Source organism: Streptomyces sp. NPDC056738, assembly GCF_042790435.1.
In the GTDB taxonomy this organism is placed as follows: Bacteria; Actinomycetota; Actinomycetes; order Streptomycetales; family Streptomycetaceae; genus Streptomyces.
Map to the genome: position 1 here is coordinate 57,105 of NZ_JBHTZF010000008.1, position 400,764 is coordinate 457,868.

A 400,764-nucleotide genomic window follows, 5' to 3' on the forward strand; every position below is an offset into this window, starting at 1 on the left:
GTGCGCGCGGGGGCGCGGGCGGGCCCGCGCGGGCGCCACGGGCGCGGGCGACGCCGGGCGGGCGACCTCGGACAGGCGTCGCCGTGACCGTGGCGGACCCCGGGCGGATGGCCTCGCCGTGACTTCGCCGGGCGGGGGGCCTGGGTCACGCCGTGGCCGGTGGCAGGCCGAGGGTCATGCCGTGAACCCGGCGACGCGCAAGGCGTGGACCAGGTCCCATTGGCATTCGTCGGACACACCCCGGGCCGCCCGCAGGAGCAGCGGTACGAGGCGGTCCGGGTCCGCCTCGGCGCTGCGGGCGGCCTCCTCCGGGGCGCACACCCGGACGTAGGCGTCGAGGAGCGCGCCGAGCTCACGGCCTCGGCCCTGGTCGGCGAGGCCGAGGACGGCGGCCCCTATCTCGGAGGCGGGCCGGGTGACGCCCTGGCGCAGCATCTGCCTGCCGTCCGCGGTGCGGCCGGCGACGGTGAGCGCGTCCGCGGCGGCGACCAGCCGGTCGGCGGGCAGCGAGGCCGCCTCCCAGAGCAGGGTGGCCCAGTCCGCGTCGAGTCCGGCGCCGTGCAGTTCGGCGGCGAGCAGGGGGAAGCGGGCCGGGGGCCAGTACGCCGCCTCGACGAGCAGGGCGTGCGCCTCGCCGCTGCGGCCTTCGCCGCGCAGCCGCGTGAGCGTCGCGACGGTCTCCGCGGTGTGCCGCAGCGCGCCCTCGTCCGGCGGCTCCGGCCGGGCCGTCGCGTGCGGGTGCGCGGGCTCCTCGGCGGCACCGGCGAAACGTGCGCCGCGCGGCGTACGTCCGCCCTGCGCGGGCGGCTCGGGCAGCGCAGGACCCGTCTCCGGCACGGCCACGGGAGCCACGTCGGCGTCCGCCATCCCCGCGAAACGCGCGCCCCCTCTGCGGCGCCGCTTGGAACGCTTGGCCGCATGGGGGTCGGCGTCGGGCGGGGTCCTGTCGTGGGCCGGGGCGGGCGCGGCGACCCGTTCCGCGGGACGAGCCCTGTCGCCGTCCGGCGCGAGACCCGTACGCCGGGACCCGGGCTGCGCGTGGCCGCCGTGAACGTGGCTCGCGGAAGGAGCCCAGGATTCCGGCTGCTCGGCGACCGCCGGACGCGGGCCGGGGTCCGACCCCGCGGCAGGTCCGGGGACGAAGCCGGGGTCGTGCGCTGAGCCGGGGCTGTGCGCTGAGCCCTGCCCTGCCCCGGGGCCGGGGACCATGCCGGAACCGGGGGCCGATCCGGTGCCGGAGCCGGGTCCCGGTCCCCCACCATGACCAGGTCCGGCGCCAGAACCCCGCCCGGGACCGGCGTCGGCACCCTGCCCGGAACCGAAGCCCGAACCCACACCATGCCCAGACCCGGAGCCAGAGCCCTGCCCGGGACCGAAGACCGAACCCCCACCATGCCCAGACCCGGAGCCAGAGCCCTGCCCGGGACCGAAGACCGGTCCCCCACCGTGCCCAGGTCCGAGGCCGGGATCGGACCCGGGGCCCGGGCCGACGCCCGGCCCCGAACCCAGGTCGGGGCCCGAGCCGGAGCCCTGAGCATGGACGGTCGAGGTCCCGTCGGCGCCGTGCGCGCCCGCTTGTGGGCCCTGCCACGCGCCGGAGTGCGCGCCTCGCGCACCGCCCGGCTCCCGGCCGCGCCAGGCGTCTCCCGCTCCGGACGGGTCCCCCGCGGTCAGGCCCCCGCCGGGCCGGCTCCCCGCCGAGGGGTGACCCCCGGGCAGGTGCCCTCCCGACGGGTCCGGCCGGTTCTCCGGCCGCCACACGCCCGCCCTGGGGTCCGGAGCCGGGTAGCCCGGCATGTGCCGTGCGCGGACGCGCAGGGCGTGGCGGTCGACGTTGTCCATGCGGTGGCGCAGCTCGGCGCAGCGGGCCGTAGCTCGTTCGTGATCGTCCTGGGCCCAGGCGAGGTCCAGGCGGATGGCCTCGGCCTCCCCCCGGGACGCCGCCGCGGGAAGCCGTCCGCTCAGTTCGACCTGGCGCTCGGCGGCGTAGCGCTGTTCACGGAGCATGACGTCCAGGCGGTCACCGAGCGCGTCCCGGCCGCCCGGACGGACGTCGTACGCGGCCAGCGAGGCGGCGTGCAGCGCCCGCGCCCGCGCCGTCTCCTGGGCCGCGGCCCGCTCCCCGTACTGCCCCGAGACGTCCTGGAGGAGCGCCTCAACGACGTCCCAGGGCGGCACCTCGCGTCCTTCGAGGCACGCCCGCATCCCGTCGGGGTCGCGTTGCCAGAAGACCCCGCACCAGCCGCCGCTCCGATCGAGCCGGTCCACAAGCCCGTTCAGATACCGCGCGAACTCCAGTACCTGTTCCGGGAGTTGTCCTACATTCATCATTCAACTCCCCGCCCGACGTGAGCACTTCGACCCGACAGAGAACACCAGTCGTGTTACGGATCGACTACGGGGAGTTTTCGGCGGGGACGCGGAGCCCTCGCCGAGGGGGCGCGCCGAAGCACGCCCGCGCGGGCGTGCGCCGGACCGGACGGCTTTCCGCGCGCCGGACGGTCCGGGCCGGCGGACCCCACCGCACCCCTCAGATCCGGCAGGCCTCCACCCCCGCCGCGCGGGGCAGCAGGAGCCGGATGAGGGCGGCGACGCCCTCGTCGTCGTTGCTGGGGAGCACGATGTCTGCGGCGCGCAGCGTGTCCTCGTGGGCGTTGGCGACGGCGGCGGCGAGCCCGGCCGCCCGCAGCATCGGGATGTCGTTGGGCATGTCGCCCACGGCGGCGGTGCGTTCCGACGGAAGCCCCCTCCGCTCGGCGAGCGTCCGCAGCGCCTCCCCCTTGTCGACGCCGGCAGCGGACAGTTCGAGGAAGTCGCCGGTGGACCTCGTGATCACCGCACGGCCCCCGACGACCGAGGCGATCACGGCCGCGAGTTCATCCACCAGCAGCATCGGATGGGCGGCGAGGATCTTGACCACCGGGTCCGCGTCCGCCGGTGCGGACACCGCGTCCCGCGCCACATGGCGCCAGGTGTTCGGCACCAGACGCACGAAGGCCGTCTCCAGGCGGAGCCCGGACACGGAGTCGACCCCCAGCGCGATCCCGGGCACCGCGTCACGGACCGCACGCAGGATCCCCGCCGCGTCGCCGGAGCCGAATCCCCGGCAGTCCAGCAGCCGCCCCGAGGCGGCGTCCACCGTCACCGCGCCGTTGCTGCACACCACGGGCCCGGTGAGCCCGTAGCGCCGGGCCAGGTCCAGGGTGTCGCGAACGGGCCGTCCGGTCACCCCCACCACGGCGATCCCGGCGCGCTCCGCCTCCGCGAGCGTGCTCAGGGTGCGTTCACGGATGGCGCCGGACGAGTCGAGCAGGGTGCCGTCGAGATCGGTGCAGACGAGTCGCACGACCGTGGGCGCACGGCGTCCGCGCCTCGTCGTGCGCTCCGCCGGTGGCCCTGCTTCACCGGGCGTCGGCTGCTGCGAAATCGCCATGCCGGAGCGGGTGTTGGTGTTCGACATGGCGGGAGGCTAGTGACTACGCGCGTAGACGACAAGGGAACGAGCAGTGAATTCAACAATTTCTCAGCACGGACCGCCCGAGCCGGACCCCGAGACCCCGAGACCTCAGAACCCAAGGACCTCAGGGCCTCAGCACTTCAGGACTTCAGGGCTTCAGGGCTTCAGGGCTTCAGGGCTTCAGTGCCTGAGCCCCCAAGCCCCCGGGACCCACGTAAGCCCTCACGCCCTCACGCCGCCGGCACCAGCGCGCACCGCACGACGATCTCGTCCATCGAGAGACCGAGGGCCCGCGCCAGAGCGGCGATCGTGAAAAAGGCCGGGGTCGGAGCCCGCCCGGTCTCGATCTTGCGCAGGGTCTCCGCGGAGATTCCCGCCACCCCCGCGATGTCCGCCATGCTGCGGCCGCCGCGGGCCTCGCGCAGCAGCCGGCCGAGCCGCTCGCCGCGTTCGTGCTCTTCGGGGGTCAGTGGGGTTCGCACCATGACACCATTCTAATACCGGTATAGTAATTGGCATGGTGGAACTGAAGACGGACACATCGATCGACGAGATGTACGCGGCCGGCCAGGTCGTGGGCAGGGCACTCACGGCGGTACGCGAGGCCGCCGACGTGGGCGTCTCCCTGCTGGAGCTGGACGAGGTCGCGCACCAGATCCTGCGCGACGCGGGCGCGACGTCGCCCTTCCTCGGCTATCACCCCTCCTTCGCGCCCACACCCTTCCCCGCGGTCGTGTGCGCCTCCGTGAACGAGGCCATCGTGCACGGCATCCCGACGGGCTACCGGCTGCGCGACGGAGACCTCGTCTCGATCGACTTCGGCGCCGAACTGGGCGGCTGGGTGGGCGACTCGGCGATCAGCTTCATCGTGGGCGAGCCCCGCCCCGCCGACGCGCTGCTCGTGGAGACCGCGGAGCGGGCCCTGGCGGCGGGGATCGAGGCGGCCGTCGTGGGCAACCGCATCGGGGACATCGCGCACGCCATCGGCACGGTGTGCCGGAAGGCCGGGTACGGAATCCCGGACGGGTTCGGCGGCCACGGCATCGGGCGCCGGATGCACGAGGACCCGGGCGTCCCGAACGAGGGCCGCCCCGGACGCGGGATGCCGCTGCGGCACGGCATGGTCCTCGCCATCGAACCGATGCTCATCGGCGGCGGCACGGACGGTTACCACGCGGCTCCCGACGGCTGGACCCTGCGCACGAACGACGGCTCCCGCGCCGCGCACGCGGAGCACACGGTGGCCATCACGGACTCGGGCCCCCGCATCCTGACGGCCCGCTGACCCCGCGGTCCCCCACGGTCACGAGGCGGACGGCCCGCCCCGCGGCCACCATCGACCGGCGACCGCGGGGCAGAGCACACCCCTGCCCCGCGGTCCGCAGTCCGCGGCCGGTGATCCGGCTAGGACGCGGGCCGTACGACCATGGCGGAGCCGCCGCCGCGGCGGACCTTCTCCGCCGCGGCCAGCCAGGTGCCGTTCGGGAGGCGCTGGACGCCCGTGGCCGCGCCGATCTCCGGGTTCAGCTTGAAGGAGTGCCCGATGGCTTCGAGCCCGGCCTTCAACGGGCTGTCGTACAGGCCCGGTTCGAGCTCGGTCTGGGCGGCGTTGCGCTGGCTGGCGCGTGGCGCCGCGATCGCGTCGACCAGGGGCAGACCGCGGTCGACGAACTCGGTCAGCGTCTGCAGCACGGTCGTGATGATGCTCGCGCCACCGGGTGAACCGAGCGCGACGACGGGCTTGCCGTGCCGGTCGAGGACGATGGTCGGCGAGATCGACGAGCGCGGCCGCTTGCCGGGACCCGGCAGATTCGGGTCGTGCACGGCCGGGTTGGCCGGGGCGAAGGAGAAGTCCGTCAGCTCGTTGTTGAGGAGGAAGCCGCGTCCCGGGACGGTGATCCCGCTGCCGCCGGTCTGTTCGATGGTCAGCGTGTAGGCGACGACGTTGCCCCACTTGTCGGCCACCGTGAGGTGGGTCGTGTTCTCTCCCTCGTACGTCGTCGGGGCGGCCGTCCCGGTGGCGGCGCACGCGGCGGGACTCCTCGGGTCGCCCGGCGCGAGCGGGCTCGTCAGCACGGAGTCGTCCTTGACGAGGCAGGCCCGGCTGTCCGCGTACTTCTGCGAGAGCAGGCCCTTGGTGGGCACGTCCTCGAAGGCCGGGTCGCCCACCCAGCGGCCCCGGTCCGCGAACGCGATCCGGCTCGCCTCGATGTAGTGGTGCAGGTACTGCGTCTCGCTCGCCTTCGAGAGGTCCGTCCGCTCCAGGATGTTGAGCGCCTCGCCGACGGTGGTGCCGCCGGAGGAGGAGGGAGCGATCGAGTAGACGTCCAGACCGCGGTACGAAGTCTTCGTGGGCGCCTGGCGTTTGGCCCCGTAGGCCGCGAGGTCCCTCAGGGAGAGCTTGCCGGGCCGGGCGTTGTAGCCGGACGCGGGGTCCACCGGCGGCTTGTCGACGGTGTCGACGATCTCCCGGCCGAGTGCGCCGGTGTAGAGGGCCCGCGTGCCCTTCCTGCCCAGCTCCTCGTACGTACGGGCCAGATCGGGGTTCTTGAAGGTCGATCCGACGACCGGCAGCGAGCCGCCGGGCAGGAACAGCTTCGCGGTGTCGGGGAAGTTCGCGAAGCGGGCCTGGTTCGACTCGGTCTGCGCCCGGAAGGTCGGGTCGACCGTGAACCCGGAGCGGGCGATGCGCTCGGCCGGCTCCAGGACGGTGCCCAGGCGTCTGCTGCCCCAGGAGTCCAGTGCCGTCTGCCAGGTGGCGGGCGTCCCCGGTGTGCCCACGCTCAGCCCGCTGGTCACGGCGTCGGCGAAGGCGAGCGGCTTGCCGTTCTCCAGGAACAGCCCGGAGTCCGCGCTCAGGGGTGCCGTCTCGCGTCCGTCGATCGTGTGCACCGTACGGGACTTGGCGTCGTAGTAGACGAAGTACCCGCCGCCGCCGATGCCGGACGAGTAGGGCTCGGTGACGCCGAGGGCCGCAGCCGTGGCGACCGCCGCGTCGACGGCGTTGCCGCCCTTCCTCAGCACCTCGATGCCCGCGGCGGAGGCGTCCGCGTCGACGCTCGCCACCGCTCCCCCGGACCCGACCGCGACGGGCACCTTCGCGACGGGCGTCCTCGCGGCCGTGCCCGTCGCCGGCGCTCCCGGTGGCGCGGCCGCACCCACTAACACCGTCGCGGCCGAAACCGCCAGGACCGTCAGATTCCGCGCAAGAGGACGTCGCATCAATACCTCCAGTCAACAGCCGTCCGCGCAGCGTAACTTCACCACCGTCACCGCATAAGGCCCCCTCGAACACGGTTTCGTGGGCCCGCTAGCATGCGCGCCCATGAATGACGACGTGCGCAACATCGTCCTCGGCGTCCTTGCCGCCGGCCTCAGTGCCACGCTCGGCTGGGTCGCCCGCACCTACCTGTGGAAGCGCAAGCTGCGGCGCAAGCAGGCGTTCTTCGGGCTGCCCGACAACTCCGAGTCACTCCTTGTGGTGAACCGCGAGGCGGGCGGTCCCGAACTCACGGTGATGCGGCACGACGTGTTCGCGCTTCTCGAACTGTCCGCGCTGATCAAGGACTGCGGCGCGCACGCCCAGGTCATCGCGCACGACGCGACCCAGCAGGGCTTCGGCGAGCGCACGGAGTTCTGCGTGGGCGGACCCGCGTCGAACCGGCGCATGGCGGCGCACTTGCAGTCCCTGCTGCCGGGCGTGCAGGTCAACGTCGACTCCGGGCGCGGACCCGACCGGGGCGCCTTCCAGATCGGCAGCGAGCGCTACCGACTGGAGTCCGGCCAGGCCGAGTACGTCATCCTCGCCCGGCTGACCGCGGGCCAGAGTCGCGATGTGAGACCCGTCTTCCTCTTCTGCGGCCAGCGCGCGATCACCAACCAGGCGGCGACCCGCTATCTCGCCCGCAACCACGCGCGCCTCGCCCGCAAGCACGGCGGCAACAGCTTCGTCCTGCTGCTGAAGGTCGTGAACTCCCAGGCGTACGGCCCCGACGTCGTCGAGGTCGTCGCGGACGTCACCCGCGCGGCCCAGGCTCCGCTGCCGACGCCGCCGGCCCTGGACCCGGCCCCGGACCCGGCGTCCGAGCCCGGCCCGGACGGAGAGGCAGCGGCGAAGCCGGCCGCGCCCCGGGCACGTCGCCGCACCTGACGCCCGGTCTGCGAGGAGCGACGCTTTCCGGCCGTTCACCGAGGCGCACTCCGAAGAGGTTTGAACGGGTGGAAATGAACACTTCAACAATCGTTACTCGCACGTAACTTACCGACGGGTTACTTCGAGTAAGGCGCCGCGGTTACCGTCGGGTCACCTTGCACTGACCAAGTGAGGAGTGACCCGTTGGGAAACGGTCGCAACCCCCTGCGCACGTCCGCCGTCGGCGCCGTCTCCGCGACGCTGATCGCCGCCGCGAGCCTGGGCCTGACCCCCACCGCCCAGGCCGCCGGCAGCTCGGGAGGTGTCCGCTTCGTCGACATCTCCGGTGACGGCGGCACCCCCCTCAAGGCCAATGTCGTCACCCCGGCGGGAGCGGACGGCACCCGCGCCTACCCGCTCATCGTGCTGCCCACGAGCTGGGGCCTGCCCCAGATCGAGTACCTCGCCCAGGCTCAGAAACTCGCGAACTCCGGCTATGTCGTCGTCGGTTACAACGTCCGCGGCTTCTGGCAGTCGGGCGGCGAGATAGACGTCGCCGGCCCCCGCGACACCGCGGACGTGTCCAGGGTGATCGACTGGGCGCTCGCCAACACCCCGGCCGACGCGCGGAAGGTGGGCGTGGCGGGCGTCTCGTACGGCGCCGGGATCAGTCTGCTGGCCGCCGCGCACGACAAGCGCATCAAGGCGGTCGCGGCGCTGAGCGGCTGGGCGGACCTGACCACGTCGATCTACTCCGGCCGCACCGAACACGTCCAGGCGGCCGCCCTGCTGGACGGCGTCGGGCACATCACGGGCCACCCGAGCGCCGAGACCGACCAGGTGTTCAAGGACTTCTTCGCCGGGAATCTCGCCAAGGAGCAGGACCTGATCGAGTGGGGGAAGAAACGTTCTCCCGAGACCTACCTCGACCAGCTCGACAAGAACCACCCCGCCGTCTTCATGGCCAACACCTGGGGCGACACGATCTTCTCGGCCAACCAGTACGCCAAGTTCTACGAGGAACTGACCGGACCCAAGCGGCTGGAGTTCCGTCCCGGCGACCACGCCACCGCCGAGATCACCGGTCTCTTCGGACTTCCCAACGACGTGTGGACCGACACCGCCCGCTGGTTCGACCACTATCTGCGGGGCCAGGACAACGGCATCGACCAAGAGCAGCCGGTGCAGCTCGCGTCCCGCTCCATGGGGGGCTACGAGGGTTACGCGGACTGGAAGTCGGTCGGCGCCACCACGCGGAAGATCGCCCTCGAAGGCACCACCCGCATCCACACGAACGTCGACTCGGGCGCGGACGGCGGGATCATCTTCCTGTCCAGCATCCTCGACCAGCTCACGCGGATCCCGCCCATGGCCTCGATCCCGCTGCTGCCGCGCTACTGGACCGCGGTGTGGCAGTCGGAGAAGTACCCGAGCGCCCAGCGCGTACGAGGGACCGCGAAACTCCACACCACGGTCACCGGCACCAAGGAGAGCGGCACCTTCGTCGCCTACCTCTACGACGTGGGCCCGCTCGGCATCGGCAAACTGGTCAGCAACGCGCCGTACACCTTCCACGGGCAGACGCCCGGCAAGCCGTTCGGCGTCGACCTGGACCTGTTCTCCACGGCCTACGACGTCCCGGCCGGGCACCGGCTCGCCCTGGTCGTCGACACGGTCGACCCGCTGTACATCGAGCACAACCCGTCCGGCGCGCAGCTGACCTTCTCCTCACCGGAGCACGACCCGTCCTACGTGTCGGTACCCCTGCGCGAGCAGTGATCTCCGGCTGGCGCCGGCCGGGCCTGGCCCTGTGAGCTGCTGCTCCCCCTACCGTTTCGGGGCTGTGGGGGGTACCCCACCCGGCAGCAGCGTCCCTGGTTCGGCCGGAGCCACGTCCACGGCCTCGGTCTCGGGACTGTGCCGCTTTCGCCCGTACGCCCGCGGGGCGGACCGGGAGAGCGGCACACACATCCCGATGCGGATCGGCGAGGTCACCGTCATCACGGGGATGAACGGCAAATCGTAGTCGAGGATCGCCGCGATCAGCCTCCCGGGCCCCGAGAAGTCCCCGGCGAGGGCCGCATGCCTGCGCCCCCACCGAGGGACCGGCGGGTTCGGACACGGATTGCCGCGCCTCACGCGGCAGTTGACGATCTGTTCGACGGACCGGTGATCACGACCGCCATTCCCCTTGCCGTTGGCGAGGTCGTGGCCCTGCGGAACATGCGGCTCCCCGAAGTGCGTGGTGACGTCGTACGGGTCGATCGAGGGATCGACGGTCCGTCCCGGTCCAGCCTGCCGTCGGCCGGGGCGGTCACCGCAAACTATCGATGCAAAACACCACATAAGGGACGACACGCACGTCGGGCCATAAGCCGTATTTGAGGCTGGATGACGAGCGGATCACGACGGGGATCACGACGGGGATCACGACGCCCGGGCGGTGCCGGGCGGGTCGGGCGTGCCCTCCGGTCAGGCCTCCGTGGCCTCGGCGTACATCTGGGACAGCTCGGGGACGCCCTGCACGGCCCAGTCGAGGCCGGCCTCGACGACCGGGATCTCACGGCCCGAGGGGAGCCGGACGGCGGGACTGCCGCCGGGCCAGACGTGCCAGGAGGCACCCGGCACCGTGCGCACGACGACGGTGCCGAGATAGAGCCCGGCGTCGTTGCCCAGCCAGGGAAGCGCCTCGGGGTCGTCGCGCCACAGCGGCAGAAGCTGGTCGAGCGCCACCAACGAGTCCGGGGTGTCGTCCAGTTCGAGCCCGACGGCCGCGGCCTGGGAACGGAGCAGTTCACATTCGGAGAGCAGTTCGGCCACACCCACGGGGTCGTCCTCGAACGCCTTGGCGAGGGGGCGCCCCTGTCGTACCGGATGCCGCTTGAGCAGCTTGTCCAAGAAGGGGATGTTCATGGCCGGCCTCTCCGTGGGGGTGCGATCGTCGCAGCTCCGTGTTCCCGGTATGTGAACAAAATGTAGCTCGCGGGATTTCATCACGGAATCAGGCGAATGGTGACGCCTGGAGAAACACCTCGGGTCGTCACCGGTTGCCGAGCCGCCCCCCACGTAAGGGTGCCCGCGATCGGGGGGCGGAACGCCTGCCCCCGGTCGCGGGCACCCAGGGGCACGTCCTGGTGCCGGAGCAGGCACCTCCGCCCGTCACCGCGCTAGACGTCCAGGTCCACCACGACCGGCGCGTGGTCCGAGGCGCCCTTGCCCTTGCGCTCCTCGCGGTCGACGTACGCGTCCTTGACCGCCGTCGAGAACGCCTCGTTGCCGTAGACGAGGTCGATGCGCATGCCGCGGTTCTTCGGGAAGCAGAGCTGGCGGTAGTCCCAGTAGGTGTACGGGTGTTCGTACTTGAGGGGGCGCGGGACCACGTCCGTCAGCCCCTCCTCGCGCAGGGCGGCCAGCGCGGCACGCTCGGCCGGGGTGACATGGGTCAGTCCCTCGAACGCGGCCACGTCGTACACGTCGTCGTCCGTGGGCGCGACGTTGTAGTCGCCCATCACCGCGAACGGGCGGCTTCCCGCCGCGTCGCCCGCCACCGCCGCTCTCAGGGCCTCGAACCACTGGAGCTTGTACGCGTAGTGCGCGTGCTCCACCTCGCGGCCGTTCGGCACGTACACCGACCAGACGCGGACCGGACCGCAGGTCGCGGAGACGGCCCGGGGTTCCTCCACACCCTCGTACTCGGGACCGCCCGGCAGGCCCCTGACCACGTCCTCCAGGCCGACCCGGGAGATCACCGCCACGCCGTTCCACCGTCCCGTGGCGTGCACGGCCGACTCGTAACCCAGCTCGCGGAGCTGTTCGGCGGGGAACTGCTCGGCGGCGACCTTGGCCTCCTGGAGGCACAGCACGTCCGTGCCGCTGCTCTCCAGCCAGGCCAGCAGTCTCGGGAGACGGGCGGTGATCGAGTTCACGTTCCAGGTCGCGATACGCATGCCTCACAACCTACCGGGCGGGTACGACAACGGGTCCGCCGGAGACACTCCGTGCCGTCGCCTCACCGGGACGGCGCGAGGGCACCGCGGGTGCGGGCGCGGACGGCTCAGACCTCCGCCGACGCTCCCGGCGCGAGCCGCAGATGATCGGAGCCGCCGAGGGCGCCGATCTGGCGGTCGTAGATCGGCCGCGCGAGGTCCGTGAGCAGGGCGTCGTGGATGTCGTACGCGCGTTGCGGCTTCACCTCGCGCACGTAGTCGATGACCTCGGAGATCTTGTTCCACGGGGCCATCACCGGGAGCATCAGCGTCTCGACCGGCCGGTCGGGGACGGTCAGGGCGTCCCCGGGGTGGAAGAGGCGGCCGCCGTCCACGAGATAGCCGACGTTGGTGATCCGCGGGATGTCCGGATGGATCACCGCGTGCAGTTCGCCGTGCACCTGGACGTCGAACCCGGCGGCGGTGAAGGTGTCGCCGTGACCGACGGTGTGCACCCGGCCGGGGAAGGCGGCGGAGACCTTCTCCGCCACCGACCGCAGGGTCCAGATCTCGGCGGCCGGGTCGGCCTCCATCGCCGCGCGCAGCCGCTCCTCGTCGAAGTGGTCCGGGTGCTCGTGCGTGACGAGGAGGACGTCCGCGCCCACGGCGGCGTCCTCCTCGCTGAAACCCCCGGGATCGATGACGAGCGTCCGCCCGTCCTTCTCGAGACGGACGCAGGAGTGCGACTTCTTCGTGAGCTTCATGAGTCCATCCTGCCCCCGCACCCGGCCCGGGGGTCACTCCTGTGGACGAGTCCGCCGGACGACCCCGCCCGTTCACTCCTGGGGGGTGGTCTCCTCACGGATGACCTTCTGGGCCACCCGGAAAGCGCTGTTCGCCGCCGGGACTCCGCAGTACACGGCGGTCTGGAGCAGCACCTCCTTGATCTCCACCGGGGTGAGCCCGTTGCGCAGGGCGGCGCGGGTGTGGACGGCCAGCTCGTCGAGATGGCCCCCCGCGACCAGCGCGGTCAGCGTCACACAGCTCCGCGAACGCCGGTCGAGTCCGGGCCGGTCCCAGATCTCGCCCCAGGCGTACCGGGTGATGAACTCCTGGAAGTCTCCGGAGAACTCGTCCGCCGAGGTCAGCGCCCCGTCGACATGGGCGTCGCCCAGCACCTCGCGGCGCACCTTGATGCCGATGTCGTACGGGTCCTGCCGTCCCGCGGGCTCCGGGGCGACGGGGGCCGGGGCGATCTCGGCGAAGGGCGCGACCGGCGGCGGGGCTGCCTGCACCGGGTAGGCCTGCGCCACCTGGACCGCCATCTGCCCGGTGGACGAGTCGAAGGCGGGCAGCCAGGCACTGGAGAAGTGCCGTACGAGCAGATCCGTCACGGCGGCGGGCTGCTCCACGGGGACCAGGTGCGAGGCACCGGGGACGACCGCGAGCCGGGCGTCCGGTATCCCGGCGACCAGCGTGCGCGCCTCCGCGGGCCCGGTGACCTCGTCGTCGGAGCCGGCCAGGACGAGGGTGGGAACGCCCGCCATGCCCAGCTCGCCCCGTACGTCGAAGGCGGCGAGCGCCTCGCAGGCCGCGATGTAGCAGCCGGGGTCGGTGGTGCGGACCATCTGCACGGCCCACTCGGTGATCGCGGGCTGGGCCGCGGCGAACCCGCTCGTGAACCAGCGTTCGGGCGAGGTACGGGCGATCGGGTCCAGGCCGTTCGACCTCACGACCACCCCGCGCTGCCGGAACTCGTCGGCCGTGCCGAAACGGGGCGAGGCGGCGATCAGCGCCAGGGACGCCACCCGCTCGGGGCGGCGCAGCGCCAGTTCGAGCCCGATGGCCCCGCCGAAGGCGCAGCCCGCGTATCCGAAACGCTGGATGCCCAGCCGGTCGAGGGTCGCCAGCAGCCGTCCGGCCAGTTCGGCAACCGATCCGGCAGGATAGGCGGGCGCCCCGCCGTGTCCCGGGAGATCGAAACGGAAGATCCGCCAGCTCTTCGAGAGCTCGGGAATCTGCCGGTCCCACATGTGCCAGGTGGTGCCGAGCGAGGGTCCGAGTATGAGGACCGGAGCGTCTTCCGGGCCGTCGAGGCGGTACTGCAGGGTATTCGTCGGTGTCTCACTCACGCCCTGCACGCTCTCACATCACACGAATTTTCACGTGATCGGGCCTGAATTCCGTGCGAGCTGTCCCTCTATGGGGTGGCGTCGTGAGGGTCCTCCGGCCCGGCTTCACGTATATGTTCGCCGGACCTCTATACCCAGAGCACACCAGAGCTCACGTTCCACGTCCGTCGGCGGGACGTGCGCGGCGGGACGCTCCGGGTGCCCGGCCGGTGGCCGGCAGCTCGTGTCCGGCGTCCGGTCCGGCTCGCCGCCCCGGACGGAGGGCTCGGGCAGCGGACATCCCGACAGCATGGAGCCGACCGCCAGCAGACCGGTGGTCCACCGGGCGAACACGTCGGTCCATCGGCGTGCGCGGCGCCTGTCGGTCATGTCCTTGCCGCTCCTTCGTCGAGGGCGTCCACCCCGCCGTGGGAACGGAGGGTATCCCGGTCCTCCCGGACGCCGGGGAGCGGATCCCGTCGGCGGGACTGCCGGACCGGGTCGGGGACGGGCAGCGCGGCGACGAGCCCGCGGGTGTAGTCGTCCTGGGGCCTGCCCAGTACCTCGGCCGTCGAACCCGACGCGGCGACCCGGCCGCAGTGCAGGACCACGACCCGGTGGGCGACCTGCTCGACGACCGCGAGGTCGTGACTGATGAACAGCGCCGCGAAGCCCAGCTCCCGCTGGAGTTCGGCGAACAGGCCGAGCACCTTCGCCTGGACGGACACGTCGAGGGCCGTGGTGGGTTCGTCCGCGACGAGCAGCCCGGGCCGCAGCGCGAGCGCGCGGGCCAGGGCGGCACGCTGCCGCTGACCGCCACTGAGTTCGTGGGGGTAGCGGTCCGCGTAGGAGCGCGGCAGGTGCACCGATTCCAGCAGCGTCTCCACCTCGGCGCGGATCGCCGCGGCGGTCAGATCGCGCCGGTGGACGGCCAGCGGTTCGGCGACACTGTCGGCGACGGTCAGCAGCGGGTTGAAGCCGGCCGCCGGGTCCTGGAACACGTAGCCGATGTGGCCGGCCCGGCCGCGTGCGCGTCGCCGGGTCGTCAAGGACTCGCCGAACACCTCGAGTTCACCGCCGGTCACGGCCGTCAGACCGGCGACCGCCCGGCCGATGGTGGTCTTGCCGCTGCCGCTCTCCCCCACCAGCCCGAGCACGTCACCCGGTCCGATCTCGAAACTCACGCCGTCGACCGCCCTGAAGCCCTTCCTCCTGAGCCGTCCCGGGTGCTCCACGACCAGCCCGGCAGCGCGCACGACCGGCGGCCCGCTCTGCGCGGCGGACGCCGGCGCGCGGCCTCCTTGCCGGCCGAAGACGGGGACGGCGGCCAGCAGCTCCCGGGTGTAGGCGTGGCCGGGCGCCGCGAACAGCGCGCGGACCGGCGCCTGTTCCACCACCTCGCCCTCGCGCATCACCGCCACCCGGTCCGCCATGTCGGCGACCACGCCCATGTCGTGGGTGATGAGGAGCACCGCGGTACCGAAGTCCGTGCGGCACCGGTGCAGGAGCTCCAGGATCTCCGCCTGGACGGTGACGTCCAGCGCGGTGGTGGGTTCGTCGGCCACGATGAGCCTCGTGCCGAGGGCGAGGGCCATGGCGATGACCGCGCGTTGCTGCTGGCCGCCGGAGAGTTGGTGCGGGTAGTGGTCCACGCGTGTGGCCGGGTCCGGGATGCCGACCTTCTCGAGCCAGTCGACGGCCAGGGCACGGCGTTCGGCCCTGCTGCCGCCGTGCCCGTGGGCCCGCAGTCCCTCGGTGAGCTGCCAGCCGACGGAGAAGACCGGGTTGAGGGCCGTGGACGGTTCCTGGAACACCATCGCGGCGTAGGTGCCGCGCAGTTCGCGAAGGCGGGCCGGGGACGCGGTGAGCACGTCCTCGTCCGGATCGGTGGTGCCGTCGCCCAGCAGCACCCGGCCGCGGGTCGCCGCCGTGGCGGGCAGCAGACCGAGGACCGACTTGGCGGTCACGGTCTTGCCGCTGCCGCTCTCGCCGACCAGGGCCAGCGCCTCTCCCGGAGCGACGGCGAGGTTCACTCCTCTCACCGCCGGGGCCGGACCGGCGTCGGTGGCGAAGGTGACCCGCAGGTCCTCGATGCGCAGCAGGTCAGTCATCGTGCGTGCCTCCGTCCGTCGTCGTGGGTGTCGCCGCCGCGGCCCGCCGCCGGAGCCGGGGGTCGGCCAGATCGGTGAGGCTCTCGCCGAGGAGGGTGGTGCCGAGCACGGTCAGGACGATGGCCAGACCGGGCGGGACCGCGGTCCACCACAGTCCCGAAGTGACGTCGGCGACCGAGCGGTTGAGGTCGTATCCCCATTCGGCGGCCGAGTTGGGCTCGATGCCGAAGCCCAGGAAGCCGAGCCCGGCGAGGGTGAGGATGGCCTCGGAGGCGTTGATGGTGAAGATCAGCGGGAGGGTGCGGACCGAGTTGCGCAGCACGTGCCGGGACATGATCCGCCGGGTTCCGGTGCCGATCACACGGGCCGCGTCCACGAAGGGCTCCGCCTTCACCCGGATCACCTCGGCCCGTACGACACGGAAGTACTGCGGGACGAAGGCCACGGCCACGGAGCAGGCGGCCGCGCCGAGACCGCCGGCGAGGCTCGACCTGCCGCCGCTGATCACGATCGACATGACGATGGCGAGCAGCAGCGGCGGGAACGCGTAGAGCGCGTCGGCCACCCCGACCAGCGTCCGGTCCAGCCGGCCGCCGAGGTATCCGGAGACCAGGCCGAGCACCGTGCCCGGCACCACCGACAGCGACAGTGCCGCGAGGATGATCTCCAGGGCGGTCCTGGCTCCCCACACCGTGCGGGACAGCACGTCGTACCCCGCGATGGTGGTGCCCAGGGGATGTGCTCCGCTCGGAGGCTGCTGTGATCCGAACAGGCCGGATTCGTCGCGGAGTTGCGCGAAGCCGTGCGGGGCGAGCAGCGGGCCCAGGAGCGCCGCGAGGACGAAGAGCGCGGTGAGGACCGTGCCGGTGAGCAGCATGGCCCGCTGGACCGCGCCGCCGGTGCGCAGGCGGACGCGCAGGCGCCGCGGCAGCACGGTCCGCCGGCGGAGGAGGAGCTGGGCCACGGCTCAGTACCTCACTCGGGGGTCGATGAGGGCCGCGACGACATCGACGACGAAGTTCGTCAGCGCCACGACGACGGCGAACAGGGCCACGATGCCCTGGACCGCCGGAAAGTCACGGACCGTCAGGTAGTGGGCCAGTTCGTAGCCGAGGCCTTTCCATTCGAAGGTGGTCTCGGTCAGCACCGCTCCGCCGAGCAGCCCGGCGACCTGGAGTCCGAGGAAGGTGATGACGGGGATCAGGGCGGGCCGGGCCGCGTGGTGGGTGACCAGGCGCAGGGGCGCCACTCCGCGGGATCTGGCGGCTTCCACGTAGTCGGCGGAGAGGGTGCCGATCAGGTTGGTGCGGACCAGCCTCAGGAGGATGCCGGCCACGAGCAGGCCGAGCGCCAGGGCGGGCAGTACGGCGTGCTTCAGGACATCGACGACGGCCGCCCCGTCACCGCTTCGCAGGGCGTCGACGAGGTAGAGGCCGGTCGTGCTGGACTGGTCCTGGAGGAAGAGCTGGACGTCGGTGCTCGCCCGGCCGGACGCCGGGAGCCAGCCGAGCCGGATCGCGAAGACGAGCTTCAGCAGCAGCCCCGTGAAGAACACGGGGGTGGCGTAGGTGAGGACGGCGAACAGCCGCAGCGCCGCGTCGGGCGCGCGATCCCGGTACGAGGCCGCGACCAGGCCCAGGGGGACCCCGACGACGAGGGCCACGACGAGTGCGTTGAAGGCGAGTTCGGCGGTGGCGGCCCCGTAGGTGCCCAGCACGTGGGTCACCGGCTGGTCGTCGGTGACGGTGCGGCCGAAGTCGCCCGCGGCCAGGGACCTCAGGTAGTCCAGGTACTGGGTGAGCAGCGGCCGGTCGTAGCCCGCCTGGTGCAGTTTGGCCTGGAGCTGGTCCGGGGTGAGGCGGTCGCCGAAGGCGGCACTGACCGGGTCCCCCGTGGCGCGCATCAGGAAGAAGACCAGGCTGACCAGGATGAGCACGGTGGGGACGATGAGGAGGAAGCGGACCACCAGATGGCGGAGGAGTCCGTACCCCGCGGCGCCGCCGGCCGGAGCGGCGGCGCCGGGGACGTCCCGGGTCAGGGCGCTCACTTCTTCGCGAGCCCGGCCCAGCGGAACTGGTACGCGCTGCTCAGTTCGTCGGGCACCCCGCTGACGTCGGTGCGGGTGACGATCGCGGTGGACCCTTGGAGCAGCGGCAGCAGGGGCACCGAGGCGGCGGCCCTGTCCTGTGCCTGCTTGAGCAGTCCGGCGCGTGCGGTGGCGTCCGTCTCCGTCTCCTCCTTCTTTATCAGCTCCCGGACGGCGGGGTCGGAGTAGTCGTTGGCGACCCAGCTGTTGGCCGAGTAGAAGGGCGAGAGGTAGTTGTCGGCGTCCAGGTAGTCGGCGTACCAGCCCAGTTGGTAGAGCGGGTACAGGTGCTTGACGCGGTCCTTGCCGTACTGGGTCCACTCGGTGGACTGGAGGTTCACCTTGAACAGGCCGGTGGCCTCGAGCTGGGTCTTGACCAGGGCGTACTCGTCGGCCGAGGAGGAGCCGTAGTGGTCGCTGTTGTACTGGAGGCTGAGGGTGACCGGGGTGGTCACCTTCGCCGCCCTGAGGCGCGCGGCGGCGGCCGCCTTGTCGGGGCCGCCCTTCTTGTCGCCGTAGAGCGACTTGAAGGAGGCGGTGGCGCCGGTGAGTCCGTCGGGCACGGAGCTGTACAGCGGCTGGTAGCTGTTCTTGTAGACCTGCTGGGCGAGTTGGGTCCGGTCGACGGAGTCGGCGACGGCCTGCCGTACGGCCAGCGCCTTGGCCTTGTCGGGCTTCTTGGTCCTGGTGCCGTAGGGCTGGGTCCGGAAGTCGAAGACGATGTAGCGGATGCCGTTGCCCGAGCCGGTGTGGACCTTGATGTCCTTCTTCTTGGAGAGGTCGTCGAGGTCGGCGGTGGTGAGCGTGCGGTAGACGGCGTCGACGGTGCCCTGCTGGACATCGAGCTTCAGATTGCTCGCGTCGGTGTAGTACTTCAACTGGACGTTCTTGGTCTTCGGTGTGCCGAGACCGCCGCCGTAGGCGCTGTTGGCGGTGAAGGAGACCAGCGAGTTCTTGTCGTAACTGCGCACGCCGTACGGGCCGTTCCACGGCTTGGCCGCCACGATCGTCTTGTCGTCCAGGATCTTGCCGGCGGGGAAGACCTGTTCGTCGACGATGTAGCCGGCGGCGGTGGACAGCACCTGCGGGAACAGCGTGTCGTCGGCCGACTTGAGGGTGAAGACGACTTCGGTCGGCGTCGGGGCGGCGACGGAGTCGAGGTCGTACAGGAGGGACGAAGGACCGTTCTCGTCGGCGATCCTCAGATTGCGGTCGAAGCTGAACTTGACGTCGGACGAGGTCAGTTCGTGGCCGTTGGCGAACTTCAGGCCCTTCCTCAGCGTGACCGTGTACTCCTTGGGGCCGGTCGGTTCGATCCCGGTGGCCAGGTCCGGGGAGACCTCCGTGGCCCCGTTCTTCACGCTCAGCAGGGTCGCGTAGACCTCGCTCTCGATGGTCCCGGAGCCCGCGTCCCACGAGCCCGCGGGATCGAGGCTGGTCACCTGGTCCGTGGTGCCGACGGTGATCGCCGCCGCCGTGGAGCCGGTGGACGTCTTGCTGCTCGTGCAGCCGGTCAAGGCGACCAGGAGCGCCGTGCCGAGGGACATCGCGCCGAGGGACCGGAAGGGTCTGGTGGTGCCGTGCTGTGCCATGGCTGGTCTCCGCTTCCGCAGGGTGGGGTGCACGAAGGGGCTTCGGCAGGCGGGGCATGCCGAGCGCGCGCTGTCGTGTGAAGGAGGGCGGGGTGAGGGAGGGTCAGCCGTGACAGAGGCAGCTGCAGACCAGCAGCAGATCCACGTGGCGTCGAGAGCACAGCACAAGGCGCGTCGACACGCTGTCCTCCCGGGAAGGTCGTCGGCTCTCGGGCCGGATGGGAACGCACTTGCAGAACAGGAAGATCCGCCGAGCCTTCACCTGGGGCACCCCACTGCGTCGAGGGTTGCCGTCCGGCCAGCCAGGGCTTGATCACCGGAACTCGTAGCTCGCGCTCACCGTAGATTCCCGGTTCTCCCGGCGTCAAGGGCTTCCCGAGTCGCCGGCGGAAGAGGTTCCGGCGGACCTGAGAGAACGGCGAGTTCCCCGCCCGACAAGCAATACGAATGACATCTGACGGTATGTCAGATTGCAATCATATTGCACGGGCCCGGGCCTTCGGACGGAGGCGTAGGCTGCGGCCGGAAATGCACGCTCGTCAACTGCCCTTCACCAGCGCCAGGTTGCTAGGCTCGGGCCATGCAGATAGGCGTCAACGTTCCCAATTTCGGACCCGGCACCGGTCCGGAAACCCTTTCCCGTTGGGCCAAGACGGTGGAAGGCCTCGGCTTCGACCTATTGATGGTCTCCGACCATGTGGCCATCACATCGGATGTCGCGAAACAGTATCCCGCCCCGTTCTACGACCCTTTTACGACACTCTCCTGGCTGGCCGGTCAAACGGCCCGGGTGAAGCTGGGCACGACGGTTCTCATCGCGCCCTACCGGCACCCCCTGCTGGTCGCCAGGATGGCGGCCAACCTCAATCAGCTCTCCGGCGGCCGACTGGTCCTCGGTGTCGGTGTCGGCTGGGCCCGGGAGGAGTTCCAGGCGCTCGGCGTTCCCTTCGAGCGGCGCGGCGCGCTGACCGACGAATTGCTCGAGACCCTGCGAACGGCGTGGGCCGACGAGGCCGATTACGGGAGCGGGCGGATTCCGCTCTGGATCGGCGGCAACAGCGACGCGGGACTGCGCCGGGCGGCCCGCCACGGCCTGCCGTGGCATCCGCTCCGGTTCACCATGCCGTGGTTCCGCGACGCGGTGGACCGGCTGAAGGACATCTCGGCCGAACTCGGCCGGCCCGTGCCCGACCTGGCCCCGCGCATCGTTCTGCGGCTCACGCCGAAGCCGGTCGACCATCCGGACCGCCGGGCCGGTGAGGGCACCATCGAGCAGGTCCTCGACGACATCGAGCAGTTGCGCCTCGCCGGTGCCGGCACGGTGGTCCTCGACCCCTACAACGGCGACCCGGACGAGACCCTCAGGCCCGAGGTGGCATGGCAGGCGCTGGCCACCGTGGCCGCGAACCTGGCATAGCGCACCGCACCCTCCACGCCCAAGCCCCACAGAGACGGAGCCACGGTGGCCCCCACCACGCACGACCCTGACCACAGCGACAACCCCGACGGTGCCGGCGCCCGGTCCTCCGCCGTCAGCGCGGCCGACCTGGTCCATCTCCGCCGCTGTCTGGAGCTGGCGGCCGAGGCGGTCGGCGCCGGCGACTGGCCGTTCGGCTCCCTGCTGGCCGACGCGGACGGCAAGGTCCTGGCCGAGGACCGCAACCGCGAGTCCAGCACGGGGGACCCGACCCGGCACCCGGAGTTCGAACTCGCCCGCTGGGCCGCGGCCAACCTGAACCCCGAGGAGCGGGCCGCGGCGACCGTCTACACCTCGGGAGAGCACTGCCCGATGTGCGCGGCCGCGCACGGCTGGGTCGGACTGGGCCGCATCGTGTACGCGAGCTCGTCCCAGCAGGCCCGGGACTGGAAGGCCGAGTGGGGCGTGCCCATCACCTCGCCCCTGAGCCCGTTGTCCGTCCGGGACGTCGTACCCGGCGTGGAGACCGCCGGACCGGTCCCCGAACTGGCACAGCAGGTCAAGGAGTTGCATCTGCGCTTCCGGGCCGGCCTCGACGCGGCGGGCTGACGGCGCGAAGGAGCGAACCGGGCCCGGCGGCGTGACGCGCCGCCGGGCCCGTTCCCGTGTGGACGATCAGGCGGATCAGACCATGAACTGGTCGTACTTCGCCATGTGTTCCTGCAATTCCTCCAGGCTCGGGTTGCGCCCGTCGGCCGTGAGACGTCCCAGACCGCGGAAGTAGTCCTCGCGGTCGTAGATCGGATAGAACATGATCAGCAGGGTGGCATCCTCCTTGCCCCGGTTCGTGAAACCGTGCGGCTCACCCTTGGGTATGTAGGCGAACGCGCCGGGCTCACCCACCACTTTCCGGTCGCCGATGGTGAACTCGATCTCACCGCGCACCACGTAGAACATCTCCGTGGACTTCTTGTGCACATGCGGACTGGCTCCACTGGCCTCGGGAGCCATGTGATGCTCGAAGAATCCGAACTCCCCGTCGGAATCGGGTGTGGTGAGCTTCAGATACGTCCTTTTCGTGTCCCGGATGTCGACGAACTCTCCCCCGCCCGGCGGAACATACAGCGGAACAGACATTTCTCTCCTTGGATATTGTCGATTCAGGTGGTGTCGATTCAGGGTGTTCTCAGAAACCGGTCCGTGCGATCCGGCTCGTACTCCCGGGCCCGTACTTCCGGCTCGTTCGAACGGCTCGTCCACCGGGCCGGCCCGCGCGGAGGGCTCAGGTGGCCTCGGCGAGACTCGGGTCCCGCTCCGGCCGCTTCGCCGCCTCCGCCATTGCCCACCGGCCGATCACGGGAGCCACGAGGCCGCTCGCCGCGAACAGCGCGGCGAGCGCGATCCACCCCGCGGTGCCGACCGTGACGATCAGGCCGACCAGGATCGGTGCCGCGATCTGCTGCACGGCCACGCCGAGCCAGAAGACCGAGAGGTAGACGCCTTCCTGGCCGGGCACGGCGAGCAGATAGGAGCCGCCCCAGCCTCCGGCGGACTGCCACAGCTCGCCGCCCGTCAGGGCGATCATGGCCAGCAGCAGCGCCCCGACGGCGAGCACGACCGGCAGGCCCGGGGCCGTGACGAGCAGCAGGCAGCACGCCGCGAGCGAGATGCCGGCGCGCACCAGGGCCCGTGCCGCGCCCGGGATGTCGTCGGTCCCCCGGCTCGCCCGCACCTGCAGGAGCACCGCCAGCACGGTGTTGACCGCGACGAGCGGGGAGATCAGCGCGGCCGGGACATCCGTGTGTCCCACGATCCACAGCGGTATCCCGATGCTCAGCAGAGTCATGTGCATGGTGAGGATGGCGTTGATCCCGGCGTACGACAGGAACGATCCGTCGCGCAGCACGCTGACGGAGAACCTCCGGCGGAGGTTCGCCGTCGGAGCGTTGAGCAAGGGCAGCCGGGACGCCAGGGCCGCGAGCACGGCGAACGAGGCGGCGTTGAGCAGCAGGATCGCGGTGTATCCGGCCCGGGTGTCGATCAGCAGTCCGACACCGCCCAGCAGGGCGCCGACGGTGAAGCCGACGTTGCGCATCGACCGGAGGATCGCGACGACCTTGACCCGTTCCGTGGTCGGCACCGCCTGTCCGACCAGGGCCTGCTCCATCGGTGCCGCCGCTTTGTCGACGAGGCCGAGCAGGCACACCACGGTCAGGAACTGCCACAGGTTCTGGACGAACGGGTACACCACGAAGCAGGCGGCGCGCCACAGGCTCACTCCGACCAGGACCTTCTTCGGGCCGATGCGGTCGGCCAGGATCCCGATCGGGATCGCCGTGCCCAGGGCGACGGCGGCGGACAGCCCCAGGCCGAAGCCGAGGTTGCGCTCGGACAGGTGGACCGCCCTGGTGACGAACGGCACGGACACGGCCAGGAACGCTCCGGTCCCCACCGCGTCGATCATCGCCATCACCGCCAGCCGGGTTCCCACCGGGCCGCCGGGCACGGCCCCGCGCAGTCCGCGGACGCGCTGCCACAGAGCAGACATGTGATCCCTCACTCGGTTGCGATACGGACGGCGGCGACGGCGTCCAGGACGTGCCGGCGTGCGGTGTCGGCGTCCGGCCCGGTGGCGATGACGTGCCCGGCGCGGTCCCAGGAGGACGCCCAGGGCCGTACCTCCTGACCCGCCTCGGCGTCCACCTCCACGGCGTGTACGCCGGGCAGGGCCTTCGCCGTGTCCACCCCGGCGACCCGCGTCACCGTGCCCGGCTCGGCGGCCAGGAAGCGGATCGACGAGGTGCGCCGCGGGGACCGGGGCAGCTCGACCGGACGGCCGGCCAGCAGCTCGATGAGGTCCAGCCTGATCGTGGTGTCGTAGGCCAGGTCGATGAGGTCGATCAGATGGTCGCCGGGGCAGCGGCCGGCGCATTCGACCAGCGTCGGACCGGACGGCGTGAGGATCCACTCGGCGTGCAGGATGCCGGTGCCGAATCCGAGCGCGGCGACCAGTGCCCTCAGGGCCGTCCCGAACGCGGCCCGGGTGTCCTGGTCGAGCTGTGCGGGCAGCAGATGGCCGAGCTCGACCGGATACGGGCCCGGGATGACGGTCTTGGCGGTGACGTTCTCGAAGACGATCTCTCCGTCCCGTACCAGCGCCTCGACACTGAACTCGGGTCCCTCCAGACGTTCTTCGGCGAGGAATCGCCAGACCAGCGGCCGGTCGGGCACCTGCTCGTACTCGGCCGCCGACGAGGTCCGCTGCCAGACCTCGGCCGCGGTGGTGGCGTCGACCGAGTCCAGCACCTGCACGCCGACGCTCGCCTGCCGGTTCGCCGGTTTGACCACCACCGGCCCGTCACCGGCGAAGTCGAGGATGTCCCCGGGTCCGTGCACCTCCCGCCAGCGCGGGTTGCGGACACCGCCGGCGGCCGCCGCCTCGCGCAGCCGGATCTTGTCTCGCAATGCCTGCGCGGCTCTCTCGGTGGCTCCCGGCAGGCCGAGCTTGGCGGCCAGCGCCGCCGCGGCCGGCACCGCGTACTCCAGCGCGGGGACGACGGCGGCCACCGGCCGCGCCGCCGACAGTTCGACCGCCAGGTCGAGCGCTTCGGCCGACTGCTGGTAACTCGCCGGGACGATCCGGTCCAGGCAGTCGAAACCCGCCGCGGCGTCCCGCAGGTCACGCTTGCGGATGATGTCGGGCTCCTCGATCACCACGACGGACCCGCTGGGGACCCTCCCGTCGATCGCGCGCAGGTAGGCCGCGTTGTAGCCGACGAACAGCACTTGGGCGTCCGTGTCGGGGGCGGTCACGGTGACCTCCTGGTTGTTGGGACGGACCACTGCATGGGACTGCCTTTCTTCAGGGGTGGGGGGAGGAACGGCCGATGGCACTCAGGCGGGTGTTTCGAGGACACCGGTCCGGCCGTCGGCCCGCACGGGCGTGCCGTCGACGACGATCTCGATCGCGGCGAGCGCGTCCGCGATGCGTGCCTGTGCCTCTTCGGGTGAGGCTCCGGAGACGAGGACGTGCCCGTGTCTGCTCTTGGAGTCGCGGACCTCCGGCACGTTGTCGCCGGGGCGCAGACGGATGCTCAGCTCGTCGACGTGGTCGAGCCCGCCGACCGTGTCCGGACCGTGGATCTCGTCGACACGGCCGGGCGGGAAGGTGAAGAACCGTACGGCCGCCGCCGCCGTCGCCTTCGGCGGTCGGACGGGGGTGCCCGCCAGGGCGGCGAAGACGGCCTGTTCGACGTCGAGGCCGGTGGCCAGCTCGACGAGTCGCGGGATCCGGTCACCGCCGAGCCGGGCCTGCGACTCGACGATGCGCGGGCCCCGCGGTGTCCAGATCACCTCGGTGTGCGCGGGTCCGAACCGGTATCCGCAGGCCGTGAGGAACTCCTCGGTCAGGTCCTCGACGGCCTGCCGCCGCTCCCCGGGCAGCGGCGCCGGGTGGACGTGCCCCACCTCCACGAACAGCGGCGGTGGACCCAGCAGCTTCTCGGTGATGCCCAGGACGTGGTGGCGGCCGTTCCGGCTGAGCGTCTCCACGCTGTACTCGGGACCGCGCAGGTACTCCTCGACGAGGAACGGGCCGTCGTAGCCGTAGCGGTCGAGGAGTGCCGTCCAGGGCACCTGGTCGGCCGGTTCGCGCCACAGGAAGACACCCCGGCTGCCGGCGAGCGCGGACGGTTTGACCACCGCGGGATAGCCGATCCGCCGGACCGCGTCCGCCACCTCGCGGCGGGTCGGCGCGGCGGCGAAGGCCACCGGGGACAGTCCGCGCGCCGCGAGCAGGTCCCGCATGGCGTGCTTGTCGGCGAGAACGCGGATCGCCGCGGCCGGATTGAGTTCGGCGCGCAGTTCCTCGGCCACCTCGTAGGCGGCCACCATGCTCTCCTCCCGGCCGAGGTGATAGATCAGCGACACGTGGTGCTCCCGTGCGACCGAGCGGATGGTGCCGCGCAGCGCCTCCTCGTCCCGGAAGTCGGCCGTGACGTACAGGTCCGCCAGTTCGCGTACGTCGTCGAGGTACTCCGGTGACTCCAGGCGCGGGTCCCAGACCGCACCGACCCAGAACCCCGCCGCCTGTGCCTTGCGTACGAACTGGCGGTACGGCATCACCATCAGCAGGCGGGGCCGTTCGGCCGGGGGCCGGCCGCCTGTCATCGGACACCGCCGCCGCCCGCGGCCCCCGCCGCCGCGAGTTCGGCCGTGCTGCCCAGCAGGCTCAGATACCGCTCGCCCGTGTCGGGCAGCAGGGTCACGATGTGTTTGCCCCGGTTCTCGGCACGGGAGGCCACGACCGCGGAGGCGTGGACCACGGCCCCGGCCGAGACGCCGACCATGAGGCCCGCGCGCAGGGCGAGCCGCCGGGTGGTGTCCAGCGCGTCGGAGTCGGAGACGGCGATGACCTCGTCGATGAGTTCCCGTTCCGTGGTCGGCGCCACGAAGCCGCCGTTGAACCCGGGGATGCCGTGGGTGCCGGGCTCCCCACCGGACAGCAGCGGTGAGCCGGCCGGTTCCACCGCCACGATACGGACGGCGGGGTGCCGTTCGCGGAGATAGCGGCCCGCGCCGCTGAGCGTGCCGCCGGTGCCGACCCCGCTGACGAGAACGTCGATCCGTCCCTCGGTGTCGGACCAGATCTCCGGGCCGGTCGACGTGTAGTGGGCCCGGGTGTTGTCCGGGTTGTCGTGCTGGCGGCAGAACCACGACCCGGGGGTGGCCCGGTGGATCTCCTCGGCCTTGTCGACCGCCGCCTGGTAGCCGCCGGTGTGCGGTGTGCGCACCACCTCGGCACCGAGCGCCAGCAGGATGGCCACCCGTTCCTGGGTCGCGTTGTCCGGCAGCACGATGACACAGCGGTAGCCGCGGGCCGCGGCCAGCGCGGCCAAGGAGATCCCGGTGTTGCCCGAGGTCGCCTCGACCACGGTGCCGTCGCCCGGGGTGAGCTGTCCGCGCTCCTCGGCACCGCGCAGCATCGACAGCGCGGCCCGGTCCTTGCTGCTGGACCACGGATTGAACAGCTCCAGCTTCGCCAGCACGGTGGTGTCGCCGGGCAGACCGTCCAGGATCCGGTCCAGCGGCAGCCGCAACAGGGGTGTACCGCCGATCAGTTCGACGAGCGAGTCCGCGACCGGGCGCCTGGCGACCGGCTCGGTGCGGATGCCGATCTCCTTGGCGGCGGCCTCCGCGGTCCGCGCGGCGAGTTGCGCGGTCTCGGCCACGACCAGCACATGCCCGGCCCGGTCGCCGTTGCGGCGCAGCTCCCGCACCTCGTCGCCCGGCTTCACCTTGAGGACGACCTCCTCCACGCCGGGCAGCGCGGCGGCCCGGTCCTGGCCGCCGAGGGACACCACGCGGCCGGGCTGGGCCGTCAGATAGCGGATGGCGCTCCCGGCGACCGGCTGTTCCGGTACGACGCGGGCCGGCAGCGGCCGGCCCAGGTACTGCCCCGCGACCAGCTCCAGTGAGCGGATGCCGAGAGCACGGTCGACCAGGTAGGTGATCTTGCCGCCCGCCGGACGCGGGTTGATCTCGATGAGCTTGGGCCCGGAGGGGGTCACCTTGATCTCGACGTGGGCCATGCCCAGGTCGAACCCGACCGCGCGCAGCGCGGCCACGGCCAGGTCCCCGCAGGCGCGTACGACCGGATCGGGCAGGCTGGAGGGGAAACTGTGGCCGAGCTCCACGAAGTAGCCGATACCGCCGACCGACTTGTCGGTCACCCCGAGCACCTCGTACCGGTCCCCCTCGGCCAGTACCTCGACGCTGACCTCGGGGCCGCTCACGTACTCCTCGACCATCAACTCGGGATGGCGGCTCTGGCCCCGGGTGTTCTCCACCCTCGTACGGATCAGCCGGACGTGCTCGGCGGCCTGTCCCGCTCGCTCCACCAGCCGGACGTCGGCGCTGCTGGTCTCGTCGGCCGGCTTCACCACGACGGGCAGGCCGATCTCGGCCGCGGCCGACTCCGCCTCGGCCGGGGTCCGGACCGTCCGGAAGGCCGGCATCGGCACCCCGAGTTCGGCGCAACGCCTGCGCATCAGCGCCTTGTTGCGTGCGGTCGCGACCCCGTCGACGCTGACGGTGGGGAGGCCGAGCAGGACCGCCACCTCTGCGGCCACGACCACGTCGTACTCGGCCAGGGTCAGGAACGCGTCGAAGGGGTGCTCGGCTCCGGCCGCGTGCACGTGCGGCAGGAGTTCGCCGAGGATGTTCGTCTCGCAGTGGACGATGTCGTCGACGTAGTTGTCGAAGTAGGCCGGTCCGCCGGGCACTTCGAGGTAGCGGTCGAGGTCTCGGGTGAAGAAGGTGACACGGCAGTCGAGTTCCTTGATGATCTGCAGGCCCTCGAAGCCGGAGCCGGAGAGGTTGCTCTCCAGAACGCCGACATGAATCACGTATGCCTCCGATGGCGTGCCGACAGACGGTCGGCTGGGATACGACGGACGGGGGACGGGCCGGCGGTCACCAGCACCCGGGGGTGGCGAGGGCGCGCAGCAGCCGGCCGGCGTCCTCGCGGTCCTCCGGGGAGGGCCGGATCACGATCTCGGCCGGGGGAGCCATGACGCGGGCGCCGGCCGGCACGTCGGCCAGCACGAGCGAACCGGCGCCGACCAGCGCGTCGGCGCCGATGGTGACCGGGCCCAGCACGATGGCGTTGGTGCCGAGCACCGCCCGGTCGCCGACGACGGGGTGCCGGCGGGTCCCGGGGTCGCGGCGGCCGTCCCTCCACCAGCCGACCGCGCCGAGCGTGACCTGGTGGTAGAGCGTCACGTCGTCACCGATCTCGGCGGTCTCGCCGACCACCACGGCGGCCCCGTGGTCGATGAACACGCGGCGGCCGATGCGCGCACCCGGATGGATCTCGATGCCGCCGGTCACCGCGCGGGCCACGTAGGCCAGGACGCGCGCGATCTGACGGTGTCCACGGATGTACAGGGCATGCGCCAGCCGGTGGGTCCACAGCGCGGGGAGCGCGGGGTGCAGCAGTGCCTCCGCACGGGTGTGGATCGACGGGTCTCGCGCGACGATCACGGACAGGTCTTCCCTCGCCCTGGCCATCGTCCTACGCATGCGGTCCTCCGAGTGTCATGGCCTGGTTCCCCATGGCCTCTCGATCGTGGCGGCCGGGCTCAGTAGTTCGGGACCTTGATCAGCTTGCCGGTGCCCCCGGTTATCTCCGGGACGTACACCCGCTCGTTCCACGCGTCCTGCGCCACGGGTTCGAGGGCGATCGACACGGCGCCCTCGTCGACCGAGAAAGCGGTCCGGACCGCGCTGGTGATCGCTTCGACGAGGGCCGAGATCTGGTGGTCCTCGAGGTTGTTCGGGAAATGCTTGATGTTGACGTGAGGCACGCCGATGACCTTTCTGGTGAGTCGTGCGGACTGGAGGGCGGTGACGAGTTCGTCGATTCCGCCGGCGCGGAGAAGGCCGTAGTGGTCGGCCTCCAGGCGGTCGATCCTGGGGGGCGTCCGCGTCGGCGGACGGCCGCTTTCGAGGAAGGAGGCCTGGTCGCCCCGGGCGGTGAACACGGTGACCGGCGCCGTGAGGCTGCGCTCGGCGAGCTCGTGCGGCGCGTACTCGAAGGGGAACGTCCGGCGCACCACGTGCACGATCCGACGCACCAACTCCCTTTCCAGGTAGGTGAATCGACCGCAGACGAACTCGACGAAGGACTCCTCGTCCCGCGTCGCGGCCAGACACGCGTCGACGGCGGCCCGTTCGAGGTTTCCGGCGAACACCGAGTAGAGGATCGAGACGAAGGTGGGGTCGGTGAAGTCGGCCGCGGTGTCCGTGGACGCCCCTTCCCGGGCTTCCACCGGCGGCTTCCCCGGCGCGATGAGGATCACTTCCTCGACCTGTTCGCCCGCACGCTCCAGCCGGTGGGCCGCCTCGAACGCGAGCCGGGCGCCGAAGGAATAGCCCCACAGCGTGTACGGACCGGTCGGCTGGACGCGCCGGATGAGTTCGATGTCCCTGACGACGGTCTCGTCGAACGTCGGATACGCGGCCTCACCGGCGTTGACGCCCTGGGCCTGGACACCGAGGAACGGCCTGTCCTGTTCCAGCCTTCCGGCCAGGAGCCGCAGGCTCATCGGGTAGCCGCCGAGTCCGGGCCAGCAGAAGACGGGCCGCGGGCCGTCCCCACCGCCCAGCCGCACCAGTCTCGACAAGGTGGTCGTGGGCTCGCGGTCGACCCGTCGGGCCAGCTCGGCGATCGTCGGGGAGTCGAACAGCACCTGGAGGGGCAGGGAACTGCCCAGCTCCCTGTTGATCCGGCCGACCAGGTTGACCGCTGTCAGCGAATGGCCCCCGGCGGCGAAGAAGTCGTCCCGGATCGAGACTCTCTCCTGCCGCAGCACCGCGCTCCACAGGGCGCCGATCGCCTGCTCGGTGGGGGTGCGGGGCGGGACGACCGGTGCGTCGGTGTCCTCCATGGCGGCCTCGTCCATGGCCCGCAGGGTCTGGTGATCGATCTTCCCGTTGACGGTCAGCGGGAAGGAGTCCAGCACGGTCACCCTGTTGGGCACCATGTAGGGGGGCAGGGAGGCGGCGAGGTTGTCCTTGACGATCTCGGCCGGTCCGCGCGTGTGGACGGAATCCTCTTTCATGTCCTCGGCGATGCGCTGCTCCTCGCTGACCCGGCCGCCGAGGGCGAAGTAGGAGGCCGTGTCCGGGCCCGGGCCCGCGATGGCCGTGATCCGCCGGGCCGAGGGAAGGTCGTTCCCGGTCTCCGAGCTGTAGCCGGACGACATCAGTCCCAGGCCGATGTCGTTCATCTGCAGGCGCTGGAGTTCACGGCCGAGGTCGACGTAGCGCTGCCAGGGTTCGGACGATCTGCCGATCAGGCTGATCCCGAAACCGGAACGCTCGTAGACCTCCTGGTTGATGGCGATGACGTCCCGCTTGCGCACCAGTTCGTCGGACACCGGCAGCAAGTCGCCGTTCACGTAGCGGTACTGACCGCCTCTCAGCCCCACGACCCTGCCGGGATGAGCCTGCGCATAGGTGTCCACCGGCCCCGTGACGGCCGGGGCGGTGGCCGGCTCCACCTCGTACGTGGCCAGGTGGTGGTCCTCGGCCGGGCACCGCAGGACCTCCCTGACCGCCGCTCCTCCCGCGCGGATGCCGATCCGCAGGCCGTACTCGGGTAACACCTGGTCGAACAGGCCGACGACGTGGCCGGCCTCGAACTGCAGGACTTCACGCACGTTGTTGCGGTACACCGGCTCTATCGCCGACCTGCTCCCGATGAGGTGGACCCGCATCCTCGGCTCGCCGGACGGGGCCGGAGCGATCAACGAGAGCCGATGCGTGACGGGGTTGTAGTAGTGGAAGCCCGGTTCGAGACCCGCGACGCCGGAGAGCTCCAGATGGAGCTGGGTGGCGTAGAGGGCGCCGGGCGAGGCGTATCCGTATTTCGGCAGCAGCCGTTCGGCACTGGTGAACCGGCCGAACCAGCGCAGCAGGGTGCCGAGTTCGGTCAGCGTCAGTTCGTCCGGGCGCCGCGGGGTCACTGACCGCTCGGGGCGCGGGGCGAGCAGGTCCAGGATGTCCCCCCGGGTGACGTCGCCGCCTTCGAAGAACCGATAGGTCTTGCGGGCGAACACCGCTCGCCGCTGCCGGACCGAGGGCTCGCGTCCCGGAAGCTCGACGGTCGGGAGGCCTGAGTCCTGACGGACTCCCAGGCCGGCGAGCTGCGCCCGCAGTTGCAGCTTGCTCCGCTTCGACTGGTGATGCGCTCCGTGGTTGCCCTGGTCCATCAAAGCGGCCTGCTCGGAGTCCAGTTCGATGAACGCGATGAGGTTGGCGCCCAGCCGCGGGTCGTCGCGGACCAGTACGGCGGCACGCCTGACCCACGCGTGCGCCTCGACGGCCACCTTGATCTCGTCCAACTCGACCCGGAAGCCCCGCAGTTTCACCTGGCTGTCGACGCGGCCGAGGAACTGCAGTGTGCCGTCGTCGTTCCATCGCGCCAGGTCCCCGGTGCGGTAGAGGCGGTCGGACCGCGGGTCCGTCGAGAAGGGGTTGGGCAGGAACCGTTCGGCGGTCAGATCGGGGCGGTTCAGGTATCCGCGCGCGAGCTGCCGGCCCGCGATGTGGAGTTCACCGGATTCCCCGCGGCCGACAGGCTGCCGAGCGGGGTCGAGGATGTGGAAACTCAGGTCCCGCACCGGACGGCCGATGGAGATGTGGTCCGGCCCCTGCTGCACGGTCGCCCGGTCGACCTTGTGGGCAGACGCGTTGATGGTGCACTCGCTCGGACCGTAGAGGTTGACCAGTTCGCAGTCCGGCAGGGCGTCGAGGAGTTCGACCGCCAGGCTCTTGGTGAGCGCCTCGCCACCGCTGAACACCTGGGTGAGGGAGGTGCACGCGGACAGCCGTCCGGTGTCGACGAGCGCCTGCAGCAGGGTCGGCACCCCCTGGAGGGTCGTCACCTCGTGGGCCACGATCAGGTCGATGAGCCCGCCCGGATCGGCGTACCCGCCCGGTTCGCTCATCACCACACCGCTGCCGCAGGCCGGCGCGAGAACCTCCCACTGAGCCGCGTCGAAACTGAGGGGCGTCTTCTGCAGTACCTTCCGGCTGCGGTCCAGACCCTGTTCGTCGGCGAGCCAGCTCATCTGGCTGACGATGCTGTGGTGCTCGATGCCGATGCCCTTCGGGTCGCCCGTGCTCCCGGAGGTGTAGATGACATAGGCGAGGTCGTCCGCTCGCGGACGATCGAGCGCGCTCGCCCCGGCGGCCGGCACCCCAGGCCTGGACGCGCCTGAGTTCCGCGCGTCGGCGAGGGTGACGATCCTCGTCCTCGGTGGCGCCATCGCCGCCAGCCGGGACACCAGTGACGCGTCGGCCAGGATGACGCCGGCTGCAGAGTTCTCGATCATGTAGCGCACGCGCTCGTCCGGGTACTCCGGCGACAGCGGCAGGTAGGCGGCGCCCGCGTGCAGGACACCCCAGACACTCACCATGAGGCCGACGGACGGCTCCATGAAGACGCCGACCTGGTCGTCCCTCGTCACGCCGAGTTTCCGCAGATGCCCGGCCAATTCCTCACTTCGGTCGGTGAGCTGCTGAAACGTCAGCCGCTCCGAGCCGCAGGAGACGGCGGTCCGGTCGGGCTGGAGACGTGTGGACGCGCGTAGCATGTCCGACAAAGACAATTCCTGAGGACGCGTTTTTTTCGCCATCATCCTTCGAACCTAGAATTCGTCAATTCGAGCGCGTAGCCCCTGGACTTCGTGCCGACGTGGCCCAATTACGGGGGCCACCGACACGACCGCCTCCTGTCGCCGCGTCACCCTGGAAAGTGCGGACAGGGCTGAGCGCGATCCGTGGCGGAATTCACTGAAGGTGTGCGTGGCCGGATTCGCGTGACATCCACGTGAACGGCCGCTGTCCAGCAGCCCCGCTCACGGATTTCTCGCGACTGTACGGTCTTCCGCCGGCGCTCAGGCCGTCCCGGTACATCGGCGGCACGCATTCCGAGCTCGCGCGGAGAGTCGCGCGTCCATGCCTTTCACGCCTCCCCCTTCCCCGTGGGTGTTCCGTCCTCGAGCGGCCACGCCTTTCCGCACGGCCTTCGGGCCGAGGCGGCGAACTGGCCGGTCCGGCCCCCTCTCGAGGGCGCTGCGCCGACCAGAACCGGTCAGTCCGTCTCGGCGAGCAGTCGGAACGTACACGATGGACATGGCCGAGGCGAAGCATCGAAAACCGACCCCGTCACCCCTTTTGGCCCGCTTGCATCCCTCCGTCTCCAGCCAGACCTGAACACCCTGAGAGTTGCTGGATGCAAAGCGAAGGACGCGGTTTCGGATAATCGCCGGGGCGACGCGCACAAGGGGCAGCCTTCGGCCGAAAAATGGCTGGAGTGATTCCGTTTCGCCTCTCTGCACAGAGAACCGACACCGGAACACATCGCTACGCCCGGCTCACCGCGGGCGACCACGAGCCGGGAAGCCGCGCACCTCCCTGCGACACGAACACGCACACGCGTCTGCTGTCGTGAACGCCGGGCCGCGCCGACCGCGCGGCGTCGGCCGGCCGGTGAATCCGGGGACATCCGGAGGAGTTCATGGAGCTGCAATAGACAACGCCGGGAAACAGCTCGTTCATGTCTCCGCGGAATCGTGCCGGGGCGGGCGCGCTCTCCACCGCTCCACGAGAAGACACGCGCCCAGGACGGCCGCCGTCACCGGGAAGAGGGCGGACGGCCCGCCGAGGGAGAGCAGCGGCCCGCCCACGAGCGAGCCTGCGCCCGTGCCCGCGTCGAAGGCGATGTTCCAGGCGACACCCGCCAGCCCCAGACCGGCGGGTGTGTCGCCGGCCGTCTGCATGATCAGCACCAGGGTGGCGCTCTGGGTGGCGCCGAAGCCCGCTCCGAACAGGACGGCGCCGGCCAGCAGCAGAGCCTCCTGATGGGAGGCCGCGCCCACGGCCGTGCCGAGCACGGTGGTGAGAACCGCGGGTGCCAGTACCCGCCGGCCGCCGTGCCGGTCGATGAACCGCCCGGCGACGAGCCGGAAGAGCACGGTGGACACCTGCGCGGCGAACAACGCCTCCGGCGCGGCCGGGGCGGTCAGTGGCAGGAAGGTGAAGACGACGCCGTAAGCCGTGGTGGAGGCGATCTCCACCACCAGGAGCCCGGCCATGGGGCGCAGCGACAGCGCTGTCTCGCGCAGGGTCCGTGCCCGGCCGGCCCGGGGTCCGGCCGGGCGGTCGGGTGCCGGGCTCCGCGCGAAGCCGAAGGAGCCGACCACGACCAGCGCGGCGGCGCCCGCAGCGAGCGCGAAGGTGAGCGTGTACGCGTCCTGCCGGGCCAGAGCGATGCCCGCGGGCGCTCCCAGGACACCGGCGACCCCGACGACCGCGCCGTACCAGCCGATCGCCCGCCCCCGTTCCTCGGGCGGGAACAGCTCCGCGGTGAAGGTGACGCCGGCCACGACGAAGATGCCGAAGCCCAGCCCTCGTACAGCCGCGAGGCCGGTCAAAGCGGTGAGTGTCGAGGCGGCCGGCAGAGCCAGGCAGGGCAGCGCGAGCAGCGCGCCGCTCAATGCCAGGGCGAGCCGTCGTCCGAGCCGGGCGAAGAGCGCCGGGGTGAAGGGCTGGACGCCCAGCGTGGCCGTCATCAGGACCGCGGTCAGCGAACCGGCGCCCGAGGGTCCCGCACCCGACCGCACCGCGTACGCCGGCATGGCCGAGAGCAGCACGTTGAAACTCGCGAACCCGCCGAACGCGGCGATCAGGGTGCCACCGACCGCTGCCCGTCGCCGCCAGGGGGACAGGGGTGGACGGCGGTCCGTCGACGCGGCCGACGCGTCAGCGGGGGCGGTCATCGTGGCCGTGCGGTGCCCGTGACCCGGCTGGGGTTCAGCGGCGACACCGGTCCTCGGGCCGGTCCGTGACCGATTGTCGGCTCGTCCTGTCCAGCGCGGGACACGCTGCGCCGGTACGGATCTCGGAAGCCGTTCGACATCTCCTCGGACACGTGCAGAAGGTACCCCGCTCGGCGCGGGGGCCGTGGCCGTTCGGACTTCGCCGCCGAAAGCCGGGCACCGTACATCGCACCGGTCCGCGTCAGAGCTCTCCCGGTGCGCCCAAACCCGTCAGGGCGCCGACCGGGTCGAGGTCCGGGGTGCCGCGGGGCCACCAGTCGTCACGACCCGGCTCGGACTCGTACGCGTACCACAGGCCGTCGCGGCCGAGGCGGAGCTCGGCGTGGCCCTGCGGGTGCGTGAGGTGGTTGCGCCAGGGGCGGAAGGCCGGGAAGTCGGCGGCCATGAGCAGCGGCCGGGCCCGGTCGAACCGGCCCGCCGGGGGGTCCCAGGGTTCCTCGAGCACGGCGAGCGCCTCGAACCCGCCCTGCCGCCAGGCGGCCACCGCCCGAGCCAGCTCGACCGGGGTGCGGCCGGTCGCGGACGCGAGCGAGGAGTAGAGGGTGCGGGTGGCGGCCGTGAGCCCCGATCCGGGGCGGGCCGCGGCGAGGCGCACCGCGTCCTGCCAGAGCGTCAGGTCCGCGACCGGATCGCGGCCCGAGGTGAGCAGGGCGTGCGCGCGGGCGGCCGCGTCCGTGGCCAACTGGTCCAGCGCGAAGGCGTCCGGGCCGCCCGGTGCTCCCGGGTAGGCCGGCGGCTGCCCGGGATGCGCGGGCGGCGGCAGCGGAGCGGGAAGGGGCGGCAGCACACGCCGGGCGAGGACGTCACGGGCGCGTACGCCGGCCGGCTGTTCCGGTTCCCGTTCCTGGGCGGCACGGGCCGCGCGCGTGGCGTTGCGGCGGGACAGCGCGTCCAGCAGCTCGCGCTCACCGCGGCCGCGCAGCAGGAACAGGACGAACGGGTCCTGGTCCAGCAGCCGGGCCGTCTGATAGCAGAGTGCGGCCGCGTGCTTGCAGGGGTGTCCGAAGTCGGGGCAACTGCAGTGCGGTTCGAGTTCGCCGGGGCCCGGAAGCAGCTCGACGCCGCAGTCCGCGAGCGACCTGGGCATCTCCTTGTCGAGCAGCGCCGCGATGTGTCCGGGACGCTCGGCCGCGGCATCGAGAAAGCGGTCCCAGTCGTCGTCGGTGAGCGTCCGCACCCTGACCTGGACGCGGTACGGACGCGGCCGGCTGCCGTGCACATAGGCGAGCACCAGACCTGGTGTGACCGTGACGGCGTCGACATGGCCTTGCCCGGCGTACGTCCGCCCGCGGGCCAGCCGTGCCGCGTCCAGGGCTCCTTCCTCCAGTGCCGTGACCCAGGCGTTGCCCCACCATGTCTCGGCGAAGCCGCCCTCCTCAGGGGCCCGCGCGGGGAAGGCGGGGAAGGTCCGGCGCAGCTCGCCGTCACGACCCGGGGACGCCATGGAGCGGGGATGCCGGCCGGCGGGGCCGGGGGCCGGGGTGACCCGCTCGCCGCCGATGGACCGATCGGTCTCCTCGGCCTCCGGGGACCCGGCGCCCGTCCCCGGGGTGAAGAGCTCCGGGACGAGGGAGCCGAGCTTGAAGGGCTCTGAGGCCTCGGAAGCCTCGTGGATATCGGAGGCCGATGGCTCCCTTTCCGGCGCCAAGTCTCCGGACTCCTCGTGGGGTTGGGGGTGTTCGCGGTAAACGGGGTGATCGGGGTGTGCGTCGGCCTCGGGGTGCGCGGAGTGCTCCGGGTGGGCGGAGTGCTCGGGGTGTTCGTCGTGCTCGGTGTACGGGGCGCGGGTGAGTCGGCCGGGGCCTGGGTCCCGGGGCGGCTCAGCGGCGTCGGTGTCCGCGTCGGGGCCCGACGGCAGGCCCGTCTCGGCGGCCACGTCGGGGGGCAGCCGGAAGGCGTCCGCGAGCAGACCCCGAAGCCGACGCTGCTGAGACACGCGGTCCATGTTCACGGGGTGCGCGGAACTCCGCCTGCCACCGGCTCCGGCCGGGGACGTCCTGTCGGTCCGGCGCCTCGATCCGACGCCGTCGCTCCCGCCGTCCGGAGCCTCGGACCGAAGCCGCCGCGCCTCGTCCCGGGCGGCGCGCAAGGCCTCACGGGCGATGTCACCGGGGCGTGCGCCTCCGCCGGCCTCCGCAGAGGCATGGTCCGTCGCGGCCGGCTCCGTCGCCGTCGCCCGTCGCAGTGCCTCGCGGGCCGCGTCACTCGGCCTCGCCACCGGGGCGGACGCACTCGTCTGCGACTCGGGCGCACCAGACCCGGTGGACGCACCGGAGGCGGTCGGCTCATCGGGCGCGGCGGGCTCGTCGGAAGGGGCGCGCTCGTCGGAAGGGGCCGGCGCGTGGGAAGGGGCCGACTCATCGGAAAGGGACGCGGACAGGGACGACCGGCCCGGCACCCCCTCCCGCTCGGCGCCCCGGCCCGCACTCCCACGGGCGCCCACACCCACGCCGTCACCAGCACCCGAGCCCGCACCCGCACCCGAGCCCGCACCCGCACCCGCACCCGCACCCGCACCCGAGCCTGGGCCCAAGCCCGCCTGATCATCGGCCGCCGCGGCCTTCCGGGCCGCGCGCAGGGCACGGCGGGCCGCGTCGGCGGGGCGTTCACCGGTGACAGCGCCTTCGCCGGTCACGGGGCGTTCCTCGGTGACAGGGGCTTCGCCGGTCACGGAGTCCTCCCCAGTGACGGGGCCCTCCTCGGTCACGGGGCCTCGGGGCTCGGTGCCGTCGGCCGGTTCGCCGGACTCGGTCTCGGGCACGCGGGGCTCCTCTCCCCCGGTCCCGGTCATGACGGCCTCCGGAGCGAGACGAGGTCGGACAGTTCGCGGTCGGTGAGCTCCGTCAGGGACGCCTCGCCCGAGCCGAGGATCGCGTCGGCGAGGGCCCTCTTCGCTTCGAGCATCTCGGCGATGCGGTCCTCCACCGTGCCCTCGGTGATGAGGCGGTGCACCTGGACGGGCTGGGTCTGGCCGATGCGGTAGGCGCGGTCGGTGGCCTGCTCCTCGACGGCCGGGTTCCACCAGCGGTCGAAGTGGACGACATGGCCCGCGCGGGTGAGGTTCAGACCGGTGCCGGCCGCCTTGAGCGACAGCACCAGGACGGGGGTCTCCCCGCTCTGGAAGCGGTCCACCATGTGTTCGCGGTCCGCGACCGGCGTACCGCCGTGCAGGAGCTCGACCGGGACGGCGCGGGCGGTCAGATGTTCCGTGATGAGGCGGGCCATGCCGACGTACTGCGTGAACACGAGGGCCGAGCCGTCCTCGGCGAGCAGGGTGTCCAACAGCTCGTCGAGCAGGGCCAGTTTGCCGGAGCGTGGGGAGGTCCCCCGCGCGGCTTCGCGTACGTCCTCCTTGAGGAACAGGGCCGGGTGATTGCAGATCTGCTTGAGGGAGGTCAGCAGTTTGAGGACGAGTCCCCGGCGGGCGATGCCGTCGGTGGTCTCGATCGTCAGCATGGACTCGCGGACCACCGCCTCGTACAGAGAGGCCTGTTCGCGGGTGAGCGGGACGGGGTGGTCCGTCTCCGTCTTCGGCGGGAGTTCGGGGACGATGCCGGGGTCGGACTTCTTGCGGCGGAGCAGGAACGGGCGGATCAGCCGGGCGAGCCGGGCCACGGCCTCCTCGTCCTCGCCGTTCTCCACGGCGCGGGCGTGCCGGGCGCGGAAGGACTTGAGGGGGCCGAGCAGTCCCGGGGTCGTCCAGTCCAGCAGGGCCCACAGTTCGGAGAGGTTGTTCTCCACGGGCGTGCCGGTGAGCGCGACGCGCGCGGGGGCCGGGATCGTGCGCAGGGCCTTCGCCGTCGCCGAGTAGGGGTTCTTGACGTGCTGCGCCTCGTCCGCGACGACCATGCCCCAGCGCTGGTCGGCGAGGTGGGCGGCGGCCGAGCGCATCGTGCCGTACGTGGTGAGCACGAAGCCGCCGTCGAGGCCGTCGAGGGTGCGGTCGGGGCCGTGGAAGCGGCGCACCGGGACGCCGGGCGCGAAACGGGTGATCTCCCGCTGCCAGTTGCCGAGGAGCGAGGCGGGGCAGACCACCAGCGTCGGTTCGCTGCGGGCCCGCTTCAGGTGGAGCGCGATGAGCGTGACGGTCTTGCCGAGGCCCATGTCGTCGGCGAGGCAGCCGCCGAGCCCGAGGGAGGTCATGAGGTCGAGCCAGGCGAGGCCGCGGAGTTGGTAGTCCCGCAGGCGGGCGTCCAGGCCGGGTGGGGGTTCGACGGGGGTCACGCCCGCGGTGAGGCGGTCGCGCAGGGTGGCGAGGGCGCCGACGGGCACCGCCTCGACCGTCTCGCCGTCGACCTCGGCGGTTCCGGTGAGCGCGGCGGACAGGGCGTCCACCGGGTCGAGCAGGCCCAGTTCGCGTTTGCGGGCCTTGCGGACGAGGGCGGGGTCGACCAGGACCCACTGGTCGCGCAGCCGGACGACGGGCCGGTGGGCCTCGGCCAGCGCGTCCATCTCGGCCTCGCTGAGGGGATCTCCGCCGAGGGCCAACTGCCAGCGGAACTGGAGCAGTTCCTCGCTCTCGAAGAATCCCGTCCCGTCGGTCGCCGAGCCGGGCGCGGGGCGCACGATCGCGGCGGCGCTCAGATCGTGCGCCAGGTCCCGGGGCCAGTGCACGGCGACACCGGCGGCGCCGAGCCGGGTCGCGACGACTCCGAGCAGATCCGACAGCTCTTCCTCGGAGAGCGCGAGCACGTCCGGGACGTCCTGCTCGGACAGCCGGTCGAGGGGTGGCCAGACCCGGGCCGCGCGGCGGACGGCGAGGGCGGCGTCGACGCGGGCGCGGGGCCCGAACACCGTGTCGGCGTCGCCCGCCCACAGGGCGGCCGCGTCCACGACAAGCGTGGGGTCGGCGAGGCTGTGCACCTGGACGACGGCGGCGCCCGCGCGCCGCGCTCCCTCTCCGTCGTCGAAGAGCTGGTGGGCGGACAGGTCAAGACGCAGCGAGATCCGTACCCCCGCGTCCATGCCGGCGGCGACCTCGGCGGCCCAGTCGTGTGCGCCGGTCAGCCGCTGCGGCGCGCGGGCCGCGAAGGGTCCGCCGGAGGTGTGGGGCGCGGCGGGGGTGCGGGGCAGGGTGTCGGCGACGGCGTCCAGGAACGACCGCACCAGGGCTTCCGGCTCGGGCAGCCGCACCGGTCCCCTGCCGGGCAGGGGGACGGCGTGTCCCTCGTACGGGAGGGCCTCGGCCACCGACCTCAGGTGGGCGATGTCCTCCGGGTCCAGGGGGCCCGCGCGCCAGGCGTCGAAGCCGCCGGGGGTGAGTCCCGGCAGCAGGCGTCCGCGGGCGACCAGGCGCAGCGCGTGGAGCGCGGCGGCGCCCCAGCAGACGGTGGCGGGGTGGGCCGCCGGGTCGCGCCGGGCCCCGGCCAGCAGCGGGAGTGCCTCGGCGACCGAGAGGGTCACCGCGGGGACGGTGCTCCTGCGGACGCCCGAGCCGTGCGGTCGTACGACTGTCAGTTCGGTGTGCTCGGGCCCGGACGCTCGCGTCCCGGGTGCGGTGGCCCCTTCGGAGTGGTCCGCGGGCCGCGGGCCGTCCCCGTCGTCCTCGGCGGGCGGGGGCTCCCCGTGCGGGTCCCAGAACGCGACGCGTCCCTCGCGGGGCAGCGGCGCGGGCAGGAAGACGGCGGCGAGCCGCGTGGAGGGCGGCAGCTCGGCGGACGGCCGGGCGAGCTCGCGCGGCCGGGCGTCCGCCGTGGAGGCGGAGGGTGCCCAGGCCGAGGGCACGCCCGCGGAAGGCGTCCGCGCGGTCATCGCTTCCACCCCGTCCCGCATACGCCCGGTCACCTCCCGCCCTTCGGTCGAATCAGTTGTCTTCGACTCTACGGGCGGGGTCTGACAATCGGCTCCCGCCTCCGCGGCGGGCTGCGACGGGCCTCGTCACCTGGCCCGGCCCGGTGTGGCGGGGCCCGGCGCTACGGGATCGTGCGCGAGACGATGTAGACCATCGGGTGGTCCGTCTCGGAGCCGTTCACGACGATGTCCTGGGTGGGCGCGGGGTCCTTCTGCTTGTGGACGAGTCCCCACCAGGGGCCGGGGCCGGTGAACTCCCATCCGACGACCTTCTGGTTGCGGTCGCTGATGGTGATGTGGTCCTTCTTCAGGGCGGCACGGCTGGTGCCGACGCCCTTGAGGAACGTGTCGAGCCCCTTCTGGGTGGTGCCGAACTGGACGTACAGCCGGCTGGTCTTCCAGTTGTTCGTCTCGTAGTACGCGACGTCGGTGGACTTGCCGGGGATGGGCACCTGGTAGAGGCGGCGCTGGACGCGCGAGGGCCAGCCCGAGGTGAGGCCGGTCGCCGAGTACTTCTCCTCCTTGTCCTTGCCGCTGTTGCGGCTCTGGTCGGCGGAGATCACCAGGTAGCCGGCGGGCACGCCGATGAGCAGCACGATGATCAGCAGGGTCAGCGCGCGGCGGCGGAACTTGTGGCGCGGGTCCTCGGGCGGCCGCTGGGGCTCGTCCGGGGAGGTCGCCTGACGGGGGAGCGAGGCGGTCACCGCGACTCCTGCTGCGTCGTGCGGCGGGTCTCGGCGTAGCGCTCGTACCGCTCGTAGCGCTCCACGCGGCGTCGCTTGGCGCGCCGGAAACGGCGGGCGACCAGCCGTGCGAGGTCGGCGGCGCCGACCATGCCGGCCTCGGGGCCGAGCTGGGCGCGCGCGATCCGTGCCTCGGGGCGGTAGCCGCGGCCCGTGAGGTGCCGGCGGAAGGCGTCGCGGGCGGGACCGATCAGCAGGTCGTCGGCCGCGCTCACCCCGCCGCCGATGACGAAGCAGGACGGGTCGAGGGCGGCGGCCAGGTTGGCGATGCCGACCCCGAGCCACTGCCCGATGTCCTGGAGGAGTTCGACGCACATGGCGTCGCCCTCGCGGGCCAGCTCGGTGATCATCGGGCCGGTGATGTCGCCGATGTTGCCCTTGACGTGCTCGATGATCCCGAACGCCACCGGGGAGTCGGCCGCGGCGAGCTCGCGGGCCTCGCGCACGAGCGCGTTGCCGGAGCTGTACTGCTCCCAGCAGCCGCGGTTGCCGCACGGGCAGCGATGGCCGCCGGGCACGACCTGCATGTGGCCGAACTCTCCGGCGACCCCGAACTTTCCGCGTTTGACCTGGCCGTCCTCGAGGATCGCGCCCCCGATGCCGGTGCCCAGGGTGATCATGACGAGGTGGTCCTCGCCGCGTCCGGCGCCGAACCGCCACTCGGCCCAGGCGGCGGCGTTGGCGTCGTTGTCGACCAGGACGGGCACCGCGAGCCGGCCCGCGAGGCGGTCGCGCAGCGGCTCGTTGCGCCAGGACAGGTGCGGGGCGAACAGGATGCGGTTGCGTTCGGCGTCGACCCAGCCGGCCGCGCCGATGCCGACGGCGTGCACGTCGTGCCGGTCGGAGAGGTCCAGCACCAGTTCGACGATGGTGTCCTCGACGACCTTGGGGCTCTTGGACTTGTCCGGCGTCTCGGCGCGGACCTTCTCCAGGATGTTGCCGTCGGCGTCCACCACGCCCGCCATCACCTTCGTGCCGCCGATGTCGATGCCGACGGTGGGGACGCGGGGTGCCGTCAGATGGGAACGGCGCTCGCGTGTGCCCACGGTCCGCAGGACGGTGGCGCGCGCGGAGCCGATGGGGGTGCTCCCCGCGCGAGCGGAGCCGAGAGCTCGGGGCAGCGCGAGGTCGCGGTAGGTGCTCATCGCGCCGATTCTGCCTTACGCCGCACCGGGGCCGCACCGTGGAAGCGCGGTGACACAGGTGACCTGTGGGCCGTCTGTGGCCCGGTCCGCCCGGTCCGCGGGGCCGTCCGGGTCATGGCCCCGCGGCCCTCACAGGGCACGGTTCTCCAGCTCGTGCCGCAGGTCGTCCAGCTCGCTTCCGCCCGCCATCTGGCGCGTCAGCTCGTCCAGCGTGATCCCGTCCCGGGTGTAGCTGCCCGACATGGTGCCGCGCTTCAGCAGGACGAAACGATCACCCACGAGATAGGCGTGATGCGGATTGTGGGTGATGAACACAACACCCAGTCCGGCGTCCCGTGCGGCGGCCACATATTTGAGCACCACACCGGACTGCTTCACGCCGAGGGCGGCCGTGGGCTCGTCGAGGACGAGGACCTTGGCGCCGAAATGGACGGCGCGCGCGATCGCCACGCACTGGCGCTCGCCTCCGGAGAGGGTGCCGATCGGCTGGTCGACGTCGCGCAGGTCGATGCCCATGCGCAGGAGTTCCGCGTGGGTCGTGCGCCGCATGTGGTCGACGTCGAGGTGCTTGAACGGGCCGAAGCCCTTCCGGGGCTCGGAGCCCAGGAAGAAGTTCCGCCAGACCGGCATCAGCGGGACGACGGCGAGGTCCTGGTAGACGGTGGCGATGCCGCGGTCCAGGGCCTCGCGCGGGGAGGCAAGCCGGGTCTCCTCGCCCTCGACGCGCAGGGTGCCGCCGTCGTGCCGGTGGCGACCCGCGATGATCTTGATGAGGGTGGACTTGCCCGCGCCGTTGTCGCCGAGCACACAGGTGATCTCGCCCGCGTGGACCTCGAGGGAGACCCCTTCGAGGGCGCGGATGTTGCCGTAGTACTTGCTGACGTCGTCGAGCTCGACGAGCGCCGGGCGCCGCGCGGCGGCGGATTCCTCGGTCATCTTCTCCGTCGTCACTTCGTGGCCTCCGCGCGCTTGCGGACCCAGTGGTTGAGCAGGGTCGCGAGGAGCAGCATCACGCCCAGGAAGAACTTGAACCAGTCGGGGTTCCACTCGGCGAACACGATGCCCTTGCTGACCATGCCGAAGATCAGCGCGCCCACGGCCGCGCCGATCGCGGAGCCGTAGCCGCCGGTGATCAGACAGCCGCCGATGACGGCCGCGATGATGTAGATCAGTTCGTTGCCGACGCCCTCGCCGGACTGCACGACGTCGAACGAGAACAGCAGATGCTGTCCCGAGATCCAGGCGCCGAAGGCGACGCCCATGTAGAGGCCGATCTTGGTCTTGTCGACCGGGACGCCGACCGCGCGGGCCGCCTCCTCGCCGCCGCCGACGGCGTAGATCCAGTTGCCGACGCGGGTGCGCAGCAGGATCCAGGTGGCCACGGCGACCAGGACCAGCCACCACAGGATGGTGATCTTGAAGTCGACGCCGCCGATGGTGATCGTCGAGGCGAAGACGTCCTTGGCGGAGGAGAAGCCCTCCATGTCGGAGATCGACTTGGTGGAGACCGTGCCGCTGATCAGCTTGGTGAAGCCGAGGTTCATGCCGGTCAGCATCAGGAAGGTGCCGAGCGTGATGATGAAGCTGGGCGGGTCGGTGCGGGTCAGCATGACGCCGTTGAAGACGCCGATCGCGAGGGTGGCGAGGAGCGAGACGAACACACCGACCCAGACGTTCGCCGTCATCTGGTAGCTGAACATCGACGAGATCAGCGCGGAGCTGGTCACCATGACGCCCGCGGAGAGATCGAACTCGCCGCCGATCATCAGCAGCGCGACCGGGACGGCCATGATGCCGATGGTCGACGCCGCGTACAGGACCGTGCTGAGGCTGGAGGCGCGTACGAAACTGTCCGCGAACAGCGCGAAGAACACGAACACCGCGAGCGCGCCGACCACCGAGCCGAGCTCGGGGCGGCTCAGCAGTTTGCGCCAGGGAGAGGTCTTCAGGAGGCGCTCGTCGGTCCGGGGGCCGGGCGCCGGCGCGGGTGCCGTGGCGGTCATCGGGTCCCCCGATCCGCGTAGCGCTCCAGCTCGGAGGCCTGGTCCTTGGTGATGATCTGCGGTCCGGTCAGGACGGGCTTGCCGCCGCCGAGGACGTCCGCGTTGTACTTGTACAGCCAGAGCAGGTCCACGGCCTCGTACCCCTGGAGCCAGGGCTGCTGGTCGACGGCGAAGCCGAGGGTGCCGTTCTTCAGCTCGGCGGCGACCTTCGCGTTCAGGTCGAAGGTGTCGATCTCGGCCTTGCTGCCCGCGTCGTTCCTGGCCTTGACGGCGGTGTCCGCGAAGGGGGCGCCGAGCGTGACGACCGAGTCGATCGACTTGTCGGCCTGGAGCTTGGCGCCGATCGAGGACTGGACGTCGGGCATGTTGGTGCCGGTGACGTAGAGGTTCTCGACGGTCCCGTCGAAGGTCTTCTTGATGCCCGCGCAGCGCTGCTCGTGGCCGACGTTGCCCTGTTCGTGCAGGACGCACAGGGCCTTCTCGCGGCCCCGCTTGTTCAGTTCCTCGCCGACGGCCTCTCCGGCGATCGTCTCGTCCTGGCCGATGTGGGTGAGCGCGCCGAAGGCCTTCGACTCCTCGGAGCCGGAGTTCACCGTGATCACCGGGATGCCCGCCTTGCGGGCCCGGGCGACGGCGGCCTTCATGGCGTCGGGCTTGGCCAGCGTGACGATGATGCCGTCGACCTTCTTGTCCACGGCGGCGTCCACGAGCTGCGCCTGCTGCTGGGCCTCGTCGTCGTGCGAGTACAGGAAGTTGATGTTGTCCTTGACGGCGGCCTGCTTGGCGCCGTTCTGGACGATGTCCCAGAAGGTGTCGCCGTCGCCCGAGTGGGTGATCATCGCGAAGGTCCACCGGGGCGTGTTGACCGCGGCCCTGCCCTGGGCCGCGGCCGCCTTGCGGGCATCCTCGGCTCGTTTGCCCCCGGTGCTGCTGCATCCCGCGAGGGAGACCGTCAGCGCCCCCGCCAGCGCGATGCCCACCCAGGTCCGTGTCCGTGCCACGAGGCCGTGCCCTTCTTGCCGTGCTCTTGGTGTGCCGGGCCGTGAGGACCGGCCCGGGGGCCCTCCGGCGGGCCCGTGCGGACCGGATTCGCACCGGCCCAAACGGCCAAGTATCGATCATTGGGATCATCCGCCCAAATCACGGTTCCCGCGCGCGCTGGGAGACGGCCTCCGGGAGGCGGGTCAGGGCCGTACGAGGAGCTGGAACTCGAAGGAGTAGCGCGAGGCGCGGTAGATGTGGGAGCCGAACTCGACGGCGCGGCCGGTGTCGTCGAACGTGGTGCGCTGCATGGTGAGGACCGGGGCCCCGGCCGGCTCGCCGAGCCGCTCCCCCTCGTCCGCTCCGGCCGCGCGGGCCCCGACGGACTGGCGGGCGCTGTGGAGGGTGATGCCGGCCCCGCGCATCAGCCGGTAGAGGCCGGTGGCCTCCATGCGGTCGCTGTCGAGTTCCAGCAGCCCGGGGGGCAGGAAGTTGCAGAGGTACGCCATCGGCTCCCCGTGCGCGAGACGCAGCCGTTCGACGCGGTGGATCTCGCTGCCCTCGGGCACCCCCAGTGCGGCCGCGACCTCGGTGGACGCCGGTTCGACGGTGTTGACGACCACCTGCGTCGCGGGGCGCTGGCCGGCCGACTCCAGGTCGTCGTAGAGGCTGCTGAGTTCGAGGGGGCGCTTGACCTGGCTGTGCACGACCTGCGTACCGACGCCCCGGCGCCGCACGAGCAGCCCCTTGTCGACGAGGGACTGGATGGCCTGGCGGACCGTGGGGCGGGACAGACCGAGCCGCGCGGCGAGCTCGATCTCGTTGCCGAGGAGGCTCCCGGGGGTCAGCGCTCCGTGCTCGATGGCGGCCTCGAGCTGCTGCGAGAGCTGGAAGTACAGCGGGACCGGACTGGTGCGGTCGACGCCGAGCTGGAGCGACACGGTCGGATCCACAACTGGTTTGGCCACGGATCGAGCGTAGCCCCGGGACATGTTGACGGGAAGTTGTGAAGTTCGATTGTCCGGACAAACCATTGACAGCGCGACGGGTCGCCCCCCAGTTTGTTCCCATGCGCATCGGACTCATCGGAGCGGGCCGTATCGGTACATTTCACGCGGCCACTCTCAGTCGTCACCGTGAGGTCGGAGGCTCCCTCATCGTCACGGACGCGGATCCCGTACGGGCCCAGCGGCTGGCGGACCGACTGGGCGCGACGGCTGCGCCCACCGTGAACGAGATCTTCACCTGGGGCGTGGACGCGGTGGTCATCACGGCCGCCACCTCGGCCCACGCCGAGCTGATCGGCCGGGCGGCACGCTCCGGACTCCCGGTCTTCTGCGAGAAGCCCATAGCTCTCGACCTGGCGGGCACGCTGGCCGCGCTCGCCGAGGTCGACGCCGCGGGAACGGTTCTGCAGATGGGCTTCCAGCGCCGCTTCGACGTGGGGTACACCGCCGCCCGCGAGGCCGTGCGCTCGGGCCGGCTCGGCCGGCTGCACACCGTGCGCGCGATGACGTCGGACCAGTCGCCGCCCCCGGCCGACTACCTCCCGCTCTCCGGCGGTCTCTACCGCGACTGCCTGATCCACGACTTCGACATGCTGCGCTGGGTCAGCGGCCGCGAGGTCGTCCAGGTGTACGCGACCGGCTCCGACGCCGGGCCCCCGATGTTCCGCGAGGCGAACGACATCGACACCGGCGCGGCCGTCCTCACCTTCGACGACGGCATGCTCGCGACGGCGACGGCCACCCGCGTGAACGGCGCCGGCTACGACGTGCGCATGGAACTCTCCGGCGAGCTGGATCAGATCGCCGTCGGTCTGGACGACCGCACGCCGATCGCCTCGACCGAACCGGCCGGACCGCCGCCCGCGGACAAGCCGTGGACGGGCTTTCTGGAACGCTTCGGCCCCGCGTACGAGGCGGAGCTCGCCGCGTTCGTCGAGGTGGTCCGCGGCGAGCGCGCCAATCCCTGCGACGGCCGCGAGGCACTGGAGGCACTGCGGATCGCCGAGGCCTGCGAAGTGTCCCGGCGCGAGCGGCGCCCGGTGTCTCCGGCGGAGATCCCGGGCGGCAGGCTCTGACGACCGAGGGGTCTCGTTCGCTCCCGGGAGGCGGCGGTCGCGAGCCGGCACGAGGCGTCCGGCGCCCGGCGGCCCGTCCGACGCTGGGCGGCCGGGCATCCCGCCGTCCGGACCCTCACCCCAGGAGCCGGACGGCGGGGGTCTCGCCGTCGAGGCCGAGCCGCCGGTCGCAGTGCTTGCACGTCAGGTGGTGCGGCCGGACCTGGTTGGTCTGGATACTCGCGGTGCCCGACTCGTCCGCCTCCGGGCAGTGATAGGCGAGGTGCAGCCGCACCCAGGGGTGGCTGGTGGGCGCGGCAGCCTTCCGGTCGTCCCGTGTGTCGGTGAAGGGCGCCCACCAGAAGTCGACCAGCGCCCGGACGGCCAGCCGCTCCCGGCCGCTCGTGGTGTCGAACGCCGCGATCCTCCCCGCGGTGTGGTGGCGCTGGAGGCCGCTGCGGCTGCCGGAGCACAGCGCCTGCTCGGCGCCGCGCTCGAACACCGTGGTCCGACCGGTCCGCTCGCAGATGAAGCAATCGAGGGTGAACTCCAGCAGGGAGCGCCAGTAGAGGCGATGCCGGGAGTCCTCAAGACCGGTCAACTCCGCGGTGATCTCCGCCGTACGCAGCACGGGCGACGCTCCTCACACGGCACCGGGCCGCTCACCAGCGCACCGGCATCCGGCGCACACCTCTCATCAGCATGCCGGGCAGCCAGCCGCTCGGCGGCCCGTCGAGCGCCAGGTCCGGGCACCGCTCCAGCAAGGAGCGCAGGGCCACTTGGGCTTCGAGCCGGGCCAGCGGCGCGCCCAGACAGTAGTGGATGCCATGCCCGAAGGCGAGATGACCGCGGGACTCACGCCGGAGGTCGAAGCGGTCGGGCTCCGGATAGCGCGCCGCGTCGCGGTCGGCCGCGCTGAGGCCGATCATCACCTCTTCCCCCGCCGCGATCGCTGTGCCACCGATGTGGAGCGGTTCGGCGGCATAGCGGAAGGTCGCGTTCTCCACCGGGCCGTCGTGGCGCAGCGTCTCCTCGATGACGCCGTCCAGAAGCGTCATATCCGCCCGGACCGCGGCGAGTTGGTCCGCGTGGCCGAGCAGGGCCCGGACGGCGCCGGAGATGAGATTGACCGTCGTCTCGTGTCCGGCGACGAGGAGCAGGAACGCCATGCCGCGCAGTTCCCCCGGCGAGAGCCGGTCGCCGTCCTCGGCCGTGGTGCGGATGAGACCGCTGAGCAGGTCGCCGGTGGGACCCGCGCACCGCTTGTCCTCAATGAGTTCGTCGAGATAGTCGGCGAGTTGGGCCCAGGCCTTCTGCTCGCTCTCGGCGCTGGTGGGAGCGACCGTCTCCGTGGACAGGGCGCGGAAGGCGGCCCGGTCCGGCTCGGGCACCCCGAGCAGCTCGCAGATCACGGTCAACGGGAGCGGATAGGCGAAGGACTCGACGAGGTCGGCCTGGCCGCGCGGAACCATCGCGTCGAGCAGTTCGTCGGCGATCTCCTGGATCCGCGGGCGCAGGGCCGCGACCCGCCGGCCGGTGAACTCGCCCGCGATCAGGGTCCGGAGCCGGGTGTGCTGCGGTGGGTCGGCGAACAGCATGTGCCTGCCGATCAGTTCCTCTCCGTAGAAGAGGAACCCCGCCGTGTCCGGGTTCTTGGCCAGCCGCGGGTCGGCGAGCGCGGCCCGCGCCTCCTCGTACCCCACGACGAGCCATGTCTCATGCGTCGCGTCCGGCGCCGGCAGTCTGACCCGGTGCACCGGACCGAGCGCGCGTAACTCGGCGTAGACCGGATGCGGATCCTCGGTGAACCGCGCTCCGTACTCCCCCAGATCGATCACGACTCTCCTCCCGTCACCCCGCTCAACGCGCGAGCACCCCGCTCAGTGCCCGTCCTCCTCCAGCAGTCCGGCGTCGTACGCCAGCAACGCGATCTGCACACGGTTGTTGAGGCCGAGCTTGGCGAGGATGCGGGAGACGTGGGTCTTGACCGTGGCGACGCTCATGAACAGTCCGGCCGCGATCTCCGCGTTCGACCTGCCCCGGCCGACCTCGACGGCGACCTCGCGCTCCCGCTCGTTCAGTTCCGCCATCCGGGAACGGGCGCCCGACCTGCGGGTGTCGGCGGTGGAACCGGCGGCGTGCGCCATCAACTGGCGGGTGACGGCGGGCGACAGCACCGGGTCTCCGGCCGCGACCCGGCGCACCGCAGAGAGGATCTCCGCGGGCGGTGTGTCCTTGAGGACGAACCCGGCGGCGCCCGCGCGCAGGGCCCTCAGCACCTGTTCGTCGGCGTGGAAGGTCGTCAGGACGACGACCTGGGGCGCCTCCGCGCGCTCGCGCAGCCGCTCCGTGGCCGTCAGTCCGTCGACGCCGGGCATCCTGATGTCCATCAGGACGACGTCGGGGCGGGTGCGGTCGACGAGTTCCTCCACCTCGCTGCCGTCGGCTGCCTCGCCGACGATCTCGACGTCCTCGGCGCCGCCCAGCATGAGGGCCAGCCCCGCCCTCACCAACGGATCGTCGTCCACCAGCACCAGCCGAATCCCAGTCATCCCCTCACCCAACCAGCTCCCCAAGCCTTGTCTCGCCCCCTCCGCCCCTACCCGACCCGAACCCGGGGCTCCGCCCCAGACCCCGCTCCTCGAACGCCGGAGGGGCTGAAACTTGCCCCCGCTCTCGAACAGTGGGCGGATGCGGCCGGGGATTCGGGACTGCACCTGAGCCAGAGCGCACCCGCAGTCGGCGACGCACGGAAGGGGACGTGCCGGTACATCAAATGCCCGCAGGCCGGACGGATCGACACCCACCCGCGCCTCGAAACCCCGCTGAGATCCGTTCGGATGCGGGCGGATGTACCGGCGCGGCCCCGCCCCACCCACCGGACCCGACCCGGCTACACCCTCCACGGCAACCAGGCCTCCACCCGAAACCCACCCCCCACACCCCCGTGCTCCAACCGCCCCCCGGCCAACGTCGCCCGCTCCCTCAACCCGATCAGCCCCTGCCCGGACCCCGGCACCCTGGGCACCGGCCCCGGCGGGGCGGGATGGGCGACGGTCACGGTCAGCCCCGAGCCCGCAGCGCCCCGCACCGTGACCGTGACCTCCGCCCCCGGCGCGTGCTTGCGCGCGTTCGTCAGCCCCTCCTGGACGATGCGGTACGCGGTCCGCCCCACGGACGCGGGCACCGCGCCCGGATCGGCGACCCCGTTGTCGAGGACGACCTTGGCACCGGCCGACCGCGACTCGGCGACCAGCCCGTCGAGCGCCGCCAGCGTCGGCTGCGGCCGCCCCGCCTCGTCGGAGTCCCCGGCCCGCAGCACCCCGATGATCTCGCGCAGATCCTGCAGGGCCTCGTGCGCGCTCTCCCGGATCACTCCGGCGGCCCGGGCGACCTCGTCCCGGGGCGCGTCGGGCCGGAACTCGAGCGCTCCCGCGTGCACGCTCAACAGCGTGAGCCGGTGCGCGAGCACGTCGTGCATCTCGCGCGCGATCGCCTCCCGGGCGAGCCGCTGCGCCTGCTCGGCCCGCAGCGCCGCCTCGGTCTCGGCCCGCCGTGCCCGGTCCCGCAGACTCAGCATGAGCTGGCGCTTGGACCGTACGAACATGCCCCAGCCGACCACCGCGGAGGTGAGCAGCGCGGTGACGGCGAGGGCGGCGAGGTAGGGCAGGTCGGGGTCGGGCCGCAGCCAGAAGAACGCCGGAAGCAGCGCGAGCTGCACGCCGGCGACCCAGGCCACGTAACGGAAGGGCCGGTGCACGGCGAGGGTGAACAGGGCGACGAGCCCGGCTCCGCCCGCCGTGTTGGAGACCAGTCCGACCGGGATCATGGCGACGGCCAGTCCCAGCGGCCACCGCCGGCGCAGCCAGACCGCCGCACAGGCGAGCACACCGATGAGCTGGTCGGCGACGGCGTACCAGTGCGGGATGCCGGGGTCGTCGCTCACGGTGTTCGCGGCCGCGAGCCCGATCGCGACGGCCAGCAGGAAGCAGCCGAAGTCGACGACCCAGTCGCGCACGGTGCGCCGGGGCCGCCCGGAGGGCCCGGCGCGCTCGGCGTCGGGATCGAGGTCGGCGGCCACGGCGGACGGCAGCAGCCAGCGCCGCGCGGCCATGACCGGCGCTGGAACGTCACGCGGCGCGGACGCCGGATGGTCACCACTCACGGTCGACAAATCTACGCAGCCGAGGCCGCCGCCACCTCCCCGCGAGCCCCGCCCGCGACCAAAGTCGGCCCGCTTCAGACTTTCGTCTCTCGTCCGGCCGGGGACCGGCGTCCCGCGACACCGGCCGGACGCGCCTCGCCCCGCGGCCGATGCGCGAGGGGGGTCCGCGGGGCGAGGTTCATGCCATGAAGCAGGTACCGGAGACGCTCTACAGCGTCGCGCTCGGCGTCAGCAACCGAAGTTGATCAGCTTGAACGTGACGTAGTGGTCCGAGGTGTAGTAGTCCTCCAGGGTCTTCTTGCCGGTCACGATGCGACGGGCACCCCGCGTCGAGGAGCCGGGCGTCTTGACCGTGTACTCGTGGTAGTAGCCGGTGGACTGGCTGGGCAGGACGCCCTCCCGGTTCTGGAAGACCGCCCCGTCCTGCGAGTACGGGAAGGGGCCGCCGGAGTCGATCAGGTCCAGCGTGTCGTACGCCTGGGACGGCAGCGCGCTGTAACAGATGCTGCCGACGGAGGCGGCCGCCGCGTTGGCCGGAGCCACGACGGTGCCACCGACGAGCAGGGCGGACATGAGGGCCACGAGGGCGCCGATGCGGGTGGTTCGTGGGGGGAATCTCATGCATCCACAATGACGCGCGTAGATGACATGTCAATGTCAAGCTCGTTGATTTCTTCGGTCGACTCCGAGGAGTTTTCCGGCAGCGGCCTACCGCGCGAGGGCCGACAGTCGACTCACGGCACGAGGGCCTGCAGTCGACCTACGGCACGAGAGCCGGCCGCCGGCCCAGGAGGCCGGCGGCCGATCGCCCGAGGACTCAGTAACTGCCGTACGTCGGCCGGCCCTCGCGCTCGTACGTGTTGATCGCGATGCCCGAGCCGGTGATCGTGCCGCCGGTGCGCCGGAACGCGGTGGGGGCGGCGCCGTCGGCGAAGAGGCGGCGGCCCTCGCCGAGCACGACGGGGAAGGTCATCAGGTGCAGGGTGTCGATCAGGCCGAGCGCGAGCAGGGACTGGGCGAGGACGGCGCTGCCGTGGATCTGGAGCTCGCCCTCGGTGCGCTCCTTCAGGGCGGTGACCTCCTTGCCGAGGTCGCCACTGATCACGGTCGTGCCCTCCCAGGCGGGGTCGGTGAGCGTCGAGGAGGCGACGTACTTGGGCAGCGCGTTCAGTTTGGACGCGATCGGGTCGGCCGGGTCGGTCATCTTCGGCCAGTAGCCCGCGAAGATCTCGTACGTGCGCCGGCCCAGGAGGAACGCGTCCACATGGGAGAAGTTGTCGACGACGAAGCGCCCGAAGTCGTCGTCGCCGAAGGGCACGCTCCAGCCACCCTGGCCGAAGCCGCCGCTGCGGTCCTCCTCGGGACCGCCCGGCGCCTGATGGACTCCGTCGATGCTGACGAACGCGGTGAGGGTGAGCTTGCCCATGACGGTGCCTGCTTCCTGACGGTGGGATCTGCTGACATCAGGACAGACCCCACCGGCGCCCGCAACTCATCGGTCCGCACCGAAATCGCCCGGCGCCGCTGCCGGGCGACGCCGGGCCGGGGGCTCACCCCGCGTCGGTGGAGAACAGCCCGCCCGTCGGACCCTGCTTGTCGCCGCCCTGGGCCTTCCTCAGGGCGTTGGCGAGGCTCTCGATGGTGAGGGACTGGAGGATCACCCGTCCGCTGCCCTCCAGGGTGGCCAGGGACAGGCCCTCGCCGCCGAAGACGGCGTTCATCAGGCCCTGCCGGTTGAGGCCGCCGATGCGCTGGATGCCGTACCGGATGCCCTCCTCGAAGGCGACCACACAGCCCGTGTCGACCTCGATGCGGCCGCCGAAGTCGGCCGGGTTCAGGTCGATGAAGTTGCCCGCGCCCGCGATGATCACCGTGCCGTGGCCGGTGAACTTCTCCAGGACGAACCCCTCGCCGCCGCTGCGCCCGGTCCGGCCGCCCTGGAAGGCGATGCCGAACTGCACCGTCGACTCCGCCGCCACGAAGGCATCCTTCTCGGCGAACCACGCGCGCGTGCCGTCGAGCTCCAGGGCGCGCATCTCGCCGGGCAGCACGCCCGCGAAGCCGACGGTCCCCTCGCCGCCCGTCGACGTGAAGTACTGGAACGCCAGCGACTCGCCCGCGAGGGCGCGCTGACCCGCCTGCATGGCGGTCCCCACGGCCTGGCGCAGCATGCCGCCCATACCGCCACCGCTCGGCTGGCCGCCGCCCCCGCCACCCGAGGGCCCGGAGAGCCGCGTCTCCATGGTCACGTTGGTCGTCTTGAACAGGAACTTTCCCGCTTCGCAGTACACGGTCTGGCCGGGGCGCAGGTTGACGACGGCCATCTGCATGGCGTTGCCGACGATTTCTTGCTGAAGAGTCACGCCGTGAGAACGCTGGAAGCGGAGCGAAGAGTTCCGCTCGCCCGGATGGCATGCGGGCGACGGCCGCCCGGCCAGTCCGGGGGGCGGGTCGGGCCGGGTCACCCGCCCCCGTCCGGACGACAGTCGGGGGCGGGCGTCCGGGAGCCGGGGCGGGACGCTAGTTCTGGAAGACCGCGTCGGTGCCCGCGCCGCCGGAGAGCGTGTCCGTGCCCGTGCCGCCGTGCAGCACGTCGTTGCCGGTGTTGCCGTAGATCGTGTCGTTGCCGCCGTCCCCGTACAGCTTGTCGTCGCCCTTGCCGCCGTACACGAGGTCGGCGCCGGCGCCCGCGCGGATGACGTCGTTCCCGTCGTCCCCGTACAGGCCGGGGTCCTGCGCCGAGGCGGTTCCGGTGAGCGTGTCGTTGCCGGGGCCGCCGTGGCAGGCGGAGGAGCAGCCCGTGAGCGTGTCGTCGCCCGCGCCGCCGAACGAGCCCTCGCCGTAGACGCCGCCGCCCCCGTCGAGGCGGTCGTCGCCGTCCTCCCCGTACAGCTTGGACCCGGAATTGCCCTTGAGGACGTCGCGGCCCTTGCCGCCGTGGACCGTGTTCAACGTGGGGCCGGAGAGCGTCGCGGTGTCGTTGCCGTCGCCGAGGTAGGCGTCGAAGTAGTCCGTGTCGTTGGTGCCGCCCACGCCGACGGATTTCGTGCACTCGGCGACCTTGTGGTCGGTGGGCGACGGATAGCGGCACTGGTCCGTGGAGAGGGTGATGTCGTACGTGTCGCGGAATGTGATGAGGACGAGGTAGTAGTCCTCGGAGTCGACGTCGACTTCCTTCGCCGTGACTTTCAGCTTGTTGGTCTGTCCGGCGGCGGCCTGGTACCGGAATTCGCCCCAGCTGGTGCGGCCCAGGGTGGCCGAACCCGTGGCCGCCTGGGCGGTGGACGCCACGAACACGCCTCCGCCGAGGGCGAGCGCGAGTGAGGCGGTGGAGGCGATGGTCCTTAACGTGCGCATACGGAAATGGCCCTTCGGGAAATCGGCGAGCGGAGTGTTGTTTCCGGTTCACGCGGTGGGACACCGCGCCGCGGGCGGGGGTTGTAATGGAATGCGGTTCATTTCCGACGGACGGCCCCGATTTCCCTGCCCTTAACTCGGGCGACACCGTCTGGTGGCCCGAGCCGCGGGGCCGGAGGGCGACATGGACGACACACGCTCTCCCGGCGCCGGAAGAGAGAACGGCTCGGGGCCGCCCCGGACGTCCGGGGCGGCCCTGAGGTCGGTGCGGGTGACGCGGCTCAGACGCCGGCGGTCGCCGGCTCCGGCACGGTGGTCGGTACGTCGGTCGTCACCCGCCGCCGGTGGTAGGTCCGCAGCCGCAGCGTGCACCAGATGCCGATCACGGAGGCCGCCATCAGGGCGACGGCGGGCGGCCAGTACGCGCCGCCGGCCAGCGAGGACAGCCCGACCGCGGTGACCGGTGCGAAGCCCCCGAACACCAGGTTGCAGACCTGGTACGAGAGCGAGATGCCCGTGTACCGGACGTGCGGGGCGAAGCCCTCGGCAAGGATCGCGGCCATCGGCCCGTACAGCGCCGACATCACGAACCGCATCGCGAGCATCATCGCGTAGATCAGCGCGACGCTTCCGGTGTTCATGACCATGAACTGCGGGATCGAGAGGAGCACGACACCCGCGAGGCCGCCGACGACGACCTTGTGCGAGCCGATCTTGTCACCGAGCAGGGCCAGGAAGGGCGTGACCAGGAGTTCCAGGAACGCGGCGAGCGAGAGGCCGTTGAGGAGCATCGACTCGGACAGGTGCCGGTCGTCGGTGCCGTACGAGAGCAGGTAGCTGGTCACGACGTAGTAGCCGCCGGTCGCGGTGGCCAGGGAGAAGACGCCGACCAGGACCGTCCGCCAGTCCTTGCGCAGCACTTCGGCGACGGGGAGCTTGCTGACTGCGCTCTGCTTGCCGTCCTGCTTCCCGGCCTGCTCGTTCCGCTTCTGCTCGGCGTGGATCTCGTCCATCACCGGCGAGTCCTCCAGCTTGGTGCGCACCACCAGGCCGATGCCGACGAGGACGGCGGAGGCCAGGAACGGTACGCGCCAGCCCCACGAGTCGAAGGAGGCCTCACCGAAGAGGTTCATCAGGCTGAACATGCCGGTCGACAGCAGCGCGCCGACGGACGAGCCGAGCTGGGCGAAGGAGCCGAAGAAGGTGGCCTTGCCCTTGGGGGCGTTCTCCACCGCGATGAGCACGGCGCCGCCCCACTCGCCGCCGATCGCGAGGCCCTGGATCAGGCGCAGCACGATCAGCAGGACCGGGGAGAGGACGCCGACCTGCTGGTAGGTGGGCAGCAGACCGATCGCGAAGGAGGCGAAGCCCATCATCAGCAGGGTGATGACGAGGGTCTTCTTGCGGCCGACGCGGTCACCGATGTGACCGAACACGATGCCGCCGAGCGGGCGCAGCAGGAAGCCGACGGCGAAGGTGGCGAAGGCCGAGATCGTCTTCAGGGAGGTCGGCATGTCGGCCGGGAAGAAGACGTCGTCGAACACGATGGCCGCGGCCGTGGCGAAGGCGTAGAAGTCGTACCACTCGATGGACGTTCCGGACAGGGCGGCGAGGGCCGTTCTGAACGGGCTCTGCGGAGTGCGCGGGGTGGTGCGGTCCGGCACGGGGACCTCCGGCGGAAGAGTGCGGTCGGGGACGGGAACTGCGGCGGTGTGGGGGCTGGTTCCGGGGTGGTTACCGGACCCGGCGACCGGGCCACGAACGGGATCGTCCGGCCGCCGGGAGACGAGGGGTACGCGGGACGAGGCCCGCGGCGGATCGGCACCGCGGGCCCTGGGCCGCGCCGCCGACCGACGTGCGGCACCGCGGACCGGTGGGCCGGCGCCGCAGACCCGGGGTGAGCGCCGCCGACCAGGGAGCGGCGCCGCGGATCGCTGGGCCTGCGCGACAGGCCCGCGAGTCAGGCACCGCGGACCGGTGGTGGGTCAGCACCGTTGGCCCGGGGCCCGCGGCGCAGACCGGTGGACCTGAGCCGCGGACCGGTGTGCTGGCAACGCGAGCCCTGGTCTGCGCCGCGGGTCAGCGGGTCAGGACAGCGGGGCCTGGTCTGTGCCGTGGGCCAGGGCCGGCGCCGCGACCGGTGGGTTGCGGCACAGGCCGGTGGGTCCGCGCCGCTGACCCTGGGTCAGCGGTCGGGGGCTGCCCAGGCCCGGTGGCCGCCGATCCAGGTCTCGCGGACCCGGATGCCGGTGAGTTCGTCGACCGGCACGGTCAGCGGGTCGGCGTCCAGGACGCAGAAGTCGGCGAGCATGCCCGGCGCGAGGGCGCCGACCGCGTGCTCACGGTGCAGGGCGGCGGCCGCCGCACCGGTGTGCGCGTGCAGACCGGCCTCGACGGGCAGGCGCAGCGACTCGTCGCCGAGGACGGTGCCGAGCACGGTCCGGCGGGTCGCCGCGGCGGCCACGGCCTCCAGCGGGGCGGGCGGGGCGACCGGCGCGTCCGAGGAGAAGACGACCGGGACCCCGGCCCCCGGACAGTGGCCCGCCGGGTTGTAGCGGTGCCCCATGTCGCCGATCGCGGTCAGGGTGCCGTCGCCGGTGCGCAGGTGGTGCTGCGGCTGCATGACGGGGATGACGCCGAGCTCGCCCATGCGCTCGATCTGCTCGTCCGTCGGCAGCCCGGAGTGCTCGATGCGGTGGCGCATGTCGTCGCGCGGGCGGTCGGCCTGCGCCTTCTCGATCGCGTCGAGCACCATGCCGATGGCGTACGGGGACTGCGCGTGCGTCGCCGTCTGGAGGCCGGCGGCGTGGGCGCGACGGACGATCTCCGCGTACTCCTCGGCCGAGTGGTAGAGCTGGCCGTGGTGGCAGCAGTCGGCGGCGTAGCCCTCGGGGAAGTAGGCGGTCCAGCCGCCGAGGGTGCCGTCGGCGTAGAACTTCACGCCCTGCACGCGGAACCGGTCGTCGCCGAAGCCGCGTACCGCGCCGAGTTCGAGGGCCGTGTCGAGCAGCGCGGAGGTCAGGTAGGCGGAGACGCGCATGCGCAGGCTGCCGTCGGCGTGGGCGCGCAGGTAGGTCTCCATCTCGCGGCGCGAGACCTGGGCGTCGCCGATCGTGGTGACACCGGCGGCGAGGAAGACCTCCTGGGCGCGCAGCAGGTGGTCGGCCATGATGTCGTCGGGCTCGGAGAGGTGGAAGTTCGGTCCGTGGTTGCCGATCTTCACCCCGGCCGGGCCGGTGAGCAGGTCGCAGGCCGCGTCCCAGAGCTGTCCGTCGGGCTCCCCGTCCTCGAAGTGCCCGATGCTGCCGCCCTCGGGAGAGGGGGTGCCGGCGGTGATGCCGCAGGTGCGCAGGGCGTGGGAGTTGACGACGCCGCCGTGGCCGGAGGCGTTCATGACGTAGACCTCGCGGTCGTCGGCGACGCGGTCGAGGTCGTGGCAGTCGGGGTGGCGGCCCTCGGCCAGGCGCCGGTGTTCGTAGCCGAAGCCGCGGACCGGGACCCCGGCGGGCAGGTCGCGCCCGGCCTCGCGGAGCACCTCGACCATCGTGTCGATGTCGCCGACCCGCTCGGGCCGCAGGTCGACCCAGGCGAGGGCCTGCCCGTACATGACCGGGTGGCAGTGGGCGTCGACGAAGCCGGGGTGGACCAGGCCGCCGTCCAGGACGAGTTCGGTGTCGGCGTGGCCGCCGAGGGCCGCGCGGGCCTCCTCGGCGGTGCCGACGTGCACGACGCGGTCGCCGCGGACGGCGAGGGCCTCGGCGCGGACCGAAGTGCCGGGGACGGCCACGGCGGCACCGGTGACGAGCAGGGTGCGTTCGGGGGATGCGGACGGACGGGGCATGGCTGGCCTGCTTTCGACCGGGAGGTACGGGGGGTACGCCGACAGACGATTCGACTTGGAGAACCATAGATAGCGAACGACTGGTTGACCAGAGGGTCGAGTGAAGAATGTTTGGTAAGTCGAATCACGTGATGACTTACGTATCGACTGTGGCACCCTCGAACGCGCCCTCGGGTCGGCGGGACAGGCCTGCCAGGCCGGCGACCAGGGCCCCTCAGGCCGGGCGCGGCCCCATGTCGTACCGCTCCTTGATCAGTTCCAGATGGAGCCAGCTCTCCACCTCGCGGACCTCGGGCAGCTCCCGCATCTCCTCAAGCGTGGCCCGCACGGCCGCGAACGACTCCGCCGTGATCGTGCCGACCAGCTCCGCGCGCCCCAGGCACGTCGACAGGAACGTCACCCGTTCCAGAGCGGCCACCCGCTCCGCCACCCGAGCGGCCGTGCCGGCCACCCGCAGGCTGAATCCACACAGGTAGCCCATGCCGAGCACGTCGGGCCGCACCAGTGCGACCACCTTCGCCACACCACCGTCGAGGAGGCGCAGCGTGCGCGCGCGGGTGGCGCCCGGCGACAGGCCGACCCGGCCCGCCAGCTCGGCGAACGGGAGCCGCCCGTCCTCCTCCAGCTCCGCGAGGATCCGCCCGTCCAGCTCGTCCTGGAGCGCCACCGTCGGCTCCTGAGCCAGCAGATACGGGTCCTTCACGTGCCGCGTCGCGACCAGCGGGTCCACCGTGCGCACGCCCTCCATGGCCCGGATGCGCTCGATGGTCCGCTCCAGCTCTCCGAACCCGGCCGTACGCAGCTCCGTCATGATCGACCGCCGCCCGCTGGTCAGCGTCACGAAGGGCGCCTGGGGAAGTGCCGCGATCGCACGGGCGACCGGTGCGGCGGCCCCCTCCGTGTCGATGGCCAGATGCGCCGACGCGGTGAGCCGGTGGACGGCCGGATGGGCGATCGCCACGATGCGCACGGCTCCCGACTCCTGCAGCCGCTGCACCCGCATCCGGGTCGCCGGGCGGGACAGCCCCACCTGCTGGGCCAGCGTCTCGTAGGTCAGCCGGCCGTCGGCCTGAAGCCCACGCACGATCGCCAGGTCGGTCTCGTCGAGATCCACGGGCAGGTCCCCTCGGTCCTTGGTCGGCCCGGCCGGGAGCCCGGCCGGGTCTGTGCTCATTCTCGGACAGCACGCGAAGGCCCCGGACGGCGGCCGCATCGCCGTTACCGCCGAGACCCCGAACAATCATCTCGTCCAGGGTGGACAAGAGGAACGGTCGAAACGTAAGTTGCATGCCGTTATGGCAATCGAATCATCTATGGAGCGTGCCGTGTCGCGACCCGTGGCAGTGATCACCGAGACGGAAGAGCTGGACCCCGGTCCGGCCCTGGAACTGCTCTCGGAGGCCGGTTTCGACGCGCGATTCGTCGGCAGCCGCGCTCCCGAGGCCATCGCCGCCGCCGCGCACGACGCGGACGCGCTGATCGTCGGGTACGCGTCGGTCGACGCGGCCCTCCTCGACCGGCTGCCCAGGCTGCGGATGCTCGCCACCATGTCCGCGGGCCACGACATGATCGACACCGTCGAGGCGGCCCGCCGCGGACTGTGGGTGGCCAACCTGCCGGACGCGGCCACCGAGGACGTCGCCGTGCACGCCCTGGCCCAGGCGCTCGCGCTCGTCCGGCGCCTCCCGCAGGCCGACGCCGTGGTCCGGGGCGGCGGCTGGAACGCCGATTTCACCGAAGTGCCGCGCCGTGTGAGCGAGTTGACCCTCGGCCTGGTGGGCTTCGGGCGGATCGCCCGTACCCTCGCCCGGATCGCCGCCCCGCTCTTCGGCCGGGTCGTCGCCCACGACCCGCACGCCACCGAGTGGCCCGAGGGCGTCGAACGGGCCGACCTGGACACGCTGGTCTCCGAGGCGGACGTCCTCTCGCTGCACACCCCGTCCACCGCGCGGACCCGCGGGATGGTCGACGGGCCGCTGCTCGCGCGTATGCGGCCCGGCGGCTTCCTCGTGAACGTCTCGCGGGGCGACCTGATCGATGCCGGTGCCGTGCTCGCCGCCCTCGACAGCGGCCGGCTCGCGGGCGCCGCCCTCGACGTCTTCCCCTGCGAACCACCCGCCGCCGAGGACCCGTTGCGCCGCCATCCGCGCCTCCTGCTCTCCCCGCACAGCGCCTTCCGGACGGACGCCTCGCTGCGCGCCTACGTCACCGGACCCGCGCACAACGTCATCGCCTGGTGGACCACCGGACGCCCGCACACCCCGGTCGTCGTCCCCGCGACGGCCACCGCCCCCGAACCCGCCGCCACCGCCCCCCGCACGGCCAGCACGCAAGGAGCCCCCGCGTGACCGACCTCCTCACCAGCCCCGTCAGCGCCGCCACGGCGGACGCCGCCGCCGAGGAACTGCGGCTGCGCCGCGAACTCGCCGCCGTCTACCGGCTGGTCGCCCACTTCCGGATGACCGATCTGATCTTCACGCACATCTCGCAGCGGCTGCCCGGCCCCGACAACCACTTCCTCATCAACCCGTACGGGCTGCTCTTCGAGGAGATCACCGCCTCCAACCTGGTCAAGATCGACCTCGACGGCAACCCCGTCGAACCGAGCCCGCACCCGGTGAACCCGGCCGGATTCGTGATCCACAGCGCGATCCACCGCGCCCGCCCCGACGCGCACTGCGTACTGCACACCCACACCAAGGCGGGCTGCGCCGTCGCCGCCCAGCGGGGCGGTCTGCTGCCCCTCAACCAGATGTCGATGGAGTTCCACAACCGCGTCGGCTACCACGACTACGAGGGCGTCGCCCTCAACCTGGACGAGCAGGAGCGCCTCGTCGCCGACCTCGGCGGCCACCCCGCGCTCGTCCTGCGCAACCACGGCCTGCTGACCGTCGGCGACAGCGCCAAGCAGGCGTTCCTGCGCATGTACTACCTGGAGAAGGCCTGCGAGATCCAGGTGACCGCCCAGGCCGGCGGCACCGAGCTGATCATCCCCTCCGACCAGGTCGCGGAGTACACCGCCCGCCAGCTCACCGGTGAGGGCGGGGCCTCCTCCGACTTCGAGGACCACGACGCCTACGACCTCGCCTGGGCCGCCCTGCTGCGGCTCGCGGAGCGGATCGCGCCGGACCATAAGGACTGAGCGAGAGCCGGGCGCGGACGGCGCGGCCGACCGCGTACAGGAAAGGCGGCCGACCGCGTACAAGAGGAGCGGCCGGACTCCCCCGGGGCCCGGCCGCTCCTGTCCGTGCGGGTCAGATCAGCACCGGCCCGCCGGACGGTCCCGCTTCACGAGGTTCGTGTAGCCGGTGGTGCCGTCCAGCCACAGGACGCGCTGTCCGCCGTCGGCGGCCGCGTACACCTGGTCGCCGCGGTCGCAGGAGACACGCTGCACGCCGCCCGTGCCGTCGGACGCCGCCTGGTACAGCTTCGGCAGCGTGTCGTTGGCCCACGAGGTGGCCGGGGGCAGCGAGCCGACGGTGACCGCGTCGTCCGAGGCCGTCAGCGTGTAGGCGTACAGCGAACTGTCGGCGGACTCCGGGACGACCGTGGTCGGGCCCGAACCGTCGAGCGCGGCCCGCTTGACGGCGGCCTGGCCGGTGTCGGTGGCGTCGTCGTCCTCGATCCAGGTGACGCCGTCGTCGGTCAGAGCGGTCTGCCCGATGCCGATCGCCCTGCTCTTGTCGACCGGCATCAGCGTGATCCTGCCGGTGGCGGTGTCGAGGACCTCGACGCCGAGCTTGTAGCCGTCGGACTCCGCCCACATCTTCGCGTAGGCGATCTTGCCGTCACGGACCGAGGGCAGCGCGGTGGCGACGGCGTAGCTGCTGTTGACCTGCTTGGCCTCGCCGGTCCTGATGTTCAGGTACCAGACGTGCTGGAGACCGTAGTACGGGTCCGGCACGGTGTAGGCGAGGATGTCGCCGTTCAGCACGAGCCCGGAGACGTTGGCCGCGGTGCCGCCGACGACCTTGTCGACGCCGCTGCCGACGGGGCGCACATGGAAGGAGACCGAGGTCGAGCCGAACTCGGCCCAGGCGACGTTCTTTCCGTCCGTGGTGGCGTAGACGTTGTAGTCGCCGTTGTTCGGACTCTTCTGCTCCGGCGTGCCCTTGCCACTGGTCTTGCCGACCCACACCGAGTACGGCTCGCTTCCGTCCTCGTTGGAACGGGAGAGCGCGTACGTGCCGTTGCCCGCGCTCACACCGGTACCGGCGACATTGACCTTGGACAGGATCGTGTCGGCGTCGACGCCGAGCGCCTTCTCCCAGCCGGGCACGATGCCGTGCGCGTCGAAGGAGGTCTTGACGGTCTTCAACTGGGCCTTGGTGACGCCCAGTTCCTGAGCTGCGGCGACGACCGCGGCGCGGCCCTCGGTGAAGCCGTCCAGCGGGGTCATGTACGCGGACAGCGCGCGGTAGACGATGCGGTCGGCGAGCTCACCGCCGAGGTCCTGGCGCATGTCCCACAAGGCCCCGGAGAAGATGGTGGAGTTGAGGTGCACCCCGCCGTTGTCACCGCGGAAGCTGACGCCGATGAAGTTCTTCGAGGTGGTGGCACCGTCGTTCAGGTCGCGCAGGGCGCACTCGCGCGGGCTCTTGGTGGTGCACAGGTCCTCGCCGAGGAGTCCCGCGTCCGGGTCGTCCATCGACTGGTGGTTGGCCTCCAGGTCGATGGCGTTGCCGAAGTAGTCCGCGAGGGCCTCGTTCATGGCGCCGGACTGGCCCGCGTAGACCAGGTTCGCGGTGTGCTCGACCACACCGTGGGTCATCTCGTGGCCGACGACGTCGGTGTCCGCGGAGAACGTGCGGAAGTCGCCGCTGCCCTGGCCGTACACCATCTTGGTGCCGTCCCAGAAGGCGTTGTCGTAGGGCTGCCCGTTGGAGGTCACGCCCACCAGAGAGTAGATGAAGCCGTTCTTGTCGTCGAGACCGTTCCGGCCGAAGTGGTCCTTGTAGTAGTCGTAGACCTTGCCGGCGGCCCAGTGGGCGTCGACCGCGCCGGAGTCGGTGTAGTCCTCGCCGAGGTCGGTGGTGGCCGACTGGAAGGTCTTGATACCGCTCGGCCACACCCCGGACGCGGTGGAGACGTCACGGCCGCGGGCGTCGTAGGTGGCGATCATCTCGCCGTTGTACGGGCTGTCCGCCGCCCGCTTGCTGTAGTCGATCATCTCGTAGACACCCTTGGTGTCCTTGTACAGGTTGAGCTCGGTCTTCTCGCCGTTGTAGCGAACGCCCGTGCCCTTGACCACCAGTTGGTCGGCGGCCGCGGCGGCGTCGGCGTCACCGGCCGGCGCGGTGCCCGCGGTGGCGTTCGCGGCGGTGCCCGTCGCGCCGAAGGTCTCGATGCCGCTGTACTGCAGCACGGGGAAGCCGGAGCGGGCGTCGATGTACACCTCCTGCCGCACCGGCGTGCCGTCGCCGGTGCCGGCCCCGGTGACGGTGATGTGCCGGGTGAGCACGCCGGTGCCCCGCGGCAGGATCGTCAACCCCTCTTCCTCGCCCGTCAGTTGCAGGCCGGCGGCCTTCTCCCCCTTGGCCGGGGCGTGCAGCAGCCCACCGCTCTGCTGCGTGGTGACGGCGGCGACCGCGCGCTCGATCGCCGTCCTCTCGGAGACCTTCGGGGCGACCGAGCCGAGCTTCAGGCCGGTGAAGTAGTTGCCGGAGGTGCCGGTGACGGTGCGCTTGCCGTCCTTCGCGGTCATCCGGACCAGATACTGGCCGCCCAGGACCGGGACGCCCTTGTACCTCTGCTGGAGGCGGACCGTCTCCCTGCCGCCCTTCTCGGTCGTGGTCCCGGCCGAGACCAAGCCCTTCGCCGAGGTGTCGGCTATGTGGTACCGGCCCTTCCTGGCCCTGAGGTGACCGCGGGCGGCGTCGGCCGCGGTCCCGGTGACGGCGGCCTCCTCGTGCAGCCCGGTGACGAGCGAGGGCGTGTCGGTCCCGGTGCCCGGCGTCACGCCGGACGCGTCGGACGTGGTGGCCGCGGTGGCCGTGTCCGCGTGGGCGGCCGGCACGGCCGTCACCAACAGGCCCGCGGCGGCGAGCAGTGCCGCCGTCCCCTGGCCGACGGACATCCCGCCGTGCCGCTGCCTCGCTGTGGCTGATCTCCTGCGTCCTGCACTCCGCACGGTTGCCCCTCCGGTGTCACAGCTGCGTGAACGGATATCGGATGCGGACATGCAAATGCCGGAGCGGGGGTGTGAACAATGCGTTCCGGGTGCGCACTTGTGTACGTGCACACTTGTGTGGTCTGCGAGAACATCGCCTTGTGCGGCCTGCGAGAACGGGTGAGAATCCAGGCGTGAGTCGGGACACGGTGGACGAGCGGTGGCGGGCTCTCGGGCTGGGTACGGAGGAACTCAAGGTCTACGAGGCCTTGTTGAACATCCCCGAGCATCCGTCCCGAGCGGCACTCGCCCGGTCCACCGGCCTCTCGGCGCCCCGGCTCGCGGCCGCCCTCGACCACCTCGGCGAGCACGGGTTCACCCGGACCGCCCGTGACCTCGCGATGCCCGTCGCGATCCCTCCCGCCACCGCGCTGCGCAATCTGATCCACGTCCATCAGGCCGATCTGCTGCGCAGGTCGGCCGAGTTGGAGGAGCTCACCGGAACGGTGGACCGGATGGCCGCCCGACTCGTCGGCTCCGCGCACGGCGCCCCGGCGCTCGGCATCGAGACGGTCCGGGGCGGCGAGGCGATCGCCGCGCGGGTGGCCTCCCTGCTGGTCTCGGCACGCACGGAGGTGGCGCTCCTGGACCGGCCGCCGTACGCGGCGAGCGAACCCGACGGCATGCCCTCCCCGCTCGACGTGACCGAGCCGGTACGACGCGGGGTGCGGGTGCGGACCGTGGTGGACCGCGAGGGCCTGAGCTTCCACGGCCGCGCCCGGGGCCTCGGCGATCTGGCCGCGCAGGGGGTGCAGATCCGGGTGGGCACCGACCTGCCGACGAAGCTGATCACGGTCGACCGGCGGGTGACGCTGCTGCCGCCGACGGACGCGGCGGACCCGACGGCCTCGGCCCTGGTGGTGAACGACTCGCTCCTGAGCAACGCCCTGGTGCCGCTGTTCGAGGCGATCTGGGAACGGGCCGTACCCATCGGATCCCCGTCGGACAGCCAGATCACGGAACAGGACCGGGAGCTGCTGACGATGCTCGCGTCCGGCCTGAAGGACGAGGCGATCGCCCGGCGCCTCGACGTCCACGTCCACACGGTCCGCCGCCGCATCACCCGCCTGATGCGGTCCCTGAACACGCAGACCCGGTTCCAGACGGGGGTGCAGGCCGCGCTGCGGGGCTGGCTGACGGTGTGACCGCGGCCGGCCGCTCGGCGCGTCCACCGTGACGCGGCGCCGCTCCCCGGCCCGGGCGCGCGAACGCTGCCGACGGTTTCCGCCAAGTAAGGGGTGAGACCGCCGGCCGGCGGTCCGGAGACGGAGGTCCCATGACATCGGGCCCGGACGACGAGGAGCTGCTGGGCCGCACGGCACGCGACCCGGCCGCCTTCACGCCGTTGGTGGAACGCCATTCGGCGGCCCTGCACGGCTACTTCACCCGCCGCGCGCCCGGCGCCGCCGACGATCTGCTCGCCGAGCTGTGGCTCCAGGCGTTCGCGGCGCGCCGCGGTTTCGACGCGGCCCGCGGGTCCGTACGGGCCTGGCTGTTCGGCGTGGCCAGGAACGTGCTCTCCGCCCACTGGCGGCGGGACGCGGCGGCCCGCCCGGACATTCCGCGCGCCGCCGGCGACGACGATCCCTGGGAGGCGGTGGACGACCGGCTCGTCGCCGCGGCGGTGGCACCCAGGCTGCGCGAGCTCCTTGCCGGACTACCCGACGTGGAGCGGGAGTTGCTGCTGCTCGTCGCCTGGGAGCAGCTCACGCCCAGCGAGGCCGCCGGCGTGGTCGGCATACCCGCGGCGACCGCCCGCACCCGTCTGCACCGCGCGCGCAGCCGTCTGCGCTCGGGCGCCCCCTTCGACCTGTCAGGAGACCTGACATGACCGAGAAGACCGAATCTGACGACTTCCTCGACTTCCCCGGCGCCGACGAACTGATCGCGGCCGGAGCCGTGGCGCCGCCCTCGGACGCCAAGGTCAGGGCCGTACGCGACATCCTGGCGCTCGTCGCGGCACGCGAGGCCGCACGGGCGCCCGCCCCCGCGGAGTACGAGGGTGCGATCCCCCTCGCCACGGCCCGACGCGGCGGCCCGGCGGCCTCCCTCGCGCCCCCGATGGACGTGCCCGAGGACGATGTGGTCGTCCTCGGCCCCGACGAGCCGGGCACGGCACCGCGGCGGCGCCGGCTCTCGCGGCGTGGAGGGATCCTGGCGGCGGCCGCCGCGGTGGCCGCGATCGCGGCGGGGGCGGCCGTGTATCCGGTGCGGGACGTGACGGACAGGTCGGTGTCGACGGTCTCGTCGGCCTCGGAGTTCCTGAACGGTATGGCGAAGGTCTCCGCGAAGGCGGGGGCGCACGAAGGAACGTACTGGATGGTCCACTACACGTCGAAGGACGGCCGGAGGACGGCCACGTACGCCGTCTACTGCACCCGGGCGGGCACCACCTGGGTTCGCAAGGGGGACGCGAAGCCGCGCAAGTCCGGTAGCAGCACGGTGAATTGGAAGGTCGGCGACAAGCGCCTGTCCTGGACGGAGTTCGACCGTCTGCCCACCGACCCGGAGAAGCTGAAGGCCTGGTTCTCCAAGGACCCCGAGGAACGGTTCGAGCAGGTCCTGTCGTTGCTGGAGACGTCACCGGCGGGCCCCGAGCTGCGCTCCGCGCTCTTTCGGATCGTCGCGAGGACACCGGGTCTGACCGTGAAGTCCGGAGTAAAGGACAGCCGGGGCCGTACGGGCACGGAGATCGTCTTCCGCGGGTCCACGCGGGTGGAGAAGCCGGGCTTCAAGCCCGTGTCCGTCCCGTACTCCCTCCGCTATGTCCTCGACCCGGACACGAGCCGCGTTCTGGAAAGGGGCGCCGCCGGAGCCGACCCGGTGGTCCGCACGACCTATGTCGAGGTCGGCTGGACGAACCGCGTCCGCTGACCGGCGAAGGCGGCGGTCCCGGTTTCCGGGGCCGCCGCCTTCGGACATCGCCCGACCGGCCGGCGGCCCCCGGGCAAGGGTTCAGGAGCGCTGGTTCAGGAGCGCTGATTCAGGGGCGCGGCGGGAGCCAGCCCTGCTGGACGGCCCTCACGCCGGCCTCGAAGCGGCTTCGGGCGTCCAGGCGTTCCATGAGTTCGGAGGCGATCCGGCGGGCCGTACGGTGGGAGACCCCGAGCCGTTTGGCGATGGCCTCGTCGGTGTGGCCCTCGGCCAGGAGCCGCAGCGTGGTCGTCTGCTGGCCGGTGAGTCCGTTCGGGTCGGTGGGGACGGTCTCGCCGAGCGGCTGGGCGGATTCCCAGGTGGTCTCGAAGAGCGCGCACAGGGCGGTGAGCGTGCCCTGGCCGGTCAGCAGGACGGCGCCGGCGGCGGTGTCGTCGCTGCTGACCGAGATCATGGCGGTCTCCCGGTCCATGAGGATCATCCGGGTCGGCAGGGACGGCACCGTGCGGACCCGGCCGCCCAGCCGGGCCAGCCAGGTGGCGTGTTCGACGGTGGGCCGGTTCGTACGGACACTGTCGAGGTAGATCGTGCGCATGCGCACCCCGCGGCCGAGCAGGTCCTCGTTGAGGGGCCGGGAGGCGGCCATGTTCTCCGCGGTCTGCGGTCCGCCCGGGGCGAAGGCCAGGAACTCCTCGCGCACCTCGCGGGTGAGTACGGCCAGCCGGTCGCGTATCTGGTCGAGGCCGACGAGTTGCTCCACCCCGGGATGGCTGGTGGCCGGGCGGAGCTCGGCGTACTCGGAGATGAGCTGGGCCGCGGCGGCCCGGGAGGATTCGAGGCGCTGCTGCTGGGCCGCCAACTGGGCCTGCTGGCGGCCCATCAGGATCTCCATGCCGATGTCCGGGGAGACGGCCCGGAGCCGGCCGGCGTCCCCCGCGGCCGGGCGCACCAGGGCCAGCTCGCTCAACGTGTCGAGGGCGTCGCGCACCTCGTCCCCGGACAGTCCCACGGTGTCGGCGAGGGCCGCGACACCGGCTGCCGGACTTCTGAGCATGGCGCGGTACACCGTCTCCGCGGCCGTATCGAGTCCAAGTGCGGTCAGCATCCGGTTCCCCCCAGTTTCCACAGACCCTCCCCTGTCCCACGATGATCTTCGCAGAGGACCGGGGATCGCCACAGGGGGAAGGACCAAACCGGCCAAGGCCTCAACTGGCCATCACGCGAGCCGACTTGTCGGCGCATCGCGTTGAGATTCTGGACCGCATGTACCTGGTCCACACATATCTGGAACTGCCGTACGGCGACGAGCCGCCACCGAACATCAGAACTCTGGTGCGAGCGGCGATCGTGCCCCGCGACGGTGTCGAGCACGTCGCCGTGCACACCGTCTCGGCGGTCGAACTCACCCTTGGCTTCTACCTGTTGGCGGACACGCTGGAGGAGGCGGAGGAACGAGCGGTGCGGGCCACCCGCCGACTGCTCCGCGTCGTACCGCAGTTGGCCGGGGCGCGGCCGACCGGTGCCGGGGTGCCGTTGATGCCCCTGGCCTTCGAGCCGCAGCCGGTGGACTGAAACGGCCTGCCTGGACGCATCGGTCCAAGGCCGCTTCCGTCCATCCGTGAACCCTTTCCTCTGGCCTGAGCTGCGACGAACCTATGAGTCACCGGCCGAGGAGAGCGCCACCGCGGGGCGCGACACCAGGCCGGACACCGCATCTCGTCCCGGAAGGAACGGAAACAGCCATGCTTCGTACCCGCATCGCCAAGGCCGCCGCGGTCACCTCCCTCGTCGTCGCCGCGGCTCTCGCCGCGCCGGTGGTCACGCACCGGTCCACGGCGGACGCGGTTCCGGCCTCCTCCGTTCTCGCCTCCGACGCCGGCTGGCAGGTCGCTCCGGCAGACGCCGGCTGGCAGGTCGCTCCGACGGACGCCGGCTGGCAGTAGCCCGCCCGCCGCGTACGGCTGCGGCTCGCCGCTGCCGCGGCCCGTCGGCCCGTCAGTCCGCCAGTCCGCCAGTCCGCCAGTCCGAAAAGGGCGGTGCCCCCTCGTGGCGAGGGGCACCGCCCTTTTCGGCGTGGGCCGGAGCAGGGCAGACGTCTCCCAGGGCGCGCGAACGCCTCGAAGGCCCCGCCGGGGATCGGCGGGGCCTTCGAGGCGTCAAGTGGGGTGTCAGGCAATCTTCTTGTAGCGCAGGGCGACGTAGTCCGAGGCCGGGTGGCCGCTGATGTCACCGCTGTTGATGTTCGCGGTCGAGTAGTTCATGTCCGTGGCCGGGCTGCTCTCGGAGTAGTAGTAGAAGGTGCCCGCGTCCTGGTTCTTCCAGCCCGCGAAGATGACGGCGTGCTCGGAGTAGTCGTTCAGCGCGTCGCCGGGCAGGAGGGCGGTCTTGCTGATCTGCGTGCTCGCGCTGGGCAGCGTCTCGGTCGTCAGCGAGGTGGTGAGGTGCCAGGCCATGGAGACGAAGCCGGAGCAGTCGGTGCGGTAGGAGTGGTCGCCGTCGACGTCCACGGCGGAGGCGCCCTGGTCGTACTGGACGTTGCGGTTGTACCAGTTCTTGGCCCGGTCCATGACCTCGCTGCGGTAGATGGTGCCGCCCTGGACGGACTTCGGCGGCGCCGCCGGCACGTAGGCGCAGTTGTTGGCGTAGGCCGACAACAGGCTCTGGGTCCAGCCGGAGGCGTCCACCGGGTCGTCGGAGTGGTACGTGATGTCGCCGCCGTCACCGTCGGTCGGGTCGGCGTCGGAGTACCAGTACATGCCGCCGTTGGTGCGGCCGTAGTAGAGGCCGCCGCCCGGCGAGGAGAGCGAGTCGACCGCCGACCACCCGCTCGCCTTGAGGACGGAGAGGTCCCAGTCGTCCACTCCGTTGATCTTGTAGCTGAGCAGCCGGCCGTCGGCGGTCGAGGCGACGATGCGGTCGTCGCCCGCGGCGGCGAGCGTCTTGAGGACGAAGCCGGTGTCGATCACGACGTGCTGGCCTATGTGCTCCGAGCCCGCCGGCTTGGGCTGGGAGACGACGTACTGGTGGAGCTGGCCGTCGACGGTCCCGTAGAGGTGGCCGGCTCCGTCGTAGACCATCTTGTCGAAGGTCCAGCCGCCGTCCCAGATCTTGACGACTCCCGCGACCCCGAGGGAGGTGTTGTTGGTCTGGATGTCGACGCGGTAGAGGTCGCCGGTGGTCGACGTGACCAGGACCGTGTTGAAGTTGAGCGTCGCCATCGCCTTGGGCGTGAAGCCGAGGTTCGGGCCGATGAGCGTCTTGACGCGGTTGCCGGTGTCCGGCGCGATCTGCGTGTACGTCAGCCGGCCGTCCGAGAGCGTGCCGTACATCGACACGTCCCCGGAGCAGGACGCGACGGCGTGTGCTGCGCCGGCGGTGGTGGCCACCATGCCGAGGGACATCGCGCCGACGGCGGCGACGGCTGCGGTGGTACGGCGGACGGCGTGGCTGAACTTCATGATCTCTCCTGCGGCGTGGAAGTCGTACGGGCGAAGGCACGTCACCGACCGCCCGGCTGCCCTGCAGGTGCAGCCGTGGAGGTCGTCCCGGGCGGGTCGCCCGGTGGCAAGAACTACTTTCGCCGCAGGTCAGGCGGGGTGGAAGAGAGATCGACTGGACGCAAACGGCCTTGGCCCGTTGCGTCCTGACACGGCGTCAAAATGCCCCGGGGCGTCGCATTCGGCGCCCCGGGGCGGGTCGGCCGGCCCCTGCGTGCGCAGGCTCAGGAGTCGGCCGGGCGCCCCGGCGGGGTGAAGGTGTACAGGTCGAGGATGTCCGGCGGCGGAGCGACGCCCGGACCGCCGGCGCGTACCCAGGTCACGATGTCCTCGGTCGCTTCGGGGTCGTTGACGAGTCCGAGCCAGACGGGCCGCGCGCCGGCCGCCCGGCCCGCCGCGGACGGCTGTACGACGACGACGTTGGCCTGGTCGCACACGTCGAGGCACTCGGAGACGCGCACCGGTACCTCGGCGCGCAGCCGCGCGGTCTGTGCGGCGTGGTCCACCCCGGTCACTTTGGGACTGCCGCAGCAGCAGTCCCGGCACACGACGACCCGGCACGGCACGGGTCCGCGCACCGCCGCGGACTCCCCCGACATCTCTTCCGCCGGCGTCTTGGGCACAGCGCACCACTCCCCTCCCGGGGAGATCCGCCCCGGTGTCGATCGAGGAGGCGACCGCGTGAGTCTCCTGGCTCCCGGATCCCCGAGCGCTCCGCCTTCCCACCCCGGTCGGGGCAGTGGCATGCCGGAGCGCGCTCACCGGTCACAGTGGCGGGACCGCGCCGGATTCACACCGGCTTCCTCGTTCCGCCGTCGCCCTATGTCGCCGGTCATCATGTCATCCGCCGATGTCGGTGTCCGTTCGCCGCCAGCGTCCCGCGGCCGCGGCGGCTGGGATGGGTTCATGACTTCTCAGACCCTTCAGACCTCTCAGACCTCTCAGCGAGACATGGACGGCAAGGTGGCCCTCGTGACCGGCGGGAGCCGGGGCATCGGGGCCGCGACGGCATTGCGGCTGGCCCGCGAGGGCGCGGACGTGGCCATCACCTATGTGAGCGGCAAGGAGGCCGCGGAGGACGTCGTACGGGGTGTCGAGGCGCTCGGGCGCAGGGGGTTGGCCCTGCGCGCGGACGCCTCCGACGCGACGGAGTCCGGCACGGTCGCGGACCGGGTCGTCGCGGAGTTCGGGCGGCTCGACGTCCTCGTCAACAACGCGGGGGTGGGGGTCCTGGGTCCGCTGGAGTCCCTGACCCCGGCGGACGTGGACCGGGTGCTCGACGTGAACGTCCGGGGCGTCTTCCTGGCCTCCCGGTCGGCCGCGCCGCATCTCGGGGACGGCGGGCGGATCGTCACGATCGGCAGTTGCATGGCCAAGCGCGTGCCCGGTCCGGGAGGGACGCTCTACGCGATGAGCAAGTCCGCGCTGGTCGGCCTGACCAAGGCGCTGGCGCGGGAGCTCGGCGGCCGCGGGATCACCGCCAACATCGTCCATCCCGGTCCCGTCGACACCGACATGAACCCGGCGGACGGCCCGTACGCGCCGGGCCAGAGCGCGCTGACCGCCGTGGGCCGCTTCGGCACCGCCGACGAGGTCGCGTCGCTCGTCGCGTACCTGGCGGGGAGCGAGGCGGGATACGTCACGGGGGCGGAGTTCGCGGTGGACGGCGGACACGCGGCATGACGAGCGAGGATCCGATCGGGGGCGGCCCCGGCATGCGCTGAGCCCGCTCCTCCGGAAGGGGGAGCCCCTTCCGGAGGAGCGGAGTCCCCCGTGGTGTGCCCGGCTGCGGGCCGAACCGGGCCGCTCAGCCGCCCAGTTCCTGGTGGCGTGCCGTCAGGCGGGACGCGCCCTCCTCCGTCAGGGAGCCGAAGAGGCGCAGGCGGGAGATGCCGCCGTCCGGGAAGATGTCCACGCGCGCGTGCGTGGCGACGGCGGGTGCGGCGAGGGTGAAGCGGTGGTTGGTGTCGGGCTGGAGGCGGGTGCGGGGCAGGATCTCGGTCCACTCCCCCGCGTCCGGGCCGTCGCCGTCGCGCACCGAGACCGAGGCCCAGCCGGCGCTGTTGCCCTTCAGGTACGCCGTGTCGATCTCGAAGGCGCGGATCTCGGACCGGGCGACGAGCCGGTAGCGGATCCAGTCGTTGCCGTCGTCGCGTCGCCTGCGGGTCTCCCAGCCGTCGTCCATCTTGCGCGAACGGCCGGGCTGGATGGTGTTGGTGGCGGGTGAGTAGAAGAGGTCGGAGGCGTCCTCGACCTGTCCGCCGTTCTCCAGGGCGACCACGTCGAACGTGCCGAGGGCGGACAGCCAGCGCGGGTCGGGCACGACCTCGCCGTACACGCGCAGCCGGGCGATGCCCCCGTCGGGGTGCTGGTTGACCCGCAGGTGGGTGAAGCGCTGTTCGACCGAGACGGTGAATCCGTTGGCCGCGTGACCGCCGACCGGCGTGCGCGGTACCAGAGTCGTCCACTTCACCTCGTCCGCCAGGAGTTCCTCGGGGGAGGGCGAACCGGGCACGGAGGCGCCCTCGACCGACACCGCCTGCGGATAGTTGCCGCGGAAGTGGGCGGTGTCGACGACGATCCCGCGGATCACCCCGGGGGCACCGAGCCGTACCAGGGCCCAGTCGTGGTCCTCGGCGGTCGGCCACGGGTGCTCGGCGGAGGCGCCGCGGCGCCGCCGGGTCTCCCAGCCGTCCATGACCTTGCCCTTGTGGCCGAAGTGCTCGGGGTCGAACTCGGCGGCCCCGGCGACGAGAAGGTTCTCGCGCTGGGCGAAGAACTCGTCGTTGGCGGCGACGACGCCCGCGCCGAGCTGCCGGTCCGCCAGGTTGGCGTACCGGGTGAAGGGGAAGTCGGTGGTGCGGTAGTCCGCGTACGGGTCACCGCCTCCGTAGGGGTTCGCGTCTCCGGTGAAGCTCTGGGTCGCCGTCACGGTGATCAGGGGTTCCTTTCGCGAGTCGGCCGCCACGGGGCGGGGGAATCAGTTCGTACGGGTCAGCAGGTGACCCTTCGGATCGGTGAACTCGCCGTCGGCGAAGACGCGTTGGCCGCGCAGCCAGGTCGACTTCACGACGCCGGCGAGGGTCCTGCCCGCGTACGCCGTCACGCGGTTGCGGTGCTGGAGCGCGGCGGGGTCGACGGTGAAGGTCTCGTCGGGGGCGAACACCGCGAAGTCGGCGTCGTGTCCCGCCGCGATGGCGCCCTTGCTGCCGCCCAGGCCGACCAGTTCGGCCGTGCGGGAGGACATCCAGCGGACCACGTCCTCCAGGCCGTGGCCGCGCCCGCGGGCCTCGGTCCAGACGGCGGCCAGGCTCAACTGAAGGCCGGAGATGCCGCCCCACGCGGTCGCGAAGTCGTCCGTCTTGAGGTCGGCGGTCGACGGGGAGTGGTCGGTGACCACGCAGTCGATCGTGCCGTCGGCCAGCGCCCGCCACAGCAGGTCCTGGTTGGCGGCCTCGCGGATCGGCGGGCAGCACTTGAACTCGCTGGCGCCGTCAGGGACTTCCTCGGCGGTCAGGGTGAGGTAGTGCGGGCAGGTCTCCACCGTGAGCCGGACGCCGTCGGCCTTGGCCGCTGCGATCAGCGGGAGCGCGTCGCTCGACGACAGGTGCAGCACGTGCACCCGCGCGTCGAGACGCCTGGCCTGTGCGACGAGGCTCTCGATTGCGGTGTCCTCGGCGTCCCGGGGGCGCGAGGCGAGGAAGTCGGCGTACCTGCGGCCGCCCTTCTGCGGGGCGGCGGCGAGATGGTGCGGGTCCTCGGCGTGCACGATCAGCAGTCCGCCGAAGCCGGCGATCTCGGCGAGGGACCGGGCGAGCTGCTCCTGGTCGAGTTCGGGGAACTCCTCCACGCCGGACGGCGACAGGAACGCCTTGAACCCGAACACACCGGCGTCGTGCAGGGGTTGGAGGTCCTTGACGTTGCCGGGCAGCGCGCCGCCCCAGAAGCCGACGTCGATGTGTGCCTTGGCGCGGGCGACGTCCCGCTTCGTAGCGAGGTGGTCGACCGTCGTCGTCGGCGGGAGGGAGTTGAGCGGCATGTCGATCAGGGTGGTGATGCCGCCGGCGGCCGCGGCGCGGGTCGCGGTCCAGAAGCCCTCCCACTCGGTGCGGCCGGGGTCGTTCACATGGACGTGGGTGTCGACGAGGCCGGGCAGCAGGACGTCGTCACCGACGTCCTCCAGCCGGGCGCCGGACGGCACCTCGGCCTCGTACGGCAGCACGGCCGTGATCCTTCCCGCGGCGACCGCGACCGAAGCGGCGCGCGTCCCCTCGGGCGTGATGACGCGCGTCGAGCGCAGCATCAGTTCGGCATCGGACACCCGGACCCCTCTCTCCGCCGCCGTCGTCTCCCGTTGCCGCCGGGTTGCTTCCGCGTAACGGAATTCAACTTTCTGTTGAAGAAGTCTTCACCCCGACCTCCGCCCCGTCAAGGGCTCATTTCTCCACCCTCCCCCGACCCGGCCGAGATCCGCTCCCGCTGCGCCCGGTCAGGAGGTTTTCCGTATGACGAAATCACTCTTCCGACAGACAGAAGTAGCCTTACCCTACCTGGTGGCCCGTCGGGTGCCGGGTAGGCTGCGCTTCTGCCTGCCCGCCACCCGCCGCCGCCCCCTTCGAGAGTCTTCGGGTCACCCCGCTCGATACCGCGCCCCGAAAGGACCGCCGCCGTGCCGCCGTCCAGCGCCAGCACCACCGACCCCAGATCGTCCGCCTCCAGTGGCGGCGTCCAGTCCCTCGAGCGCGCCTTCGATCTGCTGGAGCGCATGGCGGACGCCGGGGGCGAGGTCGGTCTGAGCGAGCTCTCCGCGAGCAGCGGGTTGCCGCTGCCCACCATCCACCGGCTGATGCGCACCCTCGTGGCCTGCGGATACGTACGGCAGCAGGCGAATCGCCGATACGCGCTCGGCCCCCGGCTGATCCGCCTCGGCGAGTCCGCCTCCCGGCTGCTCGGCACCTGGGCCCGCCCCTATCTGGCGCGTCTGGTGGAGGAGACCGGCGAGACCGCGAACATGGCGCTGCTCGACGGGGACGAGATCGTCTACGTGGCCCAGGTGCCGTCCAAGCACTCGATGCGCATGTTCACCGAAGTGGGCCGCCGGGTGCTCCCGCACTCGACGGGCGTCGGCAAGGCGCTGCTGGCCCACACCCCGGACGACGAGGTGCGCGCGCTGCTCGCCCGGACGGGGATGCCCGCCGCGACGGAGAAGACGATCACCACTCCGGACGGCTTCCTCGCCGCGCTCGACGAGGTGCGCCGCACCGGTTACGCGATCGACGACAACGAGCAGGAGATCGGCGTCCGCTGCCTGGCCGTCCTGGTGCCGGACTCCCCGACCGCCGCCGCGATCTCGATCTCCGGCCCGGCCGGCCGGGTCACCGAGGCCGCCACCGAGAAGATCGTGCCGGTGCTCCAGCAGGTCGCGGCGGAGCTGTCGGAGGCCCTGGCCAGCACGGGCCAGAGCACCGGCTGACCCGACCACAGGCCGCGGGCCACGGGCTCACAGGCCACCGGCCACCACGGGCCCACCGGCCAGAGGCCACAGGTCACGGGCCACCAGCTGATGCGCAGGCCACCGACCGCGGACCACAGGCCATCAGCCACCTGCCGCGGACGGACGGCGGACGGCGGACGGCGGACGGCGGACGGCGGACCGCCGTAGGGTCCGCTCGTCCCCGACCCTCCGCCCAGGCCACTCCGTCGACCGCGTATCCGGGTCACTCCGACCCCGGCCCGGCGTCCGGTCACTCCGCCCCCGGCCTGGCGTCCGGGTCACTCCGCCCCCGACCGGCGTCCGGTCACTCCGCCCCCGACCCGGCGTCCGGTCACTCCGCCGACGGCACCGCCACCGGTGTCCCCAGGCGTCCGTCCCTCATCTCCCGTACCGCGTCCGCCTCGCCGAGGCGGGCGCGGTCGTGTGTCACGAGGACGGTCGCGGTCGCGCGTTCACGGGTGAGCCGCACCAACAGGTCCAGCACCGCCGTCCCGCGCTCCTGGTCGAGGGCGCTGGTCGGCTCGTCGACCAGCAGCACCGAGGGCTCGTTGACCAGCGCGCGGGCGATGTTCACCCGCTGCCGCTGTCCCCCGGACAACTGGTGCGGACGCCGGTGCGCCAGTTCGCCCAGCCCGACCTCGGCGAGCAGCTCCCGTGCCCGCGGCGTCACGTGACGGCGTCCGTCCAGGTGACCCATCACCTGGAGCTGTTCCAGGGCGGTCAGCGAGGGCAGCAGGTTGGGCTGCTGGAACACGATGCCGATCTCGCGCCGCCGCAGGACGGCCCGCTCGGCGGAGGTCAGCGCCCCTGTCTCCGTACCGCCGACGAGAACGCGCCCGCGGTCCGGGGCGACCAGGGTCGCGGCGACCGCGAGGAGGCTGGACTTCCCGGATCCGGAGGGGCCCACGACGGCCGTCATCGTGCCGGCCGGCACCCGCAGGCTCACACCGTCCAGCGCGGTCAGACGGCCGTCGCCGTCGGGGTAGGTGAGGGTGATGTCGTCGAGGGTCAGGCTCACGCGGCACTCTCCTGTGCGTCGGTTCGGTCGGTCCGGGACCTCGGCGCGCGGCCGTCGGCGAGCCCGGCCGGGGTCCTCATCGGGCGCTCGCCAGCGCGGTCAGGGGGTCCACGGCCGTGACCCGGCGGACGGCGAGCCCGGCGCCGAGCGCCCCGAGGGCGATCGTGACGGCGGCGGGACCGAGCACGGTCGTGACGTCCAGGGCGTACGGCACGTCGCCTCCCCGCACCAGCGCGCCGGCTCCGGCCGCGAGCCCGCTGCCCAGCAGCGTCCCGGCGGTGAGCATGAGGACGGCCTGGCCCAGCGCGTCGCGCAGGAGGTACGGCGTGGAGGCGCCCAGCGCCTTCAGGACCGCGACGTCGGGCGACCGCTGGATCGTCCAGACCGTGAAGAAGGCCCCGGTGACGAGCGCCGAGATGACGAAGAGGAATCCGCGCATGAGCTGGAGCGAGCCATTCTCGGCCTGGTAGGAGCCGATGGCGGTCAGGGAGTCGTCCCTCGTGAACGTCTTCGTGCCGGCGGCGCGGTCGCCCGCCCGCAGATCGGCTCCGTCGGTGCGCAGGGCGAGCACGGTCGCCGGACCGGAGAGGTCGGTCCACACGACGGGGGTGTGACTGTACGAGGCGTGGCCGGCCACGGCCGCGACGGTCAGCCGCGCGCCGCCGAGCACCACCCGGTCGCCCGGCCCCGCACCGAGCGCCTCCGCGGCCTTCTCGGACAGCACGGCACGTCCGGGGGCGACTCCCGCCGGGGCGATGCCCGAGCCCGGCCGCACGGCGAAGGAGGACACCGCGGCCGTCCGGTCCCCGGCGGAGGCGTTCAGGGTGCGGACGCCGATCGGCTCGGCCGAGGTGACTCCGGGCCTTCCGGCCCAGGCCTCCCGGGCGTGGGCCGGCACCGGGGCGCCGGTGAAGGACACCGGCTGTCCCGCGGCCGGCGCGGCGAAGGCCAGGTGGTCGGCGGGCAGGGCGGTGACCGCCGAGGTGTTCTCCCCGGCGAGCCCGGCGGTCAGCCCGGACAGCAGGCCCACGAGCAGGGTGATCAGTACGACGACGGCTCCCATCAGGGCGAAGCGCCCCTTGGCGAACCGCAGGTCTCTCCATGCGACGAACATGCTCCGAGCCTGCCGCCCGGACCCCGTCCGGGGCATCGCACCGCCGCATGCTTCGGCCGGGCCGAAGGAGGGGGCCCCGGTCGCCGGGAGACGGACCGGTCGGCACCGGAGGGACGACCGCCCACGGACCCGGGAGGGATACGGCGCCGGCGAAGGGAGCAGCCGTCTTTCAACCTTTCGGTTGACCGGGGCCGGCGCTGTCCCGCCTACCCTGGAACGACCATGAATGTCCCCCGTCGCTCCCCCGTCGTCGCCGTCCTGCGTCTGTGCCTGTACGTCCTGCTCGCCGGCCTTCTCCTGCTGGCCGCGGTCCGATCCGGCGACACCGGGCACCCGACGGCCGTCGTCCTTTCGGTGCTGGTGACGGGCGTGGTGCTCGTGGCGGGCGCCGTCTCCCCGGCGGTGCACCGCTCACGGCGTGCGGCCGCGCTGTGGGTGGCCGCCCTCAGCGCGAGCTGGCTGGCGCTCGTCGCGCTCTCCCCGGACGGGCTGTGGGTGGCCTTCCCGCTCTACTTCCTGCAGCTCCACCTGCTGCCGGTGCGCTGGAGCCTGCCCGCGGTCGCCCTGACCGCCGGGGCGGCGGTCGCGAGCTTCGTGGCGCACGGCGCGCCCCTCACCCCCGGGGCGTTCATCGGCCCGCTGCTCGGGGCGGGGGTCGCGGTCGCGACGGTCCTCGGGTACGAGGCGCTGTACCGGGAGAGCGAGCGCCGCCGCGAGCTGATCGAGGAGCTGATCACCACCCGCGCCGAGCTGGCCGAGGCCGAACGCGCCGCGGGCACGCTCGCCGAGCGGGAGCGGCTGGCCCGGGAGATCCACGACACGCTCGCCCAGGGCCTGTCCAGCATCCAGCTCCTGATGCGGGCCGCCCAGCGGCTGCTGCCGGCGGACTCGCCCGCGGCCCCGCACGTGGAGCGGGCCCGGGCGACGGCGCAGGACAACCTCGCCGAGGCCCGTCGCTTCGTCCGCGCGCTCACCCCTCCCGATCTGGAACACGGTTCGCTCGCCGCCGCGCTGGAGCGGCTGTGCCGGTCGGCCGCCGTGGACACGCCGAGGGTCCGCTTCTCGGTGAGCGGCACGCCGGCCGGGCTTCCGACGCCGTACGAGGTGGCCCTGCTCCGGATCGCCCAGTCGGCGCTCGGCAACACGCTGCGCCACGCGGACGCGGAGCGCGTCGAGATCACGCTCAGCTTCATGGACACCTCGGTCACGCTGGACGTGGTGGACGACGGCACCGGCTTCACCCCGGACGACGTACGGCCGGACCGGAACCGGTCGGACCCGGACCAGCCGGACCGCCACCGCCCGGACCGCCACCGCCCGGACCAGCCGGACCGTCCGGCCCCGGACCGGGACCGCCTGGGCGGAGACCCCGCCACCGGAAAGACCACGGACGAAGGCACCGTCGACGGAGCCCTCACCAGCGCGGACCTCGGCGGAGACACGGCGGACGGGGGCTTCGGTCTGCCCGCCATGCGGTCGCGCGCGCGGTCGCTGGGCGGGACGTTCACCGTCGAGTCGGCTCCCGGTCAGGGCACGGCGGTGGCGGTCACGCTGCCCCTGCCCGTACCCGCCGGCGGGGAGCCGGCCGGTACGGAACGCCGCGCCGTGGGGAGCCGGGCATGACCGTGCGGCTGCTGCTCGCGGACGACCACCCCGTCGTCCGCGCCGGACTGCGCGCGGTGCTGTCCGCGGAGCCGGACTTCGAGATCGTCGCGGAGGCGGCGACCGCGGAGGCCGCGGTGGAGCGGGCCGGGGCGGGCGACGTGGACGTCGTCCTCATGGACCTCCAGTTCGGCGCCGGGATGCACGGGGCGGAGGCCGCGGCGGCGATCACCGCCCGCCCCGGTGCCCCCCGGGTCCTCGTCCTGACCACGTACGACACCGACGCGGACATCCTGGCCGCGGTCGAGGCGGGCGCCTGCGGCTACCTCCTCAAGGACGCCCCTCCCGAGGAGCTCTCCGCCGCCGTGCGCACCGCCGCCTCGGGCCACTCGGCGCTCGCCCCGAAGGTCGCCGACCGGCTCATGGACCGCATGCGCACCCCAGCCGCCGCGCTGAGCCGTCGTGAACTCGAGGTGCTCGAACTGGTCAAGGACGGTCTCTCGAACCAGCAGATCAGCAAGAAGCTGTTCCTGAGCCAGGCGACCGTGAAGTCCCATCTGGTGCACATCTACGCGAAGTTGGGCGTGGACTCCCGCACATCGGCCGTGGCGGCGGCCACCGAGCGGGGTGTCATCCGCAGGGGGCGCTAGGGCGTGTCCGCAAAGTCGCGTCGTCCGCCCGAAGGGCGGGCCCGGCGGCTCACAGCCGGGTTCGGTGCGGGGGGTCCCCGAAGAGTTCGACCGCGCTGCGGACGTCGGCGAGGCGGGTGGCGAGAGCGCTCACCGAGCCGATCGCGCCCGCGACCAGGAGGAGCGAGCGGCGCAGCCGGGGAACCTCCGGCATGCCTCCGGCGGCCATCGCGGCGAGGGACGCGAGCTCGTCCTCGGCGATGCCCCGGTCGGGGAACTCGACGGGATGGACGGCGAGTTCACGGCGCAGCCGGGCGACGGCGGTCCGCAACTCCGCCACCCTCGGATCCTCGTCGCTGCCCGTCACCGGTCTCTGCCCCAAGCTCCGCAACACAGCTCTCCCCCTCGCGCACGCGGTCGTGCGTCGGTCCCGCCCACGTCGGCTCCAGCTCCCCGTGGCGGTGGTCAGGCGCCGGGGGACGCGGGCCAGTAAACGCCACCCGGTGCGCCGGGCGCCACTGCGCGGACCGAAATTCAGCCCGGGGACACCGCGGTGACGGCCGTGGTTCCGGGGCATGCCCGGGCCGGGTCGGGTATGCAGGGGACATGACGGAGAACAAGGACGAGGTGGCGGGGCTGGTGCTGGCGGCCGGAGGCGGACGGCGCCTCGGGGGACGCCCCAAGGCACTGCTGCCCCACCGGGGGCGGCCCCTCGTCGAGCACGCGGTGGAGGAGCTGCGGGCCGGCGGCTGCGCCCGCGTCCATGTCGTGCTCGGCGCCCGGGCCGACGCCGTACGGGAGCGGGCGTCGCTGGCCGGGTGCGTCCTCGTGGACAACCCCCGCTGGGAGGAGGGCATGGGTTCCTCGCTGCGGGCCGGGCTGGACTCGCTGGCGGACTCGGGGGCGCGGGCCGCGCTGGTGTCGCTGGTCGACCAGCCGGGGATCGGCCGGGAGGCGGTGGCCCGGGTGCTGGCCGCGTACGCCTCTCCGCTGACGCTCGCCGCGGCGGCGTACGACGGTGAGCGCGGCCATCCGGTGCTGTTCGGGGCCGGGCACTGGGCCGGGATCGCGGCGGCGGCCACCGGTGACCAGGGGGCGCGTGCCTATCTGAGGGCCCATGCGGACGCCGTCACCCTGGTCGAGTGCGGGGACGTGGCGCGGGCGTACGACATCGACACGGAGGACGACCTGGTCCACCTTGAGTGAGCGGGGTGGCACCGAGCGCCACCTTCCGTCGATCTGGAGAATCTCGACATCAACAAACCATTGAACTTCCACCATGAGGAAATTAGTATCCACTGCTCAGAAGCGCCTCGCCGTGTCGAAGGCGCCCGGCTCGGTCCGCGTGGGCCGCGGCACCGGGTGCCAGGCGCGGTGACGCCGTCCGTGGTTCGCTCGTTCGACCGGTGTGCGGCGCCCCGCAGGCCCCGCACGCGGATCGCCACGACCCGCTCGCCCGCACGTAGCTCGCTGAAGGAGTGACAGCTCATGTCCGCACCAGCGCCGTCCCCGCTGGCCATCGTCGACGCCGAGCCCCTGCCCCGGCAGGAGGAGGTCCTCACCGAGGCGGCCCTCGCCTTCGTGGCCGAGCTGCACCGGCTGTTCACGCCCCGGCGTGACGAGCTCCTCGCCCGCCGGGCGGAGCGGCGCGCCGAGATCGCCCGCACCTCCACGCTCGACTTCCTCCCGGAGGCCGCCGCGATCCGCGCGGACGACTCCTGGAAGGTGGCCCCGGCTCCGGCCGCGCTCGAGGACCGCCGGGTCGAGATCACCGGCCCCACCGACCGCAAGATGACGATCAACGCCCTGAACTCCGGGGCCCGCGTCTGGCTCGCGGACTTCGAGGACGCCTCGGCGCCCACCTGGGAGAACGTCGTCCTCGGACAGGTCAACCTGATGGACGCCTACGCCCGGAGCATCGACTTCACCGACCCGGGCTCCGGAAAGTCGTACGCCCTCAAGCCGGACGCGGAGCTCGCGACCGTCGTGATGCGGCCGCGCGGCTGGCATCTGGACGAGCGTCACCTCGTGGCGGCCGACGGCACCCCCGTGCCCGGCGCGCTCGTCGACTTCGGCCTGTACTTCTTCCACAACGCGCAGCGGCTGCTGGACCTCGGCAAGGGCCCGTACTTCTATCTGCCCAAGACCGAGTCCCACCTCGAAGCGCGCCTGTGGAACGACGTGTTCGTCTTCGCGCAGGACCATGTCGGCATCCCGCAGGGCACGGTCCGGGCCACCGTCCTGATCGAGACGATCACGGCGGCGTACGAGATGGACGAGATCCTCTACGAACTCCGGGACCACGCCTCCGGGTTGAACGCCGGCCGCTGGGACTACCTCTTCTCCATCGTCAAGAACTTCCGTGACGGCGGGACGAAGTTCGTCCTGCCGGACCGCAACGCGGTGACGATGACGGCCCCGTTCATGCGGGCGTACACCGAACTCCTCGTCCGCACCTGCCACAAGCGGGGTGCCCACGCGATCGGCGGCATGGCCGCGTTCATCCCCTCGCGGCGCGACGAGGAGGTCAACAAGGTGGCCTTCGAGAAGGTGAAGGCCGACAAGGACCGTGAGGCGGGCGACGGCTTCGACGGCTCGTGGGTGGCGCACCCCGACCTCGTCCCGATCGCGATGGCCTCCTTCGACGCCGTCCTCGGCGACCGGCCGAACCAGAAGGACCGGCTGCGCGAGGACGTGTCGGTCGCGGCCGGTGACCTCATCGCCGTCGACTCGCTCGACGCGCGGCCGACGTACGGCGGTCTGGTCAACGCCGTTCAGGTCGGCATCCGTTACATCGAGGCCTGGCTGCGCGGTCTGGGCGCGGTCGCCATCTTCAACCTCATGGAGGACGCGGCCACCGCCGAGATCTCGCGCTCGCAGATCTGGCAGTGGATCAACGCGGGGGTCGTCTTCGAGCACGACGGCGAGACCGTCGCGGCCACTCCGGAGCTGGCCCGTGAGATCGCCGCGCGGGAACTCGCGGACATCCGCGCCGAGATCGGCGAGGAGGCCTTCGCGGCCGGCCGCTGGCAGCAGGCGCACGACCTGCTCCTGAAGGTCGCGCTGGACGAGGACTACGCGGACTTCCTCACCCTGCCCGCCTACGAGCAGCTCACCGGCTGACCCGGACCGGTCCGCCGCACCCGCCCGGTCCGCCGCACCCGCTCAGTCCGCGGCACCCGCTCCGTCCGCCGCACGGTCCGAGTGGCCCAGGGATCTCTCCGGGGCCACTCGGTCGCGTACCAGGCGCTTGACCGCGGTCGGCTCGGGGAAGCCCTGCTCGCGGCGGTCCCAGATCACCTCGTCGTTGACCCGGACGACGAAGACACCGCCGGTACCGGGCTTGAGGGACAGTTCGTCGAGCTCCGCCTCGAAGGTGGTGAGCAGCTCCTGGGCCAGCCAGGCCGCGCGGGGCAGCCAGCGGCACTGGGTGCAGTACTCGATCTGGACCCGCTGGACGTCCGTCATCCCAGATGCACCGACCAATCCTGTTCCGCCGCCGGTTTGCCGTGCAGGTCGGGGACGCGCTTGAGCCAGTCCGGGCGGCCCCGCTGGGTCCGCTCCGCGCGGTCGGCGTCCTCGGCCGCGAGCTGTTCGCGGCTCGGGAAGTCCGTGGGGAGCCAGGCCGCGGAGGCGCGGACGCGGGCCAGGAGGTAGCCGACATACGCCTCGCGGACGGCGTCGGGGCTCGCGAAGCCCGGCTCGTCCATGAGCCAGGCGTCGGGCACCTGCGCCAGCACCGTGCGCAGCAGTTCCTCGGTGACCTTCGGTGCCAGTTCGGCGTCGGCGGCGCGGGTGTCCGGGCCGTGGCCGCCGAGCGCGTGGCTCCTGAAGTCGTACGCCTTCTCCGGCGCCGAGGCGTCCCAGCGGTGGTGGAAGACGAGGGCGGCGCCGTGGTCGATCAGCCACAGGCGGGGCGGCGCGATGCCGAAGGTGGGCCAGATCATCAGGTTCGAACTGTGCACCGTGCGGTCCACGTTGACCGTGAGGGCGTCCAGCCAGATCACCTTGCCCGCCTCCAGCGGGTCGACCGGGAAGGTCCGCGCGACCTCGGGGGTGAAGTCCTTGGCGCCCGGAAGGTAGTCCATGCCGAGGTTGAGCCCGGCGCTGGCCCGGAGGAGGTCCTGGACCTCCTGATGGGGTTCGTGCTCGCCGGAGGCCGGGTCGAAGTGGACGAGGACCAGCTCGGGGAAGCGCAGCCCGAGGGCGCGGGCCAGCTCACCGACGATGATCTCGGCGACCAGCGCCTTGTGCCCCTGGGCGGCCCCGGTGAACTTCACGACGTAGGTCCCCAGGTCGTCGGCCTCGACGACTCCGGGGACGGAGCCGCCCGCATGCAGAGGTTCGATGTAGCGGGTTACGGTGACGTTTCTCAGCATTTCCGGAGCCAACCTGTCCCCTCAGCCTTGCAATCCACGACCGCCCCCCGAACCGCTCGTCGAGCGGGATCGCCCGGGACCAGCCGTGGGGAGAATCTGGGGAGTTCGGATCGGCATGCTGTTTCCCGTCCTCCCCAGCAGTGCGTCGACGGCCGTACGTCCCTTGCTTCCGGCCTCTGGCATGAAGTGTGCATAGTAACCGAGGGTGATCGCCGGTGAGGAGTGCCCGAGCCAGCCGGCCACGGTCACCACGGACTCCCCCGCCTCCAGCATGATCGAGGCGAAGGTGCGTCGCAGCACGTGGAAGCCATCGTGCGGGGCCGCCTGCCACTGCCACTGCTTCGCCCCCTCCGCCTGGGGCCGGATGACGCCGGCCTTGGCCAGCGCGGGCTTCCAGGTGTAGGTGTTCCACGTGTTCACCGCGACGGCGTTGCCGAACCGAGTGGTGAGCAGCAGGGAGCACTTTCTCTTCCGTGCGGCCGCCTCCAGCTTCCCCCAGGGCAACTCGACCTCCACCGGCGGGAACGCCTCGATGTGCCGCTTCAGCTCTTCGGCCACCATGGGGAGCATGTCGACGATCCGAGTCTTCTTTCCCTTCGGCAGGGCGAAGTACAGCCTCCCCTTGATCGCCTGGACCTGGCGTCGGACGCGGAGAACGCCGCGTCCGTAGTCGATGTCCTCGGGACTCAGCCCGAACACTTCACTCTGCCGGAGCCCGCAGCCCAGCCCGAGCACGAAGACGATCCGGTTCCGCGGGCTGATGACGTCACGGACGAGCAGCGCGGTCTCCAGCGGCCACGCCTCTCGGCGCTCCTGCGCGGCCCGGGGCCACCGCACGGACTTCGCCCGCATGGGGTTGGCGACGAGCCGCTTGTCGTCCACGGCCGCTTCCAGGACGGAGGACAGCTCGGACAGGATGCCTCGGCGGTAGTCGACCGAGACGACGGTGCCGTCCAGCTTCGCAATGTACGCGCGCAGGTCCGCCGCCGTGATGCTCATGAGCGGCAGGTGGCCCAGGTGCGGGACGATGTGCAGGCGTGTTCGCCGCTCCTGGCCGTCCTGGTTCTTCGGAGCGCCCGACCGGCCCGGCGCCCAGTGCCGTGCGATGTAGTCGGCGAGGGTGATCGATCCGTCGCGCGGGTCGACGAACTCGCCACGCTCCTCATCGGTGGCTGACCGGCGCAGCCACGCCTTGGCGTCCTCCAGCGTCTCGAACGAACGGTCCCGGACGCCGGGGATGCCGGCGACCTTGTACCGCTTGCCCGTGCCGTAGCGCGCCGTCCGCTCGCGCTTCCCGGTGGCCGGGTCCTTCTTCTTGATCCAGCGGTCTTCTATGTAGCCGGCCAGGGCCGTCTCTCCTTCTCGGGAGCGTTTGGTCGAGCGGGCGGGCGCGATGGGGCCGCGCGTCAGACGCTGTGGTGACCGCGGTCGGGGCGCTGCCGCGGGGGTGCACTGAGGGGACTCAGCTCGGGGTTGGAGCGAGAGTCGGACCGCTCCTGTTCGCGGACCCAGGCGTCGAGGGCGCTCCGCCGGTACATGACGCGTCCGCGGGGGCCCATCCGGAAGCTGGGCGGTCCCTGCCGCCGGTGGCGCCAGACGTAAAGGGTGTGCGGGGACAGGCCGAGGTATTCGGCAGCGCCCTTGACGCTCAGGAAAGCGGCGACTTGCGATGCCGAAAGGGCGACAGACGGAACGGAAGACTGAGTGGTGGGCATTCAGGACCTTCTGCTGGGGCGGGGAGGGCAGTCGCACTTGACGCGCATTCGGGTTCGGGTTCGGGTCGGCAGGACAAGCCCCCCCCCCGCATAAGAGAAGTAATGGGAACTCGAAAGGGAAAGACGCGACTGCCGGGGACGCTTCAATGGTCCCGAGGATCGCCGGTTTGGCCAACCGGCGATCGTCGGTTATGTTGCGCCGCTTCCTCCTCGGCGACGCACGACACCGTCGCCGAGGAGGGCATGCGGAGGTACTCCGAGGGCGGCGGCGATGGCCACGAGGTCGTCGATGTCGCACCGGCGGACCCGGCGTTCGATATGGCCGGCGGACCCGGCGTTCGATATGGGAGAGCTGGGTGAAGGTCATGGGCCGGCCGACGGCGGTGACGCGGGCGGCGAGCCGGCGCTGCGAGTAACCGCGCGCGGTACGGAGTCGCTCTATGGCCTGTGCGGTGGCTTGTCCGGCGGGACCGATTCCGAGGGGGCGTGGCGGCATTGGTGTGTTGTAGCTTGCTTTCCCGGGCGGGGAAAGCGGTTTGGTGTCTGCCGTGAGCGATGCGCTCGGAGGTGCCGGATTCCGGTACCTATTTCTCTGACCGGCGATTCGGGTCTACGGTTTCCGAACCCGGGCGAGCAGTACAGAGTTTCAGAACCAACTCTGGACTTCCGAGCCGTGGGTGTGGCTGTGTTGTCCAGCCCCGGCATTCCGCTGGAAAGCGTCCCGAATTGCGACGAAGGTGGTCGATCGACATCGCCCTTATCCGCACCATCAAGCCCGAAGCGTTCGCTTCCGAATCCCTGGCGATGGTGTCCCTCTCCGCCAAGCGGACGTTCTTCGGGCTGCTCACGCAGGCCGACGATCACGGCCGGTTCCGCGACCAGGCCGCGGTCATCGCCGGCCTGCTGTGGTCGCTGCGCCCGGACCACGGCCCCCTCGGCGTCGAGGACGACCTCAGCCAGCTCCACGAGGCCGGCCTGATCTGCCGCTACGAGGGCGGTGACGGCAAGCGGTACCTGCACGTCGTCACCTTCGCCCGCCACCAGAAGATCAACCGGCCCAGTGGCGTACGCCACCCCGACTGCCCGCGCCACGACCTCGGCCTCAACCTGGACCCTGAGCCCTCACCGAGCACTCACGGAGATCCCCCGGAGCCCTCCGTGAGTCCTCACGGAGTCGGGACGGCAAACCCGGGTGCCGAAGAAGTCACTGGTCAGAGCACGTACAGTGAGCCCTCACCGCCGACTCACGGAGGACTCGATGAGAGGTCCGGGAGCCCTCACGATCCGGATCTAGGACCTAGGATCATGGATCTAGGATCTGTCCCTTCGGGGGGCGCGAGTGCCCCCGCGCCTGCGACCGTCTCGGCGAAGGTCCTCATCGGCGAGTACGTCGCCGCGTGTGCCGAACGCTCGCCCTCCAGCTTCCTGGGACACCTGGGACGCGAAGTCCGCACCCTTCTCGCCGAGGGCATGAACCCCGACCACATCCGCGCCGCACTGGTCCGGCAGCGGACCAAGGGGGTGCACCCCACGACCCTGCCCAGCCTGGTCAACGAGGTGATGAACGCGACCTCGCGCAGCGCCCCGCGCCAGGCGTGGACCAACCCAGCCGACGCCGCGGCGGCTTACGGAGGCCAGCTCTGAACACCACCACCGGCACACGCAGACGCCCGCCGCAGACCGTCGGCCCGCTGGTGAACCGCCTCGAAGCGATCCTCACCGCCCGTGGCGTCGATCAGGACGCCACGGCGGCGGCCTCGTCCGACGAACCGGTCACGGCGCTGGAGATGGCCGACGCCCGCATACCCGCCCGCTACCGCGGCGCCCTCGCGGACCACCCGCAGATCACCGCGTGGGCCGAGCAGATCGCCCGAGCAGGACGCCCAGGACGACAAGACGTTTGACGAGTTCCTGGAGGCGGTCGCGTCCCTGCGCGACAGCGACCCCGTGCGCACGACCGCACACACCTCCAACGCGGCCACCGAGACCTGGCTGGCCATCACGCCAGACACCGGCGCCAGCGAGCCCACCACCACACCCTGACCTCCACCGGGGCCGGGCTCAGCCGGGTCCGGCTCCGTTCCCCTCTGGAGCCCCTAACGAGCGCCCTCACCGCAGAAGCCCTGATCACCCTCGACGGCATCGCCGACCACCAGCCGGGTCGCCTCCGTGCTCGGCAACCACCTCGGCTCGTCCGCCCTCGACTACGCCGTGGCCCACCACCTGCTCGAAGGCGCCGAACACACCGCGCGCACGGGACTCGGACCGCCTCGCCTGGTACCGCCGTACGTTGGTGCGAGACCTGACCCACCTGTCAACCGACCACCGCATCATGCTCAGCCCGTGCCCCGCGGAGCTGCTCCGCTCGGAGATCGCCGAAACCGCGTACTACTTCGTCGGCCCCGACACCGCCCCCACCCCACCTGAAGCCCAGTCCCTCGTTCGTGCTGCCCTCGCCTCCGCCGCCGAACACGGCTTCGGCACACTGCTCATCCAGCACGCCCCCATCATCTGCCTACTCAACCGCCGCCAGCTCGACGAGACCCTTCACAGCTGGGCCCTCACCCGCCTCCCCGGCACTGTCTTCACCGACTACACCGCCCACCCCGAGGTCTTGGCCCGTGACCTGATCCACGAGGCCGCCCACAACTGGCTCAACGACGCCCTGGCCACGCATGACGTAACCCTTCCCACCGACGTCACCCTCTTCTCCCCCTGGCGAGAAGCTTCTCGCCCCGTCTACGGCTTCCTACACGCATGCTGGGCCTTCTCCCTCACCGTGCTGTACACACGGCAGGCGCGGCGCGGTGTCACAGGCGCCATCGCCCTCTTCCTCGATACCCATCTGCGTCAGCAGGCGGCCCAGTTCTCTGTCGCCGCCAAGTATCTGGAGCAGGCCCTCTCGTACGTCCCCGCAGCCGAGATCCGCGAACGCGTCAATCGCGCGGTCGGCGGTGTCATGGCTCCCGCTTGACGCCAGACCAAGCTTGATGAAGACCGGGCGATGCCGAGCGTTCACGAAGCCGTGCGGTGAACAGTGCGCGCCGGGAACGCCGCCAACAGCACTGCAGCGCATCCCTCGTTGGCTCAGCGATCAGACCCAGCCGACCGTGGGACTCGATTCAGATCGACTTCACCGGCAAGGACACCTGCCAGCCACTGCACCGGCTACGAGGCACTGGCCGCGACGGAGTACGGCATCATCGTCACCACCCCTGCTGGCATGGCGGTGGACTCTACGCCGAAACCGCTTCGGAAGGCTGTGAGGCCAACCTAAGGTGGGATCCGTCACCGAACGAGGGAGTCCCAGCATGGACCCGATCACTACAGCAGCCCTCGCCGCGCTGGCTGGCGGTCTCGGCGGCGAAGCCGGACGTCATACGTGGCAAGGACTCATTACGCTGGTGCGGCGCCCGTTCGGGCTAGCCGATGCACAGGTAACTCCAGGCGACAGGACCCCTCAGGTCAGCTCCGGTGAACTGGAAGTCGCCGCGCTGGAGGGGGACCCTGCCGACCCGATGCGCGCGCAGGCACTAGCCACTGCCCTCGGCGTACGAGCAGCCCTTGATGAGGAGTTCCGCCTGCTGCTCGATGAGTGGTGGCAGCGAGCACAGGTCAGCTCATCGGGCGGCGACGTGCACAACAGCATCAGCGGGGGCACCCAGAATGGCCCAGTACTCCAAGGCCGGGACTTCTCAAGCCTTACCTTCAACATGACGCGCACCACAGCCTCCTCCGACAGGGACTGATCGGAGGAGGCTGTGCCAAACTCGCAGCGTTGCCTCACCGGGTTGGGCGACTTGGGCGGGTCAGCCGACGCACGCCGCCTGGAACTCCATAAGCGTGCCAGTCAGCTACTGCCTGAAACTCGGCCCCGTCCTTGTCCGGAGCTGACACGGCAGCCGTGATCATACTCTCGACTTGCTGCACAAACTGGGGGAATCATTCAGACTGCGCGTTCAGCCAAGCCTCCATAATCATCGAGGCCTCCTTTTGTTCGGCCGCAGACCGTTTCAGGTCTTCTTCCCATTCCACGCGGCTAAACAACCCTCTCTGCCGCCATTCATCCAAGGGTGCTTCGAGGTTCTCGCCGTTGGCCTCGTCGAGATAGCGCCTTGCCGCACTGTAGACCAACCGCAATTCGGCACCGACGACATGGTATTCATCGTGTTCCGGAAGGAGCCTCTCATGTAAGGGCAAGTTCCTGTCCACCTCAACGTACCCGAGGTAGCTGGTAACTGCTTCATGCATCGCCTCGTGCAGGTCCGTCGCCTGCTCTTCACTAAGCCCAGAAACGGTAGCAACGGCGAGGTTGCAGGACCGGATCAGAGTAGTAAGCCCAGGCACCGTGAAAGACTTCCAGAGTGCGGGTTCCCGGGCAAGGAAATGAGCAGCGAGGTCAGCGACCGCAACACCGTTATCGTCGAAGAGTAGGCTCGCGACGGCCATACCCAGATCACGCCGATACTCGGGGACGACCCGCGAGACCTGGGTCAGCACATCTCGGTCGATCTGTCCGGGCAGGACCTCATCTTCATCAAATAGCAGTGCGATACTTTTGCGGCTCACGGCTTCCCTTCCCTGCGATTGATCCCCGTAGAACTGGGATAGCTCGGACGTTGACAGTTCGTTACGAAAGTCCGTCAATGTCAAACCGGGTGGCTCCGGCAGCACAGATCTCTTTAGATAGTCAAACTGAGCCTGCACCAAGGTTTCCGGCTGCCCGAACACAAGCGCGGAGATTCGAATGTGCCCCTCTTTCGATACCGACGCCACAGTTCCGATACCCGAGAAGACCAGCGGCTCCCGAGCAGCGTCATGGAGCGTTGTATTCGCCGTCGCCGTCGTCAGCCAACGCGGGTCGAAGGTGATGACCACCCTCCTTTCCCCAACAGAGAAGGCGAGGTGGGGATCCTTGGTCAGGACTCCAGTCGGTTCCTTCATCGGAACCTCGGGTGGGTTGCTGCAGCGCATAGCGCTTTCGAAGGAGACCAGAAGGCCACGATGCACCTTCTCTGCCGTGCGCTCGCAGAGCGCCACAGCCTCCGCGTCCCATGTCTCGAATAAGGGGCGAACGATCCGGACGAACTCCCCCGGTGCCATCCCCTGCCCGCCAAACGGTCTCGTGCTGTCGAGTCCGGCTCTCCTTGCCGCAGCCGCCACCGCGTTGCCCTGCGTGAGCATCGCCAGCCTTGGCAGGTTGACCAAGTTGACACTGGAGAACCGGGCTCGCCAGATCTGTGACGACCTGCGCAATTCCTCGGCGAGGGCCTCATCGGTATCTTCGGCTACTGGCAGCGAGCCCGTCATTGTGATATTCACGCCGCCATGGATCGCCCCTGCTTGGATGGCCGGGCCAGCCACCCGCCCAGAGAGCTCGTTTCTGACATCAGGCGGTCCCGGGGAGACGCCCTCTCCGTCCCCTACTTGCTCCACTGCCGCCTCCCGCTCATTCTCACGCCTCGTAATCAGCACAACTGACAAGCAGTAAACACCATCTGCCGTACTCACAAAGGGTGTTCAGGGCGACCCGGAGGTTGCCGGCCTGGCAGCACGGAAAGGCCGCTTGCAGCAGCTAATCGGACTTTCGCCATCTTCGGGTCTGATGCAGCGTCGGGTGACAAGTTGACCTGCCCCACCTCTGAGGTTCCAGTTTGACCTGCCCCACCTCTCAGGTTCCAGTTCTGCTGGCTAACTGACGGCCTTCACGAAAGGCCGCCGGACATACCCCGCGCCTACCCCGCTGAGTTCCGCGCCCGCGCCATCGCGCTGGTTCGGGCAGGAAAAGAACAGAAGCAGACCGCCGTTGACCTCGGCATCCATCCGGTCACGTTGAGTCCGCAGAGCTGTGTGCAGCACGGCGCCGGATCCGCGAGCTGGAAACCGAGCTCGAGATCGTCCGCAGGGCCTCCACGTTCCTCGGCGAGGACAAGCCCTGCTCAAAAGGCTCTACCCGCTGATCGACCGACTCGTCGATGCCGGGGCACCAGTCAACAGGCGCTGCCGAATCCTTGGCGTTGCCCGGCAGAACTACTACAAGCACAAGCGTGCACCGACCACTCCACGACAGCTACGGCGGGACTGACTGACCGGACTGATCCGAGAGGTTCACGTGGCTTCCCGCGGCACTTACGGCTACCACCGCATCCACGCCGAGCTCACCCTGGGCATGGGCATCCGAGTCTGCTCCAGGACCGTGTCGGTGCTGATGACGCAGGCCGGAATCCACGGCCTGCCCGGACCGGTGCGCATCAAGCGGCTGCGTGGCATCGCCACCGCCGTGCCCTGTGTGGGCCGTCCGCGCGCTGCTCGCCGCGCTGAACGCCAAGGGGCGCACCGGTGGGCCGCTGCTCGTCCGTATCGATAGCCACGAACGCATCACCCCTCCAATGACCCTTAGGTCCCCCCACTGCTCGTCCGACTCTGGGCGACGTGCTGCCAGCTCACTGTCCGCCCGTCGCCGTCCTAGTCCCTCCGCCATGCCGGGTCACCCGAGGACGGCATCGCATTCGAACGGCTCCGTGAGTGAACGCCGGGTCAGTGGACTTACTCGCCCACACGTACGCCTCACCGGGCTGAAGCTGCGCCATCTGCTCAGAGCGCAGACCGGCGAAGGCGGTGTTCGCCTTCTGGAGGTGCTTCAACCAGGCTGGCGAGGTGAACTTGTGCAGGATGACGTGGTCGGAGAGTTCGATCAGGGAGATCGGTACGGAGGGCGGGTCCTGACTGGCGACCAGGATGCTCATTCCCTTGTGGCGCATCTCGCGGACGGTCTCGACTAGGCCAGCGACGAGGTCCGGGCTGTCGATGTACTTGTGCGCTTCGTCGAAGACGACCAGTTTGTTGAAGTGTTCGTGCCCGCTGCGCGCCTCGGCGAAGAGCTGCATCAGGACGACGAAGAGACCGAGTGCTTCGTCCTTCTCGATGTACTCGTCTCGGAGGTCAACGACGATCAGTCGGCCGGGTCTGATGAGGCTGGTGAGCCGGGCATCGTCATCGATGTAGTCCTCGGCGAGGTTGAGTCGCTCCTGGGCCAGTTGCTTGACGTGGTCGGGCATACCGGAATCGGCCACGCCCTGCCGGATGGCGCCGAGGTTCAGGTTGCTGCGGTTCGACTTCATGATGCGGGTCAGCTGCCGGATGTACGTTGACTGGTTGCCGACCGCTCCCATGAGGAAGCGCCAGTGGGATGCCTGGAGTTCGGCGGAGGAGAAGGCGAGCGGTTGGACGTCGATACCGGGGAATTCCCGTCGGCGGTCGGCGACCTGGTCGGCGGGGGCGAGCAGCAGCACGTCCGATAGCGCTTGGGGTTCGGCTCCGTAGCGGTCCTTCAGGACCTGGAGCTGCGCCTGGTCATCATTTGGACGCGCCATGGAAGTGAACTCCGGTGCGTAGTCCATGGTGCGGCTGTAGTGGAACACCACGGTCGCGAGAGGGCGGGGAAGTTCGTTGACCGGCGGGGCGGGCAGCGAGGCCATTTCGATGATGCTGCCCAGGGTGTAGCTCTTGCCGCCTCCTTGTACGCCGAAGAGGCTGATGGTGTGGGTTTCGTCGAGATCGACCGCGACTTTCCGGCCGGCCACTTCGCCGAGTACACCGTGTTGTGGGGAGGCGCGGGTGACGCCGAGGAAGATCTCGGGGAGGCCCCCTGGTGAAGCCGATCCCGGTGTGACAGAGATGGGCTTGGCATCGATGGTCGACGACTCGTGGGAGCCCTGATTTTCAGGGACGGTGCCCGTCCGCAGCGGATATCCGGTACCGCTCGGCGGAGGAGCAGCCGATGAGGTTCCTTCCGAAGAAGGAGACACCGGGACCGCCCCCGTCGCGTCGGCACCATGCACGGTCAGAGTTGTCCCGGACTGGGCCGGATCCGTCTCACGGCCCGCACGCTCAGGTGCGGTGAGCGGCGTGGTCTCGTTGCCGTTCTCGACCTCGTCCGTGTCGAGGATGGTCACTGCCTTGCCCACACCGGCCTGCCCGCGGTCTTCCTCCTTGGCATCTTTGGCATCCCGCTCGTCCTGTACGTCAGACGCCTGGAACTCGGCGTCGGAGAGCCGTGGCACAGCCAACTGCGACAGTGCCAGGGTGGGAGCGGTGGCTGCTCCGTCCTCCTGCTCTTCAACGACTAGGTCCGTGGGCGCGGGTACGCCCGGCCGAACAGTGGGAATCGCATTGATCAGCTCGGTGATCAGATCGCTGCCGATGCGGTGGAACTCCACCTCGTCGTCGAGTTCTCGGTCGGTTCCCTCGCGGGCGAGGTCGAAGATCAGGCCGCTGCGAGTGAAGTGGAGGGCGTAGCCGTCGTCGAGACTGTCGAGCAGCGCGTGAGCCGCCGTCCGGGGGGCGTGCCCCATGGTCCCGTGGCGTGCCGCCCGCTCCAGATAGAAGCGGAGCAGGTAGCTGAGGGCCAGGTTCTTGACCGGCCGGTCCACCCGGTCCGGGCTGGTGTGGGCCGGATCGAAGGACTCGGTGAGGACGGTCTGGCTCCGTCCGAGCTGCTGGGTGACCTTGGCCTTGAGGCGCTGGTAGGCGCCGATGTCGTCGAGCGCGGTGTAGCACTTGACCTCGACGAGGCGGCAGGTGATGGTCCGGGCCCGCGCGTCGAGGTGGAACAGGGCGAGGTCGCTGCGCTGGAAGGAGTGGGCGTCGCCGAGTTCCCGGGCTTGACGGCGGACTTCGGCGTACAGCTCGGGATGGGCGTCCAGGGGGACCACGATCTGGTTGTGCAGGGCGTCCTGATAGTCCAGGTAGAGGCGGGCCAGGGCGAGGCCGAGCACTTCGGTGCGCTGGGTGGGGGCGGTGGAGGCCAGCTTGAAGGCGAGGTTGCCGGAGAGCAGGCGCAGTTGCTCGAAGAAGGTGTTGAGGTGGCGCTGTTCGACGTCGAGCCCGTGCTGCTGGGCGGTCGGTCCGAGCAGGGTGCGCAATTCGTCGACCGAGTTCGAGCTGACCATGATCTGGTGGCCGAGGCCGCTGTCCAACGAGGGTGAGTAGTCGATGACGTACTCGGGTCGGTCGCGTTGTCCGGCGTGGTCGAAGTACTCCAGGCCGAGGGTCCTGTCGATGGTGACGACCCAGTCGCCGACCTGGTGGGCCTGGTAGAGCAGGGCCCGATCGGCGTTGTCGAGGGAAAGCACGGTGCACGGCACATGGCGCGGCGCCTGTCCCGCGGTGGCGACGTTAGCCGCGGCGCCGGCGAGGAGTCCGGGCAACCGGCTCAGGAGAGTGGCAAGGTCCTCCGCGTCCTCGGCGGGCAGGGCGATGCCGTGGCGTGGCATGGTCCGCCACACGATCTGCTGCTCGTTGTCCTCGTACGTGGAGGACGTCGGCTGTACCAGGCCGTGGACCGGGGCGTACGCGATGTCGTGGCGTGTGACGGAGCCGTGCTGTTCCCCGCCGAAGGCGTCGATGAGCACGGTCAGATGGGCGTCGAACTCGGCTCCGGGTTCGCTGAACTCCTCCACTGAGCGGACGGAGTAGACGAGTTTCGCGCTCCGGGTGCCTTCCGCGGCGTGAAGGAACGCCTCCGCCTCGGTGGAGGTGAACTGATTCTGCGCGCTGATCAGTTCACCCAGCGCTGCACCGGACTCGGGGGCTTCCGGGTCGGACACGCACAGCCGAATGTCGTAGGTGAGGTCCCGGGTGGGGGTTCGGCGCTGCAGTTCGAGGAGGGCCTCGGCGACGATCTCCGCACGGCCTGCATTGACGACGTTCATGACCAGGGTGCGGACGTACGGGTGGAGGCGTACGTACCGCTCGATCCGGTCGGCGAGCGCCGTACCCGACAACGCACCGGCTCCGCGTGCGGCGCGGGGACCGGCGGCCGGGAGGCGCAGCGCCGTGGTGAGTCGGCCGAGCAGGCCACGGGGGTCGGCGGTCTCGCTGGGCAGGTAGGCGGCCCAGTATGGGGTGAGGTTGTCCGAAGCTGTCATGAGGCGGCCGTCCTGGCGCGGGACGGCGAACGGGAAGCCCAAGGGCGAGAGGGCTTGGAGGAAGGAGTCACGCGCGGCGATGACCCGACGCTTGTCCTCGCCAGCGAGACGCGCGGCCCAGTCCCGGCCCAGGGCCGACCAGGTCGCCAGCCAGAGTGCGCGGAGGGGGTGCGTCGGGGAGACGAGCAGGACGGTGTCGCGCCCGCCGAGACCGTCTGTGAGGGTGACGGCCGCGCAGTCTATCTGCTGAATGCGGGCCAGCCCCACCAGCGCGGCGCCCCGGGTGCCGTCACCGGCCCGCTCCACCTGAAGCGACTGGGCTTCCACCAGTTCCGCGTATGCCTCGGTGTAGGCGACCAGTTCGTCCCGGACCACCTCGAAGTCGACAGCCTCGCTGACCAGAAGCTGATCAGGATTGGCAAGTTCTCCCGCCTGGCCGCACAGAGCGGCGAAATAGACGTGGCGCGTCGCGAGGTAGCGGTCGTAGGCCTCGGCAGCCCGCCCGGTGAGGGCGAGGGACAAGTCCTCCTCGTTCCCCCCTGGGGTCTCGCTGGTGCCGTCGGGGCGCAATACGAGCCGGCGTAGGGAGGTGTCCTGGGGACGGGCGAGTAGGTCCTGCTGGAGTTGCACGAGCAGCGGGGAGAGCCGGATCTCCGCGCTTCCCGCCGTGTGGATACGGGCGTTGAGGACACGCAGGGGGCTGCGCGCCGACGTGGACTTCCAGCGGACGTCCGTCAGCGTGACACGGGTCGGATCGTCCCCGGCGGCCAGCGCCTCGAACTGCAGTGAGCGCAGCGCTTGAGTGATGCCGTCGTAGCGCCCGGCGCTGCGCTCCGGCGGCTCCTCGGCCTCTCCCTCGGGGACGACGTAGAAGCGTTCGCTCTCGCCGCCGGGCAGGCCATGTACACCAGGGGCGATGTCGAGAGCGTCACCCGAGGCGTCGAGCGGCGTGATTTTGAGGTAGTGCCACCCTTCCTCCCAGTCGATCTTGTTCAGGCGGCGCAGCGGAGCCTTGTAATCGGGCTTGGCCCGGGTCCCCTTGGCGACGTGGGCGATCCGACCGATCGGCCCGCCGCCTTCTGAGACGATCTCCACGCGGAAGCGGTCAAGGCCCTCCACCTTGAGCGGGGACGGTTCGATGGTGAATCGGGGTGTCAGTTCGCGGACGCCCTTCTCCCCAGCGAGCAGGTAGGGCTGCCCCACGATGGCTTCGAGTGCCGGGTGGGCCTGTAGCTCCTCGGTGTTGTCGCCGGCGGCGGGCAGACCGAGTTCGCGTACCTCGATGGAGACGGTGGCACGGCGCCGTTCATCGACGCGCCAGTTCCCGAAGGAGAGCGTCCAGTTCTCCCGGTCGACGACGATACGGCGGGTCCATACCCCCGGGTCCTCCAGGCCGCAGCGGGTAGCGAATCCAGCGAGCCTGCCGGCAAAGTCTGCGTCGGTCAGCCCCAGATCGAGGACGCGCTGGCGCTCCGAGCGGCTGGAGGTGGTGAGTTTGCCGACCAGCTTGCGGTTCCGCTCAACCCGATCCTTGACGAGCGACGGGTCGGCGTACAGCTCGAAATCGGGTACCAGGCCGAAGTGGTAGACAGCGGCCCCCGCGACCTGGTCGCGGTAGTCGTTGGTCCGGAGCGTCAGCAGGTACAGGGCGACAGCACGGTCGCCCGTCCGGTGTCCGGGCCGGTCACGAACTACGGCGAGCAGCTCGTCGACGCCTGGCCGCAGCCGGTCCGGTACTTGGTCGAGAAGGTGGTCGGCCAGCTGCGCGTAAGCGTCGCTGAGGGGTACTTCCTCGAAGGTCGCGATACCGAAGGAGTCCTCGGCGCTGACCCGGGTGCCCGGGGGGACGAAGACGAGGAGCGGTCCGGGCAGGCTGTTCCCGTTCCCGTCGTCACTTTCAGTGCGGTTGCGAAGCTCGACCAGTTTGGTGCTGGTGACGACGGTGTCGTGGTGCGGCTGTTCGGGAGCGAGGTCGTCGGCGGTGCCCAGGACGCAGACGGTGGCGGCGGGCCCCAGTGCTCCCCGGAGCCGACGAACCAGCGCGGTCGCCAGCTCGGTCTCCACCTCGGTGACCCGCATGCAGTGTCCGGCGCCCCGCTCGCCGACCAGCTTGGACAGGCGCGGTACGAGGACGCCTTCAAGGGCTTCGCGGAGGTCCTTCGCGGTGGGCTCCGCAAGGCCGGTGCTGGTGCTGGCGCTACTCATCAGGCCGTCGCCCCCGTCGTCGCGCCCCCGATGGCGTACCGGGGAGTGATGGTCTGCGTCAGATAGGCATCCGACATGTCCTGGTAGTAGCCGATCTCGCGCAGCCGATTGAGGAAAGCCGCCGCGTTGCCCCGCAGTGCTGCCTGGTCGTCCAGGTGGGCGCCGGAGAAGCCGTCGCCGTCCGGCAGCTGGTCGATGTGGAGTCCGTACCGTTCGCGCAGCAAAGTGAGGAACTCGTCCACGCGCATGGGGGCGGTACGCAGATTGCCACTGCCGTCGTCGCCCTCCCTCAGGAGCGACACCTGGAGGAGCACTTCGAGCAAGCGCGCGTCCAGGACGAATCGCCGGACGGCGCTGTCTCGTCTGCCGCGCGGCTGGGCGAGCAGGGCACCGGGCCGGTGCTTGAGCAGCATCGAGTCGAGGCAGTCGATGAAGTAGCTGCGGTAGTAGCTGCCCTTGTAGTGCATCAGCATCTCGATGTACTCGTCGAAGGCGTTGAGCCCGAGCTGGGTGATCTGCTTCAGCTCCGGGGGAAGGTCCTTCTCTTCGTCCCGTACACGGGTGGCGCGCTGAAGGAAAAACGCCTCGCGTTCCTTGGGATGGGTGGAGAGTCGCCGCAGGACCTCGACCGGGGTGAAGTAGCTCCGGCCGACGGGCGAGGCCAGCTTCTGGCTCTTGACGAGGTCCTCGGAAAACTCGTCGAGCTTCTTGATCTGATAGGTCGCCTGGACGAACCGGGTGATCCGCCCGTACCAAATGCCAGCGCTGCGCTCGGCGAGCGCAGCCGCCGGGGTGCCGGGCACGCCCTCGACGTCGACGAAGAGCCGGACGCGGTGCGGGCAGCGGTCCACCGTCCGCGTGTCCTGATGTCCCGTCCGGCAAGTGGCGGGCGCCGATCCGGCCTCGATCACGGCGGGCAGCAGCTTCATCATCCGCAGGTGGTAGAGGGCCAGGTGAAAGGCGAAGAGGATCTTCAGGTAGTCCACGAGGACGGTCCGGGGCATGTGGTCCTGGTGGTAAAGCAGCCGAAGGACGTCCCGGCACAGCTGGCGGGCCGGTTCGGCGCACAGGGCGGGGTAGGGGGTGCGGGGGCGGGTGGTGTCGGGCCGGTCCCGCATCTCTCCGCCTGCCTGTTCCACCAAGTGGAGGAGCGCCTGGGTCTCCACGTCGGTGTCCGTCCCCGGGGTGACCTCCCCAGTGGCGCGGTCGACGTCGGAGAAGAAGAACCCGCGGAGCTGGTCCAGGACCCCCTCGTCGGTGGCGAGCATCTCGTACAGCTGCTCGTCGGCCCCGTACGGGCGGGACTTGCGCTTGTTGCGGAACCGGTAGGTGAGACCGTGAAGCGGTCTGGGGCCGGCCACCGCCTCGGTGGCCCTCCCCCGGTTGACCATGTCGAGGAGATGGGTGGAGGCCCACCGGGTGGTGGTCTCCCGGTCGAAGCCGTCGAAGACCTCCGGATGGTCCAGGAACAGCTTGACGAAGACGTCGACCTTCAGCTCGTTGGAGCGGTTGATCTTGCTGGGCATGCCCTGGTGCCACAGGCGCGCGAGCAGCCCGGCCAGGACACGGTCCATGTCCAGTGTCTTGTAGTCGATCCGGCTGATGCCGGGGTGGTGGAAAGTCCCCAGGGAACCGCTCAGCGCCATGTCGTCTCCTCCGCCCTCGCGACGTCCCCTGCGATGCCGGCCACGGTGTCCGCGCCGACCGGATCGTCGCCGTCCGCACCGCCGTTGTCGTCGCCAGACCGTGCTGTCAGTTCTTCCATGTGCAGGACGGAGTCTTCGGTGCGGTGGATCCGTCGCAGGTCGTGCCCGTGGGTGGTCAGGAGGATCTCCTGGTACGGCACGGCCGCCAGACGGTTCTTGAACACGGCGAGGGCGAGCTGCTGCCCTTGCAGGTCGGTCACGGACGGCCGGTAGCCACGCTCGAACCGCTGGAGAAGCTCAAACAGGTCGAGCCGGATGTCGAGTTCGGCCGTGCCGCCCTGACTGCCGGCCGGATCCCGGTAGCTCAGCCGCAGCAAGGTGCGCCCCGACTCGATGTACGGCGAGGCCGCCGTGCTACCCGGTTCGAGCCGGAACCCCTCTGCGGGGAAGCGGCGGAAGGTACGGATGGTGCCGCCAGGCACGTCGCGCACCTTCAGCGCGAGGGCATCGCCGATCCGCTCGGGAGCCACGAGTCCCTCACCACGGTTGAGCGTCCGCAGGATCCGGTCCCGCTCCTTGGTGTCCGTTTGCGTTACGCGGGACAACAGCGCCATGAAGTGCAGCACCGACGGGTACGGCAGCATCCGCTCCGCACGGTCCTCGTCGTGGAGTTCGAAGTAGAGCAGGCGGCGGGCCGCGTCCACGTAGTGGCGGTGGGCAGCGGCCTGGGAGACGCGTTCGGTGACCGATCGGCCGAGCTGCTCGAACGCGCCGCGCAGCAGTACGCGATCGCGGTCGCCGCGCCCGTCGACCGCGACCAGCGCCCGGTCTTCCAGGAGCCCGGCGTAGTCCAGACGACGGTCGAGCTGCGGCTGCGGAACCGCCGCCACGTCGGCCTCGCGCAGCAGGGTCAGCAGTCGGTCCCGCTCGCGCGGACTGCCGTCGGCAGTGGCCGCGGCGCCGAGATGGGCGGAGAAGTAGAAGCTGTCCAGGATCTCCTGACCGGAACCGGCCGCGTACAGCTGGTGGATCTCGGCGCAGTCGCGGCCCGACGTGAGGGTGTAGGCGAGCGCGGAGCGCAGGTCGCGCAGGGTGATGTGGAGCCTTCCGCGAAGCTGGGTCACCTCGTAAAGGCGGCGCAGACGACCCGCGGCCTGCGGGCCGGCGGCGGGGTGCTGGAAAGTCTGGGCGTTGTGCCGGGCATAACAGGTGGCGGCTAGGTCGCAGCGCTCGCAGTCCTCCCAAAACCGGTCGTGCGTCATCCGGTCGAGCATGCGCTCCAGGAGCGATGCGCCGTCCTGCGGTTCGCCGTCGGCATTGAGGGAACGAGCCGCTACATCACGTGCGTTGAGGTTGACAACGGCGACGGCCTGTCCGGTGTCCCGGCCTGCCAGGCCAAGGTTGGCCACCTTGGCGAGGTGCGCGAAGCGGTCGTGGTGGTGGCTGAGGAAGTCGACCAGCCGCCCCTCGTTGATGGCGATCAACCGGGTTTCCCCCGCGACCTGCCACGCCGATGCGTCGGCCCCGGCGAAGGGTGCGAAGAACTCGTCCAGTACGTCGTCGCCGTTGACCTCACCCTCGTCTTGGCTGCCGTCGTGGTTGGTGCGGAACCGGTGCCCGGCCAGGGTGAAGTCGCTGCCGTTGGCCCGGCGGGGCCCGAAATCGGCGCCGAGCTCGCGCGCCTGGCGTTCGAATCGCTCCAGGAAGGCCGTCTTGCCGTCGCCCGCGTTACCGGTCACCACGACCAGCGCATGCCGACCTTCCCGCAGTGCGGGCACGAGCTCCCGGTCCAGGGCCGTCTCGATGTACACGGACATGGTGTGCGGGTCTAGGCCGCGGGTGCCGCGGTTGCTGCGGCGGCTCTGGCTGTACAGCGTCTGCAGGTGGGCCACGAACGGGTTGGTATTCGGCTCGGGCTCCTGTGGCTCCTGACCGGTGCCGGGTTCCGACGATGGCGCCGGGGGCCGCTCGGCCCGCTCGGACGAGGACGACGGGGCCACGGCCGGTGCTGGCGGTGCCGGGGCGACGCGCGCGGATTCCAGCGCCTCCAGGGCGCGCAGCAGTTCCTCGGCCGTGGAGAAGCGCTCCGCCCGGTACGGGGAGATCGTGCGTAGCATGATCTCGGCGAAGCCGGGCGCCAGGTCACTGAACCCGCTGTACGCGGTGCGCGGGTCCACGGGCGGCACACCGGGCGCGGGCCGCCCAACGCCCTCCCACGGGTACTGTCCGCCGGTCAGCGCCTCGTACAGGGTGACACCGAGGCCGAACAGGTCGCGGTCGGTGTAGCCGGAGGCGTCGGCGGGCACCTGGTCCAGGTCCGGCGGGGTGTAACGGGGGCTGGTGTAGCTGTGTCCCTCGGAGGAGTCGGAGGTCTTGGAGATCCCGAAGTCGATCAGTTTGACGCCGTCGTCGGTCCACAGCAGATTGCTCGGCTTGATGTCGCAGTGCCACACCCCGCGCTCGTGGATGTGGCGCAGCCCGCGCGCGGTGTCGATCGCGAGCCGCAGCACGTCCGCCGCGCCCATCCGGCCGCCACGGATCACCTCGGCGACGTCCTTGCCTTCGACGAACTCGAAGACCAGGTACGGGTACTCGTCCGGCGGCATCAGCCGGTCCGCGTCCACCATCGACACCACATTGGGGTGCGGGGCGTTCTGCAGCCGGTCCAGGACGTCAGCCTCGCGGCGCAGCCGCTCCAGGACGGAGTCCCGGTCCCGCAGGACCAGCTTCACCGCCCGGTCGACACTCCGTATCGTGTCGTACACCCGATAAGCCACACCGAACGAGCCGGGACGGCCGAGACGGTGGCGCACCAGGTACTTCGTACCGAGCTGGTGGTCGGCCGGCAGGTCGCGGTAGAACTCCGGGCCCCGCGGGCCGTCCTGCGCGGGCTGCCCGGCGGGGGGCGCAGGAGGAGCCGGGGAAACCGCGACCGAGGAGCCGATACGTCGGGCCGGAGCCCTCCGCGCTCCCGTCACCAGATCCAGGCGGCGCAGCGCCTCCACGGCGGTCGGCCGGTCGTCCGGAGCCGTCGCGCACAACTTCTGCAGCCAGTGAATCAGTTCGACGCGGACCTCGGCGGCTTCGAGGACCTGCGCGGGGAGCCGCCCTGCCGCGTCGACCTGCTCGGTGGCGGAGGTGAACGGCAGCTCACCGGTGAGGAGTTGGAACCCGAGCACACCGACCGCATAGATGTCCGCCTTCGTGCCCATCGCCGCCGGGTCGGCATGGCACTCGGGCGCCAGATACGCGCGGTCGGCAACCTGGTACGCCTCCCGCATGACCGTGTGGGCGCGGCGCTGCGCGGTCTTCGCGTACTCGAAACCGGTCAGCATCGCTCGGCCGTCCTGCGCGATCAGCACTGTGGACGGGTTCAGCTCGCGGTGCGCGATCAGGCGGCTGTGCGCGTGGGCCAGGCCCATCAGCATGTGACGGATCGTCCGCAGCTTCGCGTCGGCGGTCAGCGGGTCTGCAGCCCCGTTCAGGTGCAGGGCGAGGGCGTGCCCTGGAACGTCGTCGTAGACGGTGACGAAGGAGTCCTTGTGCTCGTCGGCGAAGAAGTCCCGCACCCCGACGATGTTCGGGTGCGAGGGCAGCTTGCCGAGTGCCTCGTACGCGATGCCGATCCGCTTCTGCTGCTGGAGCCGCTCGGCCTCCGGCGCGTACGGATCGGCCCTGCGGACGGAGAGCCGGACCGTGCCCGAACCCTGCACCGCGAGGGCGTTTTTCGCCCGGTACTCACGGTGGACGTCGTCGCCCTCCTCCGGTCCCGTCTCGCTCAGTCGCTCGATCACTTCCCAGCTGCCGAACCGCAGGGGGCCCGACGGCGGCCGGGATGAACCCTGCACGGCACGCACGATCAGCTCGTGGTGTGCGGAGACGTCCGTGTCGAAGCGGTTGGTCGACGTGGGTACGCGGCTCACGTCCGCGAGCCGGCCGATCAGGTCCGGGAGGGTGACGGTGTCACGGGCGTCGTGCTGGCGGGGCGTGCGGTCGACGAGCAGGGCGTCGGGTGCGGGCAGGACGACGAGGGCGTCCGTGTAGAGCCGGGACAGCGGACGGTGGGCCGTCTCCAGGAGCGTCTTCAGCTGCTTGGCGTGCCCGCGCAGCTTCGGCAGCGGGGAGCGGAACGGCGCCCGGTGAGAGGGCTGCCAACGGCCGCCGTCGACCTCGATGCGGCCCCGGGTGCCCTTGACGTCGATGACGTACACGGCGTGCCCGGTGACCACGACGAGGTCGACCTCGAACAACTCGTTCCGGTTGTACGGAATCTCGACGGAGTGCAGGACCGTCCAGTCGTCGGGGGCGTAATCACGCAGGTGCGCGATCACCCGCCGCTCGGCATCGTTGACGGCCTCCCCAACAGCAACGATCCTGGCACCCATCAGCCGGCGGCCTCCTCGATGGCGGTGGTGAGCAGCGCGAGGGCCTGGTCTTCGAGGACGTCGGCGCGATCGCGGCATTTGTAGGCGTGGCGGACGGTGGCGGCGATGCGGGCGCGGGCGGCGGGGGGTGCGAGGGGGACCGGCAATCCATGCAGGAACCTCGGGTGATATTCCTGCTGCTTGCCCCCGACACTGAAGGATCGAAGGGCGCGGAATGCTGCCTCAGACCTGAAGAAGGCGAACAGGTAGGCACCAGGTACGTCAGAGTCCCCGCTGACGACACGAACGTAGTCCTGGCTGTACGCGTGCTTGAGCCATGACCCAGTCACGAGAATGGAGCGGCTGTACACCTCGTTCTCGCCGAGGGTTCCGCGAGCGGCAATCAGAATGGTCTCGTCCTGGAGCCGAATGTCATCGGGAGCGTGCGCTTCGCTGATCCAGCGCCCCTCGGGGCGGAGCCAGAACGACTGACGTTGGCCGATGAGGCGGATGCCGTGCTCTGAGTCGCTGTCGATTCGCTTGAACCGCGCGCCCGTACGCAGGCTGCCGCCCTCGCAGATAGAGCCGAGCGATCGGCCACTCACGGAACCTAGCTTCTCGATCAGCCGTTGCGCTCTTGGCGCGAAATTCAAAGCTCTCAGCGAAGCAGATCCCACGCTCGGAACCTCGAATCCGAGGTCCCGCTCCTGCTGATGCCAGCCGACACCGATCAGCTCGGGCAGCCCCACGCTCGTGAAGAGGTCCTTCGTCGCACTGACCGAGGACGACTGGAACTCAGCACGCAGCCGCGCGCACTGTTCCACAAGGTCGTGGATCTGACCCTCGAGCTTCGTTCCCAACCGCGGCACAGGCAGCCCCGCGATGTGATGTGGCTCGATGTGCTTCACGGCCGAGCCGTACACCGATCCCCGCACGAGCGACTCGCCGAACTTGCTGAGCAGGAAGGCGTACAGATATCCGGATTTGATCTTATCCGGATCGGGTTCGACCTTGAGCGTGTCCTGCGAGGACCAGCAGTCACCCATGTCGGGCCGAACATACGCCCGCCGACCGGCGTTGAAGCCTGAGCACGAGATCAGCGTCATCCCGGGCTTGAGTTGGAGATACGACAAAGCCGATGACTTCGCGTCCGACCTACGCAGCCGGGGCAACCCGGTCAGGTCGGCCGCCATCATGTCCTTCGTCCCGAGGAACGGCACACTGTGATCTGGATCGGTGAGATAGACCCGCCGGAACATGGGCCCGTTGAAGATCCCCCCGTTGTGCCCCGCGGTCAGACTCGCCAGCGGCTGCGTCCTCGGCAGCTGCTCCAGCAGCTTCTTTGTCTTCATGGACCCCGCCACATACGGCGAGGCATCGAGCCGAAGCCCCTGATCCGTGAACCAGTCGGACTTCACCGGGTTGGACAGCTCGGCGACCTTCACGCCCCGGCCCCCGTCCCCGCCGGCGCTGCGGTACGCGGGTCCACGCCTGGCACCGGATACTTGGCCCGGAACTCCCGGTACTTCTCCGCGATCACCGGCAGGTCGTTGTCGATGACCTTCTTGCTGCGGGTCAGCGGCCGGGTCACCTCCTTGCCCCGGATGCGAAGCCGCTCCATGACGACCTCCGTCTCCACCACGATCTCCCCGTTGGGCTCACGCTTGTAGAGGTCGTTGCCGCGTCGGTCGAAGCCGACCTTGTCCGCGACGGCCATGAAGACGGGGTACGCCTTCTCCGTCCCGAGGTCGTGGTTCTGGATCTCCTGTCGGGTCTTGCGCTTCAGGAAGAGAAGCGTAGTGAGGATGTTGACGTTTGCGTCGACGACGAACGTCTCCACCGGCAGCTCGACGCTCGCGAGAACCCAGCAGTTCCGCAGGATGTACCGGCGGATCGCCTCGTCTGTCGGCCCCGGGTTCGACAAAATACCGTTCGGCAGGACGATTCCGATTCGTCCGCCCGGCTTGACCCACTCGATGGCGCGCTGGATGAACAACTGCTCCGGTGCCATGCTCGACGGCACGCTGATCGTGCTTGCTTCGACCTCGCCGGTCTCCTTGTTGCGGCCCCACGACCGAGCGATCCCGTCACGGAACGAGCCGAGCACCGACTCATCGCTGACCGGGATATCCGCACCGAAGGGCGGGTTGGTCAGGAGTACGTCCACGGTGGGCTTGTCAAGCGGGATCTTCTTCTTCGCCACCTCCACACCCGAGAGGTGTCCCCGCGGGAAGGCGAGCGAGTCCATGTGGAAGATGTTCCCCGTGGTCTGCGCGAGCGTCATGATCGCCATGGTCGTCGCGCGCACCAGGAACGGGTCGAAGTCGGACCCGAATAGGTGTTCGTCCGCGAACTCCTTGAGCTTGTCGCCGTACCGCTCCCGCTCCTCCTCCGTGTCCGGGAAGCCGAGCGTGCCGGCCTCCTTCTTCCAGGTGTGGTGCAAGTGCTTCAGCGTGGCCTGGAGGAAGCCGCCGGTACCGCAAGTCGGGTCGAGGACAGTCTCGTCCTCCTTCGGGTCGAGCATCTCGACCATCAGGTTGACCGCGCCGCGCGGGGTGAAGTACTGACCGCGGTCACCGCGCAGGTTGGTGCCGACGAGCTCCTGATAGGCGAGGCCTTTGGCGTCGACGTCCGTGCCGATCAGGTCGTACGGGGCGAGCTCGCTGACGATGAAGGCGAGCGCTCGGTCGGAGAGGGTGATCTCGTCGGTGGGCTTGAAGACGTCCTTGTACTCGATCTTGACGTCCTCGAAGAGCTCCCTGACGCGCTTACTGATGGCCGCCCGGCCGTTCGCGTCGAACATCTCCTTCAGACCGGTACGGAATCGGCCGTGCACGGAGCCGTGGCTGACCCGCTCGTCATACATCTTGGCGAAGAGCAGGTAGAGGAACTGCCAGAAAGCGGCATCCTTCGGCATGCCCTCGTTGCCGTGGATGTAGTTGTGGCAGCGCCGGAAGGCAATCTTGAGCATCTCGGGGTCGGCCTGACGCAGCCGCTGGTGCGAGGCGACGGTGCGGCTGCCGAGGGTGCCGTCGGCCACCTCCCAGTCGCTGCGGTCCTCGAAGTCGGCGCCGAAGTCGCTGACCACCTTCTTGAGGAAGAAGAAGTCGACACCGTCGGTCCACATGCCGTCCGCGCACTGCGGGCGGTCCTCGTTGCCCATCAGTTCCTGGAGCTCCTCCAGGTCCTTCCGGGCCTGGTCGGGTTCGCGGAGCTTGACGACGTTCTTCCCGCGCTTGGGCTCCGGCTTGCAGATCACGACCCGCCGCAGGTTTGCCGTGGTGTGCGGGGCGCCGGACTCGAAGATCGCGATGTCGGCCTTCTTGCTCCGCCTCCGCTTGGCGCCTTCCTCACTGACCGTGACGGAAAAGTCGCGCTGCATGTCACCGGGGTCGATGCCGTGCTCGTGCACCAGGGCTCGGGCGATCCGCTGCCGGACCTTCTCCTTCGCCGTCTCCGGGATCGCATCGCCGGAGATGTAATCGACGACCTGGCCCTCCTTGAGGGCCAGGACCTTGGGCTCGGAGCCCTCCGCGACAGGCTCCGCGTCCTCCTCGGGCCGCTGCGGGATATCCAGGTCCAAGGTCAGTTCCTCCATCGGCGTGCTGCTACTTTCCTGTGCTCGGTGGTACGGCTAGGGGCCTGTGCCCTGGGGCGGTCCGTGCGTGCGGTCCCAGCCGCCACCTGTGATCCTACGGCCCCAGGGGTGCCTCCGAAGGCGCGTTCCGCCAAGCCTGGAGGATGCGCGGTCCGGTGTTTCCGGACCCTACAAGGGAGCACTGACAACACCTGGGCGGAAGCGGACGACGGGGCTGGGCCAACGACGCCCCAGCCCCTTCTCCCCTGGCCGCGCTCACCTCTCTGTCGGTTCGTTGCCCTCCCGCAACCGCACCGCCAGCGCCAGCTCGTCCAGCGACCCCCGCCCCGACACGAACCACCGGATCGTGCCCTGGGTCGAGCTGTCCACCCCGGACGCCTCGAAGCGCATCTTCCGCGCGAGGCCACTGGGCGAGTACCACGCGTCGTCGGCGTGCCACTGCAAGGGGGTACGCCCCGCCTCGTTGCTCCACGTCGCCTGGGCCCGCCGCGGGTCCGCCGCCAGCCACTCAGTCATCTCGCGGCGCTCCGGCTTGCTGTAGGGGCGGAACTCCAGAACCGTGCCCTCCTCGATCTCGCCGGCCGCAACAAGGGTCGTCACTGCGTTCACCTTCCGCCCCCGCGCCTCGGCCGTAGCTACCTGATAGTCCTCGTTGAGCGCCGGTGCCTTGTCCTCGGAGTCGAGCTTGCGCAGGACCGCACGTACCACTCGCTCGATCCGTTCCGTGTTCCGGACGGCGGCGATGATGTGGCTGGACGTGCCGTACTCGTTGTCGATCGCGTCGAGCACCCAGGACAGGGAGTCACGGACCAGGCCGGGTACCTTGGCGAGCTCCGTCGCCCAGTCGCACTCCGGGTCCTCGATGGCCCTGGTGTCCAGGCGGCGGTAAACGATGTGGGTGACCAGGAGGTCGCCGTAGAAGGCCGCCGCGTCGGCGCGCCAGACCAGCCCCTCGCGCAGGAGCTGCAGCTGCGTCCGGACCTCACGGAGAAGCTCGACACTGCGCCAGACCTTGAAGACGTTCGGTTCGGGACCGAAGGTCTCCTGGTAGTGGCGGTCCTCCCACAGCCCGGCGAGGTTGTCGTCACGCTTGGCCACGGCTGCGAGCCGGGCGTTCGGGCTGACGGCCGCGAGTGCCTCGGCGGCCTCGGTGATGGAGCAGCCGTGCGCCGGGTCGGGCAGCGTCTCACCGCGCTTGATGACGTAACTACGTTTGAGGAGCATGGCGAAGTCATCGCGGAGCCTGACCTGGCCGGGGTCAAGCGACTTGAAGTCGCGCTCCTCGATCGGGTTCTGCGTGTTCGTGGTGGTGGTGACCTGGTCGCCGAAGCCGGGCGGGCAGTCCTCCAGGGAGATCAGGCGCACAAGGACCCGCCCGTCCTGCGCCGCGCCCGTGTCTTCGGTGAAGGCCCGGTAGATGGCACTCACCGTCTGCGCGCCGTTGACCACGCTGACGCCGGATAACTGAAAGTTGCCCACCTTGCCGGGCAGCGCCCGGCCGATCGGCTGGATCGACTCGCACAGCATGGTGATGCCGTTACTGAAGTACCAGAAGTGCTCGGGCTCCTCCCGCAGTGTCTCCCTGATCTTGGAGTTGACGTCGCTCTCGTCGAGGGAGTCACGGATATTCCGGGCGAAGAGGCCGCGCCGGTGCTCCTCGTAGAGATCGGCGAGGTCGGGGACGGTCATGGTTCCGTACATCGCCTTGTACGGCGTCGACTCCTGGCCGAAGCACTCCAGTTGCACCTTGGTGTCGATCTTTGGTGCGGCGGAGTCGCCGAGAATCGCGCGGTGGAAGTCGCGCAGGTCGAGAACCTTGACTTCAACCATGTCGCGGACGACCTGGTTCTGCTCGTCCTGCTTCATCTTGATCAGCTCGCGTACGCCGTCGCTGAGCGGCGCCTCGCGCATCAGGGCGAGCACCAGAGTGATCTTTGGGGTGCCGGAGTCGTAGGCCCGTTCGATGTCGGGGACGAACGGCTGGAAGCGGCGGTTGAACCGGCCGAAGTTCCGGTCGAGCATCAACTCCAGACCGTGGAACATCTTGTGCACCTCGGCCTCGCCGAAGCCGCCCCTGTTCTGGTCGCTCCACTTCGCCTGCACCAGACAGATCCGGGAACGTGTGGCGCCGAAGTCCACCGCGATCGAGTCAAGACCCTGATCGTCCTGCCCGTCGAAGACCCTCGCGGCGGCGACCCGGTCACTGCACGGGTGCTCGATCTGCGCGGCAAGCGCGGCCAGACCACGACTCAGGAACGCCTGATGGCGATTGGCTTCCGACAGACGCGCCTGGTCTGACATGTCGATGAGGCCGGTGAAACGATCCTCGATCGCCTTGCGGACGTACCCCACGTGCAGTTTGCTCACGATCCACCCCTGTCAATGCCTCAGATCGTCAACACCCTATCGGGGGAGGGTTCTTGAGAAGCCGTATCTCAACCACTGACGGAAGGTGTGAAGCGAACAGATTTCTCACTGGGATGATTTCCGACTGTAGGCGCACGAGGGCAAGCACCTCACGATGCCAACGTGTCAACCTGCGGCAGGGAGTTCGGCGGGGAACGCTGTGCCCTCGTCGAACAGCATGCAGCGCTGGAGACAGCGGTAGAGCTGATCGATCATGCGGTTGAAGAGGCTGCGCTGGGCGACCGCGCGCCAGTCGCCGTACGTGCGTCGCCGCCGGTAGTGGGCGCTGGCTCCGGCGGATCATCACAGTGAGGCGAAGGCCTAGAGGTAGCCCGCATGATTGAGCCGATCATTTTCACCCACCGCCGAGTGATGGATGACTTCTTGCCGGAGGCCCTGGTGATGGGCGAGGAGCCGGCGTATGCCTTCAGTCCGCGGACGTCGGTGCGGCCTTGAGGAGTCCGCGTGCTTCTGGGCCACACAGGCCGTTGGTCCAGGTGGCGAAGGCACCGAGGGCAGCGGAGTAGTACTCGCGCAGCAGGGAACGGAGCTGATTGGCGATCTGCTGCCGGTTCCGAAGGGCGTCCTGCTGGGCGCGGGCGAGGACGCCGATCACGTGTTCGAGTTCGCTGTCCTGGGCAGCGGCCGGTGGGCGTGCATGTCGGTGCGCAGGATGTTCGCCAGGACCAGGGCCGAGTGATGGTCGCGGTAACGGGCGGCCGCCAACAGGTTGATCGCGAATACCTTCCGCTTCCCGGTCCGCAGCATGGCAACCAGCAGGCCACGGGAGGTCTCGATCGCCACCGGGATCGGGGTCTCCTCGGTATTGCCCACCCGGCAGCCACGAGGTGTCGCGTTCCCGGCCCTCGAGCAAACCCGGAACGGTTCAAAGAGTGGCTGCGTGCATTGGAGTTCCCTGGGACTTCCGGCCGCATCAACGGGCATCACCGTGAAACAGCCGAAAGGCTATCTTCCCAGGTCAGCGCCCCGCGGCTACCCATCACGGCAGGTCACAGAGCCGCCCGGTCCCTTCCGGGACATCTGACCGCAGTCGAACCACCCGACAGCGAGCAAACATCGGCGACAGTCACTCGTCGTGTTCGCCGGACCAGTCGGCTCCGCCGCCCTGTCGCAGGTCACGCCGATCCTCCCCGGGGAGAATCCGGGGAGTATCCGCTCCGTCGGGGAGCGTGTGGGGAGGGTCGATCGCACAAGGCGGCACGGCCGTGAAAGACGTCGAAAGACGGAAACCCGCAGGTCGACGACGAGTTCCGGTGAATCGCCGCAGGTCCCCGGTCCTACCCCGACGACTTCACGACGTAGGTCCCCAGGTCGTCGGCCTCGACGAGCCCCGGCAGCGAGCCGCCCTCGCGCAGCGGCGCGAGATAGCGGGTCACGGTGACGTCATTCAGCATTTTCCCAGGCCATCCGAGTCCTCAGCCTGCCTTCCGACCACCCGGCCGGCGACGGCGCACCCCTTGCTCCGGCCGTCCGGCATGAAGTGACCATAGTAACCGCGCGTCATCGGCGACGGGGGTGCGCCGGATGACGACGCCATGCCGGGACCCGGGGCTTCGCCGCGGGCGGCGGGGTTCGCCCCGCCCCTGCCCATGGGGGTCAGTTCCCGGCCAGTGGGTTCGGCAGGGGTACGTAGCGGGCCGCGGCGCCGTCCGCCGAGGTCCAGCGGAGCAGCAGGTTGGTCTTGCCGGGGAGGGTGGGGGAGGTGAGCAGGGCGGTGATCTCGGGGAGGGCGTAGGACGTGCCGCAGCGGTGGAGTGCGGTGCGTACGGCGGGCCAGGGGTCGGTGCCGGGGAAGCGTTCCGCGAGGAGGGCGGCCATCTCGGAGAGATGGTTGACGACCAGGCAGTAGACGAGCCGTTCCCAGCCGGCCGCGCGGGTCACCCCCGGCAGCAGTTTCACGCCCTCCGCGTCCCGGAACAGTGCCTGGACGGGCATGCCGTCCCCGTCCACGGCCACCAGCGTGTTCTGCAGATGCGCCTCGACGACGACCTCGTGGCGGGCGAACGCCTCCAGCACCGGGGGCACGGTGTGACTCAGATACGCCTCCCACCAGCCGGCGGGGTCGGTGAGCCGGTCGAGCGGGCTGCCCTCGAAGCCCTCCACCAGGGCGGCGGCCAGCAGCGGGGTGGCGCCGGGGAGGAGGTGCGGGCGCAGTCCGTCGCGGACCAGGACGGCGAGTTCCTCGAAGGCGAAGTCGGCGGTGCGGTAGCCGCGGTCGCTGAGCCACGCGGCGGGACCCTCCTGCGCGGCGAACGCGGCGGCGGTGGCCGCGTCGGTGGCCCGCGCCTTCAGCAGGTCGTGCCGCCACAGCCGGCGGATGTCGTTGGTGATGCGGACGTCGAGGCTGAACTTGAGGAAGAGGTCGTCCTCGGGGGCGTAGAGGGTGCGGATCGCTGCCGTCGGCCACAGGGGGCGGGCCGTCGCTCCGAGGCGCAGGAGGCGGCCGTCGGCGAAGGCGTCCCGGATCGCCGGGACGGACCCGGTGAGCGCCGACTGCCAGGGGTGGGCGGGGAGCAGCCGGTAGCCGGCGGGTGCCCGGCCCAGTGTGTCGAGGGCCTGTGTGTCGCCCTCCTCGACGACCGCGTCCTCCCGCACGGCGAGCAGTTCCAGCGGGAAGCCGGCGTACGCCTCGGGCGCGTAGGGCAGCCAGCCGGAGACCGGGCCGCCGCCGCGGGTCTTGGGTGCCGGGTGGTACGGGTGCCCCATGATCAGGGACTGCTCGGAGCGCAGATACGGGTCCTCGGGGGGCGTCGTGCGGGCCCGGGCGCGCAGGAGGGCCGCGACCACGTCCCGGCTGTCGGTCATCTCCGCGGGCAGCTCGGTGTTGTCCACGCCGGTGAACAGGCGCAGTTCCGCGGCGGCGAGCGCGATCAGCCCGGGGTGGGTGAGCCGCCGCCAGGCTCCGTCGGTGTGCAGCTCGGGCGCGTAGGGGCGTCGGGTGCCCCGTACGCGCAGCTCCCGGCCGCTCGCGCGCAGCCGGTGGACGCCCGGCCGCCCCGTGGGCTCCGCCAGCTCGCGCAGGAGACAATTGAGCAAAGGCGCGGCGGCGTACGCGTCGGCGGCCGCGTCCATGTCGCCAGCGGTGAGCTGGGGGAACACGGTCGGCTTGAAGTCCACGCGATCCATCCGGTCCATTCGATTCATACGGTGCACTGGTGATCAGTATGTCCGCAGCGGCGGACGATCACGACGCTGTCCCCGTACGCAAGGAGCCCGCCTGTGCCCCGTCCCTCCACGCCCGACACCGAGGCCGCGTTCGCCGAGGAGCTGAGCGTCGTACGTCCCGGGCTGTCGGCGCCGTACGCGCAGGCGCTGCCCGGTGCCCGGGCCGCCGTGCTGACGCGGCTGTGGCGTGCGCTGGCCTGCGAGCCGCTGCCGTGGGTCGCGGGCCGTGACGCGGACCGTGAGGGCCTGACCCTTCGTCTGACCGACGGCCGCCGGCTGCGCGGCCCCCTCCCGGACCCGTACGCGACCTCCGCCTACGTGACCGAAGTACGGCTCGGTGAGCGGGCGCACGACCGCCCGGACGCCCTCGTCGACGCCCTGGACGTGCCACACGGTGGTGCCTTCTCGGCCGAACTCGGCGACAGTGTCGCCTCCTTGGCGCTGTCGCGGGCCGACCGGCGCCCGGACGGGGCGCCCGGGCCGTCCGAGGCGAGCTGGGCGTGGGAGCAGCGGATCGTCGACGGGCATCCGTACCACCCCAACTGCCGTGCGCGGCCCGGGTTCTCGGTGGCCGAGCAGCTCGCGTACGGGCCCGAGCACCGGACGTCGGTGCGGCTGGGCCTGGTGGCGGTGGACGACGCTCTCGTCACGGGCGCGTGGCCCAAGTGGCTGCGGGACGGGGAGCGGGCGCTGATCCCGGTGCATCCCTGGCAGGTGGCCCATGTGCTGGACGCACCCGTCCAGGACGGTTTCAGCGGGCGCCCGTTGATGTCGCTGCGCACGCTCGCGGTGCCGGACGGGCCGCATGTGAAGACGGCGCTGAGCGCGCGGCTCACCTCGTCGGTGCGGGACATCTCGGTGTACTCGGTGCGGACGGCGGACACCGTCTCCTCGTTCATGGAGGAGATGGCGGCCCGCCTCGACGCGCCGCTGCACATCACCCGCACGCTCGGCGCGGCCACCGCCGGCTCCCCCGAACTCGCTGCGGTGGTGCGGGAGTCGCCGGACGAGTACGCGGGGGACGGCGAGCGGTGTCTCCCGGTGGCCGCGCTTCCGCTGACCCGGCTGCCCGAGAAGCCGTCCTGGCTGGCCGAGTTCACCCGTCTCGTCCTCACGGTGGGGCTGCGGCTGCTGGACCTCGGGGTGGCCCTGGAGGCACACGGCCAGAACCTGCTCGTGGTCCTCGACCGCGCGGACTCCCCCGTCCGGCTGGTCTACCGCGACCTGGCCGACATCCGGGTGAGCCCGGCCCGGCTGGGCCGGCACGGCGTCCCGGTCCCGGCGCTGTCCGGGCGCATCGTGACGGACGACGAGTCCACCCTGCGCCGCAAGCTCTTCGGTTCCCTGGTCGGCGGTGCGCTGGCCGCGACGGCGGGTTCGACGGCCGTGCTGCGCGAGGCACTTGAAGCCGTCGCGGCGGATCTCCCGCGCACCGCGGACCTCCCCGCGCTCCTCGGTGAGCCGCTTCCCGCCAAAGCGCTGACTTTGATGCGGCTCTCCCCGGACACCCCCGGTGACCTGTGGACACGGCTTCCCAACCCGCTCGCGGGACCCGGTTCGTCCTGACGCGGGACACCTCTCGTTTTTACGAGCGGCACCTTTGATCAATAGGATCCGCCGATGATCACAAGACAACGGCTGGCGGCGGGCGTCTGCGCCCTGCTCGCCTTCCTGGCCGCCGGGATCGCCTACCCGGCCGGCGCGGTCGCCGACGAAACGACGGCGACCGCGCCCAAGGTCGAACTCCTGCTGGACGTCAGCGGTTCGATGCGGGCCCGGGACATCGACGGCGAGTCGCGGATGTCCGCGGCGAAGCAGGCGTTCAACGAAGTGCTCGACGCGACACCGGAGGAGGTGCAGCTCGGCATCCGGACCCTGGGCGCCAACTACCGGGGGAACGACCGGAAGACCGGCTGCAAGGACACCGCCCAGCTCTACCCGGTCGGGACGCTGGACCGCACCGAGGCCAAGACCGCGGTCGCGACCCTCAGCCCGACCGGATGGACCCCGATAGGCCCGGCCCTGCTCAAGGCGGCCGACGACCTCCAGGGCGGTGAGGGCACCCGGCGCATCGTGCTGATCAGCGACGGAGAGGACACCTGCCAGCCGCTGGACCCGTGCCAGGTGGCCCGCGAGATCGCGGCCAAGGGCATCGACCTGACCATCGACACCCTGGGCCTGGTCCCCGATCTCAAGGTGAGCAGGCAGTTGAGCTGCATCGCCGAGGCCACCGGCGGCACGTACACCTCGGTGGAGCACAAGGAGCAGCTCAGCGACCGCGTCAACCAGTTGGTGGACCGCGCCGCCGATCCGGTGGTCAAGCCGGTGGCCGTGGAGGGTGCCGACTCGTGCACCGCGGCGCCCGCCGTCAAGTCGGGCATCTACACCGACCGCGAGGAGTTCGCCCAGCACCGCTGGTACCGCGTGGAGGTCGCGCCCGGCAAGGAGCTGCGCGCCTCGGTGAGCATCGCGGCGGACCGTCAGGTCAACCCCGACTACGGGGTGCTGCTGCGGGCCGTCACCGTGCACGGCCGGGAGATCGTGCGCGGCGAGTCGGCCGGGAACGGCCGCACGGACGTCGTCTCGACCGGCCTGCGCTACCCGAAGGCGGAGAGCGACGACGAGAACGCGCCCGCCGAGGTCGTGTGTCTGCAGGTGTCCAACTCCTTCTCGGCCGCGTCCGGCGTGAAGACGACGCCCGGACTGCCCCTGGAACTCACCGTCGACGTCGTCGACGGCCCGGACCAGGCGAGCGACGTGGCCTCCTTCGGCCTCGGCCGCGGCTGGTGGCTGCTCGGCGCCCTGGTGCTGACCGGTTTCCTCGCCGGTCTGCTGTGGGGCTGGATCTCCCGTTGGCGGTTCTCGGTCTGGAGGACCAACTGATGCGTATCCGACGTGTACTGAGCACCGCCGCCCTCCTCGCGGGGGTCGTCGCGGCACCCGCGCTGCTCGGCGCGGCCGCCTCCCCGGCGTTCGCCGACTCCTCACCGTCCGCGAGCCCCTCGGGCGACGACTCCGCGCCCACCGAGGCCGGTACGTCGTTCCGTACGGCGACCGAGGTCGAGCAGGGCCGGCAGGCCACGGCCGGCGCCTCCACGGGTGACTACCTGTACTGGCAGTTCCCCGCGGACGCCGGGCAGCGGCCCACCGTGAAGGCGACGGTGAAGCTGCCCGAGGCGTCCAAGCGCGGCGCCTCCGAGACCTGGCAGATCGACGTGTACGACGGTCTGCGGCGCCGTCAGGCCTGCCAGTACGGGGCACAGACCCGCACGGCGGGGTCGGACGCCTCCTCCGTGGAGCTGTCCTGCACCCTGCGCACCGTGCGCGCCTGGGCGGAGACCTGGGCCAACGACCCGCTGCCGGGCACCTATTACGTCCGGCTCACCGCCACCGGTCTCGGCACGGCCGATCTGGGTCTTCCGATGAGCGCGGAACTCCGCGTGGACTCCAAGGACATCGGCGGTTCCGCGGCGGTCGACGGCTCGCTCGCCAAGCCGTTGGTCCCGGGTATCGCCGTGACCTCGGAGAAGTCCGACGACGGCGCCGAGGAGGGTGCCGACTCGAAGACGGCGACGCTGTCCTCGCTGCGGCCCGACACCTCCGGCTGGTGGTCCGACCGCTGGGTGTGGACCGGCATCGGCGGTGTCCTCGCGGCCCTCGCCGGCATCTGGGGCTACTCGCTGACGCGCGGCAGGGGACGTCCGTCCCGGATTCCGCCGGGCGCCTGATCCGCAGGCCGTCTACCGGGGCCCGCGCCGCTCTCCGTCAGGGAGCCGCGCGGGCCTCTCGCTTCCGGCGCACGGGATCACTTCCGGGACACGGGAGAGGGCGCGCGGGATCGCTTCCGGGGTACGGGAGAGCGCGGGATCACTTCCGGGACACGGGACGCGTCACGCCTCGCGCAGGGCCTTGGCGAGGGGGCCGTCGCCCGTCACCGCGACGCTCCGCTCGCGCAGCGCGTCGAGCAGCGTCAGGGTCCCGCGGTTCATGGCCTCGCAGGCCCGCGCGTCCGGGGCGAGGCGGGCGTCCGGCTCGCGCGGGGCGGGTCCGTCGCCGTAGAGCGGACCTTCCCCGGCGCCGAGCCACACATGGAACAGGCCTTCGTCCAGGCGGACTTCGACGAGCCCCTGGCCCGCCCCGGCGGCGTCGAGACCGCGCAGCAGCGGCAGCGCGAACCAGTGGGCCCGTACGGCGTCGGTGGGCCGCCGCTCGCCCAGCGCGGGGCCGCCCCACTCCCCCAAGGCCTGCAGGACGGGCAGCAACTCGCGGCCACGATCGGTGAGTTCGTACACGTAGGCCGCGCCCGGAGGTGGCAGGCGGCGCCTCGTGGTCAGTCCGTCGCGCTCCATGTCCTTGAGCCGGGAGGCGAGGACGTCGGTGCTGACTCCCGGCAGATCGGCGTGCAGATCGGTGTACCGGCGCGGGCCGCCGAGCAGTTCGCGGACGATCAGGAGGGTCCACCGGTCCCCGACGGCGTCGAGGGCGCGGGCGGCGGAACAGTACTGGTCGTAGCTTCGGCGCGGTGACATGCGACGCAGTCTAGCTATCTTGTTGGACTTTCCAAGCTCCTACTTGGTAAAACCAAGCAACACCACAACCGGAGGGCGCAGCGCATGGAGTTCCGGCAGTCGAGCAAGCTCAGCGAGGTCTGTTACGAGATCCGCGGCCCGGTGATCGAGCACGCCGACGCACTGGAGGCGGCGGGCCACAGTGTGCTGCGCCTGAACACCGGCAACCCCGCCCTCTTCGGTTTCGAGGCGCCGGAGGAGATCCTCCAGGACATGATCCGGATGCTGCCCCGGGCGCACGGCTACACCGACTCGCGCGGCATCCTGTCCGCCCGCCGCGCCGTCGCCCAGCGCTACCAGGACCGGGGCCTGGACGTCGGCGTGGACGACGTCTTCCTCGGCAACGGCGTCTCGGAACTGATCTCCATGGCCGTGCAGGCCCTGATCGAGGACGGCGACGAAGTCCTCATCCCCGCCCCGGACTACCCGCTGTGGACGGCCGTCACCACCCTCGCCGGCGGCAAGGCGGTCCACTACCTCTGCGACGAACAGGCCGACTGGTACCCGGACCTGGACGACATGGCGGCGAAGATCACCGACCGGACCCGCGCGGTCGTCATCATCAACCCCAACAACCCCACGGGCGCGGTCTATCCGAAGGAGATCGTCGAGGGCATCCTCGATCTCGCCCGCCGGCACGGCCTGATGGTCCTGGCCGACGAGGTCTACGACCAGATCCTGTACGACGACGCCGTGCACCAGTCGGCCGCGGCCCTCGCCCCCGACCTGGTGGTCCTCACCTTCTGCGGCCTCTCGAAGACCTACCGCGTCGCCGGTTTCCGTTCCGGCTGGCTGGTCGTCACGGGCCCCAAGCAGCACGCGCGCAGCTATCTGGAGGGGCTGACGATGCTGGCCTCCATGCGGCTGTGCGCCAACGCCCCGGCGCAGTACGCCATCCAGGCCGCGCTCGGCGGCCGCCAGTCGATCCACGAGCTGACCGCGCCGGGCGGCCGGCTCCGCGAGCAGCGCGACCTCGCCTGGGAGAAGCTCAACGAGATCCCCGGCATCTCGTGCGTCAAGCCCAAGGGCGCGCTGTACGCGTTCCCGCGCATCGACCCCGCCGTGTATCCGATCCACGACGACGAGAAGTTCGTCCTCGACCTGCTGCTGCGCGAGAAGATCCAGGTCGTGCAGGGCACCGGCTTCAACTGGTCGCGGCCCGACCACTTCCGCATCCTGACCCTCCCGCACGCCGACGTCCTGGACGCGGCGATCAGCCGGATCGGGCGGTTCCTGAGCGGCTACCGGCAGGAGAAGGGCTGAGGAACCGGGTGGGCCGACCGGAGGATCCGGGGCTGCGGCCGCGCCCGCCCGGTGGCACCGTACGAGGGACGGCAGCGGACACGGGGACGAAAGGGCGCGGCGATGGGTGACCTGCTCCTCGTACGGCACGGCGAGACCGAGTGGTCGATGTCCGGGCGGCACACGGGCTCGACCGACGTCCCGCTGACCGACAACGGCCGTGAACAGGCCCGGCGGCTCCGTCCGCTGATCGCCCGGCATCACATCGCGGCGGCGTTCGTCAGCCCGATGCGCCGGGCGCGGGAGACGGCCGAGCTGGCCGGGATCGGCCACGCCCACGTCGACGCGGACCTGAGCGAGTGGGACTACGGCGGGTACGAGGGGGTCACGACGGTCGAGATCCACCGGGAGCGGCCGGACTGGTTCCTGTTCACCGACGGGGTCGCCCCCGGACCGCCCGAGCATCCGGGGGAGAGCCCGGACGAGGTCGGCGTGCGCGCCGAACGGGCTCTGGCCAGGATCGACGCGGCGCTCGCCGAGTCGGAGGGCAGCGTGGTCGTCGTCTCGCACGGCCACTTCCTGCGGGTGCTGACGGCGCGCCGGCTGGGTCTGAGCGCCCAGTCGGGCGCCCTCTTCCAGCTCGGCACCGGGACCATGAGCCGGCTCAGCACGGAGCACCGCCGGCATGTGGTGGCCGGCTGGAATGTCAGACCCGACGCGTACTGTTCCCATGACTCCTTCTCCTCGGCCTCCCGGGCGGGAGAGGGAGCGGAGGAACACTGAGCCACGGCCGGGCCGGAGCGCCGTGGCACCACCGGGTGGTGGAGGGAGCGCGCCGTGACACGACCGCCGACCGCCGCGCAGCGGCGCATCGTCGAGGCGGCCGACCCCGTGACCGGGCGGCTGAAGGGCACGGAGGCGCAGCTGGCCGCCCTGGTGAGGCGCGGGCTCGCCTTCCGTCATCCGCGTCCCCCGCGCGACCACTTCCTGACACCGGCCGGGCACCGGCTGCGCGAGGCACCCGAGGACGGCCCCGGGCCGGCGCCGGCCCCCGTGGGGCCCGCTCCGGCGGCGTCCGGGGTGTTCGCGGCACGGACCGGCGGCGAGGAGGGGGCCGAGGAGGGTCCCGCGCGGCTGAGAGAGGTGCGCGGGGCCTGGCAGGGGCTCCTGGAGCTGCGCCGGATGACCCGTCCGGACGGCGCGACGGACCTTCCGTGCGCCTGGGAACGCACGCATCTGGTGCAGGCCGCAGCCCTCGCACTGGAGGCGGCGGGGCACCGGCCCGCCGGGGCGGCGGGCGGCGGCTACCGCATACGGGCGACACCGCAGCCGGAGGCCGTCGCCGTGCACGAGCCGGACCCCGAAGCGCTGCGGGCGTGCGCGGCGACCCTGGAGGGGGCGGGCTGGCAGGTGGGCGAGCACACGGAACCGCGTACGGGCGCCCGGTACGTCCTGGCCTCGCCCCGGCGCGCGTGAGGGGCGTGCCCCGAGGACGTCGAGGCCTCGAGGTCGGCGTCGGTCGAACAGCAACAGCAGTCGCAGTCGTCGGAGGGAAAGTCGTGGCAGAGCCGTTCTTCGTCCCCGTGACCGTTCGCGGATACGAGACCGATGTACAGGGGCATCTCAACCAGAGCGTCTATCTGCAGTACGCCGAGCACGCCCGCTGGTCGGTGCTCCAGGCGGCCGGGATCGGCCAGACGGAGTTGCTGGCCCGCGGTGTGGGCCCGGTGGCGCTGGAGACGACCATCCGCTACCGGCGCGAGCTGCGGGCCGGCGACGAGGTCGAGGTGACGTGCGCCTTCCTCTGGGGTGAGGGCAAGACGTTCCGCATCGAGCAGATCATCCGGAAGACCGACGGCACGGTGGCCGCCGAGATCACGGCGGTCGGCGGGCTGATGGACCTCACCGAGCGCCGCCTGGTGCCGGGAGCCCGGGACGCCTTCAAGGCACTGGCCACGGACCCGGGCCCGCTGGGCCTCTGACCCGGGAAGTCGCCCGGCGCGCCGTCCCACCGAACCGCCGGGCGGCCGACCGTGCGGGCCCACCGCACGGTCTACGCGTCGACCAACTCCGGCCGGTGCTCGGCGTCGTAGGCCGCGCGGGACTCGGCGATCGTGACGCGGTGCCGCTCGGCCCAGTCGGTCAGGGAGAGCAGCGTCGCGTGCAACTCACGCGCGACCGGGGTGAGTTCGTACTCGACCTTCGGCGGGACCGTCGGGTGCACGGTCCGGGTGACGAGGCCGTCGCGCTCCAGATGGCGCAGGGTCAGCGTCAGCATGCGCCGGCTGATCCCCTCGACACTGCGCTCCAGTTCGGTGAAGCGGATCGGTCCGTGGGCCGCGGCCACGATGATCAGCACGCTCCATTTCCCGGCGACCCTGTCAAGAACCTCGCGGACCGGGCACGCCTGCGCGAGCACTGCCTGCGCGGTAACACCGGTGTTCCCCTGGGACATCGAAGTGCCTCCTTATGCCGGTCTCCCATGGTCACTCACGATGTCCCCCGTTACAAGTCGTGCACCAAGGGAGAACGTCCGTGGAACCGGAGCGGTCCACGGAGAACACGGAGGTCACCGTCATGCCGTCCCGGACCGAAGCGGCGAGGCCGTCGACACCACGAGCGTACTCACGGTGGGCCTCCCTCGTCGTGCTGTGCGCGGGCACCCTGATGACCGTCCTGGACGGGAACATCGTCACCGTCGCCATGCCCGCCGTCCAGAGCGACCTCGGTTTCTCCGCCCCCGGACTCGCCTGGGTCGTGAACGCCTACCTGATCCCGTTCGGCGGGCTGCTGCTGCTCGCCGGCAGGCTCGGCGATCTGCTGGGCCGCAAGCGGATGTTCACGGCGGGGCTCGCCGTCTTCACCCTCGCGTCGGTGCTGTGCGGGGTCGCCGACGGCCGAGGCGTGCTGGTCGCGGCCCGTGCCCTCCAGGGCGTCGGCGGGGCGATGACCTCGGCCGTGGTCCTCGGCATGCTGGTGGCGCTCTTCCCCGAGCCGCGTGAACAGGGCCGCGCCATCGCGGTGTTCAGCGCGGTCGGTGCCGCGGGCGGGGCTCTCGGCACGTTCCTCGGCGGCGCGCTGACGCAGGCCCTGAACTGGCACTGGATCTTCCTGATCAACCTGCCGATCGGCGTGGTGGCCCTGGTGGCCGCCCTGCGCGTGCTCGCCCCGGACCGGGGAGCCGGGCTCGGCGGCGGCGCGGACTATCCGGGTGCCGCCCTGGTCACCGGCGCCCTGATGCTGACGGTGTACGCGATCGTCAGCACCGGGGAGCGGAGCCTCGGCGGGACGCTCGCGCTCGGCGCGCTCGCCCTCGCGCTCTTCGCCGGCTTCACCCTGCGTCAGGCCCGGGCGGCCCGGCCCCTGCTGCGGCTGCGGCTGTTCCGCTCACGGACGCTGACGAGCGCGAACGGCGTACAGATCCTGATGATCGCCGGGATGTACGGCTTCCAGTACCTCGGCGCGCTCTACCTCCAACGCGTGCTCGGCTACAGCGAGTTGCTCACCGGTACGGCGTTCCTGCCCGCCCCCGTCGTCATCGGCGCGCTGATGCTGACCCTGTCGGCGCCGGCGATCGCCCGCTTCGGCCCGTACCGCGTCCTGCTCGCCGGACTCGCCCTCATCACGGCGGGGCTGGCCCTGCTCGGCCGGGCCCCGGCCGAGGGCGGGTACGTCGCCGACGTGCTGCCCCCGCTGCTCCTGCTCTCCGTGGGGTTCGCGGCCGCGATGCCCGCGGTGACGGGGCTCGCCATGGCGGACGCCGGCGCGGAGGACGCCGGTCTTGCCTCCGGGCTCTTCAACACCACGCAGGTGGTGGGCGGTTCACTGGGGCTGGCGGTCCTGACCACCCTGGCGGCGAGCCGGACCGCACGGCTGACCGGCGCGGGCGGGCAGGTCGTCGCGGCGACGGCGGACGGCTACCGGCTGGCGTTCACGGTGGCCGCGGCCGTCGCCGCCACCGCCCTGGCCCTGGCCGCCGCGCTGTTGCGGCCCCGCCGCGACCCCTCGACGCACCCGCTCACCCCCTCCACGGACCCCCGGAACGTCAACTCGCCTTCTCTCAAAGGGTGTACGCCGTCCTCCAACTCTGGTAGGAAACTTTCCTAACAGTACGCGGCAACACCGCTCCCCCATCGGAGGTACCGTGCACACCCCCCACATAGCCCCCTCGCGTCGCACCCTGCTCACCCTGATCGGAGCCTCGTTGGTGGCAGGACCGCTGATCGCCACCCAGAGCGCGACCGCGGCGGCGGTCGGACTGGACGACCCGGCGAAGAAGGAGATCGCCATGAAGCTGGTCTCCAGCGCGGAGAACTCCTCGCTGGACTGGAAGGCCCAGTACAAGTACATCGAGGACATCGGCGACGGACGCGGCTACACCGCCGGGATCATCGGCTTCTGTTCGGGCACCCACGACATGCTCGAACTCGTCGAGCTGTACACGCGGCGCAAGCCCGGCAACGTTCTCGCCAAGTACCTGCCCGCGCTGCGCGAGGTCGACGGCGGCGACTCCCACGAGGGCCTGGACCCCGGCTTCCCCGCCGACTGGCGCCGGGCCGCCCAGGACACCGCGTTCCAGCAGGCCCAGAACGACGAACGGGACCGCGTCTACTTCAACCCCGCCGTCCAGCAGGGCAAGTCCGACGGCATCGGCGCCCTCGGCCAGTTCACGTACTACGACGCCGTCGTGATGCACGGCAACGGCGACGACAGCACCAGCTTCGGCAGCATCCGGCGGCGCGCGCTCGCCAAGGCCAAGCCGCCGGCCCAGGGCGGCGACGAGGTGACGTATCTGAACGCCTTCCTCGACGCCCGGGTGTGGGCCATGAAGCAGGAGGAGGCCCACTCGGACACCAGCCGCGTCGACACCGCGCAGCGGGTCTTCGTACGCAACCGGAACCTGAACCTGAACACGCCGCTGGACTGGAAGGTCTACGGCGACAGCTACCACATCGGCTGACGCCGGCGGACAGGACGCGGGGCGCGGCACGATCCACGTGCCGCGCCCCGCGTGTCACGGGCCGCGTTTCAGGGCCCGGGGCCGGTCCGTCAGCGGGCCGGTGCCGCCGCGAGGTCCTCGCCCGCCTCCATCGGGTGGGTCACCTCGCCCGCGTCCGCCCGTCCCCTGCCGAGGTGGTTGAAGACGAGGTTGAGGACGACCGCCGTGAGACAGCCCGTGGAGATGCCGGAGTCGAGGACGATCCGCGCGGTCTCGGGGAACGCGTGGTAGAACCCGGGCGCGGTGATCGGGATGATGCCGACCGCCAGCGACACGGCCACGATCAGCACGTTGTTGTCCTTCTCCAGGCCCGCCCTGACCAGCGTCTGGATCCCGCTGGCCGCGACCGACCCGAACAGGACGACGCCCGCCCCGCCGAGCACCGGGCGCGGCACGACGGCGATCAGCGACGCGGCCATCGGGCACAGTCCCATCAGCACCAGGAATCCGCCGCCCGCGGCGACGACGTACCGGCTGCGGATCCTCGTCATCGCGACGAGGCCGATGTTCTGGGCGAAGGCGCTGCACATGAAGCCGTTGAAGAGGGGGCTGAGGGCCGAGCCGAGGGTGTCGGCGCGCAGTCCGGCCGCGATGGTCCTCTCGTCGGCCGGGCGCTCCACGATCTCGCCCAGCGCCAGCATGTCCGCCGTCGATTCGGTCATCGAGACGACCATGACCACGCACAGCGAGAGGACGGCGGCGAGGTGGAACTGCGGAGCGCCGAAGTGGAACGGTGCCGGGAAGCCGGCCACGTCGGCGGCGGCCACCGGCCCGAAGTCCGTGACACCGAAGGGGATCGCCACGAGCGTGCCGACGACCAGGCCGAGCAGGACCGCGATCTGCTTGACGAAGCCGCGGGTGAAGCGGCGCAGCACGAGGACGATGACGAGGGTCGCCGCCGCGAGTCCGAGGAAGGTGCGGGAGCCGTAGTCGTCCGCCGTGGGGTCCGGGCCCTGCGCCCAGCCGAAGGCGACCGGCAGCAGCGAGACGCCGATGAGGGTGATGACGCTGCCGGTGACGACGGGCGGGAAGAAGCGGACGGCCTTGCTGAAGTAGGGAGCCGCGAGGAATCCGAGGACGCCGGCGACCATGACCGCGCCGAAGATGACGGGCAGGGCGTCGCTCTTGTCCTCGACGGAGGCGGCGACCGCGGTCATGGGGGCGACACCGGCGAAGGTGACGCCGTTGACGAAGGGCAGCCGGGCTCCGATCCTCCAGACGCCGAGGGTCTGCAGGAAGGTCGCGAGGCCCGCGGTGAACAGGCAGGCGCCGGTGAGGAAGGTGAGTTCGCCGGCGGACAGACCCACCGCGGCGCCGACGATCAGGGGCGGGGCGACGACTCCCGCGTACATGGCGGCCACGTGCTGCAGTCCGCCGGCCGCCGTCTTGAGGAACGGCAGTCTCTCGTCGACCGGATGGACCGGTCGGCCGGTCGATCCGGTGGGTCGTGCATCGGTGCTGGGCTCGGGCTGGGCGGCCACGGGCGGCTCCTCCGGTCGGGTACACGCCGTCGTCGACGTGGGTGTCAGGGAGGTGATGCGCGGTCGTGCGGGACCGGGACGGCAGGGGACGCGCGGACATCGCGTCCGCACGGCGGAGACCGCTCCGGGGCGCGCACGTGCATGCGCGCCCCGGAGGCGGCCGCCGTGGACCCCGCTCGGGTCCACGGCCACCGGCCGAGGGCCGTCCCCCTCGGCCGGAGTTCTGCGGTGGTCAGTCCTGTCCGGCGATGCGCGCGAGGCGCCGCGCCTCGTCCCGTGTCGAACGGGCGACGGCGTCCTCGTCCATGTGCAGCAGGTGACCGTCCTCGACGACCGGACGGCCGTTCACGAGGGAGAGGGTGACCGGCGCGGCGGCGCCGAAGACGAGCGCCGTCACCGGGTCGGCGATCGAGGCGTGCGCCAGGGTGTCCAGTCGCCACAGCACGAGGTCGGCGAGCTTGCCCGCCTCGAGGGAGCCGATCTGGCTTGCCCGGCCGAGGACCTGGGCTCCTCCGTAGGTGCCGAGGCGCAGTGCCTGACGGGCGTTCAGGGCCGCCTCGCGGTGGGCGCCGAGCCGGTTGACGAGCAGGGCGTTGCGCAGTTCGGTGTGGAGTTCGCCGGACTCGTTGGACGCGGTGCCGTCGACGCCGAGGCCGACCGGGACGCCGGCGGCGAGCATGTCGGGGACCCGGGCGATGCCCGCGGCCAGCCGGGCGTTGGAGGAGGGGCAGTGGGCCACACCCGTCCTCGTCCGGGCGAAGGCGGCGATGTCGGAGTCGTTCATGTGGACGCAGTGCGCCATCCACACGTCCTCGCCGAGCCAGCCGGTCGACTCGAAGTAGTCGGTCGGGCCCATGCCGAACAGTTCCTTGCAGAACTGCTCCTCCTCCACGGTCTCCGAACCGTGGGTGTGCAGCCGTACCCCTTTGCGGCGGGCCAACTCGGCGCCCTGCTTCATGAGTTCGGTGGACACGGAGAAGGGCGAACAGGGCGCGACGGCGATCTGGGTCATGCTGTCGAAGGAGGGGTCGTGGTGCTCGTCGACGGTCGCCTCGGTGGCGGCGAGCGCCCCTTCGAGGGTCTCGACGGCGAAGTCCGGGGGCAGTCCGCCGTCCTTGCGGCTGCGGTCCATGGAGCCGCGGGCCAGGGTGAAGCGGACTCCGGTCTCGTGGGCGGCCCGGATGATCGCGCCGGACAGGTCCCCCGAGCCCTTCGGGAAGACGTAGTGGTGGTCCATGGCGGTGGTGACGCCGCCGCGGGCCATCATGGCGAGGGAGCCCTGGGCGGCCACGTAGGCCATCCGCTCGTCGATGCGCGCCCAGGTCGGGTAGAGCGCGACGAGCCAGTCGAAGAGGTTGTGGTCCGTGGCGAGGCCGCGGGTGATCCACTGGTAGAAGTGGTGGTGGGTGTTGACCAGGCCGGGGGTGGCCAGGTGCCCGGTGCCGTCGACGCGGCGGACCACGTTCTCGAGCTCCTCCGGGGCCTTGCCGGCACCCACCGACTCGATCCTGTTGTCGGCGACGACGATGTGCCCCGAGGCGTACTCGGTGTCGCCCGCGTCCACGGTCGCGATGGCGCAGTTCTCGATGACGATGCGCTGGACTGGCACTGCGGTTCCTCGTTCTTCCGGGTCGGCGGACGGACCCGGTGGCCGCGGGGGTGACGACCGGGTCCGTCGTGGCGGTTCTAGAGGTTGGTGAGGTCGACCGGGATGCGCGGGTCGCAGCCGTCGCGCAGGACGGTGGCTTCGATGAGCCCGTACGGGCGGTCGGCCGCGAAGTAGACCTCGTTGTCGTTCTCGAGGCCGAACGGCGCGAGGTCGACCAGGAAGTGGTGCTTGTTCGGCAGCGAGAAGCGGACCTCGTCGATCTCGTCGCGGTGGTCGATGATCCGCGCGCCCATCGCGTACAGGGTCTGCTGGAGCGAGAGGGAGTAGGTGTCCGCGAAGGCCTGGAGCATGTGCTTCCTGACCTCGTCGTAGGACTTGTCCCAGTCGGGCATCCGCTGTTCGTCGCCGGTCCAGTTGAAGCGCCAGCGGCTGGAGACCTGGGTGGCCAGGATGCGGTCGTGGGCCTCGGGCAGCGTCGTGTACCGGTCCTTGACGAAGCCCCAGAACTCGGAGTCCGTCGAGTTCATCACGACGAGGTCCTTCAGGCCCGAGACGACCTCCCACGCGTCACCGTCGTAGGTGATCTGGGTGACGCGCGTCTCCTGGCCCTTGCGGACGAAGGAGTGCCGCGGCTCGTCCGCGCCGGCGGGCCGGGAGGCGGTGTCCGGGGCCTCGATGCGCTCCCAGGCGTACTCCTCGATGCGGATGCGCGCCCGGTGGATCGGCTCCTGGCTCATCACGAAGTGCCGGGCGAGGTGGATGCCGAACCGCTCGGCGGACTCGATGCCGTGCTCCTTGGCGAAGGCGTACACCGTGTTCTTGGTGGTGTCGGTCGGCAGGACGTTGGCGTTGGAGCCGGAGAGGTGGACCTCGTCCATGTCGCCGCTCAGCGCGACGGACACGTTCAGGTCCTTGATGTGGTGCGTGGCGCCGTCGCGGGTGATCCGCACGACGCGGTTCTCGGCCTTGCCGTACTGGTTCTGCCCCAGGAGCACCGGGCGGCCCTGGCGGGAAGGTTCGGTCATGTCTGCTAGCTCCCTCGGTAAACGGAGTAGCCGAACGGGTTGAGCAGCAGCGGTACGTGGTAGTGCTCGCCCGGCCTGACGGCGAAGGTGATCGTCACCTCGGGGAAGAACGTCTCGCTGTCCCGATTCGCGGGGGCGTCCTGCTGCGCATCGGCTCGCTGTGTCGTTGTCGCCGGATCCTGCTCGAAGTACCGCTCGACCTCGAAGTCGAGCCGTACGTGGGTCGTGTCCTCCGGCAGCGCCGGAAGGTCCTTGCACCGGCCGTCCGCGTCGGTCGCGGATCCGCCGAGCGCCCGCCAGTCGCCCTCGCGCCCCGCGCGGGCCGCGAGCCGGACCGCGACGCCGCGGGCGGGGCGGCCCACGCTGGTGTCCAGGATGTGGGTGGACACGGAGGCCGTGGTGTCGGTGCTCATGCCTCTTCTTCCTGTACGGGGTCCGTCACGGGTTCTTCCTGTACGGGCTCCGTCACGAGCTCGTCCCGTACCGGCTCCGTCACGAGACGGCCGAGCCGGATGCGGTTGATCTTGCCCAGTTCGGCGCGGACGATCTCACGCTCCCGTCCGGCCGGGTTGCCGATCCGCTCCTTGACCGCGTCGCGCATCTGCTCCCCGGTCCGGCCGGTGGCGCAGACGAGGAAGACATGGCCGAACTTCTCCTGGTAGGCCAGGTTCAGTTCGAGCATCTCCTCCTTCAGTTCCGCGGAGGCGCCGGCCATCCCGCGCTGTTCGCGCGAGGAGGTCGGGTCCCCGGGCTTCGGCCGTCCGATGGGCGGGTGCCCCTCCATCGCCTCGGTCAGGTCGGCGGTGGTGAGACCCGCGGTGGCGGCGTCGCTCTCGGCGTACAGGTCCTCGGCGGTGGCGTAGGGACGGGCGGCGAGCAGCCGTTCGGCCCACGCCCGGGAGGCGCACACCTCGTGGAGGACGGCGAAGGCCGCGGACTCCTCGAGGGTGTTGAGGCGGGCGAGGCCGCCGGATGCCGTGCTCGACTCCATGGGAAGCCTCCGTGGCCGTGTGCTGGACGGGCTGCGCACAGCTAACGCCCTCGGCGAACCGACGTCAACACTTTGTTGAAAACTTCGGGTTACGGGAGGTTACGAGAACCGCCGCCCGGTTGCGCAGGCGGCGGCGGGGTGGCGGCCGGTGGGATCGGCCGCCCAGAGGCGTGTTCGCGCCGGTCAGGCGCCCTTCTCGCGGTTCAGGTAGTTGTAGACGGTGAACCGGCTCACGCCGAGCGCGCTCGCCACGGTCTCCACTCCGTGCCGCACGGAGAAGGCCCCGCGGGCTTCCAGTATGCGCACGATCTCCTGCTTGGCCTTGCGGTCGAGCTCCGCGAGCGGCATCCCCCGCTTGCGTTCCAGGGCGGCGAGGATGTGGTCGAGCGAGTCGGCGAGCTGCGGCAGGCGCACCGCGACGACGTCCGCGCCCTCCCAGGACAGGACGACGTCGTCGACGCCGGCCTGCTCGGGCGGCAGCATCTCGCCCCCCATGGCGTCGACCAGCGGTTTGACCGCCGCGACGAAGGGGTCGTCCGCGATGCCGGTCACTTATCGCCCTCCCCCGCCGCCCCGACGACGTTGACCTGGAGCGAGACCCGGGTGGCGCCCGCGTCCAGGACCTGACGCAGCAGCGCCTCGACGGCGGTGAGCACGGCGTCCGCGCCGCCCTCCGCGGTGTTGCCGAACGGGCCGACGTCCACGGCGTCCAGCTCGGCCGCCTCGATGACCTCACGGGCGACCAGGGCGTGCCGGGGGGCCTCGTCGAGATCGAAGGGCTCGGTCGTGAACTCCACTCTCAATCGCACGGGCTCAACCTACTGCCCGCCGCGGCCGCCCCGGCAAGCCCCCTGCGGCCGGAGCCGGCGGCGCCCTCGGCTTTCCGCCCCGACCCCTCTTGACAACGCTCCGGAGCCGACGGCAGTCTTCCATTCAGCAGAAACAAGTTTCCGCAATACGGAAAGGAGCGCGGACCTCATGGGATTCGCGGACCAGCGCTTCAACGTCAATCTGTCGATCCTCTTCACGGAACTCCCGCTGCTGGAGCGCCCGGCGGCCGCGGCCGCCGCGGGCTTCACCGCGGTCGAGCTGTGGTGGCCCTGGGTCGACTCGCCCACCCCCGAGCGGTCCGAGCTCGACGCCCTGCGGACGGCGATCGAGGCCGCCGGGGTCCGGCTGACCGGCCTGAATCTCTACGCCGGCCGGCTCCCCGGTCCGGACCGCGGCGCCCTGTCCCTGCCGGGCGAGGAGTCCGAGCGGTTCCGGGCCAACATCGACGTGGCCGCCGACTTCGCCGGCTCGCTGGGCTGCACGGCGCTCAACGCCCTGTACGGCAACCGTCTCCCCGGTGTGGACCCGGACGAGCAGGACGCGCTGGCGCTGGAGAACCTGGCCCTGGCGGCACGGGCCGCGGACCGGATCGGCGCGATCCTCCTCGTCGAGGCCCTCAACGAACGGGAGTCACCCGACTATCCGCTGGTGAGCGCCCCGGCGGCGGTCGCCGTCGTGGACAAGGTCAACGCGGCGACCGGTCTGGGCAACACGAGGTTCCTCATGGACCTCTACCACCTGGCCATGAACGGCGAGGACCTGCCGCGAGTGATCGCCGCCCACGCCGACCGGACCGGCCATGTGCAGATCGCCGACAGCCCCGGCCGCGGCGCGCCGGGCACCGGCACGCTCCCCCTGGAGGAGCTCCTCGACCAGCTCGCCGCGGCCGGTTACGCGGGCTGGGTGGGCCTGGAGTACAAGCCGGGCGACCGGCCGAGCGCGCGGGCCTTCGACTGGCTGCCCGCCTCGGCCCGGGCCGCCCGCTGAGCGGCGCCCCGGGGCCGCGGCACGGAACGCGGCGGCACGGAACGCGGCGGCACGGATCGCACAGAAGCAGCACGGATCGCAGAGAGGCACCCTCATGAGCGACAACCTCCCCAAGGTGGCATGGATCGGTCTCGGCATCATGGGCTCACCCATGGCGGAGAACCTGATCAAGGCCGGGTACGACGTCACGGGCTACACACTGGAACGGGACAAGCTGGAGCGCCTGGCCGCCGCGGGCGGCACCGCCGCCGCCTCGATCGCCGAGGCCGTGCGGGACGCCGACGTGGTGATCACGATGGTCCCCGCATCCCCGCAGGTCGAGGCCATCGCGTACGGTCCCGACGGCATCCTGGAGAACGTGCGGCCGGGCACGCTGCTGATCGACATGTCCTCGATCACCCCGCAGACCTCGGTGGACCTCGCCCGGGCCGGCGCCGAGAAGGGGGTCCGTGTCCTGGACGCCCCGGTGTCCGGCGGCGAGGCCGGGGCGATCGAGGCGGTGCTGTCGATCATGGTCGGCGGTGACCCCGCGGACTTCGACCGGGCGGAGCCCCTGTTCGAGGCGCTCGGCAGGACCATCGTGCGGTGCGGTCCGCACGGCTCGGGCCAGACCGTGAAGGCGGCCAACCAACTGATCGTGGCCGTGAACATCCAGGCGTGCGCCGAGGCCGTGGTCTTCCTGGAGCGCTCCGGCGTGGACCTGGGCGCCGCGCTCGACGTCCTCGGCGGCGGTCTGGCGGGCTCCACGGTCCTGGCCCACAAGAAGGACAACTTCCTCAACCGAGACTTCAAGCCGGGCTTCCGTATCGACCTGCACCACAAGGACATGGGCATCGTCACGGACGCCGCCCGCACCGTGGGTGCCGCGCTGCCGGTGGGAGCGGTGGTCGCCCAGCTCGTCGCCAGCCTGCGCGCGCAGGGCGACGGCGGGCTGGACCACTCCGCGCTGCTGCGCGCGGTCGAACGCCTCTCCGGCGCCCGGGTCTGACCGGGCACCTCGAACTTCCGGGTCGCGGCGGCGCCGACATCTGTCCTGTCGCGCCCAGGCGCCGCCGCGACCCGGATCCGCGTTCGGAGAGCCGAGCTCCCGGACCGCGTCACGAACGGCCCGGATGAGGGGTGGCCGTCACGGACGCGGTCCGGGCGGGTGAGGACCGCGGCGGCCCGCGAGCCAGTGCGGTGGTGAAGGATCCGGTTCCCCCTTCTCGACCTGAGGGAAGGGCGACTCCGGTCCGTCGCGACCGCCGCGGTCCCATCCATACGTCGGCTTCGGCCGGACCATGACCACCCCTGGCTCCGGCCGGGCCCCCAAGACCCCGTCCGGCGGCGCGAACGTACTGTCGCGCCCAGCCTCGCGCCGTCGGACGGCACCAGACCCATGACCCGCCTGGAGGCCCGGTGCCCGGCTCCGGGTGCGGATCGCGGCCGCGGCCAGCAGCCTTGGACCATGGACGCTGACGGCAAGGAACTCCCCAGGATCGTGGTGCACACACCGGGTCTGGACGGGTCGCGCCGGGTCACCGAGGGCGACCGGGTGCTCGGCATCGCATACCACCTCGACGACGTGGTCGAGATCCTGCGCCAGGCGGACGTGGACCTCGACGTGATCGAGGTCGAGGAGAGCGACATCATCGACTGGCAGGGCGGCGGCCCCGACGACTGGCCCGGCCTCTCGGAGCACACGGAGGCCTGAGGGCCGTACGCCGTGCGCCCCGGTCCGTGCGTCGCGGCCCCGTGATCCACAGGACGGAACGGGCACCGAACGGACTCCTTCCGTACGCAAGCGGGCGTAGGACGCCTACGGAACCCTCAAATCAACCTCTGAACACCGCCCCGGGGACTTCACCTGCCGCCGGATAGGGCACATCCTCGGCACACGGGGCCCGCCGGCACGGGGGCGGCGGGTCCCGAACGGGGGCACGGGGGTAGCACCATGAGCGGGAGCGCGGCGGTCGGGCCAAGGCCTCAGACCGTCGCGCTGCTGCGTGGCGGGCCCCGCGCGGCCGTGAAGGTCGCCCTGGTCGCCCTGCATCTGCGGGGCGCGGTGACCCCGGGCCCGGCCGGCACGATACGGACCTCGAACCCCGCACCGGGCACGTCCTTCGGGTCGGCGCCCGCCCTCGAGAAGGCCGTGCGCGGCTCGCTCTACCTCCCGACGGGACTGCGGGAGTTGATGGACCGCCCGCGCGTGCGACGGGCGCTGGCGGAGCTGCGCGGCGAGGCCGCCGCGGCCGGACTGCTGCGCCGCCTGCCCCCGCGCCGGACGCGCGCCGCCCGGCGTGTCCTGCGGGAACTGCGTGCCGCGACCCCGCTTCCCGCCGGACCGGAGGGCCTGTCCCCGGCCGACGTCCTGCTCGCGGTCGCCCTGTACGGCGACACGGCGCTGACCGCGCTGGTGCCGCGTTTCACCGAGGCCGCCGGCCTCAAGGGGCGCGGCGGCCGGGGTGAGGCCGGCCTGACCCGGGGCGGCGACGTGGGGGGCGGCGGGTTCACCGGCTGCGCGGGCGGCTGGCAGGCCTGACCCGGCGCGCGGTGACCGCCCGCGGATTCTCCAGGAACGGCAGGACGTGCCGCAGGAAGAGTCCGGGGCGTTCGTTGTACGGCTCGTGGGCCGTGGGCAGCCGGACGCTCACGGTCCCCCGGGGCAGGACGCGCCGGGCCCGGCGGCCGTCGAGGAACGCGGGGACGACGGGATCGCGGCTCCCCCACAGCAGCAGGATCGGCACGCCGAGGGCGGCGGGGTCCCTGAGGCCGAAGTCCGGGTCGGCGAGGCCCCGCCAGAGCGCGCAGTGCACCGCCAGCCTCCGCTCGTCGTGTGGCAGCAGACGCACCCGGGCGTACGTCTCGCGCGCGCTCGGGGTGCCCAGCCGGCCCAGGTAGGCGCGGGCCAGCGGGACGACGAGGCGGCGGGCACGGGCGGGGCGGCCCATCACCTCGCGGCAGAACCAGCGGGTGAGCGCGGTGTGCCGGGTGAAGCCGGCCGGGTCGACCAGGACGAGCGCGGTCACCGACGCGGCACGGGGACCCTCGGCGAGCCGGCACGCGACATAGCCGCCGACGCTGTTGCCGAGCACGGCGACCTCCCGCACACCGTGCTCGTCGGCGAGCGCGTCGATCACCCGCTCCGCGACCCGCACCAGCGCCTCGGGCGTGACCAGCGCGGGTTCCGGGGCGGTCGAGTCGCCGTATCCGGGCCAGTCCACGACGAACGTGCGGTACCGGTCGGCGAGGGCCGGCAGCACGGCGTCGAAGTCCCGGCCGTCCCCCGGGTTGGCGTGCAGGAGCAGGAGAGCGGGGGCGTCGGACGGGGCCGGGGCCCCCGCCGGCCGGGCGCCGGGGAGGGGGTCGAGGCGGCGTACGGCGATGGCGCCGAGGGGGGTGGGGACGGTCATCCGCATGGGCCGAGCATGCCGGACGGGCCCGCTCCTGGGAACAACGCGCCGGGGCGGCCCACCCCTTGGGGCGGGCCGCCCCGGCGCGCGAAGGGGCGTCCGGGTCAGGCCTTCAAGGACCTGATCGCGGTGGGCGCGTGGGCCGGCTCGGTGGCGATCTCCTCGAACTCGACCACGTTTCCGATGTCGTTCGTCCTGCTCATGGCGATGTTGGTGACGCGCTCCAGGATCGCCTCGACGACGACGGGGACCTGGAACTCGGCGGCGAGCTTCTTGGCCCGCTCGAAGGCGGCGCCGAGCTCGCCCGGGTCGGTGACCCGGATCGCCTTGCAGCCGAGGCCCTCGACGACCTTGACGTGGTCGACGCCGTAGACGCCGAGTTCCGGAGAGTTGATGTTCTCGAACTCCAGGTTGACCTGGAAGTCGATGTCGAAACCGAGCTGTGCCTGCCGGATCAGACCCAAGTAGGCGTTGTTCACCAGGACATGGACGTACGGGATCCTGTGCTGGGCACCGACGGCCAGTTCCTCGATCATGAACTGGAAGTCGTAGTCGCCGGAGAGCGCGACGACCTGCGCGCCGGGGTCGGCCTTGGCGACGCCGAGCGCGGCCGGGACGGTCCAGCCCAGCGGGCCCGCCTGGCCGCAGTTGATCCAGTGGCGCGGCCGGTAGACGTGCAGCATCTGGGCGCCGGCGATCTGCGAGAGGCCGATCGTGGTGACGTAGCGGGTCTCCGGGCCGAAGGCCTTGTTCATCTCCTCGTAGACCCGCTGCGGCTTGATCGGGACGTCGTCGAAGTGCGTCCGGCGCTGGAGGGTGGCCCGCCTCTCCTGTGCCGAGGCGGCCCACGCGGAGCGGTCGGGCAGCGCGCCCGCCGCCTTCAGTTCCTTCGCCACTTCGACGAAGAGTTCCAGGGCGGCCCCGGCGTCGGAGGCGATGCCGAGGTCCGGCGCGAAGATCCGTCCGAGCTGGGTGGGTTCGATGTCGACGTGCACGAAGGTCCGGCCGGCCGTGTAGACGTCCAGGGCGCCCGTGTGGCGGTTGGCCCAGCGGTTGCCGATGCCGAGGACGAAGTCGGACTCCAGGAAGGTGGCGTTGCCGTAGCGGTGCGAGGTCTGGAGGCCCACCATGCCCGCGTTGAGCTCGTGGTCGTCGGGCAGGACGCCCCAGCCCATGAGCGTGGGGACGACCGGGACGCCCGTCAACTCGGCGAACTCGACGAGGAGTTCGGCGGCATCGGCGTTGACGACCCCGCCGCCGGCCACGATGAGCGGGCGCTCCGAGGCGTTCAGCAGTCCGATCGCCTTCTCGATCTGGGCGCGGGTCGCGGCGGGCTTGTACGCCCGCAGAGGCGCGTACGTCAAGGGGTCGAACTCGATCTCGGTGAGCTGGACGTCGATGGGCAGGTCGACCAGCACGGGCCCGGGGCGTCCGGAGCGCATGAGGTGGAAGGCCTGCTGGAGGACGCCGGGGACCTGCGCGGCCTCCAGCACGGTGACGGCCATCTTGGTCACCGGGCGCGCGATCGAGGCGATGTCGACGGCCTGGAAGTCCTCCTTGTGGATCACCGCGGTCGGGGCCTGGCCGGTGATGCACAGGATCGGGATCGAGTCGCCGCTCGCGGAGTACAGACCGGTGATCATGTCGGTGCCAGCGGGTCCCGAAGTGCCCACGCAGACGCCGATGTTGCCCGGGTGGGTGCGGGTGTAGCCCTCCGCCATGTGCGAGGCGCCCTCCACGTGCCGGGCGAGGGTGTGACTGATCCCGCCGGCCGCCTTGAGCGCCGCATAGAACGGGTTGATCGCCGCACCCGGAACGCCGAACGCGTCCGTGACGCCCTCGCGCTTGAGGATCTCGACTGCCGCGCGGGCAGCGGTCATACGAGCCATGGAGTACTCCTGCTTCGGCTGTCGGACTCGCGCTCCCGTCGCGCCCCGCGGAGAGCCTCGATTCCGCTTCTTATTCCGCATTGCGGAAACTAACTTCTACTATCTGGAAGCAATCTAAGTGTCGGGGCAGGGGGCGTCAAGGGTGGACGGCGCTCGGGAACGGGCCGGTGCGCGTCGCGGCGTTCGGCTGCCGGAAGCCGCCGGCAGGAGGACGATGGACGCGCTGTCCCGACGTGAGTTCCTGGAGTGGGCCATGGCCGAGAACGTGCCGGTGCGGTGTCCGGCCTGCCGCCGCGAGCATCTGTACGCGGCGCCGTCCTATCCCTGCGTGTGCGGATCGCCCGTGACGGCCCCGCTCGACCACCTCACGGAGGCGACCCCGGTCACCCACCGGGCGTGGGACGAGGAATGGACGACGGTCCGGTGCGGTGCCTGCGGCCGCGGGAGCCAGTGGCCGCAGCCCGAGCTGGGCTGCCCCTGCGGAACGACCCTGCGCATCCCCCTGCGAACGGACCCGGCCCGGAAGCCCGACCCGGCCACACCCCGGACCGAACACGGGGCGGCGGGTACCGGCACACACCGGGAAACCGGCGCTGCCACACCTCGGGAGACCGAGTCCGGCGCACACCGGGACGGGGAGGGTGGCGTCCGGGGCTCCGGGGACGGGGCGCGCCGGGGGCGGAACGCCGGGGACGGAGTGGCCGAGGGCGGCGGTCCCGAGGAGGGCTCGGACGGGGGCCGTCGGGCGGGGCCCGGGCACCCCGGCCACAACGGCTCCGGCCACGACGGTGGGACCGGCCGGAGGCCCATGTTCCGGCCGGTCGCCATCCGTACCGCCCGCGACGCCGTCACCGCCGCCGCGCTGTATCTGGGCTGGCTCGGCTACCGCGACATCCGGCGTGCCGACCAGCGGCCCACCTCCGGCATCGGGCTCGCCGCGCGGGGCGTCCTGGCCCAGGTGGACCCCACGGTGCGGCCGGCCTCGCTGCGGGACGTGGAGTGTCTGTGGCTGACGGCCATGACGGAGTCGGCGAACTGCGTGTTCTTCTCCCTGGCCGGCTACGACGAGGACGCCCGCGCCCGCGCCGACACCCTCGGCGTCCCCCTCTTCGTCCTGGACCTCACGGGCACCCCGCAACCGGTGAACAGCCCGGCCGCCGAACTCATCGCCGTCCCGGACTGAACACCGGACACGGACACGGGCACGGGCATCGGCATCGGCACCGGCACCGGCACCGGCACCGGCACCGGCACCGGCACCGGCACCGGCACCGAGCATCCGTCCGCGGCGGCACCGACAGCACGCCACCGGTGGCCCGCCACGGGTGGCCCGGGGGGCCTACTCGGCGTAGGTCTCCCGCAGTTCGATCTTCCGCACCTTCCCCGAGACCGTCATCGGGAAGGTCTCCAGGATGCTGAGGCGGCTGGGGATCTTGTAGTGCGCCAGCCGGCCCTCGCAGAAGGCGCGCAGCTCCTCCAGCGTGAGCGGGTCGGCGGGATCGCGCGGGATGACACAGGCGAGCACCTCCTCGCCGTAGCGCTCGTGAGGAACGCCGACCACCTGCACGTCGGCGATCTTCGGGTGGGCGTACAGGAACTCCTCGATCTCGCGCGGATAGATGTTCTCGCCGCCCCGGATGATCATGTCCTTGATGCGCCCGACGATCTCGACGTACCCGTCCTCGCGCATCACGGCGAGGTCGCCCGTGTGCATCCAGCGCCCCGCGTCGACGGCCTCGGCGGTCTTCTCCGGCTCGTTCCAGTAGCCGAGCATCACGCTGTAGCCGCGGGTGCACAGCTCTCCTGCGGTCCCACGCGGCCGGGTCACCCCGTCCACCGGGTCGACGACCTTCACCTCCAGGTGCGGCAGCACCCGGCCGACCGTGCCGGTGCGGTGCTCCAGGTCGTCGTCCCGGCGCGTCTGGAGCGAGACGGGTGAGGTCTCCGTCATGCCGTAGCAGATGGACACCTCCTCCATGTGCATCTCGGCGACCACGCGCTTCATCACCTCGACCGGGCAGGGCGAGCCCGCCATGATGCCGGTGCGCAGGGTGGACAGGTCGTACGCCGCGAAGTCGGGGAGGTTCAACTCCGCGATGAACATGGTGGGGACGCCGTACAGCGACGTGCACCGCTCCTGCTGCACGGCCCGCAGCGTCGCCGCCGGGTCGAACGACGGGGCCGGGATCACCATGCACGCACCGTGCGAGGTGGCGGCCAGATTGCCCATGACCATGCCGAAGCAGTGATAGAAGGGCACGGGGATGCAGACCCGGTCCTGCTCCGAGTAGGAGATCAACTCCCCGACGAAGTAGCCGTTGTTGAGAATGTTGTGGTGGGAGAGCGTGGCCCCCTTCGGGAACCCGGTCGTCCCTGACGTGTACTGGATGTTGATCGGGTCGTCACAGGACAACTCGGCCTCACGCGCCTGGAGTTCTCCCCGCAGGTCGGGGGTCCCCCGACGGACGAACGCGTCCCAGCCCGGGTCGCCGATGTACACGGCCTCCCTCAACCGCGGGCACCTGCCCCGGACTTCCTCGACCATCGCGCGGTAGTCGCTGCTCTTGTGGCTGAGGGAGGCGAAGAGCAGCGAGATCCCGGCCTGGTTCAGGACGTACTCGACCTCGTGGGTGCGGTAGGCCGGGTTGATGTTCACCATGATCGCGCCGATGCGGGCGGTGGCGTACTGGACGAGCACCCACTCGGGGCAGTTGACCGCCCAGATGCCCACCCGGTCGCCCTTGGCGACCCCGGACGCGAGCAGCGCGTACGCCAGCTCGTCGACGGCCGCGCCGAACCGGGCGTACGTCCAGCGCCGGCCCGAGGGCACGTCGACCAGCGCCTCCCTCTCCGGCCAGGCGGCGACCGCCCGGTCGAGGTTGGCCCCGATGGTGTCGCCGAGCAGCGCCGTGCCGCCCGTCCCGTGCGCGTACGACAGTTCACTCACCGGAAGTCCTCCTCGCGGTACTCGGCGTCCGAGCCGGCGGCCGTGGCCTCGCGCAGCTCGATCCGGCGGATCTTGCCGGAGACGGTCTTGGGCAGCTCGCCGAACTCCAGGCGGCGGATGCGCTTGTACGGTGAGAGGACCGTGCGCGCGTGCTCGAAGAGGACCTTGGCGATGTCGGGTCCCGGCTCGTACCCGGCCGCGAGGACGATGTACGCCTTCGGGACGGCCAGGCGCAGTTCGTCGGGGGCCGGGACCACGGCGGCCTCGGCGACCGCCTCGTGTTCCAGGAGCGCGCTCTCCAGCTCGAAGGGCGAGATCTTGTAGTCGGAGGCCTTGAACACGTCGTCCGCGCGGCCGATGTAGGTGATGTAGCCGTCGGCGTCGCGCGAGCCGATGTCCCCGGTGCGGTAGTAGCCGCCGGCCATCGCCTCCGCCGTACGGTCGGGGTCGCCGTGGTAGCCGGTCATCAGGCCGACGGGGTGGGCGGACAGGTCGAGCGAGATCTCGCCCTCCGAGGCGCCGGGCGCGCCCGTGACCGGGTCGAGCAGTTCGACGCGGAAGCCGGGGCTGGGACGGCCCATGGAGCCGGTCTTGAGCGGCTGGCCGGGGCTGTTGGACACCTGGACGGCGGTCTCGGTCTGCCCGAAGCCGTCCCGGATGGTGACGCCCCAGGCGCGCCTGACCTGCTCGATGACCTCGGGGTTCAGCGGCTCGCCCGCGGCGACGACCTCGCGCGGCGGGGTCCGCAGCAGGCCCAGGTCGGCCTGGATGAGCATGCGCCACACGGTGGGCGGGGCGCAGAAGGTGGTGACGCCGGCCCGGTCCATCTCGGCCATCAGCCGGCCCGCGTCGAAGCGCGTGTAGTTGTAGAGGAAGACGGTCGCCTCCGCGTTCCAGGGCGCGAAGAGGTTCGACCAGGCGTGCTTGGCCCACCCGGGTGAGGAGATGTTCAGGTGGACGTCCCCGGGTTCGAGCCCGATCCAGTACATGGTGGCCAGGTGGCCGATGGGGTACGAGACGTGGGTGTGCTCCACGAGCTTGGGCTGAGCGGTGGTGCCCGAGGTGAAGTAGAGCATCAGGGGGTCGTCCGCGTGGGTGGGGCCGTCGGGCTCGAAGACGCGGTCTGCGTCGGCCGTCTCCTCGTACGCCTGCCAGCCGGGGCGCGTGCCGCCGACGGCGATCCGGGTGTAGTCACCGGGCACCGCGTCGAACTTGGCGGTGTCCTCGGAGCGGACGACGACGTGCCGCACCCGGCCGCGTTCGATCCGGTCGGCCAGGTCGGCGGGGCCGAGCAGCGGGGTGGCCGGGATGACGACGGCCCGCAGCTTCATCGCGGCCAGCGCCGTCTCCCACAGCTCGGCCTGGTTGCCGAGCATGACGAGGACGCGGTCCTCGGCTCCCACACCCCGCTCGCGCAGCCAGTTGGCGACCCGGTCGGAGCGCTCGGACATCGCGGCGAAGGAGACCTCGACACGTCCGCCGTCCTCCTCCACGATGTGCAGGGCGGTGCGGTCGTTGTCCCGCGCGATGACGTCGAACCAGTCGAGGGCCCAGTTGAAGTGCTCCGGGCGGGGCCAGCTAAAGCCCTCGTACGCCGTGGTGTAGTCCGAACGGTGCTTCAGCAGGAAGTCCCGTGCGGCTCGGAACTCGTCCGCCCTGCCCGTTGTCGCCGTCATGTGTCCTCCTCGTTGCCGGACCGCCGCCTACCATCGTGTATTCCGTGATGCAGGTCTCACCACCCCCGAACGGGGGTGGCCCGCGATGAAGGGACGAGCAGGTGGCAGCGGACACGGCCGAGTCGGTGGAAGTACGCGCCGCGCTGGCGCGGCTGCGGCGTGCCACGGGGCTGCCGGTGGCCTTCGGCGGCCTGGTCGACTCCGGCGGGCGGCTGGTGCGCATCAGCGAGCTGAGCGGTACGGCGACGGCCGCGCTGAGCGCGCTGGCGGTCTCGTCCGGCAACGGCCTGGGCGGCAAGGCGGTGGCCCTCGCCCGGCCCTGCGCGGTGAGCGACTATCCGGCCTCACGGCAGATCAGCCACGAGTACGACCTGGCGGTGGCGACGGAGGGGCTGTGTTCCGTCCTCGCGGTTCCCGTCGTCGTACGGCGCCGGGTGCGCGGTGTGCTGTACGGCGCCCTGCGGACGGCCCAGCCGCTGGGCGACCGCACGCTGGGGGCGGCCGTCGCGGCGGCCCGGGACGTGGAACAGGCGCTGGTCGTCAGGGACGCGGCGCACGAGCTGCTGGGTGTCGTCCGCGAGCCCGGCCCGGCGCCGGGGGCGACGGGGGACGCGGCCTGGGAGGAGGTGCGGGAGGCGCACGGGGCGCTGCGGGCGCTGGCGCCGCGGATCGCCGACCCGGGGCTGCGGGCCGAACTGCTCTCCGTGTGCGGCCGGCTGGCCGACGCGGCGTCGCCGTCCGAGGGAGCGGTCCACGAGGTCGTGCTGGCCCCGCGCGAGGTGGACGTCCTCGCCTGTGTCGCGGCGGGCGCGACCAACGCGTCCGCCGCCGAGCGGCTGGGCCTGCGCCCGGAGACCGTGAAGGCGTATCTGCGTTCGGCGATGCGCCGGCTCGGCGCGCACACCCGTCTGGAGGCCGTCGTGGCCGCGCGCCGGGCGGGGGTGCTGCCCTAGCGGACCGCCCCGTCGCGGGACCCTTCATTCAATCGTCCGGACCGTGAAATGACGTATGCGTACCATCTGTTATTTCCCTCACCACCCGGACTGTCCGAAATTCAAAGAGACGTTGCCTAATATTGGCCAGGACACGACACACGAGGGGAGCGGTGACCGTGCGAGGGGACTTCAGGGAACCTGCGAGACCGCGCCCCGACCTGGTCATCGGCCGGGAGGAACTCTTCGCCGCGGCACGCGAGCAGCTCTCCGACGGCGGCAGTGTGCTCGTCCACGGGCCCGCGGGAATAGGAAAGTCGACCGTTCTGCGGGCGCTGGCCGCCGAATGCGCCGAATCGGCGCGGACCGTGTTGCGTTGCTCGGCCACCGAGTCCGAATCCCATCTCCCCTTCCTCGCGCTGGCCGACCTCCTCGGTCTGGTCGTCGACGAGATAGCCGACCGGCTGCCCGCCCCGCAGCGCACCGCCCTGGAGTCGGCGCTCACCGGCCGCGGTGAGTCCACCCTCCAGCGCGACGGTCTGGCGCTGCGGCTCGCGGTGCTGTCGGCGTTCCGCGCACTGGCCGCGCGCGGACCGGTGCTGATCGTCGCCGACGACCTCCAGTGGCTCGACCCGGCCAGCGCCGAACTCCTGGGCTTCGCCGCCCGCAGGCTCGGCGGCACCCCGGTCCGCATGCTCACCGCGGTCCGTACGGAGACCGAGCCCCAGGCACAGGACCACGACCGCTTTCTGCGCGCGTCCGTCCCGGAGACCCTGGCCCTGCGGGTCGCCCCGCTGGCCCGCGCCAAGGTGGCCGAACTCCTCGCACAGCGCGGCTACACCGGCCTGCCGCGCTCCACCGTGCGCGACATCCACCGCACCAGCGGCGGAAATCCGCTCTTCGCGCTGGAGCTGGGCCGTGCCCTCGCCGAGTCGCCGACCCGGCCGAGCCCGGGCGAACCGCTCCCCGTACCGACCTCGCTGCGGGCGCTCGTCCTCAGCCGTCTGGACATGCTGTCCGCCGAGGCCCGCCGCACCCTGCTCGTGGTGAGCGCCGGCGCCCGCCCGACCCTGGCCCTGCTGCACGCCGCGGGCCGGGAGAACGCGGAGGCGGAGACCGCCTCGGCCGCCGCCCTCGGGCTCCTCGCCACCGAACGCGAGACACCGGGCATCCGTTTCGCGCACCCCCTGGTCTCGGCCGCCCTGTACGCGGAGGCCGACGCACAGGAGCGACGCGCCGCGCACTCCGCGCTGTCCCGCGCGGCCTCCGATCCCATCGAGCGGGCCCGGCACCTGGCGCTGGCCACCACCGGCACGGACCCCGCGGTCGCCGCCCGGCTCGGCGAGGCCGCGGCCGCCGCCCGTGACCGCGGCGCTCCCTCCGTCGCCGTCGGGCTCGGCCTGCTCGCCGCCCGGCACACCCCGGCCGGCACCCGGCCGGGCGCGGACGAACGGCGCCTCCAGGCGGCCGAGGACGCGCTGACGGCCGGGGAGACGGACCTCGCCCGGGACATCGCTCGCCAGGTGCTGTCACGAGCCACCGCCCCCGCCGAACGGGTCCGGGCCTGGATGGTCGTCGTCGACTCCGCTGGACAGGCCATGGCCGAGATCGACGCCGTCTTCCCGCAGGCGCTCGCCGACGCGGGCGACGACCCCGGCCTCGTCGCCCTGGTGCGCTACCAGCTCGCCTGGCGGGCGCTGCTGATGGACGGTGAGATGACCAAGGCCCGCGAGGAGGCCGCGCGGGCCGCGCGGCTCGCGGCGCGCGCCGGTGACCGGCGCACGGAACTCCTCGCACTCGGTTTCCAGGCGCAGATGGAGACCCTGATGGGGCACGCGGACGCGCCCGCGACCATCCAGCGGGCCATGCGCGAGCCGCAGGACCCGCGGGTCGCCTGCGACCACAACGGGGCCGGCGCCGCCCGTTTCCGCTGGCTCATCATGGGCGACCGGCTCGCCGAGGCCCGTACGGCCATCACCGCGCTGCTGCGCGAGGTGCAGCGGCGCGGCATGGTCGAGAGCGAACTGCACTTCCTGCGCGGCCTCGCCGAGACCGAACTGCGCTCCGGTCACTGCGGCCGTGCCCTCGACCTGGCCCGGGAGAGCCTGCGGCTGGCCCGCGACACCGGCATCGGCGAGGCGGCCACCGCCATGTTCACCTCGCTCGCCGAGGCGGCCGGCGGTGACGTGGACCGCGCGCTCTCGCTCGCCCACGAGGCCGTGGACCGCGCCGAGGACGACGGCGACCTCGTCTACCTCTCCCGCGCCCTCGGCGCCCTCGGGCACGCCCAGCTCGTCGCCGGGGACGCGTCGGCCGCGGTCCACTCCCTGCGCCGGGTCCGGGAGCTGGAGGAGAGTCTCGGTGTCATCGACCCGGCCCGGGGCCGCTGGCACGGGGATCTCGCCGAGGCCCTGGTCCGGATCGGTGAGGTCGCCGAGGCGCAGGACGTCATCGACGTGACCCGCAGGCGCGCACTGCGGCTGGAGCGCGAGAGCGTGCTCGCCGTGCTCGACCGCGCCGAGGCGCTGGTGCGGGCCGCGCGCGGGGAACAGGGATCCGCGGAGCGCCAGTTGGCCTCCGCGCAGGACCGCCTCGGCAAGCTGGGCTACGGCCTGGAGGAGGCCCGTGCCGCGTACGCCCTCGCCGGGCTGCGCGCCTTCCCGCACGTTCCGGGGTCCGCGCGGGCGGGCGGTACGGCCGTGCCGGGGCCCACCTCCTACGACGAGGCGGCCCGGCTGTTCCGCCGGTGCCGGGCCCTGCCCTGGCTCCGGCAGGTCGAGTCGGCCGCCGCGCACCCGCCGGCCGCGCCGCCGCTCGCCCCCGCCGCCCTCGACACCCTCGCGGCCACCGAGCGCCAGGTCGCCGCCCTGGTCATGGAGGGCGCCACGAACCGGGAGATCGCCGGGCGCCTGTTCATCAGCGTCAAGACCGTCGAGGCCACGCTCACCCGGGTGTACCGGAAGCTGGGGATACGGTCACGGGTCGACATCGTGCGGCTGGCGGCGGAACGCAGGCCCGACTGACGCTCCCCCGGCCCCTTGGGCGACACCGGGACCGAACCGCCTGCGGAGGCCGTCGGGGCCGGGCCGGTGGCCGTCGGGAGCCGCGCGGGCCCGGCGGCGGTACGGGCCGAAACGGTGACGCGGGGCACGCGGGAAGCGGCCGGACCGGTGAGACTGCGGGCCGGAACGGTGACGCTCCGGCCGACACCGGTAGAGCTCCCGGCCAGGGCGGTATGGCTGCTGGGTGACTCCTTCGGGTGAACGTGCGCCGGACGGGCGGGCCCGCCTGGCCGGGACCGACCGGACGGCGCCCGTGTCAAACACGGTCCGCGCCCCGCAAGGGTTTTCCCTCCCCCGTCTCCACTAGGGGGTTCCCTCATTGGGAGAGAGCGGTCACACCCCCTAGCGTGTGGGCGTGCCGCTCGCTCGGGCCTACGACACCCCATCCAGAGGTGCCGTGACTCCCCCCACACACACCCGTGCGTCCCCCCACCGGCAACTTTCAAGGAGACCGATGTTCGGGCTCATCCGCCTCAAGAACAGCGCAGCCCTTTGTGCGGCGACCGCCGCGGCAGCCACGACCACGCTGCTCGGAGCCCCGTCCGCCGCGGCCGTTCCCCAGCCCATCGTCGGCGGCACGACGACCACGACCAGCGCGTACCCGTTCATGATGCAGATCACCGACGCCAGGCAGAACCAGTTCTGCGGCGGCACCCTCGTCGCCCCGGACAAGGTCGTGACCGCGGCCCACTGCATGTCGGGCGAGACGACCGGCAGTATCCGTGTGGTGGGCGGGAGGACCTTCCTCAACGGCACGGACGGCACCGTGGGCACCGTCGGCAAGATCTGGATCAACCCCGACTACACGGACGCCACCGACGGCGACGACGTGGCCGTACTGACCCTGACCACGCCGATGCCGTACACCCCGGCACCGTACGTCTCCGGCTCCGACACCGGCGTGTACGCCACCGGCGCCGAGGCCCGCATCGTGGGCTGGGGCACCACCTCGGAAAACGGCACGTCCTCCAACCAGCTCCGCACCGCGACCGTCCCGATCGTGTCGGACTCCAGTTGCGCGGCCTCGTACGGCTCCAACTTCGTTGCCTCCGACATGGTCTGCGCGGGTTACGACGCCGGCGGCGTCGACACCTGCCAGGGCGACAGCGGTGGCCCGCTGCTCATCAACGGAGTGCTGGCCGGCATCACCTCCTGGGGAGAGGGCTGCGCGGAGGCCGGCTATCCGGGGGTCTACACCCGCCTGACGACGTTCTCCAGCCTGGTGACCGAGCAGGTCGACTCGTAGGGAACGATGATCTCCTGAGTACCCCTCAGGTAAAAGCCGAGGGGCGTTGCGAGCCTCCACGAGCGGCCCGCAACGCCCCTCATCCAATGCCCCTCGGCCGAGGGCGCGCTCCCGATACCTGCCGGCGGACGGCTTCCCCGCGTCGCACCCCGTCCGCCGGCATCTCAGGGCCCCGCGACCGTGCCGAACCGGATGTCGTGGTCCTCGCCCGCGTGCATCGTCGCCAGCATCCGCTCCGCCTCCGCGACGACCTCGCCGCGCCGCGCCCCGGTGAGCCTGCCGAAGGGTTCGACGACCAGCGCGCCCTCCTCCAGCTTCCACAGGCCGGACACGAAACCGTCGACGAGCAGGGTGCGGTAGGCCTGATTGCCCCGCCACGTACGCCCCTTGAGGTCCGCGGGGACGACCCGGGAGCGGTCGGCGTGGGACAGCAGCAGGTTGTCGAACTCGGGCAGGAAGCGGGGCGGGGCGGGGGTGTCCGGGTCGGGCCGGGACGCGTCGGGCAGGTCGAACAGCTCCACTCCGTTCTCGTCGCGGAACACCGCCAGAGCGGGCCGCAGCCGCTCGAAGACCTCGCGGAGCCGGGTGAGGCCGGCCCAGGTCTGCATGTCCTTGACCGAGGCGGGACCGAAGGCGGCGAGATAGCGCAGCACGGTCGCGTCGGGCGCGGGGGCGGGTTCGGCGGGGCGGCCCAGCCAGTGCTCGGCGGTGGTGAGGGCGACCTGGCCGCTGCGGCCCCACAGGCCGCGCGGGGTGACCTGGACGAGGGGCAGGGTGCAGCGGGCCGCGACGGAGAGGGCGAAGGGGTCGGCTTCCGGCCACTGGGCGAGCAGTGCCTCCCGGAGCTGTTTCATGGTGCGCGGTCCGCTCTCCACCAGTTCGCGGCCGATCGCGGCGAGCCGGTCCAGGTCGACGCCGGTGAGGCCCTTGCGGAACTGGCCCAGCTCCCGGTCGCGGGCGGCCTGGACCAGCGGACGCAGGGTGAGGGCGTCGTCGGCGGTGTGCGTGTGGATGGTGGAGCGCATGGTGACGATGCGGACGACGTCACGTTCCTCCATGGCCGTCGACAGGTGCTCGGGCCGGAAGCCGTCCAGGCGGGCCGCGAGGGCGTAGTACGGCGGCTTCACGTTCTGCGCCTGGAGGCCGAGGAGGTGCTCGACGGCGGCGGTCGCGGCCGTCGGGGAGCGGCGCAGCAGGAGCTGACGGTCGAGGGTCGCGCGGTTGAGGGCGCGGGTGCCGAGCACGGGGGCCGTCGCGGTCGTCCTTGTCATACCCGGCACGCTATTCCCCCTCGCGGACACCCTCTGTCCGCGACTCCCGCCCGGCCCGTCCCACGGAACACCGTCCGGTGACGGTACGCGGGCCGTTTGCCCCGTATATCCTGCTCGGAGATCGCGCAGACGTACGTTCGACCCTGGAGGCAGCCGCGATGTCCGAGCGACGCGCACGCTCAGCCTCGGACGACCGCAGTGGTCCGGGGGACACGGACGGCTCCGGGGAGGCGAGGGAGCCCGCGAGCCCCGGGGGGCGAAAGCGCTCGAGGGACGCGCGGAAGTCGCTCTGGCGGCGCGCCCTGACCCCGCCGTCGTCGTCGCCGCCCCCGAGGCACACACCGCCGCGGGAGGCGCCGCCCGAGGCGGAGCCCACCGAGGTCGTCAGCGTCGTCCAGTCCGCGCTGTACCGCGACGGGGTACGGGTGTCGACGCCCGCCTCGCTGGCCGAGACCTTCCGCGAGCTGCGCGAGCAGCCGGACGGCATGGCGTGGATCGGTCTGGCCCGTCCGACGGCGGCCGAACTCCATTCGCTGGCCGCCGAGTTCGATCTGCATCCGCTGGCCGTCGAGGACGCGATGGAGGCGCACCAGCGGCCGAAGCTGGAACGCTACGGGGAGACGCTCTTCGTCGTCCTGAGCGCCGCCCGCTATCTGGACGCGGCCGAGGAGGTCGACTTCGGCGAGCTGCACGTGTTCGTGGGGCCGGACTTCGTGATCACGGTGCGGCACGGCGCGGCACCGGACCTCTCGGCGGTACGCCGCCGCATGGAGGGCAGCCCGGAGCTGCTGCGGCTCGGCCCGGAGGCCGTCCTCTACGCGATCCTCGACTCCGTCGTCGACGGTTACGTCCCGGTGGTCTCCGGCGTCCAGAACGACATCGACGAGATCGAGACCGAGGTCTTCCGCGGCGACCCCGCCGTGTCCCGCCGCATCTACGAACTCTCCCGCGAGATGGTCGAGTTCCAGCGGGCCACCCGCCCGCTGGTGGGCATGCTGCACAGCCTGATGGCCGGCTTCGCCAAGTACCGCACGGACGAGGAGCTCCAGCGCTACCTCCGTGACGTCGCCGACCACGTCACGCACACCAGTGAGCGGGTGGACGGATTCCGCCAGGCGCTCACCGACATCCTCACGGTCAACGCGACGCTCGTGACCCAGCAACAGAACGCCGAGATGCGGGCGTTGGCGGAAGCGGGCTTCGAGCAGAACGAGGAGATCAAGAAGATCTCGAGCTGGGCCGCCATCCTCTTCGCACCGACTCTGGTCGGGACGATCTACGGCATGAACTTCAGTCACATGCCGGAGCTGCACTGGGTGTTGGGCTATCCCTTCGCGATCGTGCTGATGGCGGTGGTGTGCACGAGCCTCTACATCGTCTTCAAACGGCGCGACTGGCTCTGAGCGACGCCGAGGGCGACGGTTCCACATCGGCCGGTTTGCCGAACTGTGCTCTGTGGAAGGCCTGTTGAGGCTCGTCGATCGTCAACGGCCGCCCGCCGAGGAAGTGCTGCTCAAGGGCACGGTGGGGTCAAAGCGCCCGGAGGGGGACAACCGTCGGCGGAACCGGCACCAAATCTTGAACACAAATTCCACACATCCCCCTCTTCATAGCGGCCCTGATGGTCTAGATTGACCGTGCTTCAGCTGTTCGGACATGAGGCGACCAATAATGATCTATAGGTCCGGCGCCAGGAATGCCAGCATTGGCCTCCTGGACGCCAGACACGGGGGCGGTCGGTCCTCGGAACCCTGACGGGTTCGGGTGCGGGGAGCACCCGGCTTCTCCACGGGGATTCCGGACACACAGCGCGGCGCGGGAGGCGGGGGCCTCCCGGGGGGAGGAACAGCGCGGCGCGGCACGGGGGGCGGGGGTGCCTCCCGGTGGCGAGAAACAGTGTTAGGCGAACACGTCGAACCACTGGAACCTGGGGGGTTCTGTGCGGCAAGGGGGACTAGTACGTCCGTTTCCGTCTGCGCGCGAGCGTCTGACGGACGGGGCGATGCATCAGCCTGCGACCGACTGGGAGCAGCGTTACCGCCGTACCGTGATCACGAGTGACATGGTCGCCACGGCCGTCGTCGTGGCGTCCATCGGCAACTTCTTCGGTGCCCGGGACGCGGCCAACTGGCATGAGAAGTGGGGCATCCTCGCGTTCGGCACCGAACTGCTGGTGCTGGGGGCACTGGCGGTGAGCCGTGCGTGGGCTCCGGCCGTCTTAGGCCAGGGCGCGGAGGAATTCCGCCGGCTGGGACGCTCGCTGTTCGCGGCGACCGTGGTCCTGGCGCTCGGCGGGATCGCCCTCACCTCGCGCAACATCAAACTCTGGATCTTCGTCGCGATCCCCGCGATCGCGATCGTGACCATGACGGTGCGCTATCTGCTGCGGCTGTGGCTGCACAAGCAGCGGAAGGAAGGCCGGTGTCTGCGACCGGTGCTCGCCGCCGGCAGCCCCGCCACCGTGCGCGATCTGGTCACCCGCACCCGCAAGTTCCCGCACCTCGGCTGGCGGGTGGAGGCGGTCTGCACGACGGACGGTCACGGATTCGACGGTGACCAGCTCGACGGAGTGCCGGTCGTCGGCCGGCTGGCGGACGTCGCGAACCATGTGCACCGCGACGGCTACCGCGTCGTGGCGGTCACCCCGGACCCGCACTGGTCGCCGGACCGGCTGCAACGGCTGGCCTGGAACCTGGAGGGCAGCGACGCGGAGATGGTCGTGGCCCCCGTGCTGATGGAGGTGGCCGGTCCGCGGCTGCACGTCGACGCGGTGCTCGGGATCCCGCTGCTGCGGGTCAGCATGCCGACCTTCACCGGCGGCCGCCGCGCGGTCAAGGTGGTCGTCGACCGGCTGGGCGCGGCCGTCCTGCTGCTGCTGTTCGCGCCGCTGATGGTGCTCGTCGCCCTGCTCGTGATGCTGGACAGCCGGGGCGGAGCGTTCTACCGCCAGCGCCGGGTCGGCAAGAACGGCCGCGAGTTCACGATCCTCAAGTTCCGCACCATGGTCTCCGGGGCCCACAAGGCGCGTGCGGAACTGGCCGGCCTCGACGAAGGTGCCGGCCTGTTGTTCAAGGTCCGCCGGGATCCGCGGGTGACCCGGGTCGGAGCAGTGCTGCGCCGGTACTCGATCGACGAACTCCCGCAGCTTCTCAATGTGTTGGCCGGATCGATGTCGCTCGTCGGTCCGCGGCCTCCGTTACCGGAGGAGTCCGCCGCGTACGGCCCGGACATCCGGCGGCGGCTGCTGGTCAAGCCCGGGCTGACCGGCCTGTGGCAGATCAGCGGACGCAGCGACCTGTCGTGGGAGGAGGCGGTGCGGCTGGACCTCCGGTACGTGGAGGACTGGTCGCTCGCCCTGGACACAGTGATCTTGTGGAAGACGCTGCGTGCGGTGCTCTACGGGCAGGGGGCCTATTGATGCGCGGAGGGCGTCGTCCGGCAGGTGCGGGTACGGCAGACCGCAAGGGTCTGCCCTGGGGGAGGAACGGGTCATGAAGGTCAGCGTTTTCGGGCTCGGCTACGTGGGCTGTGTGTCGGCCGCGTGCCTGGCCGGCCAGGGCCACGAGGTCATCGGCGTCGACGTCAACCAGGTGAAGGTCGACCTGGTCAACGACGCCAAGGCCCCGGTGGTCGAGGAGGGGATCGGCGAGCTCGTCGCCGACGTCGTGGGGAGCGGGGCCTTACGCGCCACCACCGACGTCCGTGACGCGATCGCCAACAGCGAGGTGTCGCTGATCTGCGTGGGCACGCCCTCGGAGCCCAACGGCAGTCTGTGCACCACGTACTTGGAGCGGGTCACCGAGGAGATCGGTGCCGCGCTGGCCGAGCGGGGCGGCCGGCACACCGTCGTGTTCCGCAGCACCATGCTCCCGGGCACCTGCCTGAACCTGCTGCTGCCGATCCTGGAGAAGTACGTCGGCGGGACGGCCGGCGTGGACGTCGGGGTCGCGGTCAACCCGGAGTTCCTGCGCGAGGGCACGAGCGTGCGGGACTTCTTCGACCCGCCGAAGACCGTCATCGGCGAACTCGACGCGGCGAGCGGCGACGTGGTGGCGGCACTGTACGAGGGCCTGCCCGGCGAGGTGTTCCGGGTGCCGATCCCGGTGGCCGAGGCGATCAAGTACGCGGACAACGCGTTCCACGGCCTCAAGATCGGTTTCGCGAACGAGCTGGGCGCGGTGTGCCAGGCGCTCGGGGTGGACTCGCACCAGGTCATCGACGTGTTCCTGGCCGACCGCAAGCTCAACATCAGCCCGGCCTACCTGCGGCCCGGCTTCGCCTTCGGCGGCTCGTGCCTGCCCAAGGACCTGCGGAGCCTGGTCCACGCGGCGCAGCGGGCCGACGTGTCGGTGCCCATCCTGTCCCACGTGCTGCCCTCTAACGCCGACCATCTGCAGCGTGCGGTGGAGCTGGTGGAGCGCACCGGCAAGCGCAAGGTGGGCCTGTTCGGGCTGTCCTTCAAGCCCGGCACCGACGACCTCCGCGAGAGCCCGCTGGTCGAACTGGCGGAGCGGCTCTTCGGCAAGGGCTACGACCTGCGCATCCACGACGCCAACGTGAGCCTCTCGCGGCTGCTCGGCGCGAACCGCGAGTACATCGAGACCCGGCTGCCGCACCTCGCGCAGCTCCTCGCGGACTCCGTCGACGAGGTGCTCGAACACGCCGAGGTCTGCCTGGTGGGGACGAAGGACCCGGCCGTGCTGTCGGCGCTTCCCCACGGCGACGGTCCCGTGATCGTCGATCTCATCCATCTCCCCGACGCCGACGCGCGCCGGGCCGAACCGGGATACATGGGCCTTGCTTGGTGACTCGACCAGCGGCGACCGGCCTGGCCGGCGTGCGCTGATCCTGGTGGAGAACCTGTCGGTGCCGTTCGACCGACGGGTGTGGCAGGAATGCACGACCCTGCGCGACGCGGGCTGGACGGTGCACGTCATCTGTCCTCAGGGCAGCAAGCGGGACACGGAGCCGGAGGCGGTGATCGACGGGGTGCGGATCCACCGCTACCCGTTGCGCGCCGCCACCGGCGGGCCGGCCGGCTATCTGCGGGAGTACGGATCGGCGTTGTGGCACACCATGCGGCTGGCCCGGAAGATCGGGCCGGTCGACGTGGTGCACGCCTGCAATCCGCCCGACCTCCTGTTCCTGCCGGCGCGCTGGCTGAAGCGGCGCGGTGCGCGGTTCGTCTTCGACCAGCACGACCTGGTGCCCGAGCTGTACCTCTCGCGGTTCGGCCGCGGCGAGGACCTGCTCTACCGCGGCGTGTGCGCGCTGGAACGGATGACCTACCGGGCCGCGGACGTCGTGCTCGCCACGAACGAGAGCTACAAGGACACCGCGGTGCGCCGTGGCGGCCGGCGGCCGGAGGACGTCTTCGTCGTGCGCAGCGCGCCCGACATCGACCGGTTCCACCCCGTGCCGCCCGAGCCGGAGCTGAAGCGCGGCAAGCCCCATCTGCTGTGCTATCTCGGGGTGATGGGACCGCAGGACGGCGTCGACTACGCGTTGCGGGCCCTCGCGAAGCTGCGCGACGAGGTCGGCCGGACCGACTGGCACGCGGTGTTCGTCGGTGGCGGCGACACCTTCGACGCGATGGTCGAGCTGTCGCGGGAGCTCGGGCTGGCGGACCAGGTGCAGTTCACCGGGCGCATCCCGGACGCGGATCTGGTGCGCTACCTGTCCACGGCGGACGTGTGCCTCTCCCCCGACCCGCACAACCCGCTCAACGACGTGTCGACCATGAACAAGGTCCTCGAGTACATGGTGATGGGCCGGCCGCTCGTCTCCTTCGACCTGCGCGAGGCCCGCGTCTCCGCCGGTGACGCGGCCGTCTACGCGCCGGCCAACGACGAGAGCGAGTTCGCTCGGCTCGTCGCGCTGCTGCTGGACGATCCGGAGAAGCGGGCCCTGATGGGCAAGATCGGCCAGGAACGGATCAGCGGCCCGCTCTCGTGGCGGAACTCGCAGGCGTCCCTGCTCGCCGCCTACGCCGCGGCCTGCGGCGACGACGCTCCGGCGGGCGGCCCGGACCGTGCACAGGGCGGAGGCCGCACCGTTGAACGATGACACGATTCGCCTGGTCACGATCGGCCGGATCATCCGTCGGCGCTGGCGGCTCCTCGCCGCGCTCGCCCTGGTGGGCGCGCTCGCCGGATACGGCACCTCGCTGCTCTTCCCGCCGCGCTACACGGCGTCGGCGTCGGTCCTGCTGCCCGGCGCCTGGGAGGAACGCGAACTGCTGACCCAGCAGGAGATCGCGACCAGTTCGGTGGTGGTCGACGCGGCGGCCGACGCGCTGCACTGGACCGGGGCCGCCAAGAGCGACCTGCGGGACCAGGTGGGCGCGAAGACCGCCGACGGCAACATCATCAAGATCTCGGGCACGGCCGACACCCCGGAACGCGCTCAGCGGGTCGCCGACCAGGTGGCCCGGCAGTTCGTCACGTTCGCCGCGCGGGTCGCGGACAACAACACCGACCCCGACACCGCGGCGCAGCGCGAGGCCCTGCAGCAGACGGTGATCCAGACCGGCAAGCGCATCACCGAGCTGGCCGACGCCGCCGATCCCGGCCAGACCGTGGAGAGCGTGCAGGCCCGCACGGAGCTGGAGAAGCTGCGCACCACGCTCCAGGAGGCCCTCAGCAAGCTGGACCAGGCCGACCCCGCCGCCGCCAAGGCCAACATGGTCGTCATGGGCTCGGCCCCCCGGCCGACCGGCGAGGCACCGCCGACGCGGATCCAGCTCGTCGTCGCCGGGGCGCTGCTGTTCTTCCTCCTCGGAGTCGTCGGCCATCTCACCGCGGCCCGCATGAGCCGCCGGCTGCGCACCCAGCCGGAGATCGCCGCGGCGCTGAACGCGGAGCTGCTGGGCACCGTCGACGTGCCCGCCGAGCGGCCCGCGCACCGGCCGGAGGACGGCGGCTCGCGTGCGGGGATCCGTCGCCTGCTGGGCGTCGACGTCCGCTGGGACATCCCCGCCCCGCAGGCCTCGGTCGACGAGGTCAGCCGGCAGATCCGCTACCAGCGCGTGTGCGCCCGGCTGCGGGACCGGCTGCCGGCCCCGCGGCGGCTGCTGGTCCTCGTCCCGGACGGCGACGAGACCGCCCGCCTCGCGGCCGGCCGGCTCGTCGCCGAGGCCGGAGGCGATCCGGTCCTGCGGACGGTGGGGGTCTCGCCGTCCCAGCCGCTGGTGCCGGACCGCGGCAGCGAGTCCGGCGCACTGGTCGTGCTCAGCCCCGGCAACTGGACCGCGGCCGAGCTCGCCGGAATCGCCGAGGCCTGTGCGGACGCCAAGCACGAGGTCGTCGGCGTCGTCCTCGCCGGCATGGTCCGCGCCGTCGCGGCGCGGTCCGCCGGCCGTCCCCGGAACGCGGCCCCGCCGTTGCTCGCGGTCGGCCACGACGTGAAGGGAAGTTCAGGGTGACGACGAGTACGACATCGGAGTCGTCGGCCTCCGCTCCGCTGCTGGACCTGCAGGCGCTGGTGGTGGCGGTGCGCAGACGGCGCCGCTTCTGGTGTGCCGCCGGAGCGCTGGGGCTGCTCGTGGGCGCGGCGGTGGCGGTCCTGCTGCCGGCGCCGCCGACCGCGGTGACCAAGGTCCTGGTCGCGCACCAGGAGGACCAGCCGAACGACCCCGGGACGCTGATCCGCACCGACGTCGCGCTGCTCCAGACCACACGGATCGCCGGCGAGGCCCTGAAGTCCCTGCACTCCTCGGAGAAGCCCGAGGACTTCATGCGGGACTACTCGGGGGTCGGGGTGACCAACAACCTGCTGCAGATCACGGTGACGGGTGACAGCGACGCACAGGCGGAGGCCCGCGCCAAGGCGCTGGCGGACGCGTTCGTCGCGGACCACGTGAAGCGGATCCGGTCGGCCGCGGACGCCGAGGCCAAGGCCCTGCTCGACCAGCGTGACCGGTTGCAGGGCGAACTCACCAAGGTCAACAAGGCGATCGGGGACGGTTCCGCGCAGAGCGGGCCGACGGCGTCGGCGGACCTGGAGTCCCTCTTCGCCCGCCGGGCCGAACTCACCTCGCGCATCACCGATTTCGGCCAGCGCGCCGCGGAGGCCCGCATCGGCACGCCGCAGCTCATCGCCGGCACACAGATCGTGGACGCGCCGAGCGCGGTGCGCGCCTCGCTGCCCAAGGCCGCCGCCACCAACAGCGCCATCGGGCTCGTCCTCGGCCTCGTCCTCGGGCTCGCGGTGGCCGCCGTCGGTTCGGTCGTGGCGGACCGCCCGGTGCTGCGCCGGGAGATCGCGTCGAACCTCGGCGCCTCGGTCGTCGCCGAGCTGCCCCGTCGCAAGGGCCGGCTGGGGCGGCGCCGGCGGGTGCGGGTGGCACGCGAACGGCTCACCACGTCGCTGGCGCGCACCGCGCGCGGCTCCGCGGAACCGGTGTCGCTGCTCGAACTGGGCTGTGCGCGCGGCACGAGCGCGATCGCCCTGGACCTCGCCCGGGCGCTGGCGGCGGACGGACCGGTGGTCGTCGTCGACGGCCTGCCGGGCCCCCAGCTCGCCAAGCGCCGCCCGAAGCCGGGCGACCCGACGGTGGTCGGCGCCGAGACCGCCGGGTCCCTGCCGCACCAGGACCGCAGGGTCGGGGTCGGCTCGGTGGCACCGGGCACCGCGTGGACCGACCTGCGCCACCTGGGCACGCGGACCGTCCTCGTCGTACGGGCCGGGCACGGCAGTTCGGCATGGCTGCACACCGTGGCACGGCAGCTCGCGGACCAGCGGATCGCGGTGATCGGAGTCGTGCTGATCGACCCCGATCCGCGTGACCGGACCGACGGCACGCTGTGGGACGGGCTGAGCACCGCGCTGCGCGGCCAGGACGAGCGGTCGGCACGGCAGAGCGGGACGGCCCGGCGGACGGAGCGGCAGCCCATGTGGGCCGCCCGCGTCCCGGACAGCGACCAGGAGGCACGGTAGGACATGTGTGGCATCGCGGGTACTTACCGATGGCCCGACGGCAAGGCCGTGGCCGACCGGCTCACCGAGACGCTCGCCCACCGGGGTCCGGACGGGTCGGGCCACTACAGCCACGCCGCCGGTGACGGCGAGGTGCACCTCGGGCACCGCCGGCTGGCCATCATCGACCTGTCCGAGACCGGCGCCCAGCCGATGGTCTCGAACGGCCTCGTCCTGACGTACAACGGCGAGCTGTACAACGCGCCCGAGCTGCGTGCCGAGCTGGAGGCCGCGGGGGTGCGTTTCCGCGGCACCTCCGACACCGAGGTGCTGCTGGAGGCCTGGCGGCGCTGGGGCACGGACTGTCTGCCCCGGCTGCGCGGCATGTTCGCCTTCGGCGTCTTCGACGAGCGGACCGGTGAACTGACGCTCGCCCGCGACCAGCTCGGCATCAAGCCGCTGTTCCTGCTCCGGCGCGGCGGCGGCCTCGTGTTCGCCTCCGAGCTCAAGGCGCTGGCCGCCGTGACCGGCGGGTCGCTGGAGGTGGACCACGCGGCGCTGGTGGCGTCGCTGCTGTACTACTGGGTGCCGGACTCGCGGTGCGCGTTCCGCGAGGCGGAGAAGCTGCCGCCGGGGAGCTGGATCCGGTTCCGGCCCGACGGCGCGGTGCAGCGCGGCCGGTACTGGAACCTGCGGGAGGTCGCGGCCGAGGGCCGGGAGTGTGCCCTCGCCGGCGACGTGCCGGACATCGCCGCCGTCGTCGAGGAGTCGACCCGGCGCCACCTGCTCTCCGACGTGCCCGTGGCGACCTTCCTCTCCGGGGGGCTCGACTCCAGCTATCTGACCGCGCTGGCGGCCCGCGACCGGCCCGGGATCTCCGCCTACACGATCGGGTTCCGGGCCGAGGACGCCAAGTTCGAGGCGATGCCGGACGACCTGCGCTACGCCCGGCAGGTGGCCGAGCAGTTCGGCGTCGACCTGCACGAGATCGAGATCGCCCCGGACGTGCTCGACCTGCTGCCGCGGATGACGCACCATCTGGACGAGCCGATCGGCGACCCCGCAGCGATCAACACGTTCCTGATCTGCTCGGCGGCCCGGGAGGCCGGGGTCAAGGTGATGCTCTCGGGGATGGGCGCCGACGAACTGTTCGCCGGCTACCGCAAACACCTGGCCAACGTGATCGCGCTGCGCTACCAGCGGGTCCCGCGGCCCCTGCGGCGCGGTGTGTCCGCGGCCGTGGACCGGCTGCCGGTCGCCTCGGCCCGCCGGGGGTACCGCTCGGTGCGCTTCGCCAAGCGGTTCCTGTCCTTCGCCGATCTGCCGGAGGAGACCGCGTTCCGGCGCAGCTACACCATGTACGACCGGGCCGAGCTGCTCGACCTGATCGATCCGGACCTGGCCGGGACGGTCGACGACGTGCTGACCGAGCACGCGGACGTCTACGAGGACAACGACCTCGACGACTTCGTCAACCGCATGTGCCTGGGCGACGCCCGGATGTTCCTGCCGGGCCTGAACCTCGCCTACACCGACCGGTCGAGCATGGCCGCGTCGACCGAGGTACGGGTGCCGTACGTGGACGTCGAGGTGGTCAGGGCCGCGTTCGCGGTGCCCGGCGACCGCAAGATCGTCAAACGGCAGGGCAAGGCCGTCCTCAAGGAGGCGGCCACCTCGGTCCTGCCCCGGGAGATCGTGTACCGGCCCAAGGGCCTGTTCAGCGCCCCGCTGCGGGCCTGGATGAGCCGGGATCTGGCGCCGCTGGTGCGCGAGGTGGTGAACGACGGCGAGCTCGTCCGGTCCGGGCTGCTGCGCCGCGACGCGCTGGCGCGCATGGTCGCCGAGGACGCCTCCGGGCAGCGGGACTTCTCCAAGCACCTGTGGCATGTGCTGACCCTCGAGTACTGGTATCGCGACGCGACCTCCGGGGCCGGACGGCACTCTCCCGTGCATGCGTAGAGACAGCGACGGCGTAGAGACAGTAGAGACAAGAGGACTTCGGTGAAACAGGTCGTACAGAACTACAAGAGCGGTGAACTGGCGCTGCTCGACGTGCCGGTGCCGGGATGCAAGCCGGACGGTGTGCTCGTCCGCAGCGCCTACTCGCTGATCTCCACCGGTACGGAGCTCATGAAGGTCTCCGAGGCCGGCATGTCGATGCTGGGCAAGGCCCGTTCCCGGCCGGACCAGGTCGCCAAGGTCATGCAGAGCGTCGCCACCAACGGGGTGCCCGCCACGTACCGCAAGGTGATGGGCAAACTGGACTCGTACACGCCGCTGGGGTACTCGCTGTGCGGGGTGGTCGAGCAGGTCGGCGCCGGGATCGACGACGTGAAGGTCGGCGACCTGGTGGCCTGTGCCGGCAACGAGCACGCGCTGCACGCCGAGCTGAACTGGGTGCCGAAGAACCTCTACGCCCCGGTGCCGGACGGTCTCGCGCCGCGGCACGCGGCCTTCGGCACCGTCGGGTCGATCGCGATGCAGGGTGTCCGTCAGGGCGAGTCGCGGCTCGGCGAGGTGGCGCTGGTCATCGGTCTCGGTCTGATCGGGCAGTTGGTCGTGCAGCTCCTCACCGCCTCGGGCGTCCGTGTCGTCGGGGTCGACCCGGACCCGGCGCGCTGCGAGCTGGCCGAGCGCCTGGGCGCGGCGGCCTGCGGCGACCCCTCGTCCGCGGCCGTGGAGAACTCCGTCGCCGAACTCACCGGCGGCCACGGCGTGGACCAGGTGTACCTGGCGGCCGGCGGCGGCAGCAACCAGCCCGTCGAGCTCGCCGCCCGGCTCTGCCGTGACCGCGGGCGGGTCGTCGACATCGGCAAGTGCCGCCTCGACCTGCCGTGGAACGCGTACTACGAGAAGGAACTCGACGTCCGGTTCTCCCGCAGCTACGGACCCGGCCGCTACGACCCGGAGTACGAGCTGGAGGGGCGGGACTACCCGATCGGCTATGTGCGCTGGACCGAGCGCCGCAACCTTGCGTGCTTCCTCGACCTCGCCGCCCGCGGCAGGGTCGACGTGGAGCCCCTGATCTCCCACATCGCCGCGTTCGACGAGGCCGTCGAGACGTACCGGAGCCTGAAGGAAGGCGAACTGAAGGCCGTGGCCGTGCTGTTCCGATACCCGGAGCAGGACGCGGAGGCGGAGAGCACGGAGACCCCGGCGACCGCACCGGTACTGGCCGTGCCCGCGGTGAAGCGGGGCGGCGGCGAGGGGGCGTCCGCTCCGGTCCGGGCCGCGAAGACGCCGGTGCGCCTCGCGTTCGTCGGCGCGGGCAACTACGCGACGTCGATGCTGCTGCCGCATCTGGCGCGGCGCGACGGCGTCGAACTGTCGACGGTCGTCACGACGACGGCGCTGTCCGCGGCCAACGCGCAGCGCAAGTTCGGCTTCGCCGAGGCGACCACCGATCTCGACGCGGTGCTCGGCGACAAGTCCATCGACGCGGTCTTCGTGGTCACCCGGCACAGCTCGCACGCCGAACTCACCCGGCAGGCGCTGCTCGCCGGCAAGACCGTGTTCGTGGAGAAGCCGCTGGCCCTCACCGAGGAGGAGCTGGCCGGCGTGCTCGCGGCGGTGGAGGAGTCCGGCAACGACCGTCTGCAGGTGGGCTTCAACCGCCGGTTCTCGCCGCTGCTCCAGGAGGCCCGGAGCCGGTTCGGCGACCGGACCGGTCCGGCGAGCCTGCGCTATCTGGTCAACGCGGGCCGGCTGGCGCAGGGGAGCTGGTACCTCCAGCAGGGCGCCGAGGGCTCGCGGTTCGTCGGCGAGGGCGGGCACTTCATCGACACGGCGAGCTGGCTGCTCGGCGCCGACCCGGTGTCCGTGTACGCGGTCGCCTCCTCCGGCAACGAGGACCTCCAGGTCGTCCTGCGCTACCCGGACGAGTCCACCGCCACCATCAGCTACGTCACCTCGGGCGCGCCCGGCTTCCCCAAGGAGACGCTGGACCTCGTCGCGGACGGCAAGGTGCTGCGGCTCGACGACTTCGTCCGTGCCTCGGTGTACGGACGCAAGCGGTGGGTCAGTTCGCGGCTGCCGAAGGCCCGGGACAAGGGCCAGTCGGCCGAACTGGCCGCGTTCGTCAAGGCCGTCAGGACCGGCGGTCCGATGCCGGTGCCGCTGGAGTCGCTGGTGGCCACCACGGCGGCCACCCTCGCCGTGCGGACCGGCCTGGCCGGCGGCGTGCCGGTGACACTGGCGGGCGCCCGATGACCATGAGCGCGGGCTGGTACCTGCGCCGTCTGTCCCGGATGGGGCCGCTGGAGGTCTCCGGCCGGGCGGGCGACGCGGTCCGCAGGCGGCGGTGGCGTGCGGCGCCACCGGACTGCCCGGACGTGACCGGCGCCCGGTTCACCGCCTCGCTGCCCGCGGGCACGCTCGCCGAGGTGGCGCCGGACGCCGTGAAGCGTCTGGTCGCCGAGGCGGACCGGCTGATGGACGGGCACGCCGAGTTCTTCGGGGTGGAACGCGACGACCTGGCCGACCCGGACTGGTCGTACGACCCGAAGACCGGACGCCGGGCCCCGCAGGTGTACGCGTTCGACGTGCCGTACCGCGACGAGGACGCGGTCGGGGACATCAAGCAGATCTGGGAGCCCTCCCGGCACCAGTACCTCACCGTGCTCGCCGCCGCCTACGCCCTCACCGGGGACGAGCGGTACGCCGAGCGGGTCGCCGGGCATCTGCGGTCGTGGTGGGAGGCCAACCCGCCGCTGCAAGGCGTGCACTGGACCAGCGGCATCGAGCTGGGCATCCGGCTGCTGTCCTGGGTGTGGGTGCGCCGGCTGCTCGACGGCTGGCAGGGCGCGGCCGCCCTCTTCGAGGACAACCCGGTGGCGCTGAACCAGATCTGGCACCACCAGCGCTGGCTGGCCGCCTTCCCCAGCCGCGGGTCCTCGGCGAACAACCACGTCATCGCGGAGACCGCCGGGCAGTTCGCCGCGGCCTGCGCGTTCGGATGGTTCCCCTCCTCGGCGCGCTGGCGGTCCGACGCCCTGCGGTCGCTGGAGCGGGAGCTGCGGGGCAACACCTTCCTCTCCGGCCTCAACCGGGAGCTGGCCACCGAGTACCACGGCCTGGTCCTCGAACTCGGTCTGGCCGCCGTGGCCGAGGCGGACGCGGCGGGCGTCCAGGTCCCCACGACGGTTCGGCTCGTGCTGCTGCGCATGACGGACGCGCTCGCGGCCGTCGTGGACAACCGGCTGCGGCCACCGCGCCAGGGCGACGCGGACGACGGCCACGGTCTGATCGTGGACGGCGCCGGCACCGACCGCTGGGCCTCGCTGCTCGCCACCGGGGACGCCGTGTTCGGCCGGCTCGACTGGTGGCCGACGGTGACCGGGACCGACGTGCGCACCCCGCTGCTGGCCGCGTTCATCCGGCCGTACGCGCGGAAGGACACCGCACCGGCCGTGGCCCGGCCCGCGGAACGGCCCGCCCATTTCGCGGACGCGGGCATGACCGTCCTGCGCGGCCCGGAGGAGATCTGGGTCCGCTGCGACGGGGGTCCGCACGGATTCCTGTCCATCGCCGCGCACGCCCACGCCGACGCGCTGTCCGTGGAGGTCCGGCACGACGGGGTCGACGTGCTCGCCGACCCGGGCACCTTCTGCTACCACGGGCAGCCCGAGTGGCGGCGGTACTTCCGCTCCACGCTCGGTCACAACACGCTGGAACTCGACGGCGGTGACCAGTCCGTCTCGGGCGGCCCGTTCCTGTGGACCCGGCACGCCCGCAGCCGCGTCCTGGTCGCGGACGCCTCCGGCGCCCCGGCCGGGGGAACCTCCCGCTGGTGCGCCGAGCACGACGGCTACCCGGGCTCGGTGCACCGCCGCCTGGTGGAACTGGCGGCCGGGAGCCGGGAGCTGACGGTGTTCGACGAGGTGCGCGGCCCGCGCCGGGACGTACGCCTGGCCTTCCACCTGGGCCCCGCGGTCACCGCGGAGCTGGAGGGCGACCGGGCGCGGCTCACCTGGGCCGCAGACGGAGAGGAGCGCTCCGCGGAGCTCGACCTGCCCGCGCGGCTGACCTGGCGGGCGCACCGCGGCGAGAGCGAACCGCCGCTGGGCTGGTACTCCGCCGGCTTCGGGCGCAAGGAACCCGCCACCACGCTGGTCGGCACCGGCGTCGCCGAGGGCACGCAGGGGTTCACCACCGTACTCAGGTTCCACGGCTAGGGAGGAAGGACGCTTGGCGATCAACTGGCGGCACTGGGCGCTGCCGGCCGCGCTGCTGGCACTGGCCCTGCCGGCGGCGACCGGCTGCGACAGCTCGCAGGACGCGCGGCTGAAGCCGACGGCCGGGCCCTCGTCGTCCGTGGCCCGGATGTGCGCCAAGCCCGCGGCCGGACCGGCGAAGGCGCCGGCGGGCGCGGTGACGGTCGACCCCTCGAAGCCCGGTGACCTGGCGGAGAAGACCAAGAAGAGCCCGGCGAACACCACGTTCTGGCTCGAGCCGGGCAAGCACCGGCTCGAGGCGGACCGCTACGCCCAGGTCCTCCCGAAGAAGGGGGACGTCTACGTCGGCGCGCCGGGCGCGGTCCTCGACGGCCGCGGGACCAACCAGTACGCGTTCGCCGGCACGGCCCCCGACGTCACCATCCGCTATCTGACCGTGCAGGGTTTCGTCGCCCCGCGCGACGAGGGCGTGGTCAACCACGACTCCGCCGACGGCTGGGTCATCGAGCACGCGACGATCCAGCACAACTCGGGTGCGGGCCTGATGGCCGGGGCCCGCCAGCAGGTCCGCGCCAACTGCCTGCGCGACAACGGCCAGTACGGCGTGAACGCGTACAAGGGCAGTGGCCGTATCACCGGCCTGGTGCTGGAGGGCAACGAGATCGTCGGCAACAACACGGACGACTGGGAGCGGAAGCGGCCGGGCTGCGGCTGCACCGGGGGCGTCAAGTTCTGGGCCGTCGACGGCGCCGACATACGCGGCAACTGGGTGCACGACAACCGCGGGACCGGGCTGTGGGCGGACACGAACAACAACGACTTCCTCATCGAGGACAACGTGCTGGAGGCCAACGACGGTGCCGCGCTGATCTACGAGACCAGCTACAACGCGGTCGTCCGCGACAACATGATCCGCCGGAACAACTGGGTCGAGGGCCGCAAGTACGCGGACCGCGGGGACAACTTCCCGTTCGCGACCGTCTACATCTCCGAGTCCGGCGGCGAACCGCGGGTCCACGCCCGCACGGACAGGATCGAGATCTACCAGAACGTGCTGAAGGACAACTGGTCCGGGATCACCCTGTGGGAGAACGCCGACCGGTTCTGCAACAGCCCGGCCAACACCTCGTCCGGGGACTGCACCTTGCTGGTGAAGGACATGCACCGCTGCGCCCGGCCGGGGATCGCCGCCGAACCGCTCTACACCGACTGCCGCTGGCGGACCCAGCGGGTGGACATCCACAACAACCGCTTCGCGCTGGACAAGTCCGTCGTGGGCTGCACGGTCAAGTGCGACCGCATGGCGGTACTGGCCAACTACGGCACCTACCCGGACTGGTCCCCGTACCAGGGCGAGCGGGTGGCGGAGGCGATCACCGGGAAGCAGCACAACCGCTGGCACGACAACACCTACGTCGGACCGTGGAGGTTCGTCGCCCACGACCCGAGCCGGGTGCTCGACTCCGGCCAGTGGCAGGAGGCGCCGTACCTGCAGGACGCGGGCAGCACCTTCCGCAGCCAGGACGGTGGCTGAGATGAACACGGACCGCACACCGAAGATCATCGGGACCGTCTGGGGACTGCTGATCCTCAACACCCTCGGGTCCGCCGGGGCGAAGACGATCGTCCCGCTCCCCCGCTCGCTCATCCAGATGGTCACCATGGGCGCGCTGGTCACCGCGTTCGCGCTGGCCCTCGCGGTCAATCTCCGGCTGCGCATCCGGACCAGCGCCTACCTGTTCCTGCTCACCCTGCTCCTGGTGATGAGCGTGATCTCCAGCATGCATCTGGAGTCCGGGTTCGGCGCCCTGTTCCGCTGCTTCCGGCTGGCCCTCTTCGTCGGCACGCTGTGGCTGGTCAGCCGCTGGTGGGACGGCGACGAGACGTTCGTACGGCATCACATCCGGATGTATCTGGCGGTGCTCGGGACGGTGGCCGCCGGTCTGGTCGCCTCGCCCGGCGCGGCCCTGCCCGACCTCTACGGCGGACGGCTGGTCGGCGCGCTCTGGCCGCTCACCCCGCCCCAGATCGGGCAGTACGCGGCGGTCATCATCGGACTGACCGTGCTGCTCCTGCTCGGCCGCCGGACCGACCGGACCAGCGCGGCGGTGGTCATCGTGCCCTCCCTGGTCCTGCTGGCCCTGACCCACACCCGCACGGCCACGCTCGGACTGCTCCTCGGGCTGGCGCTGGCGATCGGCTCGCTCATCCTCACCAGCGGCGCCGCCCGCCGGTTCTTCACCTGGGCGGTGACGATCGGCACGGTGGCCGCGGTCGGGTTCGCCTCCGCGCTGCAGACGTGGTTCCTGCGCGGACAGAGCCAGGAGAACTTCTCCAGCCTCACCGGCCGGGCCAAGGTCTGGCACGCCCTGCTGGCGGAGCCCCGGTCGACCACCGAGTACCTGTTCGGCGCCGGTCTGGGCGACAAGTCCTTCGACGGGCTGCCCATCGACAACAGCTGGCTGGCCGTCTTCAACGAGCAGGGAGTGATCGGCGTCGGGCTGGTGGCCGCGATCATCGTCGTGCTGGGCGGTGTCGCGCTGCTGCGGCCGCCGTCGCTGTCGAGGGCCTGCGCGATCTTCCTGATCAGCTACTGCGCGATCGCCTCGTACACCGAGGCCGGACTAGGCGACGCCTCGCCGTACCTGCTGCACCTGGCCGTGGCCGCCTCGCTGCTGGCGACGCCCGACCGGGCGGCTCCCCCGCCGGGACCCCGGCTTCCCCGACGACACGTCCCGCGATGGGCCCAGCGAACGGAGGCGATCTGAGCATGCACGTCCTCGTGGTGCACAACCGCTACGCCTCGGCGCAGCCGAGCGGCGAGAACAAGGTCGTCGACGCGGAGGTGGCGCTGCTGCGGGAGGCCGGCCACCGGGTCGAGACGTTCGAGCGGCGCAGTGACGACATCGCCGCCCGGTCCCTGCCGGGCAAGGTGGCCGTCCCGCTGCTGGTGCCGTGGAACCCGGCGGTCCGCTCGGAGCTCGCCGACCGGCTGCGCGCCGACCGGCCGGACGTGGTGCACGTCCACAACGTCTTCCCGCTCCTGTCGCCCGCCGTGCTGGCCGCCTGCGCCGACGCCGGCGTGCCCGCGGTGGCCACGCTGCACAACTACACCCAGATCTGCCCGCCCGGCACGCTCCAGCGGGACGGCCGGCCGTGCACCGAGTGCGTCGGGTCCACGCCGCTGCCCGCCGTCCGGCACGGCTGCTACCGCAACTCGCGGCTGGCGACGGTGCCGCTCGCGGTCAGCATGTCGGTCAACCGGCGGCGGTGGTGGACCGGGGTGGAGCGGTTCTTCTGCATCTCGGCGGCGCAGCGCGACGTCCTGGTGCGGGCGGGCATGCCGGCCGAGAAGCTGGCGGTGAAGCACAACTTCGTGCCCGAACCGGGCCTCCGCCGGGAGGGCCCGGGCGAGCACGTGCTCTATCTGGGCCGGCTCGCGGAGGCCAAGGGCGTACGGCTGCTCATGGCCGCCTGGGACGAACTCGCCGCCGGGGGCGGTGTGGGCGTGCCGCTCGTGATCGCCGGCACGGGGCCGCTGGAGCCCGAGGTGACCGCGTGGGCCGCGGGCCGGGACGACGTCCGCCACGTCGGCCTGTACGACCAGGAGCAGTGCCGGCGGGCGATCGCGCGGTCGGTCGCCGTGGTGGCTCCCTCCACCTGGCTGGAGGCGTTCGGCCTCGTGGTCGTGGAGGCGATGGCGGCGGGGGTCCCGACGGTCGCCGCCGGTCACGGTGCCTTCGTCGAACTCGTCGAGGACGGGGTGACGGGGCTGCTGCACGAGCCGGGTGAGACCGCCTCGCTCGCGTCCTGTCTGCGCCGGATCACGGCCGGGCCGGACGACAACCGGGAGATGGGGCGGGCGGCCCGGCGCCGTTACGAACAGGGCTTCAGCCCGGCCGTCGGGCTGGAGCGCCTGGTGGAGGGGTACCGGACCGCGATCGCGGGACGGTCTGTACATGCTCGCGGCGGGGACACCCGCGCGTTCAAGGGGGATGGGGACAGTACATGACACGATGCCGACTCTGCGGCTCGCACGCGACGGCGAGCGTCGTCGATCTGGGGGCGACGCCGCCGTGCGAGAGCTTTCTCGCCGCTGACCAACTGGACCAGCCGGAGCCCGCGTACCCGCTGCACCTGCGGGTCTGCACCGACTGCTGGCTCGCGCAGATCCCTCCGCTGATCAAGCCGGAGGAGACGTTCACGGAGTACGCCTACTTCTCCTCCTACTCGACGTCCTGGGTGGAGCACGCGCGCACGTTCGTCGACGACGCCGTGCGGCGGGTGGGCCTGGGCCCCGACGCCTTCGTGATCGAGGTCGCGAGCAACGACGGATACCTGCTCAAGCACGTGGTGGAGCGGGGGATCCGCTGCCTCGGCGTCGAGCCCTCGGTGAACGTCGGCGCCGCGGCCCGCGAGGCGGGGGTGCCCACGCTCACGGCGTTCCTCGACCCGGAGACCGGCGCCGCCGTGCGCGCCGAGCACGGCCCGGCCGGCCTGGTCGTGGCCAACAACGTGTACGCGCACATCCCCGACGTGGTCGGGTTCACCCAGGGGCTGCGCGCGCTGGTCGCCGACGACGGCTGGGTCTCCATCGAGGTGCAGCACCTGCTGACCCTGATCGAGGAGAACCAGTACGACACGATCTACCACGAGCACTTCCAGTACTACACGGTCGCCTCGGCGATCCGGGCGCTGGCGAGCGGCGGACTCGCGCTGGTGGACGTCGAGTTGCTGCCCACGCACGGCGGTTCCATCCGGCTGTGGGCCCGCCCGGCCGAGGTGGCGGGCGAGCCCTCCGCCCGCGTGGCCGAGGTGCTCGACCGGGAGAAGGCCGCCGGGCTCCAGGAGCTGTCCGGGTACACCGAGTTCTCCGCCCGGGTGGCCAAGGTGCGCCGGGATCTGCTGCGGTTCCTCATCGAGGCCGCCGAGCGCGGCGAGACGGTCGTCGGCTACGGCGCCCCGGGCAAGGGCAACACGCTGCTCAACCACTGCGGCATCCGGCCCGACCTGCTCGCGTACACCGTCGACCGCAACCCCTACAAGCACGGCCGGTTCACCCCGGGGACCCGCATCCCGATCCTGGAGCCCGAGCGGATCGCCGCCGACAAGCCGGACTACGTCCTGGTCCTTCCGTGGAACCTGCGGGCCGAGCTGACCGAGCAGTTGTCCTTCGTCCACGAATGGGGCGGCCGACTCGTGTTTCCCATTCCGGAACTGAGCATTGTCGAGGTCAAGCGATGAAGGTCGTCCTGTTCTGCGGCGGTTACGGGATGCGGATGCGCAACGGAACCTCCGACGACGTGCCCAAGCCGATGGCGATGGTCGGGCCGCGCCCGCTGATCTGGCACGTCATGCGCTACTACGCGCACTTCGGGCACAAGGAGTTCATCCTGTGCCTGGGCTACGGGGCCCACCACATCAAGGACTTCTTCCTCAACTACGAGGAGACGACGTCCAACGACTTCGTGCTGCGGGGCGGGCGGACCGAGCTGCTGTCCACCGACATAGCCGACTGGACGATCACGTTCGCGCAGACCGGCATCGAGTCGCCCATCGGGGAGCGGCTGCGCCGGGTGCGGCACCACCTGGACGGGGACGAGATGTTCCTCGCCAACTACGCCGACGTGCTCACCGACGCCCCGCTGCCGGAGATGATCGACAACTTCGCCCGGCGCGACGCCGGCGCGTCGATGATGGTGGTCCCGCCGCAGTCCTCGTTCCACTGCGTCGAGCTGGGCGAGGACGGCCTGGTCGGCGGCATCACCGCGGTCAGCGACATGCCGCTGTGGGAGAACGGCGGCTACTTCGTGCTCCGTCAGGAGGTCTTCGACCACATCCCGGAGAACGGGGACCTGGTGGCCGACGGCTGCGGCCAACTCGCCAAGCAGGGACGGCTGGTGGCGCACCAGCACCGCGGTTTCTGGAAGCCGACCGACACCGTGAAGGAGCGGGCCGCGCTCGACGAGGCCTACACCCGGGGCGACCGGCCGTGGGCCGTGTGGGAGCACGGCGGCACCGTTGTACGGGTGCCCGCGAGCCGGGTCGGCGCCACGGCGGGCACCGCGTGATCCGGCTCGGGGCCGGGCGCCTGAACAGCATCGTCGCGGTGGGTGCGCACTGCGACGACATCGCCATCGGCGCCGGCGGCACGCTGCTGACGCTGTGCCGCGCGCATCCGGGCCTCCGCGTCGACGCGCTGGTGCTCAGCGGGGGCGGGGGCGAGCGGGAACAGGAGGAGCGGGCCGCGCTCGCCGCCTTCTGCCCGGGCGCCGACCTCGCGCTGACCGTGCACAAGCTGCCGGACGGCCGGCTGCCCGCGCACTGGGACGAGGCCAAGGGCGCGGTCGAGGAGCTGCGCGCGACCACGGAGCCGGACCTGGTCCTCGCCCCGCGCACCGACGACGCGCACCAGGACCACCGGGGTCTGGCCAAGCTCATGACCACCGCGTTCCGCGACCACCTCGTGCTCGGCTACGAGATCGTCAAGTGGGACGGCGATCTCGGCCGTCCCTCGGCGTACCAGCCGCTGGCGCCGGAGACCGCCGAGGAGAAGGTGCGGCTGCTGCAGGAGCACTACCCCTCGCAGCAGCACCGGCCCTGGTACGACCGGGAGGCCTTCCTCGGGCTGGCCCGCATCCGCGGCATCGAAAGCAACGCGCGCTACGCCGAGGCGTTCGCCGTCACCAAACTCACTCTCGACCTGGGGGAATGAACCTTGCGCGTACTGCTGACCGGGCACCAGGGCTACCTGGGCACCGTCATGGCCCCGGTCCTCACGGCCGCCGGACACGAGGTCGTCGGCCTCGACGCCGGCCTGTTCGCCGACTGCGTCCTCGGCCCGGCTCCCGCCGACCCGCCGACGCGGCAGGTGGACCTGCGCGACGTCACGGCCGAACACGTGGCCGGCGTCGACGCCGTGATCCACCTGGCCGCGCTGTCCAACGACCCGCTGGGCGCGCTGGCGCCCGACCTCACCTACGACATCAACCACCACGCGTCCGTGAAGCTGGCGAAACTGGCCCGCGACGCGGGAGTGCGACGCTTCCTGTACGCGTCGACCTGCTCCGTCTACGGCGCCGCCGGCGGCGACGAACTCGTCGCCGAGGACGCCCCGCTGCGGCCGGTGACGCCGTACGCGGAGTCCAAGGTGCGGGTCGAGGACGACCTGCACGAGCTCGCCGACGGCGACTTCACCCCGGTGTACATGCGCAACGCCACCGCCTTCGGCTACTCGCCCCGGCTGCGCGCCGACATCGTGCTGAACAACCTGGTGGGGCACGCCCTGCTGTCCGGCGAGGTCCTCGTGCTCTCCGACGGCACGCCCTGGCGCCCGCTGGTGCACGCCGCCGACATCGCCCGGGCCTTCACGGCCGCGCTGGACGCGCCCCGGGAGGCCGTGCACGACCGGGCGTTCAACATCGGCAGCGAGGTCAACAACGTCACCGTCGCCGAGATCGCCGAGCAGGTCGCCGAGGCGGTGTCCGGTGCCAAGGTGGTGATCACCGGCGAGAACGGCGCGGACCCGCGGTCGTACCGGGTGGACTTCTCCCGGTTCCGCGCCGCGATCCCCGGCTTCGACTGCGAGTGGACGGTCAAGCAGGGCGCGCTCGAACTCGCCGACGCCTACCGCGAGCACGGGCTGACCCGGGAGAGCTTCGAGCAGCGCTTCACCCGGCTCGCGGTGCTGCGCGCGGCGTCCGACGCGGGCACGGTCGACGAGACCCTGCGGTGGCGCCGATGAGCACGGCCGGGGAGGAGATGTACGCGCTGGTGGAGCGGTTGTACCCGCTGTGCCGGAGCATCACGGGCGACGGGGTGCGCGCCACCCTGGACATCGTCGGCGAACACATCCCGCTCCAGGTGCACGAGGTGCCGACCGGGACCCAGGTGCTGGACTGGACGGTGCCGCAGGAGTGGAACATCCGCGACGCCTACATAGCCGACGGCACGGGCAGGCGGGTCGTCGACTTCGCCGCGTCCAGCCTGCACGTGCTCGGCTACAGCGTGCCGGTGTCGGCGACCATGCCGCTGTCCGAGCTGCGCGGGCATCTGCACACCCTGCCGGACCAGCCTGACCTGGTGCCGTACCGCACCAGCTACTACAAGCCGGAGTGGGGGTTCTGCCTGGCCCAGGAGACCCTGGACGCGCTGCCCGAGGGCGAGTACGAGGTCCGCATCGACTCCACGCTCGCCGACGGCCATCTCACCTACGCCGAACACGTGGTCCCCGGGCAGGTCACCGACGAGGTGATCGTCTCCTGCCACGTCTGCCACCCGTCGCTGGCCAACGACAACCTGGCCGGCATCGCCGTGGCGGTGTACCTGGCGCGCGCGCTGGCGGAGCAGAACCCGTACTACACCTACCGGTTCATCTTCGCGCCCGGCACCGTCGGGGCGATCACCTGGCTGGCCCGCAACGCCGAGCGGGTCGACCGGGTCAAGCACGGACTGGTGCTGGCCTGCGCTGGCGACTCGGGCAGTCTGACGTACAAGCGGAGCAGGCGCGGGGACGCGGAGATCGACCGGGTGCTGGAGCATGTGCTGCGCACCTCCGAACGCCCGCACCGGATCAAGGAGTTCACCCCGTACGGCTACGACGAGCGGCAGTACTGCTCGCCCGGGTTCGATCTCGGAGTGGGCTCGCTCAGCCGGACCCCGTACGCCGGGTACCCCGAGTACCACACCTCGGCGGACGACCTGGACTTCGTCTCCCCGGAGGCGATGGCGGACACGCTCGCCGTCTGCCGCGAGGCGTTCGCCGTCCTGGACCGCAACCGGCGGTACGTCAACCTCAGCCCCTACGGCGAGCCGCAGCTCGGCCGGCGCGGGCTGTACGACTCGCTCGGCGGCCGCAGCGACGCCAAGGAGGCCCAGATGGCCATGCTGTGGGTGCTCAGCCTCTCCGACGGCGAGCACAGTCTGCTGGACGTCGCGGAGCGCGCCGGGCTGCCCTTCGACACGGTCGCCGCCGCGGCCGGTGCCCTGCGCGACGCCGACCTGATCAAGACGTGACGCCGATGACCACCGAGGGGGAGAATCCGCCGACGACGGTGCCGCCGGCCGGGTCCGCCAAGCGGGCCCTGGTCGGCCGGCTGTCCTGGGGGCTGGCCGACCAGGCGGCCTCCAGCGTGAGCAACTTCGCGGTGGGCATCTACGTGGCCCGCTCGCTGGGGGTGACCGCGTTCGGCGTGTTCAGCCTCGCCTGGGTGACGTACGGCGTGGTGCTCAACGTCTCCCGCGGGCTGGCCACCGATCCGCTCACGGTCCGCTTCAGCGGCCCGCCCGGCGCCGCGTGGCGCGGGGCGGTGGGCCGGTCGACGGGCACCGCGCTCGGCGTCGGCGGCGTCCTCGGCGTGGTGTGCCTGGCGGCCGGTCTCGGCCTCGGCGGCCGGGTCGGGCCCGCGTTCGCCGCCCTCGGGGTCATGCTGCCGGGGCTGCTGCTCCAGGACGCCTGGCGGTACTCGTTCTTCGCCGCGGGCACCGGGCGGAAGGCGTTCTTCAACGACGTCGCCTGGGGTGTCGCGCTCGTCCCCGCCATGGTGGTGGCGGCCCATGTGGGCACCGTGGCCGCCTTCGTGTTCGCCTGGGGCGCGTCCGCCACGGTGGCGGCGGGGTACGGGTACGTCCAGTCCGGCATCCGGCCGCGCATGGCCGAGGCGCGCGGCTGGCTGCGCGAACAGCGCGATCTCGGCTACCGCTACCTGGTCGAGAACGTCAGCCTCAGCGGCGCGAGCCAGTTGCGGGCGTACGGGGTGGGCGTGATCGTCGGGGTCGGCGCGGTGGGCGCGGTGCGGGGCGCCGAGCTCCTGCTCGGCCCGTTCCTGGCCGTGCTCATGGGGCTCTCGCTCGTCACCGTCCCGGAGGCGGCACGGGTGCTGCGGCAGGCCCCGCACCAACTGGGCAGGTTCTGCCTGCTCCTGGGCGGGGGGCAGGCCGTCGGCGCGCTGCTCTGGGGCTCGGCGCTGCTGCTGGTGCCCGACCGGCTCGGCGAGATGGTGCTCGGCGACGTCTGGCACTCCGCCTCCCAGCTCATCGTGCCGATCAGCCTCGGCGTCGCCGGCGCGGGCCTCGGCACCGGCGCGGCCGCCGGGCTGCGCGCACTCGGCGCGGCCCGGCGCAGCCTGCGCTGCCAGTTGTTCGCCTCCGTCTGCTACGTCGGCGGCGGACTCGGCGGCGCGGCCGCCGGCGGCGCGGTCGGCTCGGCCTGGGGCGTCGCCGCCGCGACCGTCAGCGGCTCGGCCGTGTGGTGGCTGCAACTGCGCTCCGCCCTGCGCGAGCGCGCTCAAGAACCGATCCGCGAAGTGAGGACGTCATGACCGCGCAACCCAGGCTGAGCATCGGCCTGCCCGTGTACAACGGCGAGGAGTACCTGGCCGAGTCGCTCGACGCCCTGCTCGGCCAGACCTACGAGGACTTCGAGCTGGTCATCTCCGACAACGCCTCGGCCGACGGCACCGAGGACATCTGCCGCCGGTACGCCGCGAAGGACTCGCGCATCCGGTACATCCGGCTGCCCCGGAACATCGGCGCGACACCGAACCACAACCATGTGCTCGCCGAGTCCCGCGGCGAACTGTTCAAGTGGGCCTCGCACGACGACCTGTACGGCCGGGACCTGCTGCGGCTGTGCGTGGAGGCGCTGGACGAGCGGCCCGAGATGATCCTCGCGCACACCGGCCAGGCGGTCATCGACGGCGACGGCAAGGTGAAGGTCCCCTACGACTACACGCTCGCCACCGACTCGCCGAGCGCGCCGGAGCGCTTCCGCAGTCTGCTGTTCGAGCCCGGCGGCGACGACTTCTACGGCGTCATGCGGACCGACGTGCTGCGCCGGGTGAAGCCGATGGACAGCTACCACCACGCGGACCGCACCTACGTCGCCGAGATCACCCTGCACGGGCCCTTCTACCAGGTGCCCGAACTGCTGTACTTCCGGCGCGACCACCCCACCCGCGCCGAGCGGGCGAACCCCTCCAAGCGCTCCCGGTGCGTCAACCTGGACCCGCGCCGGGCCGGCCCGCTGCACCCGACGCCCCGGCTGCTCGCCGAGTACGTCTGGGGCTTCGTCTCGTCGATCCGGCGGGCGCCGCTGTCCCCGGCCGACCGGCGGGCCTGCCGCCGTCACCTGGCCGCGTGGATGACCAGCCGGGTCCGGCCGGGCGCCGGCGAGCGGGTCGAGGACCGCGCCCCGGTCGACCCGGACCGGCTCACCGTCTCCGTCGACGCCCTGGTCGCCGGCCGTGAGGGGAGGCGGGCATGAGCGCCGCGAACGGAACTCCGGTGCGCGTCGGGGTGTTCGGCCTGCTCGGCTCCGGCAACCTCGGCAACGACGGGTCGCTGGAGGCCGTGCTCGGATACCTGGGGCGGCGGCACCCGGAGGCGGCCGTGGACGCGCTGTGCGGCGGACCCGAGGCCGTCACCGCCCGGTTCGGGATCCCGGCGACGCGGCTGCACTGGTACCGCGGGGAGTACCGGACCGCGTCACGGGCCGGCGCGATCGTGGGCAAGGGGCTGGGCAAACTCGTCGACGTCTTCCGCACCGCCGCCTGGGTGCGCCGGCACGACGTGGTGATCGTCCCGGGCATGGGCGTCCTGGAGGCCACGCTGCCGCTGCGGCCGTGGGGCTTCCCGTACTCGCTGTTCCTGCTCTGCGCGAGCGGCCGGCTGCTGCGCACCCGGGTCGCGCTGGTCAGCGTCGGGGCCGCCGAGATCCGCAACCGGCCGACCCGGGCCCTGGTGCGCTGGTCGGGGCGGCTGGCCGCGTACCGGTCCTACCGCGACGACCAGTCCCGGGCCGCGATGCGGGCGATGGGCGTGGACACCGCGCGCGACAAGGTCTACCCGGACCTGGCGTTCTCGCTGCCCGCGCCGCGTGCGGGCGAGCCCTCGGGCGCACCGGGCCCGGTCTGCGTCGGTGTCATGGACTTCCACGGCGGCAACGACGACCGTGCCCGGGCCGAGGAGATCCACGGGCGCTACCTCGACGGGACGATCCGGTTCGTACGCACGCTGGCCGAGGAGGGCAGACCGGTCCGGCTGCTCACCGGCGACACCTGCGACACGTCGGTGGTCACGGCGATCCTCGACGCCGTGGACTCGCCCCTGGTCACCGCCGCCGAACCGGCGTCGCTGGCCGACCTGATGAACGAGATGGCCGCCGCCGACACCGTGGTGGCGGTCCGGTACCACAACCTGATCTGCGCGCTGAAGACCGGCACACCGGCGCTCGCGCTCAGTTACGCGGCGAAGAGCGACGCGCTCATGGAGCGGATGGGTCTCGGCGCCTACTGCCACCCGGCGCGCGAGGTCGACGCCGACCGGCTGCTCGAACAGTTCCGGGCGCTGGAGAAGGGATCGGCGGAACTGCGCCGGACCCTCGCCGAGCGCAACGAGGCCGCCGCCCGGCAACTGGAGGACCAGTTCGACGAGTTGACCGCGACCCTGTTCCCGGCGACCGACCACGCCCACGCACAGCGGGAGACCCGATGAAAGCGACCGACGTACCAGCGATCTCCGGCGCGTACCTGTTCGAGCCGACTCCGTTCGCCGACGAACGCGGCTTCTTCTGCCGCACCTTCGACGCGGACGTGGTCCGCTCGGTGGGCCTGGACCCGGACTCCTTCATCCAGGACAGCGTGTCCCGTTCGGTCCGGGGCGTGCTGCGCGGACTGCACCTGCGCTCCGGCGCGGGCGAGGCCAAGCTCGTGCGGTGCTCGTACGGGAGGATCTTCGACGTCGTCGTGGATCTGCGCCCGCACTCGCCGACCTACCGCAACGTGGCGACCTTCGAGCTGTCCGGCGAGACGCAGAAGACCCTGTACATCCCGGCGGGGTGCGCGCACGGCTTCCAGGCCCTGACCGAGACCGCCGACACCTCCTACCGGATCGACCGTCCGCACGATCCCGCCGAGGACGTGACGATCGCCTTCGACGACCCGGAGCTCGCCATCGCCTGGCCGCTGCCGGTCACTTCGATGTCCCAGAGGGACCGGGAGGCGCCGAGCCTCGCCAAGGTCCTGCAGCACCAGGAAAGTTGAGGCCGGCGTGCCAACCGAAGACACCCAAGAACTCCTCCTGCCCCGCTCGCGGACCGCGAACGAACGGCTGCACGCCATGATTCCCGGGGGCGCGCACACCTACGCCAAGGGCGACGACCAGTACCCCGACAACGTGGCCCCGGTCATCAGCCACGGCAGCGGTGCCCACGTGTGGGACGTCGACGGGAACCGCTACATCGAGTACGGCTCCGGTCTGCGCTCGGTCAGCCTCGGTCACGCGCACCCGCGTGTGACCGAGGCGGCCCGCCGCGAACTCGACCGCGGCAGCAACTTCGTGCGGCCGTCCATCCTGGAGGTCCAGGCCGCGGAACGCTTCCTGGCCACGGTGCCGACCGCCGAGATGGTGAAGTTCGCGAAGAACGGCTCCGACGCGACCACCGCGGCGGTGCGGCTGGCCCGCGCCGCCACCGGGCGTCCGCGGGTGGCGATCTGCGCCGACCATCCGTTCTTCTCGGTCGACGACTGGTTCATCGGCACCACGCCGATGTCCGCCGGCATCCCGGCGGAGACCAACGAGCTCACCGTGACCTTCCCCTACGGCGACCTGGCCGCCACGGAGGAGATGCTCACCCGGTACGAGGGTGAGGTCGCCTGCCTGATCCTCGAACCCGCCGCCCAGACCGAGCCCCCGCCCGGCTATCTCGCCGGGCTGCGCGAGCTGGCCGACCGGTACGGCTGTGTCCTGGTCTTCGACGAGATGATCACGGGCTTCCGCTGGTCGGAGGCGGGCGCCCAGGGCCTGTACGGCGTCGTCCCGGACCTCTCGACGTTCGGCAAGGCGCTGGGCAACGGGTTCGCCGTCTCCGCGCTGGCCGGGCGCCGTGAGCTGATGGAGCTGGGCGGGCTGCGTCACTCGGGCGAGCGGGTGTTCCTGCTGTCCACCACGCACGGCGCCGAGACGCACTCGCTGGCGGCCGCGATGGCCGTCCAGACCGTCTACACGGAGGAGGGCGTCACCGCGCGGCTGCACGCCCTCGGCGAGCGGCTGGCCGCCGGTGTCCGCGAGGCCGCCGCCAGCATGGGCGTCGGCGACCATCTCGTCGTCCGGGGCCGGGCCAGCAACCTGGTCTTCGCCACGCTCGACGAGAACGGGCAGCCCTCGCAGGAGTACCGCACCCTGTTCCTGCGGCGGCTCCTCGCGGGCGGGGTCCTGGCCCCGTCGTTCGTGGTGAGCAGCGCGCTGGAGGACGCCGACATCGATCGTACGGTCGACGTGGTGGCCCAGGCGTGCGCGGTGTACCGCAAGGCACTCGACGCCGCCGATCCCACCCCCTGGCTCGCCGGTCGCCCGGTGAAGCCCGTGTTCCGCCGTCTGGCGTGACATGAGGTGAGGTGACATGGCGTCAGCGCACCTCCCGGCGACCGGTGTCGGCCGGGTGACCGGCCGTCCGTCCCGCGATCCGGCCGGTCCGCGCGCCGGTTGACCGGCCGGCTCTCCGCTCCGTGGTGCGGTCGGCCGTACGGTGCGCCGTGTGGCCGGAGTTCCGGTCCGCCGCGCGGCCGGCTCTCGGGTCCTCCATGCGGTCGGCAGGCGGCAGGTTCGCGGGGCGGCCGGCCGGCGGCCGGCGCGTCGTCCCGTCGCTCCGGCGGTCCACCGTCCGGCCGACCGCCCGGCCGGTCATGCGGTCGGCCGTCCGGTCGACCAGCCACGCGGCCGCCGGCACCACCGCGATCGCGGTGCACCAGCCGCCGAGGGCGTCGGTCGGGTAGTGCGCGCCGAGGGCGACCTGGGCCCAGCCCATGGCGGTACCGGCGGTCAGCGCGGCGCCGAGCACGAGTGCGGTGCCGGCGGTCCTGCCGAGGCCGAGCCGGTCGGTCGCGGTCAGGGCCACCGCGAGGGCGAGGGCGGTGGCGAAGGCGGTGTGCCCGCTCGGGTAGGACAGGTTCCCGTCGCCGTGAATGGTGCGTCCCACCAGGGACTTGAGCAGCGTCGCCGTGACCACGGCCGCTGCGGCGCCGGCGGCGACGAGCGCCGCCGCGCGGGGGCGCCGGAGGAGCAGGCAGCCCGCCATGAGGATCACGACCAGGGCAGTCGCCCCCGCGGGCTCCCCCAGGAAGTCCAGCGCCAGGGCGACCCGCCGCCACGGCGAGCCCACGTCGTAGGCCGCCGTCCCGATCCGCTCGTCCACCGGTCCCGGCTCGCTGTCGCCGGCGTACAGGACCCCGAGCGCGAGGACCGTCGACGCGGCGAGGACCGCGATCAGCCCGAGCCGTAATCGGAGCGCCGGGGGCACCACGGCGACTTCCGCGTGACGCCAACTCCCCACCGACGAACCCCCGTTGTGTCCGAGTCGGCCCGTACGCGAGCCTTTGTCACCCTAACCAACAACGCGGGCGCGGCGCATCGGCGCCCGGGTAAGGAGCGAGTCAACACTTGGCGAAGTCTCAACCGGACGGAGCGATGGTGACCTTGACGTGTTTCATCAAGGGCTGGTCGCTCTGGAGGCTGTAGTCGCCGATCGCGCAGAGGACGTTCATCTCGGGCATGTAGCCCGCCGCGCAGCCGCGGGGGATGTCGTAGGGGATGGCCAGATAGCCGTCGAGACTGCGGTGGCTGCCGTCCTTGGCGGTGCTGACGATCTCGACCGGGGTGAACTCGGAGATGCCGCGTTCGCGCATGTCGTCCTCGTTCATGAAGACCAGCGTGCGCAGGTTCTTCACGCCCCGGTAGCGGTCGTTGTCCGAGTAGATGGTGGTGTTCCACTGGTCGTGGGACCGCATGGTGCCGAGGGCCAGGGTGCCGGGTTCGGGGATCACGTCGGGCAGCGGGGCCGCGGAGAACTCGGCCAGGCCCGACGGGGTGAGGAAGACCAGTTCGCGGGCGGGCTGTTTGATCCGGAACCCGAGCGGCAGGCGGACCCGCCGGTTGCAGTCCTCGAACCCGTCCAGGACCCGGGCCATCGTGTCGCGGATGCGGTCGTAGTCCTCGATGTACCACTCCCACGGGGTCCCGCTGTCCGGGAGGGCGGCACGCGCGATGCCCGCGATGATCGCGGGTTCGGACAGCAGCTCCTTCGAGGCGGGGCGCTTCATGCCGATGGACAGGTGGACCATGCTCATCGAGTCCTCGACCGAGGTGCTCTGGACGCCGCCGCGCTGGTGGTCCTTCTCGGTCCGGCCCAGGCAGGGGAGGATCAGCGCCCGGCGGCCGTGCACGAGGTGGCTGCGGTTGAGCTTGGTGCTCACCTGGACCGTGAGGTCGCAATTGCGCAGGGCCGCGTAGGTGTAGGGGGTGTCGGGCGCGGCGAGGGCGAAGTTGCCGCCCATGCCGACGAACACCTTCACGTCGCCGCGGTGCATGGCCCGGATGGTGGCCACGGTGTCCATGCCGTGCTCGCGGGGCGGGTCGATCCCGCAGACCTCGCCGAGCCGGTCCAGGAACTCCTCGGCCGGCCGGTGGTCGATGCCGCACGTCCGGTTGCCCTGGACGTTGCTGTGCCCGCGCACCGGTGAGGGACCGGCGCCCTCACGGCCCAGATTGCCCCGCAGCAGAAGGAGGTTGACGATCTCCCGTACGGTGTCGACGCCGTGTTCGTGCTGGGTGACGCCGAGGCACCAGCTGATGATGGAGCGGTCGGCGTCGCGGTACACGCGGGCCGCCTTGAGGATGCCGTCCCGGCCGACCCCGGACTGCCGCTCGATGGCGTCCCAGGTGGTGGCCTCGCACACCGCGCGGTACTTGTCGAAGTACGCCGTGTGCCGGTCGATGAACTCCTGGTCCAGGGCCTTGGGGTCCGTCGCGGACTGCTCCAGGATCGCCTTCGCCATCCCCCGTACGAGCGCCATGTCGCCGCCGATGCGCGGCTGGAGGTTCAGGGTGCTGGTCCGGGTGGACTTGAGGACGGCCATGTCCGTGAAGTCGTGCGGGACGATGGTCCGGGTGGCGGCGGCCTCGACCAGGGGGTTGATGTGCACGATCTGGGCGCCGCGGTGGTAGGCCTCGGCCAGGGCGGTGAGCATCCTGGGCGCGTTGGAGGCGGCGTTGACACCCATGATGAACAGGGCGTCGGTGGTCTCCCAGTCCTTGAGGTCGGCGGTCCCCTTGCCGGTGCCGAGCGATGCCGTCAGCGCCCGCCCGCTGGCCTCGTGGCACATGTTCGAGCAGTCGGGCAGGTTGTTGGTGCCCAGTTCGCGGGCCAGGAGCTGGTAGAGGAACGTGGCCTCGTTGCCCAGGCGTCCCGAGGTGTAGAAGGAGGCCTGGCCGGGGTCGTCGAGTTCGCGCAGCGCGCGCCCGGCGAGTTCGAACGCGTCGCGCCAGGCGATCGGCACGTAGTGGTCCGACTCCGGGTCGTAGACCATCGGTTCGGTCAGCCGGCCCTGGTCCTCCAGGTCGTAGTCGCTCCAGCCGGACAGCTCGGCCACCGAGTGCGCGGCGAAGAACTCGCGGCCGACCCGCTTGCCGGTCATCTCCCAGGTGACGTGTTTGATGCCGTTCTCGCAGATGTCCAGGTGCAGGCCCTTGGTGTCGTCGGGCCACGCGCATCCCGGGCAGTCGAAGCCCGTGTTCTCGTGGTTCATGCGCATGATCGCACGGGGGCCGTCCACCAGCGCGCGTTCCCGCACGAGGAACTGGCTCACGCTCTTGGCCGCACCCCAGCCGGCGGCCGGGTGGTGGTACGGATGGAATTCCGGTTCGCCCTGCGGGTCGGGCCCGACGTGGGGCACCCGGCCGTCCTGTCCGTTCTGGGATGCGTTCAAGAGTCTCACCGAGCTAGCACTGGGGTCGTTTTCCGTGGTTCGCGGCGTGCTTGCGGCGGCTCTTCTTCTTCCGGCGGCGCTTCGAGGACATGGGACCTCCCTGGCTCACTCGTGACGCACGCGCAGGACAGCGCGAAGCGTCCTGGACTCCGGTGACCCACGATTCCATACATCACATACCCCCGCGATCCGACTCGTGAGTGCACAAACCGGCGTGGATATGCTGATATCACTCCCATTCGACTCAGACTGCGCACACCGAGGAGCAGGCATGGCCAGCGAACCGGCACCGATCAGCGAGGCCGCCCGGCAGGCACTGGAGCAGGAACTCGCCGACCTGCGCACCGAACGCTCGACGGTCGCGGCGACCCTCCAGGACTCGGACGCGGAGGTGGGCGACCACGCCGACGCGGCCGACGAGTTGCAGCGCGCGGACGACCTGCGGCGCCTGGACGACCGGATCTCGCAGATCACCACACGGCTCGCCGGGGCGGACGTGGCGGGTCCCCCGCCCACGGACACGGTCGGCGTGGGCAGTACGGTCACCGTCCGGTTCGCGGACGGCACGACGGACACCGTCCAGATCGGCGAGGGCGCCGCGGTGCTGGACCGCACGCTCGTCACGGCCGACAGTCCGCTCGGACGCGCGCTCCTCGGCCGGCGGGCGGGCGACACGGTGGACTTCCAGGCACCCGACGGACCGGGAAGCGCGGTCGTGGTCTCCCTGGGCGGATAGTTCGCCGCGTCGTGCGGCGGACGGCGGGGCAGCGGCCGACCGGAGGATCCGCGGTCCGGAGTCCCCCGGTGCGTTCGTGCCCCGCGATGGGTTCGGTCCCCGGGTTCAGTCCCCGTAACTGGAGGGCGGATAGGGGGCCCGGTCCCGCCGGGTGACATCGCCCGTCGGGATCCGGCCGGAGCCCACCTCCAGGTCGATCTCCACGCGCTCGCGCCGGTAGGCGGCCTCGGGATCGTCCATGGGCCCGGCGAGCAGCCCCGCTTCCCTCCGCTCGCGGACCGTCCGTGCGTAGAGCTCGTCGTCGTCGCACCGCAGGGGCATGCCCCTGTTGTGGGCGTGCTCCGGATCGCCTTCGACAGCCCGGTTGGACTTGTGGTGCGTCATGCGCAGCCTCCTCAAACGACTACCCGGCGTCTCGCGAGCCCGGGTACGTCCTCGGTGTGCAGGAGTCCTCCGTCCCGTCGTTCGTCGTACGTTCGTACGTCGGTCACTTCCCCCTGTCGCCGGCGGGCTCCGCGCTCCCCCGCCCCGCCTCCGCGCCGTCATCCGCGGGTCCGCCGTCCGGGGCGCCGGCCGCGGCGCCCTTGCGCACGACGCAGCGCACCGAGCCGTCCCGGTCCTCGGCGACGATCGTGTCGCCGGGTTCGGCCTCGCCGCCGAGCAGCAGCTCCGCGATGCCGTTGTCGAGCTCCGTCTGGATCGTGCGCCGGAGCGGGCGCGCGCCGAACTCCGGTTGATGACCATGGGCGATCAGCAGTTTCTTGGCCGCCTCGGTCACCTCCAGTTTCATGCCCTGCGCGTGCACCCGGCGTTCGCTCCGGCCGAGGAGGTGCTCGACGATCTGCGCCAGATCGTCCTCCTTCAGGCCGTGGAAGATGATGATGTCGTCGATGCGGTTCAGGAACTCGGGCAGGAACCGGGTCCGCAGCTCGTCCATCAACGCGTCCTTGAGATCGGACACATCGCCCTTGTGGTCCAGGATCCGGTGCGCCCCGATGTTGGACGTCATGATCACGACGCAGTGCCGGAAGTCGACGGTGCGCCCCTGACCGTCCGTCAGGCGCCCGTCGTCGAGGATCTGGAGCAGCGTGTTGAAGACGTCGGGGTGCGCCTTCTCCACCTCGTCGAACAGGACGACGCTGTACGGCTGTCTGCGGACCTTCTCAGTCAACTGCCCCGCCTCGTCGTAGCCGACGTATCCGGGCGGCGCGCCGACGAGACGGGCGACCGTGTGCTTCTCCTGGAACTCGCTCATGTCGAAGCGGACCATGCGGCTCTCGTCGCCGAACAACTGCTCGGCGAGGGTCTTGGCCAGCTCCGTCTTGCCGACGCCGGTGGGGCCGAGGAAGAGGAAGGAACCCACGGGGCGGTTCGGATCGCCCATGCCGGCCCGGTTGCGGCGTACCGCCTGCGAGACGGCGGTGACCGCCTCGTCCTGGCCGACGATCCGGGCGTGCATCTCCTCCTCCAGCTTCAGGAGCTTCTCCTTCTCGCTGGCGGTGAGTTGGGACACCGGGATGCCGGTGCGACGGGAGACGATGTCCGCGATGTCGCGGGCGGTCACGGACACGACACCGGCGCGCCGCTCCTCGATGCCCGCGAGCTCGCCCTCGGCCTCGGCGATCCGTCCCTTGAGCTGTCCCGCGCGCTCGAAGTCCTCGGCGGCCACGGCCTGATCGCGCTCGCGGCGCAGTTTCGCGATGCCGTCCTCGCGTTCGGCGACCTCGGTCGAACGGACGGCGCTGCGCAGCCGCACCCGGGCGCCCGCCTGGTCCATCACGTCGATCGCCTTGTCGGGCAGGAACCGGTCGCTGATGTAGCGGTCGGACAGTTCCGCCGCGGCGGCCAGGGCGCCGTCGGCGAAGCGGACCTGGTGGTGCGCCTCGTACGCGTCGCGCAGCCCCTCCAGGATCTGCACGGTCTCCTCGACCGACGGCTCGGGCACCATCACCGGCTGGAAGCGGCGTTCGAGCGCGGCGTCCTTCTCGACGTACTTGCGGTACTCGTCGATGGTCGTCGCGCCCACCACGTGCAGTTCCCCGCGGGCCAGGGCGGGTTTGAGCATGTTGCCCGCGTCCATGGAGCCCTCGCCCGTCGCGCCCGCGCCGACGACCGTGTGCAGTTCGTCGATGAAGAGAACGATCTCCCCGTCCGACGCCTGGACGTCCTCGATGACCTTCTTCAGCCGCTCCTCGAACTGTCCGCGGTACTGGGCTCCCGCCACCATGCCGGACAGGTCGAGGGAGACGACACGCTTGCCCTTGAGGGTGTCGGGGACGTCGCCGGAGACGATGCGCTGGGCGAGGCCTTCGACGATCGCGGTCTTGCCGACGCCCGGTTCGCCGATGAGCACCGGGTTGTTCTTGGAGCGCCGGGAGAGGATCTCGATGGTCTGCTCGATCTGCTCGGCGCGTCCGACGACCGGGTCCAGCTTGCCGGCCTTGGCCTCCTCGGTCAGGTCCCGTCCGAACTCGTCGAGGGTCGTGGCGGGCTTGTCGGGCTCGGCCGCGCGGTTTTCGGGACGGGCCGTGCGTTCCGTGAGACCGGCCAGTTTCTGCGCGTCCTGTCCGTCGGCGCGCAGCAGCCGGGCGGCGCCGGTGTCGGCGTCGCCGAGCAGCGCGGCGAGGATGTGCTCGGGGCCGATGTAGGACACACCGGCCGCCTGCGAGCGGGCGTACGCGGCGGCGAGGGTGCGCTTGGCCGCGGGGGTCAGGCCCGGCTCCGAGGACGGTTCGCTGCTCTCCCGGGGGAGGACCTCGGCGAGCTGGGCCGCGAGGGCGTCGGGGTCCACGTCCGCGCGGGCCAGCAGCGAGCGCGCGGGTTCGACCTTCGTGGCGGCCCAGAGCAGGTGCTCCGTGTCGAGGTCGGAGGTCCCGTCCTGCTGGGCGCGCTGTGCGGCCAGGTTCAGGAGTTCCTGCGAGGACTCCGTCAGCAGCCGTCCGATGGGGACGCGCTGCACGGCCGGTGGAGACGACGCGGGCGACATCCCGAAGAAGCGGTTCAGCAGTTCACCGAAGGGGTCGGACGAGCCGAAACCGTAGGACGACATCGACATGGACAGCTCCCGGTGCGGCAACGAGTTCTTTCCACCATTTCGCGGCGCCTATTGCTCCGCAACCGGAGCGGCCGCCGCCGCCGCACGTGCCCTGGCCTGCGTGTTCATCCCTGCGACGGCGGAACTCGACGGAGGGAAGGGGGTGTTGGCGAGCGCCGGAAAACCGGATCCGGCCGGGCCCGCGGACCGGCGCGCGTGCCCGCCCCGCCGGGGTGGCACGCGTGCGTCCGCCGGGTTCAGACCGCTCCCCTGCCGGGGTCGCCGTCCCCGTTCGTGTCCCCGCCCGTGGCGGTCGACGGGTCGAGTGCCACGACGGCCTCGTCCGTGTGGACGAGGAAGGTCAGGGTCTGGCGGAAGTACAGGTCGACGCCCGTGGCGTCGTGGGCGGTGTAGCCGATGGCGAGGTCCTCGCCGAGGCGCAGTTCGTAGTCGCCGCCCCGGGTGGTGAGCAGGAAGGCCCCCTCCACGGCGGGGGCCCAGATCAGCCGGCCGTCGAGCAGTCTGCCGAGGTGGGCGGCGACGGGATAACCGTGGTCGGAGGTCTCGCTGACCGCCGTGTAGGCCTCCGCGCCCAGCAGCAGTGCGTACGGGCCCTGCACGCCGGCCAGCCGGAGGGTGCTCAGGGCGTGGCTGACGGCGTCGGGGAAGTCGCGGGGCTCCGCGGGGAGACGGAGCACGGGGTTGGACGTACGGGCGCGCAGGCCCTCGACGTGGGCCGCCGCGTATCCGTTGAAGACGGTCTGGTCCTCGGCGAACGCCATGGTCCGGGCGGCGTCCTTGACCGGCTGCCAGTCGGAGTCCTGGGCGCCCCGGTCCACGTCGTCCACGGCGTCGCGGCTCACCCGGAACGGCACGGTGAGCTCGACCAGGGGCTGAACCTGACGCAGCCGGGCCGCGACACCGGGTGACGGCCCGTCGATGCGGGACAGATGGCCGGTCCCGACGGCGGCGAGCACCGGCCCGTCGGGGCCCGTGACGTCCACGACGCGCCGGCCGGCGAGGTTGCGCCGGAAGGTGCGGCGCGCCTCGTCCTCGATCTCGTTCCACGCGGCGGGGGTGACGGGTGCGAGTTCGCGGTGCAGGTTGCCGGTGCCGGCGGCGCCGGGGGTGATGGCGTCGGGTGCGGTCGTCATGTGCGGACTCCTTTGAGGCTGCCGATCCCCAGTGAGCCGTTCGCGGGGGCGGGCTCGCCGTCCGCGGGGGTGGGGCCGGGGGCGGGCTCGCCGGTCACGGCGTCGGGGTCCGCCGCGCCGCCGTCCTCCTCCCGCTCGCCGGGGGCGGCGGGGAGGTCGTCGAGAAAGCCGGCGGGCGGCACGTGGAAGAGGCAGCCGGTGATCGCGGTCGAGAAGTCGAGGATGCGGTCGTGCGCGGCCCGGGCGTCTCCGAGGAACATGTTGCGCAGCATCTGCTCGGTCACCTCGGGGGTGCGCGCGTAGCCGATGAAGAAGGTGCCGAACTCGCCCTCGCCCAGGGTGCCGAACGGCATGTTCTCCCGCACGATCTTGCGTTCGTCGCCGTTCTCGTCGGTGACGGTGTTGCGGGCGACGTGGGAGTCGGCCGGCTTGATCTCGTCGGGGAGTTCGGTGTTGGCGAGCTTCGTGCGCCCGATGACCCGTTCCTGTTCGTCCGACGGCAGCGCGTTCCAGGTCCGCAGGTCGTGCAGGTACTTCTGGACGATCACGTAACTGCCGCCCGCGAAAGCGGGATCCTCGTCGCCGACGACCACGGCGTCGACGGCCGCGGGGCCCTCGGGGTTCTCGCTGCCGTCGACGAAGCCGAGCAGGTCGCGCTCGTCGAAGTACTTGAACCCGTGGACCTCGTCGACCACCGTGGCCGCGCCCTCCAGCCGTTCCACGATGAGCCGGGCCAGTTCGAAGCAGAGGTCCTGGCGGCGGGCCCGGAGGTGGAAGAGGAGGTCTCCCGGCGTGGCCGGGGCCCGGTGGCGTCTGCCGGTCAACTCCACGAACGGGTGCAGCTCCCGGGGACGGGGACCGCTGAACAGCCGGTCCCAGACGGCCGATCCGATGCCGACGACACAGGCCAGTTCGTCGGCCGGGGCCCGGAAGGAGACGGAGCGGCGCAGTCCGGAGACGTCCTCCAGCAGACCGCGGACCGTGTCCTCGTGCCCCGGCGTGACGGTGACCACGAGGAACACCGTGGCCCTGGCCGGTCGGGAGATCACAGCCTGTGGCTCGGCCAAGAGTCGGCCTCCTCATGGGACGCGGAGGTGTCCGTCGCGCACGGACCGGACGGTTCTTCCTCCCATCCTGCTGGGTTCTGGGGCAAACCGCACCAGAACGGACCGCTCCTCCGCCGGGGTCAGCCGCTCACGAGTCCGACGACGACGTTGATGGCCGTGGCGAGGATGCTGGTGCCGAAGACGTACGACAGGAGGCAGTGCCTCAGCACGATCGAGCGAATCTGCGCGCTGGAGACGCTGGTGTCGGACACCTGGTAGGTCATCCCGAGGTTGTAGCTGAAGTAGAAGAAGTCGCGGTACGCGGGCGGGTCGTCCGTGTTGAAGTCGATGCCGCCGTTCCCGTCGTAGTACAGGTAGGCGTAACGGGTGGCGTACATCAGGTGGAGGGCGGCCCAGGCCAGGAACACTCCGCACAGGGCGGTCACGGCCGCCGCGTCACCGTGGCCGGACCTGCCGCCGCGCAGGAGCAGCAGCGCGATGGCGCCGAGCCCGCACAGGGCGACGGCGACCACGACGAGTTCGTCGGTCAGCGGGCGCAGGTCCTCCCGGCACGCGCTGCCGCGGGTCGCCTCGGCGCTCATCGGCCACAGCACCACCCAGCCCGCCAGGACGAAGAACAGCTCCGTCCCGGCGATCCCGGCCAGCAGACCCAGGAAGACGTCGTTCGAGAAGCCGACGGCCACGCCGACCGCGGCACCGAGGAGCAACGAGATGATCAGGCGCGGAACGGCGTCCAGGGGCAGTCTCGGCAGGCTGGTCCTCATACGCCGTCACGCTAGGGCATGTCCGCGGAGTCCCGCCTGCCCGGCGACGCCCGGCACTCCTGCGCCCCGGGGCCGCCGGCCGGCCGGCGCGAACGGGCGGGGCTGCGGCACGAACGGGCGGGGCGACGGGGGTCAGACGGGAAAGAGCAGGCAACTGCTGGTGGTGTGGGCGAGCAGCCGGCCGGAGGCGTCGAAGAGCTCCGCCTGGGCGAGCGCGGTGCGGCGGCCGCTGTTCAGGACGGTGCCGACGGCGTGGACCCTGCCGGTGTCCACGGTGACCGGGCGCAGGAACTTCACGTTCAGGTCGAGCGAGGTGTAGCCGGTGCCGTGGGGCAGCACGGACTGCACAGCGCAGCCCGCCGCCGAGTCGAGCAGGGTGGCGTAGATGCCTCCGTGGACGCTTCCGATCGGGTTGTAGTGCTCCTCCCCGGGGACCAGGGAGAAGACCACCCGGCCGTGCTCGACCTCTTCGAGCGTCATGCCGAGCGTCGCGGAGATCGGCGGCGCGGGGAGCCGTCCGGCCTGCATCTCGCGGAGGAAGTCGAGACCGCTGTACCGGGCTACGGCGGCCGCGGAGACGGCCGGGTCCTCCCAGTCGTACGTACGAGACCTGCCCATGGTTCTCCCACACTCCCCGTTCGGCGAGCTGACTCTGTTTTTCACAGTCAGCCGGTACGACCGAAGCTAGCCAGCGCGACACCTGGATGTCAATCTCACAGTCAGCCTACGATGGGGCCCATGACGTGGCTCGACACCAGCACCGAGAACTGCACGGTCCAGCGGACGCTCGACCTGGTCGGCGAGAAGTGGTCGATGCTGGTCCTGCGGGACGCGATGAACGGCGTACGGCGCTTCGACGACTTCCGGCGCCACGTCGGGCTCTCCGAGAGCGTGCTCGCGGACCGGCTGCGGAAGCTGGTCGCGGCCGGGATCCTGGACACCGTGCCGTACAGCGAGCCCGGCAGCCGCACCCGTAACGAGTACCGGCTCACCCGCAAGGGCTGGGACCTGTGGCCCGCCATGATCGCCCTCAAGCAGTGGGGTGACCGCTACACGGCGGATCCCGAGGGGCCGCCGCTGGAGGTCGTGCACGCGGAGTGCGGCGAGCAGGTGCGCGCGGCGGTCGTGTGCGGGGCCGGACACGGCACGCTGATCCCGCCGGAGGCCCGGACCCGCCCGGGCCCGTCGGCCCGGCTGCCCGAGCCGCCCGCCCGCCCGGCTTCCGGAGGGTGACCGGGGAACACCTCTACGGCGGCCTCGTCACCGCCGCCCGGCCCACGTCCGGCGGGTGAGGCCCCCCGGCCGCCTTCGGGCCGGGAACCGATGGGGTCCTCGGCGCGAAACCGGGGCGGGACACAGGCCGCCTCGTGGTGCCGGGGCCCGGCTCGTGGCAGCGTGACCTCATGAGGGCCGGCCCGGCACGTCGGACATGGACGTCCGCCGCGCGGGCATCCGGTTTCGCGTGACCGGCGTGAGGCGGCGCCCCCTCGGACGGCGGCCGCGGTGCCGGACGGACCGACCGGTGGAGGAACGATGAGCACGCAGACGGGGCCACCGGCCCGCGAACGATGGGCGGCGAGAGCCTCGCTCGCGGCGGCGGCGCTCGCCGTGGCACTCCCGCTCGCCTTCGGGGGCGTGCGCGGCTTCCTGCTCCTGCTCGCCGCTCTGGCCGCCATGGCCGTCGCCGCCGCGGCGCTGTGGTGGGCGCTGACCCGGCGCGGCCCGGTGCGCTGGATCGCGGGTCTGCTCGCCGTCGTGCTGCCGCTCGCCGTCGTCGTGGTCCTCGCGATCACGCTCCTGTGGACCCTGCTGCTGTCCCCCGTGCTGTGGATCGTCGCCGTGTGGTGCGGCCGCTACGCGCTGCGCAGCGCCCGTGGCCGGGTCCGGGCCATGAAGGAGCACCGCACTCCGCCGCCGCGGCGGCCGGTCGTCATCATGAATCCCCGGTCGGGGGGCGGCAAGGTCGAGCGGTTCGGCCTCGTCGAGAAGGCCGAACGGCTCGGCGCCCGGGTCGTGCTCCTGGACCCGGAGCGGCACCAGGACGTCACCGTTCTGGCCCGGCAGGCGGTCGCGGAGGGGGCGGACCTGCTGGGCGTGGCGGGCGGCGACGGGACGCAGGCGCTCGTCGCGGCAGTCGCCGCCGAACACGGTCTGCCCTTCCTCGTCGTCTCGGCCGGCACCCGCAACCACTTCGCCATGGACCTCGGTCTCGACCGCGACGACCCCAGCACCTGCCTGGACGCGCTGAAGGACGGGGTCGAACTGCGGGTGGACCTCGGCTTCGCCGGAGAGCACCCGTTCGTCAACAACGCCTCGTTCGGGGCGTACGCGGCGGTCGTCCAGGATCCCGCGTACCGGGACGACAAGATCGGCACGATCCTGGAGCTCCTGCCGGACCTCCTCACCCGCCAGCGCGGGCCCGAGCTGACCGCCCACGCCGCCGGTACGACACTGGAGGCGCCGCAGGCCGTGCTGGTGAGCAACAACCCCTACCGCACGAACGACCCGGCGGGTCTGGGCCGGCGCGAGCGGCTGGACTCGGGGCTGCTCGGGGTCCTCGGCGTCAAGGTGGACAGCGCGGTCGAGGCCGCGGCCCTGCTGCTCGCCCCCGCACCGCACGGCCTGTCGGTCTTCACCGCGCGCGAGGTGGTCGTGACCGCCGACGGCGCCGAGCTGGAGGCGGGCATCGACGGTGAGGCCATGGTCCTGCCCACCCCGGTCCGCTGCCGTGTCGAACCGGGCGCGCTGCGCGTCCGCGTCCCCAGGAAGCGCCCGGGCGTCCCCGCGGTCCAGCCCACCCTGGACTGGCGCCGGCTGATGGCCATGGCCCTGCTGGTGGGCCGCACGGCCGGCGTACACCGCCCGGGCCACGGACCGGGGCAGCAGGACGACAGCCGCTGACCGGCCGGAGGCGTTGGCGGGGACCGTGGCGGGGGCACCGGAGCCGTCGACCTTGCCCGGGACGGGCGGACCGGAGCCGTTGACCTTGCCGGGGGCGACCCGGCCGAAGCCGTTGACGGTGCCGGATCGCCGGGCCCCTGCGACGCGGGGGCGCCGGGCCACCAGGGGCGCCGGGCCACCAGGGGCGCCGGGCCGCCAGGGCGCGGGGGCGCCGGGCCACCGGGGTGTTCGGCTCCGGGGGCCTCGTCGGCCAACACCCCGGACGCCCGGGAGTGCACGTCCGGTCCACGGCCCTTCCGGCGCCTACGATCGTCCCGTGGTCCTCTTCGTCCTGGAACGCGTGTCCCGGCACCCGGTCGCCGAGAGCTGGCGGCGGCTGACCGACTGGCCCCGGCACGCCGACGTCGTCCCGCTGACCCGGGTCACCGTGCGCACACCGGCGCCGACGCGGCAGGGCACGGTCTTCGTCGCGCGGTCGGGACTGGGGCCGCTCGCGTTCGACGACCCGATGGAGGTCGTCGCGTGGAGTCCGCCGGACGGCGAGGGTCCGGGAACGTGCCGCCTGGTCAAGCGCGGCACGTTCGTCACGGGCTGGGCCGAGTTCGAGGTGCACCCGGCGGACGGCGGCGGTTCACGGGTGGTCTGGCGCGAGGACCTGCGCGTACGCGGACTCCCCGGCTTCGCCGACCGGCCGCTGGGCGGGTCGGCACGGTGGATGTTCGGGCGGGCGGTGGACGGGTTGCTGGACCGGGGCTGAGCCCCGGCCGTACGCCCGAGCGACGACCGGGGCCCGCGTCCTTCACTTTCCGGGCAGCAGTGGCGGTTCGGCCGACTGGACCAGTTCCAGTGCCTGTTGGGGGAACCAGTCGCCCGCCTTCGGGTCGACTATGCCGCGTTCGGGGTCCTCGGGGCCCGCGGTCCCGCGCAGGCAGAGGCCGTCCGACTCGCCGGGTGTCTTGATCCACAGGCGGGCGTCCTGGAGCGGATCGCCGGTGCGCAGCGTGGGGCGGGCGCCGAGGCCGCGGCCGGGCGGGTTGCACCAGTCCTGCGCGTCGGAGTACTTGCCGGCCGGCGGGGTCCAGGTGCCCTGCCCGTTGCGGCTGGAGTCCGTGACGAAGTGCTTCATCCGGGACGGCGGGGTCGTCACGTGCGCGTCGATCCATGTCTGGGCGTCGGCGCGCGGCCAGTACTGGTTGGGGCACTCGGCGGCGTCGCCACCGCCGTCGGCGTAGGCCAGACAGGACGAGATGAGCTTGCCGTACCAGGAGTTGGCGTCGTCGGTCTGGTAGTTCGAGGCGTTGGTGTAGAAGCCGGAGGCCCGGGCCACCCCGCCCCGGACCAGGCGCGGCACGATGTCGTTGACGGAGTGCCAGCCCGGATGCCCGGTGTCGAGGTACACCTTCGTGCCGCGCAGCGGCTCCAGCGCGTCGACCGCGTAGTTGACCTCGGTGTAGCGCGCGGCCGTCTTCGTGCCCTGCGCGTCGTCCTGGCCGCAGTCGGAGGGCAGCAGGGCCAGGGCGTCGGGTTCGAGGGTGACGATCGCGTCACCGCGCCCGATCCCACGGGCCACCGCGTCGATCCAGGCCTGGTACTCCGCGGTGTTCGCGGCGCCGCCCGCCGAGTAGTTGGAGCAGTCCCGGCCGGGAATGTCGTACAGCACCAGCGCCGGGATCGCGCCGTGGCGGTCCGCGTCGCGCACCACCGCGCGGACGTCCTTCTCGACCTCGGCCGGTGTCTGGTCGCCGAACCACACGGCCTGCGGGGTGTTCACCATCGCGAGGATGCCCGCCGCGTCGCGGAGCCGGCCGGCCCGGGCGAGGCCGAGGGCCTGCTGATAGGCCGCCGGGTTGGCGTCGGGGACGTACAGCGACGGTCCGCGGCCTGCGGGCTGCGCGGCCTGCGCCGGGGGCGCGGCGAAGAGGGCGGCCAGACCGACGGACAGGGCGGCGAGCCAGATGGGCGTGCGTCGTCTCATACAGGTTCACTCCGGGGTCGCAACGGTCACGAGGGACTTGCGGGAGCGCTCCCACAGGAGGTTCGCCGAGAGGCGGCCGTGCGTCAATACGGGGCACAAAAATACGGAGCACGGAAGAACCCGCCCGAAATCCGCGGAACGGCCCGTGGGGCCGGCCCCACGGCGTGAGGCAGCGTGGGCCGACCCCATGGCGCGAGGCACCGTGGGCCGGGCCCACGGCCTGAGGCGCGGCCCGGGCGGGAGCCCTTCCTCAGGCCACCGAGCCGATCCGCCGCACCGGGACCGCGGGCGCGTCGTGATGGATGGGGGTGTGCGCCCCGGTGAGGGAGACCCCGCTTCCGCCGCGCCGCTCGGCCACGATCTCCGCGGCGATCGACAGGGCGGTCTCCTCGGGGGTCCGCGCCCCGAGGTCGAGGCCGATCGGCGACCTGAGGCGGGCCAGTTCCATCTCGGTGACGCCCACCTCGCGCAGCCGTTCGTTGCGCTCCAGGTGGGTGCGGCGCGAGCCCATGGCACCGACGTACGCCACGGGGAGCCGCAGCGCGAGCCGGAGCAGCGGGACGTCGAACTTGGCGTCGTGCGTGAGGACGCACAGGACGGTCCGGGAGTCGACCTCCGTGCGCTCCAGATAGCGGTGGGGCCATTCCACGACGATCTCGTCCGCCTCGGGGAAGCGGGCCGCAGTCGCGAAGACCGGGCGGGCGTCGCAGACCGTGACGCGGTGGCCGAGGAACTTGCCCACCCGGACCAGCGCCGAGGCGAAGTCGATGGCGCCGAAGACGATCATGCGCGGGGGCGGGACCGAGGACTCCACGAGGACCGTGAGCGGCGCTCCGCAACGAGAGCCCTGCTCTCCGATCTCCACCGTGGCGGTGCGGCCGGCGTCCAGCAGGGCCGCCGCCTCGCCCGCCACCGTACGGTCGAGTCCGGGATGGGCGCCGAAGCCGCCCTCGTGGGAGCCGTCGGGGCGTACGAGGAGGGCGCGGCCCAGAAGGTCGGCGGGCCCGCTCACGACGCGGGCCAGCGCCGCCGTCTCCCCACCGGCCGCGGCGGCCAGGGCCGTCGCGAGCACCTCCCGTCGGGCGGTGTCCCGCGCACGGACCGGGGTGACGAGGATGTCGATGACGCCGCCGCAGGTCAGGCCGACCGCGAAGGCGTCGTCGTCGCTGTAGCCGAAGCGTTCGAGGACGGTCTCGCCGTCCTCCAGCGCCTGCGTGCACAGGTCGTAGACCGCTCCCTCCACGCAGCCGCCGGAGACCGAGCCGATCGCGGTGCCCTCGCTGTCGACGGCGAGCGCGGCGCCGGGCCGGCGGGGCGCGCTGCCGCCGACCGCCACCACGGTGGCGACGGCGAAGTCGCGGCCCTGCTCGACCCACCGGTGCAGTTCTTCGGCGATGTCCAGCATGTCTCGGTCTCCTTGACGGCGGTTGCGTGGAAGGGGCTCGGCGTCAGCGGACGCCCAGCCAGCCCTCGATCGGGTGGAGCGCGAAGTAGACGAAGAAGACCGCCGTCAGACCCCACATGAAGGCCCCGATCTCCCGGACCTTGCCCTGGGCGGTCTTGATGGCGACGTAACTGATCACACCGGCCGCCACGCCCGCGGTGATCGAGTAGGTGAACGGCATGATCACGACCGTCAGGAAGACGGGGACCGCGGTGGCGCGGTCGGCCCAGTCGACGTGGCGCGCGTTCGTCATCATCATGGCGCCGATGACCACCAGGGCCGCCGCCGCGATCTCGCCCGGGACGATCGCCGTGAGCGGGGTGAAGAACAGGCAGGCGGCGAAGAGGAGGCCGGTGACGACGGAGGACAGGCCGGTGCGGGCGCCTTCACCGACGCCGGTGGCGGACTCGACGAAGACCGTCTGCCCGGAGGCTCCGGCCACTCCGCCGACCGCTCCGCCCGCGCCGTCGATGAACAGCGCCTTCGACAGGCCGGGCATCCGGCCGCGGTCGTCGGCCAGTCCGGCCTCGGTGCCGACACCGATGATCGTGGCCATCGCGTCGAAGAACCCGGCGAGCACCAGGGTGAAGACGATCATGCCGACCGTCATGGCTCCGACCTGGCTCCAGCCGCCGAACTCGACCTGGCCGAAGAGCGAGAAGTCGGGCATCGAGACGGCGCTGCCGTGCAGTTCGGGGGCGCCTCCGGCCCACTGTCCGGGGGCGATGACGCCGGTCACGTCGAGGAGGACGGACACGACCGTGCCGGAGACGATGCCGATGAGGATCGCGCCGGGGACCCCCCGCGCCTGGAGCGCGAAGATCAGCAGCAGGGTCGCGGCGAAGAGCAGCACCGGCCAGCCGGCGAGTTCACCGGTGGGGCCGAGGGTGAGGGGGGTGGCCTTGCCCTGGTGCACGAAACCGGCCTTGACCAGGCCGATCAGCGCGATGAACAGGCCGATGCCCATGGTGATGGCGTGCTTGAGCGCCAGCGGGATCGCGTTCATGATCATCTCGCGCAGCCCGGTGACGACCAGGAGCATGATGACCACGCCGTACATCACGCACATGCCCATGGCCTGCGGCCAGGTCATCTGCGGGACGACCTGCGAGGAGAGCACCCCGGACACCGAGAGCCCGGCGGCGAGGGCGAGCGGCACCTTGCCGACGAAGCCCATGAGAAGGGTGGTGAAGGCCGCCGCGAACGCGGTCGCGGTGATCAGGGCCTTCTGCCCGAGCACGTCCCCCGCCACGTCCTTGCCGGACAGGATGAGGGGGTTGAGCAGCAGGATGTACGCCATCGCCATGAAGGTGGTGACGCCGCCGCGCACCTCGCGCGCGATCGAGCTCTCCCGCCGGGAGATGTGGAAGTACCGGTCGAGCCAAGACCGTCCCGCCGGGACGCGGCTGCCCGCGCCCGCGTCCTGCGCGGTGGTCTTCGGCTCCAGTGACTGCTGGGTCATGTGGGCCTGCTCCCAAGGTTCAAAGGGGCACCCGGACAGCCGTCCTGACGGCTGGTCAACCGCTGGTGCGGTTGCGGGATTTGGGAAGGTGCTTCGGCCGCACGACCCGGGGGACGGCCCGAGACGAACGTGGGAAACGAGAGGAACGAGCGGAACTCCGTTGCCGTACTTGCCTCCGGGCGGCGCGGCGGCCTGTGACGTTCCCGGTGCCGCCCGGAGGGGACTGCCCGGCGCCTACGCGGTCCCGGTGAGGTGTTCGGGGCGTACCGGCGTCCGGTCGAGCCGCAGACCCGTCGCGTTCCGGATCGCCGCGAGGACGGCCGGGGTGGACGACAGGGTCGGGGCCTCGCCGATGCCACGGAGCCCGTAGGGGGCGTGGTCGTCGGCGAGTTCGAGCACATCGACGGGGATGGTCGGTGTGTCGAGGATCGTGGGGATCAGATAGTCCGTGAAGGAGGGGTTGCGCACCTTCGCGGTCTTCGGGTCGACGATGATCTCCTCCATGACCGCGATGCCCAGGCCCTGGGTGGTGCCACCCTGGATCTGGCCGATGACGGACAGCGGGTTGAGCGCCTTGCCGACATCCTGGGCGCAGGCCAGTTCGACGACCTTGACCAGCCCGAGTTCGGTGTCCACCTCGACGACGGCGCGGTGCGCGGCGAAGGAGTACTGGACATGGCCGTCGCCCTGCCCGGTGCGCAGGTCGAAGGGTTCGGTGGGGCGGTGCCGCCACTCGGCCTCGACCTCGACGGCCTCGTCCTCCAGCACGTCGGCGAGATCGGCGAGGACCTCGCCGCCGTCGGTGACGACCTTGCCGCCCTCCAGGAGGAGTTCGGCCGTGGCCCAGGCGGGGTGGTACGTGCCGAACTTGCGGCGGCCGATCTCCAGGACCTTCTCGCGGACCAGCTCGCAGGAGTTCTTGACGGCGCCGCCGGTCACGTACGTCTGACGGGAGGCGGACGTCGAACCGGCGCTGCCCACGCGGGTGTCGGCCGGCTGGATGGTCACCTGGGCGACGCCCAGCTCGGTGCGGGCGATCTGCGCGTGGACGGTGACGCCGCCCTGGCCGACCTCCGCCATGGCGGTGTGCACGGTGGCGACCGGCACGCCGCCGACGACCTCCATGCGGACGCGGGCGGTCGAGTAGTCGTCGAAGCCCTCGGAGAAGCCGACGTTCTTGATGCCGACGGCGTAGCCGATCCCGCGGACGACGCTCTCGCCGTGCGTGGTGTTGGACAGGCCGCCGGGCAACTGCCGTACGTCCGCGTCCTCACCCGCGGACAGCCACTGCCGCTCGGGCGGCAGGGGCATCGCCTTGACGCGGCGCAGGAGTTCGGCGACCGGGGCCGGGGAGTCGACGCGCTGCCCGGTCGGCAGGAGCGAGCCCTGCTCCATCGCGTTGAGCTGACGGAACGCGACCCGGTCCATGCCGAGCTCGTCGGCGAGCTTGTCCATCTGCGCCTCGTAGGCGAAGCACGCCTGGACCGCGCCGAAGCCGCGCATGGCGCCGCAGGGCGGGTTGTTGGTGTAGAGCGCGATGGCCTCGATGTCGACGTCGTCGACCACGTAGGGGCCGACGCCGAGCGAGGAGGCGTTGCCGACGACCGCCGGGGAGGCCGAGGCGTACGCGCCGCCGTCGAGGACGATCCGCGCCTTCACGTGGGTCAGCCTGCCGTCCTTGGTCGCCCCGTGCTCGTAGAAGAGCTTGGCGGGGTGGCGGTGGACGTGCCCGAAGAAGGACTCGAAGCGGTTGTAGACGATCTTGACGGGCTTGCCGGTGCGCAGGGCCAGCAGGCAGGCGTGGATCTGCATCGACAGGTCCTCGCGGCCGCCGAAGGCGCCGCCGACCCCGGAGAGGGTCATGCGGACCTTGTCCTCGGGCAGGCCGAGCACCGGGGCGATCTGGCGCAGATCGGAGTGCAGCCACTGGGTGGCGATGTAGAGCTCGACCCCGCCGTCCTCGCAGGGCACGGCGAGGCCGGACTCGGGCCCGAGGAAGGCCTGGTCCTGCATGCCGAAGGTGTACTCGCCCCGGACGACGAAGTCGGCCCCGGCCGCGGCCCGTTCGGCATCGCCGCGGACGATCGGCTGGCGGTGCACGATGTTGGGGTGCGGGACGTGGCCGATGTGGTGGTCGGTGCGGCCCTCGTGGACGAGGACCGCGTCGGGCGCGGTCGCGGACGCCTCGTCGGTGATCACCGGCAGCTCGCGGTACTCCACCTTGATCTTGGCGGCGGCGCGGCGGGCGGTCTCGGGGTGGTCGGCGGCCACGATGGCGACCGGCTCGCCGTGGTGGCGTACCTTGCCGTGCGCGAGCACCGGGGTGTCCTGGATCTCCAGGCCGTAGTTCCTCACCTCGGTGGGCAGGTCGTCGTACGTCATGACGGCGTACACGCCGGGGGTGGCGAGGGCCTCGCCCGTGTCGATGGAGACGATCTCGGCGTGGGCGACCGTGGAGCGCAGGATCTGGCCCCACAGCATGTCCTCGTGCCACATGTCGGAGGAGTACGCGAACTCGCCGGTGACCTTGAGGGTGCCGTCGGGGCGGAGGGTGGACTCGCCGATGCCGCCCTTGGTGCGGGAGCCCTGGGTGAGGTTCGTCGGTGTGCCGGTGGTTCCCATGATCAGACCGCCTCGGACTGCCGGGCGGCCGCGAGGCGGACCGCGTCCATGATCTTCTCGTAGCCGGTGCAGCGGCACAGGTTGCCCGAGAGCGCCTCGCGGATGTCCGCGTCGCTCGGGTTCGGGGTGCGCTCCAGCATCTCGTCCGCCGCGATCAGCAGACCCGGGGTGCAGAAGCCGCACTGGACGGCTCCGGCGTCGATGAACGCCTGCTGCACGGGCGAGAGTTCGGTGCCCTCGCCGGTCTGCGAGTCCTGCCCCTTGGCCGCCCAGCGGTGGGCCTCGTCGAGCGAAACGCCCGCGGGCTCGCCCGCGTTGCACGCACCCGCCGCACAACCGGCGTGTTCCGTGCGCTGCTGGGCGAAGTCGGCCAGTCCCTCGACGGTGACGACCTCGCGGCCCTCGACCTGGCCGGCCGCGACCAGACAGGAACACACGGGCACACCGTCGAGGCGGACGGTGCAGGAGCCGCACTCGCCCTGCTCGCAGGCGTTCTTGGAGCCGGGCAGGCCGAGCCGCTCGCGCAGGACGTACAGGAGGCTCTCGCCCTCCCAGACGTCGTCCGCCTCCTGCCTGCGGCCGTTGACCGTGAAGCTGACACGCATTACGCGACTCCCTCCGTACGGGCGGCGGTGCCGCGGTAGGACTCCCAGGTCCAGGTCAGGGTGCGACGGGCCATGACGCCGACCGCGTGGCGGCGGTAGCTCGCCGTGCCGCGGACGTCGTCGATCGGATTGCAGGCGGCGGAGCACAGCGCGGCGAACTGCTTGGCCACCGAGGGGGTGATGATCTTCCCGTTGTCCCAGAAGCCGCCCTCCTCGAGCGCCGCGTTCAGGAACTCCTCGGCGGTCCTCGCGCGGACCGGGGTCGGCGCGGCCGAGCCGATGCCGGTGCGGACCGTACGGGTCTCGGGGTGCAGGGCGAGGCCGAAGGCGCACACCGCGATCACCATGGCGTTGCGGGTGCCGACCTTGGAGTACTGCTGCGGTCCGTCCGCGTTCTTGACGTGGACGGCGCGGATCAGCTCGTCGGGCGCGAGCGCGTTGCGCTTCACGCCGGTGTAGAAGTCGTCGATCGGGATCATCCGCGAACCGCGCACCGACTCGGCCTCGACCTCGGCACCCGCCGCGAGGAGGGCGGGATGGGCGTCGCCGGCCGGGGAGGCGGTGCCGAGGTTGCCGCCGACGCCGCCGCGGTTGCGGATCTGCGGGGAGGCCACCGTGTGGGAGGCGAGTGCGAGCCCGGGAAGCTCACGGCGCAGGTGCTCCATGATCCGGGTGTACGGGACGGAGGCACCCAGGCGCACGCTCTTCTCGCCGGCCTCCCACTCGCTCAGCTCCCCGATGCGGTTCAGGTCGAGCAGGTACTCGGGCCTGCGGTGATCGAAGTTGATCTCGACCATCACATCGGTGCCACCCGCAATCGGCACAGCGGTGGGGTGCTCGGCCTTCGCGGCGAGCGCCTCCTCCCAACTGGCGGGGCGAAGGAAGTCCATGAGTGGCTCTCTTCATTCGTGTCGTGGGCGTTCTGATCAAGCCAGATCGGGTGCGGCGTCCTCGGCTCGTTCAAGAGGTCTCAACAGCGGAGTGGGGTCAGTAGACAGCGGACTCCGGCACCGGGGTCAGTCACCGAAACCATGAAGGAGTTCGCTGGCCAGCGCGCGCATCTTGTAGATTCGTATGAACCGAGGCCATCGGCAACCTCTTCGCTTTCCTCTGGAAACAGTCGGCACAGCCCTCTGGAAACAGTCGGCCGGTCCTCTGGAAGCAGGGACACGGCCCCGGGTGGAAACGGGGACGCGGCCCGATGGAACCCGAGGCCCCGGGACCGGTACCACCGGTGACCGGAACCCCGCGGACCGCTCCGCGGAGCCCGGGACGCCGAAGGGCCTCACACTGGTCCATCGTAGATTTCGAGACAAGGAACGGCGGCGACGAGAATGCGGCTGCGCGCACTGCTGGACACGGACGCGCTGGGCCTGCGGCTGCTCGGCGGCGAGGACGAGCTCGACCGCACCGTGCGCGGTGTGATGACCACCGACCTCAAGGACCCGAGCCGCTACCTCTCGGGCGGCGAGCTGGTCCTCACCGGCCTCGCCTGGCGGCACGACGCCGAGGACTCCGAGCCGTTCGTCCGCATCCTCGTGGGCACCGGGGTGGCGGCCCTGGCCGCGGGCGAGGCGGAGCTCGGCGACATCCCGGACGACCTGATCGTGGCCTGTGCCCGGCACCGGCTGCCGCTCTTCGCCGTGAACGAGTCGGTCGCCTTCGCCACGATCACCGAGCACGTCGTGCGCCAGGTCTCCGGCGAGCGCGCCGGTGATCTGGCCGCCGTGGTCGAGCGGCACCGGCGGATGATGACCTCCGGCCCCGCGGGCGGCGGCCCCGACGTGGTCCTCGATCTCCTCGGCACCGACCTCGACCTGCGCGCCTGGGTCCTCTCCCCCGCCGGACGGCCCATCGCGGGCTCGAAGCTGGCGGGCGGCGCGCTGCCGGCGGGCACCCGCGCCGAGCTGGCCGCGGCGCATCTCGCGGCGGTCCGCAGCGGGCGCCGGGGGCCGCACCGGGTGACCGTGGGGTCTTCGATGTACTCGCTCTTCCCGGTCCGCTCCTCCGGGCGGGCCACGGGCGCCTTCCGGGACGTCCGCGAGACGGTGCTCTCCGACTGGCTGCTCGCCGTCGAGGCGGACGCCGGGGACTGGCCCGACGAGCGGCTCGACCTGCTCCAGGGCGTCACCCAGCTCATCGCGGTGGAGCGGGACCGGCGGGACGCGGCGCGCACGGTGCGCCGACGGCTCGCGCAGGAGGTCCTGGAGCTGGTCCAGACGGGGGCCGCGCCCGCCGAGATCGCGGCCCGGCTGCGGGTCGCGGCGCCGGTACTGCTTCCCGGTCTCGGCGCGGCCCCGCACTGGCAGGTCGTGGTGGCGCGCGTCGAGTGGGACGGCGGCGAGATCGAGGGCGGCCCGGTCGCCCAGGCGCTGCTGGAGGAGATCCTCGTCGACCCGCTGTCACCGGGACCCGAACTCTCCGACCGGATCGCCGTCGCCCACACGGGGGACGAGGCGGTCGCGCTCGTCCCGCTTCCGGCGGTCGCCTCCGACGAGGACGGCTCCGAGCCGGGTCTGCACGCCGACAGCCTGCTGACGGCCGTACGGGAACCGCTGTCGGCCGGTCTGGACGACGACGGCCGGCTCACCATCGGCGTCAGCGCGGCCGTCCACTCCGCCGAGGGGCTGCGCGGCGCCCTGGAGGAGGCACGGCACGCCCGCCGGGTCGCCGCGGCCCGCCCCGGACGGGTGTGCGCCGCCGGACACCAGGAGCTGGCCTCGCACGTCCTGCTGCTGCCGTTCGTGCCGGACGACGTGCGCCGCGCCTTCACCGCCCGTCTGCTGGACCCGCTGCGCGAGTACGACGGCCGGCACCGCGCGGAGCTCATCCCGACGCTGGAGGCGTTCCTGGACTGCGACGGGTCCTGGACGCGCTGTGCGGCCCGTCTGCACCTCCACGTCAACACGCTGCGCTACCGCGTCGGACGTATCGAGCAGTTGACGAGTCGTGATCTGTCGAGGCTGGAAGACAAGTTGGACTTCTTCCTGGCACTGCGGATGAGCTGACTCCGGGAGCCTCGCGCGGCCCGGCGCGGGACCTACGACTTTGTGAAATCCTTCACCTACCCTCTTGGCCGGGCCATGTGATCCGTGCTGAGATGCCACCACTCAACAGCTCAATGGTGTGCTCGGGGAGGGCAACGTGGCGCATACCGCCATGTCTGGTACCGGAACGACTGCAGGGGACGATCCACTCCAGACCGCGGTATGGCGGCTGCGCTCGCGCGCCTGCTGGGCCGACGCGGCCGCGCTGATCCAGCCGCACGCGGCGGGGCCGGCGCTGCAGAGAGCGTCGCTGCTGGTCGAGCGCTGTCTCTACACCGAGCAGGGCTGGGCCGAGGCGGAGGACGCGCTGCGTACCGCCGAGGCGCTGGCGCAGAGCGACGACGAGCGGGGTGCCGCCGCCTGTGAGCGGGGCCAACTCGCCTACGCGGCGACCCTGCTGGGTGTGCGGGACCGGGCCGACGAGGCCCGGGCCGCGCTCGGCCGGGCCGCGGCGCTGCTCGCGCCGGGCGCGCCGGGCAGGGCGCTGCTGGACTTCCGGCGCGGGCTGCTCGCCGAGAACCTCGCCCACGCGCCGCAGGCGGCCCGCGCCGCGTACCGGCGGGCGCACGCGGGCGCGACCGCCCAGAACGACGCGCTGCTGCTGTCCTTCACCTGGCGGCACCTCGCCGGAATCGCCTTGCGCGAGGGGGAGTTGGCGGAGGCCCGGCAGGGGTTCGCCGAATCCCTGCGGATCCGGGAGGAGCTCGGGTACCTGGTCGGTACGGCACCGGCGCTGGCGTCCCTCGCCGACGCCGAGACCGAGCCGGAGGCCTCGCGGCTGCGGGCGGAGGCGGGCCGCCTGTTCCGCCTCCTCGGCGGCGTCCCCCTGTGGCTGGCAGACCAGTTGACCCCGGCTCCACCGGCGGCCACGGCCTGATCACGGCACACCGGGACGCACGTCGGAGCCCGCCCGGATCGGGAGCGGGCTCCCCGGAGGAACGCACAGCTTCGGGCGGAGCGGGCTGAGCGGCGTGCGGGTCAGCCCGGGGGGCGGACGTCAGGGCGCGCCGGTGAAGTGTTCTCGTACCAGGGACTGGACGACCGGGAGGTCCCCGGCCATCAACGCGTCCAGCAGTGCCGTGTGTTCGGCCGCGTCGGCCACCAGGTCGGCGCGGCCCCGGGAGACGGGGCCGCCGACGAGCGGCCACTGGGCGCGGCGGTGCAGATCGTCGGCGATGCGCACCAACTGCGCGTTGCCCGCGAGGGCGAGGACCGCACGGTGGAAGGAACGGTCGGACTCCGCGTAGGTCGCGCGGCAGCCCGAGGAGGCGGCCCGCACCGTGGCCTCGGCGAGCGGGCGCAGCTCGGCCCAGCGGGCGGCGGGCACGGTGCGCGCGAGCCGGAGCATCACCGGGACCTCGATCAGACCCCGGATCTCGGCGAGTTCGGCCAGTTCCCGGGTGCCGCGCTCGATGACGCGGAAGCCCCGGTTGGGGACGACCTCGACGGCGCCTTCGAGGGCGAGTTGCTGCATCGCCTCCCGGACCGGCGTCGCCGACACCCCGAACCGCTCGCCGAGCGCGGGCGCCGAGTACACCTCGCCGGGGGCGAGTTCACCCGCGACGAGCGCGGTGCGGAGGGCGTCGAGGACCTGGCCCCGCACGGAGGCGCGCTGCACGACGGGCCGGGCGGCCTCGGCGCGGACGGCGGGGCGCGCTTCCTCCCGGCGCGCGGGACGGGCCTCCTCCCCGTGTACGGGGCGAGCCTCCTCCCGGTGCGCGGGGCGCGCCTCCTCCCGATGCGCGGGACGGGCCTCCTCCCGGTGCGCGGGGCGGGTGTTCGGCTCGCGGGCCGCCGGGTGGGCCTCCTCGGTGCGCCCGACGCGGGTGCCCTGGGTGTCCGGGCCGGGCCGGGTCCCGTCGGTGCGGGTGGGGCCGGCCCCCGGGCCGGTGTCGCCCGGGCGCGCGGCGGGACGCGTCTCGTCGGCGGGTGCGGGCCGGCCGTCCCCGGGGTTCGCGGCGGGGCGGGCCTCGTCCGCCCGTACGGCGGGACGGGGGTCCTCGGTGCGCGGGTGCGGGATCGGCGCCTCGCTGTGCGTGTGCTCACCGCGGGCCGAGGCCAGGACGACGGGGTGACCGGCGTCCGGCCCGGCGAGGGGCGGGGCACCGGACCCGTCGCCCGCGATTCCAGCGGGTACGGCCCTGACCCGCCCCGTGTCCACGGGTCCCGCCTGCTGCGGAACCCGGAAGGCGACCGCGGGGACGTCCGGGGCCCACGGCCCGGCGGAGCCGTGCGCGCTGCGCGGACCGGCCTGTTCCACGGTTCCTCCTCCGGGTCGGTGGTACGTCGGTGGTACGGGGGGCTCGTGACGCCGGTTGTTACCACTCCGTCAAGCACGATAGGCGCACACGGGCCCGGTTCAAACACCCGCGCGACAGGGTAAGGTAAGCCTTACCTGCCAACGATCGTGAAGCGATGGTTCCGCATGTCCACTCCCACGCTGTCGGCCGACGCCGCCACGACCGCCCCGGCGGCCCCGCCCGCCCCGGCCGGTCCGGCCGCGCCCGCCGTCGGCGTGTCGCCCGTCGCCGAGGCCTACGCGCGGCTGACCGAGGTCTTCCCCGGCCTGAGCGTCACGGAGCTGGGAGCGGGCGAAACGGCCCCGCACGGCGCGGGTTGGGCCCCCGCCGCCCGGCTCGCCGAGGGCGGCCCCGGCCTCGACGCGTTCCTCGCCTGGGACGAGGCCCAGGTCCTGCGGGACTACGGCACACGGGCCCGGCCGGACGTCGTGGCCGGCTTCGGACTGCACCGGTACGCCTGGCCGGCCTGCCTGCTGATCACCGTGCCGTGGTTCCTGCAGCGCCGGGTGCCACGCCTGCCTGTGGAGGACGTCACATTCCAGCGTGAGCTCGGCCGGATGGCCGTCCGGATCACCACGTTCGCCTGCCTGCCGGACGACCCGGCCGCCGCCCTGCCGGGCGCCCGCGTCGTACCGGACGAGGAGGCGCTGCGCGCGGAGGTGCGGTCCGCGGTGGCCGAGCACCTGGAGCCGCTCCTCGGCGGATTCGGGCCCCGCATGCGGCGGCGCGGCCGGGCCCTGTGGGGCATGGCCACGGACGAGGTGGTCGAAGGCCTCTGGTACGTCGCCGGCCTGCTCGGCGAGGAGCGGCGCGCGATGCGCGAGCTCGAACTGCTGCTCCCGGACTCGACCCGTCCGTACGTCGGTTCACCGGCCTTCCGCGAACTGACCGGACCCGGCGGGGAGTCCCTGCCGACCCGCGACCGGGTGAGCTGCTGCCTGTTCTACACCGTGCGCCCCGACGACACCTGCGCCACCTGCCCGCGCACCTGCGACGCGGACCGCGTCACCAAGTCGGCTGTCGCCCAGGCGAGTTGACACGAAGGGATCGAGCGCGCGACCGTACGCGCCGGGACCCTGACACCGGTCGCGACACCCCCGTAGAGCCGGCGCGGCATCCGGGGGGCATCCTCGGATCACAGATGCTTCACACTTTCCTCACTTGCCACGGGAACCCTCCGCGGAACCATCCGTATGGGTAGTCTTATTCGTACTCAACTCCCGTCCCTCGCGCGGCAGTTCGAGCAGAAAGTCGCCCTGCGCACCTTCTTGCACTTCCTTGGCGGCCTCTTGCCCCGAAACCCCCTGAGGGCCGATGTGATTGGGCCACTATGGCGGGCGTTACGCCCTCTCCCCATGCAAGGGACCCCCGATGAGACTGACCGACATATCGCTGAACTGGCTGCTTCCAGGCGCCGTTCTGCTCCTGGGCCTGCTGGCGGCGGTGGCGGTGCTGGCACGCGGCAAGCGGTCCGGGGACAGCACGAGCAGCGACGACTCGTGGGAGCGCACCGAGGAACGCCGCAGGCGTAAGGAGGCCGTCTACGGGACCGCCTCCTACGTCCTGCTGTTCTGCTGCGCCGCCGTCGCGGCGGCACTCTCCTTCCACGGCCTGGTCGGCTTCGGCCAGCAGAACCTCGGCCTCTCCGACGGCTGGGAGTACCTCGTCCCGTTCGGCCTGGACGGCGCGGCGATGTTCTGTTCCGTCCTCGCGGTGCGCGAGGCCAGCCACGGCGACGCGGCGCTCGGCTCCCGCATACTCGTGTGGACCTTCGCCGGTGCCGCGGCCTGGTTCAACTGGGTGCACGCGCCCAGGGGCGTGGACCACGCGGGCGCTCCGCAGTTCTTCGCGGGCATGTCCCTGTCGGCCGCCGTCCTGTTCGACCGGGCCCTGAAGCAGACCCGCCGGGCCGCTCTGCGCGAGCAGGGTCTGGTACCGCGGCCGCTGCCGCAGATCCGTATAGTCCGCTGGCTGCGTGCACCCCGTGAGACGTACAGCGCGTGGTCGCTGATGCTCCTGGAGAACGTCCGGTCCCTGGACGAGGCCGTCGACGAGGTGCGTGAGGACCGGCGCCAGAAGGAGCAGAACCGGCTGCGCCGCCGCAACGAGGAGCGGGTGGAGCGGGCGCATCTGAAGGCGCTCAGCCGCGGTCACCGCGGCTTCCCCGGACGCGGGGGCGCACGCGAACTGGAGACCACGACCGTGGAGCGGGCGCCCGCCGGAGCCTCCACGGAGCCTGCCATATCCACCGCGGAGCAGCTTCCCGTACGGTCGCGGCCCTCCCTCACGCCCGTCCGCAAGAGCACCGAGCCGATCACCGTCGACCTCACCACGGAGGACGACACGATGGCCCTGCCCCGGCTCGATTCCCTGGAGCGCAAACTCAAGGACCTTGAACAGCAGTTCGGCTGAGCGGTAGACGGCACGGCGGGCCCGCCCGGAGTTCCGGACGGGCCCGCACACGACGACGGCGGCGCGGTGTTCCTACACCGCGTCGCCGTTCAGTTCGAACCACACCGCCTTGCCCACCCCGTGCGACCGGACGCCCCAGGCGTCGGCCAGGGACTGGACGAGGACGAGCCCTCTGCCGTGCGTACCGTCGTCGGCGTCCGGTACGCACAGTCTCGGCCTGCGTCCCACGAAGTCCCGGACCTCCACGCGCAGTCCGCCCGGTCCGATCGTCGCGGTCAGGACGGCGTCGTCATCCGTGTGGATCAACGCGTTGGTGACGAGCTCACTGGTCAAGAGCTCCGCCGTCTCGGCCCTGCCCGGTTTCCCCCAGTGCCGTAAGTGTTCCCTCAGCGCCCTGCGTGCTTCGGGCACCGCCCGCAGATCCGCCTTGCCGAGCCGGCGCCTGAGCTGCGCGCCGTCCGGTCCGTCCATCGTCCCCTCGGACGCTTCCTCCACTGGTCCGGTGGAGAAGGCCCCTCTGGTCATGGGACCACCTCCTGGTGCATGCCGCTTCATGACCCCCGCCTGCGTGCCGATGTCGGGTCCCCTCTGCTCGAACACGTTCACGGGGATCCATGCCCTCTTCGGGAACCTGACAGTCATGCCGAATCGTCGGCCGGACGCCGTACGGTCACGGGTGCGCGACGCCCGCACGGGGAAGTGAAGGCAACGACAGAGCCGTCCGAGCACCGAGGAGCCGCCGTGCACGACGACCGTTCGCTGGTGGAGGCCCGTCTGGAGCGCGCGCTGCGGCAGTTCCTGCGCCCCGCCCAGTACGGGGAGCGGGTCCCGCTCACGCTCACCGTCTGGCACGTGCCGGGCGAGCCCGTGCCCGTCGGGCAGGCGCTCCAGGCCTCCTACGAGCCCTTCACGACCGGCACGGTCTGGGGAAAGCCCTGGTCGACGAGCTGGTTCCGCATCGAGGGCCGGGTGCCCGGGGAATGGGCGGGGCGCCGCGTGGAGGTGGTGATCGACCCCGGGTTCACCGGGGACGGGCCCGGCTTCCAGGCGGAGGGACTGCTGTACGACACCTCGGGCGTCCCGCTCAAGGGCATCCACCCGCGCAACCGCCACCTGACGGTCGGAGCACCGGCACACGGAGGCGAGGCGGTGCGCCTGCTGCTGGAGGCGGCCGCGAACCCCGCCGTCCTGCACGGGTTCGAGCCCACGCGTCTGGGGGACGTGCTGACCGCGGGAGATGGGCCGATCTACCGATTCGCGGCTGCCGATCTCGCCGTACTGGACGAAGAGGTGTGGCATCTGGTCCTCGACATCGAGGTCCTGTCGGAGCTGATGTACGAGCTGGACCCGCAGCGGCCGCGCCGGCACGAGATCCTGCGCGCCCTGGAGAACATGCTCGACGCCCTCGATCTGCACGACGTGCCCGGCACGGCCGCGGCGGCGCGGGCCGAACTGGCGGAGGTGCTGGCGCGGCCCGCGTCGGCCAGCGCGCACCGCGTCTCGGCGACCGGACACGCGCACATCGACTCGGCGTGGCTGTGGCCGCTGCGGGAGACGGTCCGCAAGGCCTCCCGGACCTTCGCCAACGTCACAGCGCTCGCCCTCGACTACCCGGAACTGGTCTTCTCCTGCTCCCAGGCCCAGCAGTACGCCTGGGTCAAGGAGCACCAGCCGCACATCTGGGAACGCATCAAGAAGGCGGTGCAGGACGGCAATTGGGCTCCCGTGGGTTCCATGTGGGTGGAGTCCGACGCCAACATGCCCGGCGGTGAGGCGCTGGCCCGGCAGATCGTGCACGGCAAGCGGTTCTTCCGGGAGGAACTGGGCGTCGAGACCGAGGAGATCTGGCTGCCGGACTCCTTCGGCTACACGGCCGCCTTCCCGCAACTGGCCGAGCTCGCCGGCGTCCGCTGGTTCCTCACCCAGAAACTGAGCTGGAACCAGACCAACAAGATGCCCCACCACACCTTCTGGTGGGAGGGCATCGACGGAACCCGGGTCTTCACCCACTTCCCGCCCGTCGACACCTACAACTCACAGTTCCACGGCCGTGAACTCGCGCACGCCGAACGCAACTTCGCCGAGAAGGGCCTGGCCACCCGCTCGCTCGCCCCGTTCGGCTGGGGCGACGGCGGGGGCGGCCCGACCCGCGAGATGCTGGAGAAGGCGCGCCGGTTGCGGTCCCTGGAGGGCTCGCCCACCGTCCGGATCGAGAAGCCGGAGGCGTTCTTCGCCGCCGCCGAGGAGGAGTACGGGGCGCACGCGCCCGTGTGGTCGGGCGAGCTGTATCTGGAGCTGCACCGGGCCACCTACACCACGCAGGCCAAGACCAAGCAGGGCAACCGGCGCTCCGAACACGCCCTGCGTGAAGCCGAGTTGTGGTGTGCCACGGCCGCCGTGCGCGATCCCTCGTACAGCTACCCGTACGACGCGCTGGACCGGCTCTGGAAGACCGTGCTGCTCCACCAGTTCCACGACATCCTGCCCGGCTCCTCCATCGCCTGGGTGCACCGGGAGGCACGCGAGACGTACGCGCGGGTGCTCGCGGAGCTCGAGGAGATCACCGCGGAGGCCCTGCGGGCCCTGGGATCCGGCTCGCCCGCGGTGCTGAACGCGTCGCCGTACGAGCGGACCGAGGTGGCCGGGGACGGGGTGGTGACCGTGCCCGGTCTGGGAACCGCCGTCCTGCCCGCGGGGCCCGGCACCGGCCCCACCGTGCGGGCCGAGCGGCACGACGGCGCCTTCGTGCTGGAGAACGACAGGCTGCGGGTACGGATCGACGCCGACGGGCTGCTCACCTCCGTACGGGATCTCGCGCACGGCCGGGAGGTGCTGTGCGGCCCCGGCAACCTGCTCCAGCTCCACCCCGACCACCCCAACGCCTGGGACGCCTGGGACATCGACCGGCACTACCGGCGCACCCGCACGGACCTGACGTCCGCCGAGTCGGTGGAACTGGTGGAGAGCGGGCCGCTGCGGGCCACCGTGCGCGTCATCCGGACCTTCGGCTCCTCCCGGATCGTCCAGGAGATCGGGCTGACCGCCGCGAGCCGCCGGGTGGACATCGTGACGGACGTCGACTGGCAGGAGTCGGAGAAGGTCCTCAAGGCCGCGTTCCCGCTCGACGTCCACGCCGAACGCTCCGCCGCCGAGATCCAGTTCGGTCACGTCCACCGGCCCACCCACGCCAACACCGGCTGGGACGCGGCCCGTTTCGAGATCTGCGCCCACCGCTGGCTGCGGGTCGCGGAGGAGTCGTACGGCGTCGCGGTGCTCAACGACTCGACGTACGGCCACGACGTGACCCGTACACCGCACGCCGACGGCCTCGGCACCACCGTCCGGCTGACCCTGCTGCGGGCCCCGCACAGCCCCGACCCCGAGACCGATCTGGGCACGCACCGGTTCACGTACGCGCTGCTGCCGGGGGCCGGTGTCGGGGACGCCGTGGCGGAGGGACTCGCGCTCAACCTGCCGCTGCGCCGGGCCGCGGTGCCGGAGTTCGAACCGCTGGTGAGCGTCGACGACCCGGCCGTCACCGTCGAGTCGGTCAAGCTCGCGGAGGACCGCAGCGGCGATGTCGTGGTGCGGCTGTACGAGTCACGGGGCGGGCGGGCCCGCGCGAGGGTGACCGCCGGTTTCGCGGTGGCCCGGGCCGAGGTGACGGACCTGCTGGAACGGCCCCTGCGCCAGGCCCCGGCCGAGATCGAGCTGCGACCGTTCCAGATCCTCACCCTGCGCCTGCGGCCCGCACGCGGGGACGAGGGCACCGACGTGTGAAAGGCGGGACCCGCGACGGTGGAACCATCCCGGGCGTCCCGGCCTCTCTTTCTGGGGAGTGTCCGGGGCGCCGTCCCGGGACGAGAAGCGGGGGAAACGATGTCATCCCGGGACGATGCCGAGGAATTCGCGGCGATGCTGCGGCGCCTGAAGACGGGCTCCGACCGCAGCTACGCCGCGCTCGCCCGTCACCTGAACATGAACGCCTCGACGCTGCACCGGTATTGCTCGGGCGAGGCCGTGCCGCTCGGGTTCGCGCCCGTCGAGCGGTTCGCCGCGCTGTGCGGAGCGGATCCGGCCGAGCGGGTCGAACTCCACCGCCTGTGGATCCTCGCGGTCGCGGCCCGCCAGCGCGCCCGGGCGACGGGCGCCGAGTCCGGACAGGCCACGGACGAGGCCCGCACGCCGGAAGCCGGGCGGGAGATGACGGACGCTGCGGGAGCCGGGCGAGACACGACGAGCGCCGCGGAAGCCGGGCGGAACACGACGAGCGCCGCGGAAGCCGGGCGGAACACGACGGACGCCGTGGAGGCCGGGCGGGACGCCACGCGAGCCCCGGAGAGCGGGCCGGAGGCGACGCAAGCCCCCGGGGCCGGGCCGGACGCGTCACAAGCCCCCGGGGCCGCGCCGGACGCGGCGCGAGTGCCGGGACACGGGATCCGGGCGGACGGCGCCGAAGCGCTCCTGCCGGCCGACGGAATCGGGGCGAACGACGCCGAAGCGCGCCCGCCGGCCGACGGAATCGGGGCGAACGGCGCCGATGTGCTCCTGTCGGCCGACGGGCTCGGCGTCGACGGGGCCCTGCCGCCGTCGGCGGGGCGGCACCCGGCCGAAGTCCTGCCGCCGGTCACGGACTTCGGGCCCGGTTCCTCGAACCGCACCGGGGAAGGCTCCCCCGGCGCCTCCCCCGTACCGTCCGCGGCGCCGCGTAAGCGCCGGTTCAGGCGTCGCGCCGCGGTCACCGCGGCCGTGGTGACCGCTATCGTCGCGACCCTGGGCAGCCTGTCCGCCCTGCCCTCCGGGCACTCCGGGAAGGACGCCGCCGACCGCGTGGTCGGCGCGCCCACCGGAAAGGCGACGGGCGAGCGGCGCGGCTCCGCGACCCCGTCCGCGTCCCCCTCCGCCACGCACGGACGGCCGTCCGGCTCCCCGTCTCCGAGTCCGTCGGGCAGTCGTGACACCTCGCCGAGCCCGTCCGCGAGCCCCTCCCCCACCGGCGTCTCCGCCGGGCCCCCGTTCACCTGGACCGTGAACTCCCATCGCTGGGCTGTCGGTTGCGGTCACACCTACGTCATCGACAAGACGCCCGACCAGGTGCCGCCGCCCCCGGCCCCGCAGGACGCCTCCCCGTGGGCGCAGACGCAGAACGCGGTGCACGGCGGCGAGACGATCGTCGATTTCACCGTGCAGGGGCGCTCCGACGCGGCCGTGGTGCTGGAGGCGCTGCGCGTGCGCGTCGTCGGCCGCTCGGCCCCGCTGAAGGGCATCGCCTACGCCACGGGTGGGGGGTGCGGCGGCAGCATGGGCGTCGGCTCGTTCACCGTCGATCTGGACAAGGACCGGCCGGTCGCCCGCCCGGTGGCGAGCGACGACGACGGAACGGGCTCCCGGATTCTGGCCCCGCCCTTCCGGGTGTCCGTCAGGGACCCCCAGATGCTGATGGTCGACGCCCTGACGACGGGCTGCGACTGCCGCTGGTATCTGGAGCTCGACTGGTCCTCGCGGGGCCGCACCGGCACGGTCCGCATCGACGACCAGGGTGTCCCGTTCCGCACCAGCGGCATCAAGGGCCTGCCCTACTACTGGTACCGGCAGAACGGCTGGGCCCTGACCAGCGCCGACTGAACGCGGCCCGCGGACCGCCCGGCGAGGCTCTACGGGCGGGGCACGTTGCGCAGGTTGGAGCGGGCCATCTGCACCATCCGGCCCACCCCGCCGTCCAGCACGATCTTCGACGCCGAGAGCGCGAAGCCCGTCACCATGTCCGCGCTGATCTTCGGCGGGATGGAGAGCGCGTTCGGGTCGGTGACGACGTCGACGAGGGCCGGGCCCTTGTGGCGGAAGGCGTCCTTGAGGGCGCCGGCGAGGTGCTTGGGCTTCTCGACCCTGACGCCGAACGCCCCGCAGGCGCGGGCCACCGCCGCGAAGTCGGGGTTCTTGTTGTGGGTGCCGTAGGAGGGCAGCCCGGCGACCAGCATCTCCAACTCGACCATGCTGAGGGCGGAGTTGTTGAAGAGGACCACCTTCACCGGCAGGTCGTACTGCACGAGGGTGAGGAAGTCGCCCATCAGCATGGAGAATCCGCCGTCGCCGGACATCGACACGACCTGGCGTCCCGGATCGGTGAACTGGGCGCCGATCGCCATCGGCAGCGCGTTCGCCATCGACCCGTGCGAGAACGAACCGATCACCCGGCGGCTGCCGTTGGGTGAGATGTAGCGGGCCGCCCAGACGTTGCACATACCGGTGTCGACCGTGAACACCGCGTTCTCGTCGGCCAGTTCGTCGAGCACCGAGGCGACGTACTCGGGGTGGATCGGGACGTGCCGGTCGACCTTGCGGGTGTACGCCTTGACGACCCCTTCGAGGGCGTCCGAATGTTTCTTCAGCATTTTGTCGAGAAAGCGCCTGTTCCCCTTGGGCCGCACCCGCGGGATCACACAGCGCAGCGTCTCCCGTACGTCCCCCCACACCGCCAGGTCCAGCTTCGACCGGCGCCCCAGGTTCTCCGGCCGCACGTCGACCTGGACGATCTTGACGTCGTCGGGGAGGAAGGCGTTGTACGGGAAGTCGGTGCCCAGCAGGACGAGGAGGTCGCACTCGTGGGTCGCCTCGTAGGCCGCTCCGTAGCCGAGGAGTCCGCTCATCCCGACGTCGAAGGGATTGTCGTACTGGATCCATTCCTTGCCGCGCAGCGCGTGCCCGACCGGCGATTTGATCTTCCCGGCGAACTCCATGACCTCGGCGTGCGCGCCCGCCGTGCCGCTGCCGCAGAACAGGGTGACCTTCTCCGCCTCGTCGATCATCGCGACGAGCTTCTCGATCTCGGCGTCACCCGGCCGGACGGTGGGCCTGGAGGTCACGAGGGCGGTCTCCACGGGCTTGTCCGGGGCGGGCTCGGAGGCGATGTCGCCCGGCAGCGACACCACGCTGACGCCGGAGCGGCCCACCGCGTGCTGGATGGCGGTCTGGAGCAGCCGCGGCATCTGCTTCGGGCTGGAGATGAGCTCGCTGTAGTGACTGCACTCGCGGAAGAGCTGGTCGGGGTGGGTCTCCTGGAAGTAGCCGAGGCCGATCTCGCTGGAGGGGATCTGCGAGGCGAGGGCCAGGACCGGGGCCATGGAGCGGTGCGCGTCGTACAGGCCGTTGATCAGGTGGAGGTTGCCCGGTCCGCAGGAACCGGCGCAGGCGGCGAGCCGACCCGTGATCTGGGCCTCGGCTCCCGCGGCGAAGGCGGCGGTCTCCTCGTGGCGGACCTGGATCCAGTCGATGGCCGCGTTGCGCCGGATCGCGTCCACGACCGGGTTGAGGCTGTCGCCGACGACTCCGTACAGCCGCTCGACCCCCGCGCGGACGAGGATGTCGACGAACTGCTCGGCGACGTTCTGCTTGGCCATGCCGCACACACCTCTTCGTGATCCTCGGATCTCGCGTACCCCGGGTCCCCCTCGTTCCCCGGCTCATCCGTCGGATCCATGAATTCACACGCGGCGCGGTTACGCCTCCCACACGGCGGCGGCCGTCCGGTCGTCGGCGTACCCCTTGACCCGCGCCGACGCGTCCGCGAGGAACGCGGCGAGACCGGGCGGATCGCCCACCGACCACCGGGTCGTCAGGTACTCGGCGAGTTCGGGCTCGCCGCGCAGCGGCTCCGCGAGGCCGCCCGTGCACAGCAGGAGCGTGTCACCCGGGCGGGCTACGGAGGCCCGGAACCGGAAGGGGGCGCGCGGGGGGCCGGGGGCCGGTTCGTAAGGGCTCGGCGGTGTCGTGATGCCGAGGTCCATCGTGAGCCGGTCGCCCTCGGGGGTCTCGTGGGGCGGCGACCCGAAGCCGACGACGGCCTCCCCGGCCGTGTCGGCGACCCGCGGTTCGATGTCCTGCCACTCGCCGTCCCGCAGCCGGAACAGGCCGCCCGCCCCGACGCCGAAGAACACCCGGGTACGGCACTCGGGATCGGCCGGCAGCAGCAGACAGCGCAGGCCCGCCGTGTACTCCTCCGGTTCGACGCCCTGCTCCGCCGCGCTCGCCCGCAGTTTGCCGAGGCTGCGGTCGGTGAGCCGGTGCAGTCCCGACTTCAGCTCGCCGCGCCGGGCGGCCCTGATGTCGGCGGCGAGCCGCTCGTGGCTGCGCCCGACGGCCTGCCCGATCCACCGGCACGCCTCGGCGGCGGCCCGGTGCGCGCCCGGGGTGGCACGCGCGCCCGTCGCCATCGCCACCAGCACGAGTGCCTGCTCGCCCGTCCCGAACCGGGCGGTGAGCAGCGCGTCGCGGCGCGGCTCGCCCCGGTAGCGCGCGGAATCGCCGCGGACGGAGGCGGCCCGCAGCGTGCTCGTCCCGTACCGTGCGCCGTCCAGCACGGTGTCGGCGACCAGGTCGGCGAGTTCGTCGGGTTCGACGGCCGGCAGCGCGGTGGGTTCGGAGGCGTAGGTGGGCGGGCCGGATCCGACGTGTCCGGCGGCGGGCGGTGGCTCGACGACGGACAGGACCGGCTCCCGGGGCTCGTCGGTCGGCAGGTCCTCGGGGGCCGACTCGGTCGGCGGGGTCCGGAAGCCACCGGTGGTGCTGGGCAGTGCGTCCGCCGCGGGTTCGGGGCCCGTCGCGTCCGGGGGTACGAGGGGGGCCGACGCGGGTTTCGGCGTCGCGTCCGGGGCCGTACCCGCCGCGGGATCCCGGTCCGCGGGAGGCGCCGGGGGTGTGTCGCTCCGGGCGCCTCGGGAGTCGTGCGGGGCGGGTTCCCGCGCGGTGAAGCCCGGCGGTTTCGGACCGGGCGGCAGGGCCGAGGGGGCGGCCGGTGCCGGGCCCGGGGGCGGGAGCTCCCAGGACGGGGGCTCCCAGGGGGTCGGCTCCCAGGGGGTGGGCTCCCACGAAGCGGTCTCCGAGGCGGGCGCCTCGCGGCCGGACGGGCCGACGCCGGTGCCGGGCCCCGGCACCGGGCCGCGCTCCCAGCGTCCCGGCCGCGACACGGGTTCGCCGGAGGGCGACTCCTCGGGAGGGTCGCCGCCGGGCCGGGCGGCGGAGGCCGAAGTACCGCCTGCCGGGCCGGGCTGCCGCGGCGAGGTCGGCTCGGTCGTGCCCTGGAGTCGCGCCGATCCGGCGGGAGGCTGGGTCGGCAGCGGGGGCGGCTGCCTCCCGGCCTCGGGCGCCGAGGGGTCCGGGACGGTGGGAGGCCGCTCGGGGCGCGGCGGACCGTCGAGCCGTGCGCCGGGCCGCGGGGCGGTCCCGCGCCCAGGGAAGGCCGCCGCGTCCCCGGCGGACCTCGGGTCGTCGGCGGACCACGCGTCCGGCGAGGCGGGCGTCCGGGGCAGGGCGGGCGGCGCGTCCTGCGGGGGCGTCCGCCTCGGGGCGGGCGGCACGTCCGAGGTGGGCGTCCGGGGTGGCACGGGCGGCTGCCCCGACGTCGGTGTACGCCTCGGCGCGGGCGGCGATGCCGGCGTCCGTCCCGAGGCGGGCCGCGCGTCCGGGGTGGGCGTCCGTCCCGACCCGGCCCGCGGCGCCGGTGTGCGCCCCGGCGCGGAACGAGCGGCGGACGGTGGCGTTCGCCGCGACCCGGGGCCGGCGTCCGGCCCTGTGTCGGGAGCCGTGTCGAGGCCGTCCCCGAGCGTCCCGGACGCCGACGCGAACCGGTCGTCGAGGGAATCGGCGACGGCCGCGGGCCCCGTGTCCTCGGTGGAGTCGTCGTACAACTGCCGCCACCAGTCGTCCTCGTGACCGGTCGGCTTCTCCCCCTGCTGGCTCATGCTCCCGATTGTCCACCGAGAGAGCCGGTTGAAAACGGGGCATCCGGAAAAACCGGCCAAGACGCGGACCGTCGAACCGCGAACGGTCGAACAGGAATCCGCGCCGGAACGTGCGAACGCCCGGCCGCCGGACGGCCCCACCCCCCACGGGAGGACCGCCCGGCGGAGCCTGGGCGACCGAGGCCCCACCCGCCGTGGACCGGCCGGGCCGCGGTCCGGACGACCGACTCGCCGCCGGTCACGGCCGGTTCGGCACCGGCTTCGTCCCGGGAGGCGACGGGACTCCCGACCCTCCGCCCTCCGGGGCCGGTTCACGAACGCCGGTCGGCACCTCGGTGACGTGAGCTTGTCAGAGGGGCGGGGGGTACGGCGATGATGTGCCGGGGCGGGTTTGCGCCGTGGCCGATTTCCGCCACGACGACGCCGGCCGGCCGGAACGCAACCACGGAGGGACTTCGCCGCATGCTGGGAGCGATAGGTCTGGACGAGACCCACGAAACGGCGTACCGCGCGCTGGTGTCCGTGGGCGCCGCCGAGGTGCCCGATCTCGCGCGCCGGCTCACGCTCGGCGAGCACGAGACGGAACGCGCGCTGCGCCGGCTGGAGCTGCGCGGCCTGGCCGCGCAGTCCTCGGCGCGGCCGGGCCGCTGGGTCGCCGCGCCGCCCGGAGTCGCCCTCGGCGCGCTCCTCACCCAGCAGCGCCACGAACTGGAGAAGGCCGAGCTGGCGGCCGCGCTGCTGGCCGAGGAGTACCGGGGCTCGGCGGGCGAACCGGCCGTCCACGACCTGGTCGAGGTGGTGATCGGCGCCGCGGCGGTCTCCCAGCGCTTCCTCCAGCTCCAGCTCGGCGCCGTCGAGGAGGTGTGCGCGCTGGTCACCGGCACCCCGATGGTCGTCTCCGGCACGGACAACGACGCCGAGGAGCAGGCCGCGGGCCGGGGTGTCCGCTACCGCGTGGTCGTCGAGCGGTCCGTTCTCGACCAGCCCGGCGGGATCACCGAGCTGTCCGCCGCGCTCGGCCGCGACGAGCGCGTGCGGGTCGTGGACCGGGTGCCGACCAAGCTGGTGATCGCCGACCGGGCGCTCGCCATGGTGCCGCTCACCTCGCACACCGCGGAGCCGGCCGCGCTGGTCGTGCACGCGAGCGGACTCCTGGAACTGCTGGCCGGGCTGTTCGAGTCCGTGTGGCGGGACGCGCTGCCGCTGCGGCTGGGCAGCCGGGGTGTGCTGGAACAGGAGGCGGACGGCCCCGACACCACCGACCTGGAGATCCTGTCGCTGCTCCTCGCCGGGCTGACCGACGCGAGCGTCGCCAAACAGCTCGACCTGGGCCTGAGGACCGTGCAGCGCCGGGTCAAGCGGCTGATGGAGCTGACCGGCGTGACGACCCGGCTTCAGCTCGGCTGGCACGCGTACGAGCGCGACTGGGTCGCCCGGGGCTGACCTGCGCGCTCCCGTCCGCTCGGGCAGTCTGGGCAGATGGGAGCGTGGGAACTCCTGCTGGTCGGCGTGGTGATCCTGCTCGGCCTGGTCGGAGTACTGGTGCCCGGTCTGCCGGGGTCGTGGCTCGTCTGGGCCGCCGTGCTGTGGTGGGCGCTGAGCTACCCGCAGACCCTGTCCTGGGCCGTCCTGGTCGCCTCCACGGCCGTCCTGCTGCTCTCCCTGGCCATCCGCTGGATGCTCCCGCCGCGACGGCTGCGCGAGAGCGGTGCCACCACCCGGATGGCGGTGTACGCCGGGGGCGGGTCGTTCCTCGGCTTCTTCCTGGTCCCGGTGGTCGGCGGCGTGGCCGGTTTCATCGGCGGGATCTATCTCGGTGAACGGCGGCGCCTGGGCGGGCACGGCCCGGCGAAGGCCTCGGTGCGGACCGCGATGCGCGCGGGCGGCTGGAGCGTGCTGACGGAGTACTTCGCCTGCCTGCTCATCTTCGGGGCGTGGCTGGGAGCGGTCATCTGGGGCTGAGGCGCTTCGCCACCAGGGTCCGCAGGTCGATCGTGTCGGCCAGGGCGCGCATGCCGGCGTCGTTGAAGTGCAGGTGGTCCCCGGGGTCGTACGCCGGGAGGATCCGGCTCGGGCGGTCCGGGTCGCGGACGGCGGCGTCGAGGTCCGCGACCGCGTCGAAGATCCGGTGGGTGCGGATGGCGGTGTTGACGGCCTGCCGCACGGCCTCCCGGGCGGGGGTGTACGCGCCGTGGCCGCCGTACGGGGTGATCGTGCCGCCGATGACCCTGATGCCGCGGGCGTGGGCGCGGCGCACGACGAGCCGGTAGGCGTCCTCCAGGGCCCGCGGGTCCGTCTGCTCCGGGGTTCCCTTGATGTCGTTGATGCCCTCCAGCACGATCATCGTGCGGACACCCGCGCGGGAGAAGACGTCCGTGTCCAGGCGGGTCAGCGCGCTCGGGCCCCGGCCGTCGAGCAGGAGGCGGTTCCCGGAGACGCCCGCGTTCAGGACACCGGGCCTGCGGTGCGCGGGAAGGGCGCGCAGCCGGGCGGCGAGCCGGTCGGGCCAGCGGTGGTTGGCCTCGAACGAGGAGCCGGTGCCGTCGGTGATCGAGTCGCCGAGCGTGACGACGCTGCCCTCGGCCGTGGCGCCGCGCACGTCGACGCCCGTCACGTAGTACCAGCTGTTGACCTTGGCGGTGTAGCCCGCACCGCTCTCCTGGGCGGTCCGGTCGCCCCCGGGCGCGACGAAGTTGGCCTGGAGCGCGGAGCGGTGGTAGGTCGCCGGACCGGAGTCGGCCGGGGTGTGCACCGAGACGAGCAGGTTGGCGTCGGCGGGGACGCGCAGCGCGACGGGGTCGCTGACCAGGTCCCGGCCGGCCGGGACGGTGACCGATCCGGCTCCGGCGAAGGTGACCGCGCGCACGGAGCCCGCGACGGCCCGGGGGCTTCCGGGTGCGCCGGGAAGCTGCAACGCCAGGGTCACGGAACCGAGCAGGAGCGGCCGCGTGCCGAGCCGGTTGGACAGCCGGACGCGCGCGGCCCTGCCGCCGACGCTGGTGTGGACGACATTGCGGATCGAGGCGCCGGGCAGCGCGGGCGCGGTGCCGGAGGCCGCGGCCTCCCAGGTTCCCGTCCAGGTCCGGGCCGGCTTCGGGGCGCTCCGGCCGGGCGCGGGCCGCGCTTCGGCGATCACACCGGTGGAGGCGAGGGCCAGGGTGGTCGCCAGGGGGACGAGAAGACGCCGGAACATGATCGCGCGGGGCATGCGGCGATCGATTCCCCGCGCGCCGACCCTCGCATCACATCATCACACCGTCGGACGCGCCCGAACGGGGCCGACCAGGGCCGAACGGCGTCGTCCGAGGCCCGGCACACCCCCGAACGGGGCCGGCCGGGACCTCACGCGCCGGATCAGGCCCGGGACCGGAGGGGACGGGCTTGGACCGGAGGGGACGGGCGGGGACCGGAGGGGACGGGCGGGGTCCGCCTCTCCGCCTGCGGTCCTAGGACCGCAACCCGATGCGCCGGGGGCCGGGGGCGTGTTTGGGTGCTGTCATGACCGAATTCAGTGAGGCCGAGCGCGCGTATCTGAGGTCGCAGCGGCTGGGACGGCTGGCGACCGTCGACCCGCTCGGGCAGCCCCAGGCCAACCCCGTCGGCTTCTTCCCCCAGGAGGACGGGACGATCCTGATCGGCGGCTACTCGATGGGCACCACGAAGAAGTGGCGCAACCTCCAGAAGAACCCGAAGGTGGCGCTCGTCGTGGACGACATCGTCAGCGTCCAGCCGTGGAAGGTCCGCGGCGTCGACATCCGCGGAGAGGCGGAACTCCTCACCGGTGCCCACGACTTGGGCCCGCACTTCAGTGAGGAACTGATCCGGATCCATCCCCGGCGGATCCACAGTTGGGGCCTGGAGGACTGAACTCCCCCGCCGCCGCCCTCAGATGGCACACGGCGTACGAGCGCCAGGGCCGCCAGGTGTCCGGGGCGTCGGTGCCGGGCGGCGCCACGTCCGGGTCGCCGAGGGCCCGGGTGCGGATGACGGCTGCGGTGCGCTCGTCCATGCCGGGCAGCGCGAGCAGCGCCGCCCGCGTCTCCTCGCGGTCCGCACCCGGGTCGAGCCGCAGGGTGCCGTCGGCGAGGGCCGCGGTCAGCGCGCCGAGCGGACCACCGGGCTCCGCCTCCGCGAGGACGGCGGCCTCGGGGAAGACATGGGTGAGCGTCTCGCACTCGGCGTCCAGCGTCTTGCCGTACCGCAGCACCAGCCGCTCGGCCTCCGCGGCCCCGACCAGCGCGCGTACCGCGAGTTCGTCCGGATCGGCGGCGCCCGGCGACCGCAGGCCCGGCCGTGCCGCGACCAGGGGACCCAGCCGAGCGTCCGCTCCCAGCCGCTCGTCGACGGCGTACGGATCGGCGTCGAGGTCGAAGAGCCGCCGCAGCCGCTGCACGGCCGTGGTGAGGTCCCGGAGATCGGTGAGGTGCAGCCGGGCGTCGAGCCAGCCTCCGGGGTGGGCGGTGTCGGCGGGGCCCGGTGCTCCGTCGGTCCGGTCCGGCGTGCCGGCCCGGGAGCGGCGGCCCGCCGGGGTCCCCGGCCGTTCCTCGACGGCCACGATGCCCGTGCCGTACGGCAGCCGCAGCGTCCGGCGGTAGGTGCGCCGGCCGCGGCTTCCGCGGACGGCCTCGACGCCCGGGACGGCCTCGGCGGCGAGCAGGTCGAAGACGGCGGTGGACTGGTAGGGGCCCCGGTGGGCGAGGCGGAGCGGGACGCCCGCGGCGGGGGTGGCCGCGCTGCGGGCGGCCGGAGCGCTGCGCGGCGCCGCATCGCGCAACTGGCTCGGCGTGGACGCGTAGACCGTGCGGATCGTGTCGTTGAACTGGCGCACGCTGGCGAATCCCGCCGCGAACGCGATCTGTGTGACGGGGAGTTCGGTGGTCTGGAGGAGGATCCGCGCGGTGTGCGCCCGCTGGGCCCTGGCCAGTGCGACCGGGCCCGCGCCGACCTCCGCGGTGAGCTGCCGCTGGACCTGGCGGGTGCTGTACCCGAGCCGCGTGGCGAGGCCGCCGACGCCCTCGCGGTCCACGACGCCGTCGCCGATCAGGCGCATGGCGCGGCCGACGACGTCGGCCCGTACGTTCCAGGCCGCCGAGCCCGGCACGGCGTCCGGGCGGCATCGGCGGCAGGCCCGGAAGCCGGAGCCCTGCGCGGCGGCGGCCGTCGCGTAGAACCGCACGTTGCGCCGCTTCGGCGTCACCGCCGGGCAGCTCGGCCGGCAGTAGATCCCGGTGGTCCGCACGGCGAAGAAGAACTCCCCGTCGAACCGGGCATCCCGGCTCCGCACGGCCTCGTACCTGGTGTCCTCGTACCTGACGTCCTCGTCGTTCACCCTTCCAGTGTGTCCCCGCCCGACGGACAGAGCTGGCGGAATTCGGACACGACACCCGGACCGCGGGGCGCCCCGCCCGGGCCGGGTGCGGAGGACCGGCGAGCAGGGGCGGCGGCCCCGTGGCCCGGAGCCGGGCGGGGACAGGTCAGTTGCCCGGCGGGCAGGGGCGGAGGACCGGCGAGCAGGGGCGGGGGCCCGGCAGGCAGGGGCGGGGGCCCGGAACCGGCCCGGAGCCCAGCAGGGACCGGCCCGGAGTCGGCGGGGATCGGTCCGGAACCCGGCAGGCAGGAGCGAAGGGCCGGCGGGCATGCGCCGAGCACCCGCCCGGCCCGGAGCCGGCGGGGCCGGTCCGGAACCCGGTGGGGACGCACACAGCGCTCGTCAACCGGCCCGGAACCCGACGGGGACCAGCCCGGAACCCGGGAGGCAGGAGCCGAGGGCCGGCGGGCACGCGCCGAGCACCCGGGGACCGGCCCGGAGGGAGACCGTGGGGACGGACCGGAACCCGGCGGGCGGTGGCGGAGGGCCGGGAGGTCCGGGCCTCCGCCCCGGGGGCGGCTACCAGCGGCCCCGCTTCGCCTCCATGGCGGCGCGGCCCTCCGCCCCCTTCCGCTTCCAGTCGCGGCGGATCTCGGCGCGCAGCCGGGCGTCCGTCTTGGCGACGATCCGCTGGTTCTCGCGGAGCAGCTTGCGGTAGCTCTCCAGCCGCCGCTCCGGCAGGTCGCCGGAGTCGACGGCCGCGAGCACCGCGCACCCCGGTTCGGCGACATGGGCGCAGTCCTGGAAGCGGCAGTCGGCGGCGAACTCCTCGATCTCGGAGAACACCTGCCCGACCCCGCTCCCGGCGTCCCACAGGCCCACTCCGCGCAGCCCCGGGGTGTCGATGAGGACACCGCCGCCGGGCAGCACGAGCAGATTGCGGGTCGTCGTGGTGTGCCGCCCCTTGCCGTCCATGTCGCGGGTCGCCTGGACGTCCATGACGTCCTCGCCGACCAGCGCGTTGGCCAGGGTGGACTTGCCCGCGCCGGACTGGCCGAGCAGCACGGCCGTGCCACCCGCGAGCACGGCCTCCAGGACGTCGAGACCGGCCCCCGTCGAGGAGCTGACGGCCAGGACGGTGACCCCGGGCGCGGAGATCTCCACGTCCTGCACGAGGTGGGCGAGGGTCGCCGCCTCCGGGACGAGGTCGGCCTTGGTGAGGACGACCACGGGCTGTGCGCCGGACTCCCAGGCCAGCGCGAGGAAGCGCTCGACGCGGCCGAGGTCGAGTTCGACGGCGAGGGAGACGGCCACAACGGCGTGGTCGACGTTGGCCGCGAGGATCTGCCCCTCGGACCGCTTGGAGGAGGTGGAGCGCACGAAGGCCGTACGGCGGGGCAGATACGCCCGTACGTAGCGCGGGTTGCCGGCCGGTTCGACGGCGACCCAGTCACCGGTGCACACGACGCGCAGCGGATCGTGCGGTGTCACGAAGGCCGTGTCGGCGCGGACGACGCCCTCGGCGGTGGCGACGTCGCACTGCCCGCGGTCGACGCGGATCACCCGGCCGGCGACGAGCCCTTCGGAGTGGTAGGGAGCGAACTCGTCCGCCCAGGCTTCGTCCCAGCCGTACGGAACGAGCGAGGAGAGCCCCAGGGAGGCGGACGGGGTCGGGAAGGCGGAGCTGGAAGTCAAGGGAGACCCTTCACAAGGGTGGCCCCGGCGACGCGCACTGCGGCGCGAAGGAAAGGTGGAAGGTCAGCCGGCGGCCACGGAGGTGGACTTGATGCACTTCTGAATGCGGGCAGCGCCCATCGCAACGACAGCCATCGGTCACACCTCCTGGTACTCGCTCGAGGCCCACGCCTCGATGCCGACGCGTGAACTGTATCCGGGGCCCCGCCGGGCCCGTCAATCGAATTAAACGCCCCGACGGATCACCCTGCCGTCGTGCAGCTCTCCCCGTTGAGGGTGAAGGCGTCCGGAGCCGAGTTCCCGCCGCTCCAGCTTCCGTTGAAGCCGACCGCGAAGGAACCGCCCGCGGCGACCGACCTGTTGTAGTCCTTGGCGGAGGCGGTCACCCGGGAGCCGCTCTGGGCGACGGTGCCGTCCCACATCTGCGTGACCCGCTGGCCGTCGTCGAAGGTCCAGCCGATCCGCCAGGTGTCGAGGGCCTCTTCGGACGTGACGGTGACGGTGGCCTGGAAGCCGTCCGTCCACTCGTCGACGAGGTCGTACGTCACCTCGCAGGTCGCGGGGCTCTTCGTGGAGTTCGCCGGCGGTGTGGAGTGCTTGGATCCCGGGGCCTTCGCGGTGGCGTGCGCCGGGGACGAGGAGGACGTGCCCTGGGGCTCGGGGTCGGACTTCGAGCCGGCGTCGGCACTGGCGTCCACGGGCTCGGGCGAGACGAGCGAGCCCTCGGCGCGGGTGGTCGCGCCCGGGGAGGACACGGCCGGGTCGGCCACCGGACGGCGGTCGGCCGCGTCGCCGCGCGCGGCGGCGGCCGGGTCGTTCCCGGCGCCGAAGGGCATCAGTGAGACGGTGAGGGCGAGGCCGGAGACGATCACGGCGGCGACCAGCAGTCCGGTGCGGCCGATCCGGGGCGCGGCCTCCCTGACCTCGGCGAGACCGGTGTCCGCGGCCGCGTCCGTACGACCGCCCGCCAGCCCCGCCTCGGCGGCGCGGCGCCTGCGCTCCAGATAGGCGAGGCCGCCCCAGCCGATCACGCCGCCCGCGAGCGCGGCCGGCAGTCCGCCGCCGTGCAGCCGCAGACAGGCCGCGGCCTCCGCGCACTCCACGCACCGGGCGAGGTGCTGGGAGAGGTCCTCGGGCGTCTCGGCGCCCGGCGAGCGGGTGACCGCGTCGAGGAGCCGTGCGTAGCTGCGGCAGTCGGCGTCCATCGGGGTGTCGAGGTGGTTGCGGTGGCACCGGTCCCTGAACAGGGCCCGTACCTGGCCGAGTTCCTCGGCGGCCGCCACCGGGTCGAGACCGAGCCGCCGGGCCACCGCGGGCAGCGGGAGCGCCTCCACCTCGACCAGCCACAGCAGGGCCGCGTCGGGTTCCTGAAGGTCCCTCAGACCGCGCAGCGCGACCGGGCGGTGCAGCGGCGGCCCCGTGTAGCGAGCCGCCTTCTCGGAGTTGAGCCACAGCCTGAGGTCCGGGTCCAGCCGGTGTCCCTGGCCGTGCGCCTCCCAGGCGGCGGCGGTGGTCCGGACCGAGTTGAGCAGCAGGGGGATCCGGGGCAGCCCGGGGTTTCTGCGGCCCGTGGTCTTGGTGCGGACCGCGGCCGAGCGCGCCTCGTGGATGCCGTGGGTGAACGCCTCGGTGGCGAGCTGGGTGGCCGCGGCGGAGCCGGACGTGCACAGATCGGCGTACGACAGGACGGCGTCCCAGCATTCCGAGAACAGCGCGGCCTCGGCGGCGTCCTGGGGGGTCGGCAGGTCTGGCATGGGGGTCTCCCGCATCCACGGCTTCCGCGTGCAACGTCACACAAGCGCCCAACTCGCCTGTTTTCAGCGGGAGTTGGGGGCGACTCGACAACGGGCCAGAGCCTTTCACGGTTCCGACACAACTGACAAGCGACGCCGTCACATCATGCGGTCGCGCGATCACAGGACGATCCGTCGAACGTCCGTCGCCCCGGTCCGGTCTCCGGCGGCCCGGGCCGGGACCCGGGTGGCCCGAGTGTCGTACGGAACACCCGCCCGGCGGGAGCGAACGCTTCAACTTTCACAGAACCCCCCACCTGCCCCGGCTCCACCGCACTGCCCCCAGCCCACTGCCCGCCACCCGACGGCCGACGCACGACGGCCGACGCACGACGGCCCGGACGTCGGGACGACGTCCGGGCCGTGCGGGTGCGCCCCGAGGGCACGGGTCACACCTGGGAGACCGGCTCCTGCGCGGGGAGGCTGTCCATGAAGGAACTGACGGAGAAGACCGCGCGACCGGGGCCGGGCTCGCCGTATCCGGGCGGCGACTGGAGCCCGAAGTCGTCCATCGTGGCGCGGTAGGCCTCCAGCAGGCGGATGTGGTACTCCAGCGGCGCGCCGTTCGGGTTGGCCTTGCCCAGCGGGGTGGTCGGCTCGGGGCACCAGGTGGTGAAGCGGGGCGTGATGCCCTGCGACATGAAGAACCGCAGGCCCTCGGTGGTTGAGGCGATCGCCTCGTCGACGCTGGTGAAGCCGAAGGGCTCGGCCATCTCCACGCCCGCGACGAAGTTCGGGATCACATTGCGGGCGCCGAAGATCTCGGCGGAGTCGAGGATGCGCTTGTGCCACTCGTCACGGCCGACGTAACGCTCCTTGCCGGGGCAGTACATCTTGAACAGATACTCGTCCCACACCTCGTAGTTGGGGTGGTAGATCTGCACGCCGTAGTCCTTGAACCGCTGTACGTCGTCGCGGGGCAGCGCCTGGGCCACCACCTTGCCGATCCAGCGTCCGGGGAACCTCTCCTCGATGGCCTTGGCGTAGTGGCCGTAGAAGTCGGCCTCGTCACGGCCGGAGACCGTCTTGGTGATCGCGCCGCCGGTGAGGGTGTACGCCGTCGACGCCTTCGCGGTGTCGTACCGGTCGATGATCTCCAGGGCCTCCAGGACCTCCTCGACGTCCTTGACCCCGGTGTAGGGACGGCCCGCCGCCTTGTGCTGGCGCCAGTTGTGGTTGATGTCGCAGTACTGGCACTCCTCCTTGGCGCCGAAGTACTGGCAGACCCGGAAGACGGTGAGGTAGATCAGGTAGCCCCACTGGATCGTCGGGGCCACCTCCATCACGGACTTCCCGTTGGAGAGCTTGTGCCGGTAGTACTCGGGCATCGGCGGCACGCCGACGTCGGAGATCCGCTTCCCGTCGAGGTAGAGCCCGAGGACGCCCTCGTCGTCGGCGGCGACCCGGTAGGGCGAGGCCGGGTTCACGCGCACGGACACCACGGTGCGCCGCAGGTCGTACGGGCCGCCGGTGAGGATGATCTCCTCGGGCGGGCGCCGGAGCGCGGCCTCGCCCAGCTCGGGCAGGGTGCCGTGGTCGAAGGAGAAGATGAAGTACGACTTCGGCTTGACCTCGCCGCCCTCGTTGTCGCTGAGCGCGGACGCGTCGAAGGCCACGCCCCCGCGGAGCAGGTCCTCCTTGATGACGGCTTCCCGTGGCACGTGCGGGAACCGCTCCATCAGATCCTCGACCAGCGCGGTGCGGCTGCCCATCCCGTTCTCCTCGCTCCCGACCTGCTTCGTCTGACGTGTTCGACTCCTCACGGTATGCCCCCGCCCGGACATCGGCCGTGCCGGGTCCCCCGCGTCGCCGGAGACGGCCGCCGCGGCGGATCTCGTTTGCTCCGTCCGGGCGCCGCTGGGAGAGTCGTCGCCATGCCTGCCTTCACCTCGTACGACGGGACCGAGCTGGCCTTCGACACCCGGGGGGACGGGCCGCCGGTGGTGTGTCTGCCCGGCGGCCCGATGCAGGACTGCGCGTACCTCGGTGACCTGGGCGGACTGTCCGCGCACCGGCGGCTGATCATGGCGGACCCGCGCGGCACGGGCCGGTCCGCGATCCCGGCGGACCCCGCCTCGTACCGCTGCGACCGGCTCGTCGACGACGTCGAGGCCCTGCGCGGGCACCTCGGTCTCGACCGGATCGACCTGCTCGGGCACTCCGCCGGGACGAATACGGCCGTCCTGTACGCGCAGCGGCACCCGGAGCGGGTCCGGCGGCTCGCGCTGATCACCCCGAGCGTCTCCGCCCTCGGGATCGGGATCGCTCCGGAGACCAGACGGGCGACGGCGCTGCTGCGCGAGGGCGAGCCGTGGTTCCCGGAGGCGTTCGCGGCCCTGGAGGCGATCGTCGCCGGACAGGGCGACGCCGACGCGTTCCGGGCCATCGCCCCGTTCTGGTACGGGCGTTGGGACGAGGCCGCGCGGGCGCACCGGGACGCGGAGGACGCGCACAAGAACCACGGGGCCGCGGCCCGTTTCGCCGACGGCGCCTTCGCGCCGGAGACCACCCGGGCGGCCCTCGCCCGCCTGACCTCCCCCGTCCTCGTGCTCGCCGGAGAGGTCGACCTGAACTCCCCGGCGCCCGCGATGACCGAGGTCGCCGCCCTGTTCCCGGACGCCGAGCTCGTCGTCCAGAGCGGGGCCGGCCACTTCCCGTGGCTCGACGATCCGAAGCTGTTCGTGACGACGACGGAGGCGTTCCTGGCCGGGCCCGCCCGCTGAGGGCCGGGTCCTACGACGCACACCCCGCCGGGTGAGACCCGGGCGGGCCGCCGGAGCGGGTCGTGCGCGCGGTCGGCCCGCCGGAGACGGGTCGGCTGCGACATGGTCAGGCGCTCCGCTCCAGCTCCCCCGCGTCGATGAGGAACTCCGGCGTCCTCCCGGACAGCAGGTGTTCGGCCTCCCTCAGGACGGTCAGGCCGAGGCGGGCGACCTCATTGCCCTGGGAGCCGGCCAGGTGAGGGGTGACGAAGGCGTTCGGGAGGTCGTGCAGCGGGGAGTCGGCGGGCAGCGGCTCGGGGTCGGTGACGTCGAGGATCGCGCCGACCCGCCCCGCGCGCAGCTCCTCGATCAGCGCGTCGTGGTCGACCAGGGAACCGCGCGCGGTGTTGATGAGCACCGATCCGGCGGGCATCAGCGCGAGTTCGCGGCGGCCGATCAGATGCCGGGTCTCCGGGGTCTGCGGGGCGTGGACGGTGACGATGTCGCTGCCGGCGAGCAGTTCGTCGAGCGGCAGCAGGGGAACACCGAGGGCGGCCGCCCCGGCCTCGTCGACGTAGGGGTCGGCGAGGCTCACCGACAGGTCGAAGGGGCGGAGCAGTTCGATGAGACGTCTGCCGATGCGGGAGGCGCCCACGACGCCGACGCGGCGGCCGAAGTTGCCGATGCCGGGAAGGATCTCCCCGTAGGGGAAGGCCCGTTCGGTGCGCAGGCATTCCCGGTGGGCGAAGACGTCCTTGCCCGCGAGCAGGATCATGGCGAGCGTGTACTCGGCGACGGGCAGGGCGTTCGCGGCGGCGGCCGAGGAGACGACGACGCCGCGCTCCCACACCTCGGGGGTCGCGAAGCCCTTCACGGAGCCGGCGGCGTGCAGGACGGCCCGCAGCTTCGGGGCCGCGTCGAGCGCGGCCGCGTCGAGGAGGGGGCACCCCCAGCCGGTGATCAGGATCTCGGTGTCCGCGAGCCGGGCCCGTACGCGCGGGTCGGTGTAGTCGACCGCCACGAACGAGGGATCGATGTCCACCCGCTCGCGCAGCCGGGCGAGGAGGTCGGGCGGAAAGATCCGCGGCACGTTCTCGGGGGTCATGGCGAACATCGCCACGGGACGTTCGGAGGGCTGATCCACTGGACGTTCGGGCAAGGAGGTGGCCTTCCGATGCGGTGACACCGAGGACAGCAAGCGCTCTCTACGGTAGATCGCGCCACGTGAGAGGGTCAACGGCTCGGTCTGCCAGCGCGGCGGACCGACGGGGTAGGTTCCCGGGGGTGGTCATTGCATGGGCCACGCACAGCGACTCGCGGGAGGGACGACAGGGATGACTCGGACCCTGACCAACTGGGCCGGCAACATCACGTACGCGGCCAAGGAGCTGCACCGGCCCTCCTCGCCCGACGCGCTGCGCGCCCTGGTCGCCGGCAGCTCGCGCGTCCGGGTGCTGGGCAGCGGGCACTCGTTCAACGCGATCGCGGAGCCGGGCGCCGAAGGCGTCCTGCTGTCGCTGGACGCGCTGCCGCCCGTGGTGGACGTCGACACGACGGCCCGTACGGTACGGGTCTCGGGCGGGGTCCGGTACGCCGAACTCGCCCGCCGGGTGCACGAGCACGGACTCGCGCTGCACAACATGGCCTCCCTTCCGCACATCTCGGTGGCGGGTTCGGTCGCCACCGGCACCCACGGGTCCGGGGTGACGAACGGGCCGCTCGCCGCCGCCGTGCGCGAGGTCGAGCTGGTCACGGCGGACGGCTCCACCCTGGTGATCGGCCGGGACGAGGAGCGGTTCGGCGGCGCCGTGACCTCGCTGGGCGCGCTCGGTGTCGTCACCGCGCTCACGCTCGACCTGGAACCGGACTTCGGGGTGAGCCAGCATGTGTTCACCGAACTCCCGCTGGAGGGGCTGGACTTCGAGACGGTCGCGGCATCCGCGTACAGCGTGAGCCTGTTCACCGACTGGGGGCGCCCCGGCTTCCGGCAGGTCTGGCTCAAACGGCGTACGGACCGGCCTGCGCCGGACTTCCCCTGGGCGGCGCCCGCGACCGAGGCCCTGCACCCGGTGCCGGGCATGCCCGCCCGCAACTGCACCGAGCAGCTCGGCGTCCCGGGCCCCTGGCACGAGCGACTGCCGCATTTCCGGGCCGAGTTCACTCCGAGCAGCGGCGCCGAACTGCAGTCGGAGTATCTGCTGGCGCGCTCGGACGCCCTGGCGGCGCTGCACGCGCTGGACGCGATCCGCGGGACGATCGCGCCGGTGCTGCAGATCTGCGAGGTGCGGACCGTGGCCGCCGACGAGCAGTGGCTGAGTCCGGCGTACGGCCGGGACTCCGTGGCCCTGCACTTCACCTGGATCGAGGACACCGGGGCCGTACTGCCGGTGGTCCGCCGGGTGGAGCGGGCGCTGGAGCCGTTCGGGCCCCGGCCGCACTGGGGCAAGGTGTTCACCGTGCCCCCGGCGGTGCTGCGCGAACGGTCCCCGCGGCTGGACGAGTTCAGGGCGCTGGCCGGCACCCTCGACCCGTCGGGGACCTTCACCAACGCCTTCGTGCGGGACTTCCTCGGTCCCCGCCCCTGATCTCCTCCACCGCGGCCGCCACCCTTCCTCCACCCCATTTCCTAACCCCTTGTCGAATGTCCCCGGCGGGCCGTAGCCTGACGCGGCGCGCAGGGGCCGACGCGCCCGGGAACCGGTGCGCGGGAGCGAGGGGAGCCCCATGAAGCGCGGTACGTCACGCGACATCCGCACCGCGAACCGGTACGAGGTGCTGCGTCAGATCATCGCCGAATCCCCCACCTCACGGCAGGAGCTGGCGGCGGCGACCGGGCTCAGCCTGGCCACGGTCGCGACGCTCGTGGGTGAACTGCTCGACCTCGGGATGCTGACCGAGGTCGGCTTCGAGGACTCGGCGGGCGGCCGTCCGCGCGGGCTGGTGGCGGTGAACGCGGCCGGCGGCGCCCTCATCGGCGTCGACATCGCGGAGACGTACGTCCGGGTCGAGCTGTTCGACCTGGCCCTGAACGTGCTCGCCCGCGCCGACGAGGACATGCGCCCCGGCGAGAGCCGCCCGGAGCAGGTGGTCGGCCATGTCGCCGCCGCCGTCGGCTCGGTGGTCGCCCAGTCCGGGGTGGAGGGCACGCGGGTGCTGGGCGTGGGGGTCAGCGTCCCCGGGCAGGTCGACCGCGACACCGGGGTCGCGGAGTACGCGCCCAACTGGGACTGGCACGACGTGCCGTTGCTCGATCTGCTCGCCGAGCACATCGCCCACCCCTTGTATCTCGACAACCCGCTGCGCGCCTGCGCGGTCGCCGAGTTGTGGTTCGGCGCGGCCCGGGGACGCGGTGACGCGGTCGTGGTCAATCTGGGCACGGGCGTGGGCGCCGGTCTCGCGCTCGGGGGCGGAGTGCACCGCGGGGTCAGCAACAGCGCCGGCGAATGGGGCCACACCACGCTGGTGCTGGACGGCCGGCTGTGCCACTGCGGCAACCACGGCTGCGTGGAGACGTATGTCGGGGCCCCTGGGATCATGCTGAACCTGCGGGAGCTGAGCCCCGGGAGCCCGCTGCTGCACCCGGAGGACCAGACCGCCACCATCGACGCCCTCGCCTCGGGTGTCGCCGCGCAGGACCCGGTGGCCGTCAAGGTCGTGCGCGACACCGCCCGTTATCTCGGCGCCGCGATCTCCGACCTGGTCAACCTGCTCAACCCCGAAGTGGTCGTGCTGAGCAGTTGGGTCGCGGCCACGCTCGGCGAACCGCTGCTGCGGGAGGTGCGCGAGGCCGTCGCCCGGCACGCGCTGCGGCGTCCGCTCGCGGCCACGGAGATCGTCCTGTCCCCCATTCCGACGGACCCGGTCTGTCTGGGCGCCGCCACGTTCGCCCTCGAAGGGGCGCTCCAGCCGGCCGGCCGGCGGCAGGCCGGGCGGACCGCTCCCGCACGGAGTCGCACGGCGCCTCCGGCGTGACTGCCGGAATCGGAGCCGAGGGCATGCGGCGCTCCAAGTGCCTTCATATGTGAGTGAGTTGACGATTCGTAGGTCGGCACGCCGAGGAAACGGGAGCCGTGACGTCCGGTATCCCGAACCCCCGGCAACGCTTCGCGCCGACTTCGTCCAACCCCTTGCCGAAGCATTGGCGGAAGGTTAACGTCCCGCACCGCACGCCACGTTCGAGCCACGACCGCACCCGACCGGCACAGCACAGCTCACTCGAACCGCCTACACGACAAGGACGTCACCATGTCGGCATTGAGCAGCAACCGGGACCGTCGATCCGTACTGCGGGCCGCGGCCGGCCTCGCCGCCCTCGGGCCGCTGGCCGCCTGCGGCGGCAACAACGGGCGCTCCGGAGGCGGTAGTTCGGGCAAGGAGCTGGTGCAGTACTTCCACGCCTACGGGGAAGCGGGCACCGAGCAGGCCATCAAGCGGTACGCGAAGGCCTACGACAAGGCGCGGGTGACCACGCAGTGGATCACCGGCAGCGACTTCGAGAGCAAGCTGTTCGCGTCGCTGCTCACCGAGAACGCGCCGGACGTCTTCGAGTTCCACCCACAGATCCAGCTCGTCAGGAGCGGCCAGGTGGCGGACCTGAGCGACATCGTGGGCCCGGTCCAGGACGACTTCAACCCGGCCGACATCGCCTCGCACACCGTCGACGGGAAGACGTACGGCGTCCGCATGATCGACGATCCGCAGTTCTTCTTCTACCGGCCCTCCCTGCTGGCGAAGGCGGGACTCGACGTGCCGACCACGCTCGACGAACTCGTCGAAGCTGCGGCGAAGCTGACGACGGGCAAGGTGAAGGGCCTGTTCCTCGGCAACGACCTGCACGCCGTCATCAACCCGATGATCTGGTCCGCGGGCGCCGACACCCTCGACGACAAGAACCGGATCGCGTACCACACCGAGGGGGTCAAGGAGGGGCTGAAGAAGATGCGGGGCCTGTTCACCAGCGGCCATCTGCTCCTCGACGCCCCCGCCGACTACTGGGACCCGTCGGCGATCGACCAGGGCCTGTGCGCGATCCAGTTCTGCGGGATGTGGGCCATGCCGCAGATGCAGAAGGCGCTCGGCGACGACCTCGGGGTCTTCCCCTTCCCGAAGGTCACCGACTCGGGCAAGCCGTCCGTCTACAACGGCGGCTGGTCGATGTTCGTCAACGCCAAGGGGAGGAACGTCGACCTGGCCAAGGAGTACGTGAAATGGCTCTGGATCGACCGGAAGAAGTACCAGGAGGACTGGTCGCTGTCGTACGGGTTCCACATCCCGCCGCGTTCCTCGCTCGCCACCTCCGCCACCAAGCTCAAGTCGGGGCTTCCCGCCGAGGGCGTCGAACTCTTCCGCGAGTACGGGCACTTCGACAACATCGGCTGGACCCAGTCCATGATCACCGCGCTCGAGGACGTCTTCGCCGACTGCGTCCGCAAGAACGGCGACCCGGAGGCCGCGCTCGACAAGGCGGACGGGACCGTGAACCGCGAGCTGAAGAAGCTCTTCGGATAGACCGGCGGACGGACCCCCGACATGTCGACCACCACGTCGCCCGGTGTCCCGCGTTCCGCCCCGGCCGGGGCCACCGCGGCCCGGCCACGGCGGTTCCGGCGAGGCGGCAGCACCCTCGCCTTCTGGCTCTTCACCGGCCCCTTCCTCATCGGCCTGACCGTCTTCGTGTACGTGCCGATCGGCTGGAGCCTGTGGCTGAGCTTCTTCGAGGCGCGCTTCACCGTCACCCCGCACACGTTCGTCGGCCTCGACAACTACCGTCAGATGCTGGAGAACGGCGACTTCACCGGCTCACTGCTGACGTTCACCGTGTTCGCCGCGTTCATCGTGCCGCTGACCTGGGCGCTCTCCCTGGGCCTCGCCCTGCTGGTGAACCGGCTGCGGTTCATGCGGGCGTTCCTGCGGTCGGTGTTCTTCCTGCCGACCGCGTGCAGCTATGTCGCCGCCTCGCTGATCTGGAAGATGTCCATCTTCAGCGGGGTCCGCTTCGGGCTGATGAACACCGTCCTCGGCTGGTTCGGGATCGAGAACGTCGCCTGGCTGGCCGACCCCGATCCGCCCTGGTACTGGCTGGTCATCGTGACCGCGCGGCTCTGGCTCCAGGCGGGCTTCTACATGATCCTCTTCCTGGCCGCCCTGCAGAACATCCCTCCCGAGCTCTACGAGGCCGCCGCGATCGACGGCGCCGGTCCCGGGTGGCAGTCCTTCCGCCACATCACCCTGCCGCAACTGCGGGCCACCTCGACGGCCGTGGTCCTGCTGCTCCTCGTGGCCGCCTACCAGGCCTTCGACGAGTTCTTCAACCTGCTCTCGAAGACCACCTGGGGCCGCCCGCCGCTCGTCGAGCTGTACTACACGGCGCTGGGCCAGGCCCAGGACTACGGCGCGGGCAGCGCGGGCGCGGTCATCCTGACCCTGCTCATCTGCATCGTGACCCTGCTCCAGGGCAGGTTCATGGGGTTCGGACGCGGGGAGGAGGCCGGATGACCACCGTCGGCCAGGACCGCACGACCCACGCGGCGGCGCCGGGCAGGCGCCGGCGGAACGGTCCGGGCGGTGTCCTCGGCAGCACCGGCCTGTACCTCGCCGCCGGGGTCGCCGGTCTGCTGTTCCTCGTCCCCTTCTATCTGCTCGTGCGCAACGCCCTGTCGACCGACGCCGCGATCACCGGTGAGAACTGGCAGTTCTTCCCCACCGACCTGAAGTGGGGCAACGTCCGTGAGCTGTTCGACGACCCCACCGTCCCCTTCGCCCGCTCCCTGTGGAACTCCGCCGTCGTCGGGGTGCTGCACACCCTCGGCACGCTGCTGGTGTGCTCGCTCGCCGGCTACGGCCTGGCGCGGATCCCGTACCGCCACGCCGACAAGGTCTTCTACGCGGTGCTGGTCACCCTGATGGTCCCCGCCGCCGTGACCTTCGTGCCGAGCTTCGTGCTCGTGTCGTCGCTCGGCTGGGTGGACAGTCTTCGCGGCCTCATCATCCCGGGGCTTTTCAGCGGTTTCACGTGCTTCCTGTTCCGGCAGTACTTCTTGGGGTTCCCGAAGGAGCTGGAGGAGGCGGCGCGCATGGACGGGCTCGGTCACTGGGGCGCGTACTGGCGCATCGTGGTGCCCAACTCCCTCAACTTCTTCGCCGCGATCGCGACCATCACCTTCATCAGCGGCTGGAACGCCTTCCTGTGGCCGCTGGTCATCGGCCAGGACCCCGACGCCTGGACCGTCCAGGTCGCCCTGTCCTCGTACATGACGAACCAGACCGTCAACTTCCACCTGATCTTCATGGCCACGGCCATTTCCATCCTGCCCCTGGTGTTCGTGTTCCTCTTCCTCCAGCGCTGGCTGGTCCAGGGAATCGCGCGGACAGGCATCAAGGGCTGAACGAGGAGACGCATGTCTTTCCGCACCTCTCCCGGAGCACCGGCCTCTCCCCCGTCCACCACCGACCACGTCGAGGACGTCTCCCCCGGCAGCGGCGCCCTCCCGCCCCGCGCCTGGTACGCGGCCTCCGACGCCCGGTCCCTGTCCCTGAACGGCCGCTGGGACTTCCGGCTCTCGCCCACCGCCGACGCCGAGGACGACTCCTTCGCCGGCGAGGGGTACGAGCCCGACGGCTGGGCCGGGGTGGAGGTCCCCGGCCACTGGGTGCTGCAAGGTCATGGATCGCCGATCTACACCAACCACCTCTACCCGTTCCCCGTCGACCCGCCGCGCGTGCCGACCGAGAACCCGACCGGCGACCATCTGCGCCGCTTCGACCTGCCCGCGGACTGGCCCGCGGACGGCGGTACGGTCCTGCGCTTCGACGGGGTCGACTCCTGTGCCCGGGTCTGGCTGAACGGCACGGACCTCGGCACGTTCCAGGGCTCGCGGCTGCCGCACGAGTTCGCCGTCGGCCATCTGCTCAGGCCCGGCGGCAACGTGCTCGCGGTCCGGGTGCACCAGTGGTCGGCCGGCTCCTATCTGGAGGACCAGGACCAGTGGTGGCTGCCGGGCATCTTCCGCGACGTCACCCTGCTGCACCGGCCGCCCGGCAGCGTGCTCGACTTCTTCGTGCACGCCTCCTACGACCACCACGAGGGCCTGGGGACCCTGCGCGTCGACTCGGACGTCGACGGGCGGGTCCTCGTCCCCGCCCTGGACATCGATGTCGGGACCGGCACCCCGGTCACCGTCCCGGTGCTGCCCTGGACGGCCGAGACACCCCGGCTGTACGACGGCGAACTGGTCACCGAGGGGGAACGCGTCCCCCTGCGCATCGGCTTCCGCACGGTCGAACTCGCCGACGGCCTCATCAAGGTCAACGGCACGGCCGTCCTCTTCAAGGGCGTCAACCGGCACGAGTGGCACCCGGAGAAGGGCCGCGCGCTCGACCCGGAGACCATGCTCGCGGACGTGCTGATGATGAAGCGGCACAACGTCAACGCCGTCCGCACCTCGCACTACCCGCCCCACCCCGCCTTCCTCGACCTGTGCGACACCTACGGCCTGTGGGTCGTCGACGAGTGCGACCTGGAGACCCACGGCTTCACCGAACAGGGCTGGCGCGACAACCCCGTCGACGACCCGCGCTGGACACCCGCGCTGCTCGACCGGGCGGCGCGCATGGTCGAACGCGACAAGAACCATCCGTCGGTCGTGCTGTGGTCCCTCGGCAACGAGGCCGGCACCGGGCGCGGTCTCACCGCGATGGCGGAGTGGATCCGCCGCCGGGACGGCTCCCGGCTCCTGCACTACGAGGGCGACCACGACTGCCGGGACACGGACGTCTACTCCCGCATGTACGCCGACCACGCCGAGGTCGAAAGGATCGGCCGGCATGAGGACGGCGGCGGCCTGAAGCGGCGTCGGCTCCCCTTCATCCTGTGCGAGTACGGGCACGCCATGGGCAACGGACCCGGCGGCATCGCCGACTACCAGCGGCTGTTCACCTCGTACGACCGTCTCCAGGGCGGCTTCGTCTGGGAGTGGATCGACCACGGAATCCGGGACGAGCGCCACGGGTTCGCGTACGGAGGGGACTTCGGCGAGGAACTGCACGACGGGAACTTCGTGTGCGACGGGCTGGTCTTCCCCGACCGGACGCCGTCCCCCGGGCTCGTCGAGTTCAAGAAGGTCGTCGAGCCCGTCCGCATCGACGCCGGGGACTCCCTCCCGTCTTCCGCCGAGAACCCGACGGCGGACACGGACCGGGACGGCACCGTTCGCGTCACCAACGGCCACGACTTCGCGGACCTTTCCTCTCTGGCCTTCGTGTGGTCGTACCAAGTCGACGGCGAGACGGTCGAGTCGGGCCCGCTCGTGGTGCCCGCGCTCGCGCCGGGCCGGTCGGCCGACGTCAAGCTGCCGGCACCGCCCGTGGATCCGCGGGGCGCCGCCGCCCAGTGGACGATCCGGGCGGTCCTGGCCGAGGAGAGTGCCTGGGCGCCGCGCGGCCATGTCGTCGCCTGGACCCAGGTCCCCTTGACGGAACCCGCGCCGCCCGCCCTCACACCCTCGGCCGCTCCGGTCCCCGGCGACGGGGTCGTCACCCTCGGGCCGGGCACCTTCGACGCCCGCACCGGCGCGCTGCTGGCCCTCGGCGGGATCGGGGTCACCGGCCCCCGTCTCGACGTGTGGCGCGCCCCGACCGACAACGACAACGGCGCGCACTGGCAGCCGGACGCCCGCCACGGCCCGCTCTGGCGCGCCCTGGGCCTGCACCGGATGCGGCACCGCCTGGACGCGGTGGAGGCGGGCGACGACTTCCTGACCGTACGCACCCGGGTGGCGCCCGCGGCCCGTGAGGTGGGCCTGCGCACGGTCTACCGCTGGACCTCCGACGGCACCCGGCTGCGGCTGACCGTGTCCGTGGCGCCGGAGGGCCGGTGGGCGCTGCCCTTGCCGCGTCTCGGCGTGCGGCTCGGCCTCCCGGGCTCCGCGGACCGGGTGACGTGGTTCGGGGGTGGTCCCGGAGAGGGCTATCCGGACACCAGGGCCGGTTGCGCGAACGGGCGGTGGGAGTCGACGGTCGACGCGATGCAGACACCGTACGTGCGCCCGCAGGAGAACGGCGCGCGGCCCGGAGTCCGCTGGGCCGAGATCGGCGGACTGCGCGTCGAGGGCGACCCGGCGTTCTGGTTCACCGCGCGCCGCTGGACGACCGAGCAGCTCGACGCGGCCGGTCATCTGACGGATCTCGTCCCCGGCGACACGGTCTGGGTCAACCTCGACCACGCTCAGCAGGGCATCGGTTCGCAGTCCTGCGGTCCCGGCGCCCTTCCGCGGTACCAACTGTGGGCGGCCCCGGCAGAGTTCTCGTTCATGTTCTCCGCGATCCGGGACTGACGCCCGCGTCCCGAACGCGGCCGGACGGCTCTCCCCAGCCGTCCGGCCGCACCCGTCAGTGGTCGGCGCAGCAGGGTGTCGGGTCCGGCACCTCGAAGGGCACCAGCGCGCCGCCCGCGGCCGGCATCGTCGCGAGGACGAGCCGGCCCTCGCGCCACTCCGGTCGCACGTGGTCGCGGGTGACCAGTTCCGCCTCCGGGGCGGCCCCCTCGGGCGAGCCGAGCACGGTGACCCGGTCCACCGCGGAGACCTCCAGCAGGCGCCCGACGGTCAGGACTCCGGTGACGGCGCCGGACCCCGGGTACAGGACGGCACGGCCGCCCGTGCGTGTTCCGTGCTCGGCGGCCGCGTGGGCGGCTCCGGCCGCGAGCTCTCCGGGCCCGTGCCGGTCGTCGCCGAAGGCGGCACCGAGGGGAATCCCGGGGCCCGGGCCGGCGCCGGGCGTGCCGGAGCCGGTCTCCGTGAGCCGGCGCCATGCCGCGCGGGCCGCGTGCTCCGACGGCACGGCGAAGGACAGCGCCGTGTGCGGCCGCCGTCCGTCCCGGACGTGGTGCGTGCAGCCCAGCACGTCCGCGGGAAGGCCGAGTTCCGCGGCGAGCGAGCGCAGCAGATGGTCGGCCTCCCGCAGGGCGCCCGTGTAACCGGTGTCGACTCCGACGACGTAGGGCTCGCTCACGAGGGGAGGACCCACACCGGGTTGGAGTAGAACCACAGGTCCTTCCACGGGTCGGCGTCGCCGAGGACGTCCACGGCCGGACCCGCCGGGTCGACGGACGCGCCCCCGAGGCCGACGGCGGAACGGTTGCCGTCGGTGCCGCGCAGGCGGACGTACACCGGCCGGTCGACGGCGCCGAGGTCGTAGGTGAGGCGGACCGTGCCGGACGACTTGTTCACCTCGTAGGACTTGGCGACCCGCGCGGTGGGGGCGGTGAGCGTGTCCCGGTCGGAGGCCGCGCCCGTCACGTCGCCCTGGATGACGTCGACGCGGGCCAGCTTCGGCACGAAGCCCGCCCAGTTGGGGCCGCCGGCCAGTCCGAGATCCACGGTCAGGGTGACCCGGGTGCCCTTGCGGACGTGCAGCGCGCCGCCGAGGGTGGCCCAGCGCCCGCCGCCGGAGACCCGCGCGTCGAGACCGCTGATGAGCTGGCCGTGGTCGACCCAGACCCGGCCGGCGCGGATGCCGTCCATCACGGCCGCGTAGGAGAATCCGTCGGAGCCGACGTGCGTGCGGCTGTACTGGCCGGGCCAGTAGTCGCCCTGGGTGGTGTCGATCCTGCCGCCGTAGACCGGGTCGGTGTGCCGGCCGTTGAGGTTGAAGTCGCTGTCCGGCCCGCCGCGTACGGCGGTGTCCGTGTAGACCTGGTGGGAGTCGGAGTTGGCGGTGATCCACCAGGGCTTGCCCTCGGCGAGGAGGCTGTCCCACAGGCCGCCGACGGTGGCGGTCATCCAGTCGAAGCCGCCCCAGGTGCGGTAGCTCTCCAGCGGGTAGCCGGCGAAGGAGTTGGCGCTCGGGCTGTTGTCGTACAGACCGCGTGCCACGCCCATGCCGTACGTCTTCTCGATGCCGCCCGCCTGGTGGCCGGGGGCGCCCTCGAAACCGACGGCGATCTGGTGGGACGCCGGGGTCGCGTCGCGCCAGGCCCGGATCTCGTGCGGGGAGTCGAGGCCCTTGCGGGCGGGGTGGTTGGCGAGCATCAGGACGTCCTTGACGCGGCGGCGCCGGACCTGCTCGGCCAGGAAGCCGAGGCCCGCGATGGCGAGCGCCTCGTTGGCGGGCGTCGAGTCGGTGGCTCCCTTGACGCTGCCGTCGTAGTCCGTCTCGAACTGCTTGAGGACCGCGACCTCGTTGCGGCCGGGGTGGACGAAGACGGTGCCGTGCTCGGCGGCCGGGATGTTCCATTCGAGGCCCTGGAAGACGAGGGTGTCCTCGTGGAGGTCCCGGGCCTCCTTGATGTCCGGGTTCACCTTGTCCACACCGATCTTGGCGTGGGTCTCGCTGCCGTGGTCGGTGATGACCATCCAGTCGAGGCCGTGCGCGGCGCCCTGGCGGACCTGGTCGCGGACGCGGTACTTGCCGTCGCTGCTGTACTGGGTGTGGATGTGGTGGTCTCCGGCGAGCCACAGGAAGCCGTTCTTTCTGCGGCCTCCCGCCGAGGCGTACGCGGGGGTGGCGGCCCCCTCCGCGAGGACACCGGCGGCGGCGAGGCCGGCGCCCAGCAGTCCCGCGCGGCGCAGGAGCGAGCGGCGCGACTGCTGCTCGGGGCTGAGGGCCTCGTCGGGCACGGTGGTGTCGAAGGCGGCGGGCAGCGTGGTGCCCGTGCCCTCGTGGTCGTGCGAGTGGTGATGGTGATGCCCGTGCTCGTGTCCGTGCGTGTGCCCCATGACCGCCTCCTGAGTCGCCCCGCCCCTGCGGGCGCGTCATGAGGAGATTCGGGGCGGAGTATGAACGGCGAGCGGCTCCCTCGTGTGCGCCGAACGTCCTGAATCGGTCAACTGGCTTTATCCATAAGCCTGTTGCTGTTGCCCCTGTCCATTGCGTCACGAATTCCACGGAGTCCGCGATCAGGCGGTCTAGGCTTCCGCCTGGGTTCCCGAGGAAATGTTCTGTGGCGAAAGGTGGTTCTCATGCCTCGTGCCGGGCTCACGACCGAACGGGTCGTGCTGGCGGCGGCCGATCTCGCGGACGCGATCGGCTTCGAGAACGTCACCGTGGCCGCGCTGGCCCGGCAGTTCGGGGTGAAGGACGCGAGCATGTACGCGCACGTGCGCAACGTCCGGGAGCTGCGGGAGCGCATCGCGCTGCTGGCGTCCGGCGAGATGATCGACAGGATCGCCACCGCCGTGGCCGGACGGGCCGGCAAGGACGCGCTCGTCGCCTTCGCCGACGCCTATCGCGCCTACGCGCTGGAGCGGCCCGGGCGCTACCGGGCCACCCATACGCAGCTCGACCCGGACCTGGTCGCGGAGCGGGCGGAGTACCGCCGCACGGCCGAGGTCACCGCCGAGGTCACGCAGGGAATGCTCCGCGCCTACGGGCTGTCCGAGCCCGATCTGACCGACGCCGTACGCCTGTTGCGCAGCACCTTCCACGGCTACTGCACGCTGGAGGCGATCGGCGGCTTCGGCGCCCCGCGCCCGGTGGAGACGTCCTGGCGGCACGCGCTGGACGCCCTGCACGTCGCCCTGGAGAACTGGCCACGCGCCGAGGCCACTCGGCCCGGCTGACCGTCTCCTCCTCGGTGCCGATCCGATCCACGGCCGGGGCCCGCCCGATCGTTCGCGCCGGCAGGCCTACAGCAGTCCCAGATCTCCCAGTTCCTTGTGCAGGTCGGCGCGGGGGTTGGCGGGGTTCGGGGACGGGGCGGACGTGCCCGATCCCGATCCCGATCCCGTGCCGGTGCCGGTGCCGGTGCCGGTCGACGGGAGGGCGCGGGGGCGGCGGTCGCGGAAGATCCAGGCGCCCGCCAGGCCGCCGATCAGTCCGCCGAGGTGGCCGAGCCAGCTCACCCCCGGCGTTCCGGGCACCGCCACGGTGAGCATGTAGGCGAAGGACGCCGCCATGACCACACCGATCAGCGTGTCGATCAGATGGCGGTCGAAGATCCCGCGGACCACGACGTAGCCGAAGTACCCGAAGATCAGACCGCTCGCCCCGACCGTGTCCACGTCTCCTCGTTCGAAGAACCAGACCACGAGCCCACTGGTCAGCGCGACCAGCAGGCTCAGGCCGAGGAAGCGGACCACGCCCCGGTAGGCGGCGAGGAACCCGAAGACGAACAGCGGCCCGGAGTTGCTCTCGATGTGCGCCCAACTCCAGTGCAGGAACGGCGCGCTGAGGACGTCGGGCAGCGAGGTGACATCGCCGGACACCACACCGTAGTCCCGCGAGAAGGCGTAGTCGTCGGCGTAGTTGGCCAGTTGCAGCAGCCAGACGACCGCCAGGAACCCGAACATCACGAAGAACGCCTTCCGCGCCTCCGCGATCATCAGCTCGGCGTCCCCGGGGCCCCCGCCCCGGCCCGCGTCCGAACCACCCATGACACACCCCCCTGCTCCGGCGGATCCGCTTCCGCCGCACTCCGAACTCTAGGCAACGCCGGTGAAAGCGTCGCCGCTCAGGGGGACCATTCCGCCCGTGGCGTCGAACCGGAAGGCCGTCGTCCCTCCCGCGGTCCAGGCCACCGTCACGTCGTACGCGCCGGGTCCCGCTCCCTCGGGTGTCGTCACGCGCACGGACACCAGGTCCGTGAGCGGGAGCGGGTCCCGGTCGGCGGTGAGGCGGACGAGGGCCACGAACAGGGAAGGGCCCTCTCCGGTGACGCCCTCCCCCCTCGCCGACAGACCGTGCACCGGCAGGAGTTCGGAGCGCGCGCCGTCGTGCGCGGCCCAGCCCGTGACACGGACCGGCGTGCCGGGATCCGCGCCCGAAACGAGGTGTGCCCGCACCTCCACGGCACCCCGCGCGACCACGAGGCAGACCGCGCCGACGCCCTCCGCGACGGTGTGCCGGGACGCCGCCCAGTCCTCCCCCACCCCCAGCGGCACGATCCCCGTGCGGCTCGCGTCGCTGCCGACGATCACGCTGTTGTCGTACGAGGGTGAGGGCCTCGTCGCCGTCGAGTAGGCGAGCCGCGTGTAGTAGGGGTCGTAGCGGACGTCCTCGCTGCCGTGGTTGTGGAGGCGGACCAGACCGTCCGAACGCGTCGACTGGAGCAGCCAGTTGGGCGGCCCGATCCTGGTGACGGCGTCGGCGCGCTCCGCCGGGCCCGGCTCCTCGGTGGCCGTCCAGACCTCGTGCTCCGGGGGCAGCAGCAGGGCGACGAAGGCCTTGCTCGCCCAGTACGGCGAGGCGGGCCCCGAGTAGTGCTGCACGAACGACTCGTCGGGGCCGTGCCAGCCGAGGGAGAGCAGGCCGTTGCCGTCCACCGCGCCCCGGTCGAGGAAGTGACGCAGGGCGCCGGAGGCGAGGCGCCGGGTCTCGCCCGGGGACAGGGGGGTCCGGCCGGTGAGCGCGCCGAGCCACAGCGGGGCGGTGGCGGCGAAGCGGTAGGTGAGCGAGCGGCCCTGGAGCATGGGGGCGCCGTCACCGCCGAACAGGCGTGCGTAGTCGGCGAGATGGGCCTCCAGGCGGCCCGCGTACAGGTCGAGGAGCCGGGCGTCGTCCGCCAGCCAGGCGTGCAGCACCGGATAGAGGTGCATCGCCCAGCCGTTGTAGTAGTCGAACTTGCGCCCGTGGCCGTCGGTGTACCAGCCCTCGCCCAGGTACCACTGCTCGATCCGTTCCAGACCACGGTCGATCGCGGCGCGCGACGCCTCGGGCTCGTGTCCGATCTCCTGGAGGAAGCCGCCGACCGTCACCGGGAACAACTCCCAGTTGCAGGGCCAGGGTTCGGCCGTCAGCGCGTCGCTCAGCCAGGCGGCGGCCCGCTGCCGCACGCCGTCGTCGAGGCGGTCCCACAGCAGCGGACGGGTCAGCCGCAGCGCGAGCGCGATCGACGCGGCCTCGACGAGGGGCTGGCTGCGGTCCTCGACCCGGGGCCAGACGCCGGCCGTTCCGGCGGCCAGACCCCGCGCGTACCGCTCCAGGACCTTCTCGTCCCGGCGGAAGCCCGCCAGCAGGAGCGTACGGGCGTAGCCCTCGAGGCCGTCGGAGAGCCGCCCGGCGCTGCTCGTGTGCTCTCCGGGGAAGTGGTAGAGGGCCTGGTCGTCGGTGGCGTACGGGGCGACGGCGGCGAGCAGGGAGCTGGCGGCCGCCTCCCAATGGGCGCGCGTGCGGCCGGTGTACGGGCTCAGGGACCTGTCCTCGGCGGGCTCGGCGGGCATCAGGGGCCTTCCTGTTCCGGGCCGGGCCCGGCCTCCCGGACGCCGGCTGTCCTCGGGCGGGCCGGGCCGGATACCTGGGGCGCCCCGGTTCCGGTCGGAACGCCCCAGGGGCTCGCCCCGCCCCCACCAGGGTCCTCGGCACCGGACACGGGCTCCTCCGACGGGACGGCGGGGCGACGAGGCGACGGGACCTGGCGGCAGGACGATACCGCCGATCGGCAAGCGCTTTCTAGAGGGCGGTCCCGTGCGGGTGCGACCACCGCGCCCCACCTCCGGCTCCGCCTCCACGGCTCCCCCGCACCACGCCCTCGTTCCCGGGGCCCGGCACCCTACAGATCCGGTCGGATCGGGGCGCACATTTCCCCCGGACCCGCCGAAGTGCGACTCCGGGGTGCCACACTGGCCTCTCCCGGGCGGCGGCCCGGGAACCCACGGGGGAGGGAATCTTGAGCGTTCCGCGCTACGAGGCGGCGTTGGTGTTCACCGACGAGGCGGACCCCGAGGGCGCGGCGGAGGCCGTGTCCCTCCTGGCCGAGGAACTGTCTCTGCTGGATCCGGCGTTCGTGCGGCACGCGCAGGGCGGCCCGGCTCCGGACGGCACCCGGGCCGGGGACACGGTGGTCTGGACGACGCTCCTGGTCGGCGCGACGAGCGCGGCGACGCTGAGGTCGCTCATCGGGCTGGTCCAGGACTGGCTCGCGCGCCGCAACTCGGGCTCGATCGACATCACGATCGACGGTGACGAGCTCCGTCTGACATCGGTCTCCCGAGCGGACCAGCGGCGCGCCGTCGAACTGTTCGCCGCGAAGCACGCTCCCCGGGAGGCCGACGCGCCCGATGCGTAAAGCCGCGCTCCTCGTCGTCAACCAGCATTACGCGGACGGGCGTTTCAGCGAGTTGCCCGGTGCCGCCGCGGACGCCGAGCACCTCGCCGCCGTACTCGGCGACCCGGACATCGGCGCCTTCGAGGTCACCGTCGTCGAGAACGGCACCGCGCTGGAGATCCGCAAGGCGGTCCAGTCCTTCTTCGCCCACGCGCGGAGCCAGGACCTGCTCCTGCTCCATCTCTCCTGCCACGGCCGCAAGGACGCGCGGGGCCGGCTGCACTTCATCGCGTCGGACACCGAGTGGGACTTCCTGGACGCGACCGCGGTCTCCTCCGAGTTCGTCGCGGACCAGCTGGAGCAGAGTCCCTGCCGCCGGGCCGTCGTCCTGCTGGACTGCTGCTACAGCGGGGCGTTCGCCAAAGGGATGCGGACCCGCGGAGCCGCGCCGGACGTCGATGTGAAGGAGCCCTTCTCCGGGCGGGGCCGGGTCGTGATCACGTCCTCGACCGCGCTGCAGTACAGCCACGAGAGCGAGATGAGCAGCAGGGAGCGGGCCGAGCCGTCCGTCTTCACCGCGGCCGTGGTGGAGGGACTGCGGGACGGCACCGCCGATCTCGACGGGGACGGGTACGTGTCGGCCGAGGAGCTGTACGCCTTCGTCCATGACCGCGTACGCAGCCGGCTGCCCAGCCAGACGCCGACCCGGAGCGTCAACAACTCCGAGGGCACGCTGTATCTGACGCGCCGTCCCGGCGGCCGTCGACCGATCGCGCCAGTCGACCCGGCGCTCCCCGACACCCTCCGCGCCGCGATCCTCACCGGGGCTCCGTGGCAGCGGCTGGGCGCCCTGCACGAGCTGGAACGGCTGCTCGCGAGCCGGCCCGGCCCCGTCCACGAGGCCGCCCTGGAGGCCCTGACCCTGCTGGTGCGGGACCGTGATCCGCAGGTCGGCGCGCGAGCCGGGAGGCTCTGGCAGAGCCGTGGCCTCGGCGACCCGCCGCCGGGAACACCGGAGCCCGCCTCCCGGGTCACCCGGCCGGGCGCGGACGGGTCGACGATCCTCGGCGTCACCCGGCCGGGCGCGGACGGGTCGACGATCCTCGGCATCGATTTCGGGACGACCCGTTCCGCCGTGGCCGTGTTCGTGGACGGTGAGGCACGGATCGTTCCGAACCGCCACGGAGAGGCCACGACGCCGAGCGTCGTGGCGTTCGCCGAGGACGGGACACCGCTGGTGGGGAGGGCCGCCGTGGAGCGGGCCTCCCGCGTTCCGGGCGCCGGCATCCACCGGATCAGACGGGAACTGGGCACCGGGTGGACCCACCGGCACGCGGTACGCCGCTTCTCCGCCGAGGAGGTGGCCTCCTGGATCCTCGCCGACCTGCGGACCAGCGCGGAGGCCTATCTGGGCGAGACGGTCACCCGGGCGGTCCTCACCGTGCCCGCCCACTTCGACCGCCGCCGGCGCGCGGCCCTGGCGGACGCGGCGGCCCTCGCGGGCATCGAAACCGTCCGGATGCTGAACGAGCCGACCGCCGCGGCGGTCTCGCACGGCTTCGGCCGGGACGACGGGACCATCATGGTGTTCGATCTGGGCGGAAGCACCTTGGACGTGTCGCTGCTGAGCATCGGTGACGGGGCCGTCGAGACGCTGTCCACCAGCGGCGACGGCAGGCTCGGGGGAAGCGACTGGGACGGGCGCGTCGTCGATCACCTCGTGCGCGAACTCGCCCTCCGCCAGGGTGTCCGGCTCACCGACCGGGCCGCGCTCCGGCGGGTGGCCGAGGCCGCGGAGGCCGCGAGGATCGAGCTGTCGCGGGCCATGGCCACCGTCGTCGACCTGCCGGACATCGCGACCTCCCCGTCCGGGCCGGTGCACTTGGACGTCACGCTGACGCGCGCGCAGTTGGAGATGCTGACGAAGGATCTGCTGGAGCGCTGCGCGCCCCCGGTGCACCAGGCGTTGAAGGACGCCCGGGGGATCAACGGGGTCGAGGACGTCGACCACGTCGTCCTGGTGGGCGGAGCGACCCGGATGCCGGCGGTCGCGGCGCTCGTCAAGGAGCTGGCGGGCGGCCGGGAACCGGTCCGGGCCGCCCTCCCCGCGGGGGTGGTCGTCGGCGCCGCCCTGCAGGGCGCCGTGCTCTCCGGCCAGTTGCCCGAAGGACTGCTCCAGGACGTGACCTCCCCGCCTCCGGATGCCGAGACGAAGGACGGCGCCATGACCGGTCTCACCGGTCCCTGACCGCGACACGTCGCCTCAGTTGTGCAGCCCCCAGTGCCCCCGGTGCACGACCTCGTCCAGCCCGCGTCGGCGTTCCGCGATACGGGCGCCCTGCGGCGGAACCTCCTCCGACCGGTAGCCGACCGTGATGCCGCCGATCGGCGCGTACTCCCCGGGAACCCCGAACTCGGCCCGGAAAGGCTCCAGTTGCTCGGGCATGATGCCGAAGAAGCAGGCGTCGAGCCCTTCGTCGACCGCGCTGAGCAGCATCATGAGCGCGGCCATCCCCGTGTCGATGTACCAGTACGGAGCCGGCCAGCGGGCCTCGGCGCGGTCCTCCCAGCCCTTGTCCGGCTCGGCGTAGCGCTCCAGGTAGGCCGCCTTGTGGGCGAGCGGTACGACGACCAGCGGGGCGTCCTGCATGGTCGGCGTCTGCTCGACCCGGGTCGGGACGAACGGCCAGAACCGGGCGCGGTCGGCGGGGTCGGTGAGGGCCAGGAACGCCCAGCCCTGGGAGAAGCCGGCCGACGGGGCCCGTAGCGCGGAGGCGAGGATTCTCTCCACCGCCTCGGGGGTCAGCGGCTTGTCGGAGTAGTGGCGGATCATGCGACGGCGGCGGACCACTTCGGAGAACTCCATGTCACCCGATCCTGCCAGGAGCCGCGCCGGCGGCGACGGGCGGCCGTCGGGATCAAGCCTCCCGCCCGGGCCCCGATGTCCCGGCTCGCGAGACGGCCGCCCGGTGGGCGGACGGCTCCGGGGTACGGCGGCCCGATCGACTAGCGTCGTGGCATGGCCAGCGACAACGCCCTCACCCTCACCGCCGCACTGTCCTCCGGCACGGTCGTGCTCGACGGAGGTATGTCCAACCAGCTCGAAGCGGCCGGGCACGACCTGAGTGACGCGCTGTGGTCGGCGCGGCTGCTCGCGGACCGGCCCGAGGCGATCGTCGAGGCGCATCTCGCGTACTACGAGGCGGGCGCGGACGTGGCGATCACCTCCAGCTACCAGGCGACGTTCGAGGGGTTCGCCCGGCGTGGCATCCCGCACGAGCGGGTCGCCGAACTGCTCGGCCTGAGCGTCGAGCTGGCGCGCGAGGCCGCCCGGCGCGCGCACGCGAAGGGGGTCGCGCGGCCCCTGTGGGTCGCCGCGTCGGTGGGGCCGTACGGGGCGATGCTCGCGGACGGTTCGGAGTACCGGGGGCGCTACGGGCTGAGCGTCGCGGAACTGGAGCGGTTCCATCGGCCGCGCCTGGAGGTGCTGGCCGCCGCCGGACCCGACGTGCTGGCCCTGGAGACGGTCCCGGACACGGACGAGGCGCGGGCGCTGCTCGGCGGGGTGCGCGGACTCGGCGTTCCGGCGTGGCTGTCGTACAGCGTGGCCGGTGACCGCACCCGGGCCGGACAGCCGCTGGAGGAGGCCTTCGCCCTGGCCGCCGAGGCGGACGAGGTCATCGCGGTCGGGGTGAACTGCTGCGCTCCCGAGGATGTCGACGCGGCCGTCGCCACGGCCTCGCGGGTGACCGGCAAGCCGGTCGTGGTCTACCCGAACAGCGGCGAGGCCTGGGACGCGGGGGCCCGCGCCTGGACCGGCCGCTCCACGTTCACGGCCGCCCAGGTCGGCGGGTGGGAGCGGGCCGGGGCCCGCCTGATCGGCGGGTGCTGCCGCGTCGGCCCGGGGGCGATCGCGGGAATCACGGAGGCGGTGCGCGGGGCCTGATCCCGGCCGCGGCGGCTCGGCCGGGGCCGGGCTCAGGAACGGTCCGCGCCGCCCGAGCGGCGGAAGCGGCGCACCGCCGAGAGCGGTGTCGCGATGCGCGCGAACAGATCGGCCGGACCGACCGGCGCGGGCGCGCCGTCCGCGGCCTCGGACGATTCGTCCGCCGCCCGTTCCCGGGAACGGGCGGCGGACGCCTCCACGTGCCGCTTCGAAGACCGCTCCCCGAACCGTCCGGCGCCCCGATCCGAACGCCCACCGCCCCGCTTGCGGACAGGTGCGTCCGTAGGTTCGGCGGGGGTCCCGGCCGTCGACCCGGCGGCGGGCGGGGCCGCCGGCTGGTCCGGGTGGTCACCCGCCCGCTTACCGACCGGTCCCCCCGCAGGCCCGGCGCTGGACCCGGCGATCGGCGCGGCCGCGGGCCGGTCGCGATCATCACCCGCCGACCCGCCGACGGGACCCTCCGCAGGTCCGGCGGACCTCCCGGCCGCCGACCTCGCGGCAGGCGGGGCCGCGGGCCCGTCCGGGTGGTCGCCCGCCCGCTTACCGACCGGTCCCCCCGCAGGTCCGGCGTTGGACCCGGCGATCGGCGCGGCCGCGGGCCGGTCGCGATCATCACCCGCCGACCCGCCGACGGGACCCTCCACGGGTCCGACGGGCGTCCCGGCCGCCGACCTCGCGGCAGGCGGGGCCGCGGGCCCGTCCGCGGGTCCGGCAGGGGCCCCGGGTGTCGACCTGGCGGTGGCGGCAGCCGTGAAGCGGCCCATCCCCCAGGCCGTGGCCCTCTCGGGGCGTCTGCCCGTCGGGCCGGGGTCGGGCCTGGCCGACTCGGCCTCCCACAGGGCGAGTTCGCGGTCGCGCGGGCCGGACGCGGTGTGCGGGTCACCGGCGCCGAAGACCCGGACCGGGTGCGAGGCGTCCCAGGCCGCCCAGCCCGGGTCGCCGTCGACCGCGAACCGCACCCACGCCCCGTGCATGGCGTCCGCCAGCTCCTGCGGAGCGCCCTCGCCCGCGAGCTTCGCCGATTCCGGGACGCCGGCGGTGTCGAAGACGAAGCCCAGTTCCAGGGCGTGACAGGCGCCGAGGCCGGGCACGTTGGACGGCCAGGCGAACTCGTAGACGTGGGCCGGGGCCCTGCCCTCCGCCGGGACGTCCGCGTCGAGGGAGGCCGTGGGCGTGCCGCTCCGCGCGTCCGCGAGGCGGTGCAGCGGGACCCGCAGGAGATGGTCGGTGATCATCTGGCCGACGAGGTCGGCGGTGCCGGCCTCGGGGCGCAGGGCACGGTAGCCGCGGGGCACCTCGTGACCGCAGTGGCAGCGGGCCATCGCACCGGCCAGGGCCACCGGGCCGAGCCGGTCGACCCGCTCCAGGAGCCCGCCCGGCACGAGCCACAGCCGGTACTCGTCCCGGGTCCAGCCGAGCAGCAGCCCGACGTCCGCGGCGGCGCCCTCGACCAGGGCCTCCATCGGGTCGCGCGGCACGAGGTCGCCGTCGACGACGATGCCGAAGGCGGGACCGCCGAGCACCGGGCTGCTGAGCCTGCCCACGTCGGCCTGGGTGCGCAGGAGCAGATCGCGGTCGACGGCGGCGAACGCCTCCGCCGTCGCGGGGATCTTCAGCCGGGTGGCCATCCTGCGCACCATGCGGCGCACCTTGTCGCGGTCGCTCGCCTCGGGCGGGCCGCTCTGGAGGACCGCCCGGTGGAACAGGCCCCGGGCGCGCGGGCTCGCGAGGAGCGCGCCGATGCTGATGGCGCCGGCGGATTCACCGAAGACCGTCACCCGGCCGGGATCCCCGCCGAACCGGGCGACGGACTCCTGGACCCATTCCAGGGCGGCGAGCTGGTCGCGCAGCCCGGGATTGGCGGGCGCGTCCGGGAAGAGGCCGTAACCCTCCACGCCCAGGCGGTAGTTGACGGACACGAGGACCACGCCGTCGCGGGCGAACGCGTGACCGTCGTACACGGGCACGGCCGAGGAGCCGCGGGTCAGCGCTCCGCCGTGGATCCACACCATGACGGGGAGCCGGGCGGCGGGGTCCGGCGCCGGGGTCCACACGTTGAGATTGAGGCAGTCGTCGCCGGGCACGACGGGGTCGGCGAGGAGGCGGGCGAAGGCCTCGGAGTACGGCGGCTTCGGCGGCGTCGGCCCGAACGCGCCGGCGTCCCGGACGCCGTCCCAGGGCTCGGGCGGCTCGGGCGGGCGGAAGCGGCGGGCGCCGAAGGGCGGGGCTGCGTAGGGGATGCCCCGGAAGACCGCGATCCCGTTCTCGTACCGGCCGCGCACCGCTCCGTAAGGGGTGGGGACCACCGGGTCCCTGGTCTCCGCCACCGGATCCACCGTGTCCACCACCATGCTGGACCAGCTCCTCACCGTCGCGCGCCGTAGGGACCGGAGCACCACCGCGCTGTAGAGATCAGAGCACCACATCCCGTCCCGGTATTCCTGCGGAGACCCCCGCCCGGCCGTCTTGGCGGTGCGACGCGGGCGGGCCGACCGGGTCCGAGCGCGGCCCTCCCGGGCCCTCGCGGGGGCCTCCGCCGGGTCCGGCGCCGGGTCAGGCCCCCTGTTCCGACGCCGCCGCGGCGGGCTGCCGTGCCGCCCAGAGGATGCCGCCGAGCAGGTGCCCGAGGAAGTCCGGATCCTCGTACGCCTCCGCGGCATGGCCGAGCGCGGTGTAGAACACCCGGCCCGCGCCCTGTTCCCGGCACCACACCAGCGGGTGGTCGGTGCCCATCCCGCCGCCCTCGTAGGAGGTTTCGTCGGCGGAGGCGAGCACGCGCACCCCCTCCACCGCGCGCGGGTTGGTCCTGAAGTCGTACCATTCGTCCGTGAACTCCCATACCGGCGGGAGCAGCCGGGTGGCGGGATGCCCGCGGTCCTCGACGAGGACCCTGCCCGGCTGGAGGTCCGGGTGCCGGTCGAAGCGGGCGCCGAGCAGCTCGCCGTAGTGGGGCCAGTCGTACTCGGTGCAGGCGGCCGCGTGCACCCCGACGAAACCGGCACCGCCGTGGACGTGGGCCGCCAGCCGGTCGCGGCCCGGCGGCGTGAGCACCTCGCCGCTCGTGGAGAGGAAGACGACGGCCGCGTACGGGTCGAGGGGGGCCTCGAGGACCGCGGGGTCCTCGGTGGCGTCGGCCTCGAAACCGTGCGCGCGGCCGAGTGCGCGCACCGCTTCGACGGCGGCAGGGATCGAGTCGTGCCGGTAGCCCGTCGTACGGGTGTACACGAGAACGCGGAAGGCCATGCACGGAGCCTAAGGGGCGCCCCGTACGTGATCGCGCCCCTCTTCCCGGATTGGCCCTCGCCCTCTCAGCCTCCGGTTCCCGGGCAAAGGAGCGGCCGTGTCCTTCAGCATGCGCCGCGCCCTGCTCCGGGCGCATGCTGGAAGGGCGGCGACGGACCTGACTGCGGCGTCGGGACTTTGGTACACCGCCTGGGTACAGCCGCGGTACGTCAGATGGTTCTTGGTGGCCTCAGGGCACCGGCGCCGAGCGCGCCGACATGACCTCGCGCCCGAGTGTTCCCCGAAGCCCAGGCTCGCCTTGATCGGGACTACGAGGAGGGCGTGATGTCGGATCAGCTGAGCGCAGCACTTTCGGGACAGGCCGCCACAGCGCTTGCCGAGGACGTCTCCCTCGCGACTCCACTGGCAGCACCCCGCATCGCCGGTCGTGACGCTGTCGTGGCAGCTCTCGGTACGTACCAGCGGGCTCTCGCGGCGCCTGAAGCCACGGTCCGGCTCAAGGGAGACGAGGTCGAGGGGGTCGTGTTCAGCGCGAGCCCCGGCGGACGGGAGACAGAGATCGTCGCGCTGGCCCGGCGCGACACCGCGGGCCTGATCGCCACCATCGACGTCTACGGCCGGCCGTGGCCGTTCATGGCCGCTCTGCGCGAAGTGATGGCGAAGACGGACCCCGCTCTCGCGGACCCGAGCCTCGGATCCGGACCGTACGCCCCGGAGGGGCCGACACCCGTTTGGGTCGACCATCCAGCCGTCCCGCCGCTGGCGCAGGACGTCACCCTGTACTCCCCGATCCTGCGCGAAGAGCCGACGGGGAAGGCTGTCGTCGGGCAGGTCCTCAAGGCGGCGGCGCAGAGTTTCAGCGACCTCAAGGTTCGTACCGTCCTCGACATCGACGGCCGGCCGGGATTCGCGGTGGCGATCGACGAATACGTGGACGGCGGTCACGTTCAGCAACTGGTCGAGATCTTCACGCTCGACGATGCGGGCGAGGTCGAGGGGATCCGCATCTTCACCCGCCCATGGCTCGTGACCAGCCACTTCCGAAAGAGCATGTATGCCCTGCTCAAAGACACTCTCGGCCCCGAATTCTGGGAGGAGCCCGACCCGGAAGCCCCGCTGCCCGCAGCCTGACCCGAGCCCCCTCCAGGGCCTCGGGTCAGGGGTGTCCGTTTCGTTCAAGACCGGTCGCCGGGGGCCCGCCTACGGTGGCCGTATGACTCCACGATTCGATGTGATCGGGCTGGCGGTCTCCGACATGGCCGCCTCCATCGCCTTCTACAGCCGGCTCGGGCTCGTCTTTCCCGACGGCGCGGAGAACGAGCCGCATGTCGAGGCCGCCCTGCCCGGCGGACTGCGCCTCGCGCTGGACACGGAGGACACCATCCGGTCGTTCCACGCCGGGTGGCGGCCCCCGAGCGGCGGCGGCAGGGCGTCGCTCGCCTTCCGCTGCGACGGCCCCGCCGAGGTCGACTCCGTGTACGAGGAGCTCGTCGGCGCGGGCCACCACGGCGAACTCAAGCCGTGGGACGCCTTCTGGGGCATGCGGTACGCCGTCGTGCACGACCCGGACGGCAACGGCGTCGACCTGTTCGCGCCGCTGCCGGACGGACCGGCGCCCGCGCCGTAGCCGGTCCCGTCAGCGGTGACCGACCAGCTCACCGAGGGTCGCTCCCGCCAACTCCCGCACGTCTCGCGCCAGATGGGCCTGGTCGGCGAACCCCGCGCGCAGCGCGGTCTCCGCGAAGGGCACACCGTCGCGGGCGAGGGCGAGTGCCCGCTGAAGGCGAAGGACCCGGGCCAGGGTCTTGGGTCCGTACCCGAAGGCGGCGAGCGAGCGGCGGTGCAACTGCCGCGCTCCGAGGCCCAGTCGGTCGGCGGTCTCGGCGACCGGGCGGCCCGCGTCCAGGGCGGCCACCACCTCCCCGAGGAGCGGGTCGGGGGGAGCGGCCTCGGCCGCCCGGAGCAGCGCGACCTCTTCGAGCGCCGCCACGGGGTCGGCCGCCGTGTCGATCCGCGCGGCGAGCCGGCGCACCTCGGCGGCCGGCCACAGGTCGGTCAACTCCACCCGTACATCCCGGAGTTCGTGCGCGGGTACGCCCAGGTAGGCGGGCGCCGTGCCGGGGTGGAAGCGGACGCCGGCCCAGCCGCCGGGCGCCGCGTCCGGGAGGTGGGGCCGAGTGTCGGGACCGGCGACGAGCAACCGCCCCTCGGTCCACAGCAGATCCATGCACCCGTCCGGAAGCACGGCGTCCCGGGCGGTGCCGGCCCCCGCGCCCGGCGTCGGGCGCCCGGGCGTCCGCGCCCCGGCGTCCGGCACGGGGCCCGTCGGGCCGCGGCTCCAGAGCACCGCGCCCGGCAGCCGGGACGCCCGTTCCGCGTACATGCCGGCCACGTTACGCCGGGCGGGCCCGGTGCTCCTGCGGGCTGACGCCGTAGACCCGCTTGAAGGCGCTGGAGAGCGCGAAGGCGCTGCCGTAGCCGACGTGGCGGGCGATCGTCTCCAGGGTGTCGTCGCTCTCGCGGAGCCGGTCGGCGGCGGAGGCGAGACGCCAGCCGGTCAGATACGTCATCGGCGGTTCCCCGACGAGTTCGCCGAAGCGTCTGGCCAGCGCGGCGCGCGAGACACCGGTCCCGGCGGCGAGCGCGGCGACCGTCCAGGGCCGGGCCGGGTCGTCCTGGAGGAGCCGGAGCGCACGGCCCACGACCGGATCGGCGAGGGCCTGGTACCAGGCGGGCGCGGCGGCCTCGGGGCGGGAGAACCAGGCCCGCAGCGCGGTGATCATCAGCAGGTCGAGGAGCCGGTCGAGGACGACCTCCTGGCCGGGCTCGTCGCGCACCATCTCCGCGGCGAGGATCGGCGTCAGCGGGCACTCCCACACGTCGGCGGGGAGCGCGAGCAGCGGCGGCAGGGCGTCGAGCAGCCGGCGGTTGACCTCGCCGCGCATCATGTACGTCCCGATGAGCAGCACCGTGGAGCCGTCGAGCCGGTCGCCCCAGCTCCGGACGCCGAGGTCCCAGTGGCCCTTCAGGGAGCGTCCGTCCGGGTAGGAGCACTCACCGCCCGGCAGGATCACGGCCTGGGGCGGGGTGCCGGGCTCGTCGGCGCAGCGGTAGGGATCGGGGCCGCGCGCGATGGCGAAGTCGCCGGCCCGCAGCCGCAGTCCCTCGCCCTCGTCCGGGACGACCCAGGCGTCGCCGCGGACCACCAGCATGATCGACAGGGGGGCGCGGTCCTCGACGCGTACGCACCACGGCGGGTCGAAGCACGCGCGGATCATGAAGGCGCCCCGCGCACGCGGCCCCTCCAGCAGGCTGGCGAGCGGGTCCCCCCGCATGAGCAGGTCCGAACGTGGCGGAGCGTCCATGCGGCCAGCGTAGACGGCGGCTCCGACAGCCGTGGACGACCGTGGACGACCGCTTATGGGGATGAGCCGTTCGCCGATGGTTCCGCGCCGGGGGCGGCAGTTGACTGGGCGCATGGCAGAGAACACGCGGGACATGACAGTGCTGGTGACAGGGGCCACCGGGCGGACCGGGAGCCGGGTCGCGCGGGCCGCGCGGGCGGCGGGCCTGACGGTCCGGGGCGCCTCGCGCGCCACGGGCTTCGACTGGGAGGACCCCTCGACATGGGCCGGGGCGCTGCGCGGCGCCGACGCGGCCTATCTGGCCCATCCCACGGACGTCGGCTCGCCGGCCGCCACGAAGGCGGTCGGGGCGCTGGCCCGGGAGGCGGTGGAGCTCGGCGCGCGGCGGCTGGTGCTCCTGTCGTCGAGGGGTGAGGACCGGGCCGCGCCGACCGAGGAGGCGCTCCGGACGTCCGGCGCGGACTGGACGATCGTACGAGCGTCGTGGTTCTCGCAGAACTTCAGCGAGGGCCAGCTGGTCGAGGGGCTGCGTCAGGGAGAGCTGGTCTTCCCTGCGGGTGAGGTGCGGGAGCCGTTCATCGACGTGCGGGACATCGCGGACGTCGTGGTGGCCGCGCTGACCGGGGGCGAGGCGTACACCGGCCGGGAGCTCGCGATCACGGGGCCGCGGCTGCTGACCTTCCGGGAGGCGGTCGCGGAGATCGCGCGGGCCACGGGCGCGGAGCTGGCGTACACACCGGTGACGGCGCGGGAGTACGGCGACACGCTGGCCGGATTCGGGATGCCGGCCGAGGAGGCCGGATTCCTCGTCGACCTCTTCGAATGCCTCCTCGACGGCCGTAACGCCCACCTCTCGGACGGCGTCCGGACCGTCCTCGGCCGCGAGCCGCGGGACTTCACCGACTTCGCGCGGGAGGCCGCGGCGGCGGGGGCGTGGAAGGCCTGAGGGGGGGACCACCGGCCCGTCCGGGCCCGCTCCGGGGTGAGCCTGGGATCGCTGGGGCTCACTCCCCCGACGAGCGGTCCTCGCCGTTCTTCGGGGCGGGGTGGGTGTGATGGGTGTTCTTGGCGTGGGTCCGCAGGCGGGACGTCACGTCCTCCGGGGGCAGGAAGCGCGACCAGCGTTCCGGGAACTCGGAGGGCATGTCGGGATCGTCGGGATCGGCGTCGTACGAGCGGTGCGCGGCGACGCGGGCGACGTACTCGGCGGCCTGGGCCTCGCGCAGCCGTTCGTTGGCGGCACGGGCCGCCGCGGTGGCGGCGGCCGGCCAGACCCGGTCGATGGCGGCGTTGACGGCCGCGCCGACGAGGACGGCGAAGGCGGCGACGCCGATCCACAGCAGGACGGCCACCGGGGCGGCGAGCGAGCCGTAGATGGTGGGGCCCTCGATGGTGTTCGTCAGGTAGATGCGCAGCAGGAAGCTGCCGAAGACCCACATGGCGAGGGCGACCAGGGCGCCCGGCACGTCCTCGACCCAGGGCGAACGCACGGGCACGGACACGTGGTAGAGCGTCGTCAGGAAGGCGACCGACAGGACGATGACGACCGGCCAGTACAGGATCTGGACGACGGTCGTCGACCACGGCACGACGTTCACCACGGCGTCCGGGCCCGCCACCATCAGCGGGAGCGCCACGGAGCCGATCAGCAGGGCAACGATGAACAGCAGGAAGGACATCATCCGGGTCTTCACGATGCCCCGGGTGCCGTCGAGTCCGTACATCACCGTGATGGTGTCGACGAAGACGTTCACCGCGCGCGAGCCCGACCACAGGGCGAACAGGAATCCGAGGGAGATGATGTCGGGCCGGCCGCCCTTCATCACGTCGTGCAGGATCGGCTCGGCGATCTGGTGGACGCCCTTCTGGGTCAGCACCGTGCGGGAGGCGTCCAGGATGTTGGACTCCAGGCTGGCGATGGTGTCGGCGCCGGTCCACGCGTCCACGTATCCGAGCAGCCCGATCATGCTGAGCAGCAGCGGGGGCACGGACAGCAGGGTGAAGAAGGCGGCCTCGGCCGCCAGTCCGAGGATCCGGTACTCCATGCACGAGTTGACGGTGTCCTTGAGCAGCAGCCAGGCGGTCCTGCGCTTGGAGACGTTCCGGTAGAGCGCGCGAGCGCGGTGGAAGCGGCCCGAGCGAGGCCGTTCGCTTGTTTCTTTTGCCTGGTGCACGTCCTTACGGTAGCGGTATGGCAGCCAGCACCCACACCGTGACCAACCAGGCTCCGCCCCTGGTCGGATATGACGTATTCGCCGCCGACCGGGCCCTCGGCGAGGCGGTCGGCCGGCATCTCGATCCGGAGCTCCTCCAGCAGGCGCGCGAGGAGTTGTCGGCGCTCGGCCGGGCGACGGGTTCCGCCCAGGTCCAGGAGTGGGGTGCGCTGGCCAACGAGAACCCGCCGAGGCTGCGCAGCCACGACCGCTACGGCAACCGGATCGACGAGGTCGAGTTCCACCCGTCCTGGCACCGCCTCCTGGGCAAGGGTGTGTCGGCGGGGCTGACGTCGGCGTGGACCCGGCCCGGCGGACACGTCAGGCGCGCGGCGGGCTTCGTGGTCTGGACGCAGGCCGAGGCGGGCAACGGCTGCCCGCTGTCGATGACCCACGCGGCCGTGCCGGCGCTGCGCACCGATCCGGCGCTCGCCGCGGAGTGGGTGCCGCGGCTGACGTCCGCGGTGTACGACCAGGAACTGCGTCCCGCGTCCCGGAAGGCCGGCGTGCTCTTCGGTATGGGCATGACCGAGAAGCAGGGCGGCAGCGACGTCCGCGCCAACACCACGGAGGCGCTGCCGCTCGCCGAGGACGGGACGTACGCGCTGACCGGGCACAAGTGGTTCTGCTCGGCGCCGATGTCGGACGGCTTCCTCGTGCTGGCGCAGGCTCCCGGCGGGCTGACGTGTTTCCTGGTGCCGCGGGTGCTGGAGGACGGCACCCGCAACGTCTTCCGCATCCAGCGGCTCAAGGACAAGCTCGGCAACCGGTCCAACGCGTCGAGCGAGGTCGAGTTCGACGGGACGTGGGCGCGCCGGGTGGGCGACGAGGGGCGCGGGGTGCGCACGATCATCGGGATGGTCGCGGCGACCCGGCTGGACTGTGTGCTCGGTTCGGCCGCGCTGATGCGGCAGGCGGTCGCGCAGGCGATCCACCACTGCACCTACCGCGAGGCGTTCGGCGGCCGGCTCGTCGACAAACCGCTGATGCGCAACGTCCTCGCGGACATGGCGCTGGAGTCGGAGGCGGCGACGACCCTGGCGATGCGGCTCGCGGCGGCGTACGACGACGGGAGCGAGCAGGAGCGGGCGTTCCTGCGGCTGGCGGTGCCCGCCGCCAAGTACTGGGTGACCAAGCGGTGTACGCCGGTCGCGGTGGAGGCGCTGGAGTGCCTGGGCGGCAACGGCTACGTCGAGGAGTCGGGCATGCCCCGTCTGTTGCGGGAGTCGCCGCTCAACTCCGTCTGGGAGGGCGCGGGCAATGTGCAGGCGCTGGACGTCCTGCGCGCCCTGCAGCGGGAGCCGGGCGCCCTGGACGCGTATCTGCGGGAGGTGGGCCGGGCCCGGGGCGCCGACCACCGGCTCGACGGGGCCATCAAGAACATGCTGACCGAACTGGCCGACCTGGACGGCATCGAGGCCCGTGCCCGCCGGCTGGTCGAGCGGATCGCGCTGGTGCTCCAGGGCTCGCTGCTCGTCCGGTACGCGCCGCCGGAGGTCGCCGACGCGTTCTGCGCCTCGCGCCTGGGCGGTGACTGGGGCACGGGGTTCGGGACGCTGCCGCACAGTCTGGATCTGGCCACCGTGGTGGAGCGCGCCCGGCCGGTGGACTGACGCGGGCGCTGACGCGGGGGTGGTGCTGCGCCGACACGGCACCACCCCCGCCGCTCGCCCCGTTCAGGAGCTCGGACACCGCACGGGCGGCATCGCTGTCAGTTTCGAGGAACCTTGTGACCGTTGGCGAGAGTTGCAGACCGTTGCATTCCTTTGTGCACCTTGTGCGAAGGCCCTCCAAACCCGGCCGAGAGCAGGCACGATGTGGGATGACGGCGGTGTCACGGCCCGTACGAGGTCCTGGTTTCGGGAGTGCTCTGTGAAGACCACATCGTTCAACCCAGCCCGTCTCGCACCGTCCGACGCGTCCGAGACGGCGGGACACCTCCAGGAGACCTGGGCGGCGTCGGTCAAGGGCGAGCGGGGCACGTTCACCCCGCGCCCGTTGATCGGCCGGTCCTGGCAAAGAGCGAAACGTTTCGGCGTCAATCCCGAACAGGGAACGGACAGCATCCTGCTGCATCCGGAAGAACTCGAACACCGGCGGACGTCCACCGCGCTCGCCGATGTGATGCCGACCCTGCACGGCGGCCTCGGGACGGTCGCCGACGCCTCCCAGCAGATCATGGTGGTCACCGACCCCGAGGGCCGGGTGCTGTGGCGCGAGGGGAACACGAGCGTGCTGCGCCGGGCCGACACCATCTGCCTGGAGGAAGGCGCCGCGTGGAGCGAGGACACCACCGGCACCAACGCCATCGGAACCGCCCTGTCGGCGGACGCCCCCGTCCAGGTGCACTCGGCCGAGCACTTCGTGCGCACCCTGCACGACTGGACCTGCGCCGCCGCGCCCGTCCACGACCCGCGCGACGGACGGCTCCTCGGGATCATCGACGTGAGCGGCCCGGACAGCACCTTTCACCCCGCCACCCTCGCGCTGGTCGACACGGTGTCCAGACTGGCCGAAAGCGAACTGCGCACCGCGCATCTGGCCGCCATCGAGCGGCTGCGCGCGGTGGCCGCGCCCCTGCTGTGCCGGCTCGACGGCCCCGCGCTCGTGGTGGACACCCACGGCTGGCTCGCCGCGGTCACCGGGATGCCGCCCGTGGACCGGGTCCCGCTGCCCGACTCCTTCGGCGCGGGCCACGTCTGGCTGCCCTCCCTCGGAATGTGCGCCGTCGAGCCGATGCCCGGCGGCTGGCTGCTGCGCGTCACCGGTGCCGGCGACCTCGGGAGCGCCGGGCGGGTGGTCCTCGACCTCGGCGAGCCCCGGCGCCCGCACATCACCGTCTCGGGCACGGCGGGCAGTTGGGCCCAGGACCTGAGCCCCCGCCACGCGGAACTCCTCTACGTCCTCGCCGTGCACCGGCAGGGACGCAGCGCCGCCCAGCTCGCGGTCGACCTGTTCGGTGATCCCACCCGCACGGTCACGGTCCGCGCCGAACTGTCCCGCGTACGCCGCCGGCTCATCGGGCTCCTCGACCACCGGCCCTACCGCTTCCGCGAGGAGGTGGAGGTCGAGGTCCTGCTGCCGGACGACCCCCGGGACCTGCTGCCGCACTCGACCGCGCCCGCGGTGCTCGGAGCCCGCGCGACGGCCGGACCGGCGCCGTCATGAGGTCGAGGAGGGGTGAACCGAGCGTATTTCAGGGGCGTCTTCCGCGGTCTTTGTCCTGGCCGGGGGGTCACTGCCGTAGCATCCCCTCCACGGGCCACCCCACGCGTCTCTCCGTCAACGCCCTCGGCGGGGGAGGCAGTTGGCCTATCCGGGAGGACGTATGAAGCAGCGCGGCAGGCACCGTCGTCGAAGAAGGGGACAGGCGCTGCGCGCCACCCTTGCCGGAACCGCGCTCGCGCTCACCGCGGCCGCCACCCTGATCAGCACCTCGCAGGCCACCGGCGCCAACAGTCCGGGCGCCCTGAGCCCGCTCCGCACCGGCTCCGCCTCACAGGTCCGCCTCCACGAGAACCTCACCTCCCGGGAATCACTCGACACGCTCAGCGGCACCATGGGCGGCAACGTGGGCGTCGACGGAGTCCTGCGCGACGCCGACCACACGATGCGCAACACCGCCGACTGCACGGCCGACGAGCGGGCCGCGCTCCCCGTGGATCCGACGGCCACCCGCGCGTACTGCTGGGACGACGCCGACGCGCGGTCCGCGCAGTGGCAGCCCCGCTCCCTGACCACCTCCGGTGACGCCGACGACGACGGCGCGTGGGGCACCCACCAGGTGATCCTGGCCGGCTGGACCCACCGCGACGGCCGGGCGGCCGCACCGGACCGGGACGAGGGCCTGGCCCGCATCGCCGTCGTCGACGCGACGGACCCGGACGCCCTCCGCTACCGCTGGGTCCTGCTGGTCGCCCCGCGGGCCGGCGGCAAGGACTTCACCGCGGTCCGCACCGGCCTCGGCGGCATGGTCTGGTACGAGGACAAGCTGATCGTCACCGCGGACCACGGCGACGGTCTGCTCGTCTTCGACCTGCACCGGCTGCTGCGCGCCGACGTGGACAGCGGCGCCGTGGGCCGGGTGGGCCACGGCTACTCGGCCGCCGGCTACCGCTACGTACTCCCCGCGATCGGCTCGTACGACCTGGAGGGCGGCTCGTGCCGGCGCGACCGCGACCACGCGGTCCCCTGTATCGGCTCGCTCTCCCTGGACCGTACGACCGCTCCCGACAGCCTGGTCGCGACGGAGGCGGCGGCCGACCGCCCCGAGCGCACCCGGGTCTGGCGGTACGCGTTCAGCACCGCCGCCTACCGCACCGGACTGCTCGCCGACGCCCAGGGCCATGTGAACGCGGCCGAGGCGTGGACGACCAAGGGCTCCGGGATCTCCGGCGCCCTCGCGCACCGGTCCCGGTGGTACGTGGGACGGCCGTCCGACGACGGCGCCGGGCACGCGTCCCTGTGGCGCCAGAGCGGGGACGGCGCCGACGCGGCCACGTGCACCGCGGACCAGTCGCACGCCTGCTGGGGCCTGGGCACCGGGTCGCTCTCCTACTGGCAGCGGACCGGCGAGCTGTGGAGCCTGTCCGACACGGCGAAGCGACGGGTGCTCTACGCGGTGCCGCTGTCGTCGGTGGACGGCTCGCTCGACTAGCGGACCGCACCGGGACCGGCGAGGAGCGGTCGGTTCGTGGACGCCTTTGGAGCAGCGACCGCCTCCGTGATTCCCTGGCGGTCATGAGCGACATCACCGTGACCACCTGGTCCCTGGAGCAGACGGCCCCGGCCGACCTGCTCCCCTCGAGCGCGCCGGACGGGGATCTGCGGATCGTCCGCGCCGAGGTCCCCTCGCCCGAGTTCAGCCGCTTCCTGTACGCCTCGGTGGGCGGGGACATCCTGTGGACGGACCGGCTCGCGTGGACGTACGCGCGGTGGCGGGAGGTCCTCGACAGGCCGGGCACGGAGACCTGGGTCGCCTACGACCGGGGTACCCCGGCGGGCTACGTGGAGCTCGCGGCCCAGGACGACGGGGTCGTGGAGATCGTCTACTTCGGACTCGTCCCCGCCTTCCGCGGCCGCCGGATCGGGGGCCACCTCCTGTCGTACGGGGCCGCGCGCGCCTGGGACCTGGCCGAGCGCTGGCCCGGACTCGCCGAGACCAAGCGCGTCTGGCTGCACACGTGCAGCAAGGACGGCGAGCACGCGATGGACAACTACCTGCGCCGCGGCTTCCGGCTCTTCGACACCAAGGTCGAGCAGGAGGCCGAGGCCCTCACACCGGGTCCGTGGCCCGGCGCGTACCCCGTCTGACCCGCTTTGTGCCGTGGTGCCCCCGGCTTCGGCCCCTCCTCGCCGTACCCGTGGAGGGCCGATCGTGTGATCGACAACACCCTTGTCTCGACATTCGGGACAAGGGTGTCCACATTTTGGATGACGGTGGACTGCCCCGAGATCCCCGTGACACGCTTCCGTCATGTCTGGAACTGGAATTGCCTTGGTGAGTCGGCGGCACGTCGACCTCGGCCGCATGTCCAGCGCCATCTGTCCGGCGAGCTGACCAGCCCAGCAGCGCCGACCCCCCCCCTCTTTTTGCGACCCTTGCGCAGTGCTGCGCCCATTCTTCCGTATGCACCCGTATGCGCAGGTCAGAGCCGCAGATCAGACCTGCCCCGCAGTCTCGAAGGACGAAACAACCATGGCCGCCACCCCGCAGGATCCAGCCGTCGCGCCCCGCCGCAAGGTGAGCCGTCACCGCGGTGAGGGCCAGTGGGCCGTAGGTCACTTCACCCCGCTCAACGGCAACGAGCAGTTCAAGAAGGACGACGACGGTCTCAATGTGCGGACACGCATTGAGACGATCTACTCGAAGCGGGGATTCGACTCGATCGACCCCAACGACCTGCGCGGCCGGATGCGCTGGTGGGGTCTCTACACCCAGCGCAAGCCCGGGATCGACGGCGGCAAGACCGCGATCCTGGAGCCGGAGGAGCTGGACGACGAGTTCTTCATGCTGCGTGTGCGGATCGACGGTGGCCGGCTGACCACCGAGCAGCTCCGGGTCATCGGCGAGATCTCGCAGGAGTTCGCGCGCGGCACGGCCGACCTCACGGACCGCCAGAACGTGCAGTACCACTGGATCCGCATCGAGGACGTCCCGGAGATCTGGGAGCGCCTGGAGGCCGTCGGCCTGTCCACGACCGAGGCCTGCGGTGACACGCCCCGCGTCATCCTCGGCTCGCCCGTCGCCGGCATCGCCGAGGACGAGATCATCGACGGCACACCGGCCGTCGAGGAGATCCAGCGCCGGATCATCGGCAACAAGGACTTCTCCAACCTGCCCCGCAAGTTCAAGTCCGCGATCTCCGGCTCGCCGCTGCTCGACGTGGCGCACGAGATCAACGACATCGCCTTCGTCGGTGTGAACCACCCGGAGCACGGCCCCGGCTTCGACCTGTGGGTCGGCGGCGGCCTGTCCACCAACCCGAAGATCGGCCAGCGCCTCGGCGCCTGGGTCCCGCTCGACGAGGTCGCGGACGTCTACGAGGGTGTCATCTCGATCTTCCGCGACTACGGCTACCGCCGGCTGCGCAACCGCGCCCGGCTGAAGTTCCTGGTCGCCGACTGGGGCGTGGAGAAGTTCCGCCAGGTCCTGGAGGACGAGTACCTGGAGCGCAAGCTCGTCGACGGCCCCGCTCCCGAGCAGCCCGTCGCCCGCTGGCGCGACCACGTCGGCGTGCACCGGCAGCAGGACGGCCGCTATTACGTCGGCTTCGCCCCGCGGGTCGGCCGCATCGACGGCGCCACCCTGACGAAGATCGCCGAACTGGCCGAGGCGCACGGCTCGGGCCGGGTGCGCACCACCGTCGAGCAGAAGATGATCGTCCTCGACGTGGAGCAGGAGCGGATCGACTCGCTCGTCGAGGGCCTGGAGGCGCTGGACCTCACCGCCCGGCCGTCCTCGTTCCGGCGCGGCACGATGGCCTGCACCGGCATCGAGTACTGCAAGCTCGCGATCGTCGAGACCAAGGCGCGCGGGGCCTCGCTGATCGACGAACTCGAGCGCCGCATCCCCGAGTTCGACGAGCCCATCACCATCAACATCAACGGCTGCCCCAACGCCTGCGCCCGGATCCAGGTCGCGGACATCGGTCTCAAGGGCCAGCTCGTCCTGAACGACGCGGGCGAGCAGGTCGAGGGGTTCCAGGTGCACCTGGGCGGAGCGCTCGGCCTGGAGGCCGGGTTCGGCCGCAAGGTCCGCGGCCTGAAGGTCACCTCGGACGAACTGCCGGACTACATCGAGCGTGTCCTCAAGCGTTTCCAGGCGGAGCGCGAGGACGGCGAGCGCTTCGCCGTCTGGGCCGCGCGTGCCTCCGAGGAGGCGCTGTCGTGAGCGAGCGTGCCGCGCCGTTCTACTGCCCCTACTGCGGAGACGAAGACCTGCGACCCAGCGAACAGGGCCACGGCGCGTGGGAGTGCGCGGCGTGCAACCGAGCCTTCCAGCTCAAGTTCCTGGGACTGCTGTCCCGGGGCGTCCAGCCGGAAGAGCGTGGAGGGGCGGAGATATGACGGTCATTCAGCAAGAGCGCACGGACGACGACTTGAAGACCCTGGCCGAGCAGGCCGGGCGCGAGCTGGAGGACGCCTCGGCCCTGGAGATCCTGCGCTGGGCCGCGGACACCTTCGGCGCGAGGTTCTGCGTGACCTCGTCCATGGAGGACGCGGTGGTCGCTCATCTCGCCTCGCGTGCCCGGCCGGGTGTGGACGTGGTGTTCCTCGACACCGGCTACCACTTCCCGGAGACGATCGGCACGCGGGACGCGGTCGAGGCCGTGATGGACGTCAACGTCATCACCCTGACCCCGCGTCAGAGCGTCGCGGAGCAGGACGCCGAGTACGGGCCGCGTCTGCACGACCGCGACCCGGACCTGTGCTGCAAGCTCCGCAAGGTCCAGCCGCTGGAGGAGGGCCTGACGGACTACCAGGCCTGGGCGACCGGCCTGCGCCGCGACGAGTCCCCCACCCGGGCGAACACCCCGGTCGTCGGCTGGGACGAGAAGCGCCGCAAGGTGAAGGTCTCGCCGATCGCCCGCTGGACGCAGGACGACGTGGACGCGTACGTCGCCGAACACGGCGTACTGACCAACCCGTTGCTGATGGACGGGTACGCCTCCGTCGGCTGTGCCCCGTGCACCCGCCGGGTGCTGGAGGGCGAGGACGCCCGCGCCGGCCGCTGGGCGGGCCGAGCGAAGACCGAGTGCGGACTGCACGGATGACGACGACCACGACGAACACCGCGCCCGGCGCGGACCGGACGATTTCTCAGGAGCGGGAAGTGACGAGCGGAGCCACCGTCTGGCTCACGGGTCTGCCGAGTGCCGGCAAGACCACCATCGCCTACGAGCTGGCCGGCCGGCTGCGCGAGGAGGGCCACCGCGTCGAGGTGCTCGACGGCGACGAGATCCGCGAGTTCATCTCGGCGGGCCTCGGCTTCAGCCGCGAGGACCGGCACACCAACGTGCAGCGCATCGGCTTCCTCGCCGAACTGCTCGCCCGCAACGGCGTCAAGGCGCTCGTCCCCGTCATCGCGCCCTACGCGGACAGCCGCGAGGCGGTGCGCGGGCGTCACGACGAGAACGGCACGACGTACCTGGAGGTGCACGTGGCGACCCCGGTCGAGGTGTGCTCCGTACGCGATGTGAAGGGTCTGTACGCCAAGCAGGCCGCGGGGGAACTGACGGGGCTCACCGGGGTCGACGACCCCTACGAGGCGCCCAAGTCGCCCGACCTGCGCATCGAGTCGCACACCCAGACCGTGCAGGAGTCCGCCGCCGCGCTGCACGCGCTGCTCACCGAGAGGGGTCTCGCATGACGACCGTCGCCAGTGTCTCCGAGGAGACCGAGAGCAGCCCGTACGCGCTGTCGCACCTGGACGCGCTGGAGTCGGAGGCCGTGCACATCTTCCGTGAGGTGGCGGGTGAGTTCGAGCGGCCGGTGATCCTGTTCTCCGGTGGCAAGGACTCGATCGTGATGCTGCATCTGGCGTTGAAGGCGTTCGCGCCGGCGGCGGTGCCCTTCACGCTGCTGCACGTGGACACCGGGCACAACTTCCCCGAGGTCCTGGACTACCGGGACCGGACGGTGGCCCGGCACGGGCTGCGGCTGCACGTGGCCTCGGTGCAGGACTACATCGACCGCGGTGTGCTGCGCGAGCGTCCGGACGGCACCCGCAACCCGCTCCAGACGCTGCCGCTGACGGAGAAGATCCAGGCGGAGCGCTTCGACGCGGTGTTCGGCGGCGGGCGGCGTGACGAGGAGAAGGCCCGGGCCAAGGAGCGGGTGTTCTCGCTGCGCGACGAGTTCTCGCAGTGGGACCCGCGCCGTCAGCGCCCGGAGCTGTGGAACCTGTACAACGGCCGGCACGCTCCCGGTGAGCACGTGCGGGTGTTCCCGCTGTCCAACTGGACCGAGCTGGACGTGTGGCAGTACATCGCCCGCGAGGGCATCGAACTGCCCGAGATCTACTTCGCCCACGAACGCGAGGTCTTCCAGCGGTCGAACATGTGGCTGACCGCCGGCGAGTGGGGCGGTCCGAAGGACGGCGAGACCGTCGAGAAGCGGCTCGTCCGCTACCGCACGGTGGGTGACATGTCCTGCACCGGCGCCGTCGACTCCGACGCGACCACGCTGGACGCCGTCATCACCGAGATCGCCGCGTCCCGGCTCACCGAGCGCGGCGCGACCCGCGCCGACGACAAGATGTCCGAGGCCGCGATGGAAGACCGCAAGCGCGAGGGGTACTTCTAGACATGACCAGCACCACCGAACCCACCGAGCACCTGTCGGTCGAGCAGCTCTCGGCGACCACTCTGCTGCGCTTCGCGACCGCGGGCTCCGTCGACGACGGCAAGTCCACCCTGGTCGGACGGCTGCTGCACGACTCGAAGTCGATCCTGACCGACCAGTTGGAGGCCGTCGAGCACGCCTCCCGCAACCGCGGCCAGGACACCCCCGACCTCGCGCTGCTCACCGACGGCCTGCGGGCCGAGCGCGAGCAGGGCATCACCATCGACGTCGCCTACCGCTACTTCGCCACCGCCCGGCGCCGCTTCATCCTCGCCGACACCCCCGGCCATGTGCAGTACACCCGCAACATGGTCACCGGCGCCTCCACCGCCGACCTCGCCGTCGTCCTCGTCGACGCCCGCAACGGCGTCATCGAGCAGACCCGCCGCCACGCCGCCGTAGCCGCCCTGCTGCGCGTCCCGCACGTGGTCCTCGCCGTCAACAAGATGGACCTCGTCGGCTACCAGGAGTCCGTCTTCGCCGCCATCGCCGAGGAGTTCACCGCGTACGCCTCCGAGCTGGGCGTCCCCGAGATCACCGCGATCCCGATCTCGGCGCTCGCCGGTGACAACGTGGTGGAACCCTCCGCGAACATGGACTGGTACGGCGGCCCCACCGTCCTGGAACACCTGGAGACCGTGCCGGTCACCCACGACCTGGCGCACTGCCACGCCCGGCTGCCCGTCCAGTACGTGATCCGCCCCCAGACCGCCGAGCACCCCGACTACCGCGGCTACGCCGGCCAGATCGCCGCCGGCACCTTCCGCGTCGGCGAACAGGTGACCGTGCTGCCCTCCGGACGCACCACCACGATCTCCGGCATCGACCTGCTCGGCAAGCCGGTCGACGCGGCCTGGACGACCCAGTCGGTGACCGTCCTGCTCACCGACGACATCGACGTCTCCCGCGGCGACCTGCTCGTGCCGAGCAAGGACGCCCCCGCCACCACCCAGGACGTCGAGGCCACCGTCTGCCACGTCGCCGACGCACCCCTCACCGTCGGCCACCGGGTACTCCTCAAGCACGGCACCCGCACGGTCAAGGCCATCGTCAAGGACATCCCCTCCCGCCTCACCCTCGACGACCTCTCGCTGCACCCGCACCCGGGCCGGCTGGTCGCCAACGACATCGGCCGCGTCAAGATCCGCACCGCCGAACCCCTCCCCGTCGACTCCTACGCCGACTCCCGCCGCACCGGCGCCTTCATCCTGATCGACCCCGCCGACGGCACCACCCTCACCGCGGGCATGGTCGGCGAGTCCTTCGCCGCGCCTCAGCCGGTCAAGGACGAGTCCGACGACGACGGCTGGGACTTCTGACATGAACCCCATCGACATCTACGCGACGTTCGCGAAGGAGGGCGGCCGTGTCGGCAGCGGCGCCCTCGGCAGCGGGCAGGGCGGAGTGGCGCGATGTGCGCGATGACGTACGCGCACCGCTTGCGCGCCCTGTCCCCCCACCCGACGTCCCGGTTACGACGAAGACCTGCCGACCTCCCGGCCACGACCTGAGAAAGGCGTGACCGCCGGGCCACCGAGAGGAACACCTCCCGTGTCTGCCATCCGCTCCACGCGCACCAAGCTGCTCGGCCGCGGTATAGCCCTCGTCACCGCTCTGCCCCTCCTCGCCCTCGCCGCGTGCAGCTACGGCTCCGACGCGAAGGACGACAACGCCGCGGCCAAGGTCGCCGCCGGTTCGAAGAAGATCGACGGACTCGACTCCGTGAAGATCGGCTACTTCGGCAACCTGACGCACGCCACCGCGCTGGTCGGCAACCAGAAGGGCATCTTCCAGAAGGAGCTCGGCGCCACCCAGGCGAAGTACCAGATCTTCAACGCCGGGCCCTCCGAGATCGAGGCGCTCAACTCGGGCTCCATCGACATCGGCTGGATCGGCCCGTCGCCGTCCATCAACGGCTTCACCAAGTCCGAGGGCAAGAGCCTCAGGATCATCGGCGGTTCGGCCTCGGGCGGCGTCAAGCTCGTGGTGAACCCCAAGAAGATCAAGTCACTGAAGGACGTCAAGGGCAAGAAGATCGCGACGCCGCAGCTCGGCAACACGCAGGACGTCGCGTTCCTCAACTGGGCCGCGGAGCAGGGCTGGAAGGTCGACGCCCAGAGCGGCAAGGGTGACGTGTCGGTTGTCCGCACCGACAACAAGATCACCCCCGACGCCTACAAGTCCGGCTCCATCGACGGCGCCTGGGTGCCGGAGCCGACCGCGTCCAAGCTGGTCGCCGAGGGCGGCAAGGTGCTGCTCGACGAGTCGGACCTGTGGCCCGACAAGAAGTTCGTGATCACGAACATCATCGTGTCGCAGAAGTTCCTCAAGGAGCACCCGAAGGTCGTCGAGGCGGTCCTGAAGGGCTCCGTCGAGACCAACAAGTGGATCAACGCCAACCCGGACGAGGCGAAGGCCGCGGCGAACAAGCAGCTCGAGGCCGACTCGGGCAAGGCGCTGCCGGCCGACGTCCTGGACCCGGCCTGGAAGTCCATCCAGATCACCAACGACCCGCTGGCCTCCACCCTCAGCACCGAGGCGGACCACGCGGTCAAGGCCGGTCTCCTGGACAAGCCGAACCTGACCGGCATCTACGACCTGACGCTCCTGAACAAGGTCCTCGCCGCCGCGGGTGAGAGCAAGGTCGACGACGCCGGTCTCGGCGTCAAGTAAGTCCGGATCCCGATGAGTTCCCAGGAGGTGACGACCATGGCAACGACGCTCGCCAAGGCCGCCGACGGCGCCGACACGACGGAGTACGCCGCCCGCATCGAGCACGTCTCGAAGTCCTTCGCCGGACCCGCGGGTCCCCAGCTCGTCCTCGACGACATCACCCTCGATGTCGCGCCGGGTGAGTTCGTCACCCTCCTGGGGGCCTCGGGGTGCGGCAAGTCCACACTGCTGAACCTGGTCGCGGGGCTGGACAAGCCCTCGGCCGGCACCATCACGACCAACGGGCGTCCGGCCCTGATGTTCCAGGAGCACGCCCTCTTCCCGTGGCTGACCGCGGGCAAGAACATCGAACTCGCCCTGCGTCTGCGGGGGGTTCCGAAGGCCGAACGGCGTGAGCGGGCCGAGGAACTGCTCGAACTCGTCCGGCTGAAGGGCGCGTACGGCAAGCGGGTGCACGAGCTGTCCGGCGGTATGCGCCAGCGCGTGGCGCTCGCCCGGGCACTCGCCCAGGACAGCCAGATCCTGCTGATGGACGAGCCGTTCGCGGCGCTCGACGCGATCACGCGGGACGTCCTGCACGACGAACTCACGCGGATCTGGCGGGAGACGGGCCTGTCCGTCCTCTTCGTCACGCACAACGTCCGCGAGGCCGTGCGGCTCGCCCAGCGCGTGGTCCTGCTGTCCTCCCGTCCGGGGCGCGTCGCCCGCGAATGGACGGTGGACATCCCGCAGCCGCGCCGCATCGAGGACGCGCCCGTGGCGGAACTGTCCATCGAGATCACCGAACAACTGCGTGGGGAGATCCGCCGCCATGGCCAGCACTGAGACGAAGTCCGACGCGGCCGCCAAGCACGACGACGGCCTGGGCGGGCTGGAGGCGGGCCTCGACGCGCTGGAGTCCTCCGTCGCCGGCCGCCGCTCCTTCGGCACGACGTTCCGGCAGAAGGTGCTGCCGCCGCTGATCGCGTTCGTGATCGTTCTGGCGGCCTGGCAGGCACTGATCACCTTCAAGATCGTCGACGACCCGACCAAGCTGCCCTCGCCCTCCGACGTCTGGGGCGAGGTCGAGAACGCCTGGCTCCAGGGCACGCTGCTCGACTACATCTGGACCAGCGTCTCGCGCGGTCTGCTCGGCTTCCTGTTCGCCCTGGTGATCGGGACCCCGCTGGGACTGATCGTGGCCCGGGTGAAGTTCGTGCGCGCGGCGATCGGCCCGATCCTGTCGGGTCTGCAGTCCCTGCCCTCGGTGGCCTGGGTGCCGCCGGCCGTGATCTGGCTGGGCCTGAACAACTCGATGATGTACGCGGTGATCCTGCTCGGCGCGGTGCCCTCCATCGCCAACGGGCTGGTGTCGGGCGTGGACCAGGTGCCCCCGCTGTTCCTGCGGGCGGGCCGGACGATGGGCGCGACGGGTCTGCGCGGGACCTGGCACATCGTGATGCCGGCCGCGCTTCCCGGCTATCTGGCCGGTCTGAAGCAGGGCTGGGCGTTCTCCTGGCGCTCCCTGATGGCCGCGGAGATCATCGCCTCCTCCCCCGACCTCGGCGTGGGCCTCGGCCAACTGCTGGAGAACGGCCGCAACGCCAGCTCCATGTCGATGGTCTTCCTCGCCATCTTCCTCATCCTGTTCGTCGGCATCGCCATCGACCTGATCGTCTTCAGCCCGGTGGAGCGGTGGGTGCTGCGCAGCCGCGGACTCCTGGTGAAGGGCTGACCCCGTCATGAACAGGCCCGAGCGTCCCGTCCTCGTCGTCATCGCCCACGGCAGCCGCGATCCGCGGCACGCCGCGACGGTGCACGCCCTGGTGCGGAAGGTGCGCGCCCAGCGCCCGGGCCTGCGCGTGGAGACCGCCTTCCTCGACTTCAACATCCCCTCCGTACCGGGGGTGCTGAACTCCCTGGCGGCCGAGGGTGTGCGCGACGTGGTGGCGCTGCCGCTGCTGCTGACGCGCGCCTTCCACGCCAAGTCGGACATCCCGGCGGTGCTGCGCCAGGCGCCGTCGCGGCTGCGGATCCGGCTGGCGGAGGTGCTGGGCCCGTCCCCGCTGCTGACGGCCGCGCTCGAACGCCGGCTGTACGAGGCGGGGCTGACGCCCGCCGACAGGTCCCGGACCGGGGTCGTCCTGGCCTCGGCGGGATCCACCGACCCGGAGGCGATCGCGGTGATCGCAGCAATCGCGCGGGAGTGGCGGCACACCGGTTGGTGCGCCGTGCGGCCCGCGTTCGCCTCCGCATCCCTTCCCCGCACCGAGGACGCCGTGCGTGAGCTGCGCGACCTCGGCTGCGAGCGCGTCGCCGTCGCACCGTACGTCCTCGCGCCCGGCTTCCTGCCGGACCGCATCGCCCGGGGCGCCGCCGGGGCGGACGTGCTGGCCGACGTGCTCGGTCCCGCGCCCGAGGTCGCACGGGTCCTGCTGGAGCGCTACGACGAGGCGCGGACGCCGTCGCTGGCCGCGGTCGGCGCCTGACCTCCGCCCGGCATTCTTCCGGCGTTCAGTCGAAGGAGAGTCCTCCGGTGCGGGTCCGCTTGAGCTCGAAGAAGTCGGGGTGGGCGGCGAGGACGCGGAAGCTGTCGAAGAGCTCGACGGCCTTCTCACCACGGGGGACGGCCCGGAGCACGGGGCCGAACCACACCGTGCCGTCGACGTGGAGGGTGGGAGTTCCCACATAGGCGCCGGTGTCCGCCTCGGTCCCGGCGTCGTGGCTGCGGCGCACCGCCTCGTCGTACGAGGGATCGTGGGCGGCGTCGGCGAGGGCGGCCGGAAGTCCGAGCTCGGCGAGGGCCTCGGCGGTCACCGCGTCGAAGTCCTTCACGCCGCGCTCGTGGATGCGGGTGCCGAGGGCGGTGTAGAGGTCGCGGAGCACCTTCTCGCCGTGCCGCTCGGCCGCGGCCACCGCCACGCGCACCGGGCCGATCGACCTGTCCACCAGGTCCCGGTACCAGTCGGGCAGTTCGTTGCCGATGTTGTGCAGGTAGAGACTCATGGCGTGGAAGCGGAGGTCGAGCGGGCGGCTGCGTTCGACCTCCAGGATCCAGCGCGAGGTGATCCAGGCGAAGGGGCAGGCGGGGTCGAACCAGAAGTCGACCCGGGTGGGCGATGTGGTCGTCATACCGTCGAGGCTAGTCACCCGGTGGCATGGAATCCCGGCCCAATTCCGCACGGGAATCATGGGCCACTTTTCGAGCTCAGCTCGTCTCGTGGACGTACGCGCCGGCCTCGCCCGGGCTGTACGGGGTGCCCTGGTGGAAGTAGAGGAGCCAGTCGTCACCGAACAGCCGCCACAGCGAACTCCGGTGTGCCCGGCGGCCGTTGTTGTCGGTGTCGAAGGTCAGGTGGACCAGGTCGGAGGCGAGCTGCACCCCTTTCACCCGTGAGGTCGTGGTGCGGCTGCCGTCCTCCGTCCCGGCGGCCAGCAGCGCGACGATCGAGTCGCGGTCCCAGATGCGGCCGGACGCGCCGAACTCGTAGAAGTCGGGATGCAGCAGCGCGGCGACGAGGTCGGCCGAGCGGCGGACCTCCGGGTCGAGCAGGCGCAGTTCGCCCTCGATGGCGGCCTCGACGGCGGGATTGCGCTCAAGCACCGGTCAGCTCCTCCAGTTTGACGACGGTGTTCCAGTTCCGCGTGGTGGCGAGGAGGCCCTTGAGCAGTCGGGGCTTCGCCAGGGCCTCCGCCAGCTTGGAGCGGCCGAGGCCGTCGGGCGCGTAGAGGTACAGGACCCGGTCGCCGAGGCGGAACTCCTCGGGGAGGAATCCCGCGGGCTCGACGGAGGCGAAGCGCTCGGCGTCGACGGGGTGCGAGAAGTAGGTGACGTGGAGCTGCTTGGCCTCCAGCTCGGCGGCCGGGAACGGGCAGGCCTCCCTGACGGCCCGCAGATAGGCGTGCTCGCGCACGAGGACGCCGACACCGAAGCCGAAGTGCTTCTCGATGGCCCCGGACAGCTCCTCGGCGAGGGATTCCTCGTCCCCGCCGGCGCTGCTGAACACGGCGTTCCCGCTCTGGAGATAGGTGCGGACATCGCCGTACCCGAGTCCTTCCATCAGGGTGCGCAGCTCGGCCATCGGCACCTTCTTCGCGCCGCCCACGTTGATGCCGCGCAACAGCGCCGCGTACGTCGTCGTCATCCGCCCACCATAGGCCGGGCGCCACGCCCCTCGGGGTGGGCGCGACGGCCCGGCCCCGCGAGACCGCCCGTCGGCCGCGAGGAAGCGGGGCCGGTCCCTGAGCGGCACCCCCGAGAAGTGCCGTTACGTGTAAGGGGCTTCGGTCCTCCCCAGTGCGGAGGAGCCGGGGTCCGCGGGGAGGAGCGGGAGGTCCCGCGGTTCACCGGACAGTACGAGGAGAAGCGTTTATCGGGCCCATACCTTCATTACGGAAGGTGGCGGCAGGGGGCTGTCACCGTGCACAAGGGGGCAGGCCCGTCATGGGGAACGCAGACACACGGGTGCGCGGCATCGCCGCGCGAGCAGGCGGCTGGAGCGCCCGCCACCGATGGGCGGCCGTCGGAATCTGGGTGCTGTTCGTCGTCCTGGCGATGGGCCTCGGCTCCGCGGCGGGCCGGGTCGACGTCAAGGAGAGCGACCAGCTCAAGGGCGAGACCCACACCGCCGCCAAGATCATCGAGGATGCCGGCATCGAGGAGCCGGCCAGTGAGACGGTTCTGATCCAGGCGAAGGACGCGGGCACCAAGGCCACCGACGCCGAGTTCAGGAGCGCGGTCACCGCGGTCGTCGACGCGGTCGGCGCCACCGGCAAGGTCAGCGACGTGACCTCGCCGTACGACACCAGGTCGATCTCGAAGGACGGGCGCAGCGCGCTCGTCCAGTTCGACATGCGCGGCGACTCGGAGACGGCGGGCGACCGCGTCGCGCCCGTGCTGGACGCCGTCAAGGGCGTGCAGAAGGACCACTCCGGGCTGCGGATCGAGGAGATCGGCGCCGCGAGCATGATGAAGCAGTACGACGAGGCGTTCGGCGACGACTTCCAGAAGGCCGAACTCTCCGCCGTCCCGGTGGCGCTGGGCATCCTGCTGATCGCGTTCGGCGCGCTGGTGGCGGCCCTGCTTCCGGTGGCGCTCGCGGTCACCGCGATCATGGCGACGATGGGCCTGATGGGCATCGTCAGCCATCTGATGCCGATGAGCGACACGGCCAACTCCGTGATGCTGCTGGTGGGTCTGGCCGTCGGCGTCGACTACTGCCTGTTCTATCTGCGGCGTGAGCGTGAGGAGCGCGAGGCGGGCCGCGACGCCGGTACGGCCCTGCGGATCGCCGCCGCCACCAGTGGCCGCGCCATCATCGTCTCCGGCGTCACCGTGTGCGTGGCGATGGCGGGCATGCTGTTCACGGGGCTCGCCGAGTTCGAGGCGATGGGCCTGGCCTCGCTGATGGTCGTCGCGGTCGCCATGGTCGGCTCGGTGACCGTGCTGCCCGCGCTGCTCTCCCTGCTCGGCGACCGTGTCGAGAAGGGCCGCGTCCCCTTCCTGCACCGGGCCAAGCGGCGCTCCGCCGCCCAGGGCACCCGCCGTCCGGCCGACGAGGGCAGCCGGTTCTGGGGTGCCGTCCTGCGCGTGGTGCTCGCGAAGCCCGCCGTCGCCCTGGTCGTCGCGACGGGCGCGCTGCTCGCCATCGCCGCTCCCGCGCTCGGCATGAAGACCCAGCAGCTCACCCTGGACAGGAGTTCGGCGACTCGCTGGCGATCGTCGGCACCTACAACCGGGTCAACGAGGCCTTCCCCGGCGGCTCCGAGCCGGCCGAGGTGGTCGTCAAGGCCCGGGACATCGACGCCGCCGACGTGAAGGCCGCGATCGCCGACTTCCGTGCGGCGGCGGTCAGTTCGGGTGCCTCCCGCGGTCCGGTCGACGTCAAGGTGCACGCCGAGGACAACGTCGCGTTCGTCTTCGTCCCGCTGGTCGGCGGCTCCGACCAGGACAAGGCGGAGAAGAGCCTGGAACTGCTGCGCGACGAGGTGCGACCGCGAACGCTCGGCAAGGTCGACGGCCTCCAGGCGCCCATCACCGGTCAGGTCGCGGGATCGCACGACTTCAACGACCAGCTCGTCGGCTCGGTGACCCCGGTGTTCGCCTTCGTGGTCGTCTTCGCCTTCGTCCTGATGCTGCTCTCCTTCCGCTCGCTGACCATCGCGATCACCTCGATCGTGCTCAACCTCCTCTCGGTGGCGGCCGCCTACGGCATCCTCGTCGCGGTCTTCCAGCACGGCTGGGGCGCCTCCCTGGTGGGCGCGGCGGGTGTGGGCGCCATCGTCACCTGGCTGCCGCTGTTCCTCTTCGTGATCCTCTTCGGGCTGTCGATGGACTACCACGTGTTCGTGGTGTCCCGGATCCGTGAGGCACGGCTGCGGGGCCGCAGCACCAAGGACGCGATCCGGCACGGGGTGGTCACCACGGCGGGTGTCGTCACCAGCGCCGCCGTCATCATGGTCGCCGTCTTCGCGATCTTCGGAACGCTGTCCATGCAGTCCATGAAGCAGATGGGCGTGGGCCTGGCGGCCGCGGTGCTCATCGACGCGACGATCATCCGGGGTGTCCTGCTCCCCGCGGTGATGGCGCTGCTCGGCGAGCGCAACTGGTACCTGCCGAAGTGGCTGAACCGGATGCCCGACCTCACCCACGACGAGGCCCCCGAGGCCGTCGCGCCGCCGGTACGGCCCCAGGGCGAACGGGCCGGGGTCTAGCCGGCCGACGCCGGTCGCCGGAGCGCCTCGTCCGCCCAGGGCCCGTCGGTCTCCTCCTCCCGGAGGGGCCGACGGGCCCTTCGGCGTTCCGGTCCGCCGGAATGGGAGACTGGCCGACGGACGGCACGCACCCCGGAGCCGTCGTACGCGAGGACACGGAGGCGGAGCGATGGACGAGGCACGGGCGCGGGACGTGCTGGCCGCGGCGAAGGTGCTGCCGGGGCCGGTGCGGGACGCGTCACTCCTCGCCCTCGGCGAGAACGCGGTGTTCGGCGCCGGTGATCTGGTCGTCAAGGTGGGCCGTGACGCCGAACTCCACGACCGGGCCCGCCGGGAGCTGGCGATCGCCGCGTGGCTCGCCGCGTCGGGCGTCCCCGCGGTGCGGGCCGCCGAACCGGAGGCGCTGCTCGTCGACGGGCACCCCGTGACGGTGTGGCACCGGCTGCCCGACGCCGTCCGCCCCGCCGAGCCGCACGACCTGGCGGAGCTGCTGCGGATCGTGCACGCGCTGCCCTCCCCGTCCTTCCCGCTGCCGCCCCGGGAACTCCTCGGCGGTGTGGAGCGCTGGCTGCGGCTGGCGGGCGACGCGATCGACCCCGCGGACGCGGCGTACCTGCGGGAGCGGCGCGACGGCTTCGCCGCGGCGGCCGCCGCGCTGACCCCGCACCTCCCGCCGGGCCCGATCCACGGCGACGCGCTGCCCCGCAACGTGCACGTCGGTCCGGACGGCCCGGTCCTGGTCGACCTGGAGACCTTCTCCGCGGATCTGCGCGAGCACGATCTGGTGGTCATGGCCCTGTCCCGCGACCGCTACGGGCTTCCCGCCGAGGCCTACGAGTCCTTCGCCGGGACGTACGGCTGGGACGTGCGGGAGTGGGAGGGCTGCTCGGTGCTCCGGGGCGCCCGCGAGACCGCGAGCTGCGCCTGGGTCGCCCAGCACGCGCCGACCAACCCCAAGGCGTCGGCCGAGTTCGAACGCCGGGTGGCGTCCCTGCGGGACGGCGACGAGACGGTGCGCTGGTACCCGTTCTGACCTGCCGCCGGGGTGCCGCCCGGACGCCGGGTGGCCGCCCGCCGAGGGCGTGACAGGAGTCCCGGCCCCGCGGTCGGCGCGGACGCCGCGGTCGGCTCAGACGCGTTCGTCCGCCAGGTCCCGCAGGGGCCAGGTCCCGTCCACCACCGCGTCCGTCTCGCCCTTGCGGCGCAGGAAGGACTGGAAGTCGGCCGCCCAGTCCGCGTACCACTCGATCTGGCGGCGGTGCAGCTCGACCGGGCCGAGGGCCGCGACCTTGGGGTGGCGGCCGGCTATCGCGCAGGCGAGCCGGGCGGCGGCGAGGGCGTCCGCCGAGGCGTCGTGGGCGGAGTCCAGGACCACCCCGTACTCGGTGCAGACCGCCTCCAGGTTGCGCTTGCCCCGGCGGTAGCGGTCCACGGAACGGTCGATCGTGTACGGGTCGATGACGGGTGCCGGGTCGACGCCGCCGAGCCGCTCGCGCAGCGAGGGCAGTCCGTGGCGCAGCAGCTCGGCGGAGAGCAGCGTGAGGTCGAAGGCCGCGTTGTACGCCACGACCGGGACGCCGGTGCGCCAGTAGGTGACGAGGACGTCCGCGATGGCGTCGGCGACCTCGTCCGCCGGGCGGCCCTCCGCGGTCGCGCGTTCGTTGGAGATGCCGTGCACCGCCACGGCGTCGACCGGGATCTCCACGCCCGGATCGGCCAGCCATTCACGGCGGCCCAGCGGCTCCCCGTCCCTGACCTCTATCACGGCACCCGTGACGATGCGCGACTCGCGCGGATCGGTCCCGGTCGTCTCCAGGTCGAAGCCGATCAGCAGCTCCCGGTGCCAGCCCATGGGCGGCCCCCCTTCTTCGTGGTGCTTTCCCCCAGTGGTCCCCACGATCCCATGAGCCACTGACAATCCGGGGACCGCGTTCCACCCGGCCACGGGGAACGGCCTTTCAGGACACAGGCCGCGAATCCGCCCAAGCCACCTCGAACTCTTCGCGATAGGTGGGGAAAAGTCCCTCTTCGCCGATCTGGTCCGGTTTGAGCAGGCGGCTCCCGCCGCGCAGCACCAGGACCGGCGCCTCCATGCCCCGCGTCCGGCGCAGATAGGACTGCACGACCGCGATGCCGTCCGAGCCGTCACCGTCGACGAGGTACGCGGTGAAGCGGGGCGTCTCGTCGTAGACCTGGATCTCGAAGGCGTCCGGGTCGCGCAGCCGGGACCGCACCCGCCGCATGTGCAGGATGTTCATCTCGACCGACCGGCTCAACTCGCCGCGTTTGATGCCGAGTTCGCGCTCGCGCCGCTTGACGGCGCTGGAGGCGGGGTTCAGGAACAGCAGTCGCGTGCGGCAGCCGGCCTCGGCGAGCCGGACCAGCCGGCGCCCGGAGAAGTTCTGCACCAGCAGGTTCAGTCCGATGCCGACCGCGTCGAGCCGGCGGGCGCCGCCGAAGAGGTCCTCGGCGGGGAACTGGCGCAGCAGCCGCACCCGGTCGGAGTGCACCCCGACGACGTCCGCGTAGCGGTCGCCGACGAGGTCCTCGACGGCGTCCACGGGCAGCCTGCGCGCGGAGGGCACGTCGCTCCCGGCGCCGAGGATCTCCAGGAGTTTCGCCGCGGCCCGCTCGGCCTGGTTCAGCACGGCCTCGGACAGGGCGCGGTTGCGTGACACGACGTTCCGGGTCACTTCCAGCTCGTCCAGGGCGAGTTCGACGTCCCGGCGTTCGTCGAAATAGGGCTCGAAGCACGGCCAGTGCTGGACCATCAGCTCACGCAACTGGGGCAGCGTGAGGAAACTCAGCACGTTGTCGTCGGCCGGGTCGAGCAAGTACCCCTTGCGGCGGCTGACTTCGCGCACGGCGACGGCGCGCTGCACCCACTCCTGGCCGGCCGGTCCCGCGGCGGCGACCACCCAGTCGTCACCGTGGACGGGTTCGTACACGGGCCGGAGAACAGCGGCCACGACCGCGCGCAGCCGCTGTTCCACCAGGTTCAGCCAGATGTAGGCGCGCCCGGCCCGCTGGGCGCGCGTACGCACCTCGCGCCAGGCGTCGGCGCCCCAGTCCAGTTCCGGTCCGATGGATCCCATCTCCATCGGCCGTGCCAGGGACACCGCGCCGGGTGGGACATCTGTGGAGTTTCCCTCGTGACCCTCGTCACCAGGAGGCAGCTCCAGCCCTCCCGAGCCCACCCACGCACCGCCTTCCGCTCCCCCGAGCACTCCCCAGGGCCAGGCCCCAATCAACGATCAAGGAAGGGTACTCCGGGAGCGGCGAGCGGTGCAGCCCGATGCACAGGTCGTTTCCCAACTACCTAGGTTCGACATGCCCGTTCTGGTCCGCGAGCTCCGGCGGAGTGAGCGGATTCATAGCGGTGACGTCACGCGGGGCGATGGAGAATCCCTGCCAGTGGACCGGCATCGGCTGCTGGTCCTCGTCGCGGGCGATGTGGTGGAAGCCCACGTTGACCCAGACCACGGGGTGGGTGAGCGTCTGTCCGTCGACCCACTTGTCGACGGATTTGCCGTGCCCGGCACCGCAGTTGCGCAGGTTGTCGCTGGCGAACTGCTCGCACTTGTTGTACTCGGTGAAGTAGACGTCGTGCTTGGTGAAGGCGCGGCCGAGGTACTTGGTGGTCGCGCCCGGGACGAGCTCGTAGGAGCGCGCGTGGTTGTCCTTGTTCTTGCCGGTGTTGCTGACCAGGCGCCACCAGCGCATGTTCTTGGCGTCGCCGGCGAGTTCCTTGCCGACCTTGGTGACCGTGGTCTTGTTGCTGGGGGCCTCCTGGCCCGAGGCGGGCGGGCTGACCACCGAGTCGTACTGCTCGACCTTCGACTTGGACGAGCCGTCCAGGTTGAAGTTGAGCCGCCAGAAGATGTTGTGGCTGTGGCTCGTGGCGTAGTCCTTGGCGCCCTTGCCGAGCGGCCAGCCGCGGCCGTCGCCCGCGTCGTAGTCACCGGGCGAGAGGCTGCCGGTGGCGCCGACGTTCATGTTGAGGGTGCCGTCGTCCTGGAAGCGCCACTCGGTGATGTACTCGTACCAGCCGACCTTGTTGACGGTGTAGACGAGCAGGTCCTTGCCCTGCTTCTGGAAGACCTTGTTCCCGGTGTCGGCCTCCATGCGGTAGGCGTGGCCGCGTGAACGGGTCGTGGTGCACAGGCCCTTGACGTTCGCGTGCTGCGGGTCCCAGGCGTCGGGGACCTTGACCGTCTTGATGGCGCCGCCGGGGCACTCGGCGGGGGCCATGTCGACCAGGCCCTGGCCGAAGCCGGCGCCGGTGAGGTCGCTGTACTCGACCGAGCCGTCGTCGTAGGGCACGTCGATCTGGGCGAGCTTGGCGGTGGCCAGGACCTTGATCGGCTGGGCCTCGCCGGGGGGCTGGTAGGAGATGTCCTCCAGGACGAGCCCGGCCTCGCTCTCGTAGTGCCAGCACATCCGCCAGGTGGTGCCGGTGGCGAGCTTCTGTTCGATCCGGAACGCGGCGCTGCAGTCGGGGGCCGGAGCGGGCGCGGACCGGGGCTGGGCGACGGCCGGTCCCGCGGCCGTCGTCGCGCCGGCGGCCAGGGCGAGCGCGGAGAGGCCCACGGCGGCCCGGCTGCGGGCACGGCTGTTTCTGTTGACGCGCATGAAGACATGACTCCTTGCGGAAAGCTGTGAAGGTGGGAAGGAAAGAAAGGCGGCGCTCAGCCGAGCCTGCCGACCTTGCGGGCGCTCAGGTCGATCACCAGGTCACGGCTGTCAATCCAGGGCCCGTTCTTGACCTTCGGGAAGAGCCGGACGCACCGGTGCTCGCCACAGGCGCCGAGGGCGGCGGGCCGGACGCCGGGGGTCGCGCGGTAGACCATGCTGTTGAGCATGAGCTGATCGGGCGAGGTGAGTTCCTTGCCGGTCGCGTCCTTGAAGTCGGCCTTCAGGCCGGCGCCGAGCGGATCGGCGATCAGCAGCTTGGCGGCCTCGGACATCTCGTCCCGGCTGATCGGCGGCTGCACGCCGTGCTGGACACCCGTCTCCACGACCTTCTCCGTGTCGAGGTCGACGGTCTTGGTGACGAGCGTGTCGTCCTTGTAGTCGTAGAACGTGATGTCGGCGCGGCGCGGCGCGTCCGGGTTGTCCAGATCGGCCGTGTCGGGTTCGGCGAGGTCCACACCGATGCGCTGCGGTCCGCGCGCGCCCTCGACGTTCTCGCTCGAGTTGAAGAGCTGCCGGTTCACCGCGATCCGCTCGGCGCGCCGCATCTCGTCGTCGGTCAGCGGGTCACGGCCCCTGCCCTTGTCCCCCTCGGCCGGCGCCCGCTCGACGACGCCGGGCCGCACGACGCCGCCCTGCCCGTCCTGCGCCGCCTGCTGCGCGGACCCGCCGTTCGCGCCGGTCCCGCTCGTTCCGCCCGATTCGTCGGCCCCCGCCGACCCCGGAAGGGTGATCCCGATCATCACGGCCGTGCCGGCCACCGCGATGGCCGCACCCGCCACCACCTTGCCCAGATGGCGGTGCACTATCTTGCGCACATTTCCCCCTACTCCCCCTACATCCCCAGGAGTCGTTTGAGTCCCACTGGTTCGGCATACGAGATATGCCTGGTCGCGGGGTAAGAGGGATGTAAGGCATGTGAGGTTCCATCACTTTCGGGGAGACTCGGTTCGGACTCGCCCCCTGGGGCACGGAACTACTGGAAGAGTCATATCCATGCAGGTCTGGCCTGGCGAGGCGTATCCACTCGGTGCCACGTACGACGGCGCCGGTACCAATTTCGCGGTCTTCTCGGAGGCCGCCGACCGTATTGAGCTGTGTCTTCTGCACGACGACGGGTCGGAGACGGCCGTCGAACTGCGGGAGACCGACGCGTTCGTGCGCCACGCGTACCTGCCCGGCGTCATGCCCGGGCAGCGGTACGGCTTCCGGGTGCACGGGCGGTACGCGCCCGAGCGCGGGCAGCGCGCCAACTCCGCGAAACTGCTGCTCGACCCGTACGCGCGTGCGATCGCCGGCGCCGTGAACTGGGGCGAGGAGGTGTACGGATACCCCTTCGGGTCACCCGACAAGCGCAACGACCTCGACTCGGCGCCGCACACGATGTCCTCGGTCGTGGTCAACCCGTACTTCGACTGGGGCGACGACCGGCGCCCCCGGACGGAGTACCACCACACGGTGATCTACGAGGCCCACGTGAAGGGCCTCACGATGCTGCACCCCGAGCTCCCGGACGAGCTGCGCGGCACGTACGCGGCCCTCGCCCATCCGGCGATCATCGAACACCTGACGGAACTGGGTGTCACGGCGCTGGAGCTGATGCCCGTGCACCAGTTCGTGAACGACCACCGGCTGGCCGACATGGGCCTCAGCAACTACTGGGGCTACAACACGATCGGCTTCTTCGCCCCGCACAACGCGTACGCCTCCTGGGGCGACCGGGGCCAGCAGGTGCTGGAGTTCAAGTCGGCCGTCCGGGCGCTGCACGAGGCCGGCATCGAGGTCATCCTCGACGTGGTCTACAACCACACGGCCGAGGGCAACCACCTCGGGCCGACGCTGTCCTTCCGGGGCCTCGACAACGCCTCGTACTACCGTCTGGCGGACGACCCCCGCTACTACATGGACACCACGGGCACCGGCAACTCGCTCCTGATGCGCTCGCCGCACGTCCTGCAACTGATCATGGACTCGCTGCGCTACTGGGTCACCGACATGCACGTGGACGGCTTCCGCTTCGACCTCGCGGCCACGCTGGCGCGCCAGTTCCACGAGGTGGACCGGCTGTCGTCGTTCTTCGACCTCGTCCAGCAGGACCCGGTGGTCTCCCAGGTCAAGCTGATCGCCGAGCCCTGGGACGTCGGCGAGGGCGGCTATCAGGTGGGCAACTTCCCGCCCCTGTGGACGGAGTGGAACGGCAAGTACCGCGACACCGTACGGGACCTGTGGCGCGGCGAGCCGCGCACGCTGGCCGAGTTCGCGTCCCGGCTGACCGGCTCCTCCGACCTCTACCAGGACGACGGACGCCGTCCGCTCGCCTCGATCAACTTCGTGACCTGCCACGACGGCTTCACCCTGAACGACCTCGTGTCGTACAACAACAAGCACAACCAGGCCAACGGCGAGGACAACCGGGACGGCGAGAGCCACAACCGCTCCTGGAACTGCGGCGCCGAGGGCGACACGGACGACCCCGACGTGCTGGCGCTGCGGGCCCGGCAGCGGCGCAACTTCATCGCCACCCTGATGCTCTCCCAGGGCGTGCCGATGCTCAGCCACGGCGACGAGTTCGCGCGCTCCCAGGGCGGCAACAACAACGCGTACTGCCAGGACAGCGAGCTGGCCTGGGTGCCGTGGCCGGAGGAGGACTGCGAGCTCCTCGCGTTCACGCGCGCGATGGTGTGGCTGCGCCGCGACCATCCCGTCTTCCGGCGGCGGCGCTTCTTCCACGGACGGCCCGTCCAGGGCACCCACGACGAGCTCTCCGACATCGCGTGGTTCACCCCGGAGGGCCAGGAGATGACCCAGCGCGACTGGGGTTCCGCGCAGGCCAGGGCGCTGTCGGTGTTCCTCAACGGCAACGCGATCTCCGAGCCGGGCGCCCGCGGGGAGCGCATCGCGGACGACTCCTTCCTGCTGATGTTCAACGCCTCCCCCAAGCCCCTGGAATTCGTCGTACCGGCCGACCACGGCCGCCAGTGGCAGGTCGTCGTCGACACCTCCCTCGCGGAGGGCGTGGCCCCGGGTACGGGCGCCAAGGTCACGGCCGGTGACCGGCTGACCCTGGTCGACCGGAGCATGACGGTGCTTCAGCGGCCCGCGTAGGACGGCCCTCCCGGGAGCACGCGCGCGTGGACCGCTTCTCCGGCGGACACGCGCGCGTGGGCTCTCCCACGAGACCCGCGCGCGTGCACGGCTCCCTTGGCAGCGCGCGCGTGGGCCTCCTAGGGGGGCCGTGCGTGCCCTTCTGGAGGCGCCGGTGACAGAAGTCCGGCCGGACGGGTACGTAGACACGCATGACACCTGAGCGCCCCGAACCGGCGATCGCGCACTCGGTCGTCCCCGGCCCGGTCGTCCCCTACGTGCCGACCGCCACCTACCGGCTCCAGCTCCAGCCGCAGTTCCCCTTCCGCCGCGCCGAGGCGGCCGTGCCCTATCTGGCCTCGCTCGGCGTCTCCCACCTGCACCTGTCCCCCGTCCTGGAGGCCGTCCCCGGTTCGACGCACGGCTACGACGTGGTGGACCACACGCGCGTACGGGACGAACTCGGCGGCGAGGAGGGGCTGCGTTCCCTGGCCCGCACCGCGCGGGAGCACGGTCTCGGGCTCGTCGTGGACATCGTCCCGAACCACATGGCGATGGCGCCGCGCCACAACCACGCCCTGTGGGAGGTCCTGCGCGAGGGCCCCGATTCGCCGTACGCCCGCTGGTTCGACATCGACTGGGACGCCCAGGACGGCCGGCTGCTGCTGCCGGTGCTCGGGGACCGCCTCGGCGCCGAGATCGGCGAGCTCAAGGTCGACGGCGACATACTGCGCTACTACGACCACGTGTTCCCGCTGCGCGAGGGCACCGCGAAACTGCCGATGCCCCGGCTGCTGGACGCCCAGTGGTACCGCCCCGCGTGGTGGCGGCTGGCCCGCACCGAGCTCAACTACCGGCGCTTCTTCAGCATCTCGGAGCTCATCGGGGTGCGCGTCGAGGACCCCGAGGTGTTCGCGGCGACCCACGCGAAGATCCTGGAGCTCGTCGCCGACGGGGTGATCGACGGTCTGCGCGTCGACCACCCGGACGGGCTGGCGGACCCGGACGCCTATCTGCGCCGGCTGCACGAGGCGACCCGCGGCCGCTGGACGGTCGTCGAGAAGATCCTCGCGGACGGCGAACCGCTCCCGCCAGCCTGGCCCGTGGCGGGCACCACCGGCTACGACGCCCTGCGGCACGTCGACGGCCTCTTCACCGACGAGGCCGGCGCGAGCCGTCTCCTCGGCCGCTACCGGCGCTTCGCCGGCCCGCAGGCCGACCGGGGCGGCCACTGGGAGAGCACGGTGCGCCGGGCGGCGTACAAGGTGATCACGTACGAACTGGCCACGGAGGTCGAACGCCTCACTCGCGAGGTGAGCGCGCTGTGCGCCGCGTCCCCCGACCCCGCCGCCCGCGACCACGCCCCCTGGGCCCTGGGCGCCGCGCTGCGGGAGCTTCTGGTCCGCCTGGAGGTGTACCGGCCCTACCCGTCCACGGACGCCTCCCGGGTGATCACCGAGCGGGCCGCCGCCGAGGCCAGGTCGGCGTTCCGGGTGCCCGAGGAGGCACACGCCGTGGACGTCGTACGGGATCTGCTGCTCGGCGACGGCGACGGACCCGGTGAGGCCGCCTTCCGGGCCCGGTTCGCGCAGACGTCGTCGGCGCTGCGGGCCAAGTCGGTGGAGGACACGGCGTTCTACCGCTATGTGCCGCTGCTGTCGGCGAACGAGGTGGGCGGCGACCCGGGCCGCCCCGCGGTGTCCCCGGACGACTTCCACGCCTACTGCGCGCGCGTGCAGCGCGACCGGCCCGCCACCGGGACCGTCCTGTCGACCCACGACACCAAGCGCAGCGCGGACGTGCGCGCCGCCGTCGCCGTCCTCACCCAGTGTCCGGAGGCCTGGTCCGAGGTCCTCGCGCAGGTGGCGGACGAAGTACCCGGGAGCCCCGACCCGCAGGTGGCGTGGGCGGCGTGGCAGACGGTGTTCGGGCTCGGCCCGGCCGCCGGCGAGGACGGGGCGGGGGCCCACACCGAGCGGGTCCGGGACGCCCTGCTGAAGCACATCAGGGAGGCCGGGACGCGCACCGCCTGGACCGAGCGCGACCCCGCGTACGAGGACGCGGTGACGGCGTTCGTCACGGACGGGCCGTGCGGGCCCCCTGGACGGCACGTGGCCGCCCTGCGCGCCTCGCTGGCCCCGCACGTCCGGGCGAACGTCCTGGGGGCCGCCCTGGTCCATCTGACGATGCCCGGGGTGCCGGACGTGTACCAGGGCACCGAGGACGAGTATCTGGCCCTCGTGGACCCGGACAACCGGGAGCCGTTCGCGCCGCGCGACCCGTCCGCGGAGAAGCCCGCGCTCACGGCTGCCGCGCTGCGGCTGCGCGCCCGGCGGCCCGACGTCTTCGGGGAGGCGGCGACGTACGCGCCACTGCATGCCGAGGGGCCGGCGGCGGAGCACTGTGTGGCGTTCGCCCGCTCCGGAGAGGTGATCGCGGCCGTCACCCGGCTGTCGCTGGGGCTCGCCGAGGCCGGCGGCTGGCGGGACACCGTTCTCGTGCTCCCCGAAGGACGGTGGGCCGACGTGCTCCCCTCCGGCACCGGGGAGCGGGAGTTCACGGGGCACGCGCGCGTGGCGGACCTCTTCGAGCGGTCTCCCGTCGTCCTGCTGGAGCGCGTCAGCGCGGACACACCGGGAGGGTCCGGGGAGAGCGGCTGACCAGGCCCTCGGGGCGCGGCCGGGGCCCGGGGGCCCGGCGCAGGCCCGGCAGCACGTCCAGCAGGGCGAGCAGCCCGGCCTCCGCCGTCAGCCGGGCCAGCGGCTCGCCGAGGCAGTGGTGCGGTCCCGCGCCGTACGGGAGGGCGCCCGGGTCGGCGCGGAAGAGGTCGTAGCGGTCCGGGTCGGCGAACCGTGCCGGGTCGCGGCCCGCGGCGCCGAGCAGACACGCCACGGTGGCGCCCTCGGGTATCGGGCCGATCGGTTCGAGCGCCCGGCGCGGCACGATCTGCACCGGGGGGTCGCGGCGCAGCGACTCGGCCCAGGCGGCGCCCGTCAGTCCGGGGCGGGCGCGGATCAGGTCGAGCAGGCCCGGGTGGTCGAGCAGGTTGGCGAGGAACGAGGCGAGGGCGCGCGCGGTCGTGCCGCCGGCCGCGCCCAGCACGGTCCCGGCGACAGCGGTCACGGTCTCGTCGGGCAGCGGTCGTCCGCCGGGCCGGGCCGCGCACAGCGCGGAGAGCAGATCGTCGCCGGGGTGGGTACGACGGCGGGCCAGGTGGGGGCGCAGGTAGGCGTCGAGTCCGGGACGGTGGCCGAGGTGGTCGAGGCCCGTGCGGCACCAGGCGTGTACGCGCGCGGTGTCCTCGTACGGCAGTCCGAGCGCGGTGACGGCGGCGGCGACGGGCAGCCACTGGCAGAACTCGGACACGAGGTCGGCTTCCTGACGGCCCGCCAGGCGGCTGGCCAGGACGTGGGCGGTGCGCTCGACGCCCGCCCTCAGGCCGGCCGGCATCCCTTCCGCCAGCGCCGCGGAGACGGCGGCCCGGTGCGCGGCGTGCGTGCCGTCCTCCCCGTGGTCCGGCCCGGGTCCGGGTGACGGCGGGGCGAGCCGGGGGTCCGCGAGCGCGGCGCGGACGTCGGCGTGGCGGCTGATCAGCCAGGCGCCGAACGGTTCGTCGAGGACCAGGGGGAAGTCCCGGCGCAGGGTGCGGTGGAGCGGGTGGGGGTCACGCTCGGTCCCCGGGTCGAGCAGGCTCGCGGGGGCGTCCGCGCGCGCGGACGGCCCGCTCGGCGGGGTGTACGGCCCGCAGGGCCCGTCCGGCGAGGGGCGGGGCCGGACCGCGGGACGGGACGGGACGGAGGGGCGGGCCGGGACGGGAGGGGAGGGGACGGGAGCGGACGGGACCAGCGACGCGCGCGCCCGGGCCGGTGGGCCCGTGGGGGTCGCCGTCGGGGCGCCTTCGCCGGGAAGGCCGTGTGGACACAGCACCGCGGGCCACCACCTCGGGTCTGCGCGCCGGACCCGCGCGCGGTTGTTCCGAGTGGACCACCGCCCGCCCCGCACCGCAGTTCCCGTACACCCGGACGAGTGAATCGTGTACGTAGAAACGGCTTGTCCGCCGGGGGTGCGCGCGTACGCCGGTCGTCCCCTCCGGGGCGCCCTCTCTCGCGGCGCGCGCCCCCGTTCTCCGCAGGCCTGCGGGACGCGGTCCGCCGGCAACGGGCAGGCCCGCGCACCTTCCGCCGCCCGTTGCCAGCGGAAAATGCCACCCGGGCTCCCTCCGGGCCGCGCCGACGCCTGCTTGACAGTTCTCCGAGACCGTGGAGTACTGCCAAAAGCGACGCAGGGCGGACAAGTCGGGGGTGAGTCATCTGCCGGAGTTGCGCTACCCCAGTGTGACCGAAATCGTGTCGTCCGCCCGCGCGCTGGCGGCCCACCGGCCCGATCTCTGCGTCCTCAGGCAAGTGGGCACCTCCCGCGCGGGCAGACCCCTCCACCTGCTGTCCGTCGGCCATGCCCGGCGCACGGTGCTCGTCGTCGCGGGGGCCCACGCCAACGAACCCACGGGCGGCTCGACGCTGCTGTCACTGGCCGAACGTGTGCTGTTACGGCGGGAGTTGCGCCGGGACACCTCCTGGCACTTCCTGCTCTGCGCGGACCCGGACGGGGCGAGTCTCCACGTCACCCCCGCGCCGCGGACCCTCCTCGAGTACCACCTGGGGTTCTTCCGTCCGGCCGGACCCGAACAGCCGGAGTGGTCGCCCTCCGTCCTGCCGCCGGACCGGCTGCCGCCGGAGACGCGGACGCTGACCGGGGTGATCGACGAGGTGCGGCCCTACCTCCAGGTGACGCTGCACGGCACCGATCTGGGCGGTAGCTGGGTGCAGTTGACCAAGGACATCCCGGGTCTCGCGGAGCCGTTCGCCAAGTCGGCCGCGGAGCTGCGCATCCCGGTGGAGACGGCCGCCTCGGACGCCGCGGGCTGGCCCGCCTCCGGGCCCGGGGTGCACGTGATGCCGGCGCCCGGCTCGGACACGGCGTACCCGAGCATGCCGGACGACGCCCGGCACAGCACCTGGTACCACGCCCACCGGTACGGCGGTCTGACGGCCGTCGTGGAGGTGCCGATGTGGGCCAGCGACCTCGTGGACGACCCGGCGCCGCACCCCGCGCCCGCGGCGGCGATGCGGCGCCTGGCCCACCGGCTGGTGACGGACGCGGAGCAGGTGGAGGCGGTGCTCGGACGGGCCCGGCCGCGGCTGCGGGGACCCGACGGGCCTCTGCTGCGAGCCTCGAAGTGGGCGCTGGAACTGGTGCCCGGACTCGCCGCGGACTGGTCGCAGCCGCTCCCCGCGGACACCACCATGGCGTACGTGGGCAGTGTGGACGCCTTCGGCCGGCGGATCCCGCTGCGGGCCGCGTCGATGCTGCTGCGCGTCCTCCAGGAGGCCGAGGACCGCGAGGCACCCCGCCTGGAAGAGCTGGTCGCCGACTGGAGCGACGCCTTCGCCCGGCGTTTCCGCGCGCGCTGGGTGCCACTGGAGAACCAGGTCGAGCACCAGGCCCGTACGGTGATGGCGGCCGCCCGCCACGCGCGCGAGGGTGCCGCCTGACTCAGGCCGACAGGTCGAACACCGCGCCCGTCCGCGCCCCCAGCGCGCAGGAGTTGGAGAACGCGTGCCGGTAGTCGACCCGGCGGCCCTCCCAGACGCCGTGCGCCGACGCCGTCACCGGCGCGTACAGCATCGGGCACCTGACGCCGGACCGGCGCGGGATGCGGTCGATGTCGCCCCCGGCCGCGGCGAGTTGCCGGCAGGCGCGGGCGGCGTGGGCGTGGCCCTGGGGCGGGTCGCAGAGCAGCAGGACGCCACGGGTGTCGCTGGAGCGGGCGTCGCCGCGGGTGACGGCCAGGCGGAGCCAGTTGCCCGGCAGGCCGTGTCCGGGGGTCGCGTGGGCCGCGGGAGCCGCGCCCGCCAGGAGGAGCGCGAGCGGGAGCAGCACGGCGGCGCGGATCGCTCGAAGGGTTGTCGTCATTCCCGGTGCATCGGCACGGTGGCCCGCGCGGTCCAGCCGGAATCACCCGAACGGGAACGCGTGCCGCGGGGACGCCCCGCCAGGTCGAACGCGGCGAGCACGACACGCGCCTGGTACTCGACCTGGCGCGCCACCGGGATCCAGCGCGCTCCGCAGCCGTCGCGGTAGTCGGCGCACCACGCGTCGATCAGACGGTCGAGCTCGGGCAGCGCCCCGCCCGGGTCCCGCCCGGAGGCGGTGACCAACTGGTGCAGCAGCCCGGCCGTGCGCAGCGCGACCCGCCGTCCGGCGAGGCGCAGGGCGGTCAGCCGGGCGGTGTCGAGGGAGGGCAGCGCGCGTCCCCCGGCGTCGCGTACGTCGGGGTCCCAGGAGTCGGCGAGTCCGGGGCCGACCAGTAAATAGTCGTCGACGGGCGCCAGCAGGCGGGGCGCGTCGGGCGAGCCGCCGACGCCGGGCCGCACCCGGGCCAGGATGTCCTCCAGGACCTCGGTGTCGTGCCGCAGGGTGCGGCTGACGGAGCGCAGCACGGCGTCGGGATCGGCGGGGCGCGTCGGGTCCTCGACGGCGCCGACGCCCCACATGGGTGCCTCGACGATCGCGGTGACCGTGCCGTGCGGCTGGGGGTGGAACCAGGTGGAGTCGACCGCGGCCTCCGTGATGGCCGCGGCGAGGTCTCCCCCGCGCGGCGGCGGGACGCGGTAGACGGCCGGGCCCAGCGCGGGCCAGTACAGGGTGTCGTAGGGGCCGAGTTCGCGCGGGATGCCGAGGCGGGCCGCGCTGTGCGCGACGCGCTGGGCGAGTCCCGGCAGGTCGCGGGTGAGTTCGACGAAGGCGCCGCCGACGTCGACGCCGTGCAGGGAGCACTGGAGGAACGGCCTCAGCTCGTCCTGGAGGGCGAGCAGGACACGGGTCTCGGGCAGGGCGGCGCGCCCGGCGCCGTCGGGCAGCCATTCGGGCTGTTCGAGGAAGCCGGGCCGGAAGAAGTTCCGGAAGTAGTGGCCGAGCGTGTAAGGGCCCTGGAGCCAGGCCTCGTTGCGCCGGGAGCCGTCGGGGTCGAGACAGAGCAGCAGGTTCCAGGTGGCGTCCGCGCCCTCGGTGAGGCGGGGGTCGGCGAGGGCCCGTTCGGCCAGCCTGAGGGCGGTCGCGCCGCCGACGGGTTCGTTGGCGTGCGGTCCGGCGACCACGAGGACCTGGCGGCTGCCGCGTCCGACGGACAGGAGCAGCATCGGGGTGCCCGCCCGGGAGGTGCCCACCTGGCGCAGCCGGGCCTCGCCGGGGCGCCGGGCGACGAGCGCGGCGGCGCGGACGCCGAGTTCGTCCACGGTCGGATAGCGGCGGAGTGGCGGCAGGGCACACCTCCACTCGTACGGTGCCGTCGTTTCACCAGATGTACATGAAGTACACACAGTCAGTCACGAGTCGAGGGGTACGTCAACACCGCTGCGGCGAAAGGATGTTGTGGACGCCGGGCGCGCGGGACTCCGCCGGGCGCCCCACGCGGCACCCCGGTCGGGCCGGGGCGCGGAGCCCGGGTTCAGACCGGGGCAGGTGCCGGAGCTCGGGCCGCGGCGCCCGGGTTCAGGCCGAGGTGAGGCGGAACAGCATGCGGCCGAAGCCGATCTGGTCGCCGTCCTTCACGACGGACGCGCCGATGACGCGCCGCCCGTTGACGGTCGTGCCGTTGGTCGACCCGAGGTCGCGCAGCACCCACACACCGTCCTGGCGGCGCAGTTCGGCGTGCACCCGGGACACCGTCTCGTGGTTGAGGCGCAGCCCGCTGGCCGGGTCCCGGCCGATCCGCAGCGGGTAGGCGTCGCCCGGGTCGGGCAGTTGCAGCTTCGGCAGCCGCTCGGCCTGCCAGGCCCGGCGCAGCCGGACCGTGAAGCCGGAGACGGCCTCCACGGTGCCGAACACCACCTTCGACCAGCGCCGCCCGGCTGGCTCGTCGCCGGCGGGCAGGTCGGCGGTGAGCACGGCGAGTTCCTCGGACCGGCGGGCGGACAGGACCAGCTCCATGCGGCGGACGAACGTGTCGTGCGAGAGGCGGCCGAGCGCGACGCCGTCACGGAGGGACTTGAGCGCCCGGTCGCGCTCCGCGTCGGACAGCCGCGCGGGGTACGGATGGAACTCGAAGGACGACGTCACGTTCGTGATTGTCGGCCAGTAACGACAGGGTGTCCAGAAGACCCGGAAACGGCTGGTGGGGCCGGGTGCGGCCGTTCGCGCGACCAAAGGGCGACGAACACGCGGCAAAAGGGTGGATCCGAAAGCGAATTGATCTCCCGTGGAGCACCATGGACGGGCTGGGTCACTGCGAGCCGACAAGGGGGAAGCGTCCATGCGATTCGAGGTGTGGGCACCACGGGCCGAGCGGATGACGCTCCATTGCGCCGGTGTCACGCGCGCGTTGGACCGTGATCCCGGCCGTTCCGGATGGTGGTCGGGCGAGGCGGAGGCGGCGGAGGGAACCCGGTACGGGTTCGCCGTGGACGACGGTCCCGTCCTGCCCGACCCCCGCTCGCGCCGCCAGCCGGACGGACCGGACGGACTGAGCGCGGTGGTCGACCAGGGCGGGTACGCCTGGCGGGCCGACTGGCCCGGCCGGGCGCTGCCGGGCGCGGTCCTCTACGAACTGCACGTGGGGACGTACACCCCCGAGGGCACCCTGGACGCGGCGGCGGAGCGGCTGGAACACCTGGTCGAACTGGGCGTCACGCACGTCGAGTTGATGCCGCTGTGCCCGTTCCCCGGCCGGCACGGCTGGGGGTACGAGGGGGTCTCCCTGTGGGCCGTGCACGAGCCGTACGGCGGTCCCGAGGCGCTGAAGCGGTTCGTCGACCGGGCGCACGAACTGGACCTGGGCGTGGTCCTCGACGTCGTGCACAACCATCTCGGCCCGTCCGGCAACCATCTGCCCGCGTTCGGGCCCTACTTCACGGACACCCACCAGACCCCGTGGGGTTCCGCGGTGAACCTGGACGCGCCCGGCTCGGACGAGGTGCGCTCGTATCTCCTGGGCAGCGCGCTGGCCTGGCTGCGCGACTACCGCCTCGACGGGCTGCGTCTCGACGCGGTGCACGCGCTGCGGGACACCCGGGCGGTGCACTTCCTGGAGGAGCTGTCGGCGGCCGTGGACGCGCTCGCCGGCGACCTGGGCCGGCCGCTGTTCCTGATCGCCGAGTCGGATCTCAACGACCCGCGGCTCATCACGTCCCGCGAGGAGGGCGGCCTCGGGCTGCACGCCCAGTGGAACGACGACTTCCACCACGCGCTGCACACCACGCTGACCGGCGAGGCGCAGGGCTACTACGCGGACTTCGCGAACCCCCCGCTCGCCGCCCTGTGCAAGACGCTGACGTCGGGCTACTTCCACAACGGCACCTATTCCAGCTTCCGCGGGCGGCACCACGGCCGTCCGCTGGACCGGGCCCGGGTCTCGGCGCAGCGGCTGCTCGGCTACACCCAGACCCACGACCAGATCGGCAACCGCGCGCAGGGGGACCGGCTGTCGGCGTCCCTCTCCCCCGGGCTGCTGGCCTGCGCCGCCGCGCTGACCCTCACCGCGGCGTTCACGCCGATGCTCTTCATGGGCGAGGAGTGGGGCGCCACGACCCCCTGGCAGTTCTTCACCGACCACACCGACCCCGAGCTCGCGGACGCCGTACGGCGGGGCAGGCGGCGGGAGTTCGCGGCGCACGGCTGGGCCGAGGAGGACGTGCCGGACCCGCAGGACCCCGCGACCCGGGACCGCTCGTGCCTCGACTGGTCGGAGCCCGGACAGGCCCCGCACGCGCGCCTGCTGGCCTGGTACCGCGAGCTGATCGCCCTGCGCCGGAGCCAGGCCGACCTGTCGGACCCCGATCTCGCGGCGGTCAGGGTCGCGCACGATCCGGCCGCCCGCTGGATCGCCGTCCGGCGCGGGGACGTACGCGTAGCCGTGAACCTCGGCAAGGACCCGGCGGCGATCCCCCTCGGTATCCGCCGCGCGCGGGTCCTCGCGGCCTGGGATCCGGTGGAGGCGCCGGGCACGGACGGGGTGCTGAGCGTGCCGGGCGAGTCGTGCGTGGTGCTGACCCAGGCGTGAGGACGTCCGGCGCGGGACGCCCGCGTCGGACAGGGCCTAGGGCGCCTCGTCCGGCGCGTCCCTCAGGTCCGTGACCCGCTCCAGCAGGATCGACTCCCAGGCGCGCGCCAACCGGGCCTCCAGGAGCGGCAGTTGTCCCATGCCGCGATCCTGGAGGCGGTCGGCGAGCCGGATGACGGTGTCGCAGCGGGCGAGCCACAGGCCGCGCAGGCAGGGGCGCGCGCCGTACCCGGCGAGGGTGGCGGCGCGTACGGCCGCGGGGGCGCCGACCGCCAGGGCCAGCCCCGCGATGTCCTCGGCCGGATCCCCGGTCACCGCGCCGGTCCAGTCGAGGACGCCCCGCACCCGGCCGTCGGGGCTGACCACGAGGTGCTCGCCCAGCAGGCCGTGGTGCACGAGGACGGCGGCGCCGGGCTGCGCGCCGAGCTGGACGGCGGCCGGCGCGGCGAGCTGGTCGAAGCGGGCGGGGTCGAACTCCTCGGCGGGCAGCCGTCCCGCGGCCCGTACGGCAGCGGCCCGCAGTGCCTCCAGGGAGCGCGGCGGGGTCCGCGGCACCCCCAGTGTCTCGGCCTGCGCTACGGGGACCTCGCGCAGCCCGGTCAGCAGGTCGGCCAGGTCCGCCTCCCCGAGAGCCGAGACGGCCTGCTCCTCGCCGGAGACGCCGGGCACCTTGGTGTCGAGGGTGAAGCTCAGTCCGCTCGCCCACTCGCCCTGCGCGACGCTCATGGGCACGGCGCCCCCGACGAGGGGGCGGACCAGGTCGCGCAGCCGCAGCTCACGCCGTTGCCGCAGGGAGGCCTCGCGGTCCGGGGCGAGCCGCAGCACATGGCGTCGGCCCACCCACCAGGTGAAGCGTCCGCCGTGTTCGCGCACGGGCCGTACGTCCGGTCCCGGGCCCGGCGCGGCGTCGTCCGAGAGCAGGCCGCGGACCAGCCGACGGACCGCGTCCGGGGTGGGTTCCGGAGCGGGGGTCGGTGCGGGTGCCGGTGTCCGGTTCATGGTCGCGCCCTTGTCGTCCGGGAGCGGTGGAGGCTGCGGGTGGGGTCGAGGCTACGGGTGGGGTCGAGGCTACGGGTGCGGCGGCCCGGCCGCTCGGTCGGTGGGGGCACGTCAGTCGACGATCACCATCTCGCGGGAGGTGTTGTTGAGCCGGCGTCCGCCGTCCCCGGTCACCGTGACGATGTCCTCGATACGGACCCCGAAGCGGCCCGGCAGGTAGATGCCCGGCTCCACGGAGAAGCACATGCCGGGGACCAGGGGCTGTTCCTCGCCCTCCACCATGTAGGGCGGTTCGTGGGTGGTGACGCCGATGCCGTGCCCGGTGCGGTGGATGAAGTACTCGCCGTATCCGGCGGCCTCGATGACGGCGCGCGCGGCGCGGTCGACGTCCTGGCAGGCGGCTCCGGGCCGCACGGCGCGGAACCCGGCCTCCTGGGCCTCGCGGACGATGTCGTGGACCTTGCGCTCCTCGTCGTCCGGTTCGCCGACGTGGACCGTGCGGGAGGTGTCGGAGCCGTAGCCGTCCTTGAGGCCGCCGAAGTCCAGGACCACCATGTCGCCGGCCTCGATCACGCGCTCGTCGGCCTCGTGGTGCGGGTTGGCGCCGTTGGGGCCCGAGGCGACGATGGTGAAGTCCACCTGGGAGTGCCCGAACCGGCGCAGCAGGTCGGCGAGGTCGTTCGACACCTCGGTCTCCCTGCGGTCGGCGAAGCGGACCTTGCGGATCTCCTCGAACGCCTCGTCGGCCGCGGCTCCGGCGGACGCCAGCCGCTCCAGCTCGGCCGCGTCCTTGACCGCCCTGAGCATCGGCAGGACCTCGGTCAGGGCCGCGTAGCGGGTGTCGGGGAGCCGCTTCTGGAGGCCGAGCAGGTGCAGGGCCCAGCCGTTGTCGCTGACGCCGAAACGGCCGGCGCTGTCGAGGAGGGGCGCGGCCGCTCCGTAGGGGTCCTGGCCGTCGGTCCAGTCGTGCAGGGTCATTGCGGGCGCGCCGGCCGACTTGGCCGCGTCGGGCGCCTCCAGCGTGGGCACGACGAGGGCGGGCTCCGCTCCCGCGCGCAGCACCAGCAGGGTGAGCCGCTCGGTCTCCACCGGGCGGTACCCGGTCAGCCACACCAGGTCGGGCCCCGGCGCGACCAGGACGCCGTCGAGCCCGGCGGCTGCCGCGGCCTCGGCGGCGCGCCGCATGCGGGCCTCGTAGTCGGCGGCGGTGAAGGGCGCGGGTGTGGCGGCGGTCATCCATGCCTCCGTGTGTGCGGAGTTCCCCAGGGGGCTACGGCAGCATCCTGCCCCTCCGACGGGGTGCGCGCGAGCCGGTTCTCGCCCGCCCCGGGGGGTCAGCCCTCCAGGGCGAGGCGGGCCCCCAGGAGCAGCAGGACGCCTCCGGAGACCTGCTCCAGGCGCCTGCGCACGCCCGTCCGGGACAACACGGTCCGCATCCGGCCGACGAACCACACGTAGACGCCGTAGTACCCCACCTCGTAGACCGCCCACAGCGCGGCGAGTCCGAGCATGGCGGGCAGGTGCGGGGCGCCCTCGGGCACGAACTGGGGAAGGAAGGACATCGCGAAGACGGCCGCCTTCGGGTTGGCGAGGTTGAGCAGCAGGCCGCCCCGGTAGGACGCCCAGGCGCTCCTCTCCGCTCCTTCCCAGCCGCCGTCGGCGGCGCCCTTGGAGCGGCGTGCCTGCCACAGCGTCTGGACGCCGAAGCCGACGAGCACGACGGCGCCGACGACCCGCATGACGCCGTACGCCATCTCGGAGGCGGCGAGCAGGGCGGTGAGGCCGAACGCGGCGACGGCTCCCCACAGGAAGACGCCGGTCTCGTTGCCGAGCACGGTCATGAAGCCGGAGCGCCGGCTGCCCAGTGACCGTTTGATGATCAGGACGGTGCTGGGTCCGGGCGAGGCCGCGATGAGGGTGCAGGCGCCGAGGAAGGCGAGGAGGGTGCTCAGCATGCGGCCATGATGACGGGCCGCGGGTCCGGTGACCAGGGCTTTTCCCCTGTACTTCGGGGAGGGGCGCTGTGCCCGCTGCTCGCGCCCGCGGGGAAGGTTCGCCGTGCCCCGCGCGGTGGCTCGGGCCGGGGCCTCAGGTCGCGGTGCCGGGGACGGCGGACAGGTACGCGCGGCCGCCGCCCGCGTGGCGCACGCGCAGGGTGACCTCCCGGCCCGGCGTGGCGTCCGCCACCGCGCGGGCGAGGTCGGCGGCCGAGGTGATCCCGGTCCCGTCGACGCCGAGCACGACGTCGCCGCGGATCAGGCCCGCGGTGTAGCCGGGACCGGGCAGGTGCACGCCCACGACGAGCGCGCCGCCGCCGGGTGCGTCGACCGCCTCGACGCCGAGGGTCCCCCGTACGAACTGCCGCCCGGACTCCCCCGGCCGGAGCGGACCGCCGTCACCGGACTCCGCCGTGGAGCCGCCGGCCCCCGGCGCCCCGGAAACGCCGGCCCGGGGCCCCTGGGACGCGCCGGGTTCCCGCGCTCCGGAAGCGGCCGGTGCCGGCCCCCCGGACGCGCCCGGTTCCCGCGCCCCGGACGCTTCCTGTCCCGGCGTCTCGGCGGCGGAGGCCTGCCGAGGCTGCCCGGCCGCACCGGTCTGCCGCTGGAGGTCCGCCGCCCTGCCCACGCCGATCACGGTCGCGCCCACCGCGCCGAGCCCCACGCCGGACAGGACGAGGACCACCCCGGCGGACACCCCGGCGAGGACGGTGACCAGCCGCCTCCCGCGCCGCCGCGCCACGCGCGGGCGCCCGGCCCCGCCGGCCGGACGGGCGCGGCCGCCCGGATCCCGGCCGGGCATCGGCTTGGGGCGCAACGCGGTCTGTTCCATGAGTCGCCTCCGGCAGATGTTCCGAGGACCGCCTTCGGCTCTTGCCCTACCCCGCGCCCCGGCGCGCGACGATCCCCGAACGAGTGAGACTGACCCGGCCGTTCCCCGGACGAGTGGATTGGCGTCCCGTCAGAGGGGAACGGGCTGCGCCCGTCGGGGCAGGGGCGGTGCGGGCGCCCGGTCCGGTACGAAGCCGTGGGCCCGGCGGGCCAGGTCCGCCGCGCCGTAGCGCCGGCAGTCCTGGTGCCACTTGAGGATTCCGGCCAGCCAGTTCTCCAGCTCCGTCACATAGCCCCGCATGATCCCGCGCGCTTCCTCCGAGAGCTTGAAGTCGTCGTACAGGACGGGCAGTTCGTGAGCGGCGACGTGCTGGAACTGCTCCATGCGCCGGGTCATCAGGTCATGGACGACGCCGAGCGCGGTCGGGTAGTCGCAGCCGAAGAAGTTCTGCACGACGAGGATGCCGTTGTGGATCTCTCCCTCGTACTCGATCTCCTTCTGGTACGAGAAGACGTCGTTCAGGAGCATCGCGTAGTCCATGGCCGCGTTCTCCAGCGACCGGACGGGACCGCTGCGGTAGACCTCCGGCGGGACCGTGCGGCCGTGTCCGAGGCGGCACAGGCTCATGGTGAGCTCCGAGCCGAACGTCGCCCGGCGCATCTCCAGATAGTCGACGGGGTCGGGAATGCGGTTCTGCGTCTGGTTGGACAGCTCCCACAGCCAGCTCTCCGTCATCACGTCCACCGCCGCGCGCAGGGTGGTCCTGGCCTCCGGCGTCATCTCCTCGGTGGTGCGCCGCCACAGGTCGATCAGTCCGCGCTCCATGCCGTTGACCGGGACGGGTGTCTCCTCGCCGTCGACGGGCATGCAGGCGGACAGCCGCGCGGTGGTCAGCCTGGCGGCGGCGAGGTCGCGGCGGTTGCCGTAGTACAGCGGGTAGTAGTCGTCGCCGTAGGTGCCCCAGGCCAGCCACTGCGAGCTGAGGTCGAGGGCCTCGGGTGTCGCGTCGGGATGGATGCCCGCGGCGCACAGCGGGAGGTCGTAGGCGATGAGTTTGTCCTCGTCCCAGACGCCCTCCTGGAGCATGCCCGTCGCGTGCATCCAGGTGCCGAGGCGGTCGCGGGCGCCCGCGAGGTGCGGGCTGAGGGTGACCTCGAACGGCATGAGGAAGTCGGGGAGCCGGGAGGGTCCGACCTTCTGGAACGGGACGTGGGTGTACGCGCGCAGCCGCTCCGCCCCGGCCGCGGAGAGCAGCGCCGCGACGTCCGCCGCGGACGTCCCGAACCCGCTCGTCCCGAAGGGCCGCGCCTCCTCGACGGCGCCCTCGTTCATGTAGCGGCTGGAGCGCATGTGCCATTCGTGTCCGCCGGACTGCCAGTCCTGGAGTCCTTGCGTGTACGCGGCGACGGCGCCGATCTCCGCCGGGGTGAGCCCCTTCTCGGCGACCAGGGCGGGCACCTCGGTGAGCGCCGTGTGCTCGAACTGGTGGAGGCGTGAGGTGAGTACGTCGTTGACGGTCTCGGCGGCCTGCTGGGTCGTGCAGCCGAAGAATGTCTCCAGGACGAGGACGCCGTTGCTGAGCTCGCCCTCCTCCTCGACCTCGCGCTGGTAGGAGAAGAGGTCGTTGCGCAGGTGGACTCCGTCGGAGAACGTCTCCATCAGGACGCGCAGGGGCCTCGACTCCGCGACGGACGCGGGCACTTCGGAGGTCGCGTACTCCACGAGTCCCGCCGACCAGGGGGCCCCGCCCACCTTGCGGCGCATCTCGATGTACTCGACGGGGTTGGCGATCCGCCCCTCGTCGATGTTGGACAGCTCCCACATCGACTCGTTGAGCAGGTGCTCGGTGGACACGGCGAAGCGCCGGCGCCAGGCCGCGGACATCGAGGGCACCGTGCGGGCCCACAGGTCGGCCAGTCCCGCCTCGACGGGATTCTCCGGTTCGGGCACGGGGGTGGACAGGTCGAGGGGCATGAAGAGGGGCAGGCGGTCCAGGTAGGCCCGGCCGCCGGCGCGGTCCTGGGTGCGTTTGAAGGTCTCCAGGAAGTGGTCGTCGAAGAAGAACACCCACACGTACCAGTCGGTGATGAGCGAGAGGGCCGGTCCGTTGCAGTCGGGGTGGGTGTAGGCGCACAGCAGGCCGTAGTCGTGGGCGTCGAGGTCGGACTGCTCCCAGATGCCGGAGCCTTCGAGCATGCCCATGTCGCGGGCCCACGCGGTCGAGTGCGCCCGCGCCTCGTCCAGGTGCGGGTTCAGCCGGGCGGTGTACGGCATGTAGAAGTGCGGGAGTTGGAACGGCTGCGTCATGGCCGGGCCCTACCCAGGCCTCCGCGGGCACATCCGCAGGCCAGGACATGATCACACCATCGCGTGAACCGAGCCGAAAGCCGCCCGTGACGGGCCTTCCGCCCACTCGACGCCGCCGGCGCGGCCGAGCGCCTCTTCTGTACGGCCCGCCCGGCATCCCCCTCCGCGGCCGGGCGTCCCGCCGACGCGGCCCGGCGTCCCCCCTTCGCGGCCCGGCGTCCCTCCCTCGCGACCCGGCGTCCCCGCGATCCCGGCCCCCGGATGGTCAGCGGCGTCTGGCCTGGATCAGGGCGTGGGTTCCGCCGGTGCGCCAGCGGTGGTCCTCGGCGGCGTCGAGGGCCGCCTCGACGGCGGGGGTGAGCCCGACGACGACATCGGACTTGAGGGTCCGCAACGCGGCCACCGCACCGGGGAAGCAGGCCGTGGCGACGGCGAACGGGGTGGTGGCGGGGTACAGCCGGTCACCGATGAGCCGGCGGTAGTTCAGGTCGCCCTTCAGCAGGGTCACGTCGGCGGCGGCGAACTCCCGCCGCAGGTCGTCGGGCAGATCGGCGTACGGCAGCGGGCCGCAGGCGAAGGGGTGGGTCCGGACGGTGAGCCGGCCCTCGGACAGGGCCGCCCAGAGACGGTTCCCGGCCTCGCCGGCCGCTCCCTTCGCGGCGGTCAGCCGGCGCAGGGCGTCCAGCACGTCGGCCGTCGTGGCGTCGGACACGTAGTACGGGTACGGCTTCACGTGCAGGGCGGCCCGTGCGATCCGGCCGTGCCGCAGGAGGTGGTCGACGAGGAGGAGGTCGGGAATGAGTTCCCGGCCCGCGTTGTCCGCGACGAGACAGAGGGCACCGCCGTCGAACAGGGACCGCAGCACGTCCGCGTCGTTCGCCACGAGCTGGGACGTGGCCGCCGGCCCGCCCCCGGTGCCGGCGAGGCTGAATCCGAGGTCGGCGCGGTTGCCCCACAGGGAGCCGTGCAGCAGCGCCTCCTCCTGTTCCCCGGGCGGCCGCCGGGCGAGGTCGTCCAGCGCGGCGAGTTCCTCGTCGGCCTCGGGGGTGTCCAGTTCGGCGAGCTTGAAGGGCCGGAACGGGTCGATGCCCTGCCAGGGGCCCGGTACGAAGTAGCCGACGGCTTCGAGGAGCTGCCGGTAGAAGTAGCTCTCGGACCACAGGAAGGGCAGGTCGAACCAGGACCGGCCGTAGTACTCGCGGCCGCCCCAGGCATCCCAGCGGCCACGGTCGGCCGCCGTCTCCGGGAGCGGTTCGACGACGCCGTCGGCGCAGTTCTCGAACAGCGCGTCGAGCGCGTGGCGCTGCTCGGGGCCGTACGGGAAGGCGTCCGCCACCTTGCGGATGAGCGCCGGATGCCGCTCGGCCAGCACGCTCCAGGGGAACGAGCCGCGCACCGAACTCACCACCACCGGGGCGTCGTCGGGACCGGGGGCGAAGGGGCCAGGGGCGGGGGCAGGACCGGGGGCGGGGGCAGGACCGGGGGCGGCGGGATCGTGCATGCGGCTCACCGTAGCCGCTGCGCAGAAGGGGCCGTCCGACGCGATGCGCGCCGGGCGACCCCTCCCCCCGTAGAGCCCAGCGGTCGACTTCGAGCTGTTGACCGTTGCGGGTGCCGCGCGGTCGTGTCCTTGGTCCGAGGTGCGGCGGCCCTCGGCGGTCGCGCTGAACCATAGGCAGGGCGCGGAGCGGAGGGATAGCGGGAAAACCCTCGATCCAGGCGGTGTCCGGCCCTCGTCCGTGCCCGCCGCGGCGCGGTGGTCCCGATACGCGCGGATTGCGGATCTGAACGGACGGCGCCTCACGGCCGTATCCCCCGGTGCCCCGTGCGAGGAGTGCGTCCCGGCCACGCACGGCGGCACACCGCTTCGCCCACGCATCGAGGAGACCCGCCGGATGACCGCCTACCGCACCGCCACCGCGGCCGCTGTCGCCCTGGCGGCTCCGCTGCTGCTCACGACGTGGGCGGCGGGGACCGCGTCGGCGCACGGCGCGCCGACGTCCCCGGTCAGCCGGGTGTACGCGTGCTCGCCCGAGGGCGGCAGCCAGGGCACGGCGGCCTGCCGGGCGGCGATCGCGGCGAACGGCGGCGCGCCGTTCACGGCGTGGGACAACCTGCGAGTGGGCGGTGTGAACGGCCGGGACCGCTCGGTGATCCCGGACGGGAAGCTGTGCAGCGGCGGCCTGCCCGCCTACAAGGGTCTCGACCTGGCCCGCGCCGACTTCCCGGCGACGCGTCTGACGCCCGGCGCGTCCCTGAACATGAAGTACAGCTCGACGATCGCGCACACGGGGACCTTCAAGCTCTACCTGACCAAGCAGGGCTACAGCCCGACGAGGCCGCTGACGTGGTCGGACCTGCCGGAGAAGCCGTTCGCCACGGTCACCGATCCCGCGCTGGTCGGCGGCGCCTACCGGATCAGGGCGACGCTGCCGTCGGACCGCACCGGCCGGCAGATGCTGTTCACGATCTGGCAGAACTCCAGCACGACGGACACCTACTACTCGTGCTCGGACGTGGTGTTCTCCGGCGGGAGCGGGGCGTCGAAGCCGGCCGGGAGCACCGGGACTTCGGGGACCACCGGCAGCGGTTCGACCGGCACGAGCGCCAAGAAGTCCCCCTCGGCGACCCGTTCGGCGACCACGGCGCCCAGCCCGAAGGCCTCGTCGCCCGCCGCCGACTCGCCCTCCCCCGCGGCCAGTTCGGCGGCCGTGCAGACGGGCACCGCCGATCTGACACCCGCCGCCGAGCGCACCTCGGGTGGCGGACCCGCGCTCCCCCTGGTCGCCGGGGGCGCCGGGGCGGCACTGCTGTTCACTGCCGGCGTCGCGGTGGTGCTGCGACGCCGGCAGTGAACCCGGCTCCCGTGGGGATCAGTTGACGTACACCGCCGGGCTTCCCGCCTGGCTGGTGTCGGTCACGGGGGCGTACTTCGCGGTGAAGTAGCCGTTGGCGAAGCAGAGCGACGAGCCGGAGAACTTGGTGAACTGCTGTCCGGTGAAGCTGAGACTGTTGTCGGAGTTGTCCGTCGTGCCGGTGAGGCTCGCCGCCCGGTAGACGCAGGTCAGCGTGCCCAGCAGCGAGCGCAGCTTGACCGTGGTCTGGATGGTGGAGCCGGCGGCCGGGGTGACCGTGACGCTTCCGTCGGAGCCCACCGCGGTGCTGTAGGGCAGGTTGTCGACCGTGATGCTGGTGACGCCGAGGACGCCGACGACGTTGCTGCTGCACGAACTGGCGCCGAAGGTGTGGCCGGTGAGGGTCTCGGTGGCCGTGCCGGGGGACGCCGGGTTGTCGGCGGCGGTGGCGGTGAAGGTCGACGCGGAACAGGAGACGCCGCTCGTACCGGTCGCGCTGGAGTAGAGCGTGGCGTTGGTGCCGCTCGCCAGCGAGGCGGTGAGGACGTCACCCACGGCGACGGGGGTTCCGCCGGCGCTGCCGGTGGTGAGCACCGCGATGTCGTCCGCGGAGGCGGGGACGACCGCGGACGCCGAGAGGGCCGCGACGGCGCCGGCGAGGGCGAGCAGGGATCGAGTACGCATGGGGGGTGCCTCTTCTCCGATGGGGGTGTGGGTGCCTGACCGCGCCGGGGCGCGGTGGTGCGGGGTGCGGGTCGAGAAGCCGGCGCGAAGGTGCGGGTGGTACGGGCCGCGCGCGACGGCGGGCCGGGACACCGGGCCCGCCCGCGGGAGTGGTGCGAGGAGAGACCGCCGCCGGTCCGTGACGCCTTCTCCGTACGCCACGGGCCGACGGCGACAGCCGGGCGGCCGGTACGGCCCTCGGGGGGAAGGTGACCGCGCCGGTGCCACGGGACGGGGAGCGGCCGGGGGGCACGCCGTGTCGGCGTACACGCGAGGGCTGCTCCGGAACACGCCATGACCGCCCCGCAGAGCGGGGTCCGGGAGGTGACGGGCGCGTCGGCCGACGGATCCGGCGCCACGGATCCGGGGAAACAGGGGAAGTTGTAGACCTGATGGAGGGTCAACGTCAAGGCTGTGTAAGGAAGTTGGAGGTCAGAGCGGCTCTCCGGACGGCGGGCGTTCACAGGTGCGGCACAACGGGCACGGTTTTCCCACACGTGCCTTGACCCATGGATGTAACCCCCGGTAACTTCCTCGACGGCTACCGCCGCGTAACGAGAAAGCCCTTGCAACCGCCGGGAGGCGCGAGGAGGCGTACGCGGCGGCTGCTGTCCGCGCCAGGACAACGCGCCACTGGAGCCCCACCCGCATCGACACCCGCATCGAACGTGCCCAGGGAGCAGACATGGCCTCGTCCCCGGACGCCACGGCGTCCAACGGTTCCACGCCCGAGACCCCGGAAAGCGGTTCAACCGCCGGACAGGGCCGCCGCGGGCGGGTCCGGCTGCGCCGCGCCGCCGTGATGGCGATACCGGCCACCGCGGTCGCCGCGGGGCTGATGATCGCCACGGCGGAGGGTGCCCTCGGTGTCCAGTTCGCCATCTCCGGCATGCCGTTCACGGTCACCGCGACCGAGCTGAACGGCACCGGCTTCGAGCAGTTCGGCGGCCTCGACAACATGGCGGAGGACAGCCCGAACGCCGGCGACACGGGCGGTCAGGTCCTCATCGTCACCTCGGCGATCAAGAACGCGACCCTCGACCACCTGTGCCAGAGCGTCGACCTCGGGGGCACCAACCTGCTCATCACGGCCGGCAGCGGTTCGGACAAGGTCCAGGCGACCGACCTGACCACCGACTCCACGGAGCTGTCCGGCAACGCCTCCTTCAACAACATCGAGATCGGCAACGACGCCAGCACGCTCACCAAGGCCGGGGTCCAGGGCCCCAAGGGCGTGTTCAGCCAGCAGGCCGACACCGTGCGCATCGCCAACCTGCGCCAGACCAACTACGCGACGACAGCCGGGGTGTTCAAGCTGCCGGGCCTCAAGCTCCGCTTCAGCGACCAAGGCTGCTGATGAGCACCGAAGCACGGACGGACGACTCCCGGGACCTCAGGGAGACCTTCCGCCGGTGGCGCGCGCACCGCCCCTTCTGGGGCGGGCTGCTGCTCACCCTGGGGGGAGCGGAGATCCTGCTCACCGAGAAGGCGTCACTGAAGGTCGTCCTGCACATCGGCATGCAGGGCCTCGCGGGCTATCTGCTGCCCACCGTGATGCTGCTGTGCGGCCTGCTGATCCTCTTCAACCCGGCCCAGCGCCTGTTCTACTCGCTGCTGGGCGTCCTGCTCTCGCTCGGCACCTGGGTCACCTCCAACCTCGGCGGCTTCTTCATCGGCCTGCTCCTCGGGGTCGCCGGAAGCTGCCTCGCCTTCGGCTGGCTCCCCGACCAGGAGCCGCGCAGAAGGCTGCTGCGCCGCGGACACGCCTGAGGCGGACCCCGCGGCGGGATCCGAACCCCCACTGGCTTGCTCCGTGCGGACCAGTGGGACGTAATTGCCTCCGCGCGCACGGAAGTTGGCACTGCACGCACCGACCCGGCAGGTATCCCGGCGATGCCGCGTCGTCGCGTAGCGTGACGCGGCGTACGCCGAATAGGAGTTCGACTGCCGGGAGGTTCCTGATGGGAAGTCCACGTCCTTTGGTGATCGACGCAACCGGAGGCGACATCCACGGGGAGGCCGCCCGGATCCGCGAGAGAGGACCGGTGGCCCGGGTGGAGCTTCCCGGGGGCGTCGAGGCCTGGGCGGTGAGCGGCCCCGAGCTGCTGAAGCGGCTGCTCACCGATCCGCGGGTGTCCAAGGACGCGCAACAGCACTGGCCCCTGCTGGCGAACGGTGTGATCACGCCCGAGTGGCCGCTGTTCGCGTGGGTGGCCGTGGAGAACATGTTCACCGCGTACGGCGGTGAGCACCGTCGCCTGCGCACGCTGGTCTCCAAGGCGTTCACCGCCCGCCGGACGGCCGCGCTCCAGCCGCGTATCGAGGAGATCACCGGGCAGCTCCTGGACCGCGTGGCGGAAGCGGGTCGCGGCTCCCAGGTCCTCGATCTGCGTGAGGAGTTCTGCTATCCGCTGCCGATCCAGGTGATCAGCGAACTGTTCGGACTGCCCGAGGAACGGGGCCCCGAGCTGCGCGCGCTGGTGGACCGCATGTTCGCCACCTCCGCCGATCCGGGCGAGATGACGGCCGCCTACGGCCGGTTGCTGGTCATCCTGGCCGAACTCGTCGCCACCAAGCGGGAGTCGCCCGGCGACGACCTGACCTCCGGGCTCATCGCGGCCCGCGACGACGAGCGGGGCACCGCGCTCAGCGAGCAGGAGCTGCTGGACACGCTGATCCTCATGATCAGCGCCGGTCACGAGACGACGGTCAACCTCATCGACAACGCCGTGCATGCCCTGCTCACCCGGCCCGACCAGCTCGCGCACGTCCGGGCGGGCCGGGCGGACTGGGACGACGTGATCGAGGAGACGCTGCGGGCGGACGCCCCGGTCGCGAGCCTGCCGCTGCGGTACGCCGTCGAGGACATCGTCCTCTCCGAACTCGGCGGTCCCGAGGGGACCGTGATCGCCGCGGGTGAGGCGATCCTCGCGGCCTACGCCGCCGCCGGGCGCGATCCCGAGCGCCACGGCAAGGACGCCGACCAGTTCGACGTCACCCGCGCCGACAAGGAGCACCTCGCGTTCGGCCACGGCGTGCACCGCTGCCTGGGAGCCCCGCTGGGCCGCCTGGAGGCCCGGGTCGCGCTTCCGGCCCTGTTCGACCGCTTCCCCGCCCTGCGGCTCGCCGTCCCGGAGGAGGACCTGCGCCCGGTGGACTCCTTCATCTCCAACGGCCACCTCTCCCTGCCGGTCCGGCTCGCCTAGGGCCTGTCCGGACACTTCCCGTCGTCGCCGGAGGGCGGCCCGGCGGCGGCGTGGGGGTCCCCTGCTCGTAGAGCGGCGAAGCGGAACGTGATCTCGAACTTCCGGCGGCAGCCCCCTTTCCTGGTCAGGTCCCTCCAGGATGGGCAGGACAGGCGGAGCGTGAGATCACGGCGGGGCGCGAGGAGGCGTCCCGTCGTCGACTCGCCACCCGGGCATCCGAAGGGCGTGGCGTTGATTCTCAAGGGGAGGGCCGCGGAACTCCGTGTCCTCGAAGGGTTCGTGGCCGGACTTCGTGACGGGCTCAGCAAGGTGACGGTGCTGCGCGGGGACCCCGGGATCGGCAAGACCGCACTGCTGGAGTACGCGGCGGCGGAGGCCGCCGACCTGCGTGTGGTCTCGGTGGCGGGGATCGAGTCCGAGAGCGCGGGCTTCCCCTTCGCCGCGCTGCACCGGATGCTCATCCCGCTGGTGGACGGACGGGACGGCCTGGACGCGCTCAAGCACTCCGGCGCGCTGCCGCCCACCCAGCACGACGCGCTGCGCGTGGCCTGCGGACTGGCCGACGGGCCGCCGGCCGACCGGTTCCTCGTCGGGCTCGCGGTGCTGACGCTGCTCGCCGAAGCGGCCAGGAAACGCCCGGTGCTGTGCTGCGTCGACGACCTGCAGTGGCTCGACGACGAATCCCTGGGCGTCCTGTCCTTCGTGAGCCGACGGCTCCACGCCGAGGGCGTCGGTCTGCTGTTCGCGGCTCGCACCGGCTTCGAGGTGCCCGCGGGGCTGCCGGTCATCGAAGTAGGAGGCCTGGCGGACGAGTTCGCCCTGGAACTGCTGCGCGAGGCCGTCCCCGGCCAGCTCGACGCCCGGGTCGCCGCACGGATCGTCACCGCGACCTCCGGGAACCCCCTGGCGCTGGCCGACCTCGGAGAGGAGCTCTCCGCCGAGCAGCTTTCCGGCGGACTCGCCCTGCCCGAACCGCTGCCTCTCGGCGGCCGGTTGGAGGCCCACTACCTCCGGCAGGTGCGGGCGCTGCCGGAACCGGCCCGGACCTGGCTGCTGCTGGCCGCCGCCGAACCGGGCGGCGATCTCGGATACGTCACCGGCGCGGCGCGGCTCCTCGGCGTCGACCCCGAGGCCTCCGGCCCCGCCGAGACCGAGCGGCTCGTGGTGCTGCGGACCACCGCGCGGTTCCGGCACCCCCTGGTGCGGTCCGCGGTCTACGGCGGCGCGAACGGCAACGAGCGCCGACGCGTCCACCGTGCGCTGGCCGAGGTCACCGACCGCCCGGCCGACTCCGACCGGCGCGCGTGGCACCTCGCCGCGGCGGCGCTCGGCCCGGACGAGGCCGTCGCCGCCGAGGTGGAGCGTGCGGCCGACCGGGCGGGCGCGCGCGGCGGCTACGCGGCCCGCGCCACCTTCCTGACCAGGGCCGCCGAGCTCACCTCGCGGGCCGGGACGCGCGCCGAGCGGCTGCTGGCCGCGGCCGAGGCCGCGCTGCGCGCCGGAGCGCCGGTGCAGGCGGAATCGCTCCTCGACACCCTCGACGTCGGACTGCTCGACGACGTCGGCCGGGGCAGGGCGCTGCTCGTCCGCGCGCACACCGTCATCGCGCTCGGCGACGCCGGTTCCTTCGCCAAGGCGCCGGCGCTGTGCCTGAACGCGGCCCGTTCCCTGACCGGCGGAGCACCCGACCTCGCCCGTGAGGCGCTGCTCAGAGCCATCGACCGTGTCATCACCGCCGAACACCTCACGGAGGGAACGACACCGGCCGAGATCGCCCGTGCCATCGAGGAACTGGTGCCGCGCGATACGCCCGCCAGCGGCGTCGACCTCGTGCTGCGCGCGTTCGCCGTCCTGGCCACCGACGGGTACGAGAGCGCCGTACCCCATCTGCGGAGGGCCGCCGCGATGCTGCTCGACCCGCGGACCGGCGACGAGGACGTGCTACGGGGCCAACTGCCCGTCATCACCATGTCCATGGTCCTGTGGGACGAGGAGACGCACACCGCCGTCATCCGGCGCGGTGCCGACATCAGCCGGCGGGCGGGCGCCCTGTGGCAGTTGGACTCCGCCCTGTACTGCGCCTCCATGTCCGAGACCAATCTCGGCGAACTGGCCGCCGCCGACGACCTGCTGACCGAGGGCCACCAGGTCCGGTCCGCGATCGGTGCCAACGACGAGGTGTGGGCCATCTACCGGCACCCGGAACTGCTCGCCTGGCACGGTGAGGCCGATGATCTCGACACCGTCCTGCGCGGTTCGATGGAGGCCGGAACCTGGCTCGGTGCGGGCGCCGTCGCGTCCATCGCCCGCATCGGCGCCGTCGTCCTGGCGCTGAGCCGCGGCGACTACACGCGGGCACGCGCCACCGCCCACGAACTGATCGAGCACGACGTCCTCGGGGTGCACTCCCGGCTGCTGCCCCACCTCGTCGAGGCGTCGGTGCGCTGCGGCGACCGCGTGCTGGCCTCGGCCACGCTGCGTACGCTCACCTCCCGCGCCAGGGCGGCGGACACACCGTGGGCACTGGGCGTACTGGCTCGTTCGGAGGCGCTGCTCGCTCCCGCCGACGAAGCCGAACCGCTCTATCGCGAGGCGATCACCCTGCTCTCCGGCACCAGGGCCCGCTCCGATCGCGCCGTCGCCCATCTGCTGTACGGCGAGTGGCTGCGCCGCCGCAAGCGCCGGAAGGACGCCCGTGAGCAACTGCGTACGGCGCTGGCGATGTTCGACGGCATGCGGGCCATGGGCTACGCGGCGCGCAGCGCCCAGGAGCTGGCCGCGACCGGGGAACACCCGCGTCGCGGATCCGCGGGACCGCAGCCCGAGCTGACCCCGCAGGAACTCACGATCGCCCGGCTCGCGAAGGACGGCGCGACCAACGCCGAGATCGCCGCCCAGCTCTTCATCAGCGCCGGCACGGTCGACTACCACCTGAGAAAGGTCTTCCGGAAGCTCGACGTCACCTCCCGACGTCGGCTCGGCGAGGTGCCGGGGCTCTGAGCCCGGAGCCGGGCCCGGGCGCTTCCCCGGCCCCGCGGCGCAGGGGCCGGTCCGCCGGTCCAGGCGGCCGGGCGGACCGTTCGCGGGGCGGGACACCCGGTGACGCGTCCGGCGCGCGGCGGTCACGACTACGTGCCGCACGGGATTCGGGGGCGCCCGGTCCCGGCGGACGATCGACCGGTCGGAAATCGTCCGAAGACGGGAGTACCCATGCCGTACGTCACCGCGGCCGACGGAGCGCGGATCCACTACAAGGACTGGGGACATGGCAGGCCGGTCGTGCTCAGCCACGGCTGGCCGCTGAACGCCGACAGCTGGGAGGCGCAGCAGCTGTTCCTCGCCGCGAACGGCTTCCGCGCCATCGCCCACGACCGGCGCGGGCACGGCCGTTCCGACCAGACCTGGAACGGCAACGAGATGAACACCTACGCCGACGACCTCGCCACCCTCATCGACACCCTCGACCTGCGCGACGCGACCCTCGTCGGCTTCTCCACCGGCGGCGGCGAGGTCGCCCGCTACGTCGGTCGGCACGGCACCGCACGCCTCGCCCAGCTCGTCCTGGTCTCGGCCGTACCGCCCTTCATGCTCAAGACCGACGACAACCCCGGCGGTGTGCCCCTCGAGGAGTTCGACGCGTTGCGCGCCGGCTCCCTCGCCGACCGCTCGCAGCTCTACCACGACCTCGCCGACGGACCGTTCTTCGGCAACAACCGGCCCGGCGCCGAGGTCTCGCAGGGCATCCGGGACGCGTTCTGGCGGCAGGGTCTGGAGGCGGGACACCGCAACGCCTACGAGTGTGTCGCGGCCTTCTCCGGCACCGACTTCCGGTCCGACCTGGACGCCTTCGACGTCCCCACGCTGGTCGTCCACGGCGACGACGACCAGGTCGTGCCCTTCGAGGTCGGAGGCAAGGCGTCGGCCGCCCGGATCAAGAACGCGACCCTCAAGGTCTATCCGGGCGCACCGCACGGCATCACGGACACACACAAGGACCAACTGGGCGCCGATCTGCTGGAGTTCCTCAACTCCTGAGCGGGAGTGCGCGAGTCGCCCGCGCCGGGAGGGCGTGCCGGCCGGGACGCACCTCGCGCTCACCGCAGGCGTCCGGTGCGAGCGGGCGAACGGGTCTGCCCCGGCCCTCGGTCCGTGGCCGTCGCGGAGGCGGACGCGGTCACCGCCCACCGCTGCCGGGCATCTCTTCGCCCCGCTCTCACCCCGTCGGGCGCCGCTTCGCCCTGCCCGCACCCCGTCGGGCGCCGTTTCGCCCCACTCTCACCCCGTCGGGCGTCTCTTCCCTCTTCCTGCATCGTGCCGGGCGATTCCTCGCCCGCTGTCCGGCGGGCCTCCCGCCCGCCCGAGCCGAAGGAGCCCTACCGTGACCTCCTCCGCCCACCCCCGCCGCCGCGTCCTCGGCGGCCTGCTCGCGACCGGCGCGTTCACGCTCGCCGGTGGCACCGCGTCCGCCTCCGCGACCGCCCGTACCGGCGACACGGGCAGACCGACCGTCGTCCTCGTCCACGGCGTGTTCGCCGACGCGTCCGGGTGGAACGACACCATCGCCCGGCTCCAGAGGGCCGGCTTCCCGGTCATCGCCCCCGCCAACCCGCTGCGGGACCTCGCGGGCGACTCCGCGTACGTCTCCAGCGTCGTCGACACCGTTCCGGGTCCGGTCATCCTCGTCGGGCACTCCTACGGCGGCGAGGTCATCACCAACGCGGGACGCGGGCACACCAACGTCAAGGCACTGGTCTACGTCGGTGCGTTCGCGCCCGACGAGGGCGAGAGCGCGCTGCAACTCGCCTCGATGTTCCCGGGCAGCATGCTGCCGGACGCGCTGCTGACCCGGCCGTTCCCCCTGCCGGACGGCACTCCCGGCGGCATCGACGGATACATCGACCCGGCCAGGTTCCACGACGTGTTCGCGCAGGATCTCCCGCACTCCGTGACCCGGCTGATGGCGGTGACCCAACGCCCCGGCTCCGTGGGCGGGTTGGGTGCCGGTAGCGGTGTCCCGGCCTGGAAGAGCCTGCCGTCCTGGTACGTGATCCCGACCGCCGACCGCGTCATCCCGCCCGCGGCGCAGCGCTTCATGGCCGAGCGGGCGGGCAGCGCGACCGTCGAGGTCAAGGGTGCCTCGCACGTCGTGATGATGTCCCACCCGGACGTCGTGGTCCGCCAGATCCTGGCCGCGCACCACGCCACCCGCTGACACCTGTCACCGCCTCCCGAGGAGTTCCGATGAGCACCGCCCCCGACACCATCGTCCTGATCCACGGTTTCTGGGTCACACCCCGCAGTTGGGAACACTGGATCGACCGCTACGAGAAGCAGGGCTACCGCGTGATCGCTCCCGCGTACCCCGGCTTCGAGGTGGAGGTCGAATCCCTGAACGCCGACCCCGCGCCGATCGAGAAGATCACCGCCCCGCAGATCGTCGAGAGCCTGGCGAACGTGGTCCGCGGGCTCGACAGGCCGCCCGTCCTGATCGGCCACTCCGCCGGCGGTGCCTTCACGCAGGTCCTGCTCGACCACGGCTACGGCGCGGCCGGCGTCGCCATCAACTCCGCCCCCACCGAGGGCGTATCGGTGGTGCCCCTGACGCAGGTGAAGGCCACCTTCCCGGTGCTGAAGAACCCGGCGAACCATCACAAGGCCGTCGGCCTCACCCATGACGAGTGGCACTACGCCTTCACCAACACGTTCACGGAGGAGGAGTCGCGCGCCCTGTACGAGCGCTACGCGGTCCCCGCCTCGGGCCGCATCCTGTGGAACAGCGTGCTGGCCAACCTCCAGCCCGGCCACCAGGACATCTGGGTGAACTACCACAACGACGACCGCGCGCCGCTGCTGTTCCTCTCCGGCGAACTCGACCATCTGATGCCGCCCAAGGTCCAGCAGTCCAACGCCCGGCACTACAAGTCGGACACCGTCACCGAGGTGAAGGTGTATCCCGGCCGACCGCACCTCATGCCGGCCTCGCCCGGCTGGGAAGAGGTCGCGGACCACGCCCTGTCGTGGGCACTGGAGCACGCCGTCCGCTAGACGGAACGGCACGGCACAGCCCGGCCGGGGCGGACGTACGCGATCCGTCCCGGCCCGGGAACCGGGTGCGGCCGACACCGCATACGGTGACACCGCGAACGGCCGGATCGCGCGGGCGACACCGCTGACGACGGGACTCCGGACGACAAGACGGCGGACGACGACACTGTGAACGGGGACCCGGCATGAGCGAAGCACGCATCACCCACATCGGCGGTCCGACCACCCTGATCGAGGCCGGTGGCTGGCGGCTGCTCACCGACCCCACGTTCGACCCGCCCGGCCACCGCTACCGCTTCGGCTGGGGAACGTCCTCGTACAAGACGGCCGGCCCCGCGCTCACCCCGGCCGAGCTCCCTCCGATCGACGCCGTCCTGCTCAGCCACGATCACCACGGCGACAACCTGGATCTCGCGGGACGGACCCTGCTCGCCTCCGCGGACACCGTCCTCACCACGCCGTCCGGCGCCCGGCGCCTCGGCGGCAACGCGCGCGCCCTCGCTCCCTGGACGACCCACCGACTGGAGGCTCCGGGCCGACCGGCCATCACCGTCACGGCGACCCCCGCGCGCCACGGCCCACCGCTGTCCCGCCCCTTCACGGGCGAGGTGACCGGCTTCGCCCTCCACTGGGAGGGGCAGCGACACGGGGCCCTGTGGATGTCGGGCGACACCGTCCTGTACGACGGTGTACGGCAGGTGGCCCGGCGTCTGGACGTGGGGACGGCCCTGATGCACCTGGGCGGTGTCCGTTTCCCGTTGACCGGCCCGGTCCGCTACACGATGACGGCGGCCGAGGCCGTGGAACTCTGCCGTCTGCTCGGCCCGCACACCGTCATCCCGGTCCACTACGAGGGCTGGCACCACTTCCACGAGAGCCGCGCGACCATGGAACGGCACCTGGCCGCCGCCCCCGAGGACATCCGGGCCCGCTTCCGCCTGTTGCCCGCCGGGACGGGTGTGGACATCACCCTGTGACGGTCACGCCCGCGCCGGTGAACGACGGCGGAGACGCCAGGTTCCCCGACGGTCGGACCCGCTGGTACTCCGCCACGCGGAAAGCTCTGGCTAGTACTCCCCTCGCCACCAGGCCGCCGCCCGCGACCATGTGGTCCGCGGGTGGTCGGTCTCGGGGCTCCGGGGGTCGAAGGGCGGAGGCGGAGACGGCGGCGGAGGCGCCGGCCGCTCCGGACGGTCGGTGTCTCCGACGGCCGGGGCGGGCGGGAAGCTCACCGGCAGGGCGGCGAGCGCCCGGTGGAACGGGCCGGGCCGCCACCGCAACTCCTCCACGGGGAGCGACAGTTCGATGCCGGGTATCCGGTCCAGGAGCTTCTCGATCGCGACGGACGCGATCAGCCGCGCCGGGCCCTGCGCGGGACACGTGTGCGGGCCCGCGCTCCACGCCAGATGGGCCCGGTTGCCCAGGTGCCGATGTCCCGTCAGGGCCGGATCGGTGTTGGCGGCGGCAAGGCTCACCACCAGCGGATCGCCCGCGCGCAGCAGCGTGCCCTCGTACACGACGTCGTGGTGCGGATAGTGCACGGCGTAGTTCGCGATCGGCGGGTCGGTCCACAGCACCTCGTCGAGGGCGTCCTGCACCGGCAGGGTTCCGCCGGAGAGGTCGCCCGCGAAGCGGTCGTCGGAGAGCAGCAGGCGCAGTCCGTTCGCGATCAGGTTCTGCTGGGGTTCGGTGCCGGCACCCATCAGCACGGCGAGGGTGTGGATCAGCTCCTCGTCGGTCAGCCCGGCCGGGTGTTCCATGAGCCAGGACGTCATGTCGGGGGCGGGCCGGCGCCGCTTCAGCTCGACGAGGTCGGCCAGGGTGGAGATGAGCAGTTCGTACGCCTTCTCCGCGTCCACTCCGTCGAACATCCCGGACATGCCCTCGACCAGCCGGACGCCGTGCCCGGCGGGGCAGCCGAAGAGGTGGTTGAACACGAGCAGGGGCAGGACCTGGGCGTATTCGCCGAGCAGATCCGCCGTGCCGAGCGGCGCGAACCGGTCGATGAGGGTGTCGGCGCCGCGTTCGGCGCAGTCGCGCAGCGCGCCGGCCTCGACGCGGGCGAGCGTGTCGGCGATGGCGCCCCGCAGCCGGCTGTGCTCCTCGCCGTCGGTGAACAGGGCGCTGGGCCGGTAGGTCATCATCGGCAGGACCGGGCTGTCCGCCGGGACGGCGCCGTCGGCGAGGTCCTTCCAGCGGCGGGGGTCCTTGGAGAAGGTCTCCGGGCTGCGCAGGACGTGCAGCGCGGCGTCGTACCCGGTGACCAGGGTGGCCCGGACACCGGGGGCGAGTTCGACGCGGGCGGTCGGTCCGGACTCCCGCAGCAGCCGGTAGACCGCCGTCGGATCGGCCGCGAACTCCGGCCCGTACAGGGGCTGATGGGCCGGGCAGCCGGGGGGCGGTACGGCGTTCACGCGGTCTCCAGTTCGCCGGTGCGGGCCAGCAGATGGGTGACGAGGGCGATCAGCGTCTCGGTGGCGGAGACCCGGTCGCGGGCGTCGCAGCGCAGCAGCGGGGTGCCGGGCAGCAGGTCGAGTGCCTCGCGCACCTCGTCGAGCCCGTGCTCGGGCCGGCCGTCGAAGTCGTTGAGGGCGACCGCGTACGGCACGTCCAGTTCCTCCAGCAGGCCCATGACTTCGAAGGACCGGTCCAGGCGTCGGGTGTCGGCGAGGACGAGGGCGCCGAGCGCGCCGCGCGTCAGGTCCCGCCAGAGGCCGGTGAAGCGACGCTGTCCCGGGGCGCCGAACAGATAGAGGACCAGGGTGTCGTTGAGGGTGACGCGGCCGAAGTCGAGGGCGACGGTGGTGGTTTCCTTGTCCCGCGTACCGGTCAGGTCGTCGACGGACGCGCCGGCCCGGGTCATGACCTCCTCGGTGCGCAGCGGGCGTATCTCGGACAGCGCGCCGACGAACGTGGTCTTGCCGACCGCGAAGTGGCCCACGATCAGCACCTTCACGGCGGTCCGCACGCCCTCGGGCAGATACGAGGTGTCAGAGCCGGGAGCGCAGTCCATCGAGGACCTCTCTCAGGACGCGGGTGTCGGACGGAGGTCCGGCGGAGGGGATCGGCGCGCGGGTGACGAGGTGACCGCTGTCCATCAGGTCGGCGACCAGCACTTTGGTGACGCTGACGGGCAGTTCCAGATGGCCGGCCACCTCGGCCAGCGACAGGGCACCGGGCCGGCACAGCTCCATGAGCCGCCGCTTCTCGGGGCTGAGCCCGGTGAGCGGGGGGCCGACGGCGGCGATCAGCAGCGTGACGAGGTCGAGGGTGTTGCGCGAGGGCTGCGAGCGGCCGTCGGTGACGACGTAGGACCGCACCAGCCGCTCCCCGGGACGATGTCCGGGCGGTCTCATGCCGGGCTGCCGGTGTCCCGCCGGGCGGGGCTGGTCAGTTCCCTGCCGAGCCGGTCGACCATCTTGTGCATGCGGTAGGTGACCGCCTCCATGTCGACGTTCTCGGTCGTGGACACCGCGAGGTGGGTGCCCTCCCCCGCGGCGACGAGGAAGACGTACCCGTGCGCGAACTCGATCAGGGTCTGCCGCCAGGGTGTGTCCGGACGGCCGCAGAACTCGGCGGTGCTGCGGCTGATCGACTGCACGCCGGACAGACCGGCGGCCAGCCGCTCGGCGTCGTCCCGGCCGATGTCCGCGGAGTGCGCGCGGAGCATGCCGTCGGCGGACAGCAGGATCGCGTGCCGGGCCTCCGGCACCTTCAGGACCTCGTCGAGCATCCACCCCAGCTCGTTGCTCATGGGCGCGGTCATCCCTGTGTGCTCCCTTCGATCGGGTGGGGTGTTCCGTACGACGGCACGGGGGCGTCCGGCGGTCGAGGGGCCGCCGGGGTCGCCGGGGTCGCGGTGGTGTCCTGCTCCGCTCGGCCGGATCGGGTGCCGCGGGCGAACGCCCCCATGCGCCGGGCGTTCTCCTCGGCCGACCGGGCGCCGACGTCCTCGGCGGCACCAGCGCCCTCGGCGCGCTCGGCGGACTCGGCAGGCCCCGCGGACTCGGCAGGCCCCGCGGACTCGGCAGGCCCCGCGGGCTCCGCAGGCACGGCGGACTCGGCAGGCCCCGCGGGCTCCGCAGGCACGGCGGACTCGGCAGACGCGCCGGATTCGGCGGGCGCGGCGGCGGTGCCGGGGCCCGCGCCGTCCGGCTGCCGCGGGACCCGGCGCCGCCGCTTCGGCAGGCCGCCGGCCGTGGTCGTCCCGACGGGCTCGGCCTCGCGCCGGGTGTGCGGCACGGGCGCGGTCCGCACGCCCCCGGGCCTCGCGGCCGTGAGTGAGGGTTCGACTCTCGGCGGCTCCGCGTCCGGGACCGGGTGCGTGAGCAGTTTCGCGGGCAGGAACACCACCGCCCGGACACCGCCGTACGGGGACCGGGTGTCCACCGAGACACTGAATCCGTACCGCGCTGCGAGGACGCCGACGACGGCGAAGCCGAACCGCGGAGGGTCCTCGAGCCGGGTCACGTCCACCAGATCCCGGCCGGTCAGGAGCCCGGCGGCCCGCTCGATCGTTCCGGCGTCCATGCCGACACCGGCGTCGTCCACGACCACGCAGGCACCGTTGTGCGCCGGCTGGACGGTGACCTCGACGGTGGTGCCGGGCTGCGAGTGGCGTGCCGCGTTGTCCAGCAGTTCGGCGACGGCGAGGACCACCGGTTCGACGGCACGGCCCTCGACGGCCAGGCCGACCTCTCCGTTGACGCGGACGCGCCGGTAGTCACGGACGCGGGAGGTCGCGCCCCGCACCACCTCGGTCAGAGCGGAGGTGCCGCGCTGGCGTCCGGGCCAGGAGCCGCACAGGACGGCGATCGCCTGGGCGCGCCGGCCGAACTGGGCGTTGGTGTGGTCGATCTCGAGAAGGTCGCGCAGCACGTCGGGGTGGTCGTGCCGGTCCTGCATCTCGGCGATGGACACCTGCTGCTCGCTCGCGAGGGCCTGGATCGAGCGCATGGACGCCTTGAGCGCGGACTTCGCGGACCGGTCGGCGCGCGCCTGCGCGTGTCCCACCGCCTCCGAGAAGCGCTCCAGGACGGCGCCGAGGTGCTTCGCGAAGTCCGTGCCGGCCAGCCGGGCGTCGAGCGGAGGGGCGGCCGGGACACCCGGGGCGGCGGTCCGGTGCGGGGTGTCCTCCAGGACGGGCAGGCGGACCTCGGCCAGGTTGCGCAGTTCCTCGTCGCGGGCCCGCAGGTCCCCGACGAGATCGTCGGTCCGCCGGCGCAGCCGCGCGCTGATCCCGCGCTGGCGCAGCAGCAGCACGGTGACGGCGAGCAGGCCGACGGCCAGGCACCAGGACGCGGCCTCCGGTATCCGTTCGGTCATGGTCCTCAAGTCCTCTTGTACGGAGACGCATTGCCGGGGCGGGAGCGGGAAAAGTGAAGGAGGATGCGCGAGTTGACGGGGCGGACGACGGTAGCCGCGCGTCGGCTCCCGCGCTTTCCGCGACGCGCAAGGAAGTTGCCGCCATGCGCACCGGCTGTGTGCACTAGGCTGACACCGCGTAACTGCCCTCACTCGCACGGGAGTCGATGGTGGCCTTGCCCACGGGGAACTACCTGGTGGAAGCCCGGTCGACGGGCTCGGTGGGACCGTCGGAGCGGGTCGACTTCTGGAGCGAGCACATCGGGTCGTACCAGCCGCGGATGGGCTATCGGTACGGCCGTACCGACGACTTCAGCGGCGAGACGGTCCGTCAGCGCTCCGAGGCGTATCAGCTCGTCAGGTTCCGTTCGGACGCGATCGAGTACAGCAGGACGGCGCGCCAGATCCGCGAGGACCCCGACGGGGACTACCGGTTGCTGCTGCCGCTGACCGGGGAGATCGTCCTGCGCCAGGACGGCCACGAGGCACGGCTGACGCCGGGGACGGGCACGCTCGTCTCGTTCGGGTCGCCCTTCCAGTGTCTCCAGGACGCCTCCACCCAGGCGTTCGTCCTCACGATCCCGGCCCGCGAGCTGGACGGCCCGCTGAACCGCAAGTCGCCGCTGGCCACCGGCCTCGACCTGAGCAGGGGGCTCGGGCGTGTCGTCCGCTCGATGCTCGACGGTCTGTACGCCGAGCGCGACGACCTCACGGACGCCCAGTTCAACGCCGTGTCCGACCGGGTGGTCGAGCTGCTGTGCATGCTGACCACCGGCGACGACCGCCCCGAGGGCACCCGTCACCTGTCCGACGTGGAGACGGTGGTGCGCCGCCACGTCCGCGAGAACGCCGCCGACCCCGGCCTCACGGGGACGTCCATGGCCCGCGCCCTCGGCTGGTCGCTGCGCCAGATCCAGCTCGCCCTCCAGCACGCGGGCACCACCCCCCGCGACCTGATCCGCGAGGAGCGGCTGCGGCTGGTCCGCGAACGGCTCCGGTGCGGCGACTGCGAGCACCTGACGATCACCGATCTCGCCCACGCCTCGGGTTTCTCGTCGGCGAGCGCGCTGAGCACCGCCTTCCGGCAGCGCTTCGGGGTGAGCCCGCGCGAGATGCGCAACGCAGTCCGCGCCACGTGACGCCCGCGGCCGATCACGTCCTGGGACAATCGGTACAGGACGGGATTCCGGTCCTGGGCGGGGATCCGGTCCAGGACGGCTGCTGTCCCGGGAGTGGAGATGGATCTGCGGCAGATGGAGGTCGTGGTCGCGGTCGCCGAGGAGGGCGGCTTCACGGCGGCGGCCCAGCGGCTGCGCGTGGTGCAGTCCGCCGTGTCGAGCGCCGTCCTCGCGTTGGAACGGGAACTGGGCACCCCGCTGTTCGACCGCACCACGCACCGGGTGTCGCTGACCCCGGCGGGCGAGGTCTTCGTCCCGGCGGCACGCGCCGCGCTGCGGGCGGCCGAACAGGCACGGGCGACCGTCGACCTGGTCCGGGGAGAGCTCAGGGGCCGGGTCACCATCGGCACGGCACGGGGTGTCTGGGCCGACCTGCACCGGCCGCTGGCCGCTCTGCGCGCCGAGCATCCGGGCGTGGTGGTGCGCCTGCGGCAGGCGTCCCTCCCCGACATCCGGGATGGGCTGCGGGAGGGCAGCGTCGACCTCGCCGTGGTGGCGCTCGACCGGCAGCGCCAGCGCGGTCTCGTGACGCGGCTGCTGTCGTACGAGGAGATGGTGCTGGTGTCCGCCCCGACGCGCGAACTCACCGCGAACGGCCCCGACGGCACGGTCACCCTCGCCGGGGCGGCCCGGCTTCCCTTGGTGGACTTCACACCCGGCTGGGCGATCCGGCTCAGCGTGGACCGGGCCTTCCGGGCCGCCGGTGTGGAACGGGAGCCGGCCTTCGAGGTCGACGACATCGCGGCCGCGGCGGAACTCGTCGGCAACGACCTGGGCGTCTGTGTCATGCCCGCCTCGATCGCGGGACGGTTCCCGGGCCTCAGCACCCACCCGTTCGCCCGGCACGCGCCACACTGGAAACTCATGCTGGTCCACCCTCGTGGCGACACCCCTCCCGCGGTCACCGCGCTCCTGCGGCACATGACCTGAGGGCGGACGGTCCGAGGACGCCCCCCGGGGGGGAGAGACGGGATCAGGTGCGCCGGACCGCGTGCCCGACCGTCAGGACCGCGTGCGCGGCCGTCAGGTGGAGGCCGCGGGGCGGGAGGCCGGGTGCGTGGCCGGCTGCGGGGTCAGCCGGTCCAGGCCCTTGCGGTCGTAGTAGCGGGTCATCGCGAAGCCGAAGACGAGGGCGAGCACGCTGCCGACGGCGATCATGAGCCAGGCGCGGCCGAGCCCGGCGTCGGCCCGGGCGTCGAAGAACAGGATGGCCCGCACCCCGTCGCTGAGCTGGCGCATGGGCTCGAAGATGGACAGGAACCGGTAGAAGCCGGGGACCGCCTGGAGCGGGACGGTGGCGCCCGAGGAGGGCAGGCCCAGCACGATGAACACGAACATGGACACGAGCTGGCCGATCCCGCCGAACGCCGCGTTGATCGCCTGGACGCCCAGTCCGACGGCCAGGCTCGCGCAGTAGGAGTAGATCCACAGCAACGGCAGGTGGGTGGCGTCCATGCCGAGGATCGCGACGGTGGCCAGCATGACGAGGGACACCGTGAGCACGGAGATCCCGGCGGTCATGACCATCTTCAGGAGCAGCGTCTGGGTGCGGCTGATCGGCACGGTGGGGCGGCGGGTGTGCCAGGGGCCGATCTCGGTGTCGGCGTAGCCGAGGGCGGTGTCGACGCCGGTGCTGATGAGGTTGCCGCCGAGGAACCCGGCCAGGACCAGGAGCAGGGTGTAGTAGAACGCGCTCAGCCCGAGACCGCTGTGCGTGCCGATGGGGTGTCCGATCCGGGTGACGACCTGGACGGGGTCGGCGAGCAGCAGCTGCGTCGTGGCGTCGGCCTTCGCGGTCACGGGGGACGCCGTCAGTTGCTTGCCGATGGTCGTGGAGGCCTGCTGGGCCGCCGTGGTGTTGATCCGCGAGGCCAGGGACGAACCGAGGCTGCCCATTCCGGGGTTGGTCAGGACCGTGATGGTGGGCCGGACGGTGGCGTTCGCCGTGGTCAGCGCGGTCAGGGAGTCGGTGAAGTTCCGGGGGACGACGAGGGCTCCGTAGATCTTTCCGGAGGAGAGTTCGTCCTGGGCCTGCGCGCGGGTGAGTCTGCGCCAGCCCGCCGTGCCGGAGGTGTCGCTCGCGGCGATGGCCGCGGTGACCTGGGCGCCCGCGTTCTGCCGCTGCCCGGGAGGGGGCTTGCCGGTGTCCTCGTCGACCAGGCCGATCGGCAGGTGGCGCAGGTGCCCGTTCGGGTTGACGATCCCGCCCATGTACAGCAGCGACAGCAGCAGCGCGAGCAGCCCCGTCAGGACGGTGGGCACCAGCCACAGCTTCGGGCGACGCAGGAGCGCGGTGGCACGGGCCTGTACGGGAGTGTCCGGGCCGGCGGCGTCGTCACCGGGGCCCCCGGGGTGCCGGGCGGCGCCGCCCGCGCCCGCCGTGCCCGGGGGCTCCTCGGGGTGATTGCTGTCGGCGTCCATGGTTCTCCACAGGTTCCGGGGCGGCACGGGAACGGCGTCGGGCGCGCGGCCCTCGGCCGGGGAGTCCAGGACCGCACGTCAGGCCAGGATCGGGGGTACGGACGCGCCACGGACGGCGACTCGCCGAACCCCCGACGCCGGCCCCGCCCACACACCCGCCGGGCCCCCCACGCGACACCCGGATCCCGTCCCCACTTACCGCCCTCTAGGCCCGCGACCCGTCCCCCGAGCCAGTGCTTCACCCCGGGGCCGGATTCCTGGGTCGCGCGTCCGCCCCGCCGGTCGTACCTTCGTCAGCACGGTGAGTGCCTGGCCGTGTCGCTCAGTTGCCGGTCCTCCTTTTCTCTCCGGACACCGTGGCGTCACACCGGACGGGAACGTTTTGCCCCGTCCCCGTTGCATCGCCTCGGATCCGTCCGTCCGTACCCGGGCGTGACGCGGAAGGACGACGTGCGCCGTGTCCCTGCCCCCGCTCGACAGCCTCCCCGCCACCGCGACCACCGCGGCACAGGCGGCACAGACACCCGCCGCCGCGACCACGGCCACGGCGGCGCCGTCACCCGCCCTGGCGAAGGGTGACGCGGGCGGCTCCACCGCGCCCTCGTCGGCGCCTCCCCCCACCTGCTCTCCCACCGCCGCCCGGCTCGCGTCCCTCTCGCGTCTCACCCGTCTGGTGGTGACGCTGCTCCCCGTGGTGCTGATCGGGACCTGGGCGGCGCTGGACCGGAGCGCCGTGCTCGACGGCGTCGCCCGGCTGGGTGACGCCGATCCGTGGTGGCTCGTGGCCGGGCTCCTCTTCACCCTGCTGGGCTGGGTCGTCGCCGCGTGCGTCCGGCAGGGCGCCCTGCCCGAGCGGCTGCCGCCCGGACTGCTGCTGGCGTCGCAGTTGGCCGCGGGCGCCGCCAACCACGTCCTGCCGGCGAGCATCGGCGCCCACGCCGTCACCCTGCGCTTCCTGCGCGGCCAAGGCGTGCCCCTGGCGCGGGCGACGGCCTCGCTCGCGCTGTATTCGCTGGTCAAGCCGGTGGCGAGGATCCCGGTGCTGGTCCTCTTCCTGGTGGCCGTCGGCGACACCCTCCGGTTCGGCGCGCTCGCCCCGGACCGCTCGACGCTGCTGCTGGCGGCGGGAAGCGCCGCGCTCGGTCTGACGACCGTCGCTCTGCTGGTCACGAAGGTCCGTCCGCTGCGCCGCCCCGCGGTCGACTTCGTCCGTACGGCCCTGACCGACGTACGGATCCTGCACACCCGGCCCGGCCGTGTCCTCGCCCTCTGGGGTGGTTCGGCGGCCGCCCCGGTGCTCCAGGGCAGCACGATCGCGGCGGTCGGCTTCTCGCTCGGACTGCCGCTGTCCTGGGCTCAGGTGGTGTTCGCGCTGCTGGTCGCCAGTACCGCCGCCGGCGCCGTGCCCGCGCCGGGCGGAATCGGCCCGGTGGACGCGGCCATGGTCTTCACGATGGTCTCGCTGGGCGCCCCGGCGGGCCTGTCGACGGCCACCGTGATCGGCTACCGGGTCCTGACGGTCTGGATCCCGCTGCTCCCGGGCACGCTCATCCTCTCGGCCCTGGTGCACCGCAAGGTGCTGTGAACGAAGGCGGGCGCGGGGCCGGGCACAGCCCGGCCGACCGCGCCCGGTCCCCGTACGGCGTCGGCCGGCCGCGCCCTCGTCGGGTCCCGGCCGGCCTCGCTCAGCCCTCGTCCGGCGTCAGCCGCAGCGAGATGCTGTTGATGCAGTACCGCTGGTCCGTCGGCGTGGGATAGCCCTCGCCGTCGAAGACATGGCCGAGGTGCGACCCGCAGCGGGCGCACCGCACCTCCGTCCGCACCATTCCGTGCGACCGGTCCTGGATCAGCTCGACGGCGTTCGAGTCCTTCGGGTCGTAGAAGGACGGCCAGCCGCAGTGCGACTCGAACTTCTCCGTGGAGGTGAAGAGTTCGGCGCCGCAGGCGCGACAGGAGTAGACGCCCTTCGTCTTGGTGTCGGTGTACTCACCGGTGAAGGCGGGCTCGGTGCCCGCCTTGCGCAGCACGGTGTACTCGGACGGGGTCAGCTCCGCGCGCCACTGCTCGTCCGGCTTTTCGATGTCGTACGACATGAAGCTCAACCCCTCACGCTCAAGGAGGCCCGCTGGGGGCCACGGTTCACTCGGCCAGGCGGGCGAGGATCTCCGGTCCGAGATCCGTCACGTCGCCCGCGCCCATGGTGAGAACGAGATCACCGGGCTTCGTCATTCCCGCGACGACGGACGGGACCTCGGTCTTGTCGTGGACCGGCGTCACCTCGGCGCCCGCGGTGCGCGCGGCCTGGATGATCAGCTCGCTGGTGACACCGGGGATCGGGTCCTCGCGGGCCGGGTAGATGTCCAGGACGACCGAGGCGTCCGCCAGCGACAGGGCCTCGCCCATCTCCTTGCCCAGTTCCTGGGTGCGGGAGAACAGGTGCGGCTGGAAGACCACGAGGATGCGGCCCGAGGCGCCGGACCGCATGGCCTCCAGGTCGGCGGTCATCTCGGTCGGGTGGTGCGCGTAGGAGTCGACGACCTGCACGCCGGCCGCCTCGCCCTTGAGCTGGAGGCGGCGCTTCACACCGGTGTACGAGGCGAGCGCGGGGGCCAGCTCGGCGGCCGGGATCCCCAGGGCGACGCCGGCGGCCAGCGCGGCCACCGCGTTGTGGGCGTAGTGGCGGCCGGGGACGGAGACCGTGAAGGTCAGCTCGGCGCCGTCCAGCAGGACCGTCACCTCGCTCTTCAGGCCGTGCGGGACGACGGAGAGCACGCGGACGTCCGCGTCCGCGGCGTCGCCGTAGGTCACCACGCGCACGTCGCGGCCCGTGACGCGGCGGGTCAGCTCGCGGGCGCCCTCGTGGTCCGCGGAGATCACCAGGGTGCCGCCCTCGGTGACGCGGTCCACGAACGTCTCGAAGGACTCGTAGATCTCGTCCATGGACGCGTAGTTGGCGTGGTGGTCGAGTTCGACGTTGAGGATGATCGCGACCTCGGGCGCGTACTTGTGGAAGCTGCGGTCCGATTCGTCCGCCTCGGCGACGAAGATGTCGCCGTCGCCGTGCAGGGCGTTCGAGCCGGGGGCGTCGAGGTCGCCGCCGATGGCGTACGAGGGGGCGAGGCCGAGCGTCGACAGGGACACGGCCAGCATCGAGGTGGTGGTCGTCTTGCCGTGGGTGCCGGCGACCGCGATCGGGCGCAGGCCGTCCATCAGACGGGCCAGGGCGTCCGAGCGGTGGACGACCGGGATGCCGAGCTCGGCGGCGCGGGCGAGCTCCGGGTTGTCGGCGCGGATCGCGGAGGAGACCACGACACAGGTGGCGTCCGGGGCGAGGTGACCGGCCGCGTGCCCGATGTGGACCGTGGCGCCCAGCGCGCGCAGCGCCTCGGCGGTGGCGGACTCCTTGGCGTCGCTGCCCGCCACGACGGCTCCGCGCTGCGCGAGGATCTTCGCGATGCCCGACATCCCGGCGCCGCCGATGCCGATGAAGTGCGGTCGGTCCATCGCGGTAGGAAGGCCGGGTGCCATGCGTGTTTCTCCCCAAGATCCGGTACGAAGGTGGGCGCGCTCTCCCGAGGGGAACGCGGGCCCAGCCTATTGGGTGCGGCGGACGGCGCCTCACAAGGGACGCCGGCGGACGCGTGCCCCGGGTGTCCGCCGGGGCCCCCGGTTCACGCCTTGCTGTGCGAGAACAGCTTCAGGACCGGCACGCCCACCTTGTGGCGGGCCCGGGAGGCCCAGTCCCGGTGGAAGAACTCCTCCACGTAGTGGGGGTCGGTCAGCACGATGACCTCGTCGGCCTTCACCTCGTCGACCAGGCCCTTCAGCGCGTCGAGGGGATGGTCCTCGATAAGCCGGCCCTCGGCCGTGCTGCCGGACCCGCGCAGCGCCATGAGGGACACCTCCAGCGCCCGCTCGCCCTGGCCGACGGCCTCCTCGCCCTCCGGCGTCCTGCCCTCGTGGGTCGCCTCGTCGATCTCGCCCATCGCGACGTCGTCGATGGCCCGCAGCAGCCGGTCCGCCTGGTCGCCCCGGGGCTGGAGGAGCACGTGGAAGGCGACCGCCTCGTCACCGTGCAAGGTGGTGACGAACTCCACGTCGGCGGACGTCAGGGCCTTCTCGATCATCAATACGCTCGTGAACACGACAGGCGCCCTTCTCGTCCGTGGGCCGTCCCGGCCCCCTGCGGAAACCATCCTGCCCCGTGACAGCACGGGTACTGCGCGAATTAGTGTGCCCGTCCGAAGAGAAACGGAATCTACTGTTCCGACTGTCGGCCGGATCGACGGTACCGGCTGTACAGGAACCCGGCTTCCTCCAGCAGGGACGCCAGTTCGAAGTGCTGGGGAACCGGCACCGAGGGCCCACCCGCGATCCGCTGGGCGTCGCCCGCCGCGAGCATCGGGGAGAGCGTCAGGCACATCTCGTCCAGGACGCCGGCCGCGACGAACTGACCCAGCAGCCTGGGCCCGCCCTCGGTCAGCAGCCTGGTGTGCCCGAGGTCGCCCAGGGCCCGTACGGCACGGGCGGGATCGACCCCCATGCCGTCCCCGGCGATCACCACCCGCGCGCCCGCCCGCTCGGCCTCGGCGATCCGTTCCGGTGCCGCCGCGGAGCCGGTCAGCACCAGCGTGGGCACCAGGGGCGAGGTGAACAGCGGCAGTGAGAAGTCCAGGCCGAGGCTCGCCGTGACCACCGCGATCGCGGGCGCGGGACCCTGCCCGGCGGCCTCCCGGCGGGCCGCGAAGGCCTCACGCGCGCGGGCCGGCCGGTAGCCCTCCTGCCGCACGGTCTCGGCGCCGACGACCACGACGTCCGCGAGCCCCCTGAGGACACCGAAGATCCTCATGTCGGTGGCGTTCGAGATGGGCTGCGAGCGCCCCTCGTGCTGGGCGGCACCGTCGAGCGTGGACACCATGTTGGCCCGGAGCCAGGGCAGCCGGACGTCGGGGTAGGCGTACGCCTCGGCCAGCTCGCCGAGCTCCCACTCACGGTCCGTCACTTGCGTCCCGGGGGCCTCGGCGGAGGCCTGGGCTGCTGTTTCGTAGGTCACAGGGAACAGGCGTCGCATGGGTTGCAGTGTGGCACGGCGCATAGAGTGGGTAACCGTGTCGTCCACCTCCACCGCCTCCGCGATCGACCCGATAGCCGAAGCGGCCCCGCTGTCCCTGTGCGCCCGCGAGCCGCACGTCCCCGCCGACCGGCTCGTCGCCGAGATGGTGCCGCCGCCGCGCTTCGACTCGGTCCGCTTCGCCACGTACATCCCGGACCCGAACCAGCCCAGCCAGACCGAGGCCGTGGGCATCCTCGAGGCGTTCGCCGCGGGTCTCGGCGGGGCGCACGCCGTGGGCGCGCCCAAGCGGCGGCTCTTCGGCTTCGGCAAGGGTGCCCCGAAGACGCCGACCGGTCCCCGGGGCGTCTACCTGGACGGCGGGTACGGCGTCGGCAAGACCCACCTCCTCGCCTCCCTGTGGCACGCGACCCCGGCGGAGCCCTCCCTCAAGGCGTTCGGCACCTTCGTGGAGCTGACGAACCTGGTCGGCGCGCTCGGCTTCCAGAAGACCGTGCAGACGCTCTCCGGGCACCGCCTCCTGTGCATCGACGAGTTCGAGCTCGACGACCCGGGCGACACCGTCCTCGTCTCCACCCTGCTCGGCAAGCTGGTCGACGCGGGCGTGGCGCTCGCCGCCACCTCGAACACACTTCCGGGCAAGCTCGGTGAGGGCCGGTTCGCGGCCGCCGACTTCCTGCGGGAGATCCAGGGCCTGTCCGCGCGCTTCCGCCCGCTGCGCATCGACGGCGAGGACTACCGCCACCGCGGGCTGCCCGAGGCGCCCGCCCCGTTCTCCGACGAGCAGGTCACCAAGGCCGCGTACGCCACCGACGGCGCGTCCCTGGACGACTTCCCGCACCTGCTCGACCACCTCGCCCGGGTCCACCCCAGCCGGTACGGCGCCCTGACGGACGGGGTCAAGGCGGTCTGCCTCACCGACGTCCAGCCCGTCCCGGACCAGTCGACGGCGCTGCGGCTCGTCGTGCTCGCCGACCGGCTGTACGACCGCGAGGTGCCGGTCCTCGCCTCCGGCATGCCCTTCGACCGGCTGTTCAGCGAGGAGATGCTGAACGGCGGCTACCGCAAGAAGTACTTCCGCGCGATCTCCCGGCTCACGGCGCTGGCCCGCGACGCGAAGGGGCTCGTGGAGGGCCGGGGAGCCCAGTAGGCACGCCTGAGACCGCACACCGCCACCGGCCTCGGGAACCCTTCCGCACCGGCCGGTAACAACCGCGCCCCCGCGACGTAGAGTGGAATGGCCAGACTTGTCAGGCGGCTCGGAAGGGGGTCGTCATGGTCCAGGAACTCATCGTGGCGATCACGGCGGCCTGTTCCGCCTCGGTCATCTACGTCGCCGCCGGCGCCCGCGTCGTCAAACAGTACGAACGCGGGGTCGTCTTCCGTCTCGGGCGGCTGGCCGGCGAGGTCCGCTCCCCCGGCTTCACCATGATCGTTCCCTTCGTGGACCGGCTGCGCAAGGTCAACATGCAGATCGTGACCCTGCCCATCCCGGCGCAGGAGGGCATCACCCGCGACAACGTGACGGTCCGCGTCGACGCGGTCGTCTACTTCCGGGTGGTGGACGCGGCGAACGCCATCATCCAGGTCGAGGACTACCGCTTCGCGGTCTCCCAGATGGCGCAGACCTCGCTCCGGTCGATCATCGGCAAGAGCGATCTGGACGACCTGCTCTCCAACCGCGAAAAGCTCAACCAGGGGCTGGAGTTGATGATCGACAGCCCGGCGATCGGCTGGGGCGTGCAGATCGACCGCGTCGAGATCAAGGACGTCTCCCTGCCCGAGACGATGAAGCGGTCCATGGCCCGTCAGGCCGAGGCGGACCGCGAGCGCAGGGCCCGGATCATCAACGCGGACGCGGAACTCCAGGCGTCCAAGAAGCTGGCGCAGGCCGCCGAGGTGATGTCGGAACAGCCGGCCGCGCTCCAACTGCGGCTGCTGCAGACGGTGGTGGCCGTCGCCGCCGAGAAGAACTCCACCCTCGTCCTGCCCTTCCCGGTCGAACTGCTGCGCTTCCTGGAGCGGGCCCAGTCCGGACAGCCGCCCGTCGTGGCGGACTCCCGGCAGCCGTCGGCCCCCGAGGTACCGCCCTCGCTCAAGGGGCAGCCGGGGGTCGATCCCGTCGAGCCGCCCGTCGTGCCGGACCGGATCAACGGAGTGCGGGAGGCGCTCGGCCTGCCGGAGGCGTTCGCGGACACCGACGGGCTCGGCATCCCGGACGCGTTCGGCCTGCTGGGGGACGTCGGGGCGCCGAGGGAGCCGGGAGACGATCCGGAACCCTCCGGACGCCCGGAGGAGTCCGGGTTCACGAAGGACTCCGGCTTCACGGAGGAGTCCGGGTAGCCGTTCGAAATCCCGTGGCCCGGCCGGGAGGCCGCTGCTAGCGTGTGGGCCATGAAGAAGCGTGCCGCGATGAACACGACGACGCCGGAGAGTGTCCCGGCGCGCTGACCTCTGACATGAGTCGAAGCCCCGGGGCGAGTGCCCCGGGGCTTCGCCGTGTGGTCGCTCGCCCTCCGCAAGCGAGGAGACCACCGTGAACGACCACCGCCGACTCGGCCGCGAACTCGGCCTGTTCGACACCGACCCCCTCATGGGCGCCGGACTTCCCTACTGGCTGCCCGACGGCGCCGCCGTGCGGTACGCCCTGGAGGAGTACGTCCGCGACGCCGAGCGGCGGGCCGGCTACCGGCACGTGTACTCGCCGGTGCTGGGCAAGAAGGAGCTGTACGAGATCTCCGGGCACTGGTCGCACTACGGCGACGACATGTTCCCGCCGATGGAACTCGGCGGAGAACAGATGCTGTTGCGGCCGAGCCTGTGCCCCCACCATGCGCTGATCTACCGGTCCCGCCCGCACAGCTACCGCGAACTGCCCTTTCGCATGGCCGAGTTGGGCGGGATGTACCGCTCCGAGCTGTCGGGCGTGCTGGGCGGCCTGACCCGTGTGCGGGCCATCCAGCTCAACGACGCGCACATCTTCTGCACCCCCGACCAGGTCGCCGAGGAGGCCGCCGCCGCCCTCGGACTGATCCGTGCCGCGTACGAGGCCATGGGCATCGAGGCATCCCGCTACCGGCTGTCGCTGCCGGGCCCGGGAGGCAAGTACGTCGCCGATCCGGAGCTGTGGCGCAGATCGGCCGCGCTGCTGCGCGAGGTCCTCGACGGGTCCGGCGTCGCGTACGAGGCGGTCGAGGGCGAGGCCGCGTTCTACGGGCCCAAGATCGACGTCCAGATCGCCGACCCGGCGGGCCGCGAGTCCACCCTCTCCACCGTCCAGGTCGACTTCCACCAGCCCGAGCGCTTCGATCTGCGCTACATCGGCGCCGACGGCGCGAAACACCGGCCGGTCATGGTGCACCGCAGCGTGATCGGCAGTCTGGAACGGGCCGTCGCCCACCTCATCGAGGTGCACGGCGGCGCCTTCCCCGCCTGGCTCGCCCCCACCCAGGTGGTGGTCCTGCCCGTGTCCGAGGCCGAGACCGAGGAGGCGCTCCGGCTCGTACGCCGCTGCCGCGACCAGGGGCTGCGGGCCGGGCTCGCCGCCCCGGACGAGGGCAGCCTGGGCGCCCGGGTGCGTGCCGCCCGGCTGGCCCCGTACCAGGCGGTGATCGGCCCCCGGGAGGCGGCCGACGGCCTGATCGCCCTGCGTCTGCGCGACGGACGCCGTCTCGATCCCCGGCCGGCCGACGAGGTCCTGCACGAGATCGGCCGCGAGATCGACCGGAGGACCGGGTCGCGCGGCACCGGGTGAGGGCGTGCTCCTCCTAAGCTGGAGGCATGAGCGACGACCACCGCGCGACCGGCGCGGACGGGCCTGCCGGGGAGTCCCACGGCATCCTCGACCCGGCGGGGCAGGACGGGCCGCCGTACGCGGAATGCGTCCTGTGCCGTGAACCGACCGAGTATCCGGAGTCGCACAAGGGCATCACACTGTGCCCCGTCTGCGACTGGCAGGAGGCGCAGCGCACCGCGTGCTCGGGCTGACCGGCGCGGGGCGGACGGTCCGTGGGACGGGTGGTCCGTGGGACGGGTGGCCCGTAGGACGGACGGGTGGCCCGTGGGACGGGTGGTCCGTGGGACGGGCGGCTCCGGCACCGGACCGTCCGTCCGGAACGGATCTTCCGCCTGGCAGACTGGGGGCGTGAGCAGCGACGACCCGACCCCCGCCGACGACAGCCCGTTCCGCGACGAGCCCACGGCGCGTGACACCGCACGGCAGTTCGTCCTGCCGCTGGTGGTGCACATCGAGAAGGACGCGCCCCCGGCGCGCACCGACGCGCTGGAGACCTCGGCCCGGGCCGTGCTGACCATGCTGAGCGACGAGCGTTCACTCGGGGACGGCATCTGGGCGCAGGCGATGCGGGACTGGCAGGACGCCCGGATCCGCAAGGTCGTACGGCGGGCGCGCGGCGCCGAGTGGCGGCGGGCCGAGGCGCTGCCCGGCATCACCGTGACGGGGCGGACCGCGGAGGTGCGGGTCTTCCCGCCGGTGCCGCTGGACGGCTGGCCCAAGGACCTGGCGCGGCTCCAGGTGTCCGGTACGGATCTGGAGGATCCGGAGCCGCCGGCACCGGCCGATCCGGCGGCGCCCGTGCTGTGGCTGAACCCGGAACTCGACATGTCGGCGGGCAAGACCATGGCGCAGACGGGCCATGGCGCCCAACTGGCCTGGTGGGAGCTGTCGGAGAAGGAGCGGACCGCCTGGCGCGCGTCGGGCTTCGCCCTCTCGGTCCGTACCGCCGATCCGGCCCGCTGGCGTGAACTCAGCGTCTCCGAGGTGCCGTTGGTCCGTGACGCGGGGTTCACGGAGATCGCCCCCGGGCTGACGGTCGCCGTCGAGGGACACGACCGCGTGGGCGCCCTGCCGGGACGCGCCGCGGATCCCGCGGGCTGACGCGGGACCCTAATCGGCCAGGGTGGTGGCGAGTTCCGCGGTGACGCGGACGATCTCGGTGTCCGGTTCGGCGAGCAGGTGCTGGAGGGTGCCGCGGTGGGCGCGGACGGCCTGGCGCGCCTCGCGCTCCCAGCCCACCCAGTTCTCCCGGCGGTTGAGGAGCTTGGGGTACGCGGCGGCGGTGCGTTCCCACTGCCGGGCGTCCGCGATGTCCTTCAGGAGCTGGATTATCTGGACGCGGCAGGTGACCTGCGGGAGTTCGGCGAGCTCCCACAGGAAGGGGACGGTGGCGGCAGTCGCCTGCTCCACGACGAATCCGAACTGGCAGATTCGTTCCCTCAGGTCCTGGAGTGCCGCTCTGGCGGTCGCCGCGTCACCCCAGGCGACGGTGTTGAGCAGGAAGGGGATGGCTTCCGCGGACCCCTTGGAGTCCTTGATCTCGTCCCACGACACACGTTCCAGGTTCCTGAGTGGTGTGGCCATTTCCGCTCCCTCCGAAGGCGTCGGACAGTGCCAGGTGCGCGGGCGGGCCGAGGGCCCGTCCCGGACGATCACGCTCCCCGGGGAGCGGCTGAGCCGACGTCAGCAAAGGCCTCTGGCAACGAGGTTGACGCCACGGCTATTATCCACGCTGACAGCGTCTTCGTGCAATTGCACGAGAAATTGCATGAAGACGGAGAGGCGCATGGGCCACGTGAGGCCCGGCCGGGGCCCGCGACCGGGCGGCCGGCCCGGGCGCGCACCTGGTGGAACGTCAGCAAGGAGAGTGCGTTGGTGCCATCAGTGCCGAACGGAGTGCGGGCCAGCTCGCTGGGTGCCTCCTGGATCAAGAGCAGGCACAGCAATGCCGAAGGCAACTGCGTCGAAGTGGCCACGCTGGGAGACGGACGGATAGCGGTCCGCAACTCCCGTGACCCCGACGGCCCGGCCCTCGTCTACACCCCGGCGGAAGTGGCCGCGTTCCTGGCCGGCGCGAAGGACGGGGAGTTCGACCACCTGCTCTGAGTCCCGGTCCCCGAGGCGCTCTGAGTCCTCGTCCCGGAGGCGCCGAACTCCGTTGAAACGGAAGGCTGGTTGTCCACTTCTGTCTCTCCATGCGGCAGAGTCCGGCGCAGTGCGATAATTTTGGCTGTCTTCTGCCGGTCGACTGGGAGTCAGGATGTCCGTCGAGTCACCCCGCGTCTCCCGTCTCGAACCGTATCTGAGCCGGGAGGAGCCCGCCCCCACTCTGCTGAAGATGCTGGTCGGCGTGCAGCTCGCCGGCGCCCGCGAGGACGCCGGGCTCTCCCAGGAACAGGCCGCGCGCTCCCTCGGATTCAGCGCGGCGAAACTGTCGCGCATAGAGGCGGGCAAGGGCCGTCGGCCACCGACGGAGGACGACGTCCGCGCACTGCTCGGGCTGTACGGGACCGAGGACTACGAGATCTCGGTCCTGCTCAGACTGCTCAAGCGCGCGGGCGAGCCGGGGTGGTGGCAGCGCTACGACAAGCGGCTGATGCCCGAGTGGTTCGACCGGCTGGTCGGCCTCCAGGAGGCGGCCACCACCATCCGTACCTTCGAGATCCAGTACGTTCCGGGCCTGTTGCAGACTCCCGACTACACGCGGGCCGTGGTGGAACGCGGGCTGCCGACGGCGCCCGCCGCCGAGGTGCAGCGCCGGGTGGAGCTGCGCATGCGCAGACGGGAGCTGCTGGACCGGGTGGACGCGCCTCAACTGTGGGCCGTCGTCGACGAGTCCGTCCTGCTGCGCGTCCTGGGCAGCCGTGCGGTGATGCGCGCCCAGCTCGAACACCTCATCGAGATGGCCCAGCGTCCCCATGTGGTCGTGCAGATCGTGCCGTTGGACGTCACCAACGCCTCCGCGCCGGCCATCCCGGTCACCTATCTGCGCTTCGGCGGCGTCGAACTGCCCGACATCGTCTACCTGGAGCACATCAGGAGCGCCAACTTCCTGGAGGACCGCGACGAGACGGAGGAGTACCGGGTGGTGCTGGACCGGCTCGCCGACGAGGCCCTCAGCCCCCGCGCATCCCTGGCGCTGCTGCGCACCACGGTGGAACAGCGGTACGCCAAGGACTAGGAGGCGTCGCGGCCGGACGCGTACACGAAGGGCCGGAGCCGGCCCGGCGGACGCCGGACGGCAGCGGCCGGACGGTATGAGCCGGAGGCTCTCCTAGCGGATCCGGCCGACCCCGCCGAACTCGATCCACTCCTGCGTGAGCTGGCGCGGCACGACATCGGTGTCCGGCCGCCAGGTGGACACCTCGACCAGTCCGGGTTCGAGGACGTCCATGCCGTCGAAGAACTCCTCCACGTCCTTCTCCTGGCGGACCCGGCCCCAGTGCCCCTGCGTCGCCTGGTCCATGAAGCCGGTGACGAAGTCGCGGACCTCGGCGTCCTCGCTGACCAGTTGGCACATCACCATGAAGCTGCCGGGCGCCAGCCGCTCGGCGACGCGGCGGATCACCGGGAGGGGCCCGTCGGTCTCGCTGTCCGGGATGCAGTGGAACACCGAGTTGAACAGCACGGCCACCGGCTGTTCGAGGTCGATCAGCCGCCGGGTGTCGGGGTGGGAGAAGATCTCCTCCGTCTGCCGCAGGTCGGCGTGGATGACGGCCGTCCGGTCGTTCTGGTCGAGCAGGGCCCGGCCGTGGACCAGCACCATCGGGTCGACGTCGACGTAGACCACGCGGGAGGTCTCGTCGATCGCCTGGGCGACCTGGTGCACGTTGTTCTGGGTGGGCAGGCCGGATCCGTGGTCGAGGAACTGCCTGATCCCGTATCCGTCCGCCAGGGTGCGGACCACCCGCTGGAGGAAGCGCCGGTTGTTCAGGGCGAGCGCGCGCGTGCTGGGGACGACCTTGTCCAGTTCCTCGCAGGCCGCCCGGTCGGCGGCGTAGTTGTCCTTGCCGCCGAGATAGTGGTCGTACATGCGCGCGGCCGTGGGCACCGTGGCATCGATCGACGTGGACAACTGCTCGCCAGGCTGCATCGTTCCCCCAGATCAGTGTCGGTCTGCCTGACCGGCCCGACCGGCAATCCATCTTAGGGAAACGGAAGTTGGCGTTGCCACCCCCCGAACGAAGGACGCGGGAGGCCTTTCAGGCCAAGTCTCGCCCCTCGCTCACCGTGGTGGCGCGAAAGGGCCACTCGCCCTCGTCGGAGCCGGTCCGCTCGCCGCCGTCCGGCAAGGGAGCGGCGGCGCGGAACCTCAAATCTTGCTCTGAACGTCCGCCCCGGTGGGTTCGGTCCCGGCCCCCGGGGCCATGACCTGGTCACGCCGGTGCACCGGCCGTCGTGGGGAGCGACGTACGGGCAGGCGCGGCCGAGGCCGTGACGGAGGAGGGGACATGACGAAGTCGGAGCGGCTGGGTACGGGAATCGGGTGGCGGCCGGAGATCGCCGAGGCCGTGGAGCGGATGCCCGGCATCGACTGGGTCGAGGCCGTGGCGGAGAACCTGTGCCCCGGTCATCTCCCCGAGTCGCTGCTGCGGCTGCGGGAGCGGGGGGTCACGGTGGTGCCGCACGGCGTCTCCCTGGGCCTCGGCGGCGCCGACCGGCCCGACGAGGCGCGGCTCACCGCGCTCGCGGAACGCGCCGAGGCGCTGGGTTCGCCGCTCGTCACGGAACACATCGCGTTCGTCCGGGCCGGCGGCCCGCTCACCGCGTCACCGCTCCTGGAGGCCGGGCACCTGCTGCCCGTTCCGCGCACCCGGGACGCGCTGCGCGTCCTGTGCGAGAACGTCCGCGCGGCCCAGGCGGCGCTCCCCGTCCCCCTCGCCGTGGAGAACATCGCCGCGCTGATCTCCTGGCCGGGCGAGGAGATGACCGAGGGGCAGTTCCTCTACGACCTGGTCGACCGCACGGGCGTCCGGCTGCTCATCGACGTGGCCAACCTCCACACCAACCACGTCAACCGCGACGAGGACCCCGCCAAGGCCCTGGACGAACTGCCCGTCGAGGCGATCGCCTACGTCCACGTCGCCGGGGGCTTCGAGCGGGACGGCGTCTGGCACGACAGCCACGCGCACCCCGTCCCGCGGCCCGTGCTCGACATCCTCGCCGACCTCGCGTCCCGGGTGACCCCGCCGGGTGTCCTCCTCGAACGCGACGAGAACTTCCCGGAACCGGCCGAACTGGAGCGGGAACTCACCGCGATCCGGGACACCCTGAAGAAGGCGGAGGCCGGAGCTCGGGCGACCGGGCCCGACCGGACGGCCCCGGCGGGGACCGGCCCCACTCCCTCGGCGGCCGCCCCGGGCGAGATGGCCGTACCGGACCAGGCGGCCGCACCGGAGGAGGTGCCCGCGCCGGACTCCCGGGCCGCGGCGGGAGACGCGCCCCGTCAGCGGGTGGCGCTGGCGCAGGCCGCGCTGCTGTCGGCGCTGGTCGCCGGGACCCCCGCGCCCGAGGGCTTCGACCGCGTCCGCCTCGGGGTGCAGGCGCGCGCCCTCGCCGCCAAACGGGCGGACGTCGTCGCGAAGGTGGCCCCGGAGCTGCCGGAGATCCTGGCCGACGGCTACCGGCCGGCCTTCCTCGCGTACGCGCAGCGGCGTCCGATGACCGGCGGCTACCGCCGCGACGCCCTGGACTTCGCCGAGCACCTGCTGCTCGCCGGGCTCCCGGAGAGCGCCAGGACCCGGCGGCTGCGCGCGTGGTGGCTGGAACGGTCGGGTCCCGCCCCGCTGTCCGGACGCCCCGTGGCCCGGCTCGCCAGGGCCACCCGCAGGGCGCTGCTCCGCCGCTGAGCCGTCTCCCCGGCATCCGACACGCCTCGTCCGCGGAGTGTGCCCGGAGTAACACCGCACGATGTGAAGGCGCTGTGCGCGTCCGTTTGATGATGCTTCAGGACGGTTCGACGTCAGCACGAACCACCGCATCCGGCGCCTTCCACCCTCGTCCCGACCCCTCCTTCGCGTACGGCAGTCGGCGTAGAGCCCGCAGTAGCATGCCAGCCCGCACGCGAAGCGCATTAGCGTGCGGTGCCGCAACAGGAGGCACCATGCGATCCGACAACCGCACCGGACCGGTCAGTGGAACAGGGCTCATCATCGCCGCCCTGCTGGCGACCCTGGTCGCGCTGGCCTTTCCGATCTGGTCGTACGCGGACCGCGCCGGCACCGGCCTCGACACCCTGAACTCCGGGACCGTCCCGAGTCCGTACGGTCCGCTGTCGGGCCTGGACCGGGAGTTCGTCACCAGGGTCCGGCTGGCCGGCCTGTGGGAGCTGCCCGCGGGCCAGCAGGCCCAGGAGCGCGGCACCACCCAGGCCGTACGGACGGCGGGAGCGCACCTGATCGAGGGGCACACGTTCCTCGACGCGCGCGTCCGCAGCGTCGCGGCGCGGCTCAGCCTGGAACTGCCCAACCAGCCCAACGCACAGCAGCGTCAGTGGCTGTCCACGCTCAGCGCGGCGCACGGCACGCAGTACGACCGGGACTTCGCGAACATCCTGCGCGCCGCGCACGGCAAGGTGTTCGCGATGGTCGCCCAGGTCCGCGCGAACACGCGCAATTCACTCGTGCGCGATCTCGCCGACGACGCGAACACCACCGTGCTCGACCACATCAAGGTCCTGGAGGCGACCGGATACGTGGACTTCGACGCGCTCGCCTCGGACGCGGCCACCGCGAGCCCGCCGCCGCTCACCAACTCCCCCGCGCCGCCCGGCCCGGTGCCGTCCCCGTCGTCGCCGGTCCCGGTGACCCCGTCCTCGGGCTACCCGCTCCCCCCGGCCGCCGCGCGCCCCAACCCGTCGGCGGGCTCCTGAGCGACCGCGGCGAGGTCCGTCCGCCCGTGGACCGTGCCGAGTCCTCAAGACCGCCCCGATCCACACGAGTTGCGTGTGGTGCGGAGATCGAGCACCGGGGCGCGCGGAAAGCGGAACATCACACACCGGCAACGGCTGCGTCCCACATAGTGGGTGGAGCATGGCGCCCACCCGGTCCCATCGCATAGAAAAACGCCATGTTCTGGGTCCTTCTCCTGATCCTCGCCTGGGTGGCGGCCGGTGTCTCCTGCACCCGGCTGTGTCTGGCCGCGGTCCGTACCGCGTCGCTCGACACCGACGCCGCGCACGGGCACGACCTCACGCTGTACGAGGCCGCGTTCCTGTCCGGCGGACCGGCCCGGGTGGCCGATCTGACCCTGGTGTCGATGGCCCGCCAGCGCCGCCTGCTGCTCGCGCACACCGGCTGGGCCACCGTCGTCGACCCGCGCGGGCGCGACGACATGGAGCGCTCGGTCATCGGGGCGATCGGACCCGAGGGCCAGTCCCGGATAGCGCCGCTGCGGGCGGCCACCGCCGCAACCGACTCCGTACGCCGTCTCGCGGACCGGCTGGTCGCGGCCGGCCTCGCCGTCCCCGACGGGACCCGCACCACGGTCGCGGGGGCGGTCCGTCAGGTCCAGGCCGCCGCGGCCGGGGTCCTCGCGCTGGGCGTCGCGGCCCTGCTGCTGCCGGGCCAGGCCCCGGGCAGCGACGTCCCGGTGGCCGTCTGGTTCCTGCTCCCGCTCATCCTGACGGTGAGCTGTCTGGCCATAGCCCGGATCGAGGTGCACCCCTGCACCCGCTGGGCCTCCCCGGCCGGGCAGCGGCTGCTCGGCACCCTGGCCCGGCACTCCGACGCCTCCGGCGACGACCGTACGTACCTCACCTCCGTCGCCGTACGCGGCATCCGCGCGATCGGCGAGCCCGACCTGCGGGCGGCCCTGGCGCACCGCGACCGCGACACCCCCTGGCGGGAGGGGGCCCACTAGGACCAGCGCCCGAAGACACCCCGGGCTCCAGGGGGCTGGAAGGAGCCCGCGGGGGCGCATCGGGGTCATTGGCGCCGACACCGGGGGGCGGTGCTTTACTTCGCCGTCCGCCGAACGAAGCATCCTTCTGTCGCTGCCGCGCGCTGAAGGGATTCGCGATGAGAGCTGCCGTCCTCCACGGAACCGCAGGGTCCTTGCTCCTGGCCGGCCTCGTCGCCGCTCCCGCGGACGGCGCGCAGGTCTGGCCCGACCCCATCGGATCCGCCGCGACCCGCGGCACCGCCGTCGCCGCCGGACGCGCCGCCGCCACGGGCATCCACTTCGGCAAGTGCCCCAAGGAGGAGCACCTGCCGGCGAGCCTCCAGTGCGGCACGGTCACGGTGCCCCTCGACTACACGCTCCCCGACGGCAAGCGGATCAGACTGACCGTCAGCCGTGTGAAGGCCACCGGCAAGGACCCGCACAACGCCAGGCACAAGGTGCCGCGTCAGGGCTCCCTCGTCTACAACCCCGGAGGTCCCGGCGGCTCCGGCATGTTCTTCCCGCTGATCGGCATGCTGCCCGAGTGGAAGCGGATCGGAGCCGCGTACGACCTCGTCGGCTACGCACCGCGCGGCGTCGGCCGGTCGGCGCCGCTGACCTGCCGGGACCCCCGGCACCGTCCGAAGCCGCTCCTCCAGGCCCCGACCGTCCCCTCGGAGTCGTTCAAGAAGGCACGGATCGCGGAGGCCAAGGCGTACGCCCGCGGCTGCGCCCGGCGTGCGGGCTCCGCCCTGCGCCACTACACCTCGCTCGACAACGCCCGCGACCTGGACGTGCTGAGGGCCGCGCTGGGCGAGCGGAAGCTGACGTTCATGGGCGCCTCGTACGGGACGTACTTCGGCTCCCTGTACGCGACGCTGTTCCCCTCGCACGTACGCCGCATGGTCTTCGACTCGGCGGTGAACCCCGACCCCGAGAAGGTCTGGTACGGCAACAACCTCGACCAGTCGGCCGCGTTCGAGACCCGCTGGGCGGACCTGCGCGCGTGGATCGCCCGCCACCACACGGTGTACGGACTGGGCCGCACCGCGGAGGAGGTGCGGCGCTCCTACGAGAAGGCGCGGGCCCGGCTCGCCGCCTCGCCCGCCGGAGGCACGGTGGGCCCCGCCCAGCTCCAGGGCGCGTTCCTGCAGGCCGGGTACTTCGACGACTACTGGCCGCAGCGCGCGCTGGCGCTGTCCGCCTATCTGAAGGGCGACCCGAAGCCGCTGATCCAGGTGGCGGGACCGCATCCGGAGGCGGCCGCCGAACAGGAGAACAGCAGCGCGGTCTACACGGCCGTGGAGTGCAACGACGCGCCCTGGCCGACCGACTGGCGCACCTGGGACCGCGACAACACCCGGCTCGCGCGGGTCGCCCCGTTCGAGACCTGGGACAACGTGTGGATGAACCTGCCGTGCGCGTACTGGCCCGCGCCCCGGCAGAAGCCGCTCGACGTACGGACCCTGCCCGGTGAGCTGCCGCCGACGCTGATCCTGGCCGCCGAGCGGGACGCGGCGACGCCGTACGAGGGCGCGAAGGAACTCCACCGACGGCTGTGGGGCTCGGTGCTGGTGACGGAGAACGGCGCCGGCACCCACGGGATCGCGGGCGGCCCCAACAAGTGCGTCAACGGCCACCTGGACGCCTACCTCCTGGAGGGCCGGCTCCCCGGCGGCGACGCGGGATGCGCGCCGCACCGCGAGCCGGTGGCGCGGGCGCACTGACCGGGTCCGGAAACCGGGAAGGCGGGCGCCCCCGGGAGGGGCGCCCGCCTTCTCACGCGGACGGCCGGTGATCCGCCGGCACGGCCGGACGGGACGCCGGGACGGTCAGGCGAGGCCCGCGACCAGTTCGGCGACGTCCTTGCGGCGGCCCGTGTAGAACGGGACCTCCTCGCGGACGTGCATCCGGGCCTCGGAGGCGCGCAGGTGACGCATGAGGTCGACGATGCGGTAGAGCTCGTCCGCCTCGAAGGCGAGCAGCCACTCGTAGTCGCCGAGCGAGAACGAGGCGACCGTGTTCGCGCGCACGTCCGGGTAGCCGCGCGCCATCTTGCCGTGGTCTGCCAGCATCCGGCGGCGGTCCTCGTCGGGCAGCAGGTACCAGTCGTAGGAGCGCACGAAGGGGTAGACGCTCACGTAGTCGCGGGGCGTCTCGTCGGCGAGGAACGCCGGGATGTGCGAGCGGTTGAACTCGGCCGGGCGGTGCAGGGCCATGTTCGACCAGACCGGCTCCAGCGCGCGGCCCAGCTTCGTACGGCGGAAGAGGTTGTACGCCTCCTGGAGCTGGTCGCTGGTCTCGGCGTGCCACCAGATCATGACGTCGGCGTCCGCGCGCAGCCCCGAGACGTCGTACGTGCCGCGGACGGTGACGTCCTTCGCGGCGAGCTGGTCGAACAGCTCCTGGACCTCGTCGGCGTAACCGGCGCGGTCCTCGGGGAGCACGTCCTTCAGCTTGAAGACCGACCACAGGGTGTAGCGGATGACCTCGTTCAGGTCCTTGGCCAGCTTGCCCTTGTTCGGGATCCTGGCCGGCTCGGTGGTGGGGGCGTCGTCACTCATGAGGCTATTCTCCCGCGCCGCCGTGCAGGCTCTGCACCGGGTGGGCCCGCAGTGCCTCAAGACCGGCGCCGTCGCCGCCGAGCCGGTCGACGGCGGCGTACGCGGACGCGATGCAGGCCGGGATGCCGACCCCGTCGTACGCCGCGCCGCACACGGCGAGGCCGGGCAGCTTCCCGACGTGCTCGCGGACGCGGGCCACGCGCGCGTGGTGGCCGACCGGGTACTGGGGCAGACCGTCGTCCCAGCGGGTCACCCGGGTCTCGACCGGCTCGGCGTCGAGCCCGGTCGCCTCCCGCAGGTCGTGCCGGGACACCTCGACGAGATCGGCGTCGGACCTGCCGAGCACCTCCGTCTCGCCGTACCGTCCGACGGAGGTGCGCAGCACCAGCAGGCCGGGGTCCTGGTCGGCGATCCAGCCCCACTTGCGGGAGGCGAAGGTGGACGCCTTGATGGTGTGCCCGTCGACCGGAGGCACCAGGAAGCCGCTCCCCTCGGGGAGGGTGACGCCCTCGCCGCGGTAGGCGAGGGTCACCAGGGCCATCGACGCGTACTCCACGGCGGCCAGTTCGGCCGCCGCGGCCGGCGCCTCGGCCCGCAGCAGCGCGGCGGCCACCGGGGCGGGCAGCGCGAGGACGACCGCGTCGGCGTGCAGGACGCGGTCCCCGGCGACGACGCGCCAGGCGGCGCGGGCCTGCTCGCCGGTCCCGGCCGCCGTGGTCCGGCGCAGCTCGGTCACCTGCGTCCCGGTGAGGATCTCGCCCCCGCGTGCCGTCACCGACGCGGCGACGGCGAGCGGCAGCCGGCCCACTCCCCCGTCGATGCCCATGAACACCGGGCCGCCCGGCCCGGCCGCGGCCGCCTTCCCCTGGATCTCGCGGACCGCCTCGGTCAGGGAGGTGTGGGTGCGCGCGGCAGCGTAGAGCTGGGGGACGGCCAGCCGCATCGAGATGCGGTAGGCGTCTCCCGCGTACACCCCGCCGAGGAGGGGTTCCACGAGGCGGTCGACGACCTCGCGGCCGAGGCGCGCCGCCACGTACTCGCCGACGGCGATGTCCTCGCCCACCTCGGTCCGCGGCAGGTCGGCGTCGCGCTCGATGCGGCGCAGGCCCTCTTCGGAGAGGACGCCGGCGACGGCGGACGCGTCGCCGGGGACGCCCATGACGTGGCCCTTGGGCATGGGGCGCAGGGTTCCGCGGGTCCACAGGGAGGCCGTCGCGGTGGCGGGCGGCTGGAGGCGGTCGCCGAGCCCGGCCTCGCGGGCGAGGTCCACGGCCTCGGGGCGGCGCGCCAGCATCGACTCGGCGCCGAGGTCGACGCGCGCGCCCGCGATCTCGCCGGTCAGCAGCTTGCCTCCGACTCGGTCCGACGCCTCCAGGACGGTGACGCGCGCGCCCCGCCCGAGCAGGCGGTGAGCCGCGGCCAGCCCCGCGATCCCTCCGCCGACGACCACGACATGTCCCGAACCCGCAGGGGTGTCCTCTTCGCGCATGTCTCCACCTTCTCAGACGTCCCCGACGCCCCCGGCGGGGAGCCCGGTGTCCCGCGCGAGTCCGGACCGTGACCGCATCGGGACCGGAGCACGCCAACGTCCCGCGCCCCTCCGGCGTCGAAGAACTGTCCGTCGTCACCACCCTGGGGGGGTAGTCCCGCATGCAGACAGGCTCCGTACATCCGCTCCGGCCCACGGCACCCGGCGAGCCCGGACCTTTCGCCTCGTCCGCCCCGCCGGTCCCGTCCGCGTCGCCCGCGCGCGCGGTCCGCCCCGCCCGGGTCATGGCCGGCATGTTCCTCGTCGCGGCGGTCGCGCTGACGGGATGCGGCGCGAGCGAGACGGGGAGCACCAACGACAAGTCGGTCGCCCGGAGCGACGCGAACGCCGCCCCCGCGGAGCAGGCGGACTCGGGGGCCGCGGGCGCCGCGGGGAGCGGGGCCTCGAACGGCCGCAAGACGGCCGCTCCGCCCAAGGTGACCCTGAACAGCATCATCCGCACCGCCTCGCTGACCGTCGTGGTCAAGGACGTTCCCGGGGCCCTGGACGACGCCCGCGCGGCGGCCGAGAACGCCGGGGGCTACGTCGGCGACGAGACCACCACCCGTGACGGCCGGGACCACGAGCGCACCCGGGTCGTTCTGCGGGTGCCCACCGAGCGCTACGACGAGGTGCTCGCCGCGCTGGAGGGCGCCGGCAAGGTCGTCACGCGCACGGCCAAGGCGGAGGACGTCACCGATCAGGTCGTGGACGTGGAGAGCCGCGTCAAGTCGCAGCGCGCCAGCGTGGCCCGGGTCCGCGAACTGATGGACAAGGCCACCAGGCTCAGTGACGTGGTCGCTCTGGAAGGGGAGTTGAGCACCCGGGAGGCCGATCTGGAGGCGCTGCTCGCCCAGCAGGCGTCGCTGAAGGACCGCACGAGCCTGGCCACGATCACGCTCACGCTGTCCGAGACGCCGGTGAAGAAGGCCGAGAAGAAGGAGTCCGACCCGGGCTTCCTCGACGCGCTCTCGGGTGGCTGGCACGTGCTGGTCACCGTGGTGCGCTGGCTGGCGCTGGCCGTCGGGGCCGTCCTTCCCTTCGCGGTGGTCCTCGGCCTGATCGTCCTGGCGTGGACGCGTGGCGTGAGCCCGCGGCTGCGCCGTCGGACCCCGGCGCCGGCCTCGGGCCCGGCTCCGGCCATGGCCGCGGGCCCGTCCGCGGTGAATCCGGGCCCGGCCCCGGTTCCTTCTCCGGCGCCGACCGAGGGTCCGGCCCCGGTGCCGGCCTCGCGCACCGCTCCGGAACCGGCCGCGGACCCGGCCTCCGGCACGGCGGGCACCGCGCCCGGCGCGGGCCGGGAGGGCGGCGGGGAGGACTGAAGTGCCGGGCCCCCGTAGCGTGTTCGTATGGGCATGAGCGATACGAACGGTACGAGCGGCGGGCACGGCGACCGGGAACGGCTGGTCGTGATCGGGGGTGACGCGGCGGGCATGTCCGCCGCGTCACAGGCACGCCGGCTGCGCGGTCCCGGCGAGCTGGAGATCGTGGCGTTCGAGCGGGGCCACTTCACCTCGTACTCGGCGTGCGGCATCCCGTACTGGGTGGGCGGCGACGTCCCCGACCGCGACCGGCTGATCGCGCGGACCCCCGAGGAACACCGGGAGCGCGCCATCGACCTGCGGATGCGTACGGAGGTCACCGAGATCGACGTCGCGGGCGCCCGGGTGCGCTCACGGGACCTCGGCACCGGGGCCGAGGCGTGGACCTCGTACGACCGCCTCGTCATCGCGACCGGCGCGCGGCCGGTCCGCCCCGAGCTGCCGGGCGCCGACGCGCCGGGCGTGCACGGCGTGCAGACGCTGGACGACGGGCAGGCGCTGCTCGACACGCTCGCGCGGACCGAGGGCCGCCGGGCCGTGGTCGTCGGCGCGGGCTACATCGGCGTGGAGATGGCCGAGGCGCTCATCAACCGCGGGTACGAGGTGACCGTCGTCAACCGGGGCAAGGAGCCCATGGCCACCCTCGACCCGGACATGGGCCGCCTGGTGCACACCGCGATGGAGGGGCTCGGCATCACCATGGTCGGGGACACCGAGGTCACCGGGTTCCTCACCGCGGACGACGGCCGGGTCCGCGCGGTCGTCACGGCCGACGCCACCTACCCGGCGGACATCGTGGTGCTCGGCATCGGCGTGCGCCCCGAGACGTCCCTGGCCCGCGCCGCCGGACTGCCGCTCGGCGACCACGGCGGGCTGCTCACCGATCTGTCGATGCGGGTGCGCGGGCACGAGGACATCTGGGCGGGCGGCGACTGCGTCGAGGTGCTCGACCTGGTGTCGGGGCGCGAGCGGCACATCGCGCTGGGCACCCACGCGAACAAGCACGGGCAGGTCATCGGCTCCAACGTGGCCGGCGGATACGCCACGTTCCCCGGCGTCGTCGGCACGGCGGTGAGCAAGGTCTGCGACCTGGAGATCGCCCGGACCGGGCTGCGCGAGAAGGACGCGCGCCGGGCCGGTCTGCGGTTCGAGACCGTCACCATCGAGTCGACGAGCCGCGCGGGCTACTACCCGAACGCGGCCCTCATGACGGTGAAGATGCTCGCGGAGCACCGGACGGGACGGCTGCTCGGCGTGCAGATCGTCGGCCGGGAGGGCGCGGCGAAGCGGGTGGACATCGCCGCGGTGGCCCTGACCGCGGGCATGACGGTGGAACAGATGACGATGCTGGACCTCGGCTACGCCCCGCCGTTCTCGCCGGTCTGGGACCCGGTCCTGGTCGCGGCCCGCAAGGCGGTGGCGAAGGTGCGCCGGGCAACCCCGTGACGGGCACGGGGACATGTCCGCGAGGTCCCGCCCGGCGACCTCCCGGGGCCCGCGCGCGGGCCCCGGTGGCGGACAGCCGCTAGGCGGACTCGTTCCCGGCCGACCCGTTGATCCGGTCGATCGCCTGCCGGGCCTGCTCGGCCGGCGGCCGGGCGGGCAGCGAGGAGACCGAACCGGCCGCGGTGACCGCGGGCGGGGCCTGGGCCGGCTTCGCGTGCGCGGCCGAGCGGGAGGACCGCAGACGGTGGCTGACGGCCTCGTCCAGGGTCACGGGCCGCTGCAGCCGGGCCGCGAGCCGTCCGGCCTCCTGGCCGAGCGCGGCGACATCCTCCCAGGGGAGGTGCAGCACCAGCGCGATCTCCGCCTCGCCGTCGGGCAGGGCGTGCATCGGAGGAGTAACTCGGTCGCTCATGGCCTGGGTCCTCACGTCTTCACGTCGTCGCGTCGTCGTACCCGTCCCACGTCGCCGGAGCGAAGCGGGGGGCTGAGGAGACATACGGCCGCGGGGGCACATGTGTTCAGTGTGTTCGACGGGAAACGGCGCCGGGGGCCGCTCCGGCCGGGGGCCCACCCGGCCCCGTCGAGCACGGATTCGCCCCGCGTCTCGCGGGCAGTAGTTCCTCGTGGTCATTCCCGTCCATGACGTGAACCCGGTGCGGCGCACGCCCTATGTGACGTACGCGCTGATCGCCGCCAATGTGCTCGTCTTCCTCTACACCCCCGGTCTCGCCGGATCGGTGGCGGGCGACAGCGCCCTGTCGCAGCTCTGTCATCTGCACGCGTTCATGGACCACTACGCCGCCGTGCCGCAGGAACTGATCCACCATCGGATGCCGCGCCTGGTCCCCACCGGCGAGGTCGGCGGCGGACTGCACGGGTCGGGCTGTGTGCTGGGACCGCCGGGCTACGACAAGTCCCCGCCGCTGTCGGTGCTCACGGCGATGTTCCTGCACGGGAGCTGGCTGCATCTGCTGGGCAACATGCTCTTCCTGCTGATCTTCGGCAACAACATCGAGGACCGGCTCGGACATGTGCGCTTCACGCTGTTCTACGTGGCGTGCGGCTTCGCGGCGGCGTACGGCTTCGCCCTGGTCAACGAGGACTCGGGCGACCCGCTGATCGGGGCCTCGGGGGCGATCGCCGGGGTCCTCGGCGCGTATCTGGTGCTGTATCCGAGGGCCAGGGTCTGGGTCCTGGTGCCGTTCCTGGTGTTCCTGCCGCTCCGGCTGCCCGCGTGGCTCGTGCTGGGCTTCTGGTTCGTGCTCCAGGCCGCGTACTCGTCCGGCGCCGCCGTGCCCGCCGCGGGCACCGTGGCGTACGCGGCGCACGTCGTCGGTTTCCTGGCCGGCATGCTCCTGGCCTGGCCGCTGCGTCCGGGCACCCCGCCACCGCCGGAGCCGCGCCGCCTGCTGTGGGGCAGACAGGCGCGGCACGGCTGGTAGATGACGAACGGACCGGCCCCGGGGTTCGGCGGGCCGACCGCGGGGTCCCGCGGGCCGACCGGCGTCCTAGCGGGCCGTCTGCGTGTGGACGTACTCCACCAGGCGGCTCAGCACGTCGGGGTCCATGCTCGGCATGACGCCGTGTCCGAGGTTGAAGACGTGGCCCTCCAGACCGGCGGCGGCGGCGAGCACCTCGCGGGTCTTCGCCTCGACGGCCTCGGTGCTCGCGAACAGGACCGCGGGGTCGAGATTGCCCTGGAACGCCTTGCCGGGACCGACGCGGCGGGCGGCCTCGTCGAGCGGGACCCGCCAGTCGACGCCGACGACGTCCGCGCCGGCCTCACCCATGAGGCCGAGCAGCTCGCCGGTGCCGACGCCGAAGTGGATGCGCGGCACACCGTAGGAGGCGACGGAGTCGAAGACCTTGGCGGAGGCGGGCATCACGGAACGGCGGTAGTCGGCCGGGGCCAGGGCGCCGACCCAGGAGTCGAAGAGCTGGACGGCGCTCGCGCCGGCCTCGATCTGCACCTTCAGGAAGGCGGAGGTGATCTCGGCGAGACGGTCGAGCAGGTCGGCCCAGAGCTGCGGGTCGCTGTACATCAGCGCCTTGGTGTGCTCGTGGTTCTTGGACGGACCGCCCTCCACGAGGTAACTCGCGAGGGTGAAAGGCGCGCCCGCGAAACCGATGAGCGGGGTCTCCCCGAGTTCGGCCGTCAGGAGTCCGATCGCCTCGGTGACGTACCAGACGTCCTCGGGGGTCAGGTCGCGGAGCTGGGCCAGGTCGGCACGGGTGCGGATCGGGTTCTGGACGACCGGGCCGACGCCCGGCTTGATGTCCAGGTCGACGCCGATGGCCTTCAGCGGGACCACGATGTCGCTGTAGTAGATGGCGGCGTCCACGCGGTGCCGGCGGACCGGCTGGAGCGTGATCTCGGCGACCAGCTCGGGCCGCGTGCAGGACTCCAGCATGGGGATGCCCTCGCGCACCTTGAGGTACTCGGGCAGCGAACGGCCGGCCTGCCGCATGAACCACACGGGCGTGTGCGGCACGGGCTCGCGCCTGCACGCCTTGAGGAAGGCGGACTCGTACGTGGCTGTCGGCTGCTGCCCGGCGGGGCTGTGGTTGGCGCTCACGACGGAAAGTCTCCCACGCCTCGCGGGCGCCCCCGTCCCGGGCTCCGGTGCGCCCGCACCCCTCCGGAGGGCGCATTCGCGCGACGGCGTGCGCCCGGCGTGATCCGGACAGGGGTCCCACGCACGGGTGTCTCTCCCTGCGCGCGGGCTCCGTTCCCCTTAATCTTCCCGGCATGGCTGCGGCTCAGGGACGACTGTCGGACGGCGCTGGCGGAATGGACGACGCGAGGGAGGAGAAGGAGGGGGACAGGAATGCGGCGGAGACGGCCCCGTTGCCCTTCCGGGCGGCCGTCGACGCACTGCGGGGCGCCCGGCTGCGGCCGGACATCGAGATCGACCCGACGCGACCACCGCAGCGCCTGGCTCCGTACGCGTACGCGCTGGAGGCCGCGGTCGTGGCCGACGACGAGGATCTGGCCGACGGCCGTCTCGTCCTGCTGCACGACCCGGCCGGACACGACGCCTGGCAGGGCTCCTTCCGTCTGGTGACCCTGGTCCGCGCGGAGCTGGAGCCGGAGATGGCCGCCGACCCGCTGCTCCCCGAGGTCTGCTGGTCGTGGCTGACCGGCTCGCTCCAGGCCCGCGGGCTCTCGTACGGCGAGGCGAGCGGCACCGTGACGCGCGCGAGCTCGCACTACTTCGGCGGGCTCGCGGAGCGCCCGGCCGCCTCGCAGATCGAGATCCGCGCGTCCTGGACACCCCGGGAGGGCCTCGGCGGCGTACCGGACACCGCCGCGCACCTCGCCGGCTGGTGCGACCTGCTGTGCCAGATCGCCGGACTGCCGCCGGTGACTCCGGGTGACGCCTCGGTGGTCACCCTGCCGCAGCGCCGGGGACCACAGTCCCGCTGACCCCGCCGAGGGCGCGCGCCGACGCGCGCGCCCTTTCCGTTTCCTTACCGGCCGCGTGGCGATACGACCACTTTCGGCCGCGTATCGACGAGGAACGACGGGGAACGACTGGGAACGACTCGGTTCGATCTTCGGATGATCGATCGCGCGTCCGAATTGCACGGATTGTTACTCACCCCATCGTGATCATTCCCTAAAGGTCGACGGGTTTGATGCCGAAGACGTCTGTGACCTTGAAAGCACGGTTCGTCCTGGCTCGCCCCCCAGAGCCGGTCCCGTCCCGCTCCCGCACCCCAGGAGGCCTGGTGTCCGTTCTCCTCGAGCAGCCCGCAAGCCTGGTCGCCTACCGCCCGAACAAGCCGACCGCCATGGTGGTCGTGGCAGACCCCCGGGTCCGTTCCACCGTCACCCGCCATCTGTGGGCGCTCGGAGTGCGCGACGTCATCGAGGCGTCGTCCGTCGCGGAGGCCCGTCCCCGAATCGGCAACCCGCGCGACATCTGCGTCGCCGACGTCCACCTGCCGGACGGTTCCGGCCTCACCCTCCTTTCCGAAACCCGAGCCGCCGGCTGGCCCAACGGCCTCGCCCTCTCCGCCGCCGACGACATCGGCGCCGTGCGCAACGCCCTCGCGGGCGGCGTCAAGGGCTACGTCGTCACCGGCACCCGTACGAACGTCGGGCTCCCCACCCGGCCCGGCGCCGCGCCGATCGGCTCGGCCGCCGCCCGTATGCACCGCCGCCCCCCGGGTGCCCCGAGCCACCCGGGCGGCTACCGCGAGTTGTCCGGACGAGAGGTCGAGGTCCTGCGACTGGTCGCGGAGGGCCAGTCGAACAAGGCCATCGGCGTCTCCATGGGCCTGTCCGCACTCACCGTCAAGAGCCACCTCGCCCGCATCGCGCGCAAGCTCGGCACGGGCGACCGCGCCGGAATGGTCGCCGTGGCCCTGCGGACCGGAATCATCCACTGACCCTCCGCCGCCCCCTCCTCCCCCTCCTTCCGATGCCTCGCACCGACACCGAGCGGTCTCCCCACCGCCCGGCCGGCCCCCGGCTCGTGAACCGCGTCTTGCGCTGACCTGACTGGTTTACGACCATCCGACGCCCGTCGACGGAACGTTCCGTCGACGGGCGTCGTCCATCCACGGATACTCTTGACAGGTGACCGACGCCCAAGAGACCGCAGCAGACAGCTCACTGCGAACCACCGGAGGCGGCCCTCCGGACGACGTCGAATCGGCGCCGACCCCATTGCTGGAGCCCCGAGAGGGCATCCCGCCGGTGATCGCCGACGAGGCCTCGCTCGCCGAGGTGATCGCCGCGTTCGCCGCCGGCACCGGCCCGGTGGCCGTCGACGCCGAGCGCGCGTCCGGCTACCGGTACGGCCAGCGGGCCTATCTGGTGCAGCTTCGCCGCGAGGGCGCCGGCAGCGCGCTCATCGACCCCGTCGCCTGTCCCGACCTGTCCGCTCTCGGCGAGGCGGTCTCCGGGGCCGAGTGGGTCCTGCACGCCGCCACCCAGGACCTGCCCTGCCTGCGCGGGATAGGCATGATCCCCACCACCCTCTTCGACACCGAGCTGGCCGGACGCCTCGCCGGGTTCCCCCGGGTGGGCCTCGGCGCCATGGTCGAGAGCGTCCTCGGCTTCGTCCTGGAGAAGGGGCACTCCGCCGTCGACTGGTCGACCCGGCCGCTGCCCGAGCCCTGGCTGCGCTACGCCGCGCTCGACGTCGAGCTGCTGGTCGACCTCCGCGACGCCCTGGAGAAGGAGCTCGACCGGCAGGGCAAGCTGGACTGGGCCCGGCAGGAGTTCGACGCGATCGCCCAGGCCGAGCCCGCGCCGCCGCGCAAGGACCCCTGGCGCCGTACGTCCGGGATGCACAAGGTGCGCCGCCGCCGGCAGATGGCCGTCGTACGGGAGCTGTGGGAGACGCGGGACAGCGTCGCGCAGCGCCGGGACATCTCGCCGGGCAAGGTGCTCGGGGACGCCGCGATCGTCGAGGCCGCGCTGGCCGTGCCCGCCAACGTGCACGCCCTGGCCGCCCTGAACGGCTTCGGGCACCGCATGGGCCGGCGTCAGCTCGAACAGTGGCAGGCCGCCGTCGACCGCGCGAAGGCGCTGCCGGACGCCGAGCTGCCGCAGCCCGGACAGCCGGTGACCGGGCCTCCCCCGCCGCGGGCCTGGGCCGACAAGGACCCGGCCGCCGCCGCCCGGCTCTCCGCCGCGCGGGCCGCCGTGTCGGCGCTGGCCGAGCGCCTGAACATGCCGCAGGAGAACCTGATCACGCCCGACACCGTGCGGCGCGTGTGCTGGGAGCCGCCCACGACGCCGGACGCGCAGTCCGTCGGCGCGGCGCTCACCGCCTGCGGGGCGCGGCCCTGGCAGGTCGAGCTGGTGACCCCGGAACTGGTGACCGCGCTGTCGGTGAAGACGGTCTAGGCACCGTCCGACGATTGCGCGTCGTCGCCTGAAGGGCGGCCCGGCCGCGACGGCGCCCTTGGGGTCCGCCCGGGCACGACTCAACCCTCGAAAGCCTCCCGATCCGATCGACCTCGGCTCGGGAGGCCTTTTCGCGGGCCCGCCCGGCGGAGCCGACCCGTCGAACGGGCGACGAGATCACGCCAAGATCCTGGGCCTCGGATCATGGCCGGTTCTCCTCGGCGTTCGCCCTTCCGGATGTGACCTTCGCCGCTCCCGCCCGCGGGACTGGGCAGGTTGGTTACTCGTAAGTAGCATGGGTGCTGAGCGCGCGCTCAGGCGTGTGTCCGCGCAGCAGTGCCATCCCGCATCTGGAGGAGAGCCATCGTGCCTCGTACCGTCAGGGACGTCGTCTTCGTCGACGGCGTCCGCACCCCGTTCGGCAAGGCGGGCCCGAAGGGCATCTACCACGAGACCCGCGCCGACGACCTCGTCGTGAAGGCCATCCGGGAGCTGCTGCGCCGCAACCCCGGTCTTGACCCCAAGAAGATCGACGAGGTCGCCATCGCCGCGACCACGCAGATCGGCGACCAGGGTCTGACCCTGGGCCGCACGGCCGGCCTCCTCGCGGGTCTGCCGCAGTCGGTCCCGGGCTACTCCATCGACCGTATGTGCGCGGGCGCGCTGACCGCCGTCACGAGCGTCGCGGGCTCCATCGGCTTCGGCGCGTACGACGTCGTCATCGCCGGCGGTGTCGAGCACATGGGCCGTCACCCCATGGGCGAGGGCGTGGACCCGAACCCGCGCTTCGTCAGCGAGAAGCTGGTCGACGAGTCCGCCCTGTTCATGGGCATGACCGCCGAGAACCTGCACGACCGCTACCCGACCATCACCAAGCAGCGCGCCGACGAGTACGCCGTGCGCTCGCAGGAGAAGGCCGCCAAGGCGTACGCCAACGGCAAGATCCAGCAGGACCTGGTGCCGATCTCGGTGCGCAACACCAACCCGGACGCCGGTGAGACCGGCTGGGGCCTGGTCACCGCCGACGAGCCGATGCGCCCGGGCACCACGCTGGAGAACCTGGCCGGTCTGAAGACCCCGTTCCGCGTGCACGGCCGGGTCACCGCCGGCAACGCGGCCGGTCTGAACGACGGTGCGACCGCCTCGATCATCGCGTCCGAGGACTTCGCCCGCGAGAACGGCCTGCCGGTCAAGATGCGCCTGGTCTCGTACGCCTTCGCGGGCGTCGAGCCGGAGGTCATGGGCTACGGCCCGATCCCGGCCACCGAGAAGGCCCTCGCCCAGGCCGGTCTGTCGATCGAGGACATCAACCTCTTCGAGATCAACGAGGCCTTCGCCGTCCAGGTGCTCGCCTTCCTGGAGCACTACGGCATCGCCGACGACGACGCGCGCGTCAACCAGTACGGCGGCGCCATCGCCTACGGCCACCCCCTCGCCTCCTCGGGCGTCCGTCTGATGACGCAGCTCGCCCGTCAGTTCGAGGAGCAGCCGGAGGTCCGTTACGGCCTCACCACCATGTGCGTCGGCTTCGGCATGGGCGCCACGGTGATCTGGGAGAACCCGCACCACAAGGACGCCGGAGGCGACAAGTGAGCACCGCTGAACTCCTCAAGGGAGCGGCCGAGCTGTTCCCCGACGAGGTCGTGACCTCGGCGAACGTACGCCACCTCGACCTGCCGTTCGGTGCCGGGCGCTTCGCGCTCATCACCCTCGACAACGGCTTCGACCACACCAAGCCGACCACCTTCGGCCCGGCGTCGCTGGCGAACCTGGACATCGCCATCGACCAGGTCGAGCGGGAGGCCGCGGCCGGCGAGATCGTCGGTATCGGTATCACCGGCAAGCCGTTCATCTTCGCGGTCGGCGCCGACCTCAAGGGTGTCGAGCTGCTGAAGCGCCACGAGGACGCGCTCGCCATCGGCAAGGGCGGTCACGAGGTCTTCAAGCGTCTGTCGGGCCTCGCGGTCCCGACCTTCGCGTACTACAACGGCGCGGCGATGGGCGGTGGCGTCGAGGTCGGTCTGCACTGCTCGTACCGCACCGTCTCCGCGGCCCTGCCGGCCTTCTCGCTGCCCGAGGTCTTCCTCGGTCTGGTCCCCGGCTGGGGCGGCTGCACGATCCTGCCGAACCTGATCGGCGCGGACAAGGCCGTCTCGGTGATCATCGAGAACTCGCTCAACCAGAACAAGCAGCTCAAGGGCGGTCAGGTCTACGACCTCGGCATCGCCGACGCGCTCTTCGAGGGTGCGGACTTCCTGGAGCAGTCGCTGCTGTGGACGGCCGCCGTCCTCAAGGGCGAGATCGCCGTCGAGCGCCCGGAGATCGACCGCGGCGAGGCCTGGGACCAGGCCGTCGCGCGTGGCCGCTTCATCGCCGACAGCAAGGTGCACGGGGCCGCCCCGGCCGCCTACCGCGCGCTGGACATCATCGCCGCGGCCAAGGACGGCGACCTCCAGAAGGGCTACGACGCCGAGGACGTGGCGCTCGCCGACCTGATCATGGGTGGCGAACTGCGCTCCGGCATCTACGCGTTCAACCTGGTCCAGAAGCGTGGCAAGCGTCCGGCCGGCGCGCCGGACAAGTCGCTCGCGCGTCCGGTCACCAAGGTCGGCGTCGTCGGCGCGGGCCTGATGGCCAGCCAGCTCGCCCTGCTCTTCCTGCGCCGCCTGGAGGTGCCGGTCGTCCTGACCGACATCGACCAGGAGCGTGTCGACAAGGGTGTGGGCTACGTCCACGCCGAGATCGACAAGCTGCTGCTCAAGGGCCGCGTCAACAAGGACAAGGCCAACCGCCTCAAGGCGCTGGTCTCCGGTGTGCTCGACAAGGCCGAGGGCTTCTCCGACGCGGACTTCGTCATCGAGGCCGTCTTCGAGGAGATCGGCGTCAAGCAGCAGGTGTTCGCCGAGGTCGAGGCGGTCGCCCCGGCGCACGCGATCTTCGCCACCAACACCTCCTCGCTGTCGGTCACCGAGATGGCGTCGAAGCTGAAGAACCCCGAGCGGGTCGTCGGCTTCCACTTCTTCAACCCGGTCGCGATCCTCCCGCTCCTGGAGATCGTGCGCGGCGAGCAGACGGACGACGCCTCGCTGGCCACGGCGTTCGCCGTCGCCAAGAAGCTGAAGAAGACCGCGGTCCTCACCAAGGACGCCCCGGCGTTCGTCGTGAACCGCATCCTGACCCGCTTCATGGGCGAGATCCAGAACGTCATCGACGAGGGCACGCCGGTCGAGGTCGCCGAGAAGGCCATCGAGCCGCTCGGCCTGCCGATGTCGCCGCTGGTCCTGCTGGAGCTGGTCGGTCCGGCGATCGGTCTGCACGTCTCGGAGACCCTCAACCGGGCCTTCCCGGACCGCTTCACGGTCTCCCCGAACCTCGCGGCCGTCGTCAAGGCGGGCAAGCGCGGCTTCTACGTCTACGACTCCGGCAAGCCGGAGCTGGACCCCGAGGTCGCCGCTCTCCTCAAGCAGGGCGACGTCGTCCTGACCGAGGAGCAGGTGCGGGACCGCGTCCTCGACGCGGTGGCCCAGGAGATCGGCCTCATGCTCGACGAGGGCGTCGTCGCCGAGGCCCAGGACATCGACCTCTGCCTGATCACCGGCGCGGGCTGGCCCTTCCACCTGGGCGGCATCACGCCGTACCTGGACCGCGAGGGCGTCTCGGAGCGGGTGACCGGGAAGCGGTTCCTGGAAGCGGGCGTGGCGTCGGTTCCGGCGTAACGGCCTAAGGCTGAAGGGGGGCCTCCGGATTTCGGGGAGGCCCCCCTTTGTCGTTCCTCCGGGGGTGTCCCGGTTCAGCGCCCCGGAACGGGCATGACAGCGAAGGTGACGGTCGCGGGCGGAGACACCTCGCCCGTGTCGTTCGCTGCGACGACCTCGACGGTGTGTGTACCGGGAAGCCAGTCGCCGTCGGCATTCCAGAGCCAGCGGCCGTCGTGGCCGACCGGGCAGGAGCCCAGCAGGACCCCGTTCTCCCGGAAGCCCACGTGGGTGGCGCCGTTGGAGGCGCCGGTGAAGCGGATGCTGGTGGCGAGGAGTTGCTGGCCGGGCTCGGGGGTGTGCGTCAGAGGGGGCAGCAGGGTCACCCGAGTCCCCTCGACGTCGAAATACTGCTCAGGTGCGGTCGTCTCCGGCGCCTTCGGGGTGGTGATCCGGTCCGACGCCGTGAACGTCACGTCGGTGCGGGCCGACTGGATCCCGTTCCGGTCCACGGCGAAGAGCCTGACCGTGTGCTCGCCCGTGCTCCACGCCCCCTCGCGCTGCCAGGTCCAGTCGCCCTCGGGGCCGACGGGTGCCGAGGCCAGGTAGTCGCCGTTCTCCCAGATGCTGACGCGCACCGCGCCCGGTGCCCGGCCGGTGAGGGACGCGCCGGTGACGGGCAGCGGATCGTGCGGGAGCGGCGTGGTGACGACCGGCGGCACGAGCCAGTCCTGCACGATCGCGGTGGCGGCGAGGAACCCGGTGATGCCCGACCGGTCGGCGTCGGGTTCCTCATAGCCGTGCCGGGTGATGCCCAGTCTCGGGCTGATGCCCTCCACGAGAAGGCCTGCGATGCCCAGCAGCGGAGGTGTGTTGCGCTGGGTGACCTTGCCGTGCCCGGTGATGTGCGGGGACTCGCTGAAGAGGAAGTTGAAGTTCGGGTACCGCTGGAGCAGTCCCAGATACGGTTCGATCTGCGTGGCGTACTGCTCGTCCTGCGGCGAGGACACCAGGTAGAGGTGCGCGTCCGGGTTGGCGTCGGAGGCCAGCAGGTCGTTCAGGACCGAGTCGAGGAGCTGGACCCTGTCCTCGGGCATCGTGTCGCCGAGCATGTGCCGGCCGGTCCGGGGATACATGTCACGGACGAAGGTGCCGATCCGGAACTGCGGGACGCTGGCGACGATGTTCCGGAAGCCGTAGCGCAGTCCGAAGTAGAGGGCCGCGCTGCCGCCCTTCGAGCTGCCCCACAGGGTCACATCCGCGGGGGTCAGCCCGAGGGCCTTCACCACCTTCTGGATGAGCCCGATCACGGACTGCTCGATCCCGAAGTCCCCGTCCCTGCACAGGTAGTAGGTGTTGCCGCCGTCGAACCGGTCGCGTATCCAGAGAATGTTGGAGCGCAGGTTGTCGAAAATGCCGGTGGCCCAGCCGTAGTCGTCCGGCGCGTCGATGTTGGCGAAGACGACCGTGAGATGTCGGTTGCCGCCCCGCGCGTGGGCGAACCGGTATTCCACGGGGTACGCGCCCGAGGCGTCGATCCCCCGGATCACCCGGCGGCCCTTGGCGGCTGATTCAGACATGTTGCGCTTTCCTTGTCCTTGCGAAGATATGCGGCCTCCGGCCCTCGGCGGATGCGCCGAGGGCCGGAGGCGGGAACGCGGGCACGATCACGGGCGATACGGCCCTACGCGGTCACAGGGTCATGCCCTCGGCGATCCTGTCCCGCGGACCCTGGCCGCCGACGGCGTCACGCCGCATGGGCTGGCTGGGCACGGCGTTCACGTGGTGGTCGGGGCCCGACCCCGTCTCCAGGGGCGTCCGCTGCGGTGCGAACCAGTGCCCCTCGTTCGAGGGGAACGGCATGAGAGGGCGACCCTGGTGCCGCGTGTCCGCGGAGTCCACCGCGGGCGCCCGCGCCTCCTCGGGTGCGAGGTCGCCTCCGGCGATCAGCATCCGGTCCGCCAGGCGGGCCGAGGCGAAGCCGTCGTCGAGGTCGCAGAACTCGTGCTGGAACGAGCGGTAGCGCTCGGCGTAGGCGTCCTGGATCCGGTCGATGTCCCGGATCGCGCTCACCAGGTCCTCGGACGTGTCCACCAGGGGTCCGGGCGCCCTGCGTTCGAAGTCGAAGTAGAAGCCGCGCAGGGTGTCGCGGTAGTGGTCCAGGTCGTAGGTGAAGAACAGGATCGGGCGGCCGGTGTTGACGTAGTCGAACATGAGGGACGAGTAGTCCGTGATCATCACGTCGGTGATCAGGGACAGGTCGGCCATGTCCGGGTAGTCGGAGACGTCGAAGACGAAGCCGTCGCCGGCTCCGGGGACCGGGTCCACCACATTGGGGTGACGGCGTACCAGGAGGACGTGGTCGGCGGCCAGTCGGGCGCGGGCGTCCTCCAGGTCGACGCGGAAGTCGAGCTTGTACTTGCCGGGTGCGTAGAACTGGTCGTCGCGCCAGGTCGGTGCGTACATCACGACCCGCTTGCCGTCGGGCAGCCCGATACGACGGCGGATCTCCCGCTCCTGGTGTTCCGTGCCGGGCCTGCGCAGGATGTCGTTGCGCGGGTAGCCGCACTCGACCATCTCACCCGGGAATCCGAAGGCACGCTTGAGGATCGGCGTGGAGAAGCTGTTGGGCGAGACCAGCATGTCCCAGTTCTGCACCTCCTTCTCGACCCGTTCGAGATAGCGCTGGTCGGCGAAGTGGATGGCCTCGATGTCGTGGCCGATCTTCTTCAGCGGGGTACCGTGCCAGGTCTGTACGACGACCTGGCCGTCGCGCTTCTGGAACCAGTCGGGCAGGTGGTTGTTGGCCACCACGTACCGGCTGGTGGCCAGGGCCTCGTACCACTGCGGGGACCACATGCGCACGGGTGTGGCGGTCGGCGGGACCTGGACCTGGTCGTCGCGTACGACCCACAGGTGTTCGAGGTCGAGGCCCCGGCGTACGAGTTCCTCGTGCAGGGCGCGCGGGCTGTCCGAGTACTGGGTGCCCTTGAAGGCGTCCAGCAGGATCGCGGGTCGTACCTTCTCGCGGCGTGCCGCCGGGTAGGCCTTGGTGCGCAGCAGCTTCTGGCGGTAGGGACCCCGGGCGTGGTCCGGCATGGCGGAGTGGACGAGGAGGGACAGCCGGTCGTAGGCCTCGGCCTGGAGTTCGTAACGGCGTTCGCCCGTCTCGTACTCCTCCGGGAAGGCGGCGACGATGTCCTGCTCGATCTTCACCGTGAGGTCTTCCAGCCGGTCCTCGCGGGCCACCGCCGACAGGTCCTGGCGGCGCAGGAAGAAGTCCCAGCGTCCGGACGCGAGCGGGATGTCCCCGGCCAGGGTGCGCATGGCGGCCGGGGTCAGGACGGAGCGGAACGCGTCCCCGTCCCACTGGAGAGGGACGGCTCGTTCGGCGCCGTGGGCGCGCGAACGGACCACGAGGTGGGCGTCGCGGTACTCGCGTTCGGTGAGCCGGCCGGCGGCGAGGTATCGGCCGGTGATCTCCAGGGAGCCGTCCTCGTGCCAGACGGAACCGGTCGCCGTGGGCAGGGTGGCGCGTTCGAAGAGCACCAGGTAGCCGGAGCCGTTGCGGTGGACGACGACCTCACGGTCGCCCTCACGGGTCTGGAGAGCGGCGGGCATGTAGTAGTGCCCGTCGGGTACCTGCTCGGCGACCACCGGGTAGATGGTCATCTTGCGGCCCTCGACGTGGAAGGTGGTCTTCCAGCCGTTGCTGCCCATGCTCCAGGTCTCGGGCACGTCCACGCCGGACGCGGCGTCGGCACGGTATCCCGGTACCAGGACGCGCAAGGGGATCCGGGCGGTGAAGGTGCTCCAGCCCTCGCCGCCGGACCGGAAGTGGACCATGGCGTCATGACGGCCGGCGCCGCTCATGCTGGTGACACGGAGCTTGCCCCACTCGGGCACCCTGGGGCCGAGATAGACGCCGTTGAGCTCCAGATGGTCACCGCTGAACCGGTGGCCCGTGATCCGGCAGCGCACGGTCTCCACGCGCAGCTTGAGCTTGCCCTGCAGGAACACGGGCAGCACGCGGGTGTTGCGGTCCACATAACGGTACGGCGGGTTGGCGGCGGTTCCGGCGCCGCCGCGGTCGACGCCCCGGTAGCGGAACAGGCCGCGGCTGAGGACGCCGACGGCGACGTCCCAAGTGCCCTCGACCCACTCACCCTTGTGCTTGAGCCGGGTGGTGTCGATGTGTGTCTCGAAGCCGGCCCAGTCGTAGCAGTAACGATTCTGCTTGGAGTGCTCGGTGGCCTGGGGCGCGTACGTGGTCTTCGCGGTGGCAAGAAGCATCCGTCCCTGCTTCTTGTTGCGCAGGGCGACCGCCTTCACCGACATGTGCTTCTTGTGCACGTTGATGAAACGGACATACGCCGCACCCGTGAGGGTGAGCAGATGACCGTCGGTGTTCCAGCGGGCGCCGTCGAGCGACCCGTGGAGCGAGAACTCCTTGTCCAGCCGGTAGGCCTTCTTGTCGAGGCCGACCTCCCGGTCCCCGAGGTAGGGGTACTTCAGATAACGCCGCAAGCCCCGCTGGACGGGCATCGGGCCGCCGCTCCGCTCGAACTGGATGACCTCCAGCAGCTCGGACAGCCGCCTTTCGCGCACCAGCAGCCACTTGACCCGGGCATCGGCCGGCAGCTCGTCGATGATGGCGGGGTCGGCCTCGTCGAGGAATTCGTTGGCCCACACCATGAAGGCCTGGCGGTACTCCTCGTCGGCGTCCGGGAGCACTTTCAGGTGGAGCATCAGGTCGGACTTGAGGCAGGCGAGGTCGTACTTGCGCTTGCTCTCCACGTGGAGCCGGGAGCGCCGTTCGCCGAGGAAACGGCTGACGGACTGCACGGCGGCGACCCGGTCACGCAGATTGGACAGCTCGGTGTGGCGCTGGGTGATCGAGGGGGCGGCGCCGCCCTCGCGGCGTCGCCAGAAGTAGACGACGTCCGAGACGACGTCGACCTTCGCTGCCCGGAAATGGGCGTACATGTTGACCCAGGAGTCCTCATAAAGGACACCCTCGGGGAACTTGATGAAGTGGCAGTCCCAGAAGGACCGCCGGAACAGCTTGTTCCACACCGTCCGGTCGTAGATGAGCGCGTCGAACTTCGTGATGTGAGTGCCGCGCCGACTCTTCTGCATCGGGCTCTGATGAAGGGGGGACTGCCATTTCTTGCTGGAGTTCATCATCTGCACGTTGCCGGAGACGAAGTCCGAACCGGACTCCTGCAGCGTGCGCACCAGCAGTTCGTAGGCGTATTCCGGAATGACGTCGTCACCGTCGACGAAGGCGATGAACTCCGCACGCGGATGCATGGCCCGCAGGCCGGCATTCCGGGCATGCCCCGGCCCGTGCGGCTCCTGCCGGATCAGCCGGAAGCGCGGGTCGGCGACACAAAACTCGGCGGCGATGCGTGTCGAGCGATCGGTGGATCCGTCATCGACGAGGATCACCTCGAAGTCACGGAACGACTGACGCGCTATCGATTCCAGGCACTCGGCGAGATAAGCCTCAACGTTCTGGAACGGGACAACTACACCGAGACGCGGATGATGCGTCAATTTTCACTCCTACCGAGACAATTCACCCAATGAGCCCGTCGATCGGCTGACACTGGGCACCCCCGCGACCCGGCGTGTCCGCGGCCCCCTTGCCGCGTCGACAACCACCGTCCCTGTGAACTCGGGCGAGAGCCCCCTCCACCGATGATCACAGGACCTCCACATTCTTAGCCAAGGCTGCACCTAAGTCAACGCAGGGCAATGTGACGTTCACCTGCGATTCAGTGGTAGGCCATCCCCTCTTAAAACATGATCACGGGGACGCCTATAGTTCTCGCACTGCACCGCTTCGTATCAGTTGGGCCGGTTCCCCCTCCCGGGCCCGCAACTCCGCATGCGCGGAGCCCGTGAGGAGAGGACCACGTCGGATGACGCACAGCGCCACGACCGAAAAACGACATGACGGCAAGCCGGAAGGCACCGGAACGGGCGGCACCAAGCCGCGCAGGAGACGCCGCGGACGCATCGTCCTGCTGACGCTCCTGATCCTGCTGCTGGCCGCGGGCGGTACCGCGTACTGGCTCTACAGCGACCTCGACGGCAACATCAAGGCCGTCGACCTCGACAAGGCCATCGGGGACGACCGGCCGGCGAAGCTGCCCACCTCCGGGCAGAACATCCTCGTCCTCGGATCCGACTCGCGGGCCGGGGCCAACGCCGCCCTCAAGACGGGCCATGTCTCCGGGGCGCGTTCCGACACCGCGCTGGTGATGCACATACCCGAGGGCCGCCGGGAGGCCGTCGCGGTCAGCATTCCGCGCGACACCCTGGTGACCCGCCCCGAATGCACCAGGGCCGACGGCTCGAAGGTGCCCTCCGCCCGGCGCGTCATGTTCAACTCCATCTACTCGCAGGTCGGTTCGGCCTGCGTGGTGAAGACCGTGGAGAAGATCTCCGGGATCCGCATGGACCACTACATGGAGATCGACTTCGCCGGCTTCAAGGACCTGGTCGACGCGATAGGCGGCGTGAACGTCACCGTCGCCAAGGACATCCACGACAGCTCCAGCGGCCTCGACCTCACCGCAGGCACGCACCGGCTGAACGGCACGCAGTCCCTGGAGTTCGTACGGACCCGGCACGGGATCGGCGACGGCAGCGACCTCGGACGCATCGGCCTGCAGCAGCAGTTCATGACCGCGCTGCTCTCCGAGATCAAGAAGCAGGACCTGCTGGGCAGCCCCACGAAGACGTACAAGATCGCCGACAGTCTGACCCAGGCGCTCACCACAGACTCCGACCTCGCCTCGCTCACGGCGCTCGCCGACTTCGGCCGGAGCATGAACGGCGTCGACCCGTCCACCATGGAGACGATCATGCTCCCGGTGGCGTACGACAAGGTCGACCCGAACCGCGTGGTGGCGGCCGAGCCGCAGGCGTCGGCCCTCTGGGAGGCGCTCCGCACCGACTCCGTCATCCCCGAGTCGGCGAAGAAGTCGCCCGCCACCGGCGGGAGTTCCTGACCCACGGCGACGAATGGGCCCGGCCATCACCTGAACAGGTGGTGGCCGGGCCCTTGTTCGTGTCAGCGCCGAGTCGTGTCAGACCGCGCGCCAGGCCTCCAGGGCTATGCCCGGCTCGTCCTTGCGCCGGGTGACGCGGAGTTCACCGGTCCCCGGGGAGAGCGTCGCGGCGACCACCCGCCCCTCCTCGTCCTCGGTGAGCGCCAGCAGCGCGTCGGCGGGGAGTTCGGGACCCGACTCCGTCCACCACGCGCCCGCCGACTCGTCCTCGGTCGGGTACGCGGCGAAGGCCACTCGGCCGCTCGCCGCGCGCTGGGCGAGCAACGTGCAGTCGTGGCCGTCGAGTTGACAGCGGATCACCCGGACGGGACCCGGGCCGGCCGACGTCAGCAGGGTCACGGGCCGGGTGCCGGGACGCCAGGCGCACACGTCGCCCGATTCGTCGGTGAAGAACAGCGTCGTCGCATCGGCGGAGGTGGCGAGCGCCTGCAGGGTGTCCGGGCGGACCGGTGCCTCCAGCGCCTCGTCCAGGGCGGGTTCCGCGCCCGCCTCCGCCTGGCTCCAGTGCAGCACGCCGCCGGGGACGGCCGCGTACAGCTCGACACGGCCGGACATCCCGGTCACGGCCGCCAGGTCGCCCCGGACGTCGTGCCCCTTGAGGTCGCGCCAGGGCCCCCAGCCGCCCTTCTCCTTCTGAGCGATCATGCTGACTCCGCCGCTCTTGTTGCGCACGAAGACATGGGCGCGCCCCTGCGCGTCGACCGCGACGGCGGGGTTGCCCGTCCGGCCCCCGGTGCGGTCCGGGTGACCGATCGGGTTCCAGTCCAGGGCGGCGAGATCGGGCCGGAAGTGGGTGGAGTGGACGAGACCCGACTCGTCCCTGACCGTCGGACGCCAGGAGACCATATGGGTGTAGCGGTCGGGGCCCTGACCGAGGGCCAGTACGGAGTGCAGGCGCTGTTCGCCCCCCACGGTGCGGGGCGGGTCCCAGGGGCCGCCGGGTCCGCGCTCCGCCCGGCAGCGGACGGTGGCCTCCGACAGCAGGTACGCACTGAGCCTGCCGTCGCGACCGCGTATGAGCCAGTCGACGTTCACCGCTTCACCTTAATCGGGGGCGGACCGCCCGGTGATCCGGGGCGGCCCACCGGACCGGCCCCTTCCCCCGTCAGCGGTTCACAGGCGCTTGGCGCTGCGCAGCAGCCCGGCGTAGAAGCCGTTGCCGTCGATGCGCGAGGCGCCGCCCTTGTCGCCCATGGTCGGCCCGTTGACCTCCTTGCGGCTGGAGATGAAGACGCGGTGACCGTCGGTGTCGACGCCCAGGTACAGGGCGACGTGGTCCAGGTGGTTGCCGGTGCGGTGGTCCATCTTGAAGAAGAGGAGGTCACCGGGCTGGACGACGTCGATGTTCTTGGGGCGCGTGTACCAGGGGGACGGTCCGGAGAGCTTCAGGATGTCGACGCCGATGTCCGAGCGGGCCATGCCGTCGGCGCTGCGCGGCAATCCGTCGCCGGAGGAGTTCGTCGCCATCAGCGGGTAGCGGGCCCGGTAGCCCCAGACCATGCGCATGAACCCGGAGCAGTCGAGGGCGCGGTAGCGCTCCTTGCGCGCCACCATCGAGGTGCCGTCGCGGAAGGTGTAGTTGATGCCCAGGTAGTCGTAGAAGTCGTTCTGTTCGAGGCGGTCGACGCCGTCCTCCTTGAAGGGGCCGAAGACGGCGTCGCCCGCGTACGGGACACCCTCGTCGTCCTTCTTCACGGGTGCGCCGTCGACGTACTGGAAGGCGATCGCGAAGATGTCGTCGGCCTCGCTGCCGTAGTACTCCTTGAACCAGTCCTTGAACCACTTCTCCTTCTCGGCGCCCTTGCGCCAGGCCTCGGGCATCAGGCGTACCCAGTCCTGGGTGACCACACGGGACTGGGTGTTGGCCGGTTCGGTGAAGGTGCGGGACGGGCCCCGGAGGGTCGCGGTGCGGGCGCCGTCGGTGAAGGTGGCGAGGATGTCGCCGTTCTCGCCGCGCAGCACGGAACGCGTCGGGTTGTTCAGACGCTCCCAGGTCTGCTTCCCGGTGGCCTTGCCCGAGTTCTCGAGGTCGGGCTTGTCGGTGACGGCCTGCACGGCCGGGACCTTCGCCTCCTCGTCCTTGCGGAGTTCGAAGGTGAAGAACGCGCTGCCCGCGAGCAGCGCGATGACCGTGGCAGCGTGGAGGACGGGGCGGCCTTTGCGCTTCGGCATGGTGACGGCTCCAGGGATTGCGGGAAGGGCGGGCGGCTCAGGCGGAGGGCATGGCGCCGAGAAGGATCCCGGCGGTCAGCACGACGTACGTGGCGAGCGTGACCGTGCCGGTCGACAGCAGCGTGGCTCCCTTGGGCTGACGCACGAGCTGGTAGCCGACGAGACCGGGGACGATGAATCCGAGGGTCTGGTTGGCGTAGAGCAGCGGGAACTCCATCTGGAGCACGATGATCACGGTGGCCTGGATCAGGACGCCGCTCAGCACGACGGCCGCGAACAGCCGCTTGCCGTAGAGGATCACGAAACGCTGGAGCAGCAGCGTGGTGACGTACGTCAGAACGGTGACGCCGACGACCAGCGCGGCGCGCTGAAGGTCCTCGATGAGGGTGAGCGCCAGCCAGCCCGGGGTGATCATGCCGCCGGGCGAGAGGTTGGTCGTGAGGTAGCAGATCAGCGAGAACATCAGGCCCAGGCCGATGCCGATCGCGGCGATCTCGGGGGTGAGGACGGAGGGGATCAACGGGGCTCTCCTGGGCTGTGCCACTGCTGGGTGTCGTCGGTGGGCTGTGCGAGGGGGACGCGGGGTTCGAAGAGGCCCCGGGACCGGGGCTGTTCACCCGGGCCGGGCGGCGTCGGAGGCGTGGCGGCGGGTTCCCGCGCCGGCTCGGGCCAGGGCTCGCGGGCCTGCTCGGGCGGGTGCACCGGCTCGGGCCGGTACGCCTGCTCGGGCTGCCGGTACGGCTGCTCCGGCCGGCCGCTCGGGTGCGGACGCTCGGCCTGGGCGCCCTGGTACGGCTGCTCGGGACCGCCGCTCCGCCGCGGCAGCTCGGCCCGGCCGCTCCGGTACGGCTCCTCCGGCCCGCCGTTCGGCTGCGGACGCTCGGTCCGGCCGCCCTGGTACGGCTGTTCGGGCCGACCGCCCGGGTGCGCCTGCTCCGGCTGGTGCGACTGCTGCCGGGCGACCTGGTGACCTGCCGGCTGACCTGTCTGCTGACCGGTCTGCTGGGGATGTTCGGGACGTGCCCGTCGTCCGGCCTGCTGCGGGTACGGGTCGTCCGCGCCGCGCTGGACCGGGACCTCGGGCCGGGGCGCGTACCGGGTCTCGTACGCCTCGGAGTACCGCTGGTAGGGGTCGATCCGCGGGGCGTAGAGCTGAACGGTCTCGACGTGCTCGCGCACGGCCGGCGCGGGCCGCGGCGCGTCGGCCGCCGGGCCGGCGGCGGCGCGGGGGCCGCCGGTCGGCGCGTACGCGTCCCGGCTCCCGGCCGCGCGGTCGTCCGCACCGGCGCCGGCGCTGTCGTCCGCGCTCTCGTCCGCGGGGAGTTCGGCGAGGTGCTCGAGCAGGTGCTCGCCCTGGCCGTGGATGTTGCCGATGGCCACGAGCGAGGTGTCCGCGCCGAGCTCTCCGAGCAGCAGGGCCATGAACTCCTCGGCCTCGCGGCGGTCGCCGCCGAGGTCGACCGCGCGGGAGCGGTACTCGGCGGGGATCGCGTCGATGGCGCTCTTGGCCGGGTGGCCGATCACGAAGACCTTGTCGGGGTCCAGCTCGGGGATGATCTCGCCCATCTGGCCGTTGCGCTCGACCCGGTCGGGACGGCAGTTGATGACCACGTTGAGCGGGCGGTGGATCGCGCCGAGGTCGAGGAGCTGGTTGATGTTCATCAGCGTCGACTCGGGGTCGTTGGCCGCGAAGACGTTGGCGAAGCGGAGCTTCTTGCCGTCCTCGGTGACATACCGCTCGACGGAGAGGACACCGGGGTCCGGCGGCGCGTCGTACATGCCCTGGAGGGCCGTCTGCCGCTCCACGCCGAGGAGTTCGGCGACCTTGAGCGCGATCGCCACGTTCTCCTTGAAGGTGAACCAGCTGAACCCGCGCAGCTCCTCGTCCGAGACGGTCTCGGGGTCGGCGTAGATCAGCTGGCAGTCACGCGAGTCGGCCTCCTCCTGGAGGATGTCGAACCGGTCCTTCTCCGCGGTGACGCAGATGCCGCCCTCCGGCATGGAGCGGGAGAGCGAGCGCGCCACGTCGTCGAGGGTCGGGCCCATCTCGGCGAGGTGGTCCTCACGGACGTTGCACAGGACGCCGATCGTGGAGCGGATCAGCTTGGACTGGTTGATCTCCTGGAGGGCCGGCATGACGGCCATGCACTCGATGACCAGGGCGTGCGGGTTGTACGCGGCCGCGCGCCGGACGATGCCGATCTGCTCGACGACGTTGGCGATGCCGAACTTGCGGTAGACCGGCTCCTCGGTCGCGTCGGGGTGGATGAACCGGGCCGCCGTACCGGTGGTCTTGGCGACCGTGGTCAGCCCGCCGCCGCGCAGCGCGCCCGCGCAGAGCCGGGTGATCGACGACTTGCCGCGGATGCCGTTGACCAGCACGCGGGTCGGGATGTTGTCCAGGTTGGTGAAGTGCCGCCGCTGTTCGACGATGCCCGCCACCAGCAGGATCGCGCAGCACACCATCAGGACGGTGTAGAGGAAGAGCACGGCCGATCAGTTCCTTACGTGCTGCTGGTGAGCGGTGTCCGGTGCGCCGCGGCGCGGGGACGGCTGCTGTCTGCGCTGTCCCTGGAGCTGCTGGCGGACGAGCTCCAGGGAGCGGGTGACCGCGCCGACCTCGTCGTGGTTGCGCGGGAACAGGACGGTCTTGCGGTCCCCGTCGGCCAGTGCCTCGGCCTGTCCGGCCAGGGCGCGCAGCGGCCGGGCCACGACGATGTGCATCCAGCCGAGGCAGGCGGCGGCCGCCGCGGCGCCCAGCAGTCCGGCGAGCACCGTGCGGTGCTGCACGTCGTACTCGGGGATGGCGAGGCGGTCCGCGGGCTGCCAGCTCACGACGGTCCAGCCGAGCTGCTTGGCCGCGCCGCCTCCCACGAAGGGAGCCGCGGCGGCGATCTGCACGCCGTCCTCGCGGTAGAGGACGCCGGCGGCGTGGGCGGACTTGCCGACCTTCTGGCCGGACGCGGAGACCAGGTCCTGCAGGCGCTCGCTGGGCAGCGACTGGAAGGCGAGGTAGCCGGTGTTGCCCGCGATGACCTTGCCGTGGTCGTCGACGAGGCGTACGACGCCGAGGCCGGGTCGCTTGAGCACCGAGTTGAGGAAGTCGAGACGGAACTCGCCCACGAGCGCCGATCCGTCGCGGCCGGGGATCTCGGCGGTGCCGACCACCAGCGGTTTCTTGCCGCCCTGGCCGAGGAGCTGGATGGGGTCGGCGGTGGCCGGCTTGGGCCGGGCCACGCGGGGCTTGTCGCCGACCCGGGCGACCACGTCGCCGGAGGCGTCGACGACGTAGAGCGACTGGTAGCGCAGGTGCTGGTTGAGCGTGCGGTCCAGCACCGTCGTCATGTCCTCGGGGCTGGTGCGGTCGCCGATCAGCGTGGCCACGGACTGGAGGTCGGCCTCGCCCTCGTTGAGCGCGCGGCGTACCCGGTCGGTGAGCGTGTCGGTGCGTTCGCGCTGGTCGTTCACGAGCTGCTGCGGTACGACGACGGTGCCGTCGGCCCGGTTGAGGAGGAGCAGCAGCGGGGCCGACCAGGCGAGCAGCAGGACGGCGCAGAGGGCGAGGAGTCCGCGGGTGCCGATGCGGCGCAGGCCGCGCGGTGCCGCGGGGGCGTCGCCCGGCTCGGCGGGTTCGCCGAGGAGCTGGCCGCGCAGTCGCTCCAGGGCCGTGCCGATCCTGCGCGCCTCGCCGTAGCCGGGGACGCCGACCGGGCGGGTCAGGTCGCCGCGGGTGAGGCGGCGCGATTCCAGGAAGAGCCGGATGAGGGGCCGCTGGACGGTGCCGAGCAGCACGGCGACGGCGAGGCCGCCGATGAGCAGGAGGGCGCCGGCGGCGATCAGTCCGAAGACGGGCGAGGTGGAACGGGTGGGGTCCTCGGCGACCTTCACCACGGCGACCACGGTGAGGCCGAGCGCGGTCGCGGTGGTGGTCTCGCCGGGCTCGGTCGGGGCGAGATCGGCGTATCCGCCGACGGACCGGTCGCTGAGGAAGGTGCCGCCGATCAGGCTCCCGCTCACGCCCAGGTAGCCGCCGGAGCCGGGCTCCTTGCTGCTGAGCGGGTGCTGCGCGGCCTTGGCCGCCGCGGTCTTCGCGAACGACTTGAGCTGCTTGGTGGAGGCGGCCACCTCCTCGCGCTGGAGGTCGGTGAGGACCTGCTCGGGCTCGGGGATGCCGTCGCTGCTGAGGATCGTTCCGGAGCGGTCCACGACCGCGATCGAACGGAACTGGCCGAGGCTGATGCCGGGGAACTTGAGGCTGTTGGAGGCCACGAGGAGGAGCTGGGGCTTGCCCGGCCAGGACAGCAGCGCGAAGGACAGCAGCCGGACCTCGCCGTTCTCCAGGCGCACCATGCGGGGCGCGAGGCCGCCCTCGTCGCCGAGCGTGGACCGGTCGAGGGAGGTCAGCGGGACGGTCTCGCCGCGGGTCGCGACGAGCTTGCCCGACTTGATCTCGATGATCGCCGTACCCATCCACTTCTGGTACGTGTTGCCCAGTTTGTCGAGCACGGTGTCGGCGGACACGGGGGCGCCGGCGCTGAACAGGGCGGCCGAGCGGTCGAGGTCGGTCACCGACTCGTCGATGGAGGCCCGCAGGGCGATCGCGCCGTCCTCCGCGAAGTGCTGCTGCGAGGTCTGGACGGCCTTGGGCACCCCGCTGCCGCCGGCCGGGCCGAGCACGAGTGCCGTGACGGCCGCGAGCGAGAGGAGCAGCGCCGACAGGACCGCTATCGGCGGTCGTATGCCGCCAAGCAGCGACATATCAGCTCTGCGGCGAGCACGGTGCTGCCGGGCCGGGGGCGATGACGCCAACGGACTGGTCCTCTCAAGCGGTTGTACGGGCGAGACGAGCGTGAGGTCGATCCGCTCGTGGACGGGACGCGGGTTGCGGGTGCGACGCGGGGACACGGACGGGAAACCTGTGTCTCTGCGGCGTGTCAGACACGCGGAACTGTCAAGAAGTTGTGCGGATCCAAAGTGATCTGGACAACAGCCGAATCGGGATGAACACCTTCGTTCGCTTTCAGCGGGTTTCGGATCCGGGCGGACGCTTCACGCCTGCGGCGACAGCGGCCCGGACGCCGTCCGGCGCCCGGCCCGGGTCGGGCCGGGCGCCGGGCGGGACGCCGGGTGATCTCAGCCGGGCAGCTCCGTCAGGGGCTTCAGTCCGTCCTTCGCCGCGCCGCGGTTCAGCATGGTCCCCTCGGTCCGCTCGAAGGCCAGCCGGAGCCGGGACCGCTCCTGGTCGCTCAGGTCGTCCCGCTTGAGCTCGGCCGCCACGTCCACCAGCCGGTAGTCCTCGACCTGGCCCTTCGCGGGTTCGGCCGGGGTGCCGTCCGCGCCGACCTCGGGGTCCGGCGGGATCTCCACGAGGGTGGGCTCGTAGCGGGGCTCGACGTCCCACGTGCCCCCGCGCTCGGTGAAGGTGAACCAGCCGATCACCCCCTCCTCGGTGAGTCCGGTGGGCACGTCGTGGCGGGCCACCTGGTTGCCGAGGCCGTACGCGATCCAGGTGCCGTCGACCTTCTCCATCGGCTGCACGACGTGCGCGTGGTGCCCGATGATCAGGTCGATACCGGTCTTGCGGGCGAGCTCGCGGGCGAACTTGAGCTGCGGGGTCGAGGGGTTCGGGTGGTGCTCACGGCCCCAGTGGATCGAGAGGATGACGACCTCGGCGCCGGCCGCGCGGGCCCGCTTCTCGGCCGCCTGGATCCTGCCCAGGTCGTTCTGGTTGACCAGCCAGGGCTTGTCCTTGGGCAGCTCGTGCGCGTTGAAGCCGAAGGCGAAGGAGATCTGCGCGACCTTGACGCCCTTGACGTCCATGATCAGCGGCGTGAGCGAGTCCTTCTTCGTGCGGAAGGAGCCCGTGTGCTTGAGGCCCGCGGCGTCCAGCGTGTCCAGGGTGTGCTTCACACCCTCGTACCCGTGGTCGATCGAGTGGTTCGAGGCGGTCGAGCAGGTGTCGTAGCCGACGTCCTTGATCGTCCCGGCTATCTGCGGCGGGATGAGGAAGTTCGGGTAGCTCTCGAAGGGGCCCTTCGGCGTGCCGATCACCGGCTCCATGTGGCAGATCGCCAGGTCGGCCTTGCTGATCACCGGCTTGATCCCGGCCATGAGCGGGCCGAAGTCGAGACCGGCGACACCGCGGCCGGTCTCCTTGGCGTCGGCCGTCGCCTGGTCGATGAGCTGAGGATGGATCAGAATGTCACCCGCCGCGGCCACGGTGAACGAGCGTCCGCCGCCCTTCGACGCCGATCCCGAGTCGTCACCGCCCCCGACGAGACCGCATCCCGCCAGTGCGGCGACGAGGACGAGGGGGGCCAGGAAGGCGGGCAAGGTGCGGCGGTAACGGCGTCTGGTCACCGAGATATCTTGATACAACCATGAGAGCAAACGGCTCCAGAACGATAACGATCGCAACAATTCTCTTGATTCTCGCCGCCCTCGCCGGGTGGGCGGCGGTCGCCGTGCGCGGCTCCCACGACAGCGGCGGGGACACCTCCGGCCGCCCCTCCGGGGGTCCGCCGACCGTGGACCTGACCCGCTCCGTGGCGGCCTACACCGACCGCTTCTCGCCGGGCGGGGCCTTCCGGCCACCCTCCCGTACCGAGCGGCAGACCGTCACCGACGGGGTGGGGCTGCTCCTCGACCACCACCGCGAGCAGGCGGAACGGCGGCTCGCTGAGGTCGACTTCGGTGTGCGCACCCTCGTCGACAGCGTCACGCGCCGCCGATTCGCAGAGGTGTACGACCGGGTCGACCAGGGACCCTCGCCGCGCGGCTGGGGCCGCGTCTTCATCGATCTGGACCACCCCGTCCGATGGTCCGCACAGGTGCCGCATCCGGTGTCGGACGAGCACACGGAGCTCTTGGGCGTACGGGTCCTGAGGGGCGCCCCCGGCGGCATCCTGATCATTGCTGGAGCACATCGCGAATCCGGCGAGGGCAACGCGGCGGATGTGGCGCACCGCCGGGACACGGTCTTCAGCGCGATCTGCGCCGAACTCTCCGGGCGACGGCTCCCGGGGATCCAGCTCCACGGGTTCGCCCAGGACTCCGCCCCGCGCTACGACGTGATCGCCTCGGCCGGCGCCGGAACGGCCGGCCGCCCGGCGGGCCGCCGGCTCGCCGACGCGCTCCGCGAGCGGCACTTCGCCGTGTGCCGCGCCTGGGTCCGCTCCTGTCCGCTCGCCGGGCACGAGAACGTGCAGGGGCGGGAGGCCGCCGACGCCGGGGTGCCGTTCCTCCACGTGGAGTTCGCGCCGGGGCCGCGGTCGGACGCCGGGCGGGCGGCCCGGGTCGCCGAGGCCGTCTCGGTCGTCACCCGGCGCTGGGCCGACGGCTCTGCGGCAGAGTGAGGGCATGAGTTCCCCGGAGGAGATCGCGACACTGGTCGTCGTGGACGGCGCCAACGTGGTGGGGTCCGTGCCGGACGGCTGGTGGCGGGACCGCCGCGGTGCCGCCGAGCGGCTCAGGGACGGCCTGGTGGAGGTGGCCCGGCAGGGTCTGCCCGGCCACCCGGGACCGCTGGAGATCGTCCTGGTGGTGGAGGGCGCGGCGCGCGGGGTGGAGTCCGTCCCCGGGGTCCGGGTCGTCGAGGCGCCGGGCAGTGGCGACGACCGCATGGTGGAGCTGGTCGCCGAGGCGCGGGACCGCCCGCGGCTGGTGATCACGGCCGACCGCGAACTGCGCCGTCGCGTCACCGCCCTGGGCGCCGAGGTCGCGGGCCCGCGCACCGTACGCCCCAGCCCCTGACACCGGCCGCCAGCCCCGCCCACCAGCCACCAGAGAACCCGGGAAGCCGGGCGGACGGGAGCGGGCCGCCCCGGCGGGCCCGGGACGGTCGGGGGCGGGACGGGCCGCGCGGGACGGACGGGTGCGGGCATGCGCCGGCCCCGGGGCCGGCGGTGAGGCGCCGGGCACGGGGCCGAGGGGTGGGAGGTGGCTGGCCGGGGGTCAGCCGGAGGTCGTGCCGGGCGGGTTGCGGGTGCCCTCCGGGCCCGCCTCCGCGCGGCGCCCCAGGAGGCTGTGCTTGCGTCCGTACAGGAAGTACACGACGACGCCGATCACCATCCAGATCGCGAACCGCAGCCAGGTCTCCGCCGGCAGGTTCAGCATCAGCCACAGCGTCGCGAGCACCGAAAGGATCGGCACCCACGGCACCAGCGGGGTGCGGAAGGAGCGGGGCAGGTCGGGGCGCGTGTGGCGGAGGACGACGACGCCGACCGCGACCACGACGAAGGCGAAGAGCGTGCCGATGTTCACCAGCTCGGCGAGCTCGCTGAGGGTGGTGAAGCCCGCGAGGATCGCGATGATGACACCGAGCAGGATGGTCGGCCGGTGCGGGGTGCGGAACTTCGGGTGGACGCGGGAGAAGAACCGGGGCAGCAGCCCGTCGCGGCTCATCGCGAAGAAGACTCGGGTCTGCCCGAGCAGCAGGATCATGCAGACGGTCGTGAGTCCGACGGCGGCGCCGAAGCTGATGACGCCCGCGAACCAGGGATGCCCGGTCGCCTTGAACGCGTCCGCGAGCGGTGCGTCGATGGAGAGTTCGGTGTACTTCTGCATGCCGGTGACCACGATCGACACCAGGACGTAGAGCGCGGTGCAGATGAAGAGCGAGCCGAGGATGCCGCGCGGCATGTCCCGCTGCGGGTTCTTGGTCTCCTCGGCGGCCGTCGCGACGACGTCGAAGCCGATGAAGGCGAAGAACACGACGGAGGCGGCGGTGAAGATGCCCATCACGCCGAAGTTGGTCGGCGCCCAGCCGAACATGATCTGGATGAGCGGCGACTTGATGCCGCTGCCCGCCTCCACGTTCTGCGCCGGGGGGATGAACGGCTTGTAGTTCTTGCCCTCGATGAAGAAGGCGCCCGCGATGATCACGATCAGGACGACCGTGACCTTGATCGCGACGACCAGCGTGGTGATCCGCGCGGAGAGCTTCACGCCGATGACGAGGATGGCGGTGAGCACCAGGACCAGCGCCGCCGCGAGGATGTCGAACCCGAAGCCGGAGGCCCCGTCACGTCCGCCGAGCGAGTCGGGAAGGTGCCAGCCCGCGTTGTCCATCAGCGAGCGCACGTAGCCGGACCAGCCGACCGCCACCACCGCCGTGCCGAGCGCGAACTCCAGGACCAGGTCCCAGCCGATGATCCAGGCGGGCAGCTCGCCCAAGGAGGCGTACGAGAAGGTGTACGCGGATCCCGCGACCGGGACCGTCGAGGCGAACTCCGCGTAGCACAGCGCCGCCAGTCCGCAGGCGACACCCGCGGCGACGAAGGCCAGCGAGACACCGGGTCCCGCGTTCTCCTTGGCCACCTTGCCGGTGAGGACGAAGATGCCGGTGCCGATGATGACGCCGACGCCGAACACGGTGAGGTCCAGAGCGGACAGCGACTTCTTGAGCGCGTGCTCCGGCTCCTCGGTGTCCAAGATCGATTGTTCGACCCTTTTCGTCCTGAAGAGGGTGTTGCTCACGGACGTACCTCCCACGCTTGTCGTCCTCGACATGATCGAGAGGGCAGGTAGCACGTATGCCCCGACGCGGCGCGTATCACGCAGATGGGCCGGTTTCACCACCCGTACAGGGTGCTGAAACCGGCCCATCGGCCGTGCCGGGATGCGTCAGTCGCGCGCGGGCTGTACGGCGTCCACGGCCTGCGCGGCGCGGCTCTCGAAGCGGCCGTCGAGCTTGGCGACGAGACCGGTGACCTGCCGGGCGATGTCCGGCGCGGTCAGCCCGATCTCGGCCATGACCTCGGCACGGGAGGCGTGGTCGAGGAAGCGCGGCGGGATGCCGAAGTCGCGCAGCGGGACGTCGACGCCCGCGTCGCGCAGGGCCTGGGCGACGGCCGAGCCGACACCGCCGACCCGGGAGTTGTCCTCGACGGTGACGACCACGCGGTGCTGCTCGGCGAGCGGCGCCATGGCCTCGTCCACCGGCTTGACCCAGCGCGGGTCCACGACGGTGGTGGAGATGCCCTGACGGTCCAGCAGAGCGGCGATCTCCAGGCACATCGGGGCGAGCGCGCCGACCGAGACCAGCAGCACGTCGGGCGCGTCGGTGCCGGGCTCCCGCAGGACGTCCATGCCGCCGATCCGGCCCAGGGCAGGGACGGCCGGGCCGACCGCGCCCTTGGAGAAGCGCACCACGGTGGGCGCGTCCTTCACCTCGACGGCCTCGCGGAGCTGGGCGCGGACCTGGTCGGCGTCGCGCGGCGCGGCGAGCCTGAGGCCCGGGACGACCTGGAGGATGGACATGTCCCACATGCCGTTGTGCGAGGCGCCGTCCGTGCCGGTGACACCGGCGCGGTCCAGGACGAAGGTGACACCGCACTTGTGCAGGGCCACGTCCATCAGGACCTGGTCGAAGGCGCGGTTCAGGAAGGTCGCGTAGACGGCGAAGACGGGGTGCAGTCCGCCGGTGGCGAGGCCGGCCGCGGAGACGGCGGCGTGCTGCTCGGCGATGCCGACGTCGTAGACCCGCTTGGGGAACGCCTTGGCGAACCGGTCGAGGCCGACCGGCTGGAGCATCGCGGCGGTGATGGCCACGATGTCCTCGCGCTCCTTGCCGAGCGCGACCATCTCCTCGCCGAAGACGGAGGTCCAGTCGGCGCCGGAGGAGGCGATCGGCAGGCCCGTGTCCGGGTGGATCTTGCCGACGGCGTGGAAGCGGTCCGCCTCGTCCTGGAGGGCGGGCTGGTAGCCGCGGCCCTTCTCGGTGAGGCAGTGGACGATGACCGGGCCGCCGAAGCGCTTCGCGCGGGCCAGGGCCGATTCCAGGGCCTCGATGTCGTGGCCGTCGATCGGGCCGACGTACTTCAGGCCGAGGTCCTCGAACATGCCCTGCGGGGCGATGAAGTCCTTGAGGCCCTTCTTCGCGCCGTGCAGGGTCTCGTAGAGGGGCTTGCCGACGACCGGGGTGCGCTCCAGGAGGTCCTTGCCGCGGGCCAGGAAGCGCTCGTAGCCGTCGGTGGTGCGCAGGGTCGCCAGGTGGTTCGCGAGGCCGCCGATGGTCGGCGCGTACGAACGCTCGTTGTCGTTGACGACGATGATCAGCGGGCGGTCCTTGGCGTCGGCGATGTTGTTCAGCGCCTCCCAGGCCATGCCGCCGGTGAGCGCGCCGTCACCGATGACGGCGACCACGTGGTCGTTCCTGCCGAGGACCTCGTTGGCCTTCGCGAGTCCGTCGGCCCAGCCGAGGACCGTGGAGGCGTGCGAGTTCTCGATGACGTCGTGCTCGGACTCGGCCTGCGCCGGGTAGCCGGACAGGCCGCCCTTCATCTTCAGCCGGGAGAAGTCCTGCCGGCCGGTGAGCAGCTTGTGGACGTAGGACTGGTGGCCCGTGTCCCACAGCACTCTGTCCTTCGGTGACTCGAAGACGCGGTGCAGGGCGATGGTCAGCTCCACGACACCGAGGTTGGGGCCGAGGTGGCCACCGGTCTTGGAGACCGCGTCGACGAGGAAGGTCCGGATCTCCTCGGCCAGCTGGTCGAGCTGCTCCAGGGTCAGCCGGTCCAGATCGCGCGGTCCCGTGATGCGGGTCAGCAGCGCCACCCGTGCCTCCTTGCAGTGATCGAGCTGTTGCCGGGTTCGTCGAGTCTAATGTTCCGCCTTTTCGGGCGCGGGCCGGGCCTGGCGATCCACGCCACACGAACGGCCCAACCGGACGGGAACACACGTTCGCGTCCGGACGTGGCTGCGTCCGGCGCCTCGACGGGCACCGGACGTGACTGTGCCCGGCGCCGCCATTGGCGCCGGGCACAGGCCTGAGTGGGTGAGAACCCTACGCGCGACCCGCGGTCTTCTGGGTCTTGCGGGTGACGGCGTCGATGACGACCGTGGCGAGCAGAACGCCACCGGTGATCATGTACTGGACCGGCGAGGCGATGCCCTGCAGGGCCAGACCGTACTGGATGGAGACGATCACCAGAACACCCAGCAGGGCGTTCCAGGTGCGGCCACGGCCACCGAAGAGGCTGGTGCCACCGATGACGGCCGCCGCGATGGCGTTCATCAGGAGGTCACCGGCACCGGCGCCCTGGTTGGCGGAGGCGATCTTCGAGGCGATGAACAGACCGCCGACGGCGGCGAAGGTGCCGGAGATCGAGAAGACCGAGATGCGGATCAGCTCGACGTTGATACCGGCACGACGGGAGGCCTCGACGCTGCCACCGAGCGCGAAGATCTTCCGGCCGAAGGTGGTACGGCGCAGCACGAAGTCCGTGACCAGCAGGACCGCGAGGAAGATCACCACGGCGAGCGGCAGGCCCTTGTACTGGTTGTACATGATCGCCACGCCGAAGCTGAGGATGCCCAGCAGCACCGTGCGGGCGATGGTCTCGCTCACCGGGCGGGACGGCACACCGGCCGCCTCGCGGCGCTTGTTGCCGAGGAAGGAGCTGAGGAAGAACCCGGCGGTCACGACGATGGCGAGCACGTAGGCGGCGGCGACATCGGTGAAGTAGTAGCTGGTCAGCTTGGCGACGACGCCCTCGCTGTCCAGGTTGATGGTGCCGTTGCTGCCGAGGATCTGGAGCATGAGGCCGTTCCAGAACAGCAGACCCGCCAGCGTGACGGCGAAGGCCGGCACACCGATGCGCGCGAAGACGAAGCCCTGGACCGCGCCGGCGACCGTGCCGGTGAGGATGGCCAGGACGAACGCCAGCCACTCGTTCATGCCGTGCGTGACGCTGAGGACGGCGAACGTGGCGCCGGCCAGACCGGAGAGCGAACCGACCGACAGGTCGATCTCACCGAGCAGCAGCACGAAGACGATGCCGACCGCGATCATGCCCGTGCCGACCATGGCGACGGAGATGTCGGAGAGGTTGCCCGCGGTGAGGAAGTTCTCGTTCAGGCTCGCGAAGATCGCCCAGATGACGATCAGGCCGATGACGACCGGGATGGAACCCAGGTCACCGGACTTCATCTTGCGCTTGAACTCGCCGACGTAACCGGCGAAGCCCTGCTCGCGCACGAGCAGGCGGGGGTCGACCGCGGTGACCGCCTTGGCGGCCGCCTCGGGGTTCGCCACCTCGTGGGAACCGGTCTCAGAAGTCTTGTCGATGCTCACTTCTGAGCCTCCCCGCTGCGCGCCGCACGACGGGTCACGGCGTTCTCCGTGGCGCCCGTGATGGCGGAAATGATCTCTTCCTGGGAGGTCGACTTGACCTCGAAGATGCCGTTGTTGCGTCCGAGACGCAGAACGGCGACCTTGTCGGCCACGGCCTTCACGTCAGCCATGTTGTGGCTGATGAGGATCACCGCGTGACCCCGCTCGCGCAGCCGCTCGACCAGGTCGAGGACCTGGGCGGTCTGCTCGACGCCGAGGGCCGCGGTGGGCTCGTCGAGGATGACGAGCTTGGGCTCACCGAGCATCGAACGGGCGATCGCCACCGTCTGGCGCTGACCGCCGGAGAGCGAGGCGATCGGGATGCGGACGCTGGGGATGCGGATGGACAGCGTGTCCAGCAGCTCGCGGGAGCGGCGCTCCATCTCGACCTCGTCCAGGACACCGCGCTTCTTGAGCTCGCGTCCCAGGTAGAGGTTCCCCACGACGTCGATGTTGTCGCAGAGCGCGAGGTCCTGGTAGACCGTCGCGATGCCCAGGTTCTGGGCGTCGTGCGGGCGGTTGATCTGAACGGCCTTGCCGTCCCATTCGATGGAGCCCTCATCGATGGGGTGCACGCCGGCGATCGTCTTGACCAGCGTGGACTTTCCGGCGCCGTTGTCGCCCACCAGGGCGACCACTTCACCGGCGTGGACTTCAAGCTCTACATCGGTGAGCGCCTGGACGGCACCGAATCGCTTGGAGACCCCGCGCAACGCCAGAACAGGCGTAGCGGACACGTGAACCATCTCCTTCGCCGCCTGACCCGGCGGGAGGTTGTGCAGAAGTTTGCGGTGGGGGTTCCGTCCGGTGCCCCGCTTAGCTTGCGGGGCTGTTGGATGCGGGGCACCGGAGGAGCTTTGGATCAACGAGTCACGTACGGGAATTCAGCGGCGAATTCCCGTACGCGTGGACGACTCGCGGCTGTTTACTGCAGGCCGGCCTTCTTGCAGGCCGCGGCGTAGGCCGGGGTGCAGATGTCGTTGACCGTGTACAGGCCGTCCTTGACGACGGTGTCCTTGATGTTGTCCTTGGTCAGCGAGGTGACCGGGACGAGCAGGGACGGGATCTGCTTGTCGGTCGGGCTGTCGACCTTGTCCTTGGCGACGGTGTCGAGCGACTTGCCCTGGGCGAGGGCGACGGCCAGCTCGGCGGCCGCGTCGGCCTCCGGGGCGTACGGCTTGTAGACGCTCATGAACTGCTCACCGGCGAGGATGCGCTGCACACCCGCGAGCTCGGCGTCCTGGCCCGTGACCGGAACCTTGATGCCGGCGGCCTTCAGCGCGGTGATGATACCGCCGGCCATGCCGTCGTTCGCGGAGTAGACACCGATGATGTTCTTCTTGCCGAGGGCCGAGATCGCCGCCTCCATGTTGGCGTTGGCGTTCTCCGGCTTCCACTCCTTGGTGTCGTACTCCTTGCCGACGTTCACCTTGCCGTCGAGCACCTCGTGGGCGCCGGCCTTGAACTGAGCGGCGTTCGGGTCGGTGACCGAACCGTTCATCATGACGATCTTGCCGGACTTGGCCTTGGAGCCGAGCGCGGTGAGGAGCGCCTCACCCTGCGTCTTGCCGACCGTCTTGTTGTCGAACGAGGTGTAGGCCGAGATGGGGCCCTGCGCGAGGCGGTCGTAGGCCACGACCGGGATGCCGGCGTCCTTGGCCTTCTGGACCGAGCTCTTGATCGCGGCGGCGTCCACAGCGTCAACGATCAGCACGTCCACCTTGTTGGTGATCATCGTGTCGACCTGCTGGTTCTGGGTGCTCGCGTCCTGCTTGGCGTTCGCGTAGACGACCGTGCCCTTGTTGTTCGTGAGCTCCGCGACCTTCTTCTCGATCAGCGGCTTGTCGAACTTCTCGTAGCGGGCCGTCTGGTTCTCCGGAAGGAGCAGACCGACCTTGATCGCGTCGCCCTTCTTGGCGGAGCTGGCGGAGCTGTCGCTCCCGCCACCGGACTCCTTCGCGCTGCCACAGGCGGCGAGAGAGACAGCCATTGCACCAGCGGCAACGGCAACGGCGGCACGACGCATCTGCGTGTTCATTCCTAAACCTCCCTGACGAGGCCGCGTCGTTGCGGCCGAGGTGGACTGGAGTCAACTCGGCCACACGTGCGACGTCAAGAAGTAAATACTTAACGAGATGGCAACGGTGCCATGCGTTCTCTAAGTGAAGGCAGGGGTACCGGCCGACAGAGAGCCATCCAAAAGGGTCGAATCGCCCATCTCGCTGAGCGCGAGAGCGAGCGCTCCGAGCACCTCCGCACGGCCCCCAAGTGCCCCTGGCAACACCGAGAGTTGACGTGCGGCGCTGGGGATCGCGTAGCGGCCGACAGACTCCCTTATGGGCCCGAGAACGAGCTCGCCGGCCTCGGCGAGATCGCCGCCGAGGACCACCCGGCTCGGGTTCAGCAAATTGCAGAGATTCGCGACTCCACTGCCGATGTGGCGGCCGACGTCGGCGATCACCCGACGGCAGCCCGGATCTCCGTCCCGCGCCAGCCTGACCACGCCCTCCATGGTCAGATCGGTACCATGACTGGACTGGAGGAGCGGCAGCACATAACGCGCCGCCGCGAAGGTCTCCAGACAGCCGCGGTTGCCGCAACGGCAGACGGGGCCGGATTCATCAAGTGTAATATGCCCGATTTCTCCCGCTGTGCCACCCGGACCGCGGTAGATCTTGCCCTCGATGACCAGGCCCGCGCCGACACCACTGGCGACCTTGATGTACGCGAGGTCCCGGACCCCGCGACCGCTGCCCCAGACCATCTCGCCGAGTGCGCCCAGATTGGCGTCGTTGTCCACGTGGACAGGCACGCCGAGCCGCCCCCGCAGCTCCTCGGCGGGCCTCGCGCCGGTCCAGCCGGGCAGGATCGAGGTGGACCCCAGGGTGCCCGACTCCACGTCGATGGGGCCCGGTACACCGAGGCCCACGCCCGCGATTTTGGAACGGTCCACACCCGTTGCTGCAATCAGGCGGCTGACCAGCTCCTCGGCCCGGTCGAAGCCCTGGGCGGCGGAGGCGTCCACGTCCAGCGGCTCGGACTCCTCGGCCAGCACCTGATGGGCCAGATTTCCGACAGCGACGCGCAAATGGGTGTGCCCGAAGTCCACGCCGATGACGATCCCGGCGTCCCCGCTCAGGGACACGCTGCGCGCCCGGCGCCCTCCCGCCGAAGTGGGTGTGACCTCGACCGTCCCGCCGTCCTTGAGTTCACGGACGATATTGGAAACGGTCGCGGCCGAAAGGCCCGTCGTCCTCGCGATCTCCGCCTGCGTGAGCGAACCGGCGAGCCGCACGGCCCGCACGACGCGCTCCAGATTGGCTCGGTGCAGCGACGACTGCGACCCCGGAGTCTCCATCGACTCATCCACTCCTGCCCTCAGCCGGGCGACCCCGATGCCGCCCGTGTGATCTGGGTCACGTCAACGGGACCCCGGTCACTTACAAGTTGTGAACTCCAAGCTCCGCTGAACGGGTTACCGCAGTCAAGTCCTTGACGGAAATCGGGGTCGCCCAGTCACGTTCGTGTCCCGGCCCCACCCGGACACACCTGCGCCACCCCCGGGACGGAGGTGGCGCAGGTGACGGAAGGGGTGATTCGTTACTTGAGCGTCGCCGAAGTGAGACCTGCCTGGACCTGACGCTGGAACGAGAGGTAGACGATCAGCATCGGGATCATGGCGATCGTGACGCCGGCGAACAGGACGGGCAGATCGGTGGCGTAGCCCTGCTGCTGCTGGAGCTGGATGAGGCCCTGGGTCAGGACGTAGCGTTCCGGATCGGAACTGCTCTGCGGCTGCATCAGGACCGAGGGCAGGATGTACTGGTTCCACTGGCCCAGCACGTTGAAGATGCCGACGCTGAGCAGTCCGGGCTTGGCCATGGGCAGCATGACCTGGAAGAACGCCCGGGTGTGCGAGGCGCCGTCGAGCACCGCCGCCTCGAAGACCGCCGTGGGCAGCGTCCTGAAGAAGGCGTGCATGAAGAACACGGTGAACGGCAGCGAGTAGGCCACGTACACCAGGACCAGGCCTTGGTAGGTGTTCAGCATGTCGAGTCGCTTGACCATGAAGAACAGCGGCACCAGGGCCAGGAAGACGGGGAACATGGCCCCGCCGACGAAGAAGAAGTAGACGATCCGGTTGCCGGGGAACTCGTAGCGGGCCAGGACGTAGGCCGCCATCGCGCCGAGCAGCATGGTCAGCGGGACCGAGAACACCAGGACGATCAGGGTGTTGGCGAAGTAGTCGCCGATGCCCTTGTTCCAGGCCCGGCTGAAGACGTCGAACTGCCAGTTCGTGGGCCAGCCGAGGGCCGAACCGCCGATCTGCGCGTCGGTCTTGAAGGAGCTCAGGACCAGCCACAGCAGCGGCAGGATGATCAGGATCGCCCACAGGGCGAGGAACCCGTGCGAGAAGACGTTGAGGGCCACGCCCTCGGTGCGCTTGTCGCCCGGCCGCGGCGGCGCCTTCCTGGCGCCTCGCTGCGGGGGTACTGCGGCGCCGTCGACCTTCGCCGGCTCCGTGATGGGTGCGCTCATAGTCGTGTCTCCCGCTCAGAACTCGATGCGCTCGCGGCGGGTGGCGCGCAGCGTGACCACGGACAGGATCAGGGTGAGAAGGAGCATGACGACACCCATGGCGCAGGCGTAGCCGCTCTTCCCGAAGTAGAGGAAGTTGCGCATCATGACGTTCGCCATGACCTCGCTGTGGTGGTCGGGCCCGCCGCCGTAGCCGGTGCCCTGGGTCATGGTCGAGACCAGGACGAACATGTCCATCGCGATGATGCCCAGATAGACCCAGGCGGTCTGCACCGTGTCCCACAGGAGGGGCAGGGTGACCCGGAAGAAGGTGTGGCTGCGGCTGGCGCCGTCCAGCAGCGCCGCCTCGTAGATGTCCCTCGGGATGGACTGCATGGCGGCCGAGAACAGCACCAGGTAGAAGCCGACGCCGTGCCAGACGACGACCGCCATCAGGCACCAGAGCACCAGGTTGGGCTCGTTCATCCACTCGATGGGGCTGTCGGCGTCGAGCAGGCCGAGCTTGATCAGCAGGCCGTTGAGCAGACCGCCGCTGTCACTTCGGTAGAGGGCTCCGAAGAGCACCGCCACGATCGCGAGCGACAGGACCTGCGGGAAGAAGTACACGATCTTGTAGAAGCGCGAGCCCGCGACGCCCTGGACGCCGCCGGCGCCACCCCGCCCGCCCGCGTTCACCATGAAGGCGAAGAAGAGGGCGAGCAGGATGGTGATCACCGGGATGAACACCAGGAACAGGATGTTGTGCCAGATCGCTTGGAGGAATACGTCGTCCTGGAACAACGCCTTGTAATTGTCCAGGCCGACGAAACTGAACGTCTGCGACTGACCCTTCCAGTCGGTGAAGGAGTAACCGATGGTCTGTAGGTAAGGCCAGATCACGAAGATCAGATACAGCGCCAAAGGTGCGAGGAGAAACCCCGCGACGAACCGGTTCTGCCCTTTTCGCATGGCATCCTGCCCCTGGTGTTCCGGGTTTACGTGATCAGTCGCGGTGGTTCTTCTTGGACGCCGGGTCCTTGGCCGCCTTGTCGACCGCGGCCTGGGCCTTCTTCAGCCATTCCTTCGGCTGGATGCGCTTGGACATCAGCTCGTTGGACGCGTTCTGGATCGCCACGTCCATCTCGCTGTACCAGTTGGGGTACAGGTAGTTGAAGGAGTTGTCGCCGGCCGCCTTGGAGGCCTCGACCGTGGACTGCGTACCGGGCCTGAGCTGCACGCCGTCCGACACACCGTCCTTGAGGATGGTGAGCGAGTTGGCCTTCTGGGCGAAGAGCGTCGACCACTCCTTGGAGAGCATGGAGCGCATGAACTCCTGTGCCTCGGGCAGGTTCGCGGCCTTCGCGGGGATGATGAACGGCTCGCCCGAGCCGGCCCGGATCGCCTCGAACGGCAGCTTGTCGCCCGGCAGGCTGGGCATCGGCATGAACTTCATGTCGAAGTCGGCCGGGGTCTGCTTGAGCTGCTCGTTCTCCAGCCAGGAGCCACAGGTGATGAACGCGGCCTTGTACTGGTTCCACCGTGTCTGCGACTCGGTGTGGGTCAGGCCGTTGGTGCCGGCCATCAAGTAGCCCTTTTCCACGACCTCGTAGATGGCCTCGATGGCCGCCTTCGCGGCGTCGGACCCGACGAACGCCTTGGGGTCGAGGTTGTCGATCGCCTTCATGGCGTCCAGACCGCCCTGCTTGGCGATCAGGTCCATGATGGCGACGTTGATGTAGTACGGGTACTTGCCCTGGTGGGCGAGGCCGCCGATGCCCTGCGACTTGGCGTCCTTGCAGATGGCGAGGAAGTCGTCCCAGGTCTTGGGCACCTCCCAGCCCTTCTCCTTGAAGAGCTTGCCGGAGTACCACAGCCCCCACACCGTGTAGATGTAGTTGAGGGCCACGACCTTGCCGCCCTGCAGGCCCGGGTCGAGCGTGCCGGGGATCAGCGTGTCGCGGACCTTCTTCGACGGGTCGTCGATGGAGGGGGCGTCGAGGACGGCGGCCAGGTCGAGGAGCTGGCCGTTCTTGTAGAGCACGTCCAGCTTGATCTGCTGGGCGCCCGAGTCGTCGACGATGTCCGGCGGGTTGCCGCCGTTGAAGCGCGGCTGGAGCTTGCCGGTGATCTCCTGCGTACCGGTGTGGGCGCTCTTGCTGCCCCACTTCTTGTCGAACGCGGCTTCCCACGCCTTGGCGTAGTCGTCGCCGTAGCCGCCCTTGAAGACGACGACGTCGAGCTTGCCGTTGCCCTTCTTCACACCGAAGGGGTTGTCCTTGCTGGTCTTGCCGGTGCCCTTGTCGGCCGGCTTGTCGTCGCCCCCGCCGCTCGCACACGCGGACAGGAAGCTCATCGTCGGGACGGTGATCAGACCGAGTGCGGCCGACCTCTTGATGAGGTCACGGCGGCCGACACCCTCGGGGCTGCTGTTCTCGGCGGAAGTGGATCCCATGCTCAAGTCCTCGCCTTCTCCAGGACTCAGGCGGTGAACCGGATCCTCCCCGGCACCGCGGTCAGTTCAAGCTGGGGTCGTGCGTAGGGGATCGACCGGGACGAACAGGCTTTACGTGTATGGACCACGCTCCGCTGTCCCGCGAAATTCCCCCCTGGGTCCTGCCTGTCCAGCGCCAGTCGATCGACTGGCCGGACGCGACAGGTATAGTCCACTTCCCGCCAGGGGAGCAAGATCGAATGCAGGTTTGGCCGTCGGTCTTTTCCGAGTTGAGACCTCACGGAAATATGGGGCAGCCCCGGACCACCCCGGCGAAGATCCACACCACGCCGGCGTCCCGCAATGAACTCAATGCACGGTTCGTCACACGGTATTCACCCCGGATGCCACACCCAACACCCTTGACATCACTGTCAACTTGACGCCCAAATGGTCCTTGCGCATCGAAATTGACAACGTTGTCCACGTGCAGGGAGGGTGCTCGCCCATGCAGCACAGAGCTCGGTACAGACAGGGTTCCACGCGGCGGACCGGCCGGCGATCCCCGGCGGCACTGGGGGTGGCGGCTCTCTCCCTGTTAGCGGCCTCCCAGGGCGTCGCGGTCGCCCTGCCCGCCCAAGCGGCCAAGCCCGACCGGGAGTTCAGCTCGTCGTTCGAATCGGACGATCCGGCCCCGGACTGGCTCAACACGGTGGACACCGCCCCCGACGGGACGAAGCGGTCCTCCGGTGTCGACGGCGGCTACAGCACCGGCATCCCCGGCAATGTCACCGACCACGTCACCGACGTGCGGGCCAGCGGCGAGAACACCGGCGCGGGCGAGGTCAAGGAGAACCTCGTCGACGGCGAACCGAGCAGCAAGTGGCTGACCTTCGAGCCCACCGGCTGGGCGGAGTTCGACCTCGACGCGCCGGTCAAGGCGGTCACGTACGCGCTCACGTCCGCGAACGACCACGACGAACGCGACCCGCGCGACTGGACCCTCCAGGGCTCCACCGACGGCAAGGACTGGAAGACGCTCGACACCCGCTCCGGCGAATCCTTCGGCGAGCGGTTCCAGACGAAGTCGTACGACGTCTCAAGTCCCGTCGAGTACCAGCACTTCCGGCTCGACGTGACGAAGAACAACGGCGGCGACATCCTGCAGATCGCCGACGTCCAGTTCTCGACGGGCGGCGGCGACGACCCGACGCCCAAGGACATGCTCTCGCTTGTGGACCGGGGGCCGAGCGGCTCGCCGACCGCGAAGTCGGGCGCGGGCTTCACCGGCAAACGGGCCCTGCGCTACGCCGGCACGCACAAGGGTGACGGCCGGGCGTACTCGTACAACAAGGTGTTCGACGTGAACGTCGCCGTCGGGCGCGACACCCGGCTGTCGTACCGGATCTTCCCCTCGATGGCGGACGGCGACCGGGACTACGACGCCACGAACGTGGCCGTGGACCTGGTGTTCACCGACGGCACCTCGCTGAGCGGTCTCGACGCCGTGGACCAGCACGGATTCGCGCTGACACCGCAGGGCCAGGGTGCCGCCAAGGTGCTCTACGTCAACCAGTGGAACAACGTCACCTCGCGGATCGGTTCCGTCGCGGCCGGGAAGACGGTCGACCGGATCCTGCTCGCGTACGACTCGCCCAAGGGTCCCGCGAAGTTCCGCGGCTGGCTGGACGACGTCTCGCTCAGGACGGCCGCTCCGCAGAAGCCGGCCGCGCACCTGGCCGACTACGCCCTCACCACCCGCGGCACCAACTCCAGCGGCGGTTTCTCGCGCGGCAACAACTTCCCGGCGACGGCCGTGCCGCACGGCTTCAACTTCTGGACGCCGGTGACCAACGCGGGCTCGCTGAGCTGGCTGTACGACTACGCTCGTGCAAACAACGCGGACAACCTGCCCACCATCCAGGCGTTCAGCGCGAGCCACGAGCCGAGCCCGTGGATGGGCGACCGGCAGACCTTCCAGGTGATGCCGTCGGCCGCCTCCGGCACCCCGGACACCGGCCGCACGGCACGCGAACTGGCCTTCAGGCACGAGAACGAGACCGCGCGGCCGTACTACTACGGCGTCACGTTCGAGAACGGTCTCAAGGCGGAGATGGCCCCGACCGATCACGCCGCGGCCCTGCGCTTCACCTATCCGGGCGACGACGCGAGCGTGATCTTCGACAACGTCACCGAGCAGGCGGGCCTGACGCTGGACACCTCGGCGGGCGTCGTCACCGGCTACTCGGACGTCAAGTCCGGGCTGTCGACCGGCGCCACCCGGCTCTTCGTCTACGGGACCTTCGACGCGCCCGTGACCGAGGGCTCCTCCAGCGGCGTCAAGGGCTATCTCAAGTTCCGGCCCGGCTCCGACCACACCGTCACCCTGCGCCTGGCCACCTCGCTCATCAGCATCGATCAGGCCAAGGACAACCTGAGCCAGGAGATCCCGGACGGCACGTCCTTCGACGCGGTCAAGAAGGGGGCACGCAAGCAGTGGGACAGGATCCTGGGCAAGGTCGAGGTGCAGGGGGCCACCCCGGACCAGCTCACGACGCTGTACTCCAGCATGTACCGGCTGTACCTGTACCCGAACTCCGGCTTCGAGAAGGTGGGTTCGACGTACCAGTACGCCTCGCCGTTCTCCGCGATGCCGGGTCCGGACACCCCGACCCACACCGGGGCGAAGATCGTCGACGGCAAGGTGTACGTCAACAACGGCTTCTGGGACACCTACCGGACGACCTGGCCCGCCTACTCCTTCCTGACGCCCGGTCAGGCCGGTGAGATGGTCGACGGGTTCGTGCAGCAGTACAAGGACGGCGGCTGGACCTCGCGCTGGTCCTCGCCCGGGTACGCGGACCTGATGACCGGCACCTCCTCGGACGTGGCGTTCGCGGACGCGTACGTCAAGGGAGTCGACTTCGACGCCAAGTCGGCGTACGAGGCGGCCCTGAAGAACGCGACGGTCGTCCCGCCGACCTCCGGCGTGGGCCGCAAGGGCATGACCACCTCACCCTTCCTCGGCTACACGAGCACCTCCACGGGCGAGGGCCTGTCCTGGGCCATGGAGGGCTACGTCAACGACTACGGCATCGCCCAGATGGGCAAGGCGCTCTACAGGAAGACCGGCGAGAAGCGCTACAAGGAGGAGTCGGACTACTTCCTCAACCGCTCCCAGGACTACGTGAACCTCTTCGACTCCAAGGCCGGCTTCTTCCAGGGCCGCGACGCCAAGGGCGACTGGCGGGTCGACTCCGCGAAGTACGACCCGCGCGTGTGGGGTTACGACTACACGGAGACCGATGGCTGGGGTTACGCGTTCACCGCGCCGCAGGACTCACGCGGTCTCGCCAACCTCTACGGAGGCCGCGGCGCGCTCGCGGAGAAGCTCGACACGTACTTCTCGACCCCGGAGACGGCCTCGCCGGAGACCGTGGGCTCCTACGGCGGTGTCATCCACGAGATGACCGAGGCCCGGGACGTACGGATGGGCCAGTACGGCCACTCCAACCAGGTGGCCCATCACGTCAACTACATGTACGACGCGGCCGGGCAGCCCTGGAAGGCCCAGAAGAACATCCGCGAGGTCCTCTCCCGCCTCTACACCGGCAGCGAGATCGGCCAGGGCTACCACGGGGACGAGGACAACGGCGAGCAGTCGGCCTGGTACCTCTTCTCCTCGCTCGGCTTCTACCCGCTGGTGATGGGCAGCGGCGAATACGCCATCGGCTCACCGCTGTTCACCAAGGCGACCGTCCACCTGGAGAACGGCCACGACCTGGTCGTCAGGGCCCCGCGCAACAGCACGAAGAACGTGTACGTGCAGGGCGTCCGGTTCAACGGCAAGGCGTGGAACTCGACCTCGCTGCCCCAGTCGCTGATCGCCAAGGGCGGCGTGCTGGACTTCGAGATGGGCTCCGAGCCGTCCTCGTGGGGCACCGGAAAGAACGCGGCACCGGTGTCGGTCACCGAGGACGACAAGGTGCCCTCCCCGCGCGCGGACGCCCTGAAGGGGGACGGCGCCCTCTTCGACAACACCTCGGCCACGGACGCCCGTGTCACCTCCGTGGATCTGCCGACCGGCGCCGAGACCAAGGGAGTCCAGTACACGCTGACCTCCGCGGACCACACCAAGGCGCCGACCGGGTGGACCCTCCAGGGTTCCTCGGACGGGACCACGTGGACGGACCTCGACAAGCGTTCCGGTGAATCCTTCCCCTGGGACAGGCAGACCCGGGCGTTCACGGTCGCCACGCCCGGCTCCTACGCCCACTACCGTCTCGTCCTCGACGGCGAGTCGACCCTCGCGGAGGTGGAACTGCTGGCCTGAGCCACAGCCGACGGAAAAGGGGGCGGGCCCGGAGGAGACTCCGGGCCCGCCCCGCGTTCGTGCACGGGCGTCCGTGTGCGTGTCAGCCCACCGCGAGGGTGAAGACGTGCAGATCGGCGTTGTCCGGGAGCCTGATGCTCTTGATCGTCCTTCCCTCCGGCGCCGCGAACGGCTTGGTGGCGAAGACGTAGGTGGCCACCGGATCCTTGTCGGCACCGGCGACATTGCGGTACGCCGCCCTCGCGACGGTCAGGTTGCCGTACTGGACGGTGCCGCCCCCGCCGCCGACGGTCCAGTCGGTGAAGGACAGGTCCACGGAGTCGGTGCCGCCGTCGGTGTAGGTGACCGTCGCCGTGGCCTTCTGGTTGCCGTTCACGGCACTGCCGATGAAGGACAGCCGGCCGGCCGGCTCGCTCAGTTCGACGGTCTGTGAGGAGCCCGAGGCGTTGTCGGGGCGGCCGGAGGGAGACTTCGGCCAGGTGAAGGCGAGCCCGTCCACCGTTCCCCGGCCGCCGGGGGTCAGGCCCGCGTCGGCGAGGGCCTGACGGGAGTAACTCCAGCCGCCGCCGTCGTAGTCAGCCTCGGAGTGGTCCCCGGTGTCGTCCGAGACACCGGTGTTGTCGTAGGCCGCGAGGAGGGTCCCCGGGGCCGCGACCGTCAGCGCCACCGGCTGCGCGTACGACGTGTCGCCCGAGGTCACCGTCACCTTGACGTCGTAGAAGCCCTGTTCGGCGTCGTCCGCCGCGGTGAGGGCGATCCGCCGGGCGCCGTCGGTCACCGTGCCCTCGGCGGGGTTCGCCGTCACCCCCGCGGGCACCTCGACCCGGAAACGGACCTCGGGACCGGCGCCGCCGCCGAGCGCGAGGGCGCGGATGTCGAGCGCGGTGCTGCCGCCGGGCGCGAGCGTCGCCGCCGTCGGGCCCACACCGATCTGGTACGGCTGCTCACCCGTGCGGAAGGAGGGCGGCGCGGCCGACTCGGCGCTCCCCCAGCTCTTGTCCGGTGTCGCCGACAGCGTGTAGTCCAAGGTGCCGCCCTCACGGACGAAGGAGGCCGGCAGCCAGGGCCGTTCGCTGCCGCGGCCGTCGACCCGCAGCGACTGGACGTAGGGGCTGTCCGCGGCCGCGCCCCGGGCCCGGATCTCGATGTCGGCGCCGCCCGGACGCTCGATCTCGATCCTCGGGAACAGCGGTGAGGCCAGTGTCAGTTCGGCGCGGGAGGGCACCTGCGGGTACATGCCGAGCGCGGAGAAGACGTACCAGGACGACATCTCGCCGAGGTCGTCGTTGCCGGGGATGCCCTCGGGCTTCGTCGACCACAGCCGGGCCATCGCCGCGCGGACGGTCTCCTGCGTCTTGTAGGGCGCGCCCGCGTAGTCGTACAGGTAGGGCACGTTGACCGACGGTTCGTTGTCCAGCTCGGACTTGTCACCGCCGCTGCCGCTGAACGCCCAGCTCCCGTCCTCGTCGTGGAAGAACGTGTCGAGGCGGTCGAGGGCCTTGTCGCGCCCTCCCATGGCGGCGAAGAGCCCCGCCGGGTCGTGCTGCACCATCCAGGTGTACTGGGCCGCGGTCCCCTCGACGAAACCGTTGCCGGTCGCCGGGGTGAAGCCGGTGACCCAGCTCCCGTCGGCCTTCCGGTTGGCCACGTAGCCGCCGCCGGGGTCGGCCGCGATGTTGAAGTTGTTCTGCCACCACTGCGCACGCTCGGCGAACTCGGCGGCGGTCTGCTTCTCCCCGGCCGCCTTGGCCAGTTGGGAGATCGCGAAGTCCGCGCCGGACATCTCCAGCGTCTCGGCCGCGCCGCCCCAGGCGTTGGACACGGACGGCATGTAGTGGTGTTCGAGGTACTGGTCCAGCGAGGGGCGCTGGCCCACCGAGAGCACCGGTTTGCCCGCCGGCGAGCGGTCCTGCTCGGTCGGCACCGTCGCCGCCTTCACCAGGGAGCCCAGCGCCCCGCGCAGGTCGAAGTCCGTGCCGCCGAAGGCACGGATGCCCGCGAGGGCGGGCGCCGACGGGTCGCCGTTCATGACGTGCGTGCCGCTCGCGCCATGCAGCCAGCGGTCCCAGACTCCCCCGTTCTGCCGGGCGAGTTCGAGGAGCGACTGCGCGATGTCGGAGCCGGTGTCCGGGTCGAGCAGGGTCAGGAGCTGGACCTGGGAGCGGTAGACGTCCCAGCCGGAGAAGGTGCCGTACTGCGCCTCGTGGCCCCTGCCGACCTTGTGCACCTTGTCGTCGGGGCCCCGGTATCTGCGGTCGGCGTCACTGATGACGTTCGGGTGCAGCAGCGCGTGGTAGAGCGCGGTGTAGAAGGTGGTGCGGTCGCCGTCGGTGCCGCCGCCGACGCCGATCGCGCCGAGCCGCTCGCGCCAGGCGCGGTGGGCGGCCCGCCGGACGGAGGCGAAGGAGCGGGACGGCGGGTTCTCGTCGTCCAGGTTGGCGGTGGCGCCGTCCTGACTGACGTAGGAGATGCCGACCTTGACGTTCACCGGGTCGGCGCCCGGCTCGAACTCCACGTAGCCGCCTGCTCCCTTGCCCGCGACGGGCCGGCCGCCCTGCGTGAAGCCCCCGGTGCCGCCGCTCGCCTCGGTGGCCCCCGGACTCAGCCGGTCGTCCTGCCAGGTGCCGGTGGTCTTGAAGGCGCGGTCGAAGCGGGCGGTGAAGTACAGGGTGTAGTACGAGCGCCGGCCCTCGGGGTCGAGGTAGCCGCAGAAGTTGCCGGAGGTGACGGAGCCCGAGACGGTCCTGGTCGCCGGGTCGATCCGCACGGTCGAATCCGTCGACCCGACCTCGGAGTTGGCGGTGCGGATCAGCATCGAGGCGGGCTTGTCGGCGGGGTAGGTGAACTGGCCCGAGCCGGTGCGCGCGGTCGCCGTGAGGTCGGCGGTCACCCCGGAGGCGAGCCCCACCTTGTAGTGGCCGGGTTCGGCCCGTTCGTCGGAGTGCGCGAACCCCGCCGCGTAGACGGCGTCCTTGGTGTCGGTCGCCGGGGACGAGGTGACCTCGCCCGCGTACGGGAAGAACGGGATGTCGCCGCTGCCGCCCGCGCATCCCGTTCCGGACATGTGAGTGAGGCTGAAGCCCCGGACGCGCGTGGCGTCGTACTGGTAGCCGCCGGGCGCGGCCGTGCGGGTGGCGTCCCCGCGGGTGTTCTCCGGGCTCCAGGAGAGCATGCCGAAGGGCGTGACGGCGCCGGGGAAGACGTTGCCGCCGTTCCTGGTGCCGATCAACGGGTCGACGTACGCCGTGGGGTCCTGGACGAGTTCCGGCGGCGCCGACGACGGCGCGGCGAGCGCCGGGGTGGCGCCGGCGACCGTCAGGGCGACGGCCAGCAGTAACGATGACGGACGGAAACGCATGACGCGGCCCCTCCTCCTTCGGACGGGTCGCGCACCACAGGTCGCACAAGCCGCAGGGACAGTAACGTGCGCCACGGGTACCACGGAAGACCGCCCGCGCCGTCGGAGCCGCGCCCGCCGCACACTCCGATGGAGCCGCACCCCCCGATCGGCGCCGATGGGCCGAGGCTGTCCGTCAACGTTCTTGACATCGTTGTCCGTTGAGGCGATAGAGTCGGGAGCAGACCGTTCGACAACGTTGTCGCGCACATCGGTCGCCACAAGCCGCACCATCCCGGGCAGGGCCTCCCCCGCCGCGTCCGGGCTCGCGGACCGGGTGGGTCCGAACCCACCCACCCGGTCCGCCCCGAGTGTCGCTCGTTCAGCCGACCCGGCAGGGAAGGGCCGTCGACGGATCAGCACCCGCGCCTGTGACGACGTACCCGAACGTGGCACTGCCGCCCGGACTCAGCGAGCCGTTCCAGTCGGCGTTGTGCACCATCACGTCCTGCCCGCCGTAGGTCGCGTTGCCGTTCCACAGACTGGCGACCGACTGCCCGCCCGGGAGCGTCCAGTCGACCATCCAGCCGAGCATCGGGACCGTACCGGTGTTGGTCACCGTCACCTCGGACTGGTAGCCGCTCGGCCAGGAGTTGGTCGTGCGCCGCGTCGCCGAGCAGGTGCCGGGCGGGGGCTCGGTCGGGTTGCCCGGGTCGTGGATGCCGGTGACCTCGCCGTTGCCGCCGTCGAAGACGACGTCGGAGCAGGAGTAGAAGGTCTCGGCGCTGTCCGAGCGCTGCCAGACCATGTAGATGAGGTGGCGGCCGCTCTTGCCCGCCGGCAGCCTGCCGCTCCAGGAGTAGTTGGCCTCGACCGTGCCCGGGGTGCCGTTGAGCGGGGGGTGGTCGACGCTGAGGAACGGCTGGTCCTCCATCGCGTCCCAGGTGAGCGTCCTGGTCGGGTCGAAGCCGTCCTTGGTGATGTAGACGTAGAACCAACCGGGGTGCGCCGCCCAGGCGTTGTACGCGAAGTCGACGGTCGCGCCCGCGGTGAGATGGGTCAACGGCCAGTCGGAGCGGGGCAGGTCGAAGCCCGAGAAGTTGGCGTTGCCGCCGCTGCACAGCGAGCCGTCGGGGACGAAGCCGCGGGTTCGCCCCGCGCCGTCCGAGCGCAGGACCGAGAACCAGTTGTAGAACGGCGTGGTCCCGCCGACCTGTTGGGCCGCCTTGCAGGCCGGGTTCACCGGTTTGATCTCGCCGGTGTCGGTCAGGCCGTCCTGCCAGCACAGGAAGGTGCGGCTGCCGGGCTTCATGGGGGTGCCGTGCGCCTCGGCCCGGGTGCCGGTCGTGACGATCAGGGCGAGGGCGGGGAGCACGGCCAGCAGGGCGAGAAGGACGAGGAAGGGGGACGGGCGGCGGCCGGGGAGCCGTAATCGGGGCAGCGGCGGTCGCGCCACCCCCGCCGCTCGCCTGAGATCTGATAGGTGCATGACAATCCCTTCGTGGGGTGTGCGGGATCGGGGCGAGGCGGGAGCGGCTCCGGGGCGGGTTCCGGTCCGCTTATGGGAGCGCTCCCACCTCATGCGGAACGTAACGCACCCGGGATCCCCTGTAAACGCCCGGCGCGCCGCCTTCACGGGGGCGGGGGCGGGCGGCGGGCGCCGACGCCTTGCGGCGCGTCGGGGGCACGGCGAAGGGCCGCACCCCCGTCAACCGGGGATGCGGCCCTCGAACTCCTGCGGAGCTGCCTACAACTGCGTCACCTGAGTGGTCAGTTGCGGATCAGGTTGCGGAGCACGTACTGCATGATGCCGCCGTTGCGGTAGTAGTCCGCCTCGCCGGGGGTGTCGATGCGGACGACCGCGTCGAACTCGACGCCGGTGTCGGTGGAGACCTTCACCGTGCGCGGGGTGGTGCCGTTGTTGAGCTCCTCGACACCGGTGAAGGAGAAGGTCTCCTCGCCGGTCAGGCCGAGGGACTCGGCCGTGGCGCCCTCCGGGAACTGGAGCGGCAGGACGCCCATGCCGATGAGGTTCGAGCGGTGGATGCGCTCGTACGACTCGGCGATGACGGCCTTGACGCCGAGGAGCGCGGTGCCCTTGGCGGCCCAGTCGCGGGACGAGCCGGAGCCGTACTCCTTGCCGGCCAGGATGACCAGCGGGATGCCCTGCGCGATGTAGTTGCGCGAGGCGTCGTAGATGAAGGAGACGGGGGCGCCGTCCTGCGTGAAGTCGCGGGTGTAGCCGCCCTCGGTGCCCGGCGCGATCTGGTTGCGCAGGCGGATGTTGGCGAACGTACCGCGGATCATGACCTCGTGGTTGCCGCGGCGCGAGCCGTAGCTGTTGAAGTCACGGCGCTCGACACCGTGCTCCGTGAGGTACTTGCCTCCGGGGGTGTCGGCCTTGATCGCACCGGCCGGGGAGATGTGGTCGGTGGTGACCGAGTCGCCCAGCTTGGCGAGGACGCGCGCGCCGGCGATGTCCGAGACCGGGGTGGTCTCCATCGTCATGCCCTCGAAGTAAGGGGGCTTGCGCACGTAGGTCGACTGCGGGTCCCACTCGAAGGTGTTGCCCTCGGGGATCGGCAGCGCCTGCCACTGGGCGTCGCCCGCGAAGACGTCCTGGTAGGACTTGCTGAACATGTCCTCGCCGATGGCGTTCGCCACGACGTCGTTGACCTCGGCCTCGGAGGGCCAGATGTCGGCCAGGTAGACCGGCTTGCCCTCGGTGTCGGTGCCGAGCGCGTCGCGGGTGATGTCCACCTTCATGGAGCCCGCGAGGGCGTAGGCGACGACCAGCGGCGGGGAGGCCAGGTAGTTCATCTTGACGTCGGGGTTGATACGGCCCTCGAAGTTCCGGTTGCCGGAGAGGACCGAGGTGACCGCGAGGTCGTGGTCGTTGACGGCCTTGGAGACCTCGTCCGGCAGCGGGCCGGAGTTGCCGATGCAGGTGGTGCAGCCGTAGCCGACCAGGTTGAAGCCGACCTTGTCGAGGTAGGGGGTGAGCCCCGCCTTGTCGAAGTAGTCGGTGACGACCTTGGAGCCCGGGGCGAGGGTGGTCTTGACCCACGGCTTGCGGGTCAGGCCCTTCTCCACGGCCTTCTTCGCGACGAGCGCGGCGGCGACCATGACGTACGGGTTCGAGGTGTTGGTGCAGGAGGTGATGGCCGCGACCGTCACCGCACCGTGGTCGATCTCGTAGGTCGAGCCGTCGGGGGCCGTGACCGTGACCGGGTTGGACGGGACGCCGTTGGCGGCCGCCGGGGAGTCGGAGGCCGGGAAGGACTCCTTGCCCGCCTCGTCGTCGTCGGCGACGTAGTTGCGCACGTCGCTCTTGAACTGCTCGGCGGCGTTCGCGAGGACGATGCGGTCCTGCGGGCGCTTCGGGCCGGCGATGGAGGGGACGACCGTGGAGAGGTCGAGCTCCAGCTTCTCGGAGAAGTCGGGCTCGGCCGCCGGGTCGAGCCAGAGGCCCTGCTCCTTGGCGTACGTCTCGACGAGCGCGAGCTGCTGCTCGGAGCGGCCGGTGAGCTTGAGGTACTTGATGGTCTCGCCGTCGATCGGGAAGATCGCGGCGGTGGAGCCGAACTCCGGCGACATGTTGCCGATGGTGGCGCGGTTGGCCAGCGACGTGGCGGCCACACCCTCGCCGTAGAACTCGACGAACTTGCCGACGACACCGTGCTTGCGCAGCATCTCGGTGATGGTCAGCACGAGGTCGGTGGCGGTCGTGCCCGGGGTGAGCTCGCCGGTCAGCTTGAAGCCGACGACGCGCGGGATGAGCATGGAGACCGGCTGGCCGAGCATCGCGGCCTCGGCCTCGATGCCGCCGACGCCCCAGCCGAGCACACCGAGGCCGTTGACCATGGTGGTGTGCGAGTCGGTGCCGACGAGGGTGTCGGGGTACGCCTGGCCGTTACGGACCATGACCGTACGGGCCAGGTGCTCGATGTTGACCTGGTGGACGATGCCGGTGCCCGGGGGGACGACCTTGAAGTCGTCGAAGGCGGTCTGGCCCCAGCGCAGGAACTGGTAACGCTCCTTGTTGCGGCCGTACTCCAGCTCGACGTTCTGGCCGAAGGCGTCCTTCGTGCCGAACTTGTCGGCGATGACGGAGTGGTCGATGACCAGCTCGGCCGGGGAGAGCGGGTTGACCTTGGCCGGGTCGCCGCCGAGCTCCTTGACGGCCTCACGCATGGTGGCGAGGTCGACGACACAGGGCACGCCCGTGAAGTCCTGCATGATCACGCGGGCGGGCGTGAACTGGATCTCCTGGCTGGGCTGGGCCTGCGAGTCCCAGCCGCCGAGCGCACGGATGTGATCGGCGGTGATGTTCGCGCCGTCCTCCGTGCGGAGCAGGTTCTCCAGCAGCACCTTCAGGCTGTACGGAAGGCGAGCCGAGCCTTCCACCTTGTCCAGCCGGAAGATCTCGTACGACTCGTCGCCCACCTGCAGCGTGCTGCGGGCGTCGAAGCTGTTCGCCGACACGACAGTCTCCTTCATTGATGTGCGCGTTCCCACCGCATCCTGCCGCCACGACGCCATGGCCGATCCGCTAAGGTAAGGCTAAGTTAGGTAACCCTTACCGTCGGATCGATGGCGGCGTGCTGCTGCGGTACGCCTCGGCAGATATCTCGATGTCGAGATAACTCTAGTGCATGGGGGCGGGCAGGTCATGTCCGCACGCCCGCATGTCCGGGCCGCACCCCTTGCCCCGGCGCGGGCGGAATGCCCGCATCATCCGGCATCACCCGGCCGCGGGGACGCATCCGCACCCCCGCCGCCGACGAGCCGCCTCCGGACCGGTCCCGCGCCCGGACGGCCATGGCGCCGACCCTCGCCGGAAGTTGACACACCGAAAGCACGGACAGGCACACCCGGGCCGTTTCGGGGTACCCGGTGTCCGCCGGGAAAGTCCCGGCACGACGACACAGGGGGGCACCCATGCCGCTCACCTTCCGCAAGAGCTTCCGGATCCTTCCCGGGCTGCGGCTCAACATCAACCGCAAGTCGTGGTCCATCACCTCGGGCGGAAAGAACGGCCCGAAGCGCACGCACAGCAGCACCGGACGCAGGACGACGTCGATGGACCTGCCGGGGCCGTTCGGGTGGCGCAAGACCACGCGCAAGGCAAAGTGACCCAAGAGGGACAAAGGGTCTGACCCCGACGAACCGTCACGGAAGCGCTTCTTCACGGCATTCACGTACGGCGACACGGGCTCGCGGAGCCGCAGGCACCCCGCGAGCCCCGTCGCCGCGCCGGCGCGCGGCACCCGAACTGCCCCTCGAACACCGCCTGGTGACCCCCATCACTCGGAAGGCGGCGCTCCACTTTTGTTTATCTCACATCCGATATACGGTCGCGCCATGGCAGACGACTACCTCGTACGTATCGGCAAGCTCATCCGTGACGCCCGGCAACACCGGGGCTGGACACAGTCGCAGCTCGCCGAGGCGCTCGGCACCAGTCAGAGCGCCGTCAATCGCATCGAGCGCGGCAACCAGAACATCAGCCTTGAGATGATCGCCCGTATCGGTGAGGCGCTCGACAGCGAGATCGTCTCGCTCGGATATGCGGGTCCGATGCATCTGCGCGTCGTCGGCGGGCGTCGTCTGTCCGGCTCGATCGACGTCAAGACCAGCAAGAACGCCTGTGTCGCCCTGCTGTGCGCGACGCTCCTGAACAAGGGGCGCACGGTGCTGCGCCGGGTGGCCCGGATCGAAGAGGTCTACCGCCTGCTGGAGGTCCTCAACTCGATCGGCGTCCGCACCCGCTGGATCAACGACGGCGTCGACCTCGAGATCGTGCCGCCCAGCGCGCTGGACATGGAGTCCATCGACCACGAGGCCGCCATCCGCACGCGGTCCATCATCATGTTCCTCGGCCCGCTGCTGCACCGCCTGGAGGCCTTCAAGCTGCCCTACGCGGGCGGCTGCGACCTCGGCACCCGCACCATCGAGCCGCACATGATCGCGCTGCGCCGGTTCGGCCTCGACATCGCCGCGACCGAAGGCCTCTACCACGCCCGTGTCGACCGGTCCGTCACCCCCGGACGGCCGATCGTGCTGACCGAGCGCGGGGACACGGTCACCGAGAACGCCCTGCTCGCCGCCGCCCGCCACGACGGCGTCACGGTCATCCGCAACGCCTCCTCCAACTACATGGTCCAGGACCTGTGCTTCTTCCTGGAGGCCCTGGGCGTACGGGTGGAGGGCATCGGCACCACGACGCTCACCGTGCACGGCGTGCCGAACATCGACGTCGACGTGGACTACTCGCCCTCCGAGGACCCGGTCGAGGCGATGAGCCTGCTCGCCGCCGCCGTGGTCACCGAGTCGGAGCTGACGGTCCGCCGGGTGCCGATCGAGTTCCTGGAGATCGAGCTCGCGGTCCTGGAGGAGATGGGCCTCGACCACGACCGCACGCCCGAGTACTTCGCGGACAACGGCCGTACGCGGCTGATCGACCTCACGGTGCGGCCCTCCAAGCTGGAGGCGCCCATCGACAAGATCCACCCGATGCCGTTCCCGGGCCTGAACATCGACAACGTCCCGTTCTTCGCGGCCATCGCGGCCACCGCGCAGGGCCAGACGCTGATCCACGACTGGGTCTACGACAACCGGGCGATCTACCTGACGGACCTGAACCGCCTCGGCGGCCGGCTCCAACTGCTCGACCCGCACCGCGTGCTCGTCGAGGGCCCGACCCGCTGGCGCGCCGCCGAGATGATGTGCCCGCCCGCGCTGCGGCCCGCCGTGGTCGTGCTGCTCGCGATGATGGCGGCCGACGGCACCTCGGTGCTGCGGAACGTGTACGTCATCAACCGCGGTTACGAGGACCTCGCCGAGCGCCTGAACTCGATCGGCGCCCAGATCGAGATCTTCCGCGACATCTGACCCGCCGCCGGGGACACGACCAGTCCCCCGCCCCGCGGACACCACCGCGCCCCGCCGGACCCGTTAGCACACGGTCCGGCGGGGCGCGGTGGTG

The 400,764-nt window shown here is 71.8% G+C and carries 305 protein-coding genes, 10 pseudogenes and 2 riboswitches; of the genes and pseudogenes, 148 read left to right on the forward strand and 167 right to left on the reverse strand.

Features of this window, described 5'->3' with window-relative positions; all coding sequences use genetic code 11:
• Positions 1 to 174 precede the first annotated feature (174 nt).
• The 3 genes from ACFRIC_RS21865 to ACFRIC_RS21875 all read right to left on the reverse strand — a co-directional run bounded on the left by ACFRIC_RS21865 (position 175) and on the right by ACFRIC_RS21875 (position 3,942).
• Positions 175 to 2,331, reverse strand: coding sequence for a hypothetical protein (locus ACFRIC_RS21865; protein WP_382788165.1), 2,157 nt, complete (start codon positions 2,329 to 2,331; stop codon positions 175 to 177).
• 199 nt (positions 2,332 to 2,530) lie between these two features.
• On the reverse strand, positions 2,531 to 3,460 hold the full coding sequence (locus ACFRIC_RS21870; protein WP_382788167.1) for an HAD family hydrolase: 930 nt from the start codon (positions 3,458 to 3,460) through the stop codon (positions 2,531 to 2,533).
• A 227-nt stretch (positions 3,461 to 3,687) separates the two neighbouring features.
• A complete protein-coding gene (locus ACFRIC_RS21875; RefSeq protein WP_382788169.1) occupies positions 3,688 to 3,942 on the reverse strand; it encodes a helix-turn-helix domain-containing protein in 255 nt (84 codons plus the stop codon).
• Positions 3,943 to 3,974: 32 nt separating this feature from the next.
• On the opposite strand from ACFRIC_RS21875, the gene map reads away from it, so the two are divergent.
• Positions 3,975 to 4,742: a type I methionyl aminopeptidase gene (map, locus tag ACFRIC_RS21880; RefSeq protein ID WP_382788171.1), complete on the forward strand. Its 768-nt coding sequence runs from the start codon at positions 3,975 to 3,977 to the stop codon at positions 4,740 to 4,742.
• A 119-nt stretch (positions 4,743 to 4,861) separates the two neighbouring features.
• On the opposite strand, the gene ggt is transcribed toward map, so the two are convergent.
• Positions 4,862 to 6,679 (reverse strand): gamma-glutamyltransferase, encoded by a 1,818-nt coding sequence (ggt, locus tag ACFRIC_RS21885; protein WP_382788173.1) that lies wholly within the window; start codon positions 6,677 to 6,679, stop codon positions 4,862 to 4,864.
• Positions 6,680 to 6,782: 103 nt separating this feature from the next.
• On the opposite strand from ggt, the gene ACFRIC_RS21890 reads away from it, so the two are divergent.
• Positions 6,783 to 7,607, forward strand: a complete 825-nt coding sequence (locus tag ACFRIC_RS21890; RefSeq protein ID WP_382788175.1) for a hypothetical protein — start codon at positions 6,783 to 6,785, stop codon at positions 7,605 to 7,607.
• 186 nt (positions 7,608 to 7,793) lie between these two features.
• Entirely contained in the window at positions 7,794 to 9,368 is a 1,575-nt protein-coding gene (locus ACFRIC_RS21895; protein ID WP_382788177.1) for an alpha/beta fold hydrolase, read from the forward strand.
• 48 nt (positions 9,369 to 9,416) lie between these two features.
• Here ACFRIC_RS21895 and ACFRIC_RS21900 read toward each other — a convergent pair.
• The 10 genes and pseudogenes from ACFRIC_RS21900 to ACFRIC_RS21945 all read right to left on the reverse strand — a co-directional run.
• Positions 9,417 to 9,656: pseudogene (locus tag ACFRIC_RS21900) on the reverse strand (amino acid ABC transporter permease); the annotation flags it as partial.
• A 405-nt stretch (positions 9,657 to 10,061) separates the two neighbouring features.
• Positions 10,062 to 10,502, reverse strand: a complete 441-nt coding sequence (locus ACFRIC_RS21905) for a DUF6278 family protein (RefSeq protein WP_361686709.1) — start codon at positions 10,500 to 10,502, stop codon at positions 10,062 to 10,064.
• 254 nt (positions 10,503 to 10,756) lie between these two features.
• Complete coding sequence (locus ACFRIC_RS21910) at positions 10,757 to 11,536, reverse strand: exodeoxyribonuclease III (RefSeq protein ID WP_382788180.1); 780 nt, start codon at positions 11,534 to 11,536, stop codon at positions 10,757 to 10,759.
• Between the two features lie 107 nt (positions 11,537 to 11,643).
• Positions 11,644 to 12,279: an MBL fold metallo-hydrolase gene (locus ACFRIC_RS21915; protein ID WP_382788182.1), complete on the reverse strand. Its 636-nt coding sequence runs from the start codon at positions 12,277 to 12,279 to the stop codon at positions 11,644 to 11,646.
• Between the two features lie 72 nt (positions 12,280 to 12,351).
• Positions 12,352 to 13,647, reverse strand: a complete 1,296-nt coding sequence (locus ACFRIC_RS21920) for an alpha/beta fold hydrolase (protein ID WP_382788184.1) — start codon at positions 13,645 to 13,647, stop codon at positions 12,352 to 12,354.
• Positions 13,648 to 13,752: 105 nt separating this feature from the next.
• Positions 13,753 to 14,016 (reverse strand): DUF6059 family protein, encoded by a 264-nt coding sequence (locus ACFRIC_RS21925; RefSeq protein ID WP_382788186.1) that lies wholly within the window; start codon positions 14,014 to 14,016, stop codon positions 13,753 to 13,755.
• Positions 14,013 to 15,737, reverse strand: a complete 1,725-nt coding sequence (locus tag ACFRIC_RS21930) for an ATP-binding cassette domain-containing protein (RefSeq protein ID WP_382788188.1) — start codon at positions 15,735 to 15,737, stop codon at positions 14,013 to 14,015. Before ACFRIC_RS21930 ends, ACFRIC_RS21925 begins: the two co-directional genes overlap by 4 nt.
• Positions 15,730 to 16,701, reverse strand: coding sequence for an ABC transporter permease (locus tag ACFRIC_RS21935; RefSeq protein WP_382788190.1), 972 nt, complete (start codon positions 16,699 to 16,701; stop codon positions 15,730 to 15,732). The genes ACFRIC_RS21930 and ACFRIC_RS21935 overlap by 8 nt, the downstream gene beginning before the upstream one ends.
• Before the next feature lie 3 nt (positions 16,702 to 16,704).
• On the reverse strand, positions 16,705 to 17,784 hold the full coding sequence (locus ACFRIC_RS21940; RefSeq protein WP_382788192.1) for an ABC transporter permease: 1,080 nt from the start codon (positions 17,782 to 17,784) through the stop codon (positions 16,705 to 16,707).
• Positions 17,781 to 19,415, reverse strand: a complete 1,635-nt coding sequence (locus ACFRIC_RS21945) for an ABC transporter substrate-binding protein (RefSeq protein ID WP_382788194.1) — start codon at positions 19,413 to 19,415, stop codon at positions 17,781 to 17,783. Before ACFRIC_RS21945 ends, ACFRIC_RS21940 begins: the two co-directional genes overlap by 4 nt.
• Positions 19,416 to 19,636: 221 nt before the next feature.
• Positions 19,637 to 19,746: riboswitch (SAM riboswitch) on the reverse strand.
• A 249-nt stretch (positions 19,747 to 19,995) separates the two neighbouring features.
• Here ACFRIC_RS21945 and ACFRIC_RS21950 point away from each other — a divergent pair.
• Positions 19,996 to 20,832, forward strand: coding sequence for an LLM class flavin-dependent oxidoreductase (locus tag ACFRIC_RS21950; protein ID WP_382788196.1), 837 nt, complete (start codon positions 19,996 to 19,998; stop codon positions 20,830 to 20,832).
• Between the two features lie 129 nt (positions 20,833 to 20,961).
• Complete coding sequence (locus ACFRIC_RS21955) at positions 20,962 to 21,441, forward strand: nucleoside deaminase (RefSeq protein WP_382788741.1); 480 nt, start codon at positions 20,962 to 20,964, stop codon at positions 21,439 to 21,441.
• Between the two features lie 75 nt (positions 21,442 to 21,516).
• Here ACFRIC_RS21955 and ACFRIC_RS21960 read toward each other — a convergent pair whose 3' ends face one another.
• The 17 genes and pseudogenes from ACFRIC_RS21960 to ACFRIC_RS22040 all read right to left on the reverse strand — a co-directional run bounded on the left by ACFRIC_RS21960 (position 21,517) and on the right by ACFRIC_RS22040 (position 46,843).
• The gene (locus tag ACFRIC_RS21960) at positions 21,517 to 21,969 is read right to left on the reverse strand and encodes a cupin domain-containing protein (protein WP_382788198.1); all 453 of its coding nucleotides are present in this window, start codon (positions 21,967 to 21,969) and stop codon (positions 21,517 to 21,519) included.
• Between the two features lie 145 nt (positions 21,970 to 22,114).
• Positions 22,115 to 23,380: an MFS transporter gene (locus tag ACFRIC_RS21965; protein WP_382788200.1), complete on the reverse strand. Its 1,266-nt coding sequence runs from the start codon at positions 23,378 to 23,380 to the stop codon at positions 22,115 to 22,117.
• Between the two features lie 8 nt (positions 23,381 to 23,388).
• Positions 23,389 to 24,645, reverse strand: coding sequence for an ATP-grasp domain-containing protein (locus ACFRIC_RS21970; RefSeq protein WP_382788202.1), 1,257 nt, complete (start codon positions 24,643 to 24,645; stop codon positions 23,389 to 23,391).
• A gap of 81 nt (positions 24,646 to 24,726) precedes the next feature.
• On the reverse strand, positions 24,727 to 26,001 hold the full coding sequence (locus tag ACFRIC_RS21975; protein ID WP_382788204.1) for an ATP-grasp domain-containing protein: 1,275 nt from the start codon (positions 25,999 to 26,001) through the stop codon (positions 24,727 to 24,729).
• Positions 25,998 to 27,377, reverse strand: coding sequence for a cysteine synthase (locus ACFRIC_RS21980; RefSeq protein ID WP_382788743.1), 1,380 nt, complete (start codon positions 27,375 to 27,377; stop codon positions 25,998 to 26,000). Before ACFRIC_RS21980 ends, ACFRIC_RS21975 begins: the two co-directional genes overlap by 4 nt.
• Positions 27,354 to 28,238, reverse strand: a pseudogene (locus tag ACFRIC_RS21985) (acetyl-CoA carboxylase biotin carboxylase subunit family protein); the annotation flags it as partial. The gene ACFRIC_RS21980 and the pseudogene ACFRIC_RS21985, both read right to left, overlap by 24 nt.
• 67 nt (positions 28,239 to 28,305) lie before the next feature.
• A complete protein-coding gene (gene epsC / locus ACFRIC_RS21990) occupies positions 28,306 to 28,914 on the reverse strand; it encodes a serine O-acetyltransferase EpsC (protein ID WP_382788206.1) in 609 nt (202 codons plus the stop codon).
• A 59-nt stretch (positions 28,915 to 28,973) separates the two neighbouring features.
• Positions 28,974 to 32,993 carry an amino acid adenylation domain-containing protein gene (locus ACFRIC_RS21995; protein ID WP_382788208.1) on the reverse strand — a complete coding sequence of 1,340 codons (4,020 nt, stop codon included), beginning with the start codon at positions 32,991 to 32,993 and terminating at the stop codon, positions 28,974 to 28,976.
• A 963-nt stretch (positions 32,994 to 33,956) separates the two neighbouring features.
• The gene (locus ACFRIC_RS22000; protein WP_382788211.1) at positions 33,957 to 35,180 is read right to left on the reverse strand and encodes an MFS transporter; all 1,224 of its coding nucleotides are present in this window, start codon (positions 35,178 to 35,180) and stop codon (positions 33,957 to 33,959) included.
• A gap of 241 nt (positions 35,181 to 35,421) precedes the next feature.
• Entirely contained in the window at positions 35,422 to 37,185 is a 1,764-nt protein-coding gene (locus ACFRIC_RS22005) for an SWIM zinc finger family protein (protein WP_382788213.1), read from the reverse strand.
• Positions 37,186 to 38,027: 842 nt separating this feature from the next.
• The gene (locus tag ACFRIC_RS22010) at positions 38,028 to 40,991 is read right to left on the reverse strand and encodes an SNF2-related protein (RefSeq protein WP_382788215.1); all 2,964 of its coding nucleotides are present in this window, start codon (positions 40,989 to 40,991) and stop codon (positions 38,028 to 38,030) included.
• A 161-nt stretch (positions 40,992 to 41,152) separates the two neighbouring features.
• Positions 41,153 to 41,734, reverse strand: coding sequence for a sugar kinase (locus ACFRIC_RS22015; RefSeq protein WP_382788217.1), 582 nt, complete (start codon positions 41,732 to 41,734; stop codon positions 41,153 to 41,155).
• Entirely contained in the window at positions 41,731 to 42,918 is a 1,188-nt protein-coding gene (locus tag ACFRIC_RS22020; RefSeq protein ID WP_382788219.1) for an ROK family glucokinase, read from the reverse strand. Before ACFRIC_RS22020 ends, ACFRIC_RS22015 begins: the two co-directional genes overlap by 4 nt.
• 129 nt (positions 42,919 to 43,047) lie before the next feature.
• Positions 43,048 to 43,854, reverse strand: coding sequence for an ATP-binding cassette domain-containing protein (locus ACFRIC_RS22025; RefSeq protein ID WP_382788745.1), 807 nt, complete (start codon positions 43,852 to 43,854; stop codon positions 43,048 to 43,050).
• 11 nt (positions 43,855 to 43,865) lie between these two features.
• Positions 43,866 to 44,921 carry an ABC transporter permease gene (locus ACFRIC_RS22030; RefSeq protein WP_382788221.1) on the reverse strand — a complete coding sequence of 352 codons (1,056 nt, stop codon included), beginning with the start codon at positions 44,919 to 44,921 and terminating at the stop codon, positions 43,866 to 43,868.
• A complete protein-coding gene (locus tag ACFRIC_RS22035; protein ID WP_382788223.1) occupies positions 44,918 to 45,922 on the reverse strand; it encodes a sugar ABC transporter substrate-binding protein in 1,005 nt (334 codons plus the stop codon). The genes ACFRIC_RS22030 and ACFRIC_RS22035 overlap by 4 nt, the downstream gene beginning before the upstream one ends.
• Before the next feature lie 183 nt (positions 45,923 to 46,105).
• On the reverse strand, positions 46,106 to 46,843 hold the full coding sequence (locus tag ACFRIC_RS22040) for a GntR family transcriptional regulator (RefSeq protein ID WP_382788748.1): 738 nt from the start codon (positions 46,841 to 46,843) through the stop codon (positions 46,106 to 46,108).
• A 128-nt stretch (positions 46,844 to 46,971) separates the two neighbouring features.
• Here ACFRIC_RS22040 and ACFRIC_RS22045 point away from each other — a divergent pair, with 128 nt between their 5' ends.
• Positions 46,972 to 47,985 (forward strand): Gfo/Idh/MocA family oxidoreductase, encoded by a 1,014-nt coding sequence (locus ACFRIC_RS22045; RefSeq protein WP_382788225.1) that lies wholly within the window; start codon positions 46,972 to 46,974, stop codon positions 47,983 to 47,985.
• Between the two features lie 115 nt (positions 47,986 to 48,100).
• Here the strand turns inward: ACFRIC_RS22045 and ACFRIC_RS22050 are convergent, their stop codons facing one another.
• From ACFRIC_RS22050 to ACFRIC_RS22100, 11 genes are all read right to left on the reverse strand, one after another.
• Positions 48,101 to 48,595 carry a hypothetical protein gene (locus tag ACFRIC_RS22050; RefSeq protein ID WP_382788227.1) on the reverse strand — a complete coding sequence of 165 codons (495 nt, stop codon included), beginning with the start codon at positions 48,593 to 48,595 and terminating at the stop codon, positions 48,101 to 48,103.
• 31 nt (positions 48,596 to 48,626) lie between these two features.
• Positions 48,627 to 49,802: a cytochrome P450 gene (locus tag ACFRIC_RS22055; RefSeq protein WP_382788229.1), complete on the reverse strand. Its 1,176-nt coding sequence runs from the start codon at positions 49,800 to 49,802 to the stop codon at positions 48,627 to 48,629.
• Between the two features lie 42 nt (positions 49,803 to 49,844).
• A complete protein-coding gene (locus ACFRIC_RS22060; protein ID WP_382788231.1) occupies positions 49,845 to 50,516 on the reverse strand; it encodes a response regulator in 672 nt (223 codons plus the stop codon).
• A 341-nt stretch (positions 50,517 to 50,857) separates the two neighbouring features.
• Positions 50,858 to 52,129 carry a histidine kinase gene (locus tag ACFRIC_RS22065; RefSeq protein ID WP_382788233.1) on the reverse strand — a complete coding sequence of 424 codons (1,272 nt, stop codon included), beginning with the start codon at positions 52,127 to 52,129 and terminating at the stop codon, positions 50,858 to 50,860.
• Positions 52,130 to 52,357: 228 nt separating this feature from the next.
• Entirely contained in the window at positions 52,358 to 52,750 is a 393-nt protein-coding gene (locus tag ACFRIC_RS22070; RefSeq protein ID WP_382788235.1) for a ribonuclease domain-containing protein, read from the reverse strand.
• A gap of 196 nt (positions 52,751 to 52,946) precedes the next feature.
• The gene (locus ACFRIC_RS22075) at positions 52,947 to 53,555 is read right to left on the reverse strand and encodes a dihydrofolate reductase family protein (protein ID WP_382788237.1); all 609 of its coding nucleotides are present in this window, start codon (positions 53,553 to 53,555) and stop codon (positions 52,947 to 52,949) included.
• A 124-nt stretch (positions 53,556 to 53,679) separates the two neighbouring features.
• Complete coding sequence (locus ACFRIC_RS22080) at positions 53,680 to 54,492, reverse strand: AIM24 family protein (protein ID WP_382788239.1); 813 nt, start codon at positions 54,490 to 54,492, stop codon at positions 53,680 to 53,682.
• 157 nt (positions 54,493 to 54,649) lie between these two features.
• The gene (locus ACFRIC_RS22085) at positions 54,650 to 55,486 is read right to left on the reverse strand and encodes a calcium-binding protein (RefSeq protein ID WP_382788241.1); all 837 of its coding nucleotides are present in this window, start codon (positions 55,484 to 55,486) and stop codon (positions 54,650 to 54,652) included.
• A 281-nt stretch (positions 55,487 to 55,767) separates the two neighbouring features.
• The gene (locus ACFRIC_RS22090; protein WP_382788243.1) at positions 55,768 to 57,150 is read right to left on the reverse strand and encodes an MFS transporter; all 1,383 of its coding nucleotides are present in this window, start codon (positions 57,148 to 57,150) and stop codon (positions 55,768 to 55,770) included.
• 521 nt (positions 57,151 to 57,671) lie between these two features.
• Complete coding sequence (locus ACFRIC_RS22095; protein WP_382788245.1) at positions 57,672 to 59,327, reverse strand: amidohydrolase; 1,656 nt, start codon at positions 59,325 to 59,327, stop codon at positions 57,672 to 57,674.
• Positions 59,328 to 59,541: 214 nt separating this feature from the next.
• Entirely contained in the window at positions 59,542 to 60,501 is a 960-nt protein-coding gene (locus ACFRIC_RS22100; RefSeq protein ID WP_382788247.1) for an Lrp/AsnC family transcriptional regulator, read from the reverse strand.
• Positions 60,502 to 60,652: 151 nt separating this feature from the next.
• Between ACFRIC_RS22100 and ACFRIC_RS22105 the strand changes: the two genes are divergently transcribed.
• A complete protein-coding gene (locus ACFRIC_RS22105) occupies positions 60,653 to 61,675 on the forward strand; it encodes a C-terminal binding protein (protein ID WP_382788249.1) in 1,023 nt (340 codons plus the stop codon).
• On the forward strand, positions 61,672 to 62,469 hold the full coding sequence (locus ACFRIC_RS22110; RefSeq protein WP_382788251.1) for a class II aldolase/adducin family protein: 798 nt from the start codon (positions 61,672 to 61,674) through the stop codon (positions 62,467 to 62,469). Before ACFRIC_RS22105 ends, ACFRIC_RS22110 begins: the two co-directional genes overlap by 4 nt.
• 117 nt (positions 62,470 to 62,586) lie before the next feature.
• Here ACFRIC_RS22110 and ACFRIC_RS22115 read toward each other — a convergent pair whose 3' ends face one another.
• A complete protein-coding gene (locus tag ACFRIC_RS22115) occupies positions 62,587 to 65,403 on the reverse strand; it encodes a M4 family metallopeptidase (protein ID WP_382788253.1) in 2,817 nt (938 codons plus the stop codon).
• A 227-nt stretch (positions 65,404 to 65,630) separates the two neighbouring features.
• Between ACFRIC_RS22115 and ACFRIC_RS22120 the strand changes: the two genes are divergently transcribed.
• From ACFRIC_RS22120 to ACFRIC_RS22130, 3 genes are all read left to right on the forward strand, one after another.
• Entirely contained in the window at positions 65,631 to 66,641 is a 1,011-nt protein-coding gene (locus ACFRIC_RS22120) for a LuxR C-terminal-related transcriptional regulator (protein ID WP_382788255.1), read from the forward strand.
• Between the two features lie 131 nt (positions 66,642 to 66,772).
• Complete coding sequence (locus ACFRIC_RS22125) at positions 66,773 to 67,327, forward strand: RNA polymerase sigma factor (protein ID WP_382788257.1); 555 nt, start codon at positions 66,773 to 66,775, stop codon at positions 67,325 to 67,327.
• The gene (locus tag ACFRIC_RS22130) at positions 67,324 to 68,370 is read left to right on the forward strand and encodes a hypothetical protein (RefSeq protein WP_382788259.1); all 1,047 of its coding nucleotides are present in this window, start codon (positions 67,324 to 67,326) and stop codon (positions 68,368 to 68,370) included. Before ACFRIC_RS22125 ends, ACFRIC_RS22130 begins: the two co-directional genes overlap by 4 nt.
• 109 nt (positions 68,371 to 68,479) lie before the next feature.
• Here ACFRIC_RS22130 and ACFRIC_RS22135 read toward each other — a convergent pair whose 3' ends face one another.
• Positions 68,480 to 69,475 (reverse strand): helix-turn-helix domain-containing protein, encoded by a 996-nt coding sequence (locus tag ACFRIC_RS22135; RefSeq protein ID WP_382788261.1) that lies wholly within the window; start codon positions 69,473 to 69,475, stop codon positions 68,480 to 68,482.
• Between the two features lie 158 nt (positions 69,476 to 69,633).
• Here ACFRIC_RS22135 and ACFRIC_RS22140 point away from each other — a divergent pair, with 158 nt between their 5' ends.
• Positions 69,634 to 69,942, forward strand: a complete 309-nt coding sequence (locus ACFRIC_RS22140) for a hypothetical protein (RefSeq protein ID WP_382788263.1) — start codon at positions 69,634 to 69,636, stop codon at positions 69,940 to 69,942.
• Positions 69,943 to 70,112: 170 nt separating this feature from the next.
• Positions 70,113 to 70,313: a hypothetical protein gene (locus ACFRIC_RS22145; protein WP_382788265.1), complete on the forward strand. Its 201-nt coding sequence runs from the start codon at positions 70,113 to 70,115 to the stop codon at positions 70,311 to 70,313.
• 225 nt (positions 70,314 to 70,538) lie between these two features.
• On the opposite strand, the gene ACFRIC_RS22150 is transcribed toward ACFRIC_RS22145, so the two are convergent.
• Together ACFRIC_RS22150 and ACFRIC_RS22155 are read right to left on the reverse strand one after the other, a co-directional pair.
• Entirely contained in the window at positions 70,539 to 71,828 is a 1,290-nt protein-coding gene (locus ACFRIC_RS22150) for a tachylectin-related carbohydrate-binding protein (RefSeq protein WP_382788267.1), read from the reverse strand.
• A gap of 263 nt (positions 71,829 to 72,091) precedes the next feature.
• Positions 72,092 to 72,466 carry a (2Fe-2S) ferredoxin domain-containing protein gene (locus ACFRIC_RS22155; protein WP_382788751.1) on the reverse strand — a complete coding sequence of 125 codons (375 nt, stop codon included), beginning with the start codon at positions 72,464 to 72,466 and terminating at the stop codon, positions 72,092 to 72,094.
• An 84-nt stretch (positions 72,467 to 72,550) separates the two neighbouring features.
• Positions 72,551 to 72,676: riboswitch (cobalamin riboswitch) on the reverse strand.
• Positions 72,677 to 72,773: 97 nt separating this feature from the next.
• Between ACFRIC_RS22155 and ACFRIC_RS22160 the strand changes: the two genes are divergently transcribed.
• Positions 72,774 to 73,550 (forward strand): 3-oxoacyl-ACP reductase family protein, encoded by a 777-nt coding sequence (locus ACFRIC_RS22160; RefSeq protein WP_382788269.1) that lies wholly within the window; start codon positions 72,774 to 72,776, stop codon positions 73,548 to 73,550.
• A 124-nt stretch (positions 73,551 to 73,674) separates the two neighbouring features.
• Here the strand turns inward: ACFRIC_RS22160 and alc are convergent, their stop codons facing one another.
• Together alc and allB are read right to left on the reverse strand one after the other, a co-directional pair.
• Positions 73,675 to 74,799, reverse strand: a complete 1,125-nt coding sequence (gene alc / locus ACFRIC_RS22165; RefSeq protein ID WP_382788271.1) for an allantoicase — start codon at positions 74,797 to 74,799, stop codon at positions 73,675 to 73,677.
• A 48-nt stretch (positions 74,800 to 74,847) separates the two neighbouring features.
• Positions 74,848 to 76,188, reverse strand: a complete 1,341-nt coding sequence (gene allB, locus ACFRIC_RS22170; protein WP_382788273.1) for an allantoinase AllB — start codon at positions 76,186 to 76,188, stop codon at positions 74,848 to 74,850.
• Between the two features lie 348 nt (positions 76,189 to 76,536).
• Here allB and ACFRIC_RS22175 point away from each other — a divergent pair, with 348 nt between their 5' ends.
• The gene (locus tag ACFRIC_RS22175) at positions 76,537 to 77,340 is read left to right on the forward strand and encodes an IclR family transcriptional regulator (RefSeq protein WP_382788276.1); all 804 of its coding nucleotides are present in this window, start codon (positions 76,537 to 76,539) and stop codon (positions 77,338 to 77,340) included.
• 352 nt (positions 77,341 to 77,692) lie between these two features.
• Here ACFRIC_RS22175 and ACFRIC_RS22180 read toward each other — a convergent pair whose 3' ends face one another.
• Together ACFRIC_RS22180 and ACFRIC_RS22185 are read right to left on the reverse strand one after the other, a co-directional pair.
• The gene (locus ACFRIC_RS22180) at positions 77,693 to 78,379 is read right to left on the reverse strand and encodes an ABC transporter ATP-binding protein (RefSeq protein WP_382788278.1); all 687 of its coding nucleotides are present in this window, start codon (positions 78,377 to 78,379) and stop codon (positions 77,693 to 77,695) included.
• Positions 78,380 to 78,455: 76 nt separating this feature from the next.
• Positions 78,456 to 79,493: an FtsX-like permease family protein gene (locus ACFRIC_RS22185; RefSeq protein ID WP_382788280.1), complete on the reverse strand. Its 1,038-nt coding sequence runs from the start codon at positions 79,491 to 79,493 to the stop codon at positions 78,456 to 78,458.
• Positions 79,494 to 79,715: 222 nt separating this feature from the next.
• Between ACFRIC_RS22185 and ACFRIC_RS22190 the strand changes: the two genes are divergently transcribed.
• Together ACFRIC_RS22190 and ACFRIC_RS22195 are read left to right on the forward strand one after the other, a co-directional pair.
• Positions 79,716 to 81,116: a histidine kinase gene (locus ACFRIC_RS22190; protein WP_382788282.1), complete on the forward strand. Its 1,401-nt coding sequence runs from the start codon at positions 79,716 to 79,718 to the stop codon at positions 81,114 to 81,116.
• On the forward strand, positions 81,113 to 81,745 hold the full coding sequence (locus tag ACFRIC_RS22195) for a response regulator (RefSeq protein WP_382788284.1): 633 nt from the start codon (positions 81,113 to 81,115) through the stop codon (positions 81,743 to 81,745). Before ACFRIC_RS22190 ends, ACFRIC_RS22195 begins: the two co-directional genes overlap by 4 nt.
• Before the next feature lie 49 nt (positions 81,746 to 81,794).
• Here ACFRIC_RS22195 and ACFRIC_RS22200 read toward each other — a convergent pair whose 3' ends face one another.
• Complete coding sequence (locus ACFRIC_RS22200) at positions 81,795 to 82,118, reverse strand: DUF5955 family protein (RefSeq protein WP_382788286.1); 324 nt, start codon at positions 82,116 to 82,118, stop codon at positions 81,795 to 81,797.
• A 212-nt stretch (positions 82,119 to 82,330) separates the two neighbouring features.
• Here ACFRIC_RS22200 and ACFRIC_RS22205 point away from each other — a divergent pair, with 212 nt between their 5' ends.
• Together ACFRIC_RS22205 and aceB are read left to right on the forward strand one after the other, a co-directional pair.
• Positions 82,331 to 82,930 (forward strand): NTP transferase domain-containing protein, encoded by a 600-nt coding sequence (locus ACFRIC_RS22205; RefSeq protein WP_382788288.1) that lies wholly within the window; start codon positions 82,331 to 82,333, stop codon positions 82,928 to 82,930.
• 282 nt (positions 82,931 to 83,212) lie between these two features.
• Entirely contained in the window at positions 83,213 to 84,847 is a 1,635-nt protein-coding gene (aceB, locus tag ACFRIC_RS22210; RefSeq protein WP_382788290.1) for a malate synthase A, read from the forward strand.
• 42 nt (positions 84,848 to 84,889) lie between these two features.
• On the opposite strand, the gene ACFRIC_RS22215 is transcribed toward aceB, so the two are convergent.
• The 4 genes from ACFRIC_RS22215 to ACFRIC_RS22230 form a co-directional block, all read right to left on the reverse strand.
• Complete coding sequence (locus ACFRIC_RS22215; protein WP_382788292.1) at positions 84,890 to 85,192, reverse strand: SelT/SelW/SelH family protein; 303 nt, start codon at positions 85,190 to 85,192, stop codon at positions 84,890 to 84,892.
• Complete coding sequence (locus ACFRIC_RS22220; protein ID WP_382788294.1) at positions 85,189 to 86,103, reverse strand: HipA family kinase; 915 nt, start codon at positions 86,101 to 86,103, stop codon at positions 85,189 to 85,191. The genes ACFRIC_RS22215 and ACFRIC_RS22220 overlap by 4 nt, the downstream gene beginning before the upstream one ends.
• Positions 86,104 to 86,124: 21 nt before the next feature.
• Positions 86,125 to 87,102: a tyrosine-type recombinase/integrase gene (locus ACFRIC_RS22225; RefSeq protein ID WP_382788296.1), complete on the reverse strand. Its 978-nt coding sequence runs from the start codon at positions 87,100 to 87,102 to the stop codon at positions 86,125 to 86,127.
• Positions 87,103 to 87,509: 407 nt separating this feature from the next.
• A complete protein-coding gene (locus tag ACFRIC_RS22230) occupies positions 87,510 to 87,818 on the reverse strand; it encodes a helix-turn-helix transcriptional regulator (protein WP_382788298.1) in 309 nt (102 codons plus the stop codon).
• A 750-nt stretch (positions 87,819 to 88,568) separates the two neighbouring features.
• Here ACFRIC_RS22230 and ACFRIC_RS22235 point away from each other — a divergent pair.
• The 4 genes from ACFRIC_RS22235 to ACFRIC_RS22250 all read left to right on the forward strand — a co-directional run bounded on the left by ACFRIC_RS22235 (position 88,569) and on the right by ACFRIC_RS22250 (position 91,567).
• Positions 88,569 to 89,462: a hypothetical protein gene (locus ACFRIC_RS22235; RefSeq protein WP_382788754.1), complete on the forward strand. Its 894-nt coding sequence runs from the start codon at positions 88,569 to 88,571 to the stop codon at positions 89,460 to 89,462.
• 50 nt (positions 89,463 to 89,512) lie between these two features.
• Complete coding sequence (locus ACFRIC_RS22240) at positions 89,513 to 89,722, forward strand: hypothetical protein (protein WP_382788300.1); 210 nt, start codon at positions 89,513 to 89,515, stop codon at positions 89,720 to 89,722.
• Positions 89,723 to 90,150: 428 nt separating this feature from the next.
• Positions 90,151 to 90,792 (forward strand): aKG-HExxH-type peptide beta-hydroxylase, encoded by a 642-nt coding sequence (locus ACFRIC_RS22245; RefSeq protein ID WP_382788302.1) that lies wholly within the window; start codon positions 90,151 to 90,153, stop codon positions 90,790 to 90,792.
• Between the two features lie 337 nt (positions 90,793 to 91,129).
• Positions 91,130 to 91,567 carry a hypothetical protein gene (locus tag ACFRIC_RS22250; RefSeq protein WP_382788304.1) on the forward strand — a complete coding sequence of 146 codons (438 nt, stop codon included), beginning with the start codon at positions 91,130 to 91,132 and terminating at the stop codon, positions 91,565 to 91,567.
• 193 nt (positions 91,568 to 91,760) lie between these two features.
• On the opposite strand, the gene ACFRIC_RS22255 is transcribed toward ACFRIC_RS22250, so the two are convergent.
• On the reverse strand, positions 91,761 to 93,140 hold the full coding sequence (locus ACFRIC_RS22255) for a hypothetical protein (protein WP_382788307.1): 1,380 nt from the start codon (positions 93,138 to 93,140) through the stop codon (positions 91,761 to 91,763).
• 402 nt (positions 93,141 to 93,542) lie between these two features.
• On the opposite strand from ACFRIC_RS22255, the pseudogene ACFRIC_RS22260 reads away from it, so the two are divergent.
• A pseudogene (locus ACFRIC_RS22260) lies at positions 93,543 to 94,116 on the forward strand (IS3 family transposase); the annotation flags it as partial.
• A 145-nt stretch (positions 94,117 to 94,261) separates the two neighbouring features.
• On the opposite strand, the gene ACFRIC_RS22265 reads toward ACFRIC_RS22260, so the two are convergent.
• The 8 genes and pseudogenes from ACFRIC_RS22265 to ACFRIC_RS22300 all read right to left on the reverse strand — a co-directional run bounded on the left by ACFRIC_RS22265 (position 94,262) and on the right by ACFRIC_RS22300 (position 115,113).
• A complete protein-coding gene (locus ACFRIC_RS22265; RefSeq protein ID WP_382788309.1) occupies positions 94,262 to 99,952 on the reverse strand; it encodes an ATP-binding protein in 5,691 nt (1,896 codons plus the stop codon).
• A complete protein-coding gene (locus ACFRIC_RS22270; RefSeq protein WP_382788311.1) occupies positions 99,952 to 101,598 on the reverse strand; it encodes a hypothetical protein in 1,647 nt (548 codons plus the stop codon). Before ACFRIC_RS22270 ends, ACFRIC_RS22265 begins: the two co-directional genes overlap by 1 nt.
• Complete coding sequence (locus ACFRIC_RS22275; protein ID WP_382788313.1) at positions 101,589 to 105,983, reverse strand: protein kinase; 4,395 nt, start codon at positions 105,981 to 105,983, stop codon at positions 101,589 to 101,591. Before ACFRIC_RS22275 ends, ACFRIC_RS22270 begins: the two co-directional genes overlap by 10 nt.
• Positions 105,983 to 107,407 carry a restriction endonuclease subunit S gene (locus ACFRIC_RS22280; RefSeq protein WP_382788315.1) on the reverse strand — a complete coding sequence of 475 codons (1,425 nt, stop codon included), beginning with the start codon at positions 107,405 to 107,407 and terminating at the stop codon, positions 105,983 to 105,985. Before ACFRIC_RS22280 ends, ACFRIC_RS22275 begins: the two co-directional genes overlap by 1 nt.
• Positions 107,404 to 109,560, reverse strand: coding sequence for a restriction endonuclease subunit M (locus tag ACFRIC_RS22285; RefSeq protein ID WP_382788317.1), 2,157 nt, complete (start codon positions 109,558 to 109,560; stop codon positions 107,404 to 107,406). Before ACFRIC_RS22285 ends, ACFRIC_RS22280 begins: the two co-directional genes overlap by 4 nt.
• Before the next feature lie 255 nt (positions 109,561 to 109,815).
• A complete protein-coding gene (locus ACFRIC_RS22290; protein WP_382788319.1) occupies positions 109,816 to 111,927 on the reverse strand; it encodes an AIPR family protein in 2,112 nt (703 codons plus the stop codon).
• Between the two features lie 165 nt (positions 111,928 to 112,092).
• Positions 112,093 to 112,797, reverse strand: a pseudogene (locus ACFRIC_RS22295) (transposase); the annotation flags it as partial.
• A gap of 786 nt (positions 112,798 to 113,583) precedes the next feature.
• Positions 113,584 to 115,113 (reverse strand): IucA/IucC family protein, encoded by a 1,530-nt coding sequence (locus ACFRIC_RS22300; RefSeq protein WP_382788321.1) that lies wholly within the window; start codon positions 115,111 to 115,113, stop codon positions 113,584 to 113,586.
• A 93-nt stretch (positions 115,114 to 115,206) separates the two neighbouring features.
• Here ACFRIC_RS22300 and ACFRIC_RS22305 point away from each other — a divergent pair, with 93 nt between their 5' ends.
• The 3 genes from ACFRIC_RS22305 to ACFRIC_RS22315 are packed head-to-tail and all read left to right on the forward strand — an operon-like array spanning position 115,207 to position 118,880.
• Complete coding sequence (locus tag ACFRIC_RS22305) at positions 115,207 to 116,718, forward strand: IucA/IucC family protein (RefSeq protein WP_382788323.1); 1,512 nt, start codon at positions 115,207 to 115,209, stop codon at positions 116,716 to 116,718.
• Between the two features lie 54 nt (positions 116,719 to 116,772).
• Positions 116,773 to 118,035, forward strand: coding sequence for a VWA domain-containing protein (locus ACFRIC_RS22310; RefSeq protein WP_382788325.1), 1,263 nt, complete (start codon positions 116,773 to 116,775; stop codon positions 118,033 to 118,035).
• The gene (locus ACFRIC_RS22315) at positions 118,035 to 118,880 is read left to right on the forward strand and encodes a hypothetical protein (protein WP_382788327.1); all 846 of its coding nucleotides are present in this window, start codon (positions 118,035 to 118,037) and stop codon (positions 118,878 to 118,880) included. Before ACFRIC_RS22310 ends, ACFRIC_RS22315 begins: the two co-directional genes overlap by 1 nt.
• Before the next feature lie 162 nt (positions 118,881 to 119,042).
• Here ACFRIC_RS22315 and ACFRIC_RS22320 read toward each other — a convergent pair whose 3' ends face one another.
• The gene (locus ACFRIC_RS22320; RefSeq protein WP_382788329.1) at positions 119,043 to 119,681 is read right to left on the reverse strand and encodes a winged helix-turn-helix transcriptional regulator; all 639 of its coding nucleotides are present in this window, start codon (positions 119,679 to 119,681) and stop codon (positions 119,043 to 119,045) included.
• 84 nt (positions 119,682 to 119,765) lie between these two features.
• Between ACFRIC_RS22320 and ACFRIC_RS22325 the strand changes: the two genes are divergently transcribed.
• The 4 genes from ACFRIC_RS22325 (at position 119,766) to ACFRIC_RS22340 (ending at position 122,944) form a co-directional block, all read left to right on the forward strand.
• Positions 119,766 to 120,983, forward strand: a complete 1,218-nt coding sequence (locus ACFRIC_RS22325; protein ID WP_382788331.1) for a pyridoxal phosphate-dependent aminotransferase — start codon at positions 119,766 to 119,768, stop codon at positions 120,981 to 120,983.
• Between the two features lie 102 nt (positions 120,984 to 121,085).
• Positions 121,086 to 121,745, forward strand: a complete 660-nt coding sequence (locus tag ACFRIC_RS22330; protein WP_382788333.1) for a histidine phosphatase family protein — start codon at positions 121,086 to 121,088, stop codon at positions 121,743 to 121,745.
• Positions 121,746 to 121,799: 54 nt separating this feature from the next.
• Positions 121,800 to 122,438, forward strand: a complete 639-nt coding sequence (locus ACFRIC_RS22335) for a hypothetical protein (RefSeq protein WP_382788335.1) — start codon at positions 121,800 to 121,802, stop codon at positions 122,436 to 122,438.
• Positions 122,439 to 122,521: 83 nt separating this feature from the next.
• Positions 122,522 to 122,944, forward strand: a complete 423-nt coding sequence (locus tag ACFRIC_RS22340) for an acyl-CoA thioesterase (protein ID WP_382788337.1) — start codon at positions 122,522 to 122,524, stop codon at positions 122,942 to 122,944.
• A gap of 71 nt (positions 122,945 to 123,015) precedes the next feature.
• Here ACFRIC_RS22340 and ACFRIC_RS22345 read toward each other — a convergent pair whose 3' ends face one another.
• Positions 123,016 to 123,417 carry a winged helix-turn-helix transcriptional regulator gene (locus tag ACFRIC_RS22345; RefSeq protein WP_382788339.1) on the reverse strand — a complete coding sequence of 134 codons (402 nt, stop codon included), beginning with the start codon at positions 123,415 to 123,417 and terminating at the stop codon, positions 123,016 to 123,018.
• Between the two features lie 212 nt (positions 123,418 to 123,629).
• On the opposite strand from ACFRIC_RS22345, the gene ACFRIC_RS22350 reads away from it, so the two are divergent.
• Both ACFRIC_RS22350 and ACFRIC_RS22355 read left to right on the forward strand, forming a co-directional pair.
• Positions 123,630 to 125,069: an MFS transporter gene (locus ACFRIC_RS22350; RefSeq protein ID WP_382788756.1), complete on the forward strand. Its 1,440-nt coding sequence runs from the start codon at positions 123,630 to 123,632 to the stop codon at positions 125,067 to 125,069.
• A gap of 37 nt (positions 125,070 to 125,106) precedes the next feature.
• Positions 125,107 to 125,922: a chitosanase gene (locus ACFRIC_RS22355; RefSeq protein ID WP_382788341.1), complete on the forward strand. Its 816-nt coding sequence runs from the start codon at positions 125,107 to 125,109 to the stop codon at positions 125,920 to 125,922.
• A gap of 89 nt (positions 125,923 to 126,011) precedes the next feature.
• On the opposite strand, the gene ACFRIC_RS22360 is transcribed toward ACFRIC_RS22355, so the two are convergent.
• From ACFRIC_RS22360 to ACFRIC_RS22390, 7 genes are all read right to left on the reverse strand, one after another.
• Positions 126,012 to 127,361, reverse strand: a complete 1,350-nt coding sequence (locus tag ACFRIC_RS22360) for a nucleobase:cation symporter-2 family protein (RefSeq protein WP_382788759.1) — start codon at positions 127,359 to 127,361, stop codon at positions 126,012 to 126,014.
• A 313-nt stretch (positions 127,362 to 127,674) separates the two neighbouring features.
• The gene (locus tag ACFRIC_RS22365; RefSeq protein WP_382788343.1) at positions 127,675 to 129,051 is read right to left on the reverse strand and encodes an 8-oxoguanine deaminase; all 1,377 of its coding nucleotides are present in this window, start codon (positions 129,049 to 129,051) and stop codon (positions 127,675 to 127,677) included.
• A 77-nt stretch (positions 129,052 to 129,128) separates the two neighbouring features.
• A complete protein-coding gene (gene pucL / locus ACFRIC_RS22370; RefSeq protein WP_382788345.1) occupies positions 129,129 to 130,076 on the reverse strand; it encodes a factor-independent urate hydroxylase in 948 nt (315 codons plus the stop codon).
• A 5-nt stretch (positions 130,077 to 130,081) separates the two neighbouring features.
• Entirely contained in the window at positions 130,082 to 130,489 is a 408-nt protein-coding gene (gene uraH / locus ACFRIC_RS22375; protein ID WP_382788348.1) for a hydroxyisourate hydrolase, read from the reverse strand.
• Positions 130,486 to 131,067 (reverse strand): 2-oxo-4-hydroxy-4-carboxy-5-ureidoimidazoline decarboxylase, encoded by a 582-nt coding sequence (gene uraD / locus ACFRIC_RS22380; protein ID WP_382788350.1) that lies wholly within the window; start codon positions 131,065 to 131,067, stop codon positions 130,486 to 130,488. Before uraD ends, uraH begins: the two co-directional genes overlap by 4 nt.
• Positions 131,068 to 131,250: 183 nt before the next feature.
• A complete protein-coding gene (locus ACFRIC_RS22385; protein WP_382788352.1) occupies positions 131,251 to 131,619 on the reverse strand; it encodes a helix-turn-helix domain-containing protein in 369 nt (122 codons plus the stop codon).
• The gene (locus ACFRIC_RS22390) at positions 131,616 to 131,876 is read right to left on the reverse strand and encodes a hypothetical protein (protein ID WP_326784753.1); all 261 of its coding nucleotides are present in this window, start codon (positions 131,874 to 131,876) and stop codon (positions 131,616 to 131,618) included. The genes ACFRIC_RS22385 and ACFRIC_RS22390 overlap by 4 nt, the downstream gene beginning before the upstream one ends.
• Positions 131,877 to 132,045: 169 nt before the next feature.
• Between ACFRIC_RS22390 and ACFRIC_RS22395 the strand changes: the two genes are divergently transcribed.
• From ACFRIC_RS22395 to ACFRIC_RS22410, 4 genes are all read left to right on the forward strand, one after another.
• Entirely contained in the window at positions 132,046 to 132,885 is an 840-nt protein-coding gene (locus ACFRIC_RS22395) for a TIM barrel protein (RefSeq protein ID WP_382788355.1), read from the forward strand.
• 94 nt (positions 132,886 to 132,979) lie between these two features.
• Positions 132,980 to 133,873, forward strand: a complete 894-nt coding sequence (locus tag ACFRIC_RS22400; protein ID WP_382788357.1) for a 2-hydroxy-3-oxopropionate reductase — start codon at positions 132,980 to 132,982, stop codon at positions 133,871 to 133,873.
• Positions 133,874 to 134,332: 459 nt separating this feature from the next.
• Positions 134,333 to 134,578, forward strand: coding sequence for a hypothetical protein (locus tag ACFRIC_RS22405; RefSeq protein ID WP_382788359.1), 246 nt, complete (start codon positions 134,333 to 134,335; stop codon positions 134,576 to 134,578).
• A 240-nt stretch (positions 134,579 to 134,818) separates the two neighbouring features.
• The gene (locus ACFRIC_RS22410) at positions 134,819 to 135,406 is read left to right on the forward strand and encodes a TIGR04222 domain-containing membrane protein (protein ID WP_382788360.1); all 588 of its coding nucleotides are present in this window, start codon (positions 134,819 to 134,821) and stop codon (positions 135,404 to 135,406) included.
• Here the strand turns inward: ACFRIC_RS22410 and ACFRIC_RS22415 are convergent.
• On the reverse strand, positions 135,375 to 136,283 hold the full coding sequence (locus tag ACFRIC_RS22415; protein WP_382788362.1) for an alpha/beta fold hydrolase: 909 nt from the start codon (positions 136,281 to 136,283) through the stop codon (positions 135,375 to 135,377). The two genes, ACFRIC_RS22410 and ACFRIC_RS22415, sit on opposite strands and share 32 nt — an antisense overlap.
• A gap of 98 nt (positions 136,284 to 136,381) precedes the next feature.
• Positions 136,382 to 138,166, reverse strand: a complete 1,785-nt coding sequence (gene gcl, locus ACFRIC_RS22420; RefSeq protein ID WP_382788364.1) for a glyoxylate carboligase — start codon at positions 138,164 to 138,166, stop codon at positions 136,382 to 136,384.
• Between the two features lie 214 nt (positions 138,167 to 138,380).
• Here gcl and ACFRIC_RS22425 point away from each other — a divergent pair, with 214 nt between their 5' ends.
• Positions 138,381 to 139,349, forward strand: a complete 969-nt coding sequence (locus tag ACFRIC_RS22425) for a hypothetical protein (RefSeq protein ID WP_382788366.1) — start codon at positions 138,381 to 138,383, stop codon at positions 139,347 to 139,349.
• Between the two features lie 156 nt (positions 139,350 to 139,505).
• On the opposite strand, the gene ACFRIC_RS22430 is transcribed toward ACFRIC_RS22425, so the two are convergent.
• Together ACFRIC_RS22430 and ACFRIC_RS22435 are read right to left on the reverse strand one after the other, a co-directional pair.
• Positions 139,506 to 141,113, reverse strand: a complete 1,608-nt coding sequence (locus ACFRIC_RS22430; protein WP_382788368.1) for an AMP-binding protein — start codon at positions 141,111 to 141,113, stop codon at positions 139,506 to 139,508.
• Positions 141,110 to 142,789, reverse strand: a complete 1,680-nt coding sequence (locus ACFRIC_RS22435; RefSeq protein WP_382788370.1) for an AMP-binding protein — start codon at positions 142,787 to 142,789, stop codon at positions 141,110 to 141,112. Before ACFRIC_RS22435 ends, ACFRIC_RS22430 begins: the two co-directional genes overlap by 4 nt.
• 101 nt (positions 142,790 to 142,890) lie before the next feature.
• Here ACFRIC_RS22435 and ACFRIC_RS22440 point away from each other — a divergent pair, with 101 nt between their 5' ends.
• The 3 genes from ACFRIC_RS22440 (at position 142,891) to ACFRIC_RS22450 (ending at position 148,029) form a co-directional block, all read left to right on the forward strand.
• Positions 142,891 to 143,742, forward strand: coding sequence for a response regulator transcription factor (locus tag ACFRIC_RS22440; RefSeq protein ID WP_382788372.1), 852 nt, complete (start codon positions 142,891 to 142,893; stop codon positions 143,740 to 143,742).
• Positions 143,743 to 143,894: 152 nt separating this feature from the next.
• On the forward strand, positions 143,895 to 146,744 hold the full coding sequence (locus ACFRIC_RS22445; protein ID WP_382788374.1) for an AAA family ATPase: 2,850 nt from the start codon (positions 143,895 to 143,897) through the stop codon (positions 146,742 to 146,744).
• A 493-nt stretch (positions 146,745 to 147,237) separates the two neighbouring features.
• Positions 147,238 to 148,029, forward strand: coding sequence for a S1 family peptidase (locus ACFRIC_RS22450; RefSeq protein WP_382788376.1), 792 nt, complete (start codon positions 147,238 to 147,240; stop codon positions 148,027 to 148,029).
• Positions 148,030 to 148,193: 164 nt separating this feature from the next.
• On the opposite strand, the gene ACFRIC_RS22455 is transcribed toward ACFRIC_RS22450, so the two are convergent.
• A complete protein-coding gene (locus ACFRIC_RS22455) occupies positions 148,194 to 149,300 on the reverse strand; it encodes a winged helix DNA-binding domain-containing protein (protein WP_382788378.1) in 1,107 nt (368 codons plus the stop codon).
• A gap of 158 nt (positions 149,301 to 149,458) precedes the next feature.
• Here ACFRIC_RS22455 and ACFRIC_RS22460 point away from each other — a divergent pair, with 158 nt between their 5' ends.
• From ACFRIC_RS22460 to ACFRIC_RS22565, 22 genes and pseudogenes are all read left to right on the forward strand, one after another.
• On the forward strand, positions 149,459 to 150,703 hold the full coding sequence (locus ACFRIC_RS22460; protein WP_382788380.1) for a magnesium and cobalt transport protein CorA: 1,245 nt from the start codon (positions 149,459 to 149,461) through the stop codon (positions 150,701 to 150,703).
• Between the two features lie 536 nt (positions 150,704 to 151,239).
• Positions 151,240 to 152,718: a sugar transferase gene (locus tag ACFRIC_RS22465; RefSeq protein ID WP_382788382.1), complete on the forward strand. Its 1,479-nt coding sequence runs from the start codon at positions 151,240 to 151,242 to the stop codon at positions 152,716 to 152,718.
• Between the two features lie 73 nt (positions 152,719 to 152,791).
• Entirely contained in the window at positions 152,792 to 154,108 is a 1,317-nt protein-coding gene (locus ACFRIC_RS22470; protein WP_382788384.1) for a nucleotide sugar dehydrogenase, read from the forward strand.
• Positions 154,098 to 155,359, forward strand: a pseudogene (locus ACFRIC_RS22475) (glycosyltransferase family 4 protein). Before ACFRIC_RS22470 ends, ACFRIC_RS22475 begins: the two are co-directional and overlap by 11 nt.
• Entirely contained in the window at positions 155,356 to 156,723 is a 1,368-nt protein-coding gene (locus ACFRIC_RS22480) for a Wzz/FepE/Etk N-terminal domain-containing protein (RefSeq protein WP_382788386.1), read from the forward strand. Before ACFRIC_RS22475 ends, ACFRIC_RS22480 begins: the two are co-directional and overlap by 4 nt.
• Entirely contained in the window at positions 156,720 to 158,237 is a 1,518-nt protein-coding gene (locus tag ACFRIC_RS22485; RefSeq protein ID WP_382788388.1) for a Wzz/FepE/Etk N-terminal domain-containing protein, read from the forward strand. Before ACFRIC_RS22480 ends, ACFRIC_RS22485 begins: the two co-directional genes overlap by 4 nt.
• A gap of 3 nt (positions 158,238 to 158,240) precedes the next feature.
• Positions 158,241 to 160,175, forward strand: coding sequence for an asparagine synthase (glutamine-hydrolyzing) (asnB, locus tag ACFRIC_RS22490; RefSeq protein WP_382788390.1), 1,935 nt, complete (start codon positions 158,241 to 158,243; stop codon positions 160,173 to 160,175).
• 42 nt (positions 160,176 to 160,217) lie between these two features.
• On the forward strand, positions 160,218 to 162,425 hold the full coding sequence (locus tag ACFRIC_RS22495; RefSeq protein WP_382788392.1) for a bi-domain-containing oxidoreductase: 2,208 nt from the start codon (positions 160,218 to 160,220) through the stop codon (positions 162,423 to 162,425).
• Positions 162,422 to 164,389, forward strand: coding sequence for an alginate lyase family protein (locus ACFRIC_RS22500; RefSeq protein WP_382788394.1), 1,968 nt, complete (start codon positions 162,422 to 162,424; stop codon positions 164,387 to 164,389). Before ACFRIC_RS22495 ends, ACFRIC_RS22500 begins: the two co-directional genes overlap by 4 nt.
• A 13-nt stretch (positions 164,390 to 164,402) precedes the next feature.
• A complete protein-coding gene (locus ACFRIC_RS22505; protein WP_382788396.1) occupies positions 164,403 to 165,923 on the forward strand; it encodes a right-handed parallel beta-helix repeat-containing protein in 1,521 nt (506 codons plus the stop codon).
• 1 nt (position 165,924) lies between these two features.
• Positions 165,925 to 167,157 carry an O-antigen ligase domain-containing protein gene (locus ACFRIC_RS22510; protein WP_382788398.1) on the forward strand — a complete coding sequence of 411 codons (1,233 nt, stop codon included), beginning with the start codon at positions 165,925 to 165,927 and terminating at the stop codon, positions 167,155 to 167,157.
• Positions 167,158 to 167,159: 2 nt separating this feature from the next.
• On the forward strand, positions 167,160 to 168,401 hold the full coding sequence (locus tag ACFRIC_RS22515; protein WP_382788400.1) for a glycosyltransferase: 1,242 nt from the start codon (positions 167,160 to 167,162) through the stop codon (positions 168,399 to 168,401).
• Positions 168,398 to 169,633 (forward strand): class I SAM-dependent methyltransferase, encoded by a 1,236-nt coding sequence (locus ACFRIC_RS22520; RefSeq protein WP_382788402.1) that lies wholly within the window; start codon positions 168,398 to 168,400, stop codon positions 169,631 to 169,633. The genes ACFRIC_RS22515 and ACFRIC_RS22520 overlap by 4 nt, the downstream gene beginning before the upstream one ends.
• Positions 169,630 to 170,460: a glucose-1-phosphate cytidylyltransferase gene (locus ACFRIC_RS22525; protein ID WP_382788404.1), complete on the forward strand. Its 831-nt coding sequence runs from the start codon at positions 169,630 to 169,632 to the stop codon at positions 170,458 to 170,460. Before ACFRIC_RS22520 ends, ACFRIC_RS22525 begins: the two co-directional genes overlap by 4 nt.
• Positions 170,457 to 171,104 (forward strand): PIG-L deacetylase family protein, encoded by a 648-nt coding sequence (locus tag ACFRIC_RS22530; protein WP_382788406.1) that lies wholly within the window; start codon positions 170,457 to 170,459, stop codon positions 171,102 to 171,104. The genes ACFRIC_RS22525 and ACFRIC_RS22530 overlap by 4 nt, the downstream gene beginning before the upstream one ends.
• 3 nt (positions 171,105 to 171,107) lie before the next feature.
• Positions 171,108 to 172,133, forward strand: a complete 1,026-nt coding sequence (locus ACFRIC_RS22535) for an NAD-dependent epimerase/dehydratase family protein (RefSeq protein WP_382788408.1) — start codon at positions 171,108 to 171,110, stop codon at positions 172,131 to 172,133.
• The gene (locus tag ACFRIC_RS22540; protein WP_382788410.1) at positions 172,130 to 173,404 is read left to right on the forward strand and encodes a DUF4910 domain-containing protein; all 1,275 of its coding nucleotides are present in this window, start codon (positions 172,130 to 172,132) and stop codon (positions 173,402 to 173,404) included. The genes ACFRIC_RS22535 and ACFRIC_RS22540 overlap by 4 nt, the downstream gene beginning before the upstream one ends.
• A gap of 5 nt (positions 173,405 to 173,409) precedes the next feature.
• The gene (locus ACFRIC_RS22545) at positions 173,410 to 174,708 is read left to right on the forward strand and encodes a hypothetical protein (protein WP_382788412.1); all 1,299 of its coding nucleotides are present in this window, start codon (positions 173,410 to 173,412) and stop codon (positions 174,706 to 174,708) included.
• Complete coding sequence (locus tag ACFRIC_RS22550) at positions 174,705 to 175,652, forward strand: glycosyltransferase family 2 protein (RefSeq protein ID WP_382788414.1); 948 nt, start codon at positions 174,705 to 174,707, stop codon at positions 175,650 to 175,652. The genes ACFRIC_RS22545 and ACFRIC_RS22550 overlap by 4 nt, the downstream gene beginning before the upstream one ends.
• Entirely contained in the window at positions 175,649 to 176,881 is a 1,233-nt protein-coding gene (locus ACFRIC_RS22555) for a polysaccharide pyruvyl transferase family protein (RefSeq protein WP_382788416.1), read from the forward strand. Before ACFRIC_RS22550 ends, ACFRIC_RS22555 begins: the two co-directional genes overlap by 4 nt.
• Entirely contained in the window at positions 176,878 to 177,429 is a 552-nt protein-coding gene (rfbC, locus tag ACFRIC_RS22560; protein WP_382788418.1) for a dTDP-4-dehydrorhamnose 3,5-epimerase, read from the forward strand. The genes ACFRIC_RS22555 and rfbC overlap by 4 nt, the downstream gene beginning before the upstream one ends.
• Positions 177,430 to 177,436: 7 nt before the next feature.
• Positions 177,437 to 178,771 (forward strand): glutamate-1-semialdehyde 2,1-aminomutase, encoded by a 1,335-nt coding sequence (locus ACFRIC_RS22565; RefSeq protein ID WP_382788420.1) that lies wholly within the window; start codon positions 177,437 to 177,439, stop codon positions 178,769 to 178,771.
• Between the two features lie 289 nt (positions 178,772 to 179,060).
• On the opposite strand, the pseudogene ACFRIC_RS22570 reads toward ACFRIC_RS22565, so the two are convergent.
• The 3 genes and pseudogenes from ACFRIC_RS22570 to ACFRIC_RS22580 all read right to left on the reverse strand — a co-directional run.
• Positions 179,061 to 179,717 (reverse strand): annotated as a pseudogene (locus ACFRIC_RS22570) (phosphatase PAP2 family protein); the annotation flags it as partial.
• 118 nt (positions 179,718 to 179,835) lie between these two features.
• Positions 179,836 to 182,148 (reverse strand): FdhF/YdeP family oxidoreductase, encoded by a 2,313-nt coding sequence (locus tag ACFRIC_RS22575; protein WP_382788422.1) that lies wholly within the window; start codon positions 182,146 to 182,148, stop codon positions 179,836 to 179,838.
• Between the two features lie 13 nt (positions 182,149 to 182,161).
• Positions 182,162 to 182,239, reverse strand: coding sequence for a 50S ribosomal protein bL37 (locus ACFRIC_RS22580; protein ID WP_382788762.1), 78 nt, complete (start codon positions 182,237 to 182,239; stop codon positions 182,162 to 182,164).
• A gap of 180 nt (positions 182,240 to 182,419) precedes the next feature.
• Between ACFRIC_RS22580 and ACFRIC_RS22585 the strand changes: the two genes are divergently transcribed.
• Complete coding sequence (locus tag ACFRIC_RS22585) at positions 182,420 to 182,884, forward strand: GreA/GreB family elongation factor (RefSeq protein ID WP_382788424.1); 465 nt, start codon at positions 182,420 to 182,422, stop codon at positions 182,882 to 182,884.
• A 105-nt stretch (positions 182,885 to 182,989) separates the two neighbouring features.
• Here the strand turns inward: ACFRIC_RS22585 and ACFRIC_RS22590 are convergent, their stop codons facing one another.
• The 6 genes from ACFRIC_RS22590 to ACFRIC_RS22615 form a co-directional block, all read right to left on the reverse strand.
• On the reverse strand, positions 182,990 to 183,268 hold the full coding sequence (locus tag ACFRIC_RS22590) for a hypothetical protein (RefSeq protein WP_382788426.1): 279 nt from the start codon (positions 183,266 to 183,268) through the stop codon (positions 182,990 to 182,992).
• Between the two features lie 103 nt (positions 183,269 to 183,371).
• Positions 183,372 to 185,939, reverse strand: coding sequence for an ATP-dependent Clp protease ATP-binding subunit (locus tag ACFRIC_RS22595; protein WP_382788428.1), 2,568 nt, complete (start codon positions 185,937 to 185,939; stop codon positions 183,372 to 183,374).
• 236 nt (positions 185,940 to 186,175) lie between these two features.
• Positions 186,176 to 187,072, reverse strand: coding sequence for a family 1 encapsulin nanocompartment shell protein (locus tag ACFRIC_RS22600; protein ID WP_382788430.1), 897 nt, complete (start codon positions 187,070 to 187,072; stop codon positions 186,176 to 186,178).
• Positions 187,069 to 188,139, reverse strand: a complete 1,071-nt coding sequence (locus tag ACFRIC_RS22605) for a Dyp-type peroxidase (RefSeq protein ID WP_382788432.1) — start codon at positions 188,137 to 188,139, stop codon at positions 187,069 to 187,071. Before ACFRIC_RS22605 ends, ACFRIC_RS22600 begins: the two co-directional genes overlap by 4 nt.
• A 119-nt stretch (positions 188,140 to 188,258) precedes the next feature.
• The gene (locus ACFRIC_RS22610; RefSeq protein WP_382788434.1) at positions 188,259 to 188,903 is read right to left on the reverse strand and encodes a DUF1345 domain-containing protein; all 645 of its coding nucleotides are present in this window, start codon (positions 188,901 to 188,903) and stop codon (positions 188,259 to 188,261) included.
• 132 nt (positions 188,904 to 189,035) lie between these two features.
• Entirely contained in the window at positions 189,036 to 189,521 is a 486-nt protein-coding gene (locus ACFRIC_RS22615) for a PaaI family thioesterase (RefSeq protein WP_382788436.1), read from the reverse strand.
• A 120-nt stretch (positions 189,522 to 189,641) separates the two neighbouring features.
• Here ACFRIC_RS22615 and ACFRIC_RS22620 point away from each other — a divergent pair, with 120 nt between their 5' ends.
• From ACFRIC_RS22620 to ACFRIC_RS22630, 3 genes are all read left to right on the forward strand, one after another.
• A complete protein-coding gene (locus ACFRIC_RS22620; RefSeq protein ID WP_382788438.1) occupies positions 189,642 to 190,136 on the forward strand; it encodes a winged helix-turn-helix transcriptional regulator in 495 nt (164 codons plus the stop codon).
• Between the two features lie 300 nt (positions 190,137 to 190,436).
• The gene (locus ACFRIC_RS22625) at positions 190,437 to 191,804 is read left to right on the forward strand and encodes a diacylglycerol/lipid kinase family protein (protein WP_382788440.1); all 1,368 of its coding nucleotides are present in this window, start codon (positions 190,437 to 190,439) and stop codon (positions 191,802 to 191,804) included.
• Positions 191,805 to 192,120: 316 nt separating this feature from the next.
• Positions 192,121 to 192,561 (forward strand): SRPBCC family protein, encoded by a 441-nt coding sequence (locus tag ACFRIC_RS22630; protein ID WP_382788442.1) that lies wholly within the window; start codon positions 192,121 to 192,123, stop codon positions 192,559 to 192,561.
• Between the two features lie 42 nt (positions 192,562 to 192,603).
• On the opposite strand, the gene ACFRIC_RS22635 is transcribed toward ACFRIC_RS22630, so the two are convergent.
• The 6 genes from ACFRIC_RS22635 to ACFRIC_RS22660 all read right to left on the reverse strand — a co-directional run bounded on the left by ACFRIC_RS22635 (position 192,604) and on the right by ACFRIC_RS22660 (position 200,802).
• A complete protein-coding gene (locus ACFRIC_RS22635; RefSeq protein ID WP_382788444.1) occupies positions 192,604 to 193,779 on the reverse strand; it encodes a glycoside hydrolase family 6 protein in 1,176 nt (391 codons plus the stop codon).
• Positions 193,780 to 194,029: 250 nt separating this feature from the next.
• A complete protein-coding gene (locus ACFRIC_RS22640; RefSeq protein ID WP_382788446.1) occupies positions 194,030 to 195,184 on the reverse strand; it encodes an XdhC family protein in 1,155 nt (384 codons plus the stop codon).
• A gap of 43 nt (positions 195,185 to 195,227) precedes the next feature.
• Positions 195,228 to 196,685, reverse strand: coding sequence for an NCS2 family permease (locus ACFRIC_RS22645; protein WP_382788448.1), 1,458 nt, complete (start codon positions 196,683 to 196,685; stop codon positions 195,228 to 195,230).
• A gap of 234 nt (positions 196,686 to 196,919) precedes the next feature.
• Positions 196,920 to 199,307: a xanthine dehydrogenase family protein molybdopterin-binding subunit gene (locus ACFRIC_RS22650; RefSeq protein ID WP_382788450.1), complete on the reverse strand. Its 2,388-nt coding sequence runs from the start codon at positions 199,305 to 199,307 to the stop codon at positions 196,920 to 196,922.
• A 2-nt stretch (positions 199,308 to 199,309) separates the two neighbouring features.
• Positions 199,310 to 199,912 (reverse strand): (2Fe-2S)-binding protein, encoded by a 603-nt coding sequence (locus ACFRIC_RS22655; RefSeq protein WP_382788452.1) that lies wholly within the window; start codon positions 199,910 to 199,912, stop codon positions 199,310 to 199,312.
• The gene (locus ACFRIC_RS22660) at positions 199,912 to 200,802 is read right to left on the reverse strand and encodes an FAD binding domain-containing protein (protein WP_382788454.1); all 891 of its coding nucleotides are present in this window, start codon (positions 200,800 to 200,802) and stop codon (positions 199,912 to 199,914) included. Before ACFRIC_RS22660 ends, ACFRIC_RS22655 begins: the two co-directional genes overlap by 1 nt.
• Before the next feature lie 444 nt (positions 200,803 to 201,246).
• Between ACFRIC_RS22660 and ACFRIC_RS22665 the strand changes: the two genes are divergently transcribed.
• Together ACFRIC_RS22665 and ACFRIC_RS22670 are read left to right on the forward strand one after the other, a co-directional pair.
• Positions 201,247 to 202,920, forward strand: coding sequence for a PucR family transcriptional regulator (locus ACFRIC_RS22665; protein WP_382788456.1), 1,674 nt, complete (start codon positions 201,247 to 201,249; stop codon positions 202,918 to 202,920).
• Between the two features lie 136 nt (positions 202,921 to 203,056).
• A complete protein-coding gene (locus tag ACFRIC_RS22670) occupies positions 203,057 to 203,836 on the forward strand; it encodes a hypothetical protein (RefSeq protein WP_382788458.1) in 780 nt (259 codons plus the stop codon).
• 120 nt (positions 203,837 to 203,956) lie between these two features.
• Here the strand turns inward: ACFRIC_RS22670 and ACFRIC_RS22675 are convergent.
• Positions 203,957 to 204,586, reverse strand: a pseudogene (locus tag ACFRIC_RS22675) (GntR family transcriptional regulator); the annotation flags it as partial.
• A 798-nt stretch (positions 204,587 to 205,384) separates the two neighbouring features.
• Here ACFRIC_RS22675 and ACFRIC_RS22680 point away from each other — a divergent pair.
• A complete protein-coding gene (locus ACFRIC_RS22680) occupies positions 205,385 to 206,296 on the forward strand; it encodes a (2Fe-2S)-binding protein (RefSeq protein ID WP_382788460.1) in 912 nt (303 codons plus the stop codon).
• Positions 206,297 to 206,630: 334 nt separating this feature from the next.
• On the forward strand, positions 206,631 to 207,671 hold the full coding sequence (locus ACFRIC_RS22685) for a DUF2637 domain-containing protein (protein WP_382788462.1): 1,041 nt from the start codon (positions 206,631 to 206,633) through the stop codon (positions 207,669 to 207,671).
• Between the two features lie 72 nt (positions 207,672 to 207,743).
• On the opposite strand, the gene ACFRIC_RS22690 is transcribed toward ACFRIC_RS22685, so the two are convergent.
• Positions 207,744 to 208,196 carry an ATP-binding protein gene (locus ACFRIC_RS22690; protein ID WP_382788464.1) on the reverse strand — a complete coding sequence of 151 codons (453 nt, stop codon included), beginning with the start codon at positions 208,194 to 208,196 and terminating at the stop codon, positions 207,744 to 207,746.
• Between the two features lie 216 nt (positions 208,197 to 208,412).
• Here ACFRIC_RS22690 and ACFRIC_RS22695 point away from each other — a divergent pair, with 216 nt between their 5' ends.
• Together ACFRIC_RS22695 and ACFRIC_RS22700 are read left to right on the forward strand one after the other, a co-directional pair.
• Positions 208,413 to 211,451 (forward strand): alpha-mannosidase, encoded by a 3,039-nt coding sequence (locus ACFRIC_RS22695; RefSeq protein ID WP_382788466.1) that lies wholly within the window; start codon positions 208,413 to 208,415, stop codon positions 211,449 to 211,451.
• Positions 211,452 to 211,550: 99 nt separating this feature from the next.
• A complete protein-coding gene (locus ACFRIC_RS22700) occupies positions 211,551 to 213,296 on the forward strand; it encodes a helix-turn-helix domain-containing protein (protein ID WP_382788468.1) in 1,746 nt (581 codons plus the stop codon).
• A 29-nt stretch (positions 213,297 to 213,325) separates the two neighbouring features.
• On the opposite strand, the gene ACFRIC_RS22705 is transcribed toward ACFRIC_RS22700, so the two are convergent.
• Positions 213,326 to 215,068, reverse strand: coding sequence for a pyruvate dehydrogenase (locus ACFRIC_RS22705; RefSeq protein WP_382788470.1), 1,743 nt, complete (start codon positions 215,066 to 215,068; stop codon positions 213,326 to 213,328).
• A gap of 99 nt (positions 215,069 to 215,167) precedes the next feature.
• Positions 215,168 to 217,408: a protein phosphatase 2C domain-containing protein gene (locus ACFRIC_RS22710; protein ID WP_382788472.1), complete on the reverse strand. Its 2,241-nt coding sequence runs from the start codon at positions 217,406 to 217,408 to the stop codon at positions 215,168 to 215,170.
• 462 nt (positions 217,409 to 217,870) lie between these two features.
• Here ACFRIC_RS22710 and ACFRIC_RS22715 point away from each other — a divergent pair, with 462 nt between their 5' ends.
• The gene (locus ACFRIC_RS22715) at positions 217,871 to 218,851 is read left to right on the forward strand and encodes a helix-turn-helix domain-containing protein (protein ID WP_382788474.1); all 981 of its coding nucleotides are present in this window, start codon (positions 217,871 to 217,873) and stop codon (positions 218,849 to 218,851) included.
• 36 nt (positions 218,852 to 218,887) lie between these two features.
• Entirely contained in the window at positions 218,888 to 219,370 is a 483-nt protein-coding gene (locus ACFRIC_RS22720; protein WP_382788476.1) for a DUF456 domain-containing protein, read from the forward strand.
• Here ACFRIC_RS22720 and ACFRIC_RS22725 read toward each other — a convergent pair.
• Complete coding sequence (locus ACFRIC_RS22725) at positions 219,357 to 220,616, reverse strand: SGNH/GDSL hydrolase family protein (protein ID WP_382788478.1); 1,260 nt, start codon at positions 220,614 to 220,616, stop codon at positions 219,357 to 219,359. The two genes, ACFRIC_RS22720 and ACFRIC_RS22725, sit on opposite strands and share 14 nt — an antisense overlap.
• Positions 220,617 to 220,906: 290 nt before the next feature.
• On the opposite strand from ACFRIC_RS22725, the gene ACFRIC_RS22730 reads away from it, so the two are divergent.
• Complete coding sequence (locus tag ACFRIC_RS22730; RefSeq protein ID WP_382788480.1) at positions 220,907 to 221,275, forward strand: PPOX class F420-dependent oxidoreductase; 369 nt, start codon at positions 220,907 to 220,909, stop codon at positions 221,273 to 221,275.
• Here ACFRIC_RS22730 and ACFRIC_RS22735 read toward each other — a convergent pair.
• The 4 genes from ACFRIC_RS22735 to ACFRIC_RS22750 form a co-directional block, all read right to left on the reverse strand.
• The gene (locus ACFRIC_RS22735) at positions 221,214 to 222,737 is read right to left on the reverse strand and encodes an AlkA N-terminal domain-containing protein (RefSeq protein ID WP_382788482.1); all 1,524 of its coding nucleotides are present in this window, start codon (positions 222,735 to 222,737) and stop codon (positions 221,214 to 221,216) included. The genes ACFRIC_RS22730 and ACFRIC_RS22735 overlap by 62 nt on opposite strands.
• A 558-nt stretch (positions 222,738 to 223,295) precedes the next feature.
• Entirely contained in the window at positions 223,296 to 224,411 is a 1,116-nt protein-coding gene (gene rsgA, locus ACFRIC_RS22740) for a ribosome small subunit-dependent GTPase A (protein ID WP_382788484.1), read from the reverse strand.
• 242 nt (positions 224,412 to 224,653) lie between these two features.
• Complete coding sequence (locus ACFRIC_RS22745; RefSeq protein WP_382788486.1) at positions 224,654 to 226,165, reverse strand: cellulose binding domain-containing protein; 1,512 nt, start codon at positions 226,163 to 226,165, stop codon at positions 224,654 to 224,656.
• A gap of 428 nt (positions 226,166 to 226,593) precedes the next feature.
• Positions 226,594 to 227,916, reverse strand: a complete 1,323-nt coding sequence (locus ACFRIC_RS22750) for a radical SAM protein (RefSeq protein ID WP_382788488.1) — start codon at positions 227,914 to 227,916, stop codon at positions 226,594 to 226,596.
• Between the two features lie 162 nt (positions 227,917 to 228,078).
• Here ACFRIC_RS22750 and ACFRIC_RS22755 point away from each other — a divergent pair, with 162 nt between their 5' ends.
• Positions 228,079 to 228,927 (forward strand): alpha/beta fold hydrolase, encoded by an 849-nt coding sequence (locus ACFRIC_RS22755; RefSeq protein ID WP_382788490.1) that lies wholly within the window; start codon positions 228,079 to 228,081, stop codon positions 228,925 to 228,927.
• A gap of 106 nt (positions 228,928 to 229,033) precedes the next feature.
• On the opposite strand, the gene ACFRIC_RS22760 is transcribed toward ACFRIC_RS22755, so the two are convergent.
• Positions 229,034 to 230,020, reverse strand: coding sequence for a hydroxyacid dehydrogenase (locus ACFRIC_RS22760; protein WP_382788764.1), 987 nt, complete (start codon positions 230,018 to 230,020; stop codon positions 229,034 to 229,036).
• Positions 230,021 to 230,240: 220 nt separating this feature from the next.
• On the opposite strand from ACFRIC_RS22760, the gene ACFRIC_RS22765 reads away from it, so the two are divergent.
• The 6 genes from ACFRIC_RS22765 (at position 230,241) to ACFRIC_RS22790 (ending at position 239,237) form a co-directional block, all read left to right on the forward strand.
• Entirely contained in the window at positions 230,241 to 231,491 is a 1,251-nt protein-coding gene (locus tag ACFRIC_RS22765) for an FAD-binding protein (RefSeq protein WP_382788492.1), read from the forward strand.
• A gap of 139 nt (positions 231,492 to 231,630) precedes the next feature.
• Positions 231,631 to 232,878: an ROK family transcriptional regulator gene (locus ACFRIC_RS22770; RefSeq protein WP_382788494.1), complete on the forward strand. Its 1,248-nt coding sequence runs from the start codon at positions 231,631 to 231,633 to the stop codon at positions 232,876 to 232,878.
• Positions 232,879 to 233,151: 273 nt separating this feature from the next.
• Positions 233,152 to 234,414 (forward strand): ABC transporter substrate-binding protein, encoded by a 1,263-nt coding sequence (locus tag ACFRIC_RS22775; protein WP_382788495.1) that lies wholly within the window; start codon positions 233,152 to 233,154, stop codon positions 234,412 to 234,414.
• A gap of 21 nt (positions 234,415 to 234,435) precedes the next feature.
• On the forward strand, positions 234,436 to 235,401 hold the full coding sequence (locus ACFRIC_RS22780) for a carbohydrate ABC transporter permease (RefSeq protein ID WP_382788497.1): 966 nt from the start codon (positions 234,436 to 234,438) through the stop codon (positions 235,399 to 235,401).
• Entirely contained in the window at positions 235,398 to 236,291 is an 894-nt protein-coding gene (locus ACFRIC_RS22785) for a carbohydrate ABC transporter permease (protein WP_382788499.1), read from the forward strand. Before ACFRIC_RS22780 ends, ACFRIC_RS22785 begins: the two co-directional genes overlap by 4 nt.
• Before the next feature lie 12 nt (positions 236,292 to 236,303).
• Positions 236,304 to 239,237, forward strand: a complete 2,934-nt coding sequence (locus ACFRIC_RS22790) for a glycoside hydrolase family 2 TIM barrel-domain containing protein (RefSeq protein WP_382788501.1) — start codon at positions 236,304 to 236,306, stop codon at positions 239,235 to 239,237.
• Positions 239,238 to 239,292: 55 nt separating this feature from the next.
• Here ACFRIC_RS22790 and ACFRIC_RS22795 read toward each other — a convergent pair whose 3' ends face one another.
• A complete protein-coding gene (locus ACFRIC_RS22795; RefSeq protein WP_382788503.1) occupies positions 239,293 to 239,913 on the reverse strand; it encodes a hypothetical protein in 621 nt (206 codons plus the stop codon).
• Positions 239,910 to 241,619 carry a PHP domain-containing protein gene (locus ACFRIC_RS22800; protein WP_382788505.1) on the reverse strand — a complete coding sequence of 570 codons (1,710 nt, stop codon included), beginning with the start codon at positions 241,617 to 241,619 and terminating at the stop codon, positions 239,910 to 239,912. Before ACFRIC_RS22800 ends, ACFRIC_RS22795 begins: the two co-directional genes overlap by 4 nt.
• 243 nt (positions 241,620 to 241,862) lie before the next feature.
• Between ACFRIC_RS22800 and ACFRIC_RS22805 the strand changes: the two genes are divergently transcribed.
• Positions 241,863 to 242,462, forward strand: coding sequence for a TetR-like C-terminal domain-containing protein (locus ACFRIC_RS22805; protein ID WP_382788507.1), 600 nt, complete (start codon positions 241,863 to 241,865; stop codon positions 242,460 to 242,462).
• A gap of 66 nt (positions 242,463 to 242,528) precedes the next feature.
• Here ACFRIC_RS22805 and ACFRIC_RS22810 read toward each other — a convergent pair whose 3' ends face one another.
• On the reverse strand, positions 242,529 to 243,275 hold the full coding sequence (locus tag ACFRIC_RS22810) for a rhomboid family intramembrane serine protease (protein ID WP_382788509.1): 747 nt from the start codon (positions 243,273 to 243,275) through the stop codon (positions 242,529 to 242,531).
• Positions 243,276 to 243,323: 48 nt separating this feature from the next.
• On the reverse strand, positions 243,324 to 245,060 hold the full coding sequence (locus ACFRIC_RS22815) for a DUF2264 domain-containing protein (protein ID WP_382788511.1): 1,737 nt from the start codon (positions 245,058 to 245,060) through the stop codon (positions 243,324 to 243,326).
• Between the two features lie 446 nt (positions 245,061 to 245,506).
• Here ACFRIC_RS22815 and ACFRIC_RS22820 point away from each other — a divergent pair, with 446 nt between their 5' ends.
• Positions 245,507 to 245,905, forward strand: coding sequence for a hypothetical protein (locus ACFRIC_RS22820; RefSeq protein WP_382788513.1), 399 nt, complete (start codon positions 245,507 to 245,509; stop codon positions 245,903 to 245,905).
• On the forward strand, positions 245,898 to 248,132 hold the full coding sequence (locus ACFRIC_RS22825; RefSeq protein ID WP_382788515.1) for an Hsp70 family protein: 2,235 nt from the start codon (positions 245,898 to 245,900) through the stop codon (positions 248,130 to 248,132). The genes ACFRIC_RS22820 and ACFRIC_RS22825 overlap by 8 nt, the downstream gene beginning before the upstream one ends.
• A 15-nt stretch (positions 248,133 to 248,147) precedes the next feature.
• Here ACFRIC_RS22825 and ACFRIC_RS22830 read toward each other — a convergent pair whose 3' ends face one another.
• A complete protein-coding gene (locus ACFRIC_RS22830) occupies positions 248,148 to 248,750 on the reverse strand; it encodes a nitroreductase family protein (protein WP_382788517.1) in 603 nt (200 codons plus the stop codon).
• Positions 248,751 to 248,903: 153 nt separating this feature from the next.
• Here ACFRIC_RS22830 and mmuM point away from each other — a divergent pair, with 153 nt between their 5' ends.
• Entirely contained in the window at positions 248,904 to 249,830 is a 927-nt protein-coding gene (gene mmuM, locus ACFRIC_RS22835) for a homocysteine S-methyltransferase (protein ID WP_382788519.1), read from the forward strand.
• Positions 249,831 to 250,636: 806 nt separating this feature from the next.
• On the opposite strand, the pseudogene ACFRIC_RS22840 reads toward mmuM, so the two are convergent.
• Both ACFRIC_RS22840 and ACFRIC_RS22845 read right to left on the reverse strand, forming a co-directional pair.
• A pseudogene (locus ACFRIC_RS22840) lies at positions 250,637 to 252,181 on the reverse strand (carboxylesterase/lipase family protein); the annotation flags it as partial.
• Between the two features lie 202 nt (positions 252,182 to 252,383).
• Positions 252,384 to 253,073: a ThuA domain-containing protein gene (locus ACFRIC_RS22845; RefSeq protein ID WP_382788521.1), complete on the reverse strand. Its 690-nt coding sequence runs from the start codon at positions 253,071 to 253,073 to the stop codon at positions 252,384 to 252,386.
• Between the two features lie 273 nt (positions 253,074 to 253,346).
• Between ACFRIC_RS22845 and ACFRIC_RS22850 the strand changes: the two genes are divergently transcribed.
• Complete coding sequence (locus tag ACFRIC_RS22850) at positions 253,347 to 254,204, forward strand: hypothetical protein (RefSeq protein WP_382788523.1); 858 nt, start codon at positions 253,347 to 253,349, stop codon at positions 254,202 to 254,204.
• Between the two features lie 82 nt (positions 254,205 to 254,286).
• A complete protein-coding gene (locus ACFRIC_RS22855; protein ID WP_382788525.1) occupies positions 254,287 to 254,700 on the forward strand; it encodes a VOC family protein in 414 nt (137 codons plus the stop codon).
• Between the two features lie 9 nt (positions 254,701 to 254,709).
• On the opposite strand, the gene ACFRIC_RS22860 is transcribed toward ACFRIC_RS22855, so the two are convergent.
• Positions 254,710 to 255,456 carry a helix-turn-helix domain-containing protein gene (locus tag ACFRIC_RS22860; protein ID WP_382788527.1) on the reverse strand — a complete coding sequence of 249 codons (747 nt, stop codon included), beginning with the start codon at positions 255,454 to 255,456 and terminating at the stop codon, positions 254,710 to 254,712.
• A gap of 10 nt (positions 255,457 to 255,466) precedes the next feature.
• A complete protein-coding gene (locus tag ACFRIC_RS22865) occupies positions 255,467 to 256,438 on the reverse strand; it encodes an AraC family transcriptional regulator (RefSeq protein WP_382788529.1) in 972 nt (323 codons plus the stop codon).
• A gap of 112 nt (positions 256,439 to 256,550) precedes the next feature.
• On the opposite strand from ACFRIC_RS22865, the gene ACFRIC_RS22870 reads away from it, so the two are divergent.
• Positions 256,551 to 257,384 carry an NAD(P)H-binding protein gene (locus tag ACFRIC_RS22870; RefSeq protein WP_382788531.1) on the forward strand — a complete coding sequence of 278 codons (834 nt, stop codon included), beginning with the start codon at positions 256,551 to 256,553 and terminating at the stop codon, positions 257,382 to 257,384.
• A 58-nt stretch (positions 257,385 to 257,442) separates the two neighbouring features.
• Here the strand turns inward: ACFRIC_RS22870 and ACFRIC_RS22875 are convergent, their stop codons facing one another.
• The gene (locus ACFRIC_RS22875) at positions 257,443 to 258,612 is read right to left on the reverse strand and encodes a YihY/virulence factor BrkB family protein (RefSeq protein ID WP_382788533.1); all 1,170 of its coding nucleotides are present in this window, start codon (positions 258,610 to 258,612) and stop codon (positions 257,443 to 257,445) included.
• A gap of 17 nt (positions 258,613 to 258,629) precedes the next feature.
• Between ACFRIC_RS22875 and ACFRIC_RS22880 the strand changes: the two genes are divergently transcribed.
• The 15 genes from ACFRIC_RS22880 to ACFRIC_RS22950 all read left to right on the forward strand — a co-directional run bounded on the left by ACFRIC_RS22880 (position 258,630) and on the right by ACFRIC_RS22950 (position 273,638).
• Complete coding sequence (locus tag ACFRIC_RS22880) at positions 258,630 to 260,264, forward strand: acyl-CoA dehydrogenase family protein (protein ID WP_382788535.1); 1,635 nt, start codon at positions 258,630 to 258,632, stop codon at positions 260,262 to 260,264.
• Between the two features lie 259 nt (positions 260,265 to 260,523).
• On the forward strand, positions 260,524 to 261,819 hold the full coding sequence (locus ACFRIC_RS22885) for a GAF domain-containing protein (RefSeq protein WP_382788537.1): 1,296 nt from the start codon (positions 260,524 to 260,526) through the stop codon (positions 261,817 to 261,819).
• Between the two features lie 160 nt (positions 261,820 to 261,979).
• Positions 261,980 to 263,308 (forward strand): hypothetical protein, encoded by a 1,329-nt coding sequence (locus ACFRIC_RS22890; RefSeq protein ID WP_382788539.1) that lies wholly within the window; start codon positions 261,980 to 261,982, stop codon positions 263,306 to 263,308.
• Between the two features lie 83 nt (positions 263,309 to 263,391).
• Positions 263,392 to 263,964: a GNAT family N-acetyltransferase gene (locus tag ACFRIC_RS22895; RefSeq protein WP_382788541.1), complete on the forward strand. Its 573-nt coding sequence runs from the start codon at positions 263,392 to 263,394 to the stop codon at positions 263,962 to 263,964.
• 163 nt (positions 263,965 to 264,127) lie between these two features.
• Positions 264,128 to 264,211: a putative leader peptide gene (locus ACFRIC_RS22900; RefSeq protein WP_309486338.1), complete on the forward strand. Its 84-nt coding sequence runs from the start codon at positions 264,128 to 264,130 to the stop codon at positions 264,209 to 264,211.
• Between the two features lie 138 nt (positions 264,212 to 264,349).
• The gene (locus ACFRIC_RS22905) at positions 264,350 to 266,044 is read left to right on the forward strand and encodes a nitrite/sulfite reductase (protein ID WP_382788543.1); all 1,695 of its coding nucleotides are present in this window, start codon (positions 264,350 to 264,352) and stop codon (positions 266,042 to 266,044) included.
• Positions 266,041 to 266,220 carry a hypothetical protein gene (locus ACFRIC_RS22910; RefSeq protein WP_382788545.1) on the forward strand — a complete coding sequence of 60 codons (180 nt, stop codon included), beginning with the start codon at positions 266,041 to 266,043 and terminating at the stop codon, positions 266,218 to 266,220. Before ACFRIC_RS22905 ends, ACFRIC_RS22910 begins: the two co-directional genes overlap by 4 nt.
• On the forward strand, positions 266,217 to 266,927 hold the full coding sequence (locus tag ACFRIC_RS22915) for a phosphoadenylyl-sulfate reductase (protein ID WP_382788547.1): 711 nt from the start codon (positions 266,217 to 266,219) through the stop codon (positions 266,925 to 266,927). Before ACFRIC_RS22910 ends, ACFRIC_RS22915 begins: the two co-directional genes overlap by 4 nt.
• The gene (cysC, locus tag ACFRIC_RS22920) at positions 266,924 to 267,523 is read left to right on the forward strand and encodes an adenylyl-sulfate kinase (protein ID WP_382788549.1); all 600 of its coding nucleotides are present in this window, start codon (positions 266,924 to 266,926) and stop codon (positions 267,521 to 267,523) included. The genes ACFRIC_RS22915 and cysC overlap by 4 nt, the downstream gene beginning before the upstream one ends.
• Positions 267,520 to 268,458, forward strand: a complete 939-nt coding sequence (gene cysD / locus ACFRIC_RS22925) for a sulfate adenylyltransferase subunit CysD (RefSeq protein ID WP_382788551.1) — start codon at positions 267,520 to 267,522, stop codon at positions 268,456 to 268,458. The genes cysC and cysD overlap by 4 nt, the downstream gene beginning before the upstream one ends.
• A gap of 2 nt (positions 268,459 to 268,460) precedes the next feature.
• Entirely contained in the window at positions 268,461 to 269,816 is a 1,356-nt protein-coding gene (locus ACFRIC_RS22930; RefSeq protein WP_382788553.1) for a sulfate adenylyltransferase subunit 1, read from the forward strand.
• A gap of 232 nt (positions 269,817 to 270,048) precedes the next feature.
• Positions 270,049 to 271,170 carry an aliphatic sulfonate ABC transporter substrate-binding protein gene (locus ACFRIC_RS22935; protein WP_382788555.1) on the forward strand — a complete coding sequence of 374 codons (1,122 nt, stop codon included), beginning with the start codon at positions 270,049 to 270,051 and terminating at the stop codon, positions 271,168 to 271,170.
• A 36-nt stretch (positions 271,171 to 271,206) separates the two neighbouring features.
• A complete protein-coding gene (locus ACFRIC_RS22940; RefSeq protein WP_382788557.1) occupies positions 271,207 to 271,995 on the forward strand; it encodes an ABC transporter ATP-binding protein in 789 nt (262 codons plus the stop codon).
• A complete protein-coding gene (locus ACFRIC_RS22945) occupies positions 271,982 to 272,884 on the forward strand; it encodes an ABC transporter permease (protein WP_382788559.1) in 903 nt (300 codons plus the stop codon). The genes ACFRIC_RS22940 and ACFRIC_RS22945 overlap by 14 nt, the downstream gene beginning before the upstream one ends.
• Positions 272,885 to 272,891: 7 nt before the next feature.
• Entirely contained in the window at positions 272,892 to 273,638 is a 747-nt protein-coding gene (locus ACFRIC_RS22950) for a sirohydrochlorin chelatase (RefSeq protein WP_382788561.1), read from the forward strand.
• Between the two features lie 25 nt (positions 273,639 to 273,663).
• On the opposite strand, the gene ACFRIC_RS22955 is transcribed toward ACFRIC_RS22950, so the two are convergent.
• The 3 genes from ACFRIC_RS22955 to ACFRIC_RS22965 form a co-directional block, all read right to left on the reverse strand.
• A complete protein-coding gene (locus tag ACFRIC_RS22955) occupies positions 273,664 to 274,281 on the reverse strand; it encodes a DsbA family protein (RefSeq protein ID WP_382788563.1) in 618 nt (205 codons plus the stop codon).
• A gap of 76 nt (positions 274,282 to 274,357) precedes the next feature.
• On the reverse strand, positions 274,358 to 274,753 hold the full coding sequence (locus ACFRIC_RS22960; RefSeq protein ID WP_382788565.1) for a DUF4440 domain-containing protein: 396 nt from the start codon (positions 274,751 to 274,753) through the stop codon (positions 274,358 to 274,360).
• Positions 274,746 to 275,294 (reverse strand): DUF1697 domain-containing protein, encoded by a 549-nt coding sequence (locus ACFRIC_RS22965; protein WP_382788567.1) that lies wholly within the window; start codon positions 275,292 to 275,294, stop codon positions 274,746 to 274,748. The genes ACFRIC_RS22960 and ACFRIC_RS22965 overlap by 8 nt, the downstream gene beginning before the upstream one ends.
• A gap of 299 nt (positions 275,295 to 275,593) precedes the next feature.
• Between ACFRIC_RS22965 and ACFRIC_RS22970 the strand changes: the two are divergent.
• Both ACFRIC_RS22970 and ACFRIC_RS22975 read left to right on the forward strand, forming a co-directional pair.
• Positions 275,594 to 277,863, forward strand: a pseudogene (locus ACFRIC_RS22970) (MMPL family transporter).
• A 169-nt stretch (positions 277,864 to 278,032) separates the two neighbouring features.
• Complete coding sequence (locus ACFRIC_RS22975) at positions 278,033 to 278,896, forward strand: phosphotransferase enzyme family protein (RefSeq protein ID WP_382788569.1); 864 nt, start codon at positions 278,033 to 278,035, stop codon at positions 278,894 to 278,896.
• Positions 278,897 to 278,992: 96 nt separating this feature from the next.
• On the opposite strand, the gene ACFRIC_RS22980 is transcribed toward ACFRIC_RS22975, so the two are convergent.
• From ACFRIC_RS22980 to ACFRIC_RS22995, 4 genes are all read right to left on the reverse strand, one after another.
• Positions 278,993 to 279,715 carry a 3'-5' exonuclease gene (locus tag ACFRIC_RS22980; RefSeq protein WP_382788571.1) on the reverse strand — a complete coding sequence of 241 codons (723 nt, stop codon included), beginning with the start codon at positions 279,713 to 279,715 and terminating at the stop codon, positions 278,993 to 278,995.
• Positions 279,716 to 279,821: 106 nt separating this feature from the next.
• Entirely contained in the window at positions 279,822 to 281,060 is a 1,239-nt protein-coding gene (locus tag ACFRIC_RS22985; protein ID WP_382788573.1) for an SAV2148 family HEPN domain-containing protein, read from the reverse strand.
• Between the two features lie 118 nt (positions 281,061 to 281,178).
• A complete protein-coding gene (locus ACFRIC_RS22990; RefSeq protein WP_382788575.1) occupies positions 281,179 to 282,495 on the reverse strand; it encodes a copper amine oxidase in 1,317 nt (438 codons plus the stop codon).
• A 56-nt stretch (positions 282,496 to 282,551) separates the two neighbouring features.
• The gene (locus ACFRIC_RS22995; protein WP_382788577.1) at positions 282,552 to 283,373 is read right to left on the reverse strand and encodes a Tat pathway signal sequence domain protein; all 822 of its coding nucleotides are present in this window, start codon (positions 283,371 to 283,373) and stop codon (positions 282,552 to 282,554) included.
• Between the two features lie 178 nt (positions 283,374 to 283,551).
• Between ACFRIC_RS22995 and glgX the strand changes: the two genes are divergently transcribed.
• Together glgX and treY are read left to right on the forward strand one after the other, a co-directional pair.
• A complete protein-coding gene (gene glgX, locus ACFRIC_RS23000) occupies positions 283,552 to 285,660 on the forward strand; it encodes a glycogen debranching protein GlgX (RefSeq protein ID WP_382788579.1) in 2,109 nt (702 codons plus the stop codon).
• A 191-nt stretch (positions 285,661 to 285,851) separates the two neighbouring features.
• Positions 285,852 to 288,299, forward strand: coding sequence for a malto-oligosyltrehalose synthase (gene treY, locus ACFRIC_RS23005; RefSeq protein ID WP_382788581.1), 2,448 nt, complete (start codon positions 285,852 to 285,854; stop codon positions 288,297 to 288,299).
• Here treY and ACFRIC_RS23010 read toward each other — a convergent pair.
• The gene (locus tag ACFRIC_RS23010) at positions 288,259 to 289,566 is read right to left on the reverse strand and encodes a cytochrome P450 (protein WP_382788583.1); all 1,308 of its coding nucleotides are present in this window, start codon (positions 289,564 to 289,566) and stop codon (positions 288,259 to 288,261) included. The two genes, treY and ACFRIC_RS23010, sit on opposite strands and share 41 nt — an antisense overlap.
• A 374-nt stretch (positions 289,567 to 289,940) precedes the next feature.
• Here ACFRIC_RS23010 and ACFRIC_RS23015 point away from each other — a divergent pair, with 374 nt between their 5' ends.
• On the forward strand, positions 289,941 to 291,191 hold the full coding sequence (locus tag ACFRIC_RS23015) for a M14 family zinc carboxypeptidase (protein ID WP_382788585.1): 1,251 nt from the start codon (positions 289,941 to 289,943) through the stop codon (positions 291,189 to 291,191).
• A gap of 1 nt (position 291,192) precedes the next feature.
• Here the strand turns inward: ACFRIC_RS23015 and ACFRIC_RS23020 are convergent, their stop codons facing one another.
• From ACFRIC_RS23020 to ACFRIC_RS23030, 3 genes are all read right to left on the reverse strand, one after another.
• Positions 291,193 to 291,612 carry a subtilase-type protease inhibitor gene (locus tag ACFRIC_RS23020; RefSeq protein WP_382788587.1) on the reverse strand — a complete coding sequence of 140 codons (420 nt, stop codon included), beginning with the start codon at positions 291,610 to 291,612 and terminating at the stop codon, positions 291,193 to 291,195.
• Complete coding sequence (locus tag ACFRIC_RS23025) at positions 291,609 to 292,934, reverse strand: M14 family zinc carboxypeptidase (RefSeq protein WP_382788589.1); 1,326 nt, start codon at positions 292,932 to 292,934, stop codon at positions 291,609 to 291,611. The genes ACFRIC_RS23020 and ACFRIC_RS23025 overlap by 4 nt, the downstream gene beginning before the upstream one ends.
• Before the next feature lie 256 nt (positions 292,935 to 293,190).
• Positions 293,191 to 293,757 carry an FHA domain-containing protein gene (locus tag ACFRIC_RS23030; RefSeq protein WP_382788591.1) on the reverse strand — a complete coding sequence of 189 codons (567 nt, stop codon included), beginning with the start codon at positions 293,755 to 293,757 and terminating at the stop codon, positions 293,191 to 293,193.
• 193 nt (positions 293,758 to 293,950) lie between these two features.
• Here ACFRIC_RS23030 and treZ point away from each other — a divergent pair, with 193 nt between their 5' ends.
• Positions 293,951 to 295,696 (forward strand): malto-oligosyltrehalose trehalohydrolase, encoded by a 1,746-nt coding sequence (gene treZ / locus ACFRIC_RS23035; RefSeq protein ID WP_382788593.1) that lies wholly within the window; start codon positions 293,951 to 293,953, stop codon positions 295,694 to 295,696.
• Positions 295,697 to 295,732: 36 nt separating this feature from the next.
• On the opposite strand, the gene ACFRIC_RS23040 is transcribed toward treZ, so the two are convergent.
• The 6 genes from ACFRIC_RS23040 to ACFRIC_RS23065 form a co-directional block, all read right to left on the reverse strand.
• On the reverse strand, positions 295,733 to 296,695 hold the full coding sequence (locus tag ACFRIC_RS23040; RefSeq protein ID WP_382788595.1) for an aminoglycoside phosphotransferase family protein: 963 nt from the start codon (positions 296,693 to 296,695) through the stop codon (positions 295,733 to 295,735).
• A 111-nt stretch (positions 296,696 to 296,806) separates the two neighbouring features.
• Positions 296,807 to 297,931, reverse strand: a complete 1,125-nt coding sequence (locus ACFRIC_RS23045) for an aminopeptidase P family protein (RefSeq protein ID WP_382788597.1) — start codon at positions 297,929 to 297,931, stop codon at positions 296,807 to 296,809.
• A gap of 98 nt (positions 297,932 to 298,029) precedes the next feature.
• Positions 298,030 to 298,650: a LysE family translocator gene (locus tag ACFRIC_RS23050; protein WP_382788599.1), complete on the reverse strand. Its 621-nt coding sequence runs from the start codon at positions 298,648 to 298,650 to the stop codon at positions 298,030 to 298,032.
• Positions 298,651 to 298,783: 133 nt separating this feature from the next.
• Positions 298,784 to 299,524 (reverse strand): PDZ domain-containing protein, encoded by a 741-nt coding sequence (locus ACFRIC_RS23055; RefSeq protein WP_382788601.1) that lies wholly within the window; start codon positions 299,522 to 299,524, stop codon positions 298,784 to 298,786.
• 129 nt (positions 299,525 to 299,653) lie between these two features.
• Entirely contained in the window at positions 299,654 to 301,831 is a 2,178-nt protein-coding gene (cyc2, locus tag ACFRIC_RS23060; protein WP_382788603.1) for a germacradienol/geosmin synthase Cyc2, read from the reverse strand.
• A 265-nt stretch (positions 301,832 to 302,096) separates the two neighbouring features.
• Entirely contained in the window at positions 302,097 to 303,332 is a 1,236-nt protein-coding gene (locus ACFRIC_RS23065) for a damage-control phosphatase ARMT1 family protein (protein ID WP_382788605.1), read from the reverse strand.
• Between the two features lie 394 nt (positions 303,333 to 303,726).
• Here ACFRIC_RS23065 and ACFRIC_RS23070 point away from each other — a divergent pair, with 394 nt between their 5' ends.
• A complete protein-coding gene (locus ACFRIC_RS23070; protein WP_382788607.1) occupies positions 303,727 to 304,686 on the forward strand; it encodes a lytic polysaccharide monooxygenase in 960 nt (319 codons plus the stop codon).
• 18 nt (positions 304,687 to 304,704) lie between these two features.
• Here the strand turns inward: ACFRIC_RS23070 and ACFRIC_RS23075 are convergent, their stop codons facing one another.
• Positions 304,705 to 305,370, reverse strand: a complete 666-nt coding sequence (locus tag ACFRIC_RS23075) for a Tat pathway signal sequence domain protein (RefSeq protein ID WP_355768290.1) — start codon at positions 305,368 to 305,370, stop codon at positions 304,705 to 304,707.
• A gap of 724 nt (positions 305,371 to 306,094) precedes the next feature.
• Here ACFRIC_RS23075 and ACFRIC_RS23080 point away from each other — a divergent pair.
• The 8 genes from ACFRIC_RS23080 to ACFRIC_RS23115 all read left to right on the forward strand — a co-directional run bounded on the left by ACFRIC_RS23080 (position 306,095) and on the right by ACFRIC_RS23115 (position 315,637).
• Positions 306,095 to 306,766 (forward strand): DUF6230 family protein, encoded by a 672-nt coding sequence (locus ACFRIC_RS23080; RefSeq protein ID WP_382788609.1) that lies wholly within the window; start codon positions 306,095 to 306,097, stop codon positions 306,764 to 306,766.
• Entirely contained in the window at positions 306,766 to 307,179 is a 414-nt protein-coding gene (locus tag ACFRIC_RS23085) for a DUF6114 domain-containing protein (protein ID WP_382788611.1), read from the forward strand. The genes ACFRIC_RS23080 and ACFRIC_RS23085 overlap by 1 nt, the downstream gene beginning before the upstream one ends.
• A gap of 191 nt (positions 307,180 to 307,370) precedes the next feature.
• Positions 307,371 to 308,615: a cytochrome P450 gene (locus ACFRIC_RS23090; RefSeq protein WP_382788613.1), complete on the forward strand. Its 1,245-nt coding sequence runs from the start codon at positions 307,371 to 307,373 to the stop codon at positions 308,613 to 308,615.
• A 225-nt stretch (positions 308,616 to 308,840) separates the two neighbouring features.
• Complete coding sequence (locus tag ACFRIC_RS23095) at positions 308,841 to 311,615, forward strand: AAA family ATPase (RefSeq protein WP_382788615.1); 2,775 nt, start codon at positions 308,841 to 308,843, stop codon at positions 311,613 to 311,615.
• 210 nt (positions 311,616 to 311,825) lie between these two features.
• Complete coding sequence (locus tag ACFRIC_RS23100) at positions 311,826 to 312,650, forward strand: alpha/beta fold hydrolase (RefSeq protein ID WP_382788617.1); 825 nt, start codon at positions 311,826 to 311,828, stop codon at positions 312,648 to 312,650.
• Positions 312,651 to 312,993: 343 nt separating this feature from the next.
• Positions 312,994 to 313,827, forward strand: coding sequence for an alpha/beta fold hydrolase (locus ACFRIC_RS23105; protein ID WP_382788619.1), 834 nt, complete (start codon positions 312,994 to 312,996; stop codon positions 313,825 to 313,827).
• Between the two features lie 29 nt (positions 313,828 to 313,856).
• The gene (locus tag ACFRIC_RS23110) at positions 313,857 to 314,660 is read left to right on the forward strand and encodes an alpha/beta hydrolase (protein ID WP_382788621.1); all 804 of its coding nucleotides are present in this window, start codon (positions 313,857 to 313,859) and stop codon (positions 314,658 to 314,660) included.
• Between the two features lie 185 nt (positions 314,661 to 314,845).
• Positions 314,846 to 315,637 carry an MBL fold metallo-hydrolase gene (locus ACFRIC_RS23115; RefSeq protein WP_382788623.1) on the forward strand — a complete coding sequence of 264 codons (792 nt, stop codon included), beginning with the start codon at positions 314,846 to 314,848 and terminating at the stop codon, positions 315,635 to 315,637.
• Positions 315,638 to 315,727: 90 nt separating this feature from the next.
• On the opposite strand, the gene ACFRIC_RS23120 is transcribed toward ACFRIC_RS23115, so the two are convergent.
• From ACFRIC_RS23120 to ACFRIC_RS23140, 5 genes are read right to left on the reverse strand one after another with little or no spacing between them, the layout of a single operon-like run.
• Positions 315,728 to 317,074 (reverse strand): cytochrome P450, encoded by a 1,347-nt coding sequence (locus ACFRIC_RS23120; protein WP_382788625.1) that lies wholly within the window; start codon positions 317,072 to 317,074, stop codon positions 315,728 to 315,730.
• A complete protein-coding gene (locus tag ACFRIC_RS23125; RefSeq protein WP_382788627.1) occupies positions 317,071 to 317,673 on the reverse strand; it encodes an ATP/GTP-binding protein in 603 nt (200 codons plus the stop codon). The genes ACFRIC_RS23120 and ACFRIC_RS23125 overlap by 4 nt, the downstream gene beginning before the upstream one ends.
• The gene (locus tag ACFRIC_RS23130) at positions 317,651 to 318,016 is read right to left on the reverse strand and encodes a DUF742 domain-containing protein (RefSeq protein WP_382788629.1); all 366 of its coding nucleotides are present in this window, start codon (positions 318,014 to 318,016) and stop codon (positions 317,651 to 317,653) included. Before ACFRIC_RS23130 ends, ACFRIC_RS23125 begins: the two co-directional genes overlap by 23 nt.
• Complete coding sequence (locus ACFRIC_RS23135) at positions 318,013 to 318,426, reverse strand: roadblock/LC7 domain-containing protein (RefSeq protein ID WP_382788631.1); 414 nt, start codon at positions 318,424 to 318,426, stop codon at positions 318,013 to 318,015. Before ACFRIC_RS23135 ends, ACFRIC_RS23130 begins: the two co-directional genes overlap by 4 nt.
• On the reverse strand, positions 318,423 to 319,985 hold the full coding sequence (locus ACFRIC_RS23140) for an ATP-binding protein (RefSeq protein ID WP_382788633.1): 1,563 nt from the start codon (positions 319,983 to 319,985) through the stop codon (positions 318,423 to 318,425). Before ACFRIC_RS23140 ends, ACFRIC_RS23135 begins: the two co-directional genes overlap by 4 nt.
• Before the next feature lie 209 nt (positions 319,986 to 320,194).
• On the opposite strand from ACFRIC_RS23140, the gene ACFRIC_RS23145 reads away from it, so the two are divergent.
• Both ACFRIC_RS23145 and ACFRIC_RS23150 read left to right on the forward strand, forming a co-directional pair.
• Positions 320,195 to 321,163, forward strand: a complete 969-nt coding sequence (locus ACFRIC_RS23145; protein ID WP_382788635.1) for a helix-turn-helix domain-containing protein — start codon at positions 320,195 to 320,197, stop codon at positions 321,161 to 321,163.
• A 99-nt stretch (positions 321,164 to 321,262) separates the two neighbouring features.
• A complete protein-coding gene (locus tag ACFRIC_RS23150; protein ID WP_382788637.1) occupies positions 321,263 to 322,132 on the forward strand; it encodes a LysR family transcriptional regulator in 870 nt (289 codons plus the stop codon).
• 93 nt (positions 322,133 to 322,225) lie between these two features.
• Here ACFRIC_RS23150 and ACFRIC_RS23155 read toward each other — a convergent pair whose 3' ends face one another.
• Positions 322,226 to 323,623: a YhgE/Pip domain-containing protein gene (locus ACFRIC_RS23155; protein WP_382788639.1), complete on the reverse strand. Its 1,398-nt coding sequence runs from the start codon at positions 323,621 to 323,623 to the stop codon at positions 322,226 to 322,228.
• A 565-nt stretch (positions 323,624 to 324,188) separates the two neighbouring features.
• Between ACFRIC_RS23155 and ACFRIC_RS23160 the strand changes: the two genes are divergently transcribed.
• Entirely contained in the window at positions 324,189 to 325,208 is a 1,020-nt protein-coding gene (locus ACFRIC_RS23160; protein ID WP_382788768.1) for a YbhN family protein, read from the forward strand.
• Between the two features lie 100 nt (positions 325,209 to 325,308).
• On the opposite strand, the gene msrB is transcribed toward ACFRIC_RS23160, so the two are convergent.
• The 4 genes from msrB to ACFRIC_RS23180 form a co-directional block, all read right to left on the reverse strand.
• Complete coding sequence (gene msrB / locus ACFRIC_RS23165) at positions 325,309 to 325,716, reverse strand: peptide-methionine (R)-S-oxide reductase MsrB (RefSeq protein WP_382788641.1); 408 nt, start codon at positions 325,714 to 325,716, stop codon at positions 325,309 to 325,311.
• A gap of 46 nt (positions 325,717 to 325,762) precedes the next feature.
• The gene (gene murC / locus ACFRIC_RS23170; protein WP_382788643.1) at positions 325,763 to 327,151 is read right to left on the reverse strand and encodes a UDP-N-acetylmuramate--L-alanine ligase; all 1,389 of its coding nucleotides are present in this window, start codon (positions 327,149 to 327,151) and stop codon (positions 325,763 to 325,765) included.
• A 143-nt stretch (positions 327,152 to 327,294) separates the two neighbouring features.
• Positions 327,295 to 327,768, reverse strand: a complete 474-nt coding sequence (locus tag ACFRIC_RS23175) for an indole-3-glycerol phosphate synthase (RefSeq protein WP_382788645.1) — start codon at positions 327,766 to 327,768, stop codon at positions 327,295 to 327,297.
• Positions 327,769 to 327,881: 113 nt separating this feature from the next.
• A complete protein-coding gene (locus tag ACFRIC_RS23180; protein ID WP_382788647.1) occupies positions 327,882 to 328,694 on the reverse strand; it encodes a pyrimidine reductase family protein in 813 nt (270 codons plus the stop codon).
• Between ACFRIC_RS23180 and zapE the strand changes: the two genes are divergently transcribed.
• From zapE to ACFRIC_RS23205, 5 genes and pseudogenes are all read left to right on the forward strand, one after another.
• Positions 328,693 to 329,844 (forward strand): cell division protein ZapE, encoded by a 1,152-nt coding sequence (gene zapE / locus ACFRIC_RS23185; RefSeq protein ID WP_382788649.1) that lies wholly within the window; start codon positions 328,693 to 328,695, stop codon positions 329,842 to 329,844. The genes ACFRIC_RS23180 and zapE overlap by 2 nt on opposite strands.
• Positions 329,845 to 329,969: 125 nt before the next feature.
• Positions 329,970 to 331,037 carry a slipin family protein gene (locus ACFRIC_RS23190; RefSeq protein ID WP_382788651.1) on the forward strand — a complete coding sequence of 356 codons (1,068 nt, stop codon included), beginning with the start codon at positions 329,970 to 329,972 and terminating at the stop codon, positions 331,035 to 331,037.
• Between the two features lie 187 nt (positions 331,038 to 331,224).
• A pseudogene (thrS, locus tag ACFRIC_RS23195) lies at positions 331,225 to 332,448 on the forward strand (threonine--tRNA ligase); the annotation flags it as partial.
• Positions 332,449 to 332,474: 26 nt separating this feature from the next.
• Positions 332,475 to 332,681 carry a hypothetical protein gene (locus ACFRIC_RS23200; protein ID WP_382788653.1) on the forward strand — a complete coding sequence of 69 codons (207 nt, stop codon included), beginning with the start codon at positions 332,475 to 332,477 and terminating at the stop codon, positions 332,679 to 332,681.
• A 157-nt stretch (positions 332,682 to 332,838) separates the two neighbouring features.
• A complete protein-coding gene (locus ACFRIC_RS23205) occupies positions 332,839 to 333,591 on the forward strand; it encodes a peptidyl-tRNA hydrolase (RefSeq protein WP_382788654.1) in 753 nt (250 codons plus the stop codon).
• Between the two features lie 9 nt (positions 333,592 to 333,600).
• Here the strand turns inward: ACFRIC_RS23205 and ACFRIC_RS23210 are convergent, their stop codons facing one another.
• Positions 333,601 to 334,074 (reverse strand): hypothetical protein, encoded by a 474-nt coding sequence (locus tag ACFRIC_RS23210; protein WP_382788656.1) that lies wholly within the window; start codon positions 334,072 to 334,074, stop codon positions 333,601 to 333,603.
• A 291-nt stretch (positions 334,075 to 334,365) separates the two neighbouring features.
• On the opposite strand from ACFRIC_RS23210, the gene ACFRIC_RS23215 reads away from it, so the two are divergent.
• Both ACFRIC_RS23215 and ACFRIC_RS23220 read left to right on the forward strand, forming a co-directional pair.
• The gene (locus ACFRIC_RS23215) at positions 334,366 to 334,596 is read left to right on the forward strand and encodes a DUF397 domain-containing protein (protein ID WP_382788658.1); all 231 of its coding nucleotides are present in this window, start codon (positions 334,366 to 334,368) and stop codon (positions 334,594 to 334,596) included.
• A 154-nt stretch (positions 334,597 to 334,750) separates the two neighbouring features.
• Positions 334,751 to 335,671, forward strand: a complete 921-nt coding sequence (locus ACFRIC_RS23220) for a helix-turn-helix domain-containing protein (RefSeq protein WP_382788660.1) — start codon at positions 334,751 to 334,753, stop codon at positions 335,669 to 335,671.
• Positions 335,672 to 335,764: 93 nt separating this feature from the next.
• On the opposite strand, the gene ACFRIC_RS23225 is transcribed toward ACFRIC_RS23220, so the two are convergent.
• Complete coding sequence (locus tag ACFRIC_RS23225; RefSeq protein WP_382788662.1) at positions 335,765 to 336,583, reverse strand: SAM-dependent methyltransferase; 819 nt, start codon at positions 336,581 to 336,583, stop codon at positions 335,765 to 335,767.
• A gap of 358 nt (positions 336,584 to 336,941) precedes the next feature.
• On the opposite strand from ACFRIC_RS23225, the gene ACFRIC_RS23230 reads away from it, so the two are divergent.
• The 4 genes from ACFRIC_RS23230 to ACFRIC_RS23245 all read left to right on the forward strand — a co-directional run bounded on the left by ACFRIC_RS23230 (position 336,942) and on the right by ACFRIC_RS23245 (position 342,098).
• A complete protein-coding gene (locus ACFRIC_RS23230; RefSeq protein WP_382788664.1) occupies positions 336,942 to 338,339 on the forward strand; it encodes a DUF692 domain-containing protein in 1,398 nt (465 codons plus the stop codon).
• A 254-nt stretch (positions 338,340 to 338,593) separates the two neighbouring features.
• Entirely contained in the window at positions 338,594 to 339,361 is a 768-nt protein-coding gene (locus tag ACFRIC_RS23235; protein ID WP_382788666.1) for a DUF4142 domain-containing protein, read from the forward strand.
• A 197-nt stretch (positions 339,362 to 339,558) separates the two neighbouring features.
• Positions 339,559 to 340,350, forward strand: a complete 792-nt coding sequence (locus ACFRIC_RS23240; protein WP_382788668.1) for a TIGR04222 domain-containing membrane protein — start codon at positions 339,559 to 339,561, stop codon at positions 340,348 to 340,350.
• Between the two features lie 158 nt (positions 340,351 to 340,508).
• Positions 340,509 to 342,098, forward strand: coding sequence for an alpha/beta hydrolase (locus tag ACFRIC_RS23245; protein WP_382788670.1), 1,590 nt, complete (start codon positions 340,509 to 340,511; stop codon positions 342,096 to 342,098).
• A gap of 105 nt (positions 342,099 to 342,203) precedes the next feature.
• Here the strand turns inward: ACFRIC_RS23245 and hemQ are convergent, their stop codons facing one another.
• Positions 342,204 to 342,935, reverse strand: a complete 732-nt coding sequence (gene hemQ / locus ACFRIC_RS23250; protein ID WP_382788673.1) for a hydrogen peroxide-dependent heme synthase — start codon at positions 342,933 to 342,935, stop codon at positions 342,204 to 342,206.
• A gap of 4 nt (positions 342,936 to 342,939) precedes the next feature.
• On the reverse strand, positions 342,940 to 344,424 hold the full coding sequence (gene hemG / locus ACFRIC_RS23255) for a protoporphyrinogen oxidase (protein WP_382788675.1): 1,485 nt from the start codon (positions 344,422 to 344,424) through the stop codon (positions 342,940 to 342,942).
• Between the two features lie 293 nt (positions 344,425 to 344,717).
• On the opposite strand from hemG, the gene ACFRIC_RS23260 reads away from it, so the two are divergent.
• Positions 344,718 to 345,785, forward strand: a complete 1,068-nt coding sequence (locus ACFRIC_RS23260; protein ID WP_382788771.1) for a DUF4349 domain-containing protein — start codon at positions 344,718 to 344,720, stop codon at positions 345,783 to 345,785.
• Positions 345,786 to 345,812: 27 nt separating this feature from the next.
• A complete protein-coding gene (locus ACFRIC_RS23265) occupies positions 345,813 to 347,231 on the forward strand; it encodes an FAD-dependent oxidoreductase (protein WP_382788677.1) in 1,419 nt (472 codons plus the stop codon).
• A gap of 79 nt (positions 347,232 to 347,310) precedes the next feature.
• On the opposite strand, the gene ACFRIC_RS23270 is transcribed toward ACFRIC_RS23265, so the two are convergent.
• Positions 347,311 to 347,643: a hypothetical protein gene (locus tag ACFRIC_RS23270; protein ID WP_382788679.1), complete on the reverse strand. Its 333-nt coding sequence runs from the start codon at positions 347,641 to 347,643 to the stop codon at positions 347,311 to 347,313.
• Positions 347,644 to 347,854: 211 nt separating this feature from the next.
• Here ACFRIC_RS23270 and ACFRIC_RS23275 point away from each other — a divergent pair, with 211 nt between their 5' ends.
• The gene (locus ACFRIC_RS23275) at positions 347,855 to 348,673 is read left to right on the forward strand and encodes a rhomboid family intramembrane serine protease (RefSeq protein ID WP_382788681.1); all 819 of its coding nucleotides are present in this window, start codon (positions 347,855 to 347,857) and stop codon (positions 348,671 to 348,673) included.
• 66 nt (positions 348,674 to 348,739) lie between these two features.
• Here ACFRIC_RS23275 and hemE read toward each other — a convergent pair whose 3' ends face one another.
• On the reverse strand, positions 348,740 to 349,807 hold the full coding sequence (gene hemE, locus ACFRIC_RS23280; RefSeq protein ID WP_382788683.1) for a uroporphyrinogen decarboxylase: 1,068 nt from the start codon (positions 349,805 to 349,807) through the stop codon (positions 348,740 to 348,742).
• Positions 349,808 to 350,022: 215 nt separating this feature from the next.
• Here hemE and ACFRIC_RS23285 point away from each other — a divergent pair, with 215 nt between their 5' ends.
• From ACFRIC_RS23285 to ACFRIC_RS23305, 5 genes are all read left to right on the forward strand, one after another.
• Positions 350,023 to 350,658: a DUF3000 domain-containing protein gene (locus ACFRIC_RS23285; protein WP_382788773.1), complete on the forward strand. Its 636-nt coding sequence runs from the start codon at positions 350,023 to 350,025 to the stop codon at positions 350,656 to 350,658.
• Between the two features lie 305 nt (positions 350,659 to 350,963).
• Entirely contained in the window at positions 350,964 to 351,626 is a 663-nt protein-coding gene (locus ACFRIC_RS23290) for a response regulator transcription factor (RefSeq protein WP_019073943.1), read from the forward strand.
• Between the two features lie 190 nt (positions 351,627 to 351,816).
• Complete coding sequence (locus ACFRIC_RS23295) at positions 351,817 to 353,094, forward strand: ribonuclease D (RefSeq protein WP_382788685.1); 1,278 nt, start codon at positions 351,817 to 351,819, stop codon at positions 353,092 to 353,094.
• Between the two features lie 366 nt (positions 353,095 to 353,460).
• Positions 353,461 to 354,687 (forward strand): thiolase family protein, encoded by a 1,227-nt coding sequence (locus ACFRIC_RS23300; RefSeq protein WP_382788687.1) that lies wholly within the window; start codon positions 353,461 to 353,463, stop codon positions 354,685 to 354,687.
• On the forward strand, positions 354,684 to 356,810 hold the full coding sequence (locus tag ACFRIC_RS23305; RefSeq protein WP_382788688.1) for a 3-hydroxyacyl-CoA dehydrogenase NAD-binding domain-containing protein: 2,127 nt from the start codon (positions 354,684 to 354,686) through the stop codon (positions 356,808 to 356,810). Before ACFRIC_RS23300 ends, ACFRIC_RS23305 begins: the two co-directional genes overlap by 4 nt.
• Positions 356,811 to 356,884: 74 nt before the next feature.
• On the opposite strand, the gene ACFRIC_RS23310 is transcribed toward ACFRIC_RS23305, so the two are convergent.
• Positions 356,885 to 358,369, reverse strand: coding sequence for a hypothetical protein (locus ACFRIC_RS23310; RefSeq protein ID WP_382788690.1), 1,485 nt, complete (start codon positions 358,367 to 358,369; stop codon positions 356,885 to 356,887).
• 112 nt (positions 358,370 to 358,481) lie between these two features.
• A complete protein-coding gene (locus ACFRIC_RS23315; protein ID WP_382788692.1) occupies positions 358,482 to 362,348 on the reverse strand; it encodes a CDP-glycerol glycerophosphotransferase family protein in 3,867 nt (1,288 codons plus the stop codon).
• A gap of 368 nt (positions 362,349 to 362,716) precedes the next feature.
• On the opposite strand from ACFRIC_RS23315, the gene ACFRIC_RS23320 reads away from it, so the two are divergent.
• Positions 362,717 to 363,811 carry an LCP family protein gene (locus tag ACFRIC_RS23320; protein WP_382788694.1) on the forward strand — a complete coding sequence of 365 codons (1,095 nt, stop codon included), beginning with the start codon at positions 362,717 to 362,719 and terminating at the stop codon, positions 363,809 to 363,811.
• Between the two features lie 78 nt (positions 363,812 to 363,889).
• Here ACFRIC_RS23320 and ACFRIC_RS23325 read toward each other — a convergent pair whose 3' ends face one another.
• The 6 genes from ACFRIC_RS23325 to ACFRIC_RS23350 all read right to left on the reverse strand — a co-directional run bounded on the left by ACFRIC_RS23325 (position 363,890) and on the right by ACFRIC_RS23350 (position 372,403).
• Positions 363,890 to 364,906 (reverse strand): hypothetical protein, encoded by a 1,017-nt coding sequence (locus ACFRIC_RS23325; protein WP_382788696.1) that lies wholly within the window; start codon positions 364,904 to 364,906, stop codon positions 363,890 to 363,892.
• A 78-nt stretch (positions 364,907 to 364,984) separates the two neighbouring features.
• Positions 364,985 to 366,043, reverse strand: coding sequence for an NlpC/P60 family protein (locus ACFRIC_RS23330; RefSeq protein WP_382788698.1), 1,059 nt, complete (start codon positions 366,041 to 366,043; stop codon positions 364,985 to 364,987).
• A gap of 37 nt (positions 366,044 to 366,080) precedes the next feature.
• The gene (locus ACFRIC_RS23335) at positions 366,081 to 366,563 is read right to left on the reverse strand and encodes a poly-gamma-glutamate biosynthesis protein PgsC/CapC (protein WP_037621835.1); all 483 of its coding nucleotides are present in this window, start codon (positions 366,561 to 366,563) and stop codon (positions 366,081 to 366,083) included.
• Complete coding sequence (pgsB, locus tag ACFRIC_RS23340; protein WP_382788701.1) at positions 366,560 to 368,533, reverse strand: poly-gamma-glutamate synthase PgsB; 1,974 nt, start codon at positions 368,531 to 368,533, stop codon at positions 366,560 to 366,562. The genes ACFRIC_RS23335 and pgsB overlap by 4 nt, the downstream gene beginning before the upstream one ends.
• 6 nt (positions 368,534 to 368,539) lie before the next feature.
• Positions 368,540 to 370,801 (reverse strand): HAMP domain-containing protein, encoded by a 2,262-nt coding sequence (locus tag ACFRIC_RS23345; RefSeq protein ID WP_382788703.1) that lies wholly within the window; start codon positions 370,799 to 370,801, stop codon positions 368,540 to 368,542.
• A gap of 375 nt (positions 370,802 to 371,176) precedes the next feature.
• Positions 371,177 to 372,403 (reverse strand): CapA family protein, encoded by a 1,227-nt coding sequence (locus ACFRIC_RS23350; protein ID WP_382788705.1) that lies wholly within the window; start codon positions 372,401 to 372,403, stop codon positions 371,177 to 371,179.
• Positions 372,404 to 372,468: 65 nt separating this feature from the next.
• Here ACFRIC_RS23350 and ACFRIC_RS23355 point away from each other — a divergent pair, with 65 nt between their 5' ends.
• The gene (locus ACFRIC_RS23355; RefSeq protein ID WP_382788707.1) at positions 372,469 to 373,398 is read left to right on the forward strand and encodes a hypothetical protein; all 930 of its coding nucleotides are present in this window, start codon (positions 372,469 to 372,471) and stop codon (positions 373,396 to 373,398) included.
• Positions 373,399 to 373,402: 4 nt separating this feature from the next.
• Positions 373,403 to 373,795: an NTP pyrophosphohydrolase gene (locus ACFRIC_RS23360; protein ID WP_382788709.1), complete on the forward strand. Its 393-nt coding sequence runs from the start codon at positions 373,403 to 373,405 to the stop codon at positions 373,793 to 373,795.
• Between the two features lie 201 nt (positions 373,796 to 373,996).
• Here ACFRIC_RS23360 and ACFRIC_RS23365 read toward each other — a convergent pair whose 3' ends face one another.
• From ACFRIC_RS23365 to ngcE, 9 genes are all read right to left on the reverse strand, one after another.
• Entirely contained in the window at positions 373,997 to 375,520 is a 1,524-nt protein-coding gene (locus ACFRIC_RS23365; RefSeq protein ID WP_382788711.1) for an amino acid permease, read from the reverse strand.
• A 147-nt stretch (positions 375,521 to 375,667) separates the two neighbouring features.
• Positions 375,668 to 377,599, reverse strand: coding sequence for a 1-deoxy-D-xylulose-5-phosphate synthase (dxs, locus tag ACFRIC_RS23370; RefSeq protein ID WP_382788713.1), 1,932 nt, complete (start codon positions 377,597 to 377,599; stop codon positions 375,668 to 375,670).
• Positions 377,600 to 377,828: 229 nt separating this feature from the next.
• Positions 377,829 to 379,118 carry a sugar ABC transporter permease gene (locus ACFRIC_RS23375; protein ID WP_382788715.1) on the reverse strand — a complete coding sequence of 430 codons (1,290 nt, stop codon included), beginning with the start codon at positions 379,116 to 379,118 and terminating at the stop codon, positions 377,829 to 377,831.
• Positions 379,115 to 379,903, reverse strand: coding sequence for an ATP-binding cassette domain-containing protein (locus tag ACFRIC_RS23380; RefSeq protein ID WP_037621840.1), 789 nt, complete (start codon positions 379,901 to 379,903; stop codon positions 379,115 to 379,117). Before ACFRIC_RS23380 ends, ACFRIC_RS23375 begins: the two co-directional genes overlap by 4 nt.
• A 179-nt stretch (positions 379,904 to 380,082) precedes the next feature.
• Entirely contained in the window at positions 380,083 to 381,183 is a 1,101-nt protein-coding gene (locus ACFRIC_RS23385; RefSeq protein WP_382788775.1) for a substrate-binding domain-containing protein, read from the reverse strand.
• Positions 381,184 to 381,315: 132 nt separating this feature from the next.
• The gene (locus ACFRIC_RS23390; RefSeq protein WP_382788717.1) at positions 381,316 to 382,515 is read right to left on the reverse strand and encodes an ROK family transcriptional regulator; all 1,200 of its coding nucleotides are present in this window, start codon (positions 382,513 to 382,515) and stop codon (positions 381,316 to 381,318) included.
• A gap of 242 nt (positions 382,516 to 382,757) precedes the next feature.
• On the reverse strand, positions 382,758 to 383,696 hold the full coding sequence (locus ACFRIC_RS23395) for a carbohydrate ABC transporter permease (protein ID WP_382788719.1): 939 nt from the start codon (positions 383,694 to 383,696) through the stop codon (positions 382,758 to 382,760).
• Between the two features lie 15 nt (positions 383,697 to 383,711).
• Positions 383,712 to 384,644 carry a carbohydrate ABC transporter permease gene (locus tag ACFRIC_RS23400; RefSeq protein WP_382788721.1) on the reverse strand — a complete coding sequence of 311 codons (933 nt, stop codon included), beginning with the start codon at positions 384,642 to 384,644 and terminating at the stop codon, positions 383,712 to 383,714.
• A gap of 34 nt (positions 384,645 to 384,678) precedes the next feature.
• Complete coding sequence (gene ngcE, locus ACFRIC_RS23405) at positions 384,679 to 386,127, reverse strand: N-acetylglucosamine/diacetylchitobiose ABC transporter substrate-binding protein (protein WP_382788723.1); 1,449 nt, start codon at positions 386,125 to 386,127, stop codon at positions 384,679 to 384,681.
• 487 nt (positions 386,128 to 386,614) lie between these two features.
• On the opposite strand from ngcE, the gene ACFRIC_RS23410 reads away from it, so the two are divergent.
• Positions 386,615 to 390,439: a GH92 family glycosyl hydrolase gene (locus tag ACFRIC_RS23410; protein ID WP_382788725.1), complete on the forward strand. Its 3,825-nt coding sequence runs from the start codon at positions 386,615 to 386,617 to the stop codon at positions 390,437 to 390,439.
• A gap of 82 nt (positions 390,440 to 390,521) precedes the next feature.
• Here the strand turns inward: ACFRIC_RS23410 and ACFRIC_RS23415 are convergent, their stop codons facing one another.
• The 3 genes from ACFRIC_RS23415 to acnA all read right to left on the reverse strand — a co-directional run bounded on the left by ACFRIC_RS23415 (position 390,522) and on the right by acnA (position 398,261).
• On the reverse strand, positions 390,522 to 393,797 hold the full coding sequence (locus ACFRIC_RS23415; protein WP_382788727.1) for a GH92 family glycosyl hydrolase: 3,276 nt from the start codon (positions 393,795 to 393,797) through the stop codon (positions 390,522 to 390,524).
• Between the two features lie 361 nt (positions 393,798 to 394,158).
• Entirely contained in the window at positions 394,159 to 395,265 is a 1,107-nt protein-coding gene (locus ACFRIC_RS23420) for a lytic polysaccharide monooxygenase (protein ID WP_382788729.1), read from the reverse strand.
• A gap of 281 nt (positions 395,266 to 395,546) precedes the next feature.
• Positions 395,547 to 398,261 (reverse strand): aconitate hydratase AcnA, encoded by a 2,715-nt coding sequence (gene acnA / locus ACFRIC_RS23425; RefSeq protein ID WP_382788731.1) that lies wholly within the window; start codon positions 398,259 to 398,261, stop codon positions 395,547 to 395,549.
• A 456-nt stretch (positions 398,262 to 398,717) separates the two neighbouring features.
• Between acnA and ACFRIC_RS23430 the strand changes: the two genes are divergently transcribed.
• Positions 398,718 to 398,912 carry a DUF4236 domain-containing protein gene (locus tag ACFRIC_RS23430; protein WP_266763518.1) on the forward strand — a complete coding sequence of 65 codons (195 nt, stop codon included), beginning with the start codon at positions 398,718 to 398,720 and terminating at the stop codon, positions 398,910 to 398,912.
• A 228-nt stretch (positions 398,913 to 399,140) separates the two neighbouring features.
• Positions 399,141 to 400,670, forward strand: a complete 1,530-nt coding sequence (locus ACFRIC_RS23435; protein WP_382788733.1) for a helix-turn-helix domain-containing protein — start codon at positions 399,141 to 399,143, stop codon at positions 400,668 to 400,670.
• The last annotated feature ends 94 nt before the right edge of the window (positions 400,671 to 400,764 follow it).

Bases quoted from the DNA above. Each gene is read 5' to 3' on its own strand.
- ACFRIC_RS21865 (WP_382788165.1), bottom strand. From the start codon at position 2,331: ATGATGAATGTAGGACAACTCCCGGAACAGGTACTGGAGTTCGCGCGG.
- ACFRIC_RS21870 (WP_382788167.1), bottom strand. From the start codon at position 3,460: ATGTCGAACACCAACACCCGCTCCGGCATGGCGATTTCGCAGCAGCCG.
- ACFRIC_RS21875 (WP_382788169.1), bottom strand. From the start codon at position 3,942: ATGGTGCGAACCCCACTGACCCCCGAAGAGCACGAACGCGGCGAGCGG.
- map (WP_382788171.1), top strand. From the start codon at position 3,975: ATGGTGGAACTGAAGACGGACACATCGATCGACGAGATGTACGCGGCC.
- ggt (WP_382788173.1), bottom strand. From the start codon at position 6,679: ATGCGACGTCCTCTTGCGCGGAATCTGACGGTCCTGGCGGTTTCGGCC.
- ACFRIC_RS21890 (WP_382788175.1), top strand. From the start codon at position 6,783: ATGAATGACGACGTGCGCAACATCGTCCTCGGCGTCCTTGCCGCCGGC.
- ACFRIC_RS21905 (WP_361686709.1), bottom strand. From the start codon at position 10,502: ATGAACATCCCCTTCTTGGACAAGCTGCTCAAGCGGCATCCGGTACGA.
- ACFRIC_RS21910 (WP_382788180.1), bottom strand. From the start codon at position 11,536: ATGCGTATCGCGACCTGGAACGTGAACTCGATCACCGCCCGTCTCCCG.
- ACFRIC_RS21915 (WP_382788182.1), bottom strand. From the start codon at position 12,279: ATGAAGCTCACGAAGAAGTCGCACTCCTGCGTCCGTCTCGAGAAGGAC.
- ACFRIC_RS21925 (WP_382788186.1), bottom strand. From the start codon at position 14,016: ATGACCGACAGGCGCCGCGCACGCCGATGGACCGACGTGTTCGCCCGG.
- ACFRIC_RS21930 (WP_382788188.1), bottom strand. From the start codon at position 15,737: ATGACTGACCTGCTGCGCATCGAGGACCTGCGGGTCACCTTCGCCACC.
- ACFRIC_RS21945 (WP_382788194.1), bottom strand. From the start codon at position 19,415: ATGGCACAGCACGGCACCACCAGACCCTTCCGGTCCCTCGGCGCGATG.
- ACFRIC_RS21950 (WP_382788196.1), top strand. From the start codon at position 19,996: ATGCAGATAGGCGTCAACGTTCCCAATTTCGGACCCGGCACCGGTCCG.
- ACFRIC_RS21960 (WP_382788198.1), bottom strand. From the start codon at position 21,969: ATGTCTGTTCCGCTGTATGTTCCGCCGGGCGGGGGAGAGTTCGTCGAC.
- ACFRIC_RS21965 (WP_382788200.1), bottom strand. From the start codon at position 23,380: ATGTCTGCTCTGTGGCAGCGCGTCCGCGGACTGCGCGGGGCCGTGCCC.
- ACFRIC_RS21975 (WP_382788204.1), bottom strand. From the start codon at position 26,001: ATGACAGGCGGCCGGCCCCCGGCCGAACGGCCCCGCCTGCTGATGGTG.
- epsC (WP_382788206.1), bottom strand. From the start codon at position 28,914: ATGCGTAGGACGATGGCCAGGGCGAGGGAAGACCTGTCCGTGATCGTC.
- ACFRIC_RS21995 (WP_382788208.1), bottom strand. From the start codon at position 32,993: ATGCTACGCGCGTCCACACGTCTCCAGCCCGACCGGACCGCCGTCTCC.
- ACFRIC_RS22000 (WP_382788211.1), bottom strand. From the start codon at position 35,180: ATGACCGCCCCCGCTGACGCGTCGGCCGCGTCGACGGACCGCCGTCCA.
- ACFRIC_RS22005 (WP_382788213.1), bottom strand. From the start codon at position 37,185: ATGGACCGCGTGTCTCAGCAGCGTCGGCTTCGGGGTCTGCTCGCGGAC.
- ACFRIC_RS22010 (WP_382788215.1), bottom strand. From the start codon at position 40,991: ATGACCGCGCGGACGCCTTCCGCGGGCGTGCCCTCGGCCTGGGCACCC.
- ACFRIC_RS22020 (WP_382788219.1), bottom strand. From the start codon at position 42,918: ATGAGCACCTACCGCGACCTCGCGCTGCCCCGAGCTCTCGGCTCCGCT.
- ACFRIC_RS22025 (WP_382788745.1), bottom strand. From the start codon at position 43,854: ATGACCGAGGAATCCGCCGCCGCGCGGCGCCCGGCGCTCGTCGAGCTC.
- ACFRIC_RS22030 (WP_382788221.1), bottom strand. From the start codon at position 44,921: ATGACCGCCACGGCACCCGCGCCGGCGCCCGGCCCCCGGACCGACGAG.
- ACFRIC_RS22045 (WP_382788225.1), top strand. From the start codon at position 46,972: ATGCGCATCGGACTCATCGGAGCGGGCCGTATCGGTACATTTCACGCG.
- ACFRIC_RS22060 (WP_382788231.1), bottom strand. From the start codon at position 50,516: ATGACTGGGATTCGGCTGGTGCTGGTGGACGACGATCCGTTGGTGAGG.
- ACFRIC_RS22070 (WP_382788235.1), bottom strand. From the start codon at position 52,750: ATGAGATTCCCCCCACGAACCACCCGCATCGGCGCCCTCGTGGCCCTC.
- ACFRIC_RS22075 (WP_382788237.1), bottom strand. From the start codon at position 53,555: ATGGGCAAGCTCACCCTCACCGCGTTCGTCAGCATCGACGGAGTCCAT.
- ACFRIC_RS22085 (WP_382788241.1), bottom strand. From the start codon at position 55,486: ATGCGCACGTTAAGGACCATCGCCTCCACCGCCTCACTCGCGCTCGCC.
- ACFRIC_RS22095 (WP_382788245.1), bottom strand. From the start codon at position 59,327: ATGCCCCGTCCGTCCGCATCCCCCGAACGCACCCTGCTCGTCACCGGT.
- ACFRIC_RS22100 (WP_382788247.1), bottom strand. From the start codon at position 60,501: ATGAGCACAGACCCGGCCGGGCTCCCGGCCGGGCCGACCAAGGACCGA.
- ACFRIC_RS22115 (WP_382788253.1), bottom strand. From the start codon at position 65,403: ATGTCCGTCGGCCAGGGGACGGCGGCACTGCTCGCCGCCGCGGGCCTG.
- ACFRIC_RS22125 (WP_382788257.1), top strand. From the start codon at position 66,773: ATGACATCGGGCCCGGACGACGAGGAGCTGCTGGGCCGCACGGCACGC.
- ACFRIC_RS22130 (WP_382788259.1), top strand. From the start codon at position 67,324: ATGACCGAGAAGACCGAATCTGACGACTTCCTCGACTTCCCCGGCGCC.
- ACFRIC_RS22135 (WP_382788261.1), bottom strand. From the start codon at position 69,475: ATGCTGACCGCACTTGGACTCGATACGGCCGCGGAGACGGTGTACCGC.
- ACFRIC_RS22140 (WP_382788263.1), top strand. From the start codon at position 69,634: ATGTACCTGGTCCACACATATCTGGAACTGCCGTACGGCGACGAGCCG.
- ACFRIC_RS22145 (WP_382788265.1), top strand. From the start codon at position 70,113: ATGCTTCGTACCCGCATCGCCAAGGCCGCCGCGGTCACCTCCCTCGTC.
- ACFRIC_RS22150 (WP_382788267.1), bottom strand. From the start codon at position 71,828: ATGAAGTTCAGCCACGCCGTCCGCCGTACCACCGCAGCCGTCGCCGCC.
- ACFRIC_RS22155 (WP_382788751.1), bottom strand. From the start codon at position 72,466: ATGTCGGGGGAGTCCGCGGCGGTGCGCGGACCCGTGCCGTGCCGGGTC.
- ACFRIC_RS22160 (WP_382788269.1), top strand. From the start codon at position 72,774: ATGACTTCTCAGACCCTTCAGACCTCTCAGACCTCTCAGCGAGACATG.
- ACFRIC_RS22185 (WP_382788280.1), bottom strand. From the start codon at position 79,493: ATGTTCGTCGCATGGAGAGACCTGCGGTTCGCCAAGGGGCGCTTCGCC.
- ACFRIC_RS22190 (WP_382788282.1), top strand. From the start codon at position 79,716: ATGAATGTCCCCCGTCGCTCCCCCGTCGTCGCCGTCCTGCGTCTGTGC.
- ACFRIC_RS22195 (WP_382788284.1), top strand. From the start codon at position 81,113: ATGACCGTGCGGCTGCTGCTCGCGGACGACCACCCCGTCGTCCGCGCC.
- ACFRIC_RS22205 (WP_382788288.1), top strand. From the start codon at position 82,331: ATGACGGAGAACAAGGACGAGGTGGCGGGGCTGGTGCTGGCGGCCGGA.
- aceB (WP_382788290.1), top strand. From the start codon at position 83,213: ATGTCCGCACCAGCGCCGTCCCCGCTGGCCATCGTCGACGCCGAGCCC.
- ACFRIC_RS22215 (WP_382788292.1), bottom strand. From the start codon at position 85,192: ATGACGGACGTCCAGCGGGTCCAGATCGAGTACTGCACCCAGTGCCGC.
- ACFRIC_RS22220 (WP_382788294.1), bottom strand. From the start codon at position 86,103: ATGCTGAGAAACGTCACCGTAACCCGCTACATCGAACCTCTGCATGCG.
- ACFRIC_RS22225 (WP_382788296.1), bottom strand. From the start codon at position 87,102: ATGAGCATCACGGCGGCGGACCTGCGCGCGTACATTGCGAAGCTGGAC.
- ACFRIC_RS22230 (WP_382788298.1), bottom strand. From the start codon at position 87,818: ATGCCCACCACTCAGTCTTCCGTTCCGTCTGTCGCCCTTTCGGCATCG.
- ACFRIC_RS22245 (WP_382788302.1), top strand. From the start codon at position 90,151: ATGCTCAGCCCGTGCCCCGCGGAGCTGCTCCGCTCGGAGATCGCCGAA.
- ACFRIC_RS22250 (WP_382788304.1), top strand. From the start codon at position 91,130: ATGGACCCGATCACTACAGCAGCCCTCGCCGCGCTGGCTGGCGGTCTC.
- ACFRIC_RS22265 (WP_382788309.1), bottom strand. From the start codon at position 99,952: ATGAGTAGCGCCAGCACCAGCACCGGCCTTGCGGAGCCCACCGCGAAG.
- ACFRIC_RS22270 (WP_382788311.1), bottom strand. From the start codon at position 101,598: ATGGCGCTGAGCGGTTCCCTGGGGACTTTCCACCACCCCGGCATCAGC.
- ACFRIC_RS22275 (WP_382788313.1), bottom strand. From the start codon at position 105,983: ATGGGTGCCAGGATCGTTGCTGTTGGGGAGGCCGTCAACGATGCCGAG.
- ACFRIC_RS22285 (WP_382788317.1), bottom strand. From the start codon at position 109,560: ATGGAGGAACTGACCTTGGACCTGGATATCCCGCAGCGGCCCGAGGAG.
- ACFRIC_RS22300 (WP_382788321.1), bottom strand. From the start codon at position 115,113: ATGGATCGCGTGGACTTCAAGCCGACCGTGTTCCCCCAGCTCACCGCT.
- ACFRIC_RS22310 (WP_382788325.1), top strand. From the start codon at position 116,773: ATGATCACAAGACAACGGCTGGCGGCGGGCGTCTGCGCCCTGCTCGCC.
- ACFRIC_RS22315 (WP_382788327.1), top strand. From the start codon at position 118,035: ATGCGTATCCGACGTGTACTGAGCACCGCCGCCCTCCTCGCGGGGGTC.
- ACFRIC_RS22320 (WP_382788329.1), bottom strand. From the start codon at position 119,681: ATGTCACCGCGCCGAAGCTACGACCAGTACTGTTCCGCCGCCCGCGCC.
- ACFRIC_RS22325 (WP_382788331.1), top strand. From the start codon at position 119,766: ATGGAGTTCCGGCAGTCGAGCAAGCTCAGCGAGGTCTGTTACGAGATC.
- ACFRIC_RS22330 (WP_382788333.1), top strand. From the start codon at position 121,086: ATGGGTGACCTGCTCCTCGTACGGCACGGCGAGACCGAGTGGTCGATG.
- ACFRIC_RS22345 (WP_382788339.1), bottom strand. From the start codon at position 123,417: ATGTCCCAGGGGAACACCGGTGTTACCGCGCAGGCAGTGCTCGCGCAG.
- ACFRIC_RS22350 (WP_382788756.1), top strand. From the start codon at position 123,630: ATGACCGTCCTGGACGGGAACATCGTCACCGTCGCCATGCCCGCCGTC.
- pucL (WP_382788345.1), bottom strand. From the start codon at position 130,076: ATGACCGAACCTTCCCGCCAGGGCCGCCCGGTGCTCCTGGGGCAGAAC.
- uraH (WP_382788348.1), bottom strand. From the start codon at position 130,489: ATGAGCACCGACACCACGGCCTCCGTGTCCACCCACATCCTGGACACC.
- uraD (WP_382788350.1), bottom strand. From the start codon at position 131,067: ATGGAGTCGAGCACGGCATCCGGCGGCCTCGCCCGCCTCAACACCCTC.
- ACFRIC_RS22395 (WP_382788355.1), top strand. From the start codon at position 132,046: ATGGGATTCGCGGACCAGCGCTTCAACGTCAATCTGTCGATCCTCTTC.
- ACFRIC_RS22400 (WP_382788357.1), top strand. From the start codon at position 132,980: ATGAGCGACAACCTCCCCAAGGTGGCATGGATCGGTCTCGGCATCATG.
- ACFRIC_RS22405 (WP_382788359.1), top strand. From the start codon at position 134,333: ATGGACGCTGACGGCAAGGAACTCCCCAGGATCGTGGTGCACACACCG.
- ACFRIC_RS22410 (WP_382788360.1), top strand. From the start codon at position 134,819: ATGAGCGGGAGCGCGGCGGTCGGGCCAAGGCCTCAGACCGTCGCGCTG.
- ACFRIC_RS22415 (WP_382788362.1), bottom strand. From the start codon at position 136,283: ATGCGGATGACCGTCCCCACCCCCCTCGGCGCCATCGCCGTACGCCGC.
- gcl (WP_382788364.1), bottom strand. From the start codon at position 138,166: ATGGCTCGTATGACCGCTGCCCGCGCGGCAGTCGAGATCCTCAAGCGC.
- ACFRIC_RS22425 (WP_382788366.1), top strand. From the start codon at position 138,381: ATGGACGCGCTGTCCCGACGTGAGTTCCTGGAGTGGGCCATGGCCGAG.
- ACFRIC_RS22435 (WP_382788370.1), bottom strand. From the start codon at position 142,789: ATGACGGCGACAACGGGCAGGGCGGACGAGTTCCGAGCCGCACGGGAC.
- ACFRIC_RS22450 (WP_382788376.1), top strand. From the start codon at position 147,238: ATGTTCGGGCTCATCCGCCTCAAGAACAGCGCAGCCCTTTGTGCGGCG.
- ACFRIC_RS22455 (WP_382788378.1), bottom strand. From the start codon at position 149,300: ATGACAAGGACGACCGCGACGGCCCCCGTGCTCGGCACCCGCGCCCTC.
- ACFRIC_RS22460 (WP_382788380.1), top strand. From the start codon at position 149,459: ATGTCCGAGCGACGCGCACGCTCAGCCTCGGACGACCGCAGTGGTCCG.
- ACFRIC_RS22470 (WP_382788384.1), top strand. From the start codon at position 152,792: ATGAAGGTCAGCGTTTTCGGGCTCGGCTACGTGGGCTGTGTGTCGGCC.
- asnB (WP_382788390.1), top strand. From the start codon at position 158,241: ATGTGTGGCATCGCGGGTACTTACCGATGGCCCGACGGCAAGGCCGTG.
- ACFRIC_RS22500 (WP_382788394.1), top strand. From the start codon at position 162,422: ATGACCATGAGCGCGGGCTGGTACCTGCGCCGTCTGTCCCGGATGGGG.
- ACFRIC_RS22510 (WP_382788398.1), top strand. From the start codon at position 165,925: ATGAACACGGACCGCACACCGAAGATCATCGGGACCGTCTGGGGACTG.
- ACFRIC_RS22515 (WP_382788400.1), top strand. From the start codon at position 167,160: ATGCACGTCCTCGTGGTGCACAACCGCTACGCCTCGGCGCAGCCGAGC.
- ACFRIC_RS22520 (WP_382788402.1), top strand. From the start codon at position 168,398: ATGACACGATGCCGACTCTGCGGCTCGCACGCGACGGCGAGCGTCGTC.
- ACFRIC_RS22525 (WP_382788404.1), top strand. From the start codon at position 169,630: ATGAAGGTCGTCCTGTTCTGCGGCGGTTACGGGATGCGGATGCGCAAC.
- ACFRIC_RS22540 (WP_382788410.1), top strand. From the start codon at position 172,130: ATGAGCACGGCCGGGGAGGAGATGTACGCGCTGGTGGAGCGGTTGTAC.
- ACFRIC_RS22545 (WP_382788412.1), top strand. From the start codon at position 173,410: ATGACCACCGAGGGGGAGAATCCGCCGACGACGGTGCCGCCGGCCGGG.
- ACFRIC_RS22550 (WP_382788414.1), top strand. From the start codon at position 174,705: ATGACCGCGCAACCCAGGCTGAGCATCGGCCTGCCCGTGTACAACGGC.
- ACFRIC_RS22555 (WP_382788416.1), top strand. From the start codon at position 175,649: ATGAGCGCCGCGAACGGAACTCCGGTGCGCGTCGGGGTGTTCGGCCTG.
- rfbC (WP_382788418.1), top strand. From the start codon at position 176,878: ATGAAAGCGACCGACGTACCAGCGATCTCCGGCGCGTACCTGTTCGAG.
- ACFRIC_RS22580 (WP_382788762.1), bottom strand. From the start codon at position 182,239: ATGTCCTCGAAGCGCCGCCGGAAGAAGAAGAGCCGCCGCAAGCACGCC.
- ACFRIC_RS22585 (WP_382788424.1), top strand. From the start codon at position 182,420: ATGGCCAGCGAACCGGCACCGATCAGCGAGGCCGCCCGGCAGGCACTG.
- ACFRIC_RS22590 (WP_382788426.1), bottom strand. From the start codon at position 183,268: ATGACGCACCACAAGTCCAACCGGGCTGTCGAAGGCGATCCGGAGCAC.
- ACFRIC_RS22595 (WP_382788428.1), bottom strand. From the start codon at position 185,939: ATGTCGATGTCGTCCTACGGTTTCGGCTCGTCCGACCCCTTCGGTGAA.
- ACFRIC_RS22600 (WP_382788430.1), bottom strand. From the start codon at position 187,072: ATGACGACCGCACCCGACGCCATCACCCCCGGCGCCGCCGGCACCGGC.
- ACFRIC_RS22610 (WP_382788434.1), bottom strand. From the start codon at position 188,903: ATGAGGACCAGCCTGCCGAGACTGCCCCTGGACGCCGTTCCGCGCCTG.
- ACFRIC_RS22615 (WP_382788436.1), bottom strand. From the start codon at position 189,521: ATGGGCAGGTCTCGTACGTACGACTGGGAGGACCCGGCCGTCTCCGCG.
- ACFRIC_RS22620 (WP_382788438.1), top strand. From the start codon at position 189,642: ATGACGTGGCTCGACACCAGCACCGAGAACTGCACGGTCCAGCGGACG.
- ACFRIC_RS22625 (WP_382788440.1), top strand. From the start codon at position 190,437: ATGAGCACGCAGACGGGGCCACCGGCCCGCGAACGATGGGCGGCGAGA.
- ACFRIC_RS22635 (WP_382788444.1), bottom strand. From the start codon at position 193,779: ATGAGACGACGCACGCCCATCTGGCTCGCCGCCCTGTCCGTCGGTCTG.
- ACFRIC_RS22640 (WP_382788446.1), bottom strand. From the start codon at position 195,184: ATGCTGGACATCGCCGAAGAACTGCACCGGTGGGTCGAGCAGGGCCGC.
- ACFRIC_RS22645 (WP_382788448.1), bottom strand. From the start codon at position 196,685: ATGACCCAGCAGTCACTGGAGCCGAAGACCACCGCGCAGGACGCGGGC.
- ACFRIC_RS22650 (WP_382788450.1), bottom strand. From the start codon at position 199,307: ATGGGAACCACCGGCACACCGACGAACCTCACCCAGGGCTCCCGCACC.
- ACFRIC_RS22655 (WP_382788452.1), bottom strand. From the start codon at position 199,912: ATGCGTGTCAGCTTCACGGTCAACGGCCGCAGGCAGGAGGCGGACGAC.
- ACFRIC_RS22660 (WP_382788454.1), bottom strand. From the start codon at position 200,802: ATGGACTTCCTTCGCCCCGCCAGTTGGGAGGAGGCGCTCGCCGCGAAG.
- ACFRIC_RS22665 (WP_382788456.1), top strand. From the start codon at position 201,247: ATGCGGCTGCGCGCACTGCTGGACACGGACGCGCTGGGCCTGCGGCTG.
- ACFRIC_RS22680 (WP_382788460.1), top strand. From the start codon at position 205,385: ATGTCCACTCCCACGCTGTCGGCCGACGCCGCCACGACCGCCCCGGCG.
- ACFRIC_RS22685 (WP_382788462.1), top strand. From the start codon at position 206,631: ATGAGACTGACCGACATATCGCTGAACTGGCTGCTTCCAGGCGCCGTT.
- ACFRIC_RS22690 (WP_382788464.1), bottom strand. From the start codon at position 208,196: ATGACCAGAGGGGCCTTCTCCACCGGACCAGTGGAGGAAGCGTCCGAG.
- ACFRIC_RS22700 (WP_382788468.1), top strand. From the start codon at position 211,551: ATGTCATCCCGGGACGATGCCGAGGAATTCGCGGCGATGCTGCGGCGC.
- ACFRIC_RS22705 (WP_382788470.1), bottom strand. From the start codon at position 215,068: ATGGCCAAGCAGAACGTCGCCGAGCAGTTCGTCGACATCCTCGTCCGC.
- ACFRIC_RS22710 (WP_382788472.1), bottom strand. From the start codon at position 217,408: ATGAGCCAGCAGGGGGAGAAGCCGACCGGTCACGAGGACGACTGGTGG.
- ACFRIC_RS22715 (WP_382788474.1), top strand. From the start codon at position 217,871: ATGCTGGGAGCGATAGGTCTGGACGAGACCCACGAAACGGCGTACCGC.
- ACFRIC_RS22720 (WP_382788476.1), top strand. From the start codon at position 218,888: ATGGGAGCGTGGGAACTCCTGCTGGTCGGCGTGGTGATCCTGCTCGGC.
- ACFRIC_RS22725 (WP_382788478.1), bottom strand. From the start codon at position 220,616: ATGCCCCGCGCGATCATGTTCCGGCGTCTTCTCGTCCCCCTGGCGACC.
- ACFRIC_RS22730 (WP_382788480.1), top strand. From the start codon at position 220,907: ATGACCGAATTCAGTGAGGCCGAGCGCGCGTATCTGAGGTCGCAGCGG.
- ACFRIC_RS22745 (WP_382788486.1), bottom strand. From the start codon at position 226,165: ATGCCAGACCTGCCGACCCCCCAGGACGCCGCCGAGGCCGCGCTGTTC.
- ACFRIC_RS22750 (WP_382788488.1), bottom strand. From the start codon at position 227,916: ATGGGCAGCCGCACCGCGCTGGTCGAGGATCTGATGGAGCGGTTCCCG.
- ACFRIC_RS22755 (WP_382788490.1), top strand. From the start codon at position 228,079: ATGCCTGCCTTCACCTCGTACGACGGGACCGAGCTGGCCTTCGACACC.
- ACFRIC_RS22760 (WP_382788764.1), bottom strand. From the start codon at position 230,020: ATGTTCGCCATGACCCCCGAGAACGTGCCGCGGATCTTTCCGCCCGAC.
- ACFRIC_RS22765 (WP_382788492.1), top strand. From the start codon at position 230,241: ATGACTCGGACCCTGACCAACTGGGCCGGCAACATCACGTACGCGGCC.
- ACFRIC_RS22770 (WP_382788494.1), top strand. From the start codon at position 231,631: ATGAAGCGCGGTACGTCACGCGACATCCGCACCGCGAACCGGTACGAG.
- ACFRIC_RS22775 (WP_382788495.1), top strand. From the start codon at position 233,152: ATGTCGGCATTGAGCAGCAACCGGGACCGTCGATCCGTACTGCGGGCC.
- ACFRIC_RS22780 (WP_382788497.1), top strand. From the start codon at position 234,436: ATGTCGACCACCACGTCGCCCGGTGTCCCGCGTTCCGCCCCGGCCGGG.
- ACFRIC_RS22785 (WP_382788499.1), top strand. From the start codon at position 235,398: ATGACCACCGTCGGCCAGGACCGCACGACCCACGCGGCGGCGCCGGGC.
- ACFRIC_RS22790 (WP_382788501.1), top strand. From the start codon at position 236,304: ATGTCTTTCCGCACCTCTCCCGGAGCACCGGCCTCTCCCCCGTCCACC.
- ACFRIC_RS22800 (WP_382788505.1), bottom strand. From the start codon at position 241,619: ATGGGGCACACGCACGGACACGAGCACGGGCATCACCATCACCACTCG.
- ACFRIC_RS22805 (WP_382788507.1), top strand. From the start codon at position 241,863: ATGCCTCGTGCCGGGCTCACGACCGAACGGGTCGTGCTGGCGGCGGCC.
- ACFRIC_RS22810 (WP_382788509.1), bottom strand. From the start codon at position 243,275: ATGGGTGGTTCGGACGCGGGCCGGGGCGGGGGCCCCGGGGACGCCGAG.
- ACFRIC_RS22815 (WP_382788511.1), bottom strand. From the start codon at position 245,060: ATGCCCGCCGAGCCCGCCGAGGACAGGTCCCTGAGCCCGTACACCGGC.
- ACFRIC_RS22825 (WP_382788515.1), top strand. From the start codon at position 245,898: ATGCGTAAAGCCGCGCTCCTCGTCGTCAACCAGCATTACGCGGACGGG.
- ACFRIC_RS22830 (WP_382788517.1), bottom strand. From the start codon at position 248,750: ATGGAGTTCTCCGAAGTGGTCCGCCGCCGTCGCATGATCCGCCACTAC.
- mmuM (WP_382788519.1), top strand. From the start codon at position 248,904: ATGGCCAGCGACAACGCCCTCACCCTCACCGCCGCACTGTCCTCCGGC.
- ACFRIC_RS22845 (WP_382788521.1), bottom strand. From the start codon at position 253,073: ATGGCCTTCCGCGTTCTCGTGTACACCCGTACGACGGGCTACCGGCAC.
- ACFRIC_RS22855 (WP_382788525.1), top strand. From the start codon at position 254,287: ATGACTCCACGATTCGATGTGATCGGGCTGGCGGTCTCCGACATGGCC.
- ACFRIC_RS22860 (WP_382788527.1), bottom strand. From the start codon at position 255,456: ATGTACGCGGAACGGGCGTCCCGGCTGCCGGGCGCGGTGCTCTGGAGC.
- ACFRIC_RS22865 (WP_382788529.1), bottom strand. From the start codon at position 256,438: ATGGACGCTCCGCCACGTTCGGACCTGCTCATGCGGGGGGACCCGCTC.
- ACFRIC_RS22870 (WP_382788531.1), top strand. From the start codon at position 256,551: ATGGCAGAGAACACGCGGGACATGACAGTGCTGGTGACAGGGGCCACC.
- ACFRIC_RS22880 (WP_382788535.1), top strand. From the start codon at position 258,630: ATGGCAGCCAGCACCCACACCGTGACCAACCAGGCTCCGCCCCTGGTC.
- ACFRIC_RS22890 (WP_382788539.1), top strand. From the start codon at position 261,980: ATGAAGCAGCGCGGCAGGCACCGTCGTCGAAGAAGGGGACAGGCGCTG.
- ACFRIC_RS22895 (WP_382788541.1), top strand. From the start codon at position 263,392: ATGAGCGACATCACCGTGACCACCTGGTCCCTGGAGCAGACGGCCCCG.
- ACFRIC_RS22900 (WP_309486338.1), top strand. From the start codon at position 264,128: ATGTCTGGAACTGGAATTGCCTTGGTGAGTCGGCGGCACGTCGACCTC.
- ACFRIC_RS22905 (WP_382788543.1), top strand. From the start codon at position 264,350: ATGGCCGCCACCCCGCAGGATCCAGCCGTCGCGCCCCGCCGCAAGGTG.
- ACFRIC_RS22915 (WP_382788547.1), top strand. From the start codon at position 266,217: ATGACGGTCATTCAGCAAGAGCGCACGGACGACGACTTGAAGACCCTG.
- cysC (WP_382788549.1), top strand. From the start codon at position 266,924: ATGACGACGACCACGACGAACACCGCGCCCGGCGCGGACCGGACGATT.
- cysD (WP_382788551.1), top strand. From the start codon at position 267,520: ATGACGACCGTCGCCAGTGTCTCCGAGGAGACCGAGAGCAGCCCGTAC.
- ACFRIC_RS22930 (WP_382788553.1), top strand. From the start codon at position 268,461: ATGACCAGCACCACCGAACCCACCGAGCACCTGTCGGTCGAGCAGCTC.
- ACFRIC_RS22940 (WP_382788557.1), top strand. From the start codon at position 271,207: ATGGCAACGACGCTCGCCAAGGCCGCCGACGGCGCCGACACGACGGAG.
- ACFRIC_RS22945 (WP_382788559.1), top strand. From the start codon at position 271,982: ATGGCCAGCACTGAGACGAAGTCCGACGCGGCCGCCAAGCACGACGAC.
- ACFRIC_RS22950 (WP_382788561.1), top strand. From the start codon at position 272,892: ATGAACAGGCCCGAGCGTCCCGTCCTCGTCGTCATCGCCCACGGCAGC.
- ACFRIC_RS22955 (WP_382788563.1), bottom strand. From the start codon at position 274,281: ATGACGACCACATCGCCCACCCGGGTCGACTTCTGGTTCGACCCCGCC.
- ACFRIC_RS22965 (WP_382788567.1), bottom strand. From the start codon at position 275,294: ATGACGACGACGTACGCGGCGCTGTTGCGCGGCATCAACGTGGGCGGC.
- ACFRIC_RS22975 (WP_382788569.1), top strand. From the start codon at position 278,033: ATGGACGAGGCACGGGCGCGGGACGTGCTGGCCGCGGCGAAGGTGCTG.
- ACFRIC_RS22980 (WP_382788571.1), bottom strand. From the start codon at position 279,715: ATGGGCTGGCACCGGGAGCTGCTGATCGGCTTCGACCTGGAGACGACC.
- ACFRIC_RS22990 (WP_382788575.1), bottom strand. From the start codon at position 282,495: ATGCGCGTCAACAGAAACAGCCGTGCCCGCAGCCGGGCCGCCGTGGGC.
- glgX (WP_382788579.1), top strand. From the start codon at position 283,552: ATGCAGGTCTGGCCTGGCGAGGCGTATCCACTCGGTGCCACGTACGAC.
- treY (WP_382788581.1), top strand. From the start codon at position 285,852: ATGACACCTGAGCGCCCCGAACCGGCGATCGCGCACTCGGTCGTCCCC.
- ACFRIC_RS23020 (WP_382788587.1), bottom strand. From the start codon at position 291,612: ATGACGACAACCCTTCGAGCGATCCGCGCCGCCGTGCTGCTCCCGCTC.
- treZ (WP_382788593.1), top strand. From the start codon at position 293,951: ATGCGATTCGAGGTGTGGGCACCACGGGCCGAGCGGATGACGCTCCAT.
- ACFRIC_RS23040 (WP_382788595.1), bottom strand. From the start codon at position 296,695: ATGAACCGGACACCGGCACCCGCACCGACCCCCGCTCCGGAACCCACC.
- ACFRIC_RS23045 (WP_382788597.1), bottom strand. From the start codon at position 297,931: ATGACCGCCGCCACACCCGCGCCCTTCACCGCCGCCGACTACGAGGCC.
- ACFRIC_RS23050 (WP_382788599.1), bottom strand. From the start codon at position 298,650: ATGCTGAGCACCCTCCTCGCCTTCCTCGGCGCCTGCACCCTCATCGCG.
- ACFRIC_RS23055 (WP_382788601.1), bottom strand. From the start codon at position 299,524: ATGGAACAGACCGCGTTGCGCCCCAAGCCGATGCCCGGCCGGGATCCG.
- cyc2 (WP_382788603.1), bottom strand. From the start codon at position 301,831: ATGACGCAGCCGTTCCAACTCCCGCACTTCTACATGCCGTACACCGCC.
- ACFRIC_RS23065 (WP_382788605.1), bottom strand. From the start codon at position 303,332: ATGCACGATCCCGCCGCCCCCGGTCCTGCCCCCGCCCCCGGTCCTGCC.
- ACFRIC_RS23070 (WP_382788607.1), top strand. From the start codon at position 303,727: ATGACCGCCTACCGCACCGCCACCGCGGCCGCTGTCGCCCTGGCGGCT.
- ACFRIC_RS23075 (WP_355768290.1), bottom strand. From the start codon at position 305,370: ATGCGTACTCGATCCCTGCTCGCCCTCGCCGGCGCCGTCGCGGCCCTC.
- ACFRIC_RS23080 (WP_382788609.1), top strand. From the start codon at position 306,095: ATGGCCTCGTCCCCGGACGCCACGGCGTCCAACGGTTCCACGCCCGAG.
- ACFRIC_RS23085 (WP_382788611.1), top strand. From the start codon at position 306,766: ATGAGCACCGAAGCACGGACGGACGACTCCCGGGACCTCAGGGAGACC.
- ACFRIC_RS23090 (WP_382788613.1), top strand. From the start codon at position 307,371: ATGGGAAGTCCACGTCCTTTGGTGATCGACGCAACCGGAGGCGACATC.
- ACFRIC_RS23100 (WP_382788617.1), top strand. From the start codon at position 311,826: ATGCCGTACGTCACCGCGGCCGACGGAGCGCGGATCCACTACAAGGAC.
- ACFRIC_RS23110 (WP_382788621.1), top strand. From the start codon at position 313,857: ATGAGCACCGCCCCCGACACCATCGTCCTGATCCACGGTTTCTGGGTC.
- ACFRIC_RS23115 (WP_382788623.1), top strand. From the start codon at position 314,846: ATGAGCGAAGCACGCATCACCCACATCGGCGGTCCGACCACCCTGATC.
- ACFRIC_RS23125 (WP_382788627.1), bottom strand. From the start codon at position 317,673: ATGGACTGCGCTCCCGGCTCTGACACCTCGTATCTGCCCGAGGGCGTG.
- ACFRIC_RS23130 (WP_382788629.1), bottom strand. From the start codon at position 318,016: ATGAGACCGCCCGGACATCGTCCCGGGGAGCGGCTGGTGCGGTCCTAC.
- ACFRIC_RS23135 (WP_382788631.1), bottom strand. From the start codon at position 318,426: ATGACCGCGCCCATGAGCAACGAGCTGGGGTGGATGCTCGACGAGGTC.
- ACFRIC_RS23140 (WP_382788633.1), bottom strand. From the start codon at position 319,985: ATGACCGAACGGATACCGGAGGCCGCGTCCTGGTGCCTGGCCGTCGGC.
- ACFRIC_RS23150 (WP_382788637.1), top strand. From the start codon at position 321,263: ATGGATCTGCGGCAGATGGAGGTCGTGGTCGCGGTCGCCGAGGAGGGC.
- ACFRIC_RS23155 (WP_382788639.1), bottom strand. From the start codon at position 323,623: ATGGACGCCGACAGCAATCACCCCGAGGAGCCCCCGGGCACGGCGGGC.
- msrB (WP_382788641.1), bottom strand. From the start codon at position 325,716: ATGTCGTACGACATCGAAAAGCCGGACGAGCAGTGGCGCGCGGAGCTG.
- murC (WP_382788643.1), bottom strand. From the start codon at position 327,151: ATGGCACCCGGCCTTCCTACCGCGATGGACCGACCGCACTTCATCGGC.
- zapE (WP_382788649.1), top strand. From the start codon at position 328,693: ATGGGTTGCAGTGTGGCACGGCGCATAGAGTGGGTAACCGTGTCGTCC.
- ACFRIC_RS23180 (WP_382788647.1), bottom strand. From the start codon at position 328,694: ATGCGACGCCTGTTCCCTGTGACCTACGAAACAGCAGCCCAGGCCTCC.
- ACFRIC_RS23190 (WP_382788651.1), top strand. From the start codon at position 329,970: ATGGTCCAGGAACTCATCGTGGCGATCACGGCGGCCTGTTCCGCCTCG.
- ACFRIC_RS23200 (WP_382788653.1), top strand. From the start codon at position 332,475: ATGAGCGACGACCACCGCGCGACCGGCGCGGACGGGCCTGCCGGGGAG.
- ACFRIC_RS23210 (WP_382788656.1), bottom strand. From the start codon at position 334,074: ATGGCCACACCACTCAGGAACCTGGAACGTGTGTCGTGGGACGAGATC.
- ACFRIC_RS23220 (WP_382788660.1), top strand. From the start codon at position 334,751: ATGTCCGTCGAGTCACCCCGCGTCTCCCGTCTCGAACCGTATCTGAGC.
- ACFRIC_RS23225 (WP_382788662.1), bottom strand. From the start codon at position 336,583: ATGCAGCCTGGCGAGCAGTTGTCCACGTCGATCGATGCCACGGTGCCC.
- ACFRIC_RS23230 (WP_382788664.1), top strand. From the start codon at position 336,942: ATGACGAAGTCGGAGCGGCTGGGTACGGGAATCGGGTGGCGGCCGGAG.
- ACFRIC_RS23235 (WP_382788666.1), top strand. From the start codon at position 338,594: ATGCGATCCGACAACCGCACCGGACCGGTCAGTGGAACAGGGCTCATC.
- ACFRIC_RS23240 (WP_382788668.1), top strand. From the start codon at position 339,559: ATGTTCTGGGTCCTTCTCCTGATCCTCGCCTGGGTGGCGGCCGGTGTC.
- ACFRIC_RS23245 (WP_382788670.1), top strand. From the start codon at position 340,509: ATGAGAGCTGCCGTCCTCCACGGAACCGCAGGGTCCTTGCTCCTGGCC.
- hemQ (WP_382788673.1), bottom strand. From the start codon at position 342,935: ATGAGTGACGACGCCCCCACCACCGAGCCGGCCAGGATCCCGAACAAG.
- hemG (WP_382788675.1), bottom strand. From the start codon at position 344,424: ATGCGCGAAGAGGACACCCCTGCGGGTTCGGGACATGTCGTGGTCGTC.
- ACFRIC_RS23260 (WP_382788771.1), top strand. From the start codon at position 344,718: ATGTTCCTCGTCGCGGCGGTCGCGCTGACGGGATGCGGCGCGAGCGAG.
- ACFRIC_RS23265 (WP_382788677.1), top strand. From the start codon at position 345,813: ATGGGCATGAGCGATACGAACGGTACGAGCGGCGGGCACGGCGACCGG.
- ACFRIC_RS23270 (WP_382788679.1), bottom strand. From the start codon at position 347,643: ATGAGCGACCGAGTTACTCCTCCGATGCACGCCCTGCCCGACGGCGAG.
- ACFRIC_RS23285 (WP_382788773.1), top strand. From the start codon at position 350,023: ATGGACGACGCGAGGGAGGAGAAGGAGGGGGACAGGAATGCGGCGGAG.
- ACFRIC_RS23310 (WP_382788690.1), bottom strand. From the start codon at position 358,369: ATGTCTGAATCAGCCGCCAAGGGCCGCCGGGTGATCCGGGGGATCGAC.
- ACFRIC_RS23320 (WP_382788694.1), top strand. From the start codon at position 362,717: ATGACGCACAGCGCCACGACCGAAAAACGACATGACGGCAAGCCGGAA.
- ACFRIC_RS23330 (WP_382788698.1), bottom strand. From the start codon at position 366,043: ATGCCGAAGCGCAAAGGCCGCCCCGTCCTCCACGCTGCCACGGTCATC.
- ACFRIC_RS23345 (WP_382788703.1), bottom strand. From the start codon at position 370,801: ATGTCGCTGCTTGGCGGCATACGACCGCCGATAGCGGTCCTGTCGGCG.
- ACFRIC_RS23360 (WP_382788709.1), top strand. From the start codon at position 373,403: ATGAGTTCCCCGGAGGAGATCGCGACACTGGTCGTCGTGGACGGCGCC.
- ACFRIC_RS23380 (WP_037621840.1), bottom strand. From the start codon at position 379,903: ATGGTTCACGTGTCCGCTACGCCTGTTCTGGCGTTGCGCGGGGTCTCC.
- ACFRIC_RS23385 (WP_382788775.1), bottom strand. From the start codon at position 381,183: ATGCGTCGTGCCGCCGTTGCCGTTGCCGCTGGTGCAATGGCTGTCTCT.
- ACFRIC_RS23390 (WP_382788717.1), bottom strand. From the start codon at position 382,515: ATGGAGACTCCGGGGTCGCAGTCGTCGCTGCACCGAGCCAATCTGGAG.
- ACFRIC_RS23395 (WP_382788719.1), bottom strand. From the start codon at position 383,696: ATGAGCGCACCCATCACGGAGCCGGCGAAGGTCGACGGCGCCGCAGTA.
- ACFRIC_RS23400 (WP_382788721.1), bottom strand. From the start codon at position 384,644: ATGCGAAAAGGGCAGAACCGGTTCGTCGCGGGGTTTCTCCTCGCACCT.
- ngcE (WP_382788723.1), bottom strand. From the start codon at position 386,127: ATGGGATCCACTTCCGCCGAGAACAGCAGCCCCGAGGGTGTCGGCCGC.
- ACFRIC_RS23410 (WP_382788725.1), top strand. From the start codon at position 386,615: ATGCAGCACAGAGCTCGGTACAGACAGGGTTCCACGCGGCGGACCGGC.
- ACFRIC_RS23415 (WP_382788727.1), bottom strand. From the start codon at position 393,797: ATGCGTTTCCGTCCGTCATCGTTACTGCTGGCCGTCGCCCTGACGGTC.
- ACFRIC_RS23420 (WP_382788729.1), bottom strand. From the start codon at position 395,265: ATGCACCTATCAGATCTCAGGCGAGCGGCGGGGGTGGCGCGACCGCCG.
- ACFRIC_RS23430 (WP_266763518.1), top strand. From the start codon at position 398,718: ATGCCGCTCACCTTCCGCAAGAGCTTCCGGATCCTTCCCGGGCTGCGG.
- ACFRIC_RS23435 (WP_382788733.1), top strand. From the start codon at position 399,141: ATGGCAGACGACTACCTCGTACGTATCGGCAAGCTCATCCGTGACGCC.